Annotated in this window: 381 protein-coding genes, 3 tRNA genes, 3 rRNA genes and 8 pseudogenes (2 of these 395 only partly in view); 227 read left to right on the top strand and 168 right to left on the bottom strand. The window is 61.5% G+C overall.

Features of this window, described 5'->3' with window-relative positions:
- The 7 genes from C4K38_RS23275 to C4K38_RS23245 form a co-directional block, all read left to right on the top strand.
- Positions 1-978 carry the 3' portion of a long-chain-acyl-CoA synthetase gene (locus C4K38_RS23275; protein ID WP_053280379.1) on the top strand. The gene continues 855 nt to the left of window position 1, outside the view, so the window shows 978 of its 1,833 coding nt (coding positions 856-1,833); its start codon lies off the left edge, out of view; it ends in the stop codon at positions 976-978.
- Between the two features lie 97 nt (positions 979-1,075).
- A complete protein-coding gene (locus C4K38_RS23270; protein WP_053280378.1) occupies positions 1,076-1,594 on the top strand; it encodes an ankyrin repeat domain-containing protein in 519 nt (172 codons plus the stop codon).
- 110 nt (positions 1,595-1,704) lie between these two features.
- Positions 1,705-2,235, top strand: coding sequence for a hypothetical protein (locus C4K38_RS23265; protein WP_053280377.1), 531 nt, complete (start codon positions 1,705-1,707; stop codon positions 2,233-2,235).
- Between the two features lie 99 nt (positions 2,236-2,334).
- Positions 2,335-2,526 (top strand): PLDc N-terminal domain-containing protein, encoded by a 192-nt coding sequence (locus C4K38_RS23260; RefSeq protein ID WP_009050190.1) that lies wholly within the window; start codon positions 2,335-2,337, stop codon positions 2,524-2,526.
- Between the two features lie 431 nt (positions 2,527-2,957).
- Positions 2,958-5,051: an LTA synthase family protein gene (locus tag C4K38_RS23255; protein WP_053280376.1), complete on the top strand. Its 2,094-nt coding sequence runs from the start codon at positions 2,958-2,960 to the stop codon at positions 5,049-5,051.
- A 258-nt stretch (positions 5,052-5,309) separates the two neighbouring features.
- Entirely contained in the window at positions 5,310-6,125 is an 816-nt protein-coding gene (locus C4K38_RS23250; protein ID WP_009045033.1) for an SDR family oxidoreductase, read from the top strand.
- Between the two features lie 64 nt (positions 6,126-6,189).
- Entirely contained in the window at positions 6,190-6,522 is a 333-nt protein-coding gene (locus C4K38_RS23245) for a YnfA family protein (protein WP_053280375.1), read from the top strand.
- 51 nt (positions 6,523-6,573) lie between these two features.
- Here the strand turns inward: C4K38_RS23245 and C4K38_RS23240 are convergent, their stop codons facing one another.
- From C4K38_RS23240 to mnmC, 5 genes are all read right to left on the bottom strand, one after another.
- Positions 6,574-6,801, bottom strand: coding sequence for a YheU family protein (locus tag C4K38_RS23240; RefSeq protein ID WP_007932245.1), 228 nt, complete (start codon positions 6,799-6,801; stop codon positions 6,574-6,576).
- A gap of 101 nt (positions 6,802-6,902) precedes the next feature.
- Positions 6,903-8,087, bottom strand: coding sequence for an osmoprotectant NAGGN system M42 family peptidase (locus C4K38_RS23235; RefSeq protein WP_007932243.1), 1,185 nt, complete (start codon positions 8,085-8,087; stop codon positions 6,903-6,905).
- Positions 8,088-8,217: 130 nt separating this feature from the next.
- Entirely contained in the window at positions 8,218-9,963 is a 1,746-nt protein-coding gene (gene ngg / locus C4K38_RS23230) for an N-acetylglutaminylglutamine synthetase (RefSeq protein ID WP_053280374.1), read from the bottom strand.
- A 3-nt stretch (positions 9,964-9,966) separates the two neighbouring features.
- Complete coding sequence (locus tag C4K38_RS23225) at positions 9,967-11,739, bottom strand: N-acetylglutaminylglutamine amidotransferase (RefSeq protein ID WP_053280373.1); 1,773 nt, start codon at positions 11,737-11,739, stop codon at positions 9,967-9,969.
- A gap of 251 nt (positions 11,740-11,990) precedes the next feature.
- Positions 11,991-13,985 carry a bifunctional tRNA (5-methylaminomethyl-2-thiouridine)(34)-methyltransferase MnmC2/FAD-dependent 5-carboxymethylaminomethyl-2-thiouridine(34) oxidoreductase MnmC1 gene (mnmC, locus tag C4K38_RS23220; RefSeq protein WP_053280372.1) on the bottom strand — a complete coding sequence of 665 codons (1,995 nt, stop codon included), beginning with the start codon at positions 13,983-13,985 and terminating at the stop codon, positions 11,991-11,993.
- A gap of 141 nt (positions 13,986-14,126) precedes the next feature.
- On the opposite strand from mnmC, the gene pap reads away from it, so the two are divergent.
- From pap to C4K38_RS23205, 3 genes are all read left to right on the top strand, one after another.
- Positions 14,127-15,638: a polyphosphate:AMP phosphotransferase gene (gene pap / locus C4K38_RS23215; RefSeq protein WP_053280371.1), complete on the top strand. Its 1,512-nt coding sequence runs from the start codon at positions 14,127-14,129 to the stop codon at positions 15,636-15,638.
- A gap of 143 nt (positions 15,639-15,781) precedes the next feature.
- Positions 15,782-16,966: a thiolase family protein gene (locus C4K38_RS23210; protein ID WP_053280370.1), complete on the top strand. Its 1,185-nt coding sequence runs from the start codon at positions 15,782-15,784 to the stop codon at positions 16,964-16,966.
- Positions 16,967-17,185: 219 nt separating this feature from the next.
- On the top strand, positions 17,186-18,151 hold the full coding sequence (locus tag C4K38_RS23205) for a DMT family transporter (RefSeq protein WP_053280369.1): 966 nt from the start codon (positions 17,186-17,188) through the stop codon (positions 18,149-18,151).
- An 87-nt stretch (positions 18,152-18,238) separates the two neighbouring features.
- Here C4K38_RS23205 and C4K38_RS23200 read toward each other — a convergent pair whose 3' ends face one another.
- Positions 18,239-19,633 (bottom strand): class II fumarate hydratase, encoded by a 1,395-nt coding sequence (locus C4K38_RS23200; RefSeq protein WP_053280368.1) that lies wholly within the window; start codon positions 19,631-19,633, stop codon positions 18,239-18,241.
- A 192-nt stretch (positions 19,634-19,825) separates the two neighbouring features.
- On the opposite strand from C4K38_RS23200, the gene C4K38_RS23195 reads away from it, so the two are divergent.
- The 7 genes from C4K38_RS23195 (at position 19,826) to C4K38_RS23165 (ending at position 27,649) form a co-directional block, all read left to right on the top strand.
- Complete coding sequence (locus tag C4K38_RS23195) at positions 19,826-20,341, top strand: DUF2059 domain-containing protein (RefSeq protein WP_009045024.1); 516 nt, start codon at positions 19,826-19,828, stop codon at positions 20,339-20,341.
- A gap of 12 nt (positions 20,342-20,353) precedes the next feature.
- Positions 20,354-20,653, top strand: a complete 300-nt coding sequence (locus C4K38_RS23190) for a BolA family protein (RefSeq protein WP_053280367.1) — start codon at positions 20,354-20,356, stop codon at positions 20,651-20,653.
- A 101-nt stretch (positions 20,654-20,754) separates the two neighbouring features.
- Entirely contained in the window at positions 20,755-21,696 is a 942-nt protein-coding gene (gene trhO / locus C4K38_RS23185; protein WP_053280366.1) for an oxygen-dependent tRNA uridine(34) hydroxylase TrhO, read from the top strand.
- A 3-nt stretch (positions 21,697-21,699) separates the two neighbouring features.
- Positions 21,700-22,335, top strand: a complete 636-nt coding sequence (locus C4K38_RS23180; protein ID WP_053280365.1) for a DsbA family protein — start codon at positions 21,700-21,702, stop codon at positions 22,333-22,335.
- Positions 22,328-24,154, top strand: coding sequence for an ABC transporter ATP-binding protein (locus C4K38_RS23175; RefSeq protein ID WP_053280364.1), 1,827 nt, complete (start codon positions 22,328-22,330; stop codon positions 24,152-24,154). The genes C4K38_RS23180 and C4K38_RS23175 overlap by 8 nt, the downstream gene beginning before the upstream one ends.
- Positions 24,155-24,358: 204 nt before the next feature.
- Entirely contained in the window at positions 24,359-26,818 is a 2,460-nt protein-coding gene (locus C4K38_RS23170) for an EAL domain-containing protein (RefSeq protein WP_053280363.1), read from the top strand.
- A gap of 78 nt (positions 26,819-26,896) precedes the next feature.
- The gene (locus C4K38_RS23165) at positions 26,897-27,649 is read left to right on the top strand and encodes an iron-containing redox enzyme family protein (protein WP_404940763.1); all 753 of its coding nucleotides are present in this window, start codon (positions 26,897-26,899) and stop codon (positions 27,647-27,649) included.
- A gap of 37 nt (positions 27,650-27,686) precedes the next feature.
- Here C4K38_RS23165 and C4K38_RS23160 read toward each other — a convergent pair whose 3' ends face one another.
- The 5 genes from C4K38_RS23160 to C4K38_RS23140 form a co-directional block, all read right to left on the bottom strand.
- Entirely contained in the window at positions 27,687-28,613 is a 927-nt protein-coding gene (locus tag C4K38_RS23160) for a GGDEF domain-containing protein (protein ID WP_053280361.1), read from the bottom strand.
- Between the two features lie 367 nt (positions 28,614-28,980).
- The gene (locus C4K38_RS23155) at positions 28,981-29,721 is read right to left on the bottom strand and encodes a YciK family oxidoreductase (protein WP_053280360.1); all 741 of its coding nucleotides are present in this window, start codon (positions 29,719-29,721) and stop codon (positions 28,981-28,983) included.
- A 38-nt stretch (positions 29,722-29,759) separates the two neighbouring features.
- Entirely contained in the window at positions 29,760-30,431 is a 672-nt protein-coding gene (mupP, locus tag C4K38_RS23150; protein ID WP_025805554.1) for an N-acetylmuramic acid 6-phosphate phosphatase MupP, read from the bottom strand.
- Between the two features lie 4 nt (positions 30,432-30,435).
- On the bottom strand, positions 30,436-31,134 hold the full coding sequence (gene ubiG / locus C4K38_RS23145; RefSeq protein ID WP_007932212.1) for a bifunctional 2-polyprenyl-6-hydroxyphenol methylase/3-demethylubiquinol 3-O-methyltransferase UbiG: 699 nt from the start codon (positions 31,132-31,134) through the stop codon (positions 30,436-30,438).
- Positions 31,135-31,198: 64 nt separating this feature from the next.
- Complete coding sequence (locus tag C4K38_RS23140; RefSeq protein WP_053280359.1) at positions 31,199-32,530, bottom strand: TRZ/ATZ family hydrolase; 1,332 nt, start codon at positions 32,528-32,530, stop codon at positions 31,199-31,201.
- Positions 32,531-32,638: 108 nt separating this feature from the next.
- Between C4K38_RS23140 and mtnA the strand changes: the two are divergent.
- The 11 genes and pseudogenes from mtnA (at position 32,639) to C4K38_RS23085 (ending at position 46,914) form a co-directional block, all read left to right on the top strand.
- Positions 32,639-33,714: pseudogene (mtnA, locus tag C4K38_RS23135) on the top strand (S-methyl-5-thioribose-1-phosphate isomerase).
- 355 nt (positions 33,715-34,069) lie between these two features.
- Complete coding sequence (gyrA, locus tag C4K38_RS23130) at positions 34,070-36,739, top strand: DNA gyrase subunit A (protein WP_009050168.1); 2,670 nt, start codon at positions 34,070-34,072, stop codon at positions 36,737-36,739.
- Positions 36,740-36,803: 64 nt separating this feature from the next.
- Positions 36,804-37,889 carry a 3-phosphoserine/phosphohydroxythreonine transaminase gene (serC, locus tag C4K38_RS23125; protein WP_053280553.1) on the top strand — a complete coding sequence of 362 codons (1,086 nt, stop codon included), beginning with the start codon at positions 36,804-36,806 and terminating at the stop codon, positions 37,887-37,889.
- Entirely contained in the window at positions 37,889-38,983 is a 1,095-nt protein-coding gene (gene pheA / locus C4K38_RS23120) for a prephenate dehydratase (RefSeq protein WP_053280357.1), read from the top strand. Before serC ends, pheA begins: the two co-directional genes overlap by 1 nt.
- A gap of 10 nt (positions 38,984-38,993) precedes the next feature.
- Positions 38,994-40,106, top strand: a complete 1,113-nt coding sequence (gene hisC, locus C4K38_RS23115) for a histidinol-phosphate transaminase (RefSeq protein WP_053280356.1) — start codon at positions 38,994-38,996, stop codon at positions 40,104-40,106.
- A gap of 28 nt (positions 40,107-40,134) precedes the next feature.
- A complete protein-coding gene (locus C4K38_RS23110) occupies positions 40,135-42,342 on the top strand; it encodes a bifunctional prephenate dehydrogenase/3-phosphoshikimate 1-carboxyvinyltransferase (protein ID WP_053280355.1) in 2,208 nt (735 codons plus the stop codon).
- Positions 42,339-43,028, top strand: coding sequence for a (d)CMP kinase (cmk, locus tag C4K38_RS23105; RefSeq protein WP_053280354.1), 690 nt, complete (start codon positions 42,339-42,341; stop codon positions 43,026-43,028). Before C4K38_RS23110 ends, cmk begins: the two co-directional genes overlap by 4 nt.
- A 121-nt stretch (positions 43,029-43,149) precedes the next feature.
- On the top strand, positions 43,150-44,844 hold the full coding sequence (rpsA, locus tag C4K38_RS23100; RefSeq protein ID WP_007931318.1) for a 30S ribosomal protein S1: 1,695 nt from the start codon (positions 43,150-43,152) through the stop codon (positions 44,842-44,844).
- A 203-nt stretch (positions 44,845-45,047) separates the two neighbouring features.
- Positions 45,048-45,329: a hypothetical protein gene (locus C4K38_RS23095; protein WP_053280353.1), complete on the top strand. Its 282-nt coding sequence runs from the start codon at positions 45,048-45,050 to the stop codon at positions 45,327-45,329.
- 181 nt (positions 45,330-45,510) lie between these two features.
- Positions 45,511-45,659: pseudogene (locus tag C4K38_RS32995) on the top strand (HU family DNA-binding protein); the annotation flags it as partial.
- Between the two features lie 217 nt (positions 45,660-45,876).
- Positions 45,877-46,914 (top strand): LPS O-antigen chain length determinant protein WzzB, encoded by a 1,038-nt coding sequence (locus tag C4K38_RS23085; RefSeq protein WP_164487022.1) that lies wholly within the window; start codon positions 45,877-45,879, stop codon positions 46,912-46,914.
- A 137-nt stretch (positions 46,915-47,051) separates the two neighbouring features.
- Here C4K38_RS23085 and C4K38_RS32990 read toward each other — a convergent pair whose 3' ends face one another.
- Entirely contained in the window at positions 47,052-47,423 is a 372-nt protein-coding gene (locus C4K38_RS32990; RefSeq protein WP_414860359.1) for an ATP-binding protein, read from the bottom strand.
- A gap of 809 nt (positions 47,424-48,232) precedes the next feature.
- Here C4K38_RS32990 and ihfB point away from each other — a divergent pair.
- From ihfB to C4K38_RS22975, 22 genes are all read left to right on the top strand, one after another.
- The gene (gene ihfB, locus C4K38_RS23080; RefSeq protein WP_017131501.1) at positions 48,233-48,523 is read left to right on the top strand and encodes an integration host factor subunit beta; all 291 of its coding nucleotides are present in this window, start codon (positions 48,233-48,235) and stop codon (positions 48,521-48,523) included.
- A gap of 24 nt (positions 48,524-48,547) precedes the next feature.
- A complete protein-coding gene (locus C4K38_RS23075) occupies positions 48,548-48,787 on the top strand; it encodes a LapA family protein (RefSeq protein ID WP_053280351.1) in 240 nt (79 codons plus the stop codon).
- A gap of 247 nt (positions 48,788-49,034) precedes the next feature.
- Positions 49,035-50,111 (top strand): dTDP-glucose 4,6-dehydratase, encoded by a 1,077-nt coding sequence (gene rfbB / locus C4K38_RS23070; RefSeq protein WP_172833169.1) that lies wholly within the window; start codon positions 49,035-49,037, stop codon positions 50,109-50,111.
- Positions 50,108-51,001 (top strand): dTDP-4-dehydrorhamnose reductase, encoded by an 894-nt coding sequence (gene rfbD / locus C4K38_RS23065; RefSeq protein ID WP_053280349.1) that lies wholly within the window; start codon positions 50,108-50,110, stop codon positions 50,999-51,001. Before rfbB ends, rfbD begins: the two co-directional genes overlap by 4 nt.
- Positions 51,001-51,900: a glucose-1-phosphate thymidylyltransferase RfbA gene (gene rfbA, locus C4K38_RS23060; protein WP_053280552.1), complete on the top strand. Its 900-nt coding sequence runs from the start codon at positions 51,001-51,003 to the stop codon at positions 51,898-51,900. The genes rfbD and rfbA overlap by 1 nt, the downstream gene beginning before the upstream one ends.
- A 591-nt stretch (positions 51,901-52,491) precedes the next feature.
- Entirely contained in the window at positions 52,492-53,052 is a 561-nt protein-coding gene (locus C4K38_RS23055; protein ID WP_414860358.1) for a transcription termination/antitermination NusG family protein, read from the top strand.
- 200 nt (positions 53,053-53,252) lie between these two features.
- On the top strand, positions 53,253-54,395 hold the full coding sequence (wecB, locus tag C4K38_RS23050) for a non-hydrolyzing UDP-N-acetylglucosamine 2-epimerase (protein WP_053280348.1): 1,143 nt from the start codon (positions 53,253-53,255) through the stop codon (positions 54,393-54,395).
- A 47-nt stretch (positions 54,396-54,442) separates the two neighbouring features.
- On the top strand, positions 54,443-55,711 hold the full coding sequence (wecC, locus tag C4K38_RS23045) for a UDP-N-acetyl-D-mannosamine dehydrogenase (RefSeq protein ID WP_053280347.1): 1,269 nt from the start codon (positions 54,443-54,445) through the stop codon (positions 55,709-55,711).
- Positions 55,712-55,850: 139 nt separating this feature from the next.
- Complete coding sequence (locus C4K38_RS23040) at positions 55,851-57,170, top strand: oligosaccharide flippase family protein (RefSeq protein WP_124345317.1); 1,320 nt, start codon at positions 55,851-55,853, stop codon at positions 57,168-57,170.
- A gap of 93 nt (positions 57,171-57,263) precedes the next feature.
- Complete coding sequence (locus tag C4K38_RS23035) at positions 57,264-58,403, top strand: N-acetyl sugar amidotransferase (RefSeq protein WP_053280345.1); 1,140 nt, start codon at positions 57,264-57,266, stop codon at positions 58,401-58,403.
- On the top strand, positions 58,400-59,008 hold the full coding sequence (gene hisH, locus C4K38_RS23030) for an imidazole glycerol phosphate synthase subunit HisH (RefSeq protein ID WP_053280344.1): 609 nt from the start codon (positions 58,400-58,402) through the stop codon (positions 59,006-59,008). Before C4K38_RS23035 ends, hisH begins: the two co-directional genes overlap by 4 nt.
- 27 nt (positions 59,009-59,035) lie before the next feature.
- The gene (locus C4K38_RS23025; protein ID WP_231998594.1) at positions 59,036-59,788 is read left to right on the top strand and encodes an AglZ/HisF2 family acetamidino modification protein; all 753 of its coding nucleotides are present in this window, start codon (positions 59,036-59,038) and stop codon (positions 59,786-59,788) included.
- Positions 59,789-59,901: 113 nt separating this feature from the next.
- Positions 59,902-60,672, top strand: a complete 771-nt coding sequence (locus C4K38_RS23020) for a hypothetical protein (protein WP_164487021.1) — start codon at positions 59,902-59,904, stop codon at positions 60,670-60,672.
- Between the two features lie 10 nt (positions 60,673-60,682).
- Positions 60,683-62,821, top strand: coding sequence for a bi-domain-containing oxidoreductase (locus tag C4K38_RS23015; protein WP_053280341.1), 2,139 nt, complete (start codon positions 60,683-60,685; stop codon positions 62,819-62,821).
- The gene (locus C4K38_RS23010) at positions 62,818-64,647 is read left to right on the top strand and encodes a heparinase II/III family protein (protein ID WP_053280340.1); all 1,830 of its coding nucleotides are present in this window, start codon (positions 62,818-62,820) and stop codon (positions 64,645-64,647) included. Before C4K38_RS23015 ends, C4K38_RS23010 begins: the two co-directional genes overlap by 4 nt.
- Before the next feature lie 2 nt (positions 64,648-64,649).
- Positions 64,650-65,867, top strand: coding sequence for a glycosyltransferase family 4 protein (locus C4K38_RS23005; RefSeq protein ID WP_053280339.1), 1,218 nt, complete (start codon positions 64,650-64,652; stop codon positions 65,865-65,867).
- Positions 65,864-66,460 (top strand): sugar transferase, encoded by a 597-nt coding sequence (locus C4K38_RS23000; RefSeq protein WP_053280338.1) that lies wholly within the window; start codon positions 65,864-65,866, stop codon positions 66,458-66,460. The genes C4K38_RS23005 and C4K38_RS23000 overlap by 4 nt, the downstream gene beginning before the upstream one ends.
- Positions 66,461-66,788: 328 nt before the next feature.
- Positions 66,789-67,964: a DegT/DnrJ/EryC1/StrS family aminotransferase gene (locus tag C4K38_RS22995; RefSeq protein ID WP_053280551.1), complete on the top strand. Its 1,176-nt coding sequence runs from the start codon at positions 66,789-66,791 to the stop codon at positions 67,962-67,964.
- Between the two features lie 167 nt (positions 67,965-68,131).
- Entirely contained in the window at positions 68,132-70,126 is a 1,995-nt protein-coding gene (locus tag C4K38_RS22990) for a polysaccharide biosynthesis protein (protein ID WP_053280337.1), read from the top strand.
- Positions 70,127-70,417: 291 nt separating this feature from the next.
- Positions 70,418-71,440, top strand: coding sequence for an MraY family glycosyltransferase (locus C4K38_RS22985; protein WP_124345346.1), 1,023 nt, complete (start codon positions 70,418-70,420; stop codon positions 71,438-71,440).
- A 125-nt stretch (positions 71,441-71,565) separates the two neighbouring features.
- Positions 71,566-71,901, top strand: coding sequence for a ComEA family DNA-binding protein (locus C4K38_RS22980; RefSeq protein ID WP_053280336.1), 336 nt, complete (start codon positions 71,566-71,568; stop codon positions 71,899-71,901).
- Positions 71,902-72,126: 225 nt separating this feature from the next.
- Positions 72,127-72,921 carry an SDR family NAD(P)-dependent oxidoreductase gene (locus C4K38_RS22975; RefSeq protein ID WP_053280335.1) on the top strand — a complete coding sequence of 265 codons (795 nt, stop codon included), beginning with the start codon at positions 72,127-72,129 and terminating at the stop codon, positions 72,919-72,921.
- A gap of 28 nt (positions 72,922-72,949) precedes the next feature.
- Here C4K38_RS22975 and C4K38_RS22970 read toward each other — a convergent pair whose 3' ends face one another.
- The gene (locus C4K38_RS22970; protein ID WP_053280334.1) at positions 72,950-73,516 is read right to left on the bottom strand and encodes a TetR/AcrR family transcriptional regulator; all 567 of its coding nucleotides are present in this window, start codon (positions 73,514-73,516) and stop codon (positions 72,950-72,952) included.
- A 196-nt stretch (positions 73,517-73,712) separates the two neighbouring features.
- On the opposite strand from C4K38_RS22970, the gene C4K38_RS22965 reads away from it, so the two are divergent.
- Positions 73,713-74,366 (top strand): GntR family transcriptional regulator, encoded by a 654-nt coding sequence (locus C4K38_RS22965; RefSeq protein ID WP_053280549.1) that lies wholly within the window; start codon positions 73,713-73,715, stop codon positions 74,364-74,366.
- 15 nt (positions 74,367-74,381) lie between these two features.
- Positions 74,382-75,233 carry an urea carboxylase-associated family protein gene (locus C4K38_RS22960; protein WP_053280333.1) on the top strand — a complete coding sequence of 284 codons (852 nt, stop codon included), beginning with the start codon at positions 74,382-74,384 and terminating at the stop codon, positions 75,231-75,233.
- A gap of 67 nt (positions 75,234-75,300) precedes the next feature.
- Here the strand turns inward: C4K38_RS22960 and C4K38_RS22955 are convergent, their stop codons facing one another.
- Both C4K38_RS22955 and eat read right to left on the bottom strand, forming a co-directional pair.
- Positions 75,301-75,468 carry a DUF2897 family protein gene (locus tag C4K38_RS22955; RefSeq protein ID WP_008006000.1) on the bottom strand — a complete coding sequence of 56 codons (168 nt, stop codon included), beginning with the start codon at positions 75,466-75,468 and terminating at the stop codon, positions 75,301-75,303.
- A 202-nt stretch (positions 75,469-75,670) separates the two neighbouring features.
- The gene (gene eat, locus C4K38_RS22950; protein ID WP_053280332.1) at positions 75,671-77,035 is read right to left on the bottom strand and encodes an ethanolamine permease; all 1,365 of its coding nucleotides are present in this window, start codon (positions 77,033-77,035) and stop codon (positions 75,671-75,673) included.
- A gap of 398 nt (positions 77,036-77,433) precedes the next feature.
- Here eat and kdpF point away from each other — a divergent pair, with 398 nt between their 5' ends.
- The 6 genes from kdpF (at position 77,434) to C4K38_RS22920 (ending at position 85,530) form a co-directional block, all read left to right on the top strand.
- Entirely contained in the window at positions 77,434-77,523 is a 90-nt protein-coding gene (gene kdpF / locus C4K38_RS22945) for a K(+)-transporting ATPase subunit F (protein ID WP_007899818.1), read from the top strand.
- A gap of 8 nt (positions 77,524-77,531) precedes the next feature.
- The gene (gene kdpA, locus C4K38_RS22940) at positions 77,532-79,241 is read left to right on the top strand and encodes a potassium-transporting ATPase subunit KdpA (RefSeq protein WP_053280331.1); all 1,710 of its coding nucleotides are present in this window, start codon (positions 77,532-77,534) and stop codon (positions 79,239-79,241) included.
- Positions 79,242-79,251: 10 nt separating this feature from the next.
- Positions 79,252-81,351: a potassium-transporting ATPase subunit KdpB gene (gene kdpB, locus C4K38_RS22935; RefSeq protein ID WP_053280548.1), complete on the top strand. Its 2,100-nt coding sequence runs from the start codon at positions 79,252-79,254 to the stop codon at positions 81,349-81,351.
- Between the two features lie 114 nt (positions 81,352-81,465).
- Entirely contained in the window at positions 81,466-82,017 is a 552-nt protein-coding gene (gene kdpC / locus C4K38_RS22930; RefSeq protein ID WP_023966324.1) for a potassium-transporting ATPase subunit KdpC, read from the top strand.
- Positions 82,018-82,069: 52 nt separating this feature from the next.
- Positions 82,070-84,721 (top strand): DUF4118 domain-containing protein, encoded by a 2,652-nt coding sequence (locus C4K38_RS22925; protein WP_053280330.1) that lies wholly within the window; start codon positions 82,070-82,072, stop codon positions 84,719-84,721.
- 113 nt (positions 84,722-84,834) lie between these two features.
- Positions 84,835-85,530: a response regulator gene (locus C4K38_RS22920; protein ID WP_053280329.1), complete on the top strand. Its 696-nt coding sequence runs from the start codon at positions 84,835-84,837 to the stop codon at positions 85,528-85,530.
- A gap of 19 nt (positions 85,531-85,549) precedes the next feature.
- Here C4K38_RS22920 and C4K38_RS22915 read toward each other — a convergent pair whose 3' ends face one another.
- Complete coding sequence (locus C4K38_RS22915; RefSeq protein WP_007931359.1) at positions 85,550-86,590, bottom strand: patatin-like phospholipase family protein; 1,041 nt, start codon at positions 86,588-86,590, stop codon at positions 85,550-85,552.
- A gap of 242 nt (positions 86,591-86,832) precedes the next feature.
- Between C4K38_RS22915 and C4K38_RS22910 the strand changes: the two genes are divergently transcribed.
- The 3 genes from C4K38_RS22910 (at position 86,833) to C4K38_RS22900 (ending at position 88,928) form a co-directional block, all read left to right on the top strand.
- A complete protein-coding gene (locus C4K38_RS22910; RefSeq protein ID WP_009050148.1) occupies positions 86,833-87,111 on the top strand; it encodes a hypothetical protein in 279 nt (92 codons plus the stop codon).
- 144 nt (positions 87,112-87,255) lie between these two features.
- Complete coding sequence (locus C4K38_RS22905; RefSeq protein ID WP_053280328.1) at positions 87,256-88,023, top strand: CHAD domain-containing protein; 768 nt, start codon at positions 87,256-87,258, stop codon at positions 88,021-88,023.
- 107 nt (positions 88,024-88,130) lie between these two features.
- Positions 88,131-88,928, top strand: a complete 798-nt coding sequence (locus C4K38_RS22900) for an acyl-CoA thioesterase (protein ID WP_053280327.1) — start codon at positions 88,131-88,133, stop codon at positions 88,926-88,928.
- Between the two features lie 7 nt (positions 88,929-88,935).
- Here C4K38_RS22900 and C4K38_RS22895 read toward each other — a convergent pair whose 3' ends face one another.
- From C4K38_RS22895 to C4K38_RS22885, 3 genes are all read right to left on the bottom strand, one after another.
- Positions 88,936-89,298: an Mpo1-like protein gene (locus C4K38_RS22895; protein ID WP_009050145.1), complete on the bottom strand. Its 363-nt coding sequence runs from the start codon at positions 89,296-89,298 to the stop codon at positions 88,936-88,938.
- Between the two features lie 150 nt (positions 89,299-89,448).
- A complete protein-coding gene (locus C4K38_RS22890; protein WP_053280326.1) occupies positions 89,449-90,930 on the bottom strand; it encodes a methyl-accepting chemotaxis protein in 1,482 nt (493 codons plus the stop codon).
- Positions 90,931-91,015: 85 nt separating this feature from the next.
- Positions 91,016-91,822 (bottom strand): TatD family hydrolase, encoded by an 807-nt coding sequence (locus tag C4K38_RS22885; RefSeq protein WP_053280325.1) that lies wholly within the window; start codon positions 91,820-91,822, stop codon positions 91,016-91,018.
- 236 nt (positions 91,823-92,058) lie between these two features.
- Between C4K38_RS22885 and C4K38_RS22880 the strand changes: the two genes are divergently transcribed.
- From C4K38_RS22880 to C4K38_RS22870, 3 genes are all read left to right on the top strand, one after another.
- A complete protein-coding gene (locus C4K38_RS22880) occupies positions 92,059-93,480 on the top strand; it encodes an MltF family protein (protein WP_053280324.1) in 1,422 nt (473 codons plus the stop codon).
- Positions 93,481-93,582: 102 nt separating this feature from the next.
- Positions 93,583-94,017, top strand: a complete 435-nt coding sequence (locus tag C4K38_RS22875) for a DoxX family protein (RefSeq protein ID WP_053280323.1) — start codon at positions 93,583-93,585, stop codon at positions 94,015-94,017.
- Between the two features lie 258 nt (positions 94,018-94,275).
- Positions 94,276-94,584: a hypothetical protein gene (locus tag C4K38_RS22870; RefSeq protein ID WP_037035956.1), complete on the top strand. Its 309-nt coding sequence runs from the start codon at positions 94,276-94,278 to the stop codon at positions 94,582-94,584.
- An 88-nt stretch (positions 94,585-94,672) separates the two neighbouring features.
- Here C4K38_RS22870 and C4K38_RS22865 read toward each other — a convergent pair whose 3' ends face one another.
- Positions 94,673-95,302, bottom strand: a complete 630-nt coding sequence (locus tag C4K38_RS22865; protein ID WP_053280321.1) for a response regulator transcription factor — start codon at positions 95,300-95,302, stop codon at positions 94,673-94,675.
- Positions 95,303-95,449: 147 nt separating this feature from the next.
- Between C4K38_RS22865 and C4K38_RS22860 the strand changes: the two genes are divergently transcribed.
- From C4K38_RS22860 to greB, 3 genes are all read left to right on the top strand, one after another.
- Complete coding sequence (locus tag C4K38_RS22860; RefSeq protein WP_053280320.1) at positions 95,450-95,740, top strand: hypothetical protein; 291 nt, start codon at positions 95,450-95,452, stop codon at positions 95,738-95,740.
- Positions 95,741-95,956: 216 nt separating this feature from the next.
- Positions 95,957-97,696, top strand: a complete 1,740-nt coding sequence (locus C4K38_RS22855; protein ID WP_053280319.1) for a hypothetical protein — start codon at positions 95,957-95,959, stop codon at positions 97,694-97,696.
- A 380-nt stretch (positions 97,697-98,076) separates the two neighbouring features.
- Positions 98,077-98,550, top strand: a complete 474-nt coding sequence (greB, locus tag C4K38_RS22850) for a transcription elongation factor GreB (RefSeq protein ID WP_053280547.1) — start codon at positions 98,077-98,079, stop codon at positions 98,548-98,550.
- A gap of 16 nt (positions 98,551-98,566) precedes the next feature.
- Here the strand turns inward: greB and C4K38_RS22845 are convergent, their stop codons facing one another.
- Positions 98,567-101,071, bottom strand: a complete 2,505-nt coding sequence (locus C4K38_RS22845) for an ABC transporter permease (RefSeq protein ID WP_053280318.1) — start codon at positions 101,069-101,071, stop codon at positions 98,567-98,569.
- On the bottom strand, positions 101,071-101,754 hold the full coding sequence (locus C4K38_RS22840; protein WP_053280317.1) for an ABC transporter ATP-binding protein: 684 nt from the start codon (positions 101,752-101,754) through the stop codon (positions 101,071-101,073). The genes C4K38_RS22845 and C4K38_RS22840 overlap by 1 nt, the downstream gene beginning before the upstream one ends.
- Positions 101,755-101,764: 10 nt before the next feature.
- On the opposite strand from C4K38_RS22840, the gene C4K38_RS22835 reads away from it, so the two are divergent.
- From C4K38_RS22835 to C4K38_RS22825, 3 genes are all read left to right on the top strand, one after another.
- Positions 101,765-102,370, top strand: coding sequence for an arylesterase (locus C4K38_RS22835; protein ID WP_053280316.1), 606 nt, complete (start codon positions 101,765-101,767; stop codon positions 102,368-102,370).
- 56 nt (positions 102,371-102,426) lie between these two features.
- Positions 102,427-102,720, top strand: coding sequence for a hypothetical protein (locus tag C4K38_RS22830; protein WP_007931378.1), 294 nt, complete (start codon positions 102,427-102,429; stop codon positions 102,718-102,720).
- A gap of 117 nt (positions 102,721-102,837) precedes the next feature.
- Positions 102,838-103,806, top strand: coding sequence for a L,D-transpeptidase family protein (locus C4K38_RS22825; protein WP_009044964.1), 969 nt, complete (start codon positions 102,838-102,840; stop codon positions 103,804-103,806).
- A gap of 126 nt (positions 103,807-103,932) precedes the next feature.
- Here C4K38_RS22825 and oprI read toward each other — a convergent pair whose 3' ends face one another.
- Positions 103,933-104,184 (bottom strand): outer membrane lipoprotei OprI, encoded by a 252-nt coding sequence (oprI, locus tag C4K38_RS22820; protein ID WP_003448337.1) that lies wholly within the window; start codon positions 104,182-104,184, stop codon positions 103,933-103,935.
- 675 nt (positions 104,185-104,859) lie between these two features.
- Between oprI and C4K38_RS22815 the strand changes: the two genes are divergently transcribed.
- Positions 104,860-105,141 (top strand): GNAT family N-acetyltransferase, encoded by a 282-nt coding sequence (locus C4K38_RS22815; protein WP_007931380.1) that lies wholly within the window; start codon positions 104,860-104,862, stop codon positions 105,139-105,141.
- A gap of 59 nt (positions 105,142-105,200) precedes the next feature.
- On the opposite strand, the gene C4K38_RS22810 is transcribed toward C4K38_RS22815, so the two are convergent.
- Together C4K38_RS22810 and C4K38_RS22805 are read right to left on the bottom strand one after the other, a co-directional pair.
- Positions 105,201-106,277, bottom strand: a complete 1,077-nt coding sequence (locus C4K38_RS22810; RefSeq protein ID WP_053280315.1) for a 3-deoxy-7-phosphoheptulonate synthase — start codon at positions 106,275-106,277, stop codon at positions 105,201-105,203.
- Positions 106,278-106,408: 131 nt separating this feature from the next.
- A complete protein-coding gene (locus C4K38_RS22805; RefSeq protein ID WP_025805497.1) occupies positions 106,409-106,852 on the bottom strand; it encodes a PilZ domain-containing protein in 444 nt (147 codons plus the stop codon).
- On the opposite strand from C4K38_RS22805, the gene C4K38_RS22800 reads away from it, so the two are divergent.
- The 5 genes from C4K38_RS22800 to cysB all read left to right on the top strand — a co-directional run bounded on the left by C4K38_RS22800 (position 106,851) and on the right by cysB (position 110,802).
- Complete coding sequence (locus tag C4K38_RS22800; RefSeq protein ID WP_053280314.1) at positions 106,851-107,237, top strand: thioredoxin family protein; 387 nt, start codon at positions 106,851-106,853, stop codon at positions 107,235-107,237. The genes C4K38_RS22805 and C4K38_RS22800 overlap by 2 nt on opposite strands.
- Positions 107,237-108,193, top strand: coding sequence for a putative 2-dehydropantoate 2-reductase (locus C4K38_RS22795; RefSeq protein ID WP_053280313.1), 957 nt, complete (start codon positions 107,237-107,239; stop codon positions 108,191-108,193). The genes C4K38_RS22800 and C4K38_RS22795 overlap by 1 nt, the downstream gene beginning before the upstream one ends.
- A gap of 22 nt (positions 108,194-108,215) precedes the next feature.
- Positions 108,216-109,121 carry a 5'-nucleotidase gene (locus tag C4K38_RS22790; RefSeq protein WP_007931385.1) on the top strand — a complete coding sequence of 302 codons (906 nt, stop codon included), beginning with the start codon at positions 108,216-108,218 and terminating at the stop codon, positions 109,119-109,121.
- 93 nt (positions 109,122-109,214) lie between these two features.
- On the top strand, positions 109,215-109,715 hold the full coding sequence (locus C4K38_RS22785; protein WP_009050130.1) for a universal stress protein: 501 nt from the start codon (positions 109,215-109,217) through the stop codon (positions 109,713-109,715).
- Positions 109,716-109,827: 112 nt separating this feature from the next.
- The gene (gene cysB, locus C4K38_RS22780; protein WP_007931387.1) at positions 109,828-110,802 is read left to right on the top strand and encodes an HTH-type transcriptional regulator CysB; all 975 of its coding nucleotides are present in this window, start codon (positions 109,828-109,830) and stop codon (positions 110,800-110,802) included.
- Positions 110,803-110,815: 13 nt separating this feature from the next.
- Here the strand turns inward: cysB and C4K38_RS22775 are convergent, their stop codons facing one another.
- Both C4K38_RS22775 and C4K38_RS22770 read right to left on the bottom strand, forming a co-directional pair.
- Positions 110,816-111,298, bottom strand: coding sequence for a GreA/GreB family elongation factor (locus tag C4K38_RS22775; RefSeq protein ID WP_053280312.1), 483 nt, complete (start codon positions 111,296-111,298; stop codon positions 110,816-110,818).
- Between the two features lie 2 nt (positions 111,299-111,300).
- Positions 111,301-111,696 (bottom strand): hypothetical protein, encoded by a 396-nt coding sequence (locus C4K38_RS22770; RefSeq protein ID WP_053280311.1) that lies wholly within the window; start codon positions 111,694-111,696, stop codon positions 111,301-111,303.
- 122 nt (positions 111,697-111,818) lie between these two features.
- Between C4K38_RS22770 and earP the strand changes: the two genes are divergently transcribed.
- A complete protein-coding gene (gene earP / locus C4K38_RS22765) occupies positions 111,819-112,952 on the top strand; it encodes an elongation factor P maturation arginine rhamnosyltransferase EarP (RefSeq protein ID WP_053280310.1) in 1,134 nt (377 codons plus the stop codon).
- Positions 112,953-113,000: 48 nt separating this feature from the next.
- On the top strand, positions 113,001-113,573 hold the full coding sequence (locus C4K38_RS22760; protein WP_007931398.1) for an elongation factor P: 573 nt from the start codon (positions 113,001-113,003) through the stop codon (positions 113,571-113,573).
- Between the two features lie 88 nt (positions 113,574-113,661).
- On the opposite strand, the gene C4K38_RS22755 is transcribed toward C4K38_RS22760, so the two are convergent.
- The 4 genes from C4K38_RS22755 to C4K38_RS22740 all read right to left on the bottom strand — a co-directional run bounded on the left by C4K38_RS22755 (position 113,662) and on the right by C4K38_RS22740 (position 116,904).
- Complete coding sequence (locus C4K38_RS22755) at positions 113,662-114,675, bottom strand: alpha/beta hydrolase (RefSeq protein ID WP_053280309.1); 1,014 nt, start codon at positions 114,673-114,675, stop codon at positions 113,662-113,664.
- 41 nt (positions 114,676-114,716) lie between these two features.
- Positions 114,717-115,136, bottom strand: a complete 420-nt coding sequence (locus C4K38_RS22750) for an organic hydroperoxide resistance protein (RefSeq protein ID WP_009044954.1) — start codon at positions 115,134-115,136, stop codon at positions 114,717-114,719.
- Between the two features lie 280 nt (positions 115,137-115,416).
- Positions 115,417-115,878: a MarR family winged helix-turn-helix transcriptional regulator gene (locus tag C4K38_RS22745; protein ID WP_053280308.1), complete on the bottom strand. Its 462-nt coding sequence runs from the start codon at positions 115,876-115,878 to the stop codon at positions 115,417-115,419.
- Between the two features lie 75 nt (positions 115,879-115,953).
- A complete protein-coding gene (locus C4K38_RS22740; RefSeq protein ID WP_053280307.1) occupies positions 115,954-116,904 on the bottom strand; it encodes a LysR family transcriptional regulator in 951 nt (316 codons plus the stop codon).
- 108 nt (positions 116,905-117,012) lie between these two features.
- Between C4K38_RS22740 and C4K38_RS22735 the strand changes: the two genes are divergently transcribed.
- Complete coding sequence (locus tag C4K38_RS22735) at positions 117,013-117,762, top strand: sulfite exporter TauE/SafE family protein (protein ID WP_053280306.1); 750 nt, start codon at positions 117,013-117,015, stop codon at positions 117,760-117,762.
- On the opposite strand, the gene C4K38_RS22730 is transcribed toward C4K38_RS22735, so the two are convergent.
- Positions 117,752-118,606 (bottom strand): LysR substrate-binding domain-containing protein, encoded by an 855-nt coding sequence (locus C4K38_RS22730; protein WP_164486091.1) that lies wholly within the window; start codon positions 118,604-118,606, stop codon positions 117,752-117,754. The two genes, C4K38_RS22735 and C4K38_RS22730, sit on opposite strands and share 11 nt — an antisense overlap.
- A gap of 97 nt (positions 118,607-118,703) precedes the next feature.
- Here C4K38_RS22730 and C4K38_RS22725 point away from each other — a divergent pair, with 97 nt between their 5' ends.
- Both C4K38_RS22725 and C4K38_RS22720 read left to right on the top strand, forming a co-directional pair.
- A complete protein-coding gene (locus C4K38_RS22725) occupies positions 118,704-118,925 on the top strand; it encodes a DUF1127 domain-containing protein (protein ID WP_053280304.1) in 222 nt (73 codons plus the stop codon).
- 64 nt (positions 118,926-118,989) lie between these two features.
- The gene (locus C4K38_RS22720) at positions 118,990-120,201 is read left to right on the top strand and encodes a winged helix-turn-helix domain-containing protein (RefSeq protein ID WP_053280303.1); all 1,212 of its coding nucleotides are present in this window, start codon (positions 118,990-118,992) and stop codon (positions 120,199-120,201) included.
- Positions 120,202-120,251: 50 nt separating this feature from the next.
- On the opposite strand, the gene C4K38_RS22715 is transcribed toward C4K38_RS22720, so the two are convergent.
- Positions 120,252-121,598 (bottom strand): class II 3-deoxy-7-phosphoheptulonate synthase, encoded by a 1,347-nt coding sequence (locus C4K38_RS22715; RefSeq protein ID WP_053280302.1) that lies wholly within the window; start codon positions 121,596-121,598, stop codon positions 120,252-120,254.
- 161 nt (positions 121,599-121,759) lie between these two features.
- Between C4K38_RS22715 and C4K38_RS22710 the strand changes: the two genes are divergently transcribed.
- The gene (locus tag C4K38_RS22710) at positions 121,760-122,515 is read left to right on the top strand and encodes a spermidine synthase (RefSeq protein WP_053280301.1); all 756 of its coding nucleotides are present in this window, start codon (positions 121,760-121,762) and stop codon (positions 122,513-122,515) included.
- 89 nt (positions 122,516-122,604) lie between these two features.
- Here the strand turns inward: C4K38_RS22710 and C4K38_RS22705 are convergent, their stop codons facing one another.
- Complete coding sequence (locus C4K38_RS22705; protein WP_053280300.1) at positions 122,605-123,396, bottom strand: crotonase/enoyl-CoA hydratase family protein; 792 nt, start codon at positions 123,394-123,396, stop codon at positions 122,605-122,607.
- Positions 123,362-123,697, bottom strand: coding sequence for a hypothetical protein (locus C4K38_RS32395; protein WP_164487020.1), 336 nt, complete (start codon positions 123,695-123,697; stop codon positions 123,362-123,364). The genes C4K38_RS22705 and C4K38_RS32395 overlap by 35 nt, the downstream gene beginning before the upstream one ends.
- A 119-nt stretch (positions 123,698-123,816) precedes the next feature.
- Here C4K38_RS32395 and C4K38_RS22695 point away from each other — a divergent pair, with 119 nt between their 5' ends.
- Positions 123,817-125,490: a DEAD/DEAH box helicase gene (locus C4K38_RS22695; protein ID WP_053280299.1), complete on the top strand. Its 1,674-nt coding sequence runs from the start codon at positions 123,817-123,819 to the stop codon at positions 125,488-125,490.
- 112 nt (positions 125,491-125,602) lie between these two features.
- Here C4K38_RS22695 and C4K38_RS22690 read toward each other — a convergent pair whose 3' ends face one another.
- The gene (locus tag C4K38_RS22690) at positions 125,603-126,370 is read right to left on the bottom strand and encodes a DODA-type extradiol aromatic ring-opening family dioxygenase (RefSeq protein WP_053280298.1); all 768 of its coding nucleotides are present in this window, start codon (positions 126,368-126,370) and stop codon (positions 125,603-125,605) included.
- A 101-nt stretch (positions 126,371-126,471) separates the two neighbouring features.
- On the opposite strand from C4K38_RS22690, the gene C4K38_RS22685 reads away from it, so the two are divergent.
- Positions 126,472-127,128, top strand: a complete 657-nt coding sequence (locus tag C4K38_RS22685) for a thiopurine S-methyltransferase (protein WP_053280297.1) — start codon at positions 126,472-126,474, stop codon at positions 127,126-127,128.
- A gap of 66 nt (positions 127,129-127,194) precedes the next feature.
- Here C4K38_RS22685 and htpX read toward each other — a convergent pair whose 3' ends face one another.
- Together htpX and C4K38_RS22675 are read right to left on the bottom strand one after the other, a co-directional pair.
- Positions 127,195-128,085 carry a protease HtpX gene (gene htpX, locus C4K38_RS22680; RefSeq protein ID WP_025805479.1) on the bottom strand — a complete coding sequence of 297 codons (891 nt, stop codon included), beginning with the start codon at positions 128,083-128,085 and terminating at the stop codon, positions 127,195-127,197.
- A 284-nt stretch (positions 128,086-128,369) separates the two neighbouring features.
- Positions 128,370-129,581, bottom strand: coding sequence for a pyridoxal phosphate-dependent aminotransferase (locus C4K38_RS22675; protein ID WP_025805478.1), 1,212 nt, complete (start codon positions 129,579-129,581; stop codon positions 128,370-128,372).
- A gap of 224 nt (positions 129,582-129,805) precedes the next feature.
- Between C4K38_RS22675 and msrB the strand changes: the two genes are divergently transcribed.
- From msrB to C4K38_RS22660, 3 genes are all read left to right on the top strand, one after another.
- Positions 129,806-130,204, top strand: a complete 399-nt coding sequence (gene msrB / locus C4K38_RS22670) for a peptide-methionine (R)-S-oxide reductase MsrB (RefSeq protein ID WP_053280296.1) — start codon at positions 129,806-129,808, stop codon at positions 130,202-130,204.
- 106 nt (positions 130,205-130,310) lie between these two features.
- Complete coding sequence (locus tag C4K38_RS22665) at positions 130,311-130,796, top strand: glutathione peroxidase (protein WP_053280295.1); 486 nt, start codon at positions 130,311-130,313, stop codon at positions 130,794-130,796.
- Positions 130,793-131,254 carry a MarR family winged helix-turn-helix transcriptional regulator gene (locus C4K38_RS22660; protein WP_053280294.1) on the top strand — a complete coding sequence of 154 codons (462 nt, stop codon included), beginning with the start codon at positions 130,793-130,795 and terminating at the stop codon, positions 131,252-131,254. Before C4K38_RS22665 ends, C4K38_RS22660 begins: the two co-directional genes overlap by 4 nt.
- Here C4K38_RS22660 and C4K38_RS22655 read toward each other — a convergent pair.
- The gene (locus C4K38_RS22655) at positions 131,238-133,559 is read right to left on the bottom strand and encodes a hybrid sensor histidine kinase/response regulator (RefSeq protein ID WP_053280293.1); all 2,322 of its coding nucleotides are present in this window, start codon (positions 133,557-133,559) and stop codon (positions 131,238-131,240) included. The two genes, C4K38_RS22660 and C4K38_RS22655, sit on opposite strands and share 17 nt — an antisense overlap.
- A 164-nt stretch (positions 133,560-133,723) precedes the next feature.
- Here C4K38_RS22655 and C4K38_RS22650 point away from each other — a divergent pair, with 164 nt between their 5' ends.
- Positions 133,724-134,614, top strand: a complete 891-nt coding sequence (locus tag C4K38_RS22650) for an ATP-binding protein (RefSeq protein ID WP_053280292.1) — start codon at positions 133,724-133,726, stop codon at positions 134,612-134,614.
- Positions 134,611-135,093: a GAF domain-containing protein gene (locus C4K38_RS22645; protein ID WP_053280291.1), complete on the top strand. Its 483-nt coding sequence runs from the start codon at positions 134,611-134,613 to the stop codon at positions 135,091-135,093. The genes C4K38_RS22650 and C4K38_RS22645 overlap by 4 nt, the downstream gene beginning before the upstream one ends.
- Positions 135,094-135,100: 7 nt before the next feature.
- On the opposite strand, the gene C4K38_RS22640 is transcribed toward C4K38_RS22645, so the two are convergent.
- The 10 genes from C4K38_RS22640 to C4K38_RS22595 all read right to left on the bottom strand — a co-directional run bounded on the left by C4K38_RS22640 (position 135,101) and on the right by C4K38_RS22595 (position 152,693).
- Positions 135,101-138,049, bottom strand: a complete 2,949-nt coding sequence (locus C4K38_RS22640; RefSeq protein WP_053280290.1) for an HD domain-containing phosphohydrolase — start codon at positions 138,047-138,049, stop codon at positions 135,101-135,103.
- A gap of 217 nt (positions 138,050-138,266) precedes the next feature.
- Entirely contained in the window at positions 138,267-140,438 is a 2,172-nt protein-coding gene (locus C4K38_RS22635; protein ID WP_231998595.1) for an ATP-binding protein, read from the bottom strand.
- Between the two features lie 41 nt (positions 140,439-140,479).
- Positions 140,480-141,106: a response regulator transcription factor gene (locus C4K38_RS22630; RefSeq protein WP_007931447.1), complete on the bottom strand. Its 627-nt coding sequence runs from the start codon at positions 141,104-141,106 to the stop codon at positions 140,480-140,482.
- Positions 141,107-141,400: 294 nt separating this feature from the next.
- Entirely contained in the window at positions 141,401-146,359 is a 4,959-nt protein-coding gene (locus tag C4K38_RS22625; protein WP_053280288.1) for a hemagglutinin repeat-containing protein, read from the bottom strand.
- A gap of 111 nt (positions 146,360-146,470) precedes the next feature.
- Entirely contained in the window at positions 146,471-148,195 is a 1,725-nt protein-coding gene (locus C4K38_RS22620) for a ShlB/FhaC/HecB family hemolysin secretion/activation protein (RefSeq protein WP_081001583.1), read from the bottom strand.
- Positions 148,196-148,950: 755 nt separating this feature from the next.
- Entirely contained in the window at positions 148,951-150,282 is a 1,332-nt protein-coding gene (locus tag C4K38_RS22615) for a deoxyguanosinetriphosphate triphosphohydrolase (protein WP_025805468.1), read from the bottom strand.
- Between the two features lie 68 nt (positions 150,283-150,350).
- Entirely contained in the window at positions 150,351-151,514 is a 1,164-nt protein-coding gene (locus C4K38_RS22610) for an EAL domain-containing protein (RefSeq protein WP_053280546.1), read from the bottom strand.
- Positions 151,515-151,652: 138 nt separating this feature from the next.
- Positions 151,653-151,994 (bottom strand): hypothetical protein, encoded by a 342-nt coding sequence (locus C4K38_RS22605; protein WP_053280286.1) that lies wholly within the window; start codon positions 151,992-151,994, stop codon positions 151,653-151,655.
- Positions 151,991-152,377 (bottom strand): phage holin family protein, encoded by a 387-nt coding sequence (locus tag C4K38_RS22600; protein ID WP_053280285.1) that lies wholly within the window; start codon positions 152,375-152,377, stop codon positions 151,991-151,993. The genes C4K38_RS22605 and C4K38_RS22600 overlap by 4 nt, the downstream gene beginning before the upstream one ends.
- A 1-nt stretch (position 152,378) precedes the next feature.
- On the bottom strand, positions 152,379-152,693 hold the full coding sequence (locus tag C4K38_RS22595) for an ElaB/YgaM/YqjD family protein (protein WP_025805463.1): 315 nt from the start codon (positions 152,691-152,693) through the stop codon (positions 152,379-152,381).
- A gap of 331 nt (positions 152,694-153,024) precedes the next feature.
- Here C4K38_RS22595 and C4K38_RS22590 point away from each other — a divergent pair, with 331 nt between their 5' ends.
- Positions 153,025-154,233 (top strand): ammonium transporter, encoded by a 1,209-nt coding sequence (locus C4K38_RS22590; RefSeq protein ID WP_025805462.1) that lies wholly within the window; start codon positions 153,025-153,027, stop codon positions 154,231-154,233.
- Between the two features lie 49 nt (positions 154,234-154,282).
- On the opposite strand, the gene C4K38_RS22585 is transcribed toward C4K38_RS22590, so the two are convergent.
- The gene (locus C4K38_RS22585) at positions 154,283-156,241 is read right to left on the bottom strand and encodes a monovalent cation:proton antiporter family protein (protein WP_053280545.1); all 1,959 of its coding nucleotides are present in this window, start codon (positions 156,239-156,241) and stop codon (positions 154,283-154,285) included.
- A gap of 204 nt (positions 156,242-156,445) precedes the next feature.
- Here C4K38_RS22585 and C4K38_RS22580 point away from each other — a divergent pair, with 204 nt between their 5' ends.
- The 4 genes from C4K38_RS22580 (at position 156,446) to C4K38_RS22565 (ending at position 158,580) form a co-directional block, all read left to right on the top strand.
- Positions 156,446-156,682 (top strand): glutaredoxin family protein, encoded by a 237-nt coding sequence (locus C4K38_RS22580; protein WP_025805459.1) that lies wholly within the window; start codon positions 156,446-156,448, stop codon positions 156,680-156,682.
- Between the two features lie 112 nt (positions 156,683-156,794).
- Positions 156,795-157,223, top strand: coding sequence for a S24 family peptidase (locus C4K38_RS22575; protein ID WP_053280284.1), 429 nt, complete (start codon positions 156,795-156,797; stop codon positions 157,221-157,223).
- A 57-nt stretch (positions 157,224-157,280) separates the two neighbouring features.
- Complete coding sequence (locus tag C4K38_RS22570; protein ID WP_053280544.1) at positions 157,281-157,601, top strand: hypothetical protein; 321 nt, start codon at positions 157,281-157,283, stop codon at positions 157,599-157,601.
- An 88-nt stretch (positions 157,602-157,689) separates the two neighbouring features.
- Positions 157,690-158,580, top strand: coding sequence for a pseudouridine synthase (locus C4K38_RS22565; RefSeq protein ID WP_053280283.1), 891 nt, complete (start codon positions 157,690-157,692; stop codon positions 158,578-158,580).
- Positions 158,581-158,662: 82 nt separating this feature from the next.
- On the opposite strand, the gene C4K38_RS22560 is transcribed toward C4K38_RS22565, so the two are convergent.
- Together C4K38_RS22560 and mobA are read right to left on the bottom strand one after the other, a co-directional pair.
- Entirely contained in the window at positions 158,663-158,884 is a 222-nt protein-coding gene (locus tag C4K38_RS22560; protein WP_025805455.1) for a YgdI/YgdR family lipoprotein, read from the bottom strand.
- A gap of 71 nt (positions 158,885-158,955) precedes the next feature.
- Positions 158,956-159,564, bottom strand: coding sequence for a molybdenum cofactor guanylyltransferase MobA (gene mobA, locus C4K38_RS22555; protein ID WP_053280282.1), 609 nt, complete (start codon positions 159,562-159,564; stop codon positions 158,956-158,958).
- Positions 159,565-159,643: 79 nt separating this feature from the next.
- On the opposite strand from mobA, the gene moaB reads away from it, so the two are divergent.
- Complete coding sequence (moaB, locus tag C4K38_RS22550; protein WP_025805452.1) at positions 159,644-160,183, top strand: molybdenum cofactor biosynthesis protein B; 540 nt, start codon at positions 159,644-159,646, stop codon at positions 160,181-160,183.
- A 22-nt stretch (positions 160,184-160,205) separates the two neighbouring features.
- Entirely contained in the window at positions 160,206-161,393 is a 1,188-nt protein-coding gene (locus C4K38_RS22545) for a molybdopterin molybdotransferase MoeA (protein WP_164487047.1), read from the top strand.
- Between the two features lie 58 nt (positions 161,394-161,451).
- On the opposite strand, the gene C4K38_RS22540 is transcribed toward C4K38_RS22545, so the two are convergent.
- Complete coding sequence (locus C4K38_RS22540) at positions 161,452-161,715, bottom strand: hypothetical protein (RefSeq protein WP_053280280.1); 264 nt, start codon at positions 161,713-161,715, stop codon at positions 161,452-161,454.
- A 224-nt stretch (positions 161,716-161,939) separates the two neighbouring features.
- Here C4K38_RS22540 and yegS point away from each other — a divergent pair, with 224 nt between their 5' ends.
- Entirely contained in the window at positions 161,940-162,842 is a 903-nt protein-coding gene (gene yegS / locus C4K38_RS22535; RefSeq protein WP_053280279.1) for a lipid kinase YegS, read from the top strand.
- On the opposite strand, the gene C4K38_RS22530 is transcribed toward yegS, so the two are convergent.
- The 3 genes from C4K38_RS22530 to C4K38_RS22520 all read right to left on the bottom strand — a co-directional run bounded on the left by C4K38_RS22530 (position 162,839) and on the right by C4K38_RS22520 (position 165,358).
- On the bottom strand, positions 162,839-163,498 hold the full coding sequence (locus C4K38_RS22530; RefSeq protein WP_025805446.1) for a response regulator: 660 nt from the start codon (positions 163,496-163,498) through the stop codon (positions 162,839-162,841). The genes yegS and C4K38_RS22530 overlap by 4 nt on opposite strands.
- Positions 163,495-164,388 (bottom strand): sensor histidine kinase, encoded by an 894-nt coding sequence (locus tag C4K38_RS22525; RefSeq protein WP_053280278.1) that lies wholly within the window; start codon positions 164,386-164,388, stop codon positions 163,495-163,497. Before C4K38_RS22525 ends, C4K38_RS22530 begins: the two co-directional genes overlap by 4 nt.
- A 502-nt stretch (positions 164,389-164,890) precedes the next feature.
- Positions 164,891-165,358 carry a hypothetical protein gene (locus tag C4K38_RS22520; RefSeq protein ID WP_053280277.1) on the bottom strand — a complete coding sequence of 156 codons (468 nt, stop codon included), beginning with the start codon at positions 165,356-165,358 and terminating at the stop codon, positions 164,891-164,893.
- A 540-nt stretch (positions 165,359-165,898) separates the two neighbouring features.
- Here C4K38_RS22520 and C4K38_RS22515 point away from each other — a divergent pair.
- Both C4K38_RS22515 and C4K38_RS22510 read left to right on the top strand, forming a co-directional pair.
- Positions 165,899-166,834: a chemotaxis protein CheV gene (locus tag C4K38_RS22515; RefSeq protein WP_009044919.1), complete on the top strand. Its 936-nt coding sequence runs from the start codon at positions 165,899-165,901 to the stop codon at positions 166,832-166,834.
- Between the two features lie 99 nt (positions 166,835-166,933).
- Complete coding sequence (locus C4K38_RS22510; RefSeq protein ID WP_053280276.1) at positions 166,934-167,737, top strand: MOSC domain-containing protein; 804 nt, start codon at positions 166,934-166,936, stop codon at positions 167,735-167,737.
- Between the two features lie 86 nt (positions 167,738-167,823).
- On the opposite strand, the gene ppnP is transcribed toward C4K38_RS22510, so the two are convergent.
- The 8 genes from ppnP to C4K38_RS22470 all read right to left on the bottom strand — a co-directional run bounded on the left by ppnP (position 167,824) and on the right by C4K38_RS22470 (position 177,202).
- On the bottom strand, positions 167,824-168,108 hold the full coding sequence (gene ppnP, locus C4K38_RS22505) for a pyrimidine/purine nucleoside phosphorylase (protein WP_007930001.1): 285 nt from the start codon (positions 168,106-168,108) through the stop codon (positions 167,824-167,826).
- A gap of 81 nt (positions 168,109-168,189) precedes the next feature.
- Positions 168,190-168,732, bottom strand: a complete 543-nt coding sequence (locus tag C4K38_RS22500; RefSeq protein ID WP_025805442.1) for a 3'-5' exonuclease — start codon at positions 168,730-168,732, stop codon at positions 168,190-168,192.
- Between the two features lie 69 nt (positions 168,733-168,801).
- On the bottom strand, positions 168,802-170,763 hold the full coding sequence (locus C4K38_RS22495) for an acetyl/propionyl/methylcrotonyl-CoA carboxylase subunit alpha (protein WP_053280275.1): 1,962 nt from the start codon (positions 170,761-170,763) through the stop codon (positions 168,802-168,804).
- 3 nt (positions 170,764-170,766) lie between these two features.
- The gene (locus C4K38_RS22490) at positions 170,767-171,603 is read right to left on the bottom strand and encodes an enoyl-CoA hydratase/isomerase family protein (protein WP_053280274.1); all 837 of its coding nucleotides are present in this window, start codon (positions 171,601-171,603) and stop codon (positions 170,767-170,769) included.
- Positions 171,600-172,757 carry a citronellyl-CoA dehydrogenase gene (gene atuD / locus C4K38_RS22485; RefSeq protein ID WP_053280273.1) on the bottom strand — a complete coding sequence of 386 codons (1,158 nt, stop codon included), beginning with the start codon at positions 172,755-172,757 and terminating at the stop codon, positions 171,600-171,602. Before atuD ends, C4K38_RS22490 begins: the two co-directional genes overlap by 4 nt.
- 152 nt (positions 172,758-172,909) lie before the next feature.
- A complete protein-coding gene (gene atuC / locus C4K38_RS22480; protein WP_053280272.1) occupies positions 172,910-174,526 on the bottom strand; it encodes a geranyl-CoA carboxylase subunit beta in 1,617 nt (538 codons plus the stop codon).
- Between the two features lie 3 nt (positions 174,527-174,529).
- Complete coding sequence (locus C4K38_RS22475) at positions 174,530-175,399, bottom strand: SDR family oxidoreductase (RefSeq protein WP_053280271.1); 870 nt, start codon at positions 175,397-175,399, stop codon at positions 174,530-174,532.
- 12 nt (positions 175,400-175,411) lie between these two features.
- The gene (locus tag C4K38_RS22470) at positions 175,412-177,202 is read right to left on the bottom strand and encodes an acyclic terpene utilization AtuA family protein (protein WP_053280270.1); all 1,791 of its coding nucleotides are present in this window, start codon (positions 177,200-177,202) and stop codon (positions 175,412-175,414) included.
- A gap of 211 nt (positions 177,203-177,413) precedes the next feature.
- Here C4K38_RS22470 and C4K38_RS22465 point away from each other — a divergent pair, with 211 nt between their 5' ends.
- The 3 genes from C4K38_RS22465 (at position 177,414) to C4K38_RS22455 (ending at position 179,439) form a co-directional block, all read left to right on the top strand.
- Positions 177,414-178,037: a TetR/AcrR family transcriptional regulator gene (locus tag C4K38_RS22465; RefSeq protein ID WP_053280269.1), complete on the top strand. Its 624-nt coding sequence runs from the start codon at positions 177,414-177,416 to the stop codon at positions 178,035-178,037.
- Between the two features lie 100 nt (positions 178,038-178,137).
- Positions 178,138-178,929 carry a substrate-binding periplasmic protein gene (locus C4K38_RS22460; RefSeq protein WP_053280268.1) on the top strand — a complete coding sequence of 264 codons (792 nt, stop codon included), beginning with the start codon at positions 178,138-178,140 and terminating at the stop codon, positions 178,927-178,929.
- A 72-nt stretch (positions 178,930-179,001) separates the two neighbouring features.
- The gene (locus C4K38_RS22455) at positions 179,002-179,439 is read left to right on the top strand and encodes a hypothetical protein (RefSeq protein ID WP_053280267.1); all 438 of its coding nucleotides are present in this window, start codon (positions 179,002-179,004) and stop codon (positions 179,437-179,439) included.
- A gap of 41 nt (positions 179,440-179,480) precedes the next feature.
- On the opposite strand, the gene C4K38_RS22450 is transcribed toward C4K38_RS22455, so the two are convergent.
- Positions 179,481-180,029 carry an RNA polymerase factor sigma-70 gene (locus C4K38_RS22450; protein ID WP_007922891.1) on the bottom strand — a complete coding sequence of 183 codons (549 nt, stop codon included), beginning with the start codon at positions 180,027-180,029 and terminating at the stop codon, positions 179,481-179,483.
- A 375-nt stretch (positions 180,030-180,404) separates the two neighbouring features.
- On the opposite strand from C4K38_RS22450, the gene C4K38_RS22445 reads away from it, so the two are divergent.
- From C4K38_RS22445 to C4K38_RS22420, 6 genes are all read left to right on the top strand, one after another.
- Entirely contained in the window at positions 180,405-193,421 is a 13,017-nt protein-coding gene (locus C4K38_RS22445; protein WP_053280266.1) for a non-ribosomal peptide synthetase, read from the top strand.
- 500 nt (positions 193,422-193,921) lie between these two features.
- Complete coding sequence (locus C4K38_RS22440) at positions 193,922-194,140, top strand: hypothetical protein (RefSeq protein WP_124303223.1); 219 nt, start codon at positions 193,922-193,924, stop codon at positions 194,138-194,140.
- A gap of 62 nt (positions 194,141-194,202) precedes the next feature.
- The gene (locus C4K38_RS22435) at positions 194,203-194,667 is read left to right on the top strand and encodes a hypothetical protein (protein ID WP_081001582.1); all 465 of its coding nucleotides are present in this window, start codon (positions 194,203-194,205) and stop codon (positions 194,665-194,667) included.
- 329 nt (positions 194,668-194,996) lie between these two features.
- Positions 194,997-195,815, top strand: coding sequence for an alpha/beta fold hydrolase (locus tag C4K38_RS22430; RefSeq protein ID WP_053280265.1), 819 nt, complete (start codon positions 194,997-194,999; stop codon positions 195,813-195,815).
- 206 nt (positions 195,816-196,021) lie between these two features.
- Positions 196,022-197,101 carry a hypothetical protein gene (locus C4K38_RS22425; RefSeq protein ID WP_053280264.1) on the top strand — a complete coding sequence of 360 codons (1,080 nt, stop codon included), beginning with the start codon at positions 196,022-196,024 and terminating at the stop codon, positions 197,099-197,101.
- Positions 197,102-197,563: 462 nt separating this feature from the next.
- Entirely contained in the window at positions 197,564-197,938 is a 375-nt protein-coding gene (locus C4K38_RS22420) for a DUF6124 family protein (RefSeq protein ID WP_053280263.1), read from the top strand.
- A gap of 139 nt (positions 197,939-198,077) precedes the next feature.
- Here C4K38_RS22420 and dsbG read toward each other — a convergent pair whose 3' ends face one another.
- From dsbG to dsbD, 3 genes are read right to left on the bottom strand one after another with little or no spacing between them, the layout of a single operon-like run.
- Positions 198,078-198,845: a thiol:disulfide interchange protein DsbG gene (gene dsbG / locus C4K38_RS22415; protein ID WP_025805423.1), complete on the bottom strand. Its 768-nt coding sequence runs from the start codon at positions 198,843-198,845 to the stop codon at positions 198,078-198,080.
- The gene (locus tag C4K38_RS22410; protein WP_053280262.1) at positions 198,821-199,693 is read right to left on the bottom strand and encodes a TlpA family protein disulfide reductase; all 873 of its coding nucleotides are present in this window, start codon (positions 199,691-199,693) and stop codon (positions 198,821-198,823) included. The genes dsbG and C4K38_RS22410 overlap by 25 nt, the downstream gene beginning before the upstream one ends.
- Positions 199,693-201,429, bottom strand: coding sequence for a protein-disulfide reductase DsbD (gene dsbD / locus C4K38_RS22405; protein ID WP_053280261.1), 1,737 nt, complete (start codon positions 201,427-201,429; stop codon positions 199,693-199,695). Before dsbD ends, C4K38_RS22410 begins: the two co-directional genes overlap by 1 nt.
- Before the next feature lie 154 nt (positions 201,430-201,583).
- Here dsbD and C4K38_RS22400 point away from each other — a divergent pair, with 154 nt between their 5' ends.
- The 4 genes from C4K38_RS22400 (at position 201,584) to C4K38_RS22385 (ending at position 205,575) form a co-directional block, all read left to right on the top strand.
- Complete coding sequence (locus C4K38_RS22400) at positions 201,584-202,261, top strand: response regulator (protein ID WP_053280260.1); 678 nt, start codon at positions 201,584-201,586, stop codon at positions 202,259-202,261.
- 3 nt (positions 202,262-202,264) lie between these two features.
- The gene (locus C4K38_RS22395; protein ID WP_053280259.1) at positions 202,265-203,587 is read left to right on the top strand and encodes an ATP-binding protein; all 1,323 of its coding nucleotides are present in this window, start codon (positions 202,265-202,267) and stop codon (positions 203,585-203,587) included.
- A 269-nt stretch (positions 203,588-203,856) separates the two neighbouring features.
- Positions 203,857-205,269: an aspartate aminotransferase family protein gene (locus C4K38_RS22390; RefSeq protein WP_053280258.1), complete on the top strand. Its 1,413-nt coding sequence runs from the start codon at positions 203,857-203,859 to the stop codon at positions 205,267-205,269.
- 81 nt (positions 205,270-205,350) lie between these two features.
- On the top strand, positions 205,351-205,575 hold the full coding sequence (locus tag C4K38_RS22385; protein WP_053280257.1) for an MbtH family protein: 225 nt from the start codon (positions 205,351-205,353) through the stop codon (positions 205,573-205,575).
- 215 nt (positions 205,576-205,790) lie between these two features.
- Here the strand turns inward: C4K38_RS22385 and C4K38_RS22380 are convergent, their stop codons facing one another.
- The 10 genes from C4K38_RS22380 to C4K38_RS22335 form a co-directional block, all read right to left on the bottom strand.
- Positions 205,791-206,618, bottom strand: a complete 828-nt coding sequence (locus C4K38_RS22380; protein WP_053280256.1) for a class I SAM-dependent methyltransferase — start codon at positions 206,616-206,618, stop codon at positions 205,791-205,793.
- 193 nt (positions 206,619-206,811) lie between these two features.
- Positions 206,812-207,798 carry a metal ABC transporter solute-binding protein, Zn/Mn family gene (locus tag C4K38_RS22375; RefSeq protein ID WP_053280255.1) on the bottom strand — a complete coding sequence of 329 codons (987 nt, stop codon included), beginning with the start codon at positions 207,796-207,798 and terminating at the stop codon, positions 206,812-206,814.
- Positions 207,799-208,698, bottom strand: a complete 900-nt coding sequence (locus C4K38_RS22370; RefSeq protein ID WP_009044895.1) for a metal ABC transporter permease — start codon at positions 208,696-208,698, stop codon at positions 207,799-207,801.
- Positions 208,698-209,453: a metal ABC transporter ATP-binding protein gene (locus C4K38_RS22365; RefSeq protein WP_053280254.1), complete on the bottom strand. Its 756-nt coding sequence runs from the start codon at positions 209,451-209,453 to the stop codon at positions 208,698-208,700. The genes C4K38_RS22370 and C4K38_RS22365 overlap by 1 nt, the downstream gene beginning before the upstream one ends.
- The gene (locus tag C4K38_RS22360) at positions 209,450-210,379 is read right to left on the bottom strand and encodes a metal ABC transporter substrate-binding protein (protein WP_053280253.1); all 930 of its coding nucleotides are present in this window, start codon (positions 210,377-210,379) and stop codon (positions 209,450-209,452) included. Before C4K38_RS22360 ends, C4K38_RS22365 begins: the two co-directional genes overlap by 4 nt.
- 35 nt (positions 210,380-210,414) lie before the next feature.
- Positions 210,415-210,987 (bottom strand): DUF6162 family protein, encoded by a 573-nt coding sequence (locus C4K38_RS22355; RefSeq protein ID WP_053280252.1) that lies wholly within the window; start codon positions 210,985-210,987, stop codon positions 210,415-210,417.
- Complete coding sequence (locus tag C4K38_RS22350; protein WP_053280251.1) at positions 210,984-211,328, bottom strand: hypothetical protein; 345 nt, start codon at positions 211,326-211,328, stop codon at positions 210,984-210,986. Before C4K38_RS22350 ends, C4K38_RS22355 begins: the two co-directional genes overlap by 4 nt.
- Positions 211,325-211,846, bottom strand: coding sequence for a PA2404 family protein (locus C4K38_RS22345; RefSeq protein WP_053280250.1), 522 nt, complete (start codon positions 211,844-211,846; stop codon positions 211,325-211,327). The genes C4K38_RS22350 and C4K38_RS22345 overlap by 4 nt, the downstream gene beginning before the upstream one ends.
- 17 nt (positions 211,847-211,863) lie before the next feature.
- On the bottom strand, positions 211,864-213,075 hold the full coding sequence (locus C4K38_RS22340) for a PepSY-associated TM helix domain-containing protein (protein WP_053280249.1): 1,212 nt from the start codon (positions 213,073-213,075) through the stop codon (positions 211,864-211,866).
- Between the two features lie 312 nt (positions 213,076-213,387).
- Positions 213,388-213,849, bottom strand: a complete 462-nt coding sequence (locus C4K38_RS22335; RefSeq protein WP_053280248.1) for a VOC family protein — start codon at positions 213,847-213,849, stop codon at positions 213,388-213,390.
- A 289-nt stretch (positions 213,850-214,138) separates the two neighbouring features.
- Here C4K38_RS22335 and C4K38_RS22330 point away from each other — a divergent pair, with 289 nt between their 5' ends.
- The 3 genes from C4K38_RS22330 to C4K38_RS22320 all read left to right on the top strand — a co-directional run bounded on the left by C4K38_RS22330 (position 214,139) and on the right by C4K38_RS22320 (position 216,880).
- Positions 214,139-215,362, top strand: a complete 1,224-nt coding sequence (locus C4K38_RS22330; RefSeq protein ID WP_053280247.1) for an SfnB family sulfur acquisition oxidoreductase — start codon at positions 214,139-214,141, stop codon at positions 215,360-215,362.
- Between the two features lie 3 nt (positions 215,363-215,365).
- Complete coding sequence (locus C4K38_RS22325; RefSeq protein WP_053280246.1) at positions 215,366-216,031, top strand: methionine ABC transporter permease; 666 nt, start codon at positions 215,366-215,368, stop codon at positions 216,029-216,031.
- A gap of 78 nt (positions 216,032-216,109) precedes the next feature.
- Complete coding sequence (locus tag C4K38_RS22320; protein ID WP_053280245.1) at positions 216,110-216,880, top strand: MetQ/NlpA family ABC transporter substrate-binding protein; 771 nt, start codon at positions 216,110-216,112, stop codon at positions 216,878-216,880.
- An 81-nt stretch (positions 216,881-216,961) separates the two neighbouring features.
- Here the strand turns inward: C4K38_RS22320 and soxR are convergent, their stop codons facing one another.
- The gene (soxR, locus tag C4K38_RS22315; protein WP_053280244.1) at positions 216,962-217,417 is read right to left on the bottom strand and encodes a redox-sensitive transcriptional activator SoxR; all 456 of its coding nucleotides are present in this window, start codon (positions 217,415-217,417) and stop codon (positions 216,962-216,964) included.
- Positions 217,418-217,535: 118 nt separating this feature from the next.
- Between soxR and C4K38_RS22310 the strand changes: the two genes are divergently transcribed.
- On the top strand, positions 217,536-217,901 hold the full coding sequence (locus C4K38_RS22310) for an antibiotic biosynthesis monooxygenase family protein (protein WP_025805401.1): 366 nt from the start codon (positions 217,536-217,538) through the stop codon (positions 217,899-217,901).
- Here the strand turns inward: C4K38_RS22310 and C4K38_RS22305 are convergent.
- From C4K38_RS22305 to msuE, 4 genes are all read right to left on the bottom strand, one after another.
- Complete coding sequence (locus tag C4K38_RS22305; protein ID WP_053280243.1) at positions 217,898-219,004, bottom strand: sigma-54 interaction domain-containing protein; 1,107 nt, start codon at positions 219,002-219,004, stop codon at positions 217,898-217,900. The two genes, C4K38_RS22310 and C4K38_RS22305, sit on opposite strands and share 4 nt — an antisense overlap.
- Before the next feature lie 23 nt (positions 219,005-219,027).
- Entirely contained in the window at positions 219,028-220,215 is a 1,188-nt protein-coding gene (locus tag C4K38_RS22300; protein WP_053280242.1) for an acyl-CoA dehydrogenase family protein, read from the bottom strand.
- 163 nt (positions 220,216-220,378) lie between these two features.
- Complete coding sequence (gene ssuD / locus C4K38_RS22295; protein WP_053280241.1) at positions 220,379-221,530, bottom strand: FMNH2-dependent alkanesulfonate monooxygenase; 1,152 nt, start codon at positions 221,528-221,530, stop codon at positions 220,379-220,381.
- A gap of 9 nt (positions 221,531-221,539) precedes the next feature.
- The gene (gene msuE, locus C4K38_RS22290) at positions 221,540-222,103 is read right to left on the bottom strand and encodes an FMN reductase (protein ID WP_009050048.1); all 564 of its coding nucleotides are present in this window, start codon (positions 222,101-222,103) and stop codon (positions 221,540-221,542) included.
- Positions 222,104-222,505: 402 nt separating this feature from the next.
- Here msuE and C4K38_RS22285 point away from each other — a divergent pair, with 402 nt between their 5' ends.
- The 3 genes from C4K38_RS22285 to C4K38_RS22275 all read left to right on the top strand — a co-directional run bounded on the left by C4K38_RS22285 (position 222,506) and on the right by C4K38_RS22275 (position 226,126).
- Positions 222,506-222,772 carry a hypothetical protein gene (locus C4K38_RS22285; protein WP_053280240.1) on the top strand — a complete coding sequence of 89 codons (267 nt, stop codon included), beginning with the start codon at positions 222,506-222,508 and terminating at the stop codon, positions 222,770-222,772.
- 320 nt (positions 222,773-223,092) lie between these two features.
- On the top strand, positions 223,093-224,262 hold the full coding sequence (locus C4K38_RS22280; protein ID WP_053280239.1) for a cysteine desulfurase family protein: 1,170 nt from the start codon (positions 223,093-223,095) through the stop codon (positions 224,260-224,262).
- 55 nt (positions 224,263-224,317) lie between these two features.
- Entirely contained in the window at positions 224,318-226,126 is a 1,809-nt protein-coding gene (locus C4K38_RS22275) for an aminopeptidase P family protein (RefSeq protein WP_053280238.1), read from the top strand.
- Between the two features lie 47 nt (positions 226,127-226,173).
- Here C4K38_RS22275 and C4K38_RS22270 read toward each other — a convergent pair whose 3' ends face one another.
- Positions 226,174-226,764: a 2-hydroxychromene-2-carboxylate isomerase gene (locus tag C4K38_RS22270; protein ID WP_053280237.1), complete on the bottom strand. Its 591-nt coding sequence runs from the start codon at positions 226,762-226,764 to the stop codon at positions 226,174-226,176.
- Between the two features lie 37 nt (positions 226,765-226,801).
- Entirely contained in the window at positions 226,802-227,542 is a 741-nt protein-coding gene (locus tag C4K38_RS22265) for an SDR family oxidoreductase (protein WP_053280236.1), read from the bottom strand.
- 93 nt (positions 227,543-227,635) lie between these two features.
- Between C4K38_RS22265 and C4K38_RS22260 the strand changes: the two genes are divergently transcribed.
- Positions 227,636-228,205, top strand: a complete 570-nt coding sequence (locus tag C4K38_RS22260) for a TetR/AcrR family transcriptional regulator (protein WP_053280235.1) — start codon at positions 227,636-227,638, stop codon at positions 228,203-228,205.
- Positions 228,206-228,216: 11 nt separating this feature from the next.
- Here the strand turns inward: C4K38_RS22260 and C4K38_RS22255 are convergent, their stop codons facing one another.
- The gene (locus C4K38_RS22255; RefSeq protein ID WP_009050041.1) at positions 228,217-228,498 is read right to left on the bottom strand and encodes a hypothetical protein; all 282 of its coding nucleotides are present in this window, start codon (positions 228,496-228,498) and stop codon (positions 228,217-228,219) included.
- Positions 228,499-228,667: 169 nt separating this feature from the next.
- Positions 228,668-229,555 carry a threonine/homoserine exporter RhtA gene (gene rhtA / locus C4K38_RS22250; RefSeq protein WP_053280234.1) on the bottom strand — a complete coding sequence of 296 codons (888 nt, stop codon included), beginning with the start codon at positions 229,553-229,555 and terminating at the stop codon, positions 228,668-228,670.
- 699 nt (positions 229,556-230,254) lie between these two features.
- Between rhtA and C4K38_RS22240 the strand changes: the two genes are divergently transcribed.
- The 6 genes from C4K38_RS22240 (at position 230,255) to mrdA (ending at position 237,585) form a co-directional block, all read left to right on the top strand.
- Positions 230,255-231,791: ribosomal RNA gene (locus C4K38_RS22240) — 16S ribosomal RNA — on the top strand.
- Positions 231,792-231,856: 65 nt separating this feature from the next.
- Positions 231,857-231,933 (top strand) — tRNA-Ile (locus tag C4K38_RS22235).
- 26 nt (positions 231,934-231,959) lie between these two features.
- Positions 231,960-232,035: transfer RNA gene (locus C4K38_RS22230), tRNA-Ala, on the top strand.
- Between the two features lie 240 nt (positions 232,036-232,275).
- Positions 232,276-235,167, top strand: a 23S ribosomal RNA gene (locus C4K38_RS22225).
- Positions 235,168-235,303: 136 nt separating this feature from the next.
- A 5S ribosomal RNA gene (rrf, locus tag C4K38_RS22220) occupies positions 235,304-235,419 on the top strand.
- Together the 16S, 23S and 5S rRNA genes with 2 tRNA genes alongside form the textbook arrangement of a ribosomal RNA operon.
- A gap of 273 nt (positions 235,420-235,692) precedes the next feature.
- A complete protein-coding gene (mrdA, locus tag C4K38_RS22215) occupies positions 235,693-237,585 on the top strand; it encodes a penicillin-binding protein 2 (protein ID WP_053280233.1) in 1,893 nt (630 codons plus the stop codon).
- Between the two features lies 1 nt (position 237,586).
- On the opposite strand, the gene C4K38_RS22210 is transcribed toward mrdA, so the two are convergent.
- Positions 237,587-238,573, bottom strand: a complete 987-nt coding sequence (locus tag C4K38_RS22210; protein WP_053280232.1) for a LysR family transcriptional regulator — start codon at positions 238,571-238,573, stop codon at positions 237,587-237,589.
- Positions 238,574-238,728: 155 nt separating this feature from the next.
- Here C4K38_RS22210 and C4K38_RS22205 point away from each other — a divergent pair, with 155 nt between their 5' ends.
- Genes C4K38_RS22205 through C4K38_RS22195 form a run of 3 tightly spaced genes read left to right on the top strand, consistent with a single transcriptional unit; the run spans position 238,729 to position 241,708 of the window.
- Positions 238,729-240,030 (top strand): MFS transporter, encoded by a 1,302-nt coding sequence (locus C4K38_RS22205; RefSeq protein ID WP_053280231.1) that lies wholly within the window; start codon positions 238,729-238,731, stop codon positions 240,028-240,030.
- On the top strand, positions 240,027-240,782 hold the full coding sequence (locus C4K38_RS22200) for a class II aldolase/adducin family protein (RefSeq protein ID WP_009050034.1): 756 nt from the start codon (positions 240,027-240,029) through the stop codon (positions 240,780-240,782). Before C4K38_RS22205 ends, C4K38_RS22200 begins: the two co-directional genes overlap by 4 nt.
- The gene (locus C4K38_RS22195) at positions 240,779-241,708 is read left to right on the top strand and encodes a 2-hydroxyacid dehydrogenase (protein WP_053280230.1); all 930 of its coding nucleotides are present in this window, start codon (positions 240,779-240,781) and stop codon (positions 241,706-241,708) included. Before C4K38_RS22200 ends, C4K38_RS22195 begins: the two co-directional genes overlap by 4 nt.
- Here C4K38_RS22195 and C4K38_RS22190 read toward each other — a convergent pair.
- Positions 241,702-242,637 (bottom strand): LysR family transcriptional regulator, encoded by a 936-nt coding sequence (locus tag C4K38_RS22190; protein WP_053280229.1) that lies wholly within the window; start codon positions 242,635-242,637, stop codon positions 241,702-241,704. The two genes, C4K38_RS22195 and C4K38_RS22190, sit on opposite strands and share 7 nt — an antisense overlap.
- Positions 242,638-242,819: 182 nt before the next feature.
- Here C4K38_RS22190 and C4K38_RS22185 point away from each other — a divergent pair, with 182 nt between their 5' ends.
- The 3 genes from C4K38_RS22185 to C4K38_RS22175 are packed head-to-tail and all read left to right on the top strand — an operon-like array spanning position 242,820 to position 246,418.
- Entirely contained in the window at positions 242,820-244,124 is a 1,305-nt protein-coding gene (locus tag C4K38_RS22185; RefSeq protein WP_053280228.1) for an MFS transporter, read from the top strand.
- A gap of 28 nt (positions 244,125-244,152) precedes the next feature.
- Positions 244,153-245,382: a Zn-dependent hydrolase gene (locus tag C4K38_RS22180; protein WP_053280227.1), complete on the top strand. Its 1,230-nt coding sequence runs from the start codon at positions 244,153-244,155 to the stop codon at positions 245,380-245,382.
- Positions 245,383-245,392: 10 nt separating this feature from the next.
- Positions 245,393-246,418 carry a histone deacetylase family protein gene (locus C4K38_RS22175; protein ID WP_053280226.1) on the top strand — a complete coding sequence of 342 codons (1,026 nt, stop codon included), beginning with the start codon at positions 245,393-245,395 and terminating at the stop codon, positions 246,416-246,418.
- 213 nt (positions 246,419-246,631) lie between these two features.
- Here C4K38_RS22175 and C4K38_RS32390 read toward each other — a convergent pair whose 3' ends face one another.
- The gene (locus C4K38_RS32390; RefSeq protein WP_155772910.1) at positions 246,632-246,790 is read right to left on the bottom strand and encodes a hypothetical protein; all 159 of its coding nucleotides are present in this window, start codon (positions 246,788-246,790) and stop codon (positions 246,632-246,634) included.
- A gap of 282 nt (positions 246,791-247,072) precedes the next feature.
- Here C4K38_RS32390 and C4K38_RS22170 point away from each other — a divergent pair.
- From C4K38_RS22170 to C4K38_RS32985, 4 genes and pseudogenes are all read left to right on the top strand, one after another.
- Positions 247,073-249,124 (top strand): annotated as a pseudogene (locus C4K38_RS22170) (type VI secretion system Vgr family protein).
- Positions 249,125-249,164: 40 nt separating this feature from the next.
- Positions 249,165-251,555, top strand: coding sequence for a M23 family metallopeptidase (locus tag C4K38_RS22165; RefSeq protein ID WP_124345316.1), 2,391 nt, complete (start codon positions 249,165-249,167; stop codon positions 251,553-251,555).
- Complete coding sequence (locus C4K38_RS22160) at positions 251,542-252,108, top strand: hypothetical protein (protein ID WP_124345315.1); 567 nt, start codon at positions 251,542-251,544, stop codon at positions 252,106-252,108. Before C4K38_RS22165 ends, C4K38_RS22160 begins: the two co-directional genes overlap by 14 nt.
- A gap of 422 nt (positions 252,109-252,530) precedes the next feature.
- The gene (locus C4K38_RS32985; RefSeq protein ID WP_081001573.1) at positions 252,531-252,671 is read left to right on the top strand and encodes a lysozyme inhibitor LprI family protein; all 141 of its coding nucleotides are present in this window, start codon (positions 252,531-252,533) and stop codon (positions 252,669-252,671) included.
- Between the two features lie 298 nt (positions 252,672-252,969).
- On the opposite strand, the gene C4K38_RS22150 is transcribed toward C4K38_RS32985, so the two are convergent.
- The 12 genes from C4K38_RS22150 to C4K38_RS22095 form a co-directional block, all read right to left on the bottom strand.
- A complete protein-coding gene (locus C4K38_RS22150) occupies positions 252,970-254,859 on the bottom strand; it encodes a hypothetical protein (RefSeq protein WP_053280207.1) in 1,890 nt (629 codons plus the stop codon).
- A 119-nt stretch (positions 254,860-254,978) separates the two neighbouring features.
- Complete coding sequence (locus C4K38_RS32385; protein WP_231998596.1) at positions 254,979-255,434, bottom strand: lytic transglycosylase domain-containing protein; 456 nt, start codon at positions 255,432-255,434, stop codon at positions 254,979-254,981.
- A gap of 278 nt (positions 255,435-255,712) precedes the next feature.
- On the bottom strand, positions 255,713-256,765 hold the full coding sequence (locus tag C4K38_RS22140; RefSeq protein ID WP_053280205.1) for an EscU/YscU/HrcU family type III secretion system export apparatus switch protein: 1,053 nt from the start codon (positions 256,763-256,765) through the stop codon (positions 255,713-255,715).
- A complete protein-coding gene (sctT, locus tag C4K38_RS22135) occupies positions 256,765-257,550 on the bottom strand; it encodes a type III secretion system export apparatus subunit SctT (RefSeq protein ID WP_197678042.1) in 786 nt (261 codons plus the stop codon). The genes C4K38_RS22140 and sctT overlap by 1 nt, the downstream gene beginning before the upstream one ends.
- Before the next feature lie 2 nt (positions 257,551-257,552).
- Positions 257,553-257,822 (bottom strand): type III secretion system export apparatus subunit SctS, encoded by a 270-nt coding sequence (gene sctS, locus C4K38_RS22130; RefSeq protein ID WP_053280204.1) that lies wholly within the window; start codon positions 257,820-257,822, stop codon positions 257,553-257,555.
- An 11-nt stretch (positions 257,823-257,833) separates the two neighbouring features.
- On the bottom strand, positions 257,834-258,484 hold the full coding sequence (gene sctR / locus C4K38_RS22125; protein WP_053280203.1) for a type III secretion system export apparatus subunit SctR: 651 nt from the start codon (positions 258,482-258,484) through the stop codon (positions 257,834-257,836).
- Positions 258,485-258,569: 85 nt separating this feature from the next.
- The gene (gene sctQ / locus C4K38_RS22120; RefSeq protein WP_053280202.1) at positions 258,570-259,529 is read right to left on the bottom strand and encodes a type III secretion system cytoplasmic ring protein SctQ; all 960 of its coding nucleotides are present in this window, start codon (positions 259,527-259,529) and stop codon (positions 258,570-258,572) included.
- Positions 259,526-259,990: a hypothetical protein gene (locus tag C4K38_RS22115; RefSeq protein WP_053280201.1), complete on the bottom strand. Its 465-nt coding sequence runs from the start codon at positions 259,988-259,990 to the stop codon at positions 259,526-259,528. Before C4K38_RS22115 ends, sctQ begins: the two co-directional genes overlap by 4 nt.
- Positions 259,991-259,993: 3 nt before the next feature.
- Positions 259,994-260,377, bottom strand: a complete 384-nt coding sequence (locus tag C4K38_RS22110) for a hypothetical protein (RefSeq protein WP_081364203.1) — start codon at positions 260,375-260,377, stop codon at positions 259,994-259,996.
- The gene (locus C4K38_RS22105) at positions 260,356-261,696 is read right to left on the bottom strand and encodes an EscN/YscN/HrcN family type III secretion system ATPase (RefSeq protein WP_053280200.1); all 1,341 of its coding nucleotides are present in this window, start codon (positions 261,694-261,696) and stop codon (positions 260,356-260,358) included. The genes C4K38_RS22110 and C4K38_RS22105 overlap by 22 nt, the downstream gene beginning before the upstream one ends.
- A gap of 1 nt (position 261,697) precedes the next feature.
- Positions 261,698-263,746, bottom strand: a complete 2,049-nt coding sequence (locus C4K38_RS22100) for an EscV/YscV/HrcV family type III secretion system export apparatus protein (RefSeq protein ID WP_053280199.1) — start codon at positions 263,744-263,746, stop codon at positions 261,698-261,700.
- A complete protein-coding gene (locus C4K38_RS22095; protein WP_053280224.1) occupies positions 263,743-264,111 on the bottom strand; it encodes a secretion system apparatus in 369 nt (122 codons plus the stop codon). The genes C4K38_RS22100 and C4K38_RS22095 overlap by 4 nt, the downstream gene beginning before the upstream one ends.
- Positions 264,112-264,322: 211 nt before the next feature.
- On the opposite strand from C4K38_RS22095, the gene C4K38_RS22090 reads away from it, so the two are divergent.
- Positions 264,323-267,079: a two component system sensor kinase gene (locus C4K38_RS22090; RefSeq protein WP_053280198.1), complete on the top strand. Its 2,757-nt coding sequence runs from the start codon at positions 264,323-264,325 to the stop codon at positions 267,077-267,079.
- 15 nt (positions 267,080-267,094) lie between these two features.
- On the opposite strand, the gene C4K38_RS22085 is transcribed toward C4K38_RS22090, so the two are convergent.
- Positions 267,095-267,745 (bottom strand): two component system response regulator, encoded by a 651-nt coding sequence (locus tag C4K38_RS22085; RefSeq protein WP_053280197.1) that lies wholly within the window; start codon positions 267,743-267,745, stop codon positions 267,095-267,097.
- A 120-nt stretch (positions 267,746-267,865) separates the two neighbouring features.
- Here C4K38_RS22085 and C4K38_RS22080 point away from each other — a divergent pair, with 120 nt between their 5' ends.
- The 6 genes from C4K38_RS22080 to C4K38_RS22055 all read left to right on the top strand — a co-directional run bounded on the left by C4K38_RS22080 (position 267,866) and on the right by C4K38_RS22055 (position 274,914).
- Positions 267,866-268,261 carry a hypothetical protein gene (locus tag C4K38_RS22080; RefSeq protein ID WP_124345314.1) on the top strand — a complete coding sequence of 132 codons (396 nt, stop codon included), beginning with the start codon at positions 267,866-267,868 and terminating at the stop codon, positions 268,259-268,261.
- A 95-nt stretch (positions 268,262-268,356) separates the two neighbouring features.
- Positions 268,357-269,748 carry an EscC/YscC/HrcC family type III secretion system outer membrane ring protein gene (locus C4K38_RS22075; protein WP_197678043.1) on the top strand — a complete coding sequence of 464 codons (1,392 nt, stop codon included), beginning with the start codon at positions 268,357-268,359 and terminating at the stop codon, positions 269,746-269,748.
- A 10-nt stretch (positions 269,749-269,758) separates the two neighbouring features.
- Positions 269,759-270,976, top strand: coding sequence for a type III secretion system inner membrane ring subunit SctD (gene sctD / locus C4K38_RS22070; protein WP_053280195.1), 1,218 nt, complete (start codon positions 269,759-269,761; stop codon positions 270,974-270,976).
- A gap of 26 nt (positions 270,977-271,002) precedes the next feature.
- Entirely contained in the window at positions 271,003-271,251 is a 249-nt protein-coding gene (locus C4K38_RS22065; protein WP_053280194.1) for an EscE/YscE/SsaE family type III secretion system needle protein co-chaperone, read from the top strand.
- A gap of 218 nt (positions 271,252-271,469) precedes the next feature.
- Positions 271,470-273,602, top strand: coding sequence for a TcdA/TcdB catalytic glycosyltransferase domain-containing protein (locus tag C4K38_RS22060; RefSeq protein ID WP_081001570.1), 2,133 nt, complete (start codon positions 271,470-271,472; stop codon positions 273,600-273,602).
- Positions 273,603-273,690: 88 nt separating this feature from the next.
- Entirely contained in the window at positions 273,691-274,914 is a 1,224-nt protein-coding gene (locus C4K38_RS22055; RefSeq protein ID WP_081001569.1) for an anthrax toxin-like adenylyl cyclase domain-containing protein, read from the top strand.
- A gap of 40 nt (positions 274,915-274,954) precedes the next feature.
- Here the strand turns inward: C4K38_RS22055 and sctW are convergent, their stop codons facing one another.
- The 8 genes from sctW to C4K38_RS22015 are packed head-to-tail and all read right to left on the bottom strand — an operon-like array spanning position 274,955 to position 279,620.
- Positions 274,955-276,052 carry a type III secretion system gatekeeper subunit SctW gene (gene sctW / locus C4K38_RS22050; RefSeq protein WP_053280192.1) on the bottom strand — a complete coding sequence of 366 codons (1,098 nt, stop codon included), beginning with the start codon at positions 276,050-276,052 and terminating at the stop codon, positions 274,955-274,957.
- Complete coding sequence (locus tag C4K38_RS22045; RefSeq protein ID WP_053280191.1) at positions 275,940-276,710, bottom strand: hypothetical protein; 771 nt, start codon at positions 276,708-276,710, stop codon at positions 275,940-275,942. The genes sctW and C4K38_RS22045 overlap by 113 nt, the downstream gene beginning before the upstream one ends.
- The gene (locus C4K38_RS22040) at positions 276,707-277,297 is read right to left on the bottom strand and encodes a type III secretion system domain-containing protein (protein ID WP_053280190.1); all 591 of its coding nucleotides are present in this window, start codon (positions 277,295-277,297) and stop codon (positions 276,707-276,709) included. The genes C4K38_RS22045 and C4K38_RS22040 overlap by 4 nt, the downstream gene beginning before the upstream one ends.
- Complete coding sequence (sctJ, locus tag C4K38_RS22035; RefSeq protein WP_197678044.1) at positions 277,294-277,989, bottom strand: type III secretion system inner membrane ring lipoprotein SctJ; 696 nt, start codon at positions 277,987-277,989, stop codon at positions 277,294-277,296. Before sctJ ends, C4K38_RS22040 begins: the two co-directional genes overlap by 4 nt.
- 32 nt (positions 277,990-278,021) lie before the next feature.
- A complete protein-coding gene (gene sctI / locus C4K38_RS22030; protein ID WP_053280188.1) occupies positions 278,022-278,354 on the bottom strand; it encodes a type III secretion system inner rod subunit SctI in 333 nt (110 codons plus the stop codon).
- A 10-nt stretch (positions 278,355-278,364) separates the two neighbouring features.
- On the bottom strand, positions 278,365-278,673 hold the full coding sequence (locus C4K38_RS22025; RefSeq protein WP_053280187.1) for an EscG/YscG/SsaH family type III secretion system needle protein co-chaperone: 309 nt from the start codon (positions 278,671-278,673) through the stop codon (positions 278,365-278,367).
- On the bottom strand, positions 278,670-278,885 hold the full coding sequence (gene sctF / locus C4K38_RS22020; RefSeq protein WP_053280186.1) for a type III secretion system needle filament subunit SctF: 216 nt from the start codon (positions 278,883-278,885) through the stop codon (positions 278,670-278,672). Before sctF ends, C4K38_RS22025 begins: the two co-directional genes overlap by 4 nt.
- Before the next feature lie 6 nt (positions 278,886-278,891).
- Positions 278,892-279,620 (bottom strand): helix-turn-helix transcriptional regulator, encoded by a 729-nt coding sequence (locus C4K38_RS22015; RefSeq protein ID WP_053280185.1) that lies wholly within the window; start codon positions 279,618-279,620, stop codon positions 278,892-278,894.
- A gap of 360 nt (positions 279,621-279,980) precedes the next feature.
- Between C4K38_RS22015 and C4K38_RS22010 the strand changes: the two genes are divergently transcribed.
- From C4K38_RS22010 to sseE, 7 genes are all read left to right on the top strand, one after another.
- Positions 279,981-280,766: a hypothetical protein gene (locus C4K38_RS22010; RefSeq protein ID WP_053280184.1), complete on the top strand. Its 786-nt coding sequence runs from the start codon at positions 279,981-279,983 to the stop codon at positions 280,764-280,766.
- Positions 280,767-280,888: 122 nt separating this feature from the next.
- Positions 280,889-281,248, top strand: a complete 360-nt coding sequence (locus tag C4K38_RS22005; protein WP_053280183.1) for a hypothetical protein — start codon at positions 280,889-280,891, stop codon at positions 281,246-281,248.
- Positions 281,249-281,267: 19 nt separating this feature from the next.
- A complete protein-coding gene (gene sseB, locus C4K38_RS22000; protein ID WP_081001567.1) occupies positions 281,268-281,819 on the top strand; it encodes a type III secretion system translocon protein SseB in 552 nt (183 codons plus the stop codon).
- Positions 281,820-281,874: 55 nt separating this feature from the next.
- Positions 281,875-282,360: a SycD/LcrH family type III secretion system chaperone gene (locus C4K38_RS21995; protein ID WP_053280182.1), complete on the top strand. Its 486-nt coding sequence runs from the start codon at positions 281,875-281,877 to the stop codon at positions 282,358-282,360.
- A complete protein-coding gene (sctE, locus tag C4K38_RS21990) occupies positions 282,357-283,844 on the top strand; it encodes a type III secretion system translocon subunit SseC family protein (protein ID WP_053280181.1) in 1,488 nt (495 codons plus the stop codon). Before C4K38_RS21995 ends, sctE begins: the two co-directional genes overlap by 4 nt.
- Before the next feature lie 15 nt (positions 283,845-283,859).
- Positions 283,860-284,447, top strand: coding sequence for a type III secretion system translocon protein SseD (gene sseD / locus C4K38_RS21985; RefSeq protein WP_106698174.1), 588 nt, complete (start codon positions 283,860-283,862; stop codon positions 284,445-284,447).
- 1 nt (position 284,448) lies between these two features.
- Positions 284,449-284,880, top strand: a complete 432-nt coding sequence (gene sseE, locus C4K38_RS21980; RefSeq protein ID WP_053280180.1) for a type III secretion system effector protein SseE — start codon at positions 284,449-284,451, stop codon at positions 284,878-284,880.
- Between the two features lie 258 nt (positions 284,881-285,138).
- On the opposite strand, the gene C4K38_RS21975 is transcribed toward sseE, so the two are convergent.
- Positions 285,139-285,414 (bottom strand): hypothetical protein, encoded by a 276-nt coding sequence (locus C4K38_RS21975; RefSeq protein WP_053280179.1) that lies wholly within the window; start codon positions 285,412-285,414, stop codon positions 285,139-285,141.
- Between the two features lie 501 nt (positions 285,415-285,915).
- On the opposite strand from C4K38_RS21975, the gene C4K38_RS21970 reads away from it, so the two are divergent.
- The 8 genes from C4K38_RS21970 to C4K38_RS21935 all read left to right on the top strand — a co-directional run bounded on the left by C4K38_RS21970 (position 285,916) and on the right by C4K38_RS21935 (position 293,338).
- Positions 285,916-288,288, top strand: coding sequence for a type VI secretion system Vgr family protein (locus C4K38_RS21970; protein ID WP_053280178.1), 2,373 nt, complete (start codon positions 285,916-285,918; stop codon positions 288,286-288,288).
- Between the two features lie 17 nt (positions 288,289-288,305).
- Positions 288,306-290,504: a phospholipase D-like domain-containing protein gene (locus C4K38_RS21965; protein WP_053280177.1), complete on the top strand. Its 2,199-nt coding sequence runs from the start codon at positions 288,306-288,308 to the stop codon at positions 290,502-290,504.
- The gene (locus C4K38_RS21960; protein WP_053280176.1) at positions 290,485-291,396 is read left to right on the top strand and encodes a tetratricopeptide repeat protein; all 912 of its coding nucleotides are present in this window, start codon (positions 290,485-290,487) and stop codon (positions 291,394-291,396) included. Before C4K38_RS21965 ends, C4K38_RS21960 begins: the two co-directional genes overlap by 20 nt.
- 124 nt (positions 291,397-291,520) lie before the next feature.
- A complete protein-coding gene (locus C4K38_RS32980) occupies positions 291,521-291,697 on the top strand; it encodes a carbon storage regulator (protein ID WP_197678045.1) in 177 nt (58 codons plus the stop codon).
- 20 nt (positions 291,698-291,717) lie between these two features.
- Complete coding sequence (locus C4K38_RS21950) at positions 291,718-292,104, top strand: hypothetical protein (RefSeq protein WP_053280174.1); 387 nt, start codon at positions 291,718-291,720, stop codon at positions 292,102-292,104.
- 205 nt (positions 292,105-292,309) lie between these two features.
- Entirely contained in the window at positions 292,310-292,483 is a 174-nt protein-coding gene (locus C4K38_RS21945; RefSeq protein WP_124345313.1) for a response regulator, read from the top strand.
- On the top strand, positions 292,449-292,721 hold the full coding sequence (locus C4K38_RS21940) for an outer membrane protein (RefSeq protein ID WP_269458524.1): 273 nt from the start codon (positions 292,449-292,451) through the stop codon (positions 292,719-292,721). Before C4K38_RS21945 ends, C4K38_RS21940 begins: the two co-directional genes overlap by 35 nt.
- A gap of 170 nt (positions 292,722-292,891) precedes the next feature.
- A complete protein-coding gene (locus tag C4K38_RS21935) occupies positions 292,892-293,338 on the top strand; it encodes a response regulator (protein WP_025807434.1) in 447 nt (148 codons plus the stop codon).
- 124 nt (positions 293,339-293,462) lie between these two features.
- Here C4K38_RS21935 and C4K38_RS21930 read toward each other — a convergent pair whose 3' ends face one another.
- Complete coding sequence (locus C4K38_RS21930; RefSeq protein WP_053280173.1) at positions 293,463-295,586, bottom strand: flavin monoamine oxidase family protein; 2,124 nt, start codon at positions 295,584-295,586, stop codon at positions 293,463-293,465.
- 12 nt (positions 295,587-295,598) lie between these two features.
- Between C4K38_RS21930 and C4K38_RS32475 the strand changes: the two genes are divergently transcribed.
- A complete protein-coding gene (locus C4K38_RS32475; RefSeq protein WP_053280172.1) occupies positions 295,599-295,868 on the top strand; it encodes a fimbrial protein in 270 nt (89 codons plus the stop codon).
- Between the two features lie 46 nt (positions 295,869-295,914).
- On the opposite strand, the gene C4K38_RS21920 is transcribed toward C4K38_RS32475, so the two are convergent.
- Both C4K38_RS21920 and C4K38_RS21915 read right to left on the bottom strand, forming a co-directional pair.
- The gene (locus C4K38_RS21920; protein ID WP_053280171.1) at positions 295,915-297,120 is read right to left on the bottom strand and encodes a hypothetical protein; all 1,206 of its coding nucleotides are present in this window, start codon (positions 297,118-297,120) and stop codon (positions 295,915-295,917) included.
- A 156-nt stretch (positions 297,121-297,276) separates the two neighbouring features.
- Entirely contained in the window at positions 297,277-298,461 is a 1,185-nt protein-coding gene (locus C4K38_RS21915; protein ID WP_053280170.1) for a hypothetical protein, read from the bottom strand.
- A 1,058-nt stretch (positions 298,462-299,519) separates the two neighbouring features.
- Between C4K38_RS21915 and C4K38_RS21910 the strand changes: the two genes are divergently transcribed.
- From C4K38_RS21910 to qhpG, 4 genes are read left to right on the top strand one after another with little or no spacing between them, the layout of a single operon-like run.
- Positions 299,520-301,424, top strand: a complete 1,905-nt coding sequence (locus C4K38_RS21910; protein ID WP_053280169.1) for a sigma-54-dependent Fis family transcriptional regulator — start codon at positions 299,520-299,522, stop codon at positions 301,422-301,424.
- Complete coding sequence (locus C4K38_RS21905; RefSeq protein WP_053280168.1) at positions 301,424-303,142, top strand: ABC transporter ATP-binding protein; 1,719 nt, start codon at positions 301,424-301,426, stop codon at positions 303,140-303,142. Before C4K38_RS21910 ends, C4K38_RS21905 begins: the two co-directional genes overlap by 1 nt.
- Positions 303,132-303,809, top strand: a complete 678-nt coding sequence (gene qhpE / locus C4K38_RS21900) for a subtilisin-like serine protease QhpE (protein ID WP_053280167.1) — start codon at positions 303,132-303,134, stop codon at positions 303,807-303,809. Before C4K38_RS21905 ends, qhpE begins: the two co-directional genes overlap by 11 nt.
- Positions 303,806-305,113: a flavin-dependent monooxygenase QhpG gene (gene qhpG / locus C4K38_RS21895; protein WP_053280166.1), complete on the top strand. Its 1,308-nt coding sequence runs from the start codon at positions 303,806-303,808 to the stop codon at positions 305,111-305,113. Before qhpE ends, qhpG begins: the two co-directional genes overlap by 4 nt.
- A 263-nt stretch (positions 305,114-305,376) precedes the next feature.
- Here the strand turns inward: qhpG and C4K38_RS21890 are convergent, their stop codons facing one another.
- Both C4K38_RS21890 and C4K38_RS21885 read right to left on the bottom strand, forming a co-directional pair.
- Entirely contained in the window at positions 305,377-307,278 is a 1,902-nt protein-coding gene (locus C4K38_RS21890) for an amidohydrolase (protein WP_053280165.1), read from the bottom strand.
- A 230-nt stretch (positions 307,279-307,508) separates the two neighbouring features.
- The gene (locus C4K38_RS21885; protein ID WP_053280164.1) at positions 307,509-308,999 is read right to left on the bottom strand and encodes an aldehyde dehydrogenase family protein; all 1,491 of its coding nucleotides are present in this window, start codon (positions 308,997-308,999) and stop codon (positions 307,509-307,511) included.
- Positions 309,000-309,245: 246 nt separating this feature from the next.
- Between C4K38_RS21885 and C4K38_RS21880 the strand changes: the two genes are divergently transcribed.
- From C4K38_RS21880 to prfH, 3 genes are all read left to right on the top strand, one after another.
- On the top strand, positions 309,246-309,635 hold the full coding sequence (locus C4K38_RS21880) for an MliC family protein (RefSeq protein WP_053280163.1): 390 nt from the start codon (positions 309,246-309,248) through the stop codon (positions 309,633-309,635).
- 370 nt (positions 309,636-310,005) lie between these two features.
- Positions 310,006-311,139, top strand: a complete 1,134-nt coding sequence (locus tag C4K38_RS21875) for an RNA ligase RtcB family protein (protein ID WP_053280162.1) — start codon at positions 310,006-310,008, stop codon at positions 311,137-311,139.
- On the top strand, positions 311,139-311,756 hold the full coding sequence (prfH, locus tag C4K38_RS21870; RefSeq protein WP_053280219.1) for a peptide chain release factor H: 618 nt from the start codon (positions 311,139-311,141) through the stop codon (positions 311,754-311,756). Before C4K38_RS21875 ends, prfH begins: the two co-directional genes overlap by 1 nt.
- Positions 311,757-311,995: 239 nt before the next feature.
- Here the strand turns inward: prfH and C4K38_RS21865 are convergent, their stop codons facing one another.
- The 6 genes and pseudogenes from C4K38_RS21865 to C4K38_RS21845 form a co-directional block, all read right to left on the bottom strand.
- A complete protein-coding gene (locus tag C4K38_RS21865) occupies positions 311,996-313,081 on the bottom strand; it encodes a methyl-accepting chemotaxis protein (RefSeq protein WP_414860357.1) in 1,086 nt (361 codons plus the stop codon).
- Between the two features lie 213 nt (positions 313,082-313,294).
- Positions 313,295-313,561: pseudogene (locus C4K38_RS32975) on the bottom strand (PAS domain-containing protein); the annotation flags it as partial.
- 230 nt (positions 313,562-313,791) lie between these two features.
- A complete protein-coding gene (locus C4K38_RS21860) occupies positions 313,792-314,196 on the bottom strand; it encodes a DUF1090 family protein (RefSeq protein ID WP_053280160.1) in 405 nt (134 codons plus the stop codon).
- A 128-nt stretch (positions 314,197-314,324) separates the two neighbouring features.
- Positions 314,325-314,990, bottom strand: a complete 666-nt coding sequence (locus tag C4K38_RS21855) for an HAD family hydrolase (RefSeq protein WP_053280159.1) — start codon at positions 314,988-314,990, stop codon at positions 314,325-314,327.
- Positions 314,991-315,219: 229 nt separating this feature from the next.
- Complete coding sequence (locus tag C4K38_RS32645; protein WP_053280158.1) at positions 315,220-315,645, bottom strand: hypothetical protein; 426 nt, start codon at positions 315,643-315,645, stop codon at positions 315,220-315,222.
- Positions 315,611-316,723 carry a polymorphic toxin type 44 domain-containing protein gene (locus tag C4K38_RS21845; protein ID WP_053280157.1) on the bottom strand — a complete coding sequence of 371 codons (1,113 nt, stop codon included), beginning with the start codon at positions 316,721-316,723 and terminating at the stop codon, positions 315,611-315,613. Before C4K38_RS21845 ends, C4K38_RS32645 begins: the two co-directional genes overlap by 35 nt.
- Before the next feature lie 414 nt (positions 316,724-317,137).
- On the opposite strand from C4K38_RS21845, the gene peaA reads away from it, so the two are divergent.
- The 4 genes from peaA to peaD all read left to right on the top strand — a co-directional run bounded on the left by peaA (position 317,138) and on the right by peaD (position 321,712).
- The gene (gene peaA, locus C4K38_RS21840) at positions 317,138-318,724 is read left to right on the top strand and encodes a quinohemoprotein amine dehydrogenase subunit alpha (RefSeq protein ID WP_053280218.1); all 1,587 of its coding nucleotides are present in this window, start codon (positions 317,138-317,140) and stop codon (positions 318,722-318,724) included.
- 78 nt (positions 318,725-318,802) lie between these two features.
- A complete protein-coding gene (peaB, locus tag C4K38_RS21835) occupies positions 318,803-320,236 on the top strand; it encodes a quinohemoprotein amine dehydrogenase maturation protein (protein ID WP_053280156.1) in 1,434 nt (477 codons plus the stop codon).
- Between the two features lies 1 nt (position 320,237).
- Positions 320,238-320,561, top strand: coding sequence for a quinohemoprotein amine dehydrogenase subunit gamma (gene qhpC, locus C4K38_RS21830; RefSeq protein WP_007921889.1), 324 nt, complete (start codon positions 320,238-320,240; stop codon positions 320,559-320,561).
- 23 nt (positions 320,562-320,584) lie between these two features.
- On the top strand, positions 320,585-321,712 hold the full coding sequence (peaD, locus tag C4K38_RS21825; RefSeq protein ID WP_053280155.1) for a quinohemoprotein amine dehydrogenase subunit beta: 1,128 nt from the start codon (positions 320,585-320,587) through the stop codon (positions 321,710-321,712).
- Positions 321,713-321,815: 103 nt separating this feature from the next.
- Here peaD and C4K38_RS21820 read toward each other — a convergent pair whose 3' ends face one another.
- Positions 321,816-322,217: a lysozyme inhibitor LprI family protein gene (locus C4K38_RS21820; protein ID WP_053280154.1), complete on the bottom strand. Its 402-nt coding sequence runs from the start codon at positions 322,215-322,217 to the stop codon at positions 321,816-321,818.
- A 192-nt stretch (positions 322,218-322,409) separates the two neighbouring features.
- On the opposite strand from C4K38_RS21820, the gene C4K38_RS21815 reads away from it, so the two are divergent.
- From C4K38_RS21815 to C4K38_RS21805, 3 genes are read left to right on the top strand one after another with little or no spacing between them, the layout of a single operon-like run.
- The gene (locus C4K38_RS21815) at positions 322,410-322,865 is read left to right on the top strand and encodes an SRPBCC family protein (RefSeq protein WP_053280153.1); all 456 of its coding nucleotides are present in this window, start codon (positions 322,410-322,412) and stop codon (positions 322,863-322,865) included.
- Positions 322,855-323,214 (top strand): ArsR/SmtB family transcription factor, encoded by a 360-nt coding sequence (locus C4K38_RS21810; RefSeq protein WP_081001565.1) that lies wholly within the window; start codon positions 322,855-322,857, stop codon positions 323,212-323,214. The genes C4K38_RS21815 and C4K38_RS21810 overlap by 11 nt, the downstream gene beginning before the upstream one ends.
- A gap of 15 nt (positions 323,215-323,229) precedes the next feature.
- The gene (locus C4K38_RS21805; protein ID WP_053280151.1) at positions 323,230-324,036 is read left to right on the top strand and encodes an aminoglycoside phosphotransferase family protein; all 807 of its coding nucleotides are present in this window, start codon (positions 323,230-323,232) and stop codon (positions 324,034-324,036) included.
- A 238-nt stretch (positions 324,037-324,274) separates the two neighbouring features.
- Here C4K38_RS21805 and C4K38_RS21800 read toward each other — a convergent pair whose 3' ends face one another.
- On the bottom strand, positions 324,275-324,679 hold the full coding sequence (locus C4K38_RS21800; protein ID WP_053280150.1) for a GFA family protein: 405 nt from the start codon (positions 324,677-324,679) through the stop codon (positions 324,275-324,277).
- A 294-nt stretch (positions 324,680-324,973) separates the two neighbouring features.
- Positions 324,974-325,660 carry an isonitrile hydratase gene (gene inhA, locus C4K38_RS21795; RefSeq protein WP_053280149.1) on the bottom strand — a complete coding sequence of 229 codons (687 nt, stop codon included), beginning with the start codon at positions 325,658-325,660 and terminating at the stop codon, positions 324,974-324,976.
- 114 nt (positions 325,661-325,774) lie between these two features.
- Between inhA and C4K38_RS21790 the strand changes: the two genes are divergently transcribed.
- The 8 genes from C4K38_RS21790 to C4K38_RS21755 all read left to right on the top strand — a co-directional run bounded on the left by C4K38_RS21790 (position 325,775) and on the right by C4K38_RS21755 (position 337,274).
- A complete protein-coding gene (locus C4K38_RS21790; protein WP_053280148.1) occupies positions 325,775-326,767 on the top strand; it encodes a GlxA family transcriptional regulator in 993 nt (330 codons plus the stop codon).
- 357 nt (positions 326,768-327,124) lie between these two features.
- Entirely contained in the window at positions 327,125-327,643 is a 519-nt protein-coding gene (locus C4K38_RS21785; protein WP_053280147.1) for an Hcp family type VI secretion system effector, read from the top strand.
- A gap of 128 nt (positions 327,644-327,771) precedes the next feature.
- Positions 327,772-330,702, top strand: coding sequence for a type VI secretion system Vgr family protein (locus C4K38_RS21780; RefSeq protein WP_053280146.1), 2,931 nt, complete (start codon positions 327,772-327,774; stop codon positions 330,700-330,702).
- On the top strand, positions 330,699-335,399 hold the full coding sequence (locus C4K38_RS21775) for an RHS repeat-associated core domain-containing protein (RefSeq protein ID WP_231998597.1): 4,701 nt from the start codon (positions 330,699-330,701) through the stop codon (positions 335,397-335,399). Before C4K38_RS21780 ends, C4K38_RS21775 begins: the two co-directional genes overlap by 4 nt.
- Positions 335,381-336,004: a DUF8309 domain-containing protein gene (locus tag C4K38_RS21770; protein WP_197678048.1), complete on the top strand. Its 624-nt coding sequence runs from the start codon at positions 335,381-335,383 to the stop codon at positions 336,002-336,004. The genes C4K38_RS21775 and C4K38_RS21770 overlap by 19 nt, the downstream gene beginning before the upstream one ends.
- 118 nt (positions 336,005-336,122) lie before the next feature.
- Positions 336,123-336,368 (top strand): hypothetical protein, encoded by a 246-nt coding sequence (locus C4K38_RS21765; RefSeq protein WP_053280145.1) that lies wholly within the window; start codon positions 336,123-336,125, stop codon positions 336,366-336,368.
- A gap of 163 nt (positions 336,369-336,531) precedes the next feature.
- Entirely contained in the window at positions 336,532-336,936 is a 405-nt protein-coding gene (locus C4K38_RS21760; RefSeq protein WP_053280144.1) for an Imm1 family immunity protein, read from the top strand.
- A gap of 74 nt (positions 336,937-337,010) precedes the next feature.
- Entirely contained in the window at positions 337,011-337,274 is a 264-nt protein-coding gene (locus C4K38_RS21755) for a PAAR domain-containing protein (protein ID WP_053280143.1), read from the top strand.
- Here the strand turns inward: C4K38_RS21755 and C4K38_RS21750 are convergent.
- The 3 genes from C4K38_RS21750 to C4K38_RS21740 form a co-directional block, all read right to left on the bottom strand.
- The gene (locus tag C4K38_RS21750) at positions 337,267-338,175 is read right to left on the bottom strand and encodes an alpha/beta fold hydrolase (RefSeq protein WP_053280142.1); all 909 of its coding nucleotides are present in this window, start codon (positions 338,173-338,175) and stop codon (positions 337,267-337,269) included. The two genes, C4K38_RS21755 and C4K38_RS21750, sit on opposite strands and share 8 nt — an antisense overlap.
- Before the next feature lie 124 nt (positions 338,176-338,299).
- Positions 338,300-338,770, bottom strand: a complete 471-nt coding sequence (locus C4K38_RS21745) for a cysteine hydrolase family protein (RefSeq protein WP_053280141.1) — start codon at positions 338,768-338,770, stop codon at positions 338,300-338,302.
- A gap of 326 nt (positions 338,771-339,096) precedes the next feature.
- Complete coding sequence (locus tag C4K38_RS21740; protein ID WP_053280140.1) at positions 339,097-339,684, bottom strand: TetR/AcrR family transcriptional regulator; 588 nt, start codon at positions 339,682-339,684, stop codon at positions 339,097-339,099.
- Positions 339,685-339,816: 132 nt separating this feature from the next.
- On the opposite strand from C4K38_RS21740, the gene C4K38_RS21735 reads away from it, so the two are divergent.
- Positions 339,817-341,010, top strand: a complete 1,194-nt coding sequence (locus tag C4K38_RS21735; protein ID WP_053280139.1) for an MFS transporter — start codon at positions 339,817-339,819, stop codon at positions 341,008-341,010.
- Between the two features lie 371 nt (positions 341,011-341,381).
- Positions 341,382-342,122 carry a thioesterase II family protein gene (locus C4K38_RS21730; RefSeq protein WP_053280138.1) on the top strand — a complete coding sequence of 247 codons (741 nt, stop codon included), beginning with the start codon at positions 341,382-341,384 and terminating at the stop codon, positions 342,120-342,122.
- A 65-nt stretch (positions 342,123-342,187) separates the two neighbouring features.
- Here the strand turns inward: C4K38_RS21730 and C4K38_RS21725 are convergent, their stop codons facing one another.
- A complete protein-coding gene (locus C4K38_RS21725) occupies positions 342,188-343,171 on the bottom strand; it encodes a siderophore-interacting protein (protein ID WP_053280137.1) in 984 nt (327 codons plus the stop codon).
- Positions 343,172-343,349: 178 nt separating this feature from the next.
- Here C4K38_RS21725 and C4K38_RS21720 point away from each other — a divergent pair, with 178 nt between their 5' ends.
- From C4K38_RS21720 to C4K38_RS21710, 3 genes are read left to right on the top strand one after another with little or no spacing between them, the layout of a single operon-like run.
- Positions 343,350-354,389: a non-ribosomal peptide synthase/polyketide synthase gene (locus tag C4K38_RS21720; protein WP_053280136.1), complete on the top strand. Its 11,040-nt coding sequence runs from the start codon at positions 343,350-343,352 to the stop codon at positions 354,387-354,389.
- A 3-nt stretch (positions 354,390-354,392) separates the two neighbouring features.
- Positions 354,393-362,219 (top strand): non-ribosomal peptide synthetase, encoded by a 7,827-nt coding sequence (locus C4K38_RS21715; RefSeq protein WP_081001564.1) that lies wholly within the window; start codon positions 354,393-354,395, stop codon positions 362,217-362,219.
- Positions 362,220-362,229: 10 nt separating this feature from the next.
- Complete coding sequence (locus C4K38_RS21710; protein ID WP_414860355.1) at positions 362,230-372,693, top strand: non-ribosomal peptide synthetase; 10,464 nt, start codon at positions 362,230-362,232, stop codon at positions 372,691-372,693.
- Positions 372,694-372,939: 246 nt separating this feature from the next.
- Here the strand turns inward: C4K38_RS21710 and C4K38_RS21705 are convergent, their stop codons facing one another.
- Positions 372,940-375,318: a TonB-dependent siderophore receptor gene (locus tag C4K38_RS21705; protein WP_081001563.1), complete on the bottom strand. Its 2,379-nt coding sequence runs from the start codon at positions 375,316-375,318 to the stop codon at positions 372,940-372,942.
- 153 nt (positions 375,319-375,471) lie between these two features.
- Positions 375,472-377,124 carry a cyclic peptide export ABC transporter gene (locus C4K38_RS21700; protein WP_053280134.1) on the bottom strand — a complete coding sequence of 551 codons (1,653 nt, stop codon included), beginning with the start codon at positions 377,122-377,124 and terminating at the stop codon, positions 375,472-375,474.
- 187 nt (positions 377,125-377,311) lie between these two features.
- Here C4K38_RS21700 and C4K38_RS21695 point away from each other — a divergent pair, with 187 nt between their 5' ends.
- Positions 377,312-378,139, top strand: coding sequence for a formyl transferase (locus C4K38_RS21695; RefSeq protein WP_053280133.1), 828 nt, complete (start codon positions 377,312-377,314; stop codon positions 378,137-378,139).
- Between the two features lie 292 nt (positions 378,140-378,431).
- Here the strand turns inward: C4K38_RS21695 and pvdO are convergent, their stop codons facing one another.
- The 3 genes from pvdO to pvdM all read right to left on the bottom strand — a co-directional run bounded on the left by pvdO (position 378,432) and on the right by pvdM (position 382,066).
- Positions 378,432-379,331 (bottom strand): dihydropyoverdine dehydrogenase, encoded by a 900-nt coding sequence (gene pvdO, locus C4K38_RS21690; RefSeq protein WP_053280132.1) that lies wholly within the window; start codon positions 379,329-379,331, stop codon positions 378,432-378,434.
- Between the two features lie 61 nt (positions 379,332-379,392).
- On the bottom strand, positions 379,393-380,685 hold the full coding sequence (gene pvdN, locus C4K38_RS21685; protein ID WP_053280131.1) for a pyoverdine-tailoring periplasmic protein PvdN: 1,293 nt from the start codon (positions 380,683-380,685) through the stop codon (positions 379,393-379,395).
- Positions 380,686-380,716: 31 nt separating this feature from the next.
- A complete protein-coding gene (gene pvdM, locus C4K38_RS21680; RefSeq protein ID WP_053280130.1) occupies positions 380,717-382,066 on the bottom strand; it encodes a pyoverdine-tailoring dipeptidase-like protein PvdM in 1,350 nt (449 codons plus the stop codon).
- Between the two features lie 308 nt (positions 382,067-382,374).
- On the opposite strand from pvdM, the pseudogene C4K38_RS21675 reads away from it, so the two are divergent.
- Both C4K38_RS21675 and pvdP read left to right on the top strand, forming a co-directional pair.
- A pseudogene (locus C4K38_RS21675) lies at positions 382,375-383,534 on the top strand (polymorphic toxin type 44 domain-containing protein).
- Between the two features lie 548 nt (positions 383,535-384,082).
- Positions 384,083-385,708 carry a pyoverdine maturation tyrosinase PvdP gene (gene pvdP, locus C4K38_RS21665; protein ID WP_053280128.1) on the top strand — a complete coding sequence of 542 codons (1,626 nt, stop codon included), beginning with the start codon at positions 384,083-384,085 and terminating at the stop codon, positions 385,706-385,708.
- Between the two features lie 210 nt (positions 385,709-385,918).
- On the opposite strand, the gene C4K38_RS21660 is transcribed toward pvdP, so the two are convergent.
- The 3 genes from C4K38_RS21660 to C4K38_RS21650 are packed head-to-tail and all read right to left on the bottom strand — an operon-like array spanning position 385,919 to position 390,467.
- Entirely contained in the window at positions 385,919-387,313 is a 1,395-nt protein-coding gene (locus C4K38_RS21660) for an efflux transporter outer membrane subunit (protein WP_053280127.1), read from the bottom strand.
- Between the two features lie 7 nt (positions 387,314-387,320).
- Positions 387,321-389,294, bottom strand: a complete 1,974-nt coding sequence (locus C4K38_RS21655; RefSeq protein WP_053280126.1) for a MacB family efflux pump subunit — start codon at positions 389,292-389,294, stop codon at positions 387,321-387,323.
- A complete protein-coding gene (locus C4K38_RS21650; protein ID WP_053280125.1) occupies positions 389,295-390,467 on the bottom strand; it encodes an efflux RND transporter periplasmic adaptor subunit in 1,173 nt (390 codons plus the stop codon). It abuts the gene before it with no gap.
- Positions 390,468-390,803: 336 nt separating this feature from the next.
- On the opposite strand from C4K38_RS21650, the gene C4K38_RS21645 reads away from it, so the two are divergent.
- From C4K38_RS21645 to C4K38_RS21620, 6 genes are all read left to right on the top strand, one after another.
- Positions 390,804-391,286, top strand: a complete 483-nt coding sequence (locus tag C4K38_RS21645; RefSeq protein WP_016702389.1) for a sigma-70 family RNA polymerase sigma factor — start codon at positions 390,804-390,806, stop codon at positions 391,284-391,286.
- Between the two features lie 131 nt (positions 391,287-391,417).
- Complete coding sequence (locus C4K38_RS21640) at positions 391,418-392,752, top strand: lysine N(6)-hydroxylase/L-ornithine N(5)-oxygenase family protein (protein ID WP_053280124.1); 1,335 nt, start codon at positions 391,418-391,420, stop codon at positions 392,750-392,752.
- 596 nt (positions 392,753-393,348) lie between these two features.
- Complete coding sequence (gene mgtA, locus C4K38_RS21635) at positions 393,349-396,114, top strand: magnesium-translocating P-type ATPase (RefSeq protein ID WP_053280123.1); 2,766 nt, start codon at positions 393,349-393,351, stop codon at positions 396,112-396,114.
- A 364-nt stretch (positions 396,115-396,478) separates the two neighbouring features.
- The gene (locus tag C4K38_RS21630) at positions 396,479-397,195 is read left to right on the top strand and encodes an MgtC/SapB family protein (RefSeq protein WP_053280122.1); all 717 of its coding nucleotides are present in this window, start codon (positions 396,479-396,481) and stop codon (positions 397,193-397,195) included.
- A 126-nt stretch (positions 397,196-397,321) separates the two neighbouring features.
- A complete protein-coding gene (locus C4K38_RS21625; RefSeq protein ID WP_231998598.1) occupies positions 397,322-397,777 on the top strand; it encodes an ANTAR domain-containing protein in 456 nt (151 codons plus the stop codon).
- A 368-nt stretch (positions 397,778-398,145) separates the two neighbouring features.
- Positions 398,146-398,625, top strand: a complete 480-nt coding sequence (locus C4K38_RS21620) for an ANTAR domain-containing protein (protein WP_053280120.1) — start codon at positions 398,146-398,148, stop codon at positions 398,623-398,625.
- Positions 398,626-398,629: 4 nt separating this feature from the next.
- Here C4K38_RS21620 and dkgB read toward each other — a convergent pair whose 3' ends face one another.
- The 4 genes and pseudogenes from dkgB to C4K38_RS21600 form a co-directional block, all read right to left on the bottom strand.
- Positions 398,630-399,433 (bottom strand): 2,5-didehydrogluconate reductase DkgB, encoded by an 804-nt coding sequence (gene dkgB, locus C4K38_RS21615; protein WP_053280119.1) that lies wholly within the window; start codon positions 399,431-399,433, stop codon positions 398,630-398,632.
- Between the two features lie 155 nt (positions 399,434-399,588).
- Positions 399,589-400,724 (bottom strand): annotated as a pseudogene (locus tag C4K38_RS21610) (thiolase family protein).
- 54 nt (positions 400,725-400,778) lie between these two features.
- Positions 400,779-401,318, bottom strand: coding sequence for a PaaI family thioesterase (locus tag C4K38_RS21605; protein ID WP_025804946.1), 540 nt, complete (start codon positions 401,316-401,318; stop codon positions 400,779-400,781).
- A gap of 123 nt (positions 401,319-401,441) precedes the next feature.
- Positions 401,442-402,350, bottom strand: coding sequence for a LysR family transcriptional regulator (locus C4K38_RS21600; RefSeq protein WP_053280118.1), 909 nt, complete (start codon positions 402,348-402,350; stop codon positions 401,442-401,444).
- A gap of 107 nt (positions 402,351-402,457) precedes the next feature.
- Between C4K38_RS21600 and C4K38_RS21595 the strand changes: the two genes are divergently transcribed.
- The 5 genes from C4K38_RS21595 to C4K38_RS21575 all read left to right on the top strand — a co-directional run bounded on the left by C4K38_RS21595 (position 402,458) and on the right by C4K38_RS21575 (position 407,131).
- Complete coding sequence (locus tag C4K38_RS21595; protein WP_053280117.1) at positions 402,458-403,324, top strand: pirin family protein; 867 nt, start codon at positions 402,458-402,460, stop codon at positions 403,322-403,324.
- Positions 403,325-403,422: 98 nt separating this feature from the next.
- Positions 403,423-404,106, top strand: coding sequence for an isochorismatase family protein (locus C4K38_RS21590; RefSeq protein ID WP_028682082.1), 684 nt, complete (start codon positions 403,423-403,425; stop codon positions 404,104-404,106).
- 57 nt (positions 404,107-404,163) lie between these two features.
- Complete coding sequence (ycaC, locus tag C4K38_RS21585) at positions 404,164-404,790, top strand: isochorismate family cysteine hydrolase YcaC (protein WP_053280116.1); 627 nt, start codon at positions 404,164-404,166, stop codon at positions 404,788-404,790.
- A gap of 232 nt (positions 404,791-405,022) precedes the next feature.
- Positions 405,023-406,462, top strand: a complete 1,440-nt coding sequence (locus C4K38_RS21580; RefSeq protein ID WP_053280115.1) for a mechanosensitive ion channel family protein — start codon at positions 405,023-405,025, stop codon at positions 406,460-406,462.
- A gap of 228 nt (positions 406,463-406,690) precedes the next feature.
- Positions 406,691-407,131, top strand: coding sequence for a carboxymuconolactone decarboxylase family protein (locus tag C4K38_RS21575; RefSeq protein ID WP_025804939.1), 441 nt, complete (start codon positions 406,691-406,693; stop codon positions 407,129-407,131).
- A gap of 9 nt (positions 407,132-407,140) precedes the next feature.
- Here C4K38_RS21575 and C4K38_RS21570 read toward each other — a convergent pair whose 3' ends face one another.
- Positions 407,141-408,733, bottom strand: coding sequence for a DHA2 family efflux MFS transporter permease subunit (locus C4K38_RS21570; protein WP_053280114.1), 1,593 nt, complete (start codon positions 408,731-408,733; stop codon positions 407,141-407,143).
- Entirely contained in the window at positions 408,730-409,860 is a 1,131-nt protein-coding gene (locus C4K38_RS21565; protein WP_053280113.1) for an HlyD family secretion protein, read from the bottom strand. The genes C4K38_RS21570 and C4K38_RS21565 overlap by 4 nt, the downstream gene beginning before the upstream one ends.
- A gap of 223 nt (positions 409,861-410,083) precedes the next feature.
- Between C4K38_RS21565 and C4K38_RS21560 the strand changes: the two genes are divergently transcribed.
- The 6 genes from C4K38_RS21560 (at position 410,084) to C4K38_RS21535 (ending at position 415,256) form a co-directional block, all read left to right on the top strand.
- Positions 410,084-410,839, top strand: coding sequence for a DUF533 domain-containing protein (locus C4K38_RS21560; RefSeq protein WP_053280112.1), 756 nt, complete (start codon positions 410,084-410,086; stop codon positions 410,837-410,839).
- A gap of 94 nt (positions 410,840-410,933) precedes the next feature.
- Complete coding sequence (locus tag C4K38_RS21555; protein ID WP_053280111.1) at positions 410,934-411,542, top strand: hypothetical protein; 609 nt, start codon at positions 410,934-410,936, stop codon at positions 411,540-411,542.
- 158 nt (positions 411,543-411,700) lie between these two features.
- A complete protein-coding gene (locus C4K38_RS21550) occupies positions 411,701-412,234 on the top strand; it encodes a DUF3087 domain-containing protein (protein ID WP_053280110.1) in 534 nt (177 codons plus the stop codon).
- A gap of 219 nt (positions 412,235-412,453) precedes the next feature.
- Positions 412,454-413,239: a sulfite exporter TauE/SafE family protein gene (locus C4K38_RS21545; protein WP_009049969.1), complete on the top strand. Its 786-nt coding sequence runs from the start codon at positions 412,454-412,456 to the stop codon at positions 413,237-413,239.
- 161 nt (positions 413,240-413,400) lie between these two features.
- Positions 413,401-414,876: a PAAR domain-containing protein gene (locus C4K38_RS21540; protein WP_053280109.1), complete on the top strand. Its 1,476-nt coding sequence runs from the start codon at positions 413,401-413,403 to the stop codon at positions 414,874-414,876.
- The gene (locus C4K38_RS21535; RefSeq protein WP_053280108.1) at positions 414,870-415,256 is read left to right on the top strand and encodes a hypothetical protein; all 387 of its coding nucleotides are present in this window, start codon (positions 414,870-414,872) and stop codon (positions 415,254-415,256) included. Before C4K38_RS21540 ends, C4K38_RS21535 begins: the two co-directional genes overlap by 7 nt.
- Before the next feature lie 78 nt (positions 415,257-415,334).
- Here the strand turns inward: C4K38_RS21535 and C4K38_RS21530 are convergent, their stop codons facing one another.
- The gene (locus tag C4K38_RS21530) at positions 415,335-415,889 is read right to left on the bottom strand and encodes a UPF0149 family protein (protein ID WP_053280107.1); all 555 of its coding nucleotides are present in this window, start codon (positions 415,887-415,889) and stop codon (positions 415,335-415,337) included.
- 182 nt (positions 415,890-416,071) lie between these two features.
- A complete protein-coding gene (gene ampC / locus C4K38_RS21525; protein WP_081001561.1) occupies positions 416,072-417,262 on the bottom strand; it encodes a class C beta-lactamase in 1,191 nt (396 codons plus the stop codon).
- A 182-nt stretch (positions 417,263-417,444) separates the two neighbouring features.
- On the opposite strand from ampC, the gene C4K38_RS21520 reads away from it, so the two are divergent.
- From C4K38_RS21520 to C4K38_RS21510, 3 genes are all read left to right on the top strand, one after another.
- Entirely contained in the window at positions 417,445-418,323 is an 879-nt protein-coding gene (locus C4K38_RS21520) for a LysR family transcriptional regulator (protein ID WP_053280214.1), read from the top strand.
- Positions 418,324-418,401: 78 nt separating this feature from the next.
- Positions 418,402-419,118, top strand: a complete 717-nt coding sequence (locus C4K38_RS21515; RefSeq protein WP_053280213.1) for a helix-turn-helix transcriptional regulator — start codon at positions 418,402-418,404, stop codon at positions 419,116-419,118.
- Positions 419,119-419,123: 5 nt separating this feature from the next.
- The gene (locus C4K38_RS21510) at positions 419,124-419,909 is read left to right on the top strand and encodes a PhzF family phenazine biosynthesis protein (RefSeq protein WP_053280104.1); all 786 of its coding nucleotides are present in this window, start codon (positions 419,124-419,126) and stop codon (positions 419,907-419,909) included.
- Positions 419,910-419,997: 88 nt separating this feature from the next.
- Here C4K38_RS21510 and C4K38_RS21505 read toward each other — a convergent pair whose 3' ends face one another.
- The 3 genes from C4K38_RS21505 to C4K38_RS21495 form a co-directional block, all read right to left on the bottom strand.
- Positions 419,998-420,582, bottom strand: a complete 585-nt coding sequence (locus tag C4K38_RS21505) for an isochorismatase family protein (RefSeq protein WP_053280103.1) — start codon at positions 420,580-420,582, stop codon at positions 419,998-420,000.
- Positions 420,583-420,686: 104 nt separating this feature from the next.
- Positions 420,687-421,523, bottom strand: coding sequence for a pirin family protein (locus tag C4K38_RS21500; protein WP_053280102.1), 837 nt, complete (start codon positions 421,521-421,523; stop codon positions 420,687-420,689).
- Positions 421,524-421,533: 10 nt separating this feature from the next.
- Positions 421,534-422,592, bottom strand: coding sequence for an alkene reductase (locus C4K38_RS21495; protein WP_053280101.1), 1,059 nt, complete (start codon positions 422,590-422,592; stop codon positions 421,534-421,536).
- Between the two features lie 102 nt (positions 422,593-422,694).
- Here C4K38_RS21495 and C4K38_RS21490 point away from each other — a divergent pair, with 102 nt between their 5' ends.
- Entirely contained in the window at positions 422,695-423,576 is an 882-nt protein-coding gene (locus C4K38_RS21490) for a LysR family transcriptional regulator (protein WP_053280100.1), read from the top strand.
- A gap of 35 nt (positions 423,577-423,611) precedes the next feature.
- On the opposite strand, the gene C4K38_RS21485 is transcribed toward C4K38_RS21490, so the two are convergent.
- Entirely contained in the window at positions 423,612-424,499 is an 888-nt protein-coding gene (locus C4K38_RS21485; RefSeq protein WP_053280099.1) for a LysR family transcriptional regulator, read from the bottom strand.
- Positions 424,500-424,632: 133 nt separating this feature from the next.
- Here C4K38_RS21485 and C4K38_RS21480 point away from each other — a divergent pair, with 133 nt between their 5' ends.
- Complete coding sequence (locus C4K38_RS21480) at positions 424,633-425,619, top strand: zinc-binding alcohol dehydrogenase family protein (protein ID WP_053280098.1); 987 nt, start codon at positions 424,633-424,635, stop codon at positions 425,617-425,619.
- Between the two features lie 16 nt (positions 425,620-425,635).
- Positions 425,636-426,115 (top strand): YybH family protein, encoded by a 480-nt coding sequence (locus C4K38_RS21475; protein WP_053280097.1) that lies wholly within the window; start codon positions 425,636-425,638, stop codon positions 426,113-426,115.
- 127 nt (positions 426,116-426,242) lie between these two features.
- On the opposite strand, the gene C4K38_RS21470 is transcribed toward C4K38_RS21475, so the two are convergent.
- Positions 426,243-427,955 carry an amidase gene (locus C4K38_RS21470; protein WP_053280096.1) on the bottom strand — a complete coding sequence of 571 codons (1,713 nt, stop codon included), beginning with the start codon at positions 427,953-427,955 and terminating at the stop codon, positions 426,243-426,245.
- 429 nt (positions 427,956-428,384) lie between these two features.
- Between C4K38_RS21470 and C4K38_RS21465 the strand changes: the two genes are divergently transcribed.
- Positions 428,385-428,459: transfer RNA gene (locus C4K38_RS21465), tRNA-Gln, on the top strand.
- Positions 428,460-428,633: 174 nt separating this feature from the next.
- Here the strand turns inward: C4K38_RS21465 and C4K38_RS21460 are convergent.
- Positions 428,634-429,296 (bottom strand): glutathione S-transferase family protein, encoded by a 663-nt coding sequence (locus tag C4K38_RS21460; protein ID WP_053280095.1) that lies wholly within the window; start codon positions 429,294-429,296, stop codon positions 428,634-428,636.
- 105 nt (positions 429,297-429,401) lie between these two features.
- Complete coding sequence (locus tag C4K38_RS21455) at positions 429,402-430,007, bottom strand: LuxR C-terminal-related transcriptional regulator (RefSeq protein ID WP_053280094.1); 606 nt, start codon at positions 430,005-430,007, stop codon at positions 429,402-429,404.
- A 114-nt stretch (positions 430,008-430,121) separates the two neighbouring features.
- Here C4K38_RS21455 and C4K38_RS21450 point away from each other — a divergent pair, with 114 nt between their 5' ends.
- Positions 430,122-431,762, top strand: coding sequence for an ATP-binding response regulator (locus C4K38_RS21450; RefSeq protein WP_053280093.1), 1,641 nt, complete (start codon positions 430,122-430,124; stop codon positions 431,760-431,762).
- A gap of 68 nt (positions 431,763-431,830) precedes the next feature.
- Here the strand turns inward: C4K38_RS21450 and yecR are convergent, their stop codons facing one another.
- The 3 genes from yecR to C4K38_RS21435 all read right to left on the bottom strand — a co-directional run bounded on the left by yecR (position 431,831) and on the right by C4K38_RS21435 (position 434,033).
- Positions 431,831-432,142 carry a YecR family lipoprotein gene (yecR, locus tag C4K38_RS21445; RefSeq protein WP_053280092.1) on the bottom strand — a complete coding sequence of 104 codons (312 nt, stop codon included), beginning with the start codon at positions 432,140-432,142 and terminating at the stop codon, positions 431,831-431,833.
- A 177-nt stretch (positions 432,143-432,319) separates the two neighbouring features.
- Positions 432,320-433,021 (bottom strand): 8-oxoguanine DNA glycosylase OGG fold protein, encoded by a 702-nt coding sequence (locus C4K38_RS21440; RefSeq protein WP_053280091.1) that lies wholly within the window; start codon positions 433,019-433,021, stop codon positions 432,320-432,322.
- Between the two features lie 121 nt (positions 433,022-433,142).
- Entirely contained in the window at positions 433,143-434,033 is an 891-nt protein-coding gene (locus C4K38_RS21435) for a LysR family transcriptional regulator (RefSeq protein WP_053280212.1), read from the bottom strand.
- A 140-nt stretch (positions 434,034-434,173) separates the two neighbouring features.
- Here C4K38_RS21435 and C4K38_RS21430 point away from each other — a divergent pair, with 140 nt between their 5' ends.
- A complete protein-coding gene (locus tag C4K38_RS21430) occupies positions 434,174-435,598 on the top strand; it encodes an MFS transporter (protein ID WP_053280090.1) in 1,425 nt (474 codons plus the stop codon).
- A gap of 208 nt (positions 435,599-435,806) precedes the next feature.
- Here C4K38_RS21430 and C4K38_RS21425 read toward each other — a convergent pair whose 3' ends face one another.
- The 3 genes from C4K38_RS21425 to C4K38_RS21415 all read right to left on the bottom strand — a co-directional run bounded on the left by C4K38_RS21425 (position 435,807) and on the right by C4K38_RS21415 (position 438,979).
- Positions 435,807-437,330, bottom strand: a complete 1,524-nt coding sequence (locus C4K38_RS21425; RefSeq protein ID WP_053280089.1) for a T6SS phospholipase effector Tle1-like catalytic domain-containing protein — start codon at positions 437,328-437,330, stop codon at positions 435,807-435,809.
- A 166-nt stretch (positions 437,331-437,496) separates the two neighbouring features.
- On the bottom strand, positions 437,497-438,273 hold the full coding sequence (locus C4K38_RS21420; protein ID WP_053280088.1) for a nucleotidyltransferase domain-containing protein: 777 nt from the start codon (positions 438,271-438,273) through the stop codon (positions 437,497-437,499).
- A gap of 115 nt (positions 438,274-438,388) precedes the next feature.
- On the bottom strand, positions 438,389-438,979 hold the full coding sequence (locus C4K38_RS21415; protein WP_053280087.1) for a hypothetical protein: 591 nt from the start codon (positions 438,977-438,979) through the stop codon (positions 438,389-438,391).
- 433 nt (positions 438,980-439,412) lie between these two features.
- Between C4K38_RS21415 and katG the strand changes: the two genes are divergently transcribed.
- The 9 genes from katG (at position 439,413) to C4K38_RS21370 (ending at position 451,945) form a co-directional block, all read left to right on the top strand.
- Positions 439,413-441,623: a catalase/peroxidase HPI gene (katG, locus tag C4K38_RS21410; protein WP_053280086.1), complete on the top strand. Its 2,211-nt coding sequence runs from the start codon at positions 439,413-439,415 to the stop codon at positions 441,621-441,623.
- A 628-nt stretch (positions 441,624-442,251) separates the two neighbouring features.
- Positions 442,252-444,750, top strand: a complete 2,499-nt coding sequence (locus C4K38_RS21405; protein ID WP_053280085.1) for a type VI secretion system Vgr family protein — start codon at positions 442,252-442,254, stop codon at positions 444,748-444,750.
- A gap of 75 nt (positions 444,751-444,825) precedes the next feature.
- On the top strand, positions 444,826-446,523 hold the full coding sequence (locus C4K38_RS21400) for an esterase/lipase family protein (protein WP_081001560.1): 1,698 nt from the start codon (positions 444,826-444,828) through the stop codon (positions 446,521-446,523).
- A gap of 107 nt (positions 446,524-446,630) precedes the next feature.
- The gene (locus C4K38_RS21395) at positions 446,631-447,806 is read left to right on the top strand and encodes a T6SS immunity protein Tli4 family protein (RefSeq protein ID WP_124345312.1); all 1,176 of its coding nucleotides are present in this window, start codon (positions 446,631-446,633) and stop codon (positions 447,804-447,806) included.
- A gap of 59 nt (positions 447,807-447,865) precedes the next feature.
- The gene (locus C4K38_RS21390) at positions 447,866-448,189 is read left to right on the top strand and encodes a hypothetical protein (protein WP_053280082.1); all 324 of its coding nucleotides are present in this window, start codon (positions 447,866-447,868) and stop codon (positions 448,187-448,189) included.
- 197 nt (positions 448,190-448,386) lie between these two features.
- Entirely contained in the window at positions 448,387-449,526 is a 1,140-nt protein-coding gene (locus tag C4K38_RS21385) for a T6SS immunity protein Tli4 family protein (protein ID WP_053280081.1), read from the top strand.
- Between the two features lie 267 nt (positions 449,527-449,793).
- A complete protein-coding gene (locus tag C4K38_RS32380) occupies positions 449,794-450,822 on the top strand; it encodes a T6SS immunity protein Tli4 family protein (RefSeq protein ID WP_231103268.1) in 1,029 nt (342 codons plus the stop codon).
- Positions 450,823-450,894: 72 nt separating this feature from the next.
- Positions 450,895-451,155: a PAAR domain-containing protein gene (locus tag C4K38_RS21375; protein ID WP_023964134.1), complete on the top strand. Its 261-nt coding sequence runs from the start codon at positions 450,895-450,897 to the stop codon at positions 451,153-451,155.
- A 511-nt stretch (positions 451,156-451,666) separates the two neighbouring features.
- Positions 451,667-451,945: a DUF3077 domain-containing protein gene (locus tag C4K38_RS21370; RefSeq protein WP_053280080.1), complete on the top strand. Its 279-nt coding sequence runs from the start codon at positions 451,667-451,669 to the stop codon at positions 451,943-451,945.
- 143 nt (positions 451,946-452,088) lie between these two features.
- On the opposite strand, the pseudogene C4K38_RS21365 reads toward C4K38_RS21370, so the two are convergent.
- From C4K38_RS21365 to C4K38_RS21345, 5 genes and pseudogenes are all read right to left on the bottom strand, one after another.
- Positions 452,089-452,347 (bottom strand): annotated as a pseudogene (locus C4K38_RS21365) (LysE family translocator); the annotation flags it as partial.
- 45 nt (positions 452,348-452,392) lie between these two features.
- Positions 452,393-453,151, bottom strand: a complete 759-nt coding sequence (locus C4K38_RS21360) for a GNAT family N-acetyltransferase (protein ID WP_053280079.1) — start codon at positions 453,149-453,151, stop codon at positions 452,393-452,395.
- 185 nt (positions 453,152-453,336) lie between these two features.
- Positions 453,337-453,849 carry a hypothetical protein gene (locus C4K38_RS21355; RefSeq protein ID WP_124345311.1) on the bottom strand — a complete coding sequence of 171 codons (513 nt, stop codon included), beginning with the start codon at positions 453,847-453,849 and terminating at the stop codon, positions 453,337-453,339.
- 284 nt (positions 453,850-454,133) lie between these two features.
- Positions 454,134-454,676 carry a hypothetical protein gene (locus tag C4K38_RS21350; RefSeq protein ID WP_124345310.1) on the bottom strand — a complete coding sequence of 181 codons (543 nt, stop codon included), beginning with the start codon at positions 454,674-454,676 and terminating at the stop codon, positions 454,134-454,136.
- Between the two features lie 170 nt (positions 454,677-454,846).
- The gene (locus C4K38_RS21345) at positions 454,847-455,854 is read right to left on the bottom strand and encodes a S1 family peptidase (protein ID WP_081001559.1); all 1,008 of its coding nucleotides are present in this window, start codon (positions 455,852-455,854) and stop codon (positions 454,847-454,849) included.
- Positions 455,855-456,227: 373 nt separating this feature from the next.
- On the opposite strand from C4K38_RS21345, the gene C4K38_RS21340 reads away from it, so the two are divergent.
- Complete coding sequence (locus C4K38_RS21340; protein WP_053280078.1) at positions 456,228-456,581, top strand: BON domain-containing protein; 354 nt, start codon at positions 456,228-456,230, stop codon at positions 456,579-456,581.
- 189 nt (positions 456,582-456,770) lie between these two features.
- Here C4K38_RS21340 and argC read toward each other — a convergent pair whose 3' ends face one another.
- On the bottom strand, positions 456,771-457,697 hold the full coding sequence (gene argC / locus C4K38_RS21335; protein ID WP_053280077.1) for an N-acetyl-gamma-glutamyl-phosphate reductase: 927 nt from the start codon (positions 457,695-457,697) through the stop codon (positions 456,771-456,773).
- Between the two features lie 112 nt (positions 457,698-457,809).
- Between argC and C4K38_RS21330 the strand changes: the two genes are divergently transcribed.
- The gene (locus tag C4K38_RS21330) at positions 457,810-458,694 is read left to right on the top strand and encodes a LysR family transcriptional regulator (RefSeq protein WP_053280076.1); all 885 of its coding nucleotides are present in this window, start codon (positions 457,810-457,812) and stop codon (positions 458,692-458,694) included.
- A 12-nt stretch (positions 458,695-458,706) separates the two neighbouring features.
- Here C4K38_RS21330 and C4K38_RS21325 read toward each other — a convergent pair.
- Positions 458,707-458,793: pseudogene (locus C4K38_RS21325) on the bottom strand (PH domain-containing protein); the annotation flags it as partial.
- Positions 458,794-458,963: 170 nt separating this feature from the next.
- Here C4K38_RS21325 and C4K38_RS21320 point away from each other — a divergent pair.
- Positions 458,964-459,380: a T6SS amidase immunity protein Tai4 family protein gene (locus C4K38_RS21320; RefSeq protein ID WP_053280075.1), complete on the top strand. Its 417-nt coding sequence runs from the start codon at positions 458,964-458,966 to the stop codon at positions 459,378-459,380.
- Between the two features lie 53 nt (positions 459,381-459,433).
- Here C4K38_RS21320 and C4K38_RS21315 read toward each other — a convergent pair whose 3' ends face one another.
- Both C4K38_RS21315 and C4K38_RS21310 read right to left on the bottom strand, forming a co-directional pair.
- Complete coding sequence (locus tag C4K38_RS21315) at positions 459,434-460,696, bottom strand: OprD family porin (RefSeq protein ID WP_053280074.1); 1,263 nt, start codon at positions 460,694-460,696, stop codon at positions 459,434-459,436.
- A 167-nt stretch (positions 460,697-460,863) separates the two neighbouring features.
- Positions 460,864-461,373, bottom strand: partial view of a LysR family transcriptional regulator gene (locus C4K38_RS21310; RefSeq protein ID WP_053280073.1) — the 3' portion only. Its footprint extends 384 nt past the window's final position; 510 of the gene's 894 nt are visible here — the last part of the coding sequence; its start codon lies off the right edge, out of view; the stop codon is at positions 460,864-460,866.

Genomic DNA, 461,373 nt, shown 5'->3' with positions numbered 1-461,373 from the left:
AAGTTCAGCGCCAGCCGGTTCTGGGAAGACGCCCGCCGGTTCAAGGCCACCACCATCGGCTATGTGGGCGAGCTGTGCCGTTACCTGATCGACCAGCCCGCCAGCGAGCACGACCGTGACAACAGCGTGGTGAAGATGGTCGGCAACGGCCTGCGCCCCGGCGTGTGGGGGGCGTTCAAACAGCGTTTCGGTGTAGAGCATATCTGTGAGCTGTATGCCGCCAGCGACGGCAATATCGGCTTTACCAATGTGCTCAACTTCGACAATACCGTGGGCTTTTCCCTGGCGCCCTGGGCGCTGGTGGAGTACGCCCACGACACCTGTGCGCCGATCCGCAACGGCTCGGGCTTCATGCAGAAGGTCGCCCGGGGCGGGCAGGGCCTGCTGCTGGCGAAGATCGACGACAAGGCGCCGCTGGACGGCTATACCGAGCCGGAAAAGAACCTGAAGGTGATCCTCACCGACGTGTTCGAGAAGGGGGACCGTTACTTCAATACCGGCGACCTGCTGCGCGATATCGGTTTCGGCCATGCGCAGTTCATCGATCGCCTGGGCGATACCTATCGCTGGAAGGGGGAAAACGTCTCCACCACCGAGGTGGAGAACATCCTCCTGCAACATCCGCAGGTCGCCGAGGCGGTGGCCTATGGCGTGGAGGTGCACAACACCAACGGTCGCGCCGGGATGGCGGCGATCACCCCGGCCGAGTCCCTGGCGACCCTGGATTTCACCGAGCTGTTGCAGTTCGCCCGCGAGCATCTGCCGGGCTACGCGGTGCCGCTGTTCCTGCGGGTCAAGGTGAAGATGGAGACCACCGGCACCTTCAAGTACCAGAAGACCCGGCTCAAGGAAGAGGCCTTCGACCCATCGAAAACCGGCGGCGATCCGGTGTACGCCTGGCTACCGGGGTCAGCGACCTACGTGCAGGTGACGGAGGCGGTCCTGGCGGACATTTGCGCCGGCCGGCACCGTTATTGATTCTGGCTATGGTCGCTCTTGAGAAAAAAGGGATGACAGGGCTGGAGCGGCTTGGGGACACTAGCGACTTTCCGATTGACCGAAAGTGGAGTTCCCGATGTCAGACAACAGCCGCCAGATGACCGCAGAAGAAGCCGCCGCGTTTACCGAGCAGGTCTTCAACGTCGCACGTCAAGGCGACGCCCAGATGCTCGACAAGCTGGCGAGCAACGGTCTGCCGGTCAACCTGCGCAATCACAAGGGCGACACCCTGCTGATGCTGGCCAGCTACTACGGGCATGTGGACGCGGTGCAGGTGCTGCTCAAGCACAAGGCCGACCCCGAGATCCGTAACGACAACGGCCAGAGTCCGATCGCCGGCGCGGCCTTCAAGGGCGACCTGGCTGTGGTCAAGGCATTGGTGGAAGGCGGTGCCGAGGTGGAAGGTTCGTCCTTCGACGGGCGCACCGCGCTGATGATGGCGGCGATGTTCAACCGCACGGAAATCGTCGACTACCTGATCGGCAAGGGCGCCAACCCGCGGGCCACCGACGCCAACGGCGTGAGCGCATTGGAGGCGGCGAAGACCATGGGCGCCGTCGACACCACTGCGCAGTTGCAGAAGTTGCTGGGCTGAACGGCACATACCCTCGGGCCAAGGCCAGGCCTTGGTCGCGGCGGTAGGTTCGTGGGGCGGGTTTAGGCTATCCTGCGCGCCCGCCATTGACCCGTAACAGGATTCGCCCCATGAAAACCGTCCTCGCCGAACTCATCACTAAAATCAGCTCCGGCTGCATGGGCGAAGAAGAAATCCTGCGGATCGCCGACGAAGCCGCCCAGGCCTACGCCGATCCCCAGGCCTTCCTGGCCGCCAATCCGGACATCAACTACGACGGCAGCTTCCCGATCCCGCTGGGCGAATGGGTGGTGGTCGGCAGCCTGCCGGAAACCGTGCTGTTCCAGGCCGACACCTACATGGACCTGTTCGCGCAGATCGTCGCGTCTTTCGGCCCGGGCGTGGCGTTCAATATCAAGCCCAAGCAACTGGCCAAGACCGAGGCCCTGACCGCGCTCAACCGCATCCAGATCCAGATGGGCAGCATGAACCCGGAAAACGGCGGCTACGTGCTGATGAACTTCAGCCAGTTGCTGGACGACGAGTTGCAAGTGGTGCTGGTCTACGGCAACGACGTGCCGCGCGTGCTGGAGCTGTGCGCCGAAGCCGGCATCGCCGCCGCACCGTCCCTGGAAGCGCTCAAGGTTGCGGTTCACGTCTGAGCTGCCGAGCCCACAGACCCGACCGCGCAGGCAATAAAAAGGAACCCCGGCGCTGGCCGACTATCCTAAGTGGGCAAGCCCTCACTTAGGAGCGACACCATGGGTTCCACCTTCAATACGCTGGTCGGCCTGATCATCCTCGCGCTGGACATCTGGGCGATCATCAATGTGCTTAAAAGCAGTGCCGAAACCGGGATGAAAATCCTCTGGGTGTTGCTGATCATCCTGTTGCCGGTCCTGGGCTTGATCATCTGGGCGATTGCCGGGCCACGCGGTAATGTGCGGTTCTGAAGGCCGAGCACTGCCAGCGCGGCGGCCGTCGCGGGATCGAACCGCTGACGGCCCTGCCGTTTATCTTTGTCGTTCGGTCAAGCCACATCGGCGCTTGCGCATTGCCGCGGTAGCTATCGCGGACGCCCAAAAGCGCCGCCAGGGCTTTTTTATGTGACCAAATATGCGCTGCACGAAATTTTCACAAAGTCTCTATGACAATCCGCCAGCGCTGTTTTTCCGCTGCACCCCGTGCGATCTCCGCTTGCGATCCCTGACTCCGGGCCACTGCCGGCCGGGTAAGGGCGCCTGCCAGTAATCAATGGCAATGCCGCTGCTGATCGTGCAACATTTGCGCACCGCGCCATCCCCCCAGCCCTGAGTGGCTACAAGAGGGCAAAGCGCAGCTGCATTTTTTCGCAACTTCAACTTCCATTGGGTCCTAAAACGATATGGCAAACCCGGACGCCCTGAGTCAGCAGCGAGCCTCGAGTCGCCTGCTGCAACCGACCGTCAAATCGCATCTGGCTTATACGCTGCTCTGCGCGCTGGTCATGATGGTCATGCTGTCTTTGCTGCGCGTGGCGCTGCTGGTCTACAACCGCGAGATGATCCTCGACACACCGGCCTCGACCTTCCTTGAAGCCTTCGCCAACGGCCTGCGCTTCGACGTGCGCCTGGTGGTCTACCTCAGCGTCCCGCTGCTGCTGGCCCTGTTCAGTGCCCGGGCCATGGCGGCTCGCGGTTTCTTCCGCTTCTGGCTGACCATCGTTTCGAGCATCGCGCTGTTTCTCGGCCTGATGGAGATGGACTTCTACCGCGAGTTCCACCAGCGCCTCAACGGCCTGGTCTTCCAGTATGTGAAGGAAGACCCGAAAACCGTGATGAGCATGCTCTGGTACGGCTTCCCGGTGGTGCGCTACCTGCTGGCCTGGGCGATCGGCACCTGGCTGCTGAGCCTGGCGTTCAAGGGCGCCGACCGCGCGACCCGGCCACGTGGCCCGTTCAGCGGCGGCAGCATCGGCACTCGGCAGGTCGCCCCGTGGTACGCCCGTATCGGCGTATTCGTGGTCTGCCTGCTGGTCTGCGTGGTCGCCGCCCGTGGCACCCTGCGCCAGGGCCCGCCGCTGCGCTGGGGTGACGTCTACACCACCGAATCGAACTTCGCCAACCAGCTGGGCCTCAACGGTACGCTATCGCTGGTCGAAGCGGCCAAGAGCCGGATGGGCGAAGACCGCAGCAATATCTGGAAAGCCACCCTGCCGCAGCCCGAGGCGCAGCAAGTGGTGCGCGACCTGCTGGTGATGCCGGACGACAAGCTGGTGGACGCCGATATCGCCGCCGTGCGCCGCGACTACACGCCACCGGCGGACAAGACCCTGCCGATCAAGAACGTGGTCGTGATCCTGATGGAAAGCATGGCCGGTCACTCGGTGGGCGCCCTGGGCGGCCCGGGCAACATCACTCCGTACCTGGACCAGCTGTCCAAGGAAGGCCTGCTGTTCGACCGCTTCTTCTCCAACGGCACCCATACCCACCAGGGCATGTTCGCCACCATGGCCTGCTTCCCCAACCTGCCGGGTTTCGAATACCTGATGCAGACCCCGGAAGGCAGCCACAAGTTGTCCGGCCTGCCGCAGGTACTGAGCGCCCGCAAGTATGACGACGTGTACGTCTACAACGGCGATTTCGCCTGGGACAACCAGTCGGGCTTCTTCAGCAACCAGGGCATGACCAACTTCGTCGGGCGTAACGACTTCGTCAACCCGGTGTTCTCCGATCCGACCTGGGGTGTGTCCGACCAGGACATGTTCAATCGCGGCCTGGAAGAGTTGAAGGCGCGGGAAAACGGCAAGCCGTTTTATGCCTTGCTGCAGACCCTGTCCAACCACACCCCGTACGCCTTGCCGACGCCATTGCCGGTGGAGAAGGTGACCGACCGTGGCAGCCTGAACGAACACCTGACCGCCATGCGTTACGCCGACTGGGCCCTGGGCCAGTTCTTCGAGAAGGCGCGCAAGGAGCCGTACTTCAAGGAGACGCTGTTCGTGATCGTGGGTGACCATGGTTTCGGCAACGAGCGCCAGATCACCGAAATGGACCTGGGCCGCTTCAACGTGCCGATGCTGATGATCGCCCCGGGCATCCAGGAGAAATTCGGCCAGCGCAACCACACCGTGGGCACCCAGGTCGATATCGTGCCGACCATCATGGGCCGCCTGGGTGGCGAAGTGCGTCACCAGTGCTGGGGCCGCGACCTGCTCAACCTGCCGGAAGGCGACACCGGCTTTGGCGTGATCAAGCCGTCGGGCAGCGAGCAGACCACGGCCATCGTCACCGCCGACCAGATCCTGGTACTGCCGAAAGAGAAGGAAATGGCGCCGAAGATCTACCAGTACGAACTGGGCGCCAATCCCCATGCCGAAGTGGTGCCGGACGCACCGCGTACCGCCGAGCTGAAGCACAAGCTGGAAGCCTTCCTGCAAACCGCTACCAAGAGCCTGCTGGATAACACTGCAGGCGTGGTGCACGGCACGCCGGACTGATCTGGCGCGTTAAATAAAAAAGAGGCCCTCGGGCCTCTTTTTTTGTAGCTCTGCAGTACCTGGCAAGCCAGTGCCGAAGACGCACCGAAGCCTGAGACACCAGTGGCCAGGGCCCATCGAGTTGAACGTGGAACACGGCAGGAAGTCGCACCGAGGCCCCGGTTTGCCTGGGGCATTCAGCAATCTGATGGTGCGTGGGCGGCACAAAATCCTTCGCTACACTCGCCTCATCTTCCCCGGAACAACAAGGCAACTCCTATGCAAAATCGCATGATGATCACTGGCGCCGGATCCGGCCTGGGTCGCGAAATCGCTCTGCGCTGGGCGCGCGAAGGCTGGCAGTTGGCGTTGTCGGATGTCAGCGAACCCGGCCTGCAGGAAACCCTCAGGCTGGTGCGCGAAGCCGGCGGCGATGGCTTCGTGCAACGTTGCGACGTGCGCGACTACAGCCAATTGACCGCCTTCGCCCAGGCCTGCGAGGTCAAGCTCGGCGGCATCGATGTGATCGTCAATAACGCCGGCGTGGCGTCCGGCGGTTTCTTCAGCGAGTTGTCCCTGGAGGACTGGGACTGGCAGATCGCGATCAACCTGATGGGCGTGGTCAAGGGCTGCAAGGCGTTCCTGCCACTGCTGGAAAAGAGCAAGGGGCGGATCATCAACATTGCCTCGATGGCGGCATTGATGCAGGGCCCGGCCATGAGCAACTACAACGTGGCCAAGGCCGGCGTGGTGGCCCTGTCCGAAAGCCTGCTGATCGAGCTGGCCCAGCAGGAAATTGGCGTGCACGTGGTATGCCCGTCGTTCTTCCAGACCAACCTGCTGGATTCGTTCCGTGGCCCGACCCCGGCGATGAAGGCCCAGGTCGGCAAACTGCTGGAAAGCTCGCCGATCAGCGCGGCGGACATCGCCGATTACATCTACACCCAGGTCGCCGCCGGCGAATTCATGATCCTGCCCCATGAACAGGGGCGCATGGCCTGGGCCCTGAAGCAGAAGAACCCGCAGCTGCTGTACGACGAAATGACCCTCATGGCCGACAAGATGCGCGCCAAGGCCAAGCAAAACGCCAGCTGAGCTTGCCGCTGACCCCGTGCGTCGTTAGGGTTGCCAGCATCTGGCATCCCTGACGAGACCTTGCATGCTCAATTACCTGTGGTTCTTCCTCGCCGCGCTGTTCGAGATCGCCGGCTGCTACGCCTTCTGGATGTGGCTGCGCCAGGGCAAAAGCGCCTGGTGGATGGTCCCGGCGCTGCTGAGCCTGATGCTCTTCGCCCTGTTGCTGACCAAGATCGAAGCGAGCTACGCCGGCCGCGCCTATGCGGCGTACGGCGGGATCTACATCATCGCGTCGATCGGCTGGCTGGGCATGGTGGAGCGGGTGCGGCCGCTGAGTTCGGACTGGCTGGGGGTGGCGCTGTGCGTGATCGGCGCGAGCATCATTCTGTTCGGGCCGCGCTTTACCAACGGTTGAGGAACTGGCCGGGTTTCGGGCGCCGCCATGGCGCCCGGTCCCGGCTGAAGATCAGTCGAACAATTCCTTGGGCACGTCGTGCTTGAGCATCAACTGGCACTGCTCGCTGTCCGGGTCGAACACAATCACCGCCTGGCCCTTGGTCAGTGCCTGGCGCACGCGCAGGACCCGGGTTTCCAGCGGGGTGTCGTCGCCATTGTCGGTGCCGTCGCGGGTGACGAAGTCTTCGATCAGGCGGGTCAGGGTGTCGACTTCCAGTTGGTCATGGGGAATCAGCATAAGGGCCTCCGGCAAACAATCCCGGATCCTACTGCGCCGGGCCCCGCGCGGCTAGGCAAACCTCGCGCGGGGCCCGGCTTTTCACTTCAGGGCTTATCACCTCAGGACTTTTGCCCCACCAGGCTGTCCACCGACGGCACCCGGGTGTCGCTTTCCATTTGCGTGTCGTGCTCCAGCTGATGGCTGAAACGGTCCAGGGAACCCTGGGCCGGCTGCGCATCGCTGGCGAACACCGGCGGGCTGAGGATGTAGGCGCCCAACAGGCGACTGAGAGCTGCCAGGCTGTCGATATGGGTGCGCTCGTAGCCGTGGGTGGCGTCGCAACCGAAGGCCAGTAGGGCGGTGCGGATGTCGTGGCCGGCGGTGACCGCCGAATGGGCATCGCTGAAGTAGTAGCGGAACAGGTCGCGGCGCACCGGCAGTTCGTGTTCCGTGGCCAGGCGCAGCAGGTGCCGCGACAGGTGATAGTCGTAAGGCCCGCCGGAGTCCTGCATGGCCACGCTCACCGCGTGCTCGCTGGAGTGCTGCCCGGGGGCGACCGGGGCGATGTCGATGCCGACGAACTCGCTGACGTCCCAGGGCAGGGCCGCCGCCGCGCCACTGCCGGTTTCTTCGGTGATGGTGAACAGCGGATGGCAGTCGATCATCAGCGGCTCGCCGCTGTCGACTATGGCCTTGAGCGCGGCCAGCAGCGCGGCGACCCCGGCCTTGTCGTCGAGGTGGCGGGCGCTGATATGGCCGCTTTCGGTGAACTCCGGCAAGGGGTCGAACGCGACGAAATCGCCGACGCCGATGCCCAGCGACTCACAGTCGGCGCGGGTGGTGCAGTAGGCATCCAGGCGCAATTCGATGTGGTCCCAACTGATGGGCATTTCGTCCACCGCGGTGTTGAAGGCGTGCCCGGAGGCCATCAGTGGCAACACGCTGCCGCGCACTACGCCGTTGTCGGTGAACAGGCTGACCCGGCTGCCTTCGGCAAAGCGGCTGGACCAGCAGCCCACCGGGGCCAGGGTCAGGCGGCCGTTGTCTTTCACCGCGCGCACGCTGGCGCCAATGGTGTCCAAGTGCGCCGAGACGGCGCGGTCCGGGCTGTTCTTCTGGCCCTTGAGGGTGGCGCGAATGGTCCCGCGGCGGGTCAGTTCGAAGGGGATGCCCAGTTCTTCCAGGCGCTCGGCCACGTAACGCACGATGGTATCGGTGAAGCCGGTGGGGCTGGGAATGGCGAGCATTTCCAGGAGGACTTTCTGCAGGTAGTTGAGGTCCGGTTCGGGAATCGATCGGGTCATGGAAACTCCTGATGATGAAAAGGCCATCGATGGTTTCGATGAACAAGGCGTCGGGCGCCTGCTCCCACAGTGCGTTTCTGTAGGAGCGAGGCTTGCCCGCGATAAGGCCGGTACTGTCAGCCCATGACGATCAGGTCGCCGGCTGACTGTGGGGAAACAACAGGTCGACAAAGCGCTCCGCCGTCGGCTGCGGTTCATGGTTGGCCAGGCCGGCGCGCTCGTTGGCCTCGATGAACACGTACTGCGGCTGGTCGGCCGCCGGCACCATCAGGTCGAGGCCGACCATGGGGATATCCAGCGCCCGAGCCGCGCGGATCGCCGCGTCCACCAGCTGCGGATGCAGAATCGCGGTGACATCCTCCAGGGTGCCGCCGGTATGCAGATTGGCGGTGCGCCGCACGAACAGCCGTTCGCCGGCCGGCAGGATGCTGTCGTAGCCATGTCCGGCGGCCTGCAGGGTGCGCTGGGTTTCGTGGTCCAGGGGGATCTTGCTTTCACCGCCGGTGGCGGCCTGGCGGCGTCGGCTTTGCGCCTCGATCAGCTCGCCGATGGAATGCTGGCCGTCACCGATCACCTCGGCCGGCCGGCGAATGGCCGCGGCGACCACCTCGAAGCCGATCACCAGGATGCGCAGGTCCAGGCCCTCGTGGAAGCTCTCGAGCAACACCCGGCTGTCGAACCGCCGGGCGTTGTCGATCGCTTGTTGCAGCTCTTCGATGGTGCGCAGATCCACGGCCACACCCTGGCCTTGTTCCCCGTCGAGTGGCTTGGCCACCACCCGTTCATGCTCGTCGAGAAACGCCAGGTTGTCGTCGGCGTTGCCCGCGAGTTGTTGCGCCGGCAGGTTCAGCCCGGCCTGTTTCAGCACCTTGTGGGTCAGGCTCTTGTCCTGGCACAGGCTCATGCTGATAGCACTGGTCAGGTCGCTGAGGGACTCGCGGCAGCGCACCCGGCGACCGCCATGGCTGAGGGTGAACATCCCGGCTTCGGCGTCGTCGACCTGCACGTCGATGCCGCGGCGATGGGCTTCCTCGACGATGATCCGCGCATAAGGGTTGAACGCCGCCTCGGGCCCGGGGCCGAGGAACAGCGGCTGGTTGATACCGTTCTTGCGCTTGATGGCGAAGGTGGACAGGGTGCGAAAGCCCAGCTTGGCGTAGAGGCACTTGGCCTGGCGATTGTCGTGCAGCACCGACAGGTCGAGGTAGCTCAGGCCGCGGCTCATGAAGTGTTCGATCAGGTGCCGGACCAGTACTTCGCCAACCCCCGGGCGGGTGCAATGCGGGTCCACCGCCAGGCACCACAGGCTGCTGCCGTGCTCCGGATCGTGGAAGGCCTTCTGGTGGTCCAGGCCCATGACGCTGCCGATCACCGCGCCGTTGTCTTCGTCTTCGGCCAGCCAGTACACCGGCCCGCCGGCATGGCGCGGGGTCAGCAGGCTCGGGTCGACCGGCAGCATGTTGCGGGCCAGGTACAGCTGGTTGATGGCTTGCCAGTCCGCCGCGCTCTGCGCCCGGCGGATGCGGAAGCCGCGAAACACCCGGGTGGCCTGGCGGTAGTCGCTGAACCACAGGCGCAGGGTGTCCGACGGGTCGAGGAACAACTGGGTCGGTTCCAGGCCGAGAATCTGCTGCGGCGCGGCGACATACAAGGCGATGTCGCGTTCGCCGGGGTGTTCATTGAGCAGCTCCTCGGCCAGGCTCATCGGGTCGGGAAAGGTATGGCCGATCAGCAGCCGGCCCCAGCCGCAGTGCACGGCGATGGGGTCGGTGCTGAGGGCGCTGCGGTCTTCGGCAAAACGCGCCTGCAGACGTTCGTAGGAGGGCGCCTGACCGCGCAGCAAGCGTTGGCTGTAAGCCGTGGCGTGGGGTTTCATGGGTCAGACTCCTTGTTCGCTGAGCCACAGGTTCAGCGCGGCCAGTTGCCACAGCTTGGAGCCGCGCAACGGCGTCAGCTGGCCTTGTGGATCGGTCAGCAGGCGGTCGAGCATCGTCGGGTTGAACAGGCCACGGTCCTGGCTCGGGTCGAGCAGCAGCTCACGCACCCAGTCCAGGGTGTCGCCCTGCAGGTGCTTGAGGCCGGGCACCGGGAAGTAGCCTTTCTGGCGGTCGATCACTGTGCTGGGGATCACCAGGCGCGCGGCCTCCTTGAGCACCTGTTTGCCGCCATCGGGCAGCTTGAATTTGGCGGGTACTCGCGCCGACAGCTCCACCAGCCGGTAGTCGAGGAACGGCGTGCGCGCTTCCAGACCCCAGGCCATGGTCATGTTATCCACACGCTTGACCGGGTCGTCGACCAGCATCACCCTGCTGTCCAGGCGTAGGGCCTTATCCACAGGCTCGGCGGCGCCGGGCTGGGCGAAATGCTCGCGGACGAAATCGCCGGCGGCATCGTTGGCGGTCAGCCACTGCGGTTGCACGGTAGCGGCATAGTCGTCGTAGCTGCGGTCGAAGAAGGCCTCGCGGTAGGCCGCGTAGGGATCGCTGGCGCCGTCCACCTGCGGGTACCAGTGGTAACCGGCGAACAGTTCGTCGGCGCCCTGGCCGCTCTGCACCACCTTGCAGTGCCTGGCGACTTCCCGGGACAGCAGGTAGAAGGCGATGCAGTCGTGGCTGACCATGGGTTCGCTCATGGCGCGGAACGCCGCCGGCAGCTGTTCGATGATTTCGTGCTCGTCGATGCGCAGTTGGTGGTGATCGGTGCCGTAGTGACGGGCGATCAGGTCCGAATACTGGAACTCGTCGCCGCGTTCGCCACCGGCATCCTGGAAGCCGATGGAGAAGGTCGATAGGTTATCCACACCCACTTCCCGCAGCAGGCCGACCAGCAGGCTCGAGTCGACGCCGCCGGACAGCAGTACGCCGACATCCACCGCCGCCCGTTGGCGGATCGCCACCGCTTCGCGGGTGCTGTCGAGCACCCGGTCGCGCCAGTCTTCCAGGCTCAGCCCGGTTTCATCGGTGCGCGGGCCGTAGGGCAGGGTCCACCAGGTTTGCTGTTCGGTGCTGCCGTCGGCCTCGATGCGCATCCAGGTGGCCGGCGGCAGTTTCTCGATGCCCACCAACAGGGTGCGCGGCGCTGGCACCACGGCATGGAAGTTCAGGTAATGGTTGAGCGCCACCGGGTCGAGCAGCGGGTTGATGTCGCCGCCCTTGAGCAGTGCCGGCAAGGTCGAGGCGAAACGCAGGCGCTGGTCGGTGCGCGACAGGTACAGCGGCTTGACGCCCAGGCGGTCGCGGGCGATGAACAGGCGCTTGGCATCGCGCTCCCAGATGGCGAAGGCGAACATGCCATTGAGCCGCGGCAGCAGGTCGGCGCCCCAGGCGTGATACCCCTTGAGCAGCACTTCGGTGTCGCCGCCGGAATAAAAGGCGTAGCCCAGGCTTTCCAGCTCGGCGCGCAGTTCGGGGAAGTTGTAGATCGCGCCGTTGAAGGCCAGGGACAGGCCCAGTTGGTTGTCGATCATCGGCTGGGCTGAGCCGTCCGACAGGTCCATGATTTTCAGGCGCCGATGGCCCAGGGTTATCGGGCCCTGGCTATGGAAGCCCCAGGCGTCGGGGCCACGAGGGGCGAGGTGATGGGTGATTCGTTCAACCGCTGCCAGGTCGGCGGGTTGATGATCAAAACGTAGTTCTCCAGCTAATCCGCACATAAGTCCTTACCGGTTTTTCCGTTGGGGAGGGATGAATCGCGACCGGCCAGAAATGGCAGGTACCCGGAAACTGACCCAGGTGAAACCCTGGAGTTTTAGACCGATGGGTTATAAGTGGCGGGGTGCTAGTGCGTCGCGGGCCGAAGTAAAGGCCTTGATCTGCCTGGAGTTTTATCGCGCAGGCAGGGCCTGTGGGCGTTTGCGAGGAGATGGCGAAGCGATGCCAGGGCGCCTGGCATCGCTGTTTGGTTTCATGGCTTGCCGCGAATCAACCGACGCAAGGCAAAGCGATTGGGGTGACAGGCTTCGGCCACGTTGCGCGGCAGGGGCAGGGGTTCGTTGTCCAGCCAGGCGGCCAGCAACTCGCCGGACAGCGGCGCGGTGATCAGCCCGCGCGAGCCATGGCCGCTGTTGATGTACAGCCCGTCCAGCCAGGGGCAGGGCAGGTCCGGAACCTGGCGCGCGTCCTTGCCCAGCACCGCGTAGACCTCGGCGAATGCCGCCTGGTCCGCCAGGGGACCGACGATCGGCAGATAGTCCGGGCTGGTGCAACGGAAGGCGGCCCGTCCTTCGAGGGTTTCCGGTTGTAGCTGGTCGGCTTCCAGGCGTTCCAGCAGATCCTGAGAGATCTCTTCGAGCATCTGCAGGTTGCCCGCATGCTCGGCGGCGGTGGGTGTCAGGTCGTCGCTCTTGAAGTCGAAACTGGCGCCCAGGGTGTGTTCGCCCAGGCGCGCGGGGGCGACGTAACCCTCGGCGCAGACCACGGTGGCCAGGCTCTGGCTGCGCGGGGTCTGCGGCAGGCGGGTGATCTGCCCGCGAATACGCTTGAGCGGCAGCTCGGCGCTGGCCGGGAAGCGCTTGATCTCGGCGGCGCCGGCGAGGATCACCACCTCGGCACTGGCCAGCAGCCGCTCGCCGTCCCAGGCCTGCCACTGGCCATCGACCCGGCGCAACTCCAGCGCATCGTGATGGGGCAGCAGGCGAATCCGCGGGTGCGCGGCTTGCCACTGGCACAGGGCTGGCGGATGCACCCAGCCGCCTTCCGGGTAGAACAGCCCGCCGTGGGCCAGGCCAATACCGGCCAGGGCCTGGGCCTGGGGCTGGTCCAACTGATGCAACAGGTCGGTCGGGAAGGCGGCCGCCAACTGCGCCTGGCGCTCGGCTTCCTTGGCGTTGAAGGCCAGTTGCAGCACGCCGCAGCCGTCCCAGTCGACGCCCCGTTGCAGCTGTTCAAGCAGGCGCCGGGTGTAGCCGAAACCGCTGAGGATCATCTGCGACAGGGCGGTGCCGTGGGCCGAGAGTTTCAGGTACAGCACGCCCTGGGGGTTGCCCGAGGCTTCCTGGGCCAGTTGCCCGTGGCGCTCCAGCAGGCTGACCCGCCAACCCCGCGCGGCGAGGCTGGCGGCGCTGGCGCAACCGGCCAGGCCGGCGCCGATCACCAGGGCGTGTTTCTCCTGAACCTGTTGAGTCGGGCGGGCGAACCAGGGTTTGCTGGCGGCTGGCGCTGGGGTGTCTTCGGGCCAGCCGAGAAACTCGCCACGCAGCACTTCCCACTTGTGGCCGATGCCTGGGGTGCGCTTCATCTTGAAGCCCGCGGCATTCAGCAGGCGGCGAACCCAGCCGGTGCTGGTGAAGGTGCTGATGCTCGAACCCGGAGCGGCCAGGCGCGCCAGTTCGGCGAACAACTCGGCGGTCCACATCTCGGGGTTTTTCGCCGGCGCGAAACCGTCGAGGAACCAGGCATCGACCTGCCCGTCGAGTTGCGGCAACTGCTCCAGGGCATCGCCGATCAGCAGGGTCAGGGTGGCGCGGCCCTCGTCCAGCACCAGGCGTTGAAAGCCCTGATGCACGGCGACATAGGCACGCAACAGGCGCTCGGCCAGGGGCGCCAGCTCTGGCCACAGGGCCAGGGCGCGTTGCAGGTCCGCTGGCGTCAGCGGGAATTTTTCCACGCTGACGAAATGCAAGCGCGCGCTGGCGTCGGCCTGTTGTTCGAACAACTGCCAGGCGCAGAGAAAATTCAGGCCGGTGCCGAAGCCGGTCTCGCCGATGACGAAGCGGCCACTGGGCGGCAACGCGGCAAAACGCTCGCGCAGGCGGTTCTGTTCGAGAAACACATGACGGGTTTCATCCAGGCCCGAGTCGTTGGAGAAATACACATCGTCGAAGACCCGCGAACGCGGGCGGCCTTGGTCGTCCCAGTCGAGCTGGGCATGTGACTGGGTGTGGGGCAATTCAGCGGTCATGTTCGGCTCGGTAACGGCAAGGCGACCATTCTAGCCGATCGACACAGGGGGTAATGATCCACGGCAACGGCAGGTATATTCCATGCCGACAAATCAGGTGTCGATCCGCTAGTCTTGCTCAATCTTGCCAGGGAGTCGCTCATGTTCGAATCTGCCGAAATCGGTCACGCCATCGACAAAAAAACCTTTGACGCTGAAGTCCCGGCCCTGCGTGAAGCCCTGCTGGAAGCCCAGTTCGAGCTGAAGCAGAAAGCCCGTTTTCCGGTGATCGTATTGATCAACGGCATCGAAGGCGCCGGCAAGGGCGAGACGGTGAAACTGCTCAACGAGTGGATGGACCCACGCCTGATCGAGGTCCGCACCTTCGACCAGCAGACCGACGAGGAGCTGGCGCACCCACCGGCCTGGCGCTATTGGCGGATGCTTCCGGCCAAGGGCCGCATGGGGGTGTTTTTCGGTAACTGGTACAGCCAGATGCTCCAGGGGCGGGTACACGAGCTGTTCAAGGACGGCCGTTTCGACCAGGCCATCGCCGGCGCCGAGCGCCTGGAGAAGATGCTGTGCGACGAAGGCGCGCTGATCTTCAAGTTCTGGTTCCACCTGTCCAAGAAGCAGATGAAGGCTCGCCTCAAGTCGTTGCAGGACGACCCGCTGCACAGCTGGCGCATCAGCCCGCTGGACTGGCAGCAGTCGGAAACCTACGACAAGTTCGTCAAATATGGCGAGCGGGTGTTGCGCCGCACCAGCCGCGACTACGCGCCCTGGCATGTGATCGAAGGCGTGGACCCGCATTACCGCAGCCTGGCGGTGGGCAAGATTCTCCTCGAGGGCCTGCAGAGCGCACTCAACCGGCCGACGCTCGAAGTCGAGTCCCATGTGGCGCCGCTGGGCGAGGCGGTCGACAAGCTGACCCTGCTCGACAGCCTGGACATGAGCCAGCACCTGGACAAGGACGACTACGAAGAGCAACTGATTACCGAACAGGCGCGCCTGGCCGGCCTGCTGCGCGACAAGCGCATGCGCAAGCACGCGCTGGTGGCGGTTTTCGAGGGCAACGATGCGGCCGGCAAGGGCGGGGCGATCCGCCGGGTGGCGGCGGCGCTGGACCCGCGCCAGTACAGCATCGTGCCGATTGCCGCGCCGTCCGAGGACGAGCGTGCCCAGCCTTATCTGTGGCGCTTCTGGCGGCATATTCCGGCACGGGGCAAGTTCACCGTGTTCGACCGCTCCTGGTACGGCCGGGTGCTGGTGGAGCGGGTCGAGGGCTTTTGCAGCCCGGCGGACTGGTTGCGCGCCTATGGCGAGATCAACGACTTCGAGGAGCAGCTCGAGGACGCCGGGGTGATAGTGGTCAAGTTCTGGCTGGCGATCGACAAAGAGACCCAGCTGGAGCGTTTCCAGGCCCGGGAAGAGATTCCGTTCAAGCGTTTCAAGATCACCGAGGACGACTGGCGCAACCGCGACAAATGGGACGCCTACCGCGCGGCCGTCGGCGACATGGTCGACCGCACCAGCACCGAGGTCGCGGCCTGGACCCTGGTGGAGGCCAACGACAAGCGCTGGGCCCGGGTAAAGGTGCTGCGCACCCTCAACCGCGCGCTGGAAGAGGCATTCGACAAGTCCGAGAAGAAGGACAAGAAAGGCAAGAAATAACCGCCGCGGGTTGCGAGCGGGTCAAGGCACGAGCCCGGCGCCGCGATGGTTTTGCATACGCCGGATGAATGATCGTCGCGGTCGGGCAAGGGCTGGATCTATGCTCGACCCACTCACAACCGACAACAACAATGAGGTATGCCATGCGTGAAGTGGTGATCGTCGATAGCGTGCGGACCGGCCTGGCCAAGTCCTTTCGCGGCAAGTTCAACCAGACCCGTCCGGATGACATGGCCGCCCATTGCGTCAATGCGCTGCTGACCCGCAACGGTATCGATCCGGCCAGCGTCGAGGACTGCATCGTCGGCGCCGGTTCCAACGAAGGCGCCCAGGGCTACAACATCGGGCGCAACGTCGCGGTGCTGTCCCGCCTGGGTACCGGTACCGCGGGCATGACCCTCAATCGTTTCTGCTCTTCCGGCCTGCAGGCGATCGCCATCGCGGCCAACCAGATCGCTTCCGGTTGCAGCGACATCATTGTCGCCGGCGGTGTCGAGTCCATCAGCCTGACGATGAAAAGCGTCAACACCGACAACCTGATCAACCCGCTGCTCAAGGAGCAGGTGCCGGGCATCTATTTCCCCATGGGCCAGACCGCCGAGGTGGTGGCCCGGCGTTACAGCGTGAGCCGCGAGGAGCAGGACCTGTACGCCCTGCAGAGCCAGCAGCGCACCGCGGCGGCCCAGGCGGCCGGGCTGTTCGACGACGAGATCGTGTCGATGGCGGTGAAGTACCGGGTCGAGGACAAGAACAGCGGCCAGGTGCAGATCCTCGACGGCGTGGTCGATCGCGACGACTGCAATCGCCCGGACACCACCCTGGAAAGCCTGGCGGGCTTGAAGCCGGTGTTCGCCGAGGACGGTTCGGTGACCGCGGGCAACTCCTCGCAATTGTCCGATGGCGCGTCCATGACCCTGGTCATGAGCCTGGAGCGGGCCCTGGCGCTGGGGCTCAAGCCCAAGGCGTTCTTCCGCGGTTTCACCGTGGCCGGTTGCGAGCCGGACGAAATGGGCATCGGCCCGGTGTTCTCGGTGCCCAAGCTGCTCAAGGCCAAGGGCCTGCAGGTGGACGACATCGACCTCTGGGAGTTGAACGAGGCCTTCGCGTCGCAATGCCTGTACAGCCGCAACCGGCTGCAGATCGATAACGCCAGGTACAACGTCAACGGTGGTTCGATCTCCATCGGCCACCCGTTCGGCATGACCGGTTCGCGCCAGGTCGGCCACCTGGTGCGCGAACTGCAACGGCGCAACCTGCGTTACGGCATCGTCACCATGTGCGTCGGCGGCGGCATGGGCGCGACCGGGTTGTTCGAAGCGGTGCGCTAAACCGTCAGACGGGGCGGATCTGTCCGCCTTACGAACCCATCGCGGGCAAGCCTCGCTCCTACAGAAGCACGCCATCTTCTTCTGTAGGAGCGAGGCTTGCCCGCGATGCTTTTTGCGACCAGCACAATCCCAATCACGCTCAGCCGGCAATTGTCCCTGTGTTCGTCACAGCCCCGGGCCTAGAATGCGGGCTCTCTCCATCAGGCTTTTGGGGGTCGCATGCACATCTCGTCCGGTCGCTGGGTTTACGGCTTGTTCCTCGCACTGCTTACGGCGCTGCTGTGGGGCATCCTGCCGATCAAGCTCAAGCAAGTGTTGCTGGTGATGGACCCGGTGACCGTGACCTGGTTTCGCCTGTTGGTGTCCGGTGGTTTCCTGCTGATCTACCTGGCGGCGGTCAAGCGTTTGCCAAGCTGGCGCGTGCTCGGGCCGCGCGGCGGCTGGCTGGTGCTGATGGCCGTTTGCGGGCTGGTGGGCAACTATGTGCTGTACCTGATGGGGCTGAACCTGCTGAGCCCCGGCACCGCACAGTTGGTGGTGCAGATGGGGCCGATCCTGCTGCTGATCGCCAGCCTGTTTGTGTTCAAGGAACGTTTCAGCCTGGGGCAGGGCATTGGCCTGGCGGTGCTGCTGATCGGTTTCGGATTGTTTTTCAACCAGCGCCTGACCGAGCTGCTGACGTCCTTGAGCAACTACACCGCCGGTGTGCTGACGGTGCTCGCGGCCTCGGCGGTCTGGACCTTCTACGCCCTGGGCCAGAAGCAGTTGCTGACGGTGTGGAATTCCTTGCAGGTGATGATGGTGATCTACCTGTTCTGCGCGCTGTTGCTCACCCCTTGGGCCCATCCCCTCGAAGCGCTGGAGTTGAGCCCGCTGCAGGGCTGGCTGTTGCTGGCCTGCTGCCTGAATACCCTGATCGCCTACGGCGCCTTCGCCGAAGCGTTGGCCCATTGGGAAGCGTCGCGGGTCAGCGCCACGCTGGCGATCACGCCCTTGGTGACCTTCGCCGCGGTGGCCGTGGCGGCCTGGTTGTGGCCGGAGTACGTGCATGCCGAACAGATCAACGGCCTGGGTTATGGCGGGGCGGTGCTGGTGGTGCTGGGGTCGGCATTGACGGCCCTGGGACCTTCGCTGATGGCCGGGCTCAAGGCACGGCGGGTGCGTATGCAAGTGCCAGAGAGATAGGGCGCGTTATCCTTGATCGCGGGCAAGCCCCTATCCTGTAGGAGCGAGGCTTGCCCGCGATAGCGTCTGTTCAATCACCGCCTTCCATTAGCCCTGCTTGCCAGCCTCCAGCATGTTTTCCGGCCGCACCCAGGCATCGAACTCTTCGTCCGTCAGATAGCCCAGCTCCAGGGCCGCCTCACGCAAGGTGCGGTTCTCGGCATAGGCCTTCTTGGCGATCTCGGCGGACTTGTCGTAGCCGATATGGGTATTGAGCGCGGTGACCAGCATCAGCCCGCGTTCCAGGTGGTCGGCCATCTGCACCGGGTTGGGCTCCAGCCCGGCGATGCAGTGCTGCTGGAAGTTGCTGCAGCCGTCGGCGAGCAGGCGTACCGATTGCAGCAGGTTGTGGATGATCACCGGCTTGAACACGTTCAACTGCAGGTGACCCTGGCTGGCGGCGAAGCCGATGGCGACGTCGTTGCCCATCACCTGGCACGCCAGCATCGACAGGGCTTCGCACTGGGTCGGGTTGACCTTGCCTGGCATGATCGAGCTGCCCGGTTCGTTGGCCGGCAGCCTGACCTCAGCCAGCCCGGCGCGTGGCCCGGAGCCCAGCAGGCGCAGGTCGTTGGCGATTTTCATCAGGCACACCGCCAGGGTCTTCAGGGCGCCGGAGAGGGTGGTCAGGGGTTCGTGGCCGGCGAGGGCGGCGAACTTGTTCGGCGCGGTAACAAACGGCAGTCCGGACAAGGCCGCCAGCTCGGCGGCGATCGCCTCGCCGAAACCGTGGGGTGAGTTCAGCCCGGTGCCGACGGCGGTACCGCCCTGGGCCAGCTCGCATACGGCTGGCAGGGCCGCGCGAATGGCGCGCTCGGCGTAGTCCAGCTGCGCGATGAAGGCTGACAGCTCCTGGCCGAAGGTGATGGGCGTGGCGTCCATCATGTGGGTGCGCCCGGTTTTCACCAGCTTCATGTGGCGCGCCGCGAGTTCGGCCAGGCCGCCGGACAGTTCGGCGATCGACGGCAACAGATGCTGCTGCACCGCCTGGGCCGCGGCGATGTGCATCGCCGTGGGGAAGCAGTCGTTGGAGCTTTGCGAGCGATTCACGTGGTCGTTGGGGTGCACCGGCGACTTGCCGCCGCGCGGGTTGCCGGCCAGTTCGTTGGCGCGACCGGCGATCACCTCGTTGACGTTCATGTTGCTCTGGGTGCCGCTGCCGGTCTGCCAGACCACCAGCGGGAACTGGTCGTCATGCTGGCCGTCCAGCACTTCGTCGGCAGCCTGTTCGATCAGCCGGGCGATATCGGCGGGCAGGTCGCCGTTGCGGTCGTTGACCCGGGCCGCGGCCTTCTTGATCAACGCCAGGGCATGCAGGACCGACAGCGGCATGCGCTCGTTGCCGATGGCAAAGTTGATCAGCGAACGCTGGGTCTGGGCGCCCCAATAGGCTTCGTCCGGGACTTCAACCTGGCCAAGGCTGTCGGTTTCGATTCGACTCATCGTGCTCACTCCTGTAGGTCTGATTGCGCAGTTTAGGCCGTGATCCATCGCCTGGGTTCCATAAAGCGCCTTTTGTGTCATTTGGTCGAGCAAATGCAGGTACCACAAGGCTTGGGGTTGAGCGGCAGAGTTTTTTAGGCGCAGAATGGTCGCCCTTGGGGTTATACCTCGCCTGCTAGAAAAGGAAACTCGATGACTCGTCTTCGTGCCATCTGTACCGCGGTTGCTCTGGTTTGCGCCAGCGGCCAGGTGCTTGCCGATACCGCCAGCCACAACGCCAGTGCCGAAGCTTTCCTGACCCTGGCGCACGCTGACAAGCTGGGCACTCCGGTGTACATGCAAGTGCAGCAAATGTTCGCTCAGCGTTTTGAACAGACCAAAGCCCCAGAGTCGAAAAAAGCCGTACTGGAAACCTATCAGGCCAAGGCCAATGCCGCCCTGGACCAGGCCATCGGCTGGAACAAGCTGAAGCCGGACATGGTCAAGCTCTACACCAGCAACTTCAGCGAATCCGAGCTCAAGGACCTGGTGGCGTTCTACCAGTCGCCGCTGGGCAAGAAAGTCCTGGAAAAAATGCCGCAACTGACCCAGCAATCGGCCCAGATGACCCAGGCCAAGCTGGAAAGCGCGGTACCAGTAGTCAACAAGCTGCTGGCCGACATGACCGCCGAGCTCGAGCCTAAGGCTGCCCCGGCGAAGAAGAAGTAAGCGGAGCCAGGAATGACCATGCAACAACGTATCGAATCGGCACTGGGCGCATTGCAGCCTGAGCATTTGCAGGTGCTGGATGAAAGCCACATGCACAGCCGCGGTCTGGAAACCCACTTCAAGGCCGTGCTGGTCAGCGAGCAGTTTGCCGGGCTCAACAGCGTCAAGCGTCACCAGAAGGTCTACGCGACCCTGGGCGAGCTGATGGGCCAGTTCCATGCGTTGGCGCTGCATACCTACACGCCGGAAGAATGGGCGAAGATCGGCGCGGCCCCGGCCTCGCCGACCTGCGCTGGCGGCAGCAAGCATTAACCACCGGTTTTTTGCTAGAATCCGCAACGCGCCGCTCAGTCGGCGCGTTTTTTTTGCATCCGGTTCACCCTTTACGAGGGTAGCCACCTGGAGAATTACCCATGACACAACAGATTGTCGTGGCGGCACTGTATAAGTTCGTCACCCTCGAAGATTACGTTTCCCTGCGCGAACCGCTGCTCAACGCGATGCTCGACAACGGCGTCAAGGGCACCCTGCTGATCGCCGAAGAAGGCATCAACGGCACTGTGTCCGGCAGCCGCGAAGGCATCGACGGGCTGCTGGCCTGGCTCAGGAACGACCCGCGCATGGTCGACATCGATCACAAAGAGTCCTACTGCGACGAGCAACCGTTCTACCGCACCAAGGTCAAGCTCAAGAAAGAGATCGTGACCCTGGGCGTGCCCGGCGTCGACCCGAACAAGAAGGTCGGCACCTACGTCGAGCCGCAGGACTGGAACGCGCTGATCAGCGACCCGGAAGTGCTGCTGATCGACACCCGCAACGACTACGAAGTGTCGATCGGCACCTTCGAAGGCGCCATCGACCCGAAGACCACCAGTTTTCGCGAGTTCCCCGACTACATCAAAGCCAACTTCGACCCGAGCAAGCACAAGAAGGTCGCGATGTTCTGCACCGGTGGCATTCGTTGCGAGAAAGCTTCGAGCTACATGCTCAGCGAAGGTTTCGGCGAGGTCTTCCACCTCAAGGGTGGCATCCTCAAGTACCTCGAAGAGGTGCCGCAGCAGGAGAGCAAATGGCAGGGCGACTGCTTCGTCTTCGATAATCGGGTGACCGTGCGCCACGACCTCAGCGAAGGCGACTACGATCAATGTCATGCCTGCCGCACGCCGGTAAGCGTCGAAGATCGCGCCAGCGAGCACTATGTACCGGGTATCAGCTGCCCGCATTGCTGGGACACTCTGAGCGAGAAAACCCGCCGCAGCGCCATCGACCGGCAGAAGCAGATTGAACTGGCCAAGGCTCGCAACATGCCGCACCCGATCGGTTACAACTACAAGCAATCTTCTTCCGAGGCCTGAGCCATGTCTGCCCGCCTGCTCTATGTGATGGACCCTATGTGTTCGTGGTGCTGGGGCTTCGCTCCGGTGGCCGAGGCCCTGGTCGAGCAGGCGCGCGCAGCGGGCGTCGAGTTGCATCTGGTGGTGGGTGGCCTGCGTACTGGCAGCGGCTCGGCACTGGAGCCGACCACCCGCCGCTACATCATCGAACACTGGCAGGCGGTCACTGAGGCCACCGGCCAGCCGTTCAAGTTCGAGGGCGCCTTGCCCGACGGTTTTGTCTATGACACCGAGCCTGCGTGCCGCGCCATCGTGACGGCGCGCAGCCTGGCGCCGGATTGCGCCTGGAAACTTTTACGACTGATCCAGCAGGCCTTTTACGTTGAAGGCCGGGACGTCACTCGCGCCAGCGTCCTGGTGGAGTTGGCCGAAACCGCGGGTGTGCCGCGCATCGAGTTCGCCGAGGCGTTCGATCGCGCCGAACAGCATGCCGCTACCGCCGCCGACTTCACCTGGGTCCAGGACTTGGGGATCGCCGGCTTTCCGACCATGTTGGCCGAACGCAATGGCCAGCTGGCCTTGTTGACCAATGGCTACCAGCCCTTGAGTGAGCTTGCTCCGTTGCTCGGCCGCTGGCTGGAGCGTGCCGCCTGTGCGTGATCTGGTTCGTGATCCACAAGCGCCGGAACCCGTCGATCGCCTGAGCTGGGCGGAAGTCCGCCGGCTGGCACTGCAGCATAAAAAAAAACTGTGGATCGCCAATGGCGTGGCTGTCCTGGCGACGCTGTGCAGCGTGCCTATCCCATTGCTGCTGCCGCTGTTGGTGGATGAAGTGCTGCTGGGGCATGGCGATGCCGCGCTGAAGGTGATGAACCACGCCTTGCCCGCGGGTTGGCAGAGCGCCGCCGGCTACATCGGCCTGATGTTGCTGATCACCCTGATGCTGCGTTGCTCGGCGCTGCTGTTCAACGTGCTGCAGGCCCGGTTGTTCGCCGGGCTGGCCAAGGACATCGTCTATCGCATCCGCCTGCGCCTGATCGAGCGCCTCAAGCGCATTTCCTTGGGCGAGTACGAAAGCCTGGGCAGCGGTACGGTGACGACTCACCTGGTCACCGACCTCGACACCCTCGACAAGTTTGTCGGCGAAACCCTCAGCCGTTTTCTGGTGGCCATGCTCACGCTGGTAGGCACCGCGGGCATCCTGATGTGGATGCACTGGCAACTGGCGCTGCTGATCCTGCTGTTCAACCCTTTGGTGATCTACGCCACGGTGCAGCTGGGCAAGCGGGTCAAGCACCTGAAGAAGCTCGAGAACGACAGCACCTCGCGGTTCACCCAGGCCCTGACCGAAACCCTGGATGCGATCCAGGAAGTCCGCGCCGGCAACCGCCAGGGCTTTTTCCTCGGCCGCCTCGGCCGGCGTGCCCAGGATGTGCGGGACTACGCGGTGGCTTCGCAGTGGAAGAGCGACGCGTCCAATCGCGCCAGTGGGCTGCTGTTCCAGTTCGGGATCGATATCTTTCGTGCGGCGGCCATGCTCACCGTGCTGTTTTCCGACCTGTCCATCGGCCAGATGCTGGCCGTGTTCAGCTACCTGTGGTTCATGATCGGCCCGGTGGAGCAACTGCTGAACCTGCAATACGCCTACTACGCCGCCGGTGGCGCGCTGTCGCGCATCAACGAGCTGCTGTCGCGGGCCGACGAGCCGCAATATGCCGGCGGTGTCGATCCGTTCCAGGGACGCGAGACCGTGGGCATCGAAGTCAGCGGCCTGAGCTTCGGCTACGGCGACGAACCGGTGCTCGACCAGATGAACCTGTCGATCGAGCCGGGGGAGAAGGTGGCGATAGTCGGCGCCAGCGGTGGCGGCAAAAGTACCCTGGTGCAGCTGTTGCTGGGGCTCTATACACCGCAGGCGGGCGTGATTCGTTTTGGCGGCAAGACCCAGCAGGAAATCGGCCTGGAAACCCTGCGCGAAAACGTGGCGGTGGTGTTGCAGCATCCGGCGCTGTTCAACGACAGCATTCGCGCCAACCTGACCATGGGCCGCGAGCGCAGCGACGAAGCCTGCTGGCGGGCGCTGGAGATCGCCCAGCTGGACTCGACGGTCCGCGCCCTGGCCAACGGCCTGGACAGTGTGGTCGGCCGCTCTGGCGTGCGTCTGTCTGGCGGCCAGCGCCAGCGCCTGGCGATCGCGCGGATGGTCCTGGCCGAACCCAAGGTGGTGATTCTCGACGAAGCCACCTCCGCCCTGGACGCCGCCACCGAATACAACCTGCACCAGGCGCTGACGCGTTTCCTGCATGGCCGGACCACCCTGATCATTGCCCACCGCCTGTCCGCGGTAAAACAGGCGGATCGGGTTCTGGTGTTCGATGGCGGGCAGATTGCCGAAGATGGCGACCATCAGCAGCTAATTGCCGACGGCGGCCTTTACGCCAAGCTTTACGGGCATTTGCAGCAAGTCCAACGACCTTGAGTTTTATCCGGTTTTCTGTGCTTAGTGCTTGAATTCTCTGGTGGAAATGACCCTCCTGGGGCACGGCCCTGTCGTGTCTCGACCGGCATCGTGCTTGAACGTCACGGTCTGTGCGTTCGAAGCCGCGGAAATTAGCCTAGTCTGTGCTGTCAGGAGCGGTATTTTCTCGGGTGTTCATCTGGCAGTGCTTATGCAAGGGACCTCATGAAGCAAAAGCGGACTCTCGGAACGCCACGGCTATTGGGCATCGTCTGGCCATTTATTGCGGTGGTGTTGTTTCAAGCGCTGCTGGGTGGCCTCAGCTTATACGTCCTTTCGGCGGTACGTGGTTACGTTGCCGGAGAGAGCCTTTGGTCCAAGGGCCAGAAGGACGCCATCTACTACCTCAATCTTTACGCCGATAGCCGCGACGAATCGATCTTCCTGAAGTACCAGAACGCCATTGCCGTACCCCAGGGCGGGCATGAGCTGCGTGTTGCCCTGGATCAGCAACCGCCGGACCTGAATGCCGCGCGGGTGGGGATTCTCAAGGGCGGCAACCACCCCGACGACAGCGACAGTGTGATCTGGCTGTACCTGAACTTCCGCCATTTCAGCTACCTGGAAAAAGCCATCGACCTGTGGACCGTGGGCGACAGCTATCTGGTGCAGCTCGATAGCGTAGCCCATGAAATGCACCGCGGCATTACCAGCAACCAGGCGTCCGAAGCCGATATCCAGCGCTGGAAGAACCAGATTTTCGCTATCAACGATGGCGTGACGCCGGCGGCCAAGGCCTTCAGCGATGCGTTGGGCGAGGGTTCGCGGGTGATTCTGCGGCTGTTGCTGATCACCAACCTGGCCACCGCGCTGGGGCTGATTGTCCTGGCGTTGCTGCGTACCCATAAGCTGCTGACCCAGCGTCATGAGTTCGCCAGTGCCCTGCAGCTGGAAAAGGAGCGGGCGCAGATCACCCTGCAATCCATTGGCGACGGTGTCATCACTACCGACGTGGACGGCGCCATCGCCTACATGAACCCGGCCGCCGAGGAAATGACCCACTGGAAGGCCGAGCAGGCCGTGGGGCTGCCGCTGGCGGCCTTGTTCAATCTGCTGGACGAAAATGCCCAGGCCGACGGTTTCACCCTGATCGAACACATCCTCAGCGGCCAGCTCAGCGGCGGCAGCGAGCACTCGAAGTTGATCCAGCGCCTGGACGGCAGCACGGTGTCGGTGACCCTGGTCGGCGCGCCTATCCAGAACGCCGGCAGGGTCAGCGGTACGGTGCTGGTGCTGCACGACATGACCCAGGAACGCCAGTACATCGCCAATCTGTCCTGGCAGGCGACCCACGACGCCTTGACCGGCCTGGCGAACCGCCGCGAGTTCGAATACCGCCTGGAGCAGGCGTTGCACAACCTGAACCGGCAACCGAGTCGGCATGCGCTGATGTTCCTCGACCTGGACCAGTTCAAGCTGGTCAACGATACCTGCGGCCATGCGGCAGGGGACGAGTTGCTCCGGCATATCTGCGCCTTGCTTCAGTCGGGCCTGCGCGAGGGCGATACCCTGGCGCGCCTGGGGGGCGACGAATTCGGCATCCTGCTGGAGAACTGTTCGCCGGAAGCGGCGGAAAAGATCGCCGAAGGCCTGCGCCAGACGGTGCAGAACCTGCATTTTGTCTGGAAGGGCCGCCCCTTCGTCACCACGGTCAGCATCGGCCTGGTGCACGTGGCGCAAACCCCGACCACCCTCGAAGCCTCGCTGCGGGCAGCGGACATGGCGTGCTACATGGCCAAGGAGAAAGGGCGCAATCGGGTCCAGGTCTATCACGCGGACGATTCGGAGCTGTCCCTGCGGTTCGGTGAAATGGCCTGGGTCCAGCGCCTGCACATGGCCCTGGAGGAAAACCGCTTCTGCCTTTATGCCCAGGAAATAGCCGCCCTGGGTCATGCGGACCGGCTCGGCGGGCATATCGAGATTCTGCTGCGCCTGCACGACGAGGCCGGGCGGATGATCCTGCCCGACAGCTTCATTCCGGCTGCCGAGCGTTATGGCCTGATGACCTCTCTGGACCGTTGGGTGGTGGAAAATGTGTTCAAGATCATCGCCGAATGCATCCGCGAGGAGCGCGAAGGGCCCCTGGCGATGTGTGCCATCAATCTGTCGGGCGCGACCATCGGTGACGAGGCCTTCCTGGATTTCCTGCGCGAGCAGTTCATCGTCCATGGCGTGCCACCGGACCTGATTTGTTTTGAAATCACCGAGACCAGCGCTATCTCCAATCTGGGTAGTGCGATTCGCTTTATCAACGAGCTCAAGGGTTTGGGCTGCCATTTCTCGTTGGACGACTTTTGCGCGGGAATGTCGTCATTCGCTTATCTCAAACATTTGCCTGTAGACTTCCTCAAGATCGATGGAAGTTTCGTAAAGGATATGCTGGACGACCCGATCAATCGCGCGATGGTCGAAGTGATCAACCATATCGGTCATGTGATGGGCAAACGCACGATTGCCGAGTTTGTCGAAACGCCGCAGATTGAGCAGGCATTGTTGGAGATTGGCGTGGATTACGCTCAGGGCTACCTGATCGAGCGCCCACAACTCTTTACCTGCGACAGCCTGCAGTGTCGGCCTTCGCGACCACAGCCTCTGTTATTCAAGGCTCCTGGCACGTTCCGTTGAATCTCTCGCTGATCCGTACCATCACCATCAAAAGGAGCCCCGACAGTGATCGACGCATTCAACAGAACCGGTCCGCTCATGGACGCTGCAAGCTATCCGGCCTGGGCCCAGCAGCTGATCCAGGATTGCAGCGAGAGCAAGCGCCGCGTGGTCGACCACGAACTGTACCAGCGCATGCGCGACAACAAGCTCAGCAACAAGACCATGCGCCAGTACCTGATCGGCGGCTGGCCGGTTGTCGAGCAATTCGCCCTGTACATGGCGCAGAACCTGACCAAGACCCGCTTCGCCCGTCATCCCGGGGAAGACATGGCGCGGCGCTGGCTGATGCGCAATATCCGGGTCGAGCTCAATCATGCCGATTACTGGGTGAACTGGAGCCGCGCCCATGGCGTGAGCCTGGAAGATCTGCAGGCGCAGCAGGTTCCTCCGGAGCTGCATGCCTTGAGTCATTGGTGCTGGCACACCAGCTCCGCCGATTCACTGATCGTGGCGATCGCCGCGACCAACTACGCAATCGAGGGGGCAACGGGTGAATGGTCGGCGCTGGTCTGCTCCAACGGCGTGTATGCGGCGGCTTTTCCCGAGGAAGAGCGCAAGCGGGCGATGAAGTGGCTGAAAATGCATGCCCAGTACGACGATGCGCATCCTTGGGAGGCGCTGGAAATCATCTGTACCCTGGCCGGCATGAAACCGAGCAAAGCCTTGCAGGGCGAACTGCGCCAGGCGATCTGCAAGAGTTATGACTACATGTACCTGTTCCTGGAGCGTTGCATGCAACAGGAAAAGACCCCGGCAGCCCGTGAACGGATGGCGCTGGTCGAAGGTTGAGTGGCGGCCTCCGATGGAGGCGGCCCCAGCCATGCTCTCAGCCGGCCATCGCCAGGCGGTTGCGGCCTTCGCGCTTGGCCACGTACAGCGCGCTGTCCGCGCGGCGCAGCAGGCTCTCGGCTGATTCCCCCGGCAGCAGGGTCGAACAACCCAGGCTGACCGTCAGCTCGATCAATGTGCCATCCGCCCAGTAATCCTTGGCCTGAGCTGCCTGGCGCAGCCGTTCTCCCACCATGGCGGCGGCATCGCGGCCGGTGTTGGAGAGCAGGATCAGGAACTCCTCGCCACCAAAGCGAAACACCATGTCGACGTTGCGCAGTTGCGCCTTGATGGACGCGGCAACGGCCTTGAGCACTTCATCGCCGGCGCTGTGGCCGTGGCTGTCGTTGATTCTCTTGAAGTGATCGATATCCAGCATCAGCAGCGACAGCGGGTGCAGGTGGCGGCGGGCCATTTCAATTTCCCGTTGCAGCGTCTGGTCCATGGCGATCCGGTTGCCGGTATCGGTCAAGGGATCGCGCAAGGCGCTCCGGGTGGCGGCCCGATAGAGCAGGGCATTGCGCATCGGGTAAAGCAGGGCGGACAGCAGGGACTCCAGATGACCCTGTTCCTGGTCGTTGAAACGCTGATTGCGCCGAAACACCAGCTCGCCCATGGACTCGCCTTCATGGCTCAGGCTGTAGCTGATGGAGTGGTGGCCGCGCTGGCCGAATTCCAGGCGCAGGTCGCTGGGTTTGTGCTGGTAAACCAGGGCATCCAGGGGTACAAGGCGTTGGGTTTCGCGAAAGAACAGGCCGAGAATGCGTTGTGGTTCCAGGCTGGTCTGTAATTGCAGGCTCAGTTGCTGGCGCAACTGGGCCAGGCTGACTGGGCGTTGCAGGAGTGGTGACTGCTGGCCAAAGCCCAGGCGTTGCAATTTGGCGCTATCGAAGTCAATTGCGTTGGTCTGGGTCGGTGTTTTCATATGGCGTGAGCCCCCCTGAGCACGTAATGCAGTCTTACTGGCTGGGTGAGAGCGGCACAGGGCTGCACGTCATACTGTTCCATCAGTCCCGCAGGACAAAGTGCCCACAGTCTAATCCGCTTTACGGTCCGTTATAAGCCCTGACACGATCGCTGCCGAGTTTCGCCAGTACGCCGCGTATCCAAGGCAGATCAGAGCGAAAGTCGTGCCATTCGCTTCATTTTAATAAAATGCTTTTGAATTCAGTTGGTTGGCTGAAAGTGCCGAGTCTTGGCGTGCCAAGGGTGGCATTTGTCTGGCGATGACAGGGGGGAGGTCGGCGGGAAGGGAGCGCCGCGACGGTATTCCGCCGCGGCCAAAGAAAGGATTACTGGGCGTCGAATGCCTGGCCGTTGATCCCGGTACTGTCCGGACCCATGAGGTACAGGTAGACCGGCATGATCTCGTCGGGGGCCGGGTTGTTACTCGGGTTTTCCCCTGGGTAGGCCTGGGCACGCATGCTGGTGCGGGTTGCGCCCGGATTGACGCTGTTGGCGCGCACTGGTGCGACACCATCGACTTCATCGGCCAGGGTTTGCATCAGGCCTTCGGTGGCGAACTTCGAAACGCCATAGGCGCCCCAGTAGGCACGGCCCTTGCGGCCAACGCTGCTGGAGGTGAATACCACCGAGGCGTCCTGGGACAGCTTGAGCAGCGGCAGCAGGGTGCTGGTCAGCATGAACATGGCATTGACGTTGACTTGCATTACCCGCATGAAGTTCTCGCCCGACAGCTGTTCCAGCGGCGTGCGCGGGCCAATGATCGAGGCGTTATGCAGCAGGCCATCGAGGTGGCCGAACTCGGCTTCGACCATGGCGGCCAGTTCGTCGTACTGGTGCGGCAGGGCGGTTTCCAGGTTGAACGGAATCACCACCGGCTGAGGATGGCCAGCGGCTTCGATCTCGTCGTAGACCTGGGTCAGGTTGGCTTCGGTCTTGCCCAGCAGCAGTACGGTGGCGCCGTGGGCGGCGTAGGTCTTGGCGGCAGCGGCGCCGATACCGCGGCCGGCGCCGGTGACCAGGATGACCCGATCCTTGAGCAGTTCGGGGCGGGCGGAATAATCAAACATAAAAACCTCGGGAAATCAGAAGCGAAAGCCTGGGCAGATCAGCAGCTGCACAGCGCCTGATCCAGGACCTGACGCAGTTCCAGTGGATGGTCGACCACCACGTCGGCGCCCCAGTGCTTGGGATTGTCGTCCGGATGGATGTAACCGTAGGTCACGGCGGCGGTCTTGGTGCCAGCGTCGCGGCCCGATTCGATGTCGCGCAGGTCGTCGCCGACGAACAGCACGCTGGCCGGGTCGAGGTCGAGCATCTTGCACGCCAGGATCAGCGGCTCCGGATCGGGTTTGCTGTTCTTCACGTGATCCGGGCAGATCAGCAGGGCGGAACGTTCCGCCAGGCCCAGTTGCTGCATGATCGGCTCGGCAAACCGCACTGGCTTGTTGGTGACCACGCCCCAGATCAGATTGGCCTTTTCGATATCGGCCAGCAGCTCGGCCATGCCGTCGAACAGCTTGCTGTGCACCGCGCAATGCTTGAGGTAGCGCTCCAGGAACTCCAGGCGCAGCTCCTCGAAACCCGGGGACTCCGGGTCCATCGAGAAGGTGACGGCCACCATCGCCCGGGCGCCGCCGGAGATTTCGTCACGGATATGCTTGTCCGCGATCGGTGCCAGGCCGCGGTCGGCGCGCATGGCCTGGCAGATGGCGATGAAGTCCGGCGCGGTGTCGAGCAGGGTGCCGTCCATGTCGAAAAGAACTGCTCTGATACGCATGGGCTTATTCCTCTCGCAGGGTCTGGATCATGTAGTTGACGTCGACGTCGGCGGCCAGCTTGTAGTGCTTGGTCAGCGGGTTGTAGGTCAGGCCGATGATGTCCTTGACGGTCAGGCCGGCGTCGCGGCTCCAGGCGCCCAGTTCGGAAGGACGGATGAATTTCTTGAAGTCATGGGTGCCGCGCGGCAGCAGCTTCATGATGTATTCGGCGCCGATGATGGCGAACAGGTAGGCCTTCGGATTGCGGTTGATGGTGGAGAAGAACACCTGGCCACCGGGCTTGACCATGCGGAAGCAGGCGCGGATCACCGAGGACGGATCCGGTACGTGCTCGAGCATTTCCAGGCAGGTGACGACGTCGAACTGCTCGGGCATTTCCTCGGCCAGGGCTTCGGCGGTGATCTGCCGGTATTCGACGTTCACCCCGGATTCCAGTTGATGCAGCTGTGCCACCGCCAACGGGGCCTCGCCCATGTCGATGCCCGTTACCGTGGCGCCACGCTGGGCCATGGCTTCGCTGAGGATGCCGCCGCCGCAACCGACGTCGAGGACTTTCTTGCCGGCCAGGTTGACGCGCTCGTCAATCCAGTTGACCCGCAGCGGGTTGATATCGTGCAGCGGTTTGAATTCGCTCTCGCGATCCCACCAGCGATGGGCGAGGGCTTCGAATTTGGCGATTTCGGCGTGGTCGACGTTACTCATGGGTAATCCTCTGAATCTGGAAAATGCTTGCTATCGGTCTCGAGCCGGGGCTCGAGGGTTCCTGCTATTCGGTATGGCCGCTGATGCGCCGGCCCCAGGCTGTTGCCGTGGCGTGCAGCTGTTGTTCGTCCAGGCGCGTCAGGCGCCGGTCGTCGAGCAATTGCTTGCCGGCGACCCAAAGGTGTTTCACGCAATCGCGGCCGGTGGCATATATAAGCTGCGAAACCGGGTCGTAGATCGGTTGCTGCGCCAGGCCGGACAAGTCAAAGGCCACCAGGTCCGCGGCCTTGCCGAGTTCCAGCGAGCCGATCTCGCTCTCCAGGCCCAGGGCCCGCGCGCCGTTGAGGGTGGCCATGCGCAGCGCCTGGTGGGCATTCAGGGCGGTGGCCGAACCCGCCACGGCCTTGGCCAGCAGTGCGGCGGTGCGGGTTTCGCCGAGCAGGTCCAGGTCGTTGTTGCTGGCGGCCCCATCGGTGCCTACTGCAACATTGACGCCAGCCTGCCACAGCCGCTCCACCGGGCAGAAGCCGCTGGCCAGTTTCAGGTTCGACTCCGGGCAATGAATGACATTGCTGTTGGTTTCTACCAGCAAAGCCAGGTCGTCATCGCTGATTTGGGTCATGTGTACGGCCTGGAAGCGCGGTCCGAGCAGTCCCAGTCGCGCCAGGCGGGCCAGGGGCCGTTCGCCGTGCCGGGCGACGGCCTGTTCCACCTCGAAGGCGGTTTCATGGACATGCATATGGATAGAGGCATCGAGTTCTTCGGCAATGATCCGGATCTTCTCCAGGTTTTCGTCGCCGACCGTATAGGGCGCGTGGGGGCCGAAGGTGATCTTGATGCGCGGATGATGCTTGAGGTCGCTGAACAGCTCGACGCCCTGGCGGATGGCCTCGTCGGCGCTGTGGGCGCCCGGGATCGGAAAATCGAGGACCGGAATGGCGATCTGCGCCCGAATGCCGCTGTTGTGCACGCGCTCGCTGGCCACCTTCGGGAAGAAGTACATGTCGGAAAAACAGCTGATGCCGCCTTTGAGCTGTTCGGCGATAGCCAGGTCGGTACCGTCGCGGACGAAGGCTTCATCGACCCATTTGGCTTCGGCGGGCCAGATGTGGTTTTCCAGCCAGGTCATCAGCGGCAGGTCGTCGGCCAGGCCACGGAACAGGGTCATTGCTGCGTGGCCATGAGCATTGATCAGGCCGGGGCTGAGCAGCAGGCCGGGCAGTTCGCGGACCTCGGCAGCCTGTAGCTTCAAGGCGTTGGCGCGCGGGCCGATGAACACGATGCGCCCGTCGCGGATACCCAGGCCGTGCTCCTTGAGCACCACGCCGGCCGGTTCAACAGGCACCAGCCAGGTCGGCAACAGGAGTAGGTCGAGCGCAACGACAGGGTTCGGCATCGAAGATCGGTTCCAGGGCGTTTGTAGAGGATGGCGAAGTATACCCGAGCGTCTTCGCCGGGGGATCGCTATAATCGGCGGCTTTTGTTCATGAGTGCGGGGTGAGGGATGCGCGACCGACTGTTGGCTGCGGAGAAGGTGAAGGCCATCGATTGGCGGGATGACGCCCTGTATCTGCTCGATCAGCGTATTTTGCCCTTCGAAGAAAGCTGGATCGCCTACACCAGTGCGGCCGGCGTCGCGCAGGCCATTCGCGAAATGGTGGTGCGTGGTGCGCCGGCGATCGGCATCAGCGCCGCCTATGGCGTGGTCCTGGCGGCGCGCGCGCGTTTTGCCGCTGGTGGCGACTGGCAGGCGGCGATGGAGGAAGACTTCGCACTGCTCGCCGATTCGCGCCCGACCGCGGTCAACCTGTTCTGGGCGCTGAACCGCATGCGTGAACGCTTGGAGCGCCTCAAGGGCCACGCCGACCCGTTGGCGCTGCTGGAAGCGGAAGCCCTGGCCATTCATGAAAGCGATCGCGAAGCCAACCTGACCATGGCCCAACTGGGTGTTGACCTGATTCGCAGGCATCAGGGCAACGCCCAGGCCATCCTGACCCATTGCAACACCGGCGCCCTGGCGACCGGTGGTTTCGGTACGGCCCTGGGGTGATCCGTGGGGCCTTTATCGAGGGTATGGTCGAGCGGGTGTATGCCAATGAGACCCGTCCCTGGCTGCAGGGCTCGCGGCTGACTGCCTGGGAGCTGGCCAACGAAGGCATCCCGGTGACCTTGAATGCTGACTCCGCTGCTGCGCACATCATGAAAACCAAGGGTGTGACCTGGGTGATCGTCGGCGCCGACCGCATTACCGCCAACGGTGACGTGGCGAACAAGATCGGCACCTATCAGCTGGCGGTCAATGCGATGCACCACGGTGTGCGCTTCATGGTGGTCGCGCCGAGTTCGACTATCGACATGGCCCTGGCCAGCGGCGATGACATTCCGATCGAGGAGCGTGATGGCAAGGAGCTGCTCGAGGTCGGCGGCAAGCGGGTAGGGGCGGATGTGGAGGCCTACAACCCGGTATTCGACGTCACCCCGGCGGACCTGATCGACGCCATCGTCACCGAGAAAGGCATAGTCGAGCGTCCCGATACCGCGAAAATGACCCAATTGATGTGCCGCAAGCGCCTGCACTGAGGTCATTTTGCAAGAGGTTTCGCTGACGGCTGCCGTGGGGTGGTCGTCAGTCCGGGAAAAAATCCGCATTTATCCGCGAAATCGGCCTCTGAGCTTCTCTCGTCTCTTATCAGCCTGTCACCGGTCAACTAACTATGCTCCATGCGCATCAGGGGGATAGGTGCGTGGCGGCGATTGTGATAACATCCGGCGGTTTCCAAGGTGGTCCGAAGTGACTGCCTTCACTGCGCAAATCCATGGCATAACTTGTTGATTTGTCGTAAGTCGGTGCATGGCACTAGGCCTGCAGCGGCGAGCTTCGTTCGTCCCATATGGATGTGACGAAGTTTCACCAGAAAAAGGAATCAGGCTTCTCATGGGCGAACTGGCCAAAGAAATCCTCCCGGTCAATATCGAAGACGAGCTGAAACAGTCCTATCTCGACTACGCGATGAGCGTAATCGTCGGGCGGGCACTGCCTGATGCGCGCGATGGCTTGAAGCCCGTGCACCGGCGTGTGCTGTACGCGATGAGCGAGCTCGGTAACGACTGGAACAAGCCGTACAAGAAATCTGCCCGTGTTGTCGGTGACGTGATCGGTAAGTATCACCCGCACGGTGATACCGCGGTGTACGACACCATCGTTCGTATGGCCCAACCATTCTCCCTGCGCTACCTGCTGGTAGACGGCCAGGGTAACTTCGGTTCGGTCGACGGCGACAACGCGGCGGCCATGCGATACACCGAAGTGCGCATGACCAAGCTGGCGCACGAGCTGCTGGCCGACCTGCACAAGGAAACCGTGGACTGGGTGCCGAACTACGACGGTACCGAACTGATCCCCGCGGTCATGCCGACCAAGATCCCCAACCTGCTGGTCAACGGTTCCAGCGGTATCGCCGTGGGCATGGCGACCAATATTCCGCCGCACAACCTCGGTGAAGTCATCGACGGTTGCCTGGCGCTGATCGACAACCCGGAGCTGACCGTCGATGAGCTGATGCAGCACATCCCGGGCCCGGACTTCCCGACCGCGGCGATCATCAACGGTCGCGAAGGTATCATCGAAGCCTACCGTACCGGTCGCGGGCGCATTTACATGCGTGCCCGCTCGATCATCGAGGACATCGACAAGGTCGGTGGTCGCCAGCAGATCGTCATCACCGAGCTGCCTTACCAGCTGAACAAGGCACGTCTGATCGAGAAGATCGCCGAGCTGGTCAAGGAGAAAAAACTCGAAGGCATCACCGAACTGCGCGACGAGTCCGACAAGGACGGTATGCGCGTGGTGATCGAGCTGCGTCGTGGCGAAGTGCCGGAGGTGATCCTCAACAACCTCTACGCCCAGACCCAGCTGCAGAGCGTGTTCGGTATCAACATCGTTGCGCTGATCGACGGTCGTCCGCGGATCCTCAACCTGAAGGACCTGCTGGAAGCCTTCGTGCGCCACCGTCGTGAAGTGGTGACCCGCCGCACCGTGTTCGAACTGCGCAAAGCCCGTGAACGTGGTCACATTCTCGAAGGCCAGGCCGTTGCCCTGTCGAACATCGACCCGGTCATCGCCCTGATCAAGGCTTCGCCGACCCCGTCGGAAGCCAAGGAAGCGCTGGTCAGCACGCCTTGGGAATCCAGCGCGGTGATGACCATGGTCGAGCGCGCCGGTGCGGATTCCTGCCGTCCGGAGAACCTCGATCCGCAATACGGTCTGCGCGACGGCAAGTACTTCCTGTCGCCAGAGCAGGCACAGGCCATTCTGGAACTGCGTCTGCACCGCCTGACCGGCCTCGAGCATGAAAAACTGCTGGCCGAGTACCAGGAGATCCTCAACCAGATCGGCGAGCTGATCCGCATCCTCAACAGCGCCACGCGCCTGATGGAAGTGATCCGCGAAGAACTGGAAGTGATTCGCGCCGAATACGGCGATGTGCGTCGCACCGAGATCCTCGATGCCCGTCTCGACCTGACCCTGGGCGACATGATTCCGGAAGAAGAACGCGTCGTGACCATTTCCCACGGCGGTTATGCCAAGACCCAGCCGCTGGCTGCGTACCAGGCCCAGCGTCGTGGCGGTAAAGGCAAGTCGGCGACCGGCGTCAAGGATGAGGACTACATCGCTCACCTGCTGGTGGCCAACAGTCACACCACGCTGTTGCTGTTCTCCAGCAAGGGTAAGGTCTACTGGCTGAAAACCTACGAAATTCCAGAAGCTTCCCGTGCCGCCCGCGGCCGTCCGCTGGTCAACCTGCTGCCGCTGGATGACGGTGAGTACATCACCACCATGCTGCCGGTCGAGGAATACACCGAAGGTCACTACATCTTCATGGCAACCGCCAACGGCACCGTGAAGAAGACCCCGCTGGAATCCTTCAGCCGTCAGCGCAGCGTCGGTCTGATCGCGCTGGAACTGGACGAGGGCGATGTACTGATTTCCGCCGCGATCACCGATGGCGAGCGCGAAGTCATGCTGTTCTCCGATGGTGGCAAGGTGACTCGCTTCAAGGAGTCCGACGTTCGTGCCATGGGCCGTACCGCCCGCGGTGTGCGCGGCATGCGCCTGCCGGAAGGGCAGAAGCTGATCTCCATGCTGATCCCGGAAGAAGGCAGCCAGATCCTCACCGCTTCGGCGCGTGGTTATGGCAAGCGTACGGCGATCACCGAGTTCCCTGAGTACAAGCGTGGCGGTCAGGGCGTTATCGCCATGGTCAGCAACGAGCGTAACGGCCGTCTGGTCGGCGCGGTTCAGGTGCTCGACGGCGAGGAAATCATGCTGATTTCCGACCAGGGCACCCTGGTGCGCACCCGGGTCGACGAAGTGTCCAGCCTGGGCCGTAACACCCAGGGCGTGACCTTGATCAAGCTGGCCAACGACGAAACGCTGGTAGGCCTGGAGCGGGTTCAGGAGCCGTCTGAAGTCGAAGGCGACGAATTGGAAGACGAAGATGGCGAGGTGCTCGAGGGCGCCGTGCTGGATGCGGCGACCGACTCGGATGATGCCGTCGAAGGCCAGCAGGCTGACGCCGCAGGCGAAGAAGAGTCGCAAGACTAAATAAATCGTAGCAGGGCAGAGTGTTTGCTCTGTCCGCTACCGTGAATGCATAGCGAGAGTGGATGTGAGCAAACGAGCCTATAACTTCTGCGCAGGTCCCGCTGCGCTACCTGAAGCTGTCCTGTTGCGTGCCCAGGCCGAATTGCTGGATTGGCATGGCAAGGGCCTGTCGGTCATGGAGATGAGCCATCGCAGCGATGAGTTTGTCTCCATTGCCACCAAGGCCGAGCAGGATCTGCGTGATCTGCTGAATATCCCCTCGAACTATAAAGTGCTGTTTCTGCAAGGCGGCGCCAGCCAGCAATTTGCTCAGATTCCACTGAACCTGCTGCCGGAAAATGGCACTGCCGACTACATCGACACCGGTATCTGGTCGCAGAAGGCCATTGAAGAAGCCTCGCGCTACGGCCATGTCAATGTGGCTGCTACCGCCAAGCCTTACGATTACTTCGCCATTCCTGGTCAGAACGAATGGCAGCTGTCGAACGACGCGGCCTACGTGCATTACGCGCCGAACGAAACCATCGGCGGCCTGGAATTCCAGTGGATCCCGGAAACCGGTGACGTTCCGCTGGTGGCTGACATGTCTTCCGACATCCTCTCGCGCCCTGTGGATATCTCCCGTTTCGGCATGATCTATGCCGGTGCGCAGAAAAACATCGGCCCGAGCGGCATCCTGGTCAATATCGTTCGCGAGGACCTGCTGGGTCGCGCGCGCGCGCTGTGCCCGACCATGCTCGACTACAAGGTCGCGGCGGACAACGGCTCGATGTACAACACTCCGCCGACCTTGGCCTGGTACCTGTCCGGCCTGGTGTTCGAGTGGCTCAAGGAGCAGGGTGGGGTGGAAGCCATCGCCAAGCTCAATGACGTCAAGCAGCGCACCCTGTATGACTTCATCGATGCCAGCGGCCTGTACAGCAACCCGATCAACAAGTCGGACCGCTCGTGGATGAACGTGCCGTTCCGCCTGGCCGATGACCGTCTGGACAAGCCATTCCTGGCCGGTGCCGACGCGCGTGGCCTGTTGAACCTCAAGGGGCACCGTTCGGTGGGCGGCATGCGCGCCTCCATCTACAACGCCGTCGACATCAATGCGGTCAATGCGCTGGTGGCGTACATGGCAGAGTTCGAGAAGGAACACGGCTAATGTCTGAGCAAGAACTCAAGGCACTGCGCCTGCGCATTGACGCTCTGGACGAGAAAGTCCTGGAGTTGATCAGTGAGCGTGCGCGCTGCGCCCAGGAAGTCGCGCGAGTAAAGATGGCCTCGCTGGCCGAAGGCGAAGTGCCGGTGTTCTATCGTCCTGAGCGTGAAGCTCAGGTGCTCAAGCGGGTGATGGAGCGCAACCAGGGGCCGTTGGGTAACGAAGAGATGGCGCGGCTGTTCCGTGAAATCATGTCGTCCTGCCTGGCGCTCGAGCAGCCGCTGAAAGTGGCTTACCTTGGTCCGGAAGGCACCTTCACCCAGGCTGCGGCCATGAAGCACTTCGGTCACGCGGTAATCAGCAAGCCGATGGCGGCGATCGACGAAGTGTTCCGTGAAGTGGCGGCGGGTGCGGTGAACTTTGGCGTGGTGCCTGTGGAAAACTCCACCGAGGGTGCGGTCAACCATACCCTCGACAGTTTCCTGGAGCACGACATGGTGATCTGCGGCGAGGTCGAGCTGCGTATCCACCATCATCTGCTGGTCGGTGAAAACACCAAGACCGACAGCATCAGCCGCATCTACTCCCATGCTCAGTCCCTGGCGCAGTGCCGCAAGTGGCTGGATGCCCATTATCCGAATGTCGAGCGGGTTGCGGTTTCCAGCAACGCCGAAGCGGCCAAGCGGGTCAAGGGCGAGTGGAACTCGGCGGCTATCGCCGGCGACATGGCGGCGAGCCTGTATGGCCTGACCCGCCTGGCCGAGAAAATCGAGGATCGCCCGGACAACTCCACGCGCTTCCTGATGATCGGCAACCAGGAAGTGCCGCCGACCGGCGACGACAAGACCTCGATTATCGTTTCCATGAGCAACAAGCCCGGCGCTCTACATGAGCTGCTGGTGCCCTTCCATGACAACGGCATCGATCTGACGCGTATCGAAACCCGGCCTTCGCGTAGCGGCAAGTGGACCTATGTGTTCTTCATCGACTTCGTCGGCCACCACCGCGATCCATTGATCAGGGGTGTGCTGGAAAAGATCAGTCAGGAAGCAGTGGCACTCAAGGTGCTGGGTTCCTACCCGAAAGCGGTTCTCTGAGGCTTTAACAATGAGTGGCGACTTCCTCGCTCTGGCGCAGCCAGGCGTGCAACAACTTTCGCCTTACGTTCCGGGCAAGCCCGTGGATGAACTGGCACGCGAGCTGGATATCGATCCGGCGAAAATCGTCAAGCTGGCGAGCAACGAAAACCCGCTGGGCGCCAGTCCCAAGGCGCTGGCGGCGATTCGCGAAGAGCTGGCCGAGCTGACCCGTTATCCGGATGGCAATGGTTTTGCGCTCAAGACCCTGCTGGCCGAGCGCTGCGGCGTCGAGCTGGCGCAGGTCACCCTGGGCAATGGTTCCAACGACATTCTGGAACTGGTCGCCCGTGCCTATCTGGCACCTGGCCTGAATGCGGTGTTCAGCGAGCACGCCTTTGCGGTCTATCCGATCGTTACCCAGGCCGTGGGTGCCGAAGCCCGTGTGGTTCCGGCCAAGGACTGGGGGCATGACCTGCCGGCCATGCTGCAGGCCATCGATGCCGATACCCGGGTGGTTTTTATCGCCAACCCGAACAATCCGACCGGTACCTGGTTCAGCGCCGAGGCACTGGACGAGTTCCTTCAGGACGTACCAGCGCATGTGCTGGTGGTGTTGGACGAGGCTTACATCGAATATGCCGAAGGCAGCGACCTGCCGGATGGCCTGGATTTCCTGGCGGCCTATCCGAACCTGCTGGTTTCGCGAACCTTTTCCAAGGCCTACGGCCTGGCGGCGCTGCGCGTGGGTTATGGCTTGTCGACTCCGACCGTTGCCAACGTGCTCAATCGCGTTCGCCAGCCATTCAACGTCAACAGTCTAGCCCTGGCAGCGGCGTGTGCGGCGCTGCAGGATGCCGATTACCTGGCCGAGAGCCGTCGCCTGAATGAGGCTGGCATGCAGCAGCTGGAAGCCGGCTTCCGGGAGCTGGGCCTGAGCTGGATCCTTTCCAGGGGCAACTTCATCGCCGTGGACGTCGGGCGGGTTGCTGCGCCGGTGTTCCAGGGCTTGTTGCGTGAAGGGGTGATCGTGCGTCCGGTGGCCAACTACGGCATGCCGAATCACCTGCGCGTGACCATCGGTCTGCCGGCTGAGAACAGCCGTTTCCTCGAGGCTTTGGCCAAGGTTCTGGCTCGTGGTTGATGTCATTCCAGTGCAACCTGCGGTGCCTATGATCGGTCGCCTGGTGGTGGTCGGTCTGGGGTTGATCGGCGGTTCCTTTGCCAAGGGCCTGCGTGCAAGTGGCGTATGCCGCGAGGTGGTCGGCGTCGATCTCGATCCGCAATCGCGCAAGCTGGCCGTTGAGCTGGGCGTGGTGGATCGCTGTGAAGAAGACCTGGCGCTGGCGTGCCAGGGTGCTGACGTGATCCAGCTGGCGGTACCGATCCTGGCCATGGAAAAGCTGCTGGCGATTCTGGCCGGCATGGATCTGGGGCAGGCGATCCTGACCGATGTTGGCAGCGCCAAGGGCAATGTGGTGCGAGCGGCGACCGAGGCTTTTGGCGGCATGCCGCCGCGCTTCGTCCCGGGGCATCCGATTGCCGGCTCCGAGCAGAGCGGGGTGGAAGCTTCCAATGAGCAGCTGTTCCGTCGCCACAAGGTGATTCTGACGCCGCTGGAACAGACCGACCCGGCAGCGCTGGCGGTGGTCGACAAACTTTGGCGAGAGTTGGGGGCCGATGTCGAGTACATGCAGGTCGAGCGCCACGATGAAGTGCTGGCGGCAACCAGCCACCTGCCGCATTTACTGGCGTTCGGTCTGGTCGATTCGTTGGCCAAGCGCAGTGAAAATCTGGACATCTTCCGCTACGCTGCGGGCGGTTTCCGTGATTTCACGAGAATCGCCGGCAGCGATCCGGTCATGTGGCACGACATCTTTCTCGCCAATCGCGAAGCTGTCCTGCGCACACTCGATACATTTCGCAACGACCTCGACGCCCTGCGCGACGCGGTCGATGCAGGGGATGGGCACCAGTTGTTGGGCGTATTCACTCGCGCCCGGGTTGCTCGCGAGCATTTCAGTAAAATCCTGGCCCGTCGGGCCTATGTGGACGCTATGAACTCCAATAACCTGATTTTCCTGGCAAATCCTGGTGGCCGCCTGACTGGGCGGATTCGTGTACCGGGCGACAAGTCGATTTCTCACCGTTCGATCATGCTCGGCTCTCTGGCCGAAGGTACTACCGAAGTCGAAGGCTTCCTCGAGGGTGAAGACGCCCTGGCGACGCTGCAGGCTTTCCGTGACATGGGCGTGGTGATCGAAGGCCCGCACCATGGTCGTGTGACCATCCATGGCGTTGGCCTGCATGGCCTGAAGCCGGCTCCGGGGCCGATCTACCTGGGCAACTCCGGCACCTCGATGCGTCTGCTGTCCGGCCTGCTGGCTGCGCAGAGTTTCGATAGTGTGCTGACGGGCGATGCCTCGCTGTCCAAGCGTCCGATGAATCGCGTAGCCAATCCGCTGCGTGAGATGGGAGCAGTGATTGAAACCGCCGCGGAAGGGCGTCCGCCGATGACCATCCGTGGTGGTCACAAGCTCAAGGGCCTGACTTACACCATGCCAATGGCCAGTGCCCAGGTTAAGTCCTGCCTGCTGTTGGCTGGCCTGTACGCCGAGGGCAAGACTACGGTGACCGAGCCTGCGCCAACCCGCGATCACACCGAGCGCATGCTGCGAGGTTTCGGTTACTCGGTAGCGGTCGAAGGCGCCACGGCCTCGGTCGAGTCTGGTGGCAAGCTGCAGGCGACCCATATCGAGGTGCCTGCGGATATCTCCTCGGCGGCCTTCTTCCTGGTGGCTGCGTCCATCGCCGAAGGTTCCGAGCTGGTGCTCGAGCACGTTGGCATCAACCCGACTCGCACCGGGGTAATCGATATCCTGCGCCTGATGGGGGCTGATATCAGCCTGGAAAACCAGCGTGAAGTCGGCGGCGAGCCGGTGGCGGACCTGCGTGTTCGCGCAGCGAAGCTCAAAGGTATCGAGATTCCCGAAGAGCTGGTCCCGCTGGCGATCGACGAATTCCCGGTGCTGTTCGTTGCCGCGGCCTGTGCCGAAGGGCGTACCGTGCTGCGTGGTGCCGAAGAGCTGCGGGTCAAGGAGTCCGACCGCATTCAAGTGATGGCTGACGGTTTGCTGGCCCTGGGCGTCAAGTGCGAACCGACTCCGGACGGTATCATCATTGACGGCAGCCAGATTGGCGGTGGCGAAGTGCACGGGCATGGCGACCACCGTATCGCCATGGCCTTCAGCGTCGCTTCATTGCGCGCCAATGCGCCAATCCGCATCCATGACTGCGCCAACGTTGCCACGTCCTTCCCGAACTTCCTCGCGTTGTGCGCGCAGGTCGGTATTCGCGTTGCGCAAGAGGCTCAGTCGTGAACATCAAGGCGCCAGTCATCACCATCGATGGGCCAAGTGGCTCGGGCAAGGGCACTATTGCCGGGATTCTGGCCAAGCGCCTGGGGTGGTGTCTGCTGGATTCCGGCGCCTTGTATCGCCTGCTGGCTTTTGCCGCACGCAATCATGGTGTCGACCTGACCAACGAGGAGTCGCTGAAGCTGTTGGCGGCTCATCTGGATGTGCAGTTCGTCGGAGCGACCGAAGGTCATCCGCAGCGAATCATTCTGGAAGGTGATGACGTCACCGATGATTTGCGCAACGAGCAGGTTGGCGCCTGGGCCTCCCAGGTTGCGGCGCTGCCGGCCGTGCGAGATGCACTGTTGCAGCGTCAGCGGGCTTTTCAGGAGCCGCCGGGGCTGGTGGCCGATGGGCGCGACATGGGGACAGTGGTATTTCCCGATGCGCCCCTGAAGATATTCCTCACTGCAAGTGCCGAGGAGCGTGCGCGTCGCCGTTACTTGCAGTTGAAGGGAAAAGTCGATGGTGTTAGTCTGTCGAGTCTGCTAGATGAGATTCGTGCGCGCGATGAGCGTGACACCCAGCGAGCAGTCGCCCCGCTCAAACCGGCGGTTGACGCTGTACAGCTGGATTCCACGGAGTTGTCCATCGAGCAGGTGCTGGAACGCATCCTGAGCGAAATCGCCATTCGCGATATCGCCGGGTGACCAAGGAGGAGCGCAGGGGACCAGTCATAGTCCTGCGGTCCTTCTTTAATATGAACGTAACCCACATTGTCTGGGATGTGGCAGATGGGCGTATTCTTCGCCCTTATCAACAGGAATTAAAATGAGCGAAAGCTTTGCGGAACTCTTTGAAGAAAGCCTAAAAACCCTGAACCTTCAGGCAGGCTCCATCATCACCGGTGTTATCGTCGACATCGACTACCAAGCGCGTTGGGTAACCGTTCACGCTGGTCTGAAGTCTGAAGCGCTGATCCCGCTTGAGCAGTTCTACAACGATGCTGGCGAACTGTCCATCAATGTTGGTGATGAAGTTCACGTTGCTCTGGATTCGGTTGAAGACGGCTTTGGCGAAACCAAGCTGTCCCGTGAAAAAGCCAAGCGCGCTGAATGCTGGATCGTTCTGGAAGCAGCCTTCGCAGCCGAAGAAGTGGTCAAGGGCGTTATCAACGGTAAGGTTAAAGGCGGCTTCACTGTCGACGTTAACGGCATCCGTGCGTTCCTGCCAGGTTCTCTGGTTGACGTCCGTCCAGTGCGCGACACCACGCACTTGGAAGGCAAAGAGCTCGAGTTTAAAGTCATCAAACTCGACCAGAAGCGCAACAACGTTGTCGTTTCCCGCCGTAGCGTCCTCGAAGCCGAGAACTCCGCTGAGCGTGAAGCTCTGCTGGAATCCCTGCAGGAAGGTCAGCAAGTCAAAGGTATCGTCAAAAACCTCACCGATTACGGCGCATTCGTCGATCTGGGTGGCGTCGATGGCCTGCTGCACATTACCGACATGGCTTGGAAGCGCATCAAGCATCCTTCCGAAATCGTCAACGTTGGCGACGAGATCGATGTCAAGGTTCTGAAGTACGATCGCGAGCGCAATCGTGTTTCCCTGGGCCTGAAGCAACTGGGCGAAGATCCATGGGTTGCTATCAAAGCCCGTTACCCAGAAAGCACTCGCGTTACCGCTCGTGTAACCAACCTGACCGACTACGGCTGCTTCGCTGAGCTGGAAGAAGGCGTTGAAGGTCTGGTGCACGTTTCGGAAATGGACTGGACCAACAAGAACATCCATCCTTCGAAAGTCGTACAAGTCGGCGACGAAGTGGAAGTTATGGTTCTGGACATCGACGAAGAGCGTCGTCGTATCTCCCTGGGTATCAAGCAGTGCAAATCTAACCCATGGGAAGATTTCTCTGGCCAGTTCAACAAGGGCGATAAAATCTCCGGCACCATCAAGTCGATCACCGATTTCGGTATCTTCATTGGTCTGGACGGTGGCATCGACGGTCTGGTTCACCTGTCCGACATCTCCTGGAACGAAGTGGGCGAAGAAGCCGTACGTCGCTTCAAGAAGGGCGACGAGCTGGACACCGTTATCCTGTCGGTTGACCCAGAGCGTGAGCGCATCTCCCTGGGTATCAAGCAACTGGAAAGCGATCCGTTCTCCGAGTACGTTCAAGAGAACGACAAGGGTGCAATCGTTAAGGGTGTTGTAAAAGAAGTTGACGCCAAAGGCGCCATCATCACCCTGGCCAACGATATCGAAGCTACTCTGAAAGCCTCCGAAATCAGCCGTGACCGCATCGAAGATGCTCGTAACGTCCTGAAAGAAGGCGAAGAAGTAGAAGCCAAGATCATCAGCGTTGACCGTAAGAGCCGTGTAATCCAGCTCTCGATCAAGTCGAAAGACGTTGAAGACGAGAAAGAAGCTATCCAGAGCCTGCGCGACAAGCCAGCTGCTTCGGATATCGCTGCTGGTCCTACCACTCTGGGCGACCTGCTGCGTGCACAGATGGAAAAGCAGAACTAAGTTCTGTCAGACCATAGAAAAAGGGCGACTTCGGTCGCCCTTTTTTGTGTCTGCGATTTGGGGCTTGGCCTGTATCCATCAAGAGAGGGAAACCAACAAGGTCAATTGGGTGTCTGTTTTCTTAAGCGGATCAATAACCTATTCAGGGCTAGGCTTACCTGGGCTGAATGAAGGTAAGGCATTTGCCCGGCATAAGGAAGTAGATGAAAGATCTCATCGTGTTTTTCGCGGTTTTAGTTTTGGTGGGCTGTACGACCAATTCAAAGGTCCATGCGGTCCGTGGTGTCAGCGGCATCGAGATTGATTGCTCCGGTCTTGGGGCTGGATGGGACAAGTGCTACAAGCGCGCTGAGCGTGAATGCAAGGGGGGTGGCTATAAGGTCATTACTAGGTCGAGTGATGCCAAGGATGAAGAGGGGGATTATCCCTTTGGCTGGAATCCTGCGGGTTACCTCACTCGTACCATGCTTGTCATATGCCGCTAGTAGGATGACGTGGTGGGAGGTCAAATTGTCGCGGGGTTTTTGTTCTACTTGCTGCTGAATGCCGTCGTTTGTGGTGTTTTCGCAAGGTGGAGACAAGTCAATGCTTGGGCTGTTCAAAATTCTTCGTGCATGCTAAGTCTTTGAAGGGATTGTATAACTTATTGAAACATAGGGAGAAAATATACAGAAGCCGGAGTTGATCGAACGAATTGTCACCCATCAAGGGTTGCCCTCATCCAGGGAGCGGGAATTGGCCATCAAGGCTACACTTGGGTAAATGGCCGGTGCCTGGCAATCAGTAATCGGATCGAGATTTTTGTGTGGGGGAGTAATGTTAATGGTCGCACTTATATATTTACCTGTTGTACTTGAAAAAGCAGTAGATGGCTGAGCTTTTATTTGGCTTATGATTGATTAGGTTTTAAGTGGTGGCTGCATGGTGATAGCATTAAGTTGGGTTTATTTTGCGTGGGAGGGAGGTGTCTGGAGTATTTGTTGTTAATGAGGTGGGTGGGGAAAATCTATAATTAAAATGGAACTAATCGTTATGTCGAGTAATTCTAGTTCGCCTGTGACTGATGATGAGGTGGATCTGCGGGTACTGTTTGGTACTCTATGGTTGCAGAAGTGGCTGATTGTGAGTGTTACGATTTTCGTAACTTTGATTGCTTTGTGTTATGCCTTTCTTGTTAAGCCAATATATGAGTCAAAGATTTATGTGGCTCCGCCAACTCAAAGTGAGATTTCGAATTTTAATTATGGTCGAATTAATGAGATGGGGTTGTCTGCTTTTTCTGTAAAAGATATTTACTCTGTATTTCTCATTAATTTACAGTCTGAGTCTCGGCTACAGGCTTTTTTTAATGAGGTGTACTTGCCGGGATTGGATGGTGGGGAGCGGGAGCGCTCAGAAGAGGCGTTGTATGCTGATCTCGTTAAGATGCTGACAGTGGCGGTGTCCAGTCGCGGGTCTGACCGCTATCAGGTCGCTATTCAAGGTACTGATCCGGATAAGATAGCGCTTTGGTTGAGGGAGTATGTGGTTGGAGCGGCTAAGTCTGCCAAGGTGGAAATAATAAAAAATATTACTCGAGAGGCTGAGGTGCGTGCTCGAGATGTCAGGCAGCAAATTTCAGTGTTGCGTGAAAGTGCTGAGAAAAAGCGAGAGGATTCTATTGCTCAGTTGCGCGAAGCTCTTATTGTTGCAGAGAAAATAGGGCTTGAGGTCTCACCTGCTATGACGGGCGGGATTCTACTTGAAATGCAAAAAGAAGGAGTGGGGCAGGAGCTCTATATGCGAGGTGCTAAGGCGCTAAGGGCTGAGATTGGTAACCTTGAGAAGCGAGCATCTCAAGATCCATTTACAGATTCCTTGAGAGAGCACGAGGCTCGCTATAACTTTTACATGTCGCTAATGGAGTTCAGCCCTAGCGATGTTGAGGTATATCGAATGGATGGCGTTATAAAGCCGGCTGCTAGACCCATTAAGCCTCAAAAAACGATGATCATATTGATAGGTTTTCTTTTGGGGGGCATTGCAGGTTTTGGTATTGCATCGTTGCGGATTTTATTTCGGAAAGTATGAGTCGGATGGAGAAGGTCTTAAGGAGTTCTAGATGCTTGGCTGATGGCTGAAATATTACGGATATATGTCTTCTGATATAGTGCAAGTCCTTATGATTCAAGCTAGATACAGTAGCATATTGCACTCAGGTAGCTTGCTCAATTTACCTTCCCTTGTGAGCGGTCTGGAAAAGGTAGTACATAAAGTAACATGGGGTTACCTTCGGCTAATTTTAGTTGTATGTTACTCCAGCTAAGCACTGGTAAAGTATGACTGTGCAGCTGGCAGTTCATTTGTGTATCAATCAAACTGCTGTGTTGTCGGCGATAGTGCTCGTTGCCCGTTTCGGCAGTGTGGCAGTGGTTTATCAGGCAATCCAGTAACGCAATAGTCATCTTGACATTCCCAAACGTGTTCAACCATTTCGAGAGGTTGAGGTTGGTGGTAGTCGCATGCTGGTGTGCTTGTACAGTTTGATATAACAGAACAAGCACCACCGGTTTGGCTGAAGGGTAGCTATCCCGGTTCATTGGGTATGAGCAAGTCGATTCAAGGCAGTCCTTGAACGATGCGGCCAGTCGGCCAGCAATTTTTCTCGCTCCAACACGATGACCAGGTCGACTGGGTATTATGGGCGCGCACGTTTGTTGGATGTGTGTTGATTTTAGGCCCTGCCAGGCGGCGACCAGGCGTGCCTTGCCTGCTCCATCCCACCGATGAACACAGATGTCCTGTGCGGCACCTTATCCAGATTGGCCAATTCTCTGGTCGGGTGGGCATCTGTGTTAGAGGTGCTGAAATCGAAGTTTGCAAAGCCCCAATGGATGGCGCGTTTGGTCGTTTTCATTTGGTGGTTCGCTGAGGGGCTGGCACGATCTGCATGTTCCTGTTGGAAAGATGTTCGAGCAGTCATTTTGACAGGGGGGAATGTCTCTCCTTGGGAGGTCAGCTTGGCCATACCATGCAGGTGATAGGCGGTAACTTCAGCTGTAAATCGGTCAGATGAAGGGAGAGCTGCGTTGATGTAAAGCCAAGCCACGACACTCGGGATGTGATCCGCGCTCAGGCTTCCTGATCCGAGTGCTAGCTCTGTAGTCTCCAGCGCGGAATCGAGTCGGTAACGAGAGCGGTAGCGGATACCTGAGTCAGTTTCGGTTAGCGGTAGCATATATGGGTGCAAGGTCAAAACTTATGACCTCGATAAATGTCGAGGTTCTGGCCTGTACAGGCTATCTCAAGCGTCGTGCAGATAAGTCAATGCATGGGCTGTTCAAAATCCTCCGAGCATGCTAAAACCTTTGAAGCGCTGATCTAGCTGCTTGAAAAAGAAGGGAAAAATATGACGAAGTCGGAGTTGATCGAACGAATTGTCACCCATCAAGGGCTGCTCTCATCCAAAGATGTCGAGTTGGCCATCAAGACCATGCTTGAGCAAATGTCCCAGTGCTTGGCTACCGGTGATCGCATCGAAATCCGTGGCTTTGGCAGTTTCTCATTGCACTATCGTGCTCCGCGTGTGGGACGCAATCCTAAGACCGGCCAGTCGGTCAGCCTCGACGGTAAATTTGTTCCCCACTTCAAACCGGGCAAAGAGCTCCGGGATCGGGTGAACGAGGAGGAAGAAATTTGATAGCGTCGGCTCAAGGAGTAATTCATGCGTAGCCTGAAGCGCGTACTTCTCTTGGTTGCTGTGCTTTTCCTGGTGTTGGCCGTTTTGGCTTTTATGCTTGAGAACCAGCAATCAGTTTCCTTGCTGTTCCTGGGCTGGGCCGGGCCGCAGTTGCCTGTATCGCTTGTCATCGTAGTTGCGTTGTTGATAGGGATGCTGATTGGGCCTGTGATCGGTTGGTTCGTCAGTCGCACCACAAGAGTGCAGTGCAAACGCTTGGTGTGATGGCTGCAAGGGGAGGGCGTATATCGAATTTCCACGCCTCGTTTATCTATATCCATTAGTAAATCCTTCTTTAAACTGTAAAATGCTGCATCTGTCTGAGAGATCGTAGGTTTCATAAGGGGTCTCGGTACTGGTACGGATGGATCACTCGTCAGAGGCTACGGCTGATGCGATAGCTTTTACATTCATGGATTAGACAGCGCTCAGTATGCAGCCTTGTCAGCAAACTCAAGGGTATGGTTTTCGCGTGAAAATTCTAGTTACCGGTGGCGCCGGGTTTATTGGCTCCGCAGTCATTCGTCATATCATTTTCAATACTGCTGACTCTGTAGTGAATCTCGATAAGCTTACTTACGCTGGTAACCTTGAGTCTGTAGCTGAAGCCGCTCAGAGTGAGCGCTATGTTTTCGAGCGTGTGGATATCTGCGATAGGGACCAGCTGGATCGAGTCCTGCGTGAGCATCGGCCTGACACGGTCATGCATCTTGCGGCTGAGTCCCACGTTGATCGTTCGATCTCAGGGCCCTCCGAGTTTATCCAGACCAACATCATTGGCACTTACACTTTACTGGAGGCTGCTCGCCACTATTGGAGGGGGCTGGATGATGAGCGCAAAGCCAATTTCCGCTTCCATCATATTTCTACCGACGAAGTCTACGGAGATCTTGAAGCCCCGGAAGGTCTCTTCATTGAAACTACGCCTTACCAGCCAAGCTCACCGTATTCAGCCAGTAAAGCCAGTTCCGATCACCTGGTTCGAGCCTGGAACCGTACTTACGGTTTGCCAACATTGATCACCAATTGTTCGAACAACTACGGCCCATATCATTTCCCTGAGAAGTTGATCCCGCTGATCATTCTCAATGCCCTGGAAGGCAAGCCGCTACCGGTGTACGGCAAAGGCAATCAGATTCGCGACTGGCTCTACGTCGAAGATCACGCCCGGGCACTTTACAAGGTGGCGACCGATGGCATGATCGGCGAGACGTACAACATCGGAGGCCATAATGAAAAGCAAAACATCGAAGTAGTGCATGCCCTCTGCGCCCTGCTCGATGAATTGTGTCCAGACTCCACGCATCGTCCACATGCAAGCTTGATTACCTATGTTCAGGATCGCCCTGGCCACGACCAGCGTTATGCCATCGATGCGAGTAAGATCCAGCGTGAGCTGGGTTGGGTACCCGAGGAAACCTTCGAAACTGGAATTCGTAAAACCGTCGAGTGGTACCTCAATAATACTGAGTGGGTCGCACACGTAAAAAGTGGCAGCTACCAGCAGTGGATCGACAAGAACTACAGCGACCGTTCGAGCCAGACATGAGAATTCTTCTACTCGGAAAGAATGGCCAGGTCGGCTGGGAGCTGCAGCGCTCCCTTGCTCCCCTTGGAGAACTGATAGCTCTTGACCGTCAAAGGATCAATGGGTTGTGTGGAGACTTGTCCGATCTTGGCTCACTACGAGCAACGATTCGTCAGGTCAAACCCGATGTTATTGTCAACGCTGCGGCTTACACTGCGGTAGATAAAGCCGAATCAGAGCCTGAGCTTGCAACTCGCGTAAATACACTGGCAAGCCAGGTCATGGCTGAAGAAGCATTGTCCCTTGATGCCTGGCTGATTCACTACTCCACCGACTACGTGTTCAGCGGCTGTGGACAAATGCCATGGCAAGAAGATGACTTAGTTGCACCAGTGAATCATTACGGCGCGAGTAAGCTCGCTGGCGAGCAGGCTATTGCGGCTTCGAACTGCAAGCACCTGATCTTTCGCACCAGTTGGGTCTACGGTGCACGCGGCAACAACTTTGCCAAGACCATGTTGAGGCTGGCCAAAGACCGCGAAACCCTTAGTGTCATTGCAGACCAGATCGGTGCGCCCACGGGGGCAGATCTGATTGCAGACGTAACAGCTTTAGCTATTCAGAAAATCGTCGAGCATCCTGAGTTAGGTGGTGTGTATCACTTGGCGGCTGCCGGCGAAGTTTCTTGGCACGGTTATGCTAGTTATGTAATCGAGTTTGCCCGCAGCCATGGCGAACAACTAGCGGTGACGGTAATCGATCCGATCGATACCGCGGCCTACCCAACCCCTGCATGCCGGCCATTGAATTCACGTCTGAATACTCAGAAGTTGCAAGACAATTTTTCTCTGCGCTTGCCGGATTGGCAAAGTGGCGTAATCCGAATGCTTATGGAAGTTCTGAAGAAATGATCAACACGATAAATCGCAAAGGCATCATTCTCGCCGGTGGTTCGGGTACGCGTTTGCACCCGTTGACCCTCGGCGTGTCCAAGCAGATGCTGCCGATCTACGACAAACCGATGATTTTTTATCCGCTGTCAGTGCTGATGCTTGCGGGCATGCGTGAAATTCTGATCATCTCCACTCCGGAAGACTTGCCATGCTTTCGCAAGCTGTTGGGTGATGGCAGTTTGTACGGTATCAAGCTGACTTACGCTGAACAGCCAAGTCCAGACGGTCTGGCGCAAGCTTTCATCATCGGCGAAGAGTTTATTGGCCAGGATTCTTGCTGTCTGATCCTGGGCGACAATATTTTCTACGGTCAGCACTTTTCGGACAATCTGCGTTCGGCCAGTGCTCAAGAACAGGGCGCCACCGTATTCGGCTATCACGTATCCGATCCTGAGCGTTTCGGTGTGGTCGAGTTCGATGCTTCAGGTCGAGCCTTGAGTATCGAAGAAAAACCTCTCAAGCCAAAATCCAATTATGCAGTGACTGGTTTGTACTTTTACGATAACCAAGTTGTTGAGATAGCGAAGAACATTAAACCATCCGCCCGGGGTGAGTTGGAAATAACCGACGTCAATCGTGCCTACTTGGAACACGGGGCTCTCAACGTCGAAATGCTAGGGCGCGGTTTCGCTTGGTTGGATACGGGGACCCATGATTCTCTGCTCGAAGCCAGTCACTTCGTGCATACGATTGAAAAACGTCAGGGGTTAAAAGTCGCCTGTCTTGAAGAGATTGCGTTTAATAACCGATGGATCACCGCCGAACACCTGGGCCTTCAGGCTGACCGGTTGAAAAAAACCGGCTATGGGCAGTATTTGCACAATCTCGCACAGGCGGCGCTTGGCTTGGGCCAATGAGGTGATGAAAAACCACAATAATTGAGAGTCTGACACTAATAAATGTAGCCTACGGTGCTATTTGACCTGATAGCACAAGGTTTGCTGTTTCGATGGTGTGGTCGAGCATCTTGACAGGTCGGTCAAACAAAAAGCATTAATGATGTTTTTGGTTGGTGGCCTGGGTTCTCTATGGTGTTAGTAGCGGTACTTTATCAGGGCTTTGCTATACGAGAGAGAATCCGCTGGGTGTTGCTGGCCGGCTTCAAGCTTGTCCAAGGGTATATTGGCCATTCTGCTCGAGATGAAATGTGCCCTTTCGCATCTATAAGGTTCTCCCTAGCTATTTGTGACAGCAGCCGACGCTCCCATCATGGAGTGACGGCCCTGGAGCTGAATAACCGATCATCGATTTTTGTAGTTCGGGCCGTTATGAGTAGAATGTCGAAGAAATCTGCAAGGTTACGATCGGAGAATGGTCCCTGCACCGGTGTCATTTTTTGCCCGTTGACGAGATGGGAGTTCAAGTCCCTGTGATGGCAAACGAGAATGAGCTCGGCCCCAGAGAAGGTACTTGGCTTTCATCGACCTTGCATGGGGGAGGCTGCTCCCATGGAGGCGACCATTTGTGATATGTGTATGGATCTGAACATTCATGATGCGACGAGCGACTCAAGCGCTCCTCGAGAACGGACCTGGTATCTGATTCAATGCAAGCCTCGCCAAGATGGACGTGCAGAGGAACACTTGATTCGCCAAGGTTATCAATGCTCCCGACCTACCTGCCGTAGTGAAAGATCGGTGCGCGGGCAGCGCCAGTGGCTGACCGAATCTCTTTTTCCTGGCTATCTATTTATCAACCTACCTGACAATGCAAATTGGGTCCCTTTACGCTCGACTCGAGGTGTTAGTAAGGTGGTTGGCTTTGGTGGTAGACCTTTACCAGTCAGTGATTCGCTCATCGTCGAACTTCAGTACCGCTCGGCAAAAGCTTTTACATTAACGTCAAACGTCGATGATAAACTGAGCAATTGTAGCGGTGCTTTTTCTGAGCTTGACGTCATTTTTTTGACGGATGACGTAAATAAACGCACACTGCTCTTCATCGATTTCGTTACTCGCCAGCAGATCTGCCTAAAAAACGGACGGGTGGCAGGCTCCACAAAGCGTTGATGCTCACATTTCAAAGAATGTTGATAGCGCTTGACATAGCGGTACATATCGTTCTCAAGAAGCTGACGTCAAATCTTGGGGCGGTAGCGTGTTTGAGATCCTTCAGGTGCTGGTGCGGTCGATTTTATAAAAGTTATCAGCGGCAAACTAAGCTCGTTAGCATGAACTAATTTAAATTTTTCATAAGCGTTGGTAAAAAAATGTCTTTAAAAGTACTTTCTGTGTTCGGAACTAGGCCAGAAGCAATAAAGATGGCTCCTCTCGCGCTAGCGCTTGCAGAGGACGGACGTTTTGAGTCGAAAGTTTGCGTCACCGCTCAGCACCGGCAGATGCTTGATCAAGTATTAGACTTGTTTGCCCTGACACCTGAATATGATCTGAACATAATGCAGCCGGGGCAGGATTTGAATACGGTGACAATCGCGATTCTGCAGGGTATGAAAAACGTCTTCGAAGATTTCAAGCCTGATATTGTTTTGGTTCACGGCGATACTGCCACAACCTTTGCAACTGCTTTGGCCGCCTATTACCAGCAAATTCCAGTTGCTCATGTTGAAGCTGGTTTGAGAACTGGAAATCTCTATTCTCCGTGGCCAGAAGAGGGTAATCGCAAACTGACCGGTGCATTGGCTGCATTACATTTTGCCCCGACAGAGAATTCAGAGAATAATCTTCTCAAGGAAGGAGTCCATCCAGAAAGCGTGTATGTAACTGGTAATACGGTTATTGATGCCTTGCTCGATGTGGTCAAAAAACTCGAAGAGTCGAGTTCTTTGAGAACTGGTCTGGAAGAGCAGTTTTCGTTCATTCGAAGCGGAAAAAAGGTGATCCTAGTGACTGGGCATCGCCGAGAAAGTTTCGGAGGCGGATTTGAACGTATCTGTCATGCGCTGCTGGATACGGCTAAAGCATTTCCTGACGTGGAAATTGTTTATCCCGTGCATCTGAATCCCAATGTTAGAGAACCGATCAACCGGTTATTGTCAGGCCTCGACAATATTCACCTGATTGAGCCGCTAGACTATTTGCCGTTCGTTTATTTGATGAACCGGTCTTTTATCATTCTGACGGACTCCGGTGGAATTCAGGAAGAAGCCCCATCGCTTGGAAAGCCGGTACTTGTCATGCGAGAGACAACTGAGCGTCCCGAAGCGGTTGAGGCAGGCACCGTGAAACTGGTTGGCACTGAGGCACGTGCAATCGCTCAGCATCTGGAGTTGTTGCTTTCAGATACCGCAGCTTACGAAAGCATGAGCTTTGCCCATAATCCATACGGGGATGGCAAAGCTTGCCAGCGTATAATTGAAGTGTTGGCTAATTTTTCCGGCGCTGTAAAACACTAATATCACGGAATCGGGAAATTTTAACTCCCAGGAATTGAAGGGCGAGCATTGTGTTCAAGACTATTTCAGTTATCGGTTTAGGTTATATCGGTTTACCCACTGCTGCCGTTTTCGCATCGCGAAAAATCAAAGTAATTGGGGTGGATGTGAACAAGCTCGCAGTTGATACCATCAACAAAGGGATGATTCATATTGTTGAGCCGGACCTTGATATTGTTGTTCATGCTGCGGTTACGGAGGGTTACCTGCGTGCGACCCAGATCCCAGAGCCAGCTGATGCGTTTCTGATTGCGGTGCCAACTCCGTTCAAGGGCGACCATGAACCCGACCTTTCGTATATTGAGTCGGCGTGCAAGGCCATTGCACCGGTACTGAAGGTCGGAGATTTGGTGATCCTGGAGTCCACCTCCCCTGTTGGCGCGACGGAGCAAGTGGCAGGCTGGCTAGCTGAGATGCGCACCGATCTTACCTTCCCTCAGACTCACGGAGAGTCGTCCGATATCCGTGTTGCTCATTGTCCCGAGCGCGTCTTGCCAGGACATGTGCTGCGAGAACTGGTACAGAATGACCGTGTAATTGGTGGGATGACCGCTAAATGTTCCGAGCGTGCGGCCAAACTTTATCAGTTGTTTGTAGAGGGGGAATGTGTAATCACCAACGCTCGAACAGCCGAGATGTGTAAACTTACCGAGAACAGCTTTCGGGATGTGAACATTGCGTTTGCCAATGAGCTTTCGATGATTTGCGATAAGCTAAATATCGATGTATGGGAATTGATTCGATTGGCGAATCGCCATCCGAGGGTAAATATTCTTCAGCCTGGCCCGGGCGTCGGTGGGCACTGTATTGCTGTAGACCCTTGGTTCATTGTAAGCAAAACCCCTGAAGACGCTAGAATTATTCGTTGTGCCCGAGAAGTGAATGATGCAAAGCCTGAGTGGGTAATCGACAAGGTCAAACTGGCTGTTGCGGAATATCTGCAGTCCAATCCAGAAAAGACCGCAAGAGAAGTCACCGTGGCGTGTTTCGGGCTCGCTTTTAAACCTGATATTGATGATTTGCGAGAAAGCCCAGCAGTAGCGATCACCAAGCGCATTGCTCACGAGCACCCTGGGCGTGTATTTGCAGTAGAACCCAATATCTCGGAGCTGCCAGCTACACTCGTTGATATTGTGGCTCTCAAATCGGTAGAAGAGGCGTTGAACGAAGCCACTATTGTGTTGATGTTGGTTGATCATAAAGTGTTCAAAGAACTGTCTTCTGCCCGCTTGAGTGCAATCAAGCTGATTGATACGCGCGGTGTCTGGAGTAAATGAATTAGTGCACCATCGTGGTTTTATTGCAGAGACCTGATGAGTGTTGGTTGGCTGTAATAACCTGGGTGAGCAGTACCTTTGCGGGTGCTGCTCTCTGTTGTGTGTAAAGTGCAAAAATTAACGATGTAGCCAAGGCGAGGTGGCTGAGCATCCAGTTAATGAGCAGGAAGAAATAGTAAAACAACTTACTTTGATTCGAGATATGACATTGTTGCGTAAAGACCTAACAAATATAGCCTCGCTAGCGTGCATTCAAGGCGCAAACGCAGTATTGCCTATCTTTATCTTTCCCTATGTACTACACCTGTTTGGCTCAGCTAAGTTTGCAGATCTTGTTGTATCCGAAGCTGTATCGCTCATTATTCTTGCTGTCGTGCTGTACAGCTATGAAATCAACGGTGTTTCTCGAGTCGTGACTTCGTACGCACGTGGCGGAATTACGGCAGCGTCTGATGTGTATTGTGAGATTCTTTTTTCAAGGCTCATGATTTGGTTTGTCTGCGCTATCGTAGTGTTAATTTCCGGTTTTTTCCTACAGGAACAGTTTTTCTTTTCATTGTTATGCTGGATGTTGGTGCCATTGAGTTTTATTTTTCAGTCGACCTATTTCTATCAGTCGATAGAGAACAATCTACCGGTCGCAGTTTTTACATTGATAAGTCGTTTGGTCTGCTGTTCGATTGTGTTTCTCTTTTTGAAAGCGGAAGATCCAGTCTACTTCCTGCCGTTGATAGTAGGTGGATGCTATCTGGTAGGTGGGCTTGCCTCATCGTTCTATTTGAAAGCGGTGCTGGGTTTGAAATACATCAGCGTGTCGCTCTCTCGCCTCTGGGAGTGTTTACTTGAGGGTAAAGAAATTTTCTTCGGGAACATTGCCGTTGTTTTGTTCAGGGACTCCAATTTGCTGGTGTTGAGTCTTTTCTCGGTGAGCCCTGTCGCCATAGCAAGCTATTCCGTGGTCGAGAAACTCATCAAGGCTTTCCAGGCGCTCATCAGGCCGCTCAATCAGTTTTTCTTCACCAGGGCGATTCAATCATTGCATGACGAAAAAACACCGAGCCCAGGCGCTTTTGTCAAGGTGATGAAATTAACTTGGATACAGTTGGCTACTCTCGCGACGATTCTTTCGGGGATTATTATCCTATGGCTGATGCTTAATGAGTATTTGGAGTTTTTGAAAACCTATCCAAACAAACAGCTTATGGCTGGGTTGTTCTTGTTTATGACGATTGGAGTCTTCTTTGGGGTTTCCAATTTTATGCTGGGAACAGCGGGCTTGAACAATTTGAGTTCGAAGAAGTATTACGCCAAGATTTTGATATTGACGGGCGTTGTAGCAGTTTCCGCTTGTGTGATAATGACAAGCGTATGGGGAGTTTATGGCACAGCAATCAGTTTTGTTCTAGGTGAGCTGACATTGTTCACCCTGATTGCAATAAAATACCTAAAAAAAATTTGAGGCTGAAAACTCACTTATAAAGTATTTTTGTGTTTCGAAATATAATTCAGACATGTGGCATGTCAAAAATTGACAAGTGTGCGCGGAGTTATCATGAGTAAAAGACCTTATCAGATTTGCACTAACTGTGTAATGGATACAACAGACGAAAATATTGTATTTGATGACAAAGGGGTTTGTGATCACTGTAACGGTTACTATCGTGATTTGCTTCCTCATTGGGATACGGGTCCCAAGGGAAGACAACAAATAACCGAAATTTTCGAGAAAATCAAAGCAGATAGTAAGGGTAAGCCATTCGATTGCATTATGGGTATGAGTGGCGGGCTGGACAGTTCGTATCTGCTGCATATCGCCGTTAAAGAGTTTGGTTTGCGCCCGTTAGTTTTTCACGTAGATGGTGGCTGGAACTCTCAGTTAGCGGTGCATAACATTGAGGTTATCGTTGAGAAGTTGGGCCTCGATCTGTACACCGAGGTTATCAACTGGGAAGAAATGAAGGATTTCCAAAGAGCTTTTTTCAAAGCCTCTGTTCCACATCTTGATATCCCTCAGGACCATGCTTTCATCGCGACCCTGTACCACTTCGCCAACAAGCACGGGATCAAATACATTCTGAATGGCGGAAACTATTCAACTGAGTGTGTCAGAAATCCACTGGAGTGGATGTACTACGGTACTGATATGTGGCAGCTGAAAGATATTCATAAACAGTTCGGCGAACGACCTTTGGTGGACTACCCACTGAGCAGCATCTGGTTTCACAAGGTTTATTTGCGTTTCTTCAAGGGTGTCAAGGTGATTAAACCTTTGAACTATGTTCCGTACATTCGTTCCGAAGCAATCGAGACACTGTCTAGGGAATATGGCTGGAAGTCATATCCTCGCAAGCATGACGAATCGAGGTTTACGAAGTTCTACGAAGGTTACTGGTTGCCAACCAAGTTTGGTTACGACACAAGGAAGATTCAATATTCGAGTCTTATTCTTACCGGGCAGATGACTCGTGAGGATGCGTTGAATAACCTGGCTCAGCCGGCGTACGACCCGGAAACATTGGACCAGGATTTTGAATACATCGCGAACAAGCTGGATATGACTGTTTCCGAGTTGAAGGCATTGATGGAATTACCGAATAAATCCTATCGTGATTACAAATCCCAGCGATATCTGTTTGATCTTGGGGCTAAAGTCATGCATCTGTTGGGGATGGAAAGGGCAGTCAAGAGATGATTACTGTCATTGATTATGGCATCGGTAACATTCTGTCGTTTATCAATCTTTATAAACGGCTGAATATTGAATGTTGTGTTGCAACGTCCTATCAGGACCTTGTCGGGGCGAGTAAAATAATATTGCCCGGCGTCGGTTCGTTTGATCACGCGATGAGCAGTCTTAATCGCTCGGGGATGCGCGAAGCGCTGGATGATTTGGTAGTGGACAAAAAGGTTCCGGTATTGGGTATCTGCGTAGGCATGCAAATGCTGGCTAACTCCAGTGATGAAGGCGAACTACCTGGATTGGGTTGGGTGCCTGGTACCGTTAGAAAGTTTGATGTCGAGAAAGTAAAGCAGCTGCCTCATATGGGCTGGAACGATGTTGTACCTTTGCAAGCAAGTGGGCTGTTCAAAAACTTCTCGGAAACTCCAAAGTATTATTTTTTGCATTCTTTTTATTTTGAATGTGCTGACCGTGACCACGCACTTGCGTCCTCTACGTATGGTGAGGAGTTTACTTGTGCAGTCAATTCCGGTTCAGTGTTCGGAGTGCAGTTTCATCCAGAAAAGAGTCACCACTTCGGTGTTAACTTGCTGAAAAACTTCTCGGAGTTGCCATAAATGCTACGGCCTAGAATAATTCCGTGCTTGCTTATTCGTAATAAGGGACTTGTCAAGACTGTAAAGTTTAAAGACTCTAAGTATATTGGCGATCCTCTCAATGCGGTGAAGATCTTTAATGAAAAAGAAGTTGATGAGCTGATCGTCCTAGATATTGATGCTACGACAGAAGGTCGTGAGCCTGACTACGCGTTGATAAAGAGAATGGCGATGGAATGCCGTATGCCATTTTGCTATGGTGGGGGCATTTCCACAGCTGATCAGGCACGTAAAATTATTGGATTGGGTGTCGAGAAAATTGCTATTAGTTCGGCAGCAATCGCAAATCCTGCTCTAGTAAAGGAAATTGCCGAGGAAATTGGTAGTCAAAGTGTTGTTGTCGTTCTGGATGTCAAGAAAAAGCTTTTAGGCGGGCGATACGAAGTCTGGATTAACAATGGAAAAAAGAACACTGGAAAGTGTCTGCTGGATATGTGTAGTGAGCTGCAGGAGCTGGGGGTTGGGGAAATCGTAATTAACTCCATCGATTATGATGGTGTTATGAAAGGCTATAATCTGGATGTTGCTGGAAAAGTCTACGATAAGGTTCATGTGCCGCTGACAATCTTGGGCGGAGCTGGCTCAATTGATGATATAGGGGTTTTGATTAAAAAATTTGGAGTGGTGGGCGCTGCGGCGGGCAGCCTTTTTGTATTCAAGGGAGTATATAAAGCTGTGCTGATCAATTACCCGACATTTGCTGAGAGGGATTTGTTGCTGGATCGTTATTTTCCACAATAGATTCTGAGTCTTAATTGGTGTGCACAGATCAAATTGACCCGAACATTTAATTTAAGCAGGCTGGCATGAGAATAGCGATAGTTTGTATTTGTTATAATGCGTATGATCATCTATTGACTCTCGCAACCTCTCTAAACGAATCACTTTCTCGTGCGGAAAACGTAGATTTCACCTTTGTGGTTGTTGATAATTCAACAAAGGAAAAGAATGAGCAGGTGTTGGCGAGCGTTTCTGCCATGAACTTTAAAACGCACTATCTGAAGTCAGACAATGTGGGCTACTTTCCAGGATTCAAGAAAGGGACTGAGTTGCTGGGTTCGTTGCTTGATTTCGACTGCGTTGCCATTTCAAATGTCGATTTGACCGTGCGTGCGGACTTTTTTGAGTCGCTGAAAGCTCAAATTAATATTGTTTCTAATGAGGCTGGAATTATAGCGCCTGCCATCCTTTCTAGGGGGCGTGGAGGTGATTTGAATCCTAAGACCTTATACAGACCAACGCGCTTTTCCCTGTTGAAGAATATTTTTATTTTCAAGCATCTTTGGTTGTTTAGAATATATCGAAAGCTTTCGGATATGAAAGTTAAGAGTTCCATTGGTTCTCTGGCCGCAGGTGAAAGCTTCTATTCCCCCCATGGGTCATTTATTTTATTTACTAAACAGTATTTTTTACAGGGCGGCTCGGTCGACTACCCCCAGTTTTTGTTTGGTGAGGAGGATTTTGTCGCTGAGCAATGCCTTAGAATCGGTCTAAAGGTTCAATACCAGCCGAGTATCACGATCATCGATGATGACCATGGCTCTACGTCCCGCGAGAAACTCGAGTTTATCGCGAGCGAACATGTAAAGTCTCTCAAGTACATTGTCGATACTTATCATTCTTGACGGTGGTTTTATGAAACAGATTTTGCAGGATATGGCGAAGGGCGGAACCACTATTGCTGAGGCCCCTTCACCGCAGGTTTCACGCGGTAGCGTTGTTATCAATACGCGTGTGTCGCTGATCTCGGCGGGTACCGAGCGCAGTTTGGTTGGATTTGGCAAGGCCTCCTATCTGGAGAAAGCGCGCCAGCAGCCTGAAAAAGTCAAGATGGTGTTCGAGAAAATTCAGACTGATGGCCTTGTCACTACGCTCGAGGCTGTTCAGTCCAAGCTTTCACAGCCTTTGCCTTTAGGCTATTGCAACGTAGGTGTCGTCCACGAGGTAGGAGCGGGTGTTGATGGGTTCAAAGTCGGCGATAGAGTAGTCTCCAACGGACCTCACTCTGACGTAGTCAAGGTGCCGAAGAATCTGTGCGCCCTTATTCCCGATGAAGTCAGTGATATCGAAGCTTCATTTACCGTTGTTGCGAGTATCGGTCTGCAGGGCATTCGGCTCGCTGAGCCCTCATTGGGAGAAGCTTTCGTCGTTATTGGGGCCGGTTTGATCGGTCTTCTGACTGTGCAGTTGTTGCGAGCACAAGGTTGCAGAGTCTTGGCTATTGATTTTGACGAATCAAAACTTGCTCTTGCGCGTCAGTTCGGAGCGAGCACCTGTAATCCGGCTAAAGGCGAAGATCCAGTTGCTGCGGGAATGGCGTTCAGTCGTGGCAATGGGGTTGACGGAGTCATCATCACGGCGTCTACAAAAACGAGTGATCCGGTAACCCATGCAGCCCGAATGGCTCGCAAGCGTGGGCGCATCATATTGGTTGGCGTAACCGGCTTGGAGCTTAATCGCGCTGACTTTTATGAAAAAGAGCTAAGTTTCCAAGTTTCATGTTCATACGGCCCAGGCCGTTATGACCCGTTGTATGAAGAGAAAGGTCAGGATTACCCGATAGGTTTTGTTCGTTGGACTGAACAACGTAACTTTGAGGCTATCCTCGACATGCTTGCCGCAGGGCAATTGGATGTCAAACCTCTCGTCAGCCAACGATTTGCGTTTGAGGACGCGGCCGAAGCTTACAACATGCTTATTGAAGACAAATCAGGTTTAGGAATTTGCTTGGAATATGCATCCGATGTTGCTGAGCGTGGTATCAGGACTGTTGTACTTGACTCATCCCGCGCTTTTAATGCGCAGCGTCCGGTCATGGGTTTCATTGGTGCTGGAAACTACGCTTCGCGCGTGTTAATTCCCGCATTCAAAAATGCCGGGGCGCAGTTTCATACAATTGTTACCGCTGGCGGGGTGAACGGCGTCATTCATGGGGCAAAAGCCGGTTTTGCAGCTGCTTCCACTGATCTGGATGGAATGCTGGCTGACTCGACGATAAATACGGTAGCGATTGTTACTCGTCACGATAGTCATGCACATTTTGTGAGCAAGGCGTTGACTGCAGGAAAAAACGTCTTTGTCGAGAAACCACTGGCAATCACCCATTCAGAACTGGAAGATGTGCAAGCCGCCTATACCAAGGCCCATTCAGGCGGCAAAGGGCCGCAACTGATGGTGGGCTTCAATCGACGTTTTTCGCCGCAAGTGCAGAAGATGAAAGCCTTGCTTGCAGCGGTAAAAGAGCCGAAATCCTTTGTCATGACGATGAATGCCGGCGCTATTCCCGCGAATCACTGGACACAGGATACGGCGGTTGGCGGCGGACGTATCATCGGCGAGGCCTGCCACTTCATTGATCTGATGCGTTTTCTGGCCGGTAGCAAAATCGTTTCGATCCAGGCCCGCAGGATGGGCGATACGGACGCGGTGGAAATCACCGAAGACAAAGCTGCGATTATTCTGGGTTTTGAAGATGGTTCTTTCGGCACCATTCATTACCTGGCCAATGGAGCATCTAGCTTTCCAAAAGAGCGTGTGGAAGTCTTTGCCGCGGGCCGTGTCTTGCAATTGGATAACTTCCGCAAATTGAAGGGCTTCGGCTGGCCCGGCTTCAACAAGCTCAACCTGTGGAAACAGAACAAGGGGCAAAGCGAGTGTGCGGCTGCATTCCTCGCTGCCGTGGAGTCTGGTGCGGCGACGCCGATCTCCTCCGATGAAATCTTCGAAGTGGCGCGGGTGAGTATCGAGGTTTCGCGGATTCTGCGTGAGCAATGAGCCTTTTTATTACTAAAGCCAGAACTGCCGTCGCGCTAGGGGGCGGCAATCTGGTTCGCGCATTGACGTATCGGCTTGGAGTCAAGACTGGGGTGAACCCTGTCAGACGTCTTTGCGCCGATATGCCACAGGGGCCTTTTTTTGCGCCCAGTGCCAGACGCGCCAACTCATTGCCCGTCAATACCCAATGGGATACCCAGGCCCGCTATTACGGGTGTTGGGATATTCCTGTTTCGGACAAGGCACCTGACTGGCACCTGAACCCGCTCAGTGGGGTTCGGGTTCCTGATCCCGAAAGGGAGTGGTGGCGCATCCCTGACTTTGACGCAGCTGTTGGTGACATCAAGAGTATCTGGGAAGCGTCGCGTCTGGACTGGACGCTGGCATTCGCTCAGCGAGCCTGTTCAGACGATGCCTCGCAGATGGATCGGCTGAATCTGTGGCTGACACACTGGTGCAAGAATAACCCTCCTTATTGTGGTCCGAACTGGAAGTGCGGTCAGGAAGCTTCCATTCGTGTTCTGCACCTGGCGATGACGGCGATCATTCTTGAGCAGTCGGCGACGCCTTTGCCCGGGCTGATGGATCTTGTCCGAGCGCACCTCAAACGCATTGAGCCAACGTTGAGTTATGCGATGGCCCAAGACAACAATCACGGCACCTCTGAAGCCGCGGCCTTGTTCGTCGGTGGCAGCTGGCTGGCGCTGTGTAATCATCCGGAAGGGACGCGTTGGCAGCGATTGGGGCGTAAATGGCTGGAGAACCGCGCCGCTCGATTGATCGAGCCGGACGGCAGTTTCAGCCAGTACTCGGTCAATTATCACCGGGTCATGCTCGATACCTTTTCCATGGTCGAGGCCTGGCGAATCAAGGCTGGACTCGAAGCCTTCTCCGCAACCTTTCAATCCAGGGCGCGGGCCGCTACGAATTGGCTGTTTTCGCTGGTTGACGAGAGTTCCGGAGATGCGCCGAATATCGGGGCCAATGATGGTGCGCGGCTGTTGCCGCTGACGGACACGGACTACCGCGATTTCCGGCCGACGGTTCAGTTGGCCATGACGCTGTTCTACGGAAAAAGAGCCTATACGGCTCCAGGGGCGTGGGATTTGCCTTTGCAGTGGCTGCAACTGTCGGTGCCGTCGGCTGTCGTCGAACGCCCGGCCAGCCAGCTGTTCGACCAGGGTGGATATGCACTGCTGCGGCGCGCAGATGCCTTTGCGGTGCTGCGTTATCCGCGTTTTCGTTTTCGACCGAGCCAGGCCGATGCGCTGCACGTGGATCTCTGGCGTTCGGGCCTCAATCTGCTGCGCGACGCAGGAACCTATAGCTATAACACCTCGGCTCAATGGTTGAGCTATTTCCCAGGTACCGTCAGTCATAACACTGTGCAATTCGACGGGCGTGACCAGATGCCACGGCTCAGTCGTTTCCTGTTTGGCGACTGGCTGCGCACGAGCAAGGTTGATGGTCTGAGCGATACAGCAGAGGCCACTACCTGCGGTGCCAGTTATGGCGATAACGCTGGTGCCTTTCATACGCGTCAGGTGCGTCTGAGCGATACCGGGTTGCAGGTTCGGGATGAGATCAAGGGGTTCAAAGCCGGTGCGGTTCTGCGCTGGCGTTTGCAGCCAGGCGATTGGCAGATGTCGGATGGTGTATTGAGCAACGGTTCGCACCGGATATCGGTAACGGGCAGCATGCCGATTGTTCGGCAGGAGCTGGTTCGGGGCTGGGAGTCTCGTTACTACTTGCAGAAGACTGAAGTGCCGGTGCTTGAAATAGAAGTGGATTCGGCGGGTGTTTTGATTACGGAGTATCACTGGTAAACATGAAAATTCTTTATTTTCATCAGCATTTTTCCACTCCGAAAGGAGCTGTCGGCATTCGGTCCTATGAAATGGCCCGTCGCCTGATTGCTCGAGGGCATCAGGTTTCCATGGTCTGTGGCAGCTACGGTGGTGGACAAACCGGGCTGGAAGGCCCTTTTGTCGGTGGGAAACGCAAGGGCACCGTCGACGGAATTGAAATCATCGAGTTTGATCTGGCGTACTCCAACAGTGACGGCCTGTTCACTCGCACACTCAGTTTCCTGAAGTTCGCATTTCGCAGCATTGGGTTGGCGCTGACCGAGCGTTACGATCTGGTTTTTGCCACCACGACACCTCTGACGGCAGGGATTCCTGGTATTTTTGCGCGTTGGTTGCGCAATAAGCCGTTTGTATTCGAAGTCCGTGATCTCTGGCCCGAGCTCCCCAAGGCAATGGGCGTCATTCGCAATCCTCTGATTCTGTCTGCCATGTCGCTGCTTGAATGGGCGAGCTATCGTTCTGCTCACCGAGTCATCGGGCTTTCCCCGGGCATTGTCGATGGTATTGCCCATCGCGGTGTTGCGCGCGACCGGATCACCATGATTCCCAACGGCTGCGACCTCGACATTTTTAATGCGCCTGCCGAGCCATGGCGGCCTGCCGGTGTGGAAAAAGATCAACTGATGGCGGTCTTTGCCGGTACCCACGGTGTTGCCAACAAGCTGGATTCGGTACTGGATGCAGCGAAGGAGCTGAAACTTCGCCAGCGTGACGATATCCGCCTGGTGCTGATCGGGCAGGGCAAGTTGAAGCCGGCGCTGCAGCAGCGAGCGGCCAGGGAAGGGCTGGATAATGTGATCTTTCACGATTCGGTGAACAAAGCGAAGTTATCCGGCCTGATGGCCAGTGCGGATCTTGGCTTGCAGTTGCTCGCCAATGTTCCTGCTTTCTATTACGGCACTTCACCCAACAAGTTTTTCGACTACATTGCTTCGGCGCTGCCTGTTCTGAATAACTATCCAGGCTGGCTGGCCGAAATGATCACCAGGGAAGATTGCGGTTTTGTCGTACCGCCGGAAAATCCTTCGCTGTTCGCCGATGCCCTGATACAGGCAGCCGATGCCCGTGAAGAACTCAAGGCCAAAGGCCTGAGAGGTCGTGAGCTGGCGGTCAGGGAATTCGATCGTCGCAAGCTGGCGGATCGGTTTGTCGATTGGCTGGAGGGTGTGGCTCGATGATTAAGCGTGGGTTCGATCTGTTTGCTTCGATACTGGGCCTGTTGTTGCTGGCACCGGTCATGGCGGTGGTTGCCTGGCAGATCCGCAAGAAACTCGGTTCGCCCGTGTTGTTCCGCCAGATTCGTCCGGGCAAGGACGGCAAGCCCTTCGAGATGGTCAAGTTCCGTACAATGCGCGATGCTCATGACGCGATGGGCAACCCGCTGCCGGATTCGGAGCGCATGACACCGTTTGGCAGCTTTTTGCGTTCGAGCAGCCTGGATGAGTTGCCAGAGCTGTGGAATGTGTTGAAGGGCGATATGAGTCTGGTAGGGCCTCGGCCTCTGCTGATGGAGTATCTGCCGCTTTACAATAGCGAACAGTATCGTCGCCATGAGGTGCGTCCGGGCGTGACTGGCTGGGCTCAGATCAATGGGAGGAATGCCCTGGAGTGGGAGGAAAAATTCAACCTGGATGTCTGGTATGTAGACAACCAATCCTTATGGTTGGATTTGAAAGTCATCTTCCTGACGATCAAAAAAGTTGTTATTCGTGATGGTATCAGTGCAGAAGGCGAAGTTACCGCTGCGAAGTTTACTGGGACCAAACGATGAATTTGCGGGCCCAGCTGGAAGCTAAATGGAAATAATACGGTCGTTGTGAATGCGGTTGAGTTTTGCGACTGGAAGGTTATTGAGTTTCCGGCGATTTCTGGCCCGAGCAGCGGCGAAACTGGTGCCAGGGGACCGTTGGCGACATCGCTGCGCGTATGATCCCTCTGATCAGTATGATGGTGTGATCACTGGAGCGGCAGTTATTGCAAATGTGCCTGCCCCGATAATGGGGCCGAGTGTTTAAAGCGCTGCCCCAGGCTTGTTGTAGACAGCAGGAGCTCATGAAGAGCTCTCCATATTTTCGAATGAAAACTGACGGGTATTGGTTGTGTTGAATACACCTTTTTCTTCCTGGCCTTCCTTTTCCGACGAAGAGGCCAATGCTGTACGTGATGTGATCCTGTCCAACAAAGTCAATTACTGGACCGGCACGCAAGGACGTGAGTTCGAAAAGGAATTCGCGGCATGGGCGGGAACTCAATACGCCATTGCGCTCGCTAACGGCACGGTCGCCCTGGACCTGGCCCTTAAGGCTTTGGGGATTGGCGCCGGCGACGAAGTGATCGTTACCTCGCGTACGTTCCTGGCATCGGTGTCCAGCATCGTCAATGCCGGGGCAACCCCGGTTTTCGCCGATGTGGATCGCGATTCGCAAAACTTCACCGCGCAGAGCATTCGCACTGTAATGACTCCTCGTACCTGCGCGGTCATCTGTGTGCACCTGGCTGGCTGGCCTTGTGACATGGACCCGATCATGGCCTTGGCGCAGGAGTTCGATCTCAAGGTGATCGAGGACTGCGCGCAGGCCCATGGGGCCCTGTACAAGGGGCGTCCCGTCGGTTCGATCGGTCATGTCGGTGCCTGGTCTTTCTGTCAGGACAAGATCATGACCACGGGTGGCGAGGGCGGCATGGTCACCACCAATGATCGCCAGTTGTGGGCAGACATGTGGGCCTTCAAGGACCATGGCAAGAGCTGGGAGGCTGTCTATGAGCGCGAGCATCCACCAGGCTTCCGCTGGGTGCACGAAAGTTTTGGCACTAACTGGAGGATGCTGGAAGTCCAGGCCGTGATTGGCCGGATTCAACTCAAGCGCATGACCGATTGGCAGGCAAGCCGTCTGGAGAATGCACAGCAGATATGGGATTGCGCTCGCCAACTGAATGGCCTGCGTACTCCGGCCATACCCGAAGGCAGCGTTCATGCTGCCTATAAATGTTATGTATTTGTGGAACCGCAACAACTCAAGGACGGTTGGGACAGGGATCGTATTCTGGCGGAGATTACGGCGCGGGAAGTACCGGTATTCTCCGGCTCCTGCTCCGAGGTCTATCTGGAAAAGGCCTTTGACAATACTGATTGGCGCCCTGCGGTCCGCTTGCCGATTGCTCGAGAGCTGGGAGAAACCAGCCTCATGTTCCTGGTACACCCTACGCTGAAGGCATCTGAAATCGAGAAAACGTGCTCGGTGCTCAAAGAGGTCATGCAACTGGCCGCGCGGTAACTATCAGCCAGACTTTTGCGGTGGAGCGGTTTCCGCTCCCCGCACAAAAAGAATTCGGCTGCTGGGCTGTAAAGCGGGCTTGCCTGTTGTCATAAAATGGAACTTCTTGGGATCACCCAGTGTGGCACGAGATATATTTCAGGAGTAATAGAGGTGTTCAAGGTGTTATGGATAAGTTGAGAGCCTTTTTACTGGGATTAACGCGCCGGCAAAAGCGTGCCTTTCAGGTGGTGACTGACGTTATCCTCGTCTGGTTTGCCCTCTGGATGGCCTTTGTCGTTCGTTTAGGCGTCGATGAGCTGGTCAATCCCTTTGCTGATTACCTCTGGTTATTTTTGAGTGCCACTGTTGTCGCAATCCCGTTGTTCATACGCTTCGGTATGTACCGTGCCGTCATGCGTTATTTTGGCAACGATGCGCTGATCACCATTATCAAGGCTGTCAGCCTGTCGGCGCTCATGCTTGCCCTGATCGTGTATTGGAGCAGCAGCCGTCAACCGATGGTGCCCAGATCGATAATCTTCAACTACTGGTGGCTGAGCCTGGTGATGATCGGCGGATTGCGTCTCGCGATGCGCCAGTACTTCCTGGGCGATTGGTTCACAGCTGCGCAGCATGTTCCTTTTACCAGTCGGGATGATGGCTTGCCGAAGGTGGCCATTTACGGCGCCGGTGCGGCGGGTAACCAATTGGTCGCTGCTTTGCGAATGGGTCGCTTGATGCGCCCGGTAGCATTCATCGACGACGACAGTAATATTGCCGAGCGAGTGATTTCCGGGCTGCATGTCTATAAGCCCAAACATATTCAGCAAATGATCGATGTGACTGGAGCTCAGCAGATCCTGTTGGCAATCCCTTCTGCCAACCGTACGCGACGCCGAGAGATTCTGAGTTTCCTCGAGGGGTTCGGTCTGCATGTGCAAAGTGTGCCGGGCTTTATGGATCTGGCGAGCGGACGGGTCAAGGTCGATGATATTCAGGAAGTCGATATTGCCGACCTGTTGGGGCGCGACTCGGTCCCCCCTCAGGAAGAGTTGCTCGAGCATTGCATCAAGGAGCAGTCGGTACTGATCACGGGTGCCGGTGGTTCGATCGGTTCGGAACTGTGCCGTCAGATTCTTGCGTTGCGCCCGACCACGATGCTGCTCTACGAGCACAGTGAGTTCAATCTCTACAGCATCTTGCAGGAGCTCGAACAGCGCATCGTGCGCGAGTCGCTGTCCGTGAAGTTGTTGCCGATCCTGGGGTCCGTGCGTAATCAGGAAAAACTGCTCGACATCATGCAAACCTGGCATGTGGATACGGTGTATCACGCCGCAGCCTATAAGCATGTCCCTATGGTCGAGCACAATATCGCCGAAGGCCTGTTGAACAATGTGATGGGTACATTGAGTACGGCGCAGGCCGCTCTTCGTGCGAATGTCGCGAACTTCGTGCTGATTTCAACGGATAAGGCTGTACGCCCGACGAATGTCATGGGCAGTACCAAGCGTCTGGCCGAAATGACGCTGCAGGCTCTGAGCCGTGAGGTGGCTCCGGTATTGTTCGGGGAACACGCCAATGTTTCCCGGGTGAATAAAACCCGCTTTACCATGGTGCGTTTCGGCAATGTGCTGGGCTCTTCCGGTTCGGTCATTCCGTTGTTTCACAAGCAGATCAAGTCTGGTGGACCTCTGACGGTCACGCATCCCCGTATCACACGTTATTTCATGACTATTCCGGAAGCAGCCCAACTGGTAATCCAGGCGGGCTCCATGGGGCAGGGGGGGGATGTGTTTGTGCTGGATATGGGCGAGCCGGTCAGGATTGTCGAACTGGCCGAGAAGATGGTTCACTTGTCCGGACTAAGCCTGCGCTCCGAAAAGAACCCCCATGGCGACATAGCCGTCGAGTTCACGGGACTGCGGCCAGGCGAAAAGCTCTATGAAGAACTGTTGATCGGCGATAACGTCGTAGCGACGCAGCATCCAATGATCATGAGCGCCAATGAAGACTATCTGCCTTGGGATGTATTGAAGGCCAGGCTGGGCGAGTTGCTGTTGGCGGTCGACCAGGATGATTACTCGAGAGTCCGGCAACTGTTGCGCGACACGGTCAGTGGCTACACTCCGGATAGCGAGATTGTCGACTGGATTTATCAGCAGCGCCGGCTCGAGCCCTAGTTGCATCATTAGCCCCTCGGTCGCCAGGAACTTGCTGTCTGGTGCTGAGGGGCGATTACACTTGTCAAGCATTACCTGCGTTCTTGCTGTACTTACACAGAGTGGACACTATGGGGGCGGCACTGTCTTGACCCATCGGTAAAAACGTTCTGCTCTGCAACTACAAAAATAAAAAACATATTGAAGTGGTCAGCCGGGACCGCAGTCTGGTTCCAGACTTCGCTGCCACGACATGCCGTTGGAGTCGACACCTTGAGCTTTCAAGCATCGTCTGACTTATGGTTTCCCTGGATAGGGCTTTTGTGGTCGCTACCGATCATGGCGATCCTCTCGCTGGGGGTGACTGGAGCTTTTCTTCGTTATGCGCTTGCTCACAGGCTGATGGAGATTCCGAACGCACGCAGCTCCCATTCCATTCCTACACCGCGTAGTGGCGGGGTAGGTATCGTCCTGACCTTCCTTATTGCCTTGCCCTTGGCCGGCATGCTTGGAGCTATCAGCCCGAATCTGGTCTGGAGCCTTTCAGGCGCCGGTGCTGGTATCGCCTTGCTTGGGTTTATTGACGATCATCGGCCCATTGCGGCCCGCTGGCGTTTGCTCGGACATTTTGCAGGTAGTCTCTGGGCCTTGTTCTGGCTGGGAGGGTTGCCGGCGCTTGAGGTGTTCGGCATGACGCTGGAGCTTGGCTGGATCGGGCATGCATTGGCTGTGGTGTATCTGGTCTGGATGTTGAACCTCTACAACTTCATGGATGGCATCGATGGAATTGCCAGTGTCGAAGCCGTGACATCCTGCCTGAGTATTTGCCTGATCTATTGGCTGTCGGGATATGACGATCTGATCTGGCCGCCCTTGCTGCTCGCCACCTCGGCACTGGGTTTCCTGTACTGGAATTTTCCGCCGGCGAAAATCTTCATGGGTGATATCGGCAGCGGTTTCCTGGGTATCGTGCTGGGTATTCTTTCGCTGCAGGCGGCCTGGAGAAACGCCGATTTCCTGTGGGTATGGTGCATTTTGCTCGGGGTGTTCATCGTTGATGCGACCTTTACCTTGATCCGGCGTTTTTTACGTGGAGAGCGCATCTATGAAGCTCATCGCAGCCATGGTTATCAGTTCGCTTCACGCCAACTGGGAAGTCATTTCCCGGTTACCTTGGGTGTCGCATTGATCAACCTTCTCTGGCTGTTACCCATCGGTCTGTTTGTTGCCATGCAGAAGCTAGACGGAGGATTGGGGGTGATCGTGGCCTATGTACCGTTGCTCATTCTAGCGGTGAAGTATCGGGCCGGTGAGTCGGAGCGCCGAGCAGAGTGATGAGGGCGGAACTATTACATAAACTGCAATCAATCCATTTTTGACAGTGCGTCACCATGGCCTACGTTTGAGAGGCAGCTTCGGAAAAGCTGCATCTTTATCAACGGTGTCATGGAGTGTCACTTATGCGTACAAACTATTTCTATTCCCTGCTTTTTGCCCTGCTGACAAGCACCTCTATCAGCGTAATTGCTGCTCCCGCGTCGAAACAAGAGGCGGCAAGCACGGCGCCAGTCGCAACTGCGGTAGCTGCCCCACAAACTGCCATGGTCGATATCAACAGGGCTGACGCTGCTACGTTGCAGCGTGAACTGTTGGGGGTAGGTGAAGTAAAAGCCAAGGCAATTGTTGCATATCGTGAAGCTAATGGAGCTTTCTCGTCAGTGGACGAACTGCTCGAGGTCAAGGGAATCGGCAAGGCGATTCTGGAAAGCAACCGGGAAAAATTGAAGGTCAACTGACGCTTCAATTCATGCACAAGGCCGATCACTGATCGGCCTTGTGTTTTTCGGACCCGTATTGCGCAGATCACCATAAGCAGGATTGCGCCATTCAATATTGTCTATCGCCTAGATAGAATTATGATCGTAATATTTTATTGAATTATGACTATAATCAAACCACTTCCCAAGCAACGCATCAATTCCTTGTCTTTCACTTCTCAAGCACTTTTCTGGAGAGCCGTTATGAACTCGATTTCACCCAAGGGGCTGGCACTTGTCACCGGTGCTTCATCTGGCATCGGTGCGGTTTACGCCGAGCGGCTGGCCGCTCGTGGTTACGATCTGTTGCTGGTTGCGCGAGATGAGCAGCGCCTGCAAACCGCCGCGATCAGGCTGCGGGCCGAGCACAAGGTGCAGGTTGAAGTGTTGAAGGCCGATCTGACGCTCAAGGCCGATGTGCTGAAGGTCGAGCAGCGTTTGCGTTCCGACTCGAGCATCAGTTTGTTGCTGAACAATGCTGGTATCGCTGGTGACGGAAGCCTGGCCGTTGCCGACACGGATCAGTTGGAGGCGATGATCCAGCTCAATGTGATCGCGGTCACTCGTTTGGCTGCTGCCGCTGCCGCCAGCTTTTCCGCGGCTGGAAGAGGGGCGATCATCAACATCGCTTCGGTGGTGGCGCTGATTCCCGAGCGCTTCAATGCGACCTACAGTGCGACCAAGGCCTATGTCCTGAGCCTGACTCAGTCGCTCGCTGCGGAATTGGACGGTAAAGGCGTGCGGGTCCAGGCGGTATTGCCCGGGGTGACCCGCACCGAGATCTGGGAGCGCTCGGGCATCGATGCCCAGGGGATTCCAGCTGAGATGGTTATGGACGCCACTGAGATGGTGGATGCGGCTCTGGCCGGTTTTGACCAGGGTGAGTTGATCACCATCCCCTCGCTACCCGACTCGGCTGATTGGGATGCCTTCGTGGCCGCGCGTTTTGCCCTGGGGCCAAACCTGTCGAAAAGCAGCGCGGCTGCTCGCTACAAATAAGTGTATCGAGGCCGGAGGGTGGTGCGGATCACTCCGCCTGTCCATCCGGCTTTTTCAGGTGCTCGCGTGTTACCTCCAGTATCCGTTTGGCCAGGTCTGGGTTCTCGACACTGCGTGACAACACCAGAGCCCCGACCAGGGTCGACATGATCACCAGACTTTGGTCGGCGGCATTTTCTCCCTCGAGGTTTACCTCTACCTGCGCAAGTCGGGCATTGAGCACTGCATCGGTGGTGGGGCTAGCTTGCCCGCGCAGGCCTAGTTCCGAAGACATGGTGGGCAGCGGGCAACCTTGACCGGGGCAGGTCTGATGCCACTCGGACAGGTAGCTGTCGATAAAGGCCGGCAGTGGCCGTTCCTGGGCAAATAGCGTGGCGCAGTGTGCATCGAGTTCTGCGGCCGCGGCCTGCAGGGCTTTTTCGACCAGATCGTCCTTGGATTTGAAGTGCGAGTAGAAACCACCATGGGTCAGGCCCAGGGCTTTCATCAGCGGTTGCAGGCCTGTCGCGCCGATGCCGTCGCGTCGAAAGCGCTCGGCGGCTTCCTTGATGATGCGTTGATGGGTTTGGGCTTTATGGTCTTGCGAGTAACGCATCGGGGAAGTCTCCACAGCTAGGGAGTCATCTTACCCAAGGTTGATGGGAGGGGGATTGCACTTTTAACCCCAGAAACCTCATTTTCCCCACTGAATGACTAGAAAGTCATGGTTTGTCAGTGAGCAAAGTACCAATTGGCATGAATAGTGATTATTGGATATCCATGGATTGTTCAACAATCGCAAGGCGATATTCATGAGCAACGTATTGTCCCTGGCTGATCAGATAACCCTCGAATTGCGCGCCGATATCATCGGCGGTCGCCTGTTGCCTGGTATGGCCCTGGTGGAAAACGATCTGGTGTCCGCCTACAACGCCTCGCGCAACACCATCCGCGAGGCCTTGCATCGTCTGGGGCAGGAGGGCCTGACCCGCTACGCACGCAACAAAGGCGTCACGGTGCGCAGGCTGGGGATCGACGAGGTGCGTGACCTGTTCCAGGTGCGCCGTACCCTGGAGTTGCAGGCCATCGCCTCCAGCAAACCACTGCGTGAATACCAGTCCGACCGGATGCTCGAGGCTATCGAGGCCAGCGAACTCGCCCGCGAGCGCGAGGATTGGCGCTCGGTGGGGACCCATAGCCTGGCATTTCATCAACACATCGTCGGGATGATGCGCAGTCCCTTGTTCGACGAGTTCTTCACCAGCGTCGTGGCGCAGCTGCGCCTGGTGTTCTGTGCCGCCCCTGACGAGCAGCGTTTCCAGTCGCCCTGGCTGGCCCGGGACCGGCAGATCCATGACTTGCTCGCCGATGGCGACAAGCAGGCCGCCGGAGAGACCCTGGCGGTTTACCTGGACGACTCCGAACGGCTGCTGCTCGACATCCTCAGCCACTCCTCCCGCCACTGATCGAGGGTTTCAACCATGTACAAAGACTATCCCGCGGCTTATCAGGTCAGCAAAGGCTCGGCCCTGCAGGTGGACACGGCCTTTTATGAGCGGGTCCGCGACAGCAAGGACCGACGTACCTTGATCGAGCAATTCGAGGTGCCGATCCGCACCGGGCGCGCCTGGCATGTGCCGGCTGGACATGTGTTCCGGGTGACCACACCGGCCGGCCCACAGGTTGGGGACTTCAACGTCTGGAATGCCAACGATCCGCGGGAGCGTTTGTGGGCGGCGCGTACCCGGCAGTTGCAGGGCGCGCATGTCAGCACCCATGACCGGCTGTGGTCGAACCTGCCGTTCCTGCGGCCGCTGGTGACCATCACCGATGACAGCCTGGCCGGTTACGGCATCGACGAGCATGGCGGGCGCTTGCACGACCTGCTCGGCACGCGCTGCGACCCCTACGTGAACCGCATGCTCACCGGGGAGGACTTCCATCACCATTGCCATTCCAACCTGACGCGCGCGGTCCTGCCCCATGGGCTGACCGAGTTCGATGTGCACGACGTGCTGAATATCTTCCAGTGCACCGGGCTCAATCATGACGACATGTATTTCATGAAGGCCTGTCCTGCGCAGAAGGGCGATTACCTGGAGTTCTTTGCCGAAATCGATCTGTTGTGCGCGCTGTCGACCTGCCCGGGCGGCGATCTGTCGCTGCCCATGTGGGGGCCGGAGGCCCAGGACCCGCTCAGCGTCTGCCGCCCCTTAGGCGTGGAGGTCTATCGTCTCGACGAAGCATTGCTCGAAGGCTGGAGCCAGCCAGAACGGGCTGCCTACAAAGGCCTGCACGGTCTGCAGATCGCCAAGGCTGCCTGGGAGAAATAATGCCGCTGAGGAAATAAAAAGCCCCGCCATTGTGTGAATGGCGGGGCTGTTCGATCGGGTTATCCAGTCAGCGGTCCTGCGCGTCCTTGGCATCCGCTTCCGCGTTGCGTTCAGCAACGCGCTTGCGTTGCTCCTCGGTCAGTTCCACCTTGTTGGCGGTGTCGCGCAACATCATCAAACCGCCGACGATCGAGCCGATTGCAACGATCAGAATCAACCAGGCATACCAGGGCATAGGGCTCTCCTTGAGGGCATGCCGGCGGGCGAGGGTTTCGCCCGTCAAGCTGCCGTACCACTTCGAGTTACAGCGTTTCGCAGTGGTTCCATTGTAGGCCCGATCTGCCCCGGTAACCTCTCTTGCATCAATCTTCCGTCCGTAGCCGCAGCCAAAGGTCGCATTCGGCTACGCAGGCCAACTACAGAGGGATGCCGCCTACTCAGAGTCCGGTCAGCATCGCATCCGCCGGGGCATTGGCGCGCAGTTGCGCGGTCAGTTGGAAGTAGACGAAACCGGCTGCCATGAAACCGAGGAAGATCAGGCCGATCAGGCTGTTGAACCAGGCCATGGCCACCAGGCAGACCACGGCCAGCGCCAGGGCAATGGCCGGGACCAGCGGGTAGCCCGGGGCGCGGAAGGTGCGCTCCAGGTACGGTTCGACCCTGCGCAGCTTGAACAGGCTGAGCATGCTCATGATGTACATCACGATGGCGCCGAATACGGCCATGGTGATCATCGCCGCGGTCAGGGTCATGCCGCCCAGGTTGATCAGGCCATCGCTGTAGATGGCGGCGATGCCAATCAGGCCGCCGGCGATGATGGCGCGGTGCGGCGTCTGGAAGCGCGACAGCTTGGCCAGGGACGCCGGCAGATAGCCGGCGCGGGCGAGGGCGAAGAACTGCCGCGAGTAACCAAGAATGATGCCGTGGAAGCTCGCCACCAGGCCGAACAGGCCAATCCACACTAGCATGTGCAGCCAGCCGGAGTTGTCCCCGACCACCGCTTTCATGGCCTGGGGCAGCGGGTCGTTGATGTTCGACAGGGTGCGCCAGTCGCCCACGCCGCCGGCGAAGAACATCACGCCCATGGCCAGCAGCACCAGGGTCAGAATGCCGCTGATGTAGGCCTTGGGGATGGTGCGTTTCGGGTCCTTGGCTTCCTCGGCGGCCATGGCCGCGCCTTCGATGGCGAGGAAGAACCAGATAGCGAATGGAATCGCCGCGAACATCCCGGCAATCGCTGGCGCGCCGAAGGTGTCCGAACCGGCCCAGCCGTTGAGGGCGAAGTTGCTGAAGCTGAAGGCCGGCGCGACCACGCCCATGAACACCAGCAGTTCCGCCACCGCCAGCACGCAGACCACCAGCTCGAAGGTGGCGGCGAGTTTGACCCCGAGAATGTTCAGCCCCATGAACACAATGTAGGCACCGACCGCCGCATGTTTCGGGTCCAGGGCCGGGAACTGCACATTCAAGTAGGCGCCGATCGCCAGGGCGATGGCCGGTGGCGCGAAGACGAATTCGATCAGGGTCGCCAGCCCGGCGATCAGCCCGCCTTTTTCACCGAAGGCCCGGCGGCTGTAGGCAAAGGGCCCGCCGGCATGGGGAATGGCAGTGGTCAGCTCGGTGAAGCTGAAGATGAAACAGGTGTACATGGCCGCGACCATCAGCGAGGTCAGCAAAAAGCCCAGGGTGCCGGCGACACCCCAGCCGTAACTCCAGCCGAAGTATTCCCCGGAGATCACCAGCCCGACCGCGATCCCCCATAAATGCAGCGTGCCCAGCGTTGGTTTGAGTTGTGTGTTCATGCGTGGCTCCCGGAGCGGAATGAAATGCTCGGGCTGCTCACTGCAGCGCTCATGCCAGAGCGAAAACGGGCGTCGTAAAGCGCCAAAAGCTGTCGTATCGAGGATGTTGCCAGTTGTTTCAGGGCTGAAGGCGTCTGGATTGGTGCACAGCCGTGCAACAGAGGAGGGCGGCGGTAGGTATGTTTCTCCATGCATCCTGTCCCCGGTGCAACTGCAAGCCAGCTCGCGATGCCCGCCCGCCCCCTCCCCAGGCCGCGCCGATTGCCGGTGTAAATCCCGCGTAAAGCCTTTCTTTACGCTTTCTTTATGCGTCGCCCACCCCCTCGATCTCGTTCCTTTACAGCCTCCCTGCGGACAATGCCCCACACGCGGCGATTGCCGTACGACGGAGAGATTCCATGAGCGTTCTGGACGGGGTGTCCCTGCTGCTGGCAGTGGGGCTGTTCATTTATCTGCTGGTTGCGCTGTTGCGCGCGGATCGGAACTAGGAGCGGCTATGCACAGTTATGACTATTGGCTGATCCTCGGCTTCTTTGCCTTGGTGCTGCTGCCCGCGCCTTTCCTGGGGCGGTTCTACTACAAGGTGATGGAGGGCCAGCGCACTTGGCTGACGCCGCTGTTGGGGCCGGTGGAGCGCGCCTGTTACCGGCTCTCGGGCGTCGATGCGCAAAGCGAACAGAGCTGGCAGAAATACACCCTGGCCCTGCTTGCGTTTAACCTGGCCGGCTTCCTGTTGCTGTTCACGATTCTGTTGTTCCAGGACCATTTGCCGCTCAATCCGCAGAATCTGCCGGGGCAGGAGTGGACGTTGGCGTTCAACACCGCGGTCAGCTTCATGACCAACACCAACTGGCAGTCCTACAGCGGTGAAGCCTCCCTGAGCTATCTGAGCCAGATGATCGGCCTGACCGTGCAAAACTTTGTCAGCGCCGCCACCGGCCTCGCCGTGCTGGTTGCCCTGTGCCGCGGCATCGGCCGGCGCTCGGCGCGGACCCTGGGCAACTTCTGGGTCGACATGACCCGCGCCACCCTCTACGGCCTGTTGCCGCTGTGTCTGCTGCTGGCATTGTTCCTGGTCTGGCAGGGCGTACCGCAAACCTTCGTCCAGTATGTTCACGCCGTGACTCTGCAGGGCGTCGATCAGGTGATTCCACTGGGCCCGGCCGCCAGCCAGATCGCCATCAAGCAACTGGGTACCAACGGCGGGGGCTTCTTCGGCGTCAACTCGGCGCATCCGTTCGAGAACCCGACGGCCTGGAGCAACCTGTTCGAGGTGGCCTCGATCATTCTGATCCCGGTGGCCCTGGTGTTCACCTTCGGCCATTACGTCAAGGACCTGCGCCAGAGCCGGGCGATCATCGCCTGCATGCTGGCTTTGTTCCTGATCGGCGGCGCGACTTCGCTGTGGGCCGAGTACCAGCCCAACCCGACCCTGAACAATGTCGCGGTCGAGCAGACTGCGCCGCTCGAGGGTAAGGAAGCGCGCTTCGGTACCACTGCCACCGTGCTCTGGTCGGTGACCACCACCGCGGCCTCCAACGGTTCGGTCAACGGCATGCATGACAGCCTCAGCCCGCTGAGCGGCATGGTTGCGCTGATCAACATGATGGTCGGCGAAGTGATCTTCGGCGGCGTTGGCGCGGGCCTCTACGGCATGTTGCTGAACGTGCTGATCGCGGTATTCCTCGCCGGCCTGATGATTGGGCGTACCCCGGAATACCTGGGCAAGAAGCTGCAGGCCAAGGAAGTGCAGTTGCTGGTGGTGACGCTGATGGTGATGCCGGTCGGCGTGCTGGTATTGAGCGCCATCGCCGCGAGCCTGCCGGGGCCGGTGGCAGCGGTGAGCAACCCCGGTGCCCATGGGTTCAGCCAGTTGCTGTACGCCTACACCTCGGCCAGCGCCAACAACGGTTCGGCTTTTGCCGGCCTGGGTGCCAATACCTCGTTTCACAACCTGATGCTGGGCCTGGGCATGTTGATCGGCCGCTTTGGCTACATCCTGCCGGTGCTGGCCCTGGCCGGCAGCCTGGCGCTGAAAAAGACCGCGCCGACCGACCAGAACAGCTTCCCGACCCATGGTCCGCTGTTCGTCACGCTGCTGACCATGACCATTCTGCTGGTGGGCGGGCTGACCTTTTTGCCGACCCTGGCGCTGGGCCCGATTGCCGAACACTTGAGCTTGGCTGCCTTTGGAATGAAGGGCTGAGGACTTAATGATGAATATGCCTGTTCCTGCCTCCAAGAAGGCTGTAACTGAAATGCCTGGCGCTAAAGCCGTGGCCTCGAAACACACTGCTGCCGAGCAACAGAAAACCTCGATCGCAGCCCTGTGGCGTCCAGCCCTGGTGCAAGCCTTCGTCAAGCTCGATCCGCGCCAGCTGCAACGTTCACCGGTGATGCTGGTGGTCGAACTGACCGCGATCCTGACCACGGTACTGTGCCTGGTGCCGGATACCGCGGTGCCGACCTTCGTCGCCGCGCAGATCGCCCTCTGGCTGTGGTTCACCGTGCTGTTCGCCAACTTCGCCGAGGCCTTGGCTGAAGGTCGTGGCAAGGCCCGCGCCGACAGCCTCAAGGCCGGTAGCGAAGGCCTGAGTGCCCGCCTGAAGAAGGCCAATGGCAGTTTCCAGGTGATCCCTGCCGCCAATCTGCGCAAAGGCGATGTGGTGCGTGTCGAGGCCGGCGAGATGATCCCCGGTGACGGTGAAGTCATCGAAGGCATTGCCGCGGTCAACGAGGCGGCGATCACCGGTGAGTCGGCTCCGGTCATTCGCGAGTCCGGCGGCGATCGCTCGGCCGTGACCGGCAATACCCGCCTGGTGTCCGACTGGTTGTTGGTGCGTATTACCAGCAATCCGGGCGAGTCGACCCTCGATCGCATGATCGCCTTGGTGGAAGGCGCCAAGCGCCAGAAGACCCCGAACGAAGTGGCGCTGGATATCCTGCTGATCGGCCTGACCCTGATCTTCCTGATCGTGGTCGTGACCCTGCAGCCGTTCGCCCACTTTGCCAACGGCAGCCTGCCGCTGGTGTTCCTGGTGGCGTTGCTGGTGACCTTGATTCCGACCACCATCGGTGGCCTGCTGTCGGCCATCGGCATCGCCGGGATGGACCGCCTGGTGCGGCTGAACGTGATCGCCAAATCCGGTCGCGCGGTGGAAGCGGCGGGTGACGTGCATGTCCTGCTGCTGGACAAGACCGGCACCATCACCTTCGGTAACCGTCGCTGCGCGGCCATCCACTCGGCGCCTGGGGTCAACCATCAGGAAATGGCCGAGGCCACCTTGCTGGCCTCGCTGGCGGACGACACGGCGGAAGGCAAATCCATCGTCGAGTATCTGCGTGGGCTTTATCCACAGCCCGAGCCGGGCGCTGAAATGCTGACCGCCGTGCCCTTCAGTGCTGAAACCCGGCTGTCCGGTGTCGACTATCAGGGGCGGGTCTATCGCAAGGGCGCGGTGGATTCGGTACTGGCCTTCGTCGGTCTGCAGCGTGGCGACCTGGCCCCGGCGCTGTCCCGGGAGATCGACAAGATCGCCCAGAGCGGCGGCACGCCGTTGCTGGTGTGCGCCGAGGGCAAGCTGCTTGGCGCCATTCACCTCAAGGACGTGGTCAAGCCCGGTATCCGCGAGCGTTTCGCCGAGCTGCGCAAGCTGGGGATCCGCACCGTGATGGTGACCGGTGACAACCCGCTGACCGCCGCCGCCATTGCCGCGGAGGCCGGGGTGGATGACGTGCTGGCCGAAGCCACGCCGGAGAAAAAGCTGGCGCGCATTCGCCACGAGCAGAACGACGGCCGCCTGGTCGCCATGTGCGGCGACGGCGCCAACGACGCCCCGGCGCTGGCCCAGGCCGACGTCGGCATGGCAATGAACGATGGCACCCAGGCGGCGCGCGAAGCGGCGAACATGGTCGACCTCGACAGCGATCCGACCAAGCTGCTGGACGTGGTGCAGATCGGCAAGGAGCTGCTGGTGACCCGTGGCGCCCTGACCACCTTTTCCATTGCCAACGACATAGCCAAGTACTTCGCGATCCTGCCGGCGCTGTTCGCGGCGATTTATCCACAGCTCGGCGTGCTTAACGTCATGCAACTGAGCAGCCCGCAGAGCGCGATCCTTTCGGCGATCGTGTTCAACGCCCTGATCATTGTCGTGCTGATTCCGCTGGCCCTGCGCGGGGTGCGGGTGCAGGCGGCCAGCGCGGCCCATCTGCTGCGCCGCAACCTGCTGATCTATGGCCTGGGCGGGATCCTGGTGCCGTTCCTGGGCATCAAGCTGATCGACATGCTGCTGACCGCTTTGCACCTGGTGTAACCCCATCCCTGGAGGGGCGAGCCTGCCGGCGAGGCGCTGTCACTGAAGCATCGCCAGCAGGTCGGCTCCTACAGCGTTTGGGGTGAGCTTGTTAACCGAATCGAGGATTTGATGATGTCCACTGTATTGCGTCCGGCCCTGAGCCTGATTGTGTTGATGACCCTGATCACTGGCGTGGCCTATCCACTGGTGGTCACCGGCGTGGCCCAGGTAGCGTTCCCTAAACAGGCCAATGGCAGCCTGGTGCTCGATGGCGTGGGCCAGGTCCGTGGTTCGGCCCTGATCGCCCAGGATTTCAGCGGCGACAGCTGGTTCCACCCGCGTCCATCGGCCGGTGCCTTTGCCACGGTGTCCAGCAGTGCGAGCAACCTGGCACCGAGCAACCCGGCCCTGGCCACCCGCGTGATCGACGACGCCAACAAGCTGGCAGTGCCAGGGCAGGGGCCGGTACCGCTGGCGTTGCTGACGACTTCGGGCAGCGGCCTGGATCCGCACTTGCCTCCGGCGGCGATTAACTATCAACTGGCGCGGGTCGCGGCGGCGCGCAACCTGCCGGTCGCCACGCTGCAGCAACTGGTGGATGCTCATGTCGAGCAGCCTCTGGTCGGTCCGCCGGTGGTCAATGTGCTGGCCTTGAACATGGCGCTGGAAAAGCTCGCCCTGTAGCCAGCTGCTACAAGTCTGTATGTCGATGATTTGAGTTCAGAGAGAAAAATGCATGAGTGATTCCGGCCGCGCCGATGCACTGTTAGCCGATCTGCCCCATGACGGCCGCGGCCGGCTCAAGGTTTTTCTCGGCGCCGCGCCAGGCGTCGGCAAGACCTACGCCATGCTGCAGGCGGCGCACACGCAATTGCGCCAGGGGGTGAAGGTCCTGGCCGGGGTGGTGGAAACCCATGGCCGGGCGGAAACCGAAGCCTTGCTCGGCGGCTTGCCGCAACAGCCGCTGGTGCGTTCCGAATACCGCGGGGTGATGCTTGAAGAGATGGACCTCGACGGTCTGCTCAAGGCCAAACCCAAGTTGGTATTGGTGGATGAACTGGCCCACACCAACGCCCCAGGCAGCCGGCACGCCAAGCGCTGGCAAGATGTTCAGGAGCTGTTGGCGGCCGGTATCGACGTCTTCACCACAGTCAACGTGCAGCATCTGGAAAGTCTCAACGATCAGATTCGCGGCATTACCGGCGTGCAGGTCCGCGAGACTCTGCCCGACTGGGTGCTGCAGGAAGCCTACGAATTGTTGCTGGTGGACCTGCCACCGCGCGAGCTGCTGGAGCGCCTGCGCGAAGGCAAGGTGTATGTGCCGGAGCAGGCCCGGGCGGCGATCGATGCGTTCTTTACCCAGACCAACCTCACTGCGCTGCGCGAGCTGGCGATGCAGGCTGCGGCGGCGCAGGTCGACGACGATCTGGCCCAGGGGTATCGCAAGCTCGGGCAGGCCGCGCCGGCGGTGCGCGGACGTTTGCTGGTGGGGGTCGACGGCGACGCCCAGGCCGAGCGCCTGGTGCGCCATGCCAGCCATGTGGCCCGGCGGCGGCATCTGCCCTGGAGCCTGGTGCATGTGGATAACGGCCGCGCTCCCGACGAGCAATCCCGCCAGCGCCTGCAAAGTGCTCAGCAACTGGCCGAGCGCCTGGGCGGCGAGGTGGTCCTGCTACGGGCCGGCGAGGTGGCGAAAACCCTGATCCAGCATGCCGCGGAGCGGCGCGCCAGCCTGGTGCTGGTGGGGCAGTCACGCAAACGTCTGCGCCGCCGTTTGTTCGGCGGCGGCCTGGCGGCGCGCCTGCTGCGCAACGCCCAGGGCCTGGAAATCAACGTGCTCGACAGCGAGGATGAACCCGGCCAGCCGCGCCTGCGGGCAGAGCGTTCGCTGGTCTGGTTCGACTACGCCCTGGCAGTGCTGGCGACGCTCCTGGCCTCGGGGCTGTCGTGGGCGGTGGCGAGCGTGCTGGCGCTGCCGAATATCTCCCTGGTGTTCCTCGCCGCGGTGCTGCTGGTGGCGGTGCGCAGCAGTCTCGGGCCGGCGCTGGTGTGCGCGGCCTTGTCGTTCCTGACATACGATTTCCTGTTTATTCCGCCGACGTTTTCCTTCGCCATCCAGCGCGAGGAAGACGTGCTGACGCTGCTGTTCTTCCTGTTGATGGCGGCCCTGACCGGCAACCTGGCGGCGCGTCAGCGTCGGCAGTTGCAGGCATTGCGCGACACCCAGGAAGAAACCAGCGAGCTGCTGGACCTGTCGCGCAAACTCACCGCCGCTACCGATCGGCAGGCGGTGGTCAGTGCCGCGGCGCAGCACCTCAATGGCTGGAAGGAGCTGCAGCTGTGCCTGCTCAATCGCGACGGGCAGGGCGGCTGGAAGGTCGAGACGGGTGGGCCTTTGCAGTTTTCCGAGTCTGAACGGGCTGCCGCCGACTGGGCCTGGCAACACGATCAGCCGGCGGGAATGGGCACCGGAACCCTGCCTTTCGGCCGTTGGTGGTGGTGGCCGTTATCCGTCGACGAGGGGCCGCTGGGGTTGCTTGGAGTCTGTCCGAAAGAAGGCGAGGAGCTCAACGCCCAACGTCGTCGCCTGTTGAGCGCCTTGAGCCAGCCCCTGGCCCAGGCCTTGGCCCGGGCACAGTTGGCCGAGGATCTGGAGGCGGCGCGCCTACACGGTGAAACCGAGCAATTGCGCAGTGCGCTGCTGGCCTCGGTATCCCATGACTTGCGCACGCCGTTGACTTCGATGCGCGGCAGCATCGACAGCCTGCTGGCGCTGGGGGAGGCGATCCCCCTGGAAGACCGTCGCGAACTGCTCGAAGGTACGCGCGATGAGGCCGAGCGTCTGGATCGCTACATTCAGAATCTGCTGGACATGACTCGTCTCGGGCATGGGTCATTGAAGCTGGCGCGAGACTGGGTGGCGCCGGCCGATATCGTTGGCAGCGCGCTGAATCGCCTGCGGGTGGTGCTGGCGCCGCTGCGGGTCAGCACCGAACTGCCGGCCGAACTGCCGTTGCTTTTCGTGCATGCGGCGCTGATCGAACAGGCGCTGATCAATGTCCTGGAAAACGCCGCGCGCTTTTCGCCGGCCAACGGCCGCTTGCAACTGAGTGTCGGGACCCGCGATACCGAGCTGTTGTTTGCCGTGAGCGATGAAGGGCCGGGGATTCCGGTGGAGGATCGCCCACGGATTTTCGACATGTTCTACACCGCCGCCCGGGGCGATCGTGGCGGGCAGGGCACCGGCCTGGGGCTGGCGATCTGTCAGGGTATGGTCGGTGCCCATGGTGGGCGTATCACGGTGGGCGAGGGGATCGAGGGGCGTGGTACCTGCATCACCTTGTGCCTGCCGTTGCAGGCGCAACCCGAGCTTGAAGGAGAGGCCTGAGTGCCGGTAAAAAGCGTCAACCCAACGAGGCCAGGAGGGCCGCACATGTTCTTTACAATCTACAGCGACGCCTGCGCTACTCTTGCGCCACTTATTTGCCTTGAACCAAAACCATGAGCCAGACCGCGACCATCCTGGTCATCGATGACGAACCGCAGATCCGTAAGTTCCTGCGCATCAGCCTGGTGTCCCAAGGCTACAAAGTGCTTGAAGCCGGCACCGGCAACGAAGGCCTGGCCCAGGCGGCGCTGAACAAGCCGGACCTGCTGGTACTCGACCTCGGCCTGCCGGACATGGACGGCCAGCAGGTGCTGCGCGAGTTCCGCGAGTGGTCGGGCGTACCGGTGCTGGTGTTGTCGGTGCGGGCCAGCGAAGGGCAGAAGGTCGAAGCGCTGGACGGTGGCGCCAACGACTATGTGACCAAGCCCTTTGGCATCCAGGAATTCCTGGCGCGTATTCGTGCCTTGTTGCGCCAGGCGCCCGTCGGCGAAGCGCAGGAAGCAGCCTTGAGTTTCGGCCCGCTGACCGTGGACCTGGCGTATCGCCGGGTATTGCTCGACGGTGCCGAAGTGGCGCTGACGCGCAAGGAATACGCCGTGTTGGCGCAACTGGCGCGGCACCCGGGCCGGGTGATCACCCAGCAGCAACTGCTCAAGGATATCTGGGGGCCGACGCACACCGAGGACAGCCATTACCTGCGTATCGTGGTCGGCCATCTGCGGCAGAAACTGGCGGACGATCCGACCCGGCCACGCTTTATCTTGACCGAGGCCGGGGTAGGGTACCGGTTGCTGGGGGCGGAGGAGTGAGCAGGCTTGCGGCCCTCTTTCAATTCAGCTCGTTCTCGTAGCGGTCCAGGGTATCGCTGGCAATCTCCCGCCCCAGCGCGATCAGTTCCGGAGCCTTGTAGAACTCGAAGAAACGGCACACCCGCTTGGGCACGTTGATCAGGATGTCGGGCGGGTAGCCGGCGATCTTGTACTGGGCCAGCGAGGTCTGCATCACCTCGAAACTCTGGTTGATCAGGTCCAGCAGGGACGCGGGGCCGACGTTATCGATAATGAACGAGCCGGTGGCCGATTTCGGGGCTCCGTCGGTTTCCGGAGCCGCGGCCGGTTGCTGGGCCTCGGGTTCGGCGGATTCGATCCAGGGGTTGCCGATGTCGGCCGCCTCGCTGCGCAGGGCTTCCTGTTCGAGCAGCAGCAGTTGTTCGGCTTGCTTGCGGCGAAAGGGCAGGTGCGAGCCCAGGGAGTTGATCAGGCTGTCGAAGCGGCTCTTGAAGGCGGCGGGGCGCTGGATCACCGGCAGTTGATAACGACGCTGGTTGGTCGAGTTGAGGTTGACGGCGATGATCAGGTCGCAGTGGCTAGAGACCACCGGCACGATCGGCAGCGGGTTGAGCAGGCCGCCATCCACCAGCATGCGATTGCCTTGCATGACCGGGGTGAACAGGCTGGGGATCGCCGCCGAAGCCCGCATGGCCTGGTGCAGGCAGCCTTCCTGGAACCAGATTTCCTGCTGGTTGGTCAGGTCGGTGGCCACGGCGGTGTAAGGGATGCGCAGGTCTTCGATGTTGATTTCGCCGACGATCTTGCGAATCTGGCCGAACACCTTTTCTCCGCGTATCGCCCCCAGGCGAAAGCTGACATCCACCAGTCGCAGCACATCCAGGTAGTCCAGGCTTTCGATCCAGCTGCGGTAGTCGTCCAGTTTGCCGGCGGCGTAGATGCCACCGACCACCGCCCCCATGGAACAACCTGCGACACAGGCAATGTCATAACCACGTCTTTCGATTTCTTCAATCACCCCGATGTGGGCGTAACCCCGGGCACCACCAGAACCCAGGACCAGTGCAACACGCTTCTTCATGACTTGATCCTTCGCCAGACAGGTTTCCACAATGCACCCATCGAGGGTTTCGGTTCAATCACTGACTGCCGCCCCGGGCCTTGGGCAAAGGGATTTTTCCAATGTCTTGCCCCATGGGGTTATGCTCGCGCGGCTATATTCTCCCTCGGCGGGCCAAGGCACTTTTTGCGGCGGCGATCGTCTTACCCTTCACGATTGTTTTGTTTGTTCCCGACTGTTTTCCCTATCTTGAGGTGTCATTGATGAAAGCCTGGATCTGCCTGCCGTTGATTGCATTGGTACTCGGTGGTTGTGCTGGCAAGACCGCCTATCGCGACAGCTGCGGTACGCAACTGGATGCGGCCTGGCATGAATTGGATCTGGCCAAGGCCGAAGGTTTTGCGGGCACCGTCAGTTATTCCAAAGCCCTGTCGCTGCTGACCGGGGCCAAGACCCAGCAGCAATTCGAAGCCTTCGAGGGCTGCACCAGAAAAGCCGAAAAAGCCCGTTTCTATATTCGTGAGTCGCGCGCCGGCCGCTGATCGCAAGGTCGCCGTTTGCCGCTAGACTGAAGAGCGCTCTTCAGTTTCCGTCTCGCGGGCGTCGTGATCGTGCCTGCCAGTCATGCCAGGGCCCGGCCGCAGTCTTTGTGCTGCGGGCCGGGTCATTCGTTTCGGGAGTCAATAATGTCTGCCTTGGTTGATCAGTTGGTGGCACAGGTGTTGGGGCTGGAGGTGCGCTTGCTGGCGTGCCAGGCACGTTTGCAGGCGGTGACCGACACCGAGGCGCTGCACGATCTGCGTACCACGGTGCGCCGCTTGCGCAGCCTGTTGCGAGCGCTGCGCGGCTTGCCCGGTGTCGAGCAACTGGAGGCAGCCGCTTCGGCGGTCGGGCAATTGACCACGCCGTTGCGCGACCGTGAGGTCCTGGCCGCGTACCTGCATCAACATGACTACCATCAGGCCGCGGAACGCCGCATCACGGGCCTGGCGGACGAATATCGGACCGTGGCGGCGGGCCCTGAACTCAAGCAGCTGCTGCTGGTGCTGGATGCCTTCCCGCGTTTCCTGCGGGCGGCGCAACGTCAGGAACTGTTGTGCGGCTTGCGCAATCGCATCGAAAAGCGCCTGGCCAAGCAGTGGAAGGCGCTGGACCAGGCCCTGCATGATCCGGCCCATGACCGGCACCGTTTGCGCCTGCTGATCAAGCGTGTGCGCTACGCCGCCGAGGCTTATCCCGAACTTGCCGCGCTGTCGCCCAAGGCTGTCTCTCACTTAAAGGCCGCACAGGGCGCGCTGGGCGACTGGCATGATTGCTGGCAATGGCTGGCCCAGGCCGAACGGCAGGCGGACCTGTTGCCTTGTGTTCCGGTCTGGCATGCCACCATGCACAAGGCCGAAGCCAATGCCGATCGGGTACTCGACAAGCTGAGCGCTACCTGCTTTCGTAGCTGAAAGGCGCCTGGCGGCTTATCTGTCAGTCTTTTTGGCGGGAATAAGTGCTTTACGGCTGCACCCTGCTGGTTAAGATCCTCGAATCTTTCTTTTGACCCGAGGTGCTCATGCGCTTTTCCGATTTGCTCGATGCCGTCCGCCAACATCCGTTGGAGCTGTCGATTCCAAACGAGTGGGCGCAAGGGCGGGCCAGTTTCGGCGGATTGGTAGCGGCTTTGCAGTATGAAGCCATGCGCGCAAAAGTCCCCGCCGAGCGCCCAGTGCGCTCACTGGCGATCACCTTTGTCGGTCCGGTCACTCCTGATGTACCGGTCAGTTTTGAAGTCGAGGTGCTGCGCGAGGGCAAGGCCGTCAGCCAGGTGCTGGGGCGTGCTGTTCAGAACGGTCAGGTAGTGACCCTGGTACAGGGCAGTTTTGGTGCCTCTCGGTCGTCCGAGGTGACGGTCATCGCCGAGGAAGCGCCCGCCATGAAACATTGGGACGAATGCCCGGAGCTGCCTTACATCAAGGACGTGACGCCGGAGTTCATGCGCCATCTGGCAATGCGCTGGAGCATCGGTGGCATGCCGTTTACTGGCAACAAGTCGCGGGACATGGGTGGCTGGGTGCGCCTGCGTGGCGACGTGAAGGAAGAACCCCTGACCGAGGCGCATATCCTCGCGCTGGTGGACGCCTGGCCGCCGGCCCTGTTGCCGCATCTGACCAGCGTCGTCCCTGGCAGTACCCTGACCTGGACCATTGAATTCGTGCAGCCGCTGCTGGCGCTGAGCACCCTGGACTGGTGCAAGTACCGGGTCAGTATCGAGCATGCCCGTGATGGTTATGGGCATGCGGCCGCGGCACTCTGGAGCGCGGAAGGTCAGTTGATCGCGCTCAGCCGGCAGACGGTAACCATCTTCGGCTGAACCCCTCTCAATGCCGGTGGCGCTCGCGCCAGGCACGCCACCAGGCGCCGCTGAGAACGAAGCGTGGGAAGGTCACGAATTGTTCCACCAGCAGGCGTTGGACTGCATCTTTACGGTCACTGAACGGCTCAGCGGCTTGCGCCTCCAGGCTGTGGCCGTGACGCTGCAGGCCCAAGGCTGCAATCAGGCCGACCACACCGATGGCGACGTTGGTGAAGCTCAAACCGAATACCCCTGAAACCAGCAACAGAAAGCCGACGATGAACAGCGGCACCGCAATCAGGTGCAACACCAGGTTGGTCGGGTTGCGGTGATTGTGCGGGTAGGAGCGCCATTGCCAGGCGGGGAGGTTGGGGTGACGTTTACCCATGACGGTGATCCTTGATTAGTAGAAACCTATGTATCAAGGATAGGTCTAGCGCGGGTCTTCGGCGAATCAAGGCTGGCTATGGGGGCGATAGGCTGGCCAGGGTTTCGCTCCGGCAGGTAGGCCGATTCCCGCAGGAGCGAAACTCGCGGTTTACAGCTTCAACTGACCGATGGCCTTGCTCAATTCTCCGGCCAGGGTCGCCAGTTCATTGCTGGTGGTCGCCGAGTCGACGGTCTGTTGCACGGTGTTTTCGGTGACGTCGCGAATACTCACCACGGCGCGATTCATTTCCTCTGCCACCTGGCTTTGCTGCTCGGCCGCCACTGCAATCTGGGTATTGCTTTCACGCATCTGAGCCACAGCCGCGGTGATTTCCGCCAGCGCTGCGCCGGCTTCTTGTGCCTGCTGCACGCAATCGTCCGCCTTGAACGAGCTTTCCTGCATGAAGTCCACTGCGTCGCGGGTACCGGCCTGCAGGGCGGAGACCATCCGGGTGATTTCGTCGGTGGAGGTCTGCACCCGTTTGGCGAGGTTGCGTACTTCATCGGCGACCACCGCGAACCCCCGGCCCATTTCACCAGCGCGCGCCGCTTCGATCGCGGCATTGAGTGCCAGCAGGTTGGTCTGTTCGGCAATGCTGTGGATCACGTTGACCACGCCATTGATCTTCTGGCTGTCCTCGGCCAGGCGCTGGATCATCTCGGCAGTCTGTTGCACGCCGGTGGAGAGCCCGGAGATGGATTTCTGTACGCGGCCCACCACTTCCTGGCCGCTGCCGGCGAGGGCATCGGCGGTCTGGGAGCGATCCCGGGTGGCGCCGGCGTGCTGGGCGATGTGATAGACGGTGGCGGACATTTCGTTGATCGCTGTCGCGGCCTGATCGGTTTCGCTTTGCTGGCCCAGCATGCCGTGACGCACGTCGTTCATGCTCGACGCCAGGCGCGCGGCGCCGATATCCAGTTGCCGGGCGGTGTTGGCGACAGTGTTGACCACCCGCTGGTAACCGGCCTGCATCGCATTGAAGGCGCTGGCCATCTGGCCGACCTCGTCGGTGCACGACAGGGGCACACGGGCCGACAGGTCGCCGGTCTTCTCCACATGCAGCATCACATCCTTGAGGGTGTTCAGTTGGCTGAGCAGGAAGCGGATCAACAGTTGCGAAGCACAGAGCATCGCCAGCATCAGAATGAACACGGCCACCGCGTATTGGCTGAAGCGCTCGCTGAAGACCTGGCGCAGGCTCGGTCCATAGGCAAGCACCGCAATCCGTTGGCCGTCGGCCCGGGATAGTACCTGCGCACCGATCAGTGGGTTTTCGCCGAACAGCGGCATCTCGTTGAACGCCACCCATCCGTTGGCATTGCTCAGTTCCGGCAGGGGGCGTTGGTCGAGGCTGGGGATCTGGCCGGCAGCGAAGCTCAGCAGATTTTCGGCGCTGGGCAGCGCTTGCCCGGAGGGCCATACGCCGAGCAGGCCAGCTTGGGCCTTGGTGGTGTTTTGTGAGGCCTGGCTACGCGCTTGTTGTTCCAGCTGGATGGCGTACAGGACCAATAGAAGGGTGGTCACGAAGGCGACTGCATTGACCGCCCAGAACTTGTATTTCAGTGAGATATTGCTGAGCCAGGCACCCATGGAAGGTCTTCTCTGATTAAGCGGAACAGTATTGGCAAGGTGCCATTATTGTGCCGCTATGCAGAGGGTTAAATCTTGATATGCGTCAAGCAATCTCGGGCAAGGCGAAAAAGGCACGGGCGCTGGCGGTACTGTGGGCCGCCAGCTCTTCCTGGCTCTCGCCGCGATGCAGGGCCACCTCACGCAATACTTCGGTCAGGTAGGCCGGTTCGTTGCGACCGTTCTTCGGCTTGGGGCGCAGGCTGCGGGGCAACAGATAGGGGGCGTCGCTTTCCAGCATCAGGCGGCCGCGGGGAATCTCTCGTACCAGAGGGTGCAAGTGAGTACCGCGGCGCTCGTCGCAGATCCACCCGGTGATGCCAATGTGCAAGTCGAGGTCCAGGTAGTTGAACAGCGCGCGCTGTTCGCCGGTAAAGCAATGCACCACCGCGGCCGGCAAGCGATCACGAAAGTCGCGGACGATTTCCAGCAGGCGCTGGCTGGCGTCGCGCTCGTGGAGGAAGACCGGCAATTGCAGTTCAACAGCCAGGGCCAGATGTTCCTCCAGCACTTTTTCCTGTTGCGGGCGGGGGGAGAAGTCCCGGTTGAAGTCCAGGCCGCATTCCCCCACGGCCTTGACGCTGCTTTCCTTGAGCAGGCTGCGCAGACGCTGTGCGCTGTCGGCATTCCAGTCGCTGGCGCAATGCGGATGAATACCGGCGGTAGAGAACAGTTGGCGGCCACTTTCGTCCAGTTGCCGAGACAGCTCGAGCGCCTGTTCGCTGCCTTCGACACTGGTACCAGTGAGCACCAGTTGGCAGACGCCGGCGGCATAGGCACGGTCCAGTACTGCGCGATGTTTTTCGGCGAAACTCGGGTTGGTCAGGTTGACGCCGATATCGATGAGTTGCATGGTGCTATCTCCGCCTGCGGCCGGAAAGCATATCAGAGCTGTAGATTTATAAGAAAAACCAAGAACTACAACGAGTTGAGGCTGTCTCTTGATGCCGGAAGAAAGGCAGCGGTTGGTTTGCCAGCCGTGGTTGTGCCAGTCTTTTGTATCTTGCAGCGCTCTAGGCGCTCTGTTTTTGTTGCCCGATTTTTCGCCAGTGCTCGAAAACTCGGACAGTATTCTTTCCCGGAGAGCGGATGACGCGACCCTCGGTTTTGCTAGCGTTGTGCTTGTCGTTGCTGCTGCCCCTGCCGGCGGTCGCGCGCTTGGCTGGCCCTCCGGAAGCGGCCACTGCTGGCAAGGTCCGCGACCTGGCGGAAATCCGCAGCAGCCGGGTCTTGCGGGTGCTGGTCAACCAGAGTCGCAACAGCTCCGGTGAAGTCCAGGGGCAGGCCATCGGTGTCGAGTACCACCGTCTGCGCGCCTTTGAGCAGTACCTCAATGGCCATGCCCGCGACGGTCAGGAAATCAGCCTCAAGATCATTCCCAAAGCCAAGGATCAACTGCTCGGTGCGCTGCAGCGCGGTGAGGGCGATCTGGTCGCCCCGGGAGAATTGCTGGAGGCGCTGCCGGGGCAAGCGGTAAGCCCCAGTGATCCAGTCGCCAGCAACGTGCCGTTGCTGCTGGTGGGCATCAAGGGCGAGCGGCGTTACACCCGACCGGAACAACTCTCCGGCAAGACCCTGGCGTTGACCACGGGCAGCGCCGCCGGGGATGCGGTGAGCCAGATCAATCAGAAGCTGGCGCTGCATAAGCTGGCGCCGATCAAGGTCGAATGGGTCGATCCGAGCCTGGCGGTCGAAGATGTCCTGGAAATGGTCCAGGGTGGGATCTTTCACCTGACCATAGTCGAAAAGCCCATTGCCGAGCGCTGGGGCAAGGTTCTGCCGAAGCTGCGTTTCGATCGGCAACTGGTCATCAGCGAACCCGGCGAGGAGCACTGGTTCGTACGGCGTGACGCCTCGATGCTGCGGGCGAGCATCGATCGTTTCCTGAAGGTCTACAAGGCTCCGGCGGATCAGGATGTTGCCTTCTTGCGCATCTACCGGCGCCTGTATCAGGTGCATAACCCTTTGACCCGGGCCGATCGCCAGCGCCTGGAGAAGTTGCGCCCGGTATTACAGAAGCATGCCGATGCACAGAGCATGGACTGGTTGAACCTGGCTGCCCTGGCCTTCAAGGAATCGTCGTTGCAACCCAATGCCAGGAGCGGCAGCGGCCCGACTGGCCTGATGCAGATCACCCCGTCAGCGGCCCAGCGGGTAGGGGTCAATAACATTCAGACCCTTGATAACAATGTGTTGGCCGGAGCCAAGTACCTGGCGTTGATCCGGCGCAAGTTCTTTTCCAGCCCCAAGCTTAATGAGCGCGAGCGTATGGCGTTCGTCCTGGCGGCCTACAACATGGGGCCGGAGCGTGTGCAGGGGATGCGCACCGAAGCCCGGCGGCGCGGGTTGAACCCCAATCAGTGGTTTTTCCAGGTTGAGCGCATCGCCATGGAACAGGTCGGAATGGGCGCCGTCAGCTATGTTAATAGCGTCAACAAATACTATTTGGCGTTTGACCGGGAACGCGAATCGTTGGAGCCGCAAGCGCGTAAGGTCGTCTCACGGAAATAATCGAAAAAATAGATTGTTATCTTGCTGTTTTTGCACTTTTAACATGAATTTTTATGATTAATATAGCGACCCAATACCCAACACCACAAAGGACTACACAGCATGAGCACACTGATCAAAACCGTACTGAGCACTCGTGCAGGCTATGGCCTGACCGTCCTGCGTGTTTTTGTCGGCATCATTTTCGCCGCACACGGCGCGCAAAAGCTTTTTGGTCTGTTTGGCGGTTACGGATTGGCAGGGACGGCACAGTGGATGGAGAGCATCGGCCTGGCACCAGGACACTTGATGGCGTTGCTGGCGGGCGGTACTGAGTTCTTTGGCGGTCTGGCGCTGATTATCGGTCTGTTGGCACGTCCTGCCGCGCTGGGGTTGAGCTTCACCTTGCTGGTGGCGATTTTCTCCGTACACATCGGCAATGGCCTGTTCATGGCGAACAATGGTTATGAGTTCGCCTTGGCTTTGCTCGGCGGCACCATTGCGGTTCTGATCGAAGGTGCGGGCAAATTGTCACTCGATGCGGCGATTGCCAAGTAACTTCCGGCAAATACTCAAAGGCCCGCTTGTAGCGGGCCTTTTTCGTTGCAGATTTCGTTATTGGGGATTCTTGACACTACCCGGTCAGCTTCTCTAGGATTGTTGCCCATGCGCCGATTTAAACAGCTACTTGCGGGGCGCCAGGTGATTCGGAATATCACCGACAGAAGCTCTACAGGCTTCGAAATACCGCTAAAGCGCTGGTTCGGTGTTGCCTCTCACCTGCCCGGCAGAAAATTGAGGCAGAGACACGACACGATGAATGCACTTCACCCTCCTGTACGTCTTGCGCCAATCACGGCGAACCTTGTTCAGCGCAATCCAAAAATTCTTCTTGGCGGTACACACCAGCCGACATTGCTGCGTTATCTCGATGGCTGGCCACGTCGCAGCACAGGCCCTTCGGCCTTTCTGATCCAGTTCATTGAAGACGGCGAGTCCCTGGCACGTTTTGCCAACGACAGTTTTGACCTTGCGGTGATACAGGCGCCCAGCTCGGAAAATGCCGCCGAAGTCATCCGACATCTGACCCGTGTGGCTCGACAGGGGCTGATCACCCGTAGGTAAGTACCACAAGTGCTCAACCCGGCTGTCGAGGTGGCTGTTTTCCCGATGCTTCTGAATCCCGGCTGAAGGCTCCATCGATATCAGGGCTTTAAACCACGGAGTTGCGTTTGGCCAGTTCCGCCAGTGCTACCAGATTGGAAACGTTGAACCGTTTTAGCAGCCTGACCTTATAGGTGCTCACCGTCTTGTGGCTGATTAGCAGCGCATCTGCGATTTTCTGATTATTCAGACCGCTTGCCAGCAGTTTCAGGACGGTGATTTCCCGGTCGGTCAGTTGGGCAATCAAGACGCTTTCCTGGCAGGCGGCGTTTGTATTCTGTTGCAGGGTGCTGATTGTATCTTCGGGGAAGTAGCTATACCCCGACAGTATGGCTTTTACCGCGTTAGCCAGTTCGTTCAGATTATCGTTCTTGCACAGGAAGCCGGCTGCACCGGCCTGTAAACAGCGCAGAGCGAAGTTCTTGGAGTTGCTGGACGTCAGCACCAGTGTCTTTATTGGCAGCCCAGAGGACTTTATATGGGAGATAACGGAAAACCCATCGAGGTTGGGTATGTTCAAATCCAGGATGAGCAGGTCTGGAAGATGCTTGCGTACCAGCTGGACGGCGTCGGCCCCGTTGTCCGCCTCCGCGACGATGTTGTGTTCGTGAGGTTCCAGAACGGTTCTTATGGCGAGTCGAATCAACGGATGGTCGTCGACGATGATGATACTTCCCATGCAAGGCATCTCGATGTTTAGGGTTGGGTGTGTTTTCTACATATTATCCGAGCACTCTGAAAACTAAATCAGACGAATCTGATAGTTGCCATTGAGTGGCTAAGTTATGGTTGAGCACAGTTTTAATCTGGAAAAGACTAACTCTCCATGCACGTTATTATCTTTAAACCAGCCCAGCTTAAAGGCTCCTGGCTATTCAATCTGCTCTTGCGTCTTGATCGTTTCATCTATTGGTTTGCCCCTTCTCTGGCTATGTTGATGGGGGCAGCTGGCATCGCGCTGTGTTTTTTAGCTTGGCAGCAGCAACTGATATTGACAGGGGTAGGCGGAGCAGTCCTGATACTAATGGCAGCAGGAATAACCATGCTCTGGTCGAATTATGAGTGGTGGCTGTTCAAGCTCAGCCCGCAGAAGGGGTTGAATATCCCGCTTAAGTAAAATCTGAGCTGGAAAATATTGACGCAATAATTTCGGTTGTCAGTGTTCTGTATGTTTTTAAGACGATTCAATGCGGATCTCGTCGCTGCGTGATTCGGCCGCTTGTCGACGGTTTCGGATAAATCTACTTGAGGATCGGAATTATCTAGTTTTCGGGTAGGTGTTGTAAGGTGTATTTTTTGCTCCTTGCGATATATAACGGAGCCTGAATCAGCGATGCTGCTACGAACTATTTCCATCAAAAATGCAGAGCAGGAAGTGCTGAACGGTGCGGTGCTCTGTAGCTTTGCAATTCCTATGCTGAGCCATAATTTTCTTGCTTACAGCATGAATGAGGGCGCTGAAGTTGGAGAGTCGCGAGTTTATATGGCGATGCTAAACAAGGCGGGGCAAAGTTATTCACTGAGTTCGATTGAGGCCGAAGAAGATTGGCGTCAGGTTATTCAAGTCTTCAAGGAAATAGTCACTCATGCGAGCCTGCCTGAGGGGCGACAGCAAGGCGCTGGTGGTACTGATATTCCTTACCATCTGATAGACCTTAAGGATTGTGTGATACCGACAGGGAACCTATCGGATCATCGCTCACTCACCATCAAGAAAAATTTGGTGATGAAGCTTATCTCGTCAGAAGCCTCGGTTGCTTGCCTGCCTGCAATTGACAGCGCTGAATTCGGCGTTCCTGCGCTTGATGTCTCTATTTCGATGACTTCTCAAAATACTCCTGCTGCACAGGCTGTCGCGGAGTGTATCGATGAGGTTTCTGATTCGAATGAGCATCGCTCGCCAGGAACCGTTGAGGATCTTGAAGGCGATGTATTCGATGATGTTCCATCCGGGTTCGCTCCGATTGGAAATCCAGAGGAACTATCTCAAAAGCCAGGTGAAGCTGAGGCTGATGTAGAGGAGGTTCTTACTGATGCTTCATTATTTACCGAGAGTTTTCAACACGATATGACTGAAATGCCGACTGCGAATGCCGAAAAATATGTCGACTCATCTGAGTGTGATGTTCCTTTGTCTGGCCATTTGACGCCTGAGGTTGCCGCTGACCAGTCTGCCAACTCGGAGGTCGACATTGGACGCCTGTCCCAAGGTATACAGAACACATTGGCTGGCTTGGCGGAGGTGGTTCGCGATTTGGCTTCGGAGGAAGAGGTGAAATTAATCCAGAGTGATGAGTACGACCTGTCGATAGCTGACAGTGTTCCAACTTTGATGGATAGGCAGGTTCAGTCCACCACAGATATCGATCAATCTGCGCAACTCGCTGGGGATGTAACACAGGATGAGTTGGCTGATTACCCAATTCCATTAGAGAACTCACTGGATGAAACGCAGTTTCTGATGGCGACGCTTCCTGAGGCTGAAGCTGAACTTCCGGGAGCGGATGCCGATCATCTACTTCTTGATGTAGAGAGCACTTTGTCGAATCTTGCACTTATGGCGCAGGAGTTGACACAGCAAAAAATGGTGGCGGTGAAACAACAGGAAGCTTTGGAACTTTTGAAGGAGCAGTTGCAAGAGCGAGAGCGTAAACTTCATGAAAAAGATGAGCGCCTGCGCCAGCTACAAAGTCAGCTTCAGCAAGAGAAGATCGCGATCGATAAGTCCGCTGAGCATAATTCCCGAGTGATTGCAGAGCGCAGTGCTGCGCTTCAGCAGCTGGCTGAAAGTGTCGAGTCCAGAGAGCGAAGCGTTGCCCGGCGCTCTGAACTAATGCAGCTCGAGCAGCAACGTCTTGATGAAATTTCCGCTAAGCAAAGTATCCGCGCAGCCGAACTGGAAAAGAGGGACGTGGGGATCCAGCAAAAAAATGCGGAGCTAGTGGAAAGATTAACGCAGTTGTCCAGCACCCGTAAGAAGCTCAGTAATATTGTAAAAGGCTTCAATGAGACGGTGACCTTCAATAATAGCCTGCATAGCATATCCAGTACATTGCTCAACGATGATGAGTAAAGCGCCTCTTTTGGAATTACAGTTCTCTCTTTTAGTGTGTTGGGTATTTTAATAAAGCAGTATTTGACCTGTATGAAAAGGCGGCGAGTGCAGTCAGACGGGGCAAACTGGAGAGAACTGATGAGGCGTATCCGGTTTCAGATTATGTGCATTCTGATGTGGATTCGCGCATGGGGTTGATGCCCCCCAACTGGCCAAACGCGACCGCTTTTTCGTACAACGCCCCAGCGGTGGTGTTATGGGGCTGCTCATTCTGGATGGGGCGTCCTTGTGTAGAGGCGTGCTGCAGGTGGATTTATCTCGCCTGGCATTGGTTCTCAAGGTCTCGGTTCAACCATAATGCTGAACTGCTCATAAGGCGATGCATGGGGGTTAACCAATTGAGTACCAAGCTCATTACGCAGGAAGGTTTCGAGGCTCTGAAAAATGAGCTGGATTACCTGTGGCGGGAGAAGCGTCCGGATGTGACGCAGAAAGTCACTTGGGCGGCTTCCCTGGGGGACAGGAGTGAAAATGCGGATTATCAATACAACAAGAAGCTCCTGAGGGAAATTGACCGTCGGGTGCGCTACTTGCGCAAGCGCCTCGAAGACATGAAGGTCGTGTCTTATTCGCCGGAACAGGAGGGCCGGGTGTTTTTCGGTGCCTGGGTCGAGATCGAGAATGAAGAGGGCGAAACCAAGCGCTTCCGTATCGTCGGGTATGACGAGATATACGGGCAGAAGGATTACATCTCCATCGATTCGCCCATGGCCCGGGCGCTCTTGAAGAAAGAAGTCGGCGACGAGGCGATAGTGCAGACGCCCGGTGGAGAAATGTGCTGGTGGATCAATCAGATCGAATACGTGAAATGAACTGCCTGCGAGGGGCTTACCCCTCGCGCAGTACTGTCAGCGGGCTGGCATTCAATGCCCGGCGCGTTCCATAGACACCGGCACCGCCGATCAGCAGGGCGCCGATAACGGGCAGGAGCAGCAGCCAGGGATGTGGATGCCAGGGCAGGTCGAAGGCAAACCGATACAGCACCAGGCTCACCAGTTCCGATCCCAATGCGGCCAGTAACCCGCTGACGGCCCCCAGCAGCCCGAACTCGATACGCCGGGCCTTGACCAGTAATTGTCGTTCCGCCCCCAGCGCTCGTAGCAGGGCGCCCTGACGAATACGTTCGTCCAGGGTGGCCTGCAGTCCGGAAAACAGCACGGCCATACCGGCGGCGAGTACAAACAGCAGCACGTATTCCACGGCCAGGGTGACCTGGGCCAGGATGCTGCGCAGTTGTTCGAGCAAGGCCTCCACTTGCAGGATGGTCACTGCCGGGAAGGCCCTGGACAACTCGACCACCTGCTGGTCGTGACCCGCAGCCAGATAGAAACTGGTCAGGTAAGTGGCAGGCAGATCCCGCAGGGTGCCCGGCTGAAAGATCATGAAGAAGTTGGGCTGGAAATTGTCCCAGTTGATTTCCCGCAGGCTGGTCACCCTGGCCTCGCGATTGACTCCACCGACGCTGAACGTCATCTGGTCGCCGAGTTTGAGTTTCAGACTTTCGGCCACTTGGACCTCGACCGAGACGCCAGGCAAATCCCCTTCGGGCTGTTGCGCCCACCACGAGCCGCTGGTGATCTTATTGCCCGCTGGCAGATCCGCGGCCCAGGTCAGGCTCAAGTCCCGCTGCACGGCGCGGTCGCCACTGGAGTCCTTGCTGACGATTTCCCGGACCGGTTCGCCATTGATGCTGATCAGCCGCCCTGGCACTACCGGATACAGGGGCGCAGAAGGGGCGGAAAGCGCCACCAGCTTGTCGGTGAAGGCCTGCTTGTCCGCAGGCAGGATATTCAGGGCGAAATAGTTCGGCGCGTTTTTGGGCAACTGGTTTTGCCAGGTGTCGAGCAGCTCTCCACGCAACAGCGCAATCAAGGCCATCGACAGCAGGATCAAGCCGAAGGCCAGGGATTGCCCGGCAGCGGCCAGGGGATGTCGCAGCAACTGGCCCAACCCCAGGCGCCATGGCAGCGACGCCTTGGCCAGCAAGCGACGCAGGCTCTGCAGAGCCAGCAGCAGTAATCCCCCGAGAACCAGGGCGGCAATTACACCGCCGCCGAGCAAGGCGAAGGTCAACAGCAGATCCAGGCTCAGGCGCCACATGATCAGGCCCAGGGCCAGCAAGGCGGCGCCATACACCATCCAGGTGCTTGGGGGGATCGGCAGCAGGTCACGACGCAACACCCGCAAGGGCGGGACACGCCCCAGCGCTGCCAGGGGCGGCAGGGCGAAACCTCCAAGCGCCACCAGGCCGGTACCAATACCGGCGACGGCAGGGAGCAATCCGCCGGGAGGCACATCGGTGGGCAGCAGGTCATGCAGCAGGTAAAGCAGCCCAAGCTGGGCAAGCCAGCCGAGCAGCGCGCCGACGATGCTGGCCAGGATGCCGAGCAGGGCCAGTTGCAGGGTAAACAGCAGCATGGTTTCCCGGCGGGACAGCCCCAGGCAGCGCAGCAGGGCGCTGGCGTCGAAGCGGCGGGAGGCGAAACGCGCAGCGGACAGTGCAACCGCCACGCCTGCCAGCAGTACTGCCACCAGACTGGCCATGTTCAAGTAGCGTTCGGCCTTGCCCAGGGCTCCGCCGATCTGGCGGTTGCCATCTCGGGCATCCTGCAGGCGCTGGTTGGCCGCAAGGCCTGGCTTGATCAGTTGGCGATAGGTTTCCAGGGCGCTTCCCGGACCGCGCCAGAGCTCCTTGTAACTGACCCGGCTGCCCGGTTGCACCACGCCGGTGGCGTTCAGATCGCTCAGGTTGATCAGTACCCTGGGCGTCAGGCTATAGAAGTTGCCGGCGCGGTCGGGTTCGTAAGTCAGTACCCGGCTCAAGCGCAGGGTTTTCATGCCGACGTCGATGCTGTCGCCGATTTTCAGGTCCAGCGCGGTCAACAATCGGGCTTCGACCCAGGCTTCGCCTGGTTGTGGACCGCCGCCGACTTCTTCCGCTGCGTAAGGGGCCGGGGCGCTTTTCAACTGGCCGCGCAGCGGGTAGGCGTCGTCCGCAGCCTTGATGCTGGAAAGCTGGATGCCGTTGTCGGTGGCGATCACGCTGGAGAACTCCACCACCTGCGCATGTTGCAGGCCCAGTTCCCGGCCGCTTTGTATCTGTTCGGGCCTTGCCGGAGAACTGCTTTCAAGCAGCAGGTCCGCGCCGAGAAACTCCGTGGCACGCAGCAGCATCGCGCCGTTGAGGCGTGCACCGAAATAGCCGATGGCGGTGCTGGCGGCTACCGCCACAACCAGGGCGAAGAATAATACCCGCAGCTCTCCGGCGCGGGCGTCGCGCAGAAGTTGGCGAACGGCAAGGCTGAACAGGCGCAACAGCGGCAGACGTGCCATCAAGGCTCCAGGGGGGTGACCAGCAGGCCAGCTTCAAGGCGGATCAGGCGCCGACAACGATGGGCCAGACGTTCATCGTGAGTAACCAGGACCAGCGTCGTGCCGCTTTCCTTGTTCAGATCGAACAGCAGGTCGCTGATGCGCTCGCCGGTATGACTATCGAGGTTGCCGGTCGGCTCGTCGGCGAACAGCACATCAGGTTCGGCGGCGAAGGCGCGGGCGATGGCCACCCGCTGTTGTTCGCCACCGGAGAGCTGGCGAGGCGAGTGACTCAGACGTTGCCCGAGTCCGACGCGCTGGAGCAGTTCGGTCGCGCGTTCGCGGGCATCCCGGCGGCCGTCCAGCTCCATGGGCAGCATGACGTTCTCCAGGGCATTGAGGCTGTCGAGCAGTTGGAACGACTGGAAGACGAAGCCCACATGCTCGGCGCGGATTCGGGCGCGCTGGTCTTCATCCAATGTACCGAGGCTGCGACCGGCCAGGGTGACCTCACCGCTGCTGGGCAGGTCGAGCCCGGCCAGCAGGCCGAGCAGGGTGGATTTTCCGGAGCCGGAACTGCCGACGATGGCCAGGCTGTCGCCTTTGTTCAGTTCCAGGCTGAGTTCGTGCAGGATGGTCAGTTCACCTTCCGCGCTGGGAACCACTTTGCTAAGGTTCCGCGCAGTGAGAATGCTTGCGCCCATGGAGAATCCGATGCGTGTGTGGTTTTTAAGTGCTGGCCTGGCCTTGATGTGCATGGCCCAGAACGCAGCGGCGGGTACAGTCCTGATCGTTGGCGATAGTATCAGTGCGGCTTTCGGCCTGGATACCCGGCAGGGGTGGGTGGCATTGCTCGAGCAACGGCTCAAGAGCGAAGGTTTCAACGATAAGGTGGTCAATGCTTCCATCAGTGGAGATACCAGCGCAGGTGGCCAGGCGCGGCTGCCGGCGCTGCTTGCAGAGCACAAGCCGGAGCTGGTGATTCTCGAGTTGGGCGGCAACGATGGCCTGCGCGGGCAGTTGCCCACGCAATTGCAACAAAATCTTGCGTCGATGATCGACAGCTCCAAGGCCAGCGGTGCCAAGGTGCTGTTGCTTGGCATGCAGTTGCCACCCAATTACGGCGTGCGTTACACCCAGGCGTTCGCCGAGGTGTACAGCAAGCTCGCGAATGAAAAAAACGTGGCGCTGGTGCCGTTTTTTCTGGAAGGGGTCGGCGGTAATCCCGAGTTGATGCAGGCTGATGGCATCCACCCTGCGGTCGCTGCTCAGGGCAAGTTGCTGGAAAATGTCTGGCCGACGCTAAAACCGCTGCTTTGACGCTTTTCTACCGGCAGTGTTTCGGCTAATGTGGCGCCCCCGATTTGGAGCCCCCGATGCCGCGTCCCGCCTGGTCCCTGTTTGCCTACCAACTGATCGAGCCTGACGAACAGCTCGACCTGTTCGCCTGCCAGGAAGTTCGGGTGCATCTGGTGACGCGTCAGCTGGAGTTGGGCGGCTCTGCCGATCGCACGTTGTGCGGCACCTTGCTGCCCGCGCAACCGCGCTGGTCGAGTGTCGACCGGACGATTTTCCAGGACCAGCGCCTGTGTCCATTGTGTCGGGCGATCCTCGAATCGCAAAAGCGCGGCACGCCACCGATCTGGCCAGAGTTGCGTTTCGAGCTGTAAGGCAGCAAGTTCTCGCCCGGCTCCCTTCTTGCGCTGATGCAGCTGTCGCTCCCGCAGCCACGGGGGCGGGTGTACAATCACTTTTTTTACTCGTTGATCATGCGAAGGATTTTCCGGATGTTGCCGCGCTTTCCTGTCGTCACCCGTTGCCTGACGCTTGCCGCCTTCTGTGTGGCCGGCCCCGTTGCCGCATTGGAACTGCCTCTACCTCCACCGGGCGAAGATATCGTCGGTCAGGTACAGGTGATCAAGGCCAAGTACGAAGACACCTTTGCCGACCTGGGCACGACCTACGACCTGGGCTATTACGAGATGGTCGCGGCCAACCCGGGAGTCGATCCCTGGTTGCCGGGCGCGGGCACCGAAGTGGTGTTGCCGACGCGCTTCATCCTGCCGCCGGGACCTCGTGAAGGCATCGTGATCAACCTCGCCGAATATCGCCTGTACTACTACCCGAAAGGGCGGAACGTGGTGTACACCTTCCCCCTGGGTATCGGCCGGGAAGGTTGGGGGTCGCCGATCGCCCATACCAGCATAGTCGCCAAGACCCCGAATCCGACCTGGACTCCGCCAGCCTCGATCAAGGCCGAGCATGCTGCCGACGGTGACCCGCTGCCAAACGTGGTCCCGGCGGGGCCGGACAACCCGTTGGGCCCATTCAAGTTCACCCTGGGCACGCCGGGCTACCTGATCCATGGTTCGAACAAGAAGTTCGGTATCGGCATGCGCACCAGCCACGGCTGCTTCCGGATGTTCAACAACAACGTCCTGGAAATGGCGAGCATGGTGCCGGTGGGGACCTCGGTGCGCATCCTCAACGATCCGTACAAGTTCGGTATCAGCGCTGGCAAAGTCTATCTGGAGGCCCACACGCCGCTGGACGACAAGGGCAATCCGTCGGTCGTGGACAAACACACCGCGGTGATCAATGCCTTGCTCAAGCGTGAAGACCTGGCCAATAACCTGCGGATGAATTGGGATGTAGTTCGCGACGTGGTGGCGGCCGAAGACGGTTTACCAGTAGAGATTGCCATACCGACCAATGCACCGGTGGTGTCGGCGGTGCCTATCGATATGCAGCAGTAACGGCGGGAACAGCAACCCGTTGACGCTTCCGGGCGTCGACGGGTTTTTTATTGCCGCAAGAAAACCCGGGCAATAAAAAAGCCGACCCAATAAATGGGTCGGCTCGATAACAATCCCGAGGGATTATTACTTGCGGCTAGCTTTTTCCAGCATACGCAGAGCGCGCTCGTTAGCTTCGTCAGCAGTCTGTTGTGCTTTTTGAGCAGCAGCCAGAGCTTCATCAGCTTTACGGTAGGCTTCGTCTGCACGAGCCTGGGCACGAGCTGCTGCGTCTTCAGTTGCAGTCAGACGAGCTTCGGTTTCTTTGGATACGCTGCTGCAACCGGTAGCCAGAACTGCGGCCAGAGCCAGAGCAGAGAATTTCAGAACGTTGTTCATCGTGTTCCCCTTCAAGGACTTTCTATTAAGTAGCTATCTCATCCGAGTGATGAAATGGCCGGCGTACATACTACCCATTACTTGTAGTAAGTAAACTGACGTAGCGCAAGAAGCAAAAAAAATTCTAGGCGTTGAATCTTTTTCGAGCAACTTTTTATTGATCTGTATAAAAAATACGCAACCTTGTCACCCTGTTGGGAGGCTGCGCTTGTTAACCGTATCTGCCGCAGAGTCCCTTTGCACGGCGCCCGCGGAGTGTAGGCTAAAGTCTATCTATATCGACTCGTCTACACTTTTGTTCAGAATCTGTGGGGCGCCTCACGCATCTTTGTCCATGTTGAGGTGACTTTAAATGGGTGGGCTCGTCTTAAATCTCAACATCCGGCGATGTTCAGGTTGTTGATCATCAGGCGGTTTGATCGAGCGCTTTGCATGTATCCGGGAACAGGTCCGGGGAAGGCATCGGCACTAAACTGGCCTGATGCCGGTAGCTTGAACACAAGCGTCCCTTGAGCATTGGTGCCAATGGTGCCTACTATTTGAAACGTGCTCGGTCATGCGAGAGCGGCAAGCTCTCCTCGGTGTCCAGACAGGCACGGGGTGGCGTAGTTGTTCCTTCGCCGGAAAAACATCGGTAAGGTAGGGGTCAGAATTCAAGACCCGCGAGGAGTAGTGATGAGCGAGGCGTTGTCCATCCACCATGACCAGGCTGGTCATCAATTCGAGACCAATGTGGACGGTCATCGTGCCTACCTGACCTATATGGACCTGGGTAAGCAGACCCTGGATATTTATCGGACGTTCGTGCCTAACGCGCTGCGCGGCCGTGGTATTGCCGCGGCACTGACCGAGCAGGCGTTGGAGTATGCTGACCGCATGGGCTACACGGTGATTCCGTCGTGCTCATACGTGGAGCGCTACATGGAGCGCCATCAGCGCCACGCCGCGAAACTCTGAGCGGGTACACCAAAAAAACGCCGGGCTTGGCCCGGCGTTTTTGTGTCCGCGATACGGGATCAGGTGCGAACCCGTTTTGGCAGGACGTCCTTGAGCTTGGCGTGCATGCTGCGCAAGGTTTTCTCGGTGCTTTCCCAGTCGATGCAGGCATCGGTGATCGACACGCCGTATTGCAGTTCGGCCAAGTCTTTGGGAATCGACTGGCAGCCCCAGTTCAGGTGGCTTTCGACCATCAGACCGATGATCGACTGGTTGCCTTCGAGAATCTGGTTGGCCACGTTCTCCATCACCAGAGGCTGCAAGGCCGGGTCCTTGTTGGAGTTGGCGTGGCTGCAGTCGACCATGATGTTCGGCTTGATCTTCGCTTTGTTCAGCGCCTGCTCGCAGAGGGCGACGCTGACCGAATCATAGTTCGGCTTGCCATTGCCGCCACGCAGAACCACGTGACCGTAGGCATTGCCCTTGGTGGTGACGATGGATACGCCACCTTCCTGGTTGATGCCGAGGAAGCGGTGAGGGCTGGAAACCGATTGCAGGGCGTTGATGGCAACAGTCAGGCCGCCGTCGGTGCCGTTCTTGAAACCTACCGCCGAGGACAGGCCGGAAGCCATCTCGCGGTGGGTCTGGGATTCGGTGGTACGTGCACCGATCGCTGACCAGCTGATCAGGTCCTGCAGGTATTGCGGGGAGATTGGGTCCAGCGCTTCAGTGGCGGTTGGCAGGCCCATTTCGGCCAGGTCCAGCAGCAACTGGCGACCGATGTGCAGACCGTCCTGGATCTTGAACGAGTCGTCCAGGTACGGGTCGTTGATCAGGCCTTTCCAGCCAACGGTGGTCCGCGGTTTCTCGAAGTACACGCGCATCACCAGGTAAAGGGTGTCGGAGACTTCGGCGGCCAGGACTTTCAGGCGCTCGGCATACTCGTGGGCAGCCTTGATGTCGTGGATCGAGCAAGGGCCGATGACGACGAACAGGCGGTGGTCGGTGCCATCGAGGATGTTGCGGATCACTTCGCGACCCTTGGTCACGGTGCGCAGGGCGACGTCGCTCAGCGGGATGTCACGCTTGAGCTGGTCGGGAGTGATCAGGGTTTCGTTGGAGGCGACGTTAAGGTCGTTGATCGGTAAATCAGCCATCGTGTTACTCGTCAGGTCACGGGTGCCGGCCGCCAGCGATCCCCGCGCGGCGGAGCACAGCGGATTTAAGCGCGTCGGGGAGCCGAACCTTAGCGCGTTACACCGGGGCTCGACAATGGGCAGAGGCGGGTTTAATCCAGCGCTGGCTGCATAAAAGCCTGGTGAACCCGGTCGTGAGAGAACTCGGCGGCGTGCTGTTCGACCCATTGCTGGGCCAGGGCTTCGATCTGTCGCTGCTCGGCCTGGGGCTCATGCAGGTGGCAGTAGTGGGCGATCTGGCACACTTGCTCGCTCATTCGGGCACGGAACAGGGTCTGTTCGTCGATGAAGGCGATCCCCACCAGATAGCCGCGCTTGCGTCGCAGGCACCAGGCCACATAGCCGTTGTAGCGGGCATTTTCACCGAGAGTGGGGATCCGTACTTCCAAGGCGGTGCCGCAGCGCCAGGCACGGTGATAATTGCAAGCCATACCGCCGAGGCTGATAGTGTGCAACCGTTGACGCGAAATGCATGCGTGCGTGCGTAAGGTCAGCTCAACCGGAACATCGTCAGGATGAGGAATGAAACGTCCCATGAACGCGGACTCCGAGTGTCAGCTATGTGACATTGTTTCCCCCAGTATAGTGGTCGAATTGGAGCTGACTGATTTCGATATCGATCAGCAGCTGTTGGCGATGAGCGGTATTTCGCTGGTGATATTCACCAGCGTCGGCTGTGCCAGCTGTCGTTGGGCCCGGCAGCAGTTGCCCGACTTTGATCTGCCGATCGAGCGGTTGTGCTGGATCGATGCGGGGAACAATGGCGGCGCGGTCGAGCGTTATCAGGTGTTTCACTTGCCGGCACTGTTCGTGGTGCGCGACGGTCAGTTTTATGGGGCCTTACAGTCGCGCCTGACACCTGGCGAGCTCAGCGAGCGCCTGGCGCAGGCGCTGAACCGAATTCCAGAGGAGTTGCCTTGATGGAAGCAGTCCACACGCCGCGAGTCGGCATTATTGGTACCGGAGCGATCGGTGGTTTTTACGGGATGCTGCTGGCGCGAGCCGGCCTGGATGTGCATTTCCTGCTGCGTAGCGAATTTGCCGCGGTCACCGAGCATGGTTTGCAACTGCGTAGCGCGGTGCATGGTGAGCTGACCCTGAACCCGGTCCAGGCCTATGCCAGTGCCGAAGACATGCCGCCCTGCGATTGGCTGCTGGTGGGGGCCAAGACCACCAGCAACGCCGAGCTGGCTCCGGCGATCCTTCGCGCAGCGGCTCCCGGCGCCAAGGTGCTGTTGTTGCAGAATGGCCTGGATGTAGAAGATGGCTTGCGCGACCTGCTTCCCGATTCGCTGCATCTGTTGGGCGGCCTGTGTTTTATCTGCGTGCACCGTGTCGGGCCCGGGGTGATCGAGCATCAGGCGCTGGGTGCGGTGAACCTGGGTTATCACAGCGGCCCGGCAGCGCAGGACGAATCGCAGTGCCAGGCAATAGTGGAAGAGGGCGCAGCGCTGTTTCGCAAGGCCGGTATCGGTTCCCAGGCCATGGCCAACCTGCAGCAGGCACGCTGGCAGAAACTGGTGTGGAACGTGCCGTATAACGGTTTGTCGGTATTGCTCAACGCCAGCACCACGCCGCTGATGGCCGATGCCGACAGTCGCGAGCTGATTCAGGCGTTGATGCGAGAAGTGGTGCAAGGCGCCCTGGCCTGTGGTCACAGCATGCCGGACGGCTATGCTGAGCACTTGTTCAAGGTGACCGAAAGCATGCCGGACTATTGGCCGAGCATGTACCACGACTACCAGCACAAGCGTGCGCTGGAGTTATCGGCCATCTACGCCGCGCCATTGGCCGCGGCCAGAGCGGCGGGGCGCGAGCTGCCGAAAATGGAAGCCTTGTATCAGGCGTTGAGTTTCATCGATCGGCATAACGGTTGATTGCAGCATCGGGGGAAGCGATATGGCAAAGGGCTTGGGCGGTAAACTGGTGGTGGCGATTTCGTCGCGGGCCCTGTTCGATCTCAGCGAAAGCCACAAGGTCTATCTGGCCGAGGGGGTCGAGGCCTACCGTAAGTATCAGATCGATCACGAGGAGGAATCCCTCGAGCCGGGCGATGCTTTCCCTCTGGTGAAAAAGCTCTTGAGCCTCAATGCCAGCCTCGGCCGTGCTCGGGTCGAGGTGGTGCTGGTGTCGCGTAACAGTGCCGACACGGGCCTGCGGGTCTTCAACTCGATTCAGCATTACGGCCTGGATATTTCCCGGGCCGCGTTTGTTGGTGGGCGCAGCCCTTATCCCTACCTCGCGGCCTTTGGCTGCGACCTGTTTCTTTCCACCCACGCCGAAGATGTGCGCAGTGCGCTGGACGCCGGGTTTGCCGCAGCGACCATTCTTTCCGGTGGCGCCCGGCGCGCCGCCAGCGCCGAACTGCGGATCGCCTTCGACGGCGACGCCGTGCTGTTTTCCGATGAGTCGGAGCGGGTCTATCAGCTCGGTGGCCTGGAAGCCTTCCAGGCCAAGGAGCGCGAATCCGCCCGGGAGCCGTTGCGTGGAGGACCGTTCAAAGGCTTCCTTGCCGCGCTCAATCTGCTGCAGCGCGAATTCCCCGACGATGGTTGTCCGATCCGCACCGCCCTGGTGACGGCACGTTCGGCCCCGGCCCATGAGCGGGTGATCCGTACTCTGCGCGAATGGGATATCCGCCTGGACGAATCGTTGTTCCTGGGCGGCCTGGAGAAGGCTGCCTTTCTCGAAGCCTTCGCCGCCGACGTGTTCTTCGACGATCAGGCGGGCCATTGCGAACTGGCTCGCGAAGTGGTCGCCACCGGCCATGTACCCCATGGCATCAGCAACGAAACCAAGGTTTAGCTCAATGTTCACGGGCTTGCGCGGGACGTCGTAGTCGCCTTGGCACTGCTAAGCTGAATCAATCTCCGCCATATTGGCAGTCGAGGAGGTCATATGATTCGTTCGATGCTGTATGCCACTGACCTCGGTCTGTATGCACCCTACGTGATGCAACATGCCCTGGAGCTGGCTCGAACATTCAATGCCGACTTGCACGTGGTTCATGCGGTGGAGCCCATGGGGCTGTTTGCCGAATCGGTGTTGCAGAGTTATCTCGACGAACAGGCCCTGAATGAGTTTCACAGTCAGGGCCTGAGCACGGTGATGGCGAATATCGAACAACGGGTGCTCGACAGCTTTCGCGAAGAGTTGGGGGAGGGCATGCAGGATCTCGCACTGATTCAGTCGGTCCGGGTCTTTCAGGGGGACCCCTCGCAAGTCATTCTCGAACAGGCGTCGAAACTCTCTGTGGATTTGTTGATCGTAGGAAGTCACAGCCATGGGGCGGGCGGTGAAACGCCATTGGGCAGGACAGCCGCCAGGGTACTGCAACTGGCCAAGGTTCCGGTTTACCTGGTGCCCTTGGTGCAGCGTCGGCGGTTCGGAGATATCTGACGCGTTTATTGGAATTTTCTTAATAAAAGTTCTAGATTTATTCTTCGAACCATTAATATAGTTATATACCGTCGCTGATGCCCGTGGCGTCTACCTGCTTTGAGGGATTCATATGAAGCTTCAACAATTGCGCTACATCTGGGAAGTGGCGCACCACGACCTCAACGTCTCCGCTACAGCCCAAAGCCTTTATACGTCGCAACCGGGTATCAGCAAGCAGATCCGCCTGCTCGAGGACGAGCTGGGGGTCGAGGTATTCGCTCGCAGCGGCAAGCACCTGACCCGCGTCACCCCGGCTGGCGAGCGCATCATCACCACCGCTGGCGAGATCCTGCGCAAGGTCGAAAGCATCAAGCAGATCGCCCAGGAATTCTCCAACGAGAAGAAGGGCACCCTGTCGATCGCCACCACTCACACCCAGGCTCGTTATGCCTTGCCGCCGGTGATCAGCAGCTTCATCAAGCAGTACCCGGATGTGGCGTTGCACATGCATCAGGGCTCGCCGATGCAGATCGCCGAAATGGCCGCCGATGGCACCGTCGACTTCGCCATCGCCACCGAAGCGCTGGAGCTGTTCGGCGATCTGGTGATGATGCCGTGCTACCGCTGGAACCGTTGCGTGGTGGTACCGCAGGGCCACCCGCTGACCAAGCTGCCGAAGCTGACCCTGGAAACCCTCGCCGAATACCCGATCGTGACTTACGTGTTCGGTTTCACCGGCCGTTCCAAGCTCGACGAAGCTTTCAGCCATCGCGGCCTGACGCCGAAGGTGGTATTCACCGCCGCCGACGCCGACGTGATCAAGACTTACGTGCGTCTGGGCCTGGGCGTGGGCATCGTCGCCAAGATGGCGGTCGATACCAAGCTCGACAGCGACCTGGTGGTATTGGATGCCAGCGAACTGTTCGAGTCGAGCATCACCAAGATCGGTTTCCGTCGCGGCACTTTCCTGCGTGGTTTCATGTGCGACTTCATCGAGAAGTTCGCGCCGCACCTGACGCGCGAAGTGATGGCCAAGGCCATTCAGTGCCACAACAAGCAGGAACTCGAAGAACTGTTCGACGGCGTTGAGTTGCCTGTTCACTAAGTCTTGATCGGGCTTACTTGACCTCGGTGACAGCGAACTGTTGCCGAGCGCCCGCGACGACGATCTCCAGCTCATCCCCCTCGAACTTGCCCAGCAGGCCTTTGCCCAGCGGTGAACGGGGGGTGATGACGGTCACCGGTTGCCCCACCACCTCGACCTTCAGTCCCGCCCCATCCGGTGCCAGGAACAGCCATTGTTCGTGGCCGTTTTCGTCCTCGAGCCCCAACAGTGCACCGACCTGGATGCCGACCTGTTCGTCGTACGGGCGCAGGGCCAGGTTCTGGCAGAGCGCCAGGGCCTGCCGGATTTCCTCGACACGCCTGGCCTGGCCGGCGGCGAGATAGGACGCCTCGAGCCCCAGGGTGTCGTACTTGTTTTCGGCAATATTCTCTTCGTGGGTCGCCGCCTCATAGGCGGTCTGCGCCGCACGCTGGGCGATATCCAGGTCGCCACGGAGCTTGTCGAGAATCAGTTGGTGGACCGTAGGCTTGTTCATGATCAATCGCAGAATTGCAGGACGTTGGCCCGGCTTTTTTCGCTTGGCGCCGTCTGGTCCTGTTGCAACCAGAACTGGCATTTCGGGTTGGACTGGTTGCGCAGGTTGCTGCGTGCATTATCCAGGGCCTGCTGCTGTTCGTTCTTGCGCAGGTTTTCCTGGTATTGCTCGAACATGCGGTTGGATGCGGCCGACTCCGTGCTGGGTGGTTTCGCCAGCTGTTGCACGGCCTGGGCGACGGGCGCCAATTGCTGGTCGAACAGAAAACGCCAGGCCAGCCAGCAGGTCAGGGCGATTGCCAGAAAACCCAGCCACAATCCCAGGGCAATACTGCCGCTGAGCTGAAGTGCGTTTACGCTGATACGTAATGATCGACGGGGTGTCGGGCGATAGGGCATGGCAGCCTCCTGGCAGGCGGTGTTGGCAAGCCGTGATTGTCGCACGAAGATTATCGGCGTTGGCTCTTCTGTCTGTAGCCATTTATGCGGACAATCGGCGCTTTTGCCAAACGGAGCCCAGAATGAAAGCCTCCTGGGATATTTTCTGCAGCGTCGTCGACAACTACGGCGATATCGGCGTGACCTGGCGGCTGGCCCGGCAACTGGTGGCCGAGCATCAGTGCGCGGTGCGGCTGTGGGTGGATGACCTGCGGGCCTTCGAGCGTTTGTGTCCGCCGATCGATGTCGCCTTGCCTCAGCAATGGCAGGAAGGCGTCGATGTGCGCCAGTGGCCGGCCGAGTGGTCGCCGGTGGCGGCTGCCGATGTGGTGATCGCGGCCTTTGCCTGCCAGTTGCCACCGGCTTACATGGAGGCGATGGCCGAGCGTGAGCGCACGCCTTTGTGGTTGAACCTCGACTACCTCAGCGCCGAGGCCTGGGTGACTGGCTGCCACGGCCTGCCCTCGGTGAAGTTCAAGGGGGTGCAGAAGTACTTCTTTTTCCCTGGCTTTCAAGCCGGTACCGGTGGCTTGCTACGCGAGGCGGGGTTGTTGGAGCGGCGCAGGGCGTTTCAGCAGGATCCGCTTTCCCGGCAAAGTTTCCTTGAAGGACTGGGTGTATTTGCCGCACCCGACGCCCGCCTGATGTCGCTGTTCGCCTATGAGAACACCGGCCTGGCCAGTTGGCTGGAAGCGCTGGCTGCCGATTCGCGGGCTACCCATCTGCTGGTCCCCGAAGGGCGGATCCTCGGCGACGTGCAAAACTGGCTGGGGGTCGAGGCGCTGTCGGCGGGTGCGATGCGGGTCCGTGGGGCTTTGACGGTGCAGGTGCTGCCATTCGTCCGACAGCAGGAATACGACCAGCTCCTGTGGTCCTGCGATTTCAACGCGGTACGCGGTGAGGACTCGTTCGTGCGCGCGCAGTGGGCCGGCCGGCCGATGCTCTGGCACATTTATCAACAGGACGAAGACATCCACCTGGATAAGCTCGATGCCTTTCTCGAGCTTTATACACGGGGGCTGTCGCCAGAGGCCAAGACGGCGCTGACCGACCTGTGGCGGGCCTGGAATGCCGGAGGCGAGATGGCGCAAGGCTGGAAAAAACTGCTGGAACACTGGCCGGAAGTGGCCGCTCACGCCGAAAAGTGGTGTCTGGAACAGGGCTCGCAGCCCGATCTTGCCGCGGCGCTGGTGCAGTTTTACCTAAATTGGATATGATACGCGGCCTAGATTTTTGTAAATCCCATCCAAATTCGGATATTCGCAATGAAAACTGGTAAAGAACTCAAACCCGGTACCGTGATCCGTATCGACAACGATCCTTGGCTGGTTCAGAAAGCTGAATTCACCAAGTCCGGTCGTAACAGCGCGATCATGAAGACCAAGCTGAAGAACCTGTTGACCGGTTACAAGACCGAAACCGTTTACGGTGCGGACGACAAACTGGACGACGTGATCCTGGATCGCAAAGAAGCGACCCTGTCGTTCATCAGCGGCGACACCTACACGTTCATGGACACCACCGACTACACCATGTACGAGCTGAACGCTGAAGACATCGAAGCCGTTCTGCCGTTCATCGAAGAAGGCATGACCGACGTTTGCGAAGCCGTGTTCTTCGAAGACCGTCTGGTTTCCGTTGACCTGCCGACCACCATCGTGCGCCAGGTTGACTACACCGAAGGTTCCGCTCGCGGCGACACTTCGGGCAAGGTGATGAAGCCTGCCAAACTGAAGAACGGTACCGAGCTGTCGGTTGCTGACTTCATCGAAATCGGCGACATGATCGAGATCGATACTCGCGAAGGCGGCTCCTACAAAGGCCGCGCCAAGGTTTAAGCTTCTGCTTGAATTCTCGCGTACGAAAAAGCCCGACCATTGAGTCGGGCTTTTTTGTGGCCGAAGGTCCGGGTGGCAAGCTTGCGCCTTACTTCAGATGTTGCTTGAGCTCTTCGCAGGCCTGCAGCAGGGCCGAGCGCACCGTGGGTACCTGGCTGACCACGTTGAGCAGACCGTAGTCGTGGATCATCCCGTTGTAGCGCACCGAGGTCACGGTCACGCCGGCTTCGTCCAGCTTGCGGGCATAGGCTTCGCCTTCGTCGCGCAGCACATCGGCACCAGCCGTCTGGATCAGCGCGGGCGGCAGGCCCTTGAGCTGGGCGCTGGTGGCGCGCAACGGTGAGGCGTAGATCTCGTTACGCTGCCGGGTGTCGGTGGTGTAGTTGTCCCAGAACCACTTCATCATGTTTTTGCTGAGGAAGTGCCCCTCGGCATACTGGTTGTACGACGCCGTCTCGAAATTCGCGTCGGTTACCGGCCACAGCAGCAGCTGGAACCTGATCGCCGGCGTGCCCTTGTCCTTGGCCATCAGGCTGACCACGGCCGCCATGTTGCCGCCGACGCTGTTGCCGGCAACCGCCAGGCGCTTGCCATCGACGTTGATTTCCTGGCCATGCTCGGCCACCCATTGGGTGGCCGCGTAAGCCTGATTGATCGCCACCGGGTAATGAGCTTCCGGAGACGGCGTGTAATTGACGAACACCGCCGCCGCCCCGGAGCCCACTACCAGGTCCCGAACCAGACGCTCGTGGGTCGGGAAATCTCCCAGTACCCAGCCGCCGCCGTGGAAAAACATGAACACTGGCAACGTGCCTTTCACCCCGGCCGGCCTGACGATGGTCAGGCTGATGTCCTGGCCTTCGACCTTGATGGTCTTCTGGCTGACATCCGCCTTGGGCAGTGTCAGCTTGACCCCGGCCTGGGCGCCGACCAGCACGGCCCGGGCCTCTTTCGCTGTCATCTGTTCCATCGGCTTGCCGCTGCCGGCGTTCAAGGCGTCGAGGAACGCCTGGGTGTTGTGTTCGACCCCGCCTTCGGCGAAGGCCGTGTTGATGGACAGGGCGAGAAGGCTACCGGTCAAGACCTTGCTGAAAGTGTTCATGTTCGTCTCCTGGGCGGTGCGGGCGCTGGTGCGCGGCAGGGTTAGACAGTCACGTGCAGACGTACGTCGACGTTGCCGCGGGTGGCGTTGGAGTAAGGGCAGACCTGGTGAGCCGCTTCGACCAGGGATTGCGCATCGCTCTGTTCAAGACCTGGCAGGCTGATGTGCAGGTCGATGTCCAGGCCGAAGCCGCCAGGAATCTGGCCGATGCCGACATGGGCGGTGATCGAGGCGTTGTCCGGGATCTTGCGTTTGCTCTGGCTGGCGACGAATTTCAGGGCGCCGATAAAGCAGGCGGAGTAGCCGGCGGCGAAGAGTTGTTCAGGGTTGGTCGCTTGGCCGCCGGCACCACCGAGTTCTTTGGGGGTGGAGAGTTTGACGTCGAGGATGTTGTCGCTGGAGACGGCGCGACCATCACGGCCACCGGTTGCGGTTGCGACTGCGGTATAGAGAGTTTGCATGGTGTGAGCCTCTTGGGTTTCGAAGTTTTGCGCTAAATATTTGCGCGCTAAGTAAGTGCGAAATAAATGTATCGCTCAAATGTTTTGTGCGCAAGACAATTTTTTGAGAAAAATTCGGAAATGCTTTCCGGTAGCCCAAATTTTTTGGCTAAGCGAATGATTTAAATAATATTTTTATCGAGAGACTTTTTTCGTCGATACGCTGTTAGCGGCATCGAAACAGAGAGAATCGCGAGCAAGCCCTCCTGCAGGAGGGCAGGGCGTGCTCGCGAGAGCGCCGTTAAAGGCTGTCTTGCAGATGGCCGCGCAGGTTCAGCAGGTCGGCCTGCAGCTTGCGCAGTTGCTCCAGGGTCAGGCCGCTGGCGCCGAGGATGCATTGGGGAACGCCGCGCGCGCGGTCATACAGGGCCTGGCCTTGCTCGGTCAGTTCGATGATCACCACCCGTTCGTCTTCGCGGCTGCGGGTACGGCTCAGCAATCCCTCGGCCTCCAGGCGCTTGAGCAAGGGCGTCAATGAGCCGGGATCGGTCAGCAAACGGCTGCTGATCTCGCCGACGGTCAGGCCGTCCTGCTCCCAGAGCACCATCATTGCCAGGTACTGGGGATAAGTCAGGCCCAGCTCCTGCAGCAGCGGTTTGTAGACTTTGGTCATCAACAGCGAAGTCGAGTGCAGGGCGAAACACAGCTGGTTATCCAGCAGCAGATCGTCGCATTTTTCCGGGGTGGAGCCTTTGGTGTTCATGGTCGGGCCTTGATCGATACTCGCCCTGAATCTAGCGGGCGAATCTTTAATGCGCCAGATAATTCTCGCCGGCTCTCAGCCCATGGCGCTCTGCAGGGCCAGATCCCAGGGCGGAATCGGGCTGAAGCGGGTCTTCAGGTATTCCAGCAACAGACGGCTGCGGGCGTTGGTGTGCTGTTCCAGGCGCAAGGCATAGATACCGGCGCTTTCCGGTTTGGGCAGGCCGGTTTCGCAGAACAGCGGCAACAGTTCACCGCGCAACAGGTATTCGCTGGCCAGCCAGGTCGGCAGGTGGGCGATGCCCAGCCCGGCCAGGGCACCGGACAACAGGGCCTCGGCATTGTTGGCGCTCAGGCGGATGCGTTGCGGGCGGTGGGTCTGCAACTGCCCGTCCAGTTCGAAGCGCCAGGCGAACAATGGGGCCAGGCCGTCCCAGTCCAGGCCGTCGTGCTGGCTCAGCTCGGCGGGATGGATCGGGGTGCCACGAAGCTTGAGGTAGGCCGGGCTGGCGCAGGCGATGCGCACGATGCTCGCCAGTGATGTCGCCACCATGCGGGTATCGACCCTTTGCCCGGCGCGCAGCACCAGATCGACCTTGCCCAGGTGCGAACCCTGCATGTCGACGAAGCTGTCGATCAGGTGTAGCTGCACATCCAGTCCCGGATAGAGCATCAGGAAATCGGCGATGGCCGGTGCCAGGTGTCGTCGGCCGAACGCCGCGGGAGCATCGATGCGGATCAGACCTTCCGGCGCGTGGCTCAAGGACACGGCTTCCGCCCGGGCCAGTTGCAGTTCGGCGACGATGCGCCGGGCGCGTTCGGCGAAGGCCTGGCCAGCCGCCGTGGCCACCACGGCGTGGGTGGTGCGCATGAACAACTTGCTGCCGACCGCGTTTTCCAGGCTGTCGATACGCCGGGCCACCGCCGAAGGCGTCAAGGGATGCCGGCGGGCGGCGGCGGAAAAGCTCCCGGATTCCAGGACATCGAGGAACAGGCCGAGTTGGTCGGTGAGGGCGTTGGGGTTCATGGCGGGCATTTGCCTATGCGAAGTTGGCAAAGCCATTGTGCGTTGCTGTGCGTTTCCGCACCAGAGCCGACTGCGTAGCATGCAAGGCCTGAGGTGAGGAGAGCGGCTGTGATCGATTTAGCAATGTATGTGGTGTTGGGCGCGGCGCTGGGCACGGTGGGCGGCTTGTTCGGGATCGGCGGCGGCCTGATCGCGATTCCGGTGCTGGGCGTGCTGTTCGGGCTGGATCAGCAGATTGCCCAGGGCACGGCCTTGGTGATGGTGGTCCCCAACGTGATGCTGGCGCTGTGGCGCTATCACCAGCGCAACCGGATCGAGGCGCGGCATGCGTTGCCGTTGGCCCTGATGGGCTTCTGTTTTGCCTGGCTCGGTTCGATCTGGGCGGTGGGTATCGACGCCCAGGTCATGCGGATCGGCTTCGTCGCGTTCCTCGTGGCCTTGTCCGCCTATAACCTGTTGCGCATGTTCCTGGCCAATGCCCCGGCTTCGGCGCAGATGCGTTATCCCTGGCCGTGGCTCGGTGTGCTGGGCGCAGCTTCCGGGGCCATGGGTGGGCTGTTCGGCGTCGGTGGCGCGGTGGTTGCCACGCCGGTGTTGACCAGCGTGTTCGGCACCACCCAGGTGGTCGCCCAAGGACTGTCGCTGGCCCTGGCCCTACCCAGCACCGGGGTGACCCTGGTCACCTACGGGGTGCATCAGGAGGTGGACTGGATGATCGGCCTGCCGCTGGCGGCGGGTGGGCTGCTGAGCATCAGTTGGGGGGTGAAAATTGCCCACGCGCTGCCCGAGCGAATACTGCGCGGGCTGTTTTGCGGCTTCCTGGTGGTCTGTGCGGTGATGCTCGCCTTTAAAGTTTGAAGCCTTCGACTATATGCTCGGCCAGGCATTCGGTGATGGGCGAGGGCGTGTTGAGATTGCGTACCAGCATGATGCTGGCTTCGGGCAACAGGGGCAGGTCTTCGGCGGCGCCCAGGATGCGCATGTCCGGGGTGATCAGGCTTTCCAGTTGCGCGGTGATCGCCAGGCCGGCGCTGACCACGGCCATCAGGGCGGCCAGGCTGGAGCTGTTATAGGCGATGCGATAGTCGCGCCCGGCGGCGTCCAACGCATTGCAGGCCCACTGCCTGCAGAAGCAGTCGCTGTTGAACATCGCCAGGGGCAGCGGCGTCTGTTCGTGGGGGCAGAAACCCTGGGCCTCGGCCCAGACGAAACGCTCCTTGCGCAGCAACTGGCCGATTTCGCTGCCCGGTTCGCGGGTGACGATGGACAGGTCCAGATCCTGGCGCAGCAGCAGTTGCTTGGACGACTCGCAATGCACCTCGATCTGGATCAAGGGATAGGCCTGGGCAAAGCGCGACAGGATTCCCGGTAGAAAGCGCATCACGTAATCGTCCGGCGTGCCGATGCGCACGGTGCCGACCATGTGCGGCTCGCGCAGGGTGTTGAACACCTCGCTGTGCAGTTTCAGGATGCGCCGCGCGTAACCCAGCAGCACCTGGCCTTCGGCAGTCAGGCGCACTTGCCGACCCTCACGCTGGAACAGCTGGCGCTGCAGCACGTCCTCCTCGAGCCGCTTCATCTGCATGCTCACCGCGGACTGGGTACGATTGACCTGCTCTCCGGCCTTGGTGAAACCGCCCTGATCGGCGATGGCGACGAAGGTGCGCAGGACCTCGGTATCAATGCTTGGGTAACTGGACAATTCATCAAACTCCGAGATGTATTGCATAAGAAACATTCGTTTGATTGATCTTAGCCCTGGGTGGAGACTTGAGCCATCCCCACTGGAGGGCAAGACGATGAAAGGTCAAAAAGGTTTTGTATTGGCTCACCGGTTTGCATGGCATAGCGTTTCCTTGCGGCACCTGTTGCAGAGAATTGTCCGCTGGCATGAGCTGCACCGTGAACGCATCATGCTGGCCGGCATGAGTGACGAGGCGCTGAAGGATATCGGCCTCAGTCGCGCGGATGTGGAGCGGGAGACCGTGCGGCCGTTCTGGGACGATCCGATGCACAAATGAGTGTCAAAGCGCTACACAAGCCACTTCTCACTGAGGTAGTTTGCGGGCAGACAAGGAGATTGCCATGCCCGCAGAACTGTCCTTTTCCCTCAAGCAGGCTCGGCGTCTGGCGCTGGCCGCCCAAGGTTTTTCCGGGCGGCCGCTGCCTGCGACGATCAGGCCGGCGCAGGTCAATCGCCTGATCGCGCGCCTGGGTATCCTGCAGATCGACTCGGTCAACGCCCTGGTGCGCTCGCACTACCTGCCGCTGTTTTCCCGCCTTGGCGACTATCCCGCGCAACTGCTGGACCAGGCCGCCTGGAGCCAGGGCCGACAACGCACGCTGTTCGAATACTGGGGGCACGAAGCTTCGTTGCTGCCGCTGTCGCTGTACCCGCTGATGCGCTGGCGCATGCAGCGGGCCAGCCAGGGGCAGGGGATCTACCAGCAGTTGGCGCGTTTTGGCCAGGAGCAGCAGGCGACTATCCGTCGGGTGCTGGCCGCGGTCGAGGAGCAGGGCGCCCTCGGCGCGGGCAGCCTGTCGACCCGCGAGGAGCGCGCCGGCCCCTGGTGGGACTGGAGCGCGGAGAAGCACGCGCTGGAATGGCTGTTCGCCGCCGGTGAGGTGACAGTCGCCGGTCGGCGTGGGTTCGAGCGCTTGTACGACTTGCCGGAGCGGGTGATTCCTTCGAGGATTCTGCAGCATTCACCGCTCAGCGAGGCCGAGGCCCAGCGCGGTCTGCTGTTGCATGCCGCCAGCGCTCTGGGCGTGGCCACCGAGAAAGACCTGCGCGACTATTTTCGCCTGGAACCGGCAGACAGCCGGGCGCGCCTGGCGGAGTTGCTGGAGGGCGGCGAACTGCTGGCCTGCGAGGTGGAAGGCTGGAAGCAAGCGGCCTATTGCCTGCCAGCGGTGAAGGTGCCGCGCAGCGTGCCGGCCAGCGCCTTGCTTTCCCCCTTCGATTCGCTGATCTGGGAACGCAGCCGCACCGAGCGCCTGTTCGATTTTCGCTATCGCCTGGAGATCTACACGCCGCAGCACAAGCGGGTGTATGGCTATTACGTGTTGCCGTTTCTGCACCACGAACGGATCGCCGCGCGGGTTGACCTGCGAGCGGAGCGGGCGCAGGGGCGCCTGGCGGTGCATGCCGTGCATGAGGAAGAGCAGGGGCTGGACGAGCAGGGGATGCAGGCGCTGGCGAGCAGCTTGCGGGGTATGGCCAATTGGTTGGGGCTGGCCGACGTCCAGCTCAATTGCCCGAGGGCCAGCGCCCAGCGCTTGCGAGGGTTTCTTTGAAGCGCGTCGATCATCCAGCAGCGTCCCCTGGATGATCGAGCGCTACAGGTTCAACGCTTGACCTGTTTCAAGGTCTCGGCAATCAGGAACGCCAGTTCCAGCGACTGATCGGCGTTCATCCGTGGGTCGCAATGGGTGTGGTAGCGATCCGACAAGGCATCTTCGGTAATCGGTCGCGCGCCACCGATGCACTCGGTGACGTTCTGCCCGGTCATCTCGATGTGGATGCCGCCGGCATAACTGCCCTCGGCTTCGTGGACCTGGAAGAACTGCTTCACCTCATTGAGGATCTGCGCGAAATCCCGGGTCTTGTAACCGCTGCTGGCCTTGATGGTGTTGCCATGCATCGGGTCGGAGCTCCACAGCACCTTCTTGCCTTCGCCTTCCACCGCGCGGATCAGTTGCGGCAGATGGTCGCCGACCTTGTTCACGCCCATGCGCACGATCAGGTTCAGGCGGCCCGGGTCGTTGTCCGGGTTGAGGATGTCGATCAGGCGGATCAGCTCCTCGGTGTTCATGCTCGGGCCCACCTTGACCCCGATCGGGTTATTCACCCCGCGCAGGAATTCGACGTGGGCGCCGTCGAGCTGGCGGGTACGATCGCCGATCCACAGCATGTGCGCCGAGCAGTCGTAATAGTCGTTGGTCAGGCTGTCGCGACGGACGAAGGCTTCTTCATAGTTCAGCAGCAGCGCCTCGTGGGCGGTGAAGAAACTGGTCTCGCGCAACTGCGGCGAGCTGTCCATGCCGCAGGCGCGCATGAAGGCCAGGGTTTCGTCGATGCGGTCGGCCAGTTGGCTGTACTTCTCGGCCAGGGCGGAGTTGGCGATGAAGTCCAGGTTCCATTTATGCACCTGGTGCAGGTCGGCAAAACCGCCCTGGGCAAAGGCGCGCAGCAGGTTCAGGGTGGCGGTGGCCTGGTGGTAGGACTGCAACAGGCGGTCCGGGTCTGGCACCCGGCTTTTTGCGTCGAAGCCTATGCCGTTGACGATGTCGCCGCGGTAGGCCGGCAGGGTCACGCCATTGATGGTTTCGTCATTGGCCGAGCGCGGCTTGGCGAACTGGCCGGCCATGCGCCCGACCTTGACCACCGGGCAGCCGGCGGCGAAGGTCATGACAATCGCCATCTGCAGCAGGACCTTGAAGGTGTCACGGATTTTCGCCGCGGAGAACTCGGCGAAGCTCTCGGCGCAATCGCCGCCCTGCAGCAGAAAGGCGCGGCCCTGGGTCACCTCGGCAAACTGGCGGCGCAACTCCCGGGCTTCGCCGGCAAACACCAGCGGCGGGTAGCTGGCCAGGGTCTGCTCGACGTGCAACAGGTGTGCAGCGTCGGGGTAGGCGGGTTGTTGCTGGATCGGCAGGGCGCGCCAGCTGTCAGGACTCCAGGGTTGGCTCATCACGGACTCGGGTGTTTTTAAGGTCGGACAAGCATGTTAGCAGCAATTAGTGCGTGACCTGTTCCCGCCGGTTCGCGGACAATCGCGCCTTTCCCGCTCGGCGCCGAGCGGCCGGTTTATCGCGACGGCGAGGTTGAGCCCCGTCGCGGCTAGGAGAAGAGATGACTGAGGAGCGCGTCGAGCGCCTGCTCGCCGAAGTGCACGATGAGTTCGGCATGATTCGGGTACTGGAAGTGGCGGATTACCGCTTCCTCGAATTTGGCGATGCCATCGAGCAGAGCTGCGTGTTTACCGCCGACCCTAGCTGGCTGGAGTACGACTATACCCGGGCGATGCTGATTGGCGCGCTGTGCCATGAGCAGCCCGAGAGCGCGCTGTTTCTCGGCCTGGGCGCCGGCACCCTGACCCAGGCCTGCCTCAAGTTCCTGCCGCTGGAAGATGTCGAGGCCATCGAACTGCGCCCGGACGTACCGCGCCTGGCTATCGAATACTTGGGTCTGGATGACGATCCGCGTCTCTATATCCGGGTCGGCGATGCGCTCGAACTGCTGGACAGCGCCGAGCCGGCGGACCTGATTTTCGTCGACCTTTATACCGACGTCGGGCCGGGCGTCGGGCACCTGGCATGGGGTTTCCTGGAAAACTGCCAGAAGCGCCTCAACCCAGGTGGCTGGCTGGTGATCAACCAATGGGCCACCGACGATGGCAAACCACTGGGCGCGGCCTTGCTGCGCGGGCTTTACCACCGGCACTACTGGGAACTGCCGGTGAAGGAGGGCAACGTGATTCTGATCGTGCCGTCCGACCTGGATCAGGATCTGGACATGGACGGCCTGAGCGCCCGGGCCGAGGCGCTGGCACCGCGCCTGGGCTATTCGTTGCAGTCGTTGATCAAGTGCATCCGGCCGGCGACCTGAGTCGCCTGGCCGTTTCGCGGATCGTCCGCATCTGTAGGAGCGAGGCTTGCCCGCGATAGGACCTCACATTCACCACGGGTTCAGACCGTTCAACACCCCTTGAACACCCCCGGGCGCTTCTCGACCATTGCTCGCACACCCTCCTTGGCGTCCTCGCTGTTCAATAGTTTCTTCACCAGCGGCGGCAGCCCCTGCGCCGCCGCGCTTTCCCCTTCGAGCCGGGCTTGCCGGGCCGACATCAGGGTCGCCTGAACCCCCAGCGGCGCCTGGCAGGCGATCCGTTCGGCGAGGGCCAGGGCGCGGGGCAGCAGGTCCTCGCTGGCCATCACCTCCTGCACCAGCCCCAGGCGCAGGGCTTCATGGGCGTCGAATTCGTCGCCGGTGAGCAACCAGCGCATGGCGTTGCCCCAGCCGGCGATCTGATGCAAACGCAGAGTGGCGCCGCCGAATGGAAAGATGCCACGTTGCACTTCCAGCTGGGCGAAGCGGGTATTGCTGGCGCACAGGTTGATATCCGCCGCCAGCATCAGTTCGATGCCTATGGTCAGGCAGTAGCCCTGCACCGCGACTATCACCGGTTTGCTGACCCGTGGCCCAGCGAAGACACCCCAGGGATCGCAGCCACCGGCCGGCGCCTGCCAGCCTTTGGCGAGCTTGGCCCCGACGTTGGCCAGGTCCAGCCCGGCGGTGAAGTGCTCGCCATGGCCGAACACCACGGCGACCCGGGCCTCGCTGCTGGCCTCGAACTCGCCATAGGCCAGGCTGAGTTGATCGAGCAGTTGCAGATCGAAGGCATTGCGCTTGGCGACCCGGTCCAGGCCGATGAGGAAGAGATGACCACGTTGTTCACGGCTGACGCGACTGCAACTGGGCTGGCTCATGGGGCATTTCCTCGGACGGTAAAGAGTGTCTCGGACCGACGGTATCGGCCGGCAAGATGAACCGTTTAAGCGTCATCCCCCGACAGGCGTGGGCCTGTGCAAAATAGACCTTTGCCGGATTATCCGCAAAGCCTGTGACAACTAGGTATTCAGCGGGTTTTTCCGATAAAAAAAACTCCCTTTTTTTACTAATTCCGGTATAGTGCGCGCCGGCCTTTAACCGGGCCTCGTTTAGGTGATGCAATTCCCCGAAGTCAGCTTCGGCTGCTTGTCCGCTGCGCGGACTATCCTTGACGTTCATTTCTTTCAATCGTTTTCGCAAATCCCCGCCGACAAAGCTGCCAGGGTGACTCTTGAGTCTTACACGGCATGCGCAGCTTTGGAGCATGGGTCTTTGCGGATGCACTTAGAGGCAGACCCATGACCCAGGAAATCGGCGGCTTCGCCGCTCTTGAACTTCATCCCAATATTGTCGCTGCAGTAGTCGCTACCGGCTATGAAGAGCCTTCGGCCATTCAGCAGCAGTCGATCCCGATCATCCTCGCCGGTCACGATATGATTGGTCAGGCGCAAACCGGTACCGGTAAGACCGCCGCGTTCGCCCTGCCTATCCTGCACCGCATTGATCCGTCCAAGCGCGAGCCGCAAGCTCTGATCCTGGCCCCAACCCGTGAGTTGGCGCTGCAAGTTGCAACCGCTTTCGAAACCTACGCCAAGCAAATGCCGGGCGTAACTGTTGTGGCTGTCTACGGCGGCGCGCCGATGGGCCCACAACTGAAAGCAATCCGTAATGGCGCACAGATCGTTGTCGCCACTCCGGGCCGTCTGTGCGACCACCTGCGTCGCGACGAAAAAGTCCTGGCGACCGTGAACCACCTGGTTCTCGACGAAGCCGACGAAATGCTCAAGCTGGGCTTCATGGATGACTTGGAAGTGATCTTCAAGGCCATGCCGGAAACCCGTCAGACCGTACTGTTCTCGGCTACCCTGCCGCAGTCGATCCGTGCGATCGCCGAGCGTCACCTGAAGGACCCGAAACACGTCAAGATCCAGAGCAAGACCCAGACCGTTACCGCGATCGAACAGGCTCACCTGTTGGTTCACGCTGACCAGAAGACTTCTGCCGTTCTCAGCCTGCTGGAAGTGGAAGATTTCGACGCCCTGATCATGTTCGTGCGCACCAAGCAAGCGACCCTGGACCTGGCCAGTGCCCTGGAAGCCAAAGGCTACAAGGCCGCTGCGCTGAACGGCGATATCGCCCAGAACCAGCGTGAGCGCGTAATCGACTCCCTCAAGGATGGCCGCCTGGACATCGTTGTGGCGACCGACGTTGCCGCCCGTGGCCTGGACGTACCGCGCATCACCCACGTATTCAACGTGGACATGCCGTACGACCCGGAATCCTACGTGCACCGTATCGGCCGTACCGGCCGTGCCGGTCGCGAAGGTCGTGCGCTGCTGCTGGTGACTCCACGCGAGCGCCGCATGCTGCAAGTGATCGAGCGTGTAACCGGTCAGAAGGTTGCCGAGGTTCGCCTGCCGGACGCTCAAGCCGTTCTCGACGCGCGCATCAAGAAGCTGACCAACAGCCTGTCGCCGCTGGTCGCTGATGCTGAATCGACCCACGGTGATCTGCTGGATCGCCTGACCGCCGATATCGGTTGCAGCCCGCGTGCCCTGGCCGCGGCCCTGCTGCGCAAGGCCACCAACGGTCAGGCGCTGAACCTGGCAGCGATCGAGAAGGAACGCCCACTGGTGCCGAGCAGCGCGCCACGTGGCGACCGTCCTGAGCGTTCCGGTGATCGTCCTGATCGCGGTGAGCGTGAGCGTCGCGCGCCGATGCCTCTGGCTGAAGGTCGTGCCCGTTGCCGTACCGCGCTGGGCGCGCGTGACGGTATCGCGGCCAAGAACCTGCTGGGCGCCATCCTCAACGAAGGCGGCCTGGCCCGCGAAGCCATCGGTCGCATCCAGGTGCGTGACAGCTTCAGCCTGGTCGAGCTGCCGGAGGAAGGTCTGGAGCGTCTGCTGACCAAACTGAAGGACACTCGCGTTGCCGGCAAGCAGCTGAAGCTGCGTCGTTATCGCGAAGACTGATCGGCGCTGAGCTGATTGGTTGAACGAAAAAATCCCCGCCTGGTGCGGGGATTTTTTTTGCCTGGTTTTTTGACCTGGTAGCGCTCGCCCTGCTTCAGGCCCGGCAGTGGCATCAGCCGAAGCGATAGATATCCATGCCCAGTGCGCCCATGGTGAAGCCTTGATGGGCGATGCTGAAGTCGCCACCGGCGCCTCTGGCGAAATACAGCGGCAGCAGGTGTTCATCGCTGGGGTGGCTGCGCACGGCGTTCGGTGCCTGGCGACGGTAGTCGTGCAGCGCGGCTTCGTCGTTGGCGGCGAGCTTCTCGATCATCCAGTCGCGGAACGCCTTGGCCCACGGCTCGACGCTTTCCGGGCCGGCGTGCCAGTCCAGTTCGCGCAGGTTGTGGGTAATGCTGCCCGAGCCGATCAATAGCACACCTTGTTGCCGCAGGCTGGACAGGGCGTGCCCGACCTGAGTCTGCAAGGCTGGGCCCATTCGGCTGGGCAGGGAAACCTGGACGACCGGAATATCCGCCTGTGGGTACATCAGCGACAGCGGCACCCAGACCCCGTGGTCGAACGGGCGCTGGTCGTCGAGCTGCGCCGGCAGGCCGTCGGCCCTGAGCAACTGCGCTACTTGTTCCGCCAGCTCAGGCTGGCCAGGGGCCGGGTATTGCACGGCGAACAGCGCTGCGGGGAAACCACCGAAGTCATGCCAGGTTTTCGGTTGTGGGCTGCTGCTGACCCGCAGGTCCTGGCTTTCCCAGTGGGCCGACACCAGCACTATGGCTTTGGGCCGTGGCAGCTCGGCGGCCAGGCGGGCGAGGGCCGGGCCGCTGGCGCCGGGTTCCAGGGCAAGCATGGGTGATCCGTGGGAGATGAACAGGCTAGGGAGCATGAATAAGGTCCTGAGCGTTAAGATGCACCATCTTCAATCAGATCATTGATCTAAATCTAATATAAGTTTTTGTGGTTTTTGATCGAATTTCAGGGTGATTTATGCAGCCGGAGTTTTGGCACAAACGCTGGGAACAGAATCAGATCGGCTTCCATTTGTCTGAGGTTAATCCTTATCTGCAACGCTACTGGCCCCAGTTGGGGCTGGCGCCGGGTTCGCGTGTGCTGGTGCCGCTGTGCGGCAAGAGCCTGGACCTGAGCTGGCTGGCCAGCCAGGGCCATCAGGTGCTGGGTATCGAGTTGTCGGAGAAGGCCATCCAGGACTTTTTCAGCGAGCAGCAGTTGCAGCCGCAGGTCAGCCTTCGAGGTGGATTCAAGGTCTATGAGTACGGTCCGATCCAGCTCTGGTGCGGCGACTTTTTTGCCCTGCAGGCCGCGGATGTCGTCGACTGCCAGGCGTTGTACGACCGTGCGGCATTGATCGCCTTGCCGCCGGAGATGCGCGAGCGGTATGCCGCGCATCTGCAGTCGGCCCTGCCCCTGGGCTGCCAGGGGCTGCTGATCACCCTGGATTACGAGCAGGCGCTGATGGCGGGGCCGCCTTTCGCCGTGCTCGATGACGAGGTCAAGGCCTTGCTCGGTAAACGCTGGCAGCTGCGGATCGAGGAGGAGCGGGACATCCTTGGCGAGAGCTGGAAGTTTCTCCAGGGCGGCGTGACCCGCCTCGAAGAGCGGGTCTATCGCTTGCTGGCGTGCTGAGTTCCGGTTTTCCACAGGCCATAAAAAAGGGCGACTCGGGTCGCCCTTTTTTGTGTTGCGCCAGCGTTATCCGCGACGACGGCTCAGTGCGTCGATACGCTCTTCCAGCGGCGGGTGGCTCATGAACATGCGAGCCAGGCCTTGTTTGAGGCCACCGTTGATGCCGAAGGCATTCAGGGTGTCGGGCATATGCACCGGCAGGCCCTGTTCCGAGCGCAGGCGTTGCAGGGCGCCGATCATTGCCGCGGTGCCGGCCAGTTGCGCACCGGCTTCGTCGGCACGGAATTCGCGCTTGCGCGAGAACCACATGACGATGGCGCTGGCCAGGAAGCCCAGGACCAGTTCGGCGAAGATGGTCGCGATGTAGTAGGCGATACCCTGGCCTTCTTCGTTCTTGAAAATCACCTTGTCGACGAAGTTGCCGATGATGCGCGCGAAGAACATCACGAAGGTGTTCACCACGCCCTGGACCAGCGCCAGGGTGACCATGTCGCCGTTGGCCACGTGACCGATCTCGTGGGCCAGCACAGCTTTCACTTCATCGGGCGAGAAACGCTCGAGCAGGCCCTGGCTGACCGCGACCAGCGCGTCGTTCTTGTTCCAGCCGGTGGCGAAGGCATTGGCCTCGTAGGCCGGGAAAATACCGACTTCGGGCATCTTGATCCCGGCTTCGCGGGACAGTTGCTCGACGGTTTGCAGCAGCCATTGCTCATGACGAGTGCGAGGCTGGGTAATGATCTGGGTGCTGGTGCTCATTTTCGCCATCCACTTGGAGATGAACAGCGAGAACAGGGAACCGGCGAAACCAAAGACCGCACAGAAAACCAGCAGCTGATTGAGGTTGAGATCAACCCCATTGGCCGCCATGAACCCGTTGAAGCCGAAAAGGCTCAGGGTGATGCTGGCAATCAGCACGACCGCCAGGTTAGTGGCCAAGAACAGCAGGATGCGCATCATGGTTGTAGAAATCTCCTCATGCTAAAGATGTAGCGTTCTGCGGGGTATATAAGGTGCGGCACCGGCCTATTCAACCGGGTGACTATTTCAAACTGTGTCCTGCAGGCTGATTTTAGACGCTTGCATGAGCTTTCTGTCGCAGGTGGGAAGGCGCTTCAGAGGCGTGTTACCACTGGGCATAAGGCGCAAGGCAAAGATACAGAAGGGGAGGCGCAGCAGGGAGTACAGAAGTGTTGCTGAATTAATCGCAGTGCGGCCGGCGTCGGTCGCACTGCGTTGCAAGCTTACTGGCGATACGACTTGAGGAAGCTGCCGATACGGCCGATCGCCTGTTCCAGGTCATCCACTCGCGGCAGGGTCACGACACGGAAGTGGTCCGGCCATGGCCAGTTGAAGGCGGTGCCCTGAACCACCAGCAGTTTTTCCGAGAGCAGCAGGTCGAGGACGAACTTCTCGTCGTTGTGGATCGGGCAGACTTTCGGGTCGATTTTCGGGAAGGCGTACAGCGCGCCCATGGGCTTGACGCAGCTGACGCCGGGGATGTCGTTGAGCAGTTCCCAGGTGCGGTTGCGCTGTTCCAGCAGGCGGCCCGGCGGCAGCACCAGGTCGTTGATGCTCTGGTAGCCACCCAGCGCCGTTTGAATGGCGTGCTGGCTCGGCACGTTGGCGCACAGGCGCATGTTGGCCAGCATGTCGATGCCTTCGATGTAGCTCTGGGCGTGGTGCTTCGGACCGGAAATGGCCACCCAGCCGGAACGGAAACCGGCTACCCGGTAGGACTTGGACAGGCCGTTGAAGGTCAGGCACAGCAGGTCCGGCGCCAGGGAGGCGGTGCAGACATGCACGGCGTCATCGTAGAGGATCTTGTCGTAGATCTCGTCGGAGAACACCACCAGGTTGTGCTGGCGCGCCAGTTCGAGCATGTCCAGCAACACTTCCTTGGGGTACACCGCGCCGGTCGGGTTGTTCGGGTTGATGATCACCAGGGCCTTGGTGTTCGGGGTGATCTTGGCCTTGATGTCGGCGATGTCCGGCCACCAGTTGGCTTGCTCGTCGCACAGGTAGTGCACCGGGTTGCCGCCGGCCAGGCTCACGGCCGCGGTCCACAGCGGATAGTCCGGGGCCGGTACCAGCACTTCGTCACCGTTGTTGAGCAGGGCCTGCATGGCCATGACGATCAGTTCGGAAACGCCGTTGCCCAGGTAGATGTCTTCGATGCCGACGCCTTCCACCTGCTTTTGCTGGTAGTACTGCATGACCGCCTTGCGGGCGCTGAACAGGCCCTTGGAGTCGCTGTAGCCCTGTGCGGTCGGCAGGTTGCGGATCACGTCCTGGAGGATTTCGTCCGGCGCTTCGAAACCAAAAGGCGCCGGGTTGCCGATGTTCAGCTTGAGGATGCGATGGCCTTCCTCTTCCAGGCGTTTGGCGTGCTTGAGCACTGGGCCGCGAATGTCATAACAGACGTTTGCGAGCTTGTTCGATTTGCTGACCTGCATGGCGATGTGTTCCCGAAAATGAACGATCCAGACGGTGAGTGAGCTACCGTACTGGGAATCCTGCGTTTGCACACAGGCCTGAAGCCTGGGTTCGCGGCGGCAAAATCCGTTTGAACCCGTGTAACACGGCTGCCAGACTGGCGTCTAACGAGGCGCAATCATACGTGCCGCCCGATCCGTGGAAAAGATACAGATCGGGCTTTTTCAGTTGCAGAGGAAGGACCATGGAAAAGCTGGAAAAAACCCTTGAAGAATGGCGTGCCATGCTCGATCCGGAGCAGTACAACGTCTGCCGCCTCAAAGGCACCGAACGGCCGTTCTCGGGCAAGTACAACGCCACCAAGACCGACGGTGTGTATCACTGCATCTGCTGCAATGCACCGTTGTTCGACTCCAGGGCCAAATTCGACTCCGGTTGCGGCTGGCCGAGCTTCTACGAGCCGATCGGCGAGAGTGCCATGGTCGAGATCCGTGACCTGAGCCACGGCATGATCCGTACCGAAGTGGTCTGCGCCAAATGCGATGCGCACCTGGGGCATGTGTTCCCGGATGGCCCACCGCCGACCGGCCTGCGCTACTGCATTAACTCGGTGTGCCTGGACCTGGTTCCACGCTTATCGTAGTGGGTGCCCAAGGCGATTTTTCGAAATCGCTTTTCGGTTAATTAAATTGCGCACAATTTAATTGAACGCTATTTTTATCGTACCTTTCGTTTCTGGAGTCCGCGCCATGAGTGACACATTGCTGAACATTCCGTGCACCACCATCAAGGGCGAGCAAAAGACCCTGGCCGATTTCGCCGGCAAGGCCGTGCTGGTGGTCAATACCGCGAGCAAGTGCGGGTTCACCCCGCAGTACAAGGGCCTGGAAGAACTGTGGCAGACCTACAAGGACCAGGGCCTGGTGGTACTGGGCTTTCCCTGCAACCAGTTCGGCAAGCAGGAGCCGGGCAACGAAGGGGCGATTTCCGAGTTCTGCGAGCTGAACTACGGCGTCAGCTTTCCGCTGTTCAAGAAGATCGACGTCAATGGCGCCGAGGCGCACCCGCTGTTCGTGCAGCTGAAAAAACGCGCGCCGGGGGTATTGGGTTCCCAGGGCATCAAGTGGAACTTCACCAAGTTCCTGATCGGCAAGGACGGCTCGCTGGTCAAGCGTTTCGCCCCGGCCACCAAACCCCAGGACCTGACCCGCGAGATCGAAGCCCTGCTCAAATGACCGACCTGTCCGCCGATTCGCTGAAACTCGACAGCCAGCTGTGCTTCAAGCTGTACGCCGCCTCGCGGGCCGTGGTGCGGGGCTACAAGCCGATGCTCGACCAGTTGGGGCTGACCTACCCGCAGTACCTGGTGATGCTGGTGCTCTGGGAGTGGCAGGCCACGCCGCCCGAACTGCCGACGGTCAAGGCGCTAGGGGAACGCCTGGCGCTGGATTCCGGGACCCTGACACCCTTGCTCAAGCGCCTTGAACAGCTGCAACTGGTGCAGCGCCAGCGTTCGTCCCGCGACGAGCGTGAGGTGCACCTGAGTCTGAGCGCGGCCGGCCTGGTCTTGCGCGATCAGGTGCCACCGCTCAAGGCGGCGTTGTTATGCGACAGCGGTGTCGACCTCGACAGCCTGAGCGAATTGCGCAATGGCCTGGACCGGTTGCTGGCCCAGGTCAAAGCGCTGTCGTAGTCGGCACCCAGAGGTCCAACAGGGCGATCAACTCTTCACGGCGGAAGGGCTTGGCCAGGTAGTCGCTCATGCCCGCGGCCCGGCAGCGCTCGCGCTCCTCGGGCATGGCATTGGCGGTCAGGGCGACGATCGGCAGGTCCGGCCAGCGGCCGCTGCGGCGGATTTGCCGGCTGGCCTCGTAGCCGTCCATCACCGGCATGTTGCAGTCCATCAGCACCAGGTCGAAATGCTGGTGTTCCAGCACGTCCAGGGCTTCGGCGCCCTGGGAGGCGACCGTCACTTCGCAGCCGAGCTTGCTCAGCATGCCCTTGGCCACCAGTTGGTTCACCGGGTTGTCTTCCACCAGTAGGATGAAGGCCCGGCGCAGGGGCGCCAGGGTTTCCAGCTGGGCTTCATTGATCACCGCGGTTTCGGCCAGCAGGGCCCGGCGCAGGGTCTGATACAGGGCGTTGCGCGCCAATGGCCGCGCCTGTTGTTGCAACGGCGCCAGGGCGCTGGCTTCTTCGCTGGGCAGGAAGCTGCCGTAGGCGGTGACCAGCAGAATCGGCGCGCTGATGCTTGGACGCAGGCCGAACAGGCATTCCGGACAGTCGGTGATCAGCAGGTCCGGCTTCTGTCCGAGCAGCGATTCATTGAGATCGCAGCGCCGATACTCCAGGCCCCAGAACGGCAACTGCACGCTCAGCAGTTCGGCCAGGCCGCTGCCTTCGGAGGTAATGGCCAGGACCTGGCCGTGCAGCGGCGACGGTGGGCTGGCAGGCATGTGACAGGGCAGCGGCAGGTCGGCGCAGAACTGGCTGCCAAAACCCACCTCCGAGCTGATGCTCAGGCGCCCCTGCATGGCTTCGCAGAGGTTGTAGGTCAGCGCCAGGCCCAGGCCGGTACCACCGTATTGCCGGGTGATCCCGGCGCCGGCCTGGGTATAGGGCTGGAAGATTTTCACCTGGGCCTCGCGGGCGATGCCGATACCGGTGTCGCAGACCTCGATCCTGACCCCGTCTTCGAACGTACGCAGGCGCACATCGACACGGCCGAAGCGGGTGAACTTGAGGGCATTGGACAGCAGGTTGCTGACAATCTGCCGCACGCGCATGGGGTCGCCGAGCACCAGCGCCGGGAACTCCGGCTCGATCAGGCAGGCCAGCTCGACGCTTGGCGCCGCGTTCTGCGACAGCAGGTTGGCGGTGTCTTCCACCAACACCCCGAGATCGAAGGGAATGCGCTCCAGTTCTAGCTGGCCGGCGTCGAACTTGGACATGTCGAGAATATCGTTGAGCAGTTCCACCAGCACTTTGCCGGAGTCGTGGGCGATCGACAGTTGCTGGCGTTGTTCGGCGTTCAGCGGGCTGTCCAGCGACAGGGCGATCATGCCCAGCAGGCCATTGAGCGGCGTGCGGATTTCATGGCTCATGTTGGCCAGGAAGGCGGCACGGGCCTGGGCCATGTCGAGGGCGGTGCTACGGGCGACTTCCAGCTCCTCGTTGGACTGGCTCAGCCGGTCGTTGATGGCCTTGAGCTCTGTGGTGCGCGCCGAGACGATGTTTTCCAACTGGCCGAGGTAGTCGGTCAGGCGGTTTTCGGCGTTGCGCCGTTGCTGGATCTCGGTGGCCATGTTGTCGAACTGCTGGTTGGCGACGGTGACCAGCACGCCGATCTCGTCCTGTTCGTGGCTGGGCGGGAAGTCCAGCCGCGTCTGGTCGGGGTTGCGCGGATCGCGCCCGCTGAGTTCGCGAATGACGCCGACCAGGGGCTTGGTCAGCATCACGTAGAACAGCGCCAGGAGCAGCCCGGTGAGGATCAGGCTGCGCATGAAACCGTTGATCAGGGTGATTTCCGCGCGGCGCAGGAAGCGGCTGCCGAACGAGTAGGTGTCGACTTCCAGGTGCAGGACACCGAGGGATTCCGAGGGCAGGTGATCGAGGTACAAGCGGTCCTGGAACTCACGCTTGGCGCCGAACAGGAAGTCGCTGAGCATCCGGTAGCGGCTTTGCTGGGCCGGTCGGGTGACGTTGGCCAACTGGGTGTCGTTGTTGTCGATCAGCCGGGCGCGGATGATCGCCGGCGAGCGCAGCAGGCCGAGCGTCAGCTCCTGGGCGAGCTCGGAGTCGATGTTGTAGGCGATACGCGAGGCCGGATTGTGGCTGATTTCCAGGAGGGCGTTGATTTCCCGGTTGATGGAGGCATCTTCGCTGGCATAATCGATGCCGATTTGCAGCAGACTGAGCGCCGTCCCCAGGACAAACCCGACCAGCACAGTGAGCCTGGCTTGCTTGTAAGACAGGCGGTTGGTGAACTTGATGTCCATGGGGTGTTGAACCAATTTCCGTTTCCCTTCGCTGGGCAAGCATAGCTGATCATCAGTGTGTGCCGGCAGGGCCCGGCGCCGTTCGCTTGCGGTAGACCTGGCATGCGGAAGGTCGTTTCGTCTGCGGGCCACATCATTACTGGGAACCTGCCCGAGGAGAAGTCGTGGAATCTCGATTGAATGCTTTTCTTGAACGCGCCGATGCGGTTCTGGCGCGTATCGAGCCGCTGTTGCCCGCGCCGCGACAAGCCATCGACTGGACCCAATGCCTGGCCGCGCGCTGGCAGCGTGAAGGCCGCAGCGGTTTTCTGCTGCCGCTGGAAGTCAGCCTGGACATGCGCTTGTCCGACCTGATCGGGGTCGACAACCAGCGCGACCAGCTGGGGCGCAATACCCGGCAGTTCCTCGACGGCCTGCCGGCCAACCATGCCTTGCTGTGGGGCTCGCGTGGCACCGGCAAATCGTCGCTGGTCCGCGCGCTGCTGGCCGAGCATGCCCAGCAGGGCCTGCGCCTGATCGAGATCGAGCGCGATCACCTGGCCGACTTGCCGCGGGTGGTGGAGCAACTGGTCAAGCTGCCGCAGCGTTTCGTGCTGTTCTGCGATGACCTGTCGTTCGAGTCGGGCGAGGGCGATTACCGGGTACTCAAGAGCGTGCTCGACGGCTCGCTGGAGCAGGCCCCGGACAACGTGCTGCTGTACGCCACGTCCAACCGCCGGCACCTGGTGCCGGAGAAGGAAAGCGACAACGAGAACTGGAAGCGCGTCGATGGCGAGCTGCACCCGAGCGAGGCGGTGGAAGACAAGATTGCCCTGTCGGACCGTTTCGGTCTGTGGCTGTCGTTCTATCCCTTCACCCAGGAGCATTACCTGAACGTGGTCGAACACTGGATCAGCGAGCTAGGGCGCAAGGCCGGCCTGCAATGGCAGCGTGACGAAGCCCTGGATATTCTCGCCGTGCGCTGGGCCACCGGCCGCGGCAATCGCAATGGTCGCTGCGCGTATCAGTTCGCGCGCTACTGGGTAGGTTTGAAGTTGTTGGAGCAAAAAGCATGATCGATCTGCAGAACACCGGCAAAGGCCTGGACGGCTATGCCTTGCTGTGCGCCCAGCTGGAGTCGTTGCTGGCCGACGAGCGCGATTTCATCGCCAACGCCGCGCAGTTCTCGGCGTTTCTGTTCAACCAGCTGGACGATTTGAACTGGGCCGGTTTCTACCTCAACCGCAACGAGGAACTGGTGCTCGGGCCGTTCCAGGGCCAGATCGCCTGTGTGCGCATTGCCTTCGGTCGTGGTGTGTGCGGTGCGGCTGCGGCGAGCCTGCAGACCCAGCGGGTCGAGGATGTGCATGCATTCCCTGGGCATATCGCTTGCGATAGCGCTTCCAACAGTGAACTGGTGGTGCCCCTGGTCAAGGATGGGCGGCTGATCGGCGTGCTGGATCTGGACAGCCCGAAAATCGCCCGCTTCACCCTCGAGGATCAGGCCGGCATCGAGCGCCTGGCGGCGATCTTCCTGCGCCTGACCGACTGCTGAGCCCGCGTCAGACCCTGAGCCCGGCCGTGCCCAGCAGGCCCTCGGGGTCTACCCCGTCGATCTGCTGCGGTTCCATGAAACGGTCGGCGTACTGCTGGTAGATCCTGGCCTGGATGAACAACTCGAACAGTTCCGGATCGATATGGGCATTGCGGCACATGCTCGCCATGATGCCCAGCGCTTCGCTCAGGGTCTTGCCCTTCTTGTAGGGGCGGTCCGCCGCCGTCAGGGCTTCGAAGATATCGGCAATGGCTATCATCCGCGCCGGCAGGCTCATCTGCTCCCGTTTCAGCTGCTTGGGATACCCGGTGCCGTCCATTTTCTCGTGATGGCCGCCGGCGATCTCGGGGATGTTATTCAGGTGGTCGGGGAAGGGCAGGTGGTTGAGCATCAGGATGGTTTGCACCATGTGGTGATTGATCACGTAGCGCTCTTCACGGGTCAGGGTACCTTTGCCGATGCTCAGGTTGTACAGCTCGCCACGGTTGTACTTGTAGGGCGGCACATCGAGTTTGAAGCCCCAGGGATTGTCCGCGGGTATCAGTTCGGCTGGGTTGCGCTCGATCAGATGCTCGGGCTTGTCGGCCAGCAGCTGTTCGATGACCGGCAGGGTGGCCGCCGGGGTGCGTTGCTGGCGGCGGTTTTCTTCCCAGGACAGGCCCAGGCGGTCGTCCAGGGTGCGGCTCCAGGTGCGTCGGGCAATCCTTTCCAGCCGTTGCAGATCGGCCTCGGCCATGGCCTCGCTACCGAGGTTGCAGTGGGCGATGAACGCAAAATCGTCGTCCAGTTCCGCCAGGCCGGCATCGCGGATCGCCGCTAGCGAAGCTTTATCGCCACCCTGGGCGCAGGCCTGCCAATAGTCGATCCAGAGATCGCGCTTGAGCACCTCGAAGCGGGTGCGTATCTCGTGGATGCGGTCGTTCAGGGTTTCCAGCTTGGTGGCCTTGTCCACCACGTACTCGGGGGTCGTGACCTTGCCGCAATCGTGCAGCCAGGCCGCGATATGCAGCGCCTCCCACTCGTCCTCGGTAGGCTGGTAGGCGCTGAACGCCGGTTGCTGGCTGGCCGCGGCGGCCTGGGCCAGCATCAGGGTCAGCGCTGGCACCCGCTGGCAATGCCCGCCGGTGTACGGGCTCTTGGCATCGATCGCCCCGGCCAGCAACTGGATGAAGGAGTCGAGCAACTGCTTTTGCCGGTTCTGCAGGCGCTGGCTGTCGATGCTGACCGCCGCGGCGCCGGAAACCGCCTGCAGGAAAGCGATGCGGTCCGGGCGCAGCTTTTCCAGGTCGGCTTCCTGGCCGCTGTCGGCCAACAGCAGGATGAGCATGCCAACGGTTTCGTTGTGACGATTGTGCAGGCGGATACCGATCAGATGGACGCTGGGGCAGTTCATGGCCAGCAGCACGCTTTGCAGGTCGGCCGCCTGCTCGAACCCCAGGGTCGTGACCACGTTCTCGCTGTTCGTCAGTTGCCGCAGCCACACCGGGCTTGCGTCGTGCTGGACATCCTGGCTCCGTATATCGAAGGCCCGCAGGTCCTGGACATTGTCGGCGATGATCAGACCGTGAGGCTCCAGGCTCATGCCTTCGTTTTCCCGCAGGTAGATCAGCCCGGCCTGGGCCTGGCCGATCTTCATGGTTTCAAACAGCACCCGTTGCAGCAGTGGGTCGAAGCGGGTTTCCGCGGAAAGGCTGGCGGTGATTTCAAAAAAGCTGGCCAGGGTTTCCTTCATGCGGGCCATCGACACGCTCAACTGGTCGACTTCCAGCACCGGCGAGCGACGGGTCAGCGGGTAGTTGAAATCGAAGCTGCGGATGGCGTCGGCTTCCTGCACCAGGGCGCGCAACGGCCTGACCAGCACCCGCGAGGTCAGCCAGCCGAGCGGCAGGCACAGCAGCAGAATGCTCAGGGTGATCAGCGCGCCTTGCCAGCGCATGCGATAGGCGTCCGCCAGCAACTCGTCTTCGGGCACCAGCAGCGCCAGTTGCAGCCCCTGGGGCCCACCTTCCTGCAGATGACGGCTGGCAACTATCCACTGGCGATCCTTGAGCCGCAGATGATTACCCTGGGCCTTGCCCCGCAGCAGCGCATCGAGGGCCGGGTTCAGGTCGTTGGCGCGGATCAGCCGGGCGCTCTGTTCTTCGACGATCAGGCGACGGCTGTCCGGATAAGCCACGGCGTTGCCGTTGCCATCCACCAGGGCGATTTCGGTACTGGGGGTGACCCGATGCTTGGCTAGGGTGGCCGAGAGTTGTTCCAGGGTCAGGTCGGCGCCCATCACCGCGTTATTACCGCTGCGACGGGCGAGGGTGGTGCCGACGTTGCGGGTGGAGAAAAAGATGTACGGCTCGGTGGTGATCTGGTCGGTGTCGTCCTTGGCGTTGGCAAACCAGTTGCGACTGGTGGGGTCGTAGGATTCCTGGCTATTGTCCCGGCGGCTGACCAGGGCGAGGCCGACGTCGTAAAACAGCGACTGCGAATGCAGTTGCCCGGTGCGACGGTCGCGCTCGATGCTCCAGATTTCATAGGCCGCGGCGTCCGGAGCCTGGCGGGCTTCCTTCAAGGCCTGGCTGCGCAAGGGCCGGACCATGAAAAAATCACCGTCGGCATAACCCACATAGAGGGAGGCCAGTTCGGGGTTGTCCTTGAGCGATTGGCTGAAAGGCCCGAGCAGCGCCAGACGCTGCCCGAGGTCGCTGGCCTGGACGGCCGGATTGCTCACCAGCAGGCTGAGCAGATGGCGAATCGGTTCGTAGGTCGCTTTCAGGTCCAGCTGCACGTCCTGTTCGATGCGTTGGAACAGCTTTTCACTGCTGGAAAGAATGATGCGGGTGGTCTGCTGGTAATTGAAAACGCCCAGCACCACGCCGGTCAGCAGAAGCAGGCAGGTGAACATCACGCTGATATGCACATGGAGAGGAAATCGGCGTTTATCGAACGACAGCGTGCTCGGCATTGCAGCTCTCTCCAGGGGGCGCGTGATGCGCAACTCAACGTTTCAGCATAGTTAAGGCAGGTGCATTGTGCTCAGGGGCGGCGGCTCCGGGGACGTTGCGAGTTGCAGCCAGGCGGAGGCTCGCCATGAGGCTTTTGGGGCCGACTGACAGGATAGTGGCTTTTTGATATCTGTCTGGCAACTGGCTGCAATACAAGGTGCTGCGTTGCTGATGGGCTCAGGTCGTGGCCGTGCTGTGCTGTTGATCGATCTGCCACAGCAGGGCCCGTTCGAGCTTGAGCATGGCCTGTTCCAGGGCGGTTCGGTGTTGCATCAGGGTTTGCCTGTCCGCGCCTTGCAGAACGGCCTGCTCAAGGGCTTCGCACTGCGTTTCAAGGTCTTTTGCCTGCACCATCAAGGCCGAGCCCTTGATCTTGTGAGCGAGCTCCGCCAGTGCCTGGGGCGGCCTCTCGCAGGGCAGGGCCATCAGTTGCTGGCGGTCCCGATAGCTGCAATGCAGCAGTTCGGTAAGGATGCGCAGGGCGAACTGCGGTTTGCCGCGGGACAGGGTGCGCAGCGCCTTCAGGCTGAACACGCCATTCCAGGGCCGCGGTTGCAGGCCCGCCAGTTTATGGCTGAGGCTCGCCAGGCCGACAGGCTTGAACAGGCAGTCATCGATGCCGGCCTGTTTGCACTGCTGTCTTTCTTCCGGCCGGGCGCTGGCGGTCACCCCCAATACCCGGCAGGCCGCGCGGGACTCCAGGTGTTCATGCTCGCGGATGGCGCGGACCAGCTCGTAGCCGTTCATGCCCGGCATGTTGCACTCGACGATGAGCAGGTCGAAGAACCCCTTGCACCAGAGTTCGAAGCCTTGCTCGACGTCTTCGGCGGTGCGGCAGCGGTGCCCGAGGAAGCGCAGCTGTTCGCTCAGCAGCATGCGGTCCGCCGAATGGTCATCGATCACCAGTACGTTCAAGGCCCGGGTGGCATGGGCAATAAGTGGCTCGACGATGGCCGCGGGCTCTCGCGCAGGCTGACAGGCCAGCGGCAACAGGACCCGGGCTTCGGTGCCTATGCCCGGCTGGCTGGTCAGTTGCAGCCTGCCTTGCATGAGTTCGCAGAGGTGACGGCAAAGGGTCAGGCCCAGCCCTGCGCCGTCAGGCCGGGAAAGGGTACGAGCCTGAGTCTGGAAGAAGGGCTCGAACAGTCGATGCTGATCCTGCTCATCGATGCCGATGCCGCTGTCCGTCACTTGCAGCATCAACTGCACCTGTTGCGGCTGCGTGGCCGCTTGCACGTCGAGATGGATTTTGACCTGGCCCTGTTCGGTGAACTTGATCGCGTTGTGCAGCAGGTTGCCCAGCACCTGTTTGAAACGCAGCGGGTCGAGCCGCACATCGACCGGCTCGACGCTGCAGTGGAAGCTCGGCAGCAGCTTGAGGTGCTTCTCCCGGGCCTGGCCGTCGAACTCCCTGACGATGGACTCGACAAGGGCGCGCGGGTCGAGCCATTCGGGCCTCAGCGCCAGGCTGCCTGATTCGATGCGGGCGATATCGAGGGTATCGTCGACCAGGGTCTGCATCGCCCGGGCCGAGTGATAAGCCATTTCAATGACCGGACGATCCCGGGACTGGCAGTCGGAGCGCTGCAGCACCAGTTCCAGCGCACCGCTCAGTGCATTCATGGAGCTGCGCAGTTCGTGGCTGGTGCTGGCCAGGAAAGCGCTTTTCGCCTTGCTGGCCGCTTCGGCCTGTTGCCGGGCGGCCCTGAGGTTGTCGCTGAGCCGATGGCGTTCGCTGATATCGATCCAGCCACCGAGGATGCCCTGGATCTCACCGCGCGCATCCCGATAGGGCACAACCCAGTGCTGGACGGTCAGCTCCTGTCCATTCAGGCGCAGTGGCCGGTCACGCAGCAGCGGGCGGTCTTGCGCCATGACCCGCTGGTAGTCGGCGTGATATTCGCGGGCCTGCTCGGGATCGCCCATGGGGCCCTGCAACGGGGTTTTGCCGATGAGCTCTTCGCGCCGGGCGGCGAAGCTCTCCAGGTAGCTGGCATTGCAGCCTTGCAGCAGGCCCTTGCGGTCGCGCACGTAAGTCGGATGCGGCATGCCGTCGACCCAGGCCTGCATGAGTTCGAACTGGTGCCTGAAGTCATGGGTGGCCTGTTGCTGGCGGGTCAGGCGCCGGTGCAGCCAGGCATTCCAGCCCAGGGACGCCAGCAGCGGCACACCAAGCCCCAGGCCAGCGAGCAGGAGCAGCCCGCGGTGGCCGTTATCGAGGGGCGGGGCGGCGGTTGGTTCGGCGCAAGGCGCCGTATCGGTGCACGGGTGGGCGGAGGTTATTCCGGGCTCCCGTTGCCCGGCCTCGACCAAGCCCAGAAACAGCACCACCGAGACTGTCGTGGCCATTAGGGTTAAATAATAAAGAATGGGTTTGAACATCCTGTTCCTCACACCAGTTCGTGACGTTGTGCCAACTCGATAAGTTCCGCCATGGAAGTCGCGCGAAGTTTATGCATGATTCTTTTTTTATAGGTACTGACGGTCTTGCCACTGAGAAATATGCTGTTAGCTATTTGCGTACTGGTGCTGCCCTTGGCAAAAAGTTGCAACACCATCAATTCCCGATCACTGAGCAACATCAAGCGGCTCAGTTCGTTGTTTGCCGTTTCATCCTGACGTGGGGTTTGCAGGGCGTGACTGGGAAAGTAGTTGTAGCCGCACAGCACGGCCTTCATGGCGCTGAGCACTTCGCTCAGGTCTTCCTGTTTGCACACATAGCCGCAGGCCCCGGCCTGCATGCAGCGCGCGGCGAACAGCGCCGGCGACTGCGCCGTCAGCACCAGCACCCGCAACGACTTGTCCAGGGCGCCGAAACGCAACAGCAGCTCCAGACCGTCGAGCTTGGGAATGCTGATATCGAGCACGATCAGGTCCGGCATGCTGTCGCGAACCATTTGCAGGGCATCGACACCGTTATCGGTTTCGCCGACGACTTTATAACCTTCATGTTCCAGCAACATGCGGATGGCCAGTCGGATAACGGGATGGTCGTCGATGATGAACACAGAACTCATGGTCAAACCCGTGGGAATAAATACAGGGTTGGACCTTAGCGCAGGCAGGACAGTGGATATATGCGGGTTAAGGCGGGGTTGGGGACAATAAGGCAGTTCTTACATGAAAGACGGTTTCGGATTACAGCGGTTTTTCAGTTGAAAGTAGGAATGAGTATCCGGCCATGTAAAAGGTAAGAAGATGTTGGAGCTTTAGTGCAGTTTTTCGCAGGGCAATAAAGGGGAGGAGAGAAGGGCATTGGGCAAGGCTGCCCCCCCGTTCATGGAGGGGCAGCCGATCACGGAGCGCTTGCCTCAGGGCGCTTTCTGATCGATGCCGGCCTGCAGCAGCTGGCTGTCGCTATGGCCGCCGACGCGCAGCGGCCCCAGGTTGAACGCCTGATCCTTCTGGGTGGCCTCGTCCTGCTTGCGGGTCAGCTCATCCTTGGCGCCGAGGGCCAGGTTGACCGGCGACTTCGACAGGTTCAGCCCGACGTCGGCGCGGTAATCCGTACCGGCCAGGGCAGTGGTGCTGACGGTCGAGCCGCCGAGGTCGACCTTGCCTTCGCTGGCGCCGATCCGCGCGCCGCTCAGGCGAGTCTCGCCCGACACTTGCAGGTTCACGCCCTGGGTCCCGCTGATGCCTGAAGCCTCTGCCACGCTGTCCTTGCTCTGACGGCTGACATTCAGGTTCAGGGTTGGCGTGTAGGAGGTGTTGCCGCTCTTGTCGCCGAACAGCACGCCTTCCGCGGTGTTGGTCAGCTTGCTGCCAGCGCCGGTTTTCTCGCTGACGGCGTAGCTGTCGCTGGTTTTCGGCCAGACCCGTTCCTTGAGGCTGGAGAAGCGATCACCCAAGGCTTCGGTCTTGTCGGCGAGGTAGCCCTTGGCCTTGTCCACGCCGCGACCGAAGGCGCCTTTGGGTTCCGGGTTGACGTCGTAGCTGCCGCTGCGGGTGAATTTCTCGCCCAGGCGCTCCTTGGCGATTTCGGCCTTGTTCACCAGGTTGTCCTTGGCCGCGACCAGGCGCTCGGTGCCTTTGTCGACGACGTTTTCCAGCTTCTCGCGGTGCTTGTCGAAACCGCCTTCGGCCTTGGCCTGCAGCTTGTCCTTGAGCGGGCCGGTCTGCTTGGTCAGCTTGTCGACCACGCCTGGCTGGTTCTTCTCGGCGTCCAGGCGGGCGTCGAGGTTGACGGTGGTGCTGCTGAGCTGGTCCTTGCGGCTCTCCACCTTGAGATCGCCACCGATCCGTCCGTCCACCTGATTGGCGTCGATGCGCGCACCCGCCAGATGGGTGTCGCCGTTGCTGATGAGGGTCACCTGGTCGGCCTTGATCAGGCTGTTGTGCTGGGTGTTGCTGTGCAGCTGTTCGACGTCGATCTTGGCCCGGGCGTGGATACCGCGATCGGTTTTTGGCGAGTCGTGTTCACCGGCGTCGGCCCGGGTGGTCTTGCCGCCATTGCCGCCGGCGCCCAGGGTCAGGCCCCAGTTGTTGTGGGCCTGGGTGGACTGCGCCGACTCCTGGTAAATCCCGCCCTTATCGGCGCTGAGGATGACGTTTTTGCCCTCGACCTGGGTGCCCTGCAAGTGCAGCGCGGTGTTGCTGTCGGAGCCGCTGGTGAGTTTTACCTGGCCATTGCTGTGCAGTTGCCCGCCGGTCTGCTTCTGGTCCTGCTCCGAGACCCGGCCGATGTTGAAGTTGGCGCTCAGGTTGGCGCTCTTGCCGCTGCTCTGCTCGCTGCTGGTCTTGCTGGCGCCGCCCGTCAGGCCGCCGCCGAGGTTGCTGCCCTGGCTGCTGTGGGTGTCGACCGCGGCCTGCAGGTCGAGCTTGCCGCCGGCGCTCAGACTGATGTCGCCGGTCTTGGCGTCTTTGCTGCCGATGGTGGTGCCTTGCAGGATCAGGTCGCCGCCGCTGGTCAACTCGACCGGGCCCTTGCCCTGGATGGTCGCGACCCGCGCCTGGCTGTCCTGCTGGTCCAGGCGCTTGTGGTCCAGTTGTACGCCGGCGCCGAGGTTGAGGTTATTGCCGTTGGCGCCCGGGGCGCTGCCGACGGTGAGCGAGGCGTCGCCGCGCAGGCTGGAGTCGCTGCTGTTCTGGCGGTCATTGGCCTGGTTCAGCGCCAGTTCGCCACCGCTGTGCAGTTTGACGCCGGCTTCACCGCCATCGAAGCGGCTGCCTTCGTACTGGCCATCGCCGCTCAGCGCGATGTCCACGCCCTGTTTGCCGACATAGCTGCCGACCACCGCCTTGCTGCTGTCGCTGCGCTTGTCGTTGCTGCCGCCAGCGCCGCTGCCACGCAGGTTCAGGTCCTCACCGGTGGTGGTGTAGACCCGCACGCCGGCCTTGGCGTCCAGCGCCTGCTCGCTGCTGCTGTGGGTATCGCTGGCGGCCTTGGCCACCTGGCTGCCGGCGTCGATCTTCAGCGCGCCTTGGGTGGCCTCGTAGCGGCTGCCTTCATCCTGCAACTGGCCGGCTACCTTGACCTCCACCTGGCCACCCTTGAACTGGCTGACCACGGCGGTGCTGCCTTGCTCGGTGCGCTGTTTGTTCTGGTGGCCGACTTCCACGTCCAGGCCGACGTTGGGTTGTTCCAGGGCATCGAGCAGGCCCGGCTGATGGAACTTGCGCTGGGCCACGCCTTCGATGGCTTTTTCCACCGGACGGGTCAGGCCCTTGTATTCGACGTTGGCACCGACATCGGCGGTCCAGGTGTTTTCCTTGTGGCTGGTGGACTCGGTGTTGTGCGCCGCGCGGTTGTCGACCTGTTCGGCGTTCACCTGCAACTTGCCGTCGGCCTTGACCTGGGCGCCCTCGGTCACCAGGGTGTTGCCGGCCTTGATGGTCAGGTTGCCGCTGGCGGTGATGCCGGTGGTGTTAGCGGTGCTGGTGTCGCGGGTGTCCTGGGTGCTGCTGTGGGCGAACTCCACACCGTTGCCCGCGCGGTCCAGGCCGCCGGTGTAGTAGAAACCGCCGCCGGTGGTGCGGGTGTCGGTGCTGCTGCTCTTTTGGTCGTGATCGGCCAGCAACTCGACCTGCTTGCCGCTGAGACTGGCATCGCCGTGGGTGGCTTTCAGGTCACTGCCCTTGATGCTCAGGTCGCCGCCCGCAGCGACTTCCAGGCTGCCGCCGCTGAGGCTCGAACCCTGTTGTTGGGTGTCGTTGGTCTTGACCGTTTCCTGCTGGTCTTCGTAACGTACGCCGGCGCGGTATTGCCGGGTGCCTGGGGCATTTTCCTTGGCATAGGCGTCGAAGCCACGGGTGTGGGTCGTTTTTTCGCTCTGCGTAGTGTCCTGCGCCGAGTCGATCTTGATGTCGCCGTCAGCCTTGGCTTCGAGCTTGCCGGTCGCGGTTACTTGCGCGCCGCTGAGGGCGATGTCCTTGGCGCTTTTGAGTTCGAGGTTGCTGTCCGAGCGCAGGTCGCTGGTGACCGTGGTGCTGTCCTTGCGGTTCTGCCGGCTTTCGTCCTTGGTGATGCCGAAGAACTTGCTGTCCTTGCTGTAGCTGTTGTCGTGGGAGCGGTCCTGCACGCCGTCGATGGTCAGCGAGCCTTTTTCGCTGATCACGCTGGCCTGCTTGCCGCCACGGGCCTGGCTGCCGCTGATGCGGACTTCGTCGGCCTTGACGATCAGGTCGCCCTTGGCGTTGACCTTGCTGCCCTTGTTCAGGGTCTTGCCCTTGTCGCCGTCGCCGTTCTTGCCGAAGAAGCTGCCGCCGACCAGGTCGCCGGAGTAGGACTTGTCGCTGTTGCTCTGGGTGCGGCTGGCGCTGGTGATGTCCACCTGGCGCCCGGTCAGCTGGATATTGTTGCTGGCCAGTTCGGCGCCCTGCAGTTGCAGCTGCTTGCTGCTGGTCAGTTGCAGGTCGTTGCCGGCCTCAAGCTGGCTGGTGATGCTGCGTTGCTCGCTGCTGGACTTGTCCCAGTCGGCTTTCCACAGGTGTTTGCGGTGGTGGCCCTGGTCGCGTTGTTCGTGGGTTTCGGTGGCGGCGGTCAGGCGCAGGTCGGCGCCGCTCTCGACCTTCAGGTTGTTGCCGGCCTTGACCTGGCTGGCCTTGAGTTCGGTGTTGGCGCGGGCTTTGAGCTCGGCATCGCGGCTGGCGGTCAGCTGGTTGCCGTGTTGACGGCTGTCGCTGTCGGTCAGGGTCCGGTCGTAGGTTTCCCAGGTGATGCCGATGGTGCTGTTGCTCCACTGCTCGCGTTTTTCCTGGAGCTTGCGGCTTTCGATGGCGCTCAGGGTGAGGTTGCGTCCGGCGTCGAGCTTGACGTCGCGGGCGCTGACATCGGTGGCGGCGAGGGTCAGGTCCTGGCCGCTGCGCAACTGCACGTCGCCCTGGCTGCTGTGCACGCCGGCACGGATGGCATCGAGGCTGTCAGGCTTGGCCTGGCCGCTGATATGCAGGTCGCCGGCGGAGGCGATATCCACACCGTCGCGACCTTTGACCTGCACCGCGCCGACACGCACGCCGGCGCCTTCGGCGGTGCTGACAATGTTGATGCGTCCGGCCTGCATGGCGCCGAACAGGCTGGCGTCGATGCGCTGCTCCTTGGTGTTACCGGCCGGGTCGGTGCTGAGCACCTTGCCGCTGGCCGGGTCCACGCGGTTGCGCCCGACGGTGAGGTTGAGCTGGTTGCCGGCAGTGAGGGCACCCTGGCTGTCGATGCGCGGGGCGATCAGGTTGATGCTGCCCTTGTCGTTGCTCAGGCCTTTGCCCTCGACCGTCAACTGGCCCTTGGCGTCACGGGTGCTCAGGGCTTGCAGCTTGCCGTCGTTGAGCTCTGGGCGACCGACCAGCAGGCTGGCGTTCGGCGTATTGATGAAGCTGCCGCCGTTGACCGAGATGCCGTTGGGGTTGGCCAGCACATAGTCGGCGGCGCGGCCGAAGATCTCCTGGGGACCGTTGAGCGCCGAGGTGTTGCGGCTGATCACCTCGTTGAGAATCACGCTGGCGTCCTGGCCGTGGAACTGCGGGTTGGCGGCCAATTGCCCGGCCAGTTGCGAGGCTCCGGATTGCAGGGCGTTGTTCAGCACCACGCCCTGGCGATCGACGTTGTAATCGAGGAACTGGTTATGGGAGAGCCCGGCGCCGTTGGGCGCGACGATGTTGACGATAGGCACGCCGTTCTGGTTTTGCAGCTGCGGGATACCGCCCGGGCCTTCGACCACGGTGATACCGCCGGCCAGCGCCTGCGGCAGGTGGGAGACCAGCAGCAGGCTGGCGATGGCCAGGCGCAGTTTGCCCCTGGGGGAGAGGTGAAACACTGATGTGTTGTCGGGCATAAGAAGCTCTCTATGTGTGGGCCGAGTGGCAATGCGCGTTGTTCGTTGCAACGCTGCTGTGGTGTTCAGGCTCGGCTGTTTTCTTCAGGCTGGTGCACGGTTCGCGGGACCTCAGATCTGCACACTCAGGCGGGTCAGCCAGGTGGGCGATTCATGGTGAAAGCGTTGGGGTGTTTCCAGGCTGTGCTGGTAGTCGACATCGACTTGCAGGTTCTTCCAGCTCAGGTTCAGGCCGATGCTGGCGCCGCTCAGGCGCTCGCTGCTGGCTCCCTCTTGCGCCTTGATCCGGCCGTGGTCGAAGGCCAGGCGCGGGGTCAGCTTGACGGGCAGATCGTTCTGCAACGGCAGGCGCAGGGTGTTGCGCCAGATGCCGCCGATGGCGCCCGAGGCGCTGTTCTCGCGATAGCCGCGCACGGCGGAGTCATCGGTGCCCAGCAGTTGTTCGATGGCCGGCAGCGGGTCGGGGCTGTATTGCAGCGACAGCTGGCTCTGCCACTGCCAGGGCTGGCTGCCGAAGCGGCCATTGCGCCACTGGCTGAGGCTGGCGCGGTACTTGTGGAACTGCGCCTGCGGCAGGTTTTTCTGCACCTGTTGCGAGTCGCGGTCGGCGCCGAACCAGGTCAGGCCCTGGGCGTAGTTGAAGTCCAGGTTCCACACCGCGCTGTTGAGCCAGAACAGGTTGAGCCCGGCTTCGGCCACGGTCAGGGTCGGGCTCTGGATGCCTATGCGGGCTTTTTGCAGGTAGCTGTCGACGTCCTTGTGGGCCAGTTGCAGGTTGGCGCTCAACTGGTGGCCCTGGTCGCGCCACAGCACGCGGTCGGCGCGCAGGCTGAGCAGGTCGGTGCGTCCGCTGTTGTAGAAGGTCACGCTGCTGAGCTTGAACGGTGCCCGGTACTCGGCATGGCTGGCGAACAGGCTGTAGGTCCAGTAGCCGTAGGGGATCGAGTAGAAGACGCTGGTGCTGCGGCTGTAGCGCGGACCGTGGTTGAGGGTGTCGCTGAAGTTCAGGTTGAGCGCGTCGTTGAGTTGCAGCGGGCTGTCGAGGCTCAGGTTGATGGCGTTGCGGTCGCGCCCGGTGCTGGCGCTGCCGAGGTTATCCACACCCAGCCCCAGGGCCCAGCGCGAGGCACCGCTGCTGCGCGGGCGCAGGATGATCCGCGAGGCGCCGGGCTGGCTGCCGGGGGCGATATCGGCGGTCAGGTCCAGGGAGCGCAGGCGATTGAGCTGGTCCAGGCCCTGTTCCAGGTCGCGCAGGTTCAGCGGTTCGCCGAGCATGCCGGGAAAGGCCCCGGCCAGCGAAACCGGCAGGCTCTGATCGGCCAGTTCGACGGCCTCGACATAACCTTCGTCGACCACGATATCCAGGGAGTGGCCGGCGGCTGGGGCACTGCTCAGGTAAGGGCGGCTGGCGATGTAGCCGGCCTCGACATAGATCCGGGTGATCTGCGCCAGCAGGCGGTTGATCCCGTTCACCCCCATGCAGGGTGCGATATAGGGTTCGAGCTGGCGGTTCAGCCGGTCTTTCTTGAACAGCGTGACGCCGGCGATCCGCGTGCCGCTCAGGGCCCAGCAGTGTTCATCCTCGCCACCTTGGGCGGTTTCGGCGGGAGTGACTGCCGGGGTACCGAAGCTGCCGCGCTGCAACTGGCGCTGGCGCTGTTCCAGTTGCAGTTGTTGCAGGTCGCGCTGTTGCTGTTGCTGCAGGCGCAGGGCTTCCTGACCCGGTTGTGGCATATCGGCGGCGGCCACCGGCAGGGCCCCGGTCAGCAGCGAGAGCAGCAACCAGCGGCGCAGGCCGGTGTGACAGCTTGGGTGACGTGAGGACGTATAGGGCACTCGACATCCTTAATAGTGAAAATCGGACGAGGAAGTGCGGGAACAACTTATCGACACGGATTCATTCCGTGTACTCACTTCCATTTTGACGCTTGAGTCCTGGGCGCGCTCTTTGTTACAGCGAGGGATGAAATTATTTTGAAAATATCTACTGAACTAACAGATTGGCTGGAGTTTGAATGAGAGTACTTAGTTTGCTTGCTATTTGTTTTGCTGCCGATCATCCGGCCTAGGGTCATGCAAGGGGAACGAGCTGTCGAAGAGCGAAATTAATCTTTGTTAGCTCATTAGGGGTCGAGACTAGCGGAAACGATAAAGTCGATTTGTACGGAATTTGTAATCGCACGGAACCCTGCAGGGCCCTTGTATTGCAAGGGTTTCGGCCTGAGGGAGGGGCAGATGTATCGAAAGGTAAAGGTAGGATGTTTGGTTGTATCGTTAACGGTCTGTTTAATTCAGGCTAGTTGGATTGATTGTTCAGCTACATATGTCGGTCGATATCGCTAGTTATAGAGCAAGTGCTCTAGATGCCAGAAAGCTGTCTGGAATAGTACCTAGCGGATGATATCTGGCGAACTGGGTGGAAGTGAGCGGCACTGTCGAGCCGTGTGAAACAGGCAGGTGATCAAAGTTGAAGTAACGACCGCGTCAGGATATTGCCTGATAAGGGACTAGGGGAATCCCTTAGTTGCCGGCTCACGAAAAACCGCTCGAACGGCCACCTCGATAACGCGAGGCAGCCGTTCAACGGCGGGTCATTGCGGGCTGGAACGCCCGGTCATTTCCCGGGCCATCTCGCTGGCGTAGCTGTCGGTCATGCCGGCGATGAAGTCGATCATGCGCAGGAAGGAGGCGTGCAGCGAGCCGTTCGGATCCGGCGCGTTATTGCCCAGCAGGTCGAGAATCCGCCGGTTCTTGAATGACGGAGTGCGTCCGCCATGCTGTTCCAGCGCGGCGCCGCAGAACGAGTTGAGGAGGATTTCCAGGGTGGTGTAGGCGCCGATCTCGTGCAGGGTCTTGCGCTTGTCCTGGAAGATCTTCTTGCGTGCGATGTCCTTGGCGTTGAGCACGCAACGCTTGGCCGGGCCGTGCATGTGCTCCACCAGGTCGCCAGGCAGGGTGCCGCTGAGCAGGGCGTCCTGCTGTTCGACGAAGGCCCGGGCGGCGGCGTTGGTCAGGTGCTCGATGGCCTTGCCGCGCAGGATCGCCAGCTTGCGCCGGCGCGAGTCCCGCGGGCCGAGCTGGCGATAGGTTTCCGGCAGGTCGTCGCCTACCAGCCCGAGTAGCAGCGACTCGACTTCGGCATAGTCGAGCAGCTCCATTTCCAGCCCGTCCTCGAGGTCGATCAGGGCGTAGCAGATGTCATCGGCGGCTTCCATCAGGTACACCAGCGGATGGCGGGCCCAGCGTTGTTCCTCGAGTTGCGGCAGACCGAGCTTGTTGGCGATCTGTTCGAGCAACGGCAGTTCGCTCTGGTAGCAGCCGAACTTGTGCTTCTTGTAGCCCAGGGAGTCGGCATGGCGCGCGGTCCAGGGGTACTTCAGGTAGGTGCCGAGGGTGGCGTAGGTCAGCCGCGTACCGCCGTCGAACTGGTGGTATTCCAGCTGGGTCAGCACCCGGAAACCCTGGGCATTGCCTTCGAAGTTGAGGAAGTCGTTGCGCTCGTTTTCGCTCATGGCGTCCAGCCAGCCGCGCCCGGCGGCCTGCTGGAACCAGTGCCGGATCGCGTCTTCGCCGGAGTGGCCGAACGGCGGGTTGCCGATGTCGTGGGCCAGGCAGGCCGATTGCACCACCATCCCCAGGTCGCTGGGTTCGCACCAGTCGGGCAGGGCGTCGCGAATGGTCTCGCCAACCCGCATGCCCAGGGAGCGACCGACACAACTGACTTCCAGGGAGTGGGTCAGGCGCGTGTGGATATGGTCGTTGCTGGACACCGGGTGCACCTGGGTCTTGCGACCCAGGCGGCGGAAGGCCCCGGAGAAAATGATGCGGTCGTGGTCCTTGTGGAAGGGGCTGCGGCCCAGCTCTTCAGAGCTGTGCAGCGGTTTTCCAAGGCGTTCGCGGGTAAGCAGGGTATGCCAATCCAAGGCGGGGTCTCTCCGTCGAATGACTGATGAGCTAGCTTCCCGGTTCGCGCCCAAGCCTGCAAGTGGAACTAAAGCCCCGCGGCATCGATATCGATCAGCAGCAGGCGCTGGCCATTGTCGAAGAACTGCCCGGCGGTCAGGCAGTACTGGTTGCTGGTGGCATCGCGGTAGGTGTTGGACAGGGTCAGCCGCCGCTCGTCCCAGCCTTCGGCCAGCAGGTGATAGAAGTACGGACGCCACGACCAGTTGTGGCCGACATAGCTGTGGTCGGCCTGCCAGCGGTTGTGGCGCCATTCCAGGTTCGGCGTCAGCTGGGTGCCGTGACGATCGCATTGATAGAAGCGCAGCAGCCAGGGAAAGGCATCCAGCTGGGGCAACCGCTCGATCGGGGCCCGGGCCTGGGCCCACTCCTGCAGCAGGGTCATCAGTTCCGCGAGTTGCTGGCGCATCTGCATCAGGCGTCCGCGCTCGGCCAGTTTCTGCTGTACATAGCGCTGGCGCACCCGGGCAAAAGGCGCGACGAAAGCATCGCTGGCGAAGAACGCCTGCTCGGCCCGGGCAAACAGGAAACCCTGGACATACCGCGAGCCGCATTCCAGGGCGAAGTTGAGTTCGGGTTCGCTCTCGACCCCCTCGGCGATGATCCAGCAGCCGGTTTTCTCGGCCATCTGCGCCAGGGCCTTGACCACATCGCTGCTGGGCCCGCCACGGGCCGCGGCCTGGAACAGGCGCATGTCGAGCTTGAGAATGTCCGGTTGCAGGGCCAGCACCCGGTCGAGCTGGGAGTAGCCGGCGCCGAAGTCGTCGATGGCGATCCGCGCGCCGGCTTCGCGGTAGCGCGCCACCACTTCGCTCAGGCGTTGGCTGTTGCCGCTCAGCTCGGTGATTTCGAAGACCACGCGCCGCGGATCGACGCCCTGTTGCTGCAATTGCCTGAGGCTTGGCAACGGCTGGCCGGCGCGCAGGCGGCTGATCCAGCGGGGCGAGATATTGATGCTCAGGAACCAGTCCGGGGGCGCTTCATGCAGGCGGCTCAGGGCGTCGGCGCGAATCAGCCGGTCGAGCCGCCGCAGGGCGGTGGAGGAGGTCCGGGAATCGTTGAACAATGGGCCGACCGACAACAGTTGGCCGTTCGATTGACGCAGGCGGCCCAGGGCTTCGACACCGGCAATGCGGCCGGTGGCGGTGTCGATGAAGGGTTGAAAGCAGGCAAGCGGTTGCCCGTCGATCACGGGGCCTCCTTGGTTGATCTTGTTGATCTTGGCGCTGCGCCGACGCAACAGGCAGGCATAACCCGACCTCTCGTGAGAGAGGTCGGGAGCGCAGCTATTGCGGCAATGATTGCAAGAATGCAGCCAGATAGCGCCGGCTCAATGCTTGCTCGAAGAACCTTGCATGATCAGTTTGATCAGCGGCAACAGGCCGGCGCTGAGCCGCACCAGCCGGGCGAAGCTTCTGACGCTGCCGCTCTTGGCGCCTTTGCCGGTGAGAAACCCCAACAGGGTCACGGCGGCCACGCCCCACAACGGCGCGTGCTTGATGCCGAAGCCCTGTTGCCAGCTCTGGCCAAGGCCACGGACCCGCTGCAAGGGTTGCAGCAACTGCTGGGATTCGTGGCGGATTTCCTGGCGATGCATTTCCATGCGCAGGCGGATCAGAGCCTTGCGCATCTCGCGCCGGGAATTGGTTTGCGGGATGTCGGGCAGGCTCATGGCAGCAGGCGCTCCCTGTCGTTGGCCAGCTCTTCAAGGGTGGCATGGAAGGGCGAGGACTCGTCGAAAATCGCCGCCTTCAGGCGCATGGCGCAGAACAGCGCCGCCAGCGTATAGAAGGCGCACAGCCCGATGATGGCGGGCAGGCGATAGGTGTCCCAGAACAGGATCAGCACCAGCGCCGACAGGCCTATCAACAGCAGCAGGGCGAACACCAGGGCCAGCCCGGCGAACAGCAGCAGGCTGACGGTCCTGGCCTTCTGTTCCTGCAACTCGATGCCGAACAGTTCGACGTGACTGTGCAACAAACCGAGGAAAGCCGCGCCCAGGCGCCGCGTTGAAGAGCCTTGACCCGCTGCGGAGCCGGATTCATCGATAGCCATATCAGCGCCGGGTCGCCAGCAGGCCGATCAGAAAGCCCACGCCCGCCGCGATGCCCACTGCTTGCCAGGGGTTGCTCTGCACATAGTCTTCGGTGGCGGTGACCGCTGCCTGGCCGCGTTCGCGTAGCGATTGCTCGGTCAGTTGCAGGGTCTCGCGGGCGCGCAACAGGCTGTCGTGAATCTGCGTGCGCAATTCGTCCGCCTGGTCGCCGGCCAGGGTGGCGGTGTGTTCCAGCAGACGTTCCGTGTCACTGACCAGTGCCTGAAAGTCCGCCATCAGTGTTTCTTGAGCTGTCTTGGTGGTTTTGCTGGCCATGGTTATCTCCGTAGTGGCGTTCTGAAGGGTTCGAGTATGAGGCTTGCGCGAAGGTTCAGTGCAATTGTCTGGTACAGCTTTTGCTTTGTCCTGGTGCGTAAACACGGGTGGTTGCGCCGAAAGCGCGCAGGATGCGGTGCATGGCAGGTAAAACCTTACCCTAAAAAATCAACACTTATGGAAACACCCCGAGCGATACATCCCACTCGAAAAAGCGTCGCGCCAAAATGGGTCGTAATCCGTGGGTCGATAGGACCCTGGGTGCCAAGTTGGTGCAAAAAACCTTCGAGCGGCTCGCGGCTTTTTCCTGAATATCAGGTCTGCCCATTCCATGGAAAATCTGCAAAGCGCTGTGGACACTCTGGTCCATGGTTCCAATACCCTGTTCATCCTCATCGGCGCGGTCATGGTCCTGGCCATGCATGCCGGCTTCGCCTTTCTCGAGGTGGGCACGGTGCGCCAGAAAAACCAGGTCAACGCCTTGTCGAAGATCCTCAGCGACTTCGCGGTCTCGACCCTGGCCTATTTCTTTATAGGCTATTGGATCTCCTACGGCGTCAGCTTCCTGCAGCCGGCGGCGGTGATCAGTGCCGATCACGGCTACGGGCTGGTGAAGTTCTTCTTCCTGCTGACGTTCGCCGCGGCCATCCCGGCGATCATTTCCGGCGGTATCGCCGAGCGTGCGCGGTTCGTCCCGCAGCTCTGCGCCACGGCGTTGATCGTGGCCTTTATCTATCCCTTCTTCGAAGGCCTGGTGTGGAACGGCAACTACGGCCTGCAAGCCTGGCTGCAGGAGCACTTCGGCGCGGGCTTCCATGATTTTGCCGGTTCCGTGGTAGTGCATGCCATGGGCGGCTGGCTGGCGCTGGCCGCGGTGCTGTTGCTCGGGCCGCGCAATGGCCGCTACCGCGACGGCAAGCTGGTGGCGTTCGCGCCGTCGAGCATTCCATTCCTGGCCTTGGGTTCTTGGATCCTGATTGTCGGCTGGTTTGGCTTCAACGTGATGAGCGCGCAGACCCTGCAAGCGGTCAGCGGGTTGGTGGCGGTGAATTCGCTGATGGCCATGGTGGGCGGCACGGTGGCGGCGCTGATCGTCGGGCGCAACGACCCGGGCTTCCTGCACAACGGCCCGCTGGCCGGGCTGGTGGCGATCTGCGCCGGCTCCGATCTGATGCATCCGGTGGGGGCGCTGATTACCGGGGCGATTGCCGGCGCGCTGTTCGTCTGGTGCTTTATCGCCACCCAGACGCGCTGGAAGATCGACGATGTGCTAGGTGTCTGGCCGCTGCACGGTTTGTGTGGCGTGTGGGGCGGTATCGCCTGCGGCATCTTCGGCCAGAGCGCTTTGGGTGGCCTGGGCGGTGTCAGCCTGATCAGCCAGTTGATCGGTACTGGCCTGGGCGTGCTGGTAGCGCTGGTCGGCGGCTTCCTGGTGTATGGCGCGATCAAGGTGCTCTGCGGCCTGCGCCTGACCCAGGAGCAGGAGTATTACGGCGCCGACCTGTCGCTGCACAAGATCGGCGCGGTCAGCCAGGACTGAGGCCTTGTGGCCCTGGCCGGAATCCCCTGCCAGGGCCGTTTGCCGCTGATCATTGGCCGCCGAGCAGGCGCGCCTCCGACGCCTCGATGGCCGCCAGCGGGCCGGACATCAACACCGTATCGCCGGCTTGTAGCAGGGTGCTGGCGGCCAACTCCAGGTCGTGGCCATCGCGCTGCACGCCTTGCACATCCACGCCCAATTGTTCCAGCGCCAGCTCGCCCAGGGCCAGGTCGCAGGCGTGGGCCGCGCTGCCGAGATTGACCGCATGCATCAGCACCCGCGGCTGGCCGCGATTGTCCAGCAGGTCGGTCTGCGCGCCATGGTAGAAACCATGCAGCAGGCGATAGCGGCTGTGGCGGACTTCATCGACCTTGGCCTGTACCTGGTGTTCCGGCAGCCCGAGCATCACCAGCGCATGGGACGCCAGCATCAGGCTCGACTCCAGCAGCTCCGGCACCACTTCGCTGGCGCCGGCGGCCTTCAGTTCGGCCAGTTGGCTGTCATCCCGGGTGCGCACCAGGATTGGCACTTCGCTGTTGATCCGGCGCGCGCTTTTCAGCACGTTCAGGGCGATGTCGGTCTTGTCCACGGCAATCACCAGCAGCCGCGCGCGTTCGAGGCCGACCGCCGCCAGCAGCTCGGCGCGGCGGGAGTCGCCGTAATGCACGCAGCTTTCGCCGGCCGCGGCTTCCTGGACCCGCACCGGGTCGTCGTCCAGGGCAATGAAGCGCTGCTGTTCGCGGCGCAGGAAGCGGCCGATCGACTGGCCGACGCGGCCATATCCACAGATCACCACGTGCGCCTGCAATCCGGCGTTGAGGGCGCTGATTTCTTCCAGGTGGGCCTCCTGGTTCGGCTTGCGGTGCAGGCGCGCAGCAAGGCCCGGGGCGGCGCGCAGCAGCAAGGGGGTCAGCAGCATCGAACAGAAGGTCGCGGCCAGCAGCAGGCCGCTCAGTTCAGCCGGCATCAACTGGCTCTGCTGCATCTGCGCCATCAGCGCAAAACAGAACTCGCCACCCTGGGCCAGGGCCAGGCCACTGCGCCAGGCCGTCTCGCCGTCGCTGCCGCGCAGCTTCAGCAACAGCGCCACCACTGCGCCCTTGATCAGCATCAGGGCCAGGGTCAGGCCGAGGATCAACAGGGCATGGCTGGCGAACAGTTGCAGGTCGATCAGCATGCCGATGCTGACGAAAAACAGCCCCAGCAGAATGTCGCGGAACGGCCGGATATCGGCCTCGATCTGGTGCCGGTAGCGGCTTTCCCCCAGCAGCATGCCGGCAAGGAACGCACCAAGGGCGGGGGACAGGCCAAGCAGGTGGGTCAGCCAGGCGGTCAGCAGGACGATGACCAGGGCCAGCAGCACGAACAGCTCGGCGGAATGGGAGGCGGCCACCTCGTGGAACAGCCGTGGCAGCAGCCAGCGGCTGGCCAGCGCCAGGCCGATAAACAGCAGGGCGGTCTTGCCCAGGGTCAGGGGCAGGGCCCAGTACCAGGCCTGTTCGGTGTTGCCGGCGAATACCGGCACCAGGGTCAGCAATAGCACCGCCACCACGTCCTGGAACAGCAACACGCCGATCGCATTCTGCCCGTGGCTGCTGAAGATCTCCCCGAGGCTGCCCAGCTCCTTGCTGACGATGGCGGTGGAGGACAACGCCAGGCCCGCGCCGAGCAGCAGCGCCGGGGTCAGCGGCCCGCCGGCGAGGATCAGCAGGCCGCCGAGGACGGCGCCGCTGCACAGCACTTGCAAGCTGCCCAGGCCGAAGACCACCCGGCGCAGGGCCAGCATTTTCGATACGGAAAACTCCAGCCCCAGGGAAAACAGCAGGAACACCACCCCCAACTCCGCCAGGTCAGGCAGGTTTTCGTTGTCGTTGACCCAGCCGAAGGCGGTCGGCCCCACCAGCAGGCCCACGCACAGGTAGCCCAGCACGGGCGGCAGGTGCAGGTGCCGGAACAGGGCGATCACCACCAGGGATGAAGCAAGGATGATCAACAGATTGGCAAACACAGGCATCTCCGGCGGCGGGTTGAAATACAGAGCGTAGAGGCAAAAAAAGCCGCGAGGGTCGCTCAACCGCAAGTTGGCGACGCTGACCTGCATCAGCTATTTGGCAGAATGCCCGACGATGAGCGCACGCTGCCGTGTTCATCGGTCGACGGCTTTTTCCCGCGGGCCTAGAATAAGCGCCTGTCTCTTTTCGGTCTGTATGTCATGCCTCCTGAATGTCAGCTGTTCGGCACCCTGGGCTGCCACCTGTGCGAACTCGCCGAGGCGGAGTTGATGCCGCTGGTGGAGCACGGGCTGTTGGTCGAGCTGGTGGATATCGCGGAAGACGAAACCCTGTTCGAGGCGTATGGCCTGCGTATCCCGGTCCTGCGCCGGGTAGACAGTGGCGCCGAGCTGGGCTGGCCGTTCGATGCCGAGCAGGTGGTGGCCTTCCTGCGCTGAGCCGGCTGTCGCTGGCACGACACTTTCCGTTTGTCGCCTTCGCTGCAATCCCTTGGCGGGATCCCGATTATTCGGTTACTGTATATGCGTACAGTTATCGGGATGGTTCGCCATGTCTCTCACAATCCTCGCCCGCGCCGAGCGTTTGCAACACCTGTCGCCCGAGCATGCGGGGCATGATGGGTTTGCTGCCGGGCTCAAGTTCGAAGGCGGTTTTTCGCTGGATCGCACCGTGGGTCTCGGAGCGCCGCAGATCCGTGCGGTGCTGGTGGATGACGACAGCCTGCTGGGCTTCGGGATCTATCCCGGCGACCGGCTGATCGTCGATCGTTCGGCGGCCCCGGCGGTGGATCAGTATGTGGTGGCCCATCTTGATGGCGAAGAAGCCTATGGCGTGCGCCTGCTGGCTCCCGACCCCAAGGGCGGGATGCTGCTCAAGGCGGCGCGACCTTCGATTGCACCTATCCCCCTGGACGATCGGGACTCGGCGCAAATCTGGGGCGTGGTGTTGTGGGTGGTCAGTTATGTCGGCCGTGGCTGATACCGATGTGCGGGGCGTGTGCTCAGTGGATGAAATGAGAGGGTAGAAGGACTGATGATGGTCAATGTCGAACAATTGAAGAGCAGTGTGAACCGCATGTCCGCCGATGTGGTGCGCGAAGCGGTACTCGAACTGCGCCTGGACGGCCTGGTCACGGAAGGCAAGACGCCGTTCAACAAGCTGCATTTCAATACCTGCTTTGCCGAAATCGAAGCCCTGTTCCAGCGTGCGGGTTATCACCGGCAACTGGACGTGGTGGGGTATCAAGGCTTGTTGTATGCACTGTATGACCCGGCCCGTTGGGAAGCGGTCGATGTGTTGCGCTGGCTGAAGGAGTTTACCGATGCCGCCGCGCAAGTCGGCGTGGCCCGCGCCTAGTCGTTGGTCCCGAAGGGGGAAACTCTCCTAGGCTCCCCGGGACCCATGCTGGATAATGCCGCTCTGCATTGTCCGCTCGAGCTTTTGTATGTCCTCCGTAGCTTTTTCCGCCGCACAGCATCAGGCCAGCACCCTGTACCTACCCCCCGGGTCATGGCCAACCGTACTGGACTGCCTGTGTGATCACTTCAGCACCATCAGCCGCGAACAGTGGCTGAGCCGGATCGCCCGCGGCCGGGTGCTCGATGGGCAGGGGCTGCCGATCGGCATTGACCTGGCGTACCGCGAAGGCCTGCGCATCCATTATTTCCGTGAAGTGCTCGACGAAAAGGTCATCCCGGTGCAGGAATCGATCCTCTACGTCGATGAACACCTGGTGGTGGCGGACAAGCCGCATTTCCTGCCGGTCACCCCGGCGGGGGAATATGTCGAGCAAACCTTGCTGCGCCGCCTGATCCGCAGCCTGGACAATCCCCACCTGGTGCCTTTGCATCGCATCGATCGGCATACGGCGGGCCTGGTGTTGTTTTCGGCCAATCCGCAAAGCCGCTCGGCCTATCAGTCGCTGTTTCCGACGCGCAGGATCGACAAGCGCTACGAGGCCATCGCACCGGCCTTGCCTGGTCTTGAGTTCCCGCGGGTGCATAAAAGCCGTTTGGTCGATGGCGAGCCTTTTTTTCGCATGCAGGAAGGGCCTGGCACCCCTAATACGGAAACGGCGCTGGAGGTCCGGGAAGAGAACGGTGATCTCTGGCGTTATGGGCTGTATCCGGTGACCGGCAAAAAGCACCAGTTGCGGGTGCACATGAGTGCGCTGGGGGCGGCGATCTGCAACGACCCGTTCTATCCCGATGCGCTCAAGGATGTGGAGGACGATTACGCCAAGCCGCTCAAGCTGCTGGCCCAGGGGCTGCGCTTTACCGACCCGCTGACCGGTGAGGAGCGTGAGTTCGAGAGCCGGATCACCTTGCAGTGGTAATCCCGGCAACTGCTTGCTGCATCCAGAAACGATAAAGCCCGCGAAAGCGGGCTTTATGCATTCAAGGCTGTAACGGTATGGATTACAGCTCTTTTACCGTACGAACCTGATCTTTGTTGATGCGGGTTTGTTTGCCGTCCAGTTGTTCGAACTCGTAGAAGCCGGAGTCCTGATCGTATTTCGGCGTGTCGACGGCCTGGATTTCGCGACCGTCATTCAGGGTGATCACAGTAGGCGATGCGCAACCGGCGAGAGTGGCAAGGCCCAGTGCAAGCATGAGAGTGGCGAGAGTCCGCTGAATCATTATGTGTCTCCGAGATGAATACTTTTAGTTGCTGTGCTTGAGACGTATACAACGCCTGCAAGTTCCTTGAGTTAAGGGCATTCTGACACGCCGTGCTGCTGGCTTAACAGCTCTGGTGTATTCAGATTAGCCAATCGTGGATCGTTTGCCGGACATTGCAGGGCCTGAGCATCCAGCCCGCGCATGATACGTCCGGGGCTGCGTTCACCCTTCTGCCAGGCGCCCTCGAAGGTGCCGAGCAGTGCGCGCGGAATGATACACAGCAAGGGTTCCCAGTGCTCGCCATGGCGCAGCATCAGTGGTCTGGCCGGGTGCTGGGCGGCGCTTTGTCGCATGGCGTCGATCAGGTGTGCGTCGATGCGCGGTACGTCGCAGGGCAGCACCAGCAGATGGGCATGCCGGGCGACGGCCAATCCGGCACGAATACCTGCCAGCGGCCCCGGGAAATCATTGCTTTCGTCCTGCACCAGTTGATCGGCAAAAGGCGCGTACTGCTGCCGGTTGCGGTTGCAGGAAATGATCAGGTCATCGCTCAGGCCGCGGGTCAGTCGATGCAGGTGGGCGATCAATGGCCGGCCCTGCCACTCGATCAGCCCCTTGTCCCTTCCGCCCATGCGTTGGCCGCGCCCACCGGCCAGGAGCAGAATGGAGCAGGGTGGCAAATCTGCGCGCTGGGTCATGGCTCGTCTCCACAGGGGCGGTCAAAGAGAGCGCTGTGATATAACACCGGGCTGTTTCTCCTACAACTGGATCGAGCCTATGAAAGCCAAGGCTGATGTACCTTTTGCACCTCTGAATATCGCGGTGCTGACTGTCAGTGATACCCGGACCCTGGAGACCGATACATCCGGCCAGGTCTTCGTCGATCGTCTGGGCGCTGCTGGCCATAACCTGGCCGCGCGCGTCCTGCTCAAGGACGATCTCTACAAGATTCGCGCACAAGTGGCGACCTGGATCGCCGACGATCTGGTCCAGGTGGTGCTGATCACCGGCGGCACCGGTTTCACCGGCCGCGACAGCACCCCGGAAGCCGTGTCTTGCCTGCTCGACAAACAGGTCGACGGATTTGGCGAGTTGTTCCGCCAGATCTCGGTTGCCGACATCGGCACTTCCACCGTGCAGTCCCGAGCCCTGGCCGGCCTGGCCAACGGCACGTTGGTGTGCTGCCTGCCGGGCTCGACCAACGCGGTGCGTACCGGTTGGGACGGCATCCTCGCCGAACAGCTGGATTCGCGGCACCGGCCGTGCAATTTCGTCACGCACCTGAAACAGGCCGCGCCTTGTGAATCCCGTGGGTAAGCCGGGCAAGACCGGTGCCTTGATGCCGGTCGAGGTCGCACTGGCCCGTTTGCTGGAGATGGCCGAGGCTACTCCCATTCTCGAGCGCGAGCGGCTGCCGCTGGCGGCGGCTCAAGGCCGGGTATTGGCCGACGATCTGGTTTCCACCCTGGACCTTCCGCCCTGGCCCAATAGCGCCATGGACGGTTACGCCTTGCGTGCCGCAGATTGGAACGGCGAGCCCCTTGTCGTCAGCCAGCGCATCTTTGCTGGTCAGGCCCCCGAGCCTTTGGCGCCTGGCACCTGTGCGCGCATCTTTACCGGTGCGCCGGTTCCGGCGGGCGCCGACTGCGTGGAAATGCAGGAAAACGCCCAGGTCCAGGACGATGGGCGGGTGGCTTTTACCGAGCCTCTCGGCGCCGGGCAGAACATTCGTCCACAAGGCCAGGAAACCACGGTCGGCGAGTGTGTGCTGGTGGCCGGGACGCAGCTGGGGCCGATCGAACTGGGGCTCGCTGCTTCCCTGGGCTGTGCGGAGCTGGATGTGGTGCGCCGCGTGCGGGTCGCTGTGCTCTCCACTGGCGACGAATTGGTAGAACCCGGGCAGGCGCTCGGTCCGGGGCAGATCTACAACAGCAACCGTGTCCTGCTGTGCAGTTGGTTGCAGCGTCTGGGCTGCGAGGTGGTCGACGGCGGAATCCTGCCCGACGATCTGCCCACGACCCGGCGTCGCCTTGCCGAGCTGGCGGATGTGGATCTGATTCTGTCCACCGGCGGTGTATCGGTGGGCGAGGCGGATTTCCTGGGCATTGCCTTAAGAGAAGAGGGTGAACTGGCCCTCTGGAAACTGGCGATCAAGCCGGGCAAGCCGTTGACCTTCGGGCATTTTCGCGGTGTGCCGGTAATCGGCCTGCCTGGTAATCCGGCCTCGACGCTGGTGACCTTTGCCTTGCTGGCCCGCCCTTATATTTTGCGGCGCCAGGGAGTGAAGGAGCTGCAACCCTTGCAGTTCCAGGTTCCGGCTGGATTTGCCTGGCCGAAGCCGGGGAACCGCCGAGAGTATCTGCGGGGACGTCTGGAGCAGGGTAGGGCTGTCATCTACCGGAACCAGAGTTCCGGGGTCCTGCGCAGTGCCGCCTGGGCCGAGGGGCTGGTCGAAGTGCTGGAAGAGCGAACGCTGGTTGAGGGCGATTGGGTCAACTTCATTCCATTGAGTGAAGTCTTGGGTTGACTCCAGGGGAGGCGGACCTGGTCGGCAGGGCCGGGTCCATCCTCCAGAGCCCTGCCCATCACCGCAGCAGTAAAAGGATCAGCAAGCCAAAGCGGCTGTTCAGTCCCCAGGACAGCAGTGCCGATAGAAACCCGGCATAGGCCAATACCCACGCGAGTTTTTTGAGCAAGGCGTGAAGCTTGCTGTCGGGCTTAGGCTCACGGTCACGGCTATGCACCTGATGGACACTCAGTTCCGGGTGTTTGCCTGTGCCGAGCAGGATGCTCCCTTCCAGCCGGTTGAGCGCGGAGCTCGAGCGTTCAAAGCATTTCTTGTCATCCATGTGTTTCGCTTCCCTGTTTGAGGCGTCGTTCGCCTGCCATGAACATTCTCCGATTGTCTGTTTCGGGTCAATTCAGGTGATTCTCAATCTGCGGTCAGAAAAGTTACCGGTCAGTGGGCAGGCGGCCTGATGGGGACAAATTGATTACAACTCGGTCGAACTTTTTCTCATGGACCGGGGGTCAACATCCTTCAATGGTCCTCGAATGACAGGAGTGATGAGCGATGAGCGAGCGCAAGGCGATGCTGATACTGCACGGCAAGCAGGCCCTCAACGAAGAAGTCCGCGCCGCTGTCGAGCGCAAGCGTGAAGAGGGTTGGGAGCTGGCGGTCCGCCTGACCTGGGAAGCGGGCGATGCCCAGCGCCTGGTGGATGAAGCCCTCGCGGTCGGTTATACGCGTCTGATCGCGGGAGGCGGTGACGGCACCTTGCGGGATATCGCCGAGGCCATGGCGGCGCAGGCCAACGATGCCAGTCTGGTGTTGCTGCCGCTGGGGACGGCCAATGATTTTGCGCGGGCGGCCGGCGTGTCGTTGCTGCCCCATGAGGCACTGAACCTGCTCGACGTGCCGGCACGGACGATCGATCTCGGCGAGGTCGGTGGCCAGGTATTTCTCAATATGGCCACGGGTGGGTTCGGCAGCCAGGTGACGGCCAATACCTCTGAGGACCTGAAAAAGATTCTGGGCGGCGCCGCTTATCTGTTCACCGGTTTGTCCCGTTTCAACGAACTGCATGCGGCCTACGGCGAGCTGCAGGGGCCGGATTTCCATTGGCGCGGTGACCTGCTGGCCCTGGGGATCGGCAACGGGCGCCAGGCCGGTGGTGGTCATCTGCTGTGCCCTGAGGCGATGGCCGATGATGGGTTACTGGATGTCAGTATCCTGCCGGCCCCCCAGGAGCTGGTAGGCACCTTAAAGGACCTGCTGGCCGGTGGCTGGGGGATCGACAACCTGTTTGTGCGTACGCGCCTGCCCTGGGTGGAAATCAAGGTGTCCGAGGGGCTGGATATCAATCTCGACGGTGAGCCCCTGCAAGGCGAAAGCCTGCGTTTTCGCGCGCTCCCAGGGGCATTGCGGGTGCATTTGCCGGAAGACTCCCCGCTGTTGGGGGCTTCGGCGCCTTAATCGTCGAGGCTGATGATCTGTTCGCGGACGGCAAACAGGACCAGGCCGGCCACGTCATAGATCTGCAGGCGTTTCATGATCTGCGAGCGATGGGTTTCCACGGTCTTGATGCTCAGGCCCAGCCCGTGAGCGATTTCGCGGGTCGATTTGCCGCGAACGATCAGGCGCAGGATCTCCAGCTGGCGTGCGGTCAGGTTATGGGTTTCAACGGGTTCTGGATGAGGTTTCTGCACGCGGATCAGTGCCTGGTTGATCACCGTATGGGCAATGGCCGGGCTGAGATAACGTTCGTTGTTGCGCAAGGCCTCGAGCGCGTGCTCGAGTTCGTTGGCGGTGGTGTCCTTGAGCAGATAGCCATGAGCCCCTGACTCCAGGGCCTGCATGATCAGCGCCGGATCGGTGTGCATCGAGAGAATCAGTACCTTGCTCTGCGGGTGCACCACCTTGAGTTTCTTCAGGGCTTCAAGGCCGCTGACATCCTTCATGGAAATATCCAGCAGGATAATGTCTGGCGACAGCCTTTCGACCATTTCCAGTACTTGTGCGCCATCGTTGGCTTCGCCGATCACGGCATAGCCAGGAATGTCCATGACCAGGGCACGCACGCCAGCCCTGATGAGCGAGTGGTCATCCACCAGAAGTAAGTTGCAGGTCAATGTAAAACCTTATTCGTACTGGCCCGTTCGAGTGCGCGAGGCGCCCAGGGGAAGAGTGCTTCGATTTGTGTACCCTGGTCGGGCTGGCTGGAAACCTTCAGGGTGCCACCCAGTTGCGCGATCCTTTCCGCCATGCCCGCCATGCCGCGTTGTCCTTGTGCGCCAGGATTGGCCGCCGGGGAAAAACCACGGCCATCGTCGCTGATAAACAGCGAAAGCCCCTCGGGCAGGCGTTGCAGGCGCACCAGCAGGTTATCCGCCTGGGCGTGGCGCAGTATGTTGGTGACGGCTTCCTGGGTGATGCGAAAGGCGGCCACCGCCATCTCCTCGGGGATGCCTGCCAGGCGTTGCTTGCATTCCAGGCTCCAGTGCACGGAAGTGTTTTCCAGGGTCTTGAGCAAGTGGGCCCGCAGGCTGGCTTCCAGGCCCAGGCTGGCCAATTGTCGAGGATTGAGAATGGCCGATACATCGCGCACCTTGGCCAGGGTTTCTTCCAATGTGCTTTGAAGCGTTGTGCAATGCTGTTGCAGATCTTCGGGCAGGCGGCGCTTGAGCCATTCGCTTTGCAGCTTGGCGGCAGTCAGCAACTGACCAATATCATCATGCAATTCACGACTGAGGCGATGGCGCTCGTTTTCCTGGACTTCCAGCAAGCGGTCCGCCAGCTCCTGAGGCTGGAACTTGATCGATTTGCGCGAATCACCGTAATAGGCCCAGACACTGGCCAGGGCCGCCAGATTCAGGATCAGCAGGCTGAGGGGAAAGGTAGTCGACAGGCAATAGATGGCCAGACTTCCAAGTGCCGAGCATGAGCACAGCAACAGGTTGAGCCAGCGCAGGTTTATTCGAGAGAGAAGCCTGGTGGCAGTTGACTTGAGGCTGGCGTACATAGCGGATGGAGCCAATGAATGTTCGCTGCGGGGAGACCGGTCAAGGCAACTGACGAGCCCCGGTTTGGAAAACGGTATTGTTTGAGTATGCGGCTTCAATTAACGCGATCTATTCGTTGGGAGCAAGCCTTGCACTGATCTGGCGTGTAACAAGATCAATCTGAAGTCACAGTGCCATTAAGTACATCGTCTAGTGGTTGGCATAGTACCAGCTTTAGCTACCGTTGGTCGCGTCCCTATATATGTCCAGAGGGTCAGGAATATTGCCTTCTGGGACGCATGTTCCGATTTGCCGATTTTTAACTGATCACGCTGAAACAGTGGCTGTATCCCGCCTTGCGCATACGGGCAGGCGGGATTCAGGACACTGGGATTCTGAGTAATGGTTTTATTAGTTGCGTTAGTTGTTTTGTCGCTAACAGGCATGAAATATTGAATAACGACATGATGCGGGTCAATGTCACAACATATCTAACAGCTGAAGTTAGGGATTAACGACAGGTTATGCGTTTCTCTTGGCGATCGAAAAAACGTTAAACGAATTTTGTTGGCAGGACAGGGACGCGGGCAGAGGGTCGACTTGCACGGCGAGGGATTCGATGAGGGTGGCCTGTTCGTTGCCGTCGAGGTTCAACTGCCCGGTCACCGGATCGACGAGTTCAAGCTGCCAGGCCATCAGGCTGAAGCACTCCCCGAGGGTGTCGAGGATCTGCTCGTTCATGTCCGGATGAGGGTGGGGATGATCCAGCAACGCATGGACCTGGCGCGAGAACTCGGCGGTGCTGCGCAGCGCCAGCGCGTCGGTTTTCTCGGCAAGTTTGAGCAGAGTGGACAGCATGCAATCGATGGCGTCCCGATCGTTCTTGATCAGGTTGAGATGGTTCAGGCACTCAACCGACTTGGCCAATAGTGCTTCTGCCTCAAGCAGAAAGTCGGGTGACTGGTGCCACTCTTTATCGTCGATCAGCATGCTTGTCTCCACGACGCCACGTCAGATGATGGAATGGTCCGTTTTGTGAGCGGCTGTAAGGTATTACGCCGGTTATGCCGTGGGATATAAGACGATTCTGATTGGTTCTTAATGGACGAAGGCGCAGTGCTGATGTTTAGTCGGCAGGTGGCAGACCGTCGGGCACGGTCTATCGACCACGCTTGGACAGCGGAGGCGGGGGGGCTCGAAAGGGCACCAGCCCATCTTCCTGCGATCACAAACAAAAGCCTGACTCCATTCATGCAATGAGAATGGCGTCACATTAATGGCTATTGGATATTGCGAATATCAGGTTGGTCCTGATTGCCGATAGGGGATTCCCTTATAGAGGGGAACCAAGCGCTGAAATAGAGGTCGCGGCGGGGAGATTGTTCGGGTGAAATCGCGAAGCCAGTAAAGCATGATGTTAATGTGACATCAATGCCTTTGCGTGGCATTTTGTACGCGGGTCAAGATTCGGCGAATTGCGCCGATAACCCTCGTTAGTGAATTCATCAGAACAAGCCCAGGAGTCATTACATGGCCGGCATTCTCGACACGGTAGATCAACGCACGCAACTGGTGGGTGAGAATCGCCTGGAAATCCTCATGTTCCGTCTGGCCGGGCGACAGTTGTTCGCGATCAACGTGTTCAAGGTGCAGGAAGTCCTGCAATTGCCGAAGCTGACGCTGATGCCCCAGCGCCATCCGTTCGTCTGTGGCGTGGTCAACCTGCGGGGGCAGACGCTGCCGGTCATCGACCTGTCTCAGGCGATCGGCATGCGGCCGCTGGTGCCGGGACCCAACAGCACCATCATCGTCACCGAGTACAACCGCTCGGTGCAGGCCTTCCTGGTGGGAGGCGTCGACCGCATCGTCAACATGAACTGGGAAGCCATCCTGCCACCGCCGACCAGTGCCGGGCGCCAGCATTACCTGACGGCGATCAGCAAGGTCGACGATCAACTGGTCGAGATCATCGACGTGGAAAAGGTCCTGGCCGAAATCGTTCCGTACAACGCCAAGGTCTCGCGCGACAAGCTCGACGACCCGGTGCTCGAACGTGCCCGTGGTCGTGAAGTGCTGCTGGTGGACGACTCCAACGTGGCGCTGTCGCAATTGCGCGACACCCTGGGCCAGCTGGGGGTGAAGATGCACATTGCCAGCGACGGCCTGAAGGCTCTGAAGATGCTCAAGGCCTGGGCCGATACCGGGGTCGACATGACCGACAAGCTGCTGATGGTGTTCACCGACGCCGAAATGCCGGAAATGGACGGCTATCGCCTGACCACCGAGATCCGCAACGATCCGCGCCTGCGCGGCCTTTACGTGGTGCTGCATACCTCCCTGTCCGGCAGCTTCAACGAGTCGATGGTGAAGAAGGTCGGTTGCGACAACTTCCTGTCCAAGTTCCAGCCGGACAAACTGGTCGACGTGGTGCGCCAGCGCCTGATGCTGGACGAAGTTCCCGCCTGACGGGAGCAGTGGCCGGAGCGACGCCTGCGCGGCAGGTGCTTCTTTGATTCGTGGGCCGGCTCGTATAAGGTTGCTTTTTTTGCCACCCGGGAGCTGGCCATGCGTCTCAGCGCGCTTTATCGATACCCTCTGAAGTCCGGCAAGGGCGAGTCCCTGCAACAGGTCGCGTTGGACAGGCTGGGGCTGGAGGGAGATCGACGCTGGATGCTGGTCGATGAACCCAGCGGACGCTTCCTGACCCAACGCGCGGTCCCGCACATGAGCCAGCTTTCGGCGCTGTGGAACGCCGAGGGTGGGCTGACCCTCAGTGCTCCCGGCTACCCAGCCCTCGATGTGCCACTGCCTGGTGCGGATGCCCCGTTGCGTGGCGTGACCATCTGGCGCGATACCCTGCGCGTGCCGGATGCCGGCGACGAGGCCCATGCCTGGCTGAGCGAGTTCATCGGCAAGCCGACCCGCCTGGTACAGGTGCCCCTGGACCGAGCGCGCACCACTCAGGCCGGTTACGGCAAGGATGACGATCAGGTGGCCTTTGCCGACGGTTTTCCGCTGTTGCTGATTGGCGAGTCTTCCCGGGAGGATCTGTCCAGTCGCGTCGGTCGTCCCCTAGAGATGCTGCGCTTTCGTCCCAACCTGGTGATCGAAGGCTTCCCGGCATTCGCCGAGGACGGCTGGAAGCGCATCCGCATCGGCGATATCGAGTTTCGGGTGGTCAAGCCTTGTGCGCGTTGCATCCTCACCACCATCGATCCGCAGACCGGTGAGCGCAGCGCCGACCGTGAACCGCTGGCCACGCTGCAGCAGTACCGGGCGCAAGAAGGTGGGGCGATGTTCGGGCAGAACCTGGTGAACGACGGCATCGGCCGCCTGGAAGTCGGCATGCCGGTCACCGTGCTGGAATAAAGCGTCGGCAGCGCTGCAACGAAAAATGCCCGTATCGCGAGATACGGGCATTTTTTATGACCGACAATCAGTCCCCGAGGGAGGGATCAGCCGCGGTATTCGCACAGGTAGGCGGTGTCGACGGCCACCTTCAGCTGGAACTTGCTGTTGGCCGGGACGTTGAACTGGCTGCCGGCGGCGAAGGTTTCCCAGTCGTTGCTGTCAGGCAGCTTGACGGTCAGGGCGCCAGAAACCACGTGCATGATTTCCCGTTGAGCCGTGCCGAACTCGTATTCGCCCGGAGCCATGACGCCGATGGTGGCTGGACCTTCGGCCGTGCCGAAGGCAATCGACTTGACAGTGCCGTCGAAGTACTCGTTGACTTTAAACATGGGCGATTCCTCAAAAAGGGGTCAAAAAGGCCGGCCAGTATGCACAAGGCCTTCAGATGCGTCACCTGTTGCGCTGACGGATCAGCCGGGAAGAATCAGAGGCAATAAACGCGCCGTATTGCGGGCATCTTCCAGGGCGCGATGCTGCTGGCCGGTGAACTGCAGCCCGGCGAGCTGCAGCGCGCCGTTCAGGCCCAGCGGTCGTTCGAGGCGGCGCGCCTTGGCGAAGCGTTGCTTGAGATTCATGTGCGGCAGTTGGGCGAGGGCGCTGTGCAGTTGCGAGCGTTGCCATTCCTGCAGCAGCTGCTTGCGATCGTAGTCGCCCCAGCTGGCCCAGCCTTCCAGGCGCCCATGGTGCTGGCCCAGCCAGCGTTCGAACAGCGGCCAGACTTCGCTCAACGGCTGGGCGCCGTCGATCTGGGCCTGGCTGATGTGGGTCAGTTCACGGCAGAACGGCGTCAGCATCGGCCGCCGCAGCGGGCGCACGAAGCGCTGGAAATGGTCCAGTTCACGCCCTTCGCGGTTCACCAGGGTGGCGCCGATCTCGATGATTTCCATGTCGGTCACCGGCCAGCCTCCTTCGTCCGTGGTGGCTTCCAGATCAATTACCAACCAGTGGGGCATCACAGGCTCCAGCTTCAACATCCCGATGAGGCTTGAGCGTAGCCAAACCCGACGTCTGCGCCTAGCGGCTTATTCCACCTCCAGCAGAACCTGGCGGTTTTTCACCTGGTCGCCGAGGTTGACCTGCAGCCGCGTGATCACGCCATCGATCCCGGCTTTCAGCGGGTGCTCCATCTTCATCGCCTCCAGCACCAGCAGCAGCTGGCCCTTGCTGACGGTCGCGCCCTCGCTGACCAGTACGTCGACTATGGCGCCGTCCATGGGCGCCTTGAGCATGCCGCTGTGGACGCCGGCCTGGCTGGCCACCGGTGCGTGGCTTAGGTCTTGAAGGTGCAGGCTGCCAGGGCGGGTAAACAGCCAGAGCTGCCCGGCTTCCAGGGTGTAGGCGTAGCGGCGGCGGATACCGTCGATGGTCGCCCAGGCCCAACGGCCATCCGCTTCCAGCAGCTGTACCTCGAAGCCTTCGTCGGCCTGTTGAATCAGCAGAGTTCCGGGCTCCTGGTTATTCAGTTCAAGGTTCCACACAGCTTCACCCGAGCCCAGGCGATAGTGCAGAGGCACGCTGGCGTTGTTGCGCCAGCCGGCCAGCGCCGCGCCGTGGCGCCGGGCCGCGTGCTGAAAAAACAACGCCGCGGCCAGGGCCAGTTCGGCGCCGCTCGGCGGCTGGGGCCGCAGGCTTGGATCGTCGGCGAAATGTTCGGCGATAAAGGCGGTGCTGAATTCGCCGCTGGCAAAGCCGGGATGGCGAAGCAGGTTCGCCAGCAGTTTCTGGTTGCTCGCCACGCCCGTCAGCACTGTGTCTTCGACCGCGCGCAACAGCTTGCGGCGCGCCTCTTCGCGGGTGGCGCCGTGGGCGATGAGCTTGCCCAGCATCGGGTCATAGAAGGGGCTGACGCTCTGGCCTTCCAGCAGGCCGTGGTCGATACGCACATCGGCGCCCAGCGCCGGTTCCCAGCGCCGCACCTGCCCGGTTTGCGGCAGGAAATCCTGCGCCGGGTCCTCGGTATACAGCCGCACTTCGATGGCATGGCCCTTGAGTTCGACCTGCTCCTGGCGCAGCGGCAGCGGTTGACCGGCCGCCACCTGCAGTTGCAGGGCCACCAGGTCCAGGCCGGTGATCATTTCAGTGACCGGGTGTTCGACCTGCAGCCGGGTGTTCATTTCCAGAAAAAAGAACTGCCCCCGCGCATCGAGGAGAAACTCCACGGTGCCGGCGCCGACATAGTTCACCGCACGGCCCGCCTTGAGGGCGGCTTCACCCATGGCCTGGCGCAGCTCGGCGGTCATCACCGGGCAGGGCGCTTCCTCGACGACTTTCTGATGACGACGCTGGATCGAGCAATCGCGCTCGCCGAGGTAGATCAACTGGCCGTGGCGGTCGCCGAACACCTGGATTTCCACATGCCGCGGCTCAATCAGCGCCTGTTCCAGAATCAGCTCGTCGCTGCCAAAGGCGTGCAGCGCCTCAGAACGAGCGGTGCGCACCTGTGCCAGCAACTCATCGGCCCGTTGCACCAGGCGCATGCCGCGCCCGCCGCCACCGGCGCTGGCCTTGATCATCAGCGGGTAGCCGATGCGTTCGGCTTCCTGTTGCAGGGTCGTATCGTCCTGTTCCGCGCCCTGATAACCAGCGATGCAGGGCACCCCCGCCGCGAGCATCGCCAGCTTGGACAGGCGCTTGCTGCCCATCAGTTCGATGGCCTCGGCGCTGGGGCCGATAAAGGTGATGCCGGCTGCCTCGCAGGCGCTGGCGAATTCGGCGTTCTCCGAAAGAAAGCCGTAGCCGGGATGCAGCGCATCGGCGCCGGTGCGCCGGGCCGCGTCGAGGATTGCCTGGCTGTTCAGGTAGGACTGCTGGACCGCCGCCGGGCCGATGTGCACCGCCTCGTCGGCCATCCGCACATGCAGCGCATCGGCGTCGGCGTCGCTGAACACCGCCACGGTGCGATAACCCAGGGCTTGGGCGGTGCGCTGGATGCGGCAGGCGATTTCGCCACGGTTGGCGATCAGGATTTTGCTGAAGGCGGACATGGGTCAGGTTCCTGAAGTCGGTGGTGTCTGCTCGCGATGGGGTTCGGACGCCCACGCCGGTTTGCGTTTTTGCACAAAGGCCATGGTCCCCTCGATGCCTTCGGCACCGGTGACGGCGGCGGCGAACTGTTCCGCCGCGCGATCGAGCAGGGGCGCCAGCGGCTCTTCATCGCTGGCCAGCAACAGGGCCTTGGTCGCGGCATTGGCTTCGGGCGCGCAGCACAGCACATGGGCCAGCACCTCATCGAGGCGTTCGGCCAGGGCCTGCGGGCTGTTTTCGACAAAATGCACCAGGCCCAACCGCTTGGCCTCGTGGCCGTCAAAGCGCGCGGCAGTCAGCGCCAGCCGGCGGGCCTGGGTCAGGCCGATGCGCTTGACCACGAACGGAGCGATTTGCGCCGGCAACAGGCCGAGGCTGGTTTCCGGCATGCCGAACTGCGCCTGATGATCGGCGATGGCGATATCGCTGACACAGGCCAGGCCGAAGCCGCCACCCAGCACCGCGCCTTGCAGCAATACAATCAGCACCTGCGGGTTGTGCTGGGCTTCTTCGAGCAGCGTGCCGAACGCCCGGTTCAGTTCCTGATAGGCGCTGGCGCCCTGGGCGCGGGCACTGGTCATGTCTTTCAGGTCGCCACCCGCGCAGAAGTGCCCGCCGGCGCCCCTCAGGACCAGGGCGCGAATGCCGCGGTCATCGCGTACCGCCGCCAGCACCGCGCGCAGTTCGGCGACCATTTGCAGGCTCATGGCGTTGCGGCTGTCCGGGCGATCGAGAGTGATGTGCAAGACGCCGCCGCGGGGCGCCAGCAGCAGGGTTTCGCAGGCGGGCAGGCGGCTCATTTTCTTTTCCCCGGCAGGATGCCCATGAGTTTGCAGATGATGCCCAGCATGATTTCGTCGGCGCCGCCGCCGATCGAGACCAGGCGCACATCGCGGTAGGCGCGGGCCACCGGGTTGTCCCACATGAAGCCCATGCCGCCCCAGTATTGCAGGCAGCTGTCGCTGACTTCGCGGCCCAGGCGCCCGGCCTTGAGCTTGGCCATGGACGCCAGGCGGGTGACATCCTGGCCCCGCACGTATTGCTCGGTGGCCTGGTACACCAGGGCCCGCAGGCATTCGATTTCGGTGGACAGCTCGGCCAGGCGGAAGTGGATCACCTGGTTGTCGATCAGCGCGCTGCCGAAGGTCTTGCGTTCCTTGCAGTACTCGATGGTGCTGTCGACGCAGTACTCCAGGCCCTTGATCATGTTGGCCGCGCCGAACAGCCGTTCTTCCTGGAACTGCAGCATCTGCATCATGAAGCCGGCACCTTCGTGGCCGATGCGATAACGCTGGGGCACGCGCACGTTGTCGAAAAACACCTGGGCGGTTTCCGAACTGCGCATGCCGAGCTTGTCCAGGTGCGGGCTGAGGCTGATGCCGGGGCTGTTCATCGGCACCATGATCAGCGATTTGTTGACGTGGGGCTTGTCGTCCGAGGTGTTGGCCAGCAGGCAGATGAAGTCGGCGCTGGGGGAGTTGGTGATCCACATCTTGCTGCCGTTGATCACATAGTCGTCGCCATCCTTGCGCGCGGTGGTCTTGAGCCCGGCCACGTCGGAGCCGGCACCGACTTCGGAGACGCCGATGCAGCCGACCATTTCTCCGGTGATGGCCGGGCGCAGGAACTCCTCGCGCAGCTCGTCGGAGCCGAAGCGCGCCAGGGCCGGAGTGCACATGTCGGTCTGCACGCCGATGGACATTGGGATGCCGCCGCAATGAATGGTGCCGAACTCTTCGGCGGCGACTATCGAATAGCTGTAGTCCAGGCCCATGCCGCCGAACTTCTCCGGCTTGGAGATGCCCAGCAGGCCCAACTCGCCGGCCTTGCGGAAAATCTCGTGGATCGGAAAGCGCCCGGCCTTTTCCCATTCCTCGACATACGGGTTGATCTCGCGCTCGACAAAGTTGCGCACCGTGCGCCGCAGTTCTTCATGTTCCTGGGTGAAGATCATTTTTATTGTTCTCCTCAAGTTGAGTGACGCAATTGCCGAACCTGGTGACCCCTGTAGCCGCTGCCGAAGGCTGCGATAAGGCCCGAAGGGCCTTCGAGGGCCTCAAGAGCACGTCCCCTTCGGGCCGATCGCAGCCTGCGGCAGCGGCTACATCAGAACCGTGCGACGCCGAAGCTGTTGGGTTGTAGCTGACGCACCTCGGCCTCGTGGCAGATATCCAGCAGATAACCCAGCAGGGTGCGGGTATCCCGTGGGTCGATCAGCCCGTCGTCCCACAGGTTGGCACTGCCATACAAGGCGGTGGACTGGCTGTCGAGTTTCTGCGCGGTGACCTGTTCCAGCATATCCAGCATCTGCGGATCGGCCGCCTGGCCCTGCTTGGCATGCTTGGCCTCGGTGACGATGCGCAGCACCTTGCCGGCCTGGGCGCCACCCATCACCGCGGTGCGGCTGTTGGGCCAGGCGAAGATGAAACGCGGGTCCAGGCCGCGGCCGCACATGGCGTAGTTGCCGGCGCCGTAGGAGCCGCCGACCACGATCGTCAGCTTCGGCACCCGGGCATTGGCCACCGCCTGGATCAGCTTGGAACCGTGCTTGATCACGCCTTGCTGCTCCGACTCGGTGCCGACCATGAAACCGGTGGTGTTGTGGAAAAACAGCAGCGGGGTGCCACTCTGGTCGCACAACTGAATGAACTGCGCGGCCTTGCTCGCGCCTTTCGGGGTGATCGGCCCGTTATTGCCGATAAAGCCGCAAGGGCGCCCCTGGATCTGCAAATGGCCGCAGAGGGTCTGCTGGTCGAACTCGCCCTTGAACTCGAGGAAGTTCGAACCGTCGGCGATGCGCGCGATGATTTCCCGGGCGTCGTAAGGCTTTTTCGGGTCGTCGGGAATCAGCCCCAGCAGCTCGTCGATCGGGTACAGCGGTTCCGCGTAGGCGCGCTGAGGCTGCAGCGGCAGCCGGGCATTCCACGGCAGGGCGTCGAGAATTTCCCGCACGATGCGCACGCCGTCGCCGTCGTTTTCCGCCAGGTACTCGGCGGTGCCGGCCACCTGCGCATGCATCTCGGCGCCACCCAGTTCTTCATCGGTGGCCACCTCGCCGGTGGCGGCCTTGAGCAGGGGCGGGCCGGCGAGAAATAGCTTGGCCTTGCCGCGCACCACCACCACGTAATCCGACAGCCCGGGCTGGTAGGCCCCGCCAGCGGTGGCCGAGCCGTGCACCACGGTGATCTGCGGCAGGCCCATGGCCGACATGCGCGCCTGATTGGCGAAACTGCGCGCGCCTTCGACGAAGATCTCCGCCGCGTAATTGAGGTTGGCGCCGCCGCTTTCGGCCAGGGTCACCACCGGCAGTTTGTTTTCCATGGCGATCTGTTGCAGGCGCAGGGATTTTTTCAGGCCGCTGGGGGAGATGGTGCCGCCCTTGATCGCACTGTTGTTGGCCACCACCAGCACCCGCACGCCGCTGACGTAACCGATGCCGGCGATCAGCCCGCCACCGGCCTGGCTACCGTCCTTGTCGTCGTGCAGCTTGTAGCCGGCCAGGCTCGCCAGTTCGAGAAAGGGCGCGCCGGGGTCCAGCAGCAGGTTGAGGCGTTCGCGGGGCAGCAGTTGCCCGCGCTTTTCGAATTTCGCCTTGGCCTCGGCAGCCTTGGCCAGCAGGTTCTGTTCCAGTTGGCGGATCTGCGCCAGGCTGGCCAGCATCGCTTCGCGGTTCTGCAGGAACTGCGGGCTGTGGGGGGCGAGTTGGGACTGAATAACCGGCATGGCTTACTCCTGATCCTTGAGCACGTCGGGCAGATAAGCGCGGTGAAAGCCGTTGTAGGACTGGCTATGGGAGGCCTTGTGCAACGGCCAGGCGCGGCTGCCGAGGCTGGCGGCGCCGTCGATGCGCAAGGTGCTGCCGCTGATGAAGGCCGCCGCCGGGCTGAGCAGGAAGACGATGGCGGCGCTGACTTCCGACTCGGTACCGATGCGCTTGAGCGGTACGTGTTCGCGCAGGGTCGGGATCACCGCCTTGAACGCGCCTTCGTAGGTGTCCATGCCGCTGGAGGCGATCCAGCCCGGCGCCACGGCGTTGACCCGCACTCCGGCATGGCCCCATTCGAACGCGGCGGTCTTGGTGAAGTTGTCCATCCCCGAACGGGCGGCGCCGGAATGGCCCATGCCGGGCATGCCGCCCCACATGTCGGCGAGCATGTTGACGATGCTGCCGCCGTGCTTGCTCATGGACTGGTTGAAGACTTCCCGGGCCATGAGAAAACCGCCCACCAGGTTGGTGCGCAGCACGGTTTCAAAACCTTTCTGATTGATCGAGGCCAGGGGCGAGGGGTACTGCCCGCCGGCATTGTTGACCAGGCCATGCAGCGGCCCGTGTTTACGGATCAGTTCACTGACCAGGGCCTTGACCGCTTCTTCGTCGCGAATGTCGCAGGCATGGCCGCTGGCCTGGCCGCCGTCTTCGGCAATCTCCGCGGCGACCTGGTGCAGCTTGTCCGCCTTGCGCCCCACCAGCAGCACACGGGCGCCAAGGGCCGCCAGTTCGTGGGCGGTGCAGCGCCCGATGCCGCTGCCGCCGCCGGTGACGACTATGGTCTGGCCGGCGAACAGGTCGGGTTTGAAAATCGAGTCGTAAGTCACGGCAGGCATCCTCTAGTTGACGGCGTCAGCGATGCTCTGCGGCACCGGGATCTGGATTTCCAGCAACTGCTGGGCGAAGGCCTTGCCTTGCGGGTCGATGCGCAGGCTGGCGACACCGCCGCCACCGAGGGCGTTCTCCAGCAGGAAGTTCAGGCTGTGGCTGCCTGGCAGGTACCAGCGCTGGACCCGGCCGTGGATCGGGTCCAGCACATGGCTCATCCAGTCCACTACGACTGCGGGGGTCAAGGCTTCGGCGATCCACGGCAGGTATTCGGGCGCGCGGGCCATGACCCCGATATTGCTGTGGTTGCCCTTGTCTCCGGAGCGCGCCACCGCCAGCTTGACCAGCGCCACGCTGGCATCGGCACGGCCCAGGGGGCTGGCCACGGCATGGGGCGCGGGCAGGGCACTGGAGTCGAGGCTGTCGAGCTCGGACAGCTCGACCCGGTGGCGCTGGCCGGCCATCTCGACCTCCAGGGTGCAGGCGCTCTTGTCGATCAGGAACGAGAACAGGCGGATCAGCGGATAGACCGTGGGTCGGCCGCCGACGATGCCGGTCAGGCCCGGGGCCATGCCCGTGGCGGCCTGGGCGATCTCCCGGGAAAACAGCACCAGCGCACGCTTGTCCGGATGGCGCACGGCGAGCTTGATCACCACTTCGCGGCTGTCCTGGCGCTGGCCGTGGGGACCATAGGTGGCTTCGCTGCCGAGCAGTTCGATATTGACCTCGCTGTAGGGCGCCCAGCCGCGCTGGCCGAACATTTCCGCGGTCTTGTCGATGATCGCCTGGCTGACCCGGCGCGCCTTGGCCACTGCGTCGATGCCGGCGATCAGGCAACTGGCGGTGCAGCGGAAACCGTCCGGGTAGGTGGCGCTGACCTTGTACTGGCCGGTTGGCGGCAGGCCCTTGGCGCCGTGCACGCTGACCGCATTCTTGCCCTGTTGGCGCAGCTTGACCTGGGTGAAGTCGCAGACCACGTCGGGCAGCAGATAGGCCCGCGGGTCGCCGATCTCATATAACAGCTGTTCGCCGACAGTCAGCGGCGTGACCAGGCCGCCAGAACCTTCGGGCTTGCTGACCACGAATTGGCCGTCGGCGCCGACCTCGACTATGGGGAAACCGATGTGTTCGTAGTCCGGTACGTCGCGCCAGTCAGTGAAGTTGCCGCCGGTGCACTGCGCGCCACATTCGATGATGTGCCCGGCGAGGGCGGCCTGGGCCAGTTTGTCGTAGTCGTGCCAGGACCAGCCGAACTCATGCACCAGCGCGGCGCTGACCACTGCGCTGTCGACCCCGCGACCGGTGATGACGATATCGGCACCCAGCTTCAAGGCTTCGACTATCCCGGGGGCGCCGAGGTAGGCGTTGGTGGACACGCATATGGGGGGCAACGGCGCGCCGCTGAACATTTCATGAATGCCGCTGCCGCTCAGTTGCTTGAATTGGGGTTGCAGGTCGTCGCCCAGCAGCACGGCGATTTTCAGGGCAATGCCGGCCTGGTCGCAGGCCGCTTGCAGGGCCGCGGCGCAGGCTTGCGGGTTGACCCCGCCGGCGTTGCTGATGACCCGGATGTTTTGCCGGGCGATCTCGCCCAGCAGCGGGCTCAAGACCTCGACGAAATCCGTGGCGTATCCGGCAGTGGGGTCCTTCATCCGGGCGCCGGCCATGATCGACAGGGTGATCTCGGCCAGGTAGTCGAACACCAGGTAATCCAGGCGGCCGCCCTGCACCAGTTGCGCGGCGGCGCTCGAGGTGTCGCCCCAGAAGGCGCTGGCACAGCCGATGCGAAGGGTCTTGGTCATGGCAGGGGTGCTCTCGATAAAAGACTCGATGAAAGGCGCGATGACAGAACGGGATCGAGACTACCAAGCAAGCGCTTGGTTTGTAAACGTCGGAAATATCTTATTCCCAAGCGCTTGCTTGGTCGTCCCCACGAGCTTAAATTGCGCGCGCAAGCTCCCTGTTTCAGCGGGCTGCGCCGCATAACGATCGAGCGAATGTAGGAGAAAGGCCGTGGACGAGCAAAAAGCCTTGCTGGTGATGCGCCAGCTGGTCGCCAACGGGCAACTGACCGATCCGGACAGCGCCCGCGGCAAGCTGCTGCAAACCGCGGCCCACCTGTTTCGCAATAAAGGTTACGAGCGCACCACGGTGCGCGACCTGGCCGGCGCGGTGGGCATCCAGTCCGGCAGCATCTTTCATCACTTCAAGAGCAAGGACGACATCCTGCGCGCGGTGATGGAGGAAACCATCCACTACAACACCGCCCTGATGCGCGCCGAACTGGCCGAAGCCAGCAGCGTGCGCGAGCGGGTGCTGGCGCTGATCCGCTGCGAGTTGCAGTCGATCATGGGCGGCAGCGGCGAGGCCATGGCGGTGCTGGTCTACGAATGGCGCTCGTTGTCGGCCCAGGGCCAGGCCGACGTGCTGGCGCTGCGCGACATTTATGAGCAGATCTGGTCGCAGGTGCTGGGCGAGGCCAAGGATGCCGGCTTGATCAAGGGTGATGTGTTCATTACCCGGCGTTTTCTCACCGGGGCCCTGTCCTGGACCACCACCTGGTTCCGCGCCGACGGCAGCCTGACCCTCGAACAACTGGCCGAAGAAGCGCTGACCCTGGTGCTCAACGAGCCCTAGGCGCAAGTAATTAATTACTCAGTGGAAAGTTGTCGAAGCGAAGGAAACCGCCTAGCTTTAATGGCACTGCCCTGTTTCCTTTCTTGAGGTAAGTTGCCTGATGTCTTCGCCAATGCGGACGGCTTTGCGAGTGCTGATGTGGGTCCTGGCCACCCTGACGGTTTTTCCGGTCTGCGCCGCGCAGTTGGTGCGAGTCGGCGCGGCGCATTTTCCCCCTTATACCGTGCGCCCCGAGCAGGGCGCCGACACCGGGCTGCTGCCGCAACTGGTAGAGGCCCTGAACGCGCTGCAGAGCGACTACCAATTCGTACTGGTGCCGACCTCGATTCCCCGGCGTTTTCGCGATTTCGAGCAAAGCCGCGTCGACATGGCGATTTTCGAGAACCCGGCCTGGGGCTGGCAGAACATTCCCCACACCAGCGTCGACATGGGCCTGGAAGATGCCGAGATCTTCACCGCCCAGCGCGAACCCGGCCGTGGCCAGGAATATTTCGCCGACCTCAAGGGCAAGCGCCTGGCCCTGTTCAGCGGTTACCACTACGCGTTCGCCAACTTCAATGCCGACCCCAAGTACCTGGCCGACACCTACAACGCGACCCTGACCTATTCCCACGACAGCAACCTGCTGATGGTGTTGCGTGGTCGTGCCGACATTGCGCTGGTAACCCGTTCCTACCTCAGTGATTTCCTCTCGCACAATACCGACACGGCGCAGCAGTTGTTCGCCTCGGAGCGGATCGATCAGGTCTACCACCACTACGCGCTGATTCGCCCCATGGCGCCGATCAGCGGCGAAGACTTCGCCAAGTTGCTGGGGCGCCTGCGCGACAGTGGTGAATTGCTGAAGATCTTCGATCCCTACCGCATCGTGGTCATGCCACCGGCCAAGTGAAGCCGGCCCGCCTAAATTTCTCTCTGCGGCTCACGTCACTTGGTTGAACACCGATGACGCTGAGCCCGTGCCATGTCCTCTCTCGATACGCTGTCCGTTGTGGCTGTTGCCGATACCTGCCGTTGCGTCGCCGATACCGGTGGCCTGCAAGCGGTGCGGCTCGCCGGCCTTGAAACCACCAGTGCCAATCGCGCGCCTGGCACGCCGCCGCCTGCGGGCAGCGAGGTGCTGCAAGCCTTGCGTGGGCAAGAGGGGCGGCGGGACGAGTGGATGGCCGGCTGGTTATCGGCCCTGGTGCATTCGTTATGCCTCGACCACGGGCCGAACGAGCCGGCGTTTGCCGAGGTCGCTGGCCATGAGCCCGATCAGCGGGAGCGTTGCCTGCATTGCCAGAGACCCTTCGATTTTTCCCACAAGCGCGCGGCCTTGCTGATTCTGGCGCAGGGGCCTGGCGTCGAGCATCGTCGGGCCATCGGGGAAGTCGGGCGGGGAGGAGCGTGTTCGCGGTAGCGCCGTGGCGCACGGGTGGCTATCGCGAGCAGAGGCGCGGATCAGTGACGGGCGTAGGTGTCGGCGCGGTTGCCCGAGACTTTGCGGCAGTGCACCAGCGCATCGCGAATCATGAAATTCACCAGTGTCGGCGAGACCCCGAGTTCCTTGGCGATGTCCTTTTGCGGCACGCCATGCAGGCGATACATCTCGAACGCATAACGGGTGCGGCTCGGCAGTTCCGTCAGCGCATCGGCAATGTGTTCCAGGGTCGAGAAGTTGATGTGTGAGGTTTCCGGCGAAGCTCCCTGCACGACCACATTCAGGCCCTCTTCTTCAGTGCCCGAATACTTCTGCTCCAGCGCCTGCTTGCGATAGTGGTCGATCGCCAGGTTGCGCACGATCTGGAACAGATAGCTCAACTGCGCCTTGAACGACGACGTGATCTGCGGCGCCGATTGCAGCCGGAAGAAAGCGTCCTGCACCACGTCTTCGGCGCGGGAGCGGCAGCCGGTAATGCGCGCCGCGATTTTGACCAGGATCAGGCGGTTGTCGACAAAGGCCTGGAGTAGCGGTGAATCGCACCTGCTTGTGGATACTTGTTCCGTCATGGAAATCACCTTGCTGCAAAAGGGTTAGTAGGACGACAGAAATTTCAGATTCGTCTTACACATCGAGCGACAAATTATGTTGAATGATAATGATTGTCAATTGAGAAAGAGAATTAATGATCCTCTTTGGTGCAGAGTGAGAACTGCGGCTCGTTGTCGCACTGGGTGAAGGTGTCAGAGGGGAGAGTGCGGACTAATTATTTCAAGACGTCATCCGTTCTCATTGGAGAAAGATTGCGGGTGAAAAATCCCGCCACAGCAGTCTCCAGATGCCCTGTTCCGAGGGCAGGGGTCTTTATTTTTCAAAGGTTTATGTAACGGTCGCGGCCTTGGTTCGCGGCTCTACGTGCAAGCACAATCCGCGCAGGAAACCCCATGATGGACGCGTTCGAACTCCCCAGCACTCTGGCTCAAGCCCTTCAACGCCGGGCGGCTCAGACCCCCGATCAAGTGGCCTTGCGCTTTCTTGCCGAAGAGCAGGATCAGAGCGTGGTCCTCAGTTATCGCGACCTGGATCTGCGTGCCCGGACTATCGCCGCGGCGCTGCAGGCCAATGCCGGGTTGGGCGATCGCGCGGTGCTGCTGTTCCCCAGCGGCCCGGACTATGTCGCGGCCTTTTTCGCCTGCCTGTACGCCGGGGTCATCGCGGTGCCGGCCTATCCGCCGGAGTCGAGCCGACGCCATCACCAGGAGCGGCTGATCTCGATCATTGCCGACGCCGAGCCGCGGCTGCTGCTGACCAGCAGCGGGCTGCGCGATTCCCTGGCGCAGATGGACGAGCTGCAAGGCGTCGACGCGCCGCAGCTGCTCTGCGTGGATAGCCTGAAGGCGAGCCTGGCCGAGGGCTGGACCGCCACCGAAGTGCGCGGCGACGACATCGCCTTCCTGCAATACACCTCGGGCTCCACCGCCTTGCCCAAGGGCGTGCAAGTCAGCCACGGCAACCTGGTGGCCAACGAGCTGCTGATCCGCCGCGGCTTCGGCATCGACCTCAACCCCGACGACGTGATCGTCAGCTGGCTGCCGCTGTACCACGACATGGGCCTGATCGGCGGCCTGCTGCAACCGATCTTCAGCGGCGTGCCCTGCGTATTGATGTCGCCGGCCTACTTCCTCGGCCGGCCGTTGCGCTGGCTGGAAGCGATCAGCGAATACGGCGGCACCATCAGCGGCGGTCCGGACTTCGCCTACCGCCTGTGCAGCGAGCGGGTCAGCGAGTCGGCCCTGGAGCGCCTGGACCTCAGCCGCTGGCGCGTGGCTTATTCCGGGTCCGAGCCGATCCGCCTGGACACCCTGGAGCGCTTCGCCGAGAAGTTCGCCACCTGCGGTTTCACCCCGAACCATTTCTTCGCTTCCTATGGCCTGGCCGAAGCGACTTTGTTCGTCGCCGGCGGCACCCGTGGCCAGGGCATCCCGGCCCTGCGCCTGGACGAGCAGGCCCTGGCGCAGAACCGCGCCGAGCCGGGCACCGGCAACGCCATGATGAGCTGCGGCACCAGCCAGCCCGAGCACGCCGTGCTGATCGTCGAGCCGAACACCCTGGCCGAGCTGGAAGACAACCAGGTCGGCGAGGTCTGGGCCACCGGCCCGAGCATCGCCCACGGCTACTGGCGCAACCCCGAGGCCACGGCCAAGACCTTCGTCGAGCACGCCGGCCGGACCTGGCTGCGCACCGGCGACCTGGGTTTCATGCGCGGCGGCGAGCTGTTCATCACCGGCCGCTTGAAAGACATGCTGATCGTGCGTGGGCACAACCTTTATCCACAGGACATCGAGCAGACCATCGAGCGTGAGGTCGAGGTGGTGCGCAAGGGCCGGGTCGCGGCGTTCGCCGTCACCGAGCAGGGCCAGGAAGGCATCGGCATCGCCGCGGAAATCAGCCGCAGCGTGCAGAAGATCCTCGCGCCCGAGGCGCTGATCAAGCTGATCCGCCAGACCGTGGCCGAGGCCTACCAGGAAGCGCCGAGCGTGGTGGTGTTGCTCAACCCTGGCGCGCTGCCGAAGACTTCCAGCGGCAAGCTGCAACGTTCGGCCTGCCGCAACCGCCTGACCGATGGCAGCCTTGATAGCTATGCCCAGTTCCCTAGTCGCCAGGCTGTGGCCGGCGAGGCCAGCGGAGAAGCGACCAGCGAACTGCAAGAGCTGATCGGCCGCATCTGGCGCGAGCAGCTGCAGGTGGAGCAGGTGGTGAGCGACGATCACTTCTTCCTGCTGGGCGGCAACTCCATCGCCGCGACCCAGGTCGTTGCGCGCCTGCGTGAAGAGCTCGGCCTGGAGCTGAACCTGCGCCTGCTGTTCGAGGCACCGACCCTCGGCGCCTTCGCCGCCCAGGTCGCGCAACTGCAACAGGATGGTGGCCTGGCCCAGGGCGCGATCAATGCCTTGTCGCGCGCCGAGGCGCTGCCCCAGTCCCTGGCGCAGAACCGCCTGTGGATCACCTGGCAGCTCGACCCGCACAGCAGCGCCTACAACATTCCTGGTGGCCTGCGCCTGCGCGGCGAGCTGGACGAAGACGCCCTGCGCGCCAGCTTCCAGCAACTGATCGAACGCCACGAATCCCTGCGCACGCGCTTTTTCGAGCGCGACGGCCAGGCGCTGCAACAGGTCGAAGCCGCTAGCGAATTCAACCTGCAAGTGGTCGACCTCAGCGACCTGCCGCTGGCCGAGCGCGAGGCGCGGGCGCAACAGATCCGTGAGGATGAAGCCCGTACCCAGTTCGACCTGGAACAAGGCCCGCTGCTCTGGGTGACCCTGGTGCGCCTCGACGACGAAGAGCACCAGTTGCTGGTGACCCTGCACCACATCATCGCCGACGGCTGGTCGCTGAATGTGCTGATCGACGAGTTCTCGCGCCTGTATGCCGCCGCCGTGCAAGGCCAGGCGGCGAGCCTGGCACCGCTGCCGCTGCAATACGCCGACTACGGCAGCTGGCAGCGCCAGTGGCTGGCCCAGGGCGAAGGCGAGCGGCAACTGGCCTACTGGAAACAACAGTTGGGCGACGAGCACCCGAGCCTGAGCCTGGCCACCGATCATCCGCGTTCGGCGCAGCGGCAACACAGCGCCGCGCGTCACAGCCTGCGCCTGGGAGCGAGCCTGAGCGAAGCCATCCGCCAGACCGCCCAGGCCCATGAATCCACGCCGTTCATGCTGTTGCTCACGGCGTTCCAGAGCCTGCTGCATCGCTACAGCGGCCAGCGCGACATCCGTATCGGCGTGCCCAACGCCAACCGTCCGCGCCTGGAAACCCAGGGCCTGATCGGCTTCTTCATCAACACCCTGGTGCTGCGCGCCGAGGTCGATGGCCGCCTGCCATTTAGCGCGTTGCTGGCGCAGACCCGCCAGGCCGCGCTGGAAGCCCAGGCCCATCAGGACCTGCCGTTCGAGCAACTGCTCGAAGCCTTCCCCCAGGCCCGCGAACAGGGGCTGTTCCAGGTCATGTTCAACCACCAGCAGCGCGACCTCGGCGCCCTGCGCCGGTTGCCCGGGCTGCTGGCCGAAGAGCTGCCGTGGCACAGCCGCGAGGCCAAGTTCGACCTGCAACTGCACACTGAAGAAGACCGCAATGGCCGCCTGAGCCTGTCGTTCGACTACGCCGACGAGCTGTTCGAGGCCGCGACCATCGAGCGCCTGGCCGAGCATTTCGTCAGCCTGTTGCGCGAGGCCTGCGAGCGTCCGCGGACCGCCATCGCCGACCTGCCGCTGCTCAACCCCTGCGAGCAGGCACAGCAGCAACAGTGGAGCGAAGCCCCTTGCGCGGCGGCCAGCCAATGGCTGCCCGAACTGCTCGACGCACAACTGCAGCAGACCCCGGAACGCACCGCGCTGGTGTGGGAGGGCGGCGAGCTGAGCTTCGCCGAGCTGCACGCCCAGGCCAACCGCCTGGCCCATTACCTGCGCGACAAAGGGGTCGGCCCGGATGTCTGCGTGGCCATCGCCGCCGAGCGTTCGCCGCAGCTGTTGATCGGCCTGCTGGCGATCGTCAAGGCCGGCGGCGCCTATGTGCCGCTGGACCCGGACTACCCGGCCGAGCGCCTGGCCTACATGCTGGCCGACAGTGGCGTCGAGCTGCTGCTGACCCAGACCCAGCTGCTCGAGCGTCTGCCCCAGGCCGAGGGCGTCAGCGCCATCGCCATCGACAGCCTCAAGCTCGACAGCTGGCCCAGCCATGCGCCGGGCCTGCACCTGCACGGCGACAACCTGGCGTATGTGATCTACACCTCCGGTTCCACCGGCCAGCCCAAGGGCGTGGGCAACACCCACGCGGCCCTCAGCGAACGCTTGCAGTGGATGCAGAATACCTACCGCCTGGACGCCAGCGATGTGCTGATGCAAAAGGCGCCGATCAGCTTCGACGTGTCGGTGTGGGAGTGTTTCTGGCCGCTGATCACCGGCTGTCGCCTGCTGCTGGCCGCCCCGGGCGAACACCGCGACCCGCATCGCATCGCCCAGTTGGTGCAGCAATACGGCGTGACCACGCTGCACTTCGTGCCGCCGCTGTTGCAGCTGTTCGTCGATGAGCCGCTGAGCGCCGAGTGCAGCAGCCTGCGCCGGCTGTTCTCCGGTGGCGAAGCCTTGCCGGCCGAATTGCGCGACCGGGTACTGGAACAACTACCGAACGCCCAACTGCACAACCGCTACGGTCCGACTGAAACCGCGATCAACGTTACCCACTGGCATTGCCGCGGCGTCGATGGCGAGCGTTCGCCCATCGGTCGTCCGCTGGGCAATGTGATCTGCCGAGTGCTGGACGCCAACCTCAACCCGGTGCCGGCCGGTGTGCCGGGCGAATTGTGCATTGCCGGGATCGGCCTGGCCCGTGGTTACCTCGGTCGCCCGGGGCTGAGCGCCGAACGTTTCGTCGTCGACCCGCTGAGCACCGAGGGCGCGCGCCTGTACCGCACCGGCGACCGTGTGCGCTGGGCAGCCGATGGCGCCCTGGAATACCTCGGGCGCCTCGATCAGCAGGTCAAGCTGCGCGGCTTTCGCGTCGAACCCCAGGAAATCGAAGCGCGCCTGCTGGCCCAGGAGGGCGTGGCCCAGGCCGCGGTGCTGGTGCGCGAGACCGCGGCCGGTGCACAGCTGATCGGTTATTACACCGCTACCTCTGATGTGGAGGAGGAAGAGACGCAGACCGAGCGCCTGAAAACCGCCCTGGCCAGTGAGCTGCCGGAGTACATGGTGCCGGCGCAACTGATGCTTCTTTCGGCCATGCCCCTGAGCCCGAGCGGCAAGCTCGACCGCCGTGCCTTGCCGGAGCCGCAATGGCAGGTGCGTGAACACGTCGAGCCGGCCACCGATCTGCAACGGCAGATCGCGGCGATCTGGCGCGAGGTGCTGGGGCAGCAGCGCATTGGCTTGCGCGATGACTTCTTTGCCCTGGGCGGCCACTCGCTGCTGGCCACGCAGATCATTTCCCGCACCCGCCAGGCCTGCGACGTCGAGTTGCCGCTGCGAGCCTTGTTCGAAGCCAGCGAGCTGGGCGACTTCGCCGAGCAGGTGCGGTTGATCCAGGAATCCGGCAAGCGTAACAAGCAGCCGCCGATTGCCAAGGTCGACCGCAGCGCGCCTGTGCCGCTGTCCTATTCCCAGCAGCGTATGTGGTTCCTCTGGCAGATGGAGCCGGATAGCCCGGCCTACAACGTCGGCGGCATGGCGCGCTTCAAGGGCGTGCTGGATGTCGGGCGTTTCGAGGCGGCGCTGCAGGCGCTGATCCTGCGTCACGAAACCCTGCGCACCACGTTCCCTAGCGTCGACGGCGTGGCCCAGCAACGGGTGCACGAGGAAACCGGCGTGCGCATGGCCTGGAAGGATTTCTCCAAGCTGGATGCAGCGGCCCGCGAGCAACGCCTGCAACAGCTGGCCGACAGCGAGGCGCACCAGCCGTTCGACCTGGAAACCGGCCCGCTGCTGCGCGCCTGCCTGGTCAAGGCGGCGGAGCATGAGCACTACTTCGTGCTGACCCTGCACCACATCGTCACCGAAGGCTGGGCGATGGACATCTTCGCCCGTGAATTGAGCGCGTTGTACGAAGCCTTTATCGACGACCGCGACTCGCCGCTGGAACTGCTGCCGGTGCAGTACTTGGATTACAGCGTCTGGCAGCGCCAGTGGCTGGAGTCCGGCGAGCGTCAGCGCCAGCTGGATTACTGGACCGCGCAACTGGGCAACGAACACCCACTGCTGGAACTGCCGGGCGACCGTCCGCGGCCGCCGGTGCAAAGCCACCAGGGCGAGTTGTACCGCTTCGACCTCAGTGACGAACTGGCGGCAAGGGTGCGTCGCTTCAACGCGGAACACGGCCTGACCCTGTTCATGACCATGACCGCCACGTTGGCCGTGCTGCTCTATCGCTACAGCGGCCAGACCGACCTGCGCATCGGCGCGCCGGTGGCCAACCGCATCCGCCCGGAAAGCGAAGGGCTGATCGGCGCCTTCCTCAACACCCAGGTACTGCGTTGCCAGCTCGACGGGCAGATGAGCGTCGGTGAACTGTTCGAGCAGGTGCGGCACACCGTGATCGAAGGCCAGTCCCATCAGGACCTGCCGTTCGACCACCTGGTGGAAGCCCTGCAACCGCCGCGCAGCGCCGCCTACAACCCGCTGTTCCAGGTGATGTGCAACGTCCAGCGCTGGGAGTTCCAGCAGAGCCGCAGCCTGGCCGGCATGACGGTCGAGTACCTGGCCAACGATGCGCGGGCCACCAAGTTCGACCTCAACCTGGAAGTCACCGACCTCGACCATCGCCTGGGTTGCTGCCTGACCTACAGCACCGACCTGTTCGACGAACCGCGCATCGCGCGCATGGCGGCGCACTGGCGCAACCTGCTGGAGGCCTTGATCGAGAGCCCCGAGCAGCGCCTGAGCGAATTGCCGCTGCTCGACCGCGCCGAGCAACAGCAGCTGCTGGACAGCCTGGGCGTCGAGCCCGGCGAACACCGCCTGGACCAGTGCATCCATCACCTGTTCAGCGAACAGGCGCTGCTGCGCCCGGACGCGCCTGCCCTGACTTTCGCCGGGCAGACCCTGAGCTACGCCGAGCTCGACAGCCGCGCCAACCGCCTGGCCTGGATGCTCCGTGAGCGTGACGTCGGCCCGCAGGTGCGGGTCGGCCTGGCCCTGGAGCGCTCGCTGGAAATGGTCATCGGCCTGTTGGCGATCCTCAAGGCCGGCGGCGCCTACGTGCCGCTGGACCCGGAATACCCGCTGGACCGCCTGCACTACATGATCGAAGACAGTGGCATCGGCTTGCTGCTCAGCGACGCGGCGATGTTCCAGGCCCTGGGCCAGCTGCCGCCGAGCGTGGCGCGCTGGTGCCTGGAAGAGGACGGCGCGCAACTGGCCAACTACCCGGCCGGTGAGCTGCCCTTTATCAGCCTGCCGCAGCACCAGGCGTACCTGATCTACACCTCGGGTTCCACCGGCAAGCCCAAGGGCGTGGTGGTGTCCCATGGCGAGATCGCCATGCATTGCCGCGCGGTGATCGAGCGCTTTGGCATGCGCCCCGACGACTGTGAACTGCACTTCTATTCCATCAACTTCGACGCCGCCACCGAGCGTTTGCTGGTGCCGCTGCTCAGCGGTGCCCAGGTGGTGCTGCGGGCGCAAGGGCAGTGGGACACCGAAGAAATCTGCCAGCTGATCCGCCAGCACCGCATCAACATCCTCGGTTTCACCCCGAGCTACGGCAGCCAGCTGGCGCAGTGGCTGGCGACCCAGGGCGAAACCCTGCCGGTGCGCATGTGCATCACCGGCGGCGAAGCGCTGACCGGCGAGCACCTGAGCCGCATTCGCGCGGCATTCAAGCCGAGCCTGTTCTTCAACGCCTACGGCCCCACCGAAACCGTGGTCATGCCTTTGGCCAGCCTGGCGCCGGAACAACTGGAGGAGGGCGCCGGCAGCGTGCCGATCGGCACGGTGGTCGGTGAGCGCGTGGCCTACATCCTCGACGCCGATCTGGCCCTGCTGCCGCAAGGCGCCACCGGTGAGTTGTATGTCGGCGGGGCCGGCCTGGCCCAGGGTTACCACCAGCGTCCGGGCATGAGCGCCGAACGTTTCGTGGCCGACCCGTTCAGCACCACTGGCGGCCGCCTGTATCGCACCGGCGACCTGGTGCGCCAGTGCGCCGACGGCCAGGTGGAATACATCGGTCGGGTCGACCATCAGGTGAAGATTCGCGGCTTCCGTATCGAGCTGGGGGAAATCGAAAACCGCCTGCTGGAACATGAGGCCGTGCGTGAAGCCGTGGTGCTGGCCCTGGACATGCCGGGCGGCAAACAGCTGGCCGGCTATCTGGTGACCGATGTCGCCGAGCAGAGTGACGAGCAGCAAGCTGCCTTGCGCGAGGCGATCAAGGCGCAGCTGAAAATCCATCTGCCGGATTACATGGTGCCCACCCACCTGGTCCTGCTGGCGAGCATGCCGCTGACCGCCAACGGCAAGCTCGACCGCCGTGCCTTGCCGGTGCCGGACCTGGAGCTCAACCGCCAGCAGTACGTGGCGCCGAGCAACGAGTTGGAGCAGACCCTGGCCCAGGTCTGGTGCGACGTGCTGAACCTGCGGCAGGTCGGCCTGCACGACAACTTCTTCGAACTGGGCGGCGATTCGATCCTGTCGATCCAGGTGGTCAGCCGCGCCCGTCAGCTGGGCATTCATTTCAGCCCGCGGGACCTGTTCCAGCATCAGACCGTGCAGACCCTGGCCGCGGTGGCCAGCCGCAGCGAGCAGATTGTTGCCGAGCAAGGCTTGCTCAGCGGCGGGTCGGGCCTGACGCCGATCCAGCACTGGTTCTTCGACAGCGAGATCCCCGAGCGTCAACACTGGAACCAGGCCCTGCTGCTGGCGCCGACCCAGACGCTCGATGGGCAGTTGTTGGAGCAAGCGCTGCACGCGGTGCTGGCCCAGCATGACGCTCTGCGCCTGCGCTTTACCCAGGTCGACGGCCAATGGCAGGCCACGCACCAGGGGTTGTCCGAGGCGCCACTGCTGATGCCGGTGCGCGTGGCTTCGATGGAGCAATGCCCGGCGCTGTTCGCCGAGGCTCAGCGCAGCCTCGACCTGAGCAACGGACCGCTGTTGCGCGCGCTGCTGGTGGACGGTCCGCAGGAGCAGCAACGCCTGTTCATCGCCATCCACCACCTGGTGGTCGACGGCGTGTCCTGGCGGGTGCTGCTGGAGGATCTGCAAAACCTCTACCGCCAGCTCGAAGCTCAGCAGACGCCGCGCCTGCCGGCGAAAACCAGCGCCTTGCGCGATTGGGCGTCACGCCTGCAGGCCTATGCCGGCAGCGAGTCGCTGCGCGAAGAGTTGAGCTGGTGGCAGGACCAACTGGCTGGCCCGGCGGCGACGCTGCCGGTGCAGCACACCCAGGGCGGGCGGCAGAACAAGCATGCCCGGACCCTCAGCGTGAAACTGGATGCCGAGCGCACCCGGCAACTGCTGCAACAGGCGCCGAGCGCTTACCGCACCCAGGTCAACGACCTGCTGCTGACGGCCCTGGCCCGCGTACTCTGCCGCTGGACCGGCGAGGCTTCGGCGCTGATCCAGCTCGAAGGCCACGGCCGCGAAACCCTGTTCGACGAGATCGACCTGACCCGCACGGTCGGCTGGTTCACCAGCGCTTACCCGCTGCGCCTGACCCCGCTGGCTATAGAGGAAGCGGCCGGGCAGGGCGCCTCGATCAAGGCGATCAAGGAACAGCTGCGCGCCGTACCGCATAAAGGCCTGGGGTATGGCGTGCTGCGCTACCTGGCCGACGCGGCGATCCAGCAGGGCATGGCGGCCTTGCCGCAGGCGCCGATCACCTTCAACTACCTGGGCCAGTTCGACCAGAGCTTTGCCAGCGACGCGCTGTTCCGTCCGCTGGACGAGCCGGTGGGCGCTGCCCATTCGCCGGAGGCGCCGCTGCCCAACGAGCTGAGCGTCGACAGCCAGGTCTACGCCGGTGAGCTGGTGTTGCGCTGGACCTTCAGCGACGAGCGTTTCGACCCGCAGACCATCGACGCGCTGGCCCAGGCCTACCTCGGCGAACTGCACAGCCTGATCGCCCATTGCCTGCAGGACGATGCCGGTGGCCTGACGCCGTCGGACTTCCCCCTGGCGCGCCTGACCCAGGCGCAGCTGGACGCGCTGCCGGTAGCGGCCAGCGCCATCGAGGACGTCTACCCGCTGACCCCGATGCAGGAGGGCATGCTGCTGCACACCCTGCTGGAACCGGGCACCGGCCTGTACTACATGCAGGATCGCTACCGCATCAACAGCGAGCTGGACCCGGCGCGTTTCGCCCAGGCCTGGCAGGCGGTGGTGGCCCGTCACGAAGCCTTGCGCGCGTCCTTCTGCTGGAACGTCGGCGAAGACATGCTGCAGGTTATCCACAAGCCGGGCAGCACGCCGATCGAGTTCCTGGACTGGAGTGCCGTCGCGCAAGACGAGCAGGAGCCGAAGTTGCAAGCGCTGCTGAAAAGCGAGCGCGAAGCCGGTTTCGATCTGCTCGAGCAGGCGCCGTTCCACCTGCGGCTGATCCGCGTGGGCGCCGCGCGCTACTGGTTCATGATGAGCAACCACCACATCCTGATCGATGCCTGGTGCCGTTCGCTGTTGATGAACGACTTCTTCGAGATCTACACCGCCCTGGGCGAAGGTCGCGAAGCCCAGCTCAGCGTGCCGCCGCGCTACCGCGACTACATCGGCTGGCTGCAACGCCAGAGCCTGGCGCAAGCGCGCCAGTGGTGGCAAAACAACCTGCAAGGCTTCGAGCGCACCACGCCTATTCCGAGCGACCGGCCGTTCCTGCGTGAGCACGCCGGCGACAGCGGCGGCATGGTCGTCGGGGACTGCTACACCCGTCTCGATGCCCGCGACGGTGCGCAACTGCGTGAGTTGGCGCAGCAGCATCAGCTGACCGTCAACACCTTCGCCCAGGCGGCCTGGGCCCTGGTCCTGCGGCGCCTGAGCGGCGAGCGTGACGTGCTGTTCGGCGTCACCGTGGCCGGGCGCCCGGTGGAGATGCCGGAGATGCAGCGCACCGTCGGCCTGTTCATCAACAGCATCGCGCTGCGGGTGAAACTGCCGGAAGACGGCCAGCGGCTGAGCGTGCGCCAATGGCTGGGCGGCCTGTTGGAAAGCAACATGGAGCTGCGTGAGTACGAATACCTGCCGCTGGTGGCGATCCAGGAAAACAGCGAACTGCCCAAGGGCCAGCCGCTGTTCGACAGCCTGTTCGTGTTCGAGAACGCGCCGGTGGAAGTCTCGGTGCTGGACCGTGCGCAAAGCCTGAACGCCACCTCGGATTCCGGCCGCACCCACACCAACTTCCCGCTGACCGCGGTGTGCTACCCGGGGGATGACCTGGGGCTGCACCTGTCCTACGACCAGCGTTACTTCGAGCAAGCGACCATCGAGCGCATGCTCGGCGAGTTCAAGCGCCTGCTGCTGGCGCTGGTGCAGGGCTTCCATGGCGACATGGCCGAGCTGCCGCTGCTGGGCGAAGCAGAGCAGGACTTCCTGCTCGCCGGCTGCAACCAGAGCGAGCATGACTACCCGCTGGAGCGCAGCTACGTCGAACTGTTCGAGGCGCAGGTGGCGGCCCATCCGCAACGCATCGCCGCCAGTTGCCAGGACCTGCAATACAGCTATGCCGAACTGAACCAGCGCAGTAACCGCCTGGGCCACGCCCTGATCGCCAACGGCGTGGGCCTGGACCAGCCGGTGGCCCTGTTGGCCGAGCGTAGCCTGGACCTGCTGGGCATGATCATCGGCAGCTTCAAGGCCGGCGCCGGCTACCTGCCGCTGGACCCGGGCCTGCCGGGCCAGCGCCTGGGGCGGATCATCGAGCTGAGCCGCACGCCGTTGCTGGTCTGCACCGCGGCCTGCCAGGCACAGGCGCAAGCCTTGCTCGACGAATTCGCCTGCGCCAACCGACCACGCTTGTTGGTGTGGGAAGAGGTGCAAGCGGCCGATCATTCGCTGGACAACCCAGGCATTTACAGCGGCCCGGACAACCTGGCCTATGTGATCTACACCTCGGGTTCCACTGGCCTGCCCAAGGGCGTGATGGTCGAGCAGCGCGGCATGCTCAACAACCAGCTGAGCAAGGTGCCGTACCTGCAATTGAGCGAAGCCGATGTGATCGCCCAGACCGCGTCGCAGAGCTTCGATATTTCGGTCTGGCAGTTCCTTGCCGCGCCATTGTTCGGCGCGCGGGTGGACATAGTGCCGAACGCCATCGCCCATGACCCGCAAGGCTTGTTGGCTCATGTGCAGGCCCAGGGCATCACGGTGCTGGAAAGCGTGCCGTCGCTGATCCAGGGCATGCTCGCCCAGGAGTCCATCCACCTCGATGGCCTGCGCTGGATGCTGCCGACCGGCGAGGCGATGCCGCCGGAGCTGGCGCACCAGTGGCTGTTGCGTTATCCCCGGATCGGCCTGGTCAACGCCTACGGTCCGGCCGAGTGCTCGGATGACGTGGCCTTCTACCGCGTCGACATGGCCTCGACCCGTGGCAGCTACCTGCCGATCGGTACGCCGACCGACAATAACCGCCTGTACCTGATGGATGGCGCGCTGGACCTTGTGCCGCTGGGCGCGGTGGGCGAGCTGTGCGTCGCCGGTACCGGGGTCGGCCGTGGTTACGTCAGCGATCCGCTGCGCACCGCCCAGGTGTTCGTGCCCCATCCGTTCGGTGCCCCGGGCGAACGCCTGTACCGCACCGGCGACCTGGCCCGCCGCCGTGCCGATGGCGTGCTGGAATACGTCGGGCGCATCGATCACCAGGTGAAGATCCGTGGCTACCGCATCGAGCTGGGGGAAATCGAAGCCCGCCTGCACGAACAACCGGAAGTCCGCGACGCGGCGGTCGGCGTGCAGGAAGGCGTCAACGGCAAGCACCTGGTGGGCTACCTGGTGGCGAGTGATTTGGCGCTGAACCCAAACGAACGCCTGGAGCGCATCAAGCAACGCCTGCGCGCCGAGCTGCCGGAATACATGGTGCCGCTGCACTGGCTGTGGCTGGAGCGCATGCCGCTCAACGCCAACGGCAAGCTCGACCGCAAGGCCCTGCCGGCCCTGGAGATCGGCCAGCTGCACAGCCAGGACTACCTGGCACCGCGCAGCGAGCTGGAGCAAACCCTGGCCGCTATCTGGGCCGAGGTGCTCAAGGTCGAGCGGGTCGGGGTCCGGGACAACTTCTTCGAACTGGGCGGGCATTCGCTGCTGGCCACGCAGATCGCCTCGCGGGTGCAGAAAACCCTGCAACACAACGTGCCGCTGCGGGCGATGTTCGAGTGCAGCACGGTGGAGGAACTGGCGCAGTACATCGACAGCCTGGCGAGCAGTGAAATCAACGAGGAGAAGGTCGATCGCCTGAGCGATCTGATGGCGGAGCTGGAGGGGCTTTAATCAGCGTCGTCAGCTCTAGCCCTATCGTGGGCAAGCTGGATACCCCAATCGGGCGCCATGATGGCGCCCAAATCTGAACCTTCACCTGGCAGGGCCTCACCACCGAGGTCCTGCTCACTCCCGGCTGGCCCGAGTGCCATCGCCACCTCTACGGCTATCCGCTGCCCATCTTCGCAGTTTTAAAAAAAACGTGGTCCTCCGGGTTGAATTATTCATCTTCGCGATCAGGGCGATTCAGTCTTTCACTTAGAGTGATTCGAGTTAATCCATCTTCCAAATTTGACTTTTGACGCTAACTTTAGTTGCTATGCTCTTACAGTGGGTTGACTATCAACGTCATTGCCACGCCAGCAATAATGGCAGATCGTTATTTTGGAGTTTTTATGGACATGGAGCTGTTTGACGCGAGCCATTACCAAGCCCCCGAGACACCAAAACGCCATTGATGTTCTGCTTGCACGCCTCCAGTTATTTCAACGGCTATGTTTCGGAGAATTAAAATGTCCAATGAAAAGTTTGACCGCGTAGCAGCGAATCTGTCTGTTGCCGATATAAGCACTGCAATAGCTTCTGGTTTGCAAAGAGCGCTTGATGCTCGTGGAGAAGCGTTGCGCGATAAAATTCTTATTTATGGCGGAAGGATTGACTTCAACATTCAGGTACTCCCCCAAAGCGCGGTAGGCGAGCTCAAGGAAGTTGCCAATATTGGCAAGGTCTAGGTTTTTCGGCATTTTTTCGTCAAGCCGATAGGGACAGAAGGAATGCTGGTGGAGGGAATAAAATGCCACCCAAATCGTTGGAAAAATCCCGCCGATTGATTGAAACCGGTCGAAATAAAGAGCTTCTGTGCCCAAGTGCTCAGCCGGACTGGGAAGGAGCGAAAATATTCGGGGTGGTGAATGGCACGGTGGCAGCTCCTGAAGTAGCTTACCTTTCACAAGCAATACCCATGACCAAAGAGCTGGCTGAATCGACAGTCCCTGTCAGTCCGGCAGAGGTATTTCGCATTTCCGCACCCTGTGCGGAAATGCGATGCCAGCACTACAAGGAAGGAGGCTGCCAGCTTGTATCGCGCACCGTAGATAAATTAAAAACGGTAACAGACAAACTTCCCCGTTGCTCGATAAGAGCCTCCTGTCGCTGGTGGAATGAACAGGGACCCGATGCCTGTTTCCGCTGTCCGCAAGTTGTAACCAACAGTTTTTCCCAGGATGAGATGATCATTATTGCGGCAACCCCGATATAGCTCAAAGTGTGAGTCTCGTTGAAGATGAAAGGACTCTGAACAACTTGCACTTTCTGATATGAGCTTTGCGTCTATTCACCCCTTCTGGAGGGGAGTTGAAGGGACCGGCTGTGCCGCTCCTCGATATTTCATTCAAGGGTGTCGAGGGTATACACATCGTTCAGGCGTTCAGCAGCCTAGATGGATTCCATCATCTTCTGTGGGTGCAAGTTTGCTCGCGTAAAACCTCCAGGCTTGCACGGCCCTTAGGACTTGTCCGATTGACGGCAACCCTTCACCGGCACAGTCTACCGAGGCTTTTTCGCAGCCCACCTGACAGGAGACAGTTGATGCCCTTCGCGACTATTGATGGACAACCCCTTCACTACCTGGACCAGGGCAGCGGCTCCGCGGTGCTGCTGGCCGGCAGTTACCTGTGGGACCTGAACATGTGGGCGCCGCAGATCGAGGCGTTGTCCCGGCAGTACCGGGTGATCGCCTTGGACCTGTGGGGCCACGGCCAATCCGGCGCGTTGCCCCAAGGCACCGCCTCGTTGGATGACATCGCCCGGCAGGTGCTGGCGCTGCTGGATCATCTTCAGATCGAACGCATCACCCTGGTCGGCCTGTCCGTGGGCGGCATGTGGGGCGCGCGCCTGGCCCTGGCGGCGCCGCAGCGCATCAATGGCCTGGTGCTGATGGACACCTACCTCGGGGCCGAGCCGGAGCCGACCCGCCAGTACTACTTCTCGTTGTTCAAGCAGATCGAAGAAGCGGGGACCATCCCATCACCGCTGCTGGACATCGTGGTGCCGATTTTCTTCCGTCCTGGTATCGACCCGCAGTCGGCGTTGTACCAGGACTTCCGCGCCGTCCTCGCGGCACTGCCCAGCGAACACCTGCGCGAAAGCGTGGTGCCCATGGGCCGCATCACTTTCAGCCGTGCAGACCTGCTGTCGCGCCTGAACCAGCTGGACCCCAAGACCACCTTGCTGCTGTGCGGCGACCAGGACAAACCGCGCCCGCCTTCGGAAACCAAGGAAATGGCTGAGCTGATTGGTTGCCCTTACCAACTGGTGCCCGAGGCGGGGCATATCTCCAACCTGGAGAACCCGGCGTTTGTCACCGAGGCGTTGTTGAAGTTTTTGGCTGAGCGGCATTCTTGCTGATGCCTCGGCGGCGCCCGGGCTGACGTCATCGCGGGCAAGCCTCGCTCCTACAGAAGCCGCATTTCCCCTGGCGGATCACGTTCCTCTGTAGGAGCGAAGCTTGCTCGCGATGCGATCCCACGGCCACCACCCAGCCCTCTGTTATAGTCGCGCCCGGCGCAGGTCCTAGCACCTGCGCCGGGCGTTTTCATTCAGGGACAGGGGCCATGACGGAACACATTCATTGGCGGGATATCGAGGATCTGGCTGGCAATTGGAACGGCCTCGGGGTGGACGTCAAGCGCCTGGCCAGCGGCAAGCCGAATCTGCGCCTGCTCAGTGGCAACAACCGACGCATGCAACTGGTGCTGGGTGACCAGACTCTGCTCTGGGGCACCATGTCCCGCTGCCTTTACGGCGTGTGGCTGGTACGCAATCACCTGCTGGAGCAATTGCCGCAAACTCTGGTGGGGCCCATCGATTCGCCCCAGGTGGAGCAACAGGTACGCCTCGACCCGGCCCTGCGCCTCAAGGCCTGGAGCCGCTTCTTCGTCCAGCAATTGATGCAGCACCAGCCGGACTTTCTTTACTCCGGTTACTGGCTGGTACGGGCCCTGCGCCCGGAATCCCCCAAGCCGATGCGGCCGTTGCTGAGCGGCACCGAGGCCTGGTACTTCAAGGGCGGCGAAGACGCCCTGAGCCATATGCCGCAGTGGGCGATCTACGGCCGCAACATCCTCGACAACCAGCAACCCGGCGCGGCGCGCTGGGTCGAGTTGGGCGAGAGTGGCGGCGCAGTGGTTGGCCTGCATGCAGTGGACCCGCATTCCGGGCGCCTCAAATGGTGGCGCAAGAAAGCCCGCGAAGGCAGCTTGCCGCCCATCCTGCTGTGGTACGTCAGCGGCCTGAGCTGCCACCTGATTCTCGATGGCCATTACCGCTTGCAGGCGGCCATCGATGAAAACCTTCCACCGGAGTTCCTGGTGCTTAGCTCGCCGCGGCTCTTCAGCTATCGCCCGAACCCGCAAGAGCAGCAGAAGGTACTGGGGGCGCTGCAGATGCAGATCCAGCGCAAGAACCTGGAGACGGTGCGCTTCAATCAACTGCTGATCAGCACCTTCGATGACCGTCCGTATCACGGCTTCGGCAGCCAGTCGTGGGCCGGGATTGCTTCGGAAAAGGGGTGGATCGATCAGGTCAGCGGCCTTCTCAACGAACGGGGAGACACGGGCGAACTGGAGAACATCCTCGCCCGCGAAGCACCGGACGAGTTCGCTAGAGCCTTACACACAGGCGCCGAATTCTGACACGCCCCTGTAGCCGCTGCCGTAGGCTGCGATCGGGCGCGAAGCGACCGTAAACCAGGCGATGGGGTTTTGCCTGACACACCGCATGGGCAGGTTTGGCGCCTGCTACGCAGTCGATCGCAGCCTGCGGCAGCGGCTACGGTGAGGCATTTCGCTTTCTTTTGTAAGGCTTTTCCGAGAAACTCCCACGCGCTTGAGTGCGCCTGTATGCGGGGCTAGGCTGCCTGGGTCATCGCCAAATCGATGGCTTGGACGTGCAAGTCCAGTTCCTGTTAAGGCGCATAAACGCTTAGCCATGCTTGAGCGTTTTTATGTCCGCTGTGTTATGGCGGCCGTGCGCGGGAGATCCTCGGATCTGCTGGGTGTCCTAACAGGCCCGGTCTTGCACTCCGCGTGCGGCTGCTACCCTGATTCGCGTGCAAGCGAACGGTGTCAGCTCCTTTCTTCTGTAGGAGCTCAACCATGAAAAAGCTTGTTCCCGATCCACCCATTGATTCCCCCAACACCTACCGCTATCCCGAACTGAAACTCGCCAATCAGGCCCTGTGCCAATCCCTGGCCGAGCAACCTGTCGAGGCGCTGCCGTTCGCGCCCTTGGCCACCACCGCGGCGGTGCGTGTCACCCCGGATTCCTTGTTCCACGTACGTGAAGGCATCAGCGCCGAAGAAGCCCTGGTGCATGTGTCGCTGCTGCTCAAATGCGCTGAAGAAGTCAGCGATGAAATCACCGAACGCGGCAGTGGCCTGGAGCGTGGGTTGATCTGGTCGATGGTCCATTCCGTGGAAATGGCCAGGGCGGTGGTGGATGCGTTGTTGGATGGGCGTCAGGCCCGTTGATTTTTGGTGTTTTTGAGGGCCCTATCGCGGGCAAGCCTCGCTCCTACAGAAGAATGCGATCAGTCAGAGGAACGCAGTCAACTGTAGGAGCGAGGCTTGCCCGCGATGGCGGCCTGGAAAACGCCGCCGCATCTGCGCCTTATTTAGGCCCGAGAATCTTCACCAGCTTGCCCGGCGCCGGCGCGCCTTGTTGCTGTTGCAGTTCGCCCTGGTCGTCCATGTAGAAGATCGCCGGGGTGGCGGACAGCTCCAGTTCGTCCATCAGCGCCATGTTGGCGTCGAGCTTGGCCTGGACTTCGGCGGGGATCTTGTCCAGGGGTTTGAGGCTGCTGCCCTTGCCGGCTTTTTCGTGGTCTTGCAGGGCTTTCTGCGGGTCTTTGGCGGCCAGCAGGGCGGCGGATTTGCCCGGGCTGTCTTCGCGGATGATGCCGACCATGATGTGCCGCAGTTGGACCTTGCCGGCGTTCACCCAGGGCCGCGCCTGTTCCCAGAACATGTTGCAGTAGGGGCAGTTGGGGTCGCTGAACAGGTAGACCACGCGCGGTGCGTCGGCCTTGCCGTCGGCGATCCAGTTGCTCTTTTCCATCTTGGCCCAGACTGCCTTGGCCATCGGCGCATACACCAGTTTCTGCAGCGGTTCGGCGCTCAGGTCCTTGCCGTCGGCGTCGTACAGGTTGCCCAGCAGCACATGCTTGCCATCCGGGGTCAGGTACAGGGCCATGCCACGGTTCTGGTACTGCGCGGCATAACCCTTGAGGCCGTCCGGGGCGTCGAAGCTGCCGACGATCTTGGCGCCTTTGGCTTCGATGTTCTTGATTGCCAGGGGCAGTTCTTCGGCGTGCAGCAGCGGTACCTGGAGCAGAGCCGCGCCCAGGGACAGGCTCAGCAGGTGGCGGATGAAGGGCATGGCAGTTTCCTTGAAGGGGCGGCCTGCGTGGCCGTGGTCGAATGCGGTCGGTCGAAATGTTCCAGGGCGCGGGCCAGGCTGGCCTCGGACAGCTCGCCGAGGTGGCTGCCGAGCATGCGCCCGTCAGCGCTATAGAACAGCGTAGTCGGTAGCGCCATGGAGCCCACGGCCTGGCCCAGGCGGCCGCTGCCGTCGAACAGCACGTTGTTCAGGTTCAGCTCCTGTGTGGCCAGGAAGGTGCTGACGCTCTGCATGCTTTCGGCCTGGTTGACGAACAGGAAGGTCAGGTCCGGGCGCTGCTGCTGGGCTCTTTCCAGCACCGGCATTTCCCGGCGGCAGGGCGGGCACCAGGTGGCCCACAGGTTGATCACCAGGGGTTTGCCCTGGTAGCTGGTCAGCTGCACGGTGTCGCCGTCGGCGTTGCGCAAGGCGATTTCCGGCAGCCGCGTGCCTTGTTCGAAGATGCTCAGGGACAGGCTGGCGAGCAGCCAGAAGGCCAGGCCGCTGCCGACCCCGGCGCCCAGCGGTTTGCGCAGGGCCGGGCGGCGCCAGCCCCAGGCGAGGGCGGCCAGCAGCAGGACGATGGCTCCCGGCCAAGGCAGAAAACCGCCATCGCGCAGGTCGATGATCAGCCACAGGTCGTGGCGGTAATGCTTCCAGTAGGCGACCACGAAGCCGATGCGCGCCGCCAGCATGCCCAGCAGGAACAGGCCGAACAGCACCGACTCCGGGTTCTCGCCACCGCGCTTGGCGACTCGCCAGCCGACAAAGGTGGCCAGCGCCAGGGCACTGATCAGCAGCAGGTGGTTGAGCGCGATGGCAAAGGTGCCGATGGTAAAGGTCAGCATCAACGGGTTTCTCGGGTAGCGGTCCAGCGTTGCAGGAAGCCGGCGGCGTCTACCTCGCCGGTAATCCGCTGGCTGCGTCGTTCTTCGCCGTCCGGGCCGATCCACAGCAGGCTCGGCGGCCCCGGCACTTTATACCGGTTGAGCAGTTCGCGGCTGGCGGCGTTGTCGGCCGTCACGTCCAGGCGCAGCAGGCGCACGTCCTTCAGGGCCTCGAGGACCTGGGGTTGGCCGAACACCTGTTTCTCCATGATCTTGCAGGACACGCACCAGTCAGCGTAGTAGTCCAGCAGCACCCACTGGCCCTGGGCCTTGGCGGTGTCGAGGGCGCCTTGCAGGGCGGCCGGGTCCTTGACGGTGGTGAAGGCGTCGTGGGCGCTGACCGCCGCCACGGCATTGCCGCCGCTGTAGACCTTCAGCGGTCGCCACAGGTCGTCGCTGCCACCGGCGGCGCCCACCAGCAGCAGGCTGCCCCACAGGCCGAACACCACCGAGCCTGCGCCGAACAGGTGACCGGCACGGCCGGCCGCGCGCATCTGCTGCCAGGCGGTGTAGGCCAGGACCAGCGCCAGCGCGCCCCATAAACCGATCCACAGCGACTCGTCGAGCACCGGGCGCAGCAGCACGATGGCGGTGCCGAGGAACAGGAAGCCGAACACGCCCTTGAGCAGGTTCATCCACGGCCCCGGCTTGGGCAGGAAGCGGTTGCCCACCGTCACTAGCAGCAACAGCGGCAGGCCGATGCCCAGGCCCATGACGAACAGGATCAGCCCGCCGTGCAAGGCATTGCCGCTCTGGGCGATGTACAGCAGGGCGCCGGCCAGCGGCGCGGTCATGCACGGGCCCACTAGCAGGCCGGACAGGGCGCCGAGCACCCCGGCGCCGACCAGGCTGCCGCCACGGCGCGAACGGCTGGCGTTTTCCAGGCGGTCGCGCAGGGCCGCCGGCAGTTGCAGCTCGAAGAAGCCGAACATCGGCAGCGCCAGGATCACGAACACCGCGGCAAAGCTGCCCAGCAGCCAGGGCTGTTGCAGCAAGGCTTGCAGGTTGGCGCCGAGCAGTGCGGCGAGCACGCCCATGGCGGCATAGACCAACGCCATGCACACCACATAGCTGCCCGCCAGGGCGAAGCCGCGACGCGGGCTGGCGCCGCTGCCCACCACCAGGCCGGCGAGGATCGGCAGCATCGGCAGCGAGCAGGGGGCGAAGGCCAGCAACAGGCCGAGGCCGAAGAACACCAGCAGGCTCCAGCCCAGGGCTCGCTGCTGCAGGCCGCTGGCCAGGGCCTGGTCGCTGGCCTCGGTGCTGGCTCCGGTAGCGGTGGCCGGGCTGCCGCCCAGGTCCACTTCCAAGGATTGCGGCGGATAGCACAGGCCGGCGTCGGCGCAGCCTTGCCAGCCGAGCTTGACCTTGCCGGTGGCGCCGGCGGGGATTTTCAGTTCCAGGCCCTGGCGATACACCTGCTGCGCGCCGAAGAATTCGTCGCTATGGGCCTCGCCCTCGGGCAGGGCCGGTTTGTGCGCGTCCGCCAGGCCGTCGAATCTCAGCCGTTGCTGATACAGGTAATAGCCGTCGGCGATCTGCCAGAACAGCTGGGTTTCCCCCGACGCCAGGCGTTCGGAGGTGAAGACGAAGGCTTTGCCGACCGGGAGAAAGTCGGGTTTGACCTCGAACGGGTTGTTACCCGCCTGAGCCAGGCCCGACAGCAGCATGAACAACAGGATGAACAGACGACGCATGGAAAAGCCTTAAACCGGTGCAAGTGACGGGCACAATGGCCGACGGCGATTAACCGATGATTAACCCTGCACGCCTTGTGACACTGGCGGTGCGGGCATAATGTCGGCTTAATCGGCAATAGTTTTAATGCACCCCTTTTCTACAGGTTTCACCATGCACGTACTGGTCTGTGAAGATGATGAACTGATTGCCAGCGGGATCATGGCCGGCCTCACGGCCCAGGGCCTGACGGTCGAGCACGTGGCCACGGCCTCGGCGGCGCGGGCCATGCTCGGCGTGGCGGAATTCGACGTGATGGTGCTCGACCTCGGCCTGCCCGACGAAGACGGCCTGAAGCTGCTCAAGCAACTGCGCCACAACGGCCTGGAAATCCCCGTGCTGATCCTCACCGCGCGGGATTCGGTCACCGACCGGGTCGACGGCCTGCAGGCTGGCGCCGACGATTACCTGCTCAAGCCTTTCGACCTGCGGGAACTGGCGGCGCGCCTGCATACCCTGTTGCGCCGGGTGGCGGGGCGCAGCGTCAACCTGATCGAACACGGCCGCCTGACCTACGACCCGAGCACCCGCGAAACCCTGCTCGGCGGCCAACCGGTGGACCTGTCGCGGCGCGAACAATCGCTGCTCCAGGCGCTGCTGCACAACCGCGGCCGGGTGCTGTCCAGCGAGCAGCTCAAGGACAGCGTCTACGGCTTCAACGACGAACTGGAAAGCAATGCCCTCAACGTGCACATCCACCACCTGCGGCGCAAACTCGGCAACGGCATCGTCGAGACCGTGCGCGGCCTGGGTTATCGCCTGGGGCCGGCGGATGGTGGGGAGGAGTCGTAAGTGATGAGCCTGCGTTTGCGCCTGAGTCTGACCATCGGCGCGGCCTTCGTGCTGATTTGGGCACTGGCCGCGGCCTGGATGTTCAGCGACTTGCGCAACCAGATGATGTTTTCCCTCGACCAGCGCCTGGTGGCTTCGGCGCGCATGGTCGCTGGCCTGCTGGAACAATTGCCGACCTTGCCGAGCAAGGGCGAGGGCACCCATTTCAGTGCCGAACAGCTGAACATTCCCGGGGGCATGGCCTGCCAGGTCAGCTCCCTGCGCGGCGAGATCCTCGCCCGTAGCCATAACCACCCCGACGAAAAACTCGAAGCCGAACGCCTGGGCTTTCACGACCAGATGATCGATGGCGTGCGCTGGCGCAGCTTCACGCTGGCCCGGGGCGACCTGCGCATCACCACCGCCGATCGGCAGGTCGAGCGCGAAGCGCTGAACCTGTCGGTGCTGCTGGCCGCTTCGGTGCCGGTCGGCGTGGCATTGCTGGCTTGCCTGTGGTTGTTGTGGCTGGGGATCGGCCAGGGCCTGGCGCCGCTGAACCGCATGCGCGACGCCTTGATGCGCCGCAGCGCCGACTCCCTGGAACCCTTGCAGATTCATCCGTTGCCCAGCGAGCTGAGGCCGTTGCTGGAAACCCAGAACCAGCTGTTCCAGCGCATCGGCAAGACCATCGAGCGCGAGCGCCGCCTGACCGGTGACGCCGCCCACGAACTGCGCAGCCCGCTGACGGCGATCAAGACCCACCTGCAAGTGGCGCGCATGACCGACGGCGCGGCCCGCGATCAATCCCTGGCGCGCGCCGAAGAAGGCGCCGACCGTCTGCACCGGACCCTGGAGCAACTGCTGTTGCTGGCCCGGGTCGAGGGCAGCCTGTCGTTCGAGGACGGCGTGCAGTGCAATGCCGAACAGGTGGCGAAAACCGCGATCCAGGACGCCGCCAGCGGTGCCCGGCAGCGGGTCCGGCTGCATATCGACGAGCGGGTGTCGGCGGCGCCGCTGGAAATGCCCTCGGTGCTGGCCATCGCCGCGTTGCGCAACCTGCTGGACAACGCCCTGCGCCATACCCCGAGCGATGCGCCGGTGGAGCTGAACCTGGAAACCCTCGGCAACCGCGTGCGCTTCCAGGTGCGCGACCATGGCAGCGGCATTCCCGAGGATGACTTGCAGCACCTGACCCAACGCTTCTGGCGCAACGGCCAGAGCACCGGTTGCGGCCTGGGCCTGGCCATCGTCCAGGCGATTGTCCAGCGCTGCGGCTGCGTGCTGCATTTCGACAGCCGGCCCGATGGCTTGCGGGTCGAGTTGACCATGCCGCTGCAATCGGCCTGACGCCTTTATCGCGGGCAAGTCGGATCGCCGCCCGCTCGCTCCTACAGAAACTCACGATCTTCTTCTGTAGGAGCGAGGCTTGCCCGCGATGGCATTCTCATGTTCGCCACAACCTTTATGGTTGATACGCAATAAACCTCTCCCAGGTGTAAATCCTCTCGTCGCTGATGCGTTTCCAGAACAGGAAAACCTGCGAGTGCGCGCTGAACCGGCTGCGTACCTGTGTGGTGTGCGGTTTCGCTCAACTCATCAGCGTGAGGATTCGAGAGATGTCAGTTGCTACCAGCCTTGTCGACGATCAGCCCGCGCGGACCAGTGCCGCGCCGGCCGAGACGCTTTACCAGTTCACCGAATCGCCGTTGCTGGCCCGGCAGAACCAGCAGGAATCCAATGCCCGCAGCTACCCGCGGCGCATTCCCCTGGCGCTCAAGCGGGCGCGTGGGATTCATGTCGAGGACGTCGAAGGCCGGCGTTTCATCGACTGCCTGGCCGGTGCCGGCACCCTGGCTCTGGGCCACAACCACCCGGTGGTGATCGAGGCGATCCAGCAGGTGCTGGCCGATGAGCTGCCGCTGCTGACTCTGGACCTGACCACCCCGGTCAAGGACCAGTTCGTCCAGGACCTGTTCGGCCTGCTGCCGCCCGCCCTGGCCGCCGAGGCGAAAATCCAGTTCTGCGGCCCCACCGGCACCGACGCCGTGGAAGCGGCATTGAAGCTGACCCGTACCGCCACCGGCCGCAGCACCGTGCTGTCGTTCCAGGGCGCCTACCACGGCATGACCCTGGGCGCCTTGAGCCTGATGGGCAGCCTGGGGCCGAAGCGGCCGTTGGGTGCGCTGCTGACCAACGGCGTGCAGATCCTGCCGTTCCCTTACGACTACCGCTGCCCGTTCGGCCTGGGTGGCGAAGCGGGGGTGAAGGCCAACCTGAGCTATCTGGAAAACCTGCTGAGCGATCCGGAAGCCGGCGTGCAACTGCCGGCGGCAATCATCGTCGAGGCGGTGCAGGGCGAGGGCGGGGTGATTCCCGCCGACCTCGACTGGCTGCGCGGCGTGCGCCGCATTACTGAAAAGGCCGGCGTGGCCTTGATCGTCGATGAGATCCAGAGCGGCTTCGGTCGTACCGGCAAGATGTTCGCCTTCGAGCACGCCGGGATCATCCCGGATGTGGTGGTGATGTCCAAGGCCATCGGCGGCAGCCTGCCGATGGCGGTGGTGGTCTACCGCGACTGGCTCGACACCTGGCTGCCGGGCGCCCATGCCGGCACCTTCCGTGGCAATCAGATGGCCATGGCCACCGGTTCCGCGGTAATGCGCTACCTCAAGGAGCACAAGGTGGCCGAGCATGCCGCCGCCATGGGCGAGCGTTTGCGCGAGCACCTGCGGATCCTGCAGCGCGACTTCCCGCAGATGGGCGACATTCGCGGGCGTGGCCTGATGCTGGGGATCGAGCTGGTGGACCCGGCCGGCGAGAAAGACGCCCTGGGCCATCCGCCGCAGTTCAGCCGCCTGGCGCCGCTGGTGCAGCGTGAATGCCTCAAACGCGGGTTGATCCTGGAAATGGGCGGACGCCATGGCAGCGTGGTGCGTTTCCTGCCGCCGCTGGTGATCACCGCGGCGGAAATCGATCAGGTGGCGGATATTTTCAGCCGGGCTTTGGCGGCGGCGGTCGCCAGCCTCTAATTTTCCGCAGGCCTTGAACGTTCCTTATTCACAACCGCTGCGCGTTCAGCGCAGCGAGCCTTACAGCGATGGAGACACGTAATGACTTCAGTATTTGACCGCGAGGACATCCTCTTTCAGGTAGTGGTCAACCATGAGGAGCAGTATTCGATCTGGCCGGACTACAAGGCCGTGCCACAAGGCTGGCGCACCGTGGGCAAGAGCGGCTTGAAGAAGGAGTGCCTGGCCTACATCGAAGAGGTGTGGACCGACATGCGCCCGCTGAGCCTGCGGCAGAAGATGGACGCCCAGGCCGCCGCCAACTGACTGACCTGTAGCCGCTGCCGAGCCTGCGAGGCTGCGCTCGGACGCGAAGCGGCCGTAACGGGGCCAGCGCGGTTAGTCAGACTTTACGCATTCTCAGGTTTTGCGCCTGCTGCGCAGTCGATCGCAGCCTCGCAGGCTCGGCAGCGGCTACAGGGGATGTAGGTGATGTAAAAAGCCCGCTGGATCTTCAGGTCCGGCGGGCTTTTTTGTGGGTGTCAGATCGGGCGTTTGACCGCTTGCAAGGTGTAGCTCAGTGGCAGGCGCAAGGGCGCTTCCTTGAGGTGCCATTCGCCTTGCTCGTCACAACGCATCTGCCCGGGCAGGGCGTCCCAGGGGATGCTCTGGTGTTCCACCAGGCCGCTGATCTGCAGGCCGTGCTTGAGCAGCGCGCTGACGATTTCCCCCAGGCCGTGGTTCCACGAGTGGGTCACCGTGGCCTTGAGCGGCCGGTCGGTGCTGACGTAGGTGCTGTCGTCGTCCCACACCAGCGGTTCGTTGTGCTCGAAGTAGGGCAGCTCCACCAGCAGCGCATCCTCGCGCCTTTCGTCCAGGGCCCAGAGCATCGGGTGGCCTTCGCGGATAAACAGCCGGCCGCCGGGCTTGAGCAGTTCGCTGACATTACGCGCCCAGGTGTCGACGCTGGGCAGCCAGCACAGGGCGCCGATACCGGTGTAGACCAGATCGAAGGCTCCCTTGGGCAGTACTTCGGAGGCCTTGTAGACGTCGGACTCGACGAACTCGATAGTCGTACCCGTGCGCGCCATCAGGCTACGGGCTTCGGCCAGGGAGGCGGGGGAGAAATCCAGCCCGCTCATCCGCGCGCCGAGGCGGGCCAGCGACAGGGTGTCGGTGCCGATATGGCATTGCAGATGCACGCCGCGCAGGCCGCTGATGTCCCCCAGCAGCGGCAGGTCGAACCGCACCACTTCGGACAGGTGCCGCGGGTCGTCGACAAACATCTGGGCCTGGTAGTCCGGCGAGGCCGCGTGCAGCGGTGCGCGCTCGTCCCAGTTGGCCTGGTTGAGCTTGAGGTAGTCACTCATGGCGGGGCTTCCTGTCCGTTCAATGGGAGCAGCAGGCTAGCACCGGTGAGGCGGGCGATTCTTGGGGGAATTTGTAAGCCGCGCATTTCTTCTGTAGGAGCGAAGCTTGCTCGCGATGAACGATGACGCGGTATCCAGTTACTCCGCGTAGCCTCTTTCGCGAGCAAGCTTCGCTCCTACGGGGCGTGGTGGGTCAGGTTTTCGGGGCGAGGGCACTGGTGATCTGGCCGATATTGCTCTCCAGCTCCACCAGCGGGTCGGCGCTGTCGGTTTGCAGCACCAGCAACTGGCTGCCGGCGGCGCTGATGGCGGCCTTGAGCGCATCGGATGGCTGGCGGTGATGCAGGACGATGGCCACGTCGTTGTCCTTGAGTCGGGCTTGCAGTTGCTGCAGGGCTTCGGCCGTCCACTCGTTGTCGGCGCGGGCGTCGATCTCCAGCAGCTCCAAGTTGAGCCCGCTGACCAGGTAACCGAAGTGGTCGCTGAGGCTGAGCACGCTGAGGTTGTCGGCATTGGCCAGTTGCCCCTCGGTATCGGCGCTGAGCTTGAGCAGGCGTTGCTTGAGGCTGGCCAGGTTGGCGTCGATCTTCGGTTTGGCGGCGGGGGCCAGGCGCACCAGGTCGGCGGCCAGCACATCGGCCATGCGCCCCAGGTTGTTGCTCGACAGCCACGGCTGGCTGTTCAGGCCATCGCTCTTGCCGGGTTGCAGGGCGACGCCGGGCAGGGCTCCGTCCACCGGGCGCGCGGCATCGACTTCGACGATGCGGATGTTGCTGCGCCGCGCGTTGGGGTACAGCGGGTCGTCCGGCCAGATCGAGCGCAGGCCGATCACCGCGTCGGCGTCGAGGGCCAGCTTGTGCAGCGCCGGGGCGCCGCGGCCGGTGAAGTAGGCGGTCTGGCGCGAGCCCGGCAGGTTATCGGGGGCGGCGCGTTCGAGCTGCACATCGGTGCCTTGCAGCAGCAACTGGCCGAGGCCGAAGGTCACCGGTAGCGAGGCCAGCACGGTCAGCGGCTTGTGTGAGCTGGCGCTGTGCAGCGCCGTGGTGCCCAGGCTCTGGTTGGCGGTGACGCGCATGGGTTCGAAACGGTCCGGCTGGGCCAGGGCCGGAGCGCTGCTCAGCCCGCCGAGGGCCAGGGCGATGGTCAAGGGTAGTGTCAGGTGACGTAATGAACTGTGCATTTATCCGATATTCCCTTTGAGGCTGGGGACAATGCCGCGGGCAATGGCGGCCAGGGCGAAGGCGACACCGGCCACCAGGATGATCGCGGCGCCGGAGGGGACGGGCAGGTCGAAGAGGATCGGCAGCAGGATGCCGCACAGGGTGCTGACCGTGGCGATCAGCACCGATATCCAGAAAAAGCCCTTGAGTGACTGGCTCAACAGGCGCGCGGCCGCCGCCGGAATCACCAAAAGGGCGCCCACCAGGATCGCGCCTATGACTTTCACCGCGGCCACGGTGATCAGGGTCACCAGGATCACGAACAGGTAGTCCAGGGTCTTCACCGCGACGCCGCGCACCGCCGCCAGTTGCGGGTTGAAGCTGGCCAGCATGATGCGGTTGTACAGCGGCAGGCTCAGGCCCATTACCAGGGCACCGACGATCAGCAGCACCAGCAGGTCGTTGCCGTTGACCGTGAGCACCGAACCGAACAGCACGTTTTCCAGGATGTGCACGTTGATCTTGCCGGCGAGGATCAGCAGCAGGCTGGCGCCCAGGGCCAGGGACACCGACAGGAACACGCCGATCAGGGTGTCCGGCGCCAGGCCGGTGCGGTTGCGCAGGTAGTTGAGCAGGATGCCGAACAGCAGGCAGTAGCCGAACAGGCTGCCATACGGGCCGGTGTAGGGCTCGCCGAGCAGGATGCCGATGGCCACGCCGGTCAGCGCCGCGTGGCCCACTGCTTCGGAGAAGAAGGCGAAGCGCTTGACCACCACCAAAGTGCCCAGGCCGCCCAGCACCGGGCCGATCAGCAATCCGGCGAGCAGGGCGTTGACCACAAAACCATAGGCCAGGGCTTCCGGCAGGTAACCGGAAGAGGCCCAGCCCTGGATCATCAAACGAAAGGCTTCGTAACTCATCAGGCAACACTCCCGCTGACGACGTCCGCGCTGCGCGGGTGGGTGGAAAACAGCGTCAGCAGGCGTTCCGGGGTCAGCGCCTGTTGCGGGTGAGCGTCGAACAGAACCCGGCGATGCAGGCCGGTGACCCGGTCCGCCAGGCGGCCGACCGCTTCCAGGTCGTGTTCGATCCACAGCAGGGTGATGCCGGCCTGGCGCCAGTCGCCGAGCAGGCGCTCGAAGACCTGGATGCCGGCCTCGTCGAGGGCCGACATCGGTTCGTCCAGCACCAGCAGTTGCGGCGCCGGGATCAACCCCTGGGCCAGCAGCACCCGCTGGCGTTCGCCACCGGACAGGGCGCCCATGCGCCGCTTGCGCTTGTCCTGCATGCCGACCCGTTCCAGGGCCTCGCCTATGGCCTTGGCGTAATGCCGGCTGAGGCCGAGGAAAGCCGGGCGGCGCTGGCACATGGCGGCCATGAAGTCGTCGACGGTCATCGGCAGGCCGCGATCGAATTCCAGGGCTTGCGGCACGTAACCGATCACCCCCGGTTCGCCCGGCCATTGCAGGCTCAACTGGCCCTGGTGGGGCATCTGCCCGAGCAGGGTCTTGATCAGCGAGCTCTTGCCGCCACCGTTGGGGCCGACCAGGGCATGCAGGGTGCCGGGCTGCACCTTGAAGCTGACGTTGTCGAGGATGGTGGTGCGGCCCAGGGTCAGGCTGACCTGGTCGAACTCGATGGACGGGCCGCGGGCCAGGCTGTGCAGGGCGGTCATGCGCCGGCCTCCTGGATCGCCCGGACCACGGTGTCGAGGTTGCCGGCCATTTCCTTCTCGTACTTCTCGGCGCTGTAGTCGCCATAGGAAATGTGCGACAGCGGGTACAGCTTTACCCCGGACTCGCGCTGGATGGTGTCGACGTAGGTGGAGGGGAAGTCCATCTCGGAGAAGATCACCTTGACGTCCAGTTCACGCAGCTGGTCGATGGTCTTTTTCAACTGGCTCGGGCTGGGCTCGATGCCGTGGGCCGGTTCGACCACGGCGGTGACTTCCAGGCCGAATTCGCGCAGCAGGTAATCGTAGGCGGCGTGCACCGTGGCCACCCGCAGGTCGGCGTTGGGCGCCTTGGTCAGCTTGGCCAGGGCGTCGGCGCGCATCTGCCGCAGGCGCTTGCCGTAGGCGCGGGCGTTCTGGGTGTAGGCCTTGGCGTTGGCTGGGTCCATCTTGCCCAGCTCGCGGGCGATGTTGTTGACCTGGGCGATGGAGGCGCTGATGGACAGGAAGGTGTGCGGGTTGACCACCTTGCCGGCGCCGCGCGCGGCGATGCCGGTGGCGGCCAGCAGCGGCACGTTCTGGTTGGCCTCGATCACCGGGATGTCCGGGCGCTCGCTGGCCTCGATCATGCGGTCGGCGAAGTCGTCGTGGCCGACGCCGTTGAGCACGATCACGTCCAGGGTGCCGATGCGCTTGATGTCTTCGGCGCGCGGTTCATAGGCGTGAGGGTTGAAGCCGGCGGGAATCAGCGGCACGACGTCGGCCTTGTCGCCGACGATGTTGGCCACGTAGCTGTAGTAGGGATGCAGGGTGATGCCGATACGCAGGCGCTTGGCCTGGTCGGCCGTGGCGAGAGGGCTGAGCAACAGGGCGAACAGGCTGACCAGCAGCACCCGCAGGAACGGGCGGCGTTGAGATGAAATAGGCATGGGCTAGCGGTCTTCTCTCGGGTGAATGCGTGGGTTCAGTGGCGATGCTGGCGGGTCACTCCGGCATCGAATTGCGCGACCACCTGCTGCCAGCCGGCACTGGCCAGGGCGGCGTCGCTGAGGTCGTCGGGGGCGGCGAGGGACGGGCCGCGATTGAGCCAGATGTCCGGGGCGGCGCTCGGGTCGGCAGCGATACGCATCAGCAATGAACCGGCCACTGCGTTGTCCTGGCTGAGGCCGACATAGGCCTGTTGCCGCAGTTGCCAGACATGCCCGCCACGGCTCACCGAGCTGGCGTCCTGGGCGAAGGGCGCGAAGCCTTCCTCGGCCAGTTGCTCGGGCGTCGGCAGGGCCTGGGCTTCTTCGCGTAGCAGGCGGATTTCGTCGAGGGTCACCCGCAGGTCGGCGTACAGGCCCTGTTCGCCGGCGGTGAGGTCGCGGCGGGCGTCCAGTTGATGGCTGTCGACGCTCGCCACTTCTCGGGTTTCGCCGCGCCAGAGCACCACGGAGCCGGCCACGCCGAGGATCAGCAGGCACAGCAGCAGGACGTAGAGGGTTTCATGGCCGGCGCCGGCCGGGCGCACGACTTGGGGGGTGGAGGTGCTCATGGGGCCTCGATGTCGGCTTGGTCGATCTCGACCACGTGGCCGGGGCCGGCGTCGAACAGCACGTAGAACTCGGCGTCGGGTTTCTTGAAGGTCAGGGTGGAGTCGGCGCCCAGCTTGCCGGGCACCAGGATGGTTTCGTCGTAGCCGATCACGTCCAGGGTCACCCCCGGGGCGCCGCTGCCATCGGAGAAGCCGCCGGTGCAGCGGATCTGCTCGCCGTCGATCTGCTTGCACTCGCACATCGGGTTGTGGGCCAGGGCGCCGCCGCTGAACACAGCGCTGGCGAGCAGAATCGCGCCGGCACCGAGCAGGCGCAGGCGGGCGGTGGGTACAGCAATCATGGTTTGCCTCCTTGTTGGTTCAGCCAGGCGAGGGTGGCCGGGGATGCCTGGCCCAGGGGGATGGCCGCCTGGTGCATGCTGCCGTCCCAGCCTTCCATGGTTATCCACAGCTCGGCGTCGGGTTTGGTCTTTTCCGCAACGGGCAGGCTGGCCCCCATGCGGTACGGGGTGCCGAAGAAAATCACCCCGGCGGCGCGCAGGCTGCGGGGTTTGCCGATGCGCAGGTAGGTGGCTTTGACCTGGTCGATGCAGGCGTCGCACAGGGCGGCATTGAAGCCTTTCATATAACCGGCCGGCCCCTGGAGTTGCGGCGCTTCGTTACGCAGTTCGGCCAGGCGCAGGCTCCAGGGGCCGACCTGCACCTCGCCCACCTCGCGCTCGCCCAGGCCGCTGTCGCCACGGGCCAGCGCCGCGTCGGCAAAGTACTTGGGCATGAAGCCGAGGGGGATCAGCAACAGCAGGATGTTCAGGTGGAAACGCCATTTCAGCCAGAACTGGCGCAGGGGCGAAACCGGCATTGGGTTGTCTGTCTTGCTCACAGGTTGCCCTCCGGCGTATCGGTGTGCAGGGCCGCAATCGGGCGCTGGGCGAGGGCGGGGCGCGGTGCCTTGTTACTGCGTTTGAGAGCCGCGGCGGTGGCCAGGGCGGTGCGCTTGGTCCAGATCAGCAGGCCGCTGAGCACCATCATGCTCAGCAGCAGGCCGAAGAAGCACCAGATCAGCTTGATCCAGAGGCCGCCGAAATCACCGGTGTGCAGTGGACGCATGGATTCAGTGACGAACTCCAGGGTCGAGCGATCGGACAGCAGGTGAGTGGTATCGATGGAGCCGGTGTACGGGTTGAGGTTGGCGGTCTGGTACATCAGCGGGTACCAGCCGCGGCCGCCGATGAACAGGTGGCTGTAGGCATTGCTCGGCAGCATGACGAAGCCGACGTCGAAACCCGGGATCTTCTGGGTGGTGAGGCGGATGGCTTCATCGACCCCGATCATCGGCGCGGGGCTGCCGTCGGCCGAGGTCGGCACGCTTTCGCGGGCGATCACCGGAACTATGGGTTCGCTGGAAATGGTGATCTGGTTGTCGCCGAGAATCGCCTGGATCAGGAACCAGGTGCCGGTGATGGAGATCACCGCGATGAACCAGATCGACCAGATACCGCTCAGGCGATGGAAGTCGCCCCAGAAAATCCGCGCGCCGTGGCGCAGGCGCAGGGTCGGCTTGAGAAAACCCTTCCAGAACTTCTTGTAGACCACCAGGCCCGTGACCAGCGAAGCCAGCATTGGCAGACCGAGCAGCGACACCAGGTACCAGCCCCAGCTATAGCCGTTGGTGAACGGCACCAGCCACCAGCCGTGCAGGGCGCGGGTGAAGGCCTGGAAGTTGAACTGTGGGCTGACGCCCTGGATGACGCCGGTGTACGGATTGACATAGACCTCGACGGAACGGCCATCGGGGTAATTGACGCCCACGGTCAGGGCGAAATGCGCTTCGTCGGGGGTACTGATGCTATCGACCAGGGTCTGCGGTTCGGCCTGCTTGATGGCCTTGACGATCTGGTCGTAGCTCAGCGGTTGGGCGTCGCCTGTGGGTTTGCTGGCGCGGATGTCGGGGTTGGCCAGCCAGACGATTTCCTGGCTGACCACGGCCAGGGTGCCGGTGACGCAAACGATCAGCACAAAGAACCAGATGGGCAGCGCCAGCCAGCTGTGAACGAGAAACCAGATTTTCGAGCGGGACTTCTTCGACATTGAGCACGCGTCTTGATTCGAGGAGTGGAGCCGCGGGCGTCTGCTGAGCCCGGAGAGAAACCCGCGGCGTAGCCTTCGCCAACGCGACCTGCTGCATCTAATTAAGACGAATGAGAATCGTAAATCCCGAAAGACGATATGAAAGTAAATGTTTCCGCGCGACCAATGGCAGGGCAAAGGCCGGCGGGCATTGATCTAATCTGGGGGGCGCTATCGCGGGCAAGCCTCGCTCCTACAAGGGAACGCGCGTCTGTAGGAGCGAGCGGGCGGCGATCCGACTTGCCCGCGATCAAGGGTTTTCAGGCACAGCGCTTATTCCTGCTGTTGAAACATCTCCACGGCCCGCTGCTTGATCTGCTCTTCGCTCAAATCTTCCTTGCGGGTGGCGAGAAACCACAGGTGGCCGAACGGGTCTTTGAGGGTGCCGCTGCGGTCGCCGTAGAACTGGTCCTTGACCTCGGACACCACTTGGGCGCCGGCGGCGATGGCCTGGGCGAACTGTTGGTCGACATCGTTGACGTACAGGTGCAGACCGACGGCGGGCGATTTATCGGGATTGCTCAATGGCCCCTGGTCGCAGGGCGTTCCCAGCATGATCGGGCAGTCGCCGATGCGCAGTTCGGCATGGCCGATACTGCCGTCGGGCATGTCCAGGCGCATGACCTGGATGGCGTCGAAGGCATTCTTGTAGAACTCGATAGCCTCGGCCGCCTGGGTAATCCCCAGGTAGGGCGTGATGCTGGGGTAACCCTCGGGGATGGGTTTGACACTCATCTCAGTTCTCCTTTCTTGTCTGGGTGTTCGTCGAAGTGAACCTGGCCGGTTTCCGTTTCCAGTCGGTTCACTATAGGCCCGGGTAGCCGGCAGTCCGGCGCGGGCCGACGAGGTGTTGCTCGGGCAACAGTCCTGGGTGTTCGGTGGCCAACAGCGATCCAGCAATTTGCCCGAAGCCTGGGGGGCGTGAGTCCTTTGGTGGGCATAAATCCCTGATTTTTGGGGGTAAATCTTCCGGCACAGAAGCTGCAATGAGCCAGGCAACCCTTCATTCGCCCGAGAGCGTCGTATGCCTGCCTTGCCTGAATCTGCCGAGTACCCCATTCACTCCCCCGATGCCCATGTGATTGGCGATGCCGCCGAGGCCCTGGCGGTGGCCGAGCGGGTCGCCGCCGTCTTGCTGGAGCAGGACGCCGAGCGCGACCGCACGCGCCAGGTGCCGGCCGAGGTGGTCGACCTGTATTCCAACAGCGGTCTGTGGGGGATCAGCGTGCCGAGGGAGTTCGGTGGCGCCCAGGTGTCCTATGCGGTGCTGGCCCAGGTGATCGCGATCATTTCGGCGGCCGACCCGTCGCTGGGGCAGATCCCGCAGAACCATTACTGCCTGCTGGAAGACATCCGCCTGCAAGGCAGCGCCGAGCAGCAGGCGCACTTTTTCGCGCTGGTGTTGCAGGGCCATCGTTTTGCCAATGCGCTGTCGGAAACCGGCGGCAAGAACGTGCAGGACATCCAGGCCACCGTGTGCCGCTCGGGGGAGGGCTATCTGATCAACGGTCGCAAGGGCTACTGCACCGGCTCGCTGTACGCCCACTGGCTGGCGGTGCTGGCCCTGGACGAAGAGCAGAGAGCCCAGTTGGCGTTCGTCGAACGTGGCACGCCAGGGCTGGCGGTGCTCGACGACTGGGACAGCATGGGCCAGCGCACCACCTCCAGCGGCACGGTGCTGGCCCAGGACCTGCGGGTCCCGGCGTTCAACCTGTTCCCGACCTATCGCTCCTATGAGACCCCGACCCTGGCCGGCCCCTTTGCCCAGCTGACTACCGCCGCCATTGACGCCGGGATTGCCCGTGCGGCCCTGCGCGACACCATTACCTTCGTGCGGCAGCACGCCCGGCCGTGGATCGACGCCGGGGTGGAAAAGGCCAGCGAAGATCCGCTGACCATCATTCAGGTCGGCGCCCTGGACATTCGCCTGGAGGCCGCCGAAGCCCTGCTCGAACGCGCCGGCAAGGTGCTGGATGCGGCGCGTTCGGCGCCGGATGCGGAGAATGTCGCCCAGGCGTCGCTGGCGGTGGCCAGGGCCAAGGTGCTGACCACGGAAATCGCCCTCGAGGCCAGCAACAAGCTGTTCGAGCTGGGCGGTACCCGCTCGACCCTGAAACAGCACAACTTCGACCGCCACTGGCGCAACGCTCGGGTGCATACCCTGCACGACCCGGTGCGCTGGAAGTATCACCTGGTCGGCAACTGGCTGCTCAACGGGGTCAAGCCGCCGCGTCACGACTGGTCCTGAACCATGGCCGAACTGTTCAAGAACATCTATTGGGCCGACATCGGCCAGGCCTGCCTCGACACCCTGAGCATGCTTGGCGCGGCGCTGGGTTTTACCGTGCTGCTGGGGCTGCCGCTGGGGGTGTTGCTGTTTCTCACCGGCAAGCGCCAGTTGCATGAGTCCATGGGCGTCTACCGGGTGCTGTCGGTGCTGGTGAACATGCTGCGTTCGCTGCCGTTCATCATCCTGCTGATCGTGTTGATCCCGCTGACCACGCTGCTGGTGGGCACATCCCTGGGGGTACCGGGGACCATTCCACCGCTGGTGGTGGGCTGCACGCCGTTCTTCGCCCGGCTGGTGGAGACCGCGCTGCGCGAAGTCGATCGCGGCGTGGTGGAGGCGACCCAGGCCATGGGCGGCAGTACCTGGCAGATCATTCGGCACACCCTGCTGCCCGAGGCCCGTGGCGGGCTGCTGGCGGCGGTCACGGTCACGGCCATCGTGCTGGTGGATTACACCGCCATGGCCGGGGTGATCGGTGGCGGCGGGCTCGGTGACCTGGCGATCCGCTACGGCTACCAGCGCTTCCAGACCGACGTGATGGTGGTCACCGTGGTGCTTCTGCTGGTGCTGGTCCAGGCCCTGCAAATGACCGGCGACCGCCTGGTGGCGCGCTACAGCCGGCGCTGAACTCATTAGCGAAAACCAAAAAATCTGGCCCTACGTGCGCCCCACGACGGCTGTCTGTATCTGCCTTAGGAGCAACCCATGAAAAAGACCCTGGCCCTGTTGGCCGCTGTGCTGTCCTTGAGCGTTCACGCCAACGAGAAACTGGTGGTGGGCGCCACTCCGGTGCCCCACGCGGAGATCCTCGAATTCGTCAAACCCGAGCTGGCCAAGGAAGGCGTGGACCTGGACATCAAGGTGTTCACCGACTTCATCCAGCCCAACCAGCAACTGGCCTTGAAGAACCTCGACGCCAACTACTACCAGTACCGGCCGTTCCTCGATGATTTCAACAAGACCCGGCACACCGATCTGGTGCCGGTGGTGGGCGTGCATATCGAGCCGTTCGGTGCCTATTCGACGCGGATCAACAGCATCGCCGAACTCAAGGATGGGGCCAGCGTGTCGATTCCCAACGACCCGGTGAACGCCGGTCGCGCCCTGGTGCTGCTGCACGAAGCCGGGCTGATCAAGCTCAAGGACCCGAGCAATACCCTGGCCACCCAGCGCGATATCCTCGACAACCCCAGGCACTTGAAGATCCGTGAACTGGAAGGCGCCTTGCTGGCGCGTTCGGTGAGCCAGGTGGACCTGGCGTTCGTCTTCGCCAACTACGCCCTGGAAGCCGGGATCGACACCAACAGCGCGCTGATCGTGGAGAAGGGCAAGGACCTGTACATCGAGTTCCTGGTGGCCCGGCCGGACAACATCAAGGATCCGGGCATCCAGAAACTGGCCAAGGCATTGAACTCCGACGCGGTGCGCCAGTTCATCCTGACCCGCTACAAGGGCCAGATCGCTCCGGGTTTCTGAGTCAGCCCTTGCTGTGCGGTGCGTCTGTGAGGGCGCCATCGCGAGCAAGCTTCGCTCCTACGGGGGCAACGGGTTGCGGGATCAGTTGGTTTCCAGCAATTGTGCGCCCGGGCCGCGTTCGCCCAGTTGGTCGCCCTGGTTGCGCAGCGGGCAGGCTTCCATCGACAGGCAACCGCAGCCGATGCAGCCATTGAGGCGGTCGCGCATCAGGGTCAGTTGCTTGATCCGTTCATCCAGCTCATGGCTCCACTGCTCGGACAGCCGCTTCCAGTCGGCGGCTGTCGGTGCGCGGTGGTCCGGCAGGCTGCGCAGGGCCTGGCCAATCTCGGCCAGGGGAATGCCCAGGCGCTGCGCCACCTTGATCAGCGCCACCCGGCGCAGCACTTCCCGCGGATAACGGCGCTGGTTGCCGGCGTTGCGGTTGCTCTTGATCAGCCCCTTGGTTTCATAGAAATGCAGGGCCGTGACCGCTACGCCACTGCGGGCGGCCACCTGGCCGACGGTAAGTTCCTTGTGCACGGTTTCGGGGCTGAGCATGCAGCGCTCCTGCGGGTGGGGAATGAGCAAAAGTTGCTTGACCTTTACTTAACTGGAGGTTTTACCCTGCAGGCCTTCGAATCACAAGATTCCGTTTATCCGTCAGTGGGGACTCGCCATGCGTGCGCTTGAGCAAAACCGCAGTTTTACGCAATTGATCGAATTCGAAATCGAACCCCATCAACAATCCGGCCTGGTGTCGGCGCTGTCCGAGCAGACCGAGTGCCTGGCCCAGGGCTACCCGGGGTTCCTGAGCGGCAGCGTGCTGGCCAGCGACGACGGCCGGCGGGTGCTCAACTACCTGCAATGGCAAACCCGGGAAGCCGGCGAGGCGGCTTTCCAGAGTTTCGAGAAGGGCGAACAGGACTTCTGGCACCTGATCCGCGCCTATCAGGCCAAGACCGTGACCTTCGGCTCGTTCCAGGTGGTGCGCAGCATCGAGCGCAGCCCGGACAACGCGCTGCACTGCCGCTTGGCCAGCTAGATCGACAGTTGCAGGGTGCGCTCGTGCTGGCCGGGTTTTTCCAGCGGACGGCGCTTGTTCACCGCCAGTTCGCCGATCTTGATCAGCCGGGTGCGGGTGACGTTGCGGCTCAGGCCCAGCAGGTTGGCGGTGTGCACCTGGTTGTAGTGGCTGAAGCGGTAGGCCGCGCGCAGCAGCGCATCCTCGACCTTTTCATGCAGGGCGCCGGCCTGTTCTTCGAAGAGTTTGTGAAAGGCCCGCTCCAGCAGGGCTTCGGCTGAGTCGTCGTGGCTGTGATGGCTGTCGTCCTGGCGTTCGATGCGCATGTTCGACAGGCGCAGGTCGTCGCGCTCGATCACGCCGTCGCGGCAGATCAGCAGGGTGTGGTGGATGACGTTTTCCAGTTCGCGGATATTGCCCGGCCAGCTGTAGCTGCGCAGCTTGTGCTCGGCCTCGCTGCTGATGGTCACGGCGCCGTAGCCCAGGCGCTGGCTGTAGGCTTCGATAAAGTGCCGGGTCAGCGGCAGGATGTCGCCGGGGCGTTCGCGCAGCGGGCTCAGTTCCAGGCTGACCACGTCGAGACGGTAGTACAGGTCCTCGCGGAAATGCCCGGCGTTGATGGCCTTCTCCAGCTGCACGTTGGTCGCCGCCAGCACCCGCACATCGATGGGAATGCTTTTGCGCGAACCCAGGCGCACTACTTCGCGCTCCTGCAACACCCGCAGCAATTTCACCTGGATCGCCATCGGCAGGTCGCCGATCTCGTCGAGGAACAGGGTCCCACCATTGGCCTCTTCGAACCAGCCGGCCTTGGCGCTGAGGGCACCGGTGAAGGCGCCTTTTTCATGGCCGAATAGCTCGGCCTCCACCAGCGATTCGGAGAACGCACCGCAGTTCACTGCAACGAACGGTCGGTTGCGCCGGGCGCTGAGGTTGTGGATATGGCGCGCCACCAGCTCCTTACCGGTACCGGTTTCGCCGATGATCAGCACGCTGGCCTCGCTGGGCGCGACCTGCTGCAGATGCGCCAGCAAGGCCTGGGATTTCGGGTCTTCGAACACCTGGGCGGTGGCCCGGATCGAGGTGGCCAGGGCGGGCGAGGGCGGTAAGGTCAAAAGCTGCATGGACAAGCTCCGGGAACAGAAGGCTAGGAATAGAAAGTCGGGGTCGGCAGGGACTGGTTCAGGGCCCAGTCGCCCAACTCATGGAGTTTGTAATCCACCGGGTCGTGCAGGGTTTGCGTGCGCAGGTTGCGCCAATGCCGGTCCAGGCGCAGGGAGGCGTGGGTGGAGCGGGCGCCGGTGACCTCGAACAGGCGGCTGCACAGCTCCAGGCCCTGGCGCGTGGTGGCGACCTTGGCGGTGGCGATGGCCGTGGCCAGGTGGCCGCGTTCTTCGGCGCTGAGGTTCGGCCCCTTGGCCCAGGCCTTGTCCAACAGGTCCGCGGCGCGTTCCACCAACAGGCGCATGCCTTCCAGAGCTACCCAGAAATCACCGTAATGGCCTAGCACATAAGGGTCTTGATGGGCCTCTTGGGCGCTGGACTTATGCCAGGGCCGGGTTTCGGTGAGGGTGTACTGGCGGGCTTCTTCAAAGGCCCCTTCGGCGATGCCGAGGAACATGTGGGTGAAGGTCAGCTGGGCGATCAGTGGACGCAGGCAGGCAAAGGGTGTGCTCAAGGGGCCCGGGTCCAGCAGCAGCTCCGATTCCTCGACCCGCACCCGCTCGAAGCTGGCGCTGCCGCTGTCGGTCTGGCGCTGGCCCATGTTGTTCCAGTCGTTGTGCAGGGTGATGCCGCTGCGGCCGCTGGGGATGGCGGCGATCAGCAACTTGCCGCCGTTGCTTTCGTCGACCGCCGAGGCGATGAGCATTTCCGAATCGCTGGCGCCGGAGCAGAAGCTCTTCTTGCCGGAAAACTCGCGCCAACCGCCGAGGTTCTTCACTAGGGTACGGGTGTCCAGCGGGTTGAGGGCGTTGCCCCAGAACCAGTTCTTGCGCGCGGTCTGTTCGAACCAGGGTTGCCATTGTTCCGGGCGGGCGAACAGGCGCACGGTGGCCAACATCAGGTGATGGAAGCCGAAGACGTGGGCGATGGAGCTGTCGACCTTGGCGAACTCGCGGACGATGTTCAGGGTCTCGCTCCAGCTGGCGCCGAGGCCGCCGTACTGGGTGGGAATGCTCAGGGCCAGCAGGCCGCTCTGGCGCAGGGCGTCGCGCTGGGCTTTCGGGGTTCCGCCGCGCTCGTCGCGTTCGACGGCGGTCAGGGCAAACTCGGCCGCCAGCTGGCGGGCGGTCTGCAAGGGGGACAACAGGGCGCTTTGCGGCTTGGCAGTCACGCGGTGTTCCTCGTTGGGTGGCCGGTTGTCGGGCCGTGAAATCGGTGGCTCTCAGGGGGAGCGGCGGGGCTCCATCGCGGGCAAGCCTCGCTCCTACAGAAGCACGCTCATCTGTAGGAGTGAGGCTTGCCCGCGATAGCGTTCTATCAGGCGATAAACAGCCTCAAGCCCCAGCCGCTTTTTTGCTCGGCAACACATCATTGGCAATCATTTCGCCGAACGGCCCGGTGAGGTTGGTCACGCCACGTCCGGCCAGGCTGGCGTAGGGTTCCGGCAGCAGCGGGAACACCAGCTCGGCAAAGCGATAGGCTTCTTCCAGGTGCGGGTAGCCGGAGAAAATGAAGCTCTCGATTCCCAGGTCCGCGTATTCCTTGATCCGCGCCGCCACCTGCTCGGGGTTGCCCACCAGCGCAGTGCCGGCGCCGCCCCGCACCAGGCCGACGCCGGCCCAGAGGTTGGGGGCGATTTCCAGGTTGTCGCGCCGCCCGTCGTGCAAGGCAGCCATGCGCCGCTGGCCTTCGGAGTCGAAACGCGAGAAGGATTTCTGCGCGGCGGCGATGGTCTCGTCGCTGATGTGTTCGATCAGCTTGTCCGCGGCCTTCCAGGCCTCTTCCGAGGTTTCGCGCACGATCACATGCAGGCGGATACCGAACTTCACCGTGCGGCCATGGCGGGCGGCACGCTCGCGCACATCGGCGAGTTTCTCGGCGACGGCGGCTGGTGGTTCGCCCCAGGTCAGGTAGACATCCACCTGTTCGGCGGCGAGGTCATGGGCGGCGTCCGAGGAACCGCCGAAATACAGCGGCGGATAGGGCTTCTGCACCGGCGGGTACAGGGCCTTGGCGTTCTGCACATGCAGATGCTTGCCTTCGAAGTCCACGGCTTCGCCTTGCAGCACCCGGCGCCAGATCCTCAGGAATTCGTCGGTGACTTCATAGCGCTCGCTGTGGCTGAGGAAGCTGCCGTCGCCACGGTTCTCGTCGGGGTCGCCGCCGGTCACCACATTGATCAGCAGGCGGCCGTTGGACAACCGGTCGAGAGTCGCGGCCATGCGCGCCGAGACGGTCGGCGAGATGATCCCCGGACGGATCGCCACCAGGTAGCGCAGGCGTTCGGTCAGGGGCACCAGCGCCGAGGCGATCACCCAGGAGTCTTCGCACGAGCGCCCGGTGGGGATCAGTGCGCCGTGATAACCCAGGCTGTCCGCGGCCTGGGCCACTTGCTTGAGGTAGTTGAGGGTGACCGGGCGCGCGCCCTGGGTGGTGCCCAGGTAATGGCCGTCGCCGTGAGTCGGAAGAAACCAGAAAACATCCATGACAGGTCCTTAAGCGATTTTCAGCAGATTTTTCGGATGCACGCCGAACAGGGGCGCGGCGCGTTCTGCCGCAAGGCGAATGCGGGCCTTCAAGGGCTCGCTGGTTATCTGGTAGTTGGCGAAGTCGGCCTCGGTGGCGTAGACCCCGATGGGCAGGGTCAGGGCCTGGAAGAAACTGAACAGCGGCCGCAGTTGGTGATCCAGCACCAGGGCGTGACGCTCGCTGCCCCCGGTGGCGGCCAGCAGCACCGGAGTATTGATCAGGGCGTTGAGGTCGATCAGGTCGAACAGGTGCTTGAGCAGGCCCGGGTAGGAACCGCGATACACGGGCGCTGCGACGATCAGCAGGTCGGCGCTTTCGATGGCCTGCAACTCGGCTTCGACTTCCGCCGCCAGTTCCTGGCGGGACAGGGCCGCGCCCAGCGGCCGGGCAATGTCGCCCAGTTCGATGAGCTTGCTCTCGATCGGCAATTGCCCCGCCAGTTCGGCGAGCAGCGCCTGGGTCAGCACCAGGGTGCGCGAGGGGCGCCAGGTTCCACCGGACAGGGCAACGACTTTTAATGGACGCGACATGATCAGTTCCTTTGTTGAACAGGGCTCAACGAGCAGTGAGTAGTCCCAGGGCTTGAGCAAGAGCTGTACCAGCGACGCAAAGCCTTGAGTGGCGAGGCTTGTGGCGCTGTTCCAGGATCAGGCTGTTGTTGGGAAGACACTGTTTTGTTGATTGGCTGTTGCCTGACGAACAGTTGCTCAGGCAACAGCAGGCGGCGCGATGGGCCTGTTATAAAGGCTTACTGATATTCCTAAAAAATACTTTATTTCCATATTTATAGTTCTTTTGGAAATATAAGAGGGTGATATGGACCGCGATAGGAGTAATCGATAGCCACTATCGAGCGTGATGATTTCTGTCCCGGGAAGGGCGCCGGTAGCCTGTGTTCATTGCCTCGCAGCCCAGATCCAGGAGCTTTTGCCATGAACCCTTCGCTCGTCTTTTCCCTGCTTGTCGTCACCTCGGTGCTGGCCGGTTGTGCCAGCCAGCCGGGCCCGGAATCGCGCCCATATACCGCCGAGGAAACCCGCGAACTGGCGCTGGAAGCACTGAACCGGCGCGGGTTGTCCTTTGACGAATACCAGCAGAAGAAGGCCGAGCTGCTTGCCCCGCAACGGACCTACGGTTTCGACCAGCAGGGCGAAATGAACGCCGAACACAGCGTGACCCTGCATGGCCGTGCCAGCTGAGTTGTCGATCTGTCGCAGCCCTGCCCGCAGAGGCTGACGAACTGCCAATGGCAGTCGGCAAAACTCTGTGATGATTTTCCCGCCTCTCGCTGTGTTCTTTGGCCCCTTGGCCGAACCTCGCTTAACCCGGCTCCCGGAGCCTGTTAAGCTGCCCCTCGGGAGCGTTCCTACGCACTTTTAAATGAAGTTGTTCTTCTTTAACTGCATCCGATCGGGTATTGCTGACGGTCTGCCGTTTTTGCGTTGCCGAAAGGGCGCGTATCAGCGTTCGGCACCGAGCGAACCTTGATCCTGGAACAGGCTCTGCGGGTATTTTTGCGATGAATAAACGTCCTCTCTATTTCGACTACGCCGCCACCACGCCGGTGGATGAGCGAGTCATTCAGGTGATGGTGGAATGTCTGGGGTTCAAGGGTAACTTCGGCAATCCAGCGTCCAGTTCCCACGCCTTCGGCCAACAGGCCCGGCGCAGCGTCGAGCTGGCGCGGCAGCAGGTCGCCCAGCTGGTGGGCGCGGCGCCCGAGCAGATCGTCTGGACCTCCGGCGCCACCGAATCCAACAACCTGGCGCTCAAGGGCGTGGCCCAGGCCCGGGGTGTATCCGGCGGGCACATCATCACCAGCCAGATCGAACACAAGGCCATTCTCGACACTGCCAGCCAACTGCAGGCCGCCGGCGTGGCAGTGACTTACCTGGTGCCGGACAGCGACGGGCTGATCACGCCCGAGGCGGTCAGTGAGGCCATGCGCGACGACACTTTTCTGGTGTCGCTGATGCTGGTCAATAACGAACTGGGCACGCTCAACGACATCCCGGGCATTGGCCGCGTGGTCCGCGAGCGCGGGGCGCTGCTGCATGTCGACGCGGCCCAGGGCGCGGGCAAGGTGGCGATCGACCTGGCGCAGTGGCCGGTGGACTTGATGTCCTTTTCCGCCCACAAGATTTACGGCCCCAAGGGCATCGGCGCGCTGTACGTCGGCCCTCGCGCGCAGCAGCGCCTGCAGGCGCAGATCCACGGCGGCGGCCATGAGGGCGGTTTGCGCTCCGGGACGCTCGCGACCCATCAGATTGCCGCCATGGGCGCCGCCTTTGCCCTGGCCTCCGAACACTTCGACGAAGAGGCGGCGACCATCGCCCGTCTGCGCGAGCGCCTGCTCGAACAATTGGGCGATGTGCCGGGGCTGCGCTTGAACGGCAGCCCGGCCCAACGCATTCCCCATACCTTGAGCCTTACCTTCGGTGAAGGGGAGTTCAACCCGGCGGCCCTGAGTGCCTCTATCGCGTTTTCCGCGACCTCGGCCTGCAACTCGGCGAGCAATGCGCCGTCCCATGTATTGCTGGCGCTGGGGCTCGACGCCCGGGCGGCGGGGCGGACCATCCGCCTGAGCCTGGGGCGTTTCACCACCGAGCAGGACATCGATCAGGCCGTCCAACTGATCAAGGCTTCATCCGCCAGTGCACCGGCGTTCTGGGCGGTTGCCCAACCCTGAGGGTCGATATCCTCGGTATCCAATAACAATGATTCACCTGGTAGCAGGAGACACAATGAGTACGCAGCCCTTGACCAATGGAGTGGTCCCCCAGCGCCTGGCGCGCACCCGTGAGCTGATGAGCCGCGAGGGCATTCATGCCCTGCTGGTGCCGTCGGCCGACCCGCACCTGTCGGAGTACCTGCCCGGTTACTGGCAAGGCCGGCAGTGGCTGTCGGGCTTTCACGGTTCGGTCGGCACCCTGATCGTGACGGCGGATTTCGCCGGGGTCTGGGCCGATAGCCGTTATTGGGAACAGGCGACCAAGGAACTCAAGGGCAGCGGTATCGAGTTGGTCAAACTGTTGCCGGGTCAGCCCGGTCCGCTGGACTGGCTGGCCGAGCAGACCCCGGAAGGGGGCGTGGTCGCGGTCGACGGCGCGGTGATGGCGGTGGCTTCGGCGCGAACCCTGGGCAACAAGCTGCAGGAGCGTGGTGCTCGCCTGCGCACCGATATCGATCTGCTGAACGAAGTCTGGAGCGATCGCCCGAGCCTGCCGGATCAGCCGATCTATCAGCATTTGCCGCCCCAGGCCACGGTCAGCCGGGTCGAGAAGCTCGGCAAGTTGCGTGAAACCCTGAAAGAGCGAGGCGCGGACTGGCATTTCATCGCCACCCTCGATGACATCGCCTGGCTGTTCAACCTGCGTGGTGGCGACGTCTCGTTCAACCCGGTATTCGTCTCCTTCGCCCTGATCAGCCAGCAGCAGGCGACGCTGTTCGTGGCGCTGAGCAAAGTCGATGACGCCTTGCGCGCCGTGCTGGAGCAGGATGGCATCAGCCTGCGTGACTACAGCGAAGTGGCCGCCGCCCTGAGTGCGATCTCCGACGGCGCCAGCCTGCTGGTGGATCCGGCGCGGGTCACTGCCGGTTTGTTGGATAACCTCGGTAGCGGCGTGAAGCTGCTGGAAGGCCTGAACCCGACGACATTGGCCAAGTCCCAGAAAAGCCTGGCTGATGCCGAGCATATCCGTCAGGCCATGGAGCAGGACGGTGCGGCGCTCTGCGAATTCTTCGCCTGGCTGGAGTCGGCCTGGGGCCGTGAACGCATCACCGAGCTGACCATCGACGAGCACCTGACTGCGGCCCGCACCCGTCGCCCCGGCTACGTGTCCCTGAGTTTCAACACCATCGCCGCGTTCAACGCCAATGGCGCGATGCCGCATTACCACGCCACCGAAGAAGAGCACGCAGTGATCGAAGGCGATGGCCTGCTGCTGATCGACTCCGGCGGCCAATACCTGGGCGGCACCACAGACATCACCCGCATGGTTCCGGTCGGTACCCCGAGCGCCGAGCAGAAGCGCGATTGCACGCGGGTGCTCAAGGGTGTGATCGCCTTGTCCCGGGCGCAGTTCCCACGGGGCATCCTGTCGCCGCTGCTGGACGCCATCGCCCGCGCGCCGATCTGGGCCGAAGGCGTGGACTACGGGCACGGCACCGGCCATGGCGTGGGGTACTTCCTCAATGTCCACGAAGGCCCGCAGGTGATCGCCTATCAGGCGGCGCCAGCACCGCAAACCGCGATGCAGCCAGGGATGATCACCTCGATCGAGCCGGGTACTTATCGTCCGGGCCGTTGGGGTGTGCGTATCGAAAACCTGGCGATGAACCGTGAGGCGGGCACTAGCGAATTCGGCGAGTTCCTCAAGTTCGAAACCCTGACCCTGTGCCCTATCGATAGCCGCTGTCTGGAGCCTTCGCTGCTGACCCAGGACGAGCGTGAGTGGCTCAATGCCTACCACGCTGAAGTGCGTCGACGCCTGAGTCCGTTGCTGCAAGGCGCGGCGCTGGAGTGGCTGAATACCCGTACCGCAACCCTCTAAGCGTAAATCGCGCTGCCGGCTTCGGGCCGGCAGCGCGAATTGTTGGCTTAGCTCAGGGCTTCGAGGACAAAGTCCAGGCGATCCTGGCCGAAGAACAACTGGTTATCGACGAACATGCTCGGCGCGCCAAACACGCCGCGCTGCAAGGCTTGTTCGGTCTTGTCCTTGAGGGCGTTCTTGACCTCTTCATTGTTGGTCAGGGCCAGCACCTCGAGCGGGTCGAATCCCCCCTCACTGAGTACCGCTGCCACCGTGGCCTGATCGTTCAGGTTGCGCTTCTCGACCCAGAGTGCGCGGAACAGGCAGTCGATAAAGGCAACGAACCGCTGCGGATGTCGCAGCTGCATGCCGGTCACCGCGCGCATCAGCAGCAGGGTGTTGATCGGGAAGTGCGGGTTGAACGCCAGCGGCACCTCATAACGTCTGGAGTAACGCGCCAGGTCCTGAAGTGTGTAGCGCCCTTTGGCGGGGATGCTGATCGGCGAGGCGTTGCCAGTGGCCTTGAATACGCCACCGAGCAACATGGGTTGATAAATCAGTTGGCTGCCTGTCTGGGCACAGATCTTCGGCAGTTGGGTGTAGGCCAGGTAAGAAGTCGGGCTGCCCAGGTCGAAAAAGAACTCGACGGTCTTGCTCATCGGTGATGCTCCCTTTTTATTGTTGTGGAGGAGGGGGTTACCAGCGTTCGTTCCAGGGCCGCAGATCCAGCTCGAAGGTCCAGGCATCCCGTGGCTGGCTGTGCAGATGCCAGTAGTTGTCGGCGATGTGCTCGGGGTTGAGGATGCCGTCTTCATCCTTGAGTGCGTACTTTTCCGGGAAACTGTTGCGGATGAAGTCCGTGTCGATGGCGCCGTCGACCACCACATGAGCAACGTGGATGTTCAGCGGTCCCAGTTCCCGGGCCATGCTTTGCGCCAATGCACGGATGCCATGCTTGGCTCCGGCAAAAGCGGCAAAGCCCGCTGCGCCACGCAAGCCTGCGGTGGCCCCGGTGAACAGGATGGTCCCGCGTTTGCGAGTGACCATGCGCTTGGCCACTTCCCGCGCATTGAGGAAACCTGAGAAACAGGCCATCTCCCAGATTTTGAAGTATTTGCGCGCTGTTTCCTCGAGGATGCTGCACGGCACGTTGGCGCCGATATTGAACACCAGGGCCTCGATCGGGCCGATCTCGCTCTCGATCTGTTCGATCAAGGCAATCACTTCTTCCTCTTTTCGAGCATCGCAGGCAAACCCGTGGGCTTCGCCTCCCGATTGCTGGATGGCCTCTACCAGTGGCTGCAACTTGTCCGCGCTGCGTCGGGTGACACAGGCCACAAGACCTTCCTGGGCAAAACGCTTGGCAATTGCACCGCCTGTGGCATCGCCGGCTCCGACGACCAAAACGACTTTCTTGTTCTCTGTGGCTGTAGTCATGGTGGGATCGCTCTATTGGTAAACGGTCGTTAACTAAACGAACGTTATGCTACGATTCGCCGAGCGTCAAGGTGAAGAGAGGAGAGGGGTGTCATGCGTTATTCATCCAGTCACAAGCAGGAAACCAGGGAGCGATTGCTGCAGAGCAGCGCTGTATCAGCCAAAAAGGAAGGGTTTTCGACTGTGGGGGTCGATGGCCTGATGAAAGCGATCGGGCTGAGTGGCGGTGCGTTCTACAGCCACTTTTCGTCCAAGGATGAACTGTTCGGTTCGATTGTCGAACGGGAACTGAGCCAGAGCCTTGAACGTCTGGGCGCCGATGGCGAGCAAAGCCGGATGCGGCTTGAGCGCTGCCTCAAGCACTATTTGAGCATGGCGCATGTCGAGAGCCCTGAAACAGGCTGTGCGCTACCGACCTTGGGGGCGGAAATTTCACGGGCGGACGAGGTGGTTCGACAGCAGGCAGAAGAGTGGATTTGCCGCTTGCAGCAGAGTTGGGCGCGTACCCTGGGCAGCGATAGCCTGGCCTGGTCGATTCTGTCGCAATGTGTGGGGGCGCTGGTGGTGGCGCGAATGTTGGTCAGTCCAGACATTCAGCGCCAGGTTCTGAAATCGAGCCATGACGAAATTGTTCGTCAGTTACCAGCGGAGGATGTGCAGTAGGCAGGTGCAGCCTACTTGCAGATGACGATCATGCTGCGGCTGGTGTAGCCGGCGGGGTTCAAGCCGAAGGGGTAGTCGCCCGGATCCTCCACCGTATCGCCGGACTTGGCGATCACTTTGTAGCCTTTGGGGCCGCAGGAGGTAGCGGCGCTGGCGTAGCATTTGTCCCAGGAGGAGGACAGGCCGGAGCAGTTGATATGCAGCCCCTTCTTTCCGCGCTTGACCTCGGTTTTCGAAGTCGCGGCGCAACCTGCGATGGCAAGTACGGCTAACAGAATCAAAAAACGTTTCATTCCTGTCCCTATTACTGATCCCGGATCTGTTGCCCAGGTTCGACTGCGTTGGCTGTCACTTTGGCGTCTGTGCGGTCCTTGCCTGAAAAATCCATGACTGGCGCTGAGTTACAGCGTTTAAACATGGCCTAATTGAGCAGCAAATACCAGAGCTATGTACAGCCGAGAATCAATCAGCTGCAACCAAAGGTTTCGATTCGCTGCGCATGGTCAGGGTCGCACCCACTGACGCCAGGATGATGCAGGCAATAGCCAGCCACTGCGCGAGAGACAGGAATTCGTGGAGGAACAGTAGTCCGGACAAGGCGCCGAAAGCTGGCTCGATACTCATCAACGTGCCGAAGGTTCTCGCCGGCATTCGGGTCAGGGCGACCATCTCCAGGCTGTAGGGAAGGGCGGTGGAGAGAATGGCCACACCGATGGCGATGGGAATCAGGGTGGGCGTCAGCAAGGCGGCCCCGGCATGCACGATACCGATAGGCGCGACGAACAAGGCGGCGATCATTACGCCCAGTGCTGCGGTCTGGACGCCGTTGTCGGCTCCGGCTTTTTGCCCGAACAGAATGTAAAGCGCCCAGCACACACCAGCCCCCAAGGCATAGCCCGCGCCGATCAGGTCGATGCCGGCGCTCGTATCGCTGGTAGGGATCAACAGCAGCAGGCCGATAATCGCCAGGGCAATCCAGAGAAAGTCGATGGCTTTTCGCGAAGCATAAATGGCCACGGCCAGCGGGCCGGTGAACTCCAGGGCCACTGCGATTCCCAGGGGAACGCTGCGTAGCGACATATAGAAGAGGAAGTTCATTCCACCCAGCGCCATTCCGTAGACGATGACCGTGCGCAGGGACTTGGCGGTGAGCTTGGCGCGCCAGGGGCGCAATAGAAGCAGCATGATGATGCTGGCGAAGATCAGGCGCAGCGTGGTGGTGCCCTGCGCGCCCACGATCGGGAACATGCTTTTGGCCAGTGACGCACCGGACTGGATGGACGCCATGGCAATAAGCAGCAGTCCCACCGGGAACAGGGTTGAGGCTAGGCTGCGGGGCTGGTCATTCATGGCAAGGCATCATCCGGATCAGGGGAGGTAGGTTCGGTGCGCCGACATGATGCTCAACTAAGAACGCTTGAGCAATATATTGCTCATGGTGTTTCTGCTCTTCTTATATAGAGGAGGATTCGTCTGTTTTTGCAGGTTATTGATAGAAAAGGCAAATTAGGGGTTGACGGCAGATTCTACAGGTCTATAATTCGCCCCACTTCCGGCGCAGTCGAAACGGAAAACTCCTTGAGATTCAATGAGTTACGCAGTTTTCGACAGCGGTTACGCTTCAGTTCATCGAAGCCCGAAGGAGTTGGTAAGGTGTCTTGTTTTCGCCTTATTAACGATTCGATCTTCTCGGTCGAAAGCGGAGAAAAAGAGGTGTTGACAGCAGCGTGTAACGCTGTAGAATTCGCCTCCCGCTGACGAGAGATCGGAAGCGCAAGTGGTTGAAGTTGCAAAGGAAACTTTGAAAACTTCTTAAAATAACCGCTTGACAGATGCAGAGGCTGCTGTAGAATGCGCGCCTCGGTTGAGACGAAAGACTTAACCAACCGCTCTTTAACAACTGAATCAAGCAATTCGTGTGGGTGCTTGTGGAGTCAGACTGATAGTCAGAAAGATTATCAGCATCACAAGTTACTCCGCGAGAAATCAAAGATGTAACCAACGATTGCTGAGCCAAGTTTAGGGTTTTCTCAAAACCCAAAGATGTTTGAACTGAAGAGTTTGATCATGGCTCAGATTGAACGCTGGCGGCAGGCCTAACACATGCAAGTCGAGCGGTAGAGAGGAGCTTGCTTCTCTTGAGAGCGGCGGACGGGTGAGTAATGCCTAGGAATCTGCCTGGTAGTGGGGGATAACGTTCGGAAACGGACGCTAATACCGCATACGTCCTACGGGAGAAAGCAGGGGACCTTCGGGCCTTGCGCTATCAGATGAGCCTAGGTCGGATTAGCTAGTTGGTGAGGTAATGGCTCACCAAGGCGACGATCCGTAACTGGTCTGAGAGGATGATCAGTCACACTGGAACTGAGACACGGTCCAGACTCCTACGGGAGGCAGCAGTGGGGAATATTGGACAATGGGCGAAAGCCTGATCCAGCCATGCCGCGTGTGTGAAGAAGGTCTTCGGATTGTAAAGCACTTTAAGTTGGGAGGAAGGGTACTTACCTAATACGTGAGTATTTTGACGTTACCGACAGAATAAGCACCGGCTAACTCTGTGCCAGCAGCCGCGGTAATACAGAGGGTGCAAGCGTTAATCGGAATTACTGGGCGTAAAGCGCGCGTAGGTGGTTCGTTAAGTTGAATGTGAAATCCCCGGGCTCAACCTGGGAACTGCATCCAAAACTGGCGAGCTAGAGTATGGTAGAGGGTGGTGGAATTTCCTGTGTAGCGGTGAAATGCGTAGATATAGGAAGGAACACCAGTGGCGAAGGCGACCACCTGGACTGATACTGACACTGAGGTGCGAAAGCGTGGGGAGCAAACAGGATTAGATACCCTGGTAGTCCACGCCGTAAACGATGTCAACTAGCCGTTGGGAGCCTTGAGCTCTTAGTGGCGCAGCTAACGCATTAAGTTGACCGCCTGGGGAGTACGGCCGCAAGGTTAAAACTCAAATGAATTGACGGGGGCCCGCACAAGCGGTGGAGCATGTGGTTTAATTCGAAGCAACGCGAAGAACCTTACCAGGCCTTGACATCCAATGAACTTTCCAGAGATGGATTGGTGCCTTCGGGAACATTGAGACAGGTGCTGCATGGCTGTCGTCAGCTCGTGTCGTGAGATGTTGGGTTAAGTCCCGTAACGAGCGCAACCCTTGTCCTTAGTTACCAGCACGTAATGGTGGGCACTCTAAGGAGACTGCCGGTGACAAACCGGAGGAAGGTGGGGATGACGTCAAGTCATCATGGCCCTTACGGCCTGGGCTACACACGTGCTACAATGGTCGGTACAGAGGGTTGCCAAGCCGCGAGGTGGAGCTAATCCCATAAAACCGATCGTAGTCCGGATCGCAGTCTGCAACTCGACTGCGTGAAGTCGGAATCGCTAGTAATCGCGAATCAGAATGTCGCGGTGAATACGTTCCCGGGCCTTGTACACACCGCCCGTCACACCATGGGAGTGGGTTGCACCAGAAGTAGCTAGTCTAACCTTCGGGAGGACGGTTACCACGGTGTGATTCATGACTGGGGTGAAGTCGTAACAAGGTAGCCGTAGGGGAACCTGCGGCTGGATCACCTCCTTAATCGACGACATCAGCTGCTTCATAAGCTCCCACACGAATTGCTTGATTCATTGAAGAAGACGATTGGGTCTGTAGCTCAGTTGGTTAGAGCGCACCCCTGATAAGGGTGAGGTCGGCAGTTCGAATCTGCCCAGACCCACCAATTACTGGTGCACCCTGTAGCGATACGGGGCCATAGCTCAGCTGGGAGAGCGCCTGCCTTGCACGCAGGAGGTCAGCGGTTCGATCCCGCTTGGCTCCACCATTACAGATTGGTCTCCATCGTTTAAAGCTTAGAAATGAGCATTCCGCCAAAACGGCGATGAATGTTGATTTCTGATCTTTATCAGAATCGTTCTTTAAAAATTTGGGTATGTGATAGAAAGATAGACTGGATAGCACTTTCACTGGTGTTTATTCAGGCTAAGGTAAAATTTGTGAGTTTAATCGCGAATTTTCGGCGAATGTCGTCTTCATAGTATAACCAGATTGCTTGGGGTTATATGGTCAAGTGAAGAAGCGCATACGGTGGATGCCTTGGCAGTCAGAGGCGATGAAAGACGTGGTAGCCTGCGAAAAGCTTCGGGGAGTCGGCAAACAGACTTTGATCCGGAGATGTCTGAATGGGGGAACCCAGCCATCATAAGATGGTTATCTTGTACTGAATACATAGGTGCAAGAGGCGAACCAGGGGAACTGAAACATCTAAGTACCCTGAGGAAAAGAAATCAACCGAGATTCCCTTAGTAGTGGCGAGCGAACGGGGACTAGCCCTTAAGTGGCTTTGAGATTAGCGGAACGCTCTGGAAAGTGCGGCCATAGTGGGTGATAGCCCTGTACGCGAAAATCTCTTAGTCATGAAATCGAGTAGGACGGAGCACGAGAAACTTTGTCTGAATATGGGGGGACCATCCTCCAAGGCTAAATACTACTGACTGACCGATAGTGAACTAGTACCGTGAGGGAAAGGCGAAAAGAACCCCGGAGAGGGGAGTGAAATAGATCCTGAAACCGTATGCGTACAAGCAGTGGGAGCAGACTTTGTTCTGTGACTGCGTACCTTTTGTATAATGGGTCAGCGACTTATATTCAGTGGCGAGCTTAACCGAATAGGGGAGGCGTAGCGAAAGCGAGTCTTAATAGGGCGTTTAGTCGCTGGGTATAGACCCGAAACCGGGCGATCTATCCATGGGCAGGTTGAAGGTTAGGTAACACTGACTGGAGGACCGAACCGACTACCGTTGAAAAGTTAGCGGATGACCTGTGGATCGGAGTGAAAGGCTAATCAAGCTCGGAGATAGCTGGTTCTCCTCGAAAGCTATTTAGGTAGCGCCTCATGTATCACTGTAGGGGGTAGAGCACTGTTTCGGCTAGGGGGTCATCCCGACTTACCAAACCGATGCAAACTCCGAATACCTACAAGTGCCGAGCATGGGAGACACACGGCGGGTGCTAACGTCCGTCGTGAAAAGGGAAACAACCCAGACCGTCAGCTAAGGTCCCAAAGTTATGGTTAAGTGGGAAACGATGTGGGAAGGCTTAGACAGCTAGGAGGTTGGCTTAGAAGCAGCCACCCTTTAAAGAAAGCGTAATAGCTCACTAGTCGAGTCGGCCTGCGCGGAAGATGTAACGGGGCTCAAACCATACACCGAAGCTACGGGTATCACGTAAGTGATGCGGTAGAGGAGCGTTCTGTAAGCCTGTGAAGGTGAGTTGAGAAGCTTGCTGGAGGTATCAGAAGTGCGAATGCTGACATGAGTAACGACAATGGGTGTGAAAAACACCCACGCCGAAAGACCAAGGTTTCCTGCGCAACGTTAATCGACGCAGGGTTAGTCGGTCCCTAAGGCGAGGCTGAAAAGCGTAGTCGATGGAAAACAGGTTAATATTCCTGTACTTCTAGTTATTGCGATGGAGGGACGGAGAAGGCTAGGCCAGCTTGGCGTTGGTTGTCCAAGTTTAAGGTGGTAGGCTGGAATCTTAGGTAAATCCGGGATTCTAAGGCCGAGAGCTGATGACGAGTTACCTTTTAGGTGACGAAGTGGTTGATGCCATGCTTCCAAGAAAAGCTTCTAAGCTTCAGATAACTAGGAACCGTACCCCAAACCGACACAGGTGGTTGGGTAGAGAATACCAAGGCGCTTGAGAGAACTCGGGTGAAGGAACTAGGCAAAATGGCACCGTAACTTCGGGAGAAGGTGCGCCGGTGAGGGTGAAGGACTTGCTCCGTAAGCCCATGCCGGTCGAAGATACCAGGCCGCTGCGACTGTTTATTAAAAACACAGCACTCTGCAAACACGAAAGTGGACGTATAGGGTGTGACGCCTGCCCGGTGCCGGAAGGTTAATTGATGGGGTTAGCTAACGCGAAGCTCTTGATCGAAGCCCCGGTAAACGGCGGCCGTAACTATAACGGTCCTAAGGTAGCGAAATTCCTTGTCGGGTAAGTTCCGACCTGCACGAATGGCGTAACGATGGCGGCGCTGTCTCCACCCGAGACTCAGTGAAATTGAAATCGCTGTGAAGATGCAGTGTATCCGCGGCTAGACGGAAAGACCCCGTGAACCTTTACTATAGCTTTGCACTGGACTTTGAATTTGCTTGTGTAGGATAGGTGGGAGGCTTTGAAGCGTGGACGCCAGTTCGCGTGGAGCCATCCTTGAAATACCACCCTGGCAACTTTGAGGTTCTAACTCAGGTCCGTTATCCGGATCGAGGACAGTGTATGGTGGGTAGTTTGACTGGGGCGGTCTCCTCCTAAAGAGTAACGGAGGAGTACGAAGGTGCGCTCAGACCGGTCGGAAATCGGTCGTAGAGTATAAAGGCAAAAGCGCGCTTGACTGCGAGACAGACACGTCGAGCAGGTACGAAAGTAGGTCTTAGTGATCCGGTGGTTCTGTATGGAAGGGCCATCGCTCAACGGATAAAAGGTACTCCGGGGATAACAGGCTGATACCGCCCAAGAGTTCATATCGACGGCGGTGTTTGGCACCTCGATGTCGGCTCATCACATCCTGGGGCTGAAGCCGGTCCCAAGGGTATGGCTGTTCGCCATTTAAAGTGGTACGCGAGCTGGGTTTAGAACGTCGTGAGACAGTTCGGTCCCTATCTGCCGTGGACGTTTGAGATTTGAGAGGGGCTGCTCCTAGTACGAGAGGACCGGAGTGGACGAACCTCTGGTGTTCCGGTTGTCACGCCAGTGGCATTGCCGGGTAGCTATGTTCGGAAAAGATAACCGCTGAAAGCATCTAAGCGGGAAACTTGCCTCAAGATGAGATCTCACTGGAACCTTGAGTTCCCTGAAGGGCCGTCGAAGACTACGACGTTGATAGGTTGGGTGTGTAAGCGCTGTGAGGCGTTGAGCTAACCAATACTAATTGCCCGTGAGGCTTGACCATATAACACCCAAGCAATTTGCTTAGAAGCAAGTTGCGGTGTGTGAAGACGAAACGAACCGAAAGTTCGAGAAAACACACAAACTATCGCATACCCAATTTGCTGAAGCGTCGAAAGACGAATCGGCACACCGAATTTCTTGACGACCATAGAGCATTGGAACCACCTGATCCCATCCCGAACTCAGTAGTGAAACGATGCATCGCCGATGGTAGTGTGGGGTTTCCCCATGTGAGAGTAGGTCATCGTCAAGATTAAATTCCGAAACCCCAATTGCGAAAGCAATTGGGGTTTTGTTTTTGCGCGTAGAAAATCCTGGCGTGCATCTCGTCCATGGCAAGACGGTTCCAGGGATCACCTGGCAGTCGTATCCCTAGGCCCGGCCTACAGAAATGCTCTCTACAGCCACCACCGGGCATTCTTCATGAAAGCGCCTGGACGGTTTTGCTATGGTGCAGCTCGTTTTTCAAGGGACTGACATTCACCCGCACGGATCAGCGTTCACTATTCCACGAGAAGCTGTAGCAATGCCTGAACCGATACCGATCAAGGACCACGAAAAAGAGACGCGCCTGGTCAACAAAAGACTGTTGGCCTGCGCGCTATTGGTGGTCGCCATCACCTGCACCCTGATCGGGCGCCTGTACTTCCTGCAGGTGGTCGAGTTCGACTATCACTCGACCGTCTCCGAAAACAATCGCGTGCACGTGCTGCCCATCACCCCGACTCGCGGGCTGATCTACGACCGCAACGGCGTGTTGCTGGCCGACAACCGCCCCAGTTTCAACCTGACCATCACCCGCGAACGCACCACTGACTTGAAGGGTGAGCTGGACCAGGTGATCAGCCTGTTGCACCTGCCCGCCGAAGAGCGCGCCCTGTTCGACAAGGCGCTGAAGCAGTCACGTCATCCGTTCGTGCCGGTCACCCTGTTCTATGAGCTGACCGAAGAGCAGATCGCCGTACTGGCGGTCAACGAGTATCGCTTGCCGGGGCTGGAGGTCGAGGCGCAGTTCGTGCGGCACTATCCGATGGGCGCGCACTTCGCCCATTCCATCGGCTATGTCGGGCGCATCAACGAGAAGGAAGCCAAGGTCCTGGATTCGGTGGAATACCGCGGTACCCAGTCGATCGGCAAGACTGGGATCGAGCGGTTCTACGAGTCCGAGCTGCATGGCCATGTCGGCTATGAAGAGGTGGAAACCAACGCCCAGGGCCGGGTCATGCGGGTGCTCAAGCACACCGATCCTGTCCCAGGGAAAAACATCGTGCTCAGCCTCGACGTGAAGTTGCAGGAGGCAGCCGAGGCGGCCCTGGGCGACCGCCGGGGTTCGGTGGTGGCCCTCGATCCACAGACCGGCGAAGTGCTGGCCATGGTCAGCAAGCCGAGCTTCGACCCGAACCTGTTCGTCACCGGCATCAGCTTCAAGGAGTACAGCGCGTTACGCGACTCCATCGACCGGCCGCTGTTCAACCGTGTGCTGCGCGGCCTGTATGCGCCGGGTTCGACCATCAAGCCGGAAGTGGCGATCGCCGGGCTGGACTCCGGGGTGGTCAACGCCTCGACCCGGGTATTCGATCCGGGTTACTACCAACTGCCGGACGTCGACCACAAATACCGTAACTGGAACCACAGCGGCGATGGCTGGGTGGACCTGGACGCGGCGATCATGCGTTCCAACGACACCTACTTCTACGACCTGGCGCACAAGCTCGGTATCGATCGCCTGCACGATTACCTGGCGATGTTCGGCCTGGGCGAGAAAGTCTCCCTGGACATGTTCGAGGAAGCGCCAGGACTGATGCCATCCCAGGCCTGGAAGCGCGCTACCCGGCGCCAGCCGTGGTTCCCCGGCGAGACGGTGATTCTCGGCATTGGCCAAGGGTATATGCAGGTCACGCCGCTGCAGTTGGCCCAGGCGACGGCGCTGATTGCCAACAAGGGCGTGTGGAACCGTCCTCATCTGGCCAAGACCGTCGATGGCGTAGCGCCGGTGGACGAACACCCGATGCCGAACATCCAGCTCAAGGACCCGGTCGACTGGGAGCTGGTCAGCCACGGCATGCAGATGGTGATGCACGCGCCCCGAGGCACTGCGCGCGACGCTGCGGCCGGCGCGCAATACCGCATCGCCGGCAAGAGCGGTACGGCGCAGGTGGTGGCGATCAAGCAGGGCGAGCGCTACGACCGGCTCAAGACCCGTGAGCGTCATCGCGACAATGCCCTGTTCGTCGGTTTCGCGCCGGCCGAGCACCCGCAGATCGTGGTGGCGGTGATGATCGAAAACGGCGAGGCCGGCGGCCGGGTCGCAGGCCCCGTGGTCCGTCAGGTCATGGATGCCTGGCTGCTCGATCAGCAAGGCCACCTGAAGCCGCAATACGCCAGTCCCGGCAAGGGGCCGGACGTTCCCCACGCCTGAGTCATTTGAACATCAGGCTGTCCGGCACCTGCTCACGAATGCTGAGCATGTGCTGGATGCTGTCCAGAAACAGGATTTCGGCCTGGCTCATCTTCTGTTCCCGGTGCCACAGCAGCTGGATATCGAAATCCACCACACCCTCGTCCGGCGGCAAACGCCAGAGCAGCCCTTGCTCGACATCCCGCCGGACCAGGTGGATCGGCAGGCAGCCGATACCGAACCCTGCGCAGATCAGCCGATAAATCTCTTCGAAACTGGTGGAGGAGGCGACGATCTTGCCGGTAAAGCCCTGCTGGTCGCGAAACAGCGTCAGCGGTGACAGGTTGCCCCCCAACTGGTCGCTGGTGAAGCTGACGAAGTTCTCGTTGGCCAGCTGTTGCAGGGTCAGGCCTTGCTGGCCGAACAGCCGGTGGCGCTGGCCGCAGAAGTAGGCATAACGCTCGCGAAACAGCACCCGCTGTTCCAGCCTGGGTTGCGGAAGGCGACCCAACCCGACCCCCAGGGTCGCAGTCTTTTGCAACAGTGAACTGATGATGTCCGAGCTGCCCATCACCTCGACTTCCAGCTCGATTTTCGGGTGGGCCTCATGGAAATCGGCGAGGAACTCATCGTAATGCGGCGCCTGCACACCGCTGACGGTGAGGATGCGGATCTTGCCCACCACGTCGTCGTTGCGGCTCTCCACCACGGTGCCCAGGCGCGAGATATCGCCGTAGATATCGGTGGCGATGCGCAGCACTTCCTCCCCGGTTTCCGTCAACTCGAAGCGCCGTCCACTGCGGGCGATCAACACGCAGTCGAGCTGTTCCTCCAGGCGCTTGAGCGCCTGGCTGACCGCCGACTGGGTGATGTGCAGGCGCGCGGCGGCGCGGCTCATGCTGCCTTCCTGGCCGATCACCAGGTAGGTGCGCAGCAGGTTCCAGTCCAGGCGATCGTTGAGGAAACGCCGACCGACCCAGGGGTTGGAGGTGGAGAGCGGTGTGGGCATGGCGGCTCCATCTAGTAGCTGTGCTAATAGCAAAGATAAGGATTTGAAAATTGACTAATCCTGGCACGGCGGCGATAAAGCCCACAAGCGCCACAGAGCGCCGCGTGACCAGCCTTCAGCACCTGCCCAAAACTACAAATACACAGGGTCCTTGCATGCACACCACCCCTCAACCGCGCCGAGCCGCGGCGGCGGCCTTTATTGGCACGACCATCGAGTTCTACGACTTCTACATCTATGCCACGGCCGCGGCCCTGGTCCTCGGTCAGGTGTTCTTTCCCAGCAGCGACCCGGTGATGAGCACCCTGGCGGCCTTCGGCAGCTTCGCCGTGGGCTTCATCGCCCGGCCCATGGCCGGCATGGTGTTCGGCCACCTCGGCGATCGCCTCGGGCGCAAGAAAATGCTGCTGGTAACCATGGCACTGATGGGCCTGGCCACCAGCGGCATCGGCCTGCTGCCCAGCTATGCCAGCGTCGGCATCTGGGCGCCCGTCAGCCTGATCGTGCTGCGCATCATCCAGGGCATTTCCGTGGGCGGCGAGTGGGGCGGGGCAGTGCTGATGGCCAGCGAACATGCCCCGGCCAAGCGCAAGACCTTCTACGCCTCCTTCGCCCAGCTCGGCAGTCCGGCCGGCCTGCTGCTGGCGTTGATCGCCTTCCGCCTGGTGACCAGCCTGGACCAGCAGGACTTCCTCGATTGGGGTTGGCGCCTGCCGTTCCTCGCCAGCGGCGTGCTGATGATGTTCGGCCTGATGATCCGCTCCGGCGTGCACGAGTCGCCGGAGTTCGCCAAGGCCCGGGACAACAATGAAACCGCCCAGTACCCGGTGATGGAAGTGTTGCGCAGCTGCTGGAAGCAGATCCTGTTCGCCGCCGCCGCGGTGACCATCGGCTCGGCCGGCTTCTTCTTCACCAACACCTTTATGATTACTTACGTGACCCAGTACCAGGGCATTTCCCGGGCGACTATTCTCGATTGCCTGTTCCTGGTGACGATCATCCAGCTGCTGTCCCAGCCGGTCTCCGCGTTGCTGGCCGAGCGTATCGGCGAAGGGCGTTTCCTCAAGTGGGTGGCGCTGCTGTGCATGGTCACGCCGTACCCGATGTTCCTGTTGGTCGGCACCCAGAACATTGGGCTGATGACCCTCGGCATCGCCCTGGCGGTGGTGATTCTCTCGGCGCTGTACGCAGTGATCGCCGGCTACATGACCCAGGCTTTCCCGGTGCACCTGCGCTACTCGGGGATCTCCATCGCCTATCAACTGGCCTGCGCGGTCGCCGGTGGCAGCACGCCGCTGATCGGTACTTTGCTGGCCAGTAAGTTTTCCGGGCAGTGGCTGCCGCTGGCGGTGTTCTTCAGCCTGTTGTCGGCCCTGTCATTGATCGGCGTCTGCGGCCTGGCCCGGCTGCGCGCCAACCCTACCGTCCACCACGCTGCCCAAGAGGTGTATTCGTGAGCAAACCTGAACACATGAGCCCGATTGAATGGCAGGCCCGCTGCGAGCTGGCGGCCCTGTATCGACTGGTCGCGCACTTTCGCATGACCGACCTGATCGACACCCACATCACCCTGCGCATTCCAGGGCCGGAGCATCACTTTTTGATCAACCGCTACGGGGTGATCTTCGACCGCATGCGTGCCAGCGACCTGGTGCGCATCGACCAGCAAGGGCGCATCGTCGACCCGCATTACGCCGGGCACCGGGTCAACGCCGCCGGCTTCGTCATTCACTCGGCGATCCACATGGCACGCCCGGACCTCAACTGCGTGATCCACACCCACACCGCCGCCGGCATGGCGGTGGCCGCGCAGAAGCAGGGCCTGCTGCCCATCAGCCAGCATGCGCTGAAGTTCTACGGCAAGCTGGCCTACCACACCTATGAAGGCATCGCCCTGTCACTGGACGAGCGCGAGCGCCTGATCGCCGACCTCGGCCCGCACAAGGCGATGATCCTGCGCAACCACGGCCTGCTGGTGGGCGGCGCCAGCGTCGCCCATGCCTTCCAGGAGATCCATTTCCTCGAGCGCGCCTGCCAGGCCCAGGTCCAGGCGCTGGCCGGCGGTTGCGAGCTGAACTACCCGTCTCCCGAGGTCTGCGCCCACACCGCCGAACAGTTCGAGCGCGACGATGCCGACAACATCATCGAGCTGGCCTGGGAGGCCGCCCTGACCCTGATCGAATCCCAGCGCGAGTCCTATCTGTCATGAGCATCGTGGTGCTGCTGTCCCGCGACAGCCTGTTGCTCAAGCAACTGCAGGCCGCCTTCGCCCGCTGTGCGCCACAGGTGCAGGCGGTGCTGGCCGACGACCCGCGTGCCGCTCAGGCGCCAATGGCCGCTTGCTGGTTTCCACCCGCCGACAGCCTGGGGCGCTTGCCCAATCTGCAAGTGATTCATTCGGTGGCGGCGGGTATCGACCATCTGGAACACGACCCTTCATGCCCGGACCTGCCGATATGCCGGGTGGTGGACCCGGGGCACCGCCAGGGCATGACCGAGTACCTGCGCTGGGCGGTGATCCACTATCACCGCGGCTTCGACCAGGTGTTGGAGCAGCAGCGCGAACGGCACTGGGAGCGGCCGCTGCAACGGCCGGCGCGGCAGTTCAAGGTCGGGGTCATGGGCCTGGGTTCCCTGGGCAGCGCCATCGCCCTCGACCTGGCCGTCGCCGGCTACGACGTGCGTGGCTGGGCTCGCAGCCCCAAGAGCCTGGTAGGGGTACAGACCTTCGTCGGGCCGGGGCAACTGGAGCCCTTTCTCGATGAAGTGGAACTGCTGATCAACCTGTTGCCGCTGACTGCCGAGACCCGCGGCATTCTCGGGCGAGACAGCTTTGCCCGGCTGGCCCGCGGCGCGGCGCTGGTCAACGTCGGGCGGGGTGGCCACCTCAACCTCGACGACTTGCAACATGCCCTGGCCAGCGGCCAATTGCGCGGCGCCTTGCTCGATGTGTTCGAGCAGGAACCCTTGCCGGCTGAGCATCCGCTGTGGACCACCCCCGGGGTCACCATCACCCCGCACATGGCCTCGGCGGCCTCCCACGATTGCATCGCCGAACAGGTGGCGGACAACCTGCTGCGCCTGCAAGCCGGCGATCCGCTGTTGAACGAGGTGGACAGGGCCCAGGGTTACTGAGCGCCCAGGCAGGCCTGCAAGGCTTCGATAAAGACCGTCTCGGCGCGGCTCATGCGCTGTTCGCGGTTCCACAGCAGATGGATGTCGACGTCGGCGATGCCTTCGTGGGGCGGCAGGCGCCACAGCAGCCCGGCTTCGACATCGGCCGCCACCACATGCTCGGGCAGGCAGCCGATGCCGTAGCCGGCGATCACCAGGCGCCGCACTTCCTCCAGGCTCGGCGACGAGGCGACGATGCGCCCGCTGAAACCCTGCTGGTCGCGAAAGATGGTCAGCGGCGAGAGCATGCCGCCGATCTGGTCGCTGGTGAAGCTGACGAAATTCTCCCGCTGCAAATCCCCTTCGGCCACCTTCTGCTGGCCGAACAGCCCATGGTGCTTGCCACAGAAAAACGCATAGCGCTGGCGCAGGAACAGCCGCTGTTCCAGGCGTGGCTGGGGCCGGCGGTTGAGGCTCAGGCCGAGGGTCGCGGTTTTCTCCTGCAGGGCGCTGACGATGTCCGAACTGCGCATCACCTCGATCTCCAGGTCGACCCGCGGATGCTGGCGATGGAAGTCGGCGAGGAAGTCATCGAAACGCTCGGAAAAGATCCGGCTGATCATCAGCAGGCGCACCTTGCCGATCACCTCGTCGGCCGGCTGCTCCAGCACGCCGCTGACCTGGGACATCTGGCCGTAGATCTCGCCGGCCAGGTGGAAGATCTGCTCGCCGACTTCGGTCAGGGCAAAGCGTGGCCCGCGCCGGGCGATCAACTGGCGGCCCAATTGTTCTTCCAGGCGCTTGAGGGCCTGGCTCACGGCCGGCTGGGTCAGGTGCAGGCGGGCGGCCGCGCGGCTGATGCTCAGCTCCTGGCCGATCACCCGGAAAGTGCGCAGCAGGTTCCAGTCCAGGCGGTCGTTGAGCAGGCGGTCGGGCAGGCGGTTGGACATGGCGCGGGGCTCTGGGTCGAAGGACAGGGCTGATAATAAGCCGCAGTAATAATCAGCATAATAAATAGAAAATTGACTAATTATAGGCCCGCGACGATAAATCCCTCCCAGACAGACGCCGCCAGAGCGCCTCTGCGTTCCCGTTCTCTCCTGCCAGAAAAATAATCAAAGGAGCACGATCCATGAAGCCTTCAGCTTCGCCCCAGCCGCGCCGTGCGGCCGCCGCCGCCTTTATCGGCACCATGATCGAGTGGTACGACTTCTACATCTACGCCACCGCCGCGGCGCTGGTGTTCGGCGCCTTGTTCTTCCCCTCCGACGACAAACTGTTCAGCACCATGGCGGCTTTCGGCACCTTCGCCGTGGGCTTCTTCGCCCGGCCATTGGGCGGCATCGTGTTCGGCCATATCGGCGACCGCATCGGGCGCAAGAAGTCCCTGGTGATCACCCTGCTGATGATGGGCGTGGTCACGGTGTGCATCGGTCTGCTGCCGACTTATGCACAGATCGGTGCGGTGGCGCCGGTGTTGCTGATCCTGCTGCGCATCGTCCAGGGCATCGCCGTCGGTGGCGAGTGGGGTGGGGCGGTGTTGATGGCCGGCGAGCATGCGCCCAAGGGCCGGCGCAACTTTTTCGCTTCCTTCGCCCAGCTGGGCAGCCCGGCCGGGTTGATCCTGTCGCTGCTGGCCTTCAGCGCGGTCACCCGCCTGCCCGAAGAAGACTTGATGAGCTGGGGCTGGCGCTTGCCGTTCCTGGCCAGCGCGCTGTTGCTGGTGGTGGGCCTGGCGATTCGCCTGGGGGTCAATGAGTCGCCGGAATTCCTCGCCAGCCGCGAACAGGCACACAAGGCCCAGCGCAAGGAGCAGGCGCCGGTGATGGAAGTGCTGCAAAGCGCCTGGCGCCCACTGCTGCTGTGCATCGGCGCCAACACCCTGGGCATCGCCGGGGTGTATTTCACCAACACCTTCATGATCGCCTACAGCACCCAGCAACTGGGGTTGCCGCGCTCGCTGATCCTGGAATGCCTGTTCGTGGTGGCGATCATCCAGTTCTGCATCCAGCCACTGGCGGCCTGGACCGCCGAGAAGCTCGGCGCCACGCGTTTCCTGTGCCTGGTGTCGTTGCTGGCCATGGCTTCGCCCTACCCGATGTTCGTGCTGGTGAGCAGCGGCCAGGCGCCGCTGATCATTATCGGCATCGCCCTGGCGGTGGTGTGCATGGCGTCCTTCTACGCGGTGATCGCCGGCTACGTCAGCGGCATGTTCGAGACCCGCGTGCGCTACACCGCGATCTCCCTGGCCTATCAGGTCTGCGGCGCCGTGGCCGGTGGCCTGACGCCGCTGATCGGCACCTGGCTGGCCCACCGGTTCGCCGGCCAGTGGTGGCCGATGGCGCTGTTCTACAGCCTGATCGCGACCGTCTCGCTGCTGTGCGTGCTGGCCCTGGCCCGCCGGCATGCCGCTGCACACCGCCTGGAAATGGCTTGAGCTTTTATCGAATCCGGAGAACCGAAGCATGTTGAAGATCAACGGTGAACGCCTGTGGGCGAGCCTGATGGCCATGGCCGAAATTGGCGCAACCGCCCGTGGCGGCAGCTGCCGCCTGGCCCTGAGCGAGGACGACAAGGCCGGGCGCGAGTTGTTCGCCCGCTGGTGCCTGGAGGCCGGCATGAGCCTGAGCCTCGACCCCATCGGCAACCTGTTTGCCCGCCGTCCGGGCAGCGACCCCAACGCCGCCCCGGTGATGATGGGCAGCCACCTCGACACCCAGCCCGAAGGCGGGCGCTTCGATGGTGTGTACGGCGTGCTCGCCGGCCTGGAGGTGGTGCACCGCCTCAACGATCTGCAAATCCAGACCCGCAAGCCGCTGGAAGTGGCGGTGTGGACCAACGAGGAGGGCGCGCGTTTCACCCCGGCCATGTTCGGCTCGGCGGTGTTCACCGGGATCATGGACCTGGAGACCGCCCTGGCGGTGCGCGACGCCGACGGCATCAGCGTCGCCGAGGCGCTGCACGCCACCGGCTACGCCGGCACGCGGCCCCTGGGCGGGGCGGTGGATGCCTATTTCGAGGCGCATATCGAACAGGGGCCGATCCTCGAGGACAACGCCAAGAGCATCGGCGTGGTCAGCGGCGGCCAGGCGATCCGCTGGCTCGACGTGCAGGTCGAAGGCATGGCGGCCCATGCCGGCACCACGCCCATGCCGCTGCGCAAGGACGCCCTCTACGGCGCCGCGCAGATGATCCTGGCGATCGAAACCCTGGCCACGGATTTCGCCCCCGAGGGCCTGACCACCGTCGGCGAACTGGGCATCGCCAAGTCCTCGCGCAACACTATTCCGGGCCTGTTGCAGTTCACTGTCGACCTGCGGCATCACCGCGACAGCGCCATCGCCGCCATGGAACAGGAAGTGCGCGCGCGGCTTGGTGCCATCGCCGAACAACGCCAGCTGAAGGTGACCATCAGCCCGCACTGGATCAGCCCGGCCACGCCCTTCGATGCCGACTGCGTGGCGGCGGTGCAGCAGGCGGTGGACGGCCTGGGCTACGCTCAACAATCGATCGTCAGCGGCGCCGGCCATGACGCGATTCATCTGGCGCGGTTCTGCCCGACGGCCATGGTCTTCATCCCTTGCGTCGGCGGCCTGAGCCACAACGAAGCCGAAGACGTACTGCCCGAGGACGTGCGCCAGGGCACCGACGTATTGCTCAACGCCGTGCTGGCCCGCGCCGGCCAGGTTGCATAAGGAGAAGGTCATGCGCAGTTTTTTCCACCCCGAACAGCTGCTGCACCATCCGCGCAGCTATTACTCCCGCGGCCAGATGCGCACGCCCCAGGAAGTGCCCGAGCGCGCCCAGCGCCTGGCCCAGGCCGCGCATTCTTTGGGCTTCGAGGTCGTGCAACCGGAGGATGCCGGCCTGGAGCCGCTGCTGGCGGTGCACGGCGCGGCGTACCTGCAGTTTCTCAAGGAAGCCCACCAGCGCTGGAAGGAAATTCCCGAGGACTGGGGCGAGGAGGTGATGTCGAACATCTTCGTCCGCGAACCCAACGCCCTGCGCGGCATCCTCGCCCAGGCCGCGCGTTACCTGGCCGATGGCAGCTGCCCGGTGGGCGAGCTGACCTGGCGTTCGGCCTACTGGTCGGCGCAAAGCGCGATTGCCGGCGCCCGGGCCTTGCTCGATGGCGAGCCGGCGGCCTACGCCCTGTGCCGCCCGCCGGGCCATCACGCCCGGGCCGAAGCGGCTGGCGGCTTCTGCTACTTGAACAACGCGGCGATCGCCGCCCAGGTGCTGCGCGAGAAGTTCGCCCGGGTCGCGGTGCTGGACACTGACATGCACCACGGCCAGGGCATCCAGGAAATCTTCTACGAGCGCAACGACGTGCTGTACGTCTCGGTGCACGGCGACCCGACCAACTTCTACCCGGGCGTCGCCGGTTTCGCCGACGAGCGCGGCAGCGGCGCGGGGCTGGGCTACAACCTCAACCTACCGATGGCACACGGCGCCAGCGAAGCCGATTTCCTCGCCCAACTGGAAACCGCCCTGGCGGCGGTAAAGACCTTCGACGCGCAAGTGCTGGTGCTGTCCCTGGGCTTCGACATCTACGAACTCGACCCACAAAGCAAAGTGGCAGTGACCCGCGCCGGTTTCGCTCGCCTCGGCGAACGCATCCGCAGCCTCGGCCTGCCGTGTTTGATCGTGCAGGAGGGCGGCTATCACCTGGAAAGCCTGGAAGACAACGCGCGGGCATTTTTTGCCGAGGCCGGGGCCTGGACGCTCTGATTGCGGTGGCTGTCAGATCGCATCGCGGGCAAGCCTCGCTCCTACAGACAATGGTGCTTCCGTAGGAGCGAGGCTTGCCCGCGATGAACGTCAACGATAACGCGCTGTATCTGGACGCCCCTCATACCAAAGCCCCTGAATCAAAAGATCCAGGGGCTTTTTTAATGCCTGCAACAGGCTGTCGCAGAAGATATCGGGAGGGGCCTCAAGCGCTTAGAGCCGACCCGCCTGCGCCCCTTGCATCGTCTTACCCTGAGCAACATCCAGCAACGCTACACCATCGCTCAGCAGCAGCGAGGCGATATCGGCGATCTGGAACAAATCACTTTCATCCGCTGTACGCGCGGTTATGCAAGACAGGCAGCGATGCATGCCGATTCGTGATTTCGCTGCGGTTTTGGAATGAGAAAGTTCCTTTCATCCGTTCAGGCACTGGATGGGGGGCAGTCATTCTCTGAAAAAGCTGATGCCTTCTTCCAATTCTTTCCTAGAGGTTTAGGACGACTCCTAGATCAATGCCGTTGGTGACTTGCTAGCCTGGCTCGGCTGTTCAGCTTGGCCGAATCCGGATGTAGCCAGGCCAAAAGCGAGTTGCGCTGACATCAAGTCCGCGCACAAGAGCTCGCGCTATGTCGCAGTCCAAAGGAACAAAGGATGTTCAACAAAGCCAATGAAACCCACTTCAGCCTGACGGTCGACGACTTTCAGGGTGACTTGTAGGTGCTGTCTTTCGAAGGGATCGAAGGCATCAGCCAGCCGTTCCGTTTCGATCTGGAACTGGTCAGCGAGAACCCCGACCTGGACCTGGAGACGCTGCTGCACAAGCAGGCGTTTTTGGCCTTTGAGCATGCTTCTGCTAAAGAGAGCGCCAGTGGCATCCACGGCCAGATCTACCGCGTGGCCCAGGGCGATGCCGGCAAGCGCCTGACCCGCTACAAGGTGTCGCTGGTGCCGCAACTGGCCTACCTCGAACACCGCACCAACCAGCGCATCTATCAGCAGCTGTCGGCGCCGAAGATCATCGCCCTGATCCTCGAAGAACACGGCATCCAGGGCAACGCCTACCGGTTCCAGCTCGGCACTCCGTGCCCGGACCGCGACTACTGCGTGCAGTACGACGAAACCGACCTGCATTTCATCCAGCGCCTGTGCGAAGAGGAAGGCCTGCATTACCACTTCCAGCACAGCCCGCAAGGCCACCTGCTGGTGTTCGGCGACGACCAGACGGTGTTCCCCAAGCTCGGCCAGCCCACCGCTTATATCCAGGGCAGCGGCATGGTCGCTGACGAACCGGTGATCAAGGGCTTCAACCTGCGCCTGGAAACCCGCACCCGCCGCACTACCCGCCGCGACTACGACTTCGAGAAGCCGCGCCTGCAGCTGGAAGCGGCCTGTAAACCCGAGGTCGAAAGCGAAGAACCGGACCTGGAAGACTACGACTACCCGGGCCGTTTCACCGACCGCGCGCGCGGCAAGTTCCTCAGCCAGCGCGCCCTCGAGCGCCACCGCGCCGACTACCAGCAGGCCGAAGGCTGGGGCGACCAGACACGACTGGTCAGCGGCCACTTCCTGGAGCTGTCCGAGCACCCGCGCAGCGAATGGAACGACCTGTGGCTGCTGACCCATATCGTCCACGAAGGCAAGCAGCCACAGGTGCTGGAAGAGTCGGTGACCAGCGACACCACCGACAACAAGGACGACTTCCACCAGGGCTACCGCAACCGCTTCCTCGCCACGCCCTGGCAGGTGTTCTACCGTCCGGCCCTGAACCACCCGAAACCGCGCGTGCTGGGCAGCCAGACCGCGGTGGTCACCGGCCCCAAGGGCGAAGAAATCCACTGCGACCAGTACGGCCGGGTCAAGGTGCAATTCCACTGGGACCGCATCGGTGCGGCCGACGACAAGACCAGTTGCTGGCTGCGCGTGTCCTCCAGCTGGGCCGGCGACAGCTACGGCGCCATCGTCATCCCGCGCATCGGCATGGAAGTACTGGTGACCTTCCTCGAAGGCGACCCCGACCAGCCGCTGATCACCGGCTGCCTGTACCACAAGGAACACCCGGTGCCTTACGCCTTGCCGGCGAATAAGACCCGCACGGTGTTCAAGTCCATGAGCTCCCCCGGCGGCGCGGGCTACAACGAACTGCGCATCGAAGACAAAAAAGGCGCCGAGCAGATCTTCATCCACGCCCAGCGCGACTGGGACGAAAACATCGAGCACGACCAGAAAATCCGTATCGGCCACGAACGCCACGACACCGTGGAGAAGAACACCTACACCGAACTCAAGGCCGAAGAACACCGCATCACCCACGCCGACCGCAAAACCGAAACCCGCGTCGACGACCACCTGACCGTGGGCGAAAACCAGCACATCAAACTCGGCACCGCGCAACTGACCAAAGCCGGCCAGGAAATCCACCTCAAGGCCGGCGCCAAGATGGTAATCGAGGCGGGCAGCGAACTGACGATCAAGGCCGGGGGGAGTTTTATCAAGCTGGATGCCGGCGGTGTCACGGTGGTGGGGCCGGTGGTGAAGATCAATGCCGGGGGATCGGCGGGGAGTGGCACTGGGATCGGCATCAAGCCGCCGACGTTGCCGGGTGCGGCGGATAAGGATAACGCGGGGAGTTTGATGGATGAGGCGTTGGTGAATGCGGTGCCAGAGAAGGTTAAGCCGACCTTCGATTATCCATTCTCTCTATGAGCGAAATAACGAGCGTCAACATGGACAAGGACCCTTCAAGATGATTATCGGCCCTCCTTTTCTTCCTGCTCCTGTTACAGGAGAAACCGATGAGGCGTTCCTTGAGCGCGCCATGGTTGGCGGTGTGCCTGGTGATGGTGGTTTTCCGCTGAGTTTTGATCTCAATTGGCACGGCGGAGTCCATCTAAGTTCTCCACAAGAGAACGAGAATTTTCTACCTGTCAGGGCCATTGCTGATGGCAAGCTCGCCTATTTTAGGAGTCCCGAGGCTGAGGTAGCGGATGCAGATCATCCGCTGCGTTTCCGGCGAGGCTGGACCGATAATGGCTGCATAGTGTTGCGTCATGAGACCGAGATTGGAGAGGGGGCTCAATCGACAGTCGTTTTTTATTCAATCTACATGCATCTATCGAAGATCAACCTGAGCCAGCCTCAAGTAGGTATGACCATTCGCCGAAAAGACAACATTGGTGAGGCTGGCAGCATTTATGGTGAAAAGGGCCGCATTCATTTTGAAATTGTGGCGGATCAGAGTCAGATAGCTCATCTGGTGGGGAGGGCTACCCACGACCTTGACTATCAGTCAAATAACGGTCGAACAGACAGTTGTTGGGGGGACATGTACTTCTTTGTTCCGCCGGAAGTACTGCTGTATGGAACGGCCCCCGGTGATCGTCGCCAACCCCAGAATAACGCCCCCGTCGTCTATCGCTGCCCAGCCATGCCCACCAACGCACCAGTTCAAGAGGCAGGCAGTCCTTCCCCTTCCGCAAGTTTCCCTTCTACGGTGGACGGCTACGAGTGGGCGGTGGCCTCGCAGTTACAGCAAGGTATCTTTGTTCGTATGAACTATGAGAGGGGACAGTGCACTCTTACGTCTTTTTACGTGAGTGGCGTAGAAATAGGTGCGCAACCTGAAGAAGCTGATTACGAGCACAACCTCTACACCATCGCCAAACGACTTTATCCACAATCCCCTAGCGCTGGCTATGAACTATTACGCTTTGGTCGGTTACTAGGGTCGGATACCCTGCAACCTGCCGACGCTGCCCACTGGCGGCAGATCAAGTTTCCTGGTAAGGCAGGAGAGCAGAGCAAAGTAGGTTGGGTCAATTTAAACGCCCCGACCGTGGCTAAGTTCAGCGATGCTGATTTCCCTCAATGGCAAGGTTGGAGGCTGATCGATGATGATGTGGATACCGATAGCCATTGTCAGTCACCGTTTATCAGAAGTTTGCTGGAGCTGGGTCAAGATACAGTGCAGTCAAGTAATAATGATACGGTAAGTATTGCGAAGTCTCCAGGGTATGCGGCCCATTCCCAAGAAGAAAAACAGCAATTATCTGAACGATACTCGAACGAACATGAGTTGAGCATGTCGCGGCTTAGCTTGCCAGATATACAAAAACAAATAAAGCGGTTGGTTTGTAAGTTTCCAACTGAATGGGCGCTGAGTGACTTTGATGCTCGTTATGAGTGGTTGCTTAAAGTGTCGGATGGTGGGCCGATGTCGCAGGATAAATACGACAAGTTAAAGGCTTATCAGAGTTCTTTGGCCTTCTGGGAGCAGGCAGATCTAGTGGGTATTGATAGCAAGCATTGGCATTTTCATCCGGTCGAGTTTATCCGTGTGTTTAGGAAGTGTGGATGGTTTAGCAATGACGAGCTTTTAATAATACTTAAACAGGCTCCCGCAACCGGAAGGCAGCGGGCGGCTGGCCTAAGAATGCAAACGAATAAAATGCTAGCAAAGTATTTGATTAGTAGTTCAAAACTCCGGGTGGCCCATTTTTTTGCGCAAGTTGGTGTGGAAACAGGTTGGTGGCAATACCGAGAAGAGATTGGGAATGAGCGATATTTTCGAACTATGTATGAAGTCATTACCCCAGTTGAAGCTGGAGAGGACTATGATAGAGCCGTAAGTTTGCAGCGCAACCTGCCGTCCGGTCGACGCCCAGTTGAATTGCCTAATCCCGGGCCGCGCCCTAAGCCGACAATCAACCGCCCCAATTACGTAGCAGCACGACCAAGTCAAATAGCAGCAAAGGCTGCGGGGATGGATAATGGGATTGCTAACTCATCGAATGGTGGGATGGTTGGGGATGGCAACAGGTTTCATGGTCGGGGATTCCTGCAAATTACAGGGAGGCGAAATTATAAAAGTTATGAAAAATATCGAGGTAAAAATTTTACATCGGATCCCAATCCTGCGTTGCTCTCTTCAGATGATTATAATGCCTGTGACGCATCTGGTTTTTTCTGGTCTAGAGAGAGAATCAACAGACGTGCAGATCAAGGCTCAAGCGCAGAGACTTCGAGGGTGGTCGGTTCTATAATTAACTTGGGAAACCCCAATGGAACTCCGAACCACAATACTGAAAGGCAACAGGCGCTTGAGCCTATTTGGGAGGCATTAAATGACAAAGTATAAACGATTGTCTGTGGCGTTAGGTCTTGTATTTCTAGTGCTTTCTTCAAGATCTCTACTAGCTGCAGACCAGCAATGTCAACTCAAAGCTCCGAATAAAAAGCTAGAGATTGCCAGCTGCCAGAATGAAAGTGGGGTGGTCATACTAAAACTAATTCCAAGTGGACTTTCCCCCTACGCTACAGATCTTGAGAAGCTTCCTACATTTATTGTGAGTGGAGAAAGTCGAGAGGATGTAATGAAAGAGGTAGGTATGAGGGCAGATATCACCTCGGCCTATAGTCGCCTGATTGTTCTTCCTTATCCTGAAGCGATTATTGAATTTTCCAATGCCTCAAAGGCGGCAAGGCTTAAAGTTGCTCAGAAGGGTTGGAGGCTACTAGATATGAAGAATGTTGTATATAGCGGGTCCGGGGGAGGAGAAGGGGTCGGACTAATATGTAGCACACTTGAGAAAGAGACGAGAAAGGGGGTTGTAGTCGTTTCTCAATGTAATGATTTTTATGAGTCGGATGTACTGAGTCTGAAAGAGATTCTCGAGTCTGTTGATGAGTAGAAAAATATCTATCTATTTTATGGTTGGACTTTTGGTGAATGGTTGAACTTGCTGTGGGGTCGTTTCTCAGTGGCAATTATAAGATGGTAACTAAGCTTGGTTTGGTAGTGGCGCGAATTCAATGGGGAATGACGGGTTTTGGATTAGTTGTTCAAGGTGTAATTGATGGTAAGGGTTTTTTATAGTTTTATAAAATTTATTTTTCTCGTGCTATTGGCATATTTGGCTATAGGTGGGGAGTGCGACAATATTAAATTAAGAGCTCAGGTTGGTCCGTGTGTAAAAGAAAGAAAGGATAGTGCGGATGCTAGATTAAATTAAAGCTATAAAGAGCTTATAAGTCAGGTCCGAAGCCAATATACAACGAGCTCTGAACTGGGTGGCTTGTATTTGGAGAAGCTTAAGGGGCGCAGCGTGCATGGTTGAAATATCGTGATGCTAATTGTGAGCTGGAAGCGTTTGAAGTAGAGGTGGGGCGGCCTGCTCATATAACGATAGTTAATAATTGTGTAGCGCGGATGAGTGAGGAATGTACCGCTTATTTGAATGGGGTTATGAAGTGATTTCTAGTGAGGGAATACTTCAGCTTCACTTGGAGAAAAGCCGAAATACAAGAGTCTTAGACGGTTAGCCTCCTTGGCGTGTTGGCGTTTCTTTTGCTGCTGGTGACATTGCCGGAGAAGCAATGGCCGAGTATTACCGGGCCAAGTCATGACCTTGGCCCTTCGTCCTGTAACGCCTGCCATACAAGCGAGCCTGCTCGCGAAGAGGGAGTATCGGTGGCTATCAAGGGTTACCGATATACCGCAAACAGGCCCGTTCCTGTGTGGATTGCGCTTGATTGGCATTGGGAGCAATGGATTACTTTTGCTGCGCCTCCTTAGTCAATTCATTGTTCAGCCGCAAAATAATACGTTCAATGACACAGGCCGAAACGTTGTAAGACTCAACGCTCGGGTGTGAAGCGATCCATCCATTGTCTTTGAACTTATGCAGCAGATCATCCAAGCTCATTTTCTGCTCTTCGAATTCCACCCAGGTATTCTTCTCCGCTTCGAAGAGCGCCTTGAGGGTCTGGGTGCGGCCTTCGTTCCAGTAGACATTCGGGGTGTCTGCTGGCCCCTTCAGCTCCTTCTTGATGATTCTTTCTTCTGGCAAAACCGTATTGCGCCCATCTTTGCTCAGGCCGAGTTCCTTGCTCATCAACATGTCTTCGCCACCTGCAACCATATAAGGAGGGTAAATGCCATCCTCCCATTGCTTGCGAAACGGTGCCTTGATTGAAACGAACTGTTCCGCTGGCCCGTTCAGATCCGCTGGCGTGGGCGGGAGTGTTTCTCCGAAAGATGTGGGAGGCGACTGTCGCGCTGGGTAACCAATACCGTAGCCGGCAATCGGCTGATGGCTTGTCTGGTGCAGACCTTCTACTGCAGTTCGCACCCTTGGGTTGGTATGTCGGGTCTGTTCCGTCTTTACAACATCCTGATCGATCATCATGACTCTTTCAGGGCGATACGAAAGGGAATCGGCAAAGGCCAGGGCCGATGCTCGCGCAGCACCAAACCCTGTCAACTTTCCTCCATCCCAACCGACCAGATGCAGATTCGGGTACTGTTCAAGCAGCTCTTTCATCGTCGAGGCATAGGTCGGGTAATCGAGCTTGTGAACAAGAAGATAGACAGGCTCGGCATGCGTGCCATGCTCATTCGTCATGTTTTTCGGGTGCCATGCCAGGCTGTAGTCCTTACTGAGGTCTGCACTCAGCTTGTTGGCACTTCCGCCACTGATGACCAGTGCCGGAACAGTGCCCTTGTTCAGATGCGGCTCATGTAACTGCGGGCCCCTGACAAATGAAAACCAACTGCCAGTACTGGGTATTGCGCGGTCCATGGCAAGCTCTCTGCAGGTATCAATCCGCTTATCAAGAACCGCCTGCATACTTTTAATCGCGTCTTCCCGAGTGCTTTTAATGGCGTCTTTATGCGGCAGATCGCCTACTTTGACCGGGGAGTATTTACAGGCCGGCCTGGTCTCGGGATTGATCCAGCGCGGATTGCGCTCCAGATTGATAGGCACGGCATTCACAGGGCTCTTGATGTTTTTGGCAGCAGTGACAGCGCCTGCACCCTCCAGTTTCACAGGGTCATGGAGTCCCTCTTGCCACAGCGCTCCCAGCACGGTGCGCTGTTCAAGGGCATTGCTAGCCAACTGCTTGCGAAACTCGGCGGCTTGTTTGTCACTGATCGCATCTACAGAGACATCCCCTTTGACGGCCAGCATCGTTTTAAAAAAAGCATCTTCGCCGCAGGCTGCCCAGACCTCTCCGGATTTGCTTGCCGAGTAGTTATCCTTGCCGTCATGGCATATCTCAATACTCTGTTTTTGTTGATCCGCGGATAACATCCCGACATCCACCCAGCATTTTCCCTCCCCGGGGACAAATGCCGTATAGGGCCGGGTATCGGCATCATGTTTCCAGACCAGGGGCACATCGACGGGCCAGTCCTTATCCTTGACCAGCGTCAAACTCAATAACTCCAACGTGCTGCCGTTCAGCGAGCAAGGCGCGTCTTGTGCAAGTCGATGGGAGGCATCATCGACCTTGCACAGCATGGCTGCTGATGTGTTGTACGCAAATATTCCGGAGTTGGCTGAGTTGGTTTTTTTTTCAGAGGGGTTTTCGTTCTCGGACAATTCATGGGGACGACTGGCGGCGTGCAGGTTGGGTAGCGAATGACTCGGAGTCAGCATGGGGGATTTCCTCTTACGTTAGCTGTTACTTTCGACTGCTCGTGGAGGCTGGCCATTCAGTTTCGCTATGGCGCGGGGCGCTGCTCCCAGCTCAATGCCAGCCATGTTGTTTGTTGCTTTTATCCATCCTTGTGTTCCGGCGAAGCCAACAGCAGTGAGCCCAGGGTGTGTAAGAACACCGCGGCACTGCGTAGGGCTGTCGATGGATTTTCCGTTGCGCGGACTTCGGGTTGGCGCGCCTGGTCAGGAGCAGAAAACCCCATGGTGTTTTCCCGGTAGCGGGCCATGACGCGAGTGACATAAGTCTGGGTTTCGGGGTAAGGCGGAATTTCCCGGCCGTACTTTTTTATCGCGCCTTCTCCTGCGTTGTAGGCGGCGATGGACAGTTCCAGGTTGTGATCGAAATGATCGAGCAGCCATCTCAGGTAGGCCGCGCCGGCGCGCAGGTTGTCAGGTGCGTTGCTCAGGTTGGTGTAGCCAAATCGCGCGCCTGTGAGGGGCATGACTTGCATCAGGCCGACCGCGCCTTTATTTGAAACAGCGCCCTGTTGATACCGGGACTCCACGTGAATCATGGCGTGCAGCAAACCTGGGTCGAGGTGGTACTCCCTGGCCACGCTGTCAATCAGTGGACCATAGGGGAGGAGGGGGAGGGACGGCACTGCGCTGGCCGCAGAAGCAGGAGGCGGAGGGGGCGGCATAAGGGGGGGCGGCGCAGGAGAAATGTCGCTTTCAAGGTCGCCTCGGGTCCAGGTCAGGGGCGCGTCCAACCCGCTGTCCTGGGCGCAGACCAGGGCAACCGGGCCACAGACCAGGAGCAGCCCCATGCCGACCACTAACCTTCGCCAGCGGATCATGGCGCTTGTTGCTCGTAGTCCAGCTGCATGGCGATTCGCAGAATATGCGCCACCGGTTCGAACAGCTCGGCGGGAATGTAGCGACCCACGTCGCACTGGGCAGCCAGGGCGCGGGCGGTGGCGATGTTCTCGACCACCGGAATCCCCGCTTTTTCGGCAAGGGCGACGATGTTCAATGCCACATGGTCGTGGCCGATTTCGATCACCCGTGGCAAGGGGGTTTCACCGGGCTTGAAGTACAGGCAGACCGCAATGTGGGTGGGGTTGCGCACCACCGCTGTGGATTTGGCGACATTCGCCGCCAGGCTGCCGCTTTGCACTTCCCGGTGCGCTTCCTTGCGTTTCTGCTTCATGTGCGGATCGCCTTCGGCGTTCTTGTACTCCTGCTTGATGTCCTCCAGCGACATCATCAATTGTTGGTTGGTGTTGTAGCGTTGGAAGGCGAAATCGGCGATGCCGACCATCACGTAGAACCCGATCAGCACCGCCCACATCCAGTACAGCAATTGTGTGCTGACCTCCAGGCCGCACGCCACGCTGCACAGGGGAAGGAACTGGATGGACGGCGCGTACTGTCGGATCAGGTAGAAAAATATCAGTGACAGGACCCCGACCTTGGCCAGGGATTTACCGAACTCGAACAGGCTGTGCATGGAAAACATCTGCTTGGCGTTGGCCAGCGGGTTGAGTTTTTCCAGGGAGGGTTTGAGCGCCTCGGGCGCGAGCAAGGGTCCGGTCTGGGCAACGATGGCCACCAGGGTGGTGAGGATGAGCATGGCCGCGATACCTCCCGCCACTCGCACAACGATCGCCGTGAACAGCTCGGCCAACTGTTTGAGCGCCGAGGCCAGGTCCAGGTTGATGGCGTTGATCGTGGTGTCGAGCAGTGCCGTGAAGCTGTCGAGCAGGTAGTCGCCTTCGAACATGAAATAACCGAGCATCACTGCCAGTTGCACGCCGCTGGTGACCTCCGTGCTTTTGGCAACCTGGCCCTTGGAGCGAGCTTCGCGGATTTTTTTCGCCGTGGGTTGCTCGGTTTTTTCGCTCATCACAGATGGTCCATCAAGGTGAGTACGTGCCGCACCCATTGGCTGCTCTGTTCAAGGGGCGCCTTGAACGCGAAGCCCAGGCTCATGACCAGCATCAGCAGGGCGAAGGCGCTTTTGATCGGCATCGACAGAAAAAACACGTTCAGTTGCTGGGCCGAGCGATTGACCAGGCCAAGGGCCATATCCACCAGAAGAATGGCGACAATCGCCGGCATCGAGAAACGCAGGCACAGCTCATAGGCCAGTTGCCACTGCCGGGACAGGAACGCCAGAAAACCCGGGCCGAAATGAAAGACTTCGCCAGGGGGCAAGACGCTGTAGGAGTGGTAGATCCCTGCGATCAACTGGTTGAAACCGCCGGTCACCAGGAACAACACGCCAAATACCTGGGTAAACAGGATGCCGAACAGTGACGATTGCTGGCCCAGCAGGGGGTTGAGCACGCTGGCCATGGAAGCGCCCCGCAGGGTGTCGATCAGGAACCCGGCCATGTCCATGGCCCAGAACGGGATGGCCGCGCAAAAACCCATCATCAGGCCGATGCTCAATTCACCGCAGATCAGCATCAGGTAACGCCCGGCCGTGGCGTTCTGGCGGACGCTTTCCAGGGTTGACCAGGTGTCATGAAGGGGAATCAGTGGCAGGGCAATCATCAGCACCAGGGCATTGCGCACCAGCGTGCCGCCGAGGGTGGCCTGGTTGAACAGCGGCACCATCAGCATCAGCCCCAGGGGGCGCAGCATGCACAGGCCGATCACGGGTAGCCATTGAGCCAGGATGTCCACGCTCAGGCCCTCATCTGGTTGATCAGCTCGAACGACCGGTTGGCGTAGGCCAGCAGGATGTCGCCCATCCAGTTGAAGGTCATTGCCAGGGTGATGGCGACAGCCACCAGCTTGATCAGGAACTGAATGGTCTGGTCCTGCACCTGGGTCAGGGCCTGCACCAGGCTGACCAGCACCCCCACCACGGAGGCGACCACCACCACCGGCAACGACAGCAGCAGGACCAACCACATCATTTGCATGGCCAGTTGAGTAATCAGCGCTTCACTCATCCGCCATTCCCTCAGTTGAACGACAACATCAGTTGGCCCAGCAGCTTTTCCCAACCATTCATCAAGACGAACACCAGCAGCTTGAGAGGCATCGAGATGGTCATCGGCGAGACCATCATCATGCCCATGGCGAGCAGGACGTTGGAGACGATCAGGTCGATCGCGATAAAGGGCAGGTACAGCAGCAGGCCGATCTTGAACGCTTCGATCAACTGGCTGACAGTGAAGGCGGGCATCAGCACCAGCAAGGAGCTGTCGGGGAGACGATCATGGTACTTCTGCGGCCAGATGTCGCGACCGATACTTGAGAAGAAGTGCGCTTGGTCCGGCGCGGTATTGCGTTCAAGAAACACCCGATACGGCGCGAGTATTCCGCTGTCGACCTGCCTGATGAAATCGTCGGACTCGCTTTGAATGGGATTGGCCGCCAGGTTGTCCTGAATCTCCAGGCCGATGGGCGCCATGATGAACATCGTCAGGATCAATGCCAGGCCGTACAGGGCAATGTTCGGTGGAATCTGCTGGATGCCCAGGGCGTTGCGCAGGAGCGAGAACACCACCGCCAGTTTCAGGAAAGAGGTTCCAAGGATCAGCAGCAACGGCAATATGGAGACAGCGGACAGCAGAAGGATCAGGTGCAGCGGCTGGTCCAGCAGGTTCATCGATTCGCTCCGGGGGCTGTTTTTCCATTATCGGGCGAGGACCGCACAGCGCCCATCCGGCGCATACCTGAGATTTTCCGCCGGGTCAGAACAGCCGGTCGATCCGTACAGCCAGCCTTCCATCGATCTCCAGCAGCAGGCCATGGGCAATGGTCTTGCCGGCGACCTTCAGGGTCACGAAGTCGTCGATACAGGCCGGACCTTGTAGTACCTCTCCCACCTGTAGATGGGCCAGTTGGTGCAGCGGTACTTCGAGCGAGCCGACGTGAACGACAACGGTCACCAACAGCTCGCTGCCGGAGGGGGAACCGGGGGCGCCGGGCCCCGGGGCGATGTCCATCCAGTCGTTGAAATCGTGCAAGACAGTCTCCAGGGCAAGGGGCGCGGCATCGTGAGTCGAGAGGGTGGCCAGCGGGCGAGACAGGAACAGCCCCAACTGGCCCTCGGTCGCCCGGTAGGCGTGGTGTAACAGCAAGCCGTCACCGGGCCGCAAGCGTTCAAGGCTGTCTCGATCGACATGGCTCCAGCCGGCGATCAGGGCCGCGGGGAGTGTTCGATGGTCGCTGTCGTCCTGGGGATCCATCGGCTGGAACAGTTCACTGAGGCTATCGAGCCATTGCACGGGGGCTTCCAGAACCGAGGCGGCCAGCGACCGGTCCTCATGCTCGAAGCACAGGCACCAGTTGGGGATCGTCTCGACCGTTGCCGCTTCCAGGCGGCTGGCCGTGGGCCAGGCAATCGTACTGTCCGCCAGCCCGGCTCCTGCCGAGGCGAGGGTCCAGCTTGCCAGGACCTCGTGCAGTTCAGTCGGGACTGCCGACCAGTCCGGTACATCGAGCTGCGGGCGGATCCAGCGGCACCAGGCAGGGGCGGCGACCCAGAGACGAACCGGTTGGTTCAATACCTGGGCGTGCAGGATCAGTCCATCGCCCCCTGCCATGCCGTAGGTGAGGGTCATGCCCCCCTCGAGCAGTTCCAGGCGCCGTCCGCGGCCGAGTTTGCGCAGCAATCGGCCCTCGGCCTGACTCAGTTTCGGCAATTTCACCAGGGTTCTCCGTTCAGCTGTTGCAGCGTCAGCGCCACCGGACGATTGAGGATCGCCGCCAATTGGTTTTCGAGTAGCCCGCGGGTGCCGACGATGCGTTCAAAGGTGTCGCGGTCGGCGACCTTGATGTTCAGGCACAGCAGGCTGGCCTGGGCGCTGGCCTGTATCTCCAGTCCTGCCAGCGGGCCGTTGGTCAGCCGCAGGTCGAGGCTACCGGGGTTGCGTCGGCCCAGGCCGCGCAACTGGGCGATGTCAGGCGCGAAGGCTTGCGCCAGGGCCGAACGCGGGTGTCGTGGCCAGGCAGCCTCGAGGGCCGGCGGTGTCGAAGGAAGGCTCCTGGGAGTCGCCGGGTTCAACAGCGCGTCGAAGTCTCGTTGCTGTTCGTGGTCCGGGCGCGGGTCGCATGCAATGTGCGAGGTGTCGCGTCTCGATGGGCTGGAGAGTGCTTTCAGGCAAGGCATGGGTCATTCCAGAAGCCAGTTCAGTTTTTCTTGTTCCACCAGCAGCTTGCGCAGTTGTATCTGCCCCTGAGCCTGTTCACCGCGGATCCGCTGCTGTTCGGCGTGCAACGCTTCCAGCCGTTCGGTCATGGCATGGTCTTGCTGGTGGTATTGGGCGAGTTCGATCTTCAGGTCCCGCAGCGCCCGGTGATCGAGGACTTGTGAAACCTCGCAGCATTCGCGCCACTGGCGCTGCAGTTGGAGGCGCTGCTGCAGTGACCGGGCGATGCTGTCCTGCAGTTGGCTTTCCTCTCGGGCCAGCGCGCTCAGCGCGGCACGCAGGCTTTGTTCGCGCCGCTGCTTGAGCGATAGCAGGCGCCGCAGGGTCAGGCTGTCAGTGTCTGGCATAGGTGCTGGATGGTTTCCTGGAAGCTGTTCTTTTGCGTGGTGGATTGGCACAGCAATCCGCGGATCGCGTCACGACGGGCGAGGGCCTCATCGGCTTCGTCGTCTTGGCCGGCCTGGTATTCACCGACCCTGACCAGCAACTCGATGTCCTTGTAGGCCGCCATCAGGCGCCGCACCTTGCCGGCCATGTGCCGATGCTCGGGATCGACGATCTGGCTCATCACCCGACTGACGCTGGCGCCGATATCGATGGCCGGATAATGGTTGGCTTCGGCGAGCTTGCGTGACAGCACGATATGGCCGTCGAGAATCGAGCGCACTTCATCGGCCACCGGCTCAGTCATGTTGTCGCCCTCGACCAGCACCGTGTAGATCCCCGTGATGCTGCCGATGGCGGCGGGGCCCGCGCGTTCGAGCAAGCGGGGCAGGCGGGCGAAGAAACTCGGCGGATAACCTCCGGCACCGCACAGTTCTCCGGCGGCCAGGCCAATTTCCCGGGCGGCGCGGGCAAACCGGGTCAATGAGTCCATCATCAGCAGGACGTTCTTGCCCTGGTCGCGAAAATACTCGGCAATGGTGGTCGCCGTGTAGGCGGCTTTCAGCCGTTCGAGCGCCGGGCGGTCGGAGGTCGACACCACCACAATGGTGCGTTCGCGGGCGGCCGGGGACAGCGTATGTTCAAGAAACTCACGGACTTCGCGTCCCCGTTCGCCAATCAGGGCAAGCACGATCACGTCAGCCAGGCTGCCATCGCACACCATCCCCAGCAGCGTGCTTTTACCGCCTCCCGCCGCTGCAAATATGCCGACCCGCTGGCCGACCCCGCAGGTCAGCAGTGCATCGATCGCACGCACGCCCAGCGGCAGAGGCGTGTCGATGATCGGGCGGGTGAGGGCTTCGGGGGCCTCGCGCTCGACGCCGCGCCACAGGCAATCGGCCGGGGCATCGCTGCCGTCCAGCGGGCGCCCCAGGCCATCGACGACGCTGCCAAGCAGGAAGGCCCCCAGGGCGATTTCATGGGGTTTGCCCAGTGCGTGCACGTGGCTGCCGGTGGTCACGCCGAGGGGCTCGCTGAAGGGTGATAACACCGCGTAATCACCCTCCACGGCGACGACCTCGGCCTCGATCCCGGAGGGCTCCAGCCGACACCGTTCGCCGAGTCCGACGCCAGGCAGGGACGCCCGCAACAGGGTCGGGCCGACTTCGCTGATGCGACCGTTGAAGTACTCGCCGACCTCGGCCGTCGTGGCTCCCGCCCGCTGGAAGCAGGGCCTTTGCTCGAGCAAGTCGCGCAGGGTGGTGAGGTTCGGCGCGCGCATATCAAGCCTGCTCGATCAGGTCGATGTTGCCAATGACACGCAACTCGACTTCATCGCCCAGTTCCTGGAACGACAGGACGTGCAGGCCCGAGTATTCACGCTCGACAATCTTGCGCACAAACCGCCGGACATCGATGGCGGTGATCAGCACGGCGCGACGTGGGTCGCCGTCGCCGACGCGCTCGCGGATGCCTTCGATAATAGCCTGGTTCTGGGTGGCTTCCAGCGTCGAGTAAGAGCCGGCGGCTGTCTGCCGGATCGATTCACGCACCAGCCCCTCGATGCCATCGCCGATCATCCAGCCACTGATCCACGCCTGGTTGCCACGGTAGCGCGTGGCAATGTGGCGACGCAGGGCCACCCGTACGTATTCAGTGAGCATGATCGGGTCTTTTTCTCGCGGCGACCATTCCGTCAAGGCTTCGAGAATACTGCGCAGGTCGCGGATGGAAACGCCTTCGCCTACCAGGCGTTGCAATACATCGGCAATGCGCCCGATGGGCATTTGCCGCTGCACTTCCTTGACCAGTTCGGCGTGGCTGTTTTCCATGGAGTCCATGAGGAAACGGGTCTCCTGGACGCCGATGAAATCGGCGGCATAACGGTCCATGACCAGGGACAGGCAGTGAGTGACGCGGGCCTGGTCCCGATGCAGCACCACGCCGAGGGCGGCCAGCGTCTCATGCTGCTCGGGGTCGAGCCATTGCAGGGTATGGCCGCCAAAGGGCAACTTGTCGTTGTGTCGTGCTTGCGCCAGGGGCATTGAGTGCGCATCGGCCAGCAGCAACCCCTCCGGCACCTTCAGGGTCAGGACCGGCTCCTGGTACAAAAGAATGCGCAAGGTCCCGGCTTCGAGCGAGGCATCGATCTGCTGGTGGATGTCAGGCAGCGGAATGCCCAGCTGTTCGAATTTCTTCTGCCGAAGCTGCTGGAAAGCCTCGTCGAGCCCCCTTGAGCGCCCGAGGTCGCTGGCCATGAGCACCATCAGCGGAATCGCCCCCGGCGTCATCGCCGGCTGGGTGTCATCGCCGATCAAGCCTGGCGGCGCATCGGCCGAGGTGCTGTTCGAGGCGGCACGGGGTTGACGTTTCCTGATCCACCAGGCGCCGCCGTAGACCGCCCCGGCCAGGCCGACAAAGTAGATGACCGGGAAGCCGGGGATCAGGGCGAATACCAGCAACACCCCGGCGGCCAGGCTCAAAGCCTGGGGTTGTCGGGTGATTTGCTCGCTCAGGTCGCTGGCCAGGTTCTTGCGCTGCTCTCCCGGGACGCGGGTCACGATAATACCGGCGGTGATGGAGATCAGCAGCGCCGGAATCTGGCTGATCAGGCCATCGCCGATGGACAGAATGGCGTAGGTGGACATGGCGGTGCCCGCGCTCATGCCATGGATGAACACGCCGACCGCAGTGCCGCCGAGGATGTTGACCAGGATAATGATGATGCCCGCAATCGCATCGCCCTTGACGAACTTCATCGCTCCGTCCATTGCACCGTACAGCTGGCTTTCCTTCTGGACCAGGCCGCGTTGGCGGCGGGCTTCATTGGCGTCGATGATCCCGGCGCGCATGTCGCCATCGATACTCATCTGCTTGCCTGGCATCGCATCGAGGGAAAAGCGCGCGCCCACTTCGGCGACCCGCTCGGAGCCTTTGGTGATCACGATGAACTGCACGATGGTGATGATCATGAACACAATCAGGCCGACACCGAGGTTGCCCCCGACGGCGAAGTTGCCAAAGGTGTAGACGATTTCACCGGCGTCCGCCTGCAGCAGAATCAAGCGGGTGGTGCTGATGGTCAGCGCCAGGCGAAACAGGGTGGTGATCAGCAAGACGGCCGGGAAGGTCGAGAATTCCAGCGGCTCGCGGATGTACAGGGCCATCATCAACAGCACGATGGAAATCGTGAGGTTGATGGCAATCAGCAGGTCCACCAGTCCCGTGGGCAACGGAACGATCATCATGAACACCGCAAGCAGCAGAAGTACCGCCAGCACGATGTCCTGGCGGCCCGCGGCCAGCGAAAGCCAGTGACCGAGGCGGTTCATTGACGATCCCCGGCGTGGCGTTCGAGCAGCCGCCGCATGCATTTCAGGCACTCGATCCATTGTGTGACGCTACTGCCGGGCACCAGTGCGCCACTGAGCATTTGCTGGTCGCCCACGACATAAGCGCGCAGCGCGACCCCCTGGGTGGATGCCGGGTGGCAGTGCCCCAGCAGGGCCTTGAGCGTACTGAAACGCCGACAGGCTTCGACCTGGCGCGCCAGTGAAAGCAGCACCCGGCCCTGGGTGTATTCGATGTATAACCGAAAGGGCGGCAGGGAAAACTCCATCCGCGCCTCGACACGGCCAGGGCAAAGGTCCGACAAACGCAGGAACTCTTCAAGGCTGCGTTGCGTTTGTAGGTCCATCTGCATCCTTATTTTGTACACCATGGGCTGCCGGGCGCTCCGGTCCACGGCCTTATGGGGCGGGCCTGTGGTGGCTACGTCATCCGGCGGCAATGATCCCGAGTAGGCGGGCCTTCGAGCTATCGGGCCTTCACCTGATTTATCAAGCCTGTCTCGTGGCGTATCGTTTTGTGTGCTGTGCGTTGTGCAGCCTGTCGAGACCGTTATCCACATGCATAAACTTTGGCAAGCCTCACTGACCCGTAGTGTCATCGTCACCCTGGCCTGCGCCATGAGCGCATTCTGGCTGTTGTCCGAGACCATCAGTTTTTATTACCGCTACAGCAAGGCCGAGGTCGAAGTCAGGGAAGACCTGGACTGGGAGCTGAACGGGGTGGCCGAGGAAGAGAATCGTCGTTATGAGCTGGCCCAGGTCAGGGTTAACACCCTGTTGCGCCTGTGGAGCGAGCTGCTCAGGAATGCGAGCCTGCCGGGTACCCAGAGCAACGAACTGAAACACACGGTGTTCGTCCCCTTCGACGGGGTCGATGTGGACCAGGAACGCATTGCCGTTGCTGGCCAGGTCATTGAGATCTTTGGCAACTCGGACTCGGTCAACCGGACGGAAACCTTTCTGTTGGTGCCGGGGCAGGGCGTGCTTTTCTACCGCCCCGAGGGCCAGACGGCTGCCGACATGCAGGCCAAGATGCATGCGCTGCTGTCGCGTCAGTACCGATCGACCACCAGCGACAACTGCTGGGGCAGTGTGTTCGAGGATGGTCAGGGGCACCTGCGCAGCGCTGTGACCGCGATTGACGCGCGTTCGGGGATCACCGCCGGGCAGTTGTTGCGGATCGACGACCTGAACGCGCGCAAATATGACTTTTCGTACATCCTGCGCGATGCCGGCGGCAGACTGTTATGGAGCGACAACAGGGAGGAGAGCGCGTTGCTTGCCGCCCAGGGCGTGCAACCGGACTGCCAGCGCAAGGCCATGGAAATGGCTGGTTTCATTGTCGACTGTACGCTGCTCAGGGGGCCGCCATGGCAGTTGTCCGCCATCGCACGCGGTGATGCCGTGATGGACCGGGTACTGCCGTTGCTGGGGTCGACAGCGCCCTGGACGCTGCTGGCCCAGTTGTTGTTACTGGTGTTTATCGCCCTGATCCTTCAGCGCCAGCTGGGTCGGCCCCTGAGTCATATCGTCGAGCTCATCCATCGCCAGAAACAGCTCACCGACCTGAGCTATCGATTGCCGGAAGGGCGCAAGGATGAGCTGGGCCGCATTGCCAGTGCCTATAACACGCTGCTCAAGACCCTCAATGCCTATCACCAGACACTGGAAGACAAGGTCAGGAGTCGAACCCGCGAACTGGATGTGGCCAAGCGCATCGCCGAGCGGGCCAGTCACCGCAAGAGCGAACACCTGACGAGCATCAGCCATGAGATACGCACGCCGCTCAATGGCATTGTCGGCGCGCTCAGCCTGCTCGAGCGCAGTGGCTTGTCCGAGCAACAGCAGGAACTGATCGGCACCGCGCGTCAGTCCTCCGGCTTTTTGCTGAGCATCATCAACAACCTGCTGGATTTCTCTCGAATCGAAGCTGGACAGCTGGAGTTGTCCTACGAGCAGACGGCGATCCTGCCGATGCTCGACCAGGTGTTGCTGACGATCAATTTGCGGGCACAGGAAAAACGCTTGTCGCTGCGAACCCTGGTGGCGGCCAATGTGCCTCGCTCGATGTCCCTCGACGGCGTGCGCGTGCAACAGATCCTGATCAACCTCCTGGCCAATGCCGTAAAATTCACCGCGCAGGGCGAGATCTGCGTCCGGCTTGAACGGCGGGCTGAGATGCTGGTCATCGCGGTGCGGGACACTGGTAAAGGCATACCGGAAGAGAATCAGCTCGATATCTTCATGCCTTTCATCCAGGTGCGCGCCCATGACAACGGCAGCGGCCTGGGGCTGGCCATTGCATCGCGGCTGGCGAACCTGATGGGCGGAGAAATCCTGCTCGACAGCCAGGTTGGCGCAGGATCGACCTTCACCCTGTTGCTACCGATATGCGATCCCAGTGAACCCTCATTGGCTTTTTCAGCCCGGCTGCCGGCCCCGGCGGCATTGCAGACGCAGTTGGCCATTTGGGGCATCGAAGCCCAGCCGGGCGACTCGCCCTTGCTCGATATGCCTGAGCTGGTCTATTTGCCCGGCCGGTTGTGGCAGAAGGTCAGCGCCATTCTGTTCGAGGAAAAGTTGCCGGGCGATGAACCGGCCTCGATTGCCCCCTGTGCGTGGGCGCTCAAGGTCCTGGTGGTCGATGACATGCAAGTCAATCGCGATATCGTCGGCAAGATGCTCCAGGAGCTTGGGCACCTGGCCTATTCGGCCTCCTCGGGGGAAGAAGCGCTGCACTGCGGAAGAACCCATGTCTTCGATTGGGTGCTGATGGATATTCGCATGCCGGACATGGACGGCCTGCAAGTCACCCGGCTCTGGCGCGACATGGCCAGCGGGATGCTTGACCCGGACACCCCCATCATGGCGCTCACGGCGAATGCACTGCCCGACGAGCGCTATCGAGCCCGGGCCGCGGGGATGAATGGCTACCTCGCCAAACCCGTCAGCCTGGAGCAACTGGCGAGCGGGGTCGAACAGGTCGTTTCGCTGCAGTTGGCGCGGGGCATCGACCTGGCACCGAACCGCAAGTTGCAGCAACCGCTTATCAACCTTGCGGACACCTCGCTGCGCGCCAGGTTCTATGAAACGCTTGAGATCGTGCGCCGGGATATCGAAACCGCGTGCCGCAAACAGGATCGCGCAGGCCTGCTGATACTGCTGCACACGCTCAAGGGGTGTGCCGGCCAGGGCGGTCTTGATCGGGTGTACACATGGGCGCAGGACCAGGAAACCCGGGTCAGCCACGGCGAGTGGCTGAGCTGTGAGGAAGTCGGCTACCTGCGCGGGTTGATTTTGCCGAAGACCCATTAGGCCCGTCACACACCTTCAGTGGATACCCAGACGGCACGCCCAGTTGACCAGGTCCGCAATGTTATGCGCATCGAGCTTGCGCATGAGGTTCAGGCGGTGGGTTTCGACCGTCTTGATGGTAATCGAGAGTTTTTCGGAAATGTCCCGGTTACGGTCGCCTTCGGCGATGAGCTTGAGTATCTGGCGTTCCCGGGTGGTCAGGTTGCCCTGCCCGCCGACATTCGGGGCGCTGGTCACGTGCGCCAGGTTGAGCGCGGGATCGAGGAAGACCTGGCCGGCGATGGCGGTTTGCAAGCCGGCCAACAGTACCTGCTGGGAGCTCTTCTTCAAGATGTAGGCGAGTGCGCCCGCGGCCAATGCATCGCGGGCGCGGTGCTCGGAGGCGTCAGCGGTGACCACCACGATGGTCAGCTCGGGTCGGCGTCGTTTCAACTGGCGGATGACATCGATGCCATCCATGCCGGGCAGGCCGAGGTCGAGCAGTACCACGTCGGGCTTGAGCTCCTGGCAGGCCGCGTACACGTTCAGGCCGTCGACGATTTCACCGACGACCTCGTAGCCAGGCATCGCTGAAAGCAGAATCTTGATGCCGTAGATGAGCAAGTAATGATCTTCGACGATCAGGATCCGTTGTGGGGCAGGCGTAGTTTGCAGATATGACAGCATGATCAAAAACCTGACTTTTTTAGGGGCTGGGGCGCGAAGGCTATAGGGTTCAGGTCATTACCGGATTCAGAAATTTTCCAAAACTGACAAAATCGTGCAATTCCCTTCATCGATAACGCTATGAATTTTCCATCTTCCCTGGCTGGACTTGAAACCATTCGCATGCAGTCGAGAGTGGGGCAGCGTTGGCACATGACCCTGTCCGGTGTCCGCGGATGGTGCTGGGAATACCCTTTGGGGCTGTGCGTTGCCTTGGCGATCGAATGCCCATCCATCGATGACGAGTGGCTGGTTCGCACCAGTTTGTGGCTGGCATCGATACCAGAGAGCCTGGACGACAGTCTGTTACTGGACGGTGAGGATATTTTTCTGATTCGCCGCCATGACAGCCAGTGCCCACCCTGGGAACTGGAGGCGCGCCTGCAACAACAGTTGTCCATCGCCTGCTGGCTCGCAACCCATGGCGCGTCACACCCCGAGCCCACCGAGACCCGTACCCTGGGGCGCCTGGCATGAGGTGGCTGAGAGACTGCCTGGCGGGAATGGCGGTCTTGTGCGTAACCCCGGGTGCCAACGGCGCGATTGCGCCCCCGGACGCGCCAGCCTTCTTCTTGAACACCCGTGGCGCCAAGCTGGCCGATGTCTTGCGCGACTTGGGGGCCAACTATCGTGTTCCGGTGATCGTCAGCCCGCAGATAGGCGAATCCTTTATTGGCCGTTTGGACGGCGGTACGCCCGAACAGACGCTCGAACACCTGGCGCAGCTCTATCAGCTTGCCTGGTACTACGACGGGCAGACGATTCATGTCTACAAGGCGCAGGAGGTGGGCAGCCGATTGCTGACACCGGCGTATCTGCCGGTACAGACCTTGATGGCCCAGTTGCAGTCCACCGGCATTCTGGATAAGCGTTACTGCCGGGTACGCAGTGTCCCGAGCTCCAATGCCCTGGAAGTGCAGGGTGTTCCCGCCTGCATGGAGCGGGTGGCGCGACTGGCCGAAGGGCTCGATCAGCAGAAATTCAATCGCGAGCGTAACCAGGAGGCCATCGAGCTGTTTGCCTTGAAGTACGCTGCCGCCGCCGACACCCAATACACCTATCGCAACCAGCAAGTAGTGGTGCCGGGGGTTGTGTCGGTGCTCAAGGACATGGCGCAGGGACGAACGTTGCCGCTCAAGGAAAATCAGGGTGAACCCTCATCGGATGACCGGAGCTTGCCCATGTTTTCCGCCGACCCGCGACAGAATGCGGTGCTGGTACGCGATCGCCAGCTCAACCTGCCGCTGTATGCCGACCTGATTACCCAGCTTGATCACAAGCCATCGCTGGTCGAGATTTCGGTGGCGATCATCGACGTCAACTCCCAGGACCTCGGCGCCTTGGGGATCGATTGGTCGGGGGGCGCGCGCATCGGTGGCGTAGGGGTCAGCTTGAACACGGGTGAAGGCTTTGATGCCGGCAATTTTTCTACGGTGATCGCCAATACCGGCAACTTCATGATCCGGCTCAATGCCCTGGAGCAGAACGCCAAGGCGCGCATTTTGTCGCGTCCTTCGGTGGTCACGCTGAACAACATGCAGGCCGTGCTTGATCGCAACATCACCTTCTACACCAAACTGGTGGCGGAAAATGTCGCCAAGCTGGAGTCCATATCGGCCGGATCGCTGCTGCGCGTGACCCCGCGAGTGGTAGGTGAAGGGAGCGAACAGGAAGTCATGTTGACCCTGATTATCCAGGACGGACGGCAAACCGACCCGATCAGCCAGAGAGAGCCTTTGCCCCAGACGTTGAATTCGGAAATTTCCACTCATGCCTTGCTCAAGGCCGGCCAAGCCTTGTTGCTGGGCGGTTTCGTCCAGGATGAGGAAAGCGAAAGCGTACGCAAGATCCCATTGCTGGGGGACATTCCCTTCATTGGCCGGTTCTTCAGATCGACGCAGAAGATCAACCGCCAAACGGTCCGTTTGTTTCTGATCCAAGCTGATCCTTGGCGTCAACCCTGATGGGCCAGTGATGGACCGTACCTACAAACTCAAGTGGCTGAACGGGCCGTTAAGTGGCCGTGAGCTGGCACTGCCCGTGGGCGAACTACGGATCGGCGGCCCGGACTCGGACATTGCCCTGTGCCTTGAGCAGGATGCCCAGGCGACCTTATCGATCGAGGAGGAGGCCATCCGGCTGGCGTGCGCGACGCCTGCCTGGGTCGAAGGGCAGCCCTGGGACCTGGAACAGGCACTGCCGCTGGGCCGGGTGATCGATCTTGCCGGACAGGCTTTTGTACTGGGCCGGTCCGGCGATGAGCTGTCCACGCCGGAGGTGCCCGCGCGATTGACGCGGCGTCGCCCGGCGCGTGCATCCGTGTGGCACTGGGGAGCCCTGGCCGCGGTCTGCGGGCTGGGGTTGGCCGTGGGGCTGCTGGCCTGGCAACCGACCCTCAGGGTACCGGTCCTGGACCAGGATGAATGGCTGGCCACGCAATTGAAGGATCCGCAGCTCGCCGGCTTGAGTGTCCAGCGGGGCAACCAGGGCAGCCTCGTCCTTAAGGGCCTGTGTCATTCCTCGCCCAGCGTCGCAGGCTTGCGCGCCAAGCTGCGCGCAAGGGGGCTGCTGGTGTATGACGAGAGCGTTTGCGCCGACAGTTTGCTCGACAGTGTGCGCTCGGTGCTGAGTTTGAACGGTTATCGGGATGTCGAGGTCAAGAGCGGGGAGCGACTGGATCGCGTGGTGATTTTCGGCAATATCGTCGCGGACACCACATGGCAGCGCACCAGCGCCCAACTGCGGGCGATTCAGGCGCTGGCGGGGTGGCGGGTGGTCAATGACCAGGCGCTGCTGTTCGATGACTTAGTGTCCCGGCTGACGGCGCGCCAGGTGTTGGGCGGCTTGAGTGTCAGGGTGTCCGACAAAGCCTTGCGGGTCAGCGGTCAACTGGATGCCCAGCATTTGGCCACCGTGACCGAAGTGCTCGATGCCTTCAATCGCGACGGTGCCCCACGCTTGTCGGCGGTTTTCCAGAATATTCCGGGAATGGCCTCGGCCGAACGCTACTTACCCTCATCGATTGTCGGCATTGGCGGCAATGTGGATTCCCCCTATGTACAACTGGCCAATGGCATGCGCTTGCAGCAAGGCAGTGTTTTGCCAAGTGGCTACCGCATTTATGCGCTCGATCGCTTGTCGATGGCCTTGCTCAAGGATCAAGAGCTGATATCGCTGCCACTGACACTCTGAATCAGCAGATTGAAAAAGGACGTTGAATGGCCCGTATCACCTATCTGGAAGATGCCTTGTTCGCCGATACCCAGGGCGTATTGCGCCGGCACTTGCTGGACAGCCTTCGACAGGCCGAACACCGGGTGCGCGGACAATTGCGTCAGCCACAACCTGCCGCGCGGTTCCAGGCGCTGGAGCAATGCGCCAATGCCTGCGCCAGTGCCGCGCAGGTTATCGAGATATTGTGGGGGCGGTATCACTCGCCCATGCAAGGCATCGGGGGCGTGCGGTGAAAACCGGTATAAAACCGATAAAGTCGTAAGTTGTCGGAGAGCAATCTGGTGACACTGATACTTGCTGCGAAAGTGCATGAAAACGGAAGACTCTGATCCTCTGATCTGAACCTCGGTAGCCACTCATCGTTGGTCGTTATTGAATAAATTCCGAGTTTGGGTCGTTCAGCATCTCTTCATCTCTTTTGCGTGCTTAATCTTGTTGCCAAGGAGTTCCTATGCATATCCATAACGCCCCTGTTCAGTCGCAACAGTCGGTATCCTCTACTTCCGGTGTCGATGCCACCCAGGCCCCAAAGGCTTTTTCCGAAGTTTATCCAAAGAGTGAATTCAAGACGGTCCCGTCCAATATCCATATGGTTTGGGTTGGCTCCCAACCGGGGGGCGACCAGGAAAAATACCTGAAGCAATGGGCGGAAAAAAACCCGGGCAGTACGGTCATGTTATGGGTGGACTCGCAACAGTTCGATGCTTACGCCATCAACAAGACCGCCCGACAAGAGGCCGAGAAGGTATTTCCGGACTATCAGGCCGAGAAACCTTTGCGCGGCTTGTTCAGCCAGCTCAAGACCACCCTGGGTAACACCGATGCGCTGCTGAACCTGGGGGCACAAAAGCAGGCACTGAGCGAACTGAACAAAGAACTGTCGGCCAAGGGTAACGAGTCCTGGAAAGAGAAGTTATTGTCGGGTGCCTCCAAGGTGACCCCACAGAATGCGGGTCAAGTGCTGGCGGCATTTCAGCAGCTCACGCGCGGCAATGACGACAAATTCCTGCAAGCCGAATGTTTGATCCTGGACCAGACCGTCAAATCCTGGGACCGCTGCGCGAGCAATCCGCAACGCGATACTGCGAAACTGGGCGCGTTGCAGGAAAAATTCGGTGATGTCAAAAACATCGAGATCCGTGACTTGAGCAATCGCAGTGATATCCAGCTCAAGAACAAGGACGCCTATCAACATGAAATCATCGGCCGCAATGGCGCCTACCCGGCCGCATCCGACATTGCCCGCTATGAGATCCTGCACGAGCATGGTGGCGTATACGCAGACATCGACCTGGAATGCATGCAGCCACTCAATGGCGTACTGCAAGCGCATCCGAACCTGATGCTGGTGGGGCTGGCCGAAGGCAAGAACGAAGCCAGTGGCAGCGCGACGCCTTATTTTGCCAACGCGCTGCTGGCCAGCCACCCGGGTAGCCAGATGCTCGCCGACTTTATCGACAAAATCGGTGAGGACTACCAGACGCTGAAGGGCAACGAGTTCCGGGGTGATCGCTATTTCAGCCGCCCGAACAAGAGCACGATCGAAGCGACCGGCCCCAACGGATTACGCGGGCATGTCGATACCGTGGTACGCCAGGCTCAGGAGCAGCCGCATTTGATGCGCAACGATGTGTTGTCGCTTTCAGAGCGCATCTGGGACAAGGGCCAGCAGCAGAACCAGGACTTCTGGTCCTCGATGGAATCGCACTTCAAGTTCCCGGACGATTACGTGAACTTCGAAACCGAAGAGCAACAAAAAAGCGCGACCAAAGCCATGGGGGGCGTCGCACCGTCAACAGCCTCCGCACCCCTTGAGGGCACGACTGTAAAAAAGTCTGAAGGCGCGGCCGGGATTGGCGCGCCTATGCGTCCAGGTACGGTGGTAAGCACCGAAAAAGTCGCGGCGCTCATTCTGGAAAAAATCAACGAGAAGCAGCAGCCCGGCAAACCCATGATCATCTTCATCGCCGGCCCTTCGGCATCCGGCAAGTCGGTGTTGACGGGGGCGCTACAGGAAAAAGCATTGCAGTTCGAGTCGGTCAAGACCGACCACTTCCTGAAATCCTTCTCGGAGCTGAGTGCCATACCCGCCAACCAGGGGTTGCCAGTGGCGGAGTGGCCTGTCGTTCACGGGCATGCCGACTCGTTCAATCGTCAACTGACAGAGCAGCTTTTAGAGGCCCTCTCGACAGGGCGCGAGTTCAGCTATCCGTTGCCGAGCACCTATCGCGAAGGGGTGATGATTGGCGGGTTTCCACGGGGAGAGCGGGACACCAGCGGCCCCCACAAACAAGTCCAGGTACCGGTGAGCGAAACCTATTTGATTGAAGGCATTTCCACCCCCCATCTGGTCAAGGATGCCACCCATGTTTTGGTGCGCCTGGATTGCGAGTTTGACGAGACCGTCAAACGCCGGGCCGGTCGTGGACATGACGCATCGATCCCGGCGGAGGTCAGGATCGCCGAGGATAAACGCCAGTATGAGACCTTCCAACAGGCGATGAGCCAACTTGGAGAGAGCGTGACTGCCGATATTCATCTGGATTCGTCCGGCATGACGGCGGGGCATTTCCGGTTGTTTTAATGGGGACGACGGGGACTTTTTCCTGACCCGAAAAAGTGCCCCTGGAGAACACTTGCGTGGGTAATTCTTCAATTTCGGGAGTATGGGCATGAACGGTTTGCCGCTCAGTCATATCCAACCCAGTGGTGCCAGCCTTGCATCGCTGAACCAGGCCATAGAAGGCCAAATGGCTCCGGGCTCGGCCAAAAACAGTGCGTCCGACCTGTTGCAGGTCATGGAAAAAGTTCAGCATCGGACAGGGATTGTGACCAGTCACTTGGTGCCCTTGCAGAGCGTAGCGAAAGAGCACAACTGCATTATTGGTATCCGTCCAGTTGAAACTGTGGCAACCGGGCTGATAGAGGAGGGCCATCCCACCAAAGACTTCCATATCAAAGGCAAGAGCGCCAACTGGGGGCCCCAGGCCGGAATGATCTGTGTCGATCAGGCTTTCAGCAAACTCGAAGGCTGCCTGGCGTCGGATCCGGGGCGTATTGATAAATTCAACGGGCAGACTCGCCAATGCATCGAGGAGGGTCACGCCGTTGCCATTCCTCTAGAGATTTCCAGGGAACGCATGGGCACGCTGCTGGCCGCTGATCTCATCACGGACATGCAACCTGCGGATGCCGAGGGCTGTATCAGGTTCAGCGCGAAAGCGCCCGGCGGTGGACTGTACACATTTGCAGCCGTACCCGGTGCGGTCGAGGGCCTGTACCAGATCAGCCAGCAAGGACAGCCGCTGGAAGTCCTGGCGAAAGCGCCGGGGGGCAAGGCGCTGACGGCCGACTATGACTTGCATCTGATCGGACCTCATATCAGCGATCTGGGGCCGCAAGACAATCTTCCGGTCCCGGATGTCGCGCACGACGTGTTCAAGGCTCGCATCGACGGATACAGCGCCAGGACAGCGGATTCGCGCCCCAGAAACCTGGCGCAGGAGCTGCGCCAGGATTATGCAAGCGCCGGCAGCTTCTACAGCAAGGAAGACCCGGATATTGGCAACGCCACGAGCCGTATCGCCGAGATGATTCCAGTGATCAACACGGCCCTGGTGGGCGTGGGCGAGCGGGTGGTTCACCACAACGCGGACTCGGGCAGCCCGGCCAGCGATAACGCCAACAACTATCCGGCGACGTTTTTCTTGCCGGCCAGGCTCGGAGCCTTTGATGAAATCTGTGTGATCGAGAACAGTCAGCAAATGGCCGAACTGATCCTGCAAGCGAAGAACAGCGGCTACCACATACCAATGAACCCGTTATGGGAACCCGAGGTGACCAGCGTCAGGCGTGCGGACTTTACACAGGCTCAAGCGCTGCTCGATCGCGGGTGATAAAGGGGCCGGGCTGACCCATGGTCGGCCCGGCCGGTTGTCACAGGCCTTCGTCCGAGAGTTTTTCCTGATACTCGGAAAACACCTCGGTAATCATCTTTCGCTGTTCATCGTCTTCGAAGCACTCGTCCGTCATTAACTTCACCAGCTCGCCCATCTGTCGCACATAAGCGTATTGCCCGCGTGCGTCGGGCACCTGGCGTGAAGTCTGTTGTTCGAGCCAGTCCACATGCATCCAGGACTGCTGGACGATTTCCAGTAATGTGCCGATGACCCCATCGCCATCCAGGCCGTCGATAGCCAGTGTGCGGGCAACGCGGTGGCAATGATCCTCCATGCCGAAAAACAGCATGATGCGTTTCAGGTCGGTGATCACCGAGCCCAATTGGGCATCCATGGCCGGACCTTCAGCCGAGAGTTCGAAAGCCAGGGTACGGATCAGCGTTTTCAGTTTGCGCCGGCGATCGTGCAGTTGGCGGAACTCTTCGAACCATTGCACCAGGCGCGTACGACGTGAAGTGGCGCGCTGGTAGAGCTGCTTGAGGGCGAGAAAACTGTTTTTGCCGGTGCTGTCGAACTCCAGGCGATTGAAGAGCCTCAATGTCCATTCGTCATCCTCCATCACCGCGGACAGAGCCTCTTCCAGACGTTTACGCTGTGCTCCACCCAGGTTTTTTCGCCCGAGCGCCGCCCCCAGCAGCAGGGCCATTTCTCCCGCATCGAGCCCTTTATCGCCCATGCATGCCAAGAGGTCCGAGGCTTCATCGATGGCCGATGTGTGTTTCTGCAGGTCTTCCATTTGCGCCGGGGCGGTTGCCGTGACGTGCTTGACCAGTTGCTGGAGCATGGCGCGGGTACGCGGGCGTTCAGACTTGCCATCACTTGTTCCGCGACCTGTGGCCTGCCGATAGGAGCCAAGGGCAAACCCCATGTTTTCCAGGGTTTCGGACAATGCATCGCCGGGTACCTCGGTGGGCATGAAATCAAGACCCGTGGCCTGCATATCGAATTCGGTGCGCGCCAGTTCAAGGGCTGATTGCGCTGGGAAGACTTGTGTGGCGCCGGGCAGGGGGAGAGGCGCCGGGTTCTGAATCAGCGGTGTCGGCTTGATGCTGGCGGAGTCGGTCTTGGTAATCATCTGCTGGGGGCTCATGCGGGACCTGCCGCAAACGCGACAGGAGCGATTGAAGGTGGGCGTCGAGATCGATGCGTAGGGTGAACAGCTGCGTTTCCAGCAAGGCCTGAGTCATCGTCAGCGAAGGGCTGCCGAGTACCTGGACCTGAGGGTAGTCGGCCAGGGTGTGCCGGACGTGCTGCTCGCAATCGGCGCTGACCCGGACAGTCAGAGCGCCCTGGGCAAGAAACGCCAGGAGCCGCTGGCGCACGCGTCGAACCATCAGCTCGACAGCATCCTGCTCTGCGATGAACTCCTCCAGGACCTGGGCGACGAGGGCGCGTAGCCGTGTGTCGAGGTGTTGGGCCAGGGTGGCTTCCAGAGCGGTTTCAGCGACATGCCAGTCCAGGGTTTCCTCGATGAGGCGTTGGCGCAAAACCTCACGTTCGTTGGCCGCCTCGGCAAGGCCTTGATCCCGGGCCTGAATGCGAATCTGCCGGGCTTGTTCCTCGGCCTGGGCCAGGCATTCACGGGCCTGCCGTTGCAGCGCTTCGGCTTCTGCGCGGGCCTGGGCAAGCAACGAGGTGGCGTTGAAATATTGCGCCAGCTCTGCGGCAGGAATGACCACGGCGTGGGGTGTACTGCCATGCAGGGCAATACAGGGGATGTTGAGTGGGTTCATAAAAAACGACCGAGCTTGATCAGCCAGTGGATCGCGTTTTCCCGGACCGATAGCAGGGCATCGGCAACCGGCGGCAAACGCAGGCTGAGCAGATCACCGAGCGGGGCTGGTTCGACATCGCGTAACCACCAGCGGGTACCGGCGTGCAAGGCAGCCTGGCTCAGGGTTTCAGCGGGCAGGGCCGGCTCGGTGTGACTCCAGCCTCGGTGCAAGGCCAGCAGCTGCTCGCAGTGTCGTTCATCCAGGTAGGGCTCAAGTGCCTGGCGATGGTCTTTGAGCAGCAAGTGATCGGGACAGTTCAGGGCCACGACCCCGAGGGCGATGACTAGCTGGGGCAAGCGCGGCTCCAGTGCGAGCATGGCGTGCTGCCTGGCGTCGAGGCAGGCGGGCAACGAGGTCCAGGTGATGCTGCGGTGCCGCAGGATCAAGCGGTCGATACTCGGGCGACAGGCCGGGCGACTGTGGTAGACCGCGCGCCAGGGCGCGAGTCCCAGGTGGGACCACCAGCCTTCATGCATCCACTTGCCTGGTTTCCAGCCCCATTGATGCAAGTGCTGTACGCCCTGGTCGATGGCTAGCAGGGTCATTGGCGTCTGGACCGCAGCCATTTGCCAAACGTGATCGTGAGGATCAGTACCGCCAACGCTGCCAGCAGGAGCATGAGCGGCAGACGATTGCGCTCGAGCCAGGTGAGCGGCGCAGTGCCTGGCCCGGGCTGCTCGGGGAGTGGCTGATAGCGGTAGTCGGCGGCCTGCAGAACGATGCTGATGTTCTCGGTCTGCAGATTGGGCACGCTGTTGAAGATCAGGCTCTTGATCGCGGTTTCGTTATTGAGCAGATTGCGCTCGGGGCTGTATTTGATGAAGACCGAGGCCGAAGGCTTTGCGGGTTCGCGCGGGTTCTGACTGATCCCTTCGCCAATCGACACATGGGCGCTGATCACGCCATCCATGGCCTGCAGCATCTTTTCCAGCTGCTGTTCTTTCAGGTAGAGGATCTTCGCGTGTTCCTGAACCGGTGAAGTCACCAGTTGGCCGGAGGGAAACAGGTTCTCCAGGGTCGCGACCTTTTCACGTGGCAGTCCTTCCTGGCGCAACAGTTCGACGGCATTGATGAACTGCGTCTTATCGACCTTGATCGTGACAAGTCCACCCTTGGCGATTTCCTTGCTGGCATCGATATTGCGGAGTAACAACAGCGCCAGCATCTGGTTGGCGTCGGCCTCGGACAACTCACTGTACAACTCGACCTTGCAGCCACTGAGCATCAGCACCAGCACGCCGATGCAGCCCAGGCGCAACCAGCCCCCGGTCATTGCATGCTCACCAGCTTGTTCACCCCTTGGGCAAGAGAGCCGGCGGTTTTGGCGATCAGGTCGACTTCAACGATGGCGTGCAACATGTTCGACTGGGCAGAGAGCATTTTCAACGGACTGTCGAGCACACTTTCACGGGCCGTTGCCACGGCGTTACTGAAGGTGCTGGATTGAGTCTGCAATTGGCTGATGGCGGATATCTCGGGAGGGTTCTGCGCCTGACCGAACAACGCCTGGTTGAAAGCGGCAATATCGGTCGGCGTGGGGGACGAGGGCGCGGAGTCTTTCGGCGCGTGGAGTGCGGCCATGCGGACAGCTTCGATTTCCATGGGGGAGGTCTCAGGCAAGTTGAGGGGGTTGGGAGGGCTGTGCAGGGATGGTTGGTGCGTCCTGGGAAGCGCTTTCGATCAGGCGCCGAAGCGTGTTGGCTTCGTCCGAGGCGTCGCCGGCCAATAACGCCAGCGCTTCATGCCTGCGTGATAGACCGATCAGCAAGGTCGCTTGCAGAATCCGCAGGTCCGCGGGTTCGCTCACCAGGTGAGGCAGGGCGCTGCGAATGGTTTCGGCCTGTTCGACAAAACCGTGATTGACCGCCGCCAGGCCGGTCTCACAGACAATGCGGCAGACATCGCGCTCAAGGATGTTCATATCTTCTGGATGATCCCTGAAAGCATGTCCTTGACCGCTTTCATCACCGCACTCTGATAAGTGACAAAGGTTGAATACTGCTGAATCGCAAACTGCGCCTGGAGCATCCGCGCCGGGTCGTTCATGTCGGCGGCAGTCAGCTTCGACTGGACCTCGTTGCCAGCCTTTTCGACCATTTGCGAAAGCTGGTTATTGACGGTTTCGATGTCCATGATCCGTTATCCCGCATGGCTGATGGCTGGAGTGAGGGCTGCCTGGGCACGCAGGCGATATTGGGTGGGGCTACAGAGGTAACGTTTGCGAAAGCTTTCGGTGAAATGCCCGTGATTGGAGAAGCCGCATTCAAGGGCTATGTCCAGCACCCGCATCGAGGTAGACAGCAGCAATTCCCGGGCTCGAGTCAGTCGACGTTCCAGCAGCCAGCGCTTTGCGGACAGGCCGTATTTTTCCTGGAACAACAGATTGAACTTGCGCAACGGCATATTGAATTCCAGCGCATAGCGAGCCACCGACCACTGATTCAGGGCGTGTGTTTCGATGAACTCAAAGAAGGGTTCGTCTCCGGTCATGATGTGTTGCAGCAACGCGGAGAAATAGCGCCGGTCCACTCCCAGGCAATAGATATAGGCAAAGCGCAGCAAGGTATCGGGGGCTCCCTTGGCCAACAGTTCAAGCACGCTGATCACGTCATCCTGCGCCTTCACCATCCTGATGGGCGCTCGCCAAAACAGGGTGCCATGGGTGATAGCGAGCAAATCCACGACATCGGCGTATAGGTGCTTGAAGTCGGCAGGGTAGAAGTCGAAGTACTGAAGGTCGTTGTTTGCACTACAAGGCGCTGCTTCGTTACTCGCCACGACGACAGAGTTTGGCGGTATGAGTTGCACTGCGCCGTCAACATGCACCTTGCCGCCGTACTTTCCGAATAGAAGTCGTACTGCCTGCATCGGTCCTCCCTTGCTGGATCACTGTCTGAGTGAGCGCCATGGTCACGCGAGTGCTGAAAAATATGCATCAGGTGATTACCTGAAAGATAAGGTGCCGGAGCCGTCATTTTCATCAGGAATTGACTAAATATGTAAGGCGTCGATACCTCGGTAAAAATTGGAATGTTTGACGGGAATTCAGAAGAGTCAAATTGGGTGAGTTGTATTCTCGGCGGGTCACTGTGAAAAGAAGTTCAGGGTCCATGATTTCTATTCGTGGTGATAAATGAAGCCTGGTGATATGCCAGTGCGTCGTCATTCAGTCGGCGGGGCACCCCTATATTTGCCATGGTTGAGCTTAATACCATTGGGAATACATGTATGAATATGGCAATAACAGCAACCACCCCGAAAAGCTCCCTGGAGGACGTGCGGCCAACACCACAGTCCGTTGCCAATCCACAATCGATGTTCAGTAATGGTTTGATGAGCATGCAAAACATCATGTTGCAACTCACTCAGTCGGGTAACGATCTGTTCGCACAGATGAACAAGAAGTCCGAAATTGCACGTGATGCACAAGAAATGGCCAATCAGGTTGAGGCCGTCATGTCCAGGTTGGTAAAGCCAGGGGATAAATTGGCGCTGCCGGAAAGTACCGTGGCTTATATGCGAGCCAACAACATTCTGGTGGACGGCAAGACCATTGACGAGTTCATGGGCGAACGCTCAGGCGCTCAGGCCAGTCTTGAAACGCTCATGGCCAAGATTGCCGCATCCGGTCCCGAGGGCATGGAAACCCGTTCATGGCAGGAAGTCATCACCTACATGGATGCGAACGGCATCACCGTTGACGGCAAGAAGGCGTCCGACTATGTCTGGGGACTGCCGGAAGTCAATTTCCAGAGCGGCAAGAAAGTCAGCCTGGAGCACATGAACACCATTCGCCAGGCGCTTGAAGACTCCATGGCCTTCGACAAGGGCGACTTGATGATGGTCAAGTCTTCCCTCGAGTCGGTGGCTGGACGGGCAACGGACTTCAACCAGCAAAGCCAGTTGAAGTTGCAACAAGTCATGCAGAACTTCAGTACCTCCAATCAGTTGACACAAAGCATGCAAAGCATGTTGGCCGAGATGACCAAAGGCACGGCATCGGCGATTCGTTAACCGCAGATCCGCAATAACTCTTTTAACGATTAACAGGCAAAAAAGTAAGACGTCATCGACTTCCATAAGTGTGGGTGAGGGTGACGGGCTAATCTGGTTTTGCCCTGGGGATAGAGTGCCGAATGGACGACATGGAAAAACTGAAAGCCATGGTGGTCGAGCTGGGTAAGAACAAGTCGACATTTACCCGGCAGATACTGGAATTCGAAAAGCTGCAGTCGGAAATCGCCGAGCTTCAACAACGAGCAAACTTTGATCCGGCCGCCAGGAGCAAGCTGGACAAGTTGAACGACTATATGAGCCGAGAAGGAAATGACTCGCAGCGTCGATTTGCAGAAAAAATGGCGAGATCTGAAACAAGCCTGAAAAAAGTTGGAGAGCAACTGAACTCGTTATCTGTTCTTCAACAAGGCTCGTCAGGAAAGGAAGTACCCGCGGTAAAAAACACTGCACTGAAAAAACTCAGTCGAAACTTTGCTTGAATCCTTTGGAGAAAACACGATGGATCCTATTGTCAATAAATTTACTCCGGTCAACTCCCTGGGCTCCGTACAGCCAACCCCGCAGTCGATCGTGAATTCGCAGTCGATGTTCAGCAATGGTCTTCAGACCATGCAGAACATCATGTTGCAGTTGACTCAATCGGGTAATGACCTGTTCGCGCAGATGAACAAGAAGTCCGAGATCGCCCGTGACGCACAGGAAAAAGCCAACCTGGTGGAAGGGGTGATGGCCAAGCTGGACAAGCCGGAAAGCAAGGGCGAACTGCCGCCGAGTGTCATTGACTACATGAAGGCCAACAACATTCTGGTCGACGGCAAGACCATCGATGAGTTCATGGAAGGCAAGGGCGGCAAGCTCGATAAGGGCGACCTGATGATGGTCAAGTCCTCGCTGGAAACCGTGGCGGGTCGTGCCACCGACTTCAACCAGCAAAGCCAGTTGAAGTTGCAGCAGGTGATGCAGAACTACAGCACCTCCAACCAACTGACGCAGAGCATGCAAAGCATGCTCGCTGAAATGACCAAGGGCACCGCCTCGGCTATCCGTTGATTGGATAACGTGCTGGCCGCCCGGGTTTTCCGGTGTGGCCAGCCAAGGAGTCATCATGACACAACCTATTTGCAGTGCCGGTCAGGACGACCACGAAGTGCTTCAGCATTTCTTTGCACGCGGTGGCTCGATTCGTATGTTGGCGGATATCACGCAAGCCGATATCGACAAGCTGTATGCCTACGCGACGCAGCTGTTCAACAGCGGAGACATTCAAGCAGCACGCAATGTCTACTCCTTGCTGGTGCGTATCGACCACTGGAGCTTTGAGTGCTGGTTGGCCCTGGGACTGTGCAATCAGCGCCTTGGCCTGCATGAAGAGGCCGTCAGCAGTTTCGGCCGGTCCGGGATGATTAACGTGGATGATCCACGTTCCGCCTATTTCGCAGGCATCAGTCATAGCCTTCTGGGACAGATCGAGTGTGCCCGCAAAGCCTTCAATGCCGCGATCAAATGGTGCAACCAACAGCCTGAGCATGAGGCTATTCAGCACAGTGCCGCGCAATTGCTGGCCCATTGTGCGGTGGAGGTATCGGCATGAGCATCACATTAAATCCGCGGCCGCTGACGGCGCCGCCAACCGAGCAGATGCTCATCTCGGACAACCCGAAAATACAGGCAGAGGCACAAACCGGGGCCAATGCTTCGCGCGGTCCTTCGACTGTGTTCGGCGATATCAGCCAGCAACATTCGCGGGTCAATACCCCACCGCCCCCCAAACTCCAGGTGTCGCAACTTGAGGCCATGAAGGCCCTGGATCGGATCTTTGCCAATGTCCCGGCCAAAAACGAAAGCGGTACTCCGATCAGCCTGAAGGATCTCGAGAAGATTCCGATGGACTCGATCATGTTGGCCTCGACACTCCTGTCCAGTGAGATTCTGGGCAGTACGGCCATGGCCAAGTCCAAAGCCCTGGCGATCATGACGGACAAGCAGGAGAGGGTGCGTCAGCAAGAGGTTGCCGACTTCCGCGAGCAGATGGACAAAGCCATCGAGCAGCAGGAAAAGGCCAAAAAGGCAGGCATCTTCGGTGTGATCTTCGATTGGATTATCGCTGCCGTTGAAATTGTCACAGGGGTGGCAAAAATCATCGGTGGGGCGCTGACCGGCAATGTCATGACGGCTGCCGGCGGGGCGATGGACTTGATGGCGGGGCTCGCCGGTGTCGTCAAGGCGGCAGCCAACACCATGGCCCTGATCGATCCCGACAATGCTGAAAAGTACCGGGCGATTGCCGACGTGGCCGGCAAGGTCCAGCTGGGTTTTGAAATTGCCGGAGCGGTGATCGATATCACCAGCGCCGCACGCAATATGTTGATGACCAAGGTCATTCCGAAAGTTGCCGGTACGGTGCTCAAGGAAGGTGCCGAACAAGCCCTGGTGGCCGGTATCAAGGCCGGGAGCAAAAGCGCAATCGACCAGACGGCGAAGATGGTTGGCAAGGAAGTCGCATCGCAGGTTTCCGCCCAGATTGCCCAGAGCCTGGGCAAGGTCGCAATGGAGGCGTCCAAGACGGCTGGCAAGGAGGCCGCCCAGAAAATCGTGCAGCAGCTCGGTGTAAACCGGATGTTGGAAAAGTTCTCTCAGGAAGCCATCGAACAGTTGGTGACCAACGCAGTGAAGAAGGTCGGGCACGGTGCGATCGACAAAGGTGTGGAAATGACTGCCAAGGAAGTGACCAAGGCAGTGACCAAGGAGATCAATCGCGAAGTGCTGCAGGTTGCGCTCAAGGCTTCGACCTACACCGCAGTCAACGTCACACGAGGTGCGGTGGCCGGCGCCAGCCAGATCACCGCCGGAGCACTGGCAGCGGACCGCGCCAAACTGCAAAAAGAGATCAGTCAACTCATCCTCGATCAGCAATGGCTGCAGTCGCTTTTCACTTTCTATAAAGACGAAAAGGACGCCGCCATGAAGCGGATTGGCGAACTGGTCGAAGGGCAGTCCCAAGTCGTTCAAGACGGCAGTAAAGCCATCGCACAAGCGGGTGCGGTGCAAGTGCAGATTGCCTCGGCAATGGTTTGATACCAGGAGAAGAAAATGACCACTACAGTGAATACTCAACCCTTGGCTGCTTCTTTGCCCATGCAGGATGCAGGGGATACCCGGACGTTCGACACAGGTGAAAACGCCTTCACGCGCATCAACGAAATTATTATGTTGATGAGGAAAATGAACATCGACATGCGCGATACGTTGCGCGGATTCCACGATGAGATGCAGAAGAACGCGTTCGACAAACAGCTCACTGCGCTGGCGACCAAGCAAGACGCCATTGAGTCGACATTCAAGGCGGCAATGACCGGGGCGATTGGCCAAATTGTGTCCGGCGTTGTGGGTTTTGGCGGGGCTTTGACGGGCAGTCAGCTGGCGTCATCGGCGACCGCTGGACTGGGCAAAGCCACTGAGGGGCTTGGCGGTGTAGCCGCGGCGGGCGTCAGTCGTGACGCGCAACAGGCTCAATTGCTGGGAGAGTTCCAGGCCAATGCTGCGGAAAACTTCGCGAAAAACGTGGCGGCTACCGCCGATCGTGCCGCCGAGGCTTCCCGGCAATTACGCGATGCAACCCGTGAACTGGTCGGCCTCTATGAGCGGATGGCCAACGCCGTGCAGATGAGAGCGAAGTGAGATGCCTGTTCTCCAGTCTATTGATCCGGTCACACTGTTTCTCAAGTTGCAAGGTTTGCAGCCAGAAGTCGCCTATTTTGAAAAAAGCGATTTTGTCGTGGGGTGGCAGGTTCACTTGGGAGACTTCGAACTGGTTTACCGGTTTGAAGACAACACGCTGACGGTGTGCAACTTCACGGCCATCGAAGGGGCCAAGGGAACGAGCGGAGCGGTTTCCCAATTCATCTTTCTGATTCACCGTATCGAGCGCTATGTCAAAGAGCTTTATTCGGTGCGAGGACGATTCATCGACAGTGTTGCAAACTCGAAAATCAATCAGGTTCGCGAGCGACTGGCGAATGTATTGATGGCCAAAGGTGCATCCTGGCAAGAGATCGATGGAGAGTCCTGGTTGGTTTATCCATTGGCTTCGAAGATGGCACAGCCGCAATAGCATCGGGTTGAATGGGCCGAGGCCGGGGCCTGGAAGTTCTGATCGCGTGGCTGTCAGATCGTATCGCGGGCAAGCCTCGCTCCTACAGACGCGTGGGTGTCGGGATGATTATCAAAACGCCACCGTCCTGTGGGAGCGAGGCTTGCCCGCGATAAACCTCAACGATAACGCGTCGCCTCTGCGTGCCCCTGAATCAAAAGATCCAGGGGCTTTTTTAATGCCCGCAACAGGCGGTCGCTGAAGAGGTTCGCAGAGGCCTCAAGCGCTTAGAGACTCTTGCATCGCCTTACCCTGAGCAACATCCAGCAACGCTACACCATCGCTCAGCAACAGCGAGGCGATATCGGCGATCTGGAACAAATCACTTTCATCCGCGGTACGCGCGGTCATGCACGACAGGCTGTTCATCAGTTTGTGAATGGCGCGAACGCACCGGTCGGCGCAGGCCAGTAAGTCCACCAGCGAGGCGTTGGAATCGATCAGCAGGACAGGATGCTCGGTGGCGGTGCTGTGAAGCGGGATATATCCGTTCATTGATGTAGCTCCATGCGTTAAGTGGGCTACCTCCAGACCCTCCTACAAGCTGGGTGGCAGCAAAAAAACACCCAGAAAAAGCTGGGTGCTTGTGCACGGTGCGATTCCCGGGCTCCTACACCCGGTCGCTGATTTGGCAGCGATCGGCGCAGAGTAATGACGCGCTTTCATGAGCGCAATCCCGACTCAATGACTGAACGTAACAACTCAGCGATGCATGCCGATTCGTGATTTCGCTGCGGTTTTGGAATGAGAAAGTTCCTTTCATTCGTTCAGGCACTGGATGGGGGGCAGTCATTCTCTGAAAAAGCTGATGCCTTCTTCCAATTCTTTCCTAGAGGTTTAGGACGACTCCTAGATCAATGCCGTTGGTGACTTGCTAGCCTGGCTCGGCTGTTCAGCTTGGCCAAATCCGGATGTAGCCAGGCCAAAAGCGAGTTGCGCTGACATCAAGTCCGCGCACAAGAGCTCGCGCTATGTCGCAGTCCAAAGGAACAAAGGATGTTCAACAAAGCCAATGAAACCCACTTCAGCCTGACGGTCGACGACTTCCAGGGTGACTTGCAGGTGCTGTCTTTCGAAGGGATCGAAGGCATCAGCCAGCCGTTCCGTTTCGATCTGGAACTGGTCAGCGAGAACCCCGACCTGGACCTGGAAACGCTGCTGCACAAGCAGGCTTTTCTAGCGTTTGATCCACAAGGTAGCGGCATCCACGGCCAGATCTACCGCGTGGCCCAGGGTGATGCCGGCAAGCGCCTGACCCGCTACAAGGTGTCGTTGGTGCCGCAACTGGCCTACCTCGAACACCGCACCAACCAGCGCATCTACCAGCAGCTGTCGGCACCGAAGATCATCGCGCTGATCCTCGAAGAGCATGGCATCCAGGGCAATGCCTACCGGTTCCAGCTCGGCACCCTGTGCCCGGACCGCGACTACTGCGTGCAGTACGACGAAACCGACCTGCACTTCATCCAGCGCCTGTGCGAAGAGGAAGGCCTGCATTACCACTTCCAGCACAGCCCGCAAGGCCACCTGCTGGTGTTCGGCGACGACCAGACGGTGTTCCCCAAGCTCGGCCAGCCCACCGCCTATATCCAGGGCAGTGGCATGGTCGCCGACGAGCCGGTGATCAAGGGCTTCAACCTGCGCCTGGAAACCCGCACCAGCCGCACCACCCGCCGCGACTACGACTTTGAGAAGCCGCGTCTGCAGCTGGAGGCCGCCTATAAACCCGAGGCCGAAAGCGAAGAGCCGGACCTGGAAGACTACGACTACCCGGGCCGTTTCACCGACCGTGCGCGCGGCAAGTTCCTCAGCCAGCGCGCCCTCGAACGTCACCGCGCCGACTACCAGCAGGCCGAAGGCTGGGGCGACCAGACACGGCTGGTCAGCGGCCACTTCCTGGAGCTGTCCGAGCACCCGCGCAGCGAATGGAACGACCTGTGGCTGCTCACCCATATCGTCCACGAAGGCAAGCAGCCACAGGTGCTGGAAGAGTCGGTGACCAGCGACACCACCGACGCCCCCTATGGCAAGAAGGACGACTTGCATCAGGGTTATCGCAACCGCTTCCTCGCCACGCCGTGGGACGTTTTCTACCGTCCACCCCTAAAGCATCCGAAGCCCCGCGTGCTGGGTAGCCAAACGGCTAAAGTCACCGGCCCCCAAGGCGAAGAAGTCCACTGCGACCAGTACGGCCGCGTGAAGGTGCAATTCCATTGGGATCGCGAGGGACAGGGCGATGATAAGACCAGCTGTTGGTTACGCGTCTCTTCCGGCTGGGCCGGTGCTCACTACGGCGGCATTGCCATTCCTCGCGTTGGCATGGAAGTGCTGGTGACTTTTCTCGAGGGGGACCCCGATCAACCGCTGATCACCGGCTGCCTGTATCACAAGGAAAACCAGGTCCCCTATGACTTGCCCGCCAACAAGACTCGCAGCACCTTCAAAACCCTCAGTTCTCCAAGCGGCGGTGGCTACAACGAACTGCGCATAGAAGACAAAAAAGGCGCCGAACAGATCTTCATCCACGCCCAGCGCGACTGGGATGAAAACATCGAGCACGACCAGAAAATCCGCATCGGCCACGAACGCCACGACACCGTGGAGAAGAACACCTACACCGAGTTCAAGGCCGAAGAACACCGCACCACACACGCCGACCGCAAAGTCGAAGTCAAAGCCGACGATCATCTGATTGTTGGTCAGGACCAGCACATCAAAGTCGGCACGGCTCAACTGATTCAGGCCGGTCAGGAAATCCACCTCAAGGCAGGACAAAAAATGGTGGTCGAAGCCGGAGCAGAGCTCACGCTGAAAGCTGGGGGCAGCTTTATCAAGTTGGACGCCGGTGGCGTTACCGTGGTGGGGCCGGTGGTGAAGATCAATGCAGGAGGGGCGCCGGGCCAAGGTACCGAGAATGCGGCGCTATTACCCATCATTCCGCTACCCGCTGACAGGGACAAGGCGGGCGAGCTTCTGGAACCTGCGGTCTCGCAACCCGCTCCGGATGTCATACACAAACTGAGCGCGATCCTGAGCCCGTTACCGGGACTTCCAGGATACGAGGATGAGCCGTATACCCTGTTTGCCGATGGCGCGGCTATTCAGGAGGGCCTGACCGGGGCCGATGGCCTGATCAAATTCGAGCACGTCCCTGGCACTCAAGCCTATGCGGTAGAGCTGATGAATGGTCATCGCTTCGAGATTGAGCCAAAAGAAGACAGCAGCCAATCCGATTCACCCAATCAGCAACTGGCACGCCAAGGTTATCGCGACTATCACGCACAGGCCGCTCAGCTCGAACCCTTGGGTTCAACAGATGATTACCGCGCCGTTACCTTGAATCCGGCAAGCAAGCCGAAGAGCCATTGAGTGCAGGAAGCCATCGAATGACAACGGACTACAGCAAGGAAGTTATTCAGCTAACGCCTAAAGCACACAAGTCCACGGCCTTGACCATGGACTGGTTCGCCAGAAAAGCGCTCTACCCGCCGCGAGCCGGTATGCAGGTCACCCCGCTGATCAACGGTGAGCAAGCATTCGGCGCTGTATACGATGCCATTCGGGGCGCGCAAAAAAGCGTCGAAATCATCAGTTGGGGATTTGACCCAGCGATGCGTTTCAAGCCCGACAGTGATCGAATCGGTGAACTGCTGGATGTTCAAGGTCGACACGGCGTCAAGACGCGTGTGTTGATCTGGAAAAACCCGCTGGCCAACTTTGTTGAAAACACCATCATCGGTGATGGCCTCGCGGGTTCGGGAGGCACCGCAATAGGATCGGGCGTGACCGGAGCAAGCGCAGCCTCCGATAAGGACCTCAAGTACCGTCAGACGTTGGAGTTTCAGCGCACTTATTATCAGGATGAACTGGCCAAATTGTATGCGGCTCAACGGCAGCTTGACGGTGGAGGCAAGCCCCCCCGGCCGCCCAATCCTGCGCGTGAACGTGAGTTGCAGGCCATGCTGGCTGACATCGAAGCTCAGCTGAATGGGGAGGGCGGCTACAACACGCTCAAAGGCTCGGGTGGGCCCAAATATTCCCCCCAGGATGAGCAATACACCCGGGAATGGTTTAACCGCCTGCACGATGGGCGGATGCAGAACGTCGAGTTTCGCACCCGCGATTTTTCCACCGAAGTTCCGCTCAACGCGATCATGCGCGGACCTCAAATGGCCGGGGAAAAGGGGCGTCTGGCGACGCTCTATCGACTGATAAAAGGCGAAGCGCCCGACGTCAACTTTGCGCACATGCTGGCGCTGACGTTCTTTGCCAGCCACCACCAGAAGATGGTTCTGGTGGACTATGAAGACACCGCGAACGCGGTCGGCTTCGTCATGGGGCACAACATGCATCGCAATTACTGGGATACCAGCGCGCACCTGTATGACGACAAAGCCGCCCGGCGCAGCCCGGGCTTCGGCCCATGGCAGGACTTGTCGATGAAAGTGCGAGGTCCTGTGCTGCATGACCTGAACCACAACTTCAGCACTGCCTGGGATCGGGAAACCTTTTGGATCAAAAGATGGTTTACCGATGGCCTGCGCGATCAACGCGAGGCGATCAAGCCAGACAACTTCAAAGCCGCCGGCTCGACCATGGCACAGGTTTGCCGTACCCAACCGCAAGAAGGGGCGGAAACCTCGATTCTGGAGCTCTACCACAAAGCGTTAGGCAACGTGCGCAACTACGCCTATTTTGAAAACCAGTACTTCCGCTACCCGGCGTTTGCCAAACAGTTACGCGAGCTGGCGACCGCTTATATCGCCAAAGGCAGAGACAAGGACTTGTACGTGTTCGTGGTCACCAACAACCCAAACAAAAGGGGTTTTTCCAGCACCACCTACGCCACCTTGCAGGAGCTCGGGCAGGAGCAACTGATGCCCCAGGCCCAGCGCACGCTGGCGGAAGATATGCTGCGCAAGCGCAGCCAGTTGGCGTATCTGGAGGCCAACCCACACACCGACCCCTACGTGCAGCGCGCTCAGCTCAACCGAGCCGAGATACTGAAGCGCGAGATCACCGAGCTGGAAAAAAAGGGCATTACCCCTGAAGTCGAACAGCGCCTGGGCGGTCTCAAGGCAAAAGATATTCCTGAGCTCGGCCAGCCAAAATCGAATGACGGTGAAGAGCCCAAACCCTACACCCTCAAGGACATACCCGGTCTCAAGGTCGTCATCGCCACCCTGACTGCATGCACGCCGGAACCCGGAGGCACTTTATCCGAGGGGCAACAGGCCTACTTCCGGGATATCTACGTGCACTCCAAATTGTTGGTTGTGGACGACGTCTTCAGCCTGCTCAGCTCCGCGAACATCAACGCCCGCAGCCTGCATACCGATTCTGAACTAGGCCTCGCTGCACCGGATGCCGAGCTGGCCAAGCATTGGCGGGAGGAGTTGTGGACGTTGCATGCAGGTGCGTCATTTGATGATGACCAAGGACGCTGTAATGCAGCTAAAAATTTCAAAACGTGGAATGAAGTGATGGATAAAAATTGGGAAAATAAAAACAAAAATGAGCCGTTGATAGCCCATCTAACGCGTTTTTGGGACGTGGAGACACCCTATGCCAAAGCCATTGACTAAAGCCATCACGCTTTGTGCCATCACTGTTTCTATCTTGTTGAGCGGAGCTCCGGCTATGGCCTATCCAACTTTTACCTGCGCCTACGAAAAAGACCACAACCCGCCACTGGATGCCGAGGCAGATGGTTGGTTTCAACAGGCCCGCGTTCTAGAGAAAGTGCGTGGTGTCAAAGACTGGCGAACTATCGTCGGGCTCTACGAAAAAGCCATTGCTAAAGATCACTGGAAGGCAATGCATAACCTGGCGGGGCTCTATCGAACAGGCTGGCCCGGACAACCCGGTGTTGAGCAAGACACTAGCAAGATGCTCGATCTTTATGAGCGCATGGTGAAGCTCAAAGTACCGTTGGGTTATTACAATTGGGCCGTGGTTGTCGAGAACGGGCAAGGCGTTTTGAAGTCAGACCGGATGGCCAGTTCCTATATGTTTCAGGCGGCGCAATTGGGCAGTCCTTTAGCACAAGTTCAAATTGGCCAATACTTCGCCTTTGCTCTCCCCAGGGATAAGCAGGACGATGACATGGCTGAGCGCTATTACCGATGTGCGGGCGCTCAGGACAATCCTGACGTCATAGAGAAAACCGCAAGTTTTTATGATACAGCTAGAAAAAACAAACCACGTGCACTGTTCTATTATCAACGCGCCGCATCGTTGGGTAGCTCCACAGGGCTAAGTAATTTAGAAGGGGCTTTCGACGCTGCGCCAAGACCGATATACAACTTTGGGTATCAGCCAGACCCTAAGCTCCATGAGTTGTATGCCAACTTGTCGAAAGAACTAGATGCCAATCCTAATTTGCGCTTCCCTAATCTGATGAAAGACCATCCTCTACCCGCCCACCCCAAACAGGGTTATGACGCAGAGCACCCAGATCGCAGGCCGGAAATTTGAATGACTGTATTCACTCCAGTAGCGACGATCTAATGGAATACGCCACATGAAGAACGACCTTATTTAAGTACGAAGTTGCCGTACAATATTATTTTTCCATGTATTTTTTCGAGCCAGGTAAGGAATGAAAATGCTGTTGCTTAGTTGCAAGCCAGGCGAGACATTCAAACTCGGTGAAGAGATAGTGGTCAGCGTGATGGATATTCAGGGCAAACATGTTCGTTTGGGATTCGTGGCTCCTAAAAAAATCGCGATACATCGCCATGAGCATTACCAAAAATATCAGGGTCGGAAAAGATAGTGCAGTAATGAGGCAGTCAAATGAGCCTGAATACGGCAGACAAAATATTCCTGGTGGTCGGACTCGTCGATTTTGCAGGGATATTTATTGTGCTTGGCATCTGCTTGCACCTGGCTTACACCAAGATGGATTTGATGTTGGATCATCTGCAGAACAGTCCTATGCTCAGCACGCTGACCACGCTCAGGCACTGTGGCCCATGGGGGAAACTGATTCTGGTCGGGAGCATTTCCGGTTTTGTGACCTTCCCCAATTTTTACCTTAAGCGTGGCTGGGTCAGTGCCGAGGACTTGCTTGGTTTTCCTGCGGCGCTTAAGAGCCAGTTGGTCGTGCTGCAGTGGAGTGCGCTTGGGCTGCTATTGGTCATGGCGGGGCTTGCGGCGGTGGTCAAGCTTGGCATTGTTTAGCTTCATGATCGCGAGTCTCTCCAAGAGTGGTGAGAGCTGAGACAGTCGCCCGCCCGCAGGCCACCCGGTTGCAGTTGGCTGACAGCTCAACTGCGTTATCGCCTTAAGAAATTTCCTACAAGTCCTTGGGAACGTCCCTGCTCATCACTCCGCCGTCAGCCCGCAGAATGCCTCTCCCTGGCTCCATGGAAGCGGCAGACGAACGATGATCTCACTGCGTATTCTGGTTTTGGAAAAGCACTCGGTTCAGCGCAGCGCGGTGGTCGCCGCGCTGCAGCAACTGGGTGTCTACGACATTGTGCAGGCCTGCCGTGGCGAGCAGGCGTTGGCCTTGATGCAAAGGCCTGGCCCAGCTCGAGTCGAAGGGCTGGCAGGGTAACGAGTCTCGCCAGTACGGTTCCGCGACCCAGACCAACCTGGCCTGGTCCCTCGGCGCCGGCGTTGCCTACGACGTGACGGATCGCCTGGCCCTGGATCTCGGCTATCGCTACGTCGACATGGGCGATACCGAAAGTGGCTGGAACAACTTCCCGAATGCCCGCGGCCTGCAGGACGAGAAGATGAAGGCCAACCTGGTGTCCAGCGAGGTCGTGCTGGGTATGCGCTGGGCTTTCTAAGGTAGACAGGGAGACGTTCTCTGCGTCCCAGGTGGGGCAGGCCCCGCCTGGCATCAGGGACCCACATCCCACTGCTTGGGAAAAGTCCTACATACCGGTTTTATCGTGCTCGATAAGCTTGCGGCGCCTCAGCTGGAGTCAGCTGCACATCCAAATGGCGGTTTCCCACGATGATCAATAAAACCCTGCGGATACTGATCGCTGACGATCAGCACTTCCAGCGCCTGAACATTGAAAAGATCCTCAACCAGCTGGGGTACTTCAGCATCGCCCCGGTGCACTCGTTCGACGAAATCGAAACCCTGACGTGCTGCCCCAGCAAGCCGTTCGATCTGTTGATCATCAGCACCGCACTGGTCGCCGACCTGGAGATCGACCTTGAAGCCTTCTGCCGCGACAACCCGCTGATTCATCACGCCCTGATCTACGACAGCCGGCAGGCGCAGCTGCCGCCCATGCCGGAGCCGCTACCGCCAGTGGTGCAGGTCAGCTTGTCGGGGACGCCGGGGAGCGAGTCGCTCAAGCAGCTGATGGCGATGATCAACCCCCCTCCACAACGCCATGGGCTGCAGGTTCTGTCGTGGTTGCGCGAACTTTCCCGGGGGCGGGTCAGTTAGGGCTGGGCGGTTCGGGATGGTCATTGGATCGCTATCGCCAACAAGCGCGTTCCTACAGGTATGGCGTTGCCCGAGTGTAGGAGCGAGCTTGCTCGCGATAGGGCCTGTCCTGGCTTCGATCTGCTCAGGGGGCTGGAGCGATATGGGCGAGGGTGTCGAATAGCGGCTGTGCGTTCGGGTTGAGTGTCGTTACATCCCCCTTGTTGGCCGCGACCACCACGCCTGCCACCGCATTGATCGCACTCATGAATGCCCCTTCCAGCCATCCACCCAGGTGGCTGTAACTGTCACAAGCGAGGAAAAACCGGTTGTTCAGTGCGGGGTTGGCGGCGTGGGTGTGATAGCGGAAGCACAGGTTGCTCAGATGGTGATCGCCAGTCATATCCAGCTTGAAACCGCCAGCGCTGCGATTGGTGGTCCAGTCATAGACAAAACGGTTGTCGTTTTGCACCTTGTCCAGCAAGGCCCCGAACCACCAGCGATTGTATGTGCCGGGTTCTGCAGCGGGGTCCTGCACGTCATGGTCGACCCGGTTGATCATGGTCTGGAACATGTACCAGGCGCTCTGTGGCCCCTCGTCGCCGCTGGAGTTCTGCGGGTAGCGGGCGTAGTCCTGCTGCAGGCGGGTCGAGTCGTCTTCCCAGGTATAGCTGGCCAGGAAGCTTGAGTACTCCTGCCCTTCGATCGAGCTGGGAACGATGTAGCTGGCGGCCAGACCGGAGTCGCTGACCACGGCTTGTATCGGGGCCCCCCTGAATGTGGGGACGCTCGGGTTACTGCTGTCGGCCTGGCTGATAAGGCCGAACACTTTTGACGAGCGGGTCATGTGCAGTTGGTTGATGGCACTGACGATGCGTTCGGTTGGCGCCGTATCGGACAGGCTGAGTTGCAACGCGGGATAAACCTGAGTCGCGGTGCCTGTCTCCAGCTGAAGTCGAAAATCTCCAACCTGAGTACTGGCGATCCCATGGGGACTGTAGCCACTGCGGCGAATCAGCGGTGTCAGTTGGTCCTGGGGCATGGCGAGAATGACGTAGTCGTAGTCTTTCTCAAGCAGCGCATCGGACGTATTGGTGTAGTGCCACACTTTGGCAATACGCTGTGGCCTAATGTTCGCCGGCCTGAAGTGATAGGCATCGGACACCCTGCCATTGATGAAGTTGGCCTCCAGTTTGTCCGCCCCCTCACTCATGGTTTTTTCGTGCAGCTTTTTGATGAAATCGACATTCTCTTCCACCGGCAAGGTGTACTCATTGCTGTAGTCCCACAGCACCAGGCGCATCATCTCCACCAGCGAGATGTTGTAGAGCGGCTTGAAACCGCCCGTGCCGAAACCGAAACGCCCGAACAACTCCACGCAGTAATCGATGGTGCCTTGCGCATCCAGGCCCGGAATGTCCGGCAGCCGGTCCTCCCCTACACCAGGATTGTCGCTGACGTGGGTCATGATCTTGCGGATGGCGCCGGCCAGGGTGGTGTGATCGTGCTCAGCGATGAATGCCTGCCAGTCCTGGTAAATTCCGTCGAGGGTGCTGTCATCGGTCGATTCCGCTTTCAGAAGCACTGCTACTGCCGCGGGATCACAGTCGCCAATCTTGAACAGAGAGCTGCCGCTGGCGTTACCCGGGAAGTATTTGAAGACCAGCTGTTGTACCCGCCGGGTCGGAGAGTCGCTATCCAGCCAATCCTGATCCTTATAACGATCGACCCGATTGCCGAAGACGAACTCGGTGGGGACTTTTCCGGGATTGGGGAAAACCTTGACCCTCTCCGTGGGGTTGAACGCCTTGCTTGCGTAGTGCCAGGTCAGCCCGGCAATTTCCGGAAAACGCATGGCGCCGACTTCATACACCGTACGTTCGGTATCGCCGGTCGAGACGCGCGCGGCGCTGACCCGGCCAGCCCGTCGGTTTTGGGTATCGATGTCTTTGTTGCGTAACGGGGCAAGAAAGTGATCCGGGTCGCTGTCATACAGGTCTACGACAATCTTGCTGCCAGTGGGCAAGCCTTTGGCCAGTTGCGAGAGTTCATAAAAGGCGCAGATCCCTGCCGCACCGGCACCGACGATGGCGACTCTATGGGTACCCGCGGGTAGCTCGCCGAGCGGCGCTTGCACGGTATGGGGATAGGCGACCCGGGCCGAGTCGGGATGACGATAGTGCTGTGAGAGTTGCTGCAGGTCTGCGATGGTCGAGGTGCTGTTGACGGAGGCCGAGTTGGCCCAGTCCCAGATGACGGTAATGCTCATGATGAATGCTCCTTGCATATTCAGATGCTGACTGAGCGCCAGCTGCTTCCTTACGAGGCTTTTCGGGTGAAGATCAGGGGTGAAGCCTGTATGGATTGGAAAAATGCCATCAATGCGCTGCTGCCGCTCTCGACCGTGCGCAACTTTATGAGTGTCGATCCCCGCTGCCCGGAAAACAGCTCGTTGCGCATCACGTTGCGCGCGCGTTACTTGCAGAAGGCAACCACAGTGACGCCGGGACTGGCCAATGCAGCGGCGACCTTTACGATCATTTATCAGTGATGAGCGGAACACCTCCTGCCGGGATGCCGACAGGAGGTAGCGCTGCTTAGTCGTATCGGCTCACATAAGCCAGGACACCTTGGGCGCCCAGGGCGTTACCTTTGTAACGGGTCGCCTGCAGCAGCACGGCGATCTGGTTGCTGCTGGCGACGACTTTTGGAAAGGTATTGCCGCCGTCGCCCGGGTTGATCGATGTTTCCGCCGTCAATGGGAAGAAGGAGTCATCGAAACGGTTGAGGAAGATGCCGGTATAACCGGTACTCCAGGTCACAAGGAAGTCAATGACACCGCCTCTGGCCGGCATGGCACTGATATAGGGCTGACTCGCGGCGTAGACATTGTTGTTCAGTTGAACGGGGGAGGCGGCTTGATTGTCCTGAGCGCTTTGGTACTGCTCAGCCTCATACTGATTGGCCTTGCCGAAGATCCGGACTCGGTCGCCATAGATATAGGAGCGGGTGCCGATATACACCAGCATGATGTTGTTGTGCAGGGTGTCGAAGGTTGCATGGAACTTGCCCATGCCGGTTTGCGAGTAGCTGGTCATCGGCTTGACCGGCGACGTGCCGGCGCTGGGTCTGCCCACCCGCAGGAAGTTGATCTTGCTCAGGGTTTCCTGGACGCCGACGATCACCCCGTCGCCATGGTTCATCAGCACGATATTTTCGTAGGTGGAAGCGTCCAGATCGGCACTGGGACTAAACAGGGTCGGATAGACGGCGGTGGTGATCATCACCGGGTAACTGGTCGGCTCGAGGGTGTCCTTGTCCAGCCAGATACCTTGCAACTGGCGTTCGGTCACGCCGATCCAGCAGGCGAAGAACTGGCAACTGGCGGGGTTGTAGATGACCCTGGGGCAGACATAATCACCGTTGGAGCCACTGATCTGGATTTCCGGGTAGGGCGCGCCGATACCCTGGCGCTCGCTGACGCTGTATTTGCGCGCGAAGATGCGAAAGGCCCCCGGGTCGTTGCTGGCCCAGACGGCAACAAAGTCGTCGCTGCCCTGGACCGGCGTGGTGTCGACATCCTTCTGGGTCCGCTGGGTGAGGGCGGGAAGCAGATAGGTCGGGCGCAGCGCGCCATTTTTCGTCTCCATGCGGCCATAGAGCGTGGTGTAGCCGGAAACCTTCGGCCCTTGGTAGGTGCCGATCAGGTGACCGCTGACATCGGTCTTCAGCACGCCGCGCAGGGATTCGTTGTTGCTGTCGTCATAGAAAATGTTCAAGTCGTTCAACCAATTGGTATTCATTCAGGCACCTGTGACTGTTTGAGGACTGTCTTCGGAATGGGACCCGCCGGCCGTGCAGGGCAGGCTGGGGTTGGGGTACTTGCCATCGAGCCTTGACCGCGACGCCTCATCGCAACTGCCGATACCGGGGCGACATGGACAGCGGTAATGCTCATATCAGCTGTCCTGGCGGCTGATGGACTGGCTGTGGTACTGCAGGCCGACCTGCCGGGGTTCGCTGCAGTCGTCCTGGTAGGCGATGCCATAGAGGCTGTCGGTGGCGATAGCGCGGTGGTTGCCAGGCAGCGTGGCCTCCAGGGAATACTCGATGCTGGTGGGGTCCAGGTCCGCGCTGAATTCCGAGAAGTCGATGCTGGCATCGCCCTCCCAGGAAACCAGGTAGCGACTCTGCTCCTGCGCGTCGTTCTGGATGCGGGATATCTGCGGGCGGTAATAGCTGCCGGGACGCAGGCTCAATTGCCGAAATTGCAGGGGAGCCACGCTGTGCCGGGGCCGAAGGGTTTTCTTCGAGGGCGTATCGCCGAAGATCTGCGAGGCAATGCCATAGATCCGTTGCTCTTTGGTAACCGGGGTGATGGTGCCGAAGCAGGTGACCAGGGTGCTGTAATCGGGGTCGAAGACCGCCGTGTGATAACCGATCTGTTCCGCGCTCAGGTTGAACAGATGACGGTGGCTCACAACCCCGCTCCGGGGGGGACCGACGTGGTAGACCGCGATGTTGTGGTGGCTGTTGACGAACTGCAGGAAGGCGCCACCGTTGGTGTCGGCGACCAGGGTCAGGTTGCGACCGAGTTGGCGCAGGTTTTCGTCGCGGTAGGACTCGCAGACTTCGGCGTCCAGTTCGGTCACGCGGGAGGTCGGTTCCAGGGTCCGGGTATCGAGGCTGGCGAGGCAGAACTTCCAGGGGCCGTCTGTACGGGCGTCGATGCAGGCGAAATAGAAGTGTTCGCCCGATGGCACCAGACTCACCAGCAGCGGCGAGATGATATTGGGGAGGTCCAGGGGGATAGGTTTTGCAACCTGGATGCCGGTAGGTTCGGCAACGAGGTGGGCAAAGAAGGCTTCATGATTGCTGGCGCCTCCCGAGTGGTACCAGGTAATTGCCAGGACGTTGTCGGCTTCGTCCTTCACCAGGCTTGCTGCGTGGATACGGGTACCGGGCGCGCTGGGGGGAAGTGGGATATCCCGATACTCATCACTGTTCACGTAGTGGCGCAGGAACGGCAGGTCGCCGTTGACATCCGTCCGATCGATGTAAAGAAACGCAGGCAGACCGTTGATGATTCCCGAATCGAAATTTCTGAAGAAGTTTCGCAAGTTTGGGGTGGATGAACTGGACATGCTGACTCTCCTTGTGGGCGAAATAGCTGAAGTTAATTCTTGCCGTGGGCTTTCCATCGCCATGGACTTTCATAGGGGATGCCGCCAATCAGGCTCTGCCCTGAAATGGCAACTTTGCGGGAGGCTGATTTAGAAGGGCACAGTAGTGTTGTGCGGGGCTGGGAGCGCTGCTCAGGGGCCGCTCGGAATAGGCAAGATATCTGGATGATTTTGCTATCGATGCTGGCGAGGTAGCCTTGTGGAAGGTGTTCTTTGAGTGGGTGAGCGCCTTTTGAATGTCCACTACGAACAGTCATTCTCCAGTGACTTTCCTGGGCTGTCTGAAGTGTGCAGGCTGACGGTCTTGATCTGTCGTAGAAGTGCGGGGCAATAGTGTTCCGACGCATGACTTCGACCTCCTTGTCGACTCGCGTTCTGTCCGTTCGCATCCAGCAGGATCAGAGTAGTCATTATTTTCTAGTGCCCGATAATATTTTTTTATTTATTTAAAACAGCAAGATGCTCCTGAGGTTTTGAGTAGTTACAGATTTGACGGATAACTGACTTTGTCAGGGGAGAGAATGATGATGCTTAGTGGCTATAGAGATAAGTGCTAATGGTAATAGTGCTGAAGTTGTCTTTATAACCCCGCTAAAGAATGATCAGAGCTTCCTGTAAGTATTGGCAATAAGTCATTTCGGAATATAGAGGGGGATTTAATTGGCAGTTTGTCCGCATGACTTATCAGGCTTGTTGCCTGCTTTATTGTTCCCCTGTTCGGACTGGTCATTTACTGGGGCCGTTTCACCGCTAGAAAAGCGTCGGGCGACCAGTGAGTACCAGGAGAGAACTGGACGCCATACGGCACTTGCCATCTGCTTTACGTTAACGTCAAGATGCCCTGGCGCGGTTTCTCCCGTGGCGCAGGTTTTGCTTCTGTAAAGGCAAGGCTGGCCACGGGCCAAACTTCCCTTTACTGCCATCTGAACCGGGTGTAGACATTGGCCGTGGCTTGCGTGCTCCTCGCAATCCAAGGGAATGGACCGGGGAGGGCCGGGCGGACCGATTCGGAGCGCTTGATGACTCTTATAAGAACAACAACGGGCGAGCTGCAGCACAAGGCCGGACTGGCCCGGAAAAAACTCCATCTGGAAGGCGAAGTCCCCGATGGCGTATTGCGTGCGGAAATCGATGCTTCATGGCGGCGCAGCCTCAGCCATGGCGTGCACTTCAATGGTCAGCCGGAGCTGAGCCTGGAGTCCGGCGCCAGCCTCGAGGTGCTGCTGGCGAGCAATCGTCTGCTGCTCGACGCGGCGATCCCCGCCATCGACTACCTGGCCGAGCGCCAGGGCCAGGACGGCCTGATCATCCTGGCCAATGCCGACGCCACCATTCTGTCGATCGAGGGCCGGGCCGACCGGCTCAAGGGTAGCGGCGTGCAAGACATCACCCTCGGCGCCTGCTGGAGTGAAGCCACCCGCGGCACCAATGCCCTGGGCACGGCGCTGGTGGAAGCACGCACGACCATGATCGATTGCGGCGAACATTACCTGGATCGCCTGAGCCATTTTTCCTGCACCTCGGTGCCCATCCATTGTCCCCAGGGCGAGATCCTCGGCGTGCTCGACCTGACCCGCGAAGGTCCGCTGGGGCGCTTCCAGGACAGCTCGGCGCTGCTGGCCATGGCGGTCAGCCAGATCGAGAGCCGGGTGTTCAACGCCTCTTACCCGGAGCAGATCGTCCTGGCGTTCCACAGCCGCCGGCAGTACCTGGAGTCCCCCTGGCAAGGCCTGCTGGCCCTGAGCCTGGGCGGGCAGATCCTCGCGGTCAGCACCCAGGCCTGCCAGTTGCTCAACGCGCCGCGCTCGACCCTGGTGGGGCGGCGCTGCGAAGAGTTCCTCGGCGTCGACGGCCTGCACTTGCTGGCGCGCCTGCAACAGGGTGGCATCGGCAGCCTGCAGACCGCCAAGGGCGAGTTTTTCTACAAGACCCTGCGCGCGCCGCAGCGCTCGATCAATGTCAGCAGCGTGCCGCGCAGCACGCCGAAAAGCGCCCCGACCCATCCGCAACTCGAGGTTTTGGCCGGCAGCAACAGCCGTTATGCCCGCGCCCTGCGCATGGCCCGCCAGGGCCTGGCCAATGCCTTGCCGGTGTTGCTGCTGGGGGAAACCGGCACCGGCAAGGAGGTCGTTGCCCGCGCCCTGCACCTGGCCGGCAACCGTGCCGACAAACCTTTTATTGCAGTGAATTGCGCGGCGATCCCCGAAGGCCTGATCGAGTCGGAGCTGTTCGGTTATCGCGAGGGCGCTTTCACCGGTTCGCGCCGTGGCGGCATGATCGGCCGCTTGCAACAGGCCCATGGCGGCACCCTGTTCCTCGATGAAATCGGCGATATGCCGCTGGCCTTGCAGGCGCGCCTGCTGCGGGTGTTGCAGGACCGCAAGGTGGCGCCGCTGGGCGCCGGCGAAGAGCAGGACATCGACATCGCGCTGATCTGCGCCACCCACCGCGACCTCAAGCAGCAGGTGGCCGACAAACAGTTTCGCGAGGACCTGTTCTACCGGGTCAACGGCATCAGCGTGATGCTCCCGGCGCTGCGCGAACGCGAAGACTTCGATGATCTGCTGGAGGTCCTGCTGGCCAAGCTCGGCAGCCCCGGCGCACCGCTGGCCGAGGACCTGCGCCAGCTGCTGGCCGGCTATCACTGGCCGGGCAATATCCGCCAGCTGGAGATGGTGCTGCGCACGGCGCTGGCGATGCGCGAGGAGGGCGAAACGGCCCTGGGCCTGGACCATCTGCCCGACAGCATGCTCGACGATCTCAACGCCAGCGAACGGCCGGCCACCGGCAGCATCCGCGAGAACCAGCTGGAGCTGATCCGCCAGGCGCTGGACAGTCACCAGGGCAATGTTTCCGCCGCCGCCGATGCCCTGGGCATCAGTCGCGCGACCCTTTATCGCAAGCTCAAGCAGTTGCGCAACTGATGTCGCGCCTGCTCAGCCGGCTGGTGGACAGCCCTGACCCCGCGGCCCTGCAAGCCGCCTTGCGCTGGTTGTATGGGTTCGTCCGCCCGCAGCGCCTGGCCATCGCCGGGCTGCTGGCGCTGTCGGTCTGTGCCTCGCTGCTGGTGCTGGTGCAGCCGTGGCTGACCAAGCTGCTGATCGACGACGGCCTGCTGGCGCGCAACTTCCCGATGCTGGTGTGGATTGCCGGGCTGATGATTCTCGCCGGGCTGCTGGGCACCGCGCTGTCGGGCATCAACCGCTACCTGCACACGCGCCTGTCGGGGCGGATTCTGTTTGCCCTGCGCGATGACCTGTACCGCCATTTGCAGCGCCTGTCGCCGGGCTTCTATGGCCAGCGGCGGATCGGCGACCTGATGTCGCGGCTCGATGGCGATGTGGCGGAGATCCAGCGTTTTGCCGTCGACTCGCTGTTCTCCGCGGTGTCCAGCGTGATCGGCCTGGTGGTGGCCCTGGCGATGCTGGTGACCCTGTCCTGGCAGCTGTCGTTGCTGGCGCTGCTGCTGATTCCCCTGGACCTGCTCTGGCTGCGCTGGATGCGGCGTAAGGTCGAGCGCGATGTGCGGCAATTGCGCGAGCGTTCGGCGGACATGTCGTCGTTCATGGTCGAGACCCTGCCGGTGATGAAGTTTATCCAGAGCGCCGGCCAGCAGCAGCGTGAAGCGCAGCGCCTGGAGCGCCTGGGGCAGGGCTACATGAGCCAGTTGCTGCGCCTGCAGGTCAGCGAGTTTTTCACCCAGGCGGTGCCCGGCACCCTGACTTCGCTGTCGCGGGCCTGTGCGTTTTTGATCGGTGGTTATTGGGTGGTGCAGGGCACCTGGCAACTGGGCGCGCTGATCGCCTTTTCCACTTACCTGGGCATGGCCGTGGGGCCGGTGCAGAGCCTGCTGGGGCTGTACGTGGCGATCCAGCGCATGACCGTCAGCCTGGGTCGGGTCATGGAGTTGCGCGGCGAACAACCGAGCGTGACCACGCCACCGCAACCGCTGCCGATGCCCAGCGGCGGCGAGCTGTATTTTCGTGATCTGCACTTCAGCCACCCGGGGCGGCCGAGCACCCTGCGCGGCATCGAGGCACGCATTCCCTATGGCCTGAAAGTCGCCCTGGGCGGCGGCTCCGGGGTCGGCAAGTCGACCCTGATCGACCTGCTGCAACGTCACCACGACCCGCAGTCCGGGCAGGTGCTGCTGGACGGTGTGGACCTGCGCCAGCTCGACCTGTTCGAGCTGCGCCGGCGCATTGCGGTGGTCAGCCAGGACATAGTGCTGTTCCGCGGCAGCCTGGCCGACAACCTGGCCTACAGCGTGCCCGACGCACCGCGCGCGGCGGTGGCCGAGGTGGCGCGGCTGGCACAGCTGGAGAGCCTGATCGAGTCGTTGCCCGAAGGCCTGGACAGCCCCTTGGGCGAGCGCGGCCAGCAGCTGTCCGGTGGGCAGAAACAACGGATCGCGATTGCCCGCGCACTGCTCCAGGACCCCTTGATCCTGGTGCTGGACGAAGCCACCTCGGCGGTGGACGAAAGCACCGAGCGCGAAGTGATAGAGGCCATCGACCGGCTGTTCGCCGGGCGCACGCGGATCCTGATCAGCCATCGGCCCTCGACCCTGGCCGACGCCGACCTGCGCTTCGAACTGGTGGACGGCGTCTTGCAGTCGGTGAAGGTGCCCCATGAAGCCTGAGCTGCGGATCGGCGTGGTCGACAGCGGACATTCGGCTGCACAACGCCAGCGGGTGCTGGCCGGGCGGCGCTTCTATCTGGTGGAGGACGGGGTGGGCGTGGGTGACTTGCGCGAGGACCCTCTTGGCCACGGCAGTGCGATTATCGAGGCGATCCGCGAGCGGGCGCCCAAGGCGCGTTTCTGTGTGGCCCAGGTGTTCGACCAGCGCGGGGTGACCAGCGCCCTGCAGATCGCCAGCGCCCTGGACTGGCTGGTGAGCCAGCAGGTGCGGCTGATCAACCTCAGCCTGGGGCTGCGCCAGGACCGCAGCCTGTTGCGCGAAGCCTGCGCGGCGGCCCTGGCCCGCGGCGTGCTGTTGTGCGCATCAAGCCCAGCCCAGGGCGAAGGCGTATTCCCGGCCCGCTACCCGGGTGTGCTGCGGGTGACCGGCGATGCCCGTTGCACCCCCGGCGAGTGGTCGTGGCTCGACAGCCAGCAGGCCGATTTCGCCGCCTGTGTGCAGGGCAGCCACCCTGGCCAGTCCGGCGCCAGCCTGGGCTGCGCGGCCTTGAGCGGGCATATCGCCCGTTACCTCGGCGAACACCGCGATGCCGACAACCCGCAGGTGGTCCAGTGGCTGCAGACCCATGCCCGCTATCACGGCCCCGAACGGCGCGGCTGGACATGAGGCCGCTGCTGATTCTCGGCGCCGGTCCGGCGGGTGCCGCGGTGGCCCTGGGCTTGCGACGCCTGGGCTACGAGGTGGCGCTGGTCAGTGAGTGGCGGCGTTTCCCGGCGCTGGAAGGGGTGTCGCTGCGGGTAATCGAAGCCCTGCGTGGCGCCGGCCTGGGGCGTGCGCTGGAGGCTGGGTTGCAGGCGTCCCAGCGTCAGGTGGCATGGAACGGCCAGAACCATGGGCAGAACGTCGAATACCTGCTGGATCGCCCGCGCTTCGATCGCGGCCTGCGCGAAGACCTGCGCGAGGCGGGGGTCGAGCTGATCGAAGGCCGGGTGCTGGAGGTGCAGTCAACGGCGGGCGGGCATCGGGTGCGGATCGAGGGGCAGGCCGAGCGCCTCGCGGACTTTCTGGTGGAGGCCCGCGGGCGCCAGGCGCCGGCATTGAGTAAAGAGCTGGGCAAAGGCCTGCGGGGCCCGGAAACCCTCAGCCTGCTCAACCGTTGGCAGGGCGCGCCGGGGGCCACCGCCAGTGCCGTGCACAGCCTTGAAGACGGCTGGGCCTGGATGGCGCGCCAGGCCGACGGCCAGTGTTACTGGCAGCTGACGGTGGACGTGGCCAGCGCGGAGTTGCCGGGCAAGGCGCAACTGCTGGATTACTGCCGTCAGCGGCGCCAGGGTTCAGCCCTAGCCCGGGAGTTTTTTGCTGACGGGCCGGAGCACGATTTGCAGCTGCACGCGCGCAGCAGCACGGCGATTCTCTGCCCGCAGGTGTGTGGCGATCACTGGATTCGCGTGGGCGATGCGGCCATGGCCGTGGACCCGCTGTCGGGCAACGGTATCTTCCAGTCGCTGTCCTCGGCGTTGCAGGCGCCGGCGGTGATCAACACCCTACTGCAACGGCCCGAACGCGCGGCCCTGGCGCAGCGCTTCCATGCTCAGCGGGTGGAGCAATTGTTCCTGCGTTTCGCCCGCATCGGCCGCGATTTCTACGCCGATGAACAGCGCTGGGCCGAACGGCCTTTCTGGCAGGCGCGACGGCAGTGGCCGGACCGCGAGCCGGCGCACTCCATGGCGGACTTTTCCGCCCTGCGCATCGAACGTGCGCCGGTATTACGTGAGGGCCTGGTGGACGAAGCCGAGGTGGTGATCACCCCGGACCAGCCGCTGGGTATCTGGCATGTGCAAGGGGTGGAGCTGGCGCCGCTGTTGCGCCGCTTGCCCAACGAACCGGCGCAACAAGTGCTGGCGGGGTTGAGCGAGGCGCAGGACAGGGCCGTGCGTGGCTGGTTGCTGGGGCAGGGATACAAGCCTTGATGCGACGGGGGCGGCTTTTGTAGCCGCTGCCGCAGGCTGCGATCGGCGGCGCAGCCGGCGTAAAGGCTTGGGCAATCGATCGGCGGATGTGTGGTGCCTGGGCGATTTATCGCGGGCAAGCCTCGCTCCTACAGAAGATGAGACAACCCTGTAGGAGCGAGGCTTGCCCGCGAACCGCGCAGCGGCCATCTGAGCCCCGTCGTTCCTGACGAAGCACTAACAAGCCGGGGCTGGACAGACCCCCGGCTTGCCATGGCTAACGGTCAGCTAGCGGGATTGACGTACACCCGGTGGCCGCCTTTCCAGGTTTCACAGACCTTGATGTCCCTGATGCTGGTGGCCGGCACTTTTTCGTCGAGGGGATCCTGCTCGAGAATCACCAGGTCCGCGAAATTGCCGTCCTGCAAGGACCCGGTCCAACCCTCGGCATGGCACTGCCAGGCCGCGTCATAGGTGATGGCTTTCAAGGCCTGCTTGCGCGTCAGGCACTCGGCTTCATTGAGGATGGGTTGCAGCCTTGGGTCGTGGACGAACCGCCCCTGGGCATCGCGAATGCCTTCCATCTTGCGGGTCACCGCCTGCTCCATGGAGCGCAGCGGCCCCAGGGGCGTTACCGAGCAGTCGCTGTGTAGGGTCATTCTCAGGTTGTGGTCCAGGGCCGACTGGCACAGGTCGAGCATCTGCTCGGCCTTGCCTTCGAAGATCGCCTGTTTGAAGGAATAGCCCCAGTAGCCGACATGACCGATCAGGAAACTCGGCGACAGGCCCAGGCGCTGCAGGGTCTGCAGGGTGTTCGCGGTCAGCAGCGAGCAGTGCTCGATGCGGTGGCGTTTTTCCAGGGCGCTGCCGCCCTGCAAGGCCGCCTCATAGGCTTGCAGGGTGAAGTCGATGGCTCGGTCGCCGTTGGCGTGGATCATCAGCGGCCAGCCGGTTTCGACGGCATTGCGCACCACAGTCTTGTAGGCATCGGGTGTGGTGACCGGGGTGTGGTCCTGGTCACAGAAATTGAAATTGCCCACCGGCCGGTCTGTCTCGCAGCAGTAAGGCTGCGCCTGATAACCCGTCAGCCCCTGATTGGAACCGTCCGACACCAGCTTGACCGAGCCCTGATAGAAGCGCTTGGCCTGTTCCCGGCTGACCGGCTGGTAGCGCGGCAGCTTGCCGATGGCCTCGGGCGTGCCATCGCAGGCGGCGGCGTAACCGATCCGCAGCTTGCGGGGGCGGGTCAGGAAGTAGGCGCCCAGTACCAGCTTCGACTGGGAGTCCATCATCGCGTCGTAGAGCAGGGTGATCCCGCGACGCGAGGCCTTGTCGAAGTAGTCTTCGAGGTGCTTGAAGATATTCAGTATTTCCAGCTGCTGCCGGAGGGGAATGCTCTTGATGGCGGCCAGCACCTCGGCTTCCTGCAGGACTCCGTTGTTGGCCCTTACGCCGGTCTTCTTGAACACCGCGTCGCTCGCCGCGGTGTTCAGGTAGGCGGTGTGCATGGACGCGCTGATCAGCAGCATCGGATGCTGCTTGTCGATGGTGTCCAGGTTGCCGACGTCATCGCCGGGGCCACAGTGCAAGGTGATGAGTTTGTTCAGGCCGTGGGGTACGACCTGGAAGGGCATCAGCGCCGGATCGACCTGATGGCCGAGGATCCAGGTCGAGTTGTCCTTGGGCAGGTTGCTCTGGATGGTGTTTTTCAACCAGAGCCAGTCATAGGTGGGCCGCAGTCGCTGGTTCTTGTGCTCATCCGGGTTGTCGGTATCGATGGCCCCCAGGTTCAGCCAGCCTTCCGTGGCGCAGCTCTGCACGATATGGGCGTGGGGTTCGATCAGGCCGGGCAACAGGGTCTTGCCGTTCAGGGACTGCTTCTTGTAGGTGATACCCAGGGCGTTCATGCGGGCTTCGACGGCGGCCAGGGTGCCGGATGCGACCACGTCGCCGGCGTGGATACCCAGGGCCTCGACCCGATCGTCCATATTGCCGTCGCGCAAGGGGTAGATGGTGCCGTTGGTAAAGATGATGGACTCGCCGGCTGGTTCCTTGGCCAGTTCATTGGCCTCCTGTGGCTGGCTAGCGGTATGGCTGGCCGGGTCGAGGCTGTCCTTTAGAGCGTTCCAGATGGGGTTGTGGCATCCGCATTGGACGCCGTCGTGATCATGTCCATTTGATCCCATGATGCTTTCCTCAGGTTTTCGGTGGTGATGAGGTGTGGGGTGAAGGTGGTTGAGCCAGGCTCACAGGGCAGCTATCGAGCCGACTCGGGCTGAGCGTAGCAGCCGTTCGGGGCGCGGACCGGGCAGTAGGTCGTCGAGCCTGAACCAGTCGTCGGGAGACGCCGGACAAACCCCGGCGCCCCCGTGGAGAAGCGCTTGCGCGAGTGCGAGGCGCTATGGGCTGTCGCGGGTCAGAGCTTGATCAACACCGACTTCAGCTCGGTGTAATGCTCGATTGCCGCATAACCCATTTCCCGGCCCACGCCGGACATCTTGTAGCCACCGAACGGCAGCGCCGGGTCGAGGGCGCTGTGGCAGTTGACCCAGACCGAGCCGGACTTGATCCGCGGGATCATCCGGTGCACCGCCGCCAGGTCGTTGGACCAGATGCTCGCACCCAGGCCGTAGGGGCTGTCGTTGGCCATGCGCAGGGCATCGGCTTCGTCGTCGAAGGGAATCGCCACCAGCACCGGGCCGAAGATCTCTTCCTGCACCAGCGAATGCTGCTGGTCGACGTCGACGATCACCGTCGGCTTGACGAAATAACCGGGGCCGAACTGCTCGCCGCCGCAGGCGATGGTGGCGCCGCTGTCCCGGCCCATTTCGATATAGCGCCAGACCCGTTCCTGCTGCCTGGCCGAGATCAGCGGGCCCATGTCGACGCTGGTATCCAGGCCGCTGCCGAGCTTCATGGCGTTGGCGATGCCGGCGATATCGGCCACCACATTGTCGAAGTGCTTGCGCTGCACATACAGCCTGGAGCCGGCGCAGCAGACCTGGCCCTGGTTGAAGAAGATCGCGCTGGCGGCACCGGCCGCGGCGCTGCCCAGGTCGGCATCGGCCATGACGATGGTCGGCGACTTGCCGCCCAGTTCCAGGGTGACCCGGGTCATGGAGTCCATGGCGATCTTGCCGATCTCCTTGCCCACCGCGGTGGAGCCGGTGAAGGTCAGCTTGTCCACCCGCGGGTTGTGGGTCAGGGCCGAGCCTGCGGTGATGCCAGTGCCGGTGACTACGTTGAATACGCCGTCGGGGTAACCGGCTTCCTGCACCAGTTCGGCGAGTTTCAGCGCGGTCAGCGGGGTTTCGTCGGCGGGCTTGAGCACCACCGTGCAGCCGGTGGCCAGGGCCGGGCCGAGCTTCCAGCAGGCCAGCAGCAGCGGGAAGTTCCAGGCGACGATGGCGCCGACCACGCCCACCGCCTCACGGCGGATAAAACTGTGGAACTGCTGGTCGGGCATCAGCGGCACTGAGACCTCGACGCTGCTGCCTTCGATCTTGGTCGCCCAGCCGGCCATGTAGCGCAGGAAGTCGATGGCCAGTTGCACGTCCATGACCTGGGCCACCGCGACGCTCTTACCGTTGTTCAGGCATTCCAGTTGCGCCAGCAGCTCGGCGTCGCGCTGCATCAGGTCGGCGAGTTTCCACAGCAGGTTCTGCCGTTCCCGCGGCCGGGTGCGGCTCCAGGGCGAATCGTCGAAGGCCTGGCGCGCGGCGAGCACCGCGCGATCGACATCGTCCACCGTGGCCCGCGGCACCACACACAGTTGTTCGCCGGTGGCCGGGTTGGGCAGGGGCATGGTCTGGCCGTCGGCGGCCTCGACCCATTCGGCGCCGATCAGCATGCGCGGGGCGCGCTGGATAAAGGCGGTGGTGGCGGGGAGCAGGGTTGCAATAGCCATGACAGAACCTCTTGTTATGCGTGAGGCGAGGGCTTTCGCAACCCCTGTGCCAGTTTTCGCTGGCGCTTAACTCGATGATTTGAATCGGGTTTATTTACGGTGGCGAGAGAGCGCCGGATACAAGCTGTCGCAATTTGCGAATGCCTTGAGACAAGTCCGGCCTGAACTTATGGGGCCCTGCTTCGTCGTACAGAGGCCCGTCGTAAAGGGGCTCGTCATAAAGGCGCATGAACAAGGAGATGTGCAGTGAAGATTTCAACGATTCTGGGAACCACCTTGCTGCTGGCGCCGTTTTTCGCCCAGGCCGCGACGACCCCGGCCGAGCCGGAATTGCCGGCGCACCAGAGCAGCCTGGCCAACTACCGCTGCGAGGGTGGGGTAGAGGTGCAGGCGGCGTACCTGAACATCGATAACGGCGCCTCGTTCGCCACCCTGTATTACAAAGGCCAACTGATCCCGATGCATATCGCCCGTTCCGGCTCCGGCGCGCTGTATGTCGCCGACGACGAGCAGAACAGCTACCGCTGGCACACCAAGGGTGACAGCGGCCTGTTGAGCTTCCTGGAAGCCGACCACACCGCCAAGGAACAGCAGTTGCTCAAGGACTGCAAGGAGCAGAAGGTCGAGGAGCAGTGAGGCAAGGGAGATGAGCCCGCAGGCGGCACTTCAAGACGTGCCTGATCGAGGTCGCCGCCGCTGGATTCATAGTTTCCGCGCTCGCCCGTAAAGGGGCACCCCGGCGCATTCGGGGTGCCGGGCGGGCTTGTTGTCTCAGACCCTGCCAGATAAAAAACTATCATTGCCCATTGTCAGAATGGCTACGCGCGGATTAATCTTCGCGCCCCTTCCCACACTTCAGCAAAGGAGATCCACCATGAAATACCTGATCGATCTTTGCAGGACGTGCCTGGTTTAAACGCTGTACTCGCTATTACTTAGCACCTCGCTTAACCCGGATTCGACCTGCCACTCCCTGACTTTATTTTTTTCCAATCAGGAATTGGACATGGGCAATTGCATCCGCAATTTGTCGGCCGGCGTATCACTTGTCGCCTCCGACAGCACCTGGATCGAAGATCAAGCGATCCAGCAACTTCAAACAACTGCAAAACTCCAGGGCATGCAACGCGTGGTCGGCATGCCGGATCTGCACCCGGGCCGGGGTTATCCGGTGGGTGCGGCGTTCTTCTCGACCGAGATCCTCTACCCGGCACTGGTGGGAAACGATATTGGCTGCGGCATGGCGCTGTGGCAGACGGATATTTCCAGTGCCCGGCTGAACCTCGACAAGCTCGAAAAGAAAATCGGCAACATCGACACTGTGCTGGATGAACACTGGCAAGAGGACCTGGCACAACTGGGATTCTTTGCCACCGGCCATGAACATGCCTTGGGAACCATTGGTGGCGGCAATCATTTCGCCGAGCTGCAACAAATCGACGAAGTTCACTCCAGCGAGCTCATGGAGGCGCTGGAGCTGGACCCCAAATCGCTCCTGCTGCTGGTTCACAGCGGCTCCCGTGGGCTGGGTGAGGCCATTCTGCGTCGACACATCGATCGACACGGTCATGGCGGCATCGCGGTCGACAGTGAAGCCGGGATCGACTATCTGCAACGTCATGACGAAGCCCTGCGCTTTGCACAAGCCAACAGGCGCCTGATCGCCGAACGCATCCTGGTGAATCTGCGGGCTCGAGGCCGCTCGGCCCTGGACATCAACCACAACCTGGTTTCGCCTGCGACAGTCGAAGGCGTTTCGGGCTGGATCCACCGCAAAGGAGCGACACCTTCCGATCAAGGCGTGGTCGTCATCCCCGGCTCTCGGGGCGACTACAGCTACCTGGTGCAGCCCGTGCCACATGCCGCCAGCTTGTATTCGCTGGCCCATGGCGCCGGTCGAAAGTGGATTCGTGGCGATTGCAAGGGGCGCCTGGCCTCACGGTTCAGCTTCGACCAGCTCAAGCGCACGGCACTCGGTAGCCGGGTGATCTGCGAGGACCGTGGGCTCATGTACGAGGAGGCCCCCGAGGCCTACAAGAGCATCGACAGCGTGGTCGGCAGCCTGCTTGAGGCTGGCCTGATCAGGATTATCGCTCGCCTCAAACCGGTACTGACCTACAAACGCCGGGGGTGCTGCTGATGATTTTGTTACAGCTATCCTCGGCGCAAGGACCGGCGGAGTGTGAACTGGCCGTGGCCAAGGCCTTGCAACGCCTCGACGCTGAAGCCGAGGCGGAGCAGGTCAGGACCAGCATCGTTGAAAGCGAGCCCGGGGCCAGCCAGGGGACGTACAAGTCGGTGTTGATCGGCCTCGGCGGCGATCAGGCGGCAAGCGTTGCCAGACGCTGGAGCGGTACGTTGCTCTGGGTCTGCAAGAGCCCTTATCGGCCCGGGCACAAACGCAAGAACTGGTTCTTCGCCGGCCAGGTCTTCACGGCGCCGGAGCAACACCAGGAAAGCCAGATTCGTTTTGAAACCATGCGCGCCTCAGGTCCCGGCGGGCAGCATGTGAACAAGACTGACTCGGCGGTACGCGCGACCCACCTGGCAACCGGCATCAGCGTGAAGGTGCAATCTGAACGCAGCCAGCACGACAACCGGCGCATGGCGATTTTGCTGATCAATCAGCGCATTGCCGCCATCGAGCAGACGGCGCAAATGGACATGCGCCTGCAACGCCGTGATTTCCATCATGGCGTCGAGCGCGGCAATCCCCAGAGGTCATTCACAGGCGTCGGTTTCATTCCCCGGAATTGAACCTCGCCCCAGGGAATGGACACATCACCCCGCCAAGGCACGTTGGGATAGCCAACGGCCTACATTAAAGGCCCCGCGCTGATTGGCAGGAGGCTGCTCACTCAAGGGGAAACGGCGCTTACCCGAGATGGGCAAGCGCCGTTTTTTCTTGGGCCCAAGCGCTGCCTTGAGCAGCCCAGGCCTTTGGTTGGTGAGCCAGGCGAAGCGCATTTTTCAACCTGGCACAAATTGCCCCGAACCTAGCGGTTGAACCGCTCCACCAGCGAGTACTGGGTGGTGGCGGTCTGGGTCAGTTCCTTGCTCAGTTCGGCCGAGTGATGGGCCTGCTCCGAGGTCTGGTCGGCCAGTTGCGCGATGGTGCTGATGTTGCGGCTGATTTCCTCGGCGACGGCGCTCTGCTCCTCGGTGGCCGCGGCGATCTGGGTGGTCATGTCGGTGATGTTGGCCACCGCCTCGCTGATGCCCAGCAGCGCCTGGTCTGCCTCCAGTACCCGGGCCACGCCTTCCTCGGCCTGGCGCTGGCCGCTTTCCATGCTCTGCACGGCGTTTTGCGAGGAACTCTGCAACTGGGTGATCAGCTCATGGATCTGCTGGGTGGATTGCGCGGTGCGCTGGGCCAGCTGGCGCACCTCGTCGGCCACCACGGCGAAACCGCGACCCATGTCGCCGGCACGGGCCGCTTCGATGGCGGCGTTGAGCGCCAGCAGGTTGGTCTGGTCGGCGATGCCCTTGATCACATCGACCACGGTGCCGATCTCGTCGCTGTCCCTGGCCAGTTGCGCCACGTTCTGCCCGGTTTCGCCGACCACCTGGGACAGGCGTTCGATGGCTTCACGGGTATCGCGGGCCACTTCGCGCCCACGTCCGGTCAACTGGTTGGCGGCCTGGGTGGCGTCGGCGGTGCGCTGCACATGGCTGGCCACTTCCTGGGTGGTGGCGGCCATCTGGTTGACCGCGGCGGACACCTGCTCGGTTTCCAGCCGCTGGCGGTCCAGGCCACGGGAGCTGTCGCTGGCCAGGGTATCGGAGCGGCTGGCCAAGGCATTGAGGTGTTCGGCGCTGTCCTGCAGGCGGGTGAGGCAGGTTTTCAGCCGCGCGTCCTGGCTGACGAAGGCGGTTTCCAGGCAGGCCTGGGGGCCGCGGGCGTCGCTGTACATCTGCGCGATCAACGGGTCGCAGGTGGACGAGTCGGCCAGTTGCAGCAGGCGCCGGGCGGCATTGTTCTGGCGCTGCATCGCCAGCAGCGCCAGGGGCACGGAGATCCCGGCGGCCACCGTCAGCGCCAGGGGCGGTGCCAGCCAGAGGCCGCTCAGGCCACCGGCCAGGCCCGTGGCCAGGAAGGGCGCCCAGCCCAGCAGGGCCGGTTGCCAGCGATGCCGGCGGGGGATGGCCGGCTGCTGGTGGTTGAGACGCTGGTAGAGGTCTTGCGCGCGGCGGATCTGTTCGGCGCTGGGTTTGACCCGCACCGATTCGTAGCCGACGATCCGGCTGCCCTCGAAAATCGGCGTGACGTAGGCGTTGACCCAGTAATGGTCGCCGTTCTTCGAGCGATTCTTGACGATACCCATCCACGGCTGGCCCTGTTTCAGCGCCGCCCACATATGGGCAAATACCGCGGGGGGGACATCGGGGTGACGGACGATGTTCTGTGGAGCGCCGATCAGGTCATCGCGGTCGAAACCGCTGATGTCCACGAAGGCATCGTTGCAGTAGCTGATGACGCCATGGGCGTCGGTGGTGGAGATGAGTTTCTGGTTCGATCCCAGAGCCACTTCACGTTGTGTAACGGGCTGATTGTTTCTCATTTCCAGATTGCTCCCTGTGTCCTACAAAACCCATCGGCACGAGTCAGAACAATCTTAGCTAAATGTTAGAAAATTCCTTGCATAACAATTGGTTGCATTCCCATCTGCGAGGAATTCTGAATACTCCCGAGCAGATTTTGCAGATCGTTGAATCTGTTGGGAAAAGTCTGGCGCTGGAGCAGGCTCGCCGGAGCGAGCCGGTGACGGAGCTTATCGGGCAAGAACCCGCTTCAGCTGTCGTGGGCGCCGAGGGCGTATTGCAGGACTTGCAGGGCGTGGGTGAGCCGGGCCTTGCGTTTGTCGATGATGCGCGGGTCGCCATAACGTTGCGCGGCCTCGAGTTCCATCTGGCGCAATATCACCTGGTACTCGGCCTGGCGCAGGGGCGGGTTGTGCTCGAAGTGCAGGCCGTCGCAATAGCGGCTGAGGGGTTCCAGCGCCCGTTGCAGGCCGGCCAGCTGGCGGTACTCAGGATCGGGCAGGAGTTTTTCCAGGCTGCCCTTGATGGCCTCGCCGCGGGTCAGGCAACTGCTGGTGGCTTCCGGCGGGGCCGGTTCGGGGGCTTCCTGGGCGTGGCCCGCGCTGGCTGCAAGGCCAAGCAGGGCCAACAGGGAGAGGGAGGTGAGGGCGTTCATGAAGGTCCTTGATGCGACAGGCGTGCGGGGCGCTATCTTCAAGAGCCAACGCGCGCCGGACCATCAGACACAACTGAAAAAGCCTTAGGTTATTTCTGAGTTTTCCCGTCAGACTCTGGGGCGCGGTCTCAGCGCGAACCGAGCATCCGCTCGATCACCGCCCACAATTGCGGGTCGTTGAAATCCTCGACCACCAGATGGGCGCCGGCGGCCAGTAGAGCCTCGGGGCTCTGGCTGGTGGCCAGGCCGACGGTGAAGATCCCGGCCCCGACCGCGGCAGTCAGGCCGGGGATCGAGTCCTCGAAGGCAATCCCGGCCTCGGCGCTGGCACCCAGGCATTCCAGGCCGGTGAGGTAGGGCAGCGGATCGGGCTTGGCCCGCGGTAGCTCCTCGGCCACCAGCACCGTGTCGAAGCGATCGCCCAGCCCCAGCACGGCCAGCATGTGCTCGGCGTTGGCCCGCGGCGCATTGGTCACCACGCACACGCCAATGGCGCGTTCCCGGGCGAAATCCAGCAGGCGCAACAGGCCCGGCATCGGCGTCAGCTGCGGCGACAACTGGCGAAAGCGCAACTCCTTGCGGTCGGCAAAGGCCTCGTGCTCGGCTACCGAGCGCTGCGGAAACAGGTAGCGGCACATATTGGCATTGGCCTGGCCACTGACATGGGCCTCGAACTCTTCCTGGGTGAACACCCGGCCATCTTCCTCCAGCAACAACTGCTGCAATGCCAGCAGGTGCAGTTGGTCGGTGTCGGTCAGGGTGCCGTCGAGATCGAAAAGCAGGGCATTGAGCATGGCGCGATTCCTGTCAGGGCCGGTGGCTGAAGCGGTTAAGCCAGGCATCGTAGCAGGGCGAAGATGCCTTGATCGAGAACAGGGCGGTTCGTGGTGTGGGATTTATTCCTAATGCACCTGAGCCTGGAGTTGCAAACAGGTACAAAGGCCTTGGGGGATTTCGTCTGCGTGCTACTTCGGGGGAGGCTGGAGGTAGTGGCAGGTGACCACATAACGGCATTGGCACAGCTTAAGGTTTGGCCCTGTCGTGCTTACACTGCCCCAAGCGCTCAGTATCCGTGCCACTTCCTTCGCTTGTGTCAATGTTGCCGTTCAGGTCGAGGTAAATCTTTGTGTTTGGCCACTTGGGCGTGATTCCTACGCAGTGGTCTCTACCCGTCTTGCTCCGCCAGTAAAACATCATAAAAAACTCATCATCAGGAAAAATGAATCCGTTATCTCCAGTGGACTCCCCTGGATGGATGCCCCCCCTATATATCCTGTGCTGTGTATTCCAGACGTATCGAAGCTCCTCTTTTCCGTCCTGGGAGTAATAGACGGAGACTGTGGGGGTCGCCACGTACCAAAATGCGACAGGGGCAAGCAGGAGAAGTAAAAGCACTCGCCTGACATACCGAGTTTTAGATTTCTTTACATTTGTGGACAATGGCACCATCCCCCCATTCCTCTGGTGTAATTGCAAGAACTTCATCCATGATCATCTTTGCCGTGATGCCTCCATTAGGGTGTTGGCTATAAAGCTTCATCCCTATGTTGATTGATATACGGTCGGGGACATCGTCCCAAGCCCGAAGCCCATCAATGCCTGCGGATCGCTGCGGTCCCCTGCGTTCATTCCACTTCTGGATCTTTCGCAGTGAGTCTGAAACGATTTGCTCAGCTCCGGCCCCGTCTAACAGGACGCTCTCCGAAAACCCACCTGCCAACCCCACATAGCCATAGTGGATGTTCGACCAAATGTCGTAGTAATAGTCATAGCCCCCTTGCTTATGCCGTACCTCTCCGTCAAATAGTTTTAATAACTTTGGTTTGTGGTCCCAGGGTCGATTCTGCCCGACTCGCTCGGTCCAGATAGCAAAAGCTTTCGCTTTCTTCCCTAGCGCCAAGCTATGGAAGTCAGGGTGCTGGCCGAGCCTCATGTAGAAAGGCAATGCGGCGTATTTGCGGGCTTCCTCTGCCAGGTCAAAGCTATTCAAATCTTTCATTTGGCGTACAGACGGGCTGTTGATGTTGGTATTCATCTCGCCCGCAATATAGGCCGCCAGCTCTTCCATCCTATCGGGGTCATTACAGACCTTTTCTTCAGGCGCCTTGGAGGCCGCGCTCGGATCGACCAAGGCATTTGCAGCAGTGGCCTTTTCGATCAGCCTTGGGTCGGCCAACAAGGTTGCCATCTTTTCATCATCGACAGAACCATCAGGCCGAAACACCCCAAGCATTGCAAAGTTGATGATTGCGGCCCCTGGAGCGGGTCCAAAGAAGGTATTGGGTGATCCAGTGATGATCGTCCCGCCGTGGCTGGTAGGGCTACCCAGATGAGCCATGGGACGACCGTTCAGAAGAATGGAAGGAAACCCTGTGGTAATGACCGCACCACAGCCGCACCTGTCGCCGACTCGGGCCGCGCCCATGGAGTTGATGTTTATGTCGCCGGAAGCGAAAGCAATCGAAGTGGTGCCGTGACCGGGAAGAGGGCAGACATGTTTGTCGCCCAGGCGAGCGGAAGAAAGCATGGGAGTACATCATCCTTGTGCGTTGACTGATCCGTGGGGCTATGGCTCGTTGTAGAGCTCCGCGAGCCTATTCAGGCGCACCAGGGCAAGGCTTTAGGACGATTCTGAAATGTGCTGGCGCCATCGCTGCGATGGCTGATTGGTTCCCTCATCGCCGTGTATGTCTCAGAGTGGAACAGTTGTCGCGAAATTAAACGCGTCAGGCAGTCGATTGCCTGGGAGAGGTGCCCTGGGACTGCAGCAAGCCCTTGATAAAACGCATCATTTGTAAGCTGGCACGCTCCGTGTATTGCTCACCTCAGCCGTTTCTCTTGCCTCCGTGCCCGGCGCCACCGGCCATGGCAGAAACCATAAAAACGACGCACAACAATAATAAAGCTCTCTAATAAAAAGCTCCGTGGAGGTCCGACCTTGATCAAGAGAACACTCCGAGCAGGCATGTCCAGCGGCCTGCTGGCGCTGGCGGTCTGCGCCGCCTTGCATTCCCCTCCCAGCCTCGCGGCGCGCGATGCCCAGGCCATCCTCAAGGAAACCTGCCAGGGCTGTCACACCCCGGAAGCAGGTAATGCCTTGAGCCGCATCAGCCACCAGCGCAAGACCCCGGAAGGCTGGCTGATGAGCATCGCCCGCATGCAGGTCATGCATGGCCTGCAGATCAGCGACGACGATCGCCGCACCCTGGTCAAATACCTGGCCGACACCCAGGGCCTGGCGCCTAGCGAAACCGACGGCGTGCGTTATGCCCTGGAGCGGCGCCTGAACACCGTGGAGAAGTTCGACGAACAGACCAGCCAGATGTGCGGCCGCTGCCACTCCGGCGCGCGGGTCGCCCTGCAGCGGCGTCCGGCCCAGGAGTGGGAACGCCTGGTGAACTTCCACCTCGGCCAATGGCCGTCCCTGGAATACCAGGCGCTGTCTCGCGATCGCGACTGGTTCGACCTGGCGCGCAAGGAGATGGTGCCGCTGCTGGCCAAGCGTTATCCGCTGGACAACCCGGCCTGGGCAAAATGGTTGAGCAGCGCGCCCAAGGCCGAGACTCTGGCGGGCGACTGGAGCTTCAGCGGCCACCTGCCGGGCAAGGGCGAACTGGCCGGGGTGATGAGCGTCAGCGCCGAGGGCAATGACAGCTTCAAGGTCAGCGTCAAAGGCCAGTACGCCGACGGCAGTCCGTTCAACGGCGAGGGCAGCGCGATTCTCTACAGCGGCTACGAATGGCGCGGCAATGTCAGCATCGACGGCGTGAGCATGCGCCAGGTGTTCGCTGCCAAAGGCAACGAATTGCAGGGCCGGATGTTCGAGGCCGAGCACGACGAACGCGGCCTGGACTTTATCGCCGCCAAGCAGGGCAGTAGTCGTTTACTGGCGGTGCAGCCGGGTTACCTGAAGGCTGGCGCCGAAACCGAGGTCACCCTGATTGGCAGCGGCCTAACCGGCAAGCCGAGCTTTGGCAAAGGCGTGGAAGTGGTTGAAGTCATCGAGCAGAGCCCGCAGCGGATCAAGCTCAAGCTCAAACTCAAGGCGGCCGCCAATGCCCAACCGGGCCTGCGCAACGTCACCGTCGGCACGCTGAAAGGCCCGACGCTGTCGGTCTACAGCACAATCGCCGAAGTCAAAGTCGTGCCTGAGTTCTCGGTGGCGCGGATCGGCGAGGGCGGTGGCTCGACGCCCAAGGTCCAGGGCCGCTTCGATGCCGAGGCCTGGGGCAAGGGCGCCGATGGCAAGCCGTATCGCATCGGCGTGTTCCCGGCGCAGTGGAAGGTCGAGGCCTTCGACGAACGCGCCAAGGAGGACGAAGACGTCAAGTTTGCCGGCACCATGCAGGCCGACAGCGGCGTGTTCATTCCGGGCGATGCCGGGCCGAACCCGCAGCGCAAGATGTCCACCAACAACGCCGGCAACCTCAAGGTGATCGCCGCCGTCGACGACGCAGGAAAGTCCCTGACCGGCGCAGGCCACCTGATCGTCACCGTGCAACGCTGGAACAATCCACCCATTCCCTAAGGCGCGGTCCGTGACTTGAGACACCCTTTCGGAATGACCGCAGGCCCCGTGAAAAGGGGCCGGCACAGGAGGTTTGCAATGGGCGCTATCTTGAATCTGGTCGAACGCAACCTGCATGAAGTGCAGGTCGATGCCGACCGCATGTTGTTCCATATCCCCAGCAGTTCGCTGTTCGCCAGCGACGAGTTGACCGGCACCATCATCGACACCTTGCGTGGCCCTGGCTGCACCCCGGAGGACCTGGTCCAGCGCCTCGGCGCACGGTTCAACGGCGAGGAAATCAACGAAACCCTGCGCGAGCTGATCGCCCTGGAACTGGTCAGCGACGGCTCACCATTGACCCCGGAGATCGCCGTCAAGCGGGTCGAGCGCACGGCGATCAACACTGTGGTGCTCAACGTCAACACCGGCTGCAACCTGAGTTGTACCTACTGCTACAAGGAAGACCTGGACAAGCCCTCGGCGGGCAAGAAGATGGACGTCGAGACGGCCATCGCCTCGGTGGAAATGCTGCTCAAGGAATCCCCCGATGAACAGCGTTTCACCCTGGTGTTTTTTGGTGGCGAGCCGCTGAGCAACCGCAAGCTGATCGAATACATGGTCGACTATTGCGAGAAGCGTTTCCGCGAGGCGGGCAAGTTCGTCGAGTTCGTCATGACCACCAACGCCACCTTGCTCACCGAGGAGACGGTGGACTACCTGAATGCCCACCGCTTTGGCTTGTCGGTGAGCATCGACGGGCCCAAGACCGTGCACGACCGCAACCGCATCACCGTGGGCGGGCAGGGCACCTATGACGTGGTGCGGCGCAAGGCGCAGATGCTGCTGGCGCGCTACGACAGCCGCCCGGTCGGTGCGCGGGTGACCTTGACCACCGGCGTCACCGACGTGGAAACCATCTGGGACCACCTGTTCAACGAACTGGGGTTCGCCGAGGTCGGGTTTGCCCCGGTGACCTCGGGCGATATCAGCAGCTTCAACCTCACCGGCGAGGAACTGATCGAAGTCTTCGCCAGCATGAAGCGCCTGGGCCGGCGTTACCTGGAGGCGGCCCTGGAGCATCGCAATATCGGCTTCTCCAACCTGCACCAGCTGATCACCGATATCCACGAAGGCCACAAGAAGGCGCTGCCCTGTGGCGCCGGGCTGAAGATGCTGGCGGTGGACCACAAGGGCGAGCTGAACCTGTGCCACCGCTTTACCGGCTCATCGCTGCCGACCTTCGGCAATGTGCGCGACGGCGGGGTGAAGCAGATGGAACTCAACGACTTCCTGTCGCAGCGCCTGGACCGCAGCAACACCGGCTGCGACAGCTGCCGCATCCGCAACCTGTGCTCCGGCGGCTGCTACCACGAGAGCTACGCCCGCTACGGCGACCCGGCGCACCCGACTTATCACTATTGCGAACTGATGCGTGACTGGGTGGATTTCGGCATCGAGGTCTACAGCCGGATCATGGCCCACAACCCTGCGTTCATCAGCAGTTACATCACTCCGCGCAAGGCTCACTGACATGAAACATCTCAAGCCGATCAATAACAAAGCCCAGAAGCTGGAACAGGCCGCCGACGAGAACCGTATCGAAGAGGTGGTCGCCATGAGTTCGGTGGCCGGTTGTGCCTCGACCACCGACCCGGGCTGGGAAATCGATGCCTTCGGTGGCGTGTCGTCCTTGTGCCAGCCGATGGAGGCCGACCTCTACGGTTGCTCCGACCCCTGCTGGTGGCCGGCCCAGGTGCCGGACATGATGAGCACCTACCCCGACTGGAACAAGGACGCCCAGGCCTCCAACGAGAACTGGCGCAATCTTGGCACCGTGTTCCCCAAAGACAAGTAATCGGTCAGTAGAAGGATTCCAGCATGCTTCGCAAAAATGCCTGCGGCCTGGCCGCTTCCGTGATCCTGGGCGCCTGTTCCCTCGGCGTTCTGGCCGACGACAACACCGACAACAAGGCCCTCAACGCCGGCCATGAATACATGGTCACCACCAACTACCCGAACAACCTGCACGTGATCGACCTGGCCAGCGACACGCTGTACAAGACCTGCAAGATGCCCGACGCCTTCGGCCCCGGCACCGTGCAGCTGGCGCCGGACCGCAAGGTCGCCTACGTGCTGAACAACCACTACGCCGATGTCTACGGCGTCGAGCTGGACAGCTGCAAGCAGGTGTTCCACGCCAGCATCACCCAGCAACCGGGGGAAAAGGCCCGCTCGATGTTCGCTTTCACCCTCAGCCACGACGGCAAGGAGCTGTACACCGTGGCCAACCCGACGTTGATGCTCAACGACCGTTATGAGGTCAAGCCGCCGCGGCTGGACGTCTATGCCACCGACGCCGGGCTCAAGGCCAAGCCGGTGCGCAGCTTCCCGGCGCCACGGCAGTTGACCATCATGCAGAGCGGCGACGACGGCTCGCTCTATGTGGCCGGGGCGGACGTGTACAAGGTCGACGTCAAGACCGGCAAGTTCAACGTGCTGATCCCCAGCCGCCACTGGAAACGCCCGAACTACAGCGCGCCGGACGTGCTCTACGTGTGGAACCAGCAGACCTACCGGCATGATTTCTCGCTGCTCTACACCGCCGCCAAGTTCAAGGACAAGAAACAGGACCCGGCCACCGCCGAGTACCTGTACGGCCTGTTCAGCATCGACTTGAAAACCGGCAAGACAGAAACCACCGACTTCGGCCCGCTGACGGAGATCTACTTCAGCGGCATGCGCTCGCCGAAGGACCCGAACCTGATGTTCGGCGTGCTCAACCGCCTGGCCAAGTACGACATCAAGCAGAAAAAACTGCTCCAGGCCGCCACCCTGGAGCATTCCTACTACTGCATTTCGTTCAACAAGGCGGGTAGCAAGATCTACCTGGCCGGGACCTTCAACGACGTGGCGATCTTCGATGCCGACAGCCTGAAGCAGATCGGCAGCATCAAGCTGCCGGGCGGGGACATGGCGATCACCACGGCCCAGGTGTTTGTGCGCTAGGCGTTGCTACCGCTATCGCGAGCAAGCTCGCTCCTACTAGGGAACCGCATTCCTCTTGTAGGAGCGAAGCTTGCTCGCGAAAAATCTCAAGATCGCCGCCGATTCAATTCCCCGGCACCGGACAGCTCAGGTCGCCTTCCTGGCACTTGAGGTAGGTCTTGAACGCCTCGACCCGGGCCTTGGTCAGGTCGGTGGTGCAGTTGCTGTAGATCAACGGATAGACGCTGCCACCGGCGACGCCCGAGGCGGCGAACCCGCACTCCGCATCCCGAAAGGCCACCCAGGCGCGCTGGGCGCTGACCAGCAGCTTCTTGCCGTCCGGGTTGTCCTTCAGGCGCTGGGTGATGCGCTGGTAAAGCGTGTTCAGCTCCTTGTCCGCCGCCTGGTGCTGCTGGGCGGCGCACTGGTTCATGGCAGTCTGGGTGGTGGCGTTGGCACAGTCGGCGGCCTGCGCCAGCGGGGTCAGCAGCAGGGGCGCCAGGGCCAGCAGAAAACGTGGGTTCATGGTGATTCTCGCGATGGGCAATTAAGGGGGCATCAAGGACGTTTTGCGGGCCGCCGGGTTCCGGCTGGCGACGGGTCGTTGGCCTGCATCCTAGCCCCAGTGACGACCGCATGTCCGTCTTTGCGGAAAAATGCAACTTAAAGGTTGCTCTTCTGCGAGAGCGAGCTAGGGTTTGATCACTGGAGGTGACCCATGAACTCATCAGATCGCATCGAAAGAAAGATCCTGCTCAAGGCAACCCGTTCCCGTGTCTGGGCCGCGCTGGCCGATGCCGAGGCCTTTGGCAGCTGGTTCGGCGTGGCGCTCGCGGGCCAGCGTTTTGTCGTCGGGCAACGCACCCGGGGGCAGATTACCTACCCCGGGTATGAACACCTGGTCTGGGATGTGCTGGTAGAGCGGCTGGAGCCCGAGCACCTGTTCGCCTTCAGCTGGCACCCGTACGCGGTGGAGCCTGGAGTCGACTATTCCACCGAGCCCAGCACCCTGGTGCAATTCGAACTCGAAGACCTGGACGGCGGCACCTTGCTGCGGGTGGTCGAGTCGGGGTTCGACGGCATTCCGCCCGAGCGGCGGCTCAAGGCGTTTCGCATGAACAGCCGCGGCTGGGACGAACAGATGAGCAATATCGAGACCTACCTTGGCCCCTGACACTTCTTCCACATCCCTGTTGCCGGTGGCGGCATCGCTGGACGGCTCGGCCATGATCTTCGCGGCACTGGGCGACGAGACCCGCCTGCGGCTCGTCGCCATCCTGTGTGGCGGCGGTGCCCTGTCGATCACCCAATTGACCCTCGGCACCGACATCAGCCGCCAGGCGGTGACCAAGCATCTGCAGGTGCTGGCGCAGGCCGGGCTGGTGCGCGATGCCAAGCTGGGGCGCGAGCGCCTGTGGGCGTTCGAGCCGGGCCGGCTGGCCGAGGCCCGGCGCTCGCTGGAGGTGATCAGCCAGCAGTGGGATCATGCCCTGGGTCAATTGCAGGCCTTTGTCGAGTCATAACGGAAATCATCACGGATGTTCGAGTTTTACCTGAAACGCTGGAACCTGCAGGTCGATGGCGCGCCCATCGTTACGCCTGGCAGCCACTTGTTGCCGGTGCGCCTGGACGACGCGCCGGCCATGCTGAAGATCGCCCTCGACGACGAGGAAAAATACGGCAACCGCCTGATGGTCTGGTGGGCCGGGGAGGGCGCCGCCCGGGTCTACGCGCACCACGGCGATGCCTTGCTGATGGAACGGGCCATGGGCCGGCGCTCGCTGATGCAGATGGCCCTGGCCGGCGAAGACGACGAGGTCAGCCGGATCGTCTGCGCCAGCCTGGCACGCCTGCATGCGCCACGCTCGACGTCCTTGCCGCCATTGTTGACCCTGCCGGAATGGTTCAAGGCCCTGCGCCCGGCCGCCCGGCGCGCGGGCGGGATTTTCCTGCGCTGCCTGGCCACCGCCGATGAACTGCTGGCGGCCCCTCGGGAACAGGTGGTGCTGCACGGCGATATCCATCACGACAATGTGCTGGATTTCGAGGCGCGCGGCTGGCTGGTGATCGATCCCAAGCGGGTCATGGGCGAGCGCGGCTTCGACTTCGCCAACCTGATCTGCAACCCGGACCTGGCGACCAGCAGCGATCCGCAGCGCTTCACCCGCCAGGTCGAGGTCATCGCCCAGGCCGCGGGGCTGGAGCGCAAGCGCCTGCTGCAATGGGTGCTGGCCTATACCGGGCTGTCCGCCGCCTGGTTCCTGGAGGACGGCGACGTGCCCAGCGCGGAACACGAACTGCAGGTGGCGGAGTTGGCCATCCACGCCCTGGAAGGCCTGGACTAGTGGGTTTCGGGGCCTAGGGGTTTTGGTAAGTCGCCCTATGGCGAAAGGCTTACATGCGCTGGCTGCTTTCTCGTCTGTTGCCGATTGGGCGACAGGCTTAATCTTCATTCACCAACTGCAGCGCAGGACGCGCTCAGGGTCATGGATGACCGACCATGTGCAAGGATGCAGCGACAGGATGTCGTAATGGTCTTGAAAAAAACCCGCTTCGGCGGGTTTTTTTTCGCCTGTGGAAAAGCTAGAGGTGACGGATTTCCTCCGGCACATGCCCCCAGTTGTCGTGGCGACCGTCGGCGTAGTGCACCGGGGCTGCAAGCAGCTCCTGCAGGTCGATGTCGTCCAGGGTCATCACCTGCACCGCGACATAGTCGCCACCGATTTCCTGCACATGACCGCGTCCGAAGGGGCGCACGCCGCAATGCTTGCAGAACAGATGATGGGTATTGCCGCTGTTGAACCGATAGTCGCTCAGCACCTGTTCGCCGCTGAGCAGGCGAAAGGCCTTGGGAGCGATGATCGCGTTCCAGTTGCGGGTCTTGCTGCAGATCGAGCAATTGCACTTGTTGGTGCCCTGGCTCAAGTCGATCTCGGCTTCATAGCGCACGGCACCGCAATGACAGCTGCCGGTGTAAGTCTTGTGCATTGCAAGGCTCCTGAGGGAAGGCTAGGCCAGAGTGTAGAAGCTGGCGGAACACTCTGTCGGCTTGGCGGGAAATGTACGGCGGCGCGGAAAAGGCCGAAGACCGCAGCCGTGGAAGCCGAGTTTCGCGTCAAGATCCCGGACGACGAAGCCGATGCAGGTGATCGGCTACGTCCGGCAGGCCAGTGAGCAAGCAGTCCCGGCCTGACGTCGGTCAAGCGAAGATGCGGCCAGGGCTCAGCTGGCCGATAAGGTTGCTCTGACGCGCATCTTTCTTTCCCCCAGCGTGCGCAGGTCTCAGGCCTGTTGCCACTGCGCCACGACCCTGTCGACTATCTCGCCGCGCTGTTTGATGGAATTGGCCGCGAGTCGCTGGGCTTCTTCCACCACCGCTTTGGGCGCTGTCCGTGGGCTACCGGCCGCGAAAGGCGGAGCCGGGGCGTACTCCAATTGCAACTGCACCCGCTGCGCCGTTGCCTCGCCGAACAGTTCGCCGGCCAGGGTCAGGGCAAAATCGATCCCGGCGGTAATCCCGCCACCGCTCAACAAATTGCCGTCGCGCACCACGCGCTCCTGCACCGCAATCGCCCCCAGCGCTTCCAGCAAATGGTGGTAGGCCCAATGGGTGGTGGCGCGTTTGCCACGCAGCAGCCCGGCGGCGCCGAGCACCAGGGAACCGGTGCACACCGAAGTGACATAACGCGCCTGTGCCGCCTGCTGGCGGATGAAGTCGAGGGTCTGCGGGTCCTCCATCAATGGCCCGACACCGGCGCCGCCGGGAATGCAGATCACGTCCAGCGGCGGGCAGTCGGCGAAGCTGGTGGTCGCCTGTAGCACCAGGCCGGTGCTGGCGGTGACCGGCCCGCGCGCCTTCCAGACCAGATGCACCTGCACGTCCGGCAGCGACGCGAGCACATCGTAGGGGCCGGTCAGGTCGAGTTGCTGGACATTGGGGAACAACAGGAAACCGATCTGCAGCGTCATGGGGTATCTCCCTGGAGAAGTTCGAAGGTGTCCGCTCTCATGGGGCTGGACGGTTCGACTCTAGCGCCCTAGGCTTTGGCGAATACGCCAACCTACCCACGATTTACGCCAACCATGCCCCAGACCGCCAGAACCGTCCATGTACTGACCTTCGCCAACGCCCAGGTGCTCGACGTCACGGGCCCGCTGCAGGTGTTTGCTTCGGCCAACGACCTGGCGCGGCATAAAGGCTTGCCGCTGCCCTATGCGGTGAACGTGATCACCGCGGACGACGGGCCGGTGACCACCTCGGCCGGGCTGGCGCTGCTGGCCGAACCCTTGCCGGCGCCGGGCACGCCCTGCGACACCCTGATCATCGCCGGCGGCTGGGGCGTGTACGCCGCGGCCGAAGACCCGGAACTGGTGGCCTGGGTCCGCCAGCAGGCCGCGCTGGCACGGCGGGTGGCGTCGGTGTGCACCGGGGCTTTTTTGCTGGCCGCCAGCGGCTGGCTCGACGGACGCCGGGTGGTCACCCACTGGACCCGCTGCGAGCAACTGGCGCGGCAATACCCGCGCTTGCGGGTGGAGGCCAACCCGATCTTCATCAACGAGGGGCCGGTCTGGACCTCGGCCGGCGTCACCGCCGGGATCGACCTGGCCCTGGCATTGGTCGAGGCGGACCTGGGGCACGCCATGGCGCTGGACGTGGCCCGGCAACTGGTGGTGTTCCTCAAGCGCCCGGGCGGCCAGTCGCAATTCAGCGCGACCCTGGCCCTGCAAAAACAGGGCAGCCGCTTCGACGACCTGCACGCCTGGATCGCCGAAAACCTCGGTCGCGACCTGAACCTCCCGACCCTGGCCGAACAGGCCGGCATGAGCGAACGCAGCTTTGTCCGCCACTACCGCGCCGACACCGGCCAGACCCCGGCCCGGGCCATCGAACAGATCCGCGTGGAAAGCGCCCGGCGCCTGCTCGGCGACAGCTGCGTACCGATCAAGCGCATCGCCGTGCAGTGCGGCTTCGGCAGCGAAGAAACCCTGCGCCGCAGCTTCCTACGGCTCGTGGGCGTGACGCCGCAGGCGTATCGGGAGCGTTTTTCACCGGAGGGGGAGAGGGTGGTTCCGTGAGCAGATTCCTGCGTCAGCACCAGTAATGGCTGTCAGTCATTTGGAGAACGCTGGGGTGAAGTCCACTGCGCAACTTTTTGCGCAGTAGGTTGTGGATAAGTCTGTGAGTAATCCTTTGCAGACCTTTAATTACAGGATGTACAGAGCAGTGCGCAACTTCTTGCGCAGTATTGCGCAAAAAGTTGCGCACTTTTTCCGGTTTTGACCTGACGTTCTGGCTGCCGGGTGCCCCTTGGCCAATCTAAATTCTTGATCGGAAATGGTTCTTCACTGGCTGGCACAGCTTTTGATGCTCCACTGGCCACCTGGCAGGCAATCGTGCCGTCCGGTCTGAGTTCTTGAGCAAGGAGAGCATCCATGGCAACACCAGCGTACATGTCCATCACCGGCACCAAACAAGGCCTGATCACCGCCGGTGCCTTCACCGCTGACTCCGTTGGCAACACCTACCAGGAAGGCCACGAAGACCAGGTCATGGTTCAGGGTTTCCAGCACGAAGTCATCATCCCGCGTGACCCGCAGTCCGGTCAGCCAACCGGCCAGCGCGTACACAAACCCGTGGTCATCACCAAGGTTTTCGACAAGGCTTCGCCCCTGCTGCTGGCGGCCCTGACTTCCGGTGAGCGCCTGACCAAGATCGAAATCCAGTGGTTCCGCACTTCGGCTGCCGGTACCCAGGAACACTACTACACCACGGTTCTGGAAGACGCGATCATCGTCGACATCAAGGACTACATGCACAACTGCCAGGATCCGGCGAACGCGCACTTCACCCACCTGGAAGACGTGCACTTCACCTACCGCAAAATCACCTGGACCCACGAAGTCTCCGGTACTTCCGGTTCCGATGACTGGCGTTCCCCGGTCGCCGGCTAAGCTTTGCAAGCATTACCCCATCGACTCGCACCGCGGGTCGCTGGGGCTGTACCCACGAAAGCTTTTGCGTTCGTTGATGCCCGATATGGATATCGAGGGGCGTGGCAGCATTGCACGAGGAACAAGGAATGTTCGCGCCGGCCAATCAGACCCATTTCAGCCTGACCATCGATGGGGCGGACAGCGACTTTCAGGTCTTGTCCTTCACCGGCCGGGAAGTGCTCAACCAGCCCTTCGCCTTTGAACTGGAACTGGTCAGCGAAAAGGCATCCCTGGACCTCGAAGGTCTGTTGCACAAACTGGCTTTTCTACAGCTCGCCCAGAGCGGCACAGGCATTCACGGGCTGGTCTACAGCATCGCCCAGGGCGAAACCGGCAAACGCCTGAGCCGCTATCGCATCTCCCTGCGTCCGCAACTGACGTATCTGGCGCACCGGATCAACCAGCGCATCTTCCAGCAGATGACGGTGCCGCAGATCATTGCCCGAGTGCTGGAAGAGCACGGCATCCTCGCCAGCGATCACAAGTTCCAGCTGGGCGCGGTCTATCCCGAGCGCGTCTACTGCGTGCAGTACGACGAGAGCGATCTGCATTTCATCCAGCGCCTGTGCGAGGAGGAGGGCATTCACTACCACTTCCAGCACAGCAAACAGGGCCATTTGCTGGTGTTTGGCGATGACCAGACAGCGTTTCCCAAACTGGCGCCCGTGACCTACCAGCAGGACTCCGGGATGGTCGCCGACACGCCGGTGATCAAGCGGTTCGGCCTGCGCCTGAACACTCGTACCAGTCGCACCACACGCCGCGATTACGACTTCACCAAGCCGCGGATCGAGTTGGAAAGCGATGCCAAGGGCAATGTCCAGCCGGATCTGGAGGACTACGACTACCCGGGTCGCTTCGTCGATCGCGAGCGAGGCAAGCACCTGGCCACTAGGGCCCTGGAACGTCATCGCAGCGACTATCGGCTGGCCGAAGGCAGCAGCGACCAGCCGCTGCTGGTCAGCGGGCATTTCCTGGCCCTGACCGAACACGGCAACGCGGCCTGGAATGACCTATGGCTGCTCACCGAGATCACTCACGAGGGCAAGCAGCCGCAGGTGCTGGAAGAGTCGGTGACCAGCGATACCCCTGACGACAAAGACGATTTTCACCAGGGTTACCGCAATCGGTTCAGCGCCATTCCGTGGGACGTACCGTACCGTCCGCCGCTGGAACATCCGAAACCGAAGGTGCTCGGCACCCAGAGCGCGGTGGTCACAGGGCCCGAGGGCGAAGAGATCTATTGCGACCAGTACGGTCGGGTAAAAGTACAGTTCTTCTGGGACCGCGAAGGCCAGCATGACGACAAGACCACGTGTTGGATGCGTGTGGCGTCCAATTGGGCCGGCCAGAATTTTGGTGCGATTTCCCTGCCGCGGGTCGGCATGGAAGTGCTGATCAGCTTTCTCGAAGGCGACCCCGACCAACCGTTGATCACCGGCTGCCTGTATCACGGGGTTCATCTGCCGCCTTACAAACTGCCGGACTTCAAGACCCTGGCCACGGTCAAGAGCAAGGAATACAAGGGCAGCCGTGGCAACGAACTGCGGATCGACGACACCACCAGCGAGATCAGCATCGCCCTGCGCAGCGACCACGGCGCCAGCGCCCTGAACCTCGGCTATCTGACCCACCCACGGCCGTCCGGCGGCCAGCCACGGGGTGAAGGCTTCGAGCTGCGCACCGATCGCCATGGCGCCCTGCGTGCGGCGGCCGGTCTGCTGCTGACCACCGAGCCGCGCCCCAACGAAGCCAAGCATCACAAGGATCTACCGGAAACCGCCGAGCGTCTGGCCACCGCCGCCGACCAGCAGGACGGTTTCGCTATCCAGGCCCGCGAGGTGCAGGCGCAAGAGTCGGGCGATCAGGACGATGTGGCCAAGGCCTTGAAGAGCCAGCACCAGGGCATTCTCGGCAGTGGCCCGGCGAACATGAGTGCCAACGAATTTCCGGAATTCACCGAACCTCATCTGGTACTCGCCAGCCCGGCCGGCATTGCCCTGACCACTCCACGCTCGAGCCACATCGCCACTGGCGAACACCTGGCCTTGAGCAGTACCGGGCACACCAGCCTGTCGATCGGCAAGCGCCTGCTGGCCAGCGCCAGCCAGGGTATGCGCCTGTTTGTGCAGAATCTGGGCTGGCGCCTGGTGGCCGTCTCCGGCGACATCGACGTCAAGGCCCTGAAAGACAGCATCAATCTGCTGGCCAAGCTCAATATCACTGCCAACGCCGACCGCATCACCATCACCGCCAAGACCGAACTGGTGATCCAGGGCGGCGGCAGCGCCACCACCTACAACGCCGGCGGCATCACCCACGCCACCACCGGCCCCTATACCGCCCACGCGGCGAACTTCGCCTACACCGGGGCGAAGAGCCTGGCCGGCACCTTTCCCGAACCACCGAAACCGGGCAAGGGCAACCTGGAGTTGTTCAACCAGTACGCCAATCTGCAAGGGATCAAGGGCGGTGATTTCGAAGTGATCGACGCCTTGGGCAAAAGCCTCAAGGGCACGCTCGACACCAAGGGCTTTGCCAGCGTTGCCGGTGCGGCTCCGGGCCCGGCACGGGTGAAATTCGGGGTCGATCCGGCGGACACCTGGAGCGATGGCAGCTACATCGGCAAGCCGGAATGGCCACGCGAACCAGCAGGCGCCGAGAGTATCCCGGCCCAGGTCCAAACCCTGGTGGCCCAGGTGTTGCCGAGCGCCGGCAACGGCAAGGAGCTGCTGGAGAAGGGCGCGGCTCTGGCCAAGACCGGCATGGGCGCCGTCCAGACCGGAATGGGCGCACTGCAAACCGCCCAGCAGGTCAAGGGCGCACTGCAGGCCGGGGCTGCGGGGATACCGCAGCTGGCCAGCGCGGCCATGCCGAGTGCTTCGACGCTGCTCGGTGCCGCCAGCAAGGCCGGCAAATTGCCAAGCTTGCCCGCTGCCCCATTGCCCAAGCCTTCGATTCAGACACCGGGGGTGAGCCCCGTTTCAAAGCTGCTGCCAGGTGAGTTCATTTCATGACTGCCCAGACTCCTGCTCCCGCCGCCAAACCCCGCGCACCTCAGGTTGCCGTCGCCCCGCTCAACGCCATCGATATCAAGGACGTCGGACGTGGCGCCGCCAAATTCGACGCCTGGTTGCAGTCCATCAGCGGCGGCATAGTCACCCTCGATCGAGTCAAGAACGTCGCGGGCGCCTTGCCGGTGGTGGGCAACATCATGGCGCTGGTCGATGCCCTCGGCGACATCGTGACCCTGGCCAAAAGCAAGAAGCGTGAAGTGCTCGACTGGGTCAGCCTGGGCATCAACCTGATCGGCGTGCTGCCCGCGCCGCCGACCATGGCCTCGGCACGCATGACCCTGCGCCCGACCCTGGGGCTGGTGCGCCAGGAACTGCGTAACAGCGCCAAGATGTTGCTGGGCGACTCGCTGATCGAAGTGCTGATCGGCCATCTGAATGCCTCCATCGTCGGCACCATCGATGACTTCGTGAAACAGGCGCAACCCAAGCTGGCGGGGATTCTCGACGACGCTGGCAAACTCGGCCAAAGCGCGGTGAACGAGATCGCCAAGGGGCTGGAGACCGTGGTCAACGGCAAGCTCGATGCCAAGGGCGATCTCAAGGCCGCGGGCTCCAAGATCACTGCGGCCCGTGGCCAGTTGCTGCATAACCCCAAGGCAGCCATCAGCAATATCTTCGGTGCTGCTTTCAGTGCCTATAAAGCCGCCGGCAAGGGCGTGGCCAACAGTGCGGCGAAGAACCTGCTGCCCGAGAAAGCCAAGGCACTGGTGCTCAGCAACACCTCCATGCTGCGTACCTTGGGGGTGGAGCTGCGCACCCAGCTGAAAAAACTCGGCAATCCCGGTGTTCAGCATTCCATCGGCTGGCTGTTGCAGATGCTGGCGGGCTCCGTGGTGACGTGGCGCAAGCGTAAGGCGCATGGTCAGAGCGCTAGCGTCAAACCTGCCGCCACCAGCAAGGCCAAGCGCAAGGCGGGGGAAGGCCAGCTGGAGATGCAGTCAAAGCAGGCAGGCGCGACAGGGGCCGCCAATTGCAAGAAAAACGGTGTCTGTCCGATCACCCCCCACAGCATCAATTTTGCACTGGGTTCGGAGACGTTCCACCACACTGACTTCAGCCTTCCCGGCCCGTTCCCCGTTAACTGGACTCGCACCTACTACTCACGGCTGGATGCCTACGACAAGGGCGCACTCGGCGCCCGTTGGATTACGGAGTTCACCACCCGTTTCGATCGTGTCGACGATGGCCTGGTGTTCCACGCCGCCGACGGCCGCAGCCATGACTACCCCCTGCCCAAGGTCGGCGAGGCTCACTACGACCCGATTGAAAACCTGACACTGATACGCTCCGGCGACAACCAACTGGTGCTGTGCAGTGGCGTCGAGCGCAAGGAAACCTATGTGCGCCGCGGTGAGCGTTATTTGCTGAGCGGCATCGTGCTGCGCAGTGGCGCCGGAATCATGCTGCACTACGAACACCGTCATAACGACGAGCCGGTGCTGTCCGATCTGATCACCTACCAGGGGGACGTGACCAAGGTTCACCTGCAACTCGGCACCCTGATCGACGAGCAAGGCCGCCTGACCGGCCTCTGGGAAATTCGTGACGGTGCGCCTCAGCGCCAGCTGTGCGCCTATCGTTACGACGCTGCGGGCGATCTGATCCAGGCCCAGGACGAAAACGCAGCGGCCTGGAATTATCAGTACCAGCACCATCTGGTCACTCGTTACATCGATCGCACCGGGCGTGGCATGAACCTGCAGTGGCAGGGCCTGGACGCCGATGCCAAGGCGGTACGCGAATGGGCCGATGACGGCAGTTTCGACACCCAGCTGGAATGGGATGAGAACATCCGTCTGACCTATGTCACCGATGCCCATGGCAACGAGACCTGGCACTACTACGACATCCTTGGCTACACCTATCGCATCCGTCATCCGGACGAGCGTTCGGAATGGCTGTTCCGCGACGACGCGAAAAATATCGTGCGCCATGTCCATGCCGACGGCAGCATCGATCGCTACAGCTACGACGAGCGCAGCAACCTGCTCGAACATATCCGTGCCGACGATAGCGTGGTGTATTTCGCCTACGATGATCAGGACCAACTGATCAAGATCAGCGACGCCGAGGGCGGCTTGTGGCTGCGCGGTTATGACGACCACGGCAACCTGGTGGAAGCCGTCGACCCACTGGGCAACAAGACCGAATACGCCTACACCCCGGCCGGACTCCCCAAGGCCATCAAGGATGCCAACGGCGCCGAGAAGAAGCTTGAGTACAACGATGCCGGCCAGTTGGCCAAATACACCGACTGTTCCGGCAAGGCCAGTGCCTGGGAGTACAACAGCCTTGGGCAACTGATCTGCTTCACCGATGCGGCGGGGCAGAGCACCGAATATGAATACAAGGCCGGTCAGTTGGTGCTGATCAAGCACCCGGACAAGACCGAGGAGCGCTTCGAACGCGATGCCGAAGGGCGGTTGCTGGCTTATGTGGATGGCCTGGACCGCTGCACCACTTGGAGCTATACCGCCGCCGGTTTGATCGCCGAGCGGGTGGATGCCGCCGAACAGACCCTGGGCTACCGCTGGGACCGTCTGGGTCGACTGGCGGCCCTGGAGAATGAAAACGGGCAGCGTGCCCATTTCCATTACGATCCGATGGGACGCCTGCTGGAAGAAACCGGTTTCGATGGCCATGTCACCCGTTACCAGTACGACCCTGAAACCGGGCGCCTGGCCAACACCCTCAATGGCGAGCGCAGTATCGCCATGAGCTATGACCCAATGGGGCGCCTGATCGAGCGTCATGCCAGGCTGGGGGATCAAGCGCAAAACGAAACCTTCGCTTACGACGGTAATGGCAAGCTGATACAAGCCAGTAACGAACACAGCCGGCTGCAATGGTTCCACGATCCAGCCGGCAATCTGTTGCGCGAGCACCAGCATTATCTGGGGCTGGAAAAGCCGGTGGTGGCTGTCTGGCAACACGAATATGACGTGCTTAACCAGCGCATCGCGACGGTACGTCCTGATGGCCACAGGGTCAGCTGGCTGACGTATGGCAGTGGTCATCTGCTCGGCCTGCGGTTGGATGATCACGAGTTGGTGGGCTACGAGCGCGACGACCTGCATCGCGAAGTCGCCCGCCACCAGGGTAACCGCCTGCTGCAAACCCAGAGCTGGGACCCGGCCGGGCGTTTGCAGGAGCAGTTGCTGGGCCGTAGCGACGACAAGAGCGCGCTGCTCAAGCGCGAGTACAAATACGATGCTGCTGGCCAACTAACCAATATCAATGACACTCGTCGTGGACCTCTTGATTATCAGTACGACCCTGTCGGTCGTTTGCTTAAAGCCACCAGTCGCTTGGGTGTGGAGACTTTCGCTTTCGACCCGGCCGGCAACCTGCTTGACGACAAGGCTCAAGAGATCCAGCGTCCGCTGGATCAAGACCCGAAGCGCAGCAAGCTGCTGGATAACCTGCTGCGTGAATATGCCGGTACGCATTACCAGTACGACGCTCGCGGCAACCTGATCGAGCGTTGGCACAACGGCAGTTACAGCCGCTTGACCTGGGACCTGTTCGATCGCCTGGTGCATTTCGATGATGCCCGGCTGGAAGTCGATTACGCCTACGACGCCCTCGGCCGCCGCCTGTACAAACACTCCAACGCCCACTACATGCAGCGCCCCGAAGCCGGTTCGCAATGGAATCGCAACGAGCAGGCACGCAAGCAGCGCGAATACGGTTGTGGTTTAACGCTGTTTGGCTGGGACGGCGACAGCCTGGCCTGGGAAAGCAGCCCGGCCCAGCTCGACGGTGAGGCCGGGCGTACCGTTCACTACATCTACGAGCCGGGTACTTTTGTGCCCGTGGCGCAGGCGTTGCGGCATCAGCCGATCGATCTGCCGGGCCAGTCCGACTATAGCGGCGACTACAGCCTGGACGACGATCCACTGTGGAACCACAAACCAACGGCGCAACCGATCGATGCGTTGGCCTGGTATCAATGCGACCACCTGGGCACACCGCAGGAACTGACCGACCAGAATGGTCAGCTTGCCTGGAGCGCTCAGTACAAAGTGTGGGGCGAGGTACGCGAGCAGCGTTCGCAATGGGCGCAGCAGCATGGGGTGAACAACCCGATCCGGTTTCTCGGGCAGTACCATGATCATGAGACCGGGCTGCACTACAACCGGTACAGGTATTACGATCCGATGGTCGGACGATTCATTTCGCAGGACCCGATCAGCTATGCCGGTGGCTGGAACCTTTATGCCTATGCACCCAACCCGGTGGATTGGACCGACCCGTTTGGTTTGACCGGCGATCCAGCCACAGCTACCCATATCACCTATCTGGGGACGGATGCAGAGACCGGCAAACCTTATGTGGGGTATGCCAGCATGCAGGGGAAACAGAGCCCGGCAGACGTCTTGAAATATCGATATGGTAGTAACTTCGAGCGTTTCGGGGGGCAGGCACCTGACATCATCTATGACGGTTATGGGCAGCAGGGTAAAGACACGGCCCGTGGCCTGGAGCAGCGGACGTTCGAGAAGTTTGGTGGCTTGAGCGGAACGGCAAACAAACAGAATCCGGTGGGCGAAAACAATGGTCGGCGAACCGAGTACCTGGAGGCCGCGGACAGTCACTTGAGCAAGAAGGCAGGGGGATGTCCCTGCAAGTCGTAAGGAAGATCAAGGATATGAGCAAGCGGATAGTCTGGAAGAAAGGTGACGTGGTGAGCGTCAAGTTAAGGGACGATTCATTCACGCTGGCCCAGATGTTGACCAGCCCGGTCATGAGGTTTTACGCGGTACATAACACGGACAATGTCTGGGAGGACGTCGACCTCAATCATGAGCAGATCCTCTTCAGTGTGTTTGTGGGGGCGGTTGTCCTGAAAAACATGGTGGTGGACAAAGTAAAAAACAAAACGGTGGTTGCCAGCGGCGTTTTACCAGGGAGCACCTGGATCAAACCCCATATGAACTTTGAAGGCGGCTTTCCCTGGCGCGGCGGCAAGCTGATCGATCTGGGGCCAGAAAGCGATCAGTCCATGACTCAGGCACCTGTGTTGAAGGAACACCTGGTGCTTCCCGAGGACAAGGCCATCATTGCGCAAGTCGAGTTGACCAATATGTGGGGGGATAAGGACCTGGCGGATCGGTTGAACCGTTTTTTCGATACAGGCATCGATCGGGACGACTTGAAATTCGAGGTTTTCCCAGGATTGTGGGACGACCGGGATGCGTTGAGGCCTCTTACCCGTCGTTTGCCCGAGCCGTTCAGATAACGCCTGAGCGAGGTATGGGGCGCGCATGCCAGACGATGGCGCTGGTAGTACCTGGCGTTGCAGGCGTCTGCTTGAAGTACATGGGAAAAGACTGCTCGGTTTGGAAAAGGGTTACTAGATGAATCGGACTTTCATGGCTGATATAGAGGGTGCACTTTCTCAAAACGCTCCTGTTGAGGCTCTAAGGTCAATGATTGTCAGTTTCAATAATGATGGCGTCAGTAAGGAGGAGATATTACAGATGCTGCATGCGGTGGACGGAAAGTTGAGAGGGCAATCCAGAGATAGTGAGGCTGATATCTTGGAGGACATGATCGATATGGTTTCTGGCTATTACGTTGGAAGGAATCTTGATCTGAAATAGTTTTATATTTTTATCTACAACCTTGTTTCTGCGGGAGTACGGTCCTGTGCAAGGCTTGCGGGTTGCCAGGTGCGGGGGACTCGCTGGCTCGAAACCTCGGATGTGATATCAGCGTGCACCCATCCAGTGGCAGCCGAACTTGTACACCTACGAAGCAGTGACTATGAAGATCAAGAAAATCATGGAGGACGAGTCTCAAGGCAATCGCTCATTTGCCCATGAGCACTTGAACCCGACCCAGACCGGGATACTTTCAGCTTTGGATCGACTGGATGCAAAGGCATTCAGTTCAACGATGTTCTTTGTCGATGATGAGCACTTCATGAGTGTCGGCGGCGGGGACAATCGCTATGTCGTATTTATTGCGATGGGCGTAGATCAGAAGCTATTCACCCTGGTCGCCGCCGATGCTTCAAGTGACGAGGTTTGTGATGTCGTTGTAGGCGGGCAGTCCGGCAGCTATCCACAGAATCAGTGCCTGGATAAGGAAAGTGTCCAGAAGGCCCTGCTGTACTTTTCCGAGCATGGGACGGCAGCTCCTGGCTTGATGTGGGAGGTCGAGGGTTAGTTTGGCGAGCCGTTGAAGAGAAAAAAGGCTGCTCGGTTTTGCAGCCATGGCAGATACAGGGCAGGGACAAGACCATGAAAGACGTCATCAGGCTAGGCGACTCCACCACCCATGGCGGCGTCGTTCTCGAAGCGTTTTCCCAGACCAATCTCAACGGCAAACCCATTGCCGGCGTCGGGCACAAAGTCAGTTGCCCGTTGTGCAAAGGCATCTTCCCCATTGCTGAAGGCAGCAGCACCTACAGCGTCGGCGGGGTGCCGGTGGCGCTGGACGGGATGAAGACCGCCTGCGGTGCCGCGCTTATCGCCAGCGGTCCGAAAGGGGCCGTGGTCAGCTAGTGGCTTCCAGTAGTTCCAGCAACGCCTGCAAGGTGGCGTGCGGCGCTTCCTGCGGCACGTTGTGGCCGACCCCGGGCAAGATCCGGCGTTGGTAAGGGCCGGTGAACAGGCCGATGTCCTCATCCTCTTCGCTGGCCGGGCCGACCCCGTCGGCGCCGCCGCACAGTGAGATGGTCGGTACGCGGATCGGCGGCTGTTGCGCCAGGGCCTGCTCGATGTGTTCCAGGCTCGGGTCGCCTGGGGCGTACATGAAGCGATGCCGGTAGGAGTGGATCACCACCTCGACGAAGTCCGGGTTGTCGAACGACGGCGCGCTCAGATCGTAGAGTTCGCGGCCGCGATCCCAGGTCGGCGACCACAGTTGCCACAGCAGTTCGCACAGTTCGCGGCGGTTGGCGGTCAGGCCGTCCACCCCGCGCTGGGTGTGGAAATAATACTGATACCAGAGCCGGTGCTCGGTCTCGGGCGGCCGCGGTTGGGTCGAGCGGGCGATGTCCTGGATGTTGTAGCCGTCGGCGCTCATCAGGCAGCGCACCCGTTCCGGCCACAGGGCCGCGACTATGCAGGCGGCGCGACCGCCCCAGTCGAAGCCGGCGAGGGCGGCTCGGGGGATCTCCAGGGCATCCATCAGGTCCAGCAGGTCCTGGGCCAGCGCCGCCTGTTGTCCGGAACGCGGGATGTCCGGGCTGGCGAAACGGGTCGGTCCATAGCCGCGCAGGTACGGCACTATCACCCGGTAACCGCGCGCCGCCAGCTCGGGGGCAATCTCGTCGTAGCCGCGAGGGTCGTAGGGAAAGCCATGCAGCAGGATCACCGGCGCGCCGTCGGCGGGGCCGTGGTGTTCGTAGGCGATGTGCAGGCGAGGCGTCTGGATGTACTGGACAGAGAGCGAGCTGTTCATGACGGATCCGGTGACAGGGAAAGCAGCAACCTTAGCTCAATCTGCGTGCCTGGCCAGTGTCGCGCCAGGACTTCATCCTTGACGGCATGAAGCGCTGACGAATGTTTCACCTCTCAGTCAGGGGCTACAGGAAAGCGAGCTCGGCGCTGGTAGTGAGGTGCTTGAAATGGTGCTGCCACAACCGCACTCCCAACTGCCCGCTGCGATCCAGTGACGAACCCACCGTCAGGTCGGTGATCAGGGTCGGTTGCAGGCCGGCGTCGAACAGGGCGAAGCCGGCGGCGAGCACGCAGGTGTCGGTCTGGATGCCACAGACCAGCACGCGTTCGGGGGCCAGGCTGCGCAGGTAGGCGATGGTTTCCGGCGTGGGGGCGTAACCGTGCTTGATGAAGATGCGGTCGGCGGCGACCAGGCTGTGGTCATCGGCGGCGGGTTGCCAGCCGAGCTGGCGGACGAAGGGGGTTTGGCTCTCGTCATGGCGTTCGACGGTGGCCACCGAGGGCAGCTGGCCGAGCAGGGCGTTGATGCCGTTCACCAGCCACTCCGGCGGGTTGAACGAGGGTTGCACATCGATGATCAGCAATACCTGGCGCATGGGAATCCTTGATAAGGCCGGGCGCTCTATTCTGCCCGCAAACCGCCATTCCCGCGAACGGCTTGTCTTCTGTAGGAGCGAGGCTTGCCCGCGATGACCGATGACGCGATGCACCCGACATTCCGCGTTGCCCCTATCGCGGGCAAGCCTCGCCCCTACGGGATGGCGGGGGGCTTGCGTGTGCTTCTGTAAGAGCGCAGCTTGCGCGCGATGAAGGATGACGCGGTGCGCCTGACATTCCGCGTTGCCCTCATCGCGGGCAAGCCTCGCTCCTACGGGAGCGAGGAGGCCGGTCACGGCTGCCAGAAGATCTTCCGAGCCAGGGCTCAGCGCCGCCGCAACCCTTGTAGCAGCACCTCCAGGCCAACCAGCGCCTGCTGCAATCGTTGCCCCGGATGCTCGTCCCGGGCGATCCACAGCGAGGCGTCGAGCAGGCTGCCGTTGATCAGGCGCGCCAGGGCTTCGCTGGGGGCGTTGACCACCAGGCCTGCCTGCATCAGCTCATCCAGCAGCGCGCTCAAGGACGCCACGCACTGTTCCTCGCTGGCATCGGTCAGGTCCCCGAGCACCGCGCGCGCATCCTGCAGGACGATGCGCTGGATCTCCGCTTCCTGGGCCATTTCCAGGTAAGTGCGGCAGCGCTGGACAAAGGCGCCCCAGAGGTCGTCGGTGCCGCGCGAGATCGCCTCCAGGCGCTGGTCCATTTCCGCGTCGAGCTGTTCCACCACCGCTGCCAGCAGGCCTTTCTTGTCGCCGAAATGGTGATACAAGGCACCTCGGGTCAGGCCCGCCTCGGCCGTCAGGTCGTCCATCGAGGTGTTGGCATAACCCAGGCTGCCAAAGGCCTGGCGGGCACTGGCGATGAGTTTGCTGCGGGTTTCTTCGATCATCTCGGCGCGTTGACGCGGGCTCATGGCGGGCACTCACACAGCTGACAGGTGGATTGACATACGCCGCGTATGTTCTCATGCTTTCTCACATACGCGCCGTATGTATTTTTGCCTTGCGGTGCATTTCTGGCAAGCCTCAAACAAGGTGTAATGACGATGGCAAACCCTTACCGCGAACTGTTCAAGGCCCCCGGCAGTCGCGCTTTCGTGGTGGCGGGGATGATTGCGCGGATGCCGATGTCCATGACCGGCATCGGCCTGATCACCATGCTGGCCCAGCTCAAGGGCGGTTACGCGCTGGCCGGCGCGGTGGCGGCGACCTTCGCCCTGGCCACGGCCTTCTGCGCGCCCCAGGTGTCGCGCATGGTCGACCGTTTCGGCCAGGGCCGGGTGCTGCCGATCGCCGCCGGCCTGGGTGGCGGGGCGCTGCTGGCGTTGTTGCTGTGCACCCGTTTGCAGGCGCCGCACTGGACGCTGTTCCTGTTCGCCGCCCTGGCCGGCTGCATGCCGAGCATACCGGCCATGATCCGCGCCCGCTGGACCGAGCTGTACCGCGGCCAGCCACAGTTGCAGACCGCCTATGCCCTGGAATCGGTGCTCGATGAGGTGTGCTTTATCCTCGGCCCGCCGTTGTCGGTGGGGCTGTGCGTGGCAGCCTTCCCCGAGGCCGGGCCGCTGGCGGCGCTGTTGATGCTGGCGATCGGCGTCACCGCGCTGGTGGCGCAACGGGCGACCGAGCCACCGGTGCATCCCCATGAGGCCGAGCACGACGCGTCGATCATCCGTTCGCTGGAGTTGCAGTTGCTGGTGCTGCTGATGATCGCCATGGGCATGATCGTCGGCGTGGTGGACGTGGTCAGCGTGGCGTTCGCCCAGCAGCAGGGGCAACCCGCGGCGGCGAGCATCGTGCTGTCGGTGTACGCCATCGGTTCCTGCCTGGCGGGTATCGCCTTCGGTGCGCTGAAACTGAATATCCCGCTGCCGCGACTGTTCATGTACGGCGGCATCGCCACCGCCGTGACCACCCTGCCACTGCTGATGGCGAGCAATATCCTTGGCCTGTCCCTGGCGGTGTTCGTCTCCGGCCTGTTCTTCGCCCCGACCCTGATCGTCGCCATGGCCCTGGTCGAGAGCATAGTTCCACCGGCCAAGCTTACCGAGGGCCTGACCTGGCTGGTCACCGGGGTGAGCATCGGCGTGGCCATCGGCGCGGCCAGTTCCGGCTGGCTGGTGGATGCCTTTGGCGCGCGCAGCGGCTTCTGGGTGGCGCTGGCGGCGGGAGTGGTGGTGCTGGGGGCGGCGGTGCAGAGCTGTCGCCGGCTGACCCGTGGCCAGCCGGCGGTCGCCTGAGCCTTACCCGCCGGGCTCGGAGTTGACCCGGAAACTCACCGACAGCGAGGTGGACACAGAATGCTCTGCACGTCCACGGCGATCTCTCTTGTTGGTTGGTTTGATCTGCAACTGGAACGAAGGCTGTGCCGGGAAATTTATAGGGGCGGGTGACCCAATGCCGATCGGTCAAGCGAAGGAGATCTACTGTAGGAGCGAAGCTTGCTCGCGATGGTCGTTAACGATACCGATGTATTGGCTGGATAAACGCGGCGTTCTCAAGTTCATCGCGAGCAAGCTTCGCTCCTACAGGTCGGTGGTGGTGCGGCTACTAATTTGTCGGCCAGGTGGCACGTCCAGTCTTTACCATCACTTTTTTCAAGGGGAACACCGTGACCCAGCTGACGCTGCTGTGCCTGCCGTATTCCGGCGCCAGCGCCATGGTCTATAGCCGCTGGCGGCGCAAACTGCCCGACTGGCTGAAGTTGCAGCCGGTGGAACTGCCGGGGCGGGGCGCGCGTTTTGGCGAAGCCTTGCAGACCGATCTGGCGGGGCTGGCGCGGCAGCTGGCCAGGGAACACTTGCCCACGTTGCAGGCGCCTTACGCCTTGTTCGGCCACAGCCTGGGGGCGCTGCTGGCGTGTGAGATGGCCCATGCCCTGCGCCAACTGGGAGGTCCGGAGCCGGTGGCGCTGTTCGCCTCGGGCACCGCGGCGCCGAGCATGCGCAGCGAATACGACCGCGACCTGGCCGAGCCGAAAACCGATGCCCAGCTGATCGAACAGCTACGCACCTTCAATGGCACCAGTGAAGAGGTACTGGCCAACCAGGAGCTGATGAGCCTGACCCTGCCAGTGCTGCGCGCCGACTTCCTGCTGTGCGGCAGTTTCCGTCCGCAGCAGCGCACCCTGCTCAAGTGCCCGATGCATGTGCTGGGCGGCAAGGACGACCGGGCCAGCACCGAGCAGTTGATGGCCTGGCGTCGGGAAACCAGCGGCAGCTTCTCCGTGGACATGCTGTCCGGCGGGCACTTCTTCATTCATGAGCACGAACCCAAGGTGCTGCGCATGATCAAGGATCACCTCGAGCCCCATCGGCGTCGGCATGCCCAGCGGGTGGCGCTGACGGGTTGAAAGGGTGGTATCGCGACCATCGAGACCCAACGCCTGGCGTTGGGTCTTTGCGTGTGTAGAGGCGCTTATTCCAGCGAACGGCCCAGGCGCCAGTAGCCCATCAGCGCCAGGTTGCGGCGTTCCAGGCCGCGCTCGTTGATCAGGTGCCGGCGGATCTTCATGACCGTGCCCGATTCGCCGGCGATCCAGGCATAAAAGCTGTTGTCCGCCGGTGTGGCCGAATCCCAGGGGCGCAGGTCGTCGCTGTTTTCCTGGGGTTTCAGCGCGCGCGGGTGCTTGCTCGGCACGGGCAGCTCGGCCAGTTCCCGGGCGGCGTGCAGCAGTGCCTCGCCATGGCTGGCGCCCAGCACGTCGCGGGGCAGCCAGCTCAGGCGGGTCTGGTGGTTGTGGCGCAGCGCCAGGCAATCGCTTTCGTGGGGCACTTCGATGAATGCCTGGACGTCGGGCGGCGTTGGGTACTCCATCAAGTCTTCGAGAATCCCGGCGATGGCCGGCAGCGCGGTTTCGTCGCCGATCAGCAGGACCTTGCGGATGTCGGCCGGTGGCTGCCATTCATAGCCGCCGGGGTCGCCGCTGAAGGCTTTATTGGGCACGGCCATTTGCAGGCGGTCGCCGACCTCGGCGTGAGTCGCCCAGCGCGACGCCGGGCCGCTGACCCCGTGCAGCACGAAGTCCACTTCCAGCTCCGCGGGCTCGGCGCGCAGGGCACGGATGGTGTAGGTGCGCATCGGTGGCTGTTGCGCCGCCGGCAGCTTGCGCCGGGCCGCGTGCCAGTCACCGATGCGCGGCAATTCGGGCGGCAGGCCGTCGGCGGCGGGAAACAGCAGCTTGATGCGCTGGTCCGGCGCCAGGGTGCGGGTGTGGGCGACGTCCTCGCCGGTAAACACGAAGCGCGCCATGCAGGGGCTGAGGTTGATCCGTTGCTTGAGTTGGACATTGATCAGGCGGTAGGCGCGCGGCTGCTGGTTGCCCGCGCCGACCAGTTTGCGCAAGCCGTTTGCCAGCGAGCTGTTTGACAGGAAGTTGGCCAGTGAGGTTGCAGAGGACATGATCGCGACCTTTGTGTGGAAAGTGATGGTCCTCTTTTGACGAGTCGCCATCCGTGGAATTTAACGGCGGGCCGTGGTCTGGCGCGCCGCCGCGGGGGTTAATTTTTCCCCCTGCCCATCCGTTCCGTAGGGATAGCCGAGCCAATGCTCGATACCCAACATGTACGGATGAAGCCTGATGAATGCTGAAAAGTCCCTGAAACTCGCCAGTCGATTTATCGAGCTGCCGCTGGAAAAGCGGCGGTTGTTCCTCGATGGTCTGCGGGCGGAAAACATCGACTTTTCGTTGTTTCCGATTCCGGCCGGGATCGCCGCCGAGGATCGCCAGGCGCTGTCCTATGCCCAGCGCCGCATGTGGTTCCTCTGGCAGATGGACCCCCACAGCGGCGCCTATAATCTGCCGGGCGCGGTGCGCCTGCGTGGCACCCTGAGCCTGGCGGCCCTGGAGCAGGCGTTCGCCAGCCTGGTGGCGCGCCACGAAACCCTGCGCACGGTGTTCAAGCGCCATGCCGACGAGCGCCTGGAGCAAGTGGCGGTCGAGACCGCGGTGCCCGTGGAGTGGGTGGACCTCAGCGCCTTGGCGCCCGACGCGCGCGAGCAGGCGGTCGCGGACGAGGCGCAGCGCCAGTCGCTGCAGCCCTTCGACCTGGGCAGCGGGCCGCTGCTGCGGGTCAAGCTGCTGAAGCTGGCGGCCGAGGAACATGTGCTGCTGTTGACCTTGCACCACATCGTTTCCGACGGCTGGTCGATGAATGTGCTGATCGACGAGTTCATCCGTTTCTACGACGCCCATGAGCGGCAGGAAGCACCGCAATTGCCGGCCTTGCCGATCCAGTACAGCGACTACGCCCTGTGGCAGCGTCGCTGGCTGGAAGCCGGGGAGCAGGCGCGGCAGCTGGAGTACTGGCAGGCGCAATTGGGCGACGAGCATCCGGTGCTGGAGCTGCCCACCGACCATCCGCGCCCGGCGCTGCCCAGCTACCGCGGCACCCGCTATGACTTCGCCATCGAGCCGGCCCTGGCCGAGCAACTGCGCGCCACCGCCAGGCAGCACAACGTGACCCTGTTCATGCTGTTGCTCGGCGCCTTCAACGTGCTGCTGCATCGCTACACCGGGCAGGGCGACATCCGCATCGGCGTGCCGATCGCCAACCGCAACCGCGCGGAAGTCGAAGGGCTGATCGGTTTCTTCGTCAACACCCAGGTGCTGCGTACCCAGCTGAACGGGCAGACGCCGGTCAGCGAGTTGCTGCAGCAGGTCAAGGAAGCGGCGCTCGGCGCCCAGGTGCATCAGGACCTGCCGTTCGAGCAACTGGTGGAGGCGCTCAAGCTGGAGCGCAGCCTGAGCCATACCCCGCTGTTCCAGGTGATGTACAACCACCAGCCGCAGGTTGCCGACATCAGCGCGGTCAGCACCGCCTCGGGCCTGGAGCTGGGCCTGGTGGAGTGGCAAAGCCGCACCACCCAGTTCGACCTCACCCTGGACACCTTCGAGAAGTCCGGCAAGCTGCAAGCCGCGCTGACCTACGCCAACGACCTGTTCGACGCCGCCACCATCGAGCGCATGGCGCAACACTGGACCCGCCTGTTGCAGGCGATGGTCGCCGATACCGCGCAGCGGGTCGGCGAGCTGCCGATGCTGGCCGCCGTCGAACAGCAGCAACTGCTGCTGGAGTGGAACCAGACCGAAGTCCGCTACCCGGTCGAGCGCTGCCTTCACCAGTTGATCGAAGAGCAGGTGCAACGCACGCCGCAGGCATCGGCCCTGGTGTTCGCCGAACGTGAGCTGAGCTACGCCCAGCTCGACGCCCGCGCCAACCAGCTGGCGCACCTGCTGCGCGAGCAGGGCGTGGGCCCGGATGTGCTGGTGGGCATCTGTGTCGAGCGTTCGATCGAAATGGTGGTCGGCCTGCTGGCGATCCTCAAGGCCGGCGGCGCCTATGTGCCGCTGGACCCGGAATACCCGCTGGACCGCCTGGCCTACATGATCGAAGACAGCGGCATCGCCCTGTTGCTCACGCAAAGCGCGTTGCTGCCGGTGCTGCCGACCGAGGCGGTCAAGGTGATGATCCTCGATCAGGACCAGGACTGGCTGGACGGCTACAGCGAAGCCCCGCTGGCCCCGGCCAGCGGGCCGCTGAACCTGGCCTACGTGATCTACACCTCCGGTTCCACCGGCAAGCCCAAGGGCGCCGGCAACAGCCACGCCGCGCTGGTCAACCGCCTGTGCTGGATGCAGGACGCCTATGGGCTGGATGGCAGCGACGCGGTGCTGCAAAAGACCCCGTTCAGCTTCGACGTGTCGGTCTGGGAGTTCTTCTGGCCGCTGCTGACCGGCGCGCGCCTGGTGGTGGCCGCGCCGGGCGCCCATCGCGAGCCGGCGCTGCTGATCGAGACCATCACCAAACACGGCATCAGCACCCTGCATTTTGTGCCGTCGATGCTCCAGGCGTTCATCCACGAGCCGGGCGTGCAGGCCTGCGCCAGCCTCAAGCGCATTGTCTGCAGCGGCGAAGCCTTGCCCCTGGACGCCCAGCAACAGGTGTTCGCCAAGCTGCCTGCTGCCTGCCTGTACAACCTCTATGGGCCGACGGAAGCGGCCATCGACGTGACCCACTGGACCTGTGTCGACGAGGGCGCTTCCAGCGTGCCGATCGGCCGTCCGATCGCCAACCTACGCACCTATGTGCTGGACGCCGAGCTGTCGCCGGTGCCGGCCGGTGTCGCTGGCGAGCTGTACCTCGGTGGCGCCGGCCTGGCCCGCAGTTACCATCGCCGTCCGGGGCTGACGGCCGAGCGTTTCGTCACCAGCCCGTTCGAGGCCGGCACGCGCCTGTATCGCACCGGCGACCGGGTGCGCCAGCGTGCCGACGGGGTGATCGAATACCTCGGCCGCCTCGATCACCAGGTCAAGTTGCGCGGGCTGCGCATCGAGCTGGGTGAGATCGAGACCCGGCTGATGCAGCACCCGTTGGTGCGCGAAGCCGTGGTGCTGGTGCAGGGCGGCAAGCAGCTGGTGGGTTATCTGGTGCTGGAAGACGCCGCGCCGGCCGCCACCTGGCAGCAGGTACTCAAGGCCTGGCTGCTGGACAGCCTGCCGGAATACATGGTGCCGGCTTACCTGATGCCCCTGGCGAAACTGCCGGTCACCGCCAACGGCAAGCTCGATCGCAAGGCGCTGCCGTTGCCCGAAGCCGCATCGCAGCAAGCCTTCATTGCCCCCGAGGACGCAACGCAGAAAGCCCTGGCGGCGATCTGGTGCGACGTCCTGGGCCTGGAGCAGGTCGGCCTGGAAGACAACTTCTTCGAACTGGGCGGCGATTCGATCATCTCGATCCAGGTGGTCAGCCGCGCCCGTCAGGCCGGCATCCGCCTCAGCCCGCGGGACCTGTTCCAGTACCAGACGGTGCGCAGCCTGGCGCTGGCGGCGGTGTTCGAGAGCCAGGGCGTGATCGATCAGGGCCCAGCCAGCGGCGAGCTGGCGTTGACCCCGGTGCAGCACTGGTTCATGGAGCAACCCGTGCCCCAGCGGCATCACTGGAACCAGTCGTTGTTGCTGCAGGCCCGCCAGCCGCTGGACGGTGAACGCCTGGCCCAGGCGCTGACGCGTCTGGCGGCCCATCACGACGCCTTGCGCCTGCGGGTGCGGCAGACAGAGAGCGGCTGGCAACAGGCCTATGCCGAGGCGGTGGACGAGCTGCTGTGGCAGCGCGACGCGGCCAATGCGGAACAACTGAGCGAGCTCTGCGAAGCCGCGCAACGCAGCCTGGACCTGGAGCAGGGCCCGCTGCTGCGCGGCTTGCTGGTCAACCTGGCCGACGACAGCCAGCGCCTGTTGCTGGTGATCCACCACTGGGCGGTGGACGGCGTGTCCTGGCGCGTGCTGCTGGAGGACCTGCAACAGCTGTACACCCAGCCCGAGCAGGCGCTGGCGCTGCATACCAGTTCTTACCAGGCCTGGTCCGCGCACCTGCAAGACGCCGCTGCCGAGCGCGGCGCCGAACTGGATTACTGGCAGGCGCAGATCCCGACCCAGGTCGCCGAGCTGCCCGTCGATCGCCCAGGCGCCGCCCTGGAAAAACGTCACGAGCAGAAAATCACCCTGACCCTGGATGCCGAGCGCACCGGGCAGTTGCTGCAACAGGCGCCCAGCGCCTACCGCACCCAGATCAACGACCTGCTGCTCACCGCACTGGCCCGCACCCTGGGGCGCTGGACCGGCGCCGAAGGCACGCTGGTGCAACTGGAAGGCCACGGCCGCGAAACCCTGGGCAGCGACCTGGACCTGAGCCGCAGCGTCGGCTGGTTCACCAGCCTGTTTCCGGTTTACCTGCGCCCGGCTACAGAGCCCGGCGCGGCGATCAAGGCGATCAAGGAACAACTGCGCGCGGTACCGGACAAGGGCCTGGGATTCGGCCTGCTGCGTTACCTCGGCGATGACGCCAGCCGTGAGGCCATGGCGCAACTGGCGCAACCGCGCGTCACCTTCAATTACCTGGGGCAGTTCGACCGTCAGTTCGATGCCGAGGCCTTGCTGGTACCGGCGACCGAGAAAGCCGGGCAGACCCAGGACCCCCTGGCGCCACTGGCCAACTGGCTGGTGATCGAAGGGCAGGTCTATGGCGGCCAATTGAGCCTGAGCTGGGGCTTCAGCCGCGAGATGTTCGAGACGGCGACCGTCCAGCGCCTGGTGGACGATTACCGCCAGGAACTGCTGGCGCTGATCGAGCACTGCCTCGACCCGCGCCATGGCGGCCTGACCCCGGCCGATGTCAGCCTGGCGCGCCTGACCCAGCAGCAGCTGGACGATCTGGCGCTGCCGTCCCGCGAGGTGCAGGACCTGTACCCGCTGTCGCCGATGCAGCAGGGCATGCTGTTCCACAGCCTGTACCAACAGGATCAGGGCGACGTCTACGTCAGCCAGTTGCGCGCCGATGTCCAGGGCCTGGACGTGGCGCAGTTCCAGCGCGCCTGGGAACAGGTGCTGGCGCGGCATGACATGCTGCGCACCGGCTTTGTCTGGCAGGACGACCAGGGCCAGGCCCTGCAGGTGGTCCATCGCCAGGTGACGCTGCCTTTCATCGAGTACGACTGGCGCGAACGCCAGGACTTGCCAGCGGCCCTCGATGCCCTGGCGGTCGAGCAGCATCGGCAGGGCTTCGAGCTGGCGCGCCCGCCATTGCTGCGGGTGGTGCTGGTGCGCACCGCCGAGGACCGCTGGCATCTGCTGTACACCAGCCATCACATCCTGATGGACGGCTGGAGCAACGCCCTGGTGCTCAACGAGGTGCTGCAAGCCTGCAAGGGCCAGGCATTGCCGCCGGTAGGGGCGGGCTTTTCCCAGCATATCGCCTGGCTGCAGCGGCAGGACCCGGCACTGGGCGAGGCCTTCTGGCGCGGGCGCCTGGCGCAGCTGGACGAACCTTCGCACCTGGCTCGCAGCGTGGCCAAGGGGCCCGCGCAGCCGGCGCTGGGCGAACACGGCGAGTGGCTCTGCGAGCTGGATGAAGCCCAGACCGCTCGCCTCAACGCCTTTGCCCGTGCCCATCAAGTGACGCTCAACAGCCTGGTGCAATCGGCGTGGCTCCTGCTGCTGCAGCGCTACACCGGCCAGGCCAGCGTGGCCTGCGGGGTCACGGTGTCCGGGCGTCCGGCGGAACTGGCGGACGTCGAGCAACAGGTCGGCCTGTTCATCAACACCTTGCCGCTGATCGTCAGTGCCCCACCTTCCCAGAGCGTCAGTGCCTGGGTGCGGACCGTGCAGGCCCTGAACCTGGAAATGCGCGAACACGAACACACGCCGCTGTTCGATATCCAGCGCTGGGCGGGCTCCGCCGGCGAGGCGCTGTTCGACACCCTGGTGGTGTTCGAGAACTTCCCGGTGGCCAAGAGCCTGGAACAGGCCAGCGAAGCCGGCCTGCGCTTCAGCGGGGTCAGCAGCCAGGAGCGCACCAACTACCCGCTGACCCTCACCGTGCACGGCGGGCAGCGCCTGAGCCTGAACCTGGAATACCTGCGGGCGGACTTCGACGAAGCCGCGGTGCAGCGTCTGGCGGCTTATCTGCTGGCGCTGCTGCAGCGTTTCGTCGAAGCGCCGGAGCAGGCCCTGGGCGCATTGCCGCTGCTGCTGGAACACGAACAGCAGCGCATGCTCGAAGACTGGAACCCGGCCCAGGCCTCGCAGCCGGCCCAGGCCAGCGTTTTGCAGCGCTTCGAACAGCAGGCCGCGGCCCAGCCGGAGAACGTCGCCCTGATCCTCGATCAGCGGCGCATGAGCTACGCCGAACTCAACCTGCGGGCCAACCGCCTGGCCCATCGCCTGATCGAGCTGGGCGTCGGCCCGGACACCCTGGTGGGGGTGGCGGTGGACCGCTCGCTGGAAATGATCGTCGGCCTGCTGGCGGTGCTCAAGGCCGGCGGCGCCTATGTGCCGCTGGACCCGCAATACCCTCGCGAGCGCCTGCAGTGCATGATCGAAGACAGCGGCCTGCGGCTGTTGCTGACCCAGCAGGCGCTGCTGGAGCAGCTGCCGATCAGCCAGGACCTGAACCTGGTGTGCCTGGAGCAGGATCCGCACTGGCTGGCCGACTACAGCGGGCAGAACCCGGCGCCCCGCGCGCAGCCAGGCAACCTGGCCTATGTGATGTTCACCTCCGGTTCCACCGGCCGTCCAAAAGGCGTCGGCATCGACCAGGCCTCCCTGGCGCGGCATGTCGAGGTGGTGATCGAGCTGTTCGAACTCAAGGCCCATGACCGGGCGTTGCAGTTCGGCACCTTCAACTTCGACGGTTTTGTCGAACAGCTGTACCCGGCCCTGTGCTGTGGCGCCGGGGTGGTGGTGCGCGGCGGCGAGCTGTGGGACAGCGACACCTTCTACCAGCAACTGATCGAGCACCAGATCTCGGTGCTCGACCTGACCACCGCCTACTGGTACCTGCTGGTGCGCGACTTCGCCGACCGTGGCCCGCGGGACTACGGGCGCCTGCGCCAGGTGCACATCGGTGGCGAGGCCATGCCGCCGGAAGGCCTGAATGCCTGGCGTGACGCCGGCCTGGGGCATGTGCGCCTGCTCAATACCTATGGCCCCACCGAGGCCACCGTCACCGCCACCGCGCTGGACTGCGCCGGCTACGTCGACGGCCGCGAGCCGTTGCCACCGGTGATGCCGATCGGCCGGGTGCTGGACGGGCGCGCCATCTACCTGCTGGATGCCAACCTCAACCCGGTGCCGGTGGGCGTGGCCGGCGAGCTGGTGATCGGCGGGCCGCTGCTGGCCCGGGGGTACTTCAACCGTCCCGACCTCACTGCGCACCGTTTCATTCCCGATCCCTTTGCCGCCGATGGCGCCGGGCGCCTGTACCGCACCGGCGACCTGGCGCGTTATCGCGCCGACGGGGTGATCGAGTACGTCGGGCGGATCGACCATCAGGTCAAGGTCCGTGGTTTCCGTATCGAGCTGGGGGAAATCGAAGCGCGCCTGCTGGCCCAGGCCAGTGTCCGCGAAGCCCTGGTGATCGCCGCCGACAACCAGTTGGTGGCCTATGTGGTGGCCAGCCAGCCGCTGCCGGAGGCGGAGCAAGGTGGGCTGCGCGAGCAGCTCAAGGCGACCCTGCGCGAGGAGTTGCCGGACTACATGGTGCCGGCGCATATCCTGTTCCTCGAGCATCTGCCGCTGAGCCCCAACGGCAAGCTGGATCGCTCGGCGCTGCCCAAGCCCGATGCCAGCCAGTCCCTGGCCGACTGGGTCGCCCCGGTCAGCGAGCGGGAGCAGCAGGTCGCGGCCATCTGGTCCGAGGTGCTGGGGGCCGAACGAGTCGGCCTCAACGATCAGTTCTTCGCGATGGGCGGGCACTCGCTGCTGGCCACGCAGATGGTTTCCCGGGTGCGTCATGGGCTGGGCATCGAGGTGGCGCTCAAGACCCTGTTCGAGCAGCCGGTGCTGGGTGATTTCGTCCGTGCCCTGGGCACCGTCGAGGCCTCGGCGCCGGCGATCTCGCCGGTGGATCGCGACCAGCCGCTGGCGCTGTCCTATGCCCAGGAACGCCAGTGGTTCCTCTGGCAACTGGACCCGCAGAGCGCGGCCTACCACGTGCCTAGCGCCTTGCGTTTGAAGGGCCGGCTCGATGTGGCCGCCCTGCAACGCAGCTTCGATACCCTGGTGGCCCGCCATGAAAGCCTGCGCACCCATTTGCAGCAGGACGGCGAGCGCACGCTGCAGGTGATCGCTGCCCAGGCGCGGATCGACCTGACTCTGGTCGAGGCCGACGAAGCACGGCTGAAGACGCTGGTGGAGGCCGAAATCACCCGGCCTTTCGATCTGCGCCAGGGCCCGTTGCTGCGCGTCAGCCTGTTGCGCCTGGCCGAGGACGAGCATGTGCTGGTGCTGGTCCAGCACCACATCGTCTCCGACGGCTGGTCGATGCAAGTGATGGTCGATGAACTGGTGCAGCTGTACGCCGCCTACAGCCAGGGCCAGGCGCTGCAACTGCCGGCCATGCCGATCCAGTACGTCGACTATGCGCTGTGGCAGCGCCAGTGGATGGAAGCCGGGGAGAAGCCGCGTCAGCTGAATTACTGGCGCCAGCTGCTGGGCGGCGAACAGCCGGTGCTCGAACTGCCGTTCGACCATCAGCGCCCGGCGCTGCCGAGCCATCGTGGCGCGCGTCTGAATGTAGCGCTGGACGCCACCCTGGTGAGCAACCTCAAGCAGCTGGCCCAGGCCCAGGGCGTGACCCTGTTCATGCTCCTGTTGGCGTCCTACCAGACCCTGCTGCACCGCTACAGCGGCCAGGAGGACATCCGCGTCGGCGTGCCGATCGCCAACCGCAACCGGGTGGAGACCGAGCGTCTGATCGGCTTCTTCGTCAATACCCAGGTACTCAAGGCCGATATCGACGAGCAACTGACGGTTGCCCAGCTGTTGCAGCAGGTAAAGCAGCGGGCCCTGGAAGCCCAGGCCCATCAGGACCTGCCGTTCGAGCAACTGGTCGAGGCCTTGCAGCCCGAGCGCAGCCTGAGCCTGAGCCCGTTGTTCCAGGTGGTGTTCAACCATCACATCAGCCTGACCGACAGCCAGCTGCAGCGCCTGCCGCAACTGGAGATGAGCCCGGTGAGCTGGGATGAAGGGGCGGCGCAGTTCGACCTGACCCTGGATATCGAAGAGTCCGGGGATCAGCTGCGCGCGTCCCTGAGCTATGCCACCGACCTGTTCAAGGCTTCGACCATCGAGCGCATGGCGCGGCACTGGCGGAACCTGTTGCAGGCCATGGTCGCCGATCAGCAGCAGAGCATTGGCCAGTTGAACCTGCTCGACAGCGCCGAGCAACAGCAGATCCTGACCCTGTGGGACCGCACGGATTCCGGCTTCTCGGCCAAGCGCCTGGTGCATGAATTGGTGGCCGACCGCGCCCGGGAAAATCCCGAGGCGGTGGCGGTGATCTTTGGCGAGCAGCAACTGACTTTCGGCGAGCTGGAACGCAGCGCCAACCGCCTGGCCCGGGCCCTGATCGCCCGTGGCGTCGGCCCGGAAGTACGGGTGGCGATCGCCATGCCGCGCAGTGCCGAGATCATGGTGGCCTTCCTGGCGGTGTTGAAAGCTGGCGGCGTGTATGTGCCGCTGGACGTGGAATATCCGCGTGACCGCCTGCTGTACATGATGCAGGACAGCCGCGCCAAGCTGCTGCTGACCCACACCGCGGTGTCGCAGCAGCTGCCAATCCCGGACGGGCTGGACAGCCTGGCGGTGGACCGCACCCAGGACTGGGCAGGGGAGGACGGCAGCGAGCCGAACGTGGCGCTGGACGGCGACAACCTGGCCTACGTGATCTACACCTCCGGCTCCACCGGCATGCCGAAAGGCGTGGCCGTATCCCACGGTCCGTTGGTGGCGCATATCATCGCCACCGGCGAACGGTATGAAATGACCCCGGCGGATTGCGAGCTGCACTTCATGTCCTTCGCTTTCGACGGTTCCCACGAAGGCTGGATGCACCCGCTGATCAATGGTGCCCGGGTGCTGATCCGCGACGACAGCCTGTGGCTGCCGGAACACACCTATGCGCAGATGCATCGCCATGGCGTCACCGTCGGCGTGTTCCCGCCGGTGTACCTGCAACAACTGGCCGAGCATGCCGAGCGCGACGGCAACCCGCCGGCGGTACGGGTGTACTGCTTCGGTGGCGACGCGGTGGCGCAGTCCAGCTACGACCTGGCCTGGCGTGCGCTGCGTCCGACCTATCTGTTCAACGGTTATGGCCCGACCGAAACCGTGGTCACCCCACTGCTGTGGAAAGCGCACAAGGGCGATCCATGCGGCGCGGCCTATGCACCGATTGGTGAGCTGCTGGGCAACCGCAGCGGCTACGTGCTGGACGCGCAATTGAACCTGCAACCGATTGGTGTGGCCGGTGAGTTGTACCTTGGCGGCGAAGGCGTGGCCCGTGGTTACCTGGAACGTCCGGCACTGACCGCCGAACGTTTTGTCCCGGATCCCTTCGGCGCGCCGGGCGGTCGCGTGTATCGCAGCGGCGACCTGACCCGTGGCCGTGTGGATGGCGTGGTGGATTACCTGGGGCGGGTCGACCATCAGGTGAAAGTCCGTGGTTTCCGTATCGAGCTGGGCGAGATCGAAGCCCGCCTGCGCGAGCAGGACTCGGTGCGCGAAGCGGTGGTGGTGGCCCAGGACGGACCGACCGGCAAGCAGCTGGTGGGTTACGTGGTGGCGCTGGACCCGAGGGTGGCCGCCGATGCAGCCAGCCAGGCGGCGCATCGCGAGACCCTGCGTCGCGCCCTGCGGGCCCGCCTGCCGGATTACATGGTGCCGGCGCACCTGTTATTCCTCGAACAGATGCCGCTGACCCCCAACGGCAAGCTGGACCGCAAAGGGCTGCCGCAGCCGGACGCGAGCCTGATGCAACAAACCTACGTAGCCCCGCAGAGCGAGCTGGAGCAGCAGATCGCGGCCATCTGGGCCGAGATCCTGCGCCTGCCGCGGGTTGGCCTGAACGACAACTTCTTCGAAGTCGGCGGCCATTCCCTGCTGGCGATCCAGATCACCTCCAGGGTCCAGGCCGAACTGGGCCTGGAAGTGCCGCTGGCGGAGCTGTTCCAGACCGAGTCCCTGCTGGCCTATGCCCAGGCAGCGGCTGGCTGCCGTGCCGGCAGCGCGGCCGATTTTGATGATCTTCGTGAATTCTTGAGCGAACTAGAGGCGATTTGAACCATGCTTTCCAACCCTAATATCGATCTGGTTTCGCGCTTTCTTCGCCTGCCGCTGGAGCAGCGCCAGCAGTTCTACCAGCGCTTGCAGACCCGCGGCATGAGTTTCGCTCAACTCCCCATCGCCCCGACCCGGCACGAGGCGCCGAGCCTGCCGTTGTCCTATGCCCAGGAGCGCCAGTGGTTCCTCTGGCAACTGGAGCCCGAGAGCGCGGCCTACCATGTGCCGGGGGCCCTGCGCCTGAGCGGCCGCCTGGACAAGGCCGCCTTGCAGCGCAGTTTCGACAGCCTGGTGGCGCGCCATGAAAGCCTGCGCACCCAGCTGCACCTGGAGGGCGAGCACAGATCGCAAGTGGTACTGCCCCAGGCGCGGATCGACATCGGCGAAGCGCAGGTCGACGAAGCGCGGCTCAAGGCGCGAGTGGAGGAGGAGATCGCCCGTCCTTTCGACCTGGAGCGGGGCCCCTTGCTGCGGGTCAGCCTGCTGGCCCTGAGCGAAGAGGAACACGTGCTGGTGCTGGTGCAGCACCACATCGTCTCCGATGGCTGGTCGATGCAGGTGATGGTGCAGGAACTGATGCAACTGTATGCAGCCTATAGCCAGGGCCAGGACTGCCAGTTGCCGGCACTGCCGATCCAGTACGCCGACTATGCCCTGTGGCAGCGCGGCTGGATGGAAGCGGGGGAGAAGGCGCGTCAGCTGGGTTATTGGCGCGAGCGGCTCAGCGGCGAGCAGCCGGTGCTGGAGCTGCCGTTCGATCACCCGCGCCCGGTGCAGCAAAGCTATCGCGGCGCGCGCCTGGACCTGGCGCTGGAGCCGGCCCTGGTCTCGGGCCTGAAGGCACTGGCCCAGCGTGAAGGGGTGACCCTGTTCATGCTGTTGCTGGCATCCTTCCAGACCCTGCTGTACCGCTACAGCGGCCAGTCGGATATCCGTGTCGGCATACCCATCGCCAACCGTAACCGGGTGGAGACCGAGCGCCTGATCGGCTTCTTCGTCAACACCCAGGTGCTCAAGGCCGATATCGACGGGCAGATGAGCTTTGCCCAGTTGCTGCAACAGGCCAAGCAACGTTCCCTGGAGGCCCAGGCCCATCAGGACCTGCCGTTCGAGCAACTGGTCGAGGCCTTGCAGCCCGAGCGCAGCCTGAGCCACAACCCGCTGTTCCAGGTGATGTTCAACCACCAGGCGAACGCGGCGACGCCAGCCGGCGACCAGCAACTGCCCGGCCTACGAGTGGCCAGCCTGGAGTGGGAGAGCCAGACCGCCCAGTTCGACCTGAGCCTGGATACCCAGGAAACCGGCGAGGGCATCTGGGCGTCCTTGACCTACGCCACCGACCTGTTCGGTGCGGCGACCGTGGAGCGCATGAGCCGCCACTGGCTGAGCCTGCTGCGGGCAGCGGTCCGCGATAGCGCCCTGCACGTGCAGGATCTGCCGTTGCTGGACGCCCAGGAACGCCAACAGATGGTCGCTCAGTGGAACGCCACCGAACGCGACTATCCGCAAGGGCAATGGGTCCATCAACTGATCGAGGCCCAGGCACTGGCGCAGCCGGACGCGCCGGCGCTGCGCTTCAAGGCTATTTCGCTGAGCTACGCAGAACTAAACCGCCGCGCCAACCGTCTGGCTCATCGCCTGATGCAAGCGGGCGTTGGCCCGGATGTGCTGGTGGGCCTGGCGGTGGAGCGTTCCATCGAGATGGTGGTCGGTCTGCTGGCAGTGCTCAAGGCTGGCGGCGCCTACGTGCCACTGGACCCGGAATATCCCCGTGAACGCCTGGCCTACATGCTGGATGACAGTGGCGTGAAACTGTTGCTGACCCAGGCTCATCTGCTGGAGCAACTGCCGATTCCCCAAGGGCTGCAAAGCCTGGTGCTGGAGCAGGGCGAATCCTGGCTTGAAGGTTACAGCGAGGAAAATCCGGGCATCGCCCTGGATGGCGAGAACCTGGCCTATGTGATCTACACCTCCGGTTCCACCGGGCAGCCGAAAGGTGCCGGCAACCGCCACTCGGCGCTGACCAACCGTTTGTTGTGGATGCAGGAAGCCTATGGTCTGGATGCCAGCGACACGGTATTGCAGAAAACTCCATTCAGCTTCGACGTCTCGGTGTGGGAGTTCTTCTGGCCGCTGATGACCGGTTCGCGCCTGGTGGTGGCAGCGCCGGGGGATCATCGCGATCCGGCCAAACTGGTCGGCCTGATCAATGCCGAGCAGGTCACCACGCTGCACTTTGTGCCATCGATGTTGCAGGCCTTCCTGCAAGACTCGGACGTATCCTCCTGCCGCAGCCTGCAGCGCATTGTCTGCAGCGGCGAAGCGCTGCCGGTGGATGCTCAACAGCAGGTCTTTGCCAAGCTGCCGCAAGCCGGCCTGTACAACCTTTATGGCCCGACGGAAGCTGCCATCGACGTGACCCACTGGACCTGTGTCGACGAAGGTCGCGACGCGGTGCCTATCGGTCGCCCTATCGCCAACCTGGGTTGCTACATCCTCGACAGCAATTTCGAGCCGGTGCCGGTCGGTGTACTGGGTGAGCTGTACCTGGGCGGCGTGGGTCTGGCCCGCGGTTATCACCGTCGTCCGGGACTGAGCGCCGAACGTTTTGTCGCTCATCCTTTCGTAGCTGGCGAACGCCTGTACCGCACCGGCGACCTGGCTCGCTACCGTGAAGACGGAGTAATCGAATACGCCGGGCGTATCGACCATCAGGTCAAGTTGCGTGGCCTGCGGATCGAGTTGGGCGAGATCGAAGCGCGCCTGCTGGAACATGACCGGGTACGCGAAGCCGCGGTGCTGGCGGTGGAGAACAAGCACCTGGTGGGTTACCTGGTGCTGCAGGATGCCAGCGACGACTGGCGTGAAGTGCTCAGCGAGCACCTGGCACAGCATCTGCCGGACTACATGGTGCCGGCGCAGTGGATCGTCCTGGAGCAAATGCCGTTGAGCCCCAACGGCAAGATGGACCGCAAGGCCTTGCCCAAGCCCGATGCCAATCAGCAGACCGAGGCGTACGAAGCCCCGCAAAGCGAGCTGGAGCAACGGATCGCGGCGATCTGGGCCGAGGTGCTGGGGGTTGAACAGGTCGGCCTGAACGATAACTTCTTCGAGCGCGGCGGTGACTCGATCATCTCGATCCAGGTGGTCAGCCGCGCCCGCGCGGCCGGTATCCATTTCACCCCCAAGGCGCTGTTCCAGCATCAGACGGTGCGCAGCCTGGCACGGGTCGCGCAGTTGCAGAGCGTGCAACTGATCGATCAGGGGCCGGTCCAGGGCGAAACGCCGCTGCTGCCGTTCCAGCAGCTGTTTTTCGAAATGGACCTGGCCGAGCGGCACCACTGGAACCAGTCGCTGCTGTTGACGCCGCGCCAGGCGATCGACGGCGCTCTGCTGGAAACCGCGCTGCAGGCGCTGGTGGTGCAGCACGACGCCTTGCGCTTGAGTTTCCGCCAGCAGGCGGACGGCTGGCGCGCCCGGCATGACGCCCCGGCCGCGACGCTGCTGTGGCAGGCGACAGTGCAGGACACCGCTGAACTGGAAGCCCTCTGTGAGCGGGCCCAGAGAAGCCTCGACCTGCAGCAGGGGCCTTTGCTGCGGGCGGTGCTGGCGGAGCTGCCCGACGGTTCCCAGCGCCTGCTGCTGGTGATCCATCACCTGGTGGTGGACGGTGTGTCGTGGCGGATCTTCCTCGAAGACCTGCAAAGCCTGTATCGCCAACTGGTCAATGGCCAGCCGCGGCAGCTGCCGGCCAAGACCTCGGCATTCAAGGCCTGGGCCGAACGCTTGCAGGCCTACGCCCGCAGTGAGGCGATGCAGCAGGAAAAGGACTTCTGGCAACAACAGTTGCAGGGTGCGGCGGCCGATCTGCCGTGCCGCGATCCCCAGGGCGCGCGCCCGGGACGGCTGGCCCGGACTGTGGTCAGCCAGCTCGATGCCGAACTCACCCGGCAATTGCTGCAGCAGGCGCCGACGGCCTATCGCACCCAGATCAACGATCTGCTGCTGACCGCCCTGGCGCGGGTAGTGTGCCGCTGGACCGGTCAGGCTTCGAGCCTGATTCAGCTGGAAGGCCATGGCCGCGAAGACCTGTTCGACGACCTGGACCTGACGCGCACCATGGGTTGGTTCACCAGCCTGTTCCCGGTGCGGCTCACCCCGTCGGACAACCTGGCGAGTTCGATCAAGCAGATCAAGGAGCAACTGCGCGCGGTGCCGGACAAGGGCATAGGTTTCGGCGCCTTGCGCTACCTGGGCGATGAGCCGACCCGGCAGGCCTTCAGCCAGTTGCCCACGCCGCGCATCACCTTCAACTATCTGGGCCAGTTCGATGGCAGCTTCGACCAGCAGGACGGCCTGTTCGCTCCCGCCACTGAAAGCGCCGGCGCCGAGCAGAGCCCCGAGGCCCCGCTGGGCAACTGGTTGACGCTCAATGGCCAGGTCTATGGCGGCGAACTGCGCCTGGGCTGGACCTTCAGCCCGGAGATGTTCGAGCCCCAGGTGATCGAAGAGCTGAGCCAGGCCTATACCCGGGAACTCAGCGCCCTGGTGGAGCATTGCTGCACCGCGGGCAATAGCGGCGTCACCGCTTCCGACTTCCCGCTGGCCGGGCTGAACCAGCAGCAGCTCGATTCGCTGCCGCTGGTGGCACAGGAGATCGAGGACATCTACCCGCTGTCGCCGATGCAGCAGGGCATGCTGTTCCATACCCTGTACGAGCAGGCCGCGGGCGACTACATCAACCAGATCCGGGTCACTATCGAAGGCCTGGACACGGCGCGCTTCCAGCAGGCGTGGCAGGCCACGGTGCAGGCCCATGAGGTCTTGCGCAGCGGGTTCTTCTGGCAGGGGCAGCTGGAGTGGCCATGCCAGGTGGTCTATCGCCAGGCCAGCCTGCCGATCGAACAGCTCGATTGGCGCGCCATGCCGGAACTGGAGCAGGAGCTGCTGAGCCTGCAAGAGGCCCAGCGGCAGCGGGGCTTCGATCTGGCGAAGGCGCCACTGGTGCGTTTGCTGCTGGTGCGCACCGATGACAGCCGCTACGAGCTGATCTACACCAACCATCACATCCTCATGGACGGCTGGAGCAACTCGCGGCTGTTTGGCGAAGTGCTGCAACGTTATGCCGGGGTGGCGGTTCCCGAGGCGACGGGGCGCTACCGGGATTACATCGGCTGGCTGCAGGAGCGTGATGCTGCCTTGACCGAAGCCTTTTGGCGCGAGCAGTCGCGCCCGCTGCAAACCCCGACTCGCCTGGGCAGCAGCCAGCCTTTGGCGCTCACCGGTTACGGCCAATATCAATCCAGCCTGGATCGCGAGCTGACCGGACGCCTGGAGGCCTTCGCCCGGCGCAACAAGGTCACCCTCAATACGCTGATCCAGGCCGCCTGGCTGATCCTGCTGCAGCGTCACAGCGGCCAGCCGGTGGTGGCCTTCGGCGCCACCGTGGCCGGGCGTCCCGCGGAACTGGACGGCATCGAGCAGCAGATCGGCCTGTTTATCAACACCCTGCCGGTCATCAGCGCCGTCGATGCGCAGCTGTCGGTGGCGGACTGGCTGCAGGCGGTGCAGGCGCGCAACCTGGCGCTGCGCGAGCATGAACACAGCGCGCTGTACGACATTCAACGCTGGGCCGAGCAGGGCGGCGAAGCCCTGTTCGACAACATCCTGGTGTTCGAGAACTACCCGGTGTCAAAGGCCCTGGAGCAGGGCGGCGGCAGCGGTCTGCGGTTTGGCGCGCCCAAGGCCCATGAACAGACCAGCTATCCCTTGACCCTGTTGGTGGACATGGGCGAGACGCTGTCGCTGCAGTTCAGCTTTGCCCGGGCCAGCTTCAGCGCCCAGGCCGTGGAAACCTATGGCCGGCATCTGCTCAACCTGCTGCAAGGCATGGTCGAGGACAGCCAGCAGCGCCTGGGTGAGTTGCCCATGCTCGACGTCGCCGAGCGTCAGCAGGTGCTGGAACAGTGGAACGCCACCGAGCGCGATTACCCGCTGCAACGCCCTGTGCAGCAGCTGATCGAGGAACAGGCGGCGCGCACCCCCGAGGCGCCGGCCCTGGCGTTTGGCGAGCAACGCCTGAGTTACGCAGAACTGAACCGTCGCGCCAACCGTCTGGCTCATCGCCTGATAGAAGCGGGCGTCGGCCCGGATGTGCTGGTGGGGCTGGCGGTGGAGCGTTCCATCGAGATGGTGGTCGGCCTGCTGGCGGTGCTCAAGGCCGGTGGTGCCTATGTGCCGCTGGACCCGGAATACCCGCGCGAACGCCTGGCCTACATGCTGGATGACAGCGGTGTGAAATTGCTGCTGACCCAGGCTCATCTGCTGGAGCAACTGCCGATTCCCCAAGGGCTGCAAAGCCTGGTGCTGGAGCAGGGCGAATCCTGGCTTGAAGGTTACAGCGAGGAAAATCCGAGCATTGTCCTGGATGGCGAGAACCTGGCTTATGTGATTTACACCTCCGGTTCCACCGGCCAACCCAAGGGCGCGGGCAACCGTCACTCGGCGCTGCTCAACCGCCTGTTGTGGATGCAGGAAGCCTATGGCCTGGATGCCAGCGACACGGTATTGCAGAAAACTCCATTCAGCTTCGACGTGTCGGTGTGGGAATTCTTCTGGCCGCTGGTGACCGGTTCACGCTTGGTAGTGGCGGCACCGGGGGATCATCGTGATCCGGGCAAACTAGTGAGCCTGATCAATCAGGAGAAGGTCACCACGCTGCACTTCGTGCCCTCGATGTTGCAGGCCTTCCTGCAAGACCCGAGCGTGTCCTCCTGCCACAGCCTGCAACGCATTGTCTGCAGTGGTGAAGCGCTGCCGGTGGATGCCCAGCAACAGGTATTCGCCAAGCTGCCGCAAGCCGGCCTGTACAACCTTTATGGCCCGACCGAAGCCGCCATCGACGTGACCCACTGGACCTGCGTTGACGAAGGCCGCGACGCAGTGCCTATCGGTCGCCCTATCGCCAACCTGGGTTGCTACATCATCGACAGCAACTTCGAGCCGGTGCCGGTCGGCGTGCTGGGCGAGCTGTACCTAGGCGGCGTGGGTCTGGCCCGTGGTTATCACCGTCGTCCAGGCCTGAGTGCCGAACGTTTTGTCGCTCATCCTTTTGTCAGTGGCGAACGCTTGTACCGCACCGGCGACCTGGCGCGTTATCGCGAAGACGGGGTGATCGAATATGCCGGACGTATCGACCATCAGGTCAAGCTGCGCGGCCTGCGGATCGAGTTGGGCGAGATTGAAGCGCGCCTGCTGGAACACGACCGGGTACGCGAGGCCGCGGTGCTGGCGGTGGAGAGCAAGCACCTGGTGGGTTACCTGGTGCTACAGGACGCCAGCGACGACTGGCGTGAAGTGCTCAGCGAACACCTGGCGCAGCATCTGCCGGATTACATGGTGCCGGCGCAGTGGGTGCTGCTGGAGCAGATGCCGTTGAGCCCCAACGGCAAGCTGGACCGCAAGGCCCTGCCCAAGCCCGACGCCAACCTGCAAGCGCGGGAATATGTGGCGCCGCACAGCGAGCTGGAACAGCAGATCGCGGCGATCTGGGCCGAGGTGCTGGAGGTCGAGCGGGTGGGCTTGAACGACAACTTCTTCGAGCTGGGCGGGCATTCGTTGCTGGCCACTCAGGTGGTGGTCCGGTTGCGTGAGCAGCTGCACGCCGAGTTCGACGTCAAATCGATTTTCAGCACGCCGACGCTGGCCGATTTCAGCCGCTATGTCGCGTCCCGACAGACAAATATTTCGCCGGTGCAGGATGCATTGGCTAAATCCCTGGAGGCCCTCAAACGTCTATCTGCAGATGATTTGGATAAATTGATTTCCTGAGGGGCGTGGCGTGCAAGCATTAATCGAGTCAGTGGGTTCTCTTTCTGCGCAGGAAAAGAAAGCGTTGGCGGTCCTGCTCAAGCAGCAGGGCATCAATCTGTTCGAGATTGCGCCGGTTTTCAAGCGGCAGGAGGGGGAGCCGCTACGACTCTCTTATGCTCAGGAACGCCAGTGGTTTCTCTGGCAACTGGAGCCCGAGAGCACGGCCTATCACGTACCCCGGGCCTTGCGCCTGAAGGGCCGGCTCGACCACGCGGCCCTGCAGCGCAGTTTCGACACCCTGATTGCCCGCCACGAAAGCCTGCGTACCCATTTGCACCAGGAGGGCGAACAGGTGGTGCAGGTGGTCAATGCCCCGGCGAGCCTCGAGATCGACCTGGCAGAGGCCGACCCGCAGCAGCTTGAGGCACTGGTGGAGGCTGAAGTCGGCAAACCCTTCGACCTGCGGCAAGGCCCCTTGCTGCGGGTCAGGCTGCTGCGACTGGCGGAGGACGAGCACGTCCTGGTGCTGGTGCTGCATCACATCGTTTCCGATGGCTGGTCGATGCAGGTCATGGTCGATGAGCTGGTGCCGTTGTATGTCGCCTACAGCCAGGGCCGGGACCTGCGGTTGCCGGACCTGTCGATTCAATACCCCGATTACGCCCTGTGGCAGCGCAGCTGGATGGAGGCCGGGGAGAAGGAGCGTCAGCTCGGGTACTGGCGCGAGCTGCTGGGCGGTGAGCAGCCGGTGCTGGAGTTGCCGCTGGACCACCCGCGCCCGGCGGTCCAGAGCTACCGCGGCGCACGCCTGGATGTGGCCCTGGATGGCGTCCTGGTCGCAGGCCTCAAGGCGCTGGCCCAGCTCGAAGGCGTGACCCTGTTCATGCTGTTGCTGGCGTCGTTCCAGACCCTGCTGTATCGCTACAGTGGGCAGTCGGATATCCGCGTCGGCGTGCCGATCGCCAACCGTAACCGGGTGGAGACCGAGCGCCTGATCGGCTTCTTCGTCAACACCCAGGTGCTCAAGGCCGACATCGACGGGCAGATGACCTTCAGCCAGCTGTTGCAGCAGGTCAAGCAACGTGCCCTGGAAGCCCAGAGCCATCAGGACCTGCCGTTCGAGCAACTGGTCGAGGCCCTGCAACCGGAACGCAGCCTGAGTCACAACCCGTTGTTCCAGGTGATGTTCAACCACCAGACCGAGGCCCGTGGCGCGCGCGGCGAGCAGCAACTGCCCGGCCTGCGGGTCGAAGGCCTGGAGTGGGACAGCCAGACGGCGCCGTTCGACCTGAGCCTGGACACCCAGGAGTCGGTCGAGGGCATCTGGGCCTCGCTGACTTACGCCACCGATCTGTTCGACGCCGCCACCATCGAGCGCATGGCGCGCCATTGGCAGGCCTTGCTGCGCGCGGTGGCGACGGGCTCGGGCAGTCGCATCGGGCAACTGGCGGTGTTGGCCGAGGATGAACAGAAATGCCTGCTGCGGGAGTGGAACAGCGCGGCGGCGGCTTTCGGCCATCCGGCCGGTGTCCAGGGTTTGTTCCAGGCTCAGGCATTGCAGCACCCTGAGGCGACGGCCCTGTGCCTGGACGAGCAGTCCATGAGTTATGCCGAACTGAACCGGCAGGCCAACCGCCTGGCCCATTACCTGATCGGCCAGGGTGTCGGGCCCGAGGTGCTGGTAGGGATCGCGGTGGAGCGCTCCTTCGCCATGGTGGTCAGCCTGCTGGCGGTGCTCAAGACCGGCGGCGCCTATGTGCCGCTGGACCCCGAGTACCCGCGCGAGCGCCTGCTGCACATGCTCGAAGACAGCGGCGTGCGCCTGGTGCTGCGCCAGTCCCACCTGCAACTGCCGTTGCCCGAGGGGCTGGCGACGCTGGACATCGACCGCGCCGCTGAGGCGTTGCGCCAATGTTCCCAGGACAACCCGCAGGTGGCGGTCGAGCCGCACAACCTGGCCTATGTGATCTACACCTCGGGTTCCACCGGCAAGCCCAAGGGCGTGGCGATCGAGCATGGGGCCCTGACCGAGTTCTCCCGTATCGCCGCAGGCTACTCGCGCTTGAGCCGGGAAGATCGGGTCTTGCAGTTCGCCACCTTGAACTTCGACGGTTTCGTCGAGCAGCTGTACCCGGCGCTGACCCACGGCGCCTGTGTGGTGTTGCGTGGGCCGGAGCTGTGGGACAGCGCCCGGCTGTACCGCGAGATTATTCGCCAGGGCGTTACCCTGGCCGACTTGCCGACCGCCTACTGGAACCTGTTCCTGCTCGATTGCCTGGCGGCGGGGCCGAGGTCCTATGGCGCCCTGCGGCAGATTCACATCGGCGGCGAAGCCATGCCGCTGGACGGTCCGGCGCAGTGGCTGCGGGCCGGCCTGGGGCATGTGCGCCTGCTCAATACCTATGGGCCGACCGAGGCCACGGTGGTGTCCAGCGTGCTGGACTGCAGCGCTGGCGATGAAGTCATTGGCGCCACCGCCAGCCCCATCGGTCGCTCGTTACCGGGGCGCGCCCTGTATGTGCTGGACCGGGACCTGAACCTGGCGCCCCTGGGGGCGGTGGGCGAGCTGTACATCGGCGGTCGTTGTGGCCTGGCTCGTGCCTACCTGAACCGTCCGTTGCTGACCGCCGAACGTTTTGTGCCGGACCCGTTCGCGGACACCGGCGAGCGTCTGTACCGCACCGGCGACCTGGCGCGCTATCGCGCCGACGGCGTGATCGAATACGTCGGCCGGGTCGACCATCAGGTGAAGATCCGCGGGTTCCGCATCGAGCTGGGGGAAATCGAAGCCTTGCTGCTGGCCCAGGACAGTGTCCGCGAAGCTGTGGTACTGGCGGCCGATAACCAGCTCCTGGCCTATCTGGTGGCCGAGCGGGAGGATACCCAGGCCTTGGGCGAGGAGCTCAAGGCGATCGTCCGTGAACAACTGCCGGACTATATGGTGCCGGCGCACCTGCTGTTTCTCGAACGCATGCCATTGAACCCCAACGGCAAGCTGGACCGACAGGCCTTGCCCAAGCCCGACGCCAGCCTGTCGCAGCAGCTGTGGGTCGCGCCGGTGACCGAGGTCGAGCAGCAGGTGGCGGCCGTCTGGGCCGATATTCTCGGCGCCGAGCGGGTGGGCCTGACGGACCACTTCTTCGAAATGGGCGGCCATTCGCTGCTGGCGATGCAGGTGGTGTCGCGCCTGCGTCATACCCTGGAGCGCGAGGTGCCACTCAAGCTGCTGTTCGAGCAGCCTCGGCTCGCCGGTTTCGTCGCGGCCTTGCAGGCCCTGGAGGCAACGGCGGGCGAGCCGGCTCCGGCAATGCTTGCGGTCGGTCGCGAGCAGCCGCTGCCACTGTCCTATGCCCAGGAGCGCCAGTGGTTCCTCTGGCAGCTGGACCCGCAGAGTGCGGCCTACCATGTGCCCAGCGCCCTGCGTCTGAAAGGGCGGCTGGACGTGGCCGCCTTGCAACGCAGTTTCGACACCCTGGTGGCTCGCCATGAAAGTCTGCGCACCCATCTGCAGCAGGACGGCGAGCGCGCAGTACAGGTGATTCGTCCTCAGGCAAGCCCGGCGATCGAGTTGCTGGAGGTGGACGAGCAGCACCTCAAGACCCTGGTCGAGGCCCATATCGCCCGGCCTTTCGACTTGCGCCAGGGCCCGCTGCTGCGGGTCAGCCTGTTGCGCCTGGCCGAGGACGAGCATGTGCTGGTGCTGGTCCAGCACCACATCGTCTCCGATGGCTGGTCGATGCAGGTGATGGTGCAGGAGCTGGTGCAGCTGTACAGCGCTTACAGCCAGGGCTTGGCGCTGCAACTGCCGGTCATGCCGATCCAGTACGCCGATTACGCGGTATGGCAGCGCCAGTGGATGGAGGCCGGGGAAAAACAACGTCAGTTGGATTACTGGCGCCAGCTGCTGGGCGGTGAGCAACCGGTGCTCGAACTGCCGTTCGATCACCAGCGCCCGGCGCTGCAGAGTCACAGTGGCGCCCGCCTGGATGTGCCGTTGGACCGCTCGCTGGTGACCGGCCTCAAGACCCTGGCCCAGGCCCAGGGCGTGACGATGTTCATGCTCTTGCTGGCGTCGTTCCAGACGTTGTTGCACCGCTACAGCGGCCAGGAAGATATCCGCGTCGGCGTGCCGATCGCCAACCGCAACCGGGTCGAGACCGAGCGCCTGATCGGCTTCTTCGTCAACACCCAGGTGCTCAAGGCCGATATCGACGGGCAACTGACGGTTGCCCAGCTGTTGCAGCAGGTCAAGCAACGGGCCCTGGAAGCCCAGGCCCATCAGGACCTGCCGTTCGAGCAGTTGGTCGAGGCCCTGCAGCCCGAGCGCAGCCTGAGCCTCAATCCATTGTTCCAGGTGATGTTCAACCATCAGACCGAAGGCGGCCTGGACGATGAGCAACAGGCGCTCTCGGATTTGCGCATCGAGGGCCTGGAGTGGGAGCGCCGTACTGCCCACTTCGACCTGGACCTGGATGTCCATGAAAGCCGCGATGGTCTCTGGGCCTCCCTGGGGTATGCCACCGACCTGTTCGAGGCTGCGACCATTGAGCGCATGGCGCGGCACTGGCGGAACCTGTTGCAGGCCATGGTCGCCGATCAGCAGCAGAGCATCGGTCAGCTGAACCTGCTGGATAAAGACGAGCAGCGGCACATTCTCCAGCTCTGGGACCGCACGGATTCCGGCTTCTCGGCCAAGCGACTGGTGCATGAATTGGTGGCCGACCGCGCCCGGGAAAATCCCGATGCGGTGGCGGTGATCTTTGGTGAGCAGCAACTGACTTACGGCGAGCTGGAACGCAGCGCCAACCGTCTGGCCCGGGCCCTGATCGCTCGTGGCGTCGGCCCGGAAGTGCGGGTGGCCATCGCCATGCCGCGCAGTGCCGAGATCATGGTGGCCTTCCTGGCGGTGTTGAAAGCTGGCGGCGTGTATGTGCCGCTGGACGTGGAATACCCGCGCGATCGCCTGCTGTACATGATGCAGGACAGCCGCGCCAAGCTGCTGCTGACCCACACCGCGGTACAGCAACAGCTGCCGATCCCGGACGGGTTGAATACCCTGGCGGTGGACCGCAGCGAGGAGTGGGCCGGCTACAGCGATACCGCGCCTGAAGTGGCGCTGGACGGCGACAACCTGGCCTACGTGATCTACACCTCCGGTTCCACCGGCATGCCGAAAGGCGTGGCGGTGTCCCACGGTCCGCTGGTGGCGCATATCATCGCCACCGGCGAGCGCTATGAAATGACCCCGGCGGATTGCGAACTGCATTTCATGTCCTTCGCCTTCGACGGTTCCCACGAAGGCTGGATGCACCCGCTGATCAACGGCGCTCGGGTGCTGATCCGTGACGACAGCCTGTGGTTGCCGGAGCAGACCTACGCAGAAATGCATCGTCACGGTGTCACCGTCGGCGTGTTCCCACCGGTGTACCTGCAACAGCTGGCCGAACACGCCGAGCGCGACGGCAATCCACCGGCGGTGCGGGTGTACTGCTTCGGTGGCGATGCGGTGGCTCAGGCCAGCTACGACCTGGCCTGGCGCGCCTTGCGTCCGACCTACCTGTTCAACGGCTACGGCCCGACCGAGACCGTGGTCACCCCACTGCTGTGGAAAGCGCGCAAGGGCGATCCATGCGGCGCGGCCTATGCACCGATTGGTGAGCTGCTGGGCAACCGCAGCGGCTACGTGCTGGACGCCCAACTGAACCTGCAACCGATCGGTGTCGCTGGTGAGCTGTACCTCGGTGGCGAAGGCGTGGCCCGTGGTTACCTGGAACGTCCGGCACTGACTGCCGAGCGTTTTGTCCCGGATCCGTTTGGTGCACCCGGCAGCCGCGTCTACCGCAGCGGCGACCTGACCCGTGGCCGTGTGGATGGCGTGGTGGATTACCTGGGGCGGGTCGACCATCAGGTGAAGATCCGCGGTTTCCGTATCGAGCTGGGCGAGATCGAAGCGCGCCTGCGCGAGCAGGATGCAGTGCGGGAAACCGTGGTGGTGGCTCAGACGACCGCCACCGGCAAGCAACTGGTGGCCTATCTGGTGCCAGTGGAACCCGCCCTGGCCAGCGATGCCTCGGCACAGGCCGAGTGCCGCGAAATGCTGCGCCGGGCATTAAAGACCCGCCTGCCGGATTACATGGTGCCGGCGCACTTCCTGTTCCTGGACAGCATGCCGCTGACCCCCAACGGCAAGCTCGACCGCAAGGGCCTGCCGCAGCCGGATGCGAGCCTGGTACAGCAAGCCTATGTGGCGCCGCAGACCGAGTTCGAGCATCAGGTAGCGGGAATCTGGGCCGATATCCTCGGCGCCGAGCGCATTGGCCTGAGCGATCATTTCTTCGAGCTGGGCGGGCACTCATTGCTGGCCATGCAGGTGATTTCACGCCTGCGGCAAATCCTGGGCAGGGAAGTTCCTCTCAGGACCCTGTTCGAACAACCGCGGCTGCAAGGCTTCGTCGAGGCCTTGTTGAACCCCGAGGCGCTGGCGGCCGACAGCGCGCCGGCCTTGCTGCCGGTAAGTCGCCAGCAGCCGTTGGCCCTGTCCTATGCCCAGGAGCGTCAATGGTTCCTCTGGCAACTGGCCCCGCAAAGTGCTGCCTACCATGTCCCCAGTACCTTGCGTTTGCGCGGCAGGCTGGATCAGGCGGCCTTGCAACGCAGCTTCGACACCCTGGTGGCGCGTCATGAAAGCCTGCGCACTCATGTGTATCAGGATGGCGAGCGCGCGCTGCAGGTGATTCGTCCTGCCGCGGCGTTGCAGATTGCCCGGGCCGATGCGGACGAAGCGGGGCTCCAGGCGCTGGTGGAGGCCGAGATCGCTCGACCTTTCGATCTGCAACAAGGGCCTTTGCTGCGGGTCACCCTGCTGCGTCTGGCCGAAGACGAGCATGTGCTGGTGCTGGTCCAGCATCACATCGTCTCCGATGGCTGGTCGATGCAAGTGATGGTCGATGAATTGGTGCAGTTGTACGCCGCCTACAGCCAGGGCCAGGACTGCCAACTGCCGGCATTGCCGATCCAGTACGCCGATTACGCACAGTGGCAGCGCAGCTGGATGGCCGCAGGCGAGCGCGAACGGCAATTGGGTTACTGGCGCGAGCTGCTGGGAGGAGAGCAACCGGTTCTGGAGCTGCCTTGCGAGCATCCGCGGCCAGCCATACAGAGCTATCGCGGCGCCAGCCTGGAAATCGAGCTGCAGGCCTCGCTGGCGGCGGGGCTCAAGGCCCTGGCCCAGCGTGAAGGCGTGACCCTGTTCATGCTGTTGCTGGCGTCGTTCCAGACCCTGCTGTATCGCTACAGCGGGCAGTCGGATATCCGCGTCGGTGTGCCGATCGCCAACCGTAATCGGGTGGAGACCGAGCGCCTGATCGGTTTCTTCGTCAACACCCAGGTGCTCAAGGCCGACATCGACGGGCAGATCACCGTTGCCCAGCTGTTGCAGCAGGTCAAGCAACGCGCCCTGGACGCCCAAAGCCACCAGGACCTGCCGTTCGAGCAGTTGGTCGAAGCCCTGCAACCCGAGCGCAACCTGAGCCACAACCCGTTGTTCCAGGTGATGTTCAATCATCAGAGCGACGCCCGTCTGCTGAGTCGCGAGCGGCAACTGAGCGATGTGCGGGTGGAAGGCCTGGATTGGGGCAGCCAGACCGCCCAGTTCGATTTGAGCCTGGATACCCAGGAGTCCGCGGACGGTATCTGGGCCACGCTGACCTATGCCACCGATCTGTTCGAGCACGGCATGCTCAAGCGCATGATGGGGCATTGGCAGAACCTCTTGCAGGGCATGCTCGACGCGCCACAGCAGAGCGTCAGCCAACTGCCTTTGCTGGACCCTCAGGAGCAGCGCCTGATGGTCGAGCAATGGAACGCCACCGAGCGCGATTACCCGCTGCAATACCCTGTGCAGCAGTTGATCGAGGAACAGGCGGCGCGCACCCCCGAGGCCCCGGCCCTGGCGTTTGGCGAGCAACGCCTGAGTTACGCAGAGCTGAACCGTCGCGCCAACCGTCTGGCTCATCGCCTGATGGAAGCGGGCGTCGGCCCGGATGTGCTGGTGGGCCTGGCGGTGGAGCGTTCCATCGAGATGGTGGTCGGTCTGCTGGCAGTGCTCAAGGCTGGCGGCGCCTACGTGCCACTGGACCCGGAATATCCCCGTGAACGCCTGGCCTACATGCTGGATGACAGTGGCGTGAAACTGTTGCTGACCCAGGCTCATCTGCTGGAGCAACTGCCGATTCCCCAAGGGCTGCAAAGCCTGGTGCTGGAGCAGGGCGAATCCTGGCTTGAAGGTTACAGCGAGGAAAATCCGGGCATCGCCCTGGATGGCGAGAACCTGGCCTATGTGATCTACACCTCCGGTTCCACCGGGCAGCCGAAAGGTGCCGGCAACCGCCACTCGGCGCTGACCAACCGCTTGTTGTGGATGCAGGAAGCCTATGGTCTGGATGCCAGCGACACGGTATTGCAGAAAACCCCGTTCAGCTTCGATGTGTCGGTGTGGGAGTTCTTCTGGCCTCTGATGACCGGCTCGCGGCTGGTAGTGGCGGCACCGGGCGATCATCGCGATCCGGCCAAGCTGGTCAGCCTGATCAATGCCGAGCAGGTCACCACGCTGCACTTTGTGCCCTCGATGCTGCAGGCCTTCCTGCAGGATCCGGACGTTGGTTCTTGCCACAGCCTGCAACGCATCGTTTGCAGCGGTGAAGCCCTGCCGGTGGACGCCCAGCAGCAGGTGTTCGCCAAGCTGCCGCAAGCCGGTTTGTACAACCTCTACGGCCCGACCGAAGCCGCGATCGACGTGACCCACTGGACCTGTGTCGACGAAGGTCGCGACACGGTGCCGATCGGGCAACCGATCGCCAACCTGCAAACCCATGTGCTCGACGCTCAGTTGCAGCCGGTCGCCGTCGGTGTGGCGGGCGAGCTGTACCTGGGGGGCGCTGGCCTGGCCCGGGGTTATCACCGTCGTCCAGGGCTTTGCGCCGAGCGTTTTATCGCGTGTCCGTTAACGCCGGGAGCCCGGCTGTATCGAACCGGTGACCGGGTGCGGCAGCGTCTGGACGGGGTGATCGAATACCTCGGGCGCCTCGATCATCAGGTCAAGTTGCGCGGCCTGCGCATCGAGCTGGGCGAGATAGAGGCCCGCATCATGGAGCACGAGCGGGTGCGAGAGGCCACGGTACAGGTCCTCGACGGCAAGCATCTGGTTGGCTATCTGGTCTTGCAGGCACCGCATGACGATTGGCGCGAAACCCTCGGTGCGCACCTGCTGATGCACCTGCCGGACTATATGGTGCCGGCGCAATGGGTGTTGCTGGAGCAGATGCCGCTGAGCCCCAACGGCAAGCTGGACCGCAAGGCCTTGCCCAAGCCCGATGCCAACCTGCAAGCGCGGGAATACGTGGCCCCGCACAGCGAGCAGGAACAGCAGATCGCGGCGATCTGGGCCGAGGTGCTGGATGTCGAGCGCGTGGGGTTGCACGACAACTTCTTCGAGCTGGGCGGCCATTCGCTGCTGGTACTGATGCTCAAGGAAAGGATCAGGCAAGCCACCGGCACCCTTTTGTCAGTCAGTCAGTTGATGCTCAACCCGACGGTGGCCGGGCAGGTCGCTTGCCTTCAAGGAAGCGCTCGCAGCTCCTTGATCGTCAAGCTCAACAGCCAGACCCAGGGTACGCCGCTGTTCCTGTTCCACCCCAGCTATGGCTCGGTGCACTGCTACACGGCCATTGCCCTGGCGCTGCGTGAGCATCGACCGGTGATGGGGGTGATCTGCCGGGCGCTGGTCGAGGAGGGGAGCGACGTGCCTTCCTGGGCGGCCATGGTCGAGGAGTACACCGCGCAACTGCTCAGCGCTCAACCGGAGGGTGTCTATCGCCTGGCCGGCTGGTCCCTGGGAGGCAACCTGGCCATGGAGGTCGCCCACGCCCTGGAGCAGGCCGGCCGCCAGGTGGAGTTTGTCGGCTGGATCGATGCGTCTCCTCCTTACTGGCTCAAGGCGTATTGGGACACGGCCGTTATCGCCGATGACACTGAGATTCCGGCCAATCAGCGCCGCGTCGAGTTGCTTGGGGTCATGTTTCCCGAGATGAGCCGGCAGATCCATGACGCCTGGCTGGAAAGCCAGGCGGGCAGCGCCGATGACGCGCAGCAATGGCAAGGTTTCAGCGCCTGGGCCGATCAGGCGTTGGGAGAGGCTTACCGGGCGATCAAGGAGGAGTTGCTGCGGGGCAACGAGGCGCAGATCTCCTGGGAGGTCGACCGGACCCTGGGCCAACGCTTGCGGGACGCTGACTTCAAGCCGATCAAGGCACCTGTCAGTTGCTGGTGGGCGGCCTCGAGCAGGGCCGGACAGCATCGGGCGCTGATCGAGTCGAGCATGGAGCGCGTCATGGGCCGGCCCTGCATCGAGCAGTCGGTGCTGATCGACTCCACCCATGATCGGATCATCGACAACGCGGCATTCGTGCACAGCTTCGCCGCCGCGATGAAGTAATACCGTCAGCCACCCGAACGCCCCTGATCATTACTAATGATCAGGGGCGTTTTTTATTGCCGGTCGGTTAGTGGAAAAGGCTGGCGCGGCCCCCGCAGGAGCCCGTGGCGGAGAGGCGTCGCAGAGGAGAAGGGGATCCAGGTGGCCTGGGTTTGCAGGGGCAGGGGAGCGGCCCAGGGGGAGCGATGGCCGGGCAATAAAAAGCCCCTGGTCATGGGCATGACCAGGGGCTCGGGGAAGGCTGGATCAGAAGTTCCAGCGGGTGCTGAGCATCACGTTGCGCGGGTCACCGTAGTACGACGAATTGTAGAAGCCGATATTGGTGTAGTACTTCTTGTCGAACAGGTTGTTGACGTTGAGGGTCGCCGAAACGTTCTCGGTAATCTGGTAGCGCGCCATCAGGTCCACCAGCCAGAGAGGGTCTTGCGAGAACTTCTCCTTGGTGTCCTTGCTGTAGTTGTCGAGGATCTTCCAGCCCGTGCCTTGCCAGCGAACGCCGCTGCCCACAGTGAGCTTGTCCAGGCTGCCGGTCAGCTTGTAGCTGGTGTAGAGGTTGATCTGGTCTTCCGGTTCCCAGGTGGACACCTTGTCTCCCGCCTGATCGCGGATGACCTTGTGGGTATAACCGGCCTGCAACTGCCAGCCCGGCGCCAGTTCGCCGGAGATTTCCGCTTCATAGCCTTTGGTCTTGGCCTTGACGCCCTTGGAGGCGTAATCCAGCCCGGGGTAGCTGCCGCCAATGTAGTCGAGATCGTCGACCGGGCGGTTTTCCTCATGGACTTCAAAGTAGGCGAGGCTGGAGTTCAGGCGCCCGTCGAAGAATTCGCCCTTGAGCCCGATCTCATAGTTCTTGCCTTCATCGGGCTGCAGTGGCTTGTTGTTCCGGTCCCGATAATCGTCTTGCGGCAGGTAGATCTCGGTGTAGCTGGCATAGGCCGAGAAATTGTCGTTGAGGTCGTAGATCACGCCCGCATAAGGAACGACCTTGCCGGTGTCCTTGATCTGGCTGGTGCCGCTGACTTCGTAGTTGTTGACCCGGGTGCCGAGCAACAGGGTCAGGTCGTCCATCAGGCTGAAGCGGCCGGTGACGTAGCCTGCGCTCTGACTGGTGGTTTCATCGTTGCGTTTGGTCTGCGGGCCCCAGTCTGGCTTGGGCGCGTTGCCGTTCCAGTTGAAGTAGTCGTGGCTGTTGTTGAAGTTGGTGGCGTTGGTGTAGTCCCGGCCCAGCCAGCGGGACCTGGAGACCGAGGTGCCGACCACCAGTTGGTGTTCGCGCCCGAACAGGCTGAAGGGGCCGGAGGCGTACAGGTCGCCGGTATCGCTGGTGGTTTCACCGGTGTATTTACGGGTCAGCATCATCGCCTTGCCCGTGACCGCGTCAGGCGAGAGCAGCGCCGCCAGTGGTGCGTGGTAGCCGTTGATCTGGTGGTTGTACTGCCCTTTGACCATCCAGCCGTTTTCGAAGCTGTGTTCCAGGGTGGAGAACACGGTGCGGGTGTATTGCTCCCAGCTGCTGAACTTGGCGCCGTTGTTGAAGGAGCGGGAGCTGCCGATGCGGTTGCCCGCCGAGTCATACAACGAAGCGCTGCCGGACCAGCTGGAGCCTTGGGGTTCGCTGTCCTGGTAGTCGGCGCCGACGGTCAGCAGGGTGTCCGGCGACAGGTCGAACTCGAGAATCCCGTAGTAGACGTTGGTCTTGCGCTGGTAGTGGTCCAGGAACGATTTCTTGTCCTGGTAGGCGGCGACCGCCCGGCCACGAACGTTGCCGGTTTCGGTCAGGGGGCCGCTGACATCGATTTCCGAGCGGTAGTTGTCCCAGGAGCCGGCGCCCAGGTCCACGTAACCCTTGAACTCGGACGTCGGCTTCTTGCGAATCATGTTGATGGTGCCGCCGGGACCGCCCGCGCCGGTGAGCAGGCCGGTGGCGCCCTTGAGCACTTCGACGCGGTCGTAGATCACCGTATCGGTGAGGGTGTGGCCGGACGAGTATTGCGGGTCCTGCAGGATCGGAATGCCGTCGTACTGGAAGTTCTGGATGGCAAAGCCGCGGGAGTAGTAGCTGGTACGGTCGCTGTCGTAGGTGGCCACGGTGATGCCCGGGGTATGGCGCATCACGTCGTCGATCGACTTGAGGTTGAAGTCATCCATGGCTTGACGGGTGACCACGGAAATCGACTGTGGCGTCTCCCGTGGGGTCAGGACCAGGCGGGTTGCCGTGGCGATGGTGCCCGGGGTGTAGGAGCCGGAACCTTCGGTGATGGTCCCCAGCTGGTTGGCGACGACCTGGGTCGCGCCCAGTTGCAAGGCTGCCGTCTGGCCGGCGGTGATAGTGATCGAATTGCCCTGCAGGCTGTAACCGACCCCGGTGCCTTTGAGCAGGTTTTCCATGCCCTGGCTGGGCTGCAGTTTGCCCTTGACCGGATTGCTGCGTTTGCTTTCCACGTCTGTCGGGCTGTACAGCACCTGCAGGTTGGTCTGCCGGCCAAACTCTTGCAGGGCGCTGCCCAACGATTGTGCCGGGATGTCCAGCTCGATCTCCTGACCTTGTGCATAACCGGCTACCGGCAGGGCTATCGCGAAAACGAGGGCGCTGGGCAGAAGATTGGTGTTCAAGGCCCATCGCATGGATAGTGCCTTACTCAAAGGACTGAGACCGAGTACTGCTGGCATGGATGCGTTCTCTTCTATGTATAGGTTGGCAGGTGCTGGTATTTATTGCGGTTAATTCTCATTACCGATAGTGAGACGTTCATCCATGAACAAACCGGAAAAAAAGATTCAGGCCGGTTGCATTTCGTGCACCACCTGGCCCGCGCGCAGACGGACCAGCTGGTCGGCGATATCGAAGTAACGATCGTCGTGACTGATCACGATGATGGTCTTGCCCAGGCGCTTGAGATCCGGCAGCAGCTCGGTGTAGAAAATCCGCCGGAAGGCCGGGTCCTGGTCCGCCGCCCATTCGTCGAACACCAGCACCGGGCGCCCTTCGAGCCAGGCGTTGACCAGGGCCAGGCGCTTGCGTTGGCCGGTAGACAGGTCAGTGGTGGTGAAGGCGCCGTCCTTGATGCTGACCTTGTGCGCGATCTCCAGGCGGTCCAGGTACTGGGCGGCGCTATCCAATGACTGCTGGCCGCCGCCCTGGACCAGTTCGTCGAACAGGTAATAGTCGGCGAATACGGTGGTGAACAGCTGGCGGTAGTCGTCCCGGGTCGGGGCGGCCACTGCTTCGCCGTTCAGGCGGATTTCCCCGGCCTGGGGTTGATACAGCCCCAGCAGCAGCTTGATCAGGGTGGTCTTGCCGCAGCCGTTTTCACCGACGATGAACACGATGTCGCCCTGCTTGATGCTCAGGTCGATCGGCCCCAGGTGGAAGGGTTCGCTGCCTTCCACCTGTGGCGGGCTGTAGCTCACGCCGCGCAACTCCAGGCTGTGCACCACGGGTTTCGGGGCTTCGCTATCGTCGATCAGCAGATGGGGTTCGGGAGAGGAAAAACGTTCGGACAATTCGCTGATGCGGCCAAAGGCGATCTTGGCCTTGCCGACGAGGGGCAAGTAGCCCATCAGGTGTTCCAGCGGCCCTTTCATGTACAGCAACACCAGCACGAAGCCGGTGATCACCGCCGGATCGGGATCGGGGTTGTAGGCCTGCATGGCCAGGGCCAGGCCGATGACCACGAAGAACAGCATCGAGCCGAAGGTCTTGGCCAGGATATAGATGTTCACCGAGCGCACCTGGATCGAGCTGATGCGGTCCGCGGTTTCCTGGATGCGGTGGGTGTTCATCCGGTAGCGGCGCGGCCGGTGCATGCGCAGCTCCTTGGCGCCGGAGGCAATGGCGTTGTAATAGCGCTGCAATTCGTCTTCCTGGTCACGGGCCAGGTCGAAGCCCCTGATGCCTTTGCCGCCGGCCACGTACTGCACAGTGGTGCCGATAAGGATGGCGACCACCATCATCAGGAACATCGGCACCGACAGGTACGCCAGGTAGCCCAGGCAGCCCAGGGTGACGGTGGCGGCGATGGCCAGGGGGGTGAAGGCGAAGGAAAAGTCGCTGATGGTGTCGACGTCGTGGGTCAGCACCGGAATCAGTCGATGGGAGCGATAACGCTCGATCTGCTCGATCGGCGCCGACAGGACTTTTTCGCCCAGGTCTTTGCGCAGGGCGGCAATGATGCGTTGGCCCACATAGTTGGTGCCGATATCCGAGACGATCGAGCTGGTCAGCGCCAGCAGGCACAGGGCGGCGAAGGTCAGCACCACGCCCTGGGTCATGCCGGTCTGCGAGTGCAAGGCGTTATTGATGGTGGCCAGCAGCAGGGTGATGGCCAGGCCGCCGACCATGCCCAGGGCAACGGAAATCACGACAGTGGTGCGAAAGGGTCTGAGCAGGGCGAGCAGTCCGTGGAAGGCTCCGCGCTTGGGGTCGGTCATAAGGGGTTCCCGGCAGTGGATGAGGGGTCGAGGCAGAAAGACCCGTACCCCTGACAGACGAACCGTTGGCGGCAGTATTTAGCTCGGCGCCGGGGCGCGGATAAATTGCCCGGCGCCTGCTTCGTTCTTGTTCTGTGGGCGCACGTGTATCGACGCAGTGCCTGATCCATTCAGCGAGAGCGAGCAAATGACGAAAAAGAATCTGGTGTATGTCTGGTCCCTGAGGAACGCGGCGGCCGACAAGGCGGGGCAGCCGGTGGCCTACAAGGATCACGAGCGCTACATGAAATCGGTGCTGGAGTTCCTGGTGGAGTCGCTGAACCAGACGCCCCTGGGCGAGGCCTACAACCTGGTGGGCGTGGTCTACGACGATGACGAGCAATCGCCACGGGACCAGCAACTGGTGAGCGACTACGGCTTTGCCTATCAGCCCGGCCGGCAATGGCTGTACCCCGCGGACCTGCAGGTGCAGGGGCGCCTGGTCAATGACCTGCTGCTCAGCGTGCCGTCCACCTACCGCCGCCATCCTCGGGGCACCGCCGAGCATATCGCCGGCAAGCAGGATTTCGAGCGCCGGCTGCACGACACCCTGGTGGAACTCAAGGCCGACATCGTGGTGCTCGACGGCCTGCTGGTGATTCTCGACGAGCTGGTGCGTCCGGGCGCGCCTTTCGCGCGGCGGATCATGAACATCCATCCGGGCATCACCCGCCTCGAGTCGCCCTACGAGCGTCGCGGTGCCTATGCCACCTGGAATGCGCTGTACGGTGCCCGTGGGCAGAAGGTGGTGGACTGGGCTACGCGGGAAACCGAGCCGGTCGAGCCGCTGTACATGACCGGTGCTTCGTTCCATTACGTGGACAACGGTATCGATTCCGGCGAGGTGTTCCACGACGTACTCAACACCACCATCGCGCCGGAGGACACCATCCTCGAACTGCGCTGGAACAACTTCAACAACAGCCTGTTCCCGGCCTTGCATGAAGGCCTGGAACTGCTGGCCAAACAGGGTTGAACCCTTTGGCGGGCGCCGGACCTGGCGCCCGCTGTCTCGCAAGCCTCCCGGATCGATCGCAATCTGTAGCCGCTGCCGCAGGCTGCGATCGGGGCGCAGCCCCGTAAACCTGACGACGCGGTATGTCTGATGGGTGGAGTTGTCTGGCCTGGCGCCCGCTTTGTCGGAATGCCGCCCAGACCGATCGCAGCCTCGCCCTGGCTCGGCAGCGGCTACAGGGGGATATCTGTAGCCGCTGCCGTAGGCTGCGATTGGGGCGCAGCCCCGTAAACCTGGCAACGCGGGAAAGGTGTTACAGCTCACGCACCACGCGGAAACCGATCCAGTCGCCACGGGCATTCGGATAGATGCTATTGCGATTGCCCGAGCGGGAGAACACCGGGGCCTCGCCCCAGTCGTTGCCACGGATCTGCAGCGATTCGCAGCCCGGCTCTACCCAGGCACTGCCATCGGTAGGCGCGCCCACATAGTTGGGGTGTTCGCAGTCGGCGATCCATTCATAGACGTTGCCATGCATGTCGTACATGCCGAACGCATTGGGCGGGTAGCTGCCCACCGGCGAGCTGAAGCTGTAGCCATCGGCCGGGCCGTAGGTGTTGGCATGCTTGGCGATGCTGTAGCCCTTGCCTTCATCGAACGGAAACGGGAAGGGACCCTTGGAGCCGGCGCGGGCGGCGTATTCGCGCTGGGCCTCGCTGACCATCGAATAGTTGTGCCCGGTTTTTTTCGACAGCCAGGCGACATAGGCCTTCACGTCGGCGAAGTCCATGCACACGGCCGGCTGACGCGGGCCTTGCTGGTAGCGCGGCTTGCTGGCGACGCATTCGCGGCCGGGGCGGGTGTCGCCGTTGGCGATGACCACGCCGGTCTGCTTGACGTAGCTGTCCCACTCGCCGGCGGTGATCTGGAAGCGGCTCATGGCAAAGGGCTTGGCGAAGGTCACGTCATGCATCGGGCCTTCGTCAGGTTCGCGGCCGACCTCGTCGTCCGGGGTGCCCATGGTGAAGGTGCCGGCGGGCAGCACGACCATTTCCGGGCAGTCCTTGCAGTCCTTGAACACCTGGCCCGGTTGCGGCGTGGCGGCTTGTGCGCCCTGGCACAGCAGGCCGCCGAGCAGGGCGAACAGGGAGGCGGCGCAGAGTCTTTGCAGGCTGCGGGGCGGGGGAGTGGGGTGAGTCGGTTCAGTGGTCATGAGTCATCTCAAGGGTAGGCAAAGGCAGGCAAGGTAAATCTGGAGCGCCAGTGGCGCGCGCTCAGAGGGCGCGGGCCAGCAAGTCCATGAAGCGGTCGATCTGCGCTTCGTCGTTGAGCAGCCCGGGCGCGGTGCGGATCACCGGGCCGACGTCGCGGTCCACGGCATCGGCCACCACGCGGTTTTTCATCAGGTAGGCGGCGACCGCGTCGCTGTCCTTGCCCTTGACCCGGAAGAAGGTGAAACCGGCGGACAGCTCGGCGCTCAGCGGCGTCACCAGTTCGATCTGCGGATGTTGCTGCAGGCGTCGTTTCAGGTAGCTGTTGAGGCTGTGAATGCGTGCCTGGACCTCGGCCTTGCCCAGCTCCAGGTGCAGCTTGAAGGCTTCGTCCAGTGCCCAGCGGTGCTCGAAGGCGTGATAGCCGCCGGGCGACATGGAGGTGGCGAAATTGTTGTCTTCGGAGAAGGTCGGCGTCATCGGGGTGACGTCCTTGAGCTCCTCGGAGCGGGCGCAGACGATCCCGGTGCCGCGCGGGCCGAACATCCACTTGTGGGTGCCGGCGATGAAGAAGTCGCAATGCATGTCCGGGAAGCTCAGGTCTTCCACGCCGAAGCCGTGCACGCCGTCGACCACGTAGAGGATGCGCTCCTGCTTGGCGCGCTCGCGGTTGAGTTCCTCCACCAGCTGGCCGATCTGGCCGATGGGCAGTTTCACGCCGCTGCCGGATTGCACCCAGGTCATGCCCAGCACCCGGGTGTTGGGGCGGATGCTGCGCTTGATCGAGCCCAGCACTTCGTCCGCCGACACGCTGTGGGCGTTTTCGAACAGCTTGATCTTGCGCACCTGGGTGCCTTGTTTTTTCACCCGGAAGTCCAGGCTGTACTCGGTGGAGTAATGCTCGTGGACCGTGGTCAGGATCTCCTGGTCCGGGCGCACATGGATGCCACCGTAGATCATCGCCAGGCCTTCGCTGGTGCTGCCGGTCAGGGCGATCTGCCCGGGCTTGGCGTCCAGGTAGCGCCCGGCCCACTTGCGCACCTCGGCCTCACGCTTCCAGGTTTCCTCCAGGTCCCAGTCCATGGCCAGGCCGGGGTTGCGGTCGATGTTCGCGCGGTGGCGCTCGATGGCGTCGCGCACCGGCTTGGGGTGGGAGGTCACCAGGAAGTTGGAGAAGTGCAGGTAGTCCGGGTCCTGGTTGAACAGTTGGCGCAGTTGCGTCCATTTGTCCCCGGACGCCATCGTGCTGTCGCGGGCTTCGTCGGCCTGGGCCAGGGAGGCGAGGGCGGCATTGCCCAGCGGCAGGCTGGCGGCGAGGACGCCGGCCTGCTTGAGAAAGGTACGGCGGTCAGTCATGGCTTGGGTTCACTTGTTCGGCAAAGGAAATTCAACGGTTGGCTACCGGGCGTGCGGCTTTCTGCACCTGGTCCCAGACCCGCAGGAAGTTGCCGCCCCAGAGCTTGGCGATGTCCGCCTCCGAGTAGCCGCGCGACAGCAACTCGGCGGTGACGTTGCGGATCTCGCCGACGTTCTCCCAGCCCTTGACCCCGCCACCTTCGTTGAAGTCCGAGCTGATGCCGACATGGTCGATGCCGATCTTGCGCACGGTGTAGTCGATGGCGTCGCCCAGGTCCTTGAGGGTCGCCTTGGGCTCTTCCTCGAGGATGGCGTACAGCTCGCCGGCGTACTGGCCGAACTTCTGCTCCGGCCAGGCCGAGATGATCGGGTCGCCCGGCATCAGGGCCATGGCCAGGTTCGGCAGCGGCGGCAGGTCGAAGCGCGCGCGCAGGGCGTTGAGCTTGTCCTGGGTGGCCTGGGTCAGCGGGCGCAGGTACTGCGAGAAACCGACCACCTGGACCACGCCGCCGCTGTTCTTGATCAGCTGCATTTCCTTGTCGCTGAGGTTGCGCGGGATATCCACCGAGGCCCGTGGCGCCGAGTGCGAGGCCACCATCGGCGTGCGGCTCAGTTGCGCCACCTGCTCCAGGGCCTTGGTCGACATCTGCGAGACATCGATGATCACCCCCAGGTCGTTGAGGCGGTGCACCGCCTGCTTGCCGATCTGCGACAGGCCATCGAGGGCGTCCGGGGAGTCGTTGAAGAACGGCAGCGGCCGCGAGGAGTCGGCCCAGGCGTTGTTGCCGATGTAGCTGAAACCGAACATGCGCATGCCGCGGGCGGTCCACAGATCCAGCAGGTTCAGGTCGTTGCCCAGGGGGTAGGCGTTGAGCATGCTGATGAAGATCGCGAACTTGCCTTCGCCGTGCAGGCGGCGGAAATCGTCCGGGGTGTAGGCGATGCCGACCTGGTTGGGGAAGTCGCGGACCATGCCGGAGATGATCTTGTAACGGACCTCCTGCTGGTTGCGCGCTTCCTCGACAAAACCCTCGGTGGGGCGGTGCGGTGCGTTGGGGCCATTCCACATTTCCGGCCAGCCGAAGATGGTCAGGGCCGCGCCGGACAGGCGCCCGCGATTGGCCTTGACCAGGTCGAACTGGCCACTGCCGTCCTTATCCGATTCGTTGCCCGCGGTGCCGAAGTCCAGCGGCAGGCTGATGTGGCTGTCGAACGACAGGATGCGCTCCTGCAATTCATCGGCCTGCTTGATCACCTTGACCGGGTAGCCGGGGTTGCCACGGAACCAGTAGTCCCAGGCCAGGAAGCCTGCTCCGGCACCGATGGCCAGGGCCAGCGGCAGACCGATGTAAAGAGCCTTTTTCGAACGTGGTTTTGTCATTGCCATCTCAGTCGGGTTCGCCGTCAAAGTGCAGGCCGCTGGTACAGGTACGGCGGCCTTTGCTATCTGGGAAGAACGAGTGAGGTCGGGGGAAAATTAGGCTCGGCGGTATGCGGGGCGGTGGGTTTGCAGAGGGGGAGCCGACTTCCGGAAGCCTGAGTGGGTACGGAGATTCTTGGGGGCTCCGTCAGGCTTTATCAAAGTTCAGAATCGTCCTAAAGCCTTGCTTGTCGCCGCTTGCTAGGTTCGCAAGGCTCCACAAGGAGACAGGGATTTTTCCTGCGGATCAGCTAACGCAAGGACGATAAATGCTTTCCTCTTCTCGCCTGGGCGACAAACATATCTGCCCACTTCCCGGTCACGGCACCACGCCGATCGCTTCGGCGTCCGCCGACATCCACATCAACGCCATGGGCGCGGCCCGCGTGGGGGACACGTGCGGCTGTGGCGCGGTCATTACCACGGGGTTTCCTTCGATTCTCCTGAACGGTCGCCCCATGGCTCACCTGGGCAGCCCGACTAGTCACGGCGGGACGATCATCACCGGCTCAGGCGATGTCTTCGGTGGCTTTGTCTTTGGACCTGATCCCGATGCCGTCATCATCAATTTCGCTACGCTCGGGGCGTTTCGTCCGGATGGTTCGGTGGATGATGAAAAGATGGCGACCTTGTTGGCCGACCCGAGGCTGATGGAGAAAGCGACTGCTGCAAATGCTCTGGTTGATCCCTGTGCTGCCTCTAAACAACCGGAAGAAAAAGCCGAGCCTGTCGTTTGTAATGACCCCGATATGATGGAAGAGCTGGCGAGCTACATTGCCGGCGAGATGAATCGCAACATCAACAGTCCGTCCGTACGGCAGATGAAAGAGTTGAACAGCTTTAGCCCGGCAGAGGAAACAGGAAGCATGCTGCCCTGCCTTTTTACCTGCGGTTCGGTCGAAACCCTGACTTCTATAGTTTGGCGCTAGGGAAAAGAGCGAAAGCCTTCGCTATCTGGACTGAGCGAGTGGGGCAGGATCGACCCTGGGATCACAAGCCGATACTCCTGAAGAAATATCAGGGCGTCGTTTACCATAAGCAGGGAAACTACGATTACTACTACGATATTTGGTCGAATATCCACTACGGATATGTGGGGCGAGCAGGCGGGTTTTCCGAGAGCGTGCTTTTGGACGGCGCAGGTGCTGAGCAGATCATCTCGGACTCGAAAAGGAAGCTGGAGGAAATGGCCTCAGCAATACCCAGGGAGGAACAGAAGCGGCAAGGGCCGCATCGTTCAGCAGACATCGACGGGCTTCGTGCGTGGGATGACGCCCCGGATCGGATATCTATCAGTATCGGCATCAAACTTTATGGCCAACACCCCAGTGGCGGCATTACGACGGAAATGATCATGGCTGAGGTTCTTGCAGTTACACCGGAACAATGGGGGGAAGCAGTCCATGTCCACAAATGTAAGAAAATCTAAGGCCCGGTATATAGGAGCAGGGTTTCTATTTCTCTTGTTGGCCCTGTTGGTGTTTTGGTATGCGGCGACCCCCAGCGTAATTGTTCACTACTCCAAAGAGGGGGAGGAGGAGTTGCGGTCCGTATGGAATACACAGCACAGGATTTATCGGGAGCGAATTCTTCCAGGACAAGCCACTGTTGATACTGGACACCTATTCCCCGACCAAGAGTTTTTCATGATGTTCGAGTGGTGGACCGAGAGAGGCTTTAGTCGGTGTGTTGATATCACGCTCAAACGCTGGGGGACGATAGATATCTATCTTGATGGGACCGGCAGGATAGATCTCGATAAAACTTCCTCTGACACCATTGCCCGCTTGAAGCAGTGCAAGGGCAACTCTGACCCTTTCGCGTCGTAAGTCCCGCCGCTGTTGCGGTGACAGGATCGCCAGAATAACCACCAAGTAGCGCACAGAGCGGCGGGCACCTCGCCCGGCTTAAATTTCCCCCCTCTGCAAACGTCCTAGCTGGGATAAGGCCTGCTTCAGGGCTGACACAGGTAGGGCAATGACGATTTCTCGACGAGGGTTTATCGCAGGCTTGGCGCTCACTGGAGCCGCGGTGCCCGCGGCCATTTATGCGCACCGTGAACTGACGCGTGAGGAGGCGCCGGAAACCCCCGGCGAAGCGACGGTCGATCTGGCGGACGCCGCCGGCCAGCAATTGGCGGACAAGTTGCGCGGGGTCTGGACCCTGCGTTTCGAGGGCGCGGACGCCGGCCTGGCGGGCCTGCCGCGCGAGGGGCTGGAACTGTTTCTCGACGTCGCCCAGCGCGGGCGCGGCCTGCGTGGTTACCTGGACCGTGCCGAGGCGTTGCGTGGCGAGGCCGAGCCGCGTTACCGGGTGGTTGGCGATCTGCTGGCGCCCGATCCGAAGCAGCTTTACTGGCGCCTGGTAAGCGCCGATGCCGGCGACGGTGCGCCCTGTTATGAGTTCAGCGTGGTGCTCGACGAGGTCTGGGGCGATTTCGGCAATGCCGGCAGCGGCACGCTCAGCGGGCGCATCCTGCGCCTGGACCGGCCGTTGGTGCTGCCCGAGCAGGACAATCGCTTTGTCGCCACCAAGCAGCTGTTCCCCGAAGCCCGCCAGCGCATCGGCCTGAACCCGACGCTGCTGGCCTGGCTGATTTCCCCTGAGCACCGGCTGTTTCACCAGCTGTGGCATGCCTCGCGGGACAAGTGGCACAGCCTGTCCGAAGCAAAACGCGACGCCCTGCGCGGCATTGGCTGGCAGCCCGGCCCGCGTGGCCAGGAACGTGACGCCCGGGGCAAACGCAAGGATCGCAATGGCTCGGGCATCGACTTCTTTTTCATGCACCGGCACATGCTCGGTACCGCGCGTTCCATGCAGGACCTGCCGTCCTGGCTGAACTTCCCGACTCCGCAGCCGGAGCTGGAACGCGATCGCCTGGGTTTCGCCCATTATTTCGATAACCACGACGGCTTCGCCTTGCCGCCGACCTGGCTGGCCAGCGACGACGCCGACTACACCCAGTGGGTCAGCGACATCAAGACCGCCGAGACCTACCACAGCAATTTCCAGGTCTGGGAATCGCGCTACCGCGACCCGCGTTACCTGTCGACCCTGACCCTGGGCCAGTTCGGTTCCGAGTTGGAACTGGGCCTGCACGACTGGCTGCACATGCGCTGGGCCTCGGTGCCACGCGATCCTTCCAATGGTGCGCCAGTGCCGTTCGCCCGCGATCCGGCGGACTTTTCGGCGCGCTGGTACGCCGCGGAAAACGACTTCCTCGGCGACCCGTTTTCCTCCCATGTGAGCCCAGTGTTCTGGGCTTTCCATGGCTGGATCGACGACCGCGTGGAAGACTGGTTGCGCGCCCACGAACGTTTCCATCCGGGTGAAGTCAGCCGCCTTGAAGTTAACGGCGTGCCTTGGTTCGCTCCCGGGCGCTGGGTCGAGGTCGACGACCCCTGGCTGGGGCCGGACACTCATGGTTGCAGCACCACCCCCGGTCTGCAGATGGGGCGCTCGGTGGAGATGGATCCGGAAACCATGAAGCTGGCGCTGCGCATCACCTTCGCCGAGGAAGACAAGCTGGCCGAGCTGTTCCGCAAAGTGCCCAAGCGGCCCTGGTATGCCCGTCACCTGAAGGTGCGTGAGCGCTTGTTGTAAACAGCAGCCGGTCGAGGTTGTTCGCGAAAAACGATGACGCGGTTTGCCAGGTGCACCGCGTCGTCCTTATCGCGAGCAAGCTTCGCTCCTACAGAAGTCATATGTGCTGTTTTTGTTTCCGTAGGAGCGAGCGGGCGGCGATCCGACTTGTCCGCGATAGCCGCGCAGCGGCGCTCTTCAAGCCGCCGCATCGTTACTGGTCAGGCTCGACTAGAGCACTTTCCAACCACCACCCAAAGCCTTGTACAGGGCGATGCTGGCCTGCAGGCGGGACAGCCGCAGCTGCACGTTCTGGTCCTGGGCGGCGTACAGGGTGCGCTGGGTTTCCAGGACCGTCAGCAGGTCGGCGGCGCCAGCCTGGTAGCGGCTCTGGGCGATGTCGAAGGCGGTCTGTGCCTGGCGCAGTTCTTCGCTCTGCCATTGGCGCTGCTGGTCGAGGCCACGGATGCTGGCGAGGGCCTTTTCCACATCGGCGAAGCCGTTGACGATCGCCCCGCGGTAGGTTTCCAGCAGCTCTTCCTGGCGCGCCCGCGCCTTGTCGCGTTCGGCGCTCAGGCGGCCGGCGTTGAAGATCGGCGCCGCCAAGGCGCTGGTGAGGTTGTAGAAGGGGCTACGCAGGATGTCCGAGGCGGTATTGGCCCCTGAACCGAGGCTGGCGCTCAGGGTGACAGTGGGTAGCATCGCCGCTCGGGCTACCGTGACGTCGGCCTGGGCAGCGGCGAGCCTGGCTTCGGCGCTGGCAATGTCCGGGCGGCGGCTCAACAGGTCGCTGGGCACGCCGGCGTCGATGCTCGGCCAGGTCAGTTGGGCGAAGGCTTGCTGGCCGAGATCGAGGCTCTGCACCGGCTGGCCGAGCAGGGCGGCGAGGGTGATCCGTGCGTTCTCGGCCTGTTGCTGCACCAATGGCAGCTGGCGCTGCTGGGCGGCCACCAGGCTCTTCTGCTGGGCCAGTTCCAGGGCGGTGGCCGAGCCCGAGTCATAGCGGGTCTGCACCAGCCGGAGCACGCTCTGCGCGTTGGCCAGGTTGAGTTCGGCGATGCGGCTCTGCTCGCCCAGCGACAGCACCTGGGTGTAGCTGTTGGCGACGCCGCTGAGCAGGGTCAGCTCGACGGTGGCCTGGTCGAATTCGCTGGCCCGCAGGCTTTCCACGGCGCTGTCGCGGGCCGCGCGCCTGCCGCCCCAGAAGTCGACTTCATAGCTGGCGCTGAGGCTGGCGTCGAAATAGTCCACGGCCTTGTTGCTGCTGTTGGCGTCCAGTTGGCTGTAGCCGTTGCCGCGCAGCAGCTTCTGCCGGCTGGCGTTGAGCGCGCCCTTGAGCTCCGGCAGCAACGGCGCGCCGGCGACCACCGCCGTGGCCTGCGCCTGGCGCACCCGGGCCATGGCGGCGGCCAGGTCGTGGCTGCCCAGGCGGGCCTGTTCGATCAGGCGCTCCAGTTCCGGGCTGCCGAAGCGGGTCCACCATTGGCGATTGTCCTGCTGCGCGGCCGCGGTATTGGGCGAATGCCAGGCGGGCGGGGCCTGCAGGCCGCTGTCCGGGCGCGGCGCGGGGCCGCTGCAAGCCGCCAGCAACAGGCTGGCGGCGATAAGGCTGAGGGGCGCTTTCATAGGTCGATCATTCACTGGTGAGGGCCGTGACCGGGTCGAGTCGGGCTGCTTTGCGGGCCGGCATGAAGCCGAAGATGACGCCGGTGACCAGGGCGCAGGCGAAGGCGCCCAGGACCGCCACCAGGGAGAAGGCCACCGCCACTTCGCTGAGGATCAGCACGCCGCCGATGATCAGCGCCAGGGCGATGCCGGTCAGGCCGCCGACCACCGAGAGCATCACCGCCTCGGTGAGGAACTGGCGCAGGATGTCACGCTGGCGGGCGCCGGTGGCCATGCGGATGCCGATCTCGCGGGTGCGTTCGCGCACGGTCATGAGCATGATGTTCATCACCCCGATGCCGCCCACCAGCAGCGAGATCGCGGCGATGGCGCCGAGCATCAGCGACAGGGTGTTCTGGGTGCGGGCCTCGGCCTGGATCATCGCCGCGTTGTTGGTCAGTTCGAAATCACGCTTGCCACCGTGCATGCGCAGCATCAACTGGTCGATGGCCTGCTCGGCCTCCTTGACCTTGCGCGCGTCGCTGGTGGCGATCGCCACGTACTCCGGGTTGTGGCTGCCGAACAGGCGGATGCTCGCGGCGGAGTAGGGGATGGCGATGCGGTCGTCGCTGTCCTGGTCGCCGGAGCTGGCGCCTTTTTCCGCCAGGACGCCGACCACCTGGAATGGCACATTCTCGATCAGGATGTATTGGCCGATGGGGTTGGCCACGTCCTTGAGCAACTTGTCGCGGACCTTCTTGCCGATCACCGCCACGGCCGCCGCGGCGCGCTCGTCGGCCTCGGTGAAATAGCTGCCTTCGACCACCGGCCAGTTGAAGATCGCCGGGAAGTTGGTGTCGTTGCCGCCGACGTAGCTGGTGTGGTCGACGTTGCCGAAGCGCACGCCGGCCTCGGAACCATTGACCGGCATGATGCGCTTGACCTGCGGCAGGGCGGCCAGGGCGGCGACGTCGTCGAGGGTGATGATGCCGGGTGGGGTGCGCGGGTTGGGCGTGTGGCCGCTGAGGTAAATGATGTTCGAGCCGAACGCGCCCATCTGCGCCATGACCTGGCGCTTGCTGCCTTCGCCCACCGCCAGCATCACCACCACCGAGGCTACGCCGATGACGATCCCCAGCAGGGTCAGGGCGGTGCGGAAGCGGTTGATCCACATCACCCGCCAAGCCGCTTGCACGGCGTCCACCAGTTCGCCTTTCCAGGCGCCGTTGTGTTCGCTGCCGTCGGCCAGGCGCTGGCGCAGGTCCACCGCCTGCAGGGCGCCGCTGTTGGCGCTGGCCTGGACCTCGGGGTGGTCGTCGGCGGTGTCGCTGACGATTTCGCCGTCGCGGATTTCGATGATGCGCTTGGCCCGGGCCGCGACTTCGCGGTCGTGGGTGATCAGGATCACCACATGGCCCTGGCTGGCCAGTTCGTCGAGCAGGGTCATGACCTCGGCGCCGCTGTGGCTGTCGAGGGCGCCGGTGGGTTCATCGGCGAGGATGATGTGGCCGCCGTTCATCAGCGCGCGGGCGATCGACACCCGCTGCTGCTGGCCGCCAGACAACTGGTGCGGACGGTTGCCGGTGCGGCTGGCCAGGCCCAGGCGGTCGAGCAGGGCGGCGGCGCGGGCATGGCGCTCGGCCGCCGGAGTGCCGGCATAGATCGCCGGCATCTCGACGTTTTCCTGGGCCGAGCCGGACGGGATCAGGTGGTAGCCCTGGAACACGAAGCCGAAGGCCTCGCGGCGCAGCCAGGCCAGTTCGTCGCTGTCCAGCCGGGCGACGTTTTCCCCGGCGAACAGGTACTCGCCCGAGGTCGGGCGGTCGAGGCAGCCGAGGATGTTCATCAGCGTCGATTTGCCGGAGCCGGAGGCGCCGACTATGGCGACGAACTCGCCGGCGTGGATCGACAGGTTGATGCCACGTAGCACGTCCACTTGCGGCGTGTCGCCGCCGCCGTAGGATTTGCGGATGTCCTTGAGGTCGATCAGCGGGGTCTGCATTCAGCCTCCGCTGCTTTGGGCGGGACCGATCAGCAGGTGATCGCCTTCGTCGAGGCCGTCCAGGACCTGGATGCGCAAGCGGTCGCTGATGCCGACCCGCACCTTGCGCTCCTCGATCGAGCCGTTTTTCGCCACCACCCGGGCCAGCTGTACGCCGCTATCGGCGCTGCTCTGCAGGGCGGCGATCGGCGCGGTGAGGACGTCTTGCGCGCGCTCGGCGACAAAAAACACCTGGGCGGTCATTTCCGCCATCAGCGCGTTGTCGGCGTTATCCACATCCAGCAACACGGTGTAGAGCACCACCCGGCCACTGCCGCTCTTGCTCGAACTGTTGGGGCTGCCGCTGCCCTGGCTGCTTTCGTTCAGCGGCTTGGGCGGGATCGGCAGGATCTGCCGCACGGTGCTGGTCCAGCGCCGGGCGCCGCCGCTCAAGGTGGTGAAGTAGGCGGTCATGCCCGGTTTGACATGGCCGATATCGGCTTCGGAAACTTCGGCCCAGACGGTCATCGGCGACAGCCGGGCGATGCGCAGGATCAGCGGCGTCTGCTGCTGGGCGTTGAGGGTCTGGCCTTCGCGGGCGTCCACCGCGACCACGGTGCCGGACATCGGCGCATAGATGCGCGTGTAGCCCAGCTCGGCCTGGTCGCTGCGCAGGCTGGCCTGGGCCTGGCGGATCTGCGCCTGGATCATGTCGATCCGCGCCTGGGTGGCCTTGAGTTCGGCGCGGGCGGTCTGCACGTCTTCGTCGCGGGTCGCGCCGCCGGCGGCGAGGTTCTGCTGGCGCTGGTATTTCTGCCGGGCCAGTTGGTTCTGCGCCCGCTGCTCTTGCAACTGGGCCTGCAGGTTCTCGATGGAGAAGCGGCTGGCGTCGAGCTTGGCCTGCTGGGTGGCGGGGTCGATCTCCACCAGCAACTGGCCTTCCTTGACCGGGTCGCCGGCTTCGACGTGGATCTTGCGGATCTGTCCGGACGCCTGGGCGCCGACGTCGACATAACGCCGCGGTTGCAGGGTGCCCAGGGCGGTCACGCTGCTTTCGATGGTGCCGCGGCTGACCTGCACGGTGGCGAACTGGTCGCGCCCTGGCGGCAGGATTTTCCAGGCAGCGAAGGCAACGACAGGAATCAGACACAGGGTGACAAGCAGGGCGCGTCGGGTATGACGGGGACGTTTCATGCAGGGTTCCGGCCAATGGAAATCGGCCCGTCGTCCGGCCTGGCCCAGGGGCGTGGGCAGGGCTGGAGGCTGTCGATAGCGCGACAGATACGGGGAGCTGTCAGGTAGACGAGAAGCGCCGGGGGGAATTTAAGCCATGACACATGGCGTTACAGGTGCAGGGGATTACAGGTTAGGCAACGAAAATAAATCCGGCGAATCGACGCGGTACTTTAAATCTATATGAGAATTACTATAAATTACGCCACTTCTAAACTGCCATCATCGAATCGCCTGCCCAGGGGCGGAGTGCCGGTTGTGCTCAAGGACAAAAGCCGCGTATCGCGGTCGGGAGTCATGTTGGAAAACTACTATCGCGAGCTGGTGTGTTTCCTCAACGCCAAGCTGGGCAACCTGCAGGTGGCCGAAGATGTGGTGCATGACGCTTACGTGCGGGTGCTGGAGCGTTCCAGCGACACGCCGATCGAGCAACCGCGGGCCTTCCTCTATCGCACGGCGCTGAACCTGGTGATCGACGGCCATCGGCGCAATGCCTTGCGCCAGGTCGAGCCCCTGGATGTGCTCGACAATGAAGAGCGTTTCTTCAGCCCCTCGCCACAGACCAGCATCGACCACGGCCAGCGCCTGGACATGCTGCAACGGGCGCTGGCGGAGCTGCCGGCGCTGTGCCGGGAAAGTTTCCTGCTGCGCAAGCTCGAAGGCCTGTCCCACCCCGAGATCGCCGAGCGCCTGGGGATTTCCCGCAGCCTGGTGGAGAAGCACATCGTCAATGCGATGAAGCATTGCCGGGTGCGGGTCCGGCAGTGGGACGCCCATTGATCCTTCTTTGTTAAATTTTTTTTCACTGTCCTCGTTCCTACTCAACAGACGACCTGCTGCCTCGCCATGGGCCGATCAGGTCACCGTCGATTTCTCCCCGCGTTGAGGGATTTATCCAGAGGACACTGGAAATGACACAGGCAATTGCATCGACCATCGTTCACGACCTGATCGGTATCGGTTTCGGCCCCTCGAATCTGGCGCTGGCTATCGCGCTGGAAGAACGTGGCCAGATTCAGGGTCCGCTGGACGCGCTGTTTCTCGACAAGCAGGCCGATTACCGCTGGCACGGCAACACCCTGGTGGCCCAGAGCGACCTGCAGATTTCCTTTCTCAAGGACCTGGTGACCCTGCGCAACCCGACCAGCCCGTACTCCTTCGTCAACTACCTCAAGCACCACGGCCGCCTGGTGGACTTCATCAACCTGGGCACCTTCTATCCGTGCCGCATGGAGTTCAACGATTACCTGCGCTGGGTCGCCGGGCACTTCCAGGAGCAGAGCCGCTACGGTGAAGAAGTACTGGCCATCGAACCGGTGCTGCACAACCAGCAGGTCGAGGCGCTGCGGGTGATTTCCCGCGACAGCCAGGGCCATGAGTTCGTCCGTACCAGCCGTTCGGTGGTGGTCAGCCCTGGCGGTACGCCATTGATCCCGGACACCTTCAAGGCGCTCAAGGACGACGGCCGGGTGTTCCACCACGCGCACTACCTGGAACGCATGGCCAACCAGCCGTGCACCAGCGGCAAGCCGATGAACGTGGCGATCATCGGTGGCGGGCAGAGCGCGGCCGAGGCCTTCATCGACCTCAACGACAGCTTCCCATCGGTGCAGGTGGACATACTGATGCGCGGTTCGGCGCTGAAGCCGGCGGACGACAGCCCGTTCGTCAACGAAGTGTTCTCGCCGGCCTTCACCGACCTGGTGTTCCAGCAGCCGAGCGGCGAGCGCGAGCGCCTGGTCCACGAGTACCAGAACACCAACTACTCGGTGGTGGATGTCGACCTGATCGAACGCATCTACGGGATTCTCTACCGCCAGAAAGTCTCCGGTATCGCACGCCATGCCTTCCGCACCCTGACCACCGTGGAGAAAGCCACCGCCACCGCCCAGGGCATCGAGCTGGTGCTGCGCAATACCTCCACCGGCGAGTTGAGCACCCGCCACTACGACGCGGTGATCCTGGCCACCGGCTACGAGCGCCAGACCCACCGCGCATTGCTGGCGCCGCTGGAAGCCTACCTGGGCGACTTCGAAGTGGACCGCAACTACCGGGTCATCACCGACGAGCGCTGCAAGGCCGGCGTCTACACCCAGGGCTTCAGCCAGGCCAGCCACGGCCTGAGCGACACCTTGCTGTCGGTGCTGCCGATCCGCGCCGAGGAGATCGCCGCCTCGCTGTACGAGCACGACAAAGGCCGCCACAGCCGTTCGGTGCGTGATCTGCTGCTGGCCACGGCCAGCTGATAGAGACCGTCGGGCCCGATAGTTCTGGGTTGAACATTCGGGCCTTATCGCGGGCAAGCCTCGCTCCTACAGGTTGACGTCGGTCTGACGTCTGTAGGAGCGAGGCTTGCCCGCGATGGACGGCGCAGCCGTCCCCCATTCCAACCCTCTCGATACCCCCAAAAATCCCCTCATCCAGCCTTCGCCGACGGCTGTTCCTGAACCTTCGCTGAAGAACTTTTCGATTCCCCCACCAGCGCCTTGCCGTCGATTTACTCTGCAAAAACCGCGGCGTAAGCTGCGCGCGTTTTCCATCAAGCGGAGACCCACAGTGGGTACTTGTTCGAGCGACAGTAGTCGGCCGGTTTCGATAACCGGCGCCTTCCCGGCAAGATAACGCGCCCGCTTTTTGTGCCGTTGTCTCGCCGTAACAGCGAGCGGCGGCTTCCCGACCGTGGCCTTCAGGGCCCGTTCCCGATGTCCTTCTCATCGACACTGCAACAGTGGGTGATGCCCGGCCTGGCGCCGCATCGCCGCGCTACGGCTGCGCCTGTCTGCGCGCCGGCGAACCCGACCTGGCTGTGAGTCTCCCGGCGCTGACCGTTAGGGGACACACCATGAACCTCACCCTGCTCAAAGAGTTTTTTGCCGGCTTCCTGCGGACCCGGCATTTCGCCCGGCACTTTCGCCGCCTGGCCTTGCTGGAGAGCTTCAGCGACGCCAGCGTCAGCCGCGACGTACCGCCCAACCTGGCGCACACCCTGGTGGCTGCGGCCAACGACAATGCCGCGGACCTGCTGCAACGCCTCGGCAGCCACACCGATGGCCTGAGCGAGAGCGAGGCCGAGGTCCTGCGCGAGCAGCATGGCCTCAACGAGGTCGAGCACGAGCAGCCGCTGCCCTGGTGGACGCACCTGTGGCATTGCTACAAGAACCCCTTCAACTTGCTGCTGACCCTGCTGGCGGTGATCTCCTGGCTGACCGAAGACATGAAGGCGGCCACGGTGATTTTCTCCATGGTGGTGCTCTCCACGCTGCTGCGTTTCTGGCAGGAGGCCAAGTCGAACAAGGCCGCCGACGCCCTCAAGGCGATGGTCAGCAACACCGCCACTGTGCTGCGGCGCAATGTACTCGACGCAGCGCCGTCGGTGTTCGCCAGGCTGCATGGCGCGGCGGTGGCGCACCAGGGCCTGCAACGCCTGGAACTGCCGATCCGGCAACTGGTGCCGGGCGACCTGATCCAGCTTTCGGCCGGCGACATGATCCCCGCCGATTGCCGGGTGCTCAGCGCCAAGGACCTGTTCGTCAGCCAGGCGGCGATGACCGGCGAATCGCTGCCGGTGGAGAAATTCCCGCGCCAGCAGGACGCCGCCACCCTCAACCCGCTGGAGCTGGACAACATCCTGTTCATGGGCACCAACGTGGTGTCCGGCGCGGCCACCGCGCTGGTCCTGACCACCGGCAACGCCACCTATTTCGGCGCCCTGGCCCAGCGGGTCGGAGCCACCGACCGGGCGCCGACTTCGTTCCAGAACGGGGTGAACAAGGTCAGCTGGCTGCTGATCCGCTTCATGTTCGTCATGGCGCCGCTGGTGCTGTTCATCAACGGCTTCACCAAGGGCGACTGGATGGAAGCGCTGCTGTTCGCGCTGTCCATCGCCGTGGGCCTGACCCCGGAAATGCTGCCGATGATCGTCACCTCGACCCTGGCCAAGGGCGCGGTGTTCCTGTCGCGCAAGAAGGTCATCGTCAAGCGCCTGGACGCGATCCAGAACTTCGGCGCCATGGACGTGCTGTGCACCGACAAGACCGGCACCCTGACCCAGGACAAGATCTTCCTCGCCCGGCACGTGGATGTCTGGGGTGAAGAGTCCGAGGATGTGCTGGAAATGGCCTACCTGAACAGCTACTACCAGACCGGCCTGAAGAACCTGCTGGACGTGGCGGTGCTGGAGCACGTCGAAGTGCACCGCGAGCTGAGGGTCGGCACGGCGTTCCAGAAAGTCGACGAGATTCCCTTCGACTTCAACCGGCGGCGCATGTCGGTGGTGGTGGCCGAGAAGGAGCGTCCGCACCTGCTGATCTGCAAGGGCGCGGTGGAGGAGGTGCTGGCAGTGTGCACCCGGGTGCGCCATGGCGCCGCCGAAGAAATGCTCAGCGACGAGCTGCTGGCGCGGATTCGCCAGGTCACCGCCGAGTTCAACGGCGAAGGCCTGCGGGTGGTGGCCGTGGCCGCCCGGCCGATGCCGCGAGGCCGCGACAGCTACAGCCTGGCGGACGAGCAGGGGCTGACCCTGATCGGTTACGTGGCCTTTCTCGATCCGCCCAAGGAAAGCACCGCGCCGGCCCTCCAGGCCCTGGCGGCCCATGGCGTGGCGGTGAAGGTGCTGACCGGCGACAACGAGCTGGTGACGGCGAAGATCTGCCGCGAAGTCGGCCTGGAACAACAGGGCCTGCTGCTGGGCAACGACATCGAGCGGATGAGCGATACCCAGCTGGCCAAGGCGGTGGAAACCACCAACGTCTTCGCCCGGCTCACACCCTCGCACAAGGAGCGCATCGTCCGCCTGCTCAAAGGCAACGGCCATGTGGTCGGCTTCATGGGCGACGGTATCAACGACGCGCCGGCGTTGCGCACCGCGGACATCGGCATTTCGGTGGACAGCGCCGTGGACATCGCCAAGGAGGCGGCGGACATCATCCTCCTGGAGAAAAGCCTGATGGTGCTGGAGGAGGGCGTGCTGGAAGGGCGGCGGACCTTCGCCAACATGCTCAAGTACATCAAGATGACCGCCAGCTCGAACTTCGGCAATGTGTTCTCGGTGCTGGTGGCCAGTGCCTTCATTCCGTTCCTGCCGATGCTGCCGATGCACCTGCTGGTGCAGAACCTGCTGTACGACATTTCCCAGATCGCCATCCCGTTCGACAACGTCGATGACGAAATGCTGGCCCGGCCCCAGCGCTGGCAACCGGCGGACGTCGGGCGCTTCATGCTGTTTTTCGGGCCGATCAGTTCGATCTTCGACATCGGCACCTTCGCCCTGATGTGGTACGTGTTCGATGCCAATACCCCGGACCACCAGACCCTGTTCCAGTCCGGCTGGTTCGTGGTCGGCCTGCTGACCCAGACCCTGATCGTGCACATGATCCGCACGCCGAAGATCCCCTTCCTGCAAAGCCGCGCGGCCATGCCGCTGCTGGTGATGACCCTGGTGATCATGGCCATCGGCATCTTCCTGCCCATGGGCCCGCTGGCGCACTACTTCAAGCTGCAGGCGCTGCCGTCGCTGTACTTCGTGTTCCTGCCGGTGATCCTGCTGGCGTATATGGCGCTGACTCAGGCGGTGAAGGGCTTTTATATCCGCCGGTTCGGCTGGCAATAAGCGCAACGCCGCACCAAATCCTGTAGCCGCTGCCGCAGGCTGCGATGGTCCGGACCACGCTGGTCGCAGGTCCTCCGGCGTTGGTGGGATCGCCGCGGCCCTCCGGGCCGATCGCAGCCTGCGGCAGCGGCTACAGAGTCTGTAGAGCGGGCGGCGATCCGACTTGCCCGCGATGGGCCGTGCAGCGGCCCTGGTTCCGCGGGCCAACCGGCAATCGCGATCTGCTCGTCATACCCGCCGGTGCAAGATACCCGGCACCCCGGCCGACCTCATCGCGAGCGGTTGGATCGCCACCCGCTCGCACCGGCAAAGTGCACCTATCCTGTAGGAGCAGCCGACCGTCGCGTACTCAAGGACTTGATTCATGCAAGCACTCCAGAACATCAACCTGACCTCCCTGGTGGATACCCTGGTCAGCCTCAGCGCGGCCTTTATCCTCGGTGGCCTGATCGGCTTCGAGCGGCAGTACCGGCAGCGCACCGCCGGCCTGCGCACCAACGTGCTGGTGGCGGTGGGCGCGGCGATTTTCGTCGACATGGCCAACCGTCTCGGCGGCGCCGAAGGGGCGGTGCGGGTGGTGGCCTATGTGGTGTCCGGCATCGGTTTTCTCGGCGCCGGGGTGATCATGCGCGAGGAGGGCAACGTGCGTGGCCTGAACACCGCGGCCACCCTCTGGGCCTCGGCGGCGGTGGGTGCCTGCGCCGGCGCCGACCTGATCCTCGAGGCCTTTCTCGGCACGCTGTTCGTGCTGGCGGCGAATACCCTGCTGCGGCCGATCGTCAACAACATCAACCGCCAGCCGCTGGACGTGATCTCCGCCGAGGTCACCAACATCGTCTATGTCATCGCCCATCGCTCCAAGCAGAAAGCCGTGTTCGCCCTGCTCGAAGCGGAGCTGGAGCGCAGCAACTACCCGGCCAGCGATATCGATGTCCATGCCTTCGGCAACGACGACGTGGAGATCGAAGCCACCCTGGCCACCACCTCGGTGGACGGCGACGAACTCGATGCCCTGGTGGTGCGCCTGTCCACTTCGGCCCTGGTGGAGCAGGCGTTCTGGAGCCCCAGTACCACCGAATAAACCGCGCAAGCGCTGGGTCGATGCGCCTGTAAACGGCAGGCCTTTGCCGAGAGGAAAATTTTTCCTGTTCACAGCGATTTTTGGGAATCGTCTTAAAGAGTCGGCCAGGGGCCATCGGATAGTCTGTTGAACCTCTGTGTTCAACCGATAGTTGCCACGCCGATGCCCAACAAACGCCTGAGAATACTGATTGCCGACGCGTCCCGGGAGCAGTGTGGTCGCATCCAGCGTTTGTTGAGTGGCCTGGGCTACTTTCGCGTCGCCACGGTAGGAGCTTTTCGCGAACTGGTGACCCTGACTCACTATTCCTGCGAGCCCTTCGAGAACTTCGACCTGTTGCTGCTCAGCGGCGAGCTGGCGTTCGCCGCCGGGGTGGACGCCGGCGCGTTCTGCCAGGGCAACCCGCAGATCCGCCATGCCATGATCTACGGCGGCCGCACCGAACATGCATTGCCGGTGGTCCTCGGCGGCTCTGCGCTACAGGAGATTCTCTGGGTGCGGAGCGCAACGCAGGAGATCCTCCAGCGCTTCATGGCCCATATCAATCCTCCCGTCTCCTCGGGCAAAGACCGAACCTTCTGAACACTGGAATAGCCCCCGCAGTTGCTGGGAACAGGGCTTGCGTCGTGCTGCTGGAGGCGGAAACCACCACCTGGCCAGCGGTTTTCCGATGGTCGCTGCCGGGGCCGGGCAAGCCTTTTGTCTCCATCCGGGCCGGGCAAAAAGCAGGATTCATGGCCGCCTATCGATACCTGATGTGCGCCGCCGACGCGGGTGGATATCCCAGGGAAACGAGCATTTCGGGCACGAAAAGTAGGGGAAAGCCGCATTTTAGTAATTCGGAGTAGGGCTTTTCAGAAAACCCTTAGAGAAAACACTCGGCTGCTCCCCTAGCCTTTATTCATAGGTTTGGAGCCTGTTATCTCAGACTTTTTTCATGGTCGCGAAAAATGCCGAATAAAACGTTACGAATCCTGATCGCCGATGAACAGCATTTTCATCGAATGAAGATCGAGCGGGTGCTGAATCAACTGGGCTATTACCGGATTGCCCCGATGTATCGACTCATCGAGGTGTTGAACGTCGTGGAATATGGCAGTGAGCCAATGGACCTGCTGATCATCAACGCCTCACTGGGGTTGCGCGACCGGCTCGATATCGTGGCGTTCTGCATGGATAACCCGCAGATCCGCCACGTGCTGGTCTATGACTCCGAGCTTCTCGGCGTGCCTTCGATTCCCCTCGGCCCGCAGCGCAAGATGTATATCAGCAGCCTGCCGTTGCCGGACCAGGAGACTATCAACCGCTTGATGGGGGCCATCGACACCGGCCGCCGGAGCAAGATCCCGGCGGCCGGAAAGTTTCTCAGCAGTTCCAATGAGGAAGAGATCGCCCCCGATGGCATTCGGTTGAATGCCGTGGTGCGTTAAGGCCTCAGTCCCACGCCGGCGCAATGCCGGCGGGGCTGGTCAGACGATGCCCGCGCTCCAGATCGGCGATGCGCCGCATGTCTGCTTCGCCCAGGGTCAAGGCACAGGCCTTGAGGTTGCTTTCCAGGTTCGCGCGCCTGGTCGAGGATGGAATCACCGCATAACCCGATTGCATGGCCCAGGCCAGGGTCACCTGAGCCGGTGTCGCCCGATGCTGCTCGGCGAGCTGCTGGATGACCGGGTCCTTGAGCACTTCACCGTAGGCCAGTGTCATGTACGAGGTGATGTGAATCCCCTGGCTTTGCGCGTATTCCACGACCTTGCGGTTCTGCAGGTAAGGATGCAGTTCGATCTGGTGGGTGGCGATGTGTTCGGCGCCGACCGCGGCGATGGCCTGGCGCATCAGGTCGTTGGTGAAGTTGGAAACCCCGATCCGCCGGGTCAGCCCCAGTTGCTTGGCCTCCAGCAGCGCCGCCATGAACTCTTCGACCGGCACCTGGTTGTCCGGTGACGGCCAGTGGATCAGGGTCAGGTCCAGGTAGTCGGTCCGCAGCTTGCGCAGGCTGTCCTTGAGGCTGGGGATCAGCTTGTCGCGGGCGAAATTGGCGACCCAGATCTTGCTGGTGATAAACAGCTCGTCGTGGGGGATGCCGCTGTCGGCGATAGCCTGGCCGACCTCGGCTTCGTTCTCATAGATCTGGGCGGTGTCGATCGCCCGGTAGCCCAGCTCAAGCGCGGTGCTGACCGAGTCGATGACGACCTGGCCTTGCAGGCGAAAGGTGCCGAGGCCGAAAGCAGGTACAGACATGGATGACTCCAGATGGCAGTGGAAAGGCCACGAGTATCCCGGTCCGCACCTTTGAGAAAAACCGCCGGACAGGCAAAGGAATCTTTACCGCGAATCACGAATAACCCCGGCTTGCGCAGAGACGGCACATGCCCTGCGCAAGCCGGCAAGCCGGTTCAGCGCTCAACCGCCTCCAGCAGGGTGGCGATGCCCTGGCCGCCGGCGATGCATTGGGTGGCGATGGCGTAGCGGCCGCCGCTGCGCTGCAGCAGGGATGCGGCCTTGCCGGTGATCCGCGCGCCGGTGGCCCCCAGGGGATGCCCATGGCCATGGCGCCGCCGTCGAGGTTGATCCGGCGGCTGTCCAGGTCCAGCTCCCGCAGGCAGGCCAGGGACTGGCTGGCGAAGGCTTCGTTGATTTCCACCAGGTCAATATCGCCGATGCCCAGGCCGGCCCGTTGCAGCACCTTGCGCGTGGCATACACCGGGCCCATGCCCATGATCTGCGGCGGGCAGCCAGCGACCGCCACGGCCTTGATCCGGGCCAGGATGTTCAGCCGGCGGCTGCGGGCGTAGGCCTCGCTGCACACCAGGACTGCGGCGCTGCCGTCGGTCAGGGGCGAACTGGTGGCCGCAGTGACGCTGCCGCCGAAGCTCGGTTGCAGGCCGGCGAGGACCTCCAGGTTGGTGCCGGGGCGGATACAGCCGTCTGTGCTGACCAGGCCGGCGGGCGTCCGCACCGGGATGATTTCATCGACAAACAGACCCCGCTCGCGGGCGCTGGCCGCCTTGGCATGGGACTCCACGGCCATGGCGTCCTGTTCCTGGCGACTGATGCCGTAGCGCCGGGCCACTTCTTCCGCGGTGTGGCCCATGGGCATGTAGACCTCGGGGAATTCGCTGAGCAGGGTCGGGTTCGGCGAAATGTTGAAACCGCCCATGGGCACCCGGGTCATGGATTCGACCCCGGCACACAGGAACGCCTCGCCGGCGCCTAGCAGGATCTGCCCGGCGGCGTAGTGCACGGCGCTCATGGACGAGCCGCAGAAGCGGTTGATGGTGGCGCCGCCCAAAGTGTCCGGGAAGCCGGCGCGGAAACTGGCGATGCGCGCGATGTTCATGCCTTGCTCGGCCTCGGGGTAGGCGCAGCCCATGACCACGTCCTCGATCTCGACGGGGTCGATCCCGAGTTTGTCCACCAGCCCGCGCAGCACCTGGGCGGCGAGGTCATCGGGACGGACATCGATCAGCGCGCCCTTTTTCGCGAACTGGAAGGGCGAGCGGGCATAACCGGCAATAACGACGTTGTTCATGGCGAGACTCCTGGGCGAACCCATTCAATGAGGCAACTCCCCACGGCGACAGGTTCAGCCGCGGGCTTCGAGGATCATGCAGGTGGTGGAACCGGTGGCGTACAGGCGGCCATCGACGTCGTAGATCCGCCCTTCGGCCAGGGCGGTGGAGCGGCCCAGGTGGACGATCTTGCCTTCGGCGCGGATCGGCCCGCTGCTGCCGGTCAGGGCCCGCACATAGCTGATGCGCAGGTCCAGGGTGGTGTAGCCCTGGCCCTTGTTCAGCCGGGTGTGGATCGCGCAACCCATGCAGGAATCCAGCAGGGTCGCGGCATAACCGCCGTGCACGCTGCCCAGCGGGTTGTAATGGCGGGCATCCGGGGTGCCCTGGAACACGAAGTGCCCGGCGGACCATTCGATGGGGATGAAATCCAGCAGCGTGCCGATGGGCGGCGAGGGCAGTTCGCCGTTGCCGATGCCTTCGAAGAACTCGGCGGGGGAGAGGGCGCTGACTTCGGCCAGGGACAGGCTGCCCGGACCGGCCAGGCGTGCGCGCATGGCCTGTTCCTGGGCAATCCACTGGGCCAGGGTGGCGTCGCGGGATGGGCTTTGCATGGGCGTTTCCTCACGGGGCGAAATAAGATTACGAGTGAAATATTATGATCGAAATATTATTTCGCCCAGTGCCAAAAACGCCACAGATCGGATGATTCGGCCACCTACACCTTGATCGCGCCCTCAGGTCATATCGCTGTGGCTGAACTCCTCGCCGAGAAAGTCGATCAGGGTGCGCACCGACGGCAGCAGGCCCCGGCGCGACGGGAAGATCGCATGGACGATCCCGCACTTGGGCGCCCAGCCCGGTACCAGATGCACCAGGCGTCCGGCGGCCATGTCGTCGCGCACCACCACGCTGGGCAGGTGGGCGACGCCGATCCCCGCCAGCGCCGCCTGGCGCAAGGCGATCAGGTCGTCGGTGACCATTCGCGGCTTGTGGCGAATCTGCGCCAGAGACTCGTCCGGGCCGAACAGCTCCCACTGGTATTCGCGCTGCGCCGCGCCCCAGTGCAGGCTCGGCAGGCCGCTGAGGTCGGCGGGCGAGGCGGGGTTCGACAGGCGCGCGAGAAAGTCCGGGTGGCCGACCAGGCACTGGGTGCTGTTGCCCAGCACCTTCATCACCAGGTCGCTGCTTTCCAGCGGCGGGAAGCGCACCCGCAGGGCGATGTCGAAACCCTCGTGGATCAGGTCGACCCGGCGATTGGTGCTCTCGATGAACAGCTCCACCAGCGGGTACTTGAGCATGTAGCGGGTCAGCATCGGCCCGACCCAGGAGTTGAGCAGCGCGGTCGGGCAACTGATGCGCACCAGGCCCTGGGGTTCGGAACGGTTGCGCTCGATGACTTCCGCGGCGCTTTCCGCTTCCACGCGCATGGCCAGGCAGCGCTGGTAGTACTCATGGCCGATCTCGGTGAGCGAGCAGTGGCGGCTGGTGCGGTGAATCAGGCGCACGCCGAGGCGCTCTTCGAGCTGGGCAATACGCCGGCTGAGCTTGGACTTGGGCATGTCCAGGGCGCGCCCGGCGGCGGCGAAACCACGGTGTTCGACGACCTGGGTGAAGTAATAGAGGGTGTTGAGGTCTTCCATCATCGTTCTCCAAATAGAACGCTAAGGACGAATTTTGCAGTCTAGTGCATCAAAGGTATGGGTTTTAAGGTGTATCCACGAAATAACTCACCCATGTCGGAGGCTCCAGCATGAAAAACATCATCGGTATCTACACCAGCCCACGGTCTCACTGGGTGGGCGACGGTTTCCCGGTTCGTACGCTGTTTTCCTACGACAACCTGGGCAAGCACATCAGCCCGTTCCTGCTGCTCGACCACGCCGGCCCGGCTGAATTCACCCCGACCCACCAGCGGCGTGGCGTTGGTCAGCATCCCCATCGCGGCTTCGAAACCGTGACTATCGTTTACAAGGGCGAGGTGGAGCACCGCGACTCCACCGGCAGCGGCGGCAAGATCGGCCCTGGAGACGTGCAATGGATGACCGCGGCCTCGGGGATTCTCCACGAGGAGTTCCACTCCGAAGCGTTCGCCCAGTCCGGTGGCACCCTGGACATGGTCCAGCTGTGGGTCAACCTGCCAGCGCGGGACAAGATGGCCGCGCCCGGTTACCAGACCATCCTCGATGGCGACATTCCGGCCATCGCCCTGAAGGACAAGGCCGGCACCCTGCGGCTGATCGCCGGCGAGTTCGACGGCGTCAAGGGCCCGGCGCGCACCTTCACCCCGATCGACGTCTGGGACATCCGCCTGAATGCCGGCAAGCCCCTGACCCTCGACCTGCATGAGGGGCGCAACACCGCCCTGGTGCTGTTGCGTGGCACGGTTCAGGTCAATGGCCAGGAGTTGGTGCGCGAAGGCCAGTTGGTGCTGTTCGAGCGCGACGGCGACCAGCTCAGCCTGGAAGCCAACAACGACGCGGTGGTGCTGCTGCTCAGCGGCGAACCGATCGACGAGCCCATCGTCGGCCATGGCCCGTTCGTGATGAACAGCGAGGCCGAGATCCACCAGGCATTCGTCGACTTCCAGTCCGGCCGTTTCGGCCAGATGCCTGGCTGACACCCGCTTACCGACTTGCACAGGACGCGTAGGCCGGTTTCAGGGCCAGGGATGGCTGTTGCCTTAAATAAATGCCCCAGACACAAGAGGAACTGCATATGAACACCCTCAACGCGGCCAACTTCAATGGCCTGAAACCGACCATCGACCCCAACGATGCGGCAATGTTGCTGATCGACCACCAGAGCGGGCTGTTCCAGATCGTCAAGGACATGGACGTGCCGCAACTACGGGCCAATGCCATCGCCCTGGCGAAAGCCGCGACCCTGTTGCAGATGCCGGTGATCACCACGGCCTCGGTTCCCCAGGGGCCCAACGGCCCGCTGATCCCGGAAATCCACCAGGAGGCGCCCCATGCCCGGTACGTGGCGCGCAAAGGTGAAATCAACGCCTGGGACAACCCCGAGTTCCGGGCGGCGGTCGAGGCCACCGGCAAGAAAACCCTGGTAATCGCCGGCACCCTGACCAGCGTTTGCCTGGCATTCCCGTCGATCGCCGCGGTGCATGAAGGCTACAAGGTGTTCGCGGTGGTCGATGCCTCGGGCAACCATTCGCGGCTGGCCACTGATCTGACAATCGCCCGCCTGGCCCAGGCCGGGGTGGTCCCGATCGACATCATGGCTACGCTTTCTGAACTGCAGGGTTCGTGGAACCGCCCGGACGCCGAGCAGTGGGCCGCGGTCTACGCCCAGGCCATGCCGCACTATCAGTTGCTGATCGAGAGCTACCTCAAGGCCCAGCAAGTGGCGAATGAACACGAAGTGCTGGATTCCCAGCGCTGAACCAACACCCCCCACGCCGATTTCCATTCGGTATCGACAAGAAGCGAGGACTACCCCATGACTGCTGCCTACAAGCGTCTCGACAAAGACAACGCCGCCGTGCTGCTGGTGGATCACCAGGCCGGCCTGCTGTCCCTGGTGCGCGACATCGACCCGGACAAGTTCAAGAACAACGTGCTGGCCCTGGCCGACCTGGCCAAGTACTTCAAGCTGCCGACCATCCTCACCACCAGCTTCGAAACCGGCCCCAACGGCCCGCTGGTGCCTGAGCTCAAGGCATTGTTCCCGGACGCGCCGTACATTGCCCGGCCAGGGCAGATCAACGCTTGGGACAACGAGGACTTCGTCAAGGCGATCAAGGCCACCGGCAAGAAGCAACTGATCATCGCCGGCGTGGTGACCGAGGTTTGCGTGGCGTTCCCGGCGCTGTCGGCCCTGGAAGAAGGTTTCGAGGTGTTCGTGGTCACCGACGCCTCCGGCACCTTCAATGAGCTGACCCGCGATTCGGCCTGGAACCGCATGTCCACCGCCGGCGCCCAGCTGATGACCTGGTTCGGCCTGGCCTGCGAGCTGCACCGCGATTGGCGCAACGACATCGAGGGCCTGGGCACCTTGTTCTCCAACCACATCCCGGACTACCGCAACCTGATCACCAGCTACACCACCCTGACCTCCGGCAAATGATCGCCTGTAGCCGCTGCCGAAGGCTGCGATCGCTGGCGTAGCCAGCGCGATCCAGGGCATGCGATCCACGACGGCTACGCTGCCGAACGCAGGCGATGCCAGCGGCTACAGAGTGAACGACGTCGTTGCACACAGGGGCCTCCCATGAGGCCCCTGTTTTTGTTTTTCCGGCTATACCTGCAAGGTCGCTTGTGTGAGATTGTCGCGCCTCTGACCGTGCTGGAGTTGCTTGATGTCGATTCTGTTCGCCGACCACCCGTTGTTCGCCGCATTGGTGCTGCTCCTGCTGGACATGCTGCTGTGGCGCTTGATCGGCGCGCGGGGCGGTTACTGGAAGCTGCTGGTGCGGGTGCTGATCTTCACCCTGTACAGCGTGCTGCTGTTCAACCAGGGGCTGAACCCGATGCAGGCGGCGCCCTGGCCGGAGGACGTGCCGCTGCACCTGGCCGCCACCGGGTTGCAGATCGGTTGGTGGCTGTTCGGCGCGCGGACCCTGACGGTGTTGCTCGGCACCCTGATGATGCAACGGGTCGGGCATACCGGGCGGCTGTTGCAGGACCTGATGGGGGCGGTGATTTTCCTGATCGCCATCATCGCCGCCATGGCCTATGTGCTGGAGCTGCCGGTCAAGGGCGTGCTGGCCACCTCCGGCGCGGTGGCGATCATTGTCGGCCTGGCGTTGCAAAGCACCCTCAGCGACGTGTTCTCCGGCATCGTGCTGAACACCACCAAGCCCTATCAGCTCGATGACTGGATCTCCATCGACGGTACCGAAGGCCGGGTCACCGACATCGACTGGCGCGCCACCCGCTTGCAGACCTCCCAGGGCAGCATGGCGGTGATCCCCAACTCCCTGGCGGCCAAGGCCAAGATCATCAACTTCAGCCGTCCCGCCGATATGCACGGGCTGTCCATCAGCCTCCAGGTCAGCCCCCACGCGCGGCCGCAAACGGTGATCGAGGCGCTGGAACGGGCCATGCTCGGTTGCCGTTTCCTGCTTCCCAAGCCGGCCCCCAGCGTGGCCCTGAAAAGCTCGGGCAACGCCGGGGTGGAATACGAAATCAGCGGCTTCGTGGCCTCCATGGGGCAGAAGCGCGAGGTACGCAACCAGTTGTTCGACCTGGCCTTCCGTCACTTGCAGGCGTCTGGCGTCAGCCTGCTGTCCAGCGGTGAAAGCAGTGTGCCGGGCAACTTGTCGCGACCGCGGGCGCTGCTGGACAGCTCGAGCATTTTCTCCACCCTGCGCCAGGAAGAGAAGGAAACCTTCAGCCAGAACATGACCCTGCAGACCTTCCGCGCCGGCGAGACCATCCTGCCGGCGGGCGAGGTCAGCGATCACCTGCTGATTATCGAATCGGGCGTGGTTTCCGTCAGCCTGATCCGCGATGGCAAGCCCTTCGAGGCCGGGCGCATGGGGCCGGGCGAAGTGATAGGCGAGGCGGGGGTTGCCGATCAGGCAACCGCGGCGGACTTCTCGGCCAAGACCTTCTGCACCCTGTACCGCATCGAAAACGAATACCTCAAGCCGTGCCTGGACGCGCGGCGCGATATCCACGAGGCGATGAAAAACCTCCTGGATTTCCGCCAGCACATCGCCCAGACCCTGACCCAGGAAACCCCGCGACCGGTGGTGAAGAGAGGCTTCATGCAGTGGCTGCGCAACCGCGCCTGACCGTCAGGCTGGGCAATGTGATTAATGTCTTCTGTAGGAGCGAAGCTTGCTCGCGATAGAGTCCGTTCAGGCACTGCGATGGATGGCCGCTACGCGGATCGCGCGCAAGCTGCGCTCCTACAAAAGAGAGGGGGCATTGGTCACCTGGTCTTAGCCGGAATTGGTTATTGGTATGGACTGCGCCCGGGCTTAACGTAGCGCCACATTCACTTGATCTGGAGCCATCCCATGCAACCGCGTATCGATTTCTACACCGCTTCGCCAGACGCCCTCAAAGCCATGATCGCCCTGGAAACCGCGGTCTCGAAACTGCCCCTGGAAAAGTCCCTGATCGAGTTGGTGAAGCTGCGCGCCTCGCAGATCAACGGCTGCGCCTTCTGCGTCGACATGCACACCGCCGACGCGCGCAAGAGCGGGGAAACCGAGCGCCGCCTGTACGCGGTCTCGGTCTGGCGCGAAACGCCGTTCTTCACCGACCGCGAGCGGGCCGCCCTGGCCTGGACCGAGTCCCTGACCCGGTTGAGCGAAACCCACGCGCCGGATGCCGACTACGAGCTGCTGAGCAGCCAGTTCAGCCCCAGCGAGCAGGTCGACCTGAGCCTGGCCATCGCCACCATCAATAGCTGGAACCGCCTGGCGGTGGGCTTCCGCAAAATGCCCCAGGCCTGATTCCGAGGCTCAATGGCCGTCGGCTGACGGCGCCGGCGGCGGGGTGACCTTGCGCATCAGGGGCACCATGGCCGTGGCGATGATGAAACACAGCATGATCATCAGGAACGCGTCGCCGTAGGTTTGCGTCTGCGCTTCGCGGTAGGTCAGTTGCCAGAGTTGGCGCAGGCTGGCGCTGACACCTTCGTCGCCGCTCTGGCCCAGCGCCGCGAAGTTGCCGCCGACCCGGGCCAGCCATTGGTTGAGCGCCTCGTTGCTGCTGTTGAGGTGTTCGGCCAGGCGGGTGAAGTGCAGGTTGGTGCGGTCATTGAGAATGGTCGCGCAGGCGGCGATACCGATGGCGCCGCCGAGGTTGCGCATCAGGTTGAACAGCCCCGAAGCATGCTTGAGCCGCGCCGGCGCGAGCCCACCCAGGGTCAGGGTCACCGCCGGCGGCACCGCCAGTTGCTGGGCGATGCCGCGCAAGGCTTGCGGCAGCAGCAATTCCCTGGCCCCCCAGTCATGGGTGATGGGGCTGAAATCCCACATCGACAAGGCGAACAGCCCCAGGCCCGCCATCATGATCCAGCGCAGGTCGACGCGGTTGGCGAGGAACGCATACAGCGGGATCGCCAGCACCTGGAACACCCCGGTGGAAAACACCGCCATGCCGATATCCAGCGCGCTGTAGCCACGCACCCGGCCGAGAAACAGCGGCGTCAGGTAGATGGTGGCGAACAGGCCGATGCCGGTGACGAAGGAAAAGAAACAGCCGAGGGCAAAGTTGCGATCCTTCAGGGCGCGCAGGTCGACGATCGGGTTGGCCACCTGCAGGGTGCGGCCAATAAAGGCCAGCCCGGCCAATCCGGAAACCCAGGCGGTGGTGAGGATGGTGCTGTCGCTGAACCAGTTCCAGCGCGGGCCTTCTTCCAGGGTGTATTCCAGGCAGCCGAGAAACAGTGCGAGCAACAGCATGCTCAGGTAGTCAGCGCCCTTGAGCAGCGCCAGTTCCGGCTGGTCGATCCGGACCAGCATGGGCACCGCCACGGCGACGAAAATCCCCGGCAGCAGGTTGATGTAGAACAGCCAGTGCCAGCTCGACACCTCGGTGATCCAGCCGCCGATCACCGGGCCCAGGGTCGGCGCCAGGGACGCCACCGCGCCGATGGTCGCCGCGGCGATCACCCGCTGCTTGCCGGTGAAGAAAAAGAACGCGGTGGTGAACACCAGGGGGATCATCGAGCCGCCGAGAAACCCCTGCAGGGCGCGGAACACGATCATGCTCTGGATGTTCCAGGCCACGCCGCACAGCAGGCTGGCCAGGGTGAAACCGACCGCCGAGGCGCAGAACAGCCAGCGCGTGGAGAACACCCGCGACAGCCAGCCCGACAGCGGGATGACGATGATTTCGGCGATCAGGTAGCTGGTCTGCACCCAGGCGGTTTCATCGGTGCCGGCCGACAGCCCGCCGCCGATGTCGCGCAACGAGGCCGAGACGATCTGGATATCCAGCAGGGCGATGAACATGCCCATGCACATGGTGGCGAAGGCGAAGACCTTGGTGGCCGTGGCCATGCTGGCCGGGTTCAGTGGCAGGGCCGGGGCGGCGAGGGCGCGGCTCATGGCGCGCTGGCCACGGCAGGTTCAGGCGTCTCGGGCTCGTTTTGGGTATTGACCGCGGCCGTCACCGACAGGCCGGGGCGCAGTTGGCCGAGCAGCGCGTCCTGCGGGTCGAGGATCACCCGCACCGGTACCCGCTGGACGATCTTGGTGAAGTTGCCGGTGGCGTTTTCCGGCGGCAGCACGCTGAACTGCGCGCCGGTGGCCGGCGCCAGGCTGTCGAGGTGGCCGTGGAATTCCCGGCCGGGCAGCACGTCGGCGCGGATCACCACGCGCTGGCCCGGGCTCATGTGTTGCAACTGGTCTTCCTTGAAGTTGGCGTCCACCCACAGGCCGCTGGCCGGTACCAGCGACAGCAGTTGCGCGCCGGCCTGGGTGTAGGCGCCATTGCGCGCCCGGCGGTTGCCGATCACCCCGTCCATGGGCGCGCGGATTTCCGTGTAGCCCAGGTTCAGTTGCGCCAGGTCGCGTTCGGCGCGGGCCTGGAGCAAGGCTGCCTTGGCTTGCAGCTTCTGGGTGGCGATCACTTGCAGCTGGCGCTGGGTCGCCAGCAGTTCGGCCTGGGCCCGGGTGTTGAGGGCCTGGGCGGTCTTGAAGCCGGCCTCGGCGCGTTGCGCGCTTTCCACCGACACCGCCGAGCTACCGACGAGACGTTTGTAGCGGGCATTGTCGTCGCGCGAGCGGGTCATTTCTGCGGCGGTGGCGTCGATCCCGGCGCGGGCCTGGCTGATCACCGCGTGCTGCAATTGTTCGGTGGCATCCAGGTTGGCCAGCAGCGCTTCCTCGGCGGCCACCGCGCCTTCGGCCTTGGCCAGGCTGGCGCGGTAATCCCGTGAGTCGAGGCGGATCAGCAGGTCGCCGGTCTTGACCCGCTGGTTGTCGCTGACCAGCACCTGCTCGATGTAGCCGGCCACCTTGGGCCCGATCACCGTCACGTCGCCGCCTATATAGGCGTCGTCGGTCTGCTCGATAAAACGCCCGCTGGTCCACCAGTGCAGGCCATAGAACAGCAGTGCCGCCAGGGCCACCAACGCCAGGGTGACAAGTAGCAGGCGCTTGAGCAAAGGCGGCCTGGCCGGGGTCGGGATGGCGGTGACAGTGGCCGGGTCGATGGCGGGCAGGCTGGTCATGGCAGGTACCTGGAATGGAAATATTACGAATGAAATATGATGTTTGTAATATTTTATTGCAACTCAATTTTCGTACCGATCGTCAGGTGCGACCCGGGGGGGATGGGCGGATGACGCGGGCGTTTGGCGAGGAGGAATCAGGGCCCAAGCGGAAGCAGTTGGCGCAAGCCGTGGCGAAGACTATTGTTGGCAATCTGAATAACTGCCCGAGGAGAGCGATGCCATGAACACCAGTGATTTGCTTGAACAGTTGCTGCGCGCCGGCCAGGCCTCGATGACGCAGCAGGGTGGCGGGGCTTCGGCGCCGCAGGATGGCCTGGGAGGCCTGGGTGGCTTGCTCGGTGGTCTGTTGGGCGGTAACAGCGGTGGCGGAGCCCCGGGTGGCCTGGGTGCTGGCGGGCTGGGAGGCCTGTTGGGCGGCCTGCTGGGCGGTTCCGGGTTGGGCGGCGCGACGTCCGGCGGAAGCCCTCAGGGCCGTTCCGGCGGTGGCATGAACTACGCGGCGCTGGCCTCCCTGGGGATGATGGCGTTCCAGGCTTACCAAGCCTGGCAACAACAGCAGCAATCGGCGGCGCCGCAACAGGCGTTGCGCACCGTCGACCAACTGGCCGGGCCGGAAGTCGAGGAACACAGCCATGCGATCCTCCGTGCCCTGATCGCCGCGGCCAAGGCCGATGGCCGCATCGACGAGCAGGAAAAACAATTGATCAGCGCCGAGATCGGCCGGCACACCGACGATCCGCAATTGCAGCAATGGCTCGACGACGAAGTCGCACGTCCCCTGGACGCCGCCGACGTGGCCCAATCGGCCGCGGGCGAACCGGGCATGGCGGCGGAAATGTACCTGGCCAGCGTGATGCTGGTGGACGATCAGCAGGACGCCGAGCGCAGCTACCTGGACGAGCTGGCGGCGGCGCTGCGGATCGATCCCGAGCTGCAAGTGCACCTGGAACAGCAGGCCAAGGGCGGGGTGGCCTGATCAACAACGCGGACCGGCCCCGGGTGGGGCCGGCCCATGGCCCATGACGGGAGTGCGGCAACAGGGATATTCATCTTTCAAGGAGCGATACGCCATGAGTTCACTCAACCGAGAGCTGCCGGACATCTTCAGGCAATCGGCATTTTTCAGGGCGCAGGACGTCTATCACCCGTACATGGACTGGCAGACGCTGGTCCATGATTTCTACCCCGACTCGCTGCTGGAACTGACCCAGTCTCAATCCAGTATCACCGCGTCCTTTTACGGCCAGATGCTCAAGCAGGCCGGCGAGCTGTTTGGCCTGGAGCGCATGCAGGAACTGTCCAGCCGGACCTTCTACCAGCACGGCAAAAGCCTGGCGCAGCGCCACATGGCGAGGAAACCCGAGCTGGAGCGCAATGCCCGGGGCATCACCACGCTGGTGCTCGCGGCGATCTTTACCTCCAACCCGGAATACCGTTTCGAGATCCTGCAATTCGACGCCGGGCATGCGCGCATCCGCATGACCGGCGTCGACCGCTACCACCGCATCACCCACGCCCTGGGAATCGACCAGCACCTGCAATGGCCGGTGAACGGCGACTTCTTCACTGGATTGCGCGACGAGTTGGGGCTGGCCGAGCTGTACGCCATCAGCCAGCAGCTCAAGTACCTGGATGAAAGCAGTCGCTGCGATTACGAGATCGATATCCGCGCGATCTGAGGGGGGGGGCGAAGTACCCGGCCACCCGCAGCGCTTAGGCGGTGTGGGTGGCGCCATCGATGGCCGGGGTGGATTGTCGCAGCGCGGATTTATTTGCCATCTCCGGGCGCCGGCGAGGTGATAATGCCCGACCTGTCCGCCACGCAAGCATCGTTGCCATGTTCGAGATCCAGCCGCAGAACCCCGAGAGCTTTCGCCAGCAAACCCGCCGCAGCACGCTGTTTATCGCCTTGATCTTCCTGTCCCTGGCCATGCTGCTGTCCAGCGCCGCGGTGCTGCTGTTCGGCACGCCTGGCGGCGATAACTTCCGCCTGAATGTCGCCGGCGTGCTGGCCGGGTTGGTGCTGAGCATCGTGCTGATGCGCGTGCGCTTCTGGTCGCAGCCGTGGATGGCCGCGGCGGTCTACGGCTGGCAGCTCAAGCGCAGCCTGATGAGCGTGACCAACGTCATGCACCACGTCACCGCCGGCGTTGAGGCTCAAGACCCGACGGCGATGAAACTGCTGCGCTTCTACCACCTGGGCCTGACCCAGATGCACCAGCTGGATGCCAACTCCAGCGCGCTGAGCCAGGTGGTGCACGAGATCGACCGGCACAAGGAGCGGATGGAAGCCCTGGGCATGGACACCGAGCAGAAGCGTTTGAATCCGGACTGGATCGAAGCGGTGAAGCGGATTCCGCCAGCAAAATGACCTGAAAAGGGACGGCTTCGAAGGTTTTTTCCGGCCGCTTAGGAGTCAGTTTAGACATGTGATTGGTGCATGAAATTAGAAGGTTTCATGCGCTGGGTACATGGAAAAAAGACAAAGAGTTATAACGTTAGATTTTATTTATATAAATGGACATAAGCATTAGCCGCTATGCTGCCGCCAGTTTTTTACCTGGCCGCGGTTGATGCGTAGGGCTTATTGATGGATGTGGGTAATTTTGGTTTTGTAATCGCGGGCCTGCTGGTGGGTTTCATTGTGGGGATGACGGGGGTGGGAGGCGGCTCGCTGATGACCCCGATCCTGTTGTGGTTTGGTATCAACCCGGCGACCGCTGTCGGGACCGACCTGCTGTACGCCGCCATCACCAAATCCGGTGGTGTGCTGGTCCATCAGAAAAATCGCAACATCGACTGGAAGATCACCGGCTGGCTGACCCTGGGCAGCGTGCCCGCGGTACTGGCCACCCTGTGGTTCCTCAAGAGCCTGGACACCGACCCGCAAGCGCTGAACAGCGTGATCAAACAGGCTTTGGGCTTTGTGCTGCTGCTCACCGCGCTGGCGATCCTGTTCAAGAAAAAGCTCCTGGCTTTTGCCCAGAAGCATGCCGGCGATCACTACCACCTGAAGGATTCCAGCCTCAACGGCCTGACGGTGGTGACTGGCGTGGTCCTCGGCACCATGGTCGCCCTGACCTCCATCGGCGCTGGCGCCCTGGGCACCGTGGCGCTGTTCATCTTGTACCCGTTCCTGGCCACCAAGCGCCTGGTCGGCACTGAAATCGCCCACGCCGTACCCCTGACCCTGGTCGCCGGCCTGGGGCACGCGAGCATGGGCAACATGGACTGGCAACTGCTGGGCTTTTTGCTGATGGGCTCGCTGCCGGGGATCTGGCTCGGCAGCCACATGACCGGCCGCGTCTCGGACGAACTGCTGCGGCCGTTCCTGGCGGTCATGCTGTTTTCCATCGGCTACAAGCTGGCGTTCTGAACCCGCGCTGGCGGGTCGAACCAAGAGCCTCCTGCGGGAGGCTTTTGTGTTTTTTGGGGGTGTGCCTCACTGATTTGACTGGCTCTTTCAGGATCGCCTGATTCAGCAGTCGGTTATGCGTCGTTACGTTCGAGGCCCATTCCTCAACAAGAACGTACGCCATGGTCTTTGTCATCAGGGAAGGCGACCCCACTACAACCGGCGGCAAGGTCATTGCCGGATCAGCCACCACCTTCGTCGTGGATCAACGGGTCGCCCGCATTGCCGATCCGGTGTGGTGCCCGGTGTGCCAGACGGTGGGCTATATCGCCGAAGGTCACCACACCTTGCTGGATAACCAGCAAGCCACGGCGGTGGAAGGTGGCCTTGTGCAATGCGGCTGTCCGACCGGGGCCAATCGGCTGATTGCCACCCAGTGTTCGGTCATTTCCGGAGATCAGCCAACCATCCCGCTCGACAGCGATTACATCGGGCCTGCGGTGATCAATACCCAGCGATGGGCCGACGCTATTTATAAGGGGTATCCGCAGAATGAGTTTGCCGATGCGGTGCCGCGGGATCAGGTGCGCGGCCTGACCGTTGCTCACGGCGATATCGTTTCACCGCCGCTGTCCGTGCAGGACACGCAACACCTGGTAGAACCGGGTTTTCATATCGTGCAAACGCCGATGACCCGCGCCGCACTGGAGACGGTGCTGTTCGGCCAAGCCGATGAGGCTGTGCTGGAGAAGTTCCGCCGGCTCAATCCCCAGCTATCGAGTCCTGCCAAACCTGGTCAACTTGTTGTGCTCAGTCATCCCGACAACTATCAATGCACCCGTGAAGAAGCCTTGCTGATGGAAGCAGCGGAGAAGATCAGTGCTGCCTTGGCGTCCATGAGCGATGAAGAAGCGGCCTTTATGTTCAAGTACCGGGCGCAGGTTGAATCGATATTGTCCTATGGCTCGACGACGTTAAACGTCGGCACGGCGGCCGCGGGTAACCATATGGAGGGTTTAAAAAGAACGTTACTGGATATCGAAGCACTTCATCAGAAGTTCTTTCTGCGGGATGGGCATCTGCGCAGCGTCGAGTTCTTCAGTGAAAGAAAAAAGCTGTTTGCACAGCTGGACGCTAGCCTGCTGCCCATCACGAAAATGAGCATTGCCTTCCCCGATCACCCCAGCCTTAAAAGCGCCTTGGGGATTTCCAGTCGTAGTCTGGTGCATCGCTGGACCCAGGCGGGCGCAGTGGGGCAGATACCGGGGTACGCGACGCATATTGAAGGTGTTTCCAGGGCGTCCAAGACTCTAAAGTGGGGTGGTTGGATTGGGACTGCGCTTGGTGGTGGGGCCTCTTATGTGAAGGTGCAGGATGTTTGTTTGGCAGGGAACAAGGAGGCATGTGAGAGGGTGAAGTTCACGGAGACGGGGAGCTTCTTGGGTGGGGTAGGTGGCGGGGCGGTAGCAGGGGCGTTTTTAACATCGTCCATGGCTGGAAGTATCTGTGTCGCTATGGGTGTCCCTACAGGTGGTATTGGCAGCGTGGTCTGTGGTTTGGTAGTGGCCGGTGGTGGGAGCTATTTTGCCAGTGAAGGTGGAGGGGCAGCCGGAGAGTTTTTGGGAGAGCTGATTTATGAAGGAAGGAACGCATGGTAATCACTACCGCACATATCGTGCTTGGTGTTTTTATCGGGATAACTTTTCTCGGTATGTTCACCATGATCGGTGTCTATATCTACTGGGGATATACCCGCATGGACGAGATGCTCGGGTATGTCAAAAACTGCCAGATGATCACCGGCAACAGGTTCTATCTGCATATGGGAGCCTGGGGGCGGATGATGATGGTGGGGGTGGTAGCGGGTTATCTGGCATGTCCCGGCTTCTTCATCAGAAGGGGATTGTTGGATGCTGATGAGATAGACAACTTTCCTCAGCCTCTTAAAAGAAGACTGATTATTTCGCATTGGATCATGGGCGGGCTGCTGGTGAGCCTGGGCCTGGAGTACATAGCGATGACGATAATAAGAAGCTAGTCCGCACTATTCACGATGCAGCCTGGCTCGCTGGTCTGGAACCTGAGGGCAGGCGAGTGACCTGCCCCCAGACCACTCTCAGCGTTGGGCCAACCAGTAGTCATGCAGCGCCCGGGCTGCCTGTTCGACGCTGGCCACAGTCTGACGATGCTGAACCAGATCCAGGTCGGCCGGCAGTTCGAAGTTGTCCTGTTCGGCGCAGGTGATGATGGCTTGCAGCTGGGCGGCCTGGGTGGCGGGCAGTTCGGGCCAGTTGCTTACGGCCATGGCGCGGATGTAGCCGAAGCACCATTCTTCCGCCAGCGTCAGCGGCTGGTCCTGATGCTCGGTCTGTTCGAAGCGCGGCTGAAAGCTCGCCGAGTCGCTCGCCAGTGCGGTGGCGAGGGCGTTCAGGTGGCGCACGCTCAGCTCGATGAAGCGCTTGCACTCCTCGGGGTCCTGCCAGTCCGGGTTCTGCCCGCCCCAGATGGCCGGGAACCATTCGGCGATGTCCACCTGGGCCGGGCCGGACACCAGGGCGGTGCAAAAACCGTCGAGCTCGGCCAGGTTGAGCACGGAATGGTCGTCGCCGTACTTGAGCAGGGTGTCTTCGATGAATTCGAACTCGGTGGGGCTGAGCGGCTGGTTGTGCATGGACGGCTTCCTTGGAAAAACGTGCGCCCCAGGGGCTGCGCGGAAAAAAGACGCGGAGGATGGCGCGTTCCGCCAGTTTTATCCAGCGCCGATCATCGTCGCGGAGCGCGTTGTCATGGATAAGGCGCGCCCCCAGCCGGTCCAGCGACCGGGTCCGTTAATCGACCCGGTCGCTGTTTTTCTCAGGGTTGCGTAGCCGCGCCGACCTGCTTGTCCAGGGCATCGAGCAGGGCATGGGCGACCTTGACCCGTTCGGCGTTGGGGTAGTTCTTGTTCGCCAGCAGCACCAGGCCGATGTCCTTGCCGGGCACGAACAGCACATAGGCGCCGAAGCCGTTGGTGGAACCGGTCTTGTTCAGCAGGGTATTGGCCCGCGGTGCCTGGGGCGGGGTGAGCCAGCGGGTCGGGTGCGGTTCGAAGGCCATCTGCGACGAGTTGCCAGCCAGCAGGGCGTCCAGGCTGAGCGGGTAGGGGTAGAGCTCCCAGCCCAGGCCCTGGGTCATGCCTTCGACCTGGTAATAGCCGGTGTGGGTGATGGCGATTGCCTGCGGCCAGGGTTGCGGCAGCGACTCGGGCTTGAGGTTGGCCTGGACGAAACGCAGCAGGTCGGCGGCAGTGGTCTTCACCCCGTAGGCCTCGGCATCCAGGGCGCCGGGGCCGACCCGCACCGGCTTGCCATCCTTGCCGTAGCCCTCGGCGTAATTGCCCATCTGCGAGTTCGGCACCTGGATGTAGCTGTGCTGCAGGCCCAGTTGCGGGAACAGCTTCTGCTCCAGCAATTGCTCGAAGGGCTGGCCCAGGCTTTGCGCGGCCAGGTAGCCGAACAGGCCGATACTCGGGTTCGAGTACAGGCGCTGGGCGCCGGGGGCAAAGGCCGGTTTCCAGGCCTGGTAGTAGCCGAACATTTTGTCCTGGCTGTCCCACTGCTCCGGGAACTGCAACGGCAGGCCGCCGGCGCTGTAGGTTCCCAACTGCAACAGGCTGACATGCTCGAAAGCGCTGCCTTTCAATGCCGGCAGGTAGCGGCTGGCCGGGTCGTTCAGGGACAGTTTGCCGCTGGCCTGGGCATAGGCCCCCAGGGTCGCGGTGAAGAGCTTGCTCACCGAGCCGACCTCGAACAGCGTGTCCGCGTCTACGGCTTTCTGCCCCTCTTTGGAGGCCAGGCCGTAGTTAAAGTAATGGGGCTGCCCTTTGATGCTGATGGCCACCGCCATGCCGGCGATGTCCTGTTGTTGCATCAACGGGCGGATCGCCGCGTCGACCAGGGGCTTGAGGGCGCTGTCCGGCTGGCTGGCGGCCAGGCAGGTGCTGGCGCCGGACAGCAGCAGGGAAACGGCGAAAAATCCGGATAGGACTAGGTTTTTGTTGTGCATGATGGGCTGACATTCCATGATTTTGCAGGGTGATAGCCGCTACACTCCGAGCGGCTTTTACCAGCGCCTGTCCTTGCAGTCAGGGGGCAGGGCGCTGCGAGCCGGCTCAATGTAGGCGGTCGGCGAAGGATCGACAAACGACGATATTTCGCAGGAGCCATTAGAAAAACTAGGGAATGCTCATGATTCGACCCCATCTGCCGCTGAATGCCCTGCGGGCCTTCGAGGCCTCGGCGCGGCATTTGAGTTTTACCCGCGCGGCCATCGAGCTGTGCGTGACCCAGGCGGCGGTCAGTCATCAGGTGAAAAGCCTCGAGGCCCAGCTCAACGTCACCCTGTTCAAGCGCCTGCCCCGCGGGCTGATGCTGACCAGCGAGGGCGAAACCCTGCTGCCGGTGCTGTGCGAGTGTTTCGATCGCATCGCCGAAACCCTCGGCCGCTTCGAAGGCGGGCACTACCGTGAAATGCTCAGCGTCGGCGCGGTCGGTACCTTTGCCGTTGGCTGGTTGTTGCCGCGCCTGGAGGACTTCCAGGCGCGGCATCCGTTTATCGACCTGCGCCTGTCGACCCACAACAACCGGGTCGATGTCGCCGCCGAAGGCCTGGACTACGCCATCCGTTTCGGCAGTGGCGCCTGGCACGGCACCGATGCCATCCAGTTGCTGGAGGCGCCGCTGTCGGTGCTCTGCGTGCCGGAGCTGGCGCGGCAGCTGCACAGCCCCGTCGACCTGCTCGGCCAGACCCTGCTGCGCTCCTACCGTACCGACGAATGGCCGGAATGGTTCAGCGCCGCCGGCCTGCCGGCCAGCACCCTGCCGTCGCGCAGCATCGTCTTCGACTCGTCCCTGGGCATGATGGAAGCCGCGCAACAGGGCATAGGCGTGGCCCTGGCACCGCCGCTGATGTTCGCCCGGCAGCTGCACGCCGGCAGCATCGTCCAGCCGTTCGCGGTGGGCATTACCACCGGCAGTTACTGGCTGACCCGCTTGCAGTCACGGACACAGAGCCCGGCGATGCTGGCGTTCAAGGAATGGCTGTTGGGGACCGTAAAGGAAGGCTGAATGGCTTTAGTCAACATTAAGTTGAATATTCAACTTGTTGTTGATATTTTCGCCAGATTCTTTTTCTGCGAAACCGCCATGAAAACCCCCAGCAGCCCTTTTTCCCCCGAGTGTGCCGCCGAACGCCAGTTGGTGTTCAAGGTGCTGCACAGCACCCTGAATATGCTCGGCAGCGTGGTGGGCCGGCACACCGAAATCGTCCTGCATGACCTGACCCGGCCCGAGGCCTCTATCCTTGCCATCGCCAATGGCCATGTCACCGGTCGCCGGGTCGGCAGCCCGGTGCTGGCCGGGCCGCGCGAGGACCTGGGGTTTATCGCCGTACGCCGGGCGATGGAGGATAGCTCCGGCAGCGAACCGGTGCTGGTGGAGAACTACCCGACCACCGCGCCCGACGGTCGCCCGTTGCGCAGCTCGACGGTGGTGTATCGCGACAGCAGCGGCCAGCCCTTCGCCACCCTGTGCACCAACGCCGACCTCAGCGGTATCGCCGCCGCCCATGCCTGCCTGGGCGAGCTGCTGGGCCTGGGCACAGCCCCCGAACCGCGCCACGACGAGCCCCAGGACATGGAGCAGTTGATGGCGGAAATCATTCAGCAAGCCTGTCCCGGCGGCCGGGCATTGATGAAGAAGGCCCAGAAGCTCGAAGCCGTGCGCCAGATGCAGGACCGCGGGCTGTTCATCGTCAAGGGCGGCATTGAGAAGGCCGCCGCGGCCCTGGGTGTCACCCGCTACACCATCTACAACTACCTGGACCAGATCCGGGCCACAGACCAAGCCAGTCAACAGGAGTGAACCCGATGCAGCTCGACATCTTTCAGGTGGATGCTTTTTCTTCCACGCCTTTCGGCGGCAACCCGGCGGCGGTCTGCCCGCTGGACGCCTGGCTGCCCGATGCCACGCTGCAACGGATCGCCGAAGAGAACAACCTCTCGGAAACCGCCTACTTCGTGCGCAACGGCGAGCTGTTCGAGTTGCGCTGGTTCACCCCGACCGTGGAAGTCGACCTCTGTGGCCACGCCACCCTGGCGGCGGCCTGGGTGCTCTTCGAACAGCTGAACGAGCCCAGCGAACTGCTGCGCTTCAGCACCCGTAGCGGTGAGTTGCGCGTGCGCCGTGACGGCGAGCGCCTGTCCATGGACTTCCCGGCCAAGCAGCCGGCGGCCGTGGAGATTCCGCCGAGCCTGCTGCAAGCCCTCGGCCTGCCGCGCGCAGAAGCCCTGTACCGCACCGACGACTACCTGCTGGTGGTCGAGGACGAAGGGATCATCGCCGGCCTCAAGCCCGACTTCGTCGCCCTGGCCAACTTCGATGTGCGCGGCATCGCCGTCACCGCACCGGGCCAGCAGTTCGACTTCGTCTCCCGCTGGTTCGGCCCCAGCGTCGGCGTCAACGAAGACCCGGTCACCGGCTCGGCCCACACTTCCCTGGCACCCTACTGGGCCCAGCGCCTGGGCAAAACCCGGCTGAGCGCGGAGCAGGGTGGGGCGCGCAAGGGCCAGCTGTGGTGCGAGGTGCTGGATAACGGCCGGGTGCTGATCAGCGGCCAGGGCGCGCTATACCTGAAGGGCACGATCTTTATCTGATGGCCTGGCGTTTCCTTCGCCAGGATCATCAGTGAACGAAGATCGCCGGAACCGCTTCATGCACTTCCGGCGATCCTTATTGCGGGGCTCAGCCTTGCAGCGCGGTCATCAGCACCTGCACCAGTTGACCGCCCTGCGGCGTCGCCCAGCTTCCCGCCAGTTCGGCGATCAGTTGGTTGGTGCTGGTCAGGGTCACGCCGCCCTTGTCCATCCGGCGCAGGGCAATGTCATCGGCCATGGCGCTGGGGGAGCCGCCAGCGTCGGCCACCACCTGCACTTCATAGCCATCGCGCACCAGGCTCAGGGCCGGATACACCGTGCAGACGTCATTGGTGACCCCGGCGATGATCAGTTTCTTGCGGCCGGTGGCCTGGACCGCTTTGGCGAAGTTGTCATCGTCCATGGCGTTGACGATCCCCAGGCGCTTGATGCGGGCCGCGAATTCCCTAGGCAGGATCTGCTCCAGTTCACTCAGCAGCGGACCCTGGGCGTATTCCTCCATGCTCGAGGTCAGGACCACCGGCAGTTGCAGGATACTGGCGGCCTTGGCGAGCATCAGCGCGTTGCGTTTCATCTCTTCGAAGGGAATGGATTTCACCCAGCCCATGGTCCCCACCTGATGATCGATCAACAGCAGGGCGGCATTCTCGGCACTGAATCTTTCGTAGGACATGATGGTGCTCCTGGTATGTGAGGTTGGGGCGCTCGCGCCCGGGGGTTAGAGGCGCTCACTCCCCGGGGGTGGAGGCGTTGCGCCCCGATTGATGGTCAGGGCGATCAGCGCGCTTGCAGCGTGCCGAACGCCCCGCGCTGGTAGGCCTCGACGGCCGCGGCCAGCGCCTCTTGCGAGGCCAGGGCCAGCGGCCCCTGCCAATACACCGGTTGCCCCAGGGGGCGACCGGAAAACAGCACCGCCTTGGCCGGCCCCTGGTCCGCCCGCAGGCTGAGCTGGCGTTCCTCGGGCTGCGGCGGGCTCACCGGCAGCCGGGCTTGCATCAGGTCGAAGGGCTGGCCATCGACCGACAGCTCGCCGTCGATCGGCATCACGAAGGCGCCATGGCCCGCCGCGATCGGCACCCTCACCTGCGCCCCCGGCTCCAGGGAGATGTCCAGCAAGCTGACCTCGGTGGGCAGCGACAGTGGTGAGCGGACATCCCTGAAGCCGCCCAGCGGCACCCGGACTTTCACCCCTGGCAGCTGCACCACCGGCACGTCCTGGGCTTCGAGGCTGAAGACGAAGGGTGCCGCGCCCTGCAAGGGCTGCGGAAGGTTGATGAACACCTGCAGCATGTGCACGGTCTTGCCCGTCTCGGCGGGCACTTCCTCATGCACCACGCCTGTGCCCGCCGCGGTCCAGTGCAGGCCACCGGGCTGGATCAGGTTGCGGTTGCCCAGGGAGTCGCGGTTGTCGATCCCGGTCTCGGAGTCGAGAAACAGGTAGGACACCGCGGAAAAACCGGCATGGGGATGCGGCGGGAAGGTCGGCCCGCTGGTCCAGGCATGGTCGACCACGAGGAAGGGGTCGATGGCCGTGATGGGCTGGCCACCGCGCAGGGTGAAGGCCCGGAAGTGGCTGCCGTGGTTCATCCGCTGCAGGTGTGCGATGTGGGTCATGGCGGTGTCCTCAGGCACCCAGGCTCGGGTAGTCGATATAGCCTTGCGCGCCCGGGCTGTAGAAGGTCTCCTTGTGCGGCGCATTCAACTCGGCGCCCAGGCGGAAACGCTCGGGCAGGTCCGGGTTGGCGAGGAAGGCCGCGCCAAATACCACGGCATCGGCCCGGCCATCGGCGAGCAGCGCTTCGGCGGCTTGCTGGTCGAGCCCGCCACCGATCAGGTAGCGGCCGTCGAACAGCGGGCGCAGCAGGGCGTGGTAGTCGAGGCTGGCGCCGAACAGGGCCACGTGCAGGTAGGCCAGGTCGAGCCCGCGCAACTGCTCCACCAGGTAGCGGTAGGTCTGCTGCGGGTTGGCGTCGGTGATGTCGTTGAAGTTCATTTCCGGCGAGATCTTCAGGCCGACCCGGTCACCGCCGATTTCCGCGGTGAGCGCCGCCAGTACCTCAAGGACAAAACGCGCGCGGTTCTCCACCGAGCCGCCGTAGGCATCGTTGCGCTGGTTGCTGCCGGACGAGAGGAACTGTTCCGGCAGATAACCCGAGGCGGCATGCAGCTCGACCCCGTCGAAACCGGCCTCGATGGCCAGGTGCGCGGCCTGCCGGTAGCCCGCGACCACCATGGCGATTTCTTCCACGCTCAGGGCATGGGGGGTGACGAAATCCTGCAGGCCGGTCGCGGTCCAGGTCTGGCCTGCCGGTTTGATCGCCGAGGGGGCCAGGGGCAGGACGCCCTCAGGCAGCAGCGAAGGGTGAGAGATGCGGCCGCAGTGCATCAGTTGCATGAAGATCTTCCCGCCGCGGGCGTGCACCGCCGCGGTGACCTGCTTCCACGCGGCCACCTGCGCCGCGGTTTCGATCCCCGGGGTACGCACATAGCCCTGGCCCAGAGCGGCGGGGAACACACCCTCGGAAATGATCAGGCCGGCGCCGGCACGCTGGGCGTAATAGGTCACCGCCAACTCGCTGGGCACCCCGGCGTCATCGGCGCGGGAACGGGTCATCGGCGCCATGACCAGGCGGTTGGACAAATGCTGGCGACCTAGTTGGACGGGGGTAAAAAGCGAATTCATGGCAGTGCTCCTCAATTGGCGATGTGGTTATCATTAATCAATCCAGAGGCGGGATAAATCCGCCTAAATTGAAATGACTGATCCACTGATGGAGCAATCGGCGTGGAATTGCTGAACGATATGGCGCTGTTCGTCGAGGTGGTGAAGGCGCGCAGTTTCCGCCGCGCGGCGGAAGCGATGGAGATGCCGAACTCGACCTTGTCGCGGCGCATCAGCGGCCTGGAAAAGGCCATCGGCCTGCGGCTGCTGCACCGCACCACGCGCAAGATCGAACTGACCGAGGCGGGGCAGCTGTACTTCGATCGCTGCAAGCGCATCGTCGAGGAGGCCCGGCTCGCCCACGAGCAGTTGGGGGAAATGCTGGCGCGGCCCAGCGGCCTGTTGCGGGCATCGCTGCCGGTGGATTTCGCCACTATCTACTTGGCGCCGCTGATCGCCGAGTTCGCCGGCCGTTACCCGGGCATCAGCTTCGATTTCGACCTGACGCCGCGCCAGGTCGACCTGATCAGCGAGCCGGTCGACCTGGTCATTCGCATGGGCGAGCCGCCAAGCTCGAACCTGATTGCACGCAAGCTTGCCAGCCTGCCGCGTTATCTGTACGCCTCACCGGCTTATCTGGAACGTTTCGGCGAACCGGTTCATCCGAGGGACCTGGCGGGGCATGAATGCCTGCGCCTGCGCTCGCCCAAAGCCGACAACTGGACGCTGTCCCGCCCTGGCGAAACGCTGGAGGTCGAGGTGGGCGGGCGCTTCCAGCTCAACAGCGTGGGCCTGATCCGTCGCCTGGCGACGCTCGACCTGGGCATCGCCGTGCTGGCGCAAGGCATAGTCGCCGAGGAATTGGCCAATGGCAACTTGCGCAGGGTGATGCCGCAGTGGCAAGCCAGCCCCATCCCGGTCTACGCCCTCACCGAAACCCGCCTGCTGCCGGCGAAGACCCAGCGCTTTATCGAGTTTCTGCGGGAGCGGCTGGAGGACGGGTGATCGATTCGGCTCGTGCCTGGGGCCCTCAGGATCGATCACTGCCGGGTGGACGATACCTCTGTCAGATAGCCCATGTAGCCCTGGGAGAAGTCCAAGTAGGCCCGCACGATGGCCGACGGGTGACGATGGGACGGGTAGAGCAGATTGATTTGCTGCTCCGGCAAGGGATGGTCGGGTAGCAGCGCCAGCAGCCGGCCTTCGCGGATGGCGCGTGCCGCGAGGAAGGGCGGCAGCTCGGTCACCAGGTCACCGGCCAGCGCGCGGCTGCGCAGGTGTGCATAGTCGTTGGTGGCGAGCATGGCCCTGGGCCTGAAGGCCACCTCTCCCAACTGCCAGGTCCCAGGGCTGCCCTGGCTCCAGACGCCGCAGGGGTAAGCGTTCAGCGCCTCGACGCTGCTGGGCGAGCCCAGCCGTTCAAGCAACGCCGGGCTGGCTACCAGCAGGTGGCGATAGCTCAGCAGGCGGCGGGCGACCATGGTCTCGTGGGTAATCGCGCCGACCCGCAGCGCCACATCCACACCGTCTTCGATCAGGTCGATGCGCCGCTCCGTGGTATGCACACTGACCTCGACCTGCGGGTAGCGGCGCTGGAACGCCGACAGCACATCCCACCAGGGTTCGAACGAGGGCGGCAACGACAGCCGCAAGCGGCCCTTCAACAGCGCCTGATCGCTGATCACCGCCTGTTCGCCCTCGACCAATGCCTCGATGCCGCGGCTGGCGTGTTCGTACAGGCGCGCGCCCGAGTCGGTGAGCTTGGTGCCCCGTACCGAGCGTTCGAGCAGTTGTACCTTCAGCTGTTGTTCGAGTTCGCGAATACGCCGGCTCAAGGTCGGCAGGGGAATCTCCAGGCGCTCGGCGGCAGCGGAAAGGCTGCCGGTCTGCGCCACGCTGACAAACATCCGGATGGCGTTGAAGTCCATGATTGATCCTCTCATTAGTGAGAGGAAGCCTATCTGTTGTGTGGATTATCTTCCAGTTTCGATTGATGGATAGTGAAGCCACTTGCCCAGGCGGCAATGGCTTCAACCCACAACGTACTTGAGGAACTCCACCATGAAAGCTTATGTGATCGAACAGACCGGCGGCCCGGAAGTCCTGCAACTGCGGGATATCCCACCCCCCGCGCCGACAGCCGACGAAGTGCTGATTCGCGTCCGCGCCTTTGGCCTCAACCGCGCCGAAACCTATCTGCGCGCTGGCAAGATGGGCGCCATCAGTGCACCTCGGGTGCCGGGCATCGAGGCGGTAGGCGAAGTCATCCAGGACCCCTCGGGCCTGCTGCGCACTGGCCAGCGAGTGGTCACGGCCATGGGTGGCATGCAGTTCACCCGTAACGGCAGCTACGCCGAGCAGGTGACGGTGCTGCGCAACAATGTGATCGCGCTGGACGACACTTCGCTGTCCTGGGAACAGCTGGCCACGCTGCCCGAGGCGTACCTCACGGTATGGGGCGCGCTGGACAAGAGCCTGGGCATCCAGAAGGGCCAGACCTTGCTGGTACGGGGCGGCACTTCATCGGTGGGCCTGGCCGCCATCACCTATGCCAAGGCTCGCGGATTGAAGGTCATCGCGACCACCCGCAACCCTGAAAACAGCCAGCGCCTCTACCAGGCAGGGGCCGATGCAGTGGTGGTCGACAACGGCGACATTGCCCCGCGCATTCGCGAAATCGCGCCCGATGGGGTCGATGCCGCCCTGGAAATCGTGGGCGCGCCCACCCTGCGGGACACGCTCAAGACCCTGCGCCCCTTCGGCGCGGTGAGCGTGATCGGACTGCTCGGCGGTGCCCCCATCCTGGAGCAATTCCACCTGATGCAGGACCTGCCCGCGGGTGTGCGGCTGAACTTCTTCCCGAGCGGCTTGTTCGGGACGCCGGCCTTGCCCCTGCAGGACACGCCACTGCCCTGGCTGGCCAAGGAACTCGCCGCCAAGCGCATACCGTCGATCCATACCCGAACCTTCGCCTTTGACGAAGTCCGCGAGGCGCACCGCTTGATGGAAAGCGATCGTGCACTGGGCAAGCTCGTCGTGGTGCTTTGATCTCAAGGAGAACAGCATGCGTATCCCATTGATCACACTGATGCTCGGCAGCCTGTTGCTGCCCCTGGCGGCCCAGGCCGCCAAGCCGGGCGCCGAAGCGGGGGTGACCGCGGCGGTCACCCAGCAACTCAAGCGTTATGAAACGGCGCTGAACACCTCCGACCTCGACCAGGTCATGACCCTGTATGCCGGCGATGCGGTGTTCATGCCGCAGAACAGCCCGCCGGCCGTAGGCCGTGACGCGGTACGCGCGGCGTACCGGCAGGTCTTCGACCTGATCAGGCTGAATGTGCGTTTCACCGTCGATGAGATCCAACCGCTGTCACGGGATTGGGCGTTTGCTCGGACCCGTTCCAACGGAACGGTCAAGCTGCTGAAGGGCGATCAGCCTGCCAGCGCCGAAGGCAACCAGGAGGTTTTCCTGTTGCATCGAGAAAGCGATGGCCAATGGCGTTTTGCACGCTACATTTTCTCGACCACCCAGCCACGCAGGTAGATGAAGGAAGTAGAGGCGCTGTCCTGGAACGAGCTACGGATGGATCACGGTTTTCAGGCGCGCCTTCAACGGGGCGGGAGTGGAGCTTGTCATGCTCCGATCCCGCCCCTTTTTAGTTACCCGCCGATTATTTACCCGCCACCAATGCCGGAGTCCGCGGCGGAATCAAGCGTTTGCTGCCGGTGGACTCGTAGGCTGCCGCCAGGCGCAGCAGGTTCGAGTCGTCGTAGGCGCGGCCGGCGAAGGTCAGGCCGATGGGCATGCCGATGTCCGGCATGACGCCCATCGGTACGGTGACCGTGGGCACGCCCAGGTGGCGGATAGCGAGGTTGCCGTTGGCCACCCAGATGCCGTTGCTCCAGGCGATATCCGCCGACGCGGGGTCGACATCGGCATTGGCCGGGCCGACGTCGGCCACGGTCGGGAAGATCACCGCATCGAGTCCCAGCTTGTCCATCCAGTCCTCGAGGTCGAGCTTGCGGGTTTTCTCCAGGCCGCGCAGGCCGTCGGGCACGGTGCTGATCTGATCCCAGGGAGTGATGCCGCGCTCGGCCATCTTCACGTACTCGTCCATGCCAGCAGCCAGGTCGCCTTCGCGGTTGGGCAGGGTGCCCGGGTCGTGAGGGAAAATCAGCGGGCCGTCGACGTCCACCAGGCGATTGAGTTGCGGGTCGCCGTTGGCCCGCAGGAAGTCATCGAAGGCCCAGGCGGTCAGGTCCCATAACTCGTGGTGCAGGAACTCCTTGGACACCAGGCCGCGGTTGAACACCGTCGGCGCGCCGGGGCGGTCGCCCTCGCAATTGGACACCAGGGGGAAATCCACTTCGAGCACTTCGGCGCCCGCGGCTTCGAGCGCCTGGCGCGCCTGCTGCCAGAGGCCGATCACCGAAGGGCGGGTGTCGATGCGTTGCCCGGTCGGGCCACCGATCCCCGGCGCTTCGCTGGTGCCTGCCTCAGGGTCGGCGTTGATGTACATGCGCGGCACGCCGAAGCGCTTGCCGGCCAGGGCGCTGCCGGTGGCGGCCAGTTCCTGATAGGACGCCGGGCGCACCGAGGCCACGCTGGGAATCGGCACCCAGGGTTGCAGGCGCCACAGATCGCCACGGGTGTCCGGGTCTTCGGCGACCACCACGTCGAGCACTTCGAGCAGGTCGGCCATGGTCCGGGCATAGGGCACCACCACGTCCATGGTCGGGGTCAGCGGCCAGTTGCCGCGCACCGAGATCACCCCGCGCGAAGGGGTGTAGGCACACAAACCATTGTTCGAGGCCGGGCCGCGGCCGCTCGACCAGGTTTCTTCCGCCAGGCCGAAGGCGGCGAAGCTGGCGGCGGTGGCGCTACCCGCACCGTTCGACGAACCCGAGGCGAAGGGCGCGGTGAGGTAGTCGGCGTTGTACGGGCTTTCCGCGCGGCCATAGACCCCGCGCTGCATGCCGCCGTTGGCCATGGGCGGCATATTGGTCTTGCCCAGGCAGATCGCCCCGGCGGCGCGCAGCCGTTCGATGGTGAAGGCATCGCGATAGGCGATCAGGTTGGCGAAGGCGGGGCTGCCGGAAGCCGCGGTGAGGCCCTTGACCAGATAGCTGTCCTTGGCCGTGTAGGGTATGCCATCGAGCGGACCCAGGGTTTCGCCCTTGGCCCGGCGGGTGTCGGAGGCCTGGGCTTCCTTGAGCGCGTCGGGGTTGCGCACCACTACCGCGTTGAGGGCGGTGGGGGTGTCGGGGCCGTCGTAGGCATCGATCCTGGCCAGATAGGCCTGGACCAGTTCGACCGCCGTGGTCTGGCCAGATTCGAGCGCGGCGCGCAGTTGGGCAATGGAAACCTCGGTGACTTCGATCATGCTGTTACCGCCGGCGGCTGATGGGTGATGTGGTGAAGGTTGCCATCACACTGGCGCTGGGGTTTGGGCGGCTTGGGCACATCGCTTATCTCACAATGGGTGTTCATATCGGTTCTCGTTGCGCGGCACGACGCGACTGGGGCTGGGCTACAACCTGAGCGGGGTATTTTGCACCAAGTTGCCGGCGGGGGAATCGCTAAACGCGTCGCCGTCGTTGTTGGCTGCTGATCGGCAGCTGGCGCCCGTTGTATAGCGGTTGCCAGGTATCGGCGGTTTTTACCTCAGTCCCGGCCTAAAAAGTAAGTAGCTGTTTTAAAAACAAATTTATGCATCTTGGTCTTCACAGACGCAGAAAAAGTTGATAAATTTCCGCGCGTTCTTGCAGAGGCCCCCACGGGGCTTGCAGTGAAAGCAAGCAACACCAGAGATAGGGGCGTCGCCAAGCGGTAAGGCAGCAGGTTTTGATCCTGCCATGCGTTGGTTCGAATCCAGCCGCCCCTGCCATCTCTTACCCATCCAGGTACCCCTCGGCCGCCAGGCATGAGGCGAGTCCTACCGAAACACCCATCCTTCTGTTTTATCAAACGCTCCCGTAATGCCCCGGTATCCGTGTGGATGCTCAAGCGGCCCGTTTTCCTGTGCCCGGAATATCCCCATCGACTCGCCCTTGTCCGACGGCTAGCGAAACCGCTGTGGGATGGCCTCGGCAAAGGGGTAATGGACAAAGTAGGGCCGGGCTTCGTCGATGACCCGCTGGAACGACGGCCGCTGTACCAGCCGCTCGAAATAGGCGCTCAGGTGGCGATGATCATCGGCAAAGGCCACCAGCGTACTGGCATAGAACAAGGCCGGGGCGGCGGCGCAGTCGGCCAGGCTGAAGTCTTGGCTGGCCACCCAGATCCTCAAGGCCAGGCGCTGCTCGAGCATGGCATACGCGCTCAGCAGGGCCGCGCGTTCCCTGCTCAGGTCGCCGTGGGTGCCATACAGGCGATCGGCGACTATCCGCTGCATCGGCCCCTGGACGTGGCAATCGAAAAAACGGTCCCACAGCCGGACTTCCAGCGCACTGTCCCAATCCTCGGGAATCAATGGCTGCTCGCCCCTATAAAACCGATCCAGATACTCGATGATCACGCTCGATTCCGGCACATCGCGCTGCCGGGCGTGGTCGCGGATGACCGGGAACTTGCCCAGCGCCCACAGGCTTTGCAGCTCGGCCCGGTCGGCGTCGTTGGCGAGATCGATGATGCGCTTTTCAAAGGCGATGCCGTGTTCGTACAGGGCGATCAGCACCTTGTGGCAGAACGACGATAGGGGATGGAAATACAGGGTCAGCGGCATTTTCCGGTTCCTCGGTGAGGTGTGGAGTGCACGACTTACAAAGCAGGAAACCCACACAGTATCGGCCTGCCTGGGCGGCCACGCGCTGGCAGGCGACGAGCCGGGCTACAGCCCCCCTGAATATTTCACCGCCGCCGCGGCCCGCGACGGCACGTTGAGGATGCGCAGCAGCGAAGACACATGGATGCGCACGGTGAAGGGCGAAATCTTCAGTTCGCGGGCGATTTCCTTGTTGGTCTTGCCCTGGGCGATCAGGCGCAGCACCTCGAGCTGGCGCGTGGTCAGGGTGGCGCCGGTGCCCAGGGGCAGCAGGCCGGAAGGGGCGAACTTGACCAGCACCTCGCCTTCGCGAATGGCCAGGACGGCCTGGCCGATCTCGTCCGGGGCGATGTTCTTGCCGATAAAACCGTCGACGCCGGCGGCCATGACCTCGCCGATCAGCGCCTGGTCATCGACCATCGACACCACGATCAGGGTGGTGCGCGGCAGTTGCTTGCGCAGCTCAGCCAGTTGGCTGACGCAGGTCAGGCCTGGAAAACGCAGGTCGAGGATCAGCGTGTCCAGTTCGTCGCCGGCCTGGGTCAGGGTGAGTACGGTGTCCAGGTCGCCGGCCTGCTCGATCAGCGCATCCGGCAGCAGGCGCTGGACCGTGCGCAACATGCCTTCGCGAAACAGCGGGTGATCGTCGGCTATGATGATCCGACATGCCATGGGGTGACCCTCCTTGGGTCGAGCTTTCCTTGAGGCATGCTACTTTAGCAGCGGGCCAGGTAACTGCCTGTGGTTCGTGCTGGGTATGACGACTACTGCACAAGGATGTTCCCCATGAAGTTCGAGAAAAACACCGAACTCGACCAGGCCAACCTGCGCACCATCGTGGGCAGCTGCGCTTTGGCCTATATCAGCGTACTGGGTTTCCTGCCCGGGCAGCGGGTCGATACCTACCTGCCAATCGTGATCTACATCGTCCTGTTCCTGCTGCTGTCGATTGTCCTGCGCCAGGCCATCGTGCGCTGGCCCGGGCATTATCCGGCGCGGCGGGTGCTGGGCATGGTCTATGACTACACCGGCACTTCGTTCGGCCTGGTGGTCGGCGGGGAAGCAGCGTTGCCGCTGTACGCGGTGATGGTCTGGGTCAACCTGGGCAACGGCATGCGCTTTGGTTCGCGTTACCTGGCGATCGCCACGGTCCTGGCGTTGCTGGCGCTGCTGGCCATCTATCGCCTGACGCCGCTGTGGCAGGCGCAACCCTTCATGGTGCTGATGCTGTTGATCACCAGCACGGTGATCCCGATCTACGCCCATATATTGCTGGAACGCACGCGCAAGGCTTCGGAAGAGGCGATTGCCGCCAACCTGGAAAAGTCGCGGTTTCTCGCCCAGGCCAGCCACGATCTGCGCCAGCCGATCCACTCCATCGGCCTGTTCACCGCCTGCCTGCGCGAGGCGCGCCTGGGCGACGAGGAGCGGCGCCTGGTGGACAACATCGACCGCTCGCTGCTCAACGTCTCGCAGCTGTTCCGCTCGATTCTCGACCTCTACACCCTGGACAACGGCAGGGTGCAGCCGAGCTTCCAGACCCTGCACCTGGGCGAATTCCTCGCCGACCAGGTGCGGCAGAACGCCGAGGCCGCGCGCTGGGCCGGGGTCGAGCTGCGCCTGCGCCCCTGTGCGCACTGGGTCCGGGCGGACCCGGCGCTGCTCGCCACCATGGTCCAGAACGTGCTGTCCAACTGCTTCAAATACGCGGCCCAGCGCCCGGTGTTGATCGGCGTGCGCAAGCGTGGCGCGGGGCTGGCCATCGTCATCTATGACCGGGGCCGGGGAATTGCCGAGGAACACCTGCCGAACCTGTTCGAGGAGTTCTATCGGGTGCGCGAGCTACGGGACAAGGACGTCGAAGGCGTGGGCCTGGGCTTGTCCATCGTCAAGCGCCTGGGGCAGTTGATGGGGCTCGAGGTGGCGATCCGTTCGCGGCTTGGCCACGGCACCGCGGTGAGCCTGTACGGGTTGCCGGTGGCGCCACCGCAGTTGCAAGTAGGCCGCCACGACGATGCGCGGCAGGCTGGGCTGCTGACCGGCTTGAAGGTGTGCCTGGTGGAGGATGATCGCAATGTGCTGCTGGCCACTTCGGCCTTGCTCGAGCGCTGGGGGTGTGTGGTCCAGGCCGAGCTTTGCGGCCGGGACCTGGTCAGCGACTGCGACGTCATCGTCGCCGACTATGACCTGGGCAACCACACCACGGGCATCGAATGCATCGACAGCCTGCGCCAGCAACGCGGCTGGGCGGTGCCGGCGCTGATCCTCACCGGGCATGAGGTCGAGAAGATCCAGGCCGCGTTGCACGACCGCAATATCGCCATCCTGTCCAAGCCGGTGCGGCCGGCCGAACTGCGCGGCAGCTTGCGCGCGCTGCGCCAGCATTCTGCGTCGGCATCGGTGGCGGGGGTCATGCCCGAGGCGTGACAGGACGGTTCAGCGAGCAGCGGCCACTCCCCGTGCCAAGGTAAGGGGAATGGCCGAAGGCGCGGGGCTTAGCGCTTGCAGAGGAAGTCTTGGGTCACGGTGGTTTGCAGGCAGTTGTACTGGCCCATGGTCCGGCAGACGGACTTTTCCGAACCCGATTGTTCCGCGTGCTTGAAACCCCAGACCTGGCAACGTGCCGTGGCCACGGCCAGGCCCTGGGCGACATCGCTTTGGCCGTTTTCGAACTGGCCCTGTTCATAGGAAATCTGCACCACGCCATCGGTCTTGCTGCCTCCGGTGGCTTCCCATTGTTTTGGGGTGGCACAACCTGCCAGGACCAGCGTGGCGAGGGCAAGAGTTGTCATTGAAGTGAGTTTCATGGGGCTTCTTCCTTGGTGTTGTTCTTTTTTACACACAACTATCCCTCGCGCCGCAAAACCGCGGCGCTGGGGAACACTGGGGGTTGCCGGGGAATATAGCGCCGAGGGGCAGGGTGGTCGATTAGCACGAATGTGCTAGGGCGGTGATTCGCGAACTACTGTGAAAGGCACCGAGAATCAGAGCTCAGCCCCGTGCCGGGCTTTACGTGTCCCAGGTGCATTGCTGAACATGAAGACTTCTACTCGAGATGGGTCGCTGTACCCAAGCTCAAGTGCCACCTGCTCGGTGATGCGCAGGTATTCGAGGTATTGAGAGGGCGTTGGAGCGTATCGGTAAGCGGCCATATCCGCTGTCAGGGATGCATATTCCTGTGGCCTTGTCCGAGTGAGGTACTTATGTATTCTCGAGTCGTATATCTGTGCCCTATGGCCTTCACAGGTCGTGATACCGCCAAAGTGCAGCAACTTGGTGGTGATGCCGTTCTTGACGTTGGGCAGTGAGTTGACTCGCTCGTATAGCTCGTTGCTCAAGGTGGCGCCTGGGCCAATCTGCTCGAGGATGAACGGGATAGCGTTCAGTGCGTGTTGAAGCGTTCTGCCACCCGGCAGCCCGCCACGCGGGAAGCCCCAGGCGATAGCGCTCAGGGCTCCCAGATGGGGATCCTGCTGGAATGCAGTGAACACATCCGCTCTGCTCAGGGTGACTGCCTTGGCACCATCGAATACAGGTTGGAAGGCCGCGCCATAACGTTCGAAGCTCGACCATTTCATGCCGATGGACTGTCGCTGGGGGTCGATAGTCTGGGTGCCGCGGAGCAAGTCGACCAGGCTGACAGGGGTGGCGGCCGTCGTGGCTATTTTCGTGTTCACAAGAGTCATTCCAGTGGTAGTGAAATCGTTGAAGCGTTTTTTACCGCGAGCCTTCCTGCAAGCCTATGGTGGGCATTGGCGCAAAGCGCTCGATGACGGCCTTGGGTCATCCGTCCCTATGCTTTTTACCTCACTCTCCACATACCTCCCGCACACATCCACGCAACCAGCGATGCGCCGGGTCGCTGTTCATTCGCGGGTGCCAGAGCATGGACAGGGTGATTTCCGGCGTCGCCACCGGCAGGGCGAAGCTGTGCAGGCCGCTGCGCAGGTTGTGGGTGTGGCGCTCGGGGACGGCGGCGATCAGGTCCGAGGCGCGGACCAGGGCCAGGGCGGCGGAGAAGCCGCCAACGACGGTAGCGATGTCACGCTTCAGGCCAACAGCCTGCAATGCGTCGTCCACCAGCCCGCGGTCGAGGCCCTGGCGCGATACCAGCACATGCTCGCCGGCGGCGTAACGGGCGGCGCTGATCGGCCCGCTGCTCAGCGGATGGCCGTTGCGCACCACGCCGATAAAACGATCGCGGAACAGCGCGCGGGTGTGGATTTCCGGGCTGGCGTTGGCGTCCACCACGCCGGTGTCGAGGTCGACCGTACCGTCGCGCAGGGGCGTGCTGTCCTTGCTGGTTTTCTGCATGAAATGCAGGCGTACCCCAGGGGCTTCGGTGCGCAGGCGGGCGACCAGGGCCGGGCCGAAGTTCTCGACGAAACCGTCGCTGCTGCGCAGGGTGAAGGTACGCACCAGGCGCTGCAGGTCGAGCCGTTCGACGGGGCGCAGCATGGCTTCGGCGTCCTGCACCAGATGGCCGACCCGCTCGCGCAACTCCAGGGCGCGCGGGGTCGGCACCAGGCCGCGGCCGGCGCGCACCAGCAGCGGGTCGCCGGTGGTTTCGCGCAGGCGCGCCAGGGCCCGGCTCATCGCCGACGGGCTCAGCCGCAGGCGCTGGGCGGCACGCGCCACGCTGCCTTCGGCGAGCAGCACGTCGAGGGTGATCAGCAGATTGAGATCGGGTGTGGACATGGCGGTGGCCCCGTCTGGCATAAAAGTGAGATGGCGTCAGACGCACGAATAACCTGCAAAGGCTGCGCCTTCCGCCATATTAGACCGCGGGCTAGATTGGCGACAGCGCCGTTTTGCGCGCGTCAGAGAGGGAGTGCAGAGTGAAGCCAGTCAATGCCGGAACAGAACCACAGGGTGTGTCAGTCGGCTGGGCGCTGGCCAGCCTGTCGCTGTCGATGTTGCTGGCGTCCCTGGGCACCAGCATCGCCAACGTGGGCTTGCCGACCCTGGTGCAGGCGTTCGGGGCGAGCTTCCAGCAGGTGCAGTGGGTGGTCCTTGCCTACCTGCTGGCGATGACCGCGCTGATCGTCAGTGTCGGCCGGCTCGGCGATCTGCTGGGACGGCGACGCCTGCTGCTGGCCGGGATCCTGCTGTTCACCCTGGCTTCGATGCTTTGTGCCGTCGCCCCGACACTAGGGATGCTGATCGCCGCCCGGGCCCTGCAGGGTGTTGGCGCGGCGATCATGATGGCGCTGACCCTGGCCCTGGTCGGCGAGACCGTCAGCAAGACCCGCACCGGCAGCGCCATGGGCCTGCTGGGCACGATGTCGGCGATCGGCACCGCCCTCGGCCCGTCCCTGGGCGGGGTGTTGATCGCCGGGTTCGGCTGGCAGGCGCTGTTCCTGGTCTGTGTGCCCTTGGGCGGGCTGACCTGGGCGCTGGCTTATCGGTACCTGCCGGCCGCTGGTCAGGCGCGAGACTTTGAACGAGGCGCTTTCGATCCACTGGGCACCTTGCTGATGGCCTTCACATTGCTGGCCTACGGGCTGGCCATGACCTTGGGGCGCGGCCACTTTGGTTTGCTCAACGCTGGGCTGCTGTTGGTAGCGCTGCTGGCGGCCGGCGTGTTTCTGCGGGTGGAAGCGCGGGTGGCCGCGCCGCTGATACGCCTGGCGCTGTTTCGCGACGCGGCCTTGAGCGGCAGCCTGGCCATGAGCGCGCTGGTTTCGACGGTGATGATGGCGACGTTGGTGGTCGGGCCTTTTTACCTGGCCCACGGGCTCGGGCTGGAAACCTTTGCGGTGGGCCTGGCGATGTCGCTTGGCCCTTGTGTCACTGCATTGAGCGGCGTGCCGGCCGGGCGTATCGCCGATCGTTTTGGCGTGCGGCCGATGATCCTCGCCGGCCTCGGCGCCATGGCCCTCGGTTGCCTGATGTTGGCATTGCTGCCAACGAGCCTGGGTGTTGGCGGTTACCTGGGGCCCATGGTTATCACCACCCTGGGTTATGCAACGTTTCAGACCGCCAACAACACCGCGGTGATGAGTGAGGTGGGCGGGGAGCAACGTGGAGTGATTTCCGGCCTGCTCAACCTGTCGCGCAACCTCGGGCTGATCACCGGTGCCTCGCTGATGGGCGCGGTATTCGCCGCGGTGGCCGGTGATCTCAGCACAGCAAGCGCCGAGGCTGTCGCCAGCGGTATGAGTTTCACCTTCGCCCTGGCCGCGGGGCTGCTGGTCATGGCATTGTCTATTGCACTGGCCAGCCAGCTGCGTGGAGGGCGGACGGTGGATTCGACGGCTTAGCCCGGAGGTTGCATCAGCAAAAGCCTGACCACCGCAAACATCTTCTGTAGGAGCGAGGCTTGCCCGCGATGACGGACCCTGGTTCGACGCGAGAAGTGGGTTGCATGTAATGGCCCCATCGCGGGCAAGCCTCGCTCCTACAGAGGCGTGGCGGGGAGAGGCCCGCGATTGCGCGGGGCAATCGCGGGCCGTTGCTGGTCCGGCGACTTTACTGAGCGCTCTCGACGTTCACCGCATCGTTGTTGGTGCCTTTCCTGACGGTGCCGTTGGTGGTTGGGCAATTGGGCTTGTAGGTGCCGACAATGGTGTAGTTGCGTTCCAGGTTGTCGTTCTGGCAGCGCTCGCGGCGGGCGTAACCCAGATTGATCGGATCGTAGCGGGCCTCGGGTTCGCGCTGAGGATGAGGCGCCGCCAACCGCGGGATATCCATCCTCTGGAACACGCTGGCATGGACCTTGTCTCGTTCCACCGGTTTGCGGCGAATCAGCCCGGCTTCCTTGTAGGCGGAGCTGATCAGGTATTTGGCATCGTGGAATTCATCGTGCAGCGGACCACCGACGCACGCGGCCGGCCAACGGGTGCTATTGGCGAACAGGCCGTCGCTCTCGAGGTTATTCAGCATCCAGCGCAGCGGGATGGTTTCCAGCCCCTGGCCACCCTTGGCATAAGGGCTTTCACCGCACCCGGCGGCATCTGGATCATTGAGGTAACCACCCCCTACATCCGCATGGACGCCGGGAAACCATACTTCTTCCAATACCTGTGATTTCGTTTGCGGCAGGCCGAAGCGCAGCAGGCGGAACGACGCCCTTTGTTCATCCAGGGACATGGCGTGGTAACCGCGCTCGGCATACAGCTCCAGGCGGTGCTCGTCGGGCTCTTCCTTCAGCTTGGCACCCACTGCCGGTACGGTGTCGAATACACCGATGACTTTGACCACGACCTGCTTCTCGTTTTGATCCTTGGGTTCCTCTCCGTAGACCAGGATGTTGTGGCGCTTTCGATATTCTTTCACCAGACCTCGTAGATCGTCATCGAAGCCAGGCACTCCATCGTTTCTCGACTTGTAGATGTCGTACATGCCCTTGACCATGTTGTGCATATGGCCGGTCCAGCCCCATAGGGTACTGTCGTCGCGAGCATCGGCTTTCAGTTTCTTGGGCAGGCCGGCTATTTCGATGAAGCCATTCAAGGAGCGTGCGGTGAAGGCGCCGCGGCTGAAACCGAAGATATAGATCTCGTCGCCGGGTTTGTAAGCCTCGGTTAGGAAGCGGTAAGCCTGGCGGATGTTCAGGCTTACACCGCTGCCGAACACTGAGCCGAAGGGCGTGGTGATACTGGTGGCTACGCCCTTGTCATAATAGGGAATGACCCTGGCCCCGTTCCTGGCTTGTTCAAGCGCCTGGTTGTACATGCGCCAGATATTGGTGTTGTCCTTTTTGGTGTTCTCGGTGCCGTCGAGTAGCACCACCAGCTTTCTGGAGCCTTGGTCGCTGTACAGGCAGTTGTTGAGCAGTTGCCAGCGTTTACGGATTCTGAAATAACCGTCTTCGACGTCGTTGACGTTGAAACCTTCTTTACAGGCGGGTACCTGCGCGAGTTTTGGGGTTGTCCGGACTTTCGCCAGCAATTGATAGTCAATGTTCCGCGTGGTTTGCAGTTTCAGCACGCTGTTGTTGGTTGTGGAGCAAGCGCAGAGGAGTGTCAGACTCAACAGAAGAGCGATGCGCATATCGAAGGTCTCCATGACCGGATACGGATGGCGTGGCAATGCAGCCGATCGAGGCAGGTGAGCGAGCTCCGCTGGCTGCTCAAGTGAACCTAGCTGAAGGTGATCAAAATGCCATCAGTGGGTCGGGATCAGGTTCCCCTGAGCGACGCCAGCGCCATGACAGTGCTCAGCCCGCGCTTTCCCCCGCCAGCAACGCACTGTAAGCCCGCAACCGCTGCACGAACTCACTCACCGAACCCTGGGGCACATAGGCCTGCTTGAGAAAGAACGCGGCGTACTCGGCCATCCCCGGCTCAGCCGCCGACAGCAGCTGCGCATGTTCCTCCAGGGTGGTCGGCCAGCCGCGTTCCTGTTCGCCGCGCAGCAGGTTGGCCGAGCGTAGCGCCTTGCGCGCCGCGGCCCGTTGCAGGCGTTGTTGCTGTAAAGGTTCGCGGCTTTGTTCCAGCTGCTGCGCGTAACCTTCCAGCACCTGGGGGAAGTCGCCATTCAGCGCCAGGGCGATGGTGCGGCTCGGGCGGAAGGGCTCGAAGCGCAGCCCCAGGTCATTGCCCCAGATGCAGCGGCACTGATGCTTGAGCCAGAAACCCCAGCGGTAGCGATTGTCAGGCGCCAACACCTCGCTGAGCACGCCGATATCGAAATCGATCTTCGACACTTCCGGGTGCCGCGCCTCCAGCTCCCGCCGAGTTTCCTCCAGTCGCTGGCGCTCCTCGGGGCTCGGCGCCCAGGCCAGCACCAGGGTCACATCCAGGTCGGAGGTGCCCGGCTGCGCATCGCCACGGGCCACGCTGCCGTACAGGTACAGGCCGTCGAGCAGCGCCGGAAAACGCCGCGAGAGCATCGCACAGAGCTCATCCACCAGAGGGCTGAACACCGGTTGCAACGGCTGGTCGGGCAGGGACTGGATAAAACCTTCGGCGTCGACGCCTGGGTACTGCGACATGGTGATCTCGATGGGGCGATGGCGATGAAAACAGCCCGGGCCAGGCGGGCGGTTGGCAGACAGTCTGGCTGACTTCAGGGATCGCGCAAGCCGGCGCGGTTCAGCGCCACGGCTATCACGAGTCGAGGCTCGCCAGATCGTTACCCCGTGGCGTCGGCGACTCGCCGCTGATGGCGCACAGCAAGGCGCTGATGGTTTCCCCCTCGACCGTGCCACGTTCTTGCAGCAGGTCCGCCAGCGCGCCGACCGCCGGCCAGTAGCGGTGCACCAGGCAGCTGGCGCGGGCCAGGGCCCGGGATTCGGCGTCGAGCAGCTTGCGCGGCGGCAGCAGGCTGATCAACTCGTGACCGCGGCTCAGGTCGCCGCGGCCGCTGCCCCTGATCAGCCTGTCGGATCGGCCATGGCGGTAGATCGCTTCGGCCACCGGGCCGGCAAAGCAATGCAGCAGGTCGCGCTCGATGGCCTCGACCATCGACGGCAGGTATTCGGCAATTCCCGGGGCATCGAAGGCGGGACGCGGGACCAGGTAATCGGCCTCCACCAAACCTTCTACATAATGCGCGGTGCCACGCAGATCGAGCATCGGACCAGCGGCCGCTTCGGCCCTGGTGCGTACGGTGATGCGCGCGATCGTCTGACCGTTCCACCAGAAGGCCAGGGCGTGGCCGGCTTCGTGGATGGCCGTGCAACGCGGGCGCTGGTTCATGGTCTTCTCCCGTGCTGGGCAGGCTTGGGGCGTGACGAAAACGCGTCAGGCGCCGGAAAGCAGGCGACCCCGCAGGCGCTGTTCCTATCATTGGCTGCAACTGCCCAGGCCGGATAAAAGCTTGTTCCTATCAACAAGCAATAGTCCGGCTATTAGCGATCCGCCACAGAGGGTCTAGCCTTAATTCAGCGTCGGCATGAGCCGGCCGGATGAGACCTGATCAAGAGATAACGAAGAACGAGTCAGAAGCGTACTGGGCTTACCGTGGGCCACCGTCCTGGCAACTTGCTTGCCACTCTCCAGCAGCCTGTGGCCACAACCATCAGTTAAGCGAACTGTGAGCCCTGCAACCTATGTCATTGCTTTCGCCTGTCGCTATTCAGCGCCCGCCCGGGCCGGATAGCTGGATGAATACGACCAAAGGTAGCTCCTCATGGCAAACGAATCGAAATGCCCGTTCAACCACGCCGCTGGCGGTGGTGTAACCAACCGCGACTGGTGGCCGAACCAACTGAACCTGAAGATCCTGCACCAGCACTCGTCCTTGTCCGACCCCATGGGCGAGGACTTCAACTACGCCGAAGCCTTCAAAAGCCTGGACTTCCAGGCCCTGAAACAAGACCTGCACGCGCTGATGACCGACTCCCAGGACTGGTGGCCCGCCGACTTCGGCCACTATGGGCCGCTGTTCATCCGCATGGCCTGGCACAGCGCCGGTACCTACCGCACCGGTGACGGGCGCGGCGGCGCCGGTTCCGGCCAGCAGCGTTTCGCGCCGCTCAACAGTTGGCCGGACAACGTCAGCCTGGACAAGGCGCGCCGCCTGCTATGGCCGATCAAGCAGAAGTACGGCCGCAACATCTCCTGGGCCGACCTGATCGTCCTCGCCGGCAACGTCGCCCTGGAATCCATGGGCTTCAAGACCTTCGGTTTTTCCGGCGGTCGCCCGGACGCCTGGGAGCCGGATGAAGATGTCTACTGGGGCGCCGAAAGCACCTGGCTGGGGGGCGATACCCGCTATGGCAAGGGGCCGGGAGCCCCCGCCGCCGAGCCGGGGCGCAACCTGGAGAACCCGCTGGCCGCGGTGCAGATGGGCCTGATCTATGTGAATCCGGAAGGCCCCGAAGGCAACCCGGACCCGGTCGCGGCGGCGGTGGACATCCGCGAAACCTTCGCCCGCATGGCGATGAACGACGAAGAAACCGTGGCCCTGATCGCCGGCGGCCACGCCTTCGGCAAGACCCACGGCGCCGGGCCCGCCAGCAATGTCGGCGCCGAGCCCGAAGCCGCTGGCCTGGAGCTGCAGGGCCTGGGCTGGAAAAGCACCTTCGGCAGCGGCAAGGGCGCCGACGCCATCACCAGCGGCCTGGAAGTGACCTGGACCACCACGCCCACCCGCTGGAGCAACAACTACCTGGAAAACCTGTTCGGCTTCGAGTGGGAGCTGACCAAGAGCCCGGCGGGGGCGCACCAGTGGACACCGAAAAACGGCGCGGGCGCCGGCACCATCCCGGATGCCCACGACCCGTCCAAGCGGCGCAACCCGACCATGCTGACCACCGACCTGTCGCTGCGCTTCGACCCGATCTACGAACCGATCTCGCGGCGCTTCCTGGCGAACCCCAACCAGTTGGCCGACGCCTTCGCCCGCGCCTGGTACAAGCTGATCCACCGCGACATGGGCCCGCTTTCACGTTATCTGGGCCCGGAAATGCCCAACGAGGAACTGCTGTGGCAAGACCCGGTCCCCGCAGTCGACCACCCCCTGGTCAATCACGGCGATGTTGCCACCCTCAAGAGCAAACTGTTGGCCTCGGGCCTGTCGGTGTCCCAGCTGGTATCGACCGCCTGGGCGGCGGCCTCCAGCTTCCGTGGCTCCGACAAACGCGGCGGCGCCAATGGCGGGCGCCTGCGGCTGGCCCCGCAAAAGGACTGGGCGGCCAACCAGCCGACGCAACTGGCGACGGTGCTGCAAACCCTGGAAGACATTCAGCGCGACTTCAACAGCGCGCAAACCGGCGGCAAGAAAGTCTCCCTGGCCGACCTGATCGTGCTGGCCGGCAGCGCCGGCATCGAACTGGCGGCGAAAAATGCCAGGCTCAATATCACTGTGCCGTTCACCCCGGGCCGCACGGATGCCAGCCAGGATCAGACGGACGTCCAGTCCTTCGCTCACCTCGAACCTATCGCCGATGGTTTCCGTAACTATCTCAAGGGCCACTACCGCGTACCCGCCGAGGCCCTGCTGGTGGACAAGGCCCAACTGCTGACCCTCACCGCACCGGAAATGACCGCGCTGATCGGCGGCCTGCGCGTGCTCGACATCAACGTCGGCCATACCCCCCACGGCGTCTTCACCCTGCGCCCGGGCGCGCTGAGCAACGACTTCTTCGTCAACCTGCTGGACATGGGCGTGGAATGGAAACCGCTGTCCGACGCCCAGCAAGAGTTCGAAGCCCGCGACCGCAAGACCGGCCAAATCAAATGGACCGGCACCCGCGTCGACCTGGTCTTCGGCTCCAACGCCCAACTGCGGGCATTGGCCGAGGTCTATGCCAGCGCGGATGCGCAGGAGCAGTTTGTGAAGGACTTCGTCGCGGCCTGGGTCAAGGTGATGAATCTGGATCGGTTTGATTTGAGGTGAGGAGGCTTTGAGGTCTGGAAGTGAAAGCCCTCGACCTGAGTGTTCGGGTTGGGGCTTCAGGCTCGGAGTAGAAGCTGCATAAGCCATTCGTGTGTCTGAAGAACCGTGACGCCTCCCATTGTGGAGGCGTTTTTTTGTCTGCCGACGGGGAGGGCACAGGGACTGTTCGCCAGGTGGAGACTGCCTGGGCATTTCGAGAAGGGGGATGGTATCTCCGCTTCTGGTTGCTCAAGTGCATTCGAGATGATCAGGATCAAGTTCCCTTACTGCAATTTTGGATAATTCCTACACCCACTCCTTTGTCTCTTTGGCTATGGTGATGAGCCTGGTATTGGGACAGCTCATGTGACGGTCATACCCCCGCGCAGAGTTGTCCGGGGGGACGAGGCAGGGGTACTGAAGCCCGGTTTCGAGAGAGTGAAGGCAGTGTGCTATCTCTCTGGTCCAAGGTTGACCGGTGCGCGTTTTTGCAAATAGGCTGCTGCCCTGACGAGTTGCCCGGGCAGGCCAATACGGCTGGATCATTGAGTCATCTCCAGATCCGATTCAGCTATCAGTCCAGGTATCACAAGGTGTGGTTGAGGCTTGGCATCTGGATGCCTCAATACGTTGACCAAGGATAAGTCATATGCGTCAAAGGGATTTGAGATTCACCTTCTCCGTGCTGTCCGGCCGGATGGAGTTCGAGGTCGTAGAGTTCACCCTGGAAGAAGCCATTAGCGAGCCTTATCGGCTGACGCTCGAACTGGCCAGTGACAACCCCTCCATCGATTTTGCCCAGGTCCTCGATCAGCCGGCGTTGCTGACCATCTGGCAAGGCACCACGGCTGTTCGTTATGTCCACGGTCTGGTCTCCAGCTTCACCCAGGGCAAAACCGGCTTTCGTCGTACCCGCTACCGCGTGGTGGTCGAGCCGCAGCTTGCCCGGCTTGGCCTGAGTTCCGACTGGCGCATCTTCCAGCAGAAAAGCGTGCCCGAAATACTCAAGTCGGTGTTGGCCGAGCACGGCATCCTGGACTATCAGCAGAACACCCATACCGAGCACCTGCCTCGCGAATACTGTACCCAGGCGGGGGACACCGACCTTTACTGGTTCGACCGGCTTTCTACGGAAGAAGGCTTGTTCTACTACTTCAAATCCGACGCGACTTCTCACAGGCTGATCCAGAGCGACAAACTCTACGTCCAGGAACGCATCTCGGGTGAGCCGGTGCTGTACAGCGTACAGCCGGCTGGCGATGCCACGCAGCCGGTGCTGTATGCGTTCAGTTACACGGAAAACGTCCGCACGGCCGAACAGACCCAGCGTGACTACACCTTCAAGCGTCCGGCGTTCAACCAGCAACAGCGCCTGGTCGGCGAGGACCTGGAACACCAGGCTCCGCACTATGAACGTTATGACTATCCAGGACGCTACAAGGCCAGCGCAGCAGGCAAACCCTTCACCGAAAACCGACTGCGCGGTCACCGTCGAGATGCCCAGATGGCCATGGTCGAAGGTGACGATCCGCGCCTGATTCCAGGCCTTTCCTTCCAACTGATGGGCCACCCCCGGGAAGACTTCAACCGCTGGTGGCGATCGGTCCGAATCACCCACAGAGGCGTGCAGCACGCCAGCCAGCAAGAAGAGTCCGCCGACGCTGAAATGGGTGTGAGCTACGACTTCACCGCCGAGATCATTCCCGAGCAAATGGAGTGGCGCCCGGAGCCTCTGCCCAGGCCTCGTATCGACGGGCCGCAGATCGCCAGCGTGGTGGGCCCGGAAGGCGAGGAGATCCACACCGACGAGTTTGGCCGGGTAAAGGTCCAGTTCCCCTGGGACCGCGAAGGCAAGGACAACGAGTTCAGCTCCTGCTGGATCCGCGTCTCGCAAAACTGGGCCGGTGCTGACTGGGGCCATATGGCGATTCCGCGAATTGGCCAGGAAGTCATAGTCGACTACCTCGATGGCGACTGTGACCAACCGATCATCACGGGCCGCACTTACCGTGCGAGCAACATGCCACCGTACCAACTGCCGAATCACAAGATCCTCAGCACCATCAAGAGCAAGGAATACAAAGGCAGCCGTGCCAACGAACTGCGCATCGACGACACCACCAAGGAGATCAGTGCCGCGCTGATGAGCGATCACGGCAGTACCGCGCTGCACCTGGGGTACCTGACTCACCCCCGTCCCGACGGTGGCGCGCCACGGGGTGAAGGCTTCGAGTTGCGTACTGACGAGCATGGTGCGTTGCGCGCGGCCAAGGGGCTGCTGCTCAGCACTGAAGAGCAGTTGAATGCCAATGGTGGTCATCTGAGCCGTGTCACTGCTGTTCAGGTATTGGAGGCAGCTTTACAACTGGCCAAGGAACTGGGTGACTACGCTGCAGATCATGAGGGTGTTGGTCATGATACCGAGCCTCAGAAAACTCTCAGCAAAGCTGTTCGTGACCTTGGGCACGGAGCCAACGACGAAGCGGACAAGACCAATGGCGGTAAACCAGCCATTGCGTTGAGTGGCCAAGCTGGGATCGCGGCGGTGTCTCCCAACAGTGTCACACTGGCGGCCGGTGAACATATCGACAGCGTGGCCCAGCAGAACCAACAGCTGACCTCGGGGCAGAAGTTCGTAGTCAACGCCGGCACGGATTTGGGGCTGTTCGCCCAGAGCGGCGAGATACGACACATCGCCCACCAAGGATTGATGCTGCTGCAGGCCCAGAAGAACAACATTCGTCTGGAGGCGGATCAGAGCGTGGAGGTCAGTGCGAGCAACCAACATGTACTGATTTCCGCTAAGGAACATATCACGCTGATGTGTGGTGGTGCCTACCTCACACTCAAAGGGGGCAACATCGAACTGGGCATGCCGGGTAACTTTACCGTCAAGGCGGCCAAGCACAGTCTCGTCGGACCGGCACACGCGTCCACCACCTTCAATACCTGGTCCCAGACACCTTTTAATGAGCGTGTTCGCGTGGTGCGCAACGGCAAGCCGCTACCCAATTATCGTTATGCGCTCACGCGTAGTGATGGCGCTAGGTTAGAAGGCATCACTGATGGTGACGGTTGGGCTGAAATGCAGCAGAGCCTCACGACAGAAGGTTATGAGTTCCACCTGCTTGGCCCTGGTGAGACATGAGCCTCATGCAAATCCGGATTTTCGAAAAAGCCCGAGTCATGAGTGAATACAGTGAAATAAGGCAGGGAGAGCCGAATGAGTGAGCCAACAAGGCCAGTGCCTACCCAGATTGGGCCAGATGGAAACGTGACTGCTCGTGTGACTATGAGCCCTACAGCTAACAATGTTCGTGCTGAGGTCCACGCTCCTCCAGATCATGCCATCCCGGTCATTTTTGTACCCGGCATCATGGGCAGCCCTTTGCTGGCGACGGGAGCTAACGCTCGCATCATGGGCAACGACAATCGATGGGCGTGGTTTCCCGACGATATCAAGGGCTGGATGGTTGGGGTCACGAAATGGAAAAGCTATACCAGTTTGTCGCCAATAGAGCGTAAACAACTGCTTGACCCACAGCTAACTCGTGCACTGTCAAATCCTCAGGATGCTGACCTCAAAACGGTGCGGAAATTCGTCAGCATGATTCCACCAGAAGAGGCAAGAAATCGCGGCTGGGGGTCAGTATCGTTGGACTCCTATGGAAGTATCCTCGACTTTCTTGAGGTCCATCTACGCTACATTCTGACCTCTGAGGGCAAGCCATTCCCGGGTATCGTTGCAGATACAGTTTCGACTTGGGGGGAACTCAAGGGCTACAGCCCACTAAAAGTGGAAGGGCTGAAGGTCGCGGCAGAGTTTCGTTACCCTGTGTATGCGGTAGGTTACAACTGGCTCAACTCCAACTCCCAGGCAGCTGATTATCTTGCTAGTCGAATTCAGGCCGTTCTGGAACGATGCCGAAACGAGCTGGGTGTTAAGTGTCAGCATGGTGTGATTCTGGTCACTCACTCCATGGGTGGGCTGGTGGCGCGCATGTGTGCCAAACGTAACCCCAACTTGATCCAAGGAGTGGTACATGGTGTCCAACCGGCCATTGGAGCAGCGACGGCCTACCGTCGGGTTCGTGCCGGATGGGAAGATATTGCCGGTGCTGTTGGGCTTGGCGGTACAGGCCAAAAGATCATGCCTGTTTTTGCCAATGCTGCGGGGCCTCTAGAGTTGCTGCCTAACCAACGTTATGGCACAGGATGGTTACGTGTCACCTGTAACGGCAGAGAGTTATTTCAATTACCGGCAGGACCAGATCCATACACACAGATTTACTTGAAGAAGAAAGCATGGTGGAGGCTGATGGATGCCGCCTGGATAAATCCTATCGGAAACTTATCACCCGCTACTCTGGTTAGTGCATGGAGTAACTATGAAAAGATGCTTGGTCAGGCAAAATCTTTTCACTCTGCGCTAGGAAACTATTATCACCCTAATAGCTTTGTACATTACGGAGCAGACAGCAACCACCAGGCATTCAACCGAGTTACTTGGAAGCTTAGTCCCGGTGTGATCCCCTCTCATAAGCCGGGTTTGCCCGCTACACCTGCTCCGACACCCTCACGCGAGCATGCCATTGCCTTACGCTTGAGGAGTGAAAATCATGAGGGACGAGTTTGGATGATCAACGATCTCAGCGAGCAGCAGATGATTAATCAATATGGTGTCGGAATCATTCATAACACACTTGGAGATGGTTACTCCGCGGATATTCAGGAGCAAGATCAGGCGGGGGACGGTACTGTTCCGGCACACGCTGCTGAAGATGCTGCTGAACAAGCCGTATTTGCTGCCCGCATGACTGGTTATGATCACCAAGGCTCTTATAAGAATCGTAACGTACAGAATCTAACTCTGTATTCGATTCTAAGAATAGGTGCTACTGCCAAGAAGTTGTCAGCATGATCGCGAGACGTCATCTACTATTTATCGTCATTTTTATCTCGATATTGGGAGTCTGCGCCTACGGTTGGCGTTACTGGCGACTATCCCATTTTGAGCGGAGCCATGTCATGAGTGAACTGACTCAAAATATGCATACGTACTGCGTCGGACGGATGCTGATCGATTTACCAGCAGGAACTACCTGGAAGCCTCAAGTCAGTGGTGCGCAGCTAGGCAACATGACACTTTCCGTGACCACGGGGGTCAGCCGGCCGCAGTATGAGGAGTTAGTAGATAAACGTTGGCAAGAAGTGCAGGCGTTCAAGGCCGATAACAATGGTAAGGCCTATCTGCGACCATCTGAGCGTATCACCACCGCTGATGGCGGAGCGGTTTTTGCCTATGAGTTTGAACATGTAGAGGGGCTGGCTGAGGATGATGAGACTGTTATTCAACAGCTCTTTCATCAGGCCGAAGGTTATCTGTGGCGCGATGGTACGCTGTTTAAAATCACTCCATCACTCAACAGTAAAGACGCCATTCAGAAACTGTTTCCTCGACTGCATGCCCGTGCAACAGACGAAATACCCAGTCGCCCGGGCTTATGTCTGAGCGGGGCTTTTGTTGATGGGGCCTACGATCTTGCTCGCGGCGAACAGGAAGACATCAGTTGGGCGTTTGAGCTGCCTCGTAATCTTGGTGTGGTAGTCAGGCAGGCGATGGTATGGAAGCCAGGACAGTCCGTACTTGAACGACGCCGTGAGGCAGACAATGAAAATGCGGGGTTGATTGCTCGTATGTTGGCCGAGCCAGGAGTTGTCGCTGGACGTCATGAATATCGAGCGGCGAAACGTATCGTTGGAGATCTGGCCGGAGAGGAATACGTCATGGGCGGTACTGAAGGAGACAGTCCGCAAGAGTTCAAGACCAACATCGGTGGTGAATGGGACTTTGTTGGACGAGGGGCTCCGGCACCATTGCCCAGCATTAATATCGCTATGGACACTACCTATCTGACGTCACGAAAACCGTCATCGCTAGGTAGCTTTCCTGACTCAGAGGATGTGGCCGGCGGTCCAACCGAAGCTGAGTTTTTCGAGGTCTGGGACGCCATAATCGATAGCCTTCGCTTCCGCCCTGGAGCCCTGACACCACCGCCGGCAGGTGGGAAGCCCCTCAACGGTCCTGCCGGACCCGGTCCGGTGACGTCCATCCATAGCGGTAAGCCGGGAACAGATGATTACGCTCTAGAGGAGTTTCTGGCTGGGCTCTCATCGCCTCAGAACTGGATGGATAAATTGTAGGGCAGCGTGATGACTTGAATTGAGCAAGACGCTTTAGCGTTTACATGGATGGAAATGCAATGCCCAAACCAGTTTCTGGCCTGATAAAGCCGGATCATTCTCTACTGATTGTGTGGTCAGTACTTATCGCTTTCTTTGGCTTGTTGATCATGTTGCTGCGGATTGCGCAGCAAAATTACATGATGGCTATTGGGGTGGTCTGGGCCGTGAACGGTCTGACGATGGTACTGCATGCGCTGTATTGGCGACGTTATGGTTTGTCCAAAGGCTGCAAGGTCGCTGTCGTGATCCAGGGCGTGCTTACAATCGCGCCGCTGTTGTTCGGAGAGCTCGGGCTGCTAATGATTTTCTTCATGTTCGGTGGAGAGCTTCGTTATTGGTAGTGCACCGATGTGGCAGTTAACTCATCTCGGACTCCCCGCGACGGAGTCACTAAACGTCTGAACATTGCAGCAGAAGTGGAACAATCCAAAGGAGCAGATATGGACATCGTCCGAGACGATGAGAGCCGCAGTGACAACGGCCGGCTCCACCGAGACTTGCTGTCGGTTGTCGAAGTCCTCCAGCAGTTAGAAGACTCATGATGCGCGTGCACCGGCTCTTCACTGTGCTTGGCATCGTCGCCTTGACTGGGATAACCAGTTGCACATCCTTTCCTTCTTCTCGGGACCCCGCCATGGACAAGACCGGGTGGATTACCCATTGCTTTGGCAGGTTCTTGATTGATTTGCCGCCCCAAGCGGAAGTCAGGGCGGGGTATTACTTGCGTGGGCAGGTTATTGAGCCACTAAGGGACGATCTCGCTGCACTCACATCCAGGATCGATCAGCACGAGCAGCAGCTTAAACGGCAGCAGCATGATGCGAAGGGAAGCATGTTTGTGCGCCGGTATGACCTGAGCAGAGGTTCAACCGGGATATTGTCTTGGGCTTCCGATGCCAGCATCGAGTCGTATTACCTGTACGCCTATGCTGTTTCAGAACCGGTGTGGCAGCCTTATTACTGGAGGATTGAGATGGAGCCAGACCGCGAGCCTCGTGGCATTGAGGTCGCGAAGAATCTGGTACGCGATCTTCGCTCCCGCGAACCCAATGAAATTCCCACCGAGCCGGGATTTTGTATGGATCGTGGCTATATCGCAGGCAGTCACTTCCAGAGCGAGCGTTTCGATATCGGTGTGACTTTCCCGGATCATCCCGGTGCTCATTTCGAATTCACGTCCAGCACCGGTGCCGAAGAGGATCGCCTGCTGGATCGGGTGGGTGGTTTCCTGGCAGGTGCCGCCAGGACTGTTTCGGGTATCGAGACCCTGCGCAAAAGAGAGCGGGGTGGTCCGGTTCCCGCTGACGAGTACCTGTTGGCTGGTACCGACAAGGGACAACGTATCTATACGTTCGCCTGGGAGGCCCAGGGCAAAGATGGCTCTATCACCGAACCAAATATATCTGCTGCGCTTGGCGTAACCGAACGTAGCTCCGACAGCAGCGGCAAGCTGCCAGCGCCTCCATTCAAGTCAGACCGGGAAGCGTTGGAGTTATGGGACACCATCATTGACTCCGTCCGCTTGCGCCCAGTGTCTTCTGCTCCGCGTGGTAGTAACGCCGGCAGCCCCTCTCCGGCTGCCCCAGCGGGGAGTACTAAGGCGGTGGATGACGATTACGCCATCGAGAAATTCCTGGCCGACCTGAAGCCGAGCAACAACTGGATGGATGAGTTGTAAGAGCTTAGTAGGCATCAGGACTTGTTGTGGCAGAGGGCACTTGCCTCTCTGGGTCATCGCTCTTCACACCCGACATTTATCCTTCGATGGGCATAAAGCCTGTCGAGGGAGAAGTGTCTGGTAGGGCAACGGAAAAGGAACAGGTGTGGACATCATTCGAGACGATGAGAACCGCAGGGGTAACAACCGGTTTAGCCAAGACTTGCCATCGATTGTCAAAGTCCCTTTGTGGTCTGCTCAGAGGACAGGCTGGGTAGAAGATTCATGATGCGTATGCATCAGCTCTTCACGGTTCTGGGCATCGTCGCCCTGACCGGTATAACCAGTTGCGCATTACTTCCTTCTTCTCGGAACCCCTCCATGGACAAGACCGGGTGGATCACGCATTGCTTTGGCAGATTTCTAATTGATTTACCACCCCAAGCGGAAGTTAGAGCGGGGTACTACCTCTGGGGCGATAACATCGAAGCGCTCGACGAAACACCAGTCACTCTGGCTGCCAGGGTTGATCAGCGTGAGCAAGAACTGAAGGCACAACCACATAGAAGGCAACAAGGTAGCCTGTTTCTTCGCCGACTAGACCTTGGGGGGAACTCGACAGGGCTGCTTTCCTGGAAATCCAATGCCAGCACAGCGATGTATCTATTGGATGCTTACGCTATTTCCAGACCGACATGGCGTGCTTACCGGTGGATGGGAGGCGTATCGACGGATCGTGAACCGCAGGGCATTGAAAGTGCCACTTCTCTAGCCCACAGCCTACGTTCTCGCGAAGCCAATGAAATTCCTTCAGAGCCTGGCTTTTGTATTGAGCGAGCCTATATCGCGGGTAACAGCTTTCAAGGAGAGCGGTTCGATATTGGCGTAACTTTTCCTGAGTATCCTGGGGCTCATTTCGAGTTCACCTCCAGCACCGGAGCCGAAGGAGATCGCCTGCTGGATCGGGTGAGTGGTTTCCTGGCAGGTGCCGCCAAGATGGTGTTAGGGATCGAGACCCTGCGCAAAAGAGAACGTGGCGGCGAGGTTCCAGCCGATGAATACCTGTTGGCCAGTACTGACAAGGGCCAGCGCATCTATACGTTCGCCTGGGAAGCCCAGGGTAAAGATGGCTCGATCACCGAACCAAACATCTCAGCCGCGCTTGGCGTACTCGAACGTAGCCCCGACAGCAGCGGCAAGCTGCCGGCGCCGCCATTCAAGTCAGACAGAGAGGCGCTGGAGTTATGGGACACCATCATTGACTCCGTGCGCCTGCGTCCGGTGTCTTTGCGTGACGGTAATACAGGAAATTCCTGAATACTTATCCTTCGGGAGGCTCAACGCCCAAAGAGGGAGAAGTGTTTGTAGTACAACGGAAAAGGAACAGACATGGACATCATTCGACTCGGCGATTCCACCAGCCACGGCGGCACTGTGATTGAAGCGTTCAACCAAACCGACCTGAACGGCAAACCCATGGCCGGCGTCGGGCACAAGGTCACATGCCCTTTATGTAAAGGCGTGTTTCCTATTTCCGAGGGCAGCGCACTGCTGGATGTTGGCGGTGTTCCGGTGGCGCTGCATGGAATGAAAACCGCCTGTGGGGCCAGCCTGATCGCCAGCGGTCCGAAAGGAGACGCTGAGAGTTAGTCAGGTAGAGGGTGGTGTTTTTTGTTTGCCCGAGGGGAGGGCGTAGTGATCGTTCGGTGGGTACAGATTGCTGACGTTTCGGGTGGCGTAAGTGGGGACCTGCTGCTTGAGAGATGGACATAAACAGCGACGGTTTTAAGGTTGTTCGCTACCACTCAAAAACCTAGTCTGTCCCTGTCGCTGCAAAATCAGCGATCGGGTCTGATAACCCGGTAAGATGCAGGCGCACAAGCGCCCGTCACCACAATTGCAGGCGCATTTTTGTGTCCGTCTTTTCGTGTAATGGCGGCTGTGCGTGGGAGACCTTCGGGTCTGCCGGATTCCTGTATCTCCGGTTTATCAGCCTACGCACAGCTGCCACCCTTTCGCCTGATAACGAACATGGCAGCTCTCTTTTTGATATGGGAGGTTCAACCATGTACGCCCGTAATCTGTCTGTATTTTGCTGTCTTTCGCTTCGCCTTCATCCGCTCAATAACACCCGCTTCCTGGCTATCGCAGGAGGTACCTTATGAGCACGCTAACCCCCATCAAAACCCTGGGTTTCGTCACTTTCGGCAATTGCGCCGACCCTGAACAAACCCTGTTCCGCGTCAACGCCGACGTCCCCTTGCAGCAAGCCCTGGAGCACGCCTCGACTCTGCTGTACTACGCCAAGAAACTCGCCCTGGATGCCGCCATGGAAGAGCAGGGCGAGCGCTACGCCTGGGCTTCCCACTTTCTGGCGGAGATGGGGAAGGCGGTGATTGATGATGTTTGTCTGGGGTTAGAGGGTGGGGAAGGGCGGTGAGTTGGTTTTGATTTGAGGCTCTTTTACGTGAACCAAGAAAAACGCCGCTTATCGTGGGTGATAAGTGGCGTTTTATTGTATAGAGGGCTGCTTTCGGCCACAAACAGCCCTTGACTACCGAGCGTACATCGTCCTGGCGATGCTTACCGACCGGCTCCGGCCCGCCGCGCCAGCAACAGCACCGAAGCAGCACCCGACAACAGCACCGCGCAGCAGCGGTTGAAGATCTTCTTGCCCCGGGGCTCGGCGAACCCGCGGCTAAGCGTAGGCGCTGATGGCGATCCACTCCAGAACCAGGAACTGGGCGGGCACCGGCGCCGAAGGGGCGACGAACTGCGGCAGGAAGGCGGTGAAGATCAGGATGGCTTTCGGATTGCTGAAGCTCAGCTTGAATTCATCACGGACGGGGCGTCAGACGGTTGCTTTTGACCCAATATTGGCACGACCTCAATCTGGAAGGTTGATGACATCCAGATACCAACCATAGTGGTTTGGAGTGAGCTTGAGGCCGATGGTCGTCGCTTCTGAGTGCTTAGCTTTGCCAATGAAGATTTGCCCGTACCAACAAATCTCAACTACTGGATCTTGAAGCATTGGCTCGTTAGCCACAGAAACTCGACGAGCTAACTCTAACGTTCGATTGTCGGCATTCAACCTAGCCATTGTGTAGTACACGCGATCAGGCATCCCCTTGCCCGAATCGTTGTATAGGATGCTATTGGGATAAACACGTATTGAAATCATCTCCAAGTCATCTCCCCTAACATTTTCGTGGCGTATCTTGGAAAGCCGCTGCATGTAGGCGTTGTCTTGGTGATCCGAGTACCCAATATTTCTGTGCACCTCGAAGCCCATGCTTGCCCAGAACTCCACAGAGCTTTTTGGTTCACATTGGACTACAAGAACGGCATTGTTCAGTGCCTCCTCTCTGCGTATGGCATCTTCCACAAGCGCTCGCCCAATGCCTTGTCCTTGAAGGTCGCTTCTTACCTGCAGAATGGAGCTGGGTGAGATCCCGTATGTTAGAAAGCCAACAGATCCCCCTACATCAGTGAAAACCGTCATCTCTCCCTCGTCCAACGCCTTTTCGATCAAGTGCCAATTGTGGATAAAACCCTGCCCATCTCGAGCTTCAAGCACTAGCCAGTCATGAATGAATGGCAGATCAGTCTTCACTGCTGCGCGAATACGTCCTATCACAGTCATGCTTAATCCTTTTAGTAAGTCTTAACCTCTAAGACTTAATGTTGACAGTCGTTAGGCTTGCTGGAACCTCGCTTGATTTCACCGCAGCCTGGTGGGTGGGGCGCTTTAACTCCAAGCCGGTATTCTCTAAGCGAGCGTGGTATGCGGACTTCCTGATGGGCACAGAGAATACCTTGCATACCCTGTTAGGTAGCCCGAGATTTATTCTTGGCATTGTCTTTAAGATCCGACGAGCATCGGAACGCCACAAAATATGGAGAGGCCAACAAGCTGCCAACCAAAGAGTTTTTCCACCCTTCAATTTCCAGAATTTGTGACGATAGGCTGGCCCCAACCATGAAAAGTCCTCCATAAAGACAGGCTCTAGAAATGGTTCCCACTAACAGTATATTTGGTACATGAAGCAATCTAAGCGACAGCTCTTCTCTTGAAACAAGCTTCCAGTTGTCGATAGATTTCTGCACCCCATACAAGCAAAGCATGCCACAGGCGAAATAAAGGATTAACAAGGATATAGAGAAGAGTCTTAATGAGTTTATTTCAACTTCAAAAAATGGAATCATGTAAGGAGGCTTATTCTCCCCTGATATAGCTACAAGGTAAGCGACTCCAGAAACTGTTATCCCCGATATCAATGCTTTCTGCGCTAGCTCCAAAGAATCATGGTAGTAATTTACTGCGATTTCATCGAGATCCATTTCTACACCATAGTAATATACGAGTTTTTCGGAGTTTTTTGACTCTGCATCTAGGTTGCCCATTAAAAGCTATGCATTTGGTTTTTGGTGATCTGAACACCAATACGACAGAATCATAACTGACGCCCCTGAGCCGATATTGCTTTCATCTGCACAATCTAATTTGCTCTTCTGGTTAAAAATGGTCTTTCAGTAAAGTTCATATTGGAAATCAGCAGGCTTTCCGGAATTCATCTGCGAGCCTAAACCGAATCACCTTTGGCATCCTATTCATCACAACTAAATCACCGAACCATCCTTGCTAGTGTACGAATATTAACCAACCTTACAGTCCGGTGCGAAACTGCTCGAAGAGCAAAGAAAAAGGCGCTAAATGAATACAGTGTCAGCATTATAGGGGCAAAATACACTAACAATGTTTTAGGCACTTCTGGTGTGTTTGAAGTATCAATTTTTAAAAATTCAGTAATTGTCGCAATTATGGCGCCTGATGCTATGCCCACCATAAACAGGAGAGTAGCCTGGAGCCCCCTTTCTGCCGCATATAATGACCTCCGCTGAGCAGCCCCAGGCTGTAATGCCCTTGATCGGTTATATAGCAATGACGTGAATCCAAACAAAATAGCCAGCACCGGAAAACATAGACCGCCAAGATATAAATAATCTTTGCGCTGCAGGTAATGGTTCATTGCCCCAAAAAAAATTGTCGCGCCAAGCGAAAACATTAAAAAATAAAACAATCTTACAATGGATCGTTCTATAGTGTTAAAGAGCTTGATGATCTTATTTAGTGCTTTTAGTGTAGTGATTTGTCTAATTTCCTTCATGCTTGATGATTCCTTAATTACAGCCTTGGATGGCACGTTTCCACAACTCACTGTTATCACTATAAGCCATCAAGTTGGTTTGCTTTTCTAATCGCTAGGATTGCTGGCGCCCAACTTGAATCTACGCTGTGCGATAGTTGTACCGTATTCCTACGCCGTGCGTCACACCATTATTCATAGGTTTCAATAGGTAGATCCACACAGATTGGAAGCTCGGTTAACGCGCTAGCGATAGTCGAGGTCGAAATTCCTGCATAGAACATAGCGTGGGGTTGATCTGGATTGACTCGGTCCTCCGTAACAATTCCAAGAATGTGCCCAGAGTAGGAAATCACCGGTCCGCCGCTATTGCCAGGGCGCGCAATTGCCGAATACAGGAATGACTTCTGATTCCGTATGTCTGCCACACCATCATTGACTATTTCACCACCTTGCAAGATGAGTGGAGCTTCGCAAGACATCGGCACCGGAGGGTAACCCAACAGACATAGGCGCTCCCCGATCACAGGGTCTCGAAAGCCAATCGACGAGCTACTTCTGAGCACTGGTTTTGACAGTTCAATGATCCCTACATCAACTGACTCGTGTGGATAGCACGCTTTAATTTCACAGTCGATTCCTTGAAAGGTTTGTTGGGGGCGGACGGTCATTTCCTTGAGAACATGCGCGCAGGTGAGTACATGCCTATCTGAGATAATGAACCCAGTTCCGCCTCGTTCGTCTCCTTTCGAATCACCAATGATGTGGACTGTGAACTCTCCATGGTATGAGTGTAAAAACTCTGGGCCCAGCACGGGGGCAAGCCAAGAGATTCCCAGACGTTCTCTATTCGTCAGTTCTTTAAAGGCATAATACGTCTTGGGTGCCATGACAAAGCTGCTTAGGCCCATCGCTACAAGCAGTCCCTCTCGCTCCATGGCATCTAGCAGCGTTCTGACTGGCAGCACATACCGCAGTGGTTCGGTTAGAAATTCGGTTTTTTCAAGGAATGTCAGGAACTCATAAATGGAGAAGGGGCGGGAGGAACCAGGTGTGTTGTTCGGCAGACCAAGGACCTGCAAATTCGATGAGTACGCTACAGGTGAGAAAAAGCTGAACGCCTGCATAGCCAATTCTGTTCGCTCCTGTACAGAGAGCGGTTGAAGTCGCGAATAGCGTTGGCGGATTTCAGGCTTCATTGGGCTACCTGTCTAATTTGAAGGAAATGGCGTGATGAAAGACGAGTGTCAACATTGTGTACGCAAAAATTGGGAGTTGATTCGGAATATGAAGGAAAATATAACGGAATTGATAGGTGACTTTCCGCTAATTGCTCCCTATCAGAAAGGGCAGAAAGTGGCCGAAAACCACCATTCACAAAAGAGCCATCGGACGACCAGAGTCCCATCCCCCCAAGCCCCCCCAACCCCCGAACTATAATTAATAAACACCCCCATTTGCCCGGCGAGTGCCACCACGCCCATCCACTACCCACCACGCTCACCCGCCAGGCAGAGGGCAGTCCAACCAATGGGACGGGACGCCCAACTGATTACGCGAGAGGGGCCCGCCATGAAACTTCATTCCTTCCAGCATTACTCCCATGGCCTGGAAATGGTCGTTCACGATGCATGGGTCACCACCAAGGTGAAGTCGGCCCTGGCCTTTGCCGAACCGACCCGCGGCCTGCATATCAATGTCAAAACCCATGCGGGCATGGTCACCCTGAGTGGCCGGCTCATCACCCATAAGCAGTGTGAGCAGGCCGTCAGCCTGACCCGTGCGGTGCATGGCGTCGTCGACATCGAGGCCAGCGACTTGCAGACCCATATGTTTACGCCGGGCAGCCTGCCTGAAGCGCCCAACGCCGAAGAGAGCAGCGAATATCCTTCGCAGTCGTCTTCGACGAAGAGGGACGATAAATGACCAAGGCGATCGCTTGAGTGTCGCGCCGGGAAACCTGGGCGGCGCTGTGTTCGATAGCCCTTTCGACAGGACCTCAGGAGGATCATCAGTACGTTGAAAGCCCCACCTCAGCCGGTGGGGCTTTTCTCATGCGCGAAGTCGGGCTGTATCCGGCCCGTTGCAACGCCCAGGCAATCCCGACGAAGCCTTTCAGCCCAGCGCGGCGAGCATCAAATCCAGATTCTCCACCGCCGCCCCGGCGGCGCCTTTACCCAGGTTGTCGAACACCGCCGCCAACAGCACCTGACCCTTACCCTCAAACACCATCAAACGCATAGCGTCCGTATCGTTCAGCGCCTGCGGATCAAGGCCCGTGAGTTCTTGTGCGTGCCGAAGCGACATCACCTCCACACAAGCGCTCCCAGCGTAATGCTGCTCCAGACAGGCATGGATACGAGCGGCATCGACACCCGGGGCAAGCAGGCGCAATTGCAGGGGAATGGTCAGCACGATGCCCTGGCGAAAGGCACCGTAGGCGGGGACGAACAGAGGGCGTTCGCTCAGGCCGCTGTGTTGCTGGATCTCCGGCACATGTTTGTGAGCCAGGCCCAGGCCGTAGATCTGGAAAGGGGCGGCTTTGGACGCATTCGGCCCTTCGTGTGCTTCGACCGCGGCGCGGCCGCCGCCGGAGTAGCCGGAGATGGCGTTGATGCTGATCGGGTAGTCCTGCGGCAGCAGCCCGGCTTGCAGCAAGGGGCGCAGCAGGCCGATGGCGCCGGTGGGGTAGCAGCCGGGGTTGCTCACCCGTTTGGCGTTGGCGATGCGTTGCGCCTGTTGCGGGTGCATTTGCGCGAAGCCGTAGGTCCAGTGGGGGTGGGTGCGGTGCGCCGAGCTGGCGTCGATCACCCGCACTGCCGGGTTGCGGATGCTGGCGACGGCGTCGCGGGCGGCATCGTCGGGCAGGCAGAGCAGGGTGATGTCGCAGGCGTTGATGGCTTCGGCGCGGCGTTGCGGGTCTTTGCGCTGGTCGGCGGCGAGGGTCAGCAGGTGCAGGTCGCTGCGGCCGCGCAGGCGCTGGTGGATCTGCAACCCGGTGGTGCCCTGGTCGCCGTCGATAAATACGAGGGGTGTGCTCATGCTGTGTGCTCGCAAGCCGGAAAAGTTGGGCAAATCTTCCGGCTGAAGCTGAAATAGAGAAAGTTGAATTTAATAACGCTAAGCTTCAGTTTTTCTGAATTTGGAGCGACCCATGCGCGAAATCAGCCTCGACCGGTTGCGTACCCTGGTGGCGATTGTCGACCTCGGTTCCTTTGCCGAAGCGGCCCGCGCGCTGAACCTGGCGCCGCCTACGGTCAGCCTGCATATCGCCGACCTGGAGGCGCGGGTCGGTGGTTCGCTGTTGTCGCGCACCCGCGGTCGGGTGCAGCCCACGGCCATTGGCGAAACCTTGGTAGAGCGCGCGCGGCGCTTGTTGGCCGATGCCGAGCAGGCGCTGGAGGATGTGCAGCGTCAGGTCCTGGGCCTGGCCGGCCGGGTGCGCCTGGGGGCGTCCACCGGCGCTATTGCCCAGTTGCTGCCCCAGGCCTTGGAAACCCTTGGCCAGCGGCACCCGGGCATCGACCTGCAGGTGGCGGTGCTGACCTCCCAGGAGAGCTTGAAGAAGCTCGCCGAAGGTTCGCTGGACATCGGCCTGGTGGCCTTGCCGCAAACCCCGGTCAAGGGTTTGCGCATCGAGCCCTGGCGCAAGGACCCGGTCATGGCCTTCCTGCCGGCCCGCTGGCAATCCCCCGACCCGGTGACCCCGCAGTGGCTGGCCGTCCAGCCCCTGATCCTCAACGATCACAGCACTCGGCTGTCGCGCCTGACCTCGGAGTGGTTCGCCCTGGGTGGACAGCAGCCCACGGCGCGCATCCAGCTCAACTACAACGACGCGATCAAGAGCCTGGTGGCCGCCGGTTATGGCGCCACCTTGCTGCCCCATGAAGCCGCCACGCCGCTGCCCGACACACGGATCGCCATGCGCCCGTTGCAGCCGCCGCTGTGGCGACAGCTGGGCATTGCCCATCGGGACGGGGAGGTGGAGCGCTCGACCCAGCATGTGCTGGAGGTGTTGTGGGGGCTGAGCGCCGATTGACGACGGAGTGTTTTAGCCCAGCAGATGTTTGGAGATGTACTTGGAGATTTCCACCATCGAGGTCTTGCCGGTGAATTCGAATTTCACCATACCAAGAGCTTACTGATAGCAGATACCAGTTATGGCAATGTCTCTGACGGTCTTCGGATTGTTCTGATTGATTTTTAGCCGGAATTAATAATTCATTAGGCGGCTACTACTTTGGATTGCACATGATTTTATTTTCATGCGGCATCACTGGTGAAGACTAATTACTGGGAAATAAAAGGATGAAACGGATTCTAGCGATATTGCTTTTGACCGCAGGCAATATGGGTAGCGTCGCTTACGCTGGGGTTGATGTTGCAGCGGCCCGGCAGTCGTTGAAGAATTATGGTCTTGGCTATTGCATCGTTAATCAGTTTAAAGATGAGTCCGATGTGAAGAGCGATATCGAGTCGGCTATTGGCGCCTATTCCTTCATGGGAAATGGTATGCACAGCATTCTTCAGAATGAAGATACGTTGGAGACTCTGCATAATCCTTATGACGCGACGACGGATTTTGTATTTTCCATGTATGAGAAAACTCAGGCCAGTAGCAAATATACGGATAAGAAAGTCGTGTTTTATGCCTGTCTCGATATCTATAACTCCAAGGCGTTCGACGATTTTATCAAGACGCAGGACCCATACATTACACAATGATGGGTAAAGAGCTGGCCGAGCGCGATATCCAATATCGCGCTCGCCGCCCTGCCTTAAAACAACTTCCAGCTATAACTCAGCAACAACCGATTCTCATTGATATCGGTCCGATAGTTCGACCTCGCCACCACGTTACGCACCTTGATCCCCAACCCGCCCAGCGGCCCGGACTGGACCACGTAACCGATATCCAGGTCGCGTTCCCAGTCCTTGCCCTCAAAGCCCTTGCCGGTGTCGACGTTGTCGCCGCGGATGTAGCGCAGGGTGGTGGTCAGGCCGGGCAGGCCGCTGGCGGCGAAGTCGTAGTCGTAGCGCAGTTGCCAGGAGCGTTCGTCGGTGTAGGCGAACTCGTAGGTGGGTACTTCGTTGCCCAGCGGGGTGATGTTGGCGAAGACCCGGGGGAAGGCGCTGTCGCCGAACATGCCCTGGTAGCCGACGTAAAAGGTATGGCCGCCGCGTTTGGCTGACAGCAGGGAGAAGAAGGCCTGGTTGTCGATGGCGCCGAGCAGCTGTTTGCCGTCCTCTTCGCTGTCGTAGTAGCCGAGGTTGGCGCCGAGTGTCCAGTCGCCCATTGGCTGGCTGTGTTTCAGGCCGAGGAAACGCTGGTGGTAGATGTCTTCCAGCTGGCCGTACCAGGCGCTGAGGCTGGTGCGCTTGTCGTTGAAGGCGTAGTCGGCGCCGGCGTAGTTGAAGGCGTCGCTGCTGACTGCGCGTTTCGGCACATGGCCGAGCATGGCTTGCAGTTTGCCGTCGCCGGATTCGTTGCGCAGGCTGGTGGAGCGCAGGCGGCCGCCTTGCAGGGTCAGGCCGTCGATGTCGTTGGAGACGATGCTCGCACCCTGGTAGGACGGCGGCAGCAGGCGGATATCGCTGAAGCTCAGTACCGGCAGGTTGGGTTGCAGCTCGCCGATGCGCAGTTCGCTTTTCGCCAGGCGCAGTTTCAGCGCCAGGCCGAGGCGGCTGTAGTCGTCAGCGGCTTCGCCGTCTTCCTGGACCGGCAGCAAACCGCTGTTGACCCGGCCTTTGCCACTGTCGAGCTTGAGCCCCAGGGTGCCGATGGCATCCAGGCCCACGCCGAGGGTGCCGGGGGTGTAGCCGGACTTGAAGTTGAGGATAAAACCCTGGGCCCATTCCTGGGCCATGGACTGCTCGGTGCCGCGGATATCCGAATAGTCGCGGCTGAAGAAGTAGTTGCGGGCCTGGAGGGTGGCGGTGGCGTCCTTGATAAAACCGCCTTCTTCGGCCAGCAGCGGCTGGGGCGCGCTCAGGCACAGCGCGCTGGCGCCCAGCACGGCAAGGGTCTTTGCAGGTTTCATTGCTTTTACTCTTATTGTTATGGAAAGCAGTTCACTGCGCGCAGGCTAGGGGCGGGTGTGGGGCGGTCACTATCCGTTGCCTGCAGACCTGTATCCCTTTTCTGCAGGCGTGCTTTTTTGCGGCAAGGGGAGGTGGGCGCAACCGAGAGTCGGCTACGCGCGAGGAGTCAGGCGTCGGGATGCTCGGCGCGCAGTTCGTCGATCATCCGCAGGCAGTGGCTGAGCCCTGCGGACACATCGCCGACCCGCCGGCTGATGATGATCGGCGAGGTGGCGTTGGCTTCCAGCAGCGGGCTGAAGCCGATGTCGTCGCGATGCAGCAATTGCACCGAGGCCGGCACCAGGGTGATGCCGATGCCGGCGCCCACCAGGCCGATGGCGGTCTGCAGTTCGTTGGTCCATTGCACGATGCGGATATTCAGGCCGTGGGTGTTGAACAGCGCGATCACGTGGTCGGCGTAGCTCGGGCGCGGGTTGCCGGGGTAGAGCACGAAGGGTTCGTCGGCCAGCTGCGCCAGGCTCACCGACTGGCCGATCAGCGGATGGCCGGCGGGCAGGGCGGCCACCAGGCGATCCTCGGTCTGCACCTTTTGCACAATGGCCGGATCGTCGATGCGGATCCGCCCGAAGCCGATGTCGATGCGCCCGGCCTTGAGCGCTTCCACCTGTTGCAGGGT

Origin of the sequence: Pseudomonas chlororaphis subsp. piscium (assembly GCF_003850345.1) — a bacterium.
GTDB lineage: Bacteria > Pseudomonadota > Gammaproteobacteria > Pseudomonadales > Pseudomonadaceae > Aquipseudomonas > Aquipseudomonas piscium.
This window is presented reverse-complemented; position numbering and strand designations above follow the sequence as displayed.

Coding starts and splice junctions, on each gene's coding strand:
- C4K38_RS23270 (WP_053280378.1), top strand. CDS start 1,076: ATGTCAGACAACAGCCGCCAGATGACCGCAGAAGAAGCCGCCGCGTTT.
- C4K38_RS23265 (WP_053280377.1), top strand. CDS start 1,705: ATGAAAACCGTCCTCGCCGAACTCATCACTAAAATCAGCTCCGGCTGC.
- C4K38_RS23260 (WP_009050190.1), top strand. CDS start 2,335: ATGGGTTCCACCTTCAATACGCTGGTCGGCCTGATCATCCTCGCGCTG.
- C4K38_RS23255 (WP_053280376.1), top strand. CDS start 2,958: ATGGCAAACCCGGACGCCCTGAGTCAGCAGCGAGCCTCGAGTCGCCTG.
- C4K38_RS23250 (WP_009045033.1), top strand. CDS start 5,310: ATGCAAAATCGCATGATGATCACTGGCGCCGGATCCGGCCTGGGTCGC.
- C4K38_RS23245 (WP_053280375.1), top strand. CDS start 6,190: ATGCTCAATTACCTGTGGTTCTTCCTCGCCGCGCTGTTCGAGATCGCC.
- C4K38_RS23240 (WP_007932245.1), bottom strand. CDS start 6,801: ATGCTGATTCCCCATGACCAACTGGAAGTCGACACCCTGACCCGCCTG.
- C4K38_RS23235 (WP_007932243.1), bottom strand. CDS start 8,087: ATGACCCGATCGATTCCCGAACCGGACCTCAACTACCTGCAGAAAGTC.
- ngg (WP_053280374.1), bottom strand. CDS start 9,963: ATGAAACCCCACGCCACGGCTTACAGCCAACGCTTGCTGCGCGGTCAG.
- C4K38_RS23225 (WP_053280373.1), bottom strand. CDS start 11,739: ATGTGCGGATTAGCTGGAGAACTACGTTTTGATCATCAACCCGCCGAC.
- mnmC (WP_053280372.1), bottom strand. CDS start 13,985: ATGACCGCTGAATTGCCCCACACCCAGTCACATGCCCAGCTCGACTGG.
- pap (WP_053280371.1), top strand. CDS start 14,127: ATGTTCGAATCTGCCGAAATCGGTCACGCCATCGACAAAAAAACCTTT.
- C4K38_RS23210 (WP_053280370.1), top strand. CDS start 15,782: ATGCGTGAAGTGGTGATCGTCGATAGCGTGCGGACCGGCCTGGCCAAG.
- C4K38_RS23205 (WP_053280369.1), top strand. CDS start 17,186: ATGCACATCTCGTCCGGTCGCTGGGTTTACGGCTTGTTCCTCGCACTG.
- C4K38_RS23200 (WP_053280368.1), bottom strand. CDS start 19,633: ATGAGTCGAATCGAAACCGACAGCCTTGGCCAGGTTGAAGTCCCGGAC.
- C4K38_RS23195 (WP_009045024.1), top strand. CDS start 19,826: ATGACTCGTCTTCGTGCCATCTGTACCGCGGTTGCTCTGGTTTGCGCC.
- C4K38_RS23190 (WP_053280367.1), top strand. CDS start 20,354: ATGACCATGCAACAACGTATCGAATCGGCACTGGGCGCATTGCAGCCT.
- trhO (WP_053280366.1), top strand. CDS start 20,755: ATGACACAACAGATTGTCGTGGCGGCACTGTATAAGTTCGTCACCCTC.
- C4K38_RS23180 (WP_053280365.1), top strand. CDS start 21,700: ATGTCTGCCCGCCTGCTCTATGTGATGGACCCTATGTGTTCGTGGTGC.
- C4K38_RS23170 (WP_053280363.1), top strand. CDS start 24,359: ATGAAGCAAAAGCGGACTCTCGGAACGCCACGGCTATTGGGCATCGTC.
- C4K38_RS23165 (WP_404940763.1), top strand. CDS start 26,897: ATGGACGCTGCAAGCTATCCGGCCTGGGCCCAGCAGCTGATCCAGGAT.
- C4K38_RS23160 (WP_053280361.1), bottom strand. CDS start 28,613: ATGAAAACACCGACCCAGACCAACGCAATTGACTTCGATAGCGCCAAA.
- C4K38_RS23155 (WP_053280360.1), bottom strand. CDS start 29,721: ATGTTTGATTATTCCGCCCGCCCCGAACTGCTCAAGGATCGGGTCATC.
- mupP (WP_025805554.1), bottom strand. CDS start 30,431: ATGCGTATCAGAGCAGTTCTTTTCGACATGGACGGCACCCTGCTCGAC.
- ubiG (WP_007932212.1), bottom strand. CDS start 31,134: ATGAGTAACGTCGACCACGCCGAAATCGCCAAATTCGAAGCCCTCGCC.
- C4K38_RS23140 (WP_053280359.1), bottom strand. CDS start 32,530: ATGCCGAACCCTGTCGTTGCGCTCGACCTACTCCTGTTGCCGACCTGG.
- gyrA (WP_009050168.1), top strand. CDS start 34,070: ATGGGCGAACTGGCCAAAGAAATCCTCCCGGTCAATATCGAAGACGAG.
- pheA (WP_053280357.1), top strand. CDS start 37,889: ATGTCTGAGCAAGAACTCAAGGCACTGCGCCTGCGCATTGACGCTCTG.
- hisC (WP_053280356.1), top strand. CDS start 38,994: ATGAGTGGCGACTTCCTCGCTCTGGCGCAGCCAGGCGTGCAACAACTT.
- C4K38_RS23110 (WP_053280355.1), top strand. CDS start 40,135: ATGATCGGTCGCCTGGTGGTGGTCGGTCTGGGGTTGATCGGCGGTTCC.
- rpsA (WP_007931318.1), top strand. CDS start 43,150: ATGAGCGAAAGCTTTGCGGAACTCTTTGAAGAAAGCCTAAAAACCCTG.
- C4K38_RS23095 (WP_053280353.1), top strand. CDS start 45,048: ATGAAAGATCTCATCGTGTTTTTCGCGGTTTTAGTTTTGGTGGGCTGT.
- C4K38_RS23085 (WP_164487022.1), top strand. CDS start 45,877: ATGTCGAGTAATTCTAGTTCGCCTGTGACTGATGATGAGGTGGATCTG.
- C4K38_RS32990 (WP_414860359.1), bottom strand. CDS start 47,423: ATGAACCGGGATAGCTACCCTTCAGCCAAACCGGTGGTGCTTGTTCTG.
- ihfB (WP_017131501.1), top strand. CDS start 48,233: ATGACGAAGTCGGAGTTGATCGAACGAATTGTCACCCATCAAGGGCTG.
- C4K38_RS23075 (WP_053280351.1), top strand. CDS start 48,548: ATGCGTAGCCTGAAGCGCGTACTTCTCTTGGTTGCTGTGCTTTTCCTG.
- rfbD (WP_053280349.1), top strand. CDS start 50,108: ATGAGAATTCTTCTACTCGGAAAGAATGGCCAGGTCGGCTGGGAGCTG.
- C4K38_RS23055 (WP_414860358.1), top strand. CDS start 52,492: ATGGAGGCGACCATTTGTGATATGTGTATGGATCTGAACATTCATGAT.
- wecB (WP_053280348.1), top strand. CDS start 53,253: ATGTCTTTAAAAGTACTTTCTGTGTTCGGAACTAGGCCAGAAGCAATA.
- C4K38_RS23035 (WP_053280345.1), top strand. CDS start 57,264: ATGAGTAAAAGACCTTATCAGATTTGCACTAACTGTGTAATGGATACA.
- hisH (WP_053280344.1), top strand. CDS start 58,400: ATGATTACTGTCATTGATTATGGCATCGGTAACATTCTGTCGTTTATC.
- C4K38_RS23015 (WP_053280341.1), top strand. CDS start 60,683: ATGAAACAGATTTTGCAGGATATGGCGAAGGGCGGAACCACTATTGCT.
- C4K38_RS23010 (WP_053280340.1), top strand. CDS start 62,818: ATGAGCCTTTTTATTACTAAAGCCAGAACTGCCGTCGCGCTAGGGGGC.
- C4K38_RS23005 (WP_053280339.1), top strand. CDS start 64,650: ATGAAAATTCTTTATTTTCATCAGCATTTTTCCACTCCGAAAGGAGCT.
- C4K38_RS23000 (WP_053280338.1), top strand. CDS start 65,864: ATGATTAAGCGTGGGTTCGATCTGTTTGCTTCGATACTGGGCCTGTTG.
- C4K38_RS22990 (WP_053280337.1), top strand. CDS start 68,132: ATGGATAAGTTGAGAGCCTTTTTACTGGGATTAACGCGCCGGCAAAAG.
- C4K38_RS22980 (WP_053280336.1), top strand. CDS start 71,566: ATGCGTACAAACTATTTCTATTCCCTGCTTTTTGCCCTGCTGACAAGC.
- C4K38_RS22975 (WP_053280335.1), top strand. CDS start 72,127: ATGAACTCGATTTCACCCAAGGGGCTGGCACTTGTCACCGGTGCTTCA.
- C4K38_RS22970 (WP_053280334.1), bottom strand. CDS start 73,516: ATGCGTTACTCGCAAGACCATAAAGCCCAAACCCATCAACGCATCATC.
- C4K38_RS22965 (WP_053280549.1), top strand. CDS start 73,713: ATGAGCAACGTATTGTCCCTGGCTGATCAGATAACCCTCGAATTGCGC.
- C4K38_RS22960 (WP_053280333.1), top strand. CDS start 74,382: ATGTACAAAGACTATCCCGCGGCTTATCAGGTCAGCAAAGGCTCGGCC.
- C4K38_RS22955 (WP_008006000.1), bottom strand. CDS start 75,468: ATGCCCTGGTATGCCTGGTTGATTCTGATCGTTGCAATCGGCTCGATC.
- eat (WP_053280332.1), bottom strand. CDS start 77,035: ATGAACACACAACTCAAACCAACGCTGGGCACGCTGCATTTATGGGGG.
- kdpF (WP_007899818.1), top strand. CDS start 77,434: ATGAGCGTTCTGGACGGGGTGTCCCTGCTGCTGGCAGTGGGGCTGTTC.
- kdpA (WP_053280331.1), top strand. CDS start 77,532: ATGCACAGTTATGACTATTGGCTGATCCTCGGCTTCTTTGCCTTGGTG.
- kdpB (WP_053280548.1), top strand. CDS start 79,252: ATGAATATGCCTGTTCCTGCCTCCAAGAAGGCTGTAACTGAAATGCCT.
- kdpC (WP_023966324.1), top strand. CDS start 81,466: ATGTCCACTGTATTGCGTCCGGCCCTGAGCCTGATTGTGTTGATGACC.
- C4K38_RS22925 (WP_053280330.1), top strand. CDS start 82,070: ATGAGTGATTCCGGCCGCGCCGATGCACTGTTAGCCGATCTGCCCCAT.
- C4K38_RS22920 (WP_053280329.1), top strand. CDS start 84,835: ATGAGCCAGACCGCGACCATCCTGGTCATCGATGACGAACCGCAGATC.
- C4K38_RS22915 (WP_007931359.1), bottom strand. CDS start 86,590: ATGAAGAAGCGTGTTGCACTGGTCCTGGGTTCTGGTGGTGCCCGGGGT.
- C4K38_RS22910 (WP_009050148.1), top strand. CDS start 86,833: ATGAAAGCCTGGATCTGCCTGCCGTTGATTGCATTGGTACTCGGTGGT.
- C4K38_RS22905 (WP_053280328.1), top strand. CDS start 87,256: ATGTCTGCCTTGGTTGATCAGTTGGTGGCACAGGTGTTGGGGCTGGAG.
- C4K38_RS22900 (WP_053280327.1), top strand. CDS start 88,131: ATGCGCTTTTCCGATTTGCTCGATGCCGTCCGCCAACATCCGTTGGAG.
- C4K38_RS22895 (WP_009050145.1), bottom strand. CDS start 89,298: ATGGGTAAACGTCACCCCAACCTCCCCGCCTGGCAATGGCGCTCCTAC.
- C4K38_RS22890 (WP_053280326.1), bottom strand. CDS start 90,930: ATGGGTGCCTGGCTCAGCAATATCTCACTGAAATACAAGTTCTGGGCG.
- C4K38_RS22885 (WP_053280325.1), bottom strand. CDS start 91,822: ATGCAACTCATCGATATCGGCGTCAACCTGACCAACCCGAGTTTCGCC.
- C4K38_RS22880 (WP_053280324.1), top strand. CDS start 92,059: ATGACGCGACCCTCGGTTTTGCTAGCGTTGTGCTTGTCGTTGCTGCTG.
- C4K38_RS22875 (WP_053280323.1), top strand. CDS start 93,583: ATGAGCACACTGATCAAAACCGTACTGAGCACTCGTGCAGGCTATGGC.
- C4K38_RS22870 (WP_037035956.1), top strand. CDS start 94,276: ATGAATGCACTTCACCCTCCTGTACGTCTTGCGCCAATCACGGCGAAC.
- C4K38_RS22865 (WP_053280321.1), bottom strand. CDS start 95,302: ATGGGAAGTATCATCATCGTCGACGACCATCCGTTGATTCGACTCGCC.
- C4K38_RS22860 (WP_053280320.1), top strand. CDS start 95,450: ATGCACGTTATTATCTTTAAACCAGCCCAGCTTAAAGGCTCCTGGCTA.
- C4K38_RS22855 (WP_053280319.1), top strand. CDS start 95,957: ATGCTGCTACGAACTATTTCCATCAAAAATGCAGAGCAGGAAGTGCTG.
- C4K38_RS22845 (WP_053280318.1), bottom strand. CDS start 101,071: ATGGCACGTCTGCCGCTGTTGCGCCTGTTCAGCCTTGCCGTTCGCCAA.
- C4K38_RS22840 (WP_053280317.1), bottom strand. CDS start 101,754: ATGGGCGCAAGCATTCTCACTGCGCGGAACCTTAGCAAAGTGGTTCCC.
- C4K38_RS22835 (WP_053280316.1), top strand. CDS start 101,765: ATGCGTGTGTGGTTTTTAAGTGCTGGCCTGGCCTTGATGTGCATGGCC.
- C4K38_RS22830 (WP_007931378.1), top strand. CDS start 102,427: ATGCCGCGTCCCGCCTGGTCCCTGTTTGCCTACCAACTGATCGAGCCT.
- C4K38_RS22825 (WP_009044964.1), top strand. CDS start 102,838: ATGTTGCCGCGCTTTCCTGTCGTCACCCGTTGCCTGACGCTTGCCGCC.
- oprI (WP_003448337.1), bottom strand. CDS start 104,184: ATGAACAACGTTCTGAAATTCTCTGCTCTGGCTCTGGCCGCAGTTCTG.
- C4K38_RS22815 (WP_007931380.1), top strand. CDS start 104,860: ATGAGCGAGGCGTTGTCCATCCACCATGACCAGGCTGGTCATCAATTC.
- C4K38_RS22810 (WP_053280315.1), bottom strand. CDS start 106,277: ATGGCTGATTTACCGATCAACGACCTTAACGTCGCCTCCAACGAAACC.
- C4K38_RS22800 (WP_053280314.1), top strand. CDS start 106,851: ATGAACGCGGACTCCGAGTGTCAGCTATGTGACATTGTTTCCCCCAGT.
- C4K38_RS22805 (WP_025805497.1), bottom strand. CDS start 106,852: ATGGGACGTTTCATTCCTCATCCTGACGATGTTCCGGTTGAGCTGACC.
- C4K38_RS22795 (WP_053280313.1), top strand. CDS start 107,237: ATGGAAGCAGTCCACACGCCGCGAGTCGGCATTATTGGTACCGGAGCG.
- C4K38_RS22790 (WP_007931385.1), top strand. CDS start 108,216: ATGGCAAAGGGCTTGGGCGGTAAACTGGTGGTGGCGATTTCGTCGCGG.
- C4K38_RS22785 (WP_009050130.1), top strand. CDS start 109,215: ATGATTCGTTCGATGCTGTATGCCACTGACCTCGGTCTGTATGCACCC.
- cysB (WP_007931387.1), top strand. CDS start 109,828: ATGAAGCTTCAACAATTGCGCTACATCTGGGAAGTGGCGCACCACGAC.
- C4K38_RS22775 (WP_053280312.1), bottom strand. CDS start 111,298: ATGAACAAGCCTACGGTCCACCAACTGATTCTCGACAAGCTCCGTGGC.
- C4K38_RS22770 (WP_053280311.1), bottom strand. CDS start 111,696: ATGCCCTATCGCCCGACACCCCGTCGATCATTACGTATCAGCGTAAAC.
- earP (WP_053280310.1), top strand. CDS start 111,819: ATGAAAGCCTCCTGGGATATTTTCTGCAGCGTCGTCGACAACTACGGC.
- C4K38_RS22760 (WP_007931398.1), top strand. CDS start 113,001: ATGAAAACTGGTAAAGAACTCAAACCCGGTACCGTGATCCGTATCGAC.
- C4K38_RS22755 (WP_053280309.1), bottom strand. CDS start 114,675: ATGAACACTTTCAGCAAGGTCTTGACCGGTAGCCTTCTCGCCCTGTCC.
- C4K38_RS22750 (WP_009044954.1), bottom strand. CDS start 115,136: ATGCAAACTCTCTATACCGCAGTCGCAACCGCAACCGGTGGCCGTGAT.
- C4K38_RS22745 (WP_053280308.1), bottom strand. CDS start 115,878: ATGAACACCAAAGGCTCCACCCCGGAAAAATGCGACGATCTGCTGCTG.
- C4K38_RS22740 (WP_053280307.1), bottom strand. CDS start 116,904: ATGAACCCCAACGCCCTCACCGACCAACTCGGCCTGTTCCTCGATGTC.
- C4K38_RS22725 (WP_053280304.1), top strand. CDS start 118,704: ATGAAAGGTCAAAAAGGTTTTGTATTGGCTCACCGGTTTGCATGGCAT.
- C4K38_RS22720 (WP_053280303.1), top strand. CDS start 118,990: ATGCCCGCAGAACTGTCCTTTTCCCTCAAGCAGGCTCGGCGTCTGGCG.
- C4K38_RS22715 (WP_053280302.1), bottom strand. CDS start 121,598: ATGAGCCAACCCTGGAGTCCTGACAGCTGGCGCGCCCTGCCGATCCAG.
- C4K38_RS22710 (WP_053280301.1), top strand. CDS start 121,760: ATGACTGAGGAGCGCGTCGAGCGCCTGCTCGCCGAAGTGCACGATGAG.
- C4K38_RS22705 (WP_053280300.1), bottom strand. CDS start 123,396: ATGAGCCAGCCCAGTTGCAGTCGCGTCAGCCGTGAACAACGTGGTCAT.
- C4K38_RS32395 (WP_164487020.1), bottom strand. CDS start 123,697: ATGAACGTCAAGGATAGTCCGCGCAGCGGACAAGCAGCCGAAGCTGAC.
- C4K38_RS22695 (WP_053280299.1), top strand. CDS start 123,817: ATGACCCAGGAAATCGGCGGCTTCGCCGCTCTTGAACTTCATCCCAAT.
- C4K38_RS22690 (WP_053280298.1), bottom strand. CDS start 126,370: ATGCTCCCTAGCCTGTTCATCTCCCACGGATCACCCATGCTTGCCCTG.
- C4K38_RS22685 (WP_053280297.1), top strand. CDS start 126,472: ATGCAGCCGGAGTTTTGGCACAAACGCTGGGAACAGAATCAGATCGGC.
- htpX (WP_025805479.1), bottom strand. CDS start 128,085: ATGATGCGCATCCTGCTGTTCTTGGCCACTAACCTGGCGGTCGTGCTG.
- C4K38_RS22675 (WP_025805478.1), bottom strand. CDS start 129,581: ATGCAGGTCAGCAAATCGAACAAGCTCGCAAACGTCTGTTATGACATT.
- msrB (WP_053280296.1), top strand. CDS start 129,806: ATGGAAAAGCTGGAAAAAACCCTTGAAGAATGGCGTGCCATGCTCGAT.
- C4K38_RS22665 (WP_053280295.1), top strand. CDS start 130,311: ATGAGTGACACATTGCTGAACATTCCGTGCACCACCATCAAGGGCGAG.
- C4K38_RS22660 (WP_053280294.1), top strand. CDS start 130,793: ATGACCGACCTGTCCGCCGATTCGCTGAAACTCGACAGCCAGCTGTGC.
- C4K38_RS22655 (WP_053280293.1), bottom strand. CDS start 133,559: ATGGACATCAAGTTCACCAACCGCCTGTCTTACAAGCAAGCCAGGCTC.
- C4K38_RS22645 (WP_053280291.1), top strand. CDS start 134,611: ATGATCGATCTGCAGAACACCGGCAAAGGCCTGGACGGCTATGCCTTG.
- C4K38_RS22640 (WP_053280290.1), bottom strand. CDS start 138,049: ATGCCGAGCACGCTGTCGTTCGATAAACGCCGATTTCCTCTCCATGTG.
- C4K38_RS22635 (WP_231998595.1), bottom strand. CDS start 140,438: ATGGCCACGACAGTCTCGGTGGTGCTGTTTCTGGGCTTGGTCGAGGCC.
- C4K38_RS22630 (WP_007931447.1), bottom strand. CDS start 141,106: ATGAGTTCTGTGTTCATCATCGACGACCATCCCGTTATCCGACTGGCC.
- C4K38_RS22625 (WP_053280288.1), bottom strand. CDS start 146,359: ATGCCCGACAACACATCAGTGTTTCACCTCTCCCCCAGGGGCAAACTG.
- C4K38_RS22605 (WP_053280286.1), bottom strand. CDS start 151,994: ATGAGCCTGCCCGACATCCCGCAAACCAATTCCCGGCGCGAGATGCGC.
- C4K38_RS22600 (WP_053280285.1), bottom strand. CDS start 152,377: ATGGCTATCGATGAATCCGGCTCCGCAGCGGGTCAAGGCTCTTCAACG.
- C4K38_RS22595 (WP_025805463.1), bottom strand. CDS start 152,693: ATGGCCAGCAAAACCACCAAGACAGCTCAAGAAACACTGATGGCGGAC.
- C4K38_RS22590 (WP_025805462.1), top strand. CDS start 153,025: ATGGAAAATCTGCAAAGCGCTGTGGACACTCTGGTCCATGGTTCCAAT.
- C4K38_RS22580 (WP_025805459.1), top strand. CDS start 156,446: ATGCCTCCTGAATGTCAGCTGTTCGGCACCCTGGGCTGCCACCTGTGC.
- C4K38_RS22575 (WP_053280284.1), top strand. CDS start 156,795: ATGTCTCTCACAATCCTCGCCCGCGCCGAGCGTTTGCAACACCTGTCG.
- C4K38_RS22570 (WP_053280544.1), top strand. CDS start 157,281: ATGGTCAATGTCGAACAATTGAAGAGCAGTGTGAACCGCATGTCCGCC.
- C4K38_RS22565 (WP_053280283.1), top strand. CDS start 157,690: ATGTCCTCCGTAGCTTTTTCCGCCGCACAGCATCAGGCCAGCACCCTG.
- C4K38_RS22560 (WP_025805455.1), bottom strand. CDS start 158,884: ATGATTCAGCGGACTCTCGCCACTCTCATGCTTGCACTGGGCCTTGCC.
- mobA (WP_053280282.1), bottom strand. CDS start 159,564: ATGACCCAGCGCGCAGATTTGCCACCCTGCTCCATTCTGCTCCTGGCC.
- moaB (WP_025805452.1), top strand. CDS start 159,644: ATGAAAGCCAAGGCTGATGTACCTTTTGCACCTCTGAATATCGCGGTG.
- C4K38_RS22545 (WP_164487047.1), top strand. CDS start 160,206: ATGCCGGTCGAGGTCGCACTGGCCCGTTTGCTGGAGATGGCCGAGGCT.
- C4K38_RS22540 (WP_053280280.1), bottom strand. CDS start 161,715: ATGGATGACAAGAAATGCTTTGAACGCTCGAGCTCCGCGCTCAACCGG.
- yegS (WP_053280279.1), top strand. CDS start 161,940: ATGAGCGAGCGCAAGGCGATGCTGATACTGCACGGCAAGCAGGCCCTC.
- C4K38_RS22525 (WP_053280278.1), bottom strand. CDS start 164,388: ATGTACGCCAGCCTCAAGTCAACTGCCACCAGGCTTCTCTCTCGAATA.
- C4K38_RS22520 (WP_053280277.1), bottom strand. CDS start 165,358: ATGCTGATCGACGATAAAGAGTGGCACCAGTCACCCGACTTTCTGCTT.
- C4K38_RS22515 (WP_009044919.1), top strand. CDS start 165,899: ATGGCCGGCATTCTCGACACGGTAGATCAACGCACGCAACTGGTGGGT.
- C4K38_RS22510 (WP_053280276.1), top strand. CDS start 166,934: ATGCGTCTCAGCGCGCTTTATCGATACCCTCTGAAGTCCGGCAAGGGC.
- ppnP (WP_007930001.1), bottom strand. CDS start 168,108: ATGTTTAAAGTCAACGAGTACTTCGACGGCACTGTCAAGTCGATTGCC.
- C4K38_RS22500 (WP_025805442.1), bottom strand. CDS start 168,732: ATGCCCCACTGGTTGGTAATTGATCTGGAAGCCACCACGGACGAAGGA.
- C4K38_RS22495 (WP_053280275.1), bottom strand. CDS start 170,763: ATGTCCGCCTTCAGCAAAATCCTGATCGCCAACCGTGGCGAAATCGCC.
- C4K38_RS22490 (WP_053280274.1), bottom strand. CDS start 171,603: ATGAGCCGCCTGCCCGCCTGCGAAACCCTGCTGCTGGCGCCCCGCGGC.
- atuD (WP_053280273.1), bottom strand. CDS start 172,757: ATGATCTTCACCCAGGAACATGAAGAACTGCGGCGCACGGTGCGCAAC.
- atuC (WP_053280272.1), bottom strand. CDS start 174,526: ATGCCGGTTATTCAGTCCCAACTCGCCCCCCACAGCCCGCAGTTCCTG.
- C4K38_RS22470 (WP_053280270.1), bottom strand. CDS start 177,202: ATGACCAAGACCCTTCGCATCGGCTGTGCCAGCGCCTTCTGGGGCGAC.
- C4K38_RS22460 (WP_053280268.1), top strand. CDS start 178,138: ATGTCTTCGCCAATGCGGACGGCTTTGCGAGTGCTGATGTGGGTCCTG.
- C4K38_RS22455 (WP_053280267.1), top strand. CDS start 179,002: ATGTCCTCTCTCGATACGCTGTCCGTTGTGGCTGTTGCCGATACCTGC.
- C4K38_RS22450 (WP_007922891.1), bottom strand. CDS start 180,029: ATGACGGAACAAGTATCCACAAGCAGGTGCGATTCACCGCTACTCCAG.
- C4K38_RS22445 (WP_053280266.1), top strand. CDS start 180,405: ATGATGGACGCGTTCGAACTCCCCAGCACTCTGGCTCAAGCCCTTCAA.
- C4K38_RS22440 (WP_124303223.1), top strand. CDS start 193,922: ATGTCCAATGAAAAGTTTGACCGCGTAGCAGCGAATCTGTCTGTTGCC.
- C4K38_RS22435 (WP_081001582.1), top strand. CDS start 194,203: ATGCCACCCAAATCGTTGGAAAAATCCCGCCGATTGATTGAAACCGGT.
- C4K38_RS22430 (WP_053280265.1), top strand. CDS start 194,997: ATGCCCTTCGCGACTATTGATGGACAACCCCTTCACTACCTGGACCAG.
- C4K38_RS22425 (WP_053280264.1), top strand. CDS start 196,022: ATGACGGAACACATTCATTGGCGGGATATCGAGGATCTGGCTGGCAAT.
- C4K38_RS22420 (WP_053280263.1), top strand. CDS start 197,564: ATGAAAAAGCTTGTTCCCGATCCACCCATTGATTCCCCCAACACCTAC.
- dsbG (WP_025805423.1), bottom strand. CDS start 198,845: ATGCCCTTCATCCGCCACCTGCTGAGCCTGTCCCTGGGCGCGGCTCTG.
- C4K38_RS22410 (WP_053280262.1), bottom strand. CDS start 199,693: ATGCTGACCTTTACCATCGGCACCTTTGCCATCGCGCTCAACCACCTG.
- dsbD (WP_053280261.1), bottom strand. CDS start 201,429: ATGCGTCGTCTGTTCATCCTGTTGTTCATGCTGCTGTCGGGCCTGGCT.
- C4K38_RS22400 (WP_053280260.1), top strand. CDS start 201,584: ATGCACGTACTGGTCTGTGAAGATGATGAACTGATTGCCAGCGGGATC.
- C4K38_RS22395 (WP_053280259.1), top strand. CDS start 202,265: ATGAGCCTGCGTTTGCGCCTGAGTCTGACCATCGGCGCGGCCTTCGTG.
- C4K38_RS22390 (WP_053280258.1), top strand. CDS start 203,857: ATGTCAGTTGCTACCAGCCTTGTCGACGATCAGCCCGCGCGGACCAGT.
- C4K38_RS22385 (WP_053280257.1), top strand. CDS start 205,351: ATGACTTCAGTATTTGACCGCGAGGACATCCTCTTTCAGGTAGTGGTC.
- C4K38_RS22380 (WP_053280256.1), bottom strand. CDS start 206,618: ATGAGTGACTACCTCAAGCTCAACCAGGCCAACTGGGACGAGCGCGCA.
- C4K38_RS22375 (WP_053280255.1), bottom strand. CDS start 207,798: ATGCACAGTTCATTACGTCACCTGACACTACCCTTGACCATCGCCCTG.
- C4K38_RS22370 (WP_009044895.1), bottom strand. CDS start 208,698: ATGAGTTACGAAGCCTTTCGTTTGATGATCCAGGGCTGGGCCTCTTCC.
- C4K38_RS22365 (WP_053280254.1), bottom strand. CDS start 209,453: ATGACCGCCCTGCACAGCCTGGCCCGCGGCCCGTCCATCGAGTTCGAC.
- C4K38_RS22360 (WP_053280253.1), bottom strand. CDS start 210,379: ATGCCTATTTCATCTCAACGCCGCCCGTTCCTGCGGGTGCTGCTGGTC.
- C4K38_RS22355 (WP_053280252.1), bottom strand. CDS start 210,987: ATGAGCACCTCCACCCCCCAAGTCGTGCGCCCGGCCGGCGCCGGCCAT.
- C4K38_RS22350 (WP_053280251.1), bottom strand. CDS start 211,328: ATGATTGCTGTACCCACCGCCCGCCTGCGCCTGCTCGGTGCCGGCGCG.
- C4K38_RS22345 (WP_053280250.1), bottom strand. CDS start 211,846: ATGCCGGTTTCGCCCCTGCGCCAGTTCTGGCTGAAATGGCGTTTCCAC.
- C4K38_RS22340 (WP_053280249.1), bottom strand. CDS start 213,075: ATGTCGAAGAAGTCCCGCTCGAAAATCTGGTTTCTCGTTCACAGCTGG.
- C4K38_RS22335 (WP_053280248.1), bottom strand. CDS start 213,849: ATGAGTGTCAAACCCATCCCCGAGGGTTACCCCAGCATCACGCCCTAC.
- C4K38_RS22330 (WP_053280247.1), top strand. CDS start 214,139: ATGCCTGCCTTGCCTGAATCTGCCGAGTACCCCATTCACTCCCCCGAT.
- C4K38_RS22325 (WP_053280246.1), top strand. CDS start 215,366: ATGGCCGAACTGTTCAAGAACATCTATTGGGCCGACATCGGCCAGGCC.
- C4K38_RS22320 (WP_053280245.1), top strand. CDS start 216,110: ATGAAAAAGACCCTGGCCCTGTTGGCCGCTGTGCTGTCCTTGAGCGTT.
- soxR (WP_053280244.1), bottom strand. CDS start 217,417: ATGCTCAGCCCCGAAACCGTGCACAAGGAACTTACCGTCGGCCAGGTG.
- C4K38_RS22310 (WP_025805401.1), top strand. CDS start 217,536: ATGCGTGCGCTTGAGCAAAACCGCAGTTTTACGCAATTGATCGAATTC.
- C4K38_RS22305 (WP_053280243.1), bottom strand. CDS start 219,004: ATGCAGCTTTTGACCTTACCGCCCTCGCCCGCCCTGGCCACCTCGATC.
- ssuD (WP_053280241.1), bottom strand. CDS start 221,530: ATGGATGTTTTCTGGTTTCTTCCGACTCACGGCGACGGCCATTACCTG.
- msuE (WP_009050048.1), bottom strand. CDS start 222,103: ATGTCGCGTCCATTAAAAGTCGTTGCCCTGTCCGGTGGAACCTGGCGC.
- C4K38_RS22285 (WP_053280240.1), top strand. CDS start 222,506: ATGAACCCTTCGCTCGTCTTTTCCCTGCTTGTCGTCACCTCGGTGCTG.
- C4K38_RS22280 (WP_053280239.1), top strand. CDS start 223,093: ATGAATAAACGTCCTCTCTATTTCGACTACGCCGCCACCACGCCGGTG.
- C4K38_RS22275 (WP_053280238.1), top strand. CDS start 224,318: ATGAGTACGCAGCCCTTGACCAATGGAGTGGTCCCCCAGCGCCTGGCG.
- C4K38_RS22270 (WP_053280237.1), bottom strand. CDS start 226,764: ATGAGCAAGACCGTCGAGTTCTTTTTCGACCTGGGCAGCCCGACTTCT.
- C4K38_RS22265 (WP_053280236.1), bottom strand. CDS start 227,542: ATGACTACAGCCACAGAGAACAAGAAAGTCGTTTTGGTCGTCGGAGCC.
- C4K38_RS22260 (WP_053280235.1), top strand. CDS start 227,636: ATGCGTTATTCATCCAGTCACAAGCAGGAAACCAGGGAGCGATTGCTG.
- C4K38_RS22255 (WP_009050041.1), bottom strand. CDS start 228,498: ATGAAACGTTTTTTGATTCTGTTAGCCGTACTTGCCATCGCAGGTTGC.
- rhtA (WP_053280234.1), bottom strand. CDS start 229,555: ATGAATGACCAGCCCCGCAGCCTAGCCTCAACCCTGTTCCCGGTGGGA.
- mrdA (WP_053280233.1), top strand. CDS start 235,693: ATGCCTGAACCGATACCGATCAAGGACCACGAAAAAGAGACGCGCCTG.
- C4K38_RS22210 (WP_053280232.1), bottom strand. CDS start 238,573: ATGCCCACACCGCTCTCCACCTCCAACCCCTGGGTCGGTCGGCGTTTC.
- C4K38_RS22205 (WP_053280231.1), top strand. CDS start 238,729: ATGCACACCACCCCTCAACCGCGCCGAGCCGCGGCGGCGGCCTTTATT.
- C4K38_RS22195 (WP_053280230.1), top strand. CDS start 240,779: ATGAGCATCGTGGTGCTGCTGTCCCGCGACAGCCTGTTGCTCAAGCAA.
- C4K38_RS22190 (WP_053280229.1), bottom strand. CDS start 242,637: ATGTCCAACCGCCTGCCCGACCGCCTGCTCAACGACCGCCTGGACTGG.
- C4K38_RS22185 (WP_053280228.1), top strand. CDS start 242,820: ATGAAGCCTTCAGCTTCGCCCCAGCCGCGCCGTGCGGCCGCCGCCGCC.
- C4K38_RS22180 (WP_053280227.1), top strand. CDS start 244,153: ATGTTGAAGATCAACGGTGAACGCCTGTGGGCGAGCCTGATGGCCATG.
- C4K38_RS22175 (WP_053280226.1), top strand. CDS start 245,393: ATGCGCAGTTTTTTCCACCCCGAACAGCTGCTGCACCATCCGCGCAGC.
- C4K38_RS32390 (WP_155772910.1), bottom strand. CDS start 246,790: ATGCATCGCTGCCTGTCTTGCATAACCGCGCGTACAGCGGATGAAAGT.
- C4K38_RS22165 (WP_124345316.1), top strand. CDS start 249,165: ATGATTATCGGCCCTCCTTTTCTTCCTGCTCCTGTTACAGGAGAAACC.
- C4K38_RS22160 (WP_124345315.1), top strand. CDS start 251,542: ATGACAAAGTATAAACGATTGTCTGTGGCGTTAGGTCTTGTATTTCTA.
- C4K38_RS22150 (WP_053280207.1), bottom strand. CDS start 254,859: ATGCTGACTCCGAGTCATTCGCTACCCAACCTGCACGCCGCCAGTCGT.
- C4K38_RS32385 (WP_231998596.1), bottom strand. CDS start 255,434: ATGATTCACGTGGAGTCCCGGTATCAACAGGGCGCTGTTTCAAATAAA.
- C4K38_RS22140 (WP_053280205.1), bottom strand. CDS start 256,765: ATGAGCGAAAAAACCGAGCAACCCACGGCGAAAAAAATCCGCGAAGCT.
- sctS (WP_053280204.1), bottom strand. CDS start 257,822: ATGAGTGAAGCGCTGATTACTCAACTGGCCATGCAAATGATGTGGTTG.
- sctR (WP_053280203.1), bottom strand. CDS start 258,484: ATGAACCTGCTGGACCAGCCGCTGCACCTGATCCTTCTGCTGTCCGCT.
- C4K38_RS22115 (WP_053280201.1), bottom strand. CDS start 259,990: ATGCCTTGCCTGAAAGCACTCTCCAGCCCATCGAGACGCGACACCTCG.
- C4K38_RS22110 (WP_081364203.1), bottom strand. CDS start 260,377: ATGCCAGACACTGACAGCCTGACCCTGCGGCGCCTGCTATCGCTCAAG.
- C4K38_RS22105 (WP_053280200.1), bottom strand. CDS start 261,696: ATGCGCGCGCCGAACCTCACCACCCTGCGCGACTTGCTCGAGCAAAGG.
- C4K38_RS22100 (WP_053280199.1), bottom strand. CDS start 263,746: ATGAACCGCCTCGGTCACTGGCTTTCGCTGGCCGCGGGCCGCCAGGAC.
- C4K38_RS22095 (WP_053280224.1), bottom strand. CDS start 264,111: ATGGACCTACAAACGCAACGCAGCCTTGAAGAGTTCCTGCGTTTGTCG.
- C4K38_RS22090 (WP_053280198.1), top strand. CDS start 264,323: ATGCATAAACTTTGGCAAGCCTCACTGACCCGTAGTGTCATCGTCACC.
- C4K38_RS22085 (WP_053280197.1), bottom strand. CDS start 267,745: ATGCTGTCATATCTGCAAACTACGCCTGCCCCACAACGGATCCTGATC.
- C4K38_RS22080 (WP_124345314.1), top strand. CDS start 267,866: ATGAATTTTCCATCTTCCCTGGCTGGACTTGAAACCATTCGCATGCAG.
- sctD (WP_053280195.1), top strand. CDS start 269,759: ATGGACCGTACCTACAAACTCAAGTGGCTGAACGGGCCGTTAAGTGGC.
- C4K38_RS22065 (WP_053280194.1), top strand. CDS start 271,003: ATGGCCCGTATCACCTATCTGGAAGATGCCTTGTTCGCCGATACCCAG.
- C4K38_RS22060 (WP_081001570.1), top strand. CDS start 271,470: ATGCATATCCATAACGCCCCTGTTCAGTCGCAACAGTCGGTATCCTCT.
- C4K38_RS22055 (WP_081001569.1), top strand. CDS start 273,691: ATGAACGGTTTGCCGCTCAGTCATATCCAACCCAGTGGTGCCAGCCTT.
- sctW (WP_053280192.1), bottom strand. CDS start 276,052: ATGATTACCAAGACCGACTCCGCCAGCATCAAGCCGACACCGCTGATT.
- C4K38_RS22045 (WP_053280191.1), bottom strand. CDS start 276,710: ATGAACCCACTCAACATCCCCTGTATTGCCCTGCATGGCAGTACACCC.
- C4K38_RS22040 (WP_053280190.1), bottom strand. CDS start 277,297: ATGACCCTGCTAGCCATCGACCAGGGCGTACAGCACTTGCATCAATGG.
- sctI (WP_053280188.1), bottom strand. CDS start 278,354: ATGGAAATCGAAGCTGTCCGCATGGCCGCACTCCACGCGCCGAAAGAC.
- C4K38_RS22025 (WP_053280187.1), bottom strand. CDS start 278,673: ATGAACATCCTTGAGCGCGATGTCTGCCGCATTGTCTGTGAGACCGGC.
- sctF (WP_053280186.1), bottom strand. CDS start 278,885: ATGGACATCGAAACCGTCAATAACCAGCTTTCGCAAATGGTCGAAAAG.
- C4K38_RS22015 (WP_053280185.1), bottom strand. CDS start 279,620: ATGCAGGCAGTACGACTTCTATTCGGAAAGTACGGCGGCAAGGTGCAT.
- C4K38_RS22010 (WP_053280184.1), top strand. CDS start 279,981: ATGAATATGGCAATAACAGCAACCACCCCGAAAAGCTCCCTGGAGGAC.
- C4K38_RS22005 (WP_053280183.1), top strand. CDS start 280,889: ATGGACGACATGGAAAAACTGAAAGCCATGGTGGTCGAGCTGGGTAAG.
- sseB (WP_081001567.1), top strand. CDS start 281,268: ATGGATCCTATTGTCAATAAATTTACTCCGGTCAACTCCCTGGGCTCC.
- C4K38_RS21995 (WP_053280182.1), top strand. CDS start 281,875: ATGACACAACCTATTTGCAGTGCCGGTCAGGACGACCACGAAGTGCTT.
- sctE (WP_053280181.1), top strand. CDS start 282,357: ATGAGCATCACATTAAATCCGCGGCCGCTGACGGCGCCGCCAACCGAG.
- sseD (WP_106698174.1), top strand. CDS start 283,860: ATGACCACTACAGTGAATACTCAACCCTTGGCTGCTTCTTTGCCCATG.
- sseE (WP_053280180.1), top strand. CDS start 284,449: ATGCCTGTTCTCCAGTCTATTGATCCGGTCACACTGTTTCTCAAGTTG.
- C4K38_RS21975 (WP_053280179.1), bottom strand. CDS start 285,414: ATGAACGGATATATCCCGCTTCACAGCACCGCCACCGAGCATCCTGTC.
- C4K38_RS21970 (WP_053280178.1), top strand. CDS start 285,916: ATGTTCAACAAAGCCAATGAAACCCACTTCAGCCTGACGGTCGACGAC.
- C4K38_RS21965 (WP_053280177.1), top strand. CDS start 288,306: ATGACAACGGACTACAGCAAGGAAGTTATTCAGCTAACGCCTAAAGCA.
- C4K38_RS21960 (WP_053280176.1), top strand. CDS start 290,485: ATGCCAAAGCCATTGACTAAAGCCATCACGCTTTGTGCCATCACTGTT.
- C4K38_RS32980 (WP_197678045.1), top strand. CDS start 291,521: ATGAAAATGCTGTTGCTTAGTTGCAAGCCAGGCGAGACATTCAAACTC.
- C4K38_RS21950 (WP_053280174.1), top strand. CDS start 291,718: ATGAGCCTGAATACGGCAGACAAAATATTCCTGGTGGTCGGACTCGTC.
- C4K38_RS21945 (WP_124345313.1), top strand. CDS start 292,310: ATGATCTCACTGCGTATTCTGGTTTTGGAAAAGCACTCGGTTCAGCGC.
- C4K38_RS21935 (WP_025807434.1), top strand. CDS start 292,892: ATGATCAATAAAACCCTGCGGATACTGATCGCTGACGATCAGCACTTC.
- C4K38_RS21930 (WP_053280173.1), bottom strand. CDS start 295,586: ATGAGCATTACCGTCATCTGGGACTGGGCCAACTCGGCCTCCGTCAAC.
- C4K38_RS21920 (WP_053280171.1), bottom strand. CDS start 297,120: ATGAATACCAATTGGTTGAACGACTTGAACATTTTCTATGACGACAGC.
- C4K38_RS21915 (WP_053280170.1), bottom strand. CDS start 298,461: ATGTCCAGTTCATCCACCCCAAACTTGCGAAACTTCTTCAGAAATTTC.
- C4K38_RS21910 (WP_053280169.1), top strand. CDS start 299,520: ATGACTCTTATAAGAACAACAACGGGCGAGCTGCAGCACAAGGCCGGA.
- C4K38_RS21905 (WP_053280168.1), top strand. CDS start 301,424: ATGTCGCGCCTGCTCAGCCGGCTGGTGGACAGCCCTGACCCCGCGGCC.
- qhpE (WP_053280167.1), top strand. CDS start 303,132: ATGAAGCCTGAGCTGCGGATCGGCGTGGTCGACAGCGGACATTCGGCT.
- qhpG (WP_053280166.1), top strand. CDS start 303,806: ATGAGGCCGCTGCTGATTCTCGGCGCCGGTCCGGCGGGTGCCGCGGTG.
- C4K38_RS21890 (WP_053280165.1), bottom strand. CDS start 307,278: ATGGGATCAAATGGACATGATCACGACGGCGTCCAATGCGGATGCCAC.
- C4K38_RS21885 (WP_053280164.1), bottom strand. CDS start 308,999: ATGGCTATTGCAACCCTGCTCCCCGCCACCACCGCCTTTATCCAGCGC.
- C4K38_RS21875 (WP_053280162.1), top strand. CDS start 310,006: ATGGGCAATTGCATCCGCAATTTGTCGGCCGGCGTATCACTTGTCGCC.
- prfH (WP_053280219.1), top strand. CDS start 311,139: ATGATTTTGTTACAGCTATCCTCGGCGCAAGGACCGGCGGAGTGTGAA.
- C4K38_RS21860 (WP_053280160.1), bottom strand. CDS start 314,196: ATGAACGCCCTCACCTCCCTCTCCCTGTTGGCCCTGCTTGGCCTTGCA.
- C4K38_RS21855 (WP_053280159.1), bottom strand. CDS start 314,990: ATGCTCAATGCCCTGCTTTTCGATCTCGACGGCACCCTGACCGACACC.
- C4K38_RS32645 (WP_053280158.1), bottom strand. CDS start 315,645: ATGGTGCCATTGTCCACAAATGTAAAGAAATCTAAAACTCGGTATGTC.
- C4K38_RS21845 (WP_053280157.1), bottom strand. CDS start 316,723: ATGCTTTCTTCCGCTCGCCTGGGCGACAAACATGTCTGCCCTCTTCCC.
- peaB (WP_053280156.1), top strand. CDS start 318,803: ATGGGCGCTATCTTGAATCTGGTCGAACGCAACCTGCATGAAGTGCAG.
- qhpC (WP_007921889.1), top strand. CDS start 320,238: ATGAAACATCTCAAGCCGATCAATAACAAAGCCCAGAAGCTGGAACAG.
- peaD (WP_053280155.1), top strand. CDS start 320,585: ATGCTTCGCAAAAATGCCTGCGGCCTGGCCGCTTCCGTGATCCTGGGC.
- C4K38_RS21820 (WP_053280154.1), bottom strand. CDS start 322,217: ATGAACCCACGTTTTCTGCTGGCCCTGGCGCCCCTGCTGCTGACCCCG.
- C4K38_RS21815 (WP_053280153.1), top strand. CDS start 322,410: ATGAACTCATCAGATCGCATCGAAAGAAAGATCCTGCTCAAGGCAACC.
- C4K38_RS21805 (WP_053280151.1), top strand. CDS start 323,230: ATGTTCGAGTTTTACCTGAAACGCTGGAACCTGCAGGTCGATGGCGCG.
- C4K38_RS21800 (WP_053280150.1), bottom strand. CDS start 324,679: ATGCACAAGACTTACACCGGCAGCTGTCATTGCGGTGCCGTGCGCTAT.
- inhA (WP_053280149.1), bottom strand. CDS start 325,660: ATGACGCTGCAGATCGGTTTCCTGTTGTTCCCCAATGTCCAGCAACTC.
- C4K38_RS21790 (WP_053280148.1), top strand. CDS start 325,775: ATGCCCCAGACCGCCAGAACCGTCCATGTACTGACCTTCGCCAACGCC.
- C4K38_RS21785 (WP_053280147.1), top strand. CDS start 327,125: ATGGCAACACCAGCGTACATGTCCATCACCGGCACCAAACAAGGCCTG.
- C4K38_RS21780 (WP_053280146.1), top strand. CDS start 327,772: ATGTTCGCGCCGGCCAATCAGACCCATTTCAGCCTGACCATCGATGGG.
- C4K38_RS21775 (WP_231998597.1), top strand. CDS start 330,699: ATGACTGCCCAGACTCCTGCTCCCGCCGCCAAACCCCGCGCACCTCAG.
- C4K38_RS21770 (WP_197678048.1), top strand. CDS start 335,381: ATGTCCCTGCAAGTCGTAAGGAAGATCAAGGATATGAGCAAGCGGATA.
- C4K38_RS21765 (WP_053280145.1), top strand. CDS start 336,123: ATGAATCGGACTTTCATGGCTGATATAGAGGGTGCACTTTCTCAAAAC.
- C4K38_RS21760 (WP_053280144.1), top strand. CDS start 336,532: ATGAAGATCAAGAAAATCATGGAGGACGAGTCTCAAGGCAATCGCTCA.
- C4K38_RS21755 (WP_053280143.1), top strand. CDS start 337,011: ATGAAAGACGTCATCAGGCTAGGCGACTCCACCACCCATGGCGGCGTC.
- C4K38_RS21750 (WP_053280142.1), bottom strand. CDS start 338,175: ATGAACAGCTCGCTCTCTGTCCAGTACATCCAGACGCCTCGCCTGCAC.
- C4K38_RS21745 (WP_053280141.1), bottom strand. CDS start 338,770: ATGCGCCAGGTATTGCTGATCATCGATGTGCAACCCTCGTTCAACCCG.
- C4K38_RS21740 (WP_053280140.1), bottom strand. CDS start 339,684: ATGAGCCCGCGTCAACGCGCCGAGATGATCGAAGAAACCCGCAGCAAA.
- C4K38_RS21735 (WP_053280139.1), top strand. CDS start 339,817: ATGGCAAACCCTTACCGCGAACTGTTCAAGGCCCCCGGCAGTCGCGCT.
- C4K38_RS21725 (WP_053280137.1), bottom strand. CDS start 343,171: ATGTCCTCTGCAACCTCACTGGCCAACTTCCTGTCAAACAGCTCGCTG.
- C4K38_RS21720 (WP_053280136.1), top strand. CDS start 343,350: ATGAATGCTGAAAAGTCCCTGAAACTCGCCAGTCGATTTATCGAGCTG.
- C4K38_RS21715 (WP_081001564.1), top strand. CDS start 354,393: ATGCTTTCCAACCCTAATATCGATCTGGTTTCGCGCTTTCTTCGCCTG.
- C4K38_RS21705 (WP_081001563.1), bottom strand. CDS start 375,318: ATGCGATGGGCCTTGAACACCAATCTTCTGCCCAGCGCCCTCGTTTTC.
- C4K38_RS21700 (WP_053280134.1), bottom strand. CDS start 377,124: ATGACCGACCCCAAGCGCGGAGCCTTCCACGGACTGCTCGCCCTGCTC.
- C4K38_RS21695 (WP_053280133.1), top strand. CDS start 377,312: ATGACGAAAAAGAATCTGGTGTATGTCTGGTCCCTGAGGAACGCGGCG.
- pvdO (WP_053280132.1), bottom strand. CDS start 379,331: ATGACCACTGAACCGACTCACCCCACTCCCCCGCCCCGCAGCCTGCAA.
- pvdN (WP_053280131.1), bottom strand. CDS start 380,685: ATGACTGACCGCCGTACCTTTCTCAAGCAGGCCGGCGTCCTCGCCGCC.
- pvdM (WP_053280130.1), bottom strand. CDS start 382,066: ATGACAAAACCACGTTCGAAAAAGGCTCTTTACATCGGTCTGCCGCTG.
- pvdP (WP_053280128.1), top strand. CDS start 384,083: ATGACGATTTCTCGACGAGGGTTTATCGCAGGCTTGGCGCTCACTGGA.
- C4K38_RS21660 (WP_053280127.1), bottom strand. CDS start 387,313: ATGAAAGCGCCCCTCAGCCTTATCGCCGCCAGCCTGTTGCTGGCGGCT.
- C4K38_RS21655 (WP_053280126.1), bottom strand. CDS start 389,294: ATGCAGACCCCGCTGATCGACCTCAAGGACATCCGCAAATCCTACGGC.
- C4K38_RS21650 (WP_053280125.1), bottom strand. CDS start 390,467: ATGAAACGTCCCCGTCATACCCGACGCGCCCTGCTTGTCACCCTGTGT.
- C4K38_RS21645 (WP_016702389.1), top strand. CDS start 390,804: ATGTTGGAAAACTACTATCGCGAGCTGGTGTGTTTCCTCAACGCCAAG.
- C4K38_RS21640 (WP_053280124.1), top strand. CDS start 391,418: ATGACACAGGCAATTGCATCGACCATCGTTCACGACCTGATCGGTATC.
- mgtA (WP_053280123.1), top strand. CDS start 393,349: ATGAACCTCACCCTGCTCAAAGAGTTTTTTGCCGGCTTCCTGCGGACC.
- C4K38_RS21630 (WP_053280122.1), top strand. CDS start 396,479: ATGCAAGCACTCCAGAACATCAACCTGACCTCCCTGGTGGATACCCTG.
- C4K38_RS21620 (WP_053280120.1), top strand. CDS start 398,146: ATGCCGAATAAAACGTTACGAATCCTGATCGCCGATGAACAGCATTTT.
- dkgB (WP_053280119.1), bottom strand. CDS start 399,433: ATGTCTGTACCTGCTTTCGGCCTCGGCACCTTTCGCCTGCAAGGCCAG.
- C4K38_RS21605 (WP_025804946.1), bottom strand. CDS start 401,318: ATGCAAAGCCCATCCCGCGACGCCACCCTGGCCCAGTGGATTGCCCAG.
- C4K38_RS21600 (WP_053280118.1), bottom strand. CDS start 402,350: ATGATGGAAGACCTCAACACCCTCTATTACTTCACCCAGGTCGTCGAA.
- C4K38_RS21595 (WP_053280117.1), top strand. CDS start 402,458: ATGAAAAACATCATCGGTATCTACACCAGCCCACGGTCTCACTGGGTG.
- C4K38_RS21590 (WP_028682082.1), top strand. CDS start 403,423: ATGAACACCCTCAACGCGGCCAACTTCAATGGCCTGAAACCGACCATC.
- ycaC (WP_053280116.1), top strand. CDS start 404,164: ATGACTGCTGCCTACAAGCGTCTCGACAAAGACAACGCCGCCGTGCTG.
- C4K38_RS21580 (WP_053280115.1), top strand. CDS start 405,023: ATGTCGATTCTGTTCGCCGACCACCCGTTGTTCGCCGCATTGGTGCTG.
- C4K38_RS21575 (WP_025804939.1), top strand. CDS start 406,691: ATGCAACCGCGTATCGATTTCTACACCGCTTCGCCAGACGCCCTCAAA.
- C4K38_RS21570 (WP_053280114.1), bottom strand. CDS start 408,733: ATGAGCCGCGCCCTCGCCGCCCCGGCCCTGCCACTGAACCCGGCCAGC.
- C4K38_RS21565 (WP_053280113.1), bottom strand. CDS start 409,860: ATGACCAGCCTGCCCGCCATCGACCCGGCCACTGTCACCGCCATCCCG.
- C4K38_RS21560 (WP_053280112.1), top strand. CDS start 410,084: ATGAACACCAGTGATTTGCTTGAACAGTTGCTGCGCGCCGGCCAGGCC.
- C4K38_RS21555 (WP_053280111.1), top strand. CDS start 410,934: ATGAGTTCACTCAACCGAGAGCTGCCGGACATCTTCAGGCAATCGGCA.
- C4K38_RS21550 (WP_053280110.1), top strand. CDS start 411,701: ATGTTCGAGATCCAGCCGCAGAACCCCGAGAGCTTTCGCCAGCAAACC.
- C4K38_RS21545 (WP_009049969.1), top strand. CDS start 412,454: ATGGATGTGGGTAATTTTGGTTTTGTAATCGCGGGCCTGCTGGTGGGT.
- C4K38_RS21540 (WP_053280109.1), top strand. CDS start 413,401: ATGGTCTTTGTCATCAGGGAAGGCGACCCCACTACAACCGGCGGCAAG.
- C4K38_RS21535 (WP_053280108.1), top strand. CDS start 414,870: ATGGTAATCACTACCGCACATATCGTGCTTGGTGTTTTTATCGGGATA.
- C4K38_RS21530 (WP_053280107.1), bottom strand. CDS start 415,889: ATGCACAACCAGCCGCTCAGCCCCACCGAGTTCGAATTCATCGAAGAC.
- ampC (WP_081001561.1), bottom strand. CDS start 417,262: ATGCACAACAAAAACCTAGTCCTATCCGGATTTTTCGCCGTTTCCCTG.
- C4K38_RS21520 (WP_053280214.1), top strand. CDS start 417,445: ATGATTCGACCCCATCTGCCGCTGAATGCCCTGCGGGCCTTCGAGGCC.
- C4K38_RS21515 (WP_053280213.1), top strand. CDS start 418,402: ATGAAAACCCCCAGCAGCCCTTTTTCCCCCGAGTGTGCCGCCGAACGC.
- C4K38_RS21510 (WP_053280104.1), top strand. CDS start 419,124: ATGCAGCTCGACATCTTTCAGGTGGATGCTTTTTCTTCCACGCCTTTC.
- C4K38_RS21505 (WP_053280103.1), bottom strand. CDS start 420,582: ATGTCCTACGAAAGATTCAGTGCCGAGAATGCCGCCCTGCTGTTGATC.
- C4K38_RS21500 (WP_053280102.1), bottom strand. CDS start 421,523: ATGACCCACATCGCACACCTGCAGCGGATGAACCACGGCAGCCACTTC.
- C4K38_RS21495 (WP_053280101.1), bottom strand. CDS start 422,592: ATGAATTCGCTTTTTACCCCCGTCCAACTAGGTCGCCAGCATTTGTCC.
- C4K38_RS21485 (WP_053280099.1), bottom strand. CDS start 424,499: ATGGACTTCAACGCCATCCGGATGTTTGTCAGCGTGGCGCAGACCGGC.
- C4K38_RS21480 (WP_053280098.1), top strand. CDS start 424,633: ATGAAAGCTTATGTGATCGAACAGACCGGCGGCCCGGAAGTCCTGCAA.
- C4K38_RS21475 (WP_053280097.1), top strand. CDS start 425,636: ATGCGTATCCCATTGATCACACTGATGCTCGGCAGCCTGTTGCTGCCC.
- C4K38_RS21470 (WP_053280096.1), bottom strand. CDS start 427,955: ATGATCGAAGTCACCGAGGTTTCCATTGCCCAACTGCGCGCCGCGCTC.
- C4K38_RS21460 (WP_053280095.1), bottom strand. CDS start 429,296: ATGCCGCTGACCCTGTATTTCCATCCCCTATCGTCGTTCTGCCACAAG.
- C4K38_RS21455 (WP_053280094.1), bottom strand. CDS start 430,007: ATGGCATGTCGGATCATCATAGCCGACGATCACCCGCTGTTTCGCGAA.
- C4K38_RS21450 (WP_053280093.1), top strand. CDS start 430,122: ATGAAGTTCGAGAAAAACACCGAACTCGACCAGGCCAACCTGCGCACC.
- yecR (WP_053280092.1), bottom strand. CDS start 432,142: ATGAAACTCACTTCAATGACAACTCTTGCCCTCGCCACGCTGGTCCTG.
- C4K38_RS21440 (WP_053280091.1), bottom strand. CDS start 433,021: ATGACTCTTGTGAACACGAAAATAGCCACGACGGCCGCCACCCCTGTC.
- C4K38_RS21435 (WP_053280212.1), bottom strand. CDS start 434,033: ATGTCCACACCCGATCTCAATCTGCTGATCACCCTCGACGTGCTGCTC.
- C4K38_RS21425 (WP_053280089.1), bottom strand. CDS start 437,330: ATGCGCATCGCTCTTCTGTTGAGTCTGACACTCCTCTGCGCTTGCTCC.
- C4K38_RS21420 (WP_053280088.1), bottom strand. CDS start 438,273: ATGTCGCAGTACCCAGGCGTCGACGCCGAAGGTTTTATCCAGTCCCTG.
- C4K38_RS21415 (WP_053280087.1), bottom strand. CDS start 438,979: ATGAACCAGCGCCCGCGTTGCACGGCCATCCACGAAGCCGGCCACGCC.
- katG (WP_053280086.1), top strand. CDS start 439,413: ATGGCAAACGAATCGAAATGCCCGTTCAACCACGCCGCTGGCGGTGGT.
- C4K38_RS21405 (WP_053280085.1), top strand. CDS start 442,252: ATGCGTCAAAGGGATTTGAGATTCACCTTCTCCGTGCTGTCCGGCCGG.
- C4K38_RS21400 (WP_081001560.1), top strand. CDS start 444,826: ATGAGTGAGCCAACAAGGCCAGTGCCTACCCAGATTGGGCCAGATGGA.
- C4K38_RS21395 (WP_124345312.1), top strand. CDS start 446,631: ATGAGTGAACTGACTCAAAATATGCATACGTACTGCGTCGGACGGATG.
- C4K38_RS21390 (WP_053280082.1), top strand. CDS start 447,866: ATGCCCAAACCAGTTTCTGGCCTGATAAAGCCGGATCATTCTCTACTG.
- C4K38_RS21385 (WP_053280081.1), top strand. CDS start 448,387: ATGATGCGCGTGCACCGGCTCTTCACTGTGCTTGGCATCGTCGCCTTG.
- C4K38_RS32380 (WP_231103268.1), top strand. CDS start 449,794: ATGCGTATGCATCAGCTCTTCACGGTTCTGGGCATCGTCGCCCTGACC.
- C4K38_RS21375 (WP_023964134.1), top strand. CDS start 450,895: ATGGACATCATTCGACTCGGCGATTCCACCAGCCACGGCGGCACTGTG.
- C4K38_RS21370 (WP_053280080.1), top strand. CDS start 451,667: ATGAGCACGCTAACCCCCATCAAAACCCTGGGTTTCGTCACTTTCGGC.
- C4K38_RS21360 (WP_053280079.1), bottom strand. CDS start 453,151: ATGACTGTGATAGGACGTATTCGCGCAGCAGTGAAGACTGATCTGCCA.
- C4K38_RS21355 (WP_124345311.1), bottom strand. CDS start 453,849: ATGGATCTCGATGAAATCGCAGTAAATTACTACCATGATTCTTTGGAG.
- C4K38_RS21350 (WP_124345310.1), bottom strand. CDS start 454,676: ATGAAGGAAATTAGACAAATCACTACACTAAAAGCACTAAATAAGATC.
- C4K38_RS21345 (WP_081001559.1), bottom strand. CDS start 455,854: ATGAAGCCTGAAATCCGCCAACGCTATTCGCGACTTCAACCGCTCTCT.
- C4K38_RS21340 (WP_053280078.1), top strand. CDS start 456,228: ATGAAACTTCATTCCTTCCAGCATTACTCCCATGGCCTGGAAATGGTC.
- argC (WP_053280077.1), bottom strand. CDS start 457,697: ATGAGCACACCCCTCGTATTTATCGACGGCGACCAGGGCACCACCGGG.
- C4K38_RS21330 (WP_053280076.1), top strand. CDS start 457,810: ATGCGCGAAATCAGCCTCGACCGGTTGCGTACCCTGGTGGCGATTGTC.
- C4K38_RS21320 (WP_053280075.1), top strand. CDS start 458,964: ATGAAACGGATTCTAGCGATATTGCTTTTGACCGCAGGCAATATGGGT.
- C4K38_RS21315 (WP_053280074.1), bottom strand. CDS start 460,696: ATGAAACCTGCAAAGACCCTTGCCGTGCTGGGCGCCAGCGCGCTGTGC.